The 461,373-nt window shown below is 44.2% G+C and carries 376 protein-coding genes, 10 tRNA genes, 6 rRNA genes and 2 riboswitches (2 of these 394 running past the window's edge); of the genes, 194 read left to right on the plus strand and 198 right to left on the minus strand.

Features of this window, described 5'->3' with window-relative positions:
• Nucleotides 1-359: the 3' portion of a cation:proton antiporter gene (locus AC5JPO_RS07915; protein ID WP_493853762.1), read on the plus strand. It extends 1,975 nt beyond the left edge of the window; the window shows 359 of its 2,334 coding nt (coding positions 1,976-2,334); the start codon falls outside the window, past its left edge; it ends in the stop codon at nucleotides 357-359.
• 155 nt (nucleotides 360-514) lie between these two features.
• Here the strand turns inward: AC5JPO_RS07915 and tmk are convergent, their stop codons facing one another.
• Both tmk and mltG read right to left on the minus strand, forming a co-directional pair.
• Nucleotides 515-1,243, minus strand: coding sequence for a dTMP kinase (tmk, locus tag AC5JPO_RS07920; RefSeq protein ID WP_493853763.1), 729 nt, complete (start codon nucleotides 1,241-1,243; stop codon nucleotides 515-517).
• 82 nt (nucleotides 1,244-1,325) lie between these two features.
• On the minus strand, nucleotides 1,326-2,615 hold the full coding sequence (gene mltG, locus AC5JPO_RS07925; RefSeq protein ID WP_493853764.1) for an endolytic transglycosylase MltG: 1,290 nt from the start codon (nucleotides 2,613-2,615) through the stop codon (nucleotides 1,326-1,328).
• Nucleotides 2,616-2,785: 170 nt separating this feature from the next.
• On the opposite strand from mltG, the gene AC5JPO_RS07930 reads away from it, so the two are divergent.
• Both AC5JPO_RS07930 and AC5JPO_RS07935 read left to right on the plus strand, forming a co-directional pair.
• A complete protein-coding gene (locus AC5JPO_RS07930) occupies nucleotides 2,786-3,550 on the plus strand; it encodes a DpnI domain-containing protein (protein ID WP_493853765.1) in 765 nt (254 codons plus the stop codon).
• 181 nt (nucleotides 3,551-3,731) lie between these two features.
• On the plus strand, nucleotides 3,732-3,899 hold the full coding sequence (locus AC5JPO_RS07935; RefSeq protein WP_493853766.1) for a DpnD/PcfM family protein: 168 nt from the start codon (nucleotides 3,732-3,734) through the stop codon (nucleotides 3,897-3,899).
• Between the two features lie 3 nt (nucleotides 3,900-3,902).
• Here AC5JPO_RS07935 and AC5JPO_RS07940 read toward each other — a convergent pair whose 3' ends face one another.
• Nucleotides 3,903-4,931, minus strand: coding sequence for an aminotransferase class IV (locus tag AC5JPO_RS07940; RefSeq protein ID WP_493853767.1), 1,029 nt, complete (start codon nucleotides 4,929-4,931; stop codon nucleotides 3,903-3,905).
• Nucleotides 4,932-4,934: 3 nt separating this feature from the next.
• Nucleotides 4,935-5,600 (minus strand): hypothetical protein, encoded by a 666-nt coding sequence (locus AC5JPO_RS07945; protein ID WP_493853768.1) that lies wholly within the window; start codon nucleotides 5,598-5,600, stop codon nucleotides 4,935-4,937.
• Between the two features lie 376 nt (nucleotides 5,601-5,976).
• Here AC5JPO_RS07945 and aroE point away from each other — a divergent pair, with 376 nt between their 5' ends.
• A complete protein-coding gene (gene aroE, locus AC5JPO_RS07950) occupies nucleotides 5,977-6,840 on the plus strand; it encodes a shikimate dehydrogenase (protein WP_493853769.1) in 864 nt (287 codons plus the stop codon).
• Between the two features lie 63 nt (nucleotides 6,841-6,903).
• Here aroE and AC5JPO_RS07955 read toward each other — a convergent pair whose 3' ends face one another.
• On the minus strand, nucleotides 6,904-8,028 hold the full coding sequence (locus tag AC5JPO_RS07955; protein WP_493853770.1) for an FUSC family protein: 1,125 nt from the start codon (nucleotides 8,026-8,028) through the stop codon (nucleotides 6,904-6,906).
• A gap of 379 nt (nucleotides 8,029-8,407) precedes the next feature.
• Between AC5JPO_RS07955 and AC5JPO_RS07960 the strand changes: the two genes are divergently transcribed.
• Complete coding sequence (locus AC5JPO_RS07960; protein ID WP_493853771.1) at nucleotides 8,408-10,228, plus strand: acyl-CoA dehydrogenase C-terminal domain-containing protein; 1,821 nt, start codon at nucleotides 8,408-8,410, stop codon at nucleotides 10,226-10,228.
• Nucleotides 10,229-10,360: 132 nt separating this feature from the next.
• On the opposite strand, the gene AC5JPO_RS07965 is transcribed toward AC5JPO_RS07960, so the two are convergent.
• Both AC5JPO_RS07965 and ybaK read right to left on the minus strand, forming a co-directional pair.
• Nucleotides 10,361-10,735, minus strand: a complete 375-nt coding sequence (locus AC5JPO_RS07965; protein WP_493853772.1) for a 5-carboxymethyl-2-hydroxymuconate Delta-isomerase — start codon at nucleotides 10,733-10,735, stop codon at nucleotides 10,361-10,363.
• Between the two features lie 90 nt (nucleotides 10,736-10,825).
• Nucleotides 10,826-11,314 (minus strand): Cys-tRNA(Pro) deacylase, encoded by a 489-nt coding sequence (gene ybaK, locus AC5JPO_RS07970; protein ID WP_493853773.1) that lies wholly within the window; start codon nucleotides 11,312-11,314, stop codon nucleotides 10,826-10,828.
• Nucleotides 11,315-11,562: 248 nt separating this feature from the next.
• On the opposite strand from ybaK, the gene plsB reads away from it, so the two are divergent.
• Nucleotides 11,563-14,367 (plus strand): glycerol-3-phosphate 1-O-acyltransferase PlsB, encoded by a 2,805-nt coding sequence (gene plsB / locus AC5JPO_RS07975; RefSeq protein WP_493853774.1) that lies wholly within the window; start codon nucleotides 11,563-11,565, stop codon nucleotides 14,365-14,367.
• Between the two features lie 103 nt (nucleotides 14,368-14,470).
• Here plsB and ettA read toward each other — a convergent pair whose 3' ends face one another.
• A complete protein-coding gene (ettA, locus tag AC5JPO_RS07980) occupies nucleotides 14,471-16,132 on the minus strand; it encodes an energy-dependent translational throttle protein EttA (RefSeq protein ID WP_102090906.1) in 1,662 nt (553 codons plus the stop codon).
• 464 nt (nucleotides 16,133-16,596) lie between these two features.
• Here ettA and AC5JPO_RS07985 point away from each other — a divergent pair, with 464 nt between their 5' ends.
• From AC5JPO_RS07985 to AC5JPO_RS08000, 4 genes are all read left to right on the plus strand, one after another.
• Nucleotides 16,597-17,778: a flavin reductase family protein gene (locus AC5JPO_RS07985; RefSeq protein WP_493853775.1), complete on the plus strand. Its 1,182-nt coding sequence runs from the start codon at nucleotides 16,597-16,599 to the stop codon at nucleotides 17,776-17,778.
• Nucleotides 17,779-17,938: 160 nt separating this feature from the next.
• On the plus strand, nucleotides 17,939-19,366 hold the full coding sequence (locus AC5JPO_RS07990) for a fatty acid desaturase family protein (RefSeq protein WP_493853776.1): 1,428 nt from the start codon (nucleotides 17,939-17,941) through the stop codon (nucleotides 19,364-19,366).
• A 302-nt stretch (nucleotides 19,367-19,668) separates the two neighbouring features.
• Nucleotides 19,669-19,962, plus strand: coding sequence for a GNAT family N-acetyltransferase (locus tag AC5JPO_RS07995; protein ID WP_493853777.1), 294 nt, complete (start codon nucleotides 19,669-19,671; stop codon nucleotides 19,960-19,962).
• A 293-nt stretch (nucleotides 19,963-20,255) separates the two neighbouring features.
• Nucleotides 20,256-20,549, plus strand: coding sequence for a 4a-hydroxytetrahydrobiopterin dehydratase (locus AC5JPO_RS08000; RefSeq protein ID WP_319052233.1), 294 nt, complete (start codon nucleotides 20,256-20,258; stop codon nucleotides 20,547-20,549).
• A gap of 108 nt (nucleotides 20,550-20,657) precedes the next feature.
• Here the strand turns inward: AC5JPO_RS08000 and AC5JPO_RS08005 are convergent, their stop codons facing one another.
• Entirely contained in the window at nucleotides 20,658-20,813 is a 156-nt protein-coding gene (locus AC5JPO_RS08005) for a DUF1328 domain-containing protein (protein WP_114701374.1), read from the minus strand.
• A 474-nt stretch (nucleotides 20,814-21,287) separates the two neighbouring features.
• Between AC5JPO_RS08005 and AC5JPO_RS08010 the strand changes: the two genes are divergently transcribed.
• The 3 genes from AC5JPO_RS08010 (at nucleotide 21,288) to AC5JPO_RS08020 (ending at nucleotide 24,867) form a co-directional block, all read left to right on the plus strand.
• Nucleotides 21,288-22,574, plus strand: a complete 1,287-nt coding sequence (locus AC5JPO_RS08010) for a saccharopine dehydrogenase family protein (protein ID WP_493853778.1) — start codon at nucleotides 21,288-21,290, stop codon at nucleotides 22,572-22,574.
• A gap of 499 nt (nucleotides 22,575-23,073) precedes the next feature.
• Nucleotides 23,074-23,910: a hypothetical protein gene (locus tag AC5JPO_RS08015; RefSeq protein ID WP_493853779.1), complete on the plus strand. Its 837-nt coding sequence runs from the start codon at nucleotides 23,074-23,076 to the stop codon at nucleotides 23,908-23,910.
• A 432-nt stretch (nucleotides 23,911-24,342) separates the two neighbouring features.
• Nucleotides 24,343-24,867, plus strand: coding sequence for a hypothetical protein (locus tag AC5JPO_RS08020; protein ID WP_493853780.1), 525 nt, complete (start codon nucleotides 24,343-24,345; stop codon nucleotides 24,865-24,867).
• Between the two features lie 113 nt (nucleotides 24,868-24,980).
• Here the strand turns inward: AC5JPO_RS08020 and AC5JPO_RS08025 are convergent, their stop codons facing one another.
• The gene (locus AC5JPO_RS08025) at nucleotides 24,981-27,515 is read right to left on the minus strand and encodes a Tex family protein (protein ID WP_493853781.1); all 2,535 of its coding nucleotides are present in this window, start codon (nucleotides 27,513-27,515) and stop codon (nucleotides 24,981-24,983) included.
• Nucleotides 27,516-27,891: 376 nt separating this feature from the next.
• Here AC5JPO_RS08025 and ompR point away from each other — a divergent pair, with 376 nt between their 5' ends.
• Nucleotides 27,892-28,650, plus strand: coding sequence for an osmolarity response regulator transcription factor OmpR (ompR, locus tag AC5JPO_RS08030; RefSeq protein ID WP_319050677.1), 759 nt, complete (start codon nucleotides 27,892-27,894; stop codon nucleotides 28,648-28,650).
• Nucleotides 28,651-28,717: 67 nt separating this feature from the next.
• Nucleotides 28,718-29,956, plus strand: coding sequence for a CobW family GTP-binding protein (locus AC5JPO_RS08035; RefSeq protein WP_493853782.1), 1,239 nt, complete (start codon nucleotides 28,718-28,720; stop codon nucleotides 29,954-29,956).
• Between the two features lie 130 nt (nucleotides 29,957-30,086).
• On the opposite strand, the gene AC5JPO_RS08040 is transcribed toward AC5JPO_RS08035, so the two are convergent.
• The 5 genes from AC5JPO_RS08040 to ubiG form a co-directional block, all read right to left on the minus strand.
• Entirely contained in the window at nucleotides 30,087-30,353 is a 267-nt protein-coding gene (locus AC5JPO_RS08040) for a DksA/TraR family C4-type zinc finger protein (RefSeq protein WP_201600864.1), read from the minus strand.
• A gap of 177 nt (nucleotides 30,354-30,530) precedes the next feature.
• Nucleotides 30,531-31,325, minus strand: coding sequence for a substrate-binding domain-containing protein (locus AC5JPO_RS08045; RefSeq protein ID WP_025651116.1), 795 nt, complete (start codon nucleotides 31,323-31,325; stop codon nucleotides 30,531-30,533).
• Nucleotides 31,326-31,567: 242 nt separating this feature from the next.
• Nucleotides 31,568-32,416, minus strand: coding sequence for a YciK family oxidoreductase (locus tag AC5JPO_RS08050; protein WP_493853783.1), 849 nt, complete (start codon nucleotides 32,414-32,416; stop codon nucleotides 31,568-31,570).
• Nucleotides 32,417-32,570: 154 nt separating this feature from the next.
• Nucleotides 32,571-33,281 (minus strand): HAD family hydrolase, encoded by a 711-nt coding sequence (locus tag AC5JPO_RS08055; protein WP_319050680.1) that lies wholly within the window; start codon nucleotides 33,279-33,281, stop codon nucleotides 32,571-32,573.
• A 68-nt stretch (nucleotides 33,282-33,349) separates the two neighbouring features.
• Nucleotides 33,350-34,183, minus strand: coding sequence for a bifunctional 2-polyprenyl-6-hydroxyphenol methylase/3-demethylubiquinol 3-O-methyltransferase UbiG (gene ubiG / locus AC5JPO_RS08060; RefSeq protein WP_493853784.1), 834 nt, complete (start codon nucleotides 34,181-34,183; stop codon nucleotides 33,350-33,352).
• Nucleotides 34,184-34,684: 501 nt separating this feature from the next.
• Between ubiG and AC5JPO_RS08065 the strand changes: the two genes are divergently transcribed.
• The gene (locus AC5JPO_RS08065) at nucleotides 34,685-35,305 is read left to right on the plus strand and encodes a thiol:disulfide interchange protein DsbA/DsbL (RefSeq protein WP_493853785.1); all 621 of its coding nucleotides are present in this window, start codon (nucleotides 34,685-34,687) and stop codon (nucleotides 35,303-35,305) included.
• A gap of 126 nt (nucleotides 35,306-35,431) precedes the next feature.
• On the opposite strand, the gene yjgA is transcribed toward AC5JPO_RS08065, so the two are convergent.
• The 8 genes from yjgA to mazG all read right to left on the minus strand — a co-directional run bounded on the left by yjgA (nucleotide 35,432) and on the right by mazG (nucleotide 43,120).
• The gene (gene yjgA, locus AC5JPO_RS08070; RefSeq protein WP_319050683.1) at nucleotides 35,432-35,944 is read right to left on the minus strand and encodes a ribosome biogenesis factor YjgA; all 513 of its coding nucleotides are present in this window, start codon (nucleotides 35,942-35,944) and stop codon (nucleotides 35,432-35,434) included.
• A 49-nt stretch (nucleotides 35,945-35,993) separates the two neighbouring features.
• Nucleotides 35,994-36,959, minus strand: coding sequence for an RNase adapter RapZ (rapZ, locus tag AC5JPO_RS08075; protein ID WP_493843936.1), 966 nt, complete (start codon nucleotides 36,957-36,959; stop codon nucleotides 35,994-35,996).
• Between the two features lie 68 nt (nucleotides 36,960-37,027).
• A complete protein-coding gene (gene panC / locus AC5JPO_RS08080; RefSeq protein WP_493853786.1) occupies nucleotides 37,028-37,930 on the minus strand; it encodes a pantoate--beta-alanine ligase in 903 nt (300 codons plus the stop codon).
• A gap of 52 nt (nucleotides 37,931-37,982) precedes the next feature.
• Nucleotides 37,983-38,783: a 3-methyl-2-oxobutanoate hydroxymethyltransferase gene (gene panB / locus AC5JPO_RS08085; protein WP_493853787.1), complete on the minus strand. Its 801-nt coding sequence runs from the start codon at nucleotides 38,781-38,783 to the stop codon at nucleotides 37,983-37,985.
• A 118-nt stretch (nucleotides 38,784-38,901) separates the two neighbouring features.
• Nucleotides 38,902-39,480 (minus strand): 2-amino-4-hydroxy-6-hydroxymethyldihydropteridine diphosphokinase, encoded by a 579-nt coding sequence (folK, locus tag AC5JPO_RS08090; RefSeq protein ID WP_493853788.1) that lies wholly within the window; start codon nucleotides 39,478-39,480, stop codon nucleotides 38,902-38,904.
• A gap of 32 nt (nucleotides 39,481-39,512) precedes the next feature.
• A complete protein-coding gene (pcnB, locus tag AC5JPO_RS08095) occupies nucleotides 39,513-41,729 on the minus strand; it encodes a polynucleotide adenylyltransferase PcnB (protein ID WP_493853789.1) in 2,217 nt (738 codons plus the stop codon).
• A gap of 166 nt (nucleotides 41,730-41,895) precedes the next feature.
• Nucleotides 41,896-42,273, minus strand: a complete 378-nt coding sequence (locus AC5JPO_RS08100) for a ComEA family DNA-binding protein (protein ID WP_493853790.1) — start codon at nucleotides 42,271-42,273, stop codon at nucleotides 41,896-41,898.
• Entirely contained in the window at nucleotides 42,257-43,120 is an 864-nt protein-coding gene (gene mazG / locus AC5JPO_RS08105) for a nucleoside triphosphate pyrophosphohydrolase (protein WP_493853791.1), read from the minus strand. Before mazG ends, AC5JPO_RS08100 begins: the two co-directional genes overlap by 17 nt.
• A 244-nt stretch (nucleotides 43,121-43,364) precedes the next feature.
• Between mazG and AC5JPO_RS08110 the strand changes: the two genes are divergently transcribed.
• Nucleotides 43,365-44,858 carry a phosphohexomutase domain-containing protein gene (locus AC5JPO_RS08110; protein WP_493853792.1) on the plus strand — a complete coding sequence of 498 codons (1,494 nt, stop codon included), beginning with the start codon at nucleotides 43,365-43,367 and terminating at the stop codon, nucleotides 44,856-44,858.
• A 101-nt stretch (nucleotides 44,859-44,959) separates the two neighbouring features.
• On the opposite strand, the gene AC5JPO_RS08115 is transcribed toward AC5JPO_RS08110, so the two are convergent.
• The 13 genes from AC5JPO_RS08115 to sdhC all read right to left on the minus strand — a co-directional run bounded on the left by AC5JPO_RS08115 (nucleotide 44,960) and on the right by sdhC (nucleotide 63,300).
• Entirely contained in the window at nucleotides 44,960-46,345 is a 1,386-nt protein-coding gene (locus tag AC5JPO_RS08115) for a UDP-glucose/GDP-mannose dehydrogenase family protein (protein WP_493853793.1), read from the minus strand.
• Nucleotides 46,346-46,382: 37 nt separating this feature from the next.
• Nucleotides 46,383-48,053, minus strand: coding sequence for a glucose-6-phosphate isomerase (gene pgi, locus AC5JPO_RS08120; RefSeq protein WP_493853794.1), 1,671 nt, complete (start codon nucleotides 48,051-48,053; stop codon nucleotides 46,383-46,385).
• A gap of 3 nt (nucleotides 48,054-48,056) precedes the next feature.
• Nucleotides 48,057-48,929: a UTP--glucose-1-phosphate uridylyltransferase gene (locus tag AC5JPO_RS08125; protein WP_493853795.1), complete on the minus strand. Its 873-nt coding sequence runs from the start codon at nucleotides 48,927-48,929 to the stop codon at nucleotides 48,057-48,059.
• Between the two features lie 70 nt (nucleotides 48,930-48,999).
• Nucleotides 49,000-50,073, minus strand: a complete 1,074-nt coding sequence (gene galE / locus AC5JPO_RS08130; protein WP_493853796.1) for a UDP-glucose 4-epimerase GalE — start codon at nucleotides 50,071-50,073, stop codon at nucleotides 49,000-49,002.
• Nucleotides 50,074-50,150: 77 nt separating this feature from the next.
• The gene (gene sucD / locus AC5JPO_RS08135) at nucleotides 50,151-51,026 is read right to left on the minus strand and encodes a succinate--CoA ligase subunit alpha (RefSeq protein WP_298808923.1); all 876 of its coding nucleotides are present in this window, start codon (nucleotides 51,024-51,026) and stop codon (nucleotides 50,151-50,153) included.
• Nucleotides 51,027-51,148: 122 nt separating this feature from the next.
• Nucleotides 51,149-52,315 carry an ADP-forming succinate--CoA ligase subunit beta gene (gene sucC / locus AC5JPO_RS08140; protein WP_201579290.1) on the minus strand — a complete coding sequence of 389 codons (1,167 nt, stop codon included), beginning with the start codon at nucleotides 52,313-52,315 and terminating at the stop codon, nucleotides 51,149-51,151.
• Nucleotides 52,316-52,467: 152 nt separating this feature from the next.
• On the minus strand, nucleotides 52,468-53,922 hold the full coding sequence (gene lpdA / locus AC5JPO_RS08145) for a dihydrolipoyl dehydrogenase (protein ID WP_493843946.1): 1,455 nt from the start codon (nucleotides 53,920-53,922) through the stop codon (nucleotides 52,468-52,470).
• Between the two features lie 259 nt (nucleotides 53,923-54,181).
• Complete coding sequence (gene odhB, locus AC5JPO_RS08150; RefSeq protein ID WP_493853797.1) at nucleotides 54,182-55,414, minus strand: 2-oxoglutarate dehydrogenase complex dihydrolipoyllysine-residue succinyltransferase; 1,233 nt, start codon at nucleotides 55,412-55,414, stop codon at nucleotides 54,182-54,184.
• Between the two features lie 154 nt (nucleotides 55,415-55,568).
• Nucleotides 55,569-58,454, minus strand: coding sequence for a 2-oxoglutarate dehydrogenase E1 component (locus AC5JPO_RS08155; protein ID WP_493843947.1), 2,886 nt, complete (start codon nucleotides 58,452-58,454; stop codon nucleotides 55,569-55,571).
• A gap of 938 nt (nucleotides 58,455-59,392) precedes the next feature.
• The gene (locus AC5JPO_RS08160) at nucleotides 59,393-60,103 is read right to left on the minus strand and encodes a succinate dehydrogenase iron-sulfur subunit (RefSeq protein WP_192518379.1); all 711 of its coding nucleotides are present in this window, start codon (nucleotides 60,101-60,103) and stop codon (nucleotides 59,393-59,395) included.
• Between the two features lie 224 nt (nucleotides 60,104-60,327).
• Nucleotides 60,328-62,178, minus strand: coding sequence for a succinate dehydrogenase flavoprotein subunit (sdhA, locus tag AC5JPO_RS08165; RefSeq protein WP_319050699.1), 1,851 nt, complete (start codon nucleotides 62,176-62,178; stop codon nucleotides 60,328-60,330).
• 328 nt (nucleotides 62,179-62,506) lie between these two features.
• Entirely contained in the window at nucleotides 62,507-62,911 is a 405-nt protein-coding gene (gene sdhD / locus AC5JPO_RS08170) for a succinate dehydrogenase, hydrophobic membrane anchor protein (RefSeq protein ID WP_319050869.1), read from the minus strand.
• Between the two features lie 2 nt (nucleotides 62,912-62,913).
• The gene (gene sdhC / locus AC5JPO_RS08175) at nucleotides 62,914-63,300 is read right to left on the minus strand and encodes a succinate dehydrogenase, cytochrome b556 subunit (RefSeq protein ID WP_319050700.1); all 387 of its coding nucleotides are present in this window, start codon (nucleotides 63,298-63,300) and stop codon (nucleotides 62,914-62,916) included.
• A gap of 1,029 nt (nucleotides 63,301-64,329) precedes the next feature.
• Here sdhC and gltA point away from each other — a divergent pair.
• Nucleotides 64,330-65,610, plus strand: coding sequence for a citrate synthase (gene gltA, locus AC5JPO_RS08180; RefSeq protein WP_493853798.1), 1,281 nt, complete (start codon nucleotides 64,330-64,332; stop codon nucleotides 65,608-65,610).
• Between the two features lie 118 nt (nucleotides 65,611-65,728).
• Here the strand turns inward: gltA and AC5JPO_RS08185 are convergent, their stop codons facing one another.
• Entirely contained in the window at nucleotides 65,729-66,676 is a 948-nt protein-coding gene (locus tag AC5JPO_RS08185) for a hypothetical protein (RefSeq protein ID WP_493853799.1), read from the minus strand.
• Nucleotides 66,677-66,923: 247 nt separating this feature from the next.
• On the minus strand, nucleotides 66,924-67,457 hold the full coding sequence (locus AC5JPO_RS08190) for a type IV secretion protein Rhs (RefSeq protein WP_493853800.1): 534 nt from the start codon (nucleotides 67,455-67,457) through the stop codon (nucleotides 66,924-66,926).
• A gap of 449 nt (nucleotides 67,458-67,906) precedes the next feature.
• Between AC5JPO_RS08190 and AC5JPO_RS08195 the strand changes: the two genes are divergently transcribed.
• Together AC5JPO_RS08195 and ribBA are read left to right on the plus strand one after the other, a co-directional pair.
• Nucleotides 67,907-69,196, plus strand: a complete 1,290-nt coding sequence (locus AC5JPO_RS08195; protein ID WP_493853801.1) for a replication-associated recombination protein A — start codon at nucleotides 67,907-67,909, stop codon at nucleotides 69,194-69,196.
• A gap of 360 nt (nucleotides 69,197-69,556) precedes the next feature.
• On the plus strand, nucleotides 69,557-70,669 hold the full coding sequence (gene ribBA, locus AC5JPO_RS08200) for a bifunctional 3,4-dihydroxy-2-butanone-4-phosphate synthase/GTP cyclohydrolase II (RefSeq protein ID WP_493853802.1): 1,113 nt from the start codon (nucleotides 69,557-69,559) through the stop codon (nucleotides 70,667-70,669).
• Nucleotides 70,670-70,828: 159 nt separating this feature from the next.
• Here the strand turns inward: ribBA and AC5JPO_RS08205 are convergent, their stop codons facing one another.
• The 6 genes from AC5JPO_RS08205 to AC5JPO_RS08230 form a co-directional block, all read right to left on the minus strand.
• The gene (locus tag AC5JPO_RS08205; RefSeq protein ID WP_319050706.1) at nucleotides 70,829-71,317 is read right to left on the minus strand and encodes an acyl-CoA thioesterase; all 489 of its coding nucleotides are present in this window, start codon (nucleotides 71,315-71,317) and stop codon (nucleotides 70,829-70,831) included.
• A 50-nt stretch (nucleotides 71,318-71,367) separates the two neighbouring features.
• Nucleotides 71,368-72,423: a hypothetical protein gene (locus tag AC5JPO_RS08210; RefSeq protein WP_493853803.1), complete on the minus strand. Its 1,056-nt coding sequence runs from the start codon at nucleotides 72,421-72,423 to the stop codon at nucleotides 71,368-71,370.
• 59 nt (nucleotides 72,424-72,482) lie between these two features.
• Nucleotides 72,483-73,514 carry a uroporphyrinogen-III synthase gene (locus tag AC5JPO_RS08215; protein WP_493853804.1) on the minus strand — a complete coding sequence of 344 codons (1,032 nt, stop codon included), beginning with the start codon at nucleotides 73,512-73,514 and terminating at the stop codon, nucleotides 72,483-72,485.
• Between the two features lie 96 nt (nucleotides 73,515-73,610).
• Complete coding sequence (gene hemC, locus AC5JPO_RS08220) at nucleotides 73,611-74,645, minus strand: hydroxymethylbilane synthase (protein WP_493853805.1); 1,035 nt, start codon at nucleotides 74,643-74,645, stop codon at nucleotides 73,611-73,613.
• 193 nt (nucleotides 74,646-74,838) lie between these two features.
• Nucleotides 74,839-75,576: a LytR/AlgR family response regulator transcription factor gene (locus AC5JPO_RS08225; protein WP_319050711.1), complete on the minus strand. Its 738-nt coding sequence runs from the start codon at nucleotides 75,574-75,576 to the stop codon at nucleotides 74,839-74,841.
• Between the two features lie 222 nt (nucleotides 75,577-75,798).
• Nucleotides 75,799-76,878 carry a histidine kinase gene (locus AC5JPO_RS08230; protein ID WP_493853806.1) on the minus strand — a complete coding sequence of 360 codons (1,080 nt, stop codon included), beginning with the start codon at nucleotides 76,876-76,878 and terminating at the stop codon, nucleotides 75,799-75,801.
• Between the two features lie 173 nt (nucleotides 76,879-77,051).
• On the opposite strand from AC5JPO_RS08230, the gene argH reads away from it, so the two are divergent.
• Nucleotides 77,052-78,425, plus strand: a complete 1,374-nt coding sequence (gene argH / locus AC5JPO_RS08235; protein WP_493854025.1) for an argininosuccinate lyase — start codon at nucleotides 77,052-77,054, stop codon at nucleotides 78,423-78,425.
• A gap of 291 nt (nucleotides 78,426-78,716) precedes the next feature.
• Nucleotides 78,717-79,007, plus strand: a complete 291-nt coding sequence (locus tag AC5JPO_RS08240; protein ID WP_238036003.1) for an oxidative damage protection protein — start codon at nucleotides 78,717-78,719, stop codon at nucleotides 79,005-79,007.
• Nucleotides 79,008-79,098: 91 nt separating this feature from the next.
• Here the strand turns inward: AC5JPO_RS08240 and phoU are convergent, their stop codons facing one another.
• The 5 genes from phoU to pstS form a co-directional block, all read right to left on the minus strand.
• Nucleotides 79,099-79,881 carry a phosphate signaling complex protein PhoU gene (phoU, locus tag AC5JPO_RS08245; RefSeq protein ID WP_443525061.1) on the minus strand — a complete coding sequence of 261 codons (783 nt, stop codon included), beginning with the start codon at nucleotides 79,879-79,881 and terminating at the stop codon, nucleotides 79,099-79,101.
• 149 nt (nucleotides 79,882-80,030) lie between these two features.
• Nucleotides 80,031-80,951: a phosphate ABC transporter ATP-binding protein PstB gene (gene pstB, locus AC5JPO_RS08250; RefSeq protein WP_493853807.1), complete on the minus strand. Its 921-nt coding sequence runs from the start codon at nucleotides 80,949-80,951 to the stop codon at nucleotides 80,031-80,033.
• A gap of 78 nt (nucleotides 80,952-81,029) precedes the next feature.
• On the minus strand, nucleotides 81,030-81,815 hold the full coding sequence (gene pstA / locus AC5JPO_RS08255; protein WP_493844467.1) for a phosphate ABC transporter permease PstA: 786 nt from the start codon (nucleotides 81,813-81,815) through the stop codon (nucleotides 81,030-81,032).
• Nucleotides 81,816-81,984: 169 nt separating this feature from the next.
• Nucleotides 81,985-82,938 (minus strand): phosphate ABC transporter permease subunit PstC, encoded by a 954-nt coding sequence (pstC, locus tag AC5JPO_RS08260; protein WP_319050716.1) that lies wholly within the window; start codon nucleotides 82,936-82,938, stop codon nucleotides 81,985-81,987.
• 243 nt (nucleotides 82,939-83,181) lie between these two features.
• Nucleotides 83,182-84,342, minus strand: coding sequence for a phosphate ABC transporter substrate-binding protein PstS (gene pstS / locus AC5JPO_RS08265; RefSeq protein ID WP_443525058.1), 1,161 nt, complete (start codon nucleotides 84,340-84,342; stop codon nucleotides 83,182-83,184).
• Nucleotides 84,343-84,634: 292 nt separating this feature from the next.
• A riboswitch (TPP riboswitch) is annotated at nucleotides 84,635-84,790 on the plus strand.
• 245 nt (nucleotides 84,791-85,035) lie between these two features.
• On the opposite strand from pstS, the gene thiC reads away from it, so the two are divergent.
• Entirely contained in the window at nucleotides 85,036-87,174 is a 2,139-nt protein-coding gene (gene thiC, locus AC5JPO_RS08270) for a phosphomethylpyrimidine synthase ThiC (RefSeq protein ID WP_493853808.1), read from the plus strand.
• A gap of 80 nt (nucleotides 87,175-87,254) precedes the next feature.
• Here the strand turns inward: thiC and AC5JPO_RS08275 are convergent, their stop codons facing one another.
• The 3 genes from AC5JPO_RS08275 to AC5JPO_RS08285 form a co-directional block, all read right to left on the minus strand.
• Entirely contained in the window at nucleotides 87,255-87,695 is a 441-nt protein-coding gene (locus tag AC5JPO_RS08275; RefSeq protein WP_493853809.1) for a hypothetical protein, read from the minus strand.
• Nucleotides 87,696-88,055: 360 nt separating this feature from the next.
• Nucleotides 88,056-88,946, minus strand: coding sequence for a fructose bisphosphate aldolase (locus AC5JPO_RS08280; RefSeq protein WP_493853810.1), 891 nt, complete (start codon nucleotides 88,944-88,946; stop codon nucleotides 88,056-88,058).
• A 172-nt stretch (nucleotides 88,947-89,118) separates the two neighbouring features.
• Complete coding sequence (locus AC5JPO_RS08285) at nucleotides 89,119-89,967, minus strand: EamA/RhaT family transporter (protein WP_493853811.1); 849 nt, start codon at nucleotides 89,965-89,967, stop codon at nucleotides 89,119-89,121.
• Nucleotides 89,968-90,345: 378 nt separating this feature from the next.
• On the opposite strand from AC5JPO_RS08285, the gene AC5JPO_RS08290 reads away from it, so the two are divergent.
• From AC5JPO_RS08290 to AC5JPO_RS08300, 3 genes are all read left to right on the plus strand, one after another.
• The gene (locus tag AC5JPO_RS08290; RefSeq protein ID WP_493853812.1) at nucleotides 90,346-92,253 is read left to right on the plus strand and encodes an ABC transporter ATP-binding protein; all 1,908 of its coding nucleotides are present in this window, start codon (nucleotides 90,346-90,348) and stop codon (nucleotides 92,251-92,253) included.
• Nucleotides 92,254-92,329: 76 nt separating this feature from the next.
• Nucleotides 92,330-93,220 carry an alpha/beta fold hydrolase gene (locus AC5JPO_RS08295; protein WP_493853813.1) on the plus strand — a complete coding sequence of 297 codons (891 nt, stop codon included), beginning with the start codon at nucleotides 92,330-92,332 and terminating at the stop codon, nucleotides 93,218-93,220.
• Nucleotides 93,221-93,233: 13 nt separating this feature from the next.
• On the plus strand, nucleotides 93,234-93,851 hold the full coding sequence (locus AC5JPO_RS08300; protein ID WP_493853814.1) for an alpha-ketoglutarate-dependent dioxygenase AlkB family protein: 618 nt from the start codon (nucleotides 93,234-93,236) through the stop codon (nucleotides 93,849-93,851).
• A 79-nt stretch (nucleotides 93,852-93,930) separates the two neighbouring features.
• Here the strand turns inward: AC5JPO_RS08300 and AC5JPO_RS08305 are convergent, their stop codons facing one another.
• The 11 genes from AC5JPO_RS08305 to AC5JPO_RS08355 all read right to left on the minus strand — a co-directional run bounded on the left by AC5JPO_RS08305 (nucleotide 93,931) and on the right by AC5JPO_RS08355 (nucleotide 109,366).
• On the minus strand, nucleotides 93,931-94,773 hold the full coding sequence (locus tag AC5JPO_RS08305) for an EcsC family protein (protein WP_493853815.1): 843 nt from the start codon (nucleotides 94,771-94,773) through the stop codon (nucleotides 93,931-93,933).
• A 195-nt stretch (nucleotides 94,774-94,968) separates the two neighbouring features.
• A complete protein-coding gene (locus tag AC5JPO_RS08310; protein ID WP_493853816.1) occupies nucleotides 94,969-95,967 on the minus strand; it encodes an NADP-dependent oxidoreductase in 999 nt (332 codons plus the stop codon).
• Between the two features lie 138 nt (nucleotides 95,968-96,105).
• The gene (locus tag AC5JPO_RS08315; protein ID WP_319050726.1) at nucleotides 96,106-96,861 is read right to left on the minus strand and encodes an endonuclease/exonuclease/phosphatase family protein; all 756 of its coding nucleotides are present in this window, start codon (nucleotides 96,859-96,861) and stop codon (nucleotides 96,106-96,108) included.
• Nucleotides 96,862-97,108: 247 nt separating this feature from the next.
• Nucleotides 97,109-98,026, minus strand: a complete 918-nt coding sequence (locus AC5JPO_RS08320) for an ABC transporter ATP-binding protein (protein ID WP_493854026.1) — start codon at nucleotides 98,024-98,026, stop codon at nucleotides 97,109-97,111.
• A gap of 15 nt (nucleotides 98,027-98,041) precedes the next feature.
• A complete protein-coding gene (locus AC5JPO_RS08325) occupies nucleotides 98,042-98,983 on the minus strand; it encodes an ABC transporter permease (protein ID WP_319050728.1) in 942 nt (313 codons plus the stop codon).
• 72 nt (nucleotides 98,984-99,055) lie between these two features.
• On the minus strand, nucleotides 99,056-100,081 hold the full coding sequence (locus AC5JPO_RS08330) for an ABC transporter substrate-binding protein (RefSeq protein WP_493853817.1): 1,026 nt from the start codon (nucleotides 100,079-100,081) through the stop codon (nucleotides 99,056-99,058).
• 119 nt (nucleotides 100,082-100,200) lie between these two features.
• The gene (gene atzF / locus AC5JPO_RS08335; protein WP_493853818.1) at nucleotides 100,201-102,036 is read right to left on the minus strand and encodes an allophanate hydrolase; all 1,836 of its coding nucleotides are present in this window, start codon (nucleotides 102,034-102,036) and stop codon (nucleotides 100,201-100,203) included.
• Between the two features lie 79 nt (nucleotides 102,037-102,115).
• Nucleotides 102,116-105,769 (minus strand): urea carboxylase, encoded by a 3,654-nt coding sequence (uca, locus tag AC5JPO_RS08340; protein WP_493853819.1) that lies wholly within the window; start codon nucleotides 105,767-105,769, stop codon nucleotides 102,116-102,118.
• Between the two features lie 59 nt (nucleotides 105,770-105,828).
• A complete protein-coding gene (locus AC5JPO_RS08345; protein ID WP_493854027.1) occupies nucleotides 105,829-106,458 on the minus strand; it encodes an urea amidolyase associated protein UAAP2 in 630 nt (209 codons plus the stop codon).
• 229 nt (nucleotides 106,459-106,687) lie between these two features.
• Nucleotides 106,688-107,452, minus strand: a complete 765-nt coding sequence (locus AC5JPO_RS08350) for an urea amidolyase associated protein UAAP1 (RefSeq protein ID WP_493853820.1) — start codon at nucleotides 107,450-107,452, stop codon at nucleotides 106,688-106,690.
• A 45-nt stretch (nucleotides 107,453-107,497) separates the two neighbouring features.
• A riboswitch (guanidine-I (ykkC/yxkD leader) is annotated at nucleotides 107,498-107,611 on the minus strand.
• 642 nt (nucleotides 107,612-108,253) lie between these two features.
• Nucleotides 108,254-109,366 (minus strand): AOC03_06830 family ribosome hibernation factor, encoded by a 1,113-nt coding sequence (locus tag AC5JPO_RS08355; RefSeq protein ID WP_443525030.1) that lies wholly within the window; start codon nucleotides 109,364-109,366, stop codon nucleotides 108,254-108,256.
• 559 nt (nucleotides 109,367-109,925) lie between these two features.
• Here AC5JPO_RS08355 and AC5JPO_RS08360 point away from each other — a divergent pair.
• From AC5JPO_RS08360 to AC5JPO_RS08375, 4 genes are all read left to right on the plus strand, one after another.
• Nucleotides 109,926-112,121, plus strand: a complete 2,196-nt coding sequence (locus AC5JPO_RS08360) for a M3 family metallopeptidase (protein WP_493853821.1) — start codon at nucleotides 109,926-109,928, stop codon at nucleotides 112,119-112,121.
• Nucleotides 112,122-112,379 (plus strand): YheV family putative zinc ribbon protein, encoded by a 258-nt coding sequence (locus tag AC5JPO_RS08365; protein ID WP_493843971.1) that lies wholly within the window; start codon nucleotides 112,122-112,124, stop codon nucleotides 112,377-112,379.
• Between the two features lie 177 nt (nucleotides 112,380-112,556).
• Nucleotides 112,557-113,108, plus strand: a complete 552-nt coding sequence (locus AC5JPO_RS08370; protein ID WP_493843972.1) for a hypothetical protein — start codon at nucleotides 112,557-112,559, stop codon at nucleotides 113,106-113,108.
• A 29-nt stretch (nucleotides 113,109-113,137) separates the two neighbouring features.
• Entirely contained in the window at nucleotides 113,138-113,701 is a 564-nt protein-coding gene (locus tag AC5JPO_RS08375; RefSeq protein ID WP_493843973.1) for a hypothetical protein, read from the plus strand.
• A 133-nt stretch (nucleotides 113,702-113,834) separates the two neighbouring features.
• On the opposite strand, the gene pnp is transcribed toward AC5JPO_RS08375, so the two are convergent.
• The 14 genes from pnp to tpiA form a co-directional block, all read right to left on the minus strand.
• Complete coding sequence (gene pnp, locus AC5JPO_RS08380) at nucleotides 113,835-115,937, minus strand: polyribonucleotide nucleotidyltransferase (protein ID WP_493843974.1); 2,103 nt, start codon at nucleotides 115,935-115,937, stop codon at nucleotides 113,835-113,837.
• 746 nt (nucleotides 115,938-116,683) lie between these two features.
• The gene (rpsO, locus tag AC5JPO_RS08385; RefSeq protein WP_045443035.1) at nucleotides 116,684-116,950 is read right to left on the minus strand and encodes a 30S ribosomal protein S15; all 267 of its coding nucleotides are present in this window, start codon (nucleotides 116,948-116,950) and stop codon (nucleotides 116,684-116,686) included.
• Nucleotides 116,951-117,298: 348 nt separating this feature from the next.
• Complete coding sequence (locus AC5JPO_RS08390) at nucleotides 117,299-117,469, minus strand: hypothetical protein (RefSeq protein ID WP_319050741.1); 171 nt, start codon at nucleotides 117,467-117,469, stop codon at nucleotides 117,299-117,301.
• A gap of 110 nt (nucleotides 117,470-117,579) precedes the next feature.
• Entirely contained in the window at nucleotides 117,580-117,741 is a 162-nt protein-coding gene (locus AC5JPO_RS08395) for a hypothetical protein (protein WP_493843975.1), read from the minus strand.
• 69 nt (nucleotides 117,742-117,810) lie between these two features.
• The gene (locus tag AC5JPO_RS08400; RefSeq protein WP_493843976.1) at nucleotides 117,811-118,335 is read right to left on the minus strand and encodes a type 1 glutamine amidotransferase domain-containing protein; all 525 of its coding nucleotides are present in this window, start codon (nucleotides 118,333-118,335) and stop codon (nucleotides 117,811-117,813) included.
• Between the two features lie 348 nt (nucleotides 118,336-118,683).
• Entirely contained in the window at nucleotides 118,684-119,778 is a 1,095-nt protein-coding gene (gene truB, locus AC5JPO_RS08405; RefSeq protein ID WP_493853822.1) for a tRNA pseudouridine(55) synthase TruB, read from the minus strand.
• Between the two features lie 9 nt (nucleotides 119,779-119,787).
• Nucleotides 119,788-120,177 (minus strand): ribosome-binding factor A, encoded by a 390-nt coding sequence (locus AC5JPO_RS08410; RefSeq protein WP_301450984.1) that lies wholly within the window; start codon nucleotides 120,175-120,177, stop codon nucleotides 119,788-119,790.
• A 193-nt stretch (nucleotides 120,178-120,370) separates the two neighbouring features.
• A complete protein-coding gene (gene infB / locus AC5JPO_RS08415; RefSeq protein ID WP_319050746.1) occupies nucleotides 120,371-123,097 on the minus strand; it encodes a translation initiation factor IF-2 in 2,727 nt (908 codons plus the stop codon).
• 151 nt (nucleotides 123,098-123,248) lie between these two features.
• A complete protein-coding gene (nusA, locus tag AC5JPO_RS08420) occupies nucleotides 123,249-124,733 on the minus strand; it encodes a transcription termination factor NusA (protein WP_319050747.1) in 1,485 nt (494 codons plus the stop codon).
• 158 nt (nucleotides 124,734-124,891) lie between these two features.
• Nucleotides 124,892-125,392, minus strand: a complete 501-nt coding sequence (gene rimP / locus AC5JPO_RS08425) for a ribosome maturation factor RimP (RefSeq protein WP_493853823.1) — start codon at nucleotides 125,390-125,392, stop codon at nucleotides 124,892-124,894.
• 455 nt (nucleotides 125,393-125,847) lie between these two features.
• Nucleotides 125,848-125,924, minus strand: a tRNA-Met gene (locus AC5JPO_RS08430).
• Between the two features lie 124 nt (nucleotides 125,925-126,048).
• A tRNA-Leu gene (locus AC5JPO_RS08435) sits at nucleotides 126,049-126,133 on the minus strand.
• Between the two features lie 143 nt (nucleotides 126,134-126,276).
• On the minus strand, nucleotides 126,277-126,585 hold the full coding sequence (gene secG / locus AC5JPO_RS08440; protein ID WP_319050749.1) for a preprotein translocase subunit SecG: 309 nt from the start codon (nucleotides 126,583-126,585) through the stop codon (nucleotides 126,277-126,279).
• A gap of 206 nt (nucleotides 126,586-126,791) precedes the next feature.
• Nucleotides 126,792-127,616: a triose-phosphate isomerase gene (tpiA, locus tag AC5JPO_RS08445; protein WP_493853824.1), complete on the minus strand. Its 825-nt coding sequence runs from the start codon at nucleotides 127,614-127,616 to the stop codon at nucleotides 126,792-126,794.
• A 419-nt stretch (nucleotides 127,617-128,035) separates the two neighbouring features.
• Here tpiA and pilB point away from each other — a divergent pair, with 419 nt between their 5' ends.
• From pilB to coaE, 4 genes are all read left to right on the plus strand, one after another.
• The gene (gene pilB / locus AC5JPO_RS08450; RefSeq protein ID WP_493853825.1) at nucleotides 128,036-129,751 is read left to right on the plus strand and encodes a type IV-A pilus assembly ATPase PilB; all 1,716 of its coding nucleotides are present in this window, start codon (nucleotides 128,036-128,038) and stop codon (nucleotides 129,749-129,751) included.
• A 172-nt stretch (nucleotides 129,752-129,923) separates the two neighbouring features.
• Entirely contained in the window at nucleotides 129,924-131,147 is a 1,224-nt protein-coding gene (locus AC5JPO_RS08455; RefSeq protein ID WP_493853826.1) for a type II secretion system F family protein, read from the plus strand.
• Between the two features lie 7 nt (nucleotides 131,148-131,154).
• Nucleotides 131,155-132,057 carry a prepilin peptidase gene (locus tag AC5JPO_RS08460; protein ID WP_493853827.1) on the plus strand — a complete coding sequence of 301 codons (903 nt, stop codon included), beginning with the start codon at nucleotides 131,155-131,157 and terminating at the stop codon, nucleotides 132,055-132,057.
• 115 nt (nucleotides 132,058-132,172) lie between these two features.
• Nucleotides 132,173-132,859, plus strand: coding sequence for a dephospho-CoA kinase (gene coaE, locus AC5JPO_RS08465; protein ID WP_493853828.1), 687 nt, complete (start codon nucleotides 132,173-132,175; stop codon nucleotides 132,857-132,859).
• Here coaE and rlmB read toward each other — a convergent pair.
• Nucleotides 132,822-133,592 carry a 23S rRNA (guanosine(2251)-2'-O)-methyltransferase RlmB gene (gene rlmB, locus AC5JPO_RS08470; RefSeq protein ID WP_493853829.1) on the minus strand — a complete coding sequence of 257 codons (771 nt, stop codon included), beginning with the start codon at nucleotides 133,590-133,592 and terminating at the stop codon, nucleotides 132,822-132,824. The genes coaE and rlmB overlap by 38 nt on opposite strands.
• Before the next feature lie 248 nt (nucleotides 133,593-133,840).
• Entirely contained in the window at nucleotides 133,841-134,176 is a 336-nt protein-coding gene (ppnP, locus tag AC5JPO_RS08475) for a pyrimidine/purine nucleoside phosphorylase (protein ID WP_319050756.1), read from the minus strand.
• 728 nt (nucleotides 134,177-134,904) lie between these two features.
• On the opposite strand from ppnP, the gene recN reads away from it, so the two are divergent.
• From recN to AC5JPO_RS08520, 9 genes are all read left to right on the plus strand, one after another.
• Nucleotides 134,905-136,584, plus strand: coding sequence for a DNA repair protein RecN (recN, locus tag AC5JPO_RS08480; protein ID WP_493853830.1), 1,680 nt, complete (start codon nucleotides 134,905-134,907; stop codon nucleotides 136,582-136,584).
• 189 nt (nucleotides 136,585-136,773) lie between these two features.
• Nucleotides 136,774-137,337 carry a YqgE/AlgH family protein gene (locus AC5JPO_RS08485; protein ID WP_493853831.1) on the plus strand — a complete coding sequence of 188 codons (564 nt, stop codon included), beginning with the start codon at nucleotides 136,774-136,776 and terminating at the stop codon, nucleotides 137,335-137,337.
• 217 nt (nucleotides 137,338-137,554) lie between these two features.
• Nucleotides 137,555-138,043 (plus strand): Holliday junction resolvase RuvX, encoded by a 489-nt coding sequence (gene ruvX, locus AC5JPO_RS08490; RefSeq protein ID WP_493854028.1) that lies wholly within the window; start codon nucleotides 137,555-137,557, stop codon nucleotides 138,041-138,043.
• Nucleotides 138,044-138,127: 84 nt separating this feature from the next.
• Complete coding sequence (locus AC5JPO_RS08495) at nucleotides 138,128-138,646, plus strand: hypothetical protein (RefSeq protein ID WP_493853832.1); 519 nt, start codon at nucleotides 138,128-138,130, stop codon at nucleotides 138,644-138,646.
• Nucleotides 138,647-138,700: 54 nt separating this feature from the next.
• Nucleotides 138,701-139,021 (plus strand): sulfurtransferase TusA, encoded by a 321-nt coding sequence (gene tusA / locus AC5JPO_RS08500; RefSeq protein WP_493853833.1) that lies wholly within the window; start codon nucleotides 138,701-138,703, stop codon nucleotides 139,019-139,021.
• Nucleotides 139,022-139,092: 71 nt separating this feature from the next.
• Nucleotides 139,093-140,031, plus strand: coding sequence for a site-specific tyrosine recombinase XerD (gene xerD / locus AC5JPO_RS08505; RefSeq protein WP_493853834.1), 939 nt, complete (start codon nucleotides 139,093-139,095; stop codon nucleotides 140,029-140,031).
• A gap of 67 nt (nucleotides 140,032-140,098) precedes the next feature.
• On the plus strand, nucleotides 140,099-140,437 hold the full coding sequence (locus tag AC5JPO_RS08510) for a DUF3817 domain-containing protein (RefSeq protein WP_493853835.1): 339 nt from the start codon (nucleotides 140,099-140,101) through the stop codon (nucleotides 140,435-140,437).
• Between the two features lie 148 nt (nucleotides 140,438-140,585).
• Nucleotides 140,586-141,026: an MgtC/SapB family protein gene (locus tag AC5JPO_RS08515; RefSeq protein ID WP_493853836.1), complete on the plus strand. Its 441-nt coding sequence runs from the start codon at nucleotides 140,586-140,588 to the stop codon at nucleotides 141,024-141,026.
• 59 nt (nucleotides 141,027-141,085) lie between these two features.
• Nucleotides 141,086-141,694, plus strand: coding sequence for a class I SAM-dependent methyltransferase (locus AC5JPO_RS08520; protein WP_493853837.1), 609 nt, complete (start codon nucleotides 141,086-141,088; stop codon nucleotides 141,692-141,694).
• A gap of 97 nt (nucleotides 141,695-141,791) precedes the next feature.
• Here AC5JPO_RS08520 and lptG read toward each other — a convergent pair whose 3' ends face one another.
• Together lptG and AC5JPO_RS08530 are read right to left on the minus strand one after the other, a co-directional pair.
• Complete coding sequence (lptG, locus tag AC5JPO_RS08525) at nucleotides 141,792-143,000, minus strand: LPS export ABC transporter permease LptG (protein WP_493853838.1); 1,209 nt, start codon at nucleotides 142,998-143,000, stop codon at nucleotides 141,792-141,794.
• Nucleotides 143,000-144,292 carry an LPS export ABC transporter permease LptF gene (locus AC5JPO_RS08530; RefSeq protein WP_493853839.1) on the minus strand — a complete coding sequence of 431 codons (1,293 nt, stop codon included), beginning with the start codon at nucleotides 144,290-144,292 and terminating at the stop codon, nucleotides 143,000-143,002. Before AC5JPO_RS08530 ends, lptG begins: the two co-directional genes overlap by 1 nt.
• Nucleotides 144,293-144,825: 533 nt before the next feature.
• Between AC5JPO_RS08530 and AC5JPO_RS08535 the strand changes: the two genes are divergently transcribed.
• The 4 genes from AC5JPO_RS08535 to sstT all read left to right on the plus strand — a co-directional run bounded on the left by AC5JPO_RS08535 (nucleotide 144,826) and on the right by sstT (nucleotide 149,271).
• Nucleotides 144,826-145,443 carry a cysteine hydrolase family protein gene (locus tag AC5JPO_RS08535; RefSeq protein ID WP_493853840.1) on the plus strand — a complete coding sequence of 206 codons (618 nt, stop codon included), beginning with the start codon at nucleotides 144,826-144,828 and terminating at the stop codon, nucleotides 145,441-145,443.
• 194 nt (nucleotides 145,444-145,637) lie between these two features.
• Nucleotides 145,638-147,269: a leucyl aminopeptidase gene (locus AC5JPO_RS08540; RefSeq protein WP_493853841.1), complete on the plus strand. Its 1,632-nt coding sequence runs from the start codon at nucleotides 145,638-145,640 to the stop codon at nucleotides 147,267-147,269.
• Nucleotides 147,270-147,276: 7 nt separating this feature from the next.
• Nucleotides 147,277-147,741, plus strand: a complete 465-nt coding sequence (locus AC5JPO_RS08545) for a DNA polymerase III subunit chi (protein WP_493853842.1) — start codon at nucleotides 147,277-147,279, stop codon at nucleotides 147,739-147,741.
• A gap of 327 nt (nucleotides 147,742-148,068) precedes the next feature.
• On the plus strand, nucleotides 148,069-149,271 hold the full coding sequence (sstT, locus tag AC5JPO_RS08550) for a serine/threonine transporter SstT (RefSeq protein ID WP_493853843.1): 1,203 nt from the start codon (nucleotides 148,069-148,071) through the stop codon (nucleotides 149,269-149,271).
• Between the two features lie 77 nt (nucleotides 149,272-149,348).
• Here sstT and AC5JPO_RS08555 read toward each other — a convergent pair whose 3' ends face one another.
• Both AC5JPO_RS08555 and AC5JPO_RS08560 read right to left on the minus strand, forming a co-directional pair.
• The gene (locus tag AC5JPO_RS08555) at nucleotides 149,349-149,672 is read right to left on the minus strand and encodes a chaperone modulator CbpM (RefSeq protein ID WP_493843991.1); all 324 of its coding nucleotides are present in this window, start codon (nucleotides 149,670-149,672) and stop codon (nucleotides 149,349-149,351) included.
• 98 nt (nucleotides 149,673-149,770) lie between these two features.
• A complete protein-coding gene (locus AC5JPO_RS08560) occupies nucleotides 149,771-150,790 on the minus strand; it encodes a DnaJ C-terminal domain-containing protein (protein WP_493853844.1) in 1,020 nt (339 codons plus the stop codon).
• Between the two features lie 680 nt (nucleotides 150,791-151,470).
• Between AC5JPO_RS08560 and AC5JPO_RS08565 the strand changes: the two genes are divergently transcribed.
• Complete coding sequence (locus AC5JPO_RS08565; RefSeq protein ID WP_319050774.1) at nucleotides 151,471-151,833, plus strand: septal ring lytic transglycosylase RlpA family protein; 363 nt, start codon at nucleotides 151,471-151,473, stop codon at nucleotides 151,831-151,833.
• A 74-nt stretch (nucleotides 151,834-151,907) separates the two neighbouring features.
• Here the strand turns inward: AC5JPO_RS08565 and AC5JPO_RS08570 are convergent, their stop codons facing one another.
• The gene (locus tag AC5JPO_RS08570; protein ID WP_493853845.1) at nucleotides 151,908-153,929 is read right to left on the minus strand and encodes an ATP-binding cassette domain-containing protein; all 2,022 of its coding nucleotides are present in this window, start codon (nucleotides 153,927-153,929) and stop codon (nucleotides 151,908-151,910) included.
• A gap of 737 nt (nucleotides 153,930-154,666) precedes the next feature.
• Between AC5JPO_RS08570 and erpA the strand changes: the two genes are divergently transcribed.
• The 8 genes from erpA to AC5JPO_RS08610 all read left to right on the plus strand — a co-directional run bounded on the left by erpA (nucleotide 154,667) and on the right by AC5JPO_RS08610 (nucleotide 163,178).
• Nucleotides 154,667-155,047 carry an iron-sulfur cluster insertion protein ErpA gene (gene erpA, locus AC5JPO_RS08575; protein WP_057757666.1) on the plus strand — a complete coding sequence of 127 codons (381 nt, stop codon included), beginning with the start codon at nucleotides 154,667-154,669 and terminating at the stop codon, nucleotides 155,045-155,047.
• Between the two features lie 358 nt (nucleotides 155,048-155,405).
• Nucleotides 155,406-156,980 carry a glutamate--cysteine ligase gene (gshA, locus tag AC5JPO_RS08580; protein ID WP_493853846.1) on the plus strand — a complete coding sequence of 525 codons (1,575 nt, stop codon included), beginning with the start codon at nucleotides 155,406-155,408 and terminating at the stop codon, nucleotides 156,978-156,980.
• Between the two features lie 68 nt (nucleotides 156,981-157,048).
• Nucleotides 157,049-157,579, plus strand: coding sequence for a disulfide bond formation protein B (locus tag AC5JPO_RS08585; RefSeq protein ID WP_493853847.1), 531 nt, complete (start codon nucleotides 157,049-157,051; stop codon nucleotides 157,577-157,579).
• A 453-nt stretch (nucleotides 157,580-158,032) separates the two neighbouring features.
• Nucleotides 158,033-158,671: a copper resistance protein NlpE N-terminal domain-containing protein gene (locus tag AC5JPO_RS08590; RefSeq protein ID WP_493853848.1), complete on the plus strand. Its 639-nt coding sequence runs from the start codon at nucleotides 158,033-158,035 to the stop codon at nucleotides 158,669-158,671.
• Between the two features lie 325 nt (nucleotides 158,672-158,996).
• Entirely contained in the window at nucleotides 158,997-160,484 is a 1,488-nt protein-coding gene (gene mpl, locus AC5JPO_RS08595; protein WP_493853849.1) for a UDP-N-acetylmuramate:L-alanyl-gamma-D-glutamyl-meso-diaminopimelate ligase, read from the plus strand.
• Nucleotides 160,485-160,873: 389 nt separating this feature from the next.
• Entirely contained in the window at nucleotides 160,874-161,128 is a 255-nt protein-coding gene (locus tag AC5JPO_RS08600) for a GlsB/YeaQ/YmgE family stress response membrane protein (RefSeq protein ID WP_319050780.1), read from the plus strand.
• A gap of 206 nt (nucleotides 161,129-161,334) precedes the next feature.
• On the plus strand, nucleotides 161,335-161,889 hold the full coding sequence (gene def / locus AC5JPO_RS08605; RefSeq protein ID WP_493853850.1) for a peptide deformylase: 555 nt from the start codon (nucleotides 161,335-161,337) through the stop codon (nucleotides 161,887-161,889).
• Nucleotides 161,890-162,002: 113 nt separating this feature from the next.
• Nucleotides 162,003-163,178: a type III PLP-dependent enzyme gene (locus AC5JPO_RS08610; protein ID WP_319050873.1), complete on the plus strand. Its 1,176-nt coding sequence runs from the start codon at nucleotides 162,003-162,005 to the stop codon at nucleotides 163,176-163,178.
• Nucleotides 163,179-163,275: 97 nt separating this feature from the next.
• Here AC5JPO_RS08610 and AC5JPO_RS08615 read toward each other — a convergent pair whose 3' ends face one another.
• From AC5JPO_RS08615 to dnaJ, 3 genes are all read right to left on the minus strand, one after another.
• Nucleotides 163,276-164,172 (minus strand): hypothetical protein, encoded by an 897-nt coding sequence (locus AC5JPO_RS08615; RefSeq protein WP_493853851.1) that lies wholly within the window; start codon nucleotides 164,170-164,172, stop codon nucleotides 163,276-163,278.
• Between the two features lie 135 nt (nucleotides 164,173-164,307).
• Entirely contained in the window at nucleotides 164,308-165,138 is an 831-nt protein-coding gene (gene dapB, locus AC5JPO_RS08620; RefSeq protein ID WP_493853852.1) for a 4-hydroxy-tetrahydrodipicolinate reductase, read from the minus strand.
• Between the two features lie 172 nt (nucleotides 165,139-165,310).
• On the minus strand, nucleotides 165,311-166,444 hold the full coding sequence (dnaJ, locus tag AC5JPO_RS08625; RefSeq protein ID WP_493853853.1) for a molecular chaperone DnaJ: 1,134 nt from the start codon (nucleotides 166,442-166,444) through the stop codon (nucleotides 165,311-165,313).
• 417 nt (nucleotides 166,445-166,861) lie between these two features.
• Here dnaJ and AC5JPO_RS08630 point away from each other — a divergent pair, with 417 nt between their 5' ends.
• Nucleotides 166,862-167,512: a DUF2939 domain-containing protein gene (locus tag AC5JPO_RS08630; RefSeq protein WP_319050785.1), complete on the plus strand. Its 651-nt coding sequence runs from the start codon at nucleotides 166,862-166,864 to the stop codon at nucleotides 167,510-167,512.
• Nucleotides 167,513-167,696: 184 nt separating this feature from the next.
• Here the strand turns inward: AC5JPO_RS08630 and AC5JPO_RS08635 are convergent, their stop codons facing one another.
• Nucleotides 167,697-168,761, minus strand: a complete 1,065-nt coding sequence (locus AC5JPO_RS08635) for a disulfide isomerase DsbC N-terminal domain-containing protein (RefSeq protein ID WP_493853854.1) — start codon at nucleotides 168,759-168,761, stop codon at nucleotides 167,697-167,699.
• Between the two features lie 239 nt (nucleotides 168,762-169,000).
• Between AC5JPO_RS08635 and AC5JPO_RS08640 the strand changes: the two genes are divergently transcribed.
• On the plus strand, nucleotides 169,001-169,123 hold the full coding sequence (locus tag AC5JPO_RS08640; protein WP_493853855.1) for a hypothetical protein: 123 nt from the start codon (nucleotides 169,001-169,003) through the stop codon (nucleotides 169,121-169,123).
• Here the strand turns inward: AC5JPO_RS08640 and AC5JPO_RS08645 are convergent.
• Entirely contained in the window at nucleotides 169,120-169,824 is a 705-nt protein-coding gene (locus AC5JPO_RS08645; protein ID WP_319050787.1) for a pseudouridine synthase, read from the minus strand. The two genes, AC5JPO_RS08640 and AC5JPO_RS08645, sit on opposite strands and share 4 nt — an antisense overlap.
• Nucleotides 169,825-170,020: 196 nt before the next feature.
• On the opposite strand from AC5JPO_RS08645, the gene AC5JPO_RS08650 reads away from it, so the two are divergent.
• The 6 genes from AC5JPO_RS08650 (at nucleotide 170,021) to AC5JPO_RS08675 (ending at nucleotide 175,260) form a co-directional block, all read left to right on the plus strand.
• Nucleotides 170,021-170,623: a YigZ family protein gene (locus tag AC5JPO_RS08650; RefSeq protein WP_493853856.1), complete on the plus strand. Its 603-nt coding sequence runs from the start codon at nucleotides 170,021-170,023 to the stop codon at nucleotides 170,621-170,623.
• A gap of 238 nt (nucleotides 170,624-170,861) precedes the next feature.
• A complete protein-coding gene (locus AC5JPO_RS08655) occupies nucleotides 170,862-171,956 on the plus strand; it encodes a YheT family hydrolase (protein WP_493853857.1) in 1,095 nt (364 codons plus the stop codon).
• A gap of 53 nt (nucleotides 171,957-172,009) precedes the next feature.
• Nucleotides 172,010-172,552 carry an acyl-CoA thioesterase gene (locus tag AC5JPO_RS08660; RefSeq protein ID WP_319050790.1) on the plus strand — a complete coding sequence of 181 codons (543 nt, stop codon included), beginning with the start codon at nucleotides 172,010-172,012 and terminating at the stop codon, nucleotides 172,550-172,552.
• Between the two features lie 190 nt (nucleotides 172,553-172,742).
• A complete protein-coding gene (locus AC5JPO_RS08665; protein WP_493853858.1) occupies nucleotides 172,743-173,120 on the plus strand; it encodes a DsrE family protein in 378 nt (125 codons plus the stop codon).
• Nucleotides 173,121-173,294: 174 nt separating this feature from the next.
• On the plus strand, nucleotides 173,295-174,056 hold the full coding sequence (locus AC5JPO_RS08670; RefSeq protein WP_493853859.1) for a hypothetical protein: 762 nt from the start codon (nucleotides 173,295-173,297) through the stop codon (nucleotides 174,054-174,056).
• Between the two features lie 160 nt (nucleotides 174,057-174,216).
• Nucleotides 174,217-175,260 (plus strand): NAD(P)H-dependent flavin oxidoreductase, encoded by a 1,044-nt coding sequence (locus AC5JPO_RS08675; protein WP_493853860.1) that lies wholly within the window; start codon nucleotides 174,217-174,219, stop codon nucleotides 175,258-175,260.
• Nucleotides 175,261-175,262: 2 nt separating this feature from the next.
• Here AC5JPO_RS08675 and AC5JPO_RS08680 read toward each other — a convergent pair whose 3' ends face one another.
• Both AC5JPO_RS08680 and AC5JPO_RS08685 read right to left on the minus strand, forming a co-directional pair.
• On the minus strand, nucleotides 175,263-176,210 hold the full coding sequence (locus tag AC5JPO_RS08680) for an alpha/beta fold hydrolase (protein WP_493853861.1): 948 nt from the start codon (nucleotides 176,208-176,210) through the stop codon (nucleotides 175,263-175,265).
• Between the two features lie 86 nt (nucleotides 176,211-176,296).
• Nucleotides 176,297-177,019, minus strand: coding sequence for an aspartate/glutamate racemase family protein (locus tag AC5JPO_RS08685; protein WP_493853862.1), 723 nt, complete (start codon nucleotides 177,017-177,019; stop codon nucleotides 176,297-176,299).
• Nucleotides 177,020-177,329: 310 nt separating this feature from the next.
• Between AC5JPO_RS08685 and AC5JPO_RS08690 the strand changes: the two genes are divergently transcribed.
• From AC5JPO_RS08690 to AC5JPO_RS08705, 4 genes are all read left to right on the plus strand, one after another.
• Complete coding sequence (locus AC5JPO_RS08690; RefSeq protein WP_493853863.1) at nucleotides 177,330-177,584, plus strand: DUF2798 domain-containing protein; 255 nt, start codon at nucleotides 177,330-177,332, stop codon at nucleotides 177,582-177,584.
• A gap of 294 nt (nucleotides 177,585-177,878) precedes the next feature.
• Nucleotides 177,879-178,856, plus strand: coding sequence for a zinc-binding dehydrogenase (locus tag AC5JPO_RS08695; protein WP_493853864.1), 978 nt, complete (start codon nucleotides 177,879-177,881; stop codon nucleotides 178,854-178,856).
• A 198-nt stretch (nucleotides 178,857-179,054) separates the two neighbouring features.
• Nucleotides 179,055-180,059, plus strand: coding sequence for a YhdH/YhfP family quinone oxidoreductase (locus AC5JPO_RS08700; protein ID WP_493853865.1), 1,005 nt, complete (start codon nucleotides 179,055-179,057; stop codon nucleotides 180,057-180,059).
• 228 nt (nucleotides 180,060-180,287) lie between these two features.
• On the plus strand, nucleotides 180,288-183,593 hold the full coding sequence (locus tag AC5JPO_RS08705; RefSeq protein ID WP_493853866.1) for a VPA1262 family protein: 3,306 nt from the start codon (nucleotides 180,288-180,290) through the stop codon (nucleotides 183,591-183,593).
• Between the two features lie 95 nt (nucleotides 183,594-183,688).
• On the opposite strand, the gene guaA is transcribed toward AC5JPO_RS08705, so the two are convergent.
• On the minus strand, nucleotides 183,689-185,299 hold the full coding sequence (gene guaA, locus AC5JPO_RS08710) for a glutamine-hydrolyzing GMP synthase (RefSeq protein ID WP_493853867.1): 1,611 nt from the start codon (nucleotides 185,297-185,299) through the stop codon (nucleotides 183,689-183,691).
• A gap of 564 nt (nucleotides 185,300-185,863) precedes the next feature.
• On the opposite strand from guaA, the gene AC5JPO_RS08715 reads away from it, so the two are divergent.
• Entirely contained in the window at nucleotides 185,864-187,846 is a 1,983-nt protein-coding gene (locus tag AC5JPO_RS08715; protein WP_493853868.1) for a YadA-like family protein, read from the plus strand.
• Between the two features lie 246 nt (nucleotides 187,847-188,092).
• Nucleotides 188,093-189,154, plus strand: coding sequence for a hypothetical protein (locus tag AC5JPO_RS08720; RefSeq protein ID WP_493853869.1), 1,062 nt, complete (start codon nucleotides 188,093-188,095; stop codon nucleotides 189,152-189,154).
• 133 nt (nucleotides 189,155-189,287) lie between these two features.
• Here the strand turns inward: AC5JPO_RS08720 and AC5JPO_RS08725 are convergent, their stop codons facing one another.
• Complete coding sequence (locus AC5JPO_RS08725; RefSeq protein WP_493853870.1) at nucleotides 189,288-190,442, minus strand: MalY/PatB family protein; 1,155 nt, start codon at nucleotides 190,440-190,442, stop codon at nucleotides 189,288-189,290.
• Between the two features lie 189 nt (nucleotides 190,443-190,631).
• Between AC5JPO_RS08725 and AC5JPO_RS08730 the strand changes: the two genes are divergently transcribed.
• Nucleotides 190,632-191,126 carry a cupin domain-containing protein gene (locus tag AC5JPO_RS08730; RefSeq protein ID WP_493853871.1) on the plus strand — a complete coding sequence of 165 codons (495 nt, stop codon included), beginning with the start codon at nucleotides 190,632-190,634 and terminating at the stop codon, nucleotides 191,124-191,126.
• Between the two features lie 39 nt (nucleotides 191,127-191,165).
• Here the strand turns inward: AC5JPO_RS08730 and AC5JPO_RS08735 are convergent, their stop codons facing one another.
• From AC5JPO_RS08735 to AC5JPO_RS08745, 3 genes are read right to left on the minus strand one after another with little or no spacing between them, the layout of a single operon-like run.
• Nucleotides 191,166-192,941 (minus strand): UvrD-helicase domain-containing protein, encoded by a 1,776-nt coding sequence (locus AC5JPO_RS08735; protein WP_493853872.1) that lies wholly within the window; start codon nucleotides 192,939-192,941, stop codon nucleotides 191,166-191,168.
• Nucleotides 192,926-195,034, minus strand: a complete 2,109-nt coding sequence (locus AC5JPO_RS08740; RefSeq protein WP_493853873.1) for an ATP-dependent nuclease — start codon at nucleotides 195,032-195,034, stop codon at nucleotides 192,926-192,928. The genes AC5JPO_RS08735 and AC5JPO_RS08740 overlap by 16 nt, the downstream gene beginning before the upstream one ends.
• Before the next feature lie 34 nt (nucleotides 195,035-195,068).
• Nucleotides 195,069-195,869: a crotonase/enoyl-CoA hydratase family protein gene (locus AC5JPO_RS08745; protein WP_493853874.1), complete on the minus strand. Its 801-nt coding sequence runs from the start codon at nucleotides 195,867-195,869 to the stop codon at nucleotides 195,069-195,071.
• 260 nt (nucleotides 195,870-196,129) lie between these two features.
• On the opposite strand from AC5JPO_RS08745, the gene AC5JPO_RS08750 reads away from it, so the two are divergent.
• Together AC5JPO_RS08750 and rlmF are read left to right on the plus strand one after the other, a co-directional pair.
• Nucleotides 196,130-196,837 (plus strand): LysE family translocator, encoded by a 708-nt coding sequence (locus AC5JPO_RS08750; RefSeq protein WP_493853875.1) that lies wholly within the window; start codon nucleotides 196,130-196,132, stop codon nucleotides 196,835-196,837.
• 65 nt (nucleotides 196,838-196,902) lie between these two features.
• The gene (rlmF, locus tag AC5JPO_RS08755; protein ID WP_443524940.1) at nucleotides 196,903-197,940 is read left to right on the plus strand and encodes a 23S rRNA (adenine(1618)-N(6))-methyltransferase RlmF; all 1,038 of its coding nucleotides are present in this window, start codon (nucleotides 196,903-196,905) and stop codon (nucleotides 197,938-197,940) included.
• Between the two features lie 108 nt (nucleotides 197,941-198,048).
• Here the strand turns inward: rlmF and AC5JPO_RS08760 are convergent, their stop codons facing one another.
• From AC5JPO_RS08760 to dnaA, 5 genes are all read right to left on the minus strand, one after another.
• Nucleotides 198,049-198,678: a manganese efflux pump MntP gene (locus AC5JPO_RS08760; RefSeq protein ID WP_493853876.1), complete on the minus strand. Its 630-nt coding sequence runs from the start codon at nucleotides 198,676-198,678 to the stop codon at nucleotides 198,049-198,051.
• Nucleotides 198,679-198,802: 124 nt separating this feature from the next.
• Entirely contained in the window at nucleotides 198,803-201,355 is a 2,553-nt protein-coding gene (gene gyrB / locus AC5JPO_RS08765; RefSeq protein ID WP_493854029.1) for a DNA topoisomerase (ATP-hydrolyzing) subunit B, read from the minus strand.
• 573 nt (nucleotides 201,356-201,928) lie between these two features.
• A complete protein-coding gene (gene recF, locus AC5JPO_RS08770; RefSeq protein ID WP_493853877.1) occupies nucleotides 201,929-203,137 on the minus strand; it encodes a DNA replication/repair protein RecF in 1,209 nt (402 codons plus the stop codon).
• A 128-nt stretch (nucleotides 203,138-203,265) separates the two neighbouring features.
• Nucleotides 203,266-204,441, minus strand: coding sequence for a DNA polymerase III subunit beta (gene dnaN / locus AC5JPO_RS08775; RefSeq protein ID WP_493853878.1), 1,176 nt, complete (start codon nucleotides 204,439-204,441; stop codon nucleotides 203,266-203,268).
• Nucleotides 204,442-204,601: 160 nt separating this feature from the next.
• A complete protein-coding gene (gene dnaA, locus AC5JPO_RS08780; protein WP_493853879.1) occupies nucleotides 204,602-206,047 on the minus strand; it encodes a chromosomal replication initiator protein DnaA in 1,446 nt (481 codons plus the stop codon).
• A gap of 589 nt (nucleotides 206,048-206,636) precedes the next feature.
• On the opposite strand from dnaA, the gene rpmH reads away from it, so the two are divergent.
• The 8 genes from rpmH (at nucleotide 206,637) to AC5JPO_RS08820 (ending at nucleotide 214,016) form a co-directional block, all read left to right on the plus strand.
• Entirely contained in the window at nucleotides 206,637-206,771 is a 135-nt protein-coding gene (gene rpmH, locus AC5JPO_RS08785; RefSeq protein WP_007394757.1) for a 50S ribosomal protein L34, read from the plus strand.
• Between the two features lie 184 nt (nucleotides 206,772-206,955).
• Nucleotides 206,956-207,327 carry a ribonuclease P protein component gene (gene rnpA, locus AC5JPO_RS08790; RefSeq protein ID WP_493853880.1) on the plus strand — a complete coding sequence of 124 codons (372 nt, stop codon included), beginning with the start codon at nucleotides 206,956-206,958 and terminating at the stop codon, nucleotides 207,325-207,327.
• A gap of 46 nt (nucleotides 207,328-207,373) precedes the next feature.
• Nucleotides 207,374-207,703 (plus strand): membrane protein insertion efficiency factor YidD, encoded by a 330-nt coding sequence (gene yidD / locus AC5JPO_RS08795; protein ID WP_493854030.1) that lies wholly within the window; start codon nucleotides 207,374-207,376, stop codon nucleotides 207,701-207,703.
• A gap of 217 nt (nucleotides 207,704-207,920) precedes the next feature.
• Entirely contained in the window at nucleotides 207,921-209,603 is a 1,683-nt protein-coding gene (gene yidC / locus AC5JPO_RS08800) for a membrane protein insertase YidC (protein WP_493853881.1), read from the plus strand.
• 196 nt (nucleotides 209,604-209,799) lie between these two features.
• Complete coding sequence (gene mnmE / locus AC5JPO_RS08805; RefSeq protein WP_493853882.1) at nucleotides 209,800-211,236, plus strand: tRNA uridine-5-carboxymethylaminomethyl(34) synthesis GTPase MnmE; 1,437 nt, start codon at nucleotides 209,800-209,802, stop codon at nucleotides 211,234-211,236.
• 87 nt (nucleotides 211,237-211,323) lie between these two features.
• Nucleotides 211,324-211,782: a transcriptional regulator NrdR gene (gene nrdR, locus AC5JPO_RS08810; protein ID WP_319050816.1), complete on the plus strand. Its 459-nt coding sequence runs from the start codon at nucleotides 211,324-211,326 to the stop codon at nucleotides 211,780-211,782.
• A gap of 80 nt (nucleotides 211,783-211,862) precedes the next feature.
• Nucleotides 211,863-212,918, plus strand: coding sequence for a bifunctional diaminohydroxyphosphoribosylaminopyrimidine deaminase/5-amino-6-(5-phosphoribosylamino)uracil reductase RibD (gene ribD, locus AC5JPO_RS08815; RefSeq protein WP_493853883.1), 1,056 nt, complete (start codon nucleotides 211,863-211,865; stop codon nucleotides 212,916-212,918).
• Between the two features lie 423 nt (nucleotides 212,919-213,341).
• Complete coding sequence (locus AC5JPO_RS08820; protein ID WP_319050818.1) at nucleotides 213,342-214,016, plus strand: riboflavin synthase; 675 nt, start codon at nucleotides 213,342-213,344, stop codon at nucleotides 214,014-214,016.
• Between the two features lie 107 nt (nucleotides 214,017-214,123).
• Here AC5JPO_RS08820 and AC5JPO_RS08825 read toward each other — a convergent pair whose 3' ends face one another.
• Complete coding sequence (locus tag AC5JPO_RS08825) at nucleotides 214,124-216,988, minus strand: response regulator (RefSeq protein ID WP_493853884.1); 2,865 nt, start codon at nucleotides 216,986-216,988, stop codon at nucleotides 214,124-214,126.
• Nucleotides 216,989-217,331: 343 nt separating this feature from the next.
• Here AC5JPO_RS08825 and fmt point away from each other — a divergent pair, with 343 nt between their 5' ends.
• The 8 genes from fmt (at nucleotide 217,332) to AC5JPO_RS08865 (ending at nucleotide 227,755) form a co-directional block, all read left to right on the plus strand.
• The gene (fmt, locus tag AC5JPO_RS08830; protein WP_493853885.1) at nucleotides 217,332-218,426 is read left to right on the plus strand and encodes a methionyl-tRNA formyltransferase; all 1,095 of its coding nucleotides are present in this window, start codon (nucleotides 217,332-217,334) and stop codon (nucleotides 218,424-218,426) included.
• Nucleotides 218,427-218,491: 65 nt separating this feature from the next.
• On the plus strand, nucleotides 218,492-220,081 hold the full coding sequence (locus tag AC5JPO_RS08835) for a transcription antitermination factor NusB (RefSeq protein WP_493853886.1): 1,590 nt from the start codon (nucleotides 218,492-218,494) through the stop codon (nucleotides 220,079-220,081).
• A gap of 46 nt (nucleotides 220,082-220,127) precedes the next feature.
• Complete coding sequence (gene thrC, locus AC5JPO_RS08840; protein WP_493853887.1) at nucleotides 220,128-221,549, plus strand: threonine synthase; 1,422 nt, start codon at nucleotides 220,128-220,130, stop codon at nucleotides 221,547-221,549.
• Nucleotides 221,550-221,884: 335 nt separating this feature from the next.
• Nucleotides 221,885-222,994: a LysM peptidoglycan-binding domain-containing protein gene (locus AC5JPO_RS08845; RefSeq protein WP_319050823.1), complete on the plus strand. Its 1,110-nt coding sequence runs from the start codon at nucleotides 221,885-221,887 to the stop codon at nucleotides 222,992-222,994.
• Between the two features lie 51 nt (nucleotides 222,995-223,045).
• The gene (dprA, locus tag AC5JPO_RS08850) at nucleotides 223,046-224,323 is read left to right on the plus strand and encodes a DNA-processing protein DprA (protein ID WP_493853888.1); all 1,278 of its coding nucleotides are present in this window, start codon (nucleotides 223,046-223,048) and stop codon (nucleotides 224,321-224,323) included.
• Nucleotides 224,324-224,447: 124 nt separating this feature from the next.
• On the plus strand, nucleotides 224,448-225,086 hold the full coding sequence (locus AC5JPO_RS08855) for an L-threonylcarbamoyladenylate synthase (RefSeq protein ID WP_493853889.1): 639 nt from the start codon (nucleotides 224,448-224,450) through the stop codon (nucleotides 225,084-225,086).
• A 379-nt stretch (nucleotides 225,087-225,465) separates the two neighbouring features.
• Nucleotides 225,466-226,521, plus strand: a complete 1,056-nt coding sequence (locus tag AC5JPO_RS08860; RefSeq protein WP_493853890.1) for a TIGR01777 family oxidoreductase — start codon at nucleotides 225,466-225,468, stop codon at nucleotides 226,519-226,521.
• 100 nt (nucleotides 226,522-226,621) lie between these two features.
• A complete protein-coding gene (locus AC5JPO_RS08865; protein WP_493853891.1) occupies nucleotides 226,622-227,755 on the plus strand; it encodes a metallophosphoesterase in 1,134 nt (377 codons plus the stop codon).
• A gap of 176 nt (nucleotides 227,756-227,931) precedes the next feature.
• On the opposite strand, the gene AC5JPO_RS08870 is transcribed toward AC5JPO_RS08865, so the two are convergent.
• A complete protein-coding gene (locus tag AC5JPO_RS08870) occupies nucleotides 227,932-229,326 on the minus strand; it encodes an alpha/beta hydrolase (protein WP_493853892.1) in 1,395 nt (464 codons plus the stop codon).
• 465 nt (nucleotides 229,327-229,791) lie between these two features.
• Between AC5JPO_RS08870 and grpE the strand changes: the two genes are divergently transcribed.
• A complete protein-coding gene (grpE, locus tag AC5JPO_RS08875) occupies nucleotides 229,792-230,391 on the plus strand; it encodes a nucleotide exchange factor GrpE (protein WP_493844042.1) in 600 nt (199 codons plus the stop codon).
• A 184-nt stretch (nucleotides 230,392-230,575) separates the two neighbouring features.
• Nucleotides 230,576-232,519, plus strand: coding sequence for a molecular chaperone DnaK (dnaK, locus tag AC5JPO_RS08880; protein ID WP_319050831.1), 1,944 nt, complete (start codon nucleotides 230,576-230,578; stop codon nucleotides 232,517-232,519).
• A gap of 228 nt (nucleotides 232,520-232,747) precedes the next feature.
• On the opposite strand, the gene AC5JPO_RS08885 is transcribed toward dnaK, so the two are convergent.
• Together AC5JPO_RS08885 and AC5JPO_RS08890 are read right to left on the minus strand one after the other, a co-directional pair.
• Nucleotides 232,748-233,557: a methyltransferase domain-containing protein gene (locus AC5JPO_RS08885; RefSeq protein WP_493853893.1), complete on the minus strand. Its 810-nt coding sequence runs from the start codon at nucleotides 233,555-233,557 to the stop codon at nucleotides 232,748-232,750.
• A 72-nt stretch (nucleotides 233,558-233,629) separates the two neighbouring features.
• Nucleotides 233,630-234,877 carry an 8-amino-7-oxononanoate synthase gene (locus tag AC5JPO_RS08890; RefSeq protein WP_493853894.1) on the minus strand — a complete coding sequence of 416 codons (1,248 nt, stop codon included), beginning with the start codon at nucleotides 234,875-234,877 and terminating at the stop codon, nucleotides 233,630-233,632.
• 303 nt (nucleotides 234,878-235,180) lie between these two features.
• On the opposite strand from AC5JPO_RS08890, the gene AC5JPO_RS08895 reads away from it, so the two are divergent.
• The 4 genes from AC5JPO_RS08895 (at nucleotide 235,181) to AC5JPO_RS08910 (ending at nucleotide 238,277) form a co-directional block, all read left to right on the plus strand.
• A complete protein-coding gene (locus tag AC5JPO_RS08895) occupies nucleotides 235,181-235,717 on the plus strand; it encodes a porin family protein (protein ID WP_319050834.1) in 537 nt (178 codons plus the stop codon).
• A 219-nt stretch (nucleotides 235,718-235,936) separates the two neighbouring features.
• Nucleotides 235,937-236,512 carry a porin family protein gene (locus tag AC5JPO_RS08900; protein ID WP_493853895.1) on the plus strand — a complete coding sequence of 192 codons (576 nt, stop codon included), beginning with the start codon at nucleotides 235,937-235,939 and terminating at the stop codon, nucleotides 236,510-236,512.
• Between the two features lie 196 nt (nucleotides 236,513-236,708).
• On the plus strand, nucleotides 236,709-237,305 hold the full coding sequence (locus AC5JPO_RS08905; protein ID WP_319050836.1) for an NfeD family protein: 597 nt from the start codon (nucleotides 236,709-236,711) through the stop codon (nucleotides 237,303-237,305).
• A 90-nt stretch (nucleotides 237,306-237,395) separates the two neighbouring features.
• Nucleotides 237,396-238,277, plus strand: coding sequence for an SPFH domain-containing protein (locus AC5JPO_RS08910; protein WP_493853896.1), 882 nt, complete (start codon nucleotides 237,396-237,398; stop codon nucleotides 238,275-238,277).
• A gap of 82 nt (nucleotides 238,278-238,359) precedes the next feature.
• Here AC5JPO_RS08910 and hemN read toward each other — a convergent pair whose 3' ends face one another.
• Together hemN and AC5JPO_RS08920 are read right to left on the minus strand one after the other, a co-directional pair.
• On the minus strand, nucleotides 238,360-239,838 hold the full coding sequence (gene hemN, locus AC5JPO_RS08915) for an oxygen-independent coproporphyrinogen III oxidase (protein WP_493854031.1): 1,479 nt from the start codon (nucleotides 239,836-239,838) through the stop codon (nucleotides 238,360-238,362).
• A gap of 395 nt (nucleotides 239,839-240,233) precedes the next feature.
• The gene (locus AC5JPO_RS08920) at nucleotides 240,234-242,684 is read right to left on the minus strand and encodes a penicillin acylase family protein (protein ID WP_493853897.1); all 2,451 of its coding nucleotides are present in this window, start codon (nucleotides 242,682-242,684) and stop codon (nucleotides 240,234-240,236) included.
• Between the two features lie 314 nt (nucleotides 242,685-242,998).
• Between AC5JPO_RS08920 and AC5JPO_RS08925 the strand changes: the two genes are divergently transcribed.
• Nucleotides 242,999-244,528 (plus strand): YifB family Mg chelatase-like AAA ATPase, encoded by a 1,530-nt coding sequence (locus AC5JPO_RS08925; RefSeq protein ID WP_493853898.1) that lies wholly within the window; start codon nucleotides 242,999-243,001, stop codon nucleotides 244,526-244,528.
• 61 nt (nucleotides 244,529-244,589) lie between these two features.
• Here AC5JPO_RS08925 and AC5JPO_RS08930 read toward each other — a convergent pair whose 3' ends face one another.
• From AC5JPO_RS08930 to AC5JPO_RS08945, 4 genes are all read right to left on the minus strand, one after another.
• The gene (locus AC5JPO_RS08930; RefSeq protein WP_493853899.1) at nucleotides 244,590-245,297 is read right to left on the minus strand and encodes a phosphoglycolate phosphatase; all 708 of its coding nucleotides are present in this window, start codon (nucleotides 245,295-245,297) and stop codon (nucleotides 244,590-244,592) included.
• A 42-nt stretch (nucleotides 245,298-245,339) separates the two neighbouring features.
• Nucleotides 245,340-245,840 (minus strand): DUF4385 domain-containing protein, encoded by a 501-nt coding sequence (locus AC5JPO_RS08935; RefSeq protein ID WP_493853900.1) that lies wholly within the window; start codon nucleotides 245,838-245,840, stop codon nucleotides 245,340-245,342.
• Nucleotides 245,841-246,032: 192 nt separating this feature from the next.
• Nucleotides 246,033-246,108: transfer RNA gene (locus AC5JPO_RS08940), tRNA-Phe, on the minus strand.
• Nucleotides 246,109-246,231: 123 nt separating this feature from the next.
• The gene (locus AC5JPO_RS08945; protein ID WP_319050843.1) at nucleotides 246,232-246,654 is read right to left on the minus strand and encodes a hypothetical protein; all 423 of its coding nucleotides are present in this window, start codon (nucleotides 246,652-246,654) and stop codon (nucleotides 246,232-246,234) included.
• Nucleotides 246,655-247,069: 415 nt separating this feature from the next.
• Between AC5JPO_RS08945 and hisB the strand changes: the two genes are divergently transcribed.
• The 4 genes from hisB to AC5JPO_RS08965 all read left to right on the plus strand — a co-directional run bounded on the left by hisB (nucleotide 247,070) and on the right by AC5JPO_RS08965 (nucleotide 250,383).
• The gene (gene hisB / locus AC5JPO_RS08950; protein WP_493853901.1) at nucleotides 247,070-247,717 is read left to right on the plus strand and encodes an imidazoleglycerol-phosphate dehydratase HisB; all 648 of its coding nucleotides are present in this window, start codon (nucleotides 247,070-247,072) and stop codon (nucleotides 247,715-247,717) included.
• Nucleotides 247,717-248,361, plus strand: a complete 645-nt coding sequence (hisH, locus tag AC5JPO_RS08955; RefSeq protein ID WP_493853902.1) for an imidazole glycerol phosphate synthase subunit HisH — start codon at nucleotides 247,717-247,719, stop codon at nucleotides 248,359-248,361. The genes hisB and hisH overlap by 1 nt, the downstream gene beginning before the upstream one ends.
• 177 nt (nucleotides 248,362-248,538) lie before the next feature.
• Nucleotides 248,539-248,928 carry a hypothetical protein gene (locus tag AC5JPO_RS08960; protein WP_493853903.1) on the plus strand — a complete coding sequence of 130 codons (390 nt, stop codon included), beginning with the start codon at nucleotides 248,539-248,541 and terminating at the stop codon, nucleotides 248,926-248,928.
• A 549-nt stretch (nucleotides 248,929-249,477) separates the two neighbouring features.
• A complete protein-coding gene (locus AC5JPO_RS08965; protein ID WP_493853904.1) occupies nucleotides 249,478-250,383 on the plus strand; it encodes a DJ-1/PfpI family protein in 906 nt (301 codons plus the stop codon).
• A 97-nt stretch (nucleotides 250,384-250,480) separates the two neighbouring features.
• Here AC5JPO_RS08965 and AC5JPO_RS08970 read toward each other — a convergent pair whose 3' ends face one another.
• Together AC5JPO_RS08970 and AC5JPO_RS08975 are read right to left on the minus strand one after the other, a co-directional pair.
• Nucleotides 250,481-250,783 (minus strand): hypothetical protein, encoded by a 303-nt coding sequence (locus AC5JPO_RS08970; RefSeq protein WP_493853905.1) that lies wholly within the window; start codon nucleotides 250,781-250,783, stop codon nucleotides 250,481-250,483.
• A gap of 14 nt (nucleotides 250,784-250,797) precedes the next feature.
• Nucleotides 250,798-252,114, minus strand: coding sequence for a valine--pyruvate transaminase (locus AC5JPO_RS08975; protein WP_493853906.1), 1,317 nt, complete (start codon nucleotides 252,112-252,114; stop codon nucleotides 250,798-250,800).
• A gap of 132 nt (nucleotides 252,115-252,246) precedes the next feature.
• Here AC5JPO_RS08975 and AC5JPO_RS08980 point away from each other — a divergent pair, with 132 nt between their 5' ends.
• Nucleotides 252,247-253,257 carry a DUF4917 family protein gene (locus tag AC5JPO_RS08980; protein ID WP_493853907.1) on the plus strand — a complete coding sequence of 337 codons (1,011 nt, stop codon included), beginning with the start codon at nucleotides 252,247-252,249 and terminating at the stop codon, nucleotides 253,255-253,257.
• Between the two features lie 101 nt (nucleotides 253,258-253,358).
• Here AC5JPO_RS08980 and AC5JPO_RS08985 read toward each other — a convergent pair whose 3' ends face one another.
• The 14 genes from AC5JPO_RS08985 to AC5JPO_RS09050 form a co-directional block, all read right to left on the minus strand.
• Nucleotides 253,359-253,703 carry a DUF3969 family protein gene (locus AC5JPO_RS08985; protein ID WP_493853908.1) on the minus strand — a complete coding sequence of 115 codons (345 nt, stop codon included), beginning with the start codon at nucleotides 253,701-253,703 and terminating at the stop codon, nucleotides 253,359-253,361.
• A 10-nt stretch (nucleotides 253,704-253,713) separates the two neighbouring features.
• Entirely contained in the window at nucleotides 253,714-256,308 is a 2,595-nt protein-coding gene (locus AC5JPO_RS08990; protein ID WP_493853909.1) for an ABC transporter permease, read from the minus strand.
• Entirely contained in the window at nucleotides 256,308-257,021 is a 714-nt protein-coding gene (locus AC5JPO_RS08995) for an ABC transporter ATP-binding protein (protein ID WP_493853910.1), read from the minus strand. Before AC5JPO_RS08995 ends, AC5JPO_RS08990 begins: the two co-directional genes overlap by 1 nt.
• A 12-nt stretch (nucleotides 257,022-257,033) precedes the next feature.
• Nucleotides 257,034-257,879 carry an arylesterase gene (locus tag AC5JPO_RS09000; protein ID WP_493853911.1) on the minus strand — a complete coding sequence of 282 codons (846 nt, stop codon included), beginning with the start codon at nucleotides 257,877-257,879 and terminating at the stop codon, nucleotides 257,034-257,036.
• A 150-nt stretch (nucleotides 257,880-258,029) separates the two neighbouring features.
• Entirely contained in the window at nucleotides 258,030-259,244 is a 1,215-nt protein-coding gene (locus AC5JPO_RS09005; protein WP_493853912.1) for an MFS transporter, read from the minus strand.
• Nucleotides 259,245-259,641: 397 nt separating this feature from the next.
• On the minus strand, nucleotides 259,642-259,887 hold the full coding sequence (gene nqrM / locus AC5JPO_RS09010; protein WP_319050857.1) for a (Na+)-NQR maturation NqrM: 246 nt from the start codon (nucleotides 259,885-259,887) through the stop codon (nucleotides 259,642-259,644).
• Nucleotides 259,888-260,069: 182 nt separating this feature from the next.
• Complete coding sequence (locus AC5JPO_RS09015; protein WP_493853913.1) at nucleotides 260,070-261,227, minus strand: FAD:protein FMN transferase; 1,158 nt, start codon at nucleotides 261,225-261,227, stop codon at nucleotides 260,070-260,072.
• 121 nt (nucleotides 261,228-261,348) lie between these two features.
• Nucleotides 261,349-262,149 carry an SDR family oxidoreductase gene (locus AC5JPO_RS09020; RefSeq protein ID WP_319050858.1) on the minus strand — a complete coding sequence of 267 codons (801 nt, stop codon included), beginning with the start codon at nucleotides 262,147-262,149 and terminating at the stop codon, nucleotides 261,349-261,351.
• A 161-nt stretch (nucleotides 262,150-262,310) separates the two neighbouring features.
• Complete coding sequence (nqrF, locus tag AC5JPO_RS09025; protein ID WP_493853914.1) at nucleotides 262,311-263,546, minus strand: NADH:ubiquinone reductase (Na(+)-transporting) subunit F; 1,236 nt, start codon at nucleotides 263,544-263,546, stop codon at nucleotides 262,311-262,313.
• A gap of 121 nt (nucleotides 263,547-263,667) precedes the next feature.
• A complete protein-coding gene (gene nqrE, locus AC5JPO_RS09030) occupies nucleotides 263,668-264,276 on the minus strand; it encodes an NADH:ubiquinone reductase (Na(+)-transporting) subunit E (protein WP_493853915.1) in 609 nt (202 codons plus the stop codon).
• A complete protein-coding gene (locus AC5JPO_RS09035; RefSeq protein ID WP_493853916.1) occupies nucleotides 264,276-264,947 on the minus strand; it encodes an NADH:ubiquinone reductase (Na(+)-transporting) subunit D in 672 nt (223 codons plus the stop codon). Before AC5JPO_RS09035 ends, nqrE begins: the two co-directional genes overlap by 1 nt.
• A 1-nt stretch (nucleotide 264,948) precedes the next feature.
• Nucleotides 264,949-265,851, minus strand: coding sequence for a Na(+)-translocating NADH-quinone reductase subunit C (locus tag AC5JPO_RS09040; protein ID WP_493853917.1), 903 nt, complete (start codon nucleotides 265,849-265,851; stop codon nucleotides 264,949-264,951).
• Nucleotides 265,832-267,067, minus strand: a complete 1,236-nt coding sequence (locus AC5JPO_RS09045; protein WP_493853918.1) for an NADH:ubiquinone reductase (Na(+)-transporting) subunit B — start codon at nucleotides 267,065-267,067, stop codon at nucleotides 265,832-265,834. The genes AC5JPO_RS09040 and AC5JPO_RS09045 overlap by 20 nt, the downstream gene beginning before the upstream one ends.
• Before the next feature lie 5 nt (nucleotides 267,068-267,072).
• Nucleotides 267,073-268,425 carry a Na(+)-translocating NADH-quinone reductase subunit A gene (locus AC5JPO_RS09050; protein WP_493853919.1) on the minus strand — a complete coding sequence of 451 codons (1,353 nt, stop codon included), beginning with the start codon at nucleotides 268,423-268,425 and terminating at the stop codon, nucleotides 267,073-267,075.
• A 1,077-nt stretch (nucleotides 268,426-269,502) separates the two neighbouring features.
• Here AC5JPO_RS09050 and hisA point away from each other — a divergent pair.
• Nucleotides 269,503-270,240: a 1-(5-phosphoribosyl)-5-[(5-phosphoribosylamino)methylideneamino]imidazole-4-carboxamide isomerase gene (gene hisA / locus AC5JPO_RS09055; RefSeq protein WP_493853920.1), complete on the plus strand. Its 738-nt coding sequence runs from the start codon at nucleotides 269,503-269,505 to the stop codon at nucleotides 270,238-270,240.
• 56 nt (nucleotides 270,241-270,296) lie between these two features.
• Nucleotides 270,297-271,907, plus strand: a complete 1,611-nt coding sequence (locus AC5JPO_RS09060) for a mechanosensitive ion channel domain-containing protein (protein ID WP_493853921.1) — start codon at nucleotides 270,297-270,299, stop codon at nucleotides 271,905-271,907.
• A gap of 22 nt (nucleotides 271,908-271,929) precedes the next feature.
• Here the strand turns inward: AC5JPO_RS09060 and AC5JPO_RS09065 are convergent, their stop codons facing one another.
• The gene (locus AC5JPO_RS09065) at nucleotides 271,930-272,430 is read right to left on the minus strand and encodes a 2-thiouracil desulfurase family protein (protein WP_493844069.1); all 501 of its coding nucleotides are present in this window, start codon (nucleotides 272,428-272,430) and stop codon (nucleotides 271,930-271,932) included.
• 294 nt (nucleotides 272,431-272,724) lie between these two features.
• Between AC5JPO_RS09065 and AC5JPO_RS09070 the strand changes: the two genes are divergently transcribed.
• Nucleotides 272,725-273,012 carry a hypothetical protein gene (locus tag AC5JPO_RS09070; RefSeq protein WP_493853922.1) on the plus strand — a complete coding sequence of 96 codons (288 nt, stop codon included), beginning with the start codon at nucleotides 272,725-272,727 and terminating at the stop codon, nucleotides 273,010-273,012.
• Nucleotides 273,013-273,109: 97 nt separating this feature from the next.
• On the opposite strand, the gene rnr is transcribed toward AC5JPO_RS09070, so the two are convergent.
• The 4 genes from rnr to thrS form a co-directional block, all read right to left on the minus strand.
• Nucleotides 273,110-275,386 (minus strand): ribonuclease R, encoded by a 2,277-nt coding sequence (gene rnr, locus AC5JPO_RS09075; RefSeq protein WP_493853923.1) that lies wholly within the window; start codon nucleotides 275,384-275,386, stop codon nucleotides 273,110-273,112.
• 138 nt (nucleotides 275,387-275,524) lie between these two features.
• Nucleotides 275,525-276,769: a toxic anion resistance protein gene (locus AC5JPO_RS09080; RefSeq protein ID WP_493853924.1), complete on the minus strand. Its 1,245-nt coding sequence runs from the start codon at nucleotides 276,767-276,769 to the stop codon at nucleotides 275,525-275,527.
• A 350-nt stretch (nucleotides 276,770-277,119) separates the two neighbouring features.
• Nucleotides 277,120-277,623: a translation initiation factor IF-3 gene (gene infC, locus AC5JPO_RS09085; RefSeq protein ID WP_057762155.1), complete on the minus strand. Its 504-nt coding sequence runs from the start codon at nucleotides 277,621-277,623 to the stop codon at nucleotides 277,120-277,122.
• A 23-nt stretch (nucleotides 277,624-277,646) separates the two neighbouring features.
• Nucleotides 277,647-279,581, minus strand: a complete 1,935-nt coding sequence (thrS, locus tag AC5JPO_RS09090; RefSeq protein WP_493853925.1) for a threonine--tRNA ligase — start codon at nucleotides 279,579-279,581, stop codon at nucleotides 277,647-277,649.
• A gap of 1,183 nt (nucleotides 279,582-280,764) precedes the next feature.
• On the opposite strand from thrS, the gene AC5JPO_RS09095 reads away from it, so the two are divergent.
• The 12 genes from AC5JPO_RS09095 (at nucleotide 280,765) to AC5JPO_RS09150 (ending at nucleotide 293,432) form a co-directional block, all read left to right on the plus strand.
• Nucleotides 280,765-282,303 (plus strand): 16S ribosomal RNA (locus AC5JPO_RS09095).
• A 73-nt stretch (nucleotides 282,304-282,376) separates the two neighbouring features.
• Nucleotides 282,377-282,453, plus strand: a tRNA-Ile gene (locus AC5JPO_RS09100).
• 10 nt (nucleotides 282,454-282,463) lie between these two features.
• Nucleotides 282,464-282,539, plus strand: a tRNA-Ala gene (locus tag AC5JPO_RS09105).
• A 339-nt stretch (nucleotides 282,540-282,878) separates the two neighbouring features.
• Nucleotides 282,879-285,734 (plus strand): 23S ribosomal RNA (locus AC5JPO_RS09110).
• Nucleotides 285,735-285,880: 146 nt separating this feature from the next.
• Nucleotides 285,881-285,994 (plus strand): 5S ribosomal RNA (rrf, locus tag AC5JPO_RS09115).
• 867 nt (nucleotides 285,995-286,861) lie between these two features.
• A 16S ribosomal RNA gene (locus AC5JPO_RS09120) occupies nucleotides 286,862-288,400 on the plus strand.
• A 73-nt stretch (nucleotides 288,401-288,473) separates the two neighbouring features.
• Nucleotides 288,474-288,550 (plus strand) — tRNA-Ile (locus AC5JPO_RS09125).
• A 10-nt stretch (nucleotides 288,551-288,560) separates the two neighbouring features.
• Nucleotides 288,561-288,636 (plus strand) — tRNA-Ala (locus AC5JPO_RS09130).
• Nucleotides 288,637-288,975: 339 nt separating this feature from the next.
• A 23S ribosomal RNA gene (locus tag AC5JPO_RS09135) occupies nucleotides 288,976-291,831 on the plus strand.
• A gap of 147 nt (nucleotides 291,832-291,978) precedes the next feature.
• Nucleotides 291,979-292,092 (plus strand): 5S ribosomal RNA (gene rrf, locus AC5JPO_RS09140).
• The 16S, 23S and 5S rRNA genes sit together here with 4 tRNA genes alongside, the layout of an rRNA operon.
• Nucleotides 292,093-292,232: 140 nt before the next feature.
• Nucleotides 292,233-292,766: a HEPN/Toprim-associated domain-containing protein gene (locus AC5JPO_RS09145; RefSeq protein ID WP_493853926.1), complete on the plus strand. Its 534-nt coding sequence runs from the start codon at nucleotides 292,233-292,235 to the stop codon at nucleotides 292,764-292,766.
• Nucleotides 292,767-292,940: 174 nt separating this feature from the next.
• Entirely contained in the window at nucleotides 292,941-293,432 is a 492-nt protein-coding gene (locus AC5JPO_RS09150) for a hypothetical protein (protein WP_493853927.1), read from the plus strand.
• 237 nt (nucleotides 293,433-293,669) lie between these two features.
• Here AC5JPO_RS09150 and AC5JPO_RS09155 read toward each other — a convergent pair whose 3' ends face one another.
• Nucleotides 293,670-293,930: a DUF1289 domain-containing protein gene (locus AC5JPO_RS09155; RefSeq protein ID WP_371532762.1), complete on the minus strand. Its 261-nt coding sequence runs from the start codon at nucleotides 293,928-293,930 to the stop codon at nucleotides 293,670-293,672.
• Nucleotides 293,931-294,118: 188 nt separating this feature from the next.
• On the opposite strand from AC5JPO_RS09155, the gene AC5JPO_RS09160 reads away from it, so the two are divergent.
• The 3 genes from AC5JPO_RS09160 to AC5JPO_RS09170 all read left to right on the plus strand — a co-directional run bounded on the left by AC5JPO_RS09160 (nucleotide 294,119) and on the right by AC5JPO_RS09170 (nucleotide 297,808).
• A complete protein-coding gene (locus AC5JPO_RS09160; RefSeq protein ID WP_493853928.1) occupies nucleotides 294,119-294,778 on the plus strand; it encodes a YqiA/YcfP family alpha/beta fold hydrolase in 660 nt (219 codons plus the stop codon).
• 276 nt (nucleotides 294,779-295,054) lie between these two features.
• Nucleotides 295,055-296,941: a DNA topoisomerase IV subunit B gene (parE, locus tag AC5JPO_RS09165; protein ID WP_493853929.1), complete on the plus strand. Its 1,887-nt coding sequence runs from the start codon at nucleotides 295,055-295,057 to the stop codon at nucleotides 296,939-296,941.
• Nucleotides 296,942-297,118: 177 nt separating this feature from the next.
• Nucleotides 297,119-297,808 carry a lysophospholipid acyltransferase family protein gene (locus tag AC5JPO_RS09170; protein WP_443526802.1) on the plus strand — a complete coding sequence of 230 codons (690 nt, stop codon included), beginning with the start codon at nucleotides 297,119-297,121 and terminating at the stop codon, nucleotides 297,806-297,808.
• A 106-nt stretch (nucleotides 297,809-297,914) separates the two neighbouring features.
• Here AC5JPO_RS09170 and budC read toward each other — a convergent pair whose 3' ends face one another.
• Nucleotides 297,915-298,697: a meso-2,3-butanediol dehydrogenase gene (budC, locus tag AC5JPO_RS09175; protein WP_443526800.1), complete on the minus strand. Its 783-nt coding sequence runs from the start codon at nucleotides 298,695-298,697 to the stop codon at nucleotides 297,915-297,917.
• 294 nt (nucleotides 298,698-298,991) lie between these two features.
• Here budC and AC5JPO_RS09180 point away from each other — a divergent pair, with 294 nt between their 5' ends.
• A complete protein-coding gene (locus AC5JPO_RS09180; protein ID WP_443526799.1) occupies nucleotides 298,992-300,497 on the plus strand; it encodes a hypothetical protein in 1,506 nt (501 codons plus the stop codon).
• A gap of 204 nt (nucleotides 300,498-300,701) precedes the next feature.
• Here the strand turns inward: AC5JPO_RS09180 and AC5JPO_RS09185 are convergent, their stop codons facing one another.
• Nucleotides 300,702-302,366, minus strand: a complete 1,665-nt coding sequence (locus AC5JPO_RS09185; protein ID WP_443526798.1) for a mechanosensitive ion channel — start codon at nucleotides 302,364-302,366, stop codon at nucleotides 300,702-300,704.
• Nucleotides 302,367-302,810: 444 nt separating this feature from the next.
• Here AC5JPO_RS09185 and bamJ point away from each other — a divergent pair, with 444 nt between their 5' ends.
• Nucleotides 302,811-303,542 (plus strand): BamJ family beta-barrel-assembly machinery protein, encoded by a 732-nt coding sequence (gene bamJ / locus AC5JPO_RS09190; protein WP_443526796.1) that lies wholly within the window; start codon nucleotides 302,811-302,813, stop codon nucleotides 303,540-303,542.
• A 146-nt stretch (nucleotides 303,543-303,688) separates the two neighbouring features.
• Here bamJ and argA read toward each other — a convergent pair whose 3' ends face one another.
• Entirely contained in the window at nucleotides 303,689-305,011 is a 1,323-nt protein-coding gene (argA, locus tag AC5JPO_RS09195) for an amino-acid N-acetyltransferase (protein ID WP_319052100.1), read from the minus strand.
• A gap of 547 nt (nucleotides 305,012-305,558) precedes the next feature.
• On the opposite strand from argA, the gene AC5JPO_RS09200 reads away from it, so the two are divergent.
• Nucleotides 305,559-306,140 carry a hypothetical protein gene (locus tag AC5JPO_RS09200; protein ID WP_443526795.1) on the plus strand — a complete coding sequence of 194 codons (582 nt, stop codon included), beginning with the start codon at nucleotides 305,559-305,561 and terminating at the stop codon, nucleotides 306,138-306,140.
• 199 nt (nucleotides 306,141-306,339) lie between these two features.
• On the opposite strand, the gene AC5JPO_RS09205 is transcribed toward AC5JPO_RS09200, so the two are convergent.
• Nucleotides 306,340-307,320, minus strand: coding sequence for a patatin-like phospholipase family protein (locus AC5JPO_RS09205; RefSeq protein WP_443526793.1), 981 nt, complete (start codon nucleotides 307,318-307,320; stop codon nucleotides 306,340-306,342).
• 276 nt (nucleotides 307,321-307,596) lie between these two features.
• Between AC5JPO_RS09205 and recG the strand changes: the two genes are divergently transcribed.
• Nucleotides 307,597-309,960 carry an ATP-dependent DNA helicase RecG gene (gene recG / locus AC5JPO_RS09210; RefSeq protein WP_443526792.1) on the plus strand — a complete coding sequence of 788 codons (2,364 nt, stop codon included), beginning with the start codon at nucleotides 307,597-307,599 and terminating at the stop codon, nucleotides 309,958-309,960.
• Nucleotides 309,961-310,112: 152 nt separating this feature from the next.
• Here the strand turns inward: recG and AC5JPO_RS09215 are convergent, their stop codons facing one another.
• Nucleotides 310,113-310,241: a hypothetical protein gene (locus AC5JPO_RS09215; RefSeq protein WP_319052097.1), complete on the minus strand. Its 129-nt coding sequence runs from the start codon at nucleotides 310,239-310,241 to the stop codon at nucleotides 310,113-310,115.
• Between the two features lie 525 nt (nucleotides 310,242-310,766).
• Between AC5JPO_RS09215 and AC5JPO_RS09220 the strand changes: the two genes are divergently transcribed.
• The 8 genes from AC5JPO_RS09220 to AC5JPO_RS09255 all read left to right on the plus strand — a co-directional run bounded on the left by AC5JPO_RS09220 (nucleotide 310,767) and on the right by AC5JPO_RS09255 (nucleotide 321,444).
• Nucleotides 310,767-312,098, plus strand: coding sequence for an efflux RND transporter periplasmic adaptor subunit (locus tag AC5JPO_RS09220; protein ID WP_443526791.1), 1,332 nt, complete (start codon nucleotides 310,767-310,769; stop codon nucleotides 312,096-312,098).
• Nucleotides 312,095-315,199, plus strand: coding sequence for an efflux RND transporter permease subunit (locus tag AC5JPO_RS09225; protein ID WP_493852328.1), 3,105 nt, complete (start codon nucleotides 312,095-312,097; stop codon nucleotides 315,197-315,199). The genes AC5JPO_RS09220 and AC5JPO_RS09225 overlap by 4 nt, the downstream gene beginning before the upstream one ends.
• Before the next feature lie 196 nt (nucleotides 315,200-315,395).
• The gene (locus AC5JPO_RS09230) at nucleotides 315,396-316,010 is read left to right on the plus strand and encodes a YceI family protein (RefSeq protein WP_443526787.1); all 615 of its coding nucleotides are present in this window, start codon (nucleotides 315,396-315,398) and stop codon (nucleotides 316,008-316,010) included.
• A 346-nt stretch (nucleotides 316,011-316,356) separates the two neighbouring features.
• The gene (ahr, locus tag AC5JPO_RS09235) at nucleotides 316,357-317,358 is read left to right on the plus strand and encodes an NADPH-dependent aldehyde reductase Ahr (RefSeq protein ID WP_443526785.1); all 1,002 of its coding nucleotides are present in this window, start codon (nucleotides 316,357-316,359) and stop codon (nucleotides 317,356-317,358) included.
• 579 nt (nucleotides 317,359-317,937) lie between these two features.
• The gene (locus AC5JPO_RS09240) at nucleotides 317,938-318,945 is read left to right on the plus strand and encodes a DUF1852 domain-containing protein (RefSeq protein ID WP_443526783.1); all 1,008 of its coding nucleotides are present in this window, start codon (nucleotides 317,938-317,940) and stop codon (nucleotides 318,943-318,945) included.
• Nucleotides 318,946-318,998: 53 nt separating this feature from the next.
• A complete protein-coding gene (locus AC5JPO_RS09245) occupies nucleotides 318,999-320,027 on the plus strand; it encodes a methionine synthase (protein ID WP_443526782.1) in 1,029 nt (342 codons plus the stop codon).
• A 38-nt stretch (nucleotides 320,028-320,065) separates the two neighbouring features.
• On the plus strand, nucleotides 320,066-320,590 hold the full coding sequence (locus AC5JPO_RS09250) for a flavin reductase (protein ID WP_443526781.1): 525 nt from the start codon (nucleotides 320,066-320,068) through the stop codon (nucleotides 320,588-320,590).
• 38 nt (nucleotides 320,591-320,628) lie between these two features.
• Nucleotides 320,629-321,444, plus strand: coding sequence for a sulfite exporter TauE/SafE family protein (locus AC5JPO_RS09255; protein WP_443526780.1), 816 nt, complete (start codon nucleotides 320,629-320,631; stop codon nucleotides 321,442-321,444).
• A 270-nt stretch (nucleotides 321,445-321,714) separates the two neighbouring features.
• Here the strand turns inward: AC5JPO_RS09255 and AC5JPO_RS09260 are convergent, their stop codons facing one another.
• The 9 genes from AC5JPO_RS09260 to hisF form a co-directional block, all read right to left on the minus strand.
• On the minus strand, nucleotides 321,715-322,674 hold the full coding sequence (locus AC5JPO_RS09260; RefSeq protein WP_493852327.1) for an SEL1-like repeat protein: 960 nt from the start codon (nucleotides 322,672-322,674) through the stop codon (nucleotides 321,715-321,717).
• Nucleotides 322,675-323,339: 665 nt separating this feature from the next.
• Nucleotides 323,340-324,107: a tRNA pseudouridine(65) synthase TruC gene (gene truC, locus AC5JPO_RS09265; RefSeq protein ID WP_443526776.1), complete on the minus strand. Its 768-nt coding sequence runs from the start codon at nucleotides 324,105-324,107 to the stop codon at nucleotides 323,340-323,342.
• 200 nt (nucleotides 324,108-324,307) lie between these two features.
• Nucleotides 324,308-326,152: a glutamine--fructose-6-phosphate transaminase (isomerizing) gene (gene glmS / locus AC5JPO_RS09270; RefSeq protein WP_443526774.1), complete on the minus strand. Its 1,845-nt coding sequence runs from the start codon at nucleotides 326,150-326,152 to the stop codon at nucleotides 324,308-324,310.
• A 196-nt stretch (nucleotides 326,153-326,348) separates the two neighbouring features.
• Nucleotides 326,349-327,725: a bifunctional UDP-N-acetylglucosamine diphosphorylase/glucosamine-1-phosphate N-acetyltransferase GlmU gene (gene glmU, locus AC5JPO_RS09275; protein WP_443526772.1), complete on the minus strand. Its 1,377-nt coding sequence runs from the start codon at nucleotides 327,723-327,725 to the stop codon at nucleotides 326,349-326,351.
• Nucleotides 327,726-327,894: 169 nt separating this feature from the next.
• Nucleotides 327,895-328,500, minus strand: a complete 606-nt coding sequence (locus AC5JPO_RS09280; RefSeq protein WP_443526771.1) for a phosphatidylglycerophosphatase A family protein — start codon at nucleotides 328,498-328,500, stop codon at nucleotides 327,895-327,897.
• Nucleotides 328,501-328,503: 3 nt separating this feature from the next.
• Entirely contained in the window at nucleotides 328,504-329,547 is a 1,044-nt protein-coding gene (gene thiL / locus AC5JPO_RS09285) for a thiamine-phosphate kinase (RefSeq protein ID WP_443526770.1), read from the minus strand.
• 2 nt (nucleotides 329,548-329,549) lie between these two features.
• Nucleotides 329,550-330,392: a transcription antitermination factor NusB gene (gene nusB / locus AC5JPO_RS09290; RefSeq protein WP_443526768.1), complete on the minus strand. Its 843-nt coding sequence runs from the start codon at nucleotides 330,390-330,392 to the stop codon at nucleotides 329,550-329,552.
• Between the two features lie 257 nt (nucleotides 330,393-330,649).
• On the minus strand, nucleotides 330,650-331,168 hold the full coding sequence (ribH, locus tag AC5JPO_RS09295) for a 6,7-dimethyl-8-ribityllumazine synthase (protein WP_319052082.1): 519 nt from the start codon (nucleotides 331,166-331,168) through the stop codon (nucleotides 330,650-330,652).
• 186 nt (nucleotides 331,169-331,354) lie between these two features.
• Nucleotides 331,355-332,137: an imidazole glycerol phosphate synthase subunit HisF gene (gene hisF / locus AC5JPO_RS09300; protein WP_347163512.1), complete on the minus strand. Its 783-nt coding sequence runs from the start codon at nucleotides 332,135-332,137 to the stop codon at nucleotides 331,355-331,357.
• 97 nt (nucleotides 332,138-332,234) lie between these two features.
• On the opposite strand from hisF, the gene AC5JPO_RS09305 reads away from it, so the two are divergent.
• The 5 genes from AC5JPO_RS09305 to AC5JPO_RS09325 all read left to right on the plus strand — a co-directional run bounded on the left by AC5JPO_RS09305 (nucleotide 332,235) and on the right by AC5JPO_RS09325 (nucleotide 336,420).
• Nucleotides 332,235-333,083: a class II glutamine amidotransferase gene (locus tag AC5JPO_RS09305; protein ID WP_443526767.1), complete on the plus strand. Its 849-nt coding sequence runs from the start codon at nucleotides 332,235-332,237 to the stop codon at nucleotides 333,081-333,083.
• 281 nt (nucleotides 333,084-333,364) lie between these two features.
• Nucleotides 333,365-334,531 carry a homoserine kinase gene (locus AC5JPO_RS09310; RefSeq protein ID WP_443526765.1) on the plus strand — a complete coding sequence of 389 codons (1,167 nt, stop codon included), beginning with the start codon at nucleotides 333,365-333,367 and terminating at the stop codon, nucleotides 334,529-334,531.
• A 78-nt stretch (nucleotides 334,532-334,609) separates the two neighbouring features.
• The gene (locus AC5JPO_RS09315) at nucleotides 334,610-334,933 is read left to right on the plus strand and encodes a hypothetical protein (protein WP_443526764.1); all 324 of its coding nucleotides are present in this window, start codon (nucleotides 334,610-334,612) and stop codon (nucleotides 334,931-334,933) included.
• On the plus strand, nucleotides 334,934-335,854 hold the full coding sequence (locus AC5JPO_RS09320; protein ID WP_443526763.1) for a class II glutamine amidotransferase: 921 nt from the start codon (nucleotides 334,934-334,936) through the stop codon (nucleotides 335,852-335,854). It abuts the gene before it with no gap.
• A 134-nt stretch (nucleotides 335,855-335,988) separates the two neighbouring features.
• A complete protein-coding gene (locus AC5JPO_RS09325) occupies nucleotides 335,989-336,420 on the plus strand; it encodes a hypothetical protein (RefSeq protein ID WP_443526762.1) in 432 nt (143 codons plus the stop codon).
• Here AC5JPO_RS09325 and AC5JPO_RS09330 read toward each other — a convergent pair.
• Both AC5JPO_RS09330 and AC5JPO_RS09335 read right to left on the minus strand, forming a co-directional pair.
• On the minus strand, nucleotides 336,417-336,992 hold the full coding sequence (locus AC5JPO_RS09330; RefSeq protein ID WP_443526761.1) for a YchJ family protein: 576 nt from the start codon (nucleotides 336,990-336,992) through the stop codon (nucleotides 336,417-336,419). The genes AC5JPO_RS09325 and AC5JPO_RS09330 overlap by 4 nt on opposite strands.
• A 29-nt stretch (nucleotides 336,993-337,021) precedes the next feature.
• A complete protein-coding gene (locus AC5JPO_RS09335) occupies nucleotides 337,022-337,738 on the minus strand; it encodes a metal-dependent hydrolase (RefSeq protein ID WP_443526760.1) in 717 nt (238 codons plus the stop codon).
• Between the two features lie 127 nt (nucleotides 337,739-337,865).
• Between AC5JPO_RS09335 and AC5JPO_RS09340 the strand changes: the two genes are divergently transcribed.
• Entirely contained in the window at nucleotides 337,866-338,882 is a 1,017-nt protein-coding gene (locus AC5JPO_RS09340; RefSeq protein WP_443526759.1) for a DUF3025 domain-containing protein, read from the plus strand.
• A 307-nt stretch (nucleotides 338,883-339,189) separates the two neighbouring features.
• The gene (gene acnA, locus AC5JPO_RS09345; RefSeq protein ID WP_443526758.1) at nucleotides 339,190-342,027 is read left to right on the plus strand and encodes an aconitate hydratase AcnA; all 2,838 of its coding nucleotides are present in this window, start codon (nucleotides 339,190-339,192) and stop codon (nucleotides 342,025-342,027) included.
• A gap of 98 nt (nucleotides 342,028-342,125) precedes the next feature.
• Here the strand turns inward: acnA and AC5JPO_RS09350 are convergent, their stop codons facing one another.
• From AC5JPO_RS09350 to gltX, 5 genes are all read right to left on the minus strand, one after another.
• A complete protein-coding gene (locus AC5JPO_RS09350; RefSeq protein ID WP_443526756.1) occupies nucleotides 342,126-342,779 on the minus strand; it encodes a LysE family translocator in 654 nt (217 codons plus the stop codon).
• Nucleotides 342,780-343,070: 291 nt separating this feature from the next.
• A tRNA-Glu gene (locus tag AC5JPO_RS09355) sits at nucleotides 343,071-343,146 on the minus strand.
• A 148-nt stretch (nucleotides 343,147-343,294) separates the two neighbouring features.
• Nucleotides 343,295-343,370: transfer RNA gene (locus AC5JPO_RS09360), tRNA-Ala, on the minus strand.
• Between the two features lie 122 nt (nucleotides 343,371-343,492).
• Nucleotides 343,493-343,858, minus strand: a complete 366-nt coding sequence (locus AC5JPO_RS09365; protein WP_443526755.1) for a hypothetical protein — start codon at nucleotides 343,856-343,858, stop codon at nucleotides 343,493-343,495.
• 173 nt (nucleotides 343,859-344,031) lie between these two features.
• Nucleotides 344,032-345,555 (minus strand): glutamate--tRNA ligase, encoded by a 1,524-nt coding sequence (gene gltX, locus AC5JPO_RS09370; RefSeq protein ID WP_443526754.1) that lies wholly within the window; start codon nucleotides 345,553-345,555, stop codon nucleotides 344,032-344,034.
• A 367-nt stretch (nucleotides 345,556-345,922) separates the two neighbouring features.
• On the opposite strand from gltX, the gene rsmH reads away from it, so the two are divergent.
• The 7 genes from rsmH (at nucleotide 345,923) to AC5JPO_RS09405 (ending at nucleotide 355,544) form a co-directional block, all read left to right on the plus strand.
• A complete protein-coding gene (gene rsmH, locus AC5JPO_RS09375; protein ID WP_443526823.1) occupies nucleotides 345,923-346,975 on the plus strand; it encodes a 16S rRNA (cytosine(1402)-N(4))-methyltransferase RsmH in 1,053 nt (350 codons plus the stop codon).
• 421 nt (nucleotides 346,976-347,396) lie between these two features.
• Nucleotides 347,397-347,876, plus strand: a complete 480-nt coding sequence (gene ftsL / locus AC5JPO_RS09380; RefSeq protein ID WP_319052334.1) for a cell division protein FtsL — start codon at nucleotides 347,397-347,399, stop codon at nucleotides 347,874-347,876.
• A complete protein-coding gene (locus tag AC5JPO_RS09385) occupies nucleotides 347,873-349,954 on the plus strand; it encodes a peptidoglycan D,D-transpeptidase FtsI family protein (RefSeq protein ID WP_443526753.1) in 2,082 nt (693 codons plus the stop codon). The genes ftsL and AC5JPO_RS09385 overlap by 4 nt, the downstream gene beginning before the upstream one ends.
• A gap of 68 nt (nucleotides 349,955-350,022) precedes the next feature.
• Complete coding sequence (locus tag AC5JPO_RS09390; protein WP_443526751.1) at nucleotides 350,023-351,804, plus strand: Mur ligase family protein; 1,782 nt, start codon at nucleotides 350,023-350,025, stop codon at nucleotides 351,802-351,804.
• Nucleotides 351,805-351,886: 82 nt separating this feature from the next.
• Nucleotides 351,887-353,338 carry a UDP-N-acetylmuramoyl-tripeptide--D-alanyl-D-alanine ligase gene (locus AC5JPO_RS09395; RefSeq protein ID WP_443526749.1) on the plus strand — a complete coding sequence of 484 codons (1,452 nt, stop codon included), beginning with the start codon at nucleotides 351,887-351,889 and terminating at the stop codon, nucleotides 353,336-353,338.
• A 3-nt stretch (nucleotides 353,339-353,341) separates the two neighbouring features.
• Nucleotides 353,342-354,460: a phospho-N-acetylmuramoyl-pentapeptide-transferase gene (gene mraY / locus AC5JPO_RS09400; RefSeq protein ID WP_443526747.1), complete on the plus strand. Its 1,119-nt coding sequence runs from the start codon at nucleotides 353,342-353,344 to the stop codon at nucleotides 354,458-354,460.
• Between the two features lie 139 nt (nucleotides 354,461-354,599).
• The gene (locus AC5JPO_RS09405) at nucleotides 354,600-355,544 is read left to right on the plus strand and encodes a putative RNA methyltransferase (protein ID WP_443526822.1); all 945 of its coding nucleotides are present in this window, start codon (nucleotides 354,600-354,602) and stop codon (nucleotides 355,542-355,544) included.
• A gap of 88 nt (nucleotides 355,545-355,632) precedes the next feature.
• Here AC5JPO_RS09405 and AC5JPO_RS09410 read toward each other — a convergent pair whose 3' ends face one another.
• On the minus strand, nucleotides 355,633-356,415 hold the full coding sequence (locus tag AC5JPO_RS09410) for a YdcF family protein (protein ID WP_443526745.1): 783 nt from the start codon (nucleotides 356,413-356,415) through the stop codon (nucleotides 355,633-355,635).
• Between the two features lie 379 nt (nucleotides 356,416-356,794).
• Between AC5JPO_RS09410 and AC5JPO_RS09415 the strand changes: the two genes are divergently transcribed.
• The 3 genes from AC5JPO_RS09415 (at nucleotide 356,795) to AC5JPO_RS09425 (ending at nucleotide 360,461) form a co-directional block, all read left to right on the plus strand.
• Nucleotides 356,795-357,097, plus strand: a complete 303-nt coding sequence (locus tag AC5JPO_RS09415; protein WP_443526744.1) for a hypothetical protein — start codon at nucleotides 356,795-356,797, stop codon at nucleotides 357,095-357,097.
• Between the two features lie 673 nt (nucleotides 357,098-357,770).
• A complete protein-coding gene (locus AC5JPO_RS09420) occupies nucleotides 357,771-359,309 on the plus strand; it encodes a YHYH protein (protein WP_443526743.1) in 1,539 nt (512 codons plus the stop codon).
• Between the two features lie 81 nt (nucleotides 359,310-359,390).
• Nucleotides 359,391-360,461, plus strand: a complete 1,071-nt coding sequence (locus AC5JPO_RS09425) for a hypothetical protein (protein ID WP_443526742.1) — start codon at nucleotides 359,391-359,393, stop codon at nucleotides 360,459-360,461.
• A gap of 856 nt (nucleotides 360,462-361,317) precedes the next feature.
• On the opposite strand, the gene AC5JPO_RS09430 is transcribed toward AC5JPO_RS09425, so the two are convergent.
• Nucleotides 361,318-361,408: transfer RNA gene (locus AC5JPO_RS09430), tRNA-Ser, on the minus strand.
• A 204-nt stretch (nucleotides 361,409-361,612) separates the two neighbouring features.
• Here AC5JPO_RS09430 and AC5JPO_RS09435 point away from each other — a divergent pair.
• From AC5JPO_RS09435 to AC5JPO_RS09445, 3 genes are all read left to right on the plus strand, one after another.
• Nucleotides 361,613-362,434 (plus strand): DNA/RNA non-specific endonuclease, encoded by an 822-nt coding sequence (locus AC5JPO_RS09435; protein ID WP_443526740.1) that lies wholly within the window; start codon nucleotides 361,613-361,615, stop codon nucleotides 362,432-362,434.
• Between the two features lie 71 nt (nucleotides 362,435-362,505).
• Nucleotides 362,506-362,769: a hypothetical protein gene (locus AC5JPO_RS09440; RefSeq protein ID WP_443526739.1), complete on the plus strand. Its 264-nt coding sequence runs from the start codon at nucleotides 362,506-362,508 to the stop codon at nucleotides 362,767-362,769.
• Between the two features lie 272 nt (nucleotides 362,770-363,041).
• Complete coding sequence (locus AC5JPO_RS09445) at nucleotides 363,042-363,425, plus strand: DUF2147 domain-containing protein (RefSeq protein ID WP_319051985.1); 384 nt, start codon at nucleotides 363,042-363,044, stop codon at nucleotides 363,423-363,425.
• Between the two features lie 233 nt (nucleotides 363,426-363,658).
• Here the strand turns inward: AC5JPO_RS09445 and AC5JPO_RS09450 are convergent, their stop codons facing one another.
• The 4 genes from AC5JPO_RS09450 to AC5JPO_RS09465 form a co-directional block, all read right to left on the minus strand.
• Nucleotides 363,659-364,921, minus strand: a complete 1,263-nt coding sequence (locus AC5JPO_RS09450; RefSeq protein ID WP_319051986.1) for an ammonium transporter — start codon at nucleotides 364,919-364,921, stop codon at nucleotides 363,659-363,661.
• Between the two features lie 106 nt (nucleotides 364,922-365,027).
• Nucleotides 365,028-365,366, minus strand: a complete 339-nt coding sequence (locus AC5JPO_RS09455) for a P-II family nitrogen regulator (protein WP_201556743.1) — start codon at nucleotides 365,364-365,366, stop codon at nucleotides 365,028-365,030.
• Nucleotides 365,367-365,823: 457 nt separating this feature from the next.
• The gene (locus AC5JPO_RS09460) at nucleotides 365,824-366,678 is read right to left on the minus strand and encodes a universal stress protein (RefSeq protein WP_443526738.1); all 855 of its coding nucleotides are present in this window, start codon (nucleotides 366,676-366,678) and stop codon (nucleotides 365,824-365,826) included.
• A gap of 176 nt (nucleotides 366,679-366,854) precedes the next feature.
• Complete coding sequence (locus AC5JPO_RS09465) at nucleotides 366,855-368,354, minus strand: SulP family inorganic anion transporter (protein WP_443526737.1); 1,500 nt, start codon at nucleotides 368,352-368,354, stop codon at nucleotides 366,855-366,857.
• 668 nt (nucleotides 368,355-369,022) lie between these two features.
• Here AC5JPO_RS09465 and murD point away from each other — a divergent pair.
• Nucleotides 369,023-370,459 (plus strand): UDP-N-acetylmuramoyl-L-alanine--D-glutamate ligase, encoded by a 1,437-nt coding sequence (gene murD, locus AC5JPO_RS09470; RefSeq protein WP_443526735.1) that lies wholly within the window; start codon nucleotides 369,023-369,025, stop codon nucleotides 370,457-370,459.
• Between the two features lie 274 nt (nucleotides 370,460-370,733).
• Entirely contained in the window at nucleotides 370,734-371,930 is a 1,197-nt protein-coding gene (gene ftsW, locus AC5JPO_RS09475) for a putative lipid II flippase FtsW (protein WP_443526734.1), read from the plus strand.
• Between the two features lie 122 nt (nucleotides 371,931-372,052).
• Here ftsW and gluQRS read toward each other — a convergent pair whose 3' ends face one another.
• The 6 genes from gluQRS to AC5JPO_RS09505 form a co-directional block, all read right to left on the minus strand.
• Complete coding sequence (gluQRS, locus tag AC5JPO_RS09480; RefSeq protein ID WP_443526732.1) at nucleotides 372,053-373,033, minus strand: tRNA glutamyl-Q(34) synthetase GluQRS; 981 nt, start codon at nucleotides 373,031-373,033, stop codon at nucleotides 372,053-372,055.
• A gap of 223 nt (nucleotides 373,034-373,256) precedes the next feature.
• Nucleotides 373,257-373,694 carry an RNA polymerase-binding protein DksA gene (dksA, locus tag AC5JPO_RS09485; protein WP_319051992.1) on the minus strand — a complete coding sequence of 146 codons (438 nt, stop codon included), beginning with the start codon at nucleotides 373,692-373,694 and terminating at the stop codon, nucleotides 373,257-373,259.
• Between the two features lie 486 nt (nucleotides 373,695-374,180).
• On the minus strand, nucleotides 374,181-375,023 hold the full coding sequence (locus AC5JPO_RS09490) for a metallophosphoesterase (RefSeq protein ID WP_443526730.1): 843 nt from the start codon (nucleotides 375,021-375,023) through the stop codon (nucleotides 374,181-374,183).
• Between the two features lie 258 nt (nucleotides 375,024-375,281).
• Nucleotides 375,282-376,103 (minus strand): metal ABC transporter permease, encoded by an 822-nt coding sequence (locus tag AC5JPO_RS09495; protein ID WP_493852317.1) that lies wholly within the window; start codon nucleotides 376,101-376,103, stop codon nucleotides 375,282-375,284.
• 101 nt (nucleotides 376,104-376,204) lie between these two features.
• Nucleotides 376,205-376,963 carry a metal ABC transporter ATP-binding protein gene (locus tag AC5JPO_RS09500; protein ID WP_443526821.1) on the minus strand — a complete coding sequence of 253 codons (759 nt, stop codon included), beginning with the start codon at nucleotides 376,961-376,963 and terminating at the stop codon, nucleotides 376,205-376,207.
• 163 nt (nucleotides 376,964-377,126) lie between these two features.
• Entirely contained in the window at nucleotides 377,127-377,681 is a 555-nt protein-coding gene (locus AC5JPO_RS09505; RefSeq protein WP_443526727.1) for a transcriptional repressor, read from the minus strand.
• A gap of 275 nt (nucleotides 377,682-377,956) precedes the next feature.
• Between AC5JPO_RS09505 and AC5JPO_RS09510 the strand changes: the two genes are divergently transcribed.
• The 13 genes from AC5JPO_RS09510 to AC5JPO_RS09570 all read left to right on the plus strand — a co-directional run bounded on the left by AC5JPO_RS09510 (nucleotide 377,957) and on the right by AC5JPO_RS09570 (nucleotide 390,935).
• Nucleotides 377,957-378,841: a metal ABC transporter solute-binding protein, Zn/Mn family gene (locus tag AC5JPO_RS09510; protein WP_443526726.1), complete on the plus strand. Its 885-nt coding sequence runs from the start codon at nucleotides 377,957-377,959 to the stop codon at nucleotides 378,839-378,841.
• Nucleotides 378,842-379,112: 271 nt separating this feature from the next.
• Entirely contained in the window at nucleotides 379,113-379,511 is a 399-nt protein-coding gene (locus AC5JPO_RS09515) for an ATP synthase subunit I (RefSeq protein ID WP_443526725.1), read from the plus strand.
• Between the two features lie 674 nt (nucleotides 379,512-380,185).
• Nucleotides 380,186-381,052, plus strand: coding sequence for a F0F1 ATP synthase subunit A (atpB, locus tag AC5JPO_RS09520; RefSeq protein WP_443526724.1), 867 nt, complete (start codon nucleotides 380,186-380,188; stop codon nucleotides 381,050-381,052).
• Between the two features lie 33 nt (nucleotides 381,053-381,085).
• Nucleotides 381,086-381,334: a F0F1 ATP synthase subunit C gene (gene atpE / locus AC5JPO_RS09525; RefSeq protein ID WP_010197960.1), complete on the plus strand. Its 249-nt coding sequence runs from the start codon at nucleotides 381,086-381,088 to the stop codon at nucleotides 381,332-381,334.
• Nucleotides 381,335-381,451: 117 nt separating this feature from the next.
• Nucleotides 381,452-381,922: a F0F1 ATP synthase subunit B gene (locus AC5JPO_RS09530; RefSeq protein WP_493844142.1), complete on the plus strand. Its 471-nt coding sequence runs from the start codon at nucleotides 381,452-381,454 to the stop codon at nucleotides 381,920-381,922.
• A gap of 13 nt (nucleotides 381,923-381,935) precedes the next feature.
• Nucleotides 381,936-382,559, plus strand: a complete 624-nt coding sequence (locus AC5JPO_RS09535; RefSeq protein WP_443526721.1) for a F0F1 ATP synthase subunit delta — start codon at nucleotides 381,936-381,938, stop codon at nucleotides 382,557-382,559.
• 96 nt (nucleotides 382,560-382,655) lie between these two features.
• The gene (gene atpA, locus AC5JPO_RS09540) at nucleotides 382,656-384,200 is read left to right on the plus strand and encodes a F0F1 ATP synthase subunit alpha (protein ID WP_319052002.1); all 1,545 of its coding nucleotides are present in this window, start codon (nucleotides 382,656-382,658) and stop codon (nucleotides 384,198-384,200) included.
• 209 nt (nucleotides 384,201-384,409) lie between these two features.
• Nucleotides 384,410-385,291, plus strand: coding sequence for a F0F1 ATP synthase subunit gamma (gene atpG / locus AC5JPO_RS09545; protein ID WP_443526718.1), 882 nt, complete (start codon nucleotides 384,410-384,412; stop codon nucleotides 385,289-385,291).
• A 38-nt stretch (nucleotides 385,292-385,329) separates the two neighbouring features.
• On the plus strand, nucleotides 385,330-386,763 hold the full coding sequence (gene atpD / locus AC5JPO_RS09550; RefSeq protein WP_443526717.1) for a F0F1 ATP synthase subunit beta: 1,434 nt from the start codon (nucleotides 385,330-385,332) through the stop codon (nucleotides 386,761-386,763).
• Nucleotides 386,764-386,877: 114 nt separating this feature from the next.
• Nucleotides 386,878-387,294, plus strand: a complete 417-nt coding sequence (locus AC5JPO_RS09555; protein WP_261869167.1) for a F0F1 ATP synthase subunit epsilon — start codon at nucleotides 386,878-386,880, stop codon at nucleotides 387,292-387,294.
• Between the two features lie 612 nt (nucleotides 387,295-387,906).
• Entirely contained in the window at nucleotides 387,907-388,623 is a 717-nt protein-coding gene (locus tag AC5JPO_RS09560; protein WP_058023509.1) for a response regulator, read from the plus strand.
• A 312-nt stretch (nucleotides 388,624-388,935) separates the two neighbouring features.
• Nucleotides 388,936-390,624, plus strand: a complete 1,689-nt coding sequence (locus tag AC5JPO_RS09565) for an ATP-binding protein (RefSeq protein WP_443526715.1) — start codon at nucleotides 388,936-388,938, stop codon at nucleotides 390,622-390,624.
• Nucleotides 390,625-390,755: 131 nt separating this feature from the next.
• Nucleotides 390,756-390,935 carry a hypothetical protein gene (locus AC5JPO_RS09570; protein ID WP_443526713.1) on the plus strand — a complete coding sequence of 60 codons (180 nt, stop codon included), beginning with the start codon at nucleotides 390,756-390,758 and terminating at the stop codon, nucleotides 390,933-390,935.
• 33 nt (nucleotides 390,936-390,968) lie between these two features.
• Here AC5JPO_RS09570 and AC5JPO_RS09575 read toward each other — a convergent pair whose 3' ends face one another.
• Nucleotides 390,969-392,450 carry an ATP-binding protein gene (locus AC5JPO_RS09575; RefSeq protein WP_443526712.1) on the minus strand — a complete coding sequence of 494 codons (1,482 nt, stop codon included), beginning with the start codon at nucleotides 392,448-392,450 and terminating at the stop codon, nucleotides 390,969-390,971.
• Nucleotides 392,451-392,900: 450 nt separating this feature from the next.
• On the opposite strand from AC5JPO_RS09575, the gene rpsP reads away from it, so the two are divergent.
• The 4 genes from rpsP to rplS all read left to right on the plus strand — a co-directional run bounded on the left by rpsP (nucleotide 392,901) and on the right by rplS (nucleotide 395,335).
• On the plus strand, nucleotides 392,901-393,170 hold the full coding sequence (gene rpsP / locus AC5JPO_RS09580; RefSeq protein WP_021812802.1) for a 30S ribosomal protein S16: 270 nt from the start codon (nucleotides 392,901-392,903) through the stop codon (nucleotides 393,168-393,170).
• 165 nt (nucleotides 393,171-393,335) lie between these two features.
• Nucleotides 393,336-393,869 carry a ribosome maturation factor RimM gene (gene rimM / locus AC5JPO_RS09585; RefSeq protein ID WP_443526711.1) on the plus strand — a complete coding sequence of 178 codons (534 nt, stop codon included), beginning with the start codon at nucleotides 393,336-393,338 and terminating at the stop codon, nucleotides 393,867-393,869.
• Between the two features lie 76 nt (nucleotides 393,870-393,945).
• Complete coding sequence (gene trmD, locus AC5JPO_RS09590; protein WP_443526710.1) at nucleotides 393,946-394,710, plus strand: tRNA (guanosine(37)-N1)-methyltransferase TrmD; 765 nt, start codon at nucleotides 393,946-393,948, stop codon at nucleotides 394,708-394,710.
• A 205-nt stretch (nucleotides 394,711-394,915) separates the two neighbouring features.
• A complete protein-coding gene (gene rplS, locus AC5JPO_RS09595) occupies nucleotides 394,916-395,335 on the plus strand; it encodes a 50S ribosomal protein L19 (protein WP_290176744.1) in 420 nt (139 codons plus the stop codon).
• Nucleotides 395,336-395,565: 230 nt separating this feature from the next.
• Here rplS and AC5JPO_RS09600 read toward each other — a convergent pair whose 3' ends face one another.
• Nucleotides 395,566-396,126 (minus strand): DUF4442 domain-containing protein, encoded by a 561-nt coding sequence (locus tag AC5JPO_RS09600; RefSeq protein ID WP_443526708.1) that lies wholly within the window; start codon nucleotides 396,124-396,126, stop codon nucleotides 395,566-395,568.
• 408 nt (nucleotides 396,127-396,534) lie between these two features.
• On the opposite strand from AC5JPO_RS09600, the gene AC5JPO_RS09605 reads away from it, so the two are divergent.
• Together AC5JPO_RS09605 and uvrC are read left to right on the plus strand one after the other, a co-directional pair.
• Complete coding sequence (locus AC5JPO_RS09605; protein ID WP_443526706.1) at nucleotides 396,535-398,070, plus strand: DUF3360 family protein; 1,536 nt, start codon at nucleotides 396,535-396,537, stop codon at nucleotides 398,068-398,070.
• A gap of 269 nt (nucleotides 398,071-398,339) precedes the next feature.
• Nucleotides 398,340-400,184 carry an excinuclease ABC subunit UvrC gene (uvrC, locus tag AC5JPO_RS09610; protein ID WP_443526704.1) on the plus strand — a complete coding sequence of 615 codons (1,845 nt, stop codon included), beginning with the start codon at nucleotides 398,340-398,342 and terminating at the stop codon, nucleotides 400,182-400,184.
• A 465-nt stretch (nucleotides 400,185-400,649) separates the two neighbouring features.
• Here the strand turns inward: uvrC and AC5JPO_RS09615 are convergent, their stop codons facing one another.
• The 8 genes from AC5JPO_RS09615 to urtA form a co-directional block, all read right to left on the minus strand.
• Entirely contained in the window at nucleotides 400,650-401,231 is a 582-nt protein-coding gene (locus AC5JPO_RS09615; RefSeq protein ID WP_443526703.1) for a dihydrofolate reductase, read from the minus strand.
• Nucleotides 401,232-401,311: 80 nt separating this feature from the next.
• Nucleotides 401,312-402,181 carry a thymidylate synthase gene (locus AC5JPO_RS09620; protein ID WP_443526701.1) on the minus strand — a complete coding sequence of 290 codons (870 nt, stop codon included), beginning with the start codon at nucleotides 402,179-402,181 and terminating at the stop codon, nucleotides 401,312-401,314.
• Nucleotides 402,182-402,332: 151 nt separating this feature from the next.
• On the minus strand, nucleotides 402,333-403,217 hold the full coding sequence (gene lgt, locus AC5JPO_RS09625; RefSeq protein ID WP_443526700.1) for a prolipoprotein diacylglyceryl transferase: 885 nt from the start codon (nucleotides 403,215-403,217) through the stop codon (nucleotides 402,333-402,335).
• A 308-nt stretch (nucleotides 403,218-403,525) separates the two neighbouring features.
• A complete protein-coding gene (gene urtE, locus AC5JPO_RS09630) occupies nucleotides 403,526-404,224 on the minus strand; it encodes an urea ABC transporter ATP-binding subunit UrtE (protein WP_443526698.1) in 699 nt (232 codons plus the stop codon).
• A 98-nt stretch (nucleotides 404,225-404,322) separates the two neighbouring features.
• A complete protein-coding gene (urtD, locus tag AC5JPO_RS09635) occupies nucleotides 404,323-405,168 on the minus strand; it encodes an urea ABC transporter ATP-binding protein UrtD (protein ID WP_443526696.1) in 846 nt (281 codons plus the stop codon).
• Nucleotides 405,168-406,220 (minus strand): urea ABC transporter permease subunit UrtC, encoded by a 1,053-nt coding sequence (gene urtC / locus AC5JPO_RS09640; protein WP_493854032.1) that lies wholly within the window; start codon nucleotides 406,218-406,220, stop codon nucleotides 405,168-405,170. The genes urtD and urtC overlap by 1 nt, the downstream gene beginning before the upstream one ends.
• A gap of 28 nt (nucleotides 406,221-406,248) precedes the next feature.
• Nucleotides 406,249-407,886, minus strand: a complete 1,638-nt coding sequence (gene urtB / locus AC5JPO_RS09645) for an urea ABC transporter permease subunit UrtB (RefSeq protein WP_493854033.1) — start codon at nucleotides 407,884-407,886, stop codon at nucleotides 406,249-406,251.
• A 496-nt stretch (nucleotides 407,887-408,382) separates the two neighbouring features.
• On the minus strand, nucleotides 408,383-409,735 hold the full coding sequence (gene urtA, locus AC5JPO_RS09650; RefSeq protein WP_443526694.1) for an urea ABC transporter substrate-binding protein: 1,353 nt from the start codon (nucleotides 409,733-409,735) through the stop codon (nucleotides 408,383-408,385).
• A gap of 388 nt (nucleotides 409,736-410,123) precedes the next feature.
• Here urtA and AC5JPO_RS09655 point away from each other — a divergent pair, with 388 nt between their 5' ends.
• Nucleotides 410,124-411,776 carry a DUF4139 domain-containing protein gene (locus tag AC5JPO_RS09655; RefSeq protein WP_443526692.1) on the plus strand — a complete coding sequence of 551 codons (1,653 nt, stop codon included), beginning with the start codon at nucleotides 410,124-410,126 and terminating at the stop codon, nucleotides 411,774-411,776.
• Between the two features lie 93 nt (nucleotides 411,777-411,869).
• Nucleotides 411,870-412,694, plus strand: coding sequence for an NRDE family protein (locus tag AC5JPO_RS09660; protein ID WP_443526691.1), 825 nt, complete (start codon nucleotides 411,870-411,872; stop codon nucleotides 412,692-412,694).
• Between the two features lie 114 nt (nucleotides 412,695-412,808).
• Here the strand turns inward: AC5JPO_RS09660 and AC5JPO_RS09665 are convergent, their stop codons facing one another.
• Entirely contained in the window at nucleotides 412,809-413,327 is a 519-nt protein-coding gene (locus tag AC5JPO_RS09665) for an RNA pyrophosphohydrolase (protein WP_057761956.1), read from the minus strand.
• Nucleotides 413,328-413,804: 477 nt separating this feature from the next.
• Here AC5JPO_RS09665 and AC5JPO_RS09670 point away from each other — a divergent pair, with 477 nt between their 5' ends.
• On the plus strand, nucleotides 413,805-414,218 hold the full coding sequence (locus AC5JPO_RS09670) for an OsmC family protein (RefSeq protein WP_443526690.1): 414 nt from the start codon (nucleotides 413,805-413,807) through the stop codon (nucleotides 414,216-414,218).
• 11 nt (nucleotides 414,219-414,229) lie between these two features.
• Nucleotides 414,230-414,658, plus strand: a complete 429-nt coding sequence (locus AC5JPO_RS09675) for an MAPEG family protein (RefSeq protein ID WP_319051611.1) — start codon at nucleotides 414,230-414,232, stop codon at nucleotides 414,656-414,658.
• 46 nt (nucleotides 414,659-414,704) lie between these two features.
• Here the strand turns inward: AC5JPO_RS09675 and AC5JPO_RS09680 are convergent, their stop codons facing one another.
• Nucleotides 414,705-415,721, minus strand: a complete 1,017-nt coding sequence (locus AC5JPO_RS09680) for a tRNA dihydrouridine synthase (protein ID WP_443526689.1) — start codon at nucleotides 415,719-415,721, stop codon at nucleotides 414,705-414,707.
• Nucleotides 415,722-415,805: 84 nt separating this feature from the next.
• Here AC5JPO_RS09680 and AC5JPO_RS09685 point away from each other — a divergent pair, with 84 nt between their 5' ends.
• Nucleotides 415,806-416,210 carry a hypothetical protein gene (locus tag AC5JPO_RS09685; protein WP_443526687.1) on the plus strand — a complete coding sequence of 135 codons (405 nt, stop codon included), beginning with the start codon at nucleotides 415,806-415,808 and terminating at the stop codon, nucleotides 416,208-416,210.
• A gap of 27 nt (nucleotides 416,211-416,237) precedes the next feature.
• Complete coding sequence (locus tag AC5JPO_RS09690; protein WP_443526686.1) at nucleotides 416,238-416,636, plus strand: hypothetical protein; 399 nt, start codon at nucleotides 416,238-416,240, stop codon at nucleotides 416,634-416,636.
• Between the two features lie 14 nt (nucleotides 416,637-416,650).
• Here the strand turns inward: AC5JPO_RS09690 and AC5JPO_RS09695 are convergent, their stop codons facing one another.
• The 6 genes from AC5JPO_RS09695 to AC5JPO_RS09720 form a co-directional block, all read right to left on the minus strand.
• A complete protein-coding gene (locus AC5JPO_RS09695) occupies nucleotides 416,651-418,147 on the minus strand; it encodes a UvrD-helicase domain-containing protein (RefSeq protein ID WP_443526684.1) in 1,497 nt (498 codons plus the stop codon).
• A gap of 232 nt (nucleotides 418,148-418,379) precedes the next feature.
• Nucleotides 418,380-419,117, minus strand: a complete 738-nt coding sequence (gene tatC, locus AC5JPO_RS09700) for a twin-arginine translocase subunit TatC (protein ID WP_443526818.1) — start codon at nucleotides 419,115-419,117, stop codon at nucleotides 418,380-418,382.
• Between the two features lie 143 nt (nucleotides 419,118-419,260).
• Nucleotides 419,261-419,920 (minus strand): Sec-independent protein translocase protein TatB, encoded by a 660-nt coding sequence (tatB, locus tag AC5JPO_RS09705; protein ID WP_443526682.1) that lies wholly within the window; start codon nucleotides 419,918-419,920, stop codon nucleotides 419,261-419,263.
• A 26-nt stretch (nucleotides 419,921-419,946) separates the two neighbouring features.
• Nucleotides 419,947-420,189, minus strand: a complete 243-nt coding sequence (tatA, locus tag AC5JPO_RS09710; RefSeq protein ID WP_319051606.1) for a Sec-independent protein translocase subunit TatA — start codon at nucleotides 420,187-420,189, stop codon at nucleotides 419,947-419,949.
• A 201-nt stretch (nucleotides 420,190-420,390) separates the two neighbouring features.
• Entirely contained in the window at nucleotides 420,391-421,227 is an 837-nt protein-coding gene (gene hisIE / locus AC5JPO_RS09715; protein WP_443526680.1) for a bifunctional phosphoribosyl-AMP cyclohydrolase/phosphoribosyl-ATP diphosphatase HisIE, read from the minus strand.
• Between the two features lie 170 nt (nucleotides 421,228-421,397).
• On the minus strand, nucleotides 421,398-421,841 hold the full coding sequence (locus AC5JPO_RS09720) for an acyl-CoA thioesterase (RefSeq protein ID WP_319051604.1): 444 nt from the start codon (nucleotides 421,839-421,841) through the stop codon (nucleotides 421,398-421,400).
• 435 nt (nucleotides 421,842-422,276) lie between these two features.
• Between AC5JPO_RS09720 and rpmI the strand changes: the two genes are divergently transcribed.
• The 5 genes from rpmI to AC5JPO_RS09745 all read left to right on the plus strand — a co-directional run bounded on the left by rpmI (nucleotide 422,277) and on the right by AC5JPO_RS09745 (nucleotide 427,404).
• Nucleotides 422,277-422,474, plus strand: a complete 198-nt coding sequence (gene rpmI, locus AC5JPO_RS09725; protein ID WP_011514608.1) for a 50S ribosomal protein L35 — start codon at nucleotides 422,277-422,279, stop codon at nucleotides 422,472-422,474.
• 136 nt (nucleotides 422,475-422,610) lie between these two features.
• Nucleotides 422,611-422,967, plus strand: a complete 357-nt coding sequence (gene rplT, locus AC5JPO_RS09730) for a 50S ribosomal protein L20 (RefSeq protein WP_011281252.1) — start codon at nucleotides 422,611-422,613, stop codon at nucleotides 422,965-422,967.
• 328 nt (nucleotides 422,968-423,295) lie between these two features.
• Nucleotides 423,296-424,351: a phenylalanine--tRNA ligase subunit alpha gene (gene pheS / locus AC5JPO_RS09735; RefSeq protein WP_443526678.1), complete on the plus strand. Its 1,056-nt coding sequence runs from the start codon at nucleotides 423,296-423,298 to the stop codon at nucleotides 424,349-424,351.
• A gap of 102 nt (nucleotides 424,352-424,453) precedes the next feature.
• On the plus strand, nucleotides 424,454-426,859 hold the full coding sequence (gene pheT / locus AC5JPO_RS09740; RefSeq protein WP_443526676.1) for a phenylalanine--tRNA ligase subunit beta: 2,406 nt from the start codon (nucleotides 424,454-424,456) through the stop codon (nucleotides 426,857-426,859).
• 245 nt (nucleotides 426,860-427,104) lie between these two features.
• On the plus strand, nucleotides 427,105-427,404 hold the full coding sequence (locus AC5JPO_RS09745) for an integration host factor subunit alpha (protein ID WP_058023539.1): 300 nt from the start codon (nucleotides 427,105-427,107) through the stop codon (nucleotides 427,402-427,404).
• 228 nt (nucleotides 427,405-427,632) lie between these two features.
• Here the strand turns inward: AC5JPO_RS09745 and AC5JPO_RS09750 are convergent, their stop codons facing one another.
• Nucleotides 427,633-427,989 carry a hypothetical protein gene (locus tag AC5JPO_RS09750; RefSeq protein WP_443526675.1) on the minus strand — a complete coding sequence of 119 codons (357 nt, stop codon included), beginning with the start codon at nucleotides 427,987-427,989 and terminating at the stop codon, nucleotides 427,633-427,635.
• Between the two features lie 525 nt (nucleotides 427,990-428,514).
• Between AC5JPO_RS09750 and ypfJ the strand changes: the two genes are divergently transcribed.
• Nucleotides 428,515-429,405 (plus strand): KPN_02809 family neutral zinc metallopeptidase, encoded by an 891-nt coding sequence (gene ypfJ, locus AC5JPO_RS09755; protein WP_443526673.1) that lies wholly within the window; start codon nucleotides 428,515-428,517, stop codon nucleotides 429,403-429,405.
• Between the two features lie 174 nt (nucleotides 429,406-429,579).
• On the opposite strand, the gene AC5JPO_RS09760 is transcribed toward ypfJ, so the two are convergent.
• The 3 genes from AC5JPO_RS09760 to trxA all read right to left on the minus strand — a co-directional run bounded on the left by AC5JPO_RS09760 (nucleotide 429,580) and on the right by trxA (nucleotide 432,323).
• Nucleotides 429,580-429,807 carry a YMGG-like glycine zipper-containing protein gene (locus AC5JPO_RS09760; protein ID WP_058023542.1) on the minus strand — a complete coding sequence of 76 codons (228 nt, stop codon included), beginning with the start codon at nucleotides 429,805-429,807 and terminating at the stop codon, nucleotides 429,580-429,582.
• 397 nt (nucleotides 429,808-430,204) lie between these two features.
• Nucleotides 430,205-431,473 carry a transcription termination factor Rho gene (rho, locus tag AC5JPO_RS09765; protein WP_319051599.1) on the minus strand — a complete coding sequence of 423 codons (1,269 nt, stop codon included), beginning with the start codon at nucleotides 431,471-431,473 and terminating at the stop codon, nucleotides 430,205-430,207.
• 523 nt (nucleotides 431,474-431,996) lie between these two features.
• Nucleotides 431,997-432,323 carry a thioredoxin gene (gene trxA, locus AC5JPO_RS09770; RefSeq protein WP_443526672.1) on the minus strand — a complete coding sequence of 109 codons (327 nt, stop codon included), beginning with the start codon at nucleotides 432,321-432,323 and terminating at the stop codon, nucleotides 431,997-431,999.
• 406 nt (nucleotides 432,324-432,729) lie between these two features.
• On the opposite strand from trxA, the gene AC5JPO_RS09775 reads away from it, so the two are divergent.
• Nucleotides 432,730-433,443, plus strand: coding sequence for an RluA family pseudouridine synthase (locus AC5JPO_RS09775; RefSeq protein ID WP_443526670.1), 714 nt, complete (start codon nucleotides 432,730-432,732; stop codon nucleotides 433,441-433,443).
• A gap of 182 nt (nucleotides 433,444-433,625) precedes the next feature.
• Nucleotides 433,626-435,182, plus strand: a complete 1,557-nt coding sequence (locus AC5JPO_RS09780) for a flavin-containing monooxygenase (protein WP_443526817.1) — start codon at nucleotides 433,626-433,628, stop codon at nucleotides 435,180-435,182.
• A 40-nt stretch (nucleotides 435,183-435,222) separates the two neighbouring features.
• Here the strand turns inward: AC5JPO_RS09780 and AC5JPO_RS09785 are convergent, their stop codons facing one another.
• A complete protein-coding gene (locus AC5JPO_RS09785; protein ID WP_443526669.1) occupies nucleotides 435,223-436,167 on the minus strand; it encodes an NAD(P)-dependent oxidoreductase in 945 nt (314 codons plus the stop codon).
• Nucleotides 436,168-436,658: 491 nt separating this feature from the next.
• Between AC5JPO_RS09785 and rapA the strand changes: the two genes are divergently transcribed.
• Nucleotides 436,659-439,547 (plus strand): RNA polymerase-associated protein RapA, encoded by a 2,889-nt coding sequence (gene rapA / locus AC5JPO_RS09790; RefSeq protein ID WP_443526668.1) that lies wholly within the window; start codon nucleotides 436,659-436,661, stop codon nucleotides 439,545-439,547.
• Between the two features lie 384 nt (nucleotides 439,548-439,931).
• Complete coding sequence (locus AC5JPO_RS09795; RefSeq protein ID WP_319051593.1) at nucleotides 439,932-440,834, plus strand: acyl-CoA thioesterase; 903 nt, start codon at nucleotides 439,932-439,934, stop codon at nucleotides 440,832-440,834.
• Nucleotides 440,835-440,932: 98 nt separating this feature from the next.
• Here the strand turns inward: AC5JPO_RS09795 and mutY are convergent, their stop codons facing one another.
• The 5 genes from mutY to AC5JPO_RS09820 form a co-directional block, all read right to left on the minus strand.
• A complete protein-coding gene (mutY, locus tag AC5JPO_RS09800; RefSeq protein WP_443526666.1) occupies nucleotides 440,933-442,207 on the minus strand; it encodes an A/G-specific adenine glycosylase in 1,275 nt (424 codons plus the stop codon).
• Nucleotides 442,208-442,298: 91 nt separating this feature from the next.
• The gene (locus AC5JPO_RS09805; protein ID WP_443526664.1) at nucleotides 442,299-443,228 is read right to left on the minus strand and encodes a GIY-YIG nuclease family protein; all 930 of its coding nucleotides are present in this window, start codon (nucleotides 443,226-443,228) and stop codon (nucleotides 442,299-442,301) included.
• A gap of 23 nt (nucleotides 443,229-443,251) precedes the next feature.
• A complete protein-coding gene (gene ylqF / locus AC5JPO_RS09810; RefSeq protein WP_443526663.1) occupies nucleotides 443,252-444,208 on the minus strand; it encodes a ribosome biogenesis GTPase YlqF in 957 nt (318 codons plus the stop codon).
• Nucleotides 444,209-444,382: 174 nt separating this feature from the next.
• Nucleotides 444,383-447,526 (minus strand): DUF2339 domain-containing protein, encoded by a 3,144-nt coding sequence (locus AC5JPO_RS09815; protein WP_443526662.1) that lies wholly within the window; start codon nucleotides 447,524-447,526, stop codon nucleotides 444,383-444,385.
• Nucleotides 447,527-447,877: 351 nt separating this feature from the next.
• Nucleotides 447,878-448,615, minus strand: a complete 738-nt coding sequence (locus AC5JPO_RS09820) for a dienelactone hydrolase family protein (RefSeq protein WP_443526661.1) — start codon at nucleotides 448,613-448,615, stop codon at nucleotides 447,878-447,880.
• Nucleotides 448,616-448,850: 235 nt separating this feature from the next.
• Between AC5JPO_RS09820 and AC5JPO_RS09825 the strand changes: the two genes are divergently transcribed.
• Nucleotides 448,851-449,378 carry a YcgN family cysteine cluster protein gene (locus AC5JPO_RS09825; RefSeq protein ID WP_443526815.1) on the plus strand — a complete coding sequence of 176 codons (528 nt, stop codon included), beginning with the start codon at nucleotides 448,851-448,853 and terminating at the stop codon, nucleotides 449,376-449,378.
• A gap of 49 nt (nucleotides 449,379-449,427) precedes the next feature.
• Here AC5JPO_RS09825 and AC5JPO_RS09830 read toward each other — a convergent pair whose 3' ends face one another.
• Nucleotides 449,428-450,708: an Lnb N-terminal periplasmic domain-containing protein gene (locus tag AC5JPO_RS09830; RefSeq protein WP_493853930.1), complete on the minus strand. Its 1,281-nt coding sequence runs from the start codon at nucleotides 450,706-450,708 to the stop codon at nucleotides 449,428-449,430.
• Between the two features lie 264 nt (nucleotides 450,709-450,972).
• Between AC5JPO_RS09830 and AC5JPO_RS09835 the strand changes: the two genes are divergently transcribed.
• From AC5JPO_RS09835 to AC5JPO_RS09855, 5 genes are all read left to right on the plus strand, one after another.
• Nucleotides 450,973-451,872, plus strand: a complete 900-nt coding sequence (locus tag AC5JPO_RS09835) for a CBS domain-containing protein (RefSeq protein WP_319051586.1) — start codon at nucleotides 450,973-450,975, stop codon at nucleotides 451,870-451,872.
• A gap of 297 nt (nucleotides 451,873-452,169) precedes the next feature.
• Nucleotides 452,170-453,744 carry an apolipoprotein N-acyltransferase gene (lnt, locus tag AC5JPO_RS09840; RefSeq protein ID WP_443526657.1) on the plus strand — a complete coding sequence of 525 codons (1,575 nt, stop codon included), beginning with the start codon at nucleotides 452,170-452,172 and terminating at the stop codon, nucleotides 453,742-453,744.
• A 191-nt stretch (nucleotides 453,745-453,935) separates the two neighbouring features.
• Nucleotides 453,936-454,391 (plus strand): hypothetical protein, encoded by a 456-nt coding sequence (locus AC5JPO_RS09845; protein WP_443526655.1) that lies wholly within the window; start codon nucleotides 453,936-453,938, stop codon nucleotides 454,389-454,391.
• 361 nt (nucleotides 454,392-454,752) lie between these two features.
• Nucleotides 454,753-456,258, plus strand: a complete 1,506-nt coding sequence (locus tag AC5JPO_RS09850; protein ID WP_442967666.1) for a peptide MFS transporter — start codon at nucleotides 454,753-454,755, stop codon at nucleotides 456,256-456,258.
• A gap of 409 nt (nucleotides 456,259-456,667) precedes the next feature.
• Complete coding sequence (locus AC5JPO_RS09855) at nucleotides 456,668-458,485, plus strand: aminopeptidase P family protein (RefSeq protein ID WP_443526654.1); 1,818 nt, start codon at nucleotides 456,668-456,670, stop codon at nucleotides 458,483-458,485.
• Nucleotides 458,486-458,615: 130 nt separating this feature from the next.
• Here AC5JPO_RS09855 and AC5JPO_RS09860 read toward each other — a convergent pair whose 3' ends face one another.
• The 3 genes from AC5JPO_RS09860 to AC5JPO_RS09870 all read right to left on the minus strand — a co-directional run.
• The gene (locus tag AC5JPO_RS09860; RefSeq protein WP_443526652.1) at nucleotides 458,616-459,449 is read right to left on the minus strand and encodes a hypothetical protein; all 834 of its coding nucleotides are present in this window, start codon (nucleotides 459,447-459,449) and stop codon (nucleotides 458,616-458,618) included.
• Between the two features lie 130 nt (nucleotides 459,450-459,579).
• Nucleotides 459,580-460,914, minus strand: coding sequence for a beta-ketoacyl-ACP synthase II (gene fabF / locus AC5JPO_RS09865; RefSeq protein ID WP_443526813.1), 1,335 nt, complete (start codon nucleotides 460,912-460,914; stop codon nucleotides 459,580-459,582).
• A gap of 153 nt (nucleotides 460,915-461,067) precedes the next feature.
• On the minus strand, nucleotides 461,068-461,373 hold the final stretch of the coding sequence (locus AC5JPO_RS09870) for an anhydro-N-acetylmuramic acid kinase (protein WP_443526651.1). Its footprint extends 1,125 nt past the window's final position; only the last 306 of its 1,431 coding nucleotides appear in the window; the start codon falls outside the window, past its right edge; it ends in the stop codon at nucleotides 461,068-461,070.

A 461,373-nucleotide genomic window follows, 5' to 3' on the forward strand; every position in this document is an offset into this window, starting at 1 on the left:
CGGTTCAGGATAGTAACGTGGACAAGTCATTTACTATTACACCAGTAGCGGCTGAGGATACAGATATAGAGCAAAAAACAGCTTCTACCAACTCTACTAGTAATGCTCATACAGGTGTAATGTCCGCAAACTCAACAGCGACCTCAAAGACGAAAACCTCTACTCACAGTAATGGTAACGGCAACGCGCCAAAAAACAAGAAAGGCGCGCTTGATCCCAATCGTCTTCCTGATTCTGGTCAAGACAATGCGACTAATACGAATGCCAAAGCTGATACTAGTACTGGCACCGATACTTCTGTCACTGTTGAAAAACCAGCCGATCAAAGTGAACCACGTGATAAAAATAGTGATAAATGACATCTGTAGCTGTTTAACCGCTAATGTCATAGTTCGTTAAATAATAAACGTTGATGAACAAAAAGCCCCAGCTATGTGCTGGGGCTTTTTGTTTTTATCACATCTGATGGAGCATCAGCGCTACTAACAAGATAGAACCGATCAATCAGACCTGATTATTCTATAGCGAACCTTTCTGTGACGGTTTGCCATATGCGAGCACTCACCTCATCTGTGCTGCCTGATGCATCGATACGTTGTATACGCTCAGGATGCGAGCTTGCAAGCCGGCTAAAGCCATTATGCACCCACATAAAAAACGTCATTGCCTGCTGCTCAAAGCGATCGGCTGTGCTGCGCTTATTGGCGCGCGCCATGCCTTCTGCTACTGGCAAATCAAGCCACAACGTTAGCTCAGGCAATTGCGTTACGAACTGAGCGATTAGCGTCTCAATCTTGGTTAGCATTACCTTGTCACCATGCGCCCGTCCGAACCCTTGATAGGCAATAGTAGAGTCCGTAAATCTATCACAGATGACCCATATGCCCTGTTGTAGTGCAGGCATGATGACTCGCTGAATATGATCACAGCGCGCCGCGAACAGCAGCAGCAGCTCTGTATCATCCTCAATCTTAGTGGCAGGGTCTAGCAACATATCACGCAGTCGCTCAGCGAACGGACTACCACCTGGCTCGCGCGTACGTAGATATTTAACGCCGCTTTCTTCTAGTCGCAAGCACAGTTGCTCAATTGCCGTGGTCTTACCTACACCTTCAGTCCCCTCAAAACTAATGAATCGTCCTATATTAGGTGTGCTGGTAGTCTGTACATCATCGGAGCTGATGAGGTTCGATGATGCCGTGCTGGTATGTGATGGTGCGCTGATATTCATAGATACTGACATGATATGACCTTATGTCATTGATGAGCGCTATAGTTAGATTATAGCGCTCAATAAACGATAAGTTTTATAAATTAGAGGGCATTTACTGCGGCGGTGTTTGAGATTTTTTCTCACGCATGACGCTTAGATAGTCTTTGACCGCTTGGTTGTGCTCAGCCAGACTGTTGGTAAATTTGTGTCCGCCATTGCCTGTCGCCACAAAGTAGAGCGCCTCACTGTCGGCAGGATGCAGTGTTGCTTCGATAGAGGCAGCAGAAGGCAGCGCAATAGGGGTTGGTGGTAAGCCGTCAATCTGATAGGTATTATAAGAGGTTTTTTCATCGATGTCGCGGCGGCGAATATTACCATCATAGCGACTGCCCATCCCGTAGATAATGGTCGGATCCGTTTGCATACGCATGTTTTTGTTTAGACGGTTTCTGAACACCGCAGAGACCAGCTCGCGTTCTTCAGGTACGCTGGTTTCTTTTTCGATGATAGAGGCCATCACTAGCGCCTCATAAGGACTCTTATAAGGTAGATCCGGTGCGCGGTTTTCCCACGCCTCAGTAAGGGCTTGCTGCTGGCGTTTGTATAGGTCAGTAAGGACTTTTTTGTCGCTGGTACCTTTACCATAGTAATACGTATCAGGAGCAAACCAACCTTCAAGATTGTAATTAACAATTGGGTCGCTGCTACTCGTCACAGCATCTGGCAGTATGCTTGCCAAGTCCAGTGCTTGTGCAATACTGGCATTGTCACTGTCTGCGGTCAGTACTTCTTTTTTGATATTGTCATTATCACGTAGCGTTTGATACAAATCTTTTGATGTTTTGCCTTCGATAATTTGTACCTTTACCATAGCTGCTTTTGCACCCTGCTCTAATATTTGCAGTGCCTCCGCGATGGTTGGGTTTTCAGGCAGCTGATAAATACCGGCGTGCAATGGAGCGTCAACTTGTGACTTAATATACAGCTTGGCGACACTGGCCGAAAATAGCGGAATCTGGTTTTGCCACTGTGGCAACAAACCATAGTAGGTCTGACCTTGGTCAATAGTGACCATTTGCTGTGGCTGCTCAATACGACCGAACAGTGTCTGATAGACCATGACTAAGAAAAACGCAGCAATAAGTCCCAACACCAGCAGTACTTGATAACCACGCTGCATAAAAAATGAGGGGTTATTGACTTTGTATTGGCGCGGTTTACTGTTACCGCTGATAAGCGAGACGTTGGTTGGTTGCGTTACAGATGTGTCCTTCACCCCATCTACCACGGTTTGATCGTCCGGTAGCGTGGTATCGACACGCTCCTCGACTGTGCCATCTTGTTTATTTGATGGCGTCTCATTGGGACGTTCAGGTGGTGTGCTGGATGTAGGCTTGCTCATGGCAACTCGCGAGGCAGATGTTTGCTAGAATTTAGCACTGAACCGTGTGATTTTCAATGGTATTTGCTTAGCTTATCGATTATCTTGCTATTGATAGCAATTTATAGGGCTGAATACTCAGATACTTTTTTCAGTATTTTGCGCTTATCTATTAATAATGAAAATATTTTATGAACCTACATTTTAACCAAAGTCTTGCTAAAAACTATACGTCTAAAGCGCAAATTATTCGCGTACTTAGTGAGGGATGGGTAAAAGAAAATGGGTACTGTCCCAGCTGTAACGAGCAGCCTTTGAATGAATTTACGAACAACAGGCCAGTTGCTGATTTTTATTGCGAAAATTGTAATGAGCAATATGAGCTAAAAAGTAAAAAAGCCAAGTTAAGCAATGTTGTCAATGATGGCGCTTATAAGACGATGATTGAGCGTATCAAGAGTAAGGACAACCCCAGCTTCTTCTTTTTGACCTACTCAAAGGAATACAGCGTCAATAATTTTCTGATTATTCCCAAGCATTTCTTTACGCCCAATATTATTGTTAAGCGTAAACCCTTATCAGTGACGGCAAAACGAGCAGGTTGGGTTGGTTGTAATATCGACTTACGCCAAGTACCCGAATCAGGCAAAGTGTTTTTGGTCAAAAACCAGCAAGTTATACCGCGTGAAAATGTCACCCAACAGTTCCAAAAGTCTTTGTTTTTACGCAAGCAATCTATGGCCTCACGCGGTTGGACACTCGATGTCTGGCAATGTATTGACCGTCTCGATGTCAGTTTTTCTCTTAATCAGGTTTATGCTTTCACTCATGAGTTGCAGCTTAAACACCCTGAAAACAGTCATGTAAAAGATAAAATCCGCCAACAGTTACAAATATTACGAGACAAAGGTATTATTGAATTTGTAAGCCGTGGTCAGTATCGAAAGTTATACTAATCGCTTCTTTTTTTGACCTGCATGATATAAAAAATCACTGAATAACTTCCTTTAAGACACAAGACCACGTAACAAAAGACGATCACTTCTTTTGAGGGCTTTTGCTAATCTACTTAGCATTGATGACTAAAGTTATTTGTGAAAAATGGAAGTGAATACGACAAGAAAAGATGAGAAAACGATGCAAAAATTTCAAATAGAGATTGTCGAAACACTAAGCAATATTGTGGAAGTCGTCGCAGAAGACAAACAAAGTGCGCTTTTAAAAGCGCAAGAGATGTATAGCAGTGAGCAAGTGGTTTTATATCCTGATGACTTCGTTGATACTAAATTCAATATTTTCCAATAACAACTAAACGGATTCAAAATCTACAAAATCCCCTGACAGTAACGTCAGGCTAGTCATTGGCATGATACCGCGCAGTGCATTGCAAAAGAATAACTGCGTGACTCTAGGCAAATCTTCATCTGATAACGACCGTATCACCACTGGATATTGCGTCGTGGATAGAGCATCGATAATTACCTGACGCATAACACCAGCAACGCCCGATTGAGTCATAGAAGGCGTGTACCATTGACCGCTGGTTAAATAATCACCTTGGGCTAGAGATCTGTCATCACCCTTGTGACTGTTGGAGGATTTTTTAGACTCTGATATTGGCTTATCTGCCAATTGATAAAATACATTACTCATTGTACCCTCAACCCACTGCCCGCTCATATCGCGCAGCAGTCCTTCACCAAGCATTACCGCAAGTTTAGAGGCCAATGGCTCAGATTTTATCTGCTGTAGCTCACCACTAGCGAGGACATTGTCTAAACGATTAAGACTCTTGAGACCTGCCAGCGGTGGCGGTAAGCAAGCAATCTGCGAAGACAAACATATTGCCGAGGCATGAGGTTGGATGGGTACCAAACTCCCATCGGGCAAAGGCAGTTGCAGCGCCGTAGATACTCTCATGACCGTAGCCTTTAGCCATATCTCACAGTCGCTTCCATTTGCACTAGGTGTATAACCATAACCGCGTACATCCTGCGTAGCACGAGTGACTACGAGTTTTAGCATACCCTGCTCTAATTGCTGGGCATACAGTTGCAGCACTGCTAATAACGCTTCGCTGTTTATATTTAACTGCAAGGCGTCAGCATGAGAGACGAGCCGCTGATAATGATAGTCTGACCACAGTATCAACCCATCGATGACGCCCATGGTAGTAAAAAATCCATCGCCATATGCTAGTCCGCGATTATCTAGAGACACCGTCACCGTTTGGCTAGTCGACCGATTATCTTCGGTCACACTATTGTCTTTGGTCAAACTGCTGTCTTGTGGATACAGACATACCCAGCCATTCGGTACTGACGTCTTGTCTATCATAGTTTAGCTATCGTCTGTTTGGGCATCAGATTTATTGATGACCAGCATACAGCTATAAAACTCGCATTTCGCCAGTTCTACTTTTTGTCCGCCAACGACTCTGTTTTTGACGATTTGACCATTGAGCATTTCACCGACCAGTTTGCCGCCTTCATCACTCATCAGTTGTCGCGATAGCTGGTAGGCTTTTTTGGCATGGTTTTGACTCAGCTCTTTTTCGTTGTCAGAGTCGGTAGGGTTGGCATAATACCAGCCAAGCTCTAGATACTTTTCAGAATCGATAATATCCAGATAAGGCGCATCTGTTTTCATAAAGCGGTATTTGGTCGCAGGGTTACTGGCATAGTCTAGGCTATTTTCATCCGTGCTCATCACCTCACCGAACGCCGACTGGATACCATTGAGCTCATTGACACTGATCGGCTCTACCGTATCAGCGCCCCATGCCGAGATGTCATATTTCACTGGTGTGCCTTGCTGGGCAGCTTGCGTATCCGTATCAGAATTATCAGTCGTATTGACTGGTGCGTCAGTGACTGTCTGCTCGCTACTCTCAGCATTTGCTTCTGGATTTTGAGTATCGTCTTTGGTGCTATCACAGCCACTTAATGACACACTAACCGCCATTATCGTACCAACTAGCAGGGTCTGAAGGTTATGATTCCACATGGGTTGTTTACTCACACTTTTAAATTAGTCTCAAAATGACATTACCGAGCTGACACAGATGCCGCCGATAACGAAGAATTTTTAATAAATAATGTATTTAATAAAAGTTATAACCTTACAATCATTAGAGCATATTAATTAACATATAATCCATAGTTTACCCAACTGCTCATTGCTTGACTACCTTTTACGTTACGCATAGTAGTCTTGGAGAGTACATATTTGTTAAAGCATTAATCCTTTAATATTACTGGCTAATGACTTATTTTTGGTTGACCCTTCGGTTTGTCAGTCATCGTTTTATCGCTTATGATGGTTGGTCATGACTGACGGCTTCTTTGATAATGCCTCGCCCCTTTTAGCTAACGGACTATTTATGACTCAACACTTTATCGTCATTGGCAATCCGATTGCCCATAGTAAATCTCCAGCAATTCATGAGCAGTTTGCGCGACAAGTAGGGGCAGATATCAGCTACCAACGTCAGTATTGCCCTGCTGACGATGCCAGTTTTATCGCTGTCGTTGAGGCGTTTTTTTGTGGTGGTGGCGTGGGTGCCAATGTGACTGTTCCTTTTAAACAAACGGCTTATGATCTTTGCACAGCGCGCGGTGGTCTATCGGATCACGCCAAAACGGCAGGCGCAGTCAACACCCTACTGATAAACAAAGCATTAGTCGCAAAAGGCGCCTCGATAACAGAGGCTATATATGGCGATAATACAGATGGGCAAGGACTCGTCAATCACATCGTAAGCTTGGGCTGGCCACTAACTGATGCTCGTGTCGCGCTCATTGGGGCAGGCGGCGCTGCACGCGGTGTCATATTGCCGCTGATTGAAGCAGGTATTGGCACCCTTACTATTGCCAATCGTACCGTGAGTAAAGCAACTGATTTAGTAAAAGAGCTAAGTGCCGCCAGTCCCGTCATTGCAGCAAAGCAAATTGAGAGCTGTGTTACTAATGAGTTAAGCGGTGCCTTTGATATTATTATCAATGCCACCTCTATTGGCTTGTCAGGTGACACCTTACCTCTGGATGATAATCTAAACTGCCAGTACGCTTATGACATGATGTACGGGCGCGCGCTACCGTTTTTGCAGCATTTTGCGGCGCGAGATGCCCAAGTATCAGAAGGCTACGGCATGCTCATCGGACAAGCGGCGCTGAGTTTTGAGCGCTGGACGGGTCATACTATCGACGTCGCCAAAGCCACAGCAGCATTGAGCCAGAAATCATGATGAATACCGCCCATGATTAATGACTACTGACTAAACGAGCGGTATCAAAAAGACTGCTGCTTTTTATGCACCAAAACGCAGCAGCAACCAATTCTCAAAACGCCGTAGTGGTACGCGTAATCGCGCGGAATGTATCGCCAAACCGCCGCTCAATCCAATCGCACAGCCGAGCGCTGTATCAATCATACGTGCGTTGATAACCACGCTCGCCACTGGCGGCACAAGCATCGTACTGCCATATTCTGCAATAAATATCGTCAACGGTGTGATAAAAATCACCGCCAGTCCGTAATGCCGATCGACAAACGACTCAATCAAAAACATCATAGATAGTATCGCTACGGCAACACCCCACATCGATAGTCCCCAAGACAGCATCCAGTTTGCAACCGCCATACCAACCAACGTGCCTAGCAAGCGATGCAACTGCTTAATCCACATGGTCCGTAGTTGCATGCCTTGGATAATAATAAAACAACTCATCGCCGCCCAGTATGGATAAGGCATATCTAACAGTACCGCTATCACCAATGCCAAACTGACAAAACTTACGACAATGAGACTGTCACTGATCGTATCTGGCTCATACTGATAGCTAGGTGCAGGGGCGATAGGACGTGCGGCGAGTAGAAACAATGTATAGAGCAGCGCTAACAGCATCGAAGACCCGCTGCCCAACAGTACAAGTCCTATGGCTGATAGGGTTTGGTCTATCGGCACAGGAATAAACAGCGCAATGGCACCTGCCATCAATACAAACAACCCTGCTGGTGGTGGCTGCCGATAATAGCGACCTAGCATCACAACACCAAGAGCAATGAACATAAATACAGGAAGCCTGAGCACAGGCAGCTGCTGCGCCATGAGTCCCAGTGCAAAACTAAGTATCATGGCAAACCCCCAAGCCATTACCGTCACCAATCGATAAGGTAATGTACCAGCCAATGGCAAGTTCAGAATAATCATCGACCCTAATGACGCTTTAATACCGGAGGACAAGTCACCAAAATAAGCACCCACAAATACCGGAAAGCTAATGGCAATCGCCATAACAATAGGCATGTGCCACGGTCTTTGGCTACGATTGATGGTGAGTAGATGTCCAAGCTCTCCATCAATAAGCAGTTTTATGCGAGTGAATAGCGCGGACAACCCTGACCCTTGTTTTTGCTGTTTTAACTCACTCATAAAAGACTTTCCTCGTTTATCAAATCGACTCTCTTCGTGTTTTTACTCATTATAGATAGTGGGTTACAGACAGTTTCGAGACCTATATCGCTTACATATAATAACTAAATGTAATTAATAAAACATCAAAACATGAATAATAGTTATTAGTTGTATATTTGTTGCCCTATAAGATTTATAATCATATCAACGCCATAACAGCTGACGCTTAACAAGGACGTCTTACTTACCCTCACAACGGACTTGCTGTTTATTACCAGTCCATATGACGACCTATAGTGTCTATCTCACTTAAAATAAGCAAATATCGCTGACATGCATTTTGACTCAAATATTGCGCCATAAGTCTATGATAGCGAACCAACCAAAGAGAGCGATTATGTTAACTTACAAAGCACCTTTACGTGATATCAAATTTTTGTTTAATGATGTATTTGATTTTCAAACCCACTATAAAGATTTGGACAACGGCGAAAATGCCGATCCTGAAACTGTAGACATGATTCTACAAGGCATGGCTGATTTTGCTGAAAACGTCATTGCGCCTCTCTACCAATCAGGTGGTGAAGAAGGCTGTCATTTCGAAGATGGTGTAGTGACTACGCCAAAAGGTTTCAAAGAAGCTTATGACCAGTTTGTAGAAGGTGGCTGGCAAGGTATCTCATACCCTGAAGAGTTTGGTGGTATGAATTTGCCAACCTCAATCAACCTTATCAAAGCTGAGATGATAGGTACTGCTAACTGGTCGTGGTCGATGTACCCTGGTCTATCAACGGGTTGTATCAACACGTTGCTACAGTACGGTACAGATGAACAAAAAGCGCTTTATTTGCCAAAACTGGTCGAAGGCTCATGGGCAGGTACCATGTGTTTGACTGAGCCACAGTGTGGTACCGATTTGGGTCAGGTAAAATCAAAAGCAATCCCGCAAGAAGACGGTACATATAAAGTCAGCGGCACCAAAATCTTTATCTCAAGCGGTGAGCATGACTTAACAGATAACATCGTCCATATCGTTCTAGCACGTCTACCAAATGCACCAGAAGGCACGCGCGGTATCTCATTATTCATCGTACCTAAGTTCATGCCGAACGCTGAAGGTGAAGCTGGCGAGCGCAATGCCGTAGTTTGTGGTTCAATTGAGCACAAAATGGGCATCAGCGCATCTTCGACGTGTGTATTGAACTTTGATGGTGCAACAGGCTATCTGATTGGCGAGCCGCACAAAGGCCTAAAAGCCATGTTCACATTCATGAACACGGCTCGTATCGGTACGGGTATCCAAGGTCTGGCGCATACAGAGCTGTCTTTCCAAAATGCGCTTCCTTATGCTAAAGAGCGCCGCTCAATGCGTACGTTATCAGGTACTAAAGACCCTGAAAAAGTAGCTGATGCGATCATCCATCATGCTGATGTACGCCGTATGCTACTGACACAAAAAGCCTTTGCCGAAGGCGGCCGCTCAATGATTTATCATTCGGCACGCTACGCTGATAAAATGGTACAGGGTATCGTCAATGGCGATGATGAAGAATTCGAAAAATGGGATGACAAGCTAGGCTTCTACACGCCAATCCTAAAAGGCTTCTTAACTGAGCTGGGTATCGAAGCTGCCAAGCATGGTCAGCAAGTCTATGGTGGTCACGGCTATATCAAAGAATGGGGCATGGAGATGATCGCTCGTGATGCTCGTATTGCGACGATGTACGAAGGTACTACTGGCGTACAGGCACTTGATCTACTAGGTCGTAAGGTTATCTTACAGTCTAAAGGTAAGATTATCCGTGATTACACCTCTAGCATCATGAAATGGTGTGGCGAGTACGCACTTGATAAAGAAATGCGTAAATTCGTTTGGGCACTGACCAAACTATGTGCTGAGTGGAACACCTTGACGGTACGCTTGATGCTGATGGCACGTAAAGATCGTGAAATCATCTCAGCAGCGTCAGAAGACTTCCTCATGTACTCAGGCTACGTGATGATGGGTTACCATTGGGCTCGTATGGCAGCAGTGGCTTATGACAAACTTGAAAATGGTGGTACAGAAGCACCAGAATTCTACAAAGCTAAAATTCAAACTGCTGAATTCTACTTTGATAAGCTGTTACCTCGTACGTCAGGCCATGCTGAAGCGATGGTCGCACCTAGCGAAAGCATGACTGCAATGGATATCGAACACTTCTCGTTCCTAGACTAAGATTGTACGAATAAGCCATAAAAAAGCGCCTATCATTTAGGCGCTTTTTTGTGCTTCATTAAAAATGCGTTAGTACATCGTATTCAATACAATAGACTTGGAAAACAATAGATTTGGAAAGTATAACCGCTGTTAGCTACCTAGCATCTTCTTGTGATACACCGCACTAATCTCTTCAACTTCCACACATATCTGCAAAGCTGCACGTCCCGACTGCTCATGCCCTATCTTGTCCTCGATGGCTGCAACCAGTAGCTCAGCCAGTTGATTGCGAGTCTCTATATCGCGGCCGCTCATTAGCTTTAGATGCGCATAGACAAACCCATTGGTCTGCTCATCGTCTTCAACACCTACCAAAAATGTCTCCATAGGTATGATACGTGCCTTGATATCAGTAGATTGCTTAAACTGTCCACTGTCCCACAGCGCTTTGTTTAGCGACTTGAGCAATGACTCTTCGTGAGCGATACGAACGTTTGGCGTGACTTGAAGGGTTAAATGCGGCATGAGTACATCCTTAGATATAGAGAAATTAATAAATAAATTGGCTCATCAGTTTACGCGTTCTGCCTGACTACCGTAAAATATTTATTGATATTATTCATCAGTAATCGCACTAAAACAGGCATCAAGTGTCTGAGCCAATTGTACGGGTGGCAGCTCAATCTCTAAACCGCGACGACCACCGCTGACATAGATGGTTAACTGATCTTGAGCCGTGTTATCTATCACTGTCTTCAGGCGCTTTTTTTGTCCTAAAGGACTGACGCCGCCCAGTACATAGCCCGTGCTGCGCTCGACTTGTTTTGGGTCAGCCATCTGTACTTTTTTGCAGGACAGCAATTTATTGGCAGATAACGCCTTGGCCATTTTTTTAAAATTAAGCGTTTTATCTACTGGCAGTATCGCGACAGCAAGCACATCGCTATCCGTTGATACAACCAATGTCTTAAACACTTGTGTCGCATCCACGCCAAGCTTTTCTGCAGCTTCTAGTCCAAACGATGGGGCATGGCTGTCGTGAGTATATTCGTGTACTTGATAATCAAGACCACGTTTTTTGGCAAGGTCGATAGCTGGCGTCATAGGATTTAGGCTTAGTATAGTGAAGTTAAAAAGTAGAAGACACATATGTTTATCATATCTGTCACCACTGTATTATTACGCCAAACACCGTCATATTTCAAATATTTGGATTTTTTATATCATCTATCACTTACTATAGCGTGACCAGACCGTATTAATATTCGCAGTATATGCAGACACGATATATCGCTTTGATGGCTTTTATGGCATCATAAGCGCAACATATTTGACTATTTTTGATACTGATTATGATACCGAAGTTCCTAAAAAAACGGATTTTTAAAGCGCCAGTCGCGACTGATCGTACATCTGAAACTGACACTCCTGAAACTGACGCCGGTCCAGTCGCCACTAAGCCATACTCGAATGCACCGATCAATCAGTTGTATCGCAAGCTATCGGGGCAGCTACTCGATGTCGCGGTCAAACCCAAGCTACTTGGAGAATTGCCTGAGTTTGATAACGACGATCAGATACTCAGGTTTTATGTGCTACAGGACTATTCTCGCTCCAATAGTATTTTAATTGACTTGCAGACACAAGAGCACAACTTGCCGCCTGCATTGGTTGGGGTAAATGATACGGCCCACGGCATTAAAGAAAACGCTGCTATCATATTTTTGAACCACCCACATGCCAAAGATAATCCCTTATCCCCTCGTCTTTCGCGCTTGGTGTCTGCGGTCTTGCAACATCCAGAACTAAAGGTCCGCCTAGTGCCGGTGTCTATCTTATGGGGACGCGCACCTGAAAAAGAAGACTCGCTGTTTAAGCTGCTCACTGCTGATAATTGGCAGGATCCTAGTATCACTAGGCAGTTATTTAATATCGGTGTGATGGGCCGCGATACCTTTGTACAGTTTCATCCACCGCAAGACTTACGCACCATTATCAACGACAGCCTCAAAGGTGATGTAGAAGGACCTGCTGTTTTTGACTCGGTTTCTACAGATTTGGCTACGGCAGATCTAACACCAACAAACGACAAAAGTGCTGAAGACACCTCTACAAACAATGATGCAAAAACTGATGCCGAGGTAGCACCCAGCTATACTCTGGTTGCAGCCGCGGACGGCAATCGCGAGCTCGTACGTATGCTGCAGCAGCAGTTGACGATCTATCTAGATAAGCAACGCGCCAGCATGCTTGGACCAGACTTGTCAGACAAACGTAACCTAGTGGACAAGCTGGTGTACTCGCCTGCCATCAAACATGCCATCGAGATGGAAGCAGCAGAGACAGGCACTAGCGTTCGAGACGCTCGTAGCCAAGCCCGCGGCTATGCCAATGAGATGGTCAATGACTACTCTCATTCTATTATCCGCGGATTCTATAAGTTTTTGACATGGCTATGGACGCAGTTGTATGACGGCGTGGAAGTTCATCACTTCGAGCGAGTGCGCGATCTAGCGACCGATTATGAGCTGATTTATGTGCCTTGCCATCGCAGCCATGTCGATTACCTATTGCTGTCTTATGTCATTTACAAACGCGGTCTAAGTATTCCGTATGTGGCGGCAGGTGATAACTTAGATGTACCTGTATTGGGACCATTATTACGCGGTGCCGTCGCTTTTTATATTCGTCGTAGTTTCCGCGGGAACGCCCTGTATACTGCGGTACTACGTGAATACATGCACACACTCATTACGCGTAATACCCCGATTGAGTACTTTATAGAAGGTGGTCGCTCACGCTCAGGTCGCCTACTACCTCCAAAGATGGGTATGCTTGCGATGACAGTGCATAGCCAATTGCGCAAAACCAATAAACCTGTAGTCTTTATTCCAACTTATATTGGTTACGAGCGTATCATGGAAGGCGGTACTTATGTTGGTGAGCTAAAAGGTAAACCAAAAGAGTCAGAGTCTTTGATTGGATTACTCAAAGTTGGTCGTAAGATTGAGCGCATCTTTGGCAATGTACATTTAAGCTTTGGTACACCACTGCATCTTAGCGACTTTATGACCAAGTTTGATGTTCCTGCTGACAGCCTGCCATCCGATCGTACTGACTCACCGCTCGATGAAAAAACCAGCGCTATGGTTGATAACATCGGTGTCAAAGTCATGCAGCATATCAATAAAGCAGCAGTGGTGACGCCTGTCTCGCTATTATCATTGGTTTTGCTGTCCGCACCGAAAGCTGCATTGGATGAAAATAGCTGCCGTGAGCAGATCGCTTTATATCAAGGCCTCGCTCAGCAACTGGTCTACGCAGAGGATACGGTGATCACCGATATGACACCGCAGCAAATCATCGATTATGGCATTAAGCTTAAATTGATCGAACGTACGCCGCATATCTTAGGTGATATTATTCAGGTTGCAGGCAAGCAAGCTGCCCTGCTCAGTTACTTTCGCAACAATATTTTGCATGTGTTTATTCTATTGTCGTTCTTGTCCGCGCTAGTCGCTCGCAACGGCCGTATCAAACGCAGTCGCCTAGATAGTATCGCTGAGCAGCTATACCCATTCTTGCAAGGTGAGCTATTCTTATATTATCCCGCACATGGCTTGGCTGAGACCCTCAACAAAAAAGTCGACAGCTTACTCTCTCATGGGCTGATTGTTGAGCTGGGTGATGACACGCTTAGCGTTCCTGAGTCTAATAGCAAGCATTATCAGCAGCTGCAAGTACTGGCGACACCCGTTGGACAGAGTCTTGAGCGTTATTTTATGACGCTTGCCCTACTCGCTCAGCAGGGTTCTGGTAATTTGACTGAGAATGAAGTCGTTGACCTATGTCATCTGCTTGGACAGCGCCTATCTGTACTATACGCCGATGATATTCCGGACTTCTTTGATCGCGCCTTATTCACCAGCTTTATCAGTGCATTGACTCGCTTAGACTATCTACAAAAAGATGACGAGACGGGCATACTGACCTTTGATCATCGTATCAATGACATCGCCAGTCACGCTAAGTACGTTCTAACACCTGATATGATGCAAATCTTACAGCAAGTGGCGAGCCTAGACGAAGAAGAGATTACCCATGCGATTACTGAGATTAGTAATAAAAAGCAGCGTAAATTCGGGCGTAAACGTTAGTATTAATTTAATAACTTACACTGGCTAAATAGCTATACAAAAAAAAGACCGCTAATGATTAGCGGTCTTTTTTTATTGAACTTAACTATACTAAACAGCCGTATTAGTTGGTAATCTTCTTATATTTAGCACGTTTAGGAGTCGCATCATCGCCCATTGTTTTCTTGCGATACGCTTCAAACTCAGTATAGTTACCATCGAACCACACTGGACCTTCTTCTTCGAATGCCAAGATGTGAGTCGCGATACGATCAAGGAACCAGCGATCATGCGAGACCACCATAACAGTACCTGGGAATACTTGAATCGCATCCTCCAGCGCACGTAAGGTTTCGATATCCAAATCATTTGATGGTTCATCGAGTAGCAATACGTTGGCGCCCTGCTTTAGCGTCTTCGCTAATTGCAGACGGTTACGCTCACCACCTGATAATTGACCGACGTGCTTTTGCTGGTCTGAGCCTTTAAAGTTAAAGCGACCGATATAGGCACGACTTGGCGTGGTGTAGTCACCAACCGTAATGATATCTAGACCGTCAGACACTTCTTCCCAAACTGTTTTGTTGTCATCTAAATGATCACGTACCTGACCGACATAGGCAACCTTGACACTTTCGCCCAAATCAACCGAGCCAGTATCTGGCGTATCACGCTCAGTAATCATGTTAAATAGTGTGGTCTTACCCGCACCATTTGGACCAACGATACCAACGATCGCACCCGCTGGTACGTTAAAACTTAGGTTTTCATACAGCAAACGATCGCCGAATGATTTAGAGATGTCATTGATCTCAATAACCTTGTTACCTAAACGTGGGCCTGGTGGAATATAAATCTCAGAAGTCTCATTACGTTTCTGGAACTCTGTTGAGTTCAACTCTTCAAAACGCTGTACACGAGATTTAGATTTGGCTTGTTGGCCTTTTTGGTTTTTACGAATCCACTCAAGCTCTTTTTTCAGCGCTTTAGCAAATGATTCTTCTTGCTTATTCTGCTGCTCTAGACGCGTGTTCTTTTGCTCTAGCCACTCAGTATAGTTGCCTTCATACGGATAACCATGGCCACGGTCAAGCTCCAAGATCCACTGAGCAACATTATCCAAGAAATAGCGATCATGGGTAATGGCAACGATAGTACCGCTGTAGTTTTGCAAGAACTGCTCTAGCCATGCGACAGACTCGGCATCCAAATGGTTGGTCGGTTCGTCAAGTAATAGCATATCAGGGCGTGACAATAGCAGACGGCATAGTGCCACACGGCGTTTTTCACCACCTGACAGTTTGCTCACATCAGCATCCCATGGTGGCAGACGTAGTGCATCAGCGGCTTTTTCTAGCTGGTTATTTAAGTTGTGCGCATCCCAAGACTGGATGATATCTTCCATCTTGCCTTGCTCTTCAGCAAGTTTGTCAAAATCAGCATCAGGCTCAGCGTATTCAGCATAAATGGCATCTAGACGAGCGAGCGCGTCTAGTGCTTCGCGCATACCGTCTTCGACATTGCCGCGTACATCTTTGCTGTCATCAAGCTGTGGTTCCTGTGGCAAATAGCCAACTTTGGTACCTGCTTGCGCGCGCGCTTCACCACTAAATTCAGTGTCGACACCAGCCATGATACGTAGCAACGTTGATTTACCTGAACCATTGATACCTAGGACACCAATTTTGGCACCAGGGAAAAACGACAGGTTGATGTTCTTTAGAATTTCACGCTTAGGGGGAACAAGTTTTGACACGTTGTTCATCGTGTAGATATATTGAGCCATTAACACTCCGATAGACTGCATAGAAGAGAACAGCAAATACCACTCAGCAATGATGCCAAGCGTGCTGTACCTCAAAATCAGGGTTACAAATTATAGGTTATTATCGCATTGTGACGCATACCCTGCAAGCTAACAGGTTGTTTTCCCCTTTGTTTTGCTACTTTTGACATTAAGCCATCTACTTTAGTGATATAAGTTTTCTAAAAGAGATGCTTAAAAGTTTGACTCAATACGCAAACCTAACATTCTGATTCATTAGTGTTTTATAAAAACCACAAAAAGTAGCATCAAAACTTTCGCAAATTTAATCAATAGTCGTTAGCATGTTAGGATAGCTTAATAGCGTTGGAAAAATAGTTTGGCGTTATTGTCTACAACATGACTAGTAAGCTACCGCATGACTGACAAGCTGACATCGAATGTGCAACATTCATTTCAATCACAATCATAAAGGTACTGGTAATATGGCCACCGGCTATCGCCCTGAAGTTATTCAACGTGCGTTTGTCGATTTTATCGGATCGCGCCTCCATCCATTTTGGTCGCTGACGACGCCGAAGCTCAGACTTGTTGCGCGGTATCCATTGAGCGATGATTTGATTGCACTCAGATTTGAGACCAATGGCGCCTTTAGACAGCAATCTTTTAAAGAGACAGAGAGTTGGCAAGGCGGTCAGTATCTTGATTTACGCGTGCTCATCGATGGCGTTTATCATCAGCGCAGCTATTCAATAGTAGGATTGGCAAACCAGCCATTATGGTGGTCAGATGATGCCAATACCAAAGCAGCAAAAAGCCGTCGCCATACAGTGACTATCGCCATCAAACCGCAAGGATTGATATCCAATTACCTTGCTGAGCAAATGCCGATGGCTAGCGTCGTTGATACGAGTGTGCCACTGGGTAGTTTCACTTTAGCAAAAACAAACTTAGATAATAAAAGACTCAACCCTTTGTTGTTTATCGCTGGTGGCAGCGGTATTACGCCCATGTTAGGGCTCATTACCCAAGCGCTAGAGATCGGACATCCAGTGACTCTGCTGCATTATAGTCGTTCTGAACTGTCACAGCTTGAGCACCAGTGGCAACAACTAGGCGATGTACACTCGACCTTTACCTATCATCTGATTCGTACTGACACTCCTGCGACATACTTGGCTGGTGAGCGCTACTTGAGTGCAGATAGCCTGACGGCACTAGATCTGCCTCTAGCAGACACAATAATATTTGCATGTGGCTCACAAGCTCTCTTAGCTGGCCTGTACAAAGCGGTAGCAGAGATCAGCTTACTCGAGGGTATCCAGCTACGCGACAATATTATTGTAGAAAACTTTGGTAGTGAGTTACCTGGTTTTGAGGGTGATAGTGCCCAGATAGATCGACAGCCACAGACAGAAGCGCACACCGTTTATCTACGTGCACGTCAACGACAGTTTAGCAGTAACACGACTTTACTACTGGCTGCTGAGAGCGCAGATCTACGCCTAGCCTATGGTTGTCGGCAAGGTATTTGCCAGCTGTGCCGCTGCAATAAAGTCAGTGGCGTGGTCAAAAATATCCAAACTGGTAAGCTAAGCCACGATGGCTACGAATCTATCCAGACCTGCATCAATATTGCCATGACCGACGTGGTATTAGATATATAGTAACGCTGAAATAAAAAATACGACCACTAACCCCTGACTATCGACCTCTCAAAACTAAAAAATAGACTGATGTTAATTCATATTGTATGCTAAAACTCAGCCGACTCATAAAACCGGATCCAGTGCTGCTTATTCGTGCCGTTTCGGTTAAGGATTATTTATGCGCTTATTACCACCTATTACTCCAGCACAATCTGCCGTACCTACTTTGACGCCACTATCCGATACACAACGTGCAGCTCAAGGGCAGCTAGCATTAGCCCCAGAGATATCTGACGCTCATAACGACGATAAAACAACCGGCAGTGATAACCCGACAAGCTTGCCATCACAGTCAGCTCGCTATCCAACACTGAGTAGTGCACCACTCACGAAAACACAAAGTGAGGCTTTAGGAGCAGAGCTAGATACTATCTATAAGAACGTGATGGATTCACTGGGCAGTGATGATGCTCGTTACATTCAGCGAATATATGCCACTGTGGCCTACAGTGAGGTTGCCGCACGTGGCCTTCTTGCCGCAGTAGGACGTATGCCGTCGCGGCGCTCACAAGTAGCGACTTGGCTACTGGGCACATCCTTACTGAGCTTTAGCAAGATATTAAACAATATGGAGCTTGGGCACAATGTGATGCATGGGCAATACGACTGGATGCAGCACCCGCACCTCAACAGTCAAAAATTTGACTGGGATATTGTCTGTCCTGCGCCATTATGGCAGCACTCTCACAACTACCTGCATCACACATTTACCAATATTGTTGGTCGTGATCATGATGTCGGTTACCATCTGATCAGGGTCACTGATGAGCAGCCATGGGTACCAGAAGACCGTTATAATTTACTCAGTACGGCAGGGTTGGCACTTGGGTTTGAGTGGGCGGTTGCTTTCCATGATATTCAGATTAGCGCAGATGAGTATGCGGACTCTCCTGAGCTGCACCAAATCATGCAGCAAAAATCTTGTGCCCTATTTGCCAAAATCGGACGACAGATGGGTAAGGACTATGTTGTATTGCCAACGATAGCAGCAATAACACTAGGACGCCGTAGCGCTGTGAGTACATTGAGTGGTAATGTCACAGCTAATATTGTCCGTAACCTATGGACATGGGCGGTGATTTTTTGTGGTCACTTCACTGAGCAAGCACATATCTACACCCGCCTCGATTCTGATGAAAGCAAAGGCGACTGGTACGTGCGACAGATCCTTGGTTCTAGCAATATCAAGGGCAGCAAGTGGTTTCATATTTTGACAGGCAATCTATCCCATCAGATTGAGCATCATATCTTTCCTGATATGCCAGCCCGCCACTACGCTAGAATTGCGCCGCAAGTACAGGCCATATGCCACAAATATAATCTGGCATACAACACTGGGCGCTTTAGCACACAGCTTCGACAAGTCTTAGGACGCATTCACCACTTTAGCAAACCTAGCGAACAAGAGTGGCAAGCGTACCAGCAGTCGGTATCACGTACGGACAATACTACCACCAATGATGCTAAACCAGAGATGGAGGACGAAGGTGGACTCAGTCGGTTCTTGCCTCCTGTGGTTCGTAAAGCCATCTCATACGCACGGTAATATATTTAGATTGTTGCTCTGATAAATCGATGCCAGATGCTCACGCGCTTATATTTTTAATGGCTTAGACAACTGAGTGTTTAAGTGATTGAAAAGTGCCTAGCAGAGACAAGACCTTAATAATGTTAACAATCACCCTATCGACCCTTACGGTAAGCGTCTAGAGTATTTAGTATCAATGTTGCATAGTTATATACTCAATTAGCAAGATAGGACTCGATAGGTCCCTACTGCTAGCGCCTTAACACTCAAAAACCTTTAATTCACAATAAAAATTCGATAATAATAAATGGAGTTTATTAATGAGCAACCAAGTTTCTAAATCAGAATTAGATATTATACATAATCAAGCAGCAAAACGTTTTGAGACAACTATTGACGGTCAAACTGGCTATATCAGTTATCAAGAGCGTGATAACACACTTGTCTACGATCACACCATTGTCCCTCAGCAGCTAGGCGGCCAAGGTGTTGGGTCTGCATTGGTTGTACATGCGTTGGACTATGCACGTGCGCAAGATAAGAAAGTCATACCGCAGTGTTCATTTGTAGCCTCGTACATTAGCAAACATCCTGAGTATCAAGATTTGATCTAGCGTGTTATCTATCAGCGCGACAGTTTTTGTTAAACTATGGTTTCAATAATAAGAGTTTAGGGCATGTCCCTAATTCAAACGTTTATCACTAAATAGAATAAAAATGGCTAAATCTTTGACAAATGGCGGCAAATAGCTGGTCAATATTTCGATATTATCTGTGCGACTTTCCTTATTTGTCTGCGATTTATCTCATTTTTATCATCATTTTTAAAATAGGGACATACCTTAGGAGACCTGCCCGCACATAACTGTTAATCAACCAATCCGATACAACAATAAAGGTTATTAATATGAGTAGTTTATCTGACAAACAAATCAATCTACAGCTAGAAGACCTTGCTGGTTGGCAGCGTGATGGTAATAGCATCGTCAAGACCTACCACTTTGCTGATTTCATCGAAGCTATGAGCTTTATGAATCAAGCAGCATTTCATGCTGAAGCACTCGAACACCACCCTGAATGGCGCAATACATACAACATAGTAGAAGTACGTTTGACCAATCAGGATACAGGTGGTATTTCTAGTTTGGATATTCGCTTAGCAAAACGAATGGAACATATCGTTCAGCCCAAACGTCTATAGTATTACGCTAAATGCATTAATAAGTAATTTTTTGAGTTAGACATAAAAAAGACCCTAATATTAGGGTCTTTTTTATAATTATGAATTTCTTAGAACGATAAGCTTTTTTTACATTTTACGACTAACGAATGCGACGATAAATAAGATGACCGCAACGGCTAAGAAAATGTATGCCAGATTAGCAGATAGTCCTGCAACACCGCCAAAACCTAGTAAGCTTGCTAATAGTGCAACTACTGCGAAAATAATAGCCCAACGAAACATGATGTTCTCCTAAAATAATTGTTAAAAACCAGATAGTAAACTTTATATGGTATTCATTTAACTTCTTGTTTTTTTAATACCAGTCATATCTGCTTACAAACATAGATTAGCAATATTTTTTTCTAAAGAGCGTACACTTTGGTAATGATATCGGTAGGTTATGTAAACTTTGTAGCAACTCCTAGTACCTTTTATTTTTTATTGTCTTAACAATTACGCTATTTGGGATTATCCAATATCTTTTGACAATCTACTTATTGATTTATAGCTGTATACTTTATAGCTGTGCCTATTAGAACTATATACCTATTAGAAATATAGATAAGTAGCATTAGGATAGATGCCCTAACTGTTTTCTGAAACAGATGTTTGGCAATGAAAACTGTAGCGACTCCATAAACTCCTAACCTATTTAAACCACTTGGTTTATAGTTTAAGGTCACATGATCACTCACCCTATTAAGGATAATACCCATGAATACTGACACGGACACCGCAAAATCATTAAAACAAAGCAACACTGATAACCGCCCCTATGCCGTTATCTTGTACGGGGCAACGAGCTTCGTAGGTCAAATCACTGCTCATTACCTAACCAACTTTTTGTCTAATGCCAAAAACAAAGACGGTTCTAATATTACTTGGGCGATTGCAGGGCGCGACGAAGACAAGCTAAATAAACTACAGTCAAAGCTTGAGAGCAAAGTAGACATTATCATTGCCAACAGCAAAGATCCTGCCAGTCTCGATGACATGACAAAGCAGACACAAGTTATCATCTCAACCGTTGGTCCCTATCTAAAATATGGTGAGCCACTGATAAAATCTTGTGCTGAAAACGGCACTGATTATGTCGACCTTACCGGTGAGGCGATTTTTATCAAAGATATGATGGACAAGTATCAAGATACTGCTAAACAAAGCGGCGCACGTATCGTAAACTCTTGTGGATTTGACTCTATCCCATCAGATTTGGGCGTTTATTTCCTACAAGAAAAGGCGGAAGAAAAGTTTGGCGAAACTTGTAATGTAATCAATATGCGCGTAAAAGCGGCGAAAGGTGGCATCTCTGGCGGAACGATTGCCTCGATGGCGTCTATCTTTGAAGAAGCTGGAGAAGATAAATCACGCCGTAAACAAGTCGCCAACCCTTACTTGTTGAATGACGACGCAGAGGCGCCCAATGTACGTCAAGACAATGTCAGCAAACCAAAGTACGATAGCAACCATAAACGCTGGTTAGCGCCTTTTGTGATGGCGACCATTAATACGCGTATTGTCCATCGCAGCAACCAACTACTCAGTTATGAATATGGTCGCGATTTCAAATATGACGAAGCCATGTGGATGCAAGATGGCGTCAAAGGCAAACTATCAAGCTATGCTATGAGTGCAGGGTTGCTGGGTTTCGCTACCGCCATGATGATCAAGCCAAGCCGTGAGTTGTTATCTAAGCATGTCCTTCCTAAGGCAGGGTCAGGCCCGTCTAAAGATGAGCAAGAAAACGGCTATTTCGATATTCGTCATTTTGGAAAAACGGCTAAAAAAGACACTATCACTGTCAAAGTCACAGGTGATAAAGACCCTGGTTATGGCAGTACCTCTCGTATGATTGCACAAGCAGCATTGTGTCTGGCACAAGATGTGAGTAAAGAGGACGTCGGCGGTGGATTTTGGACACCAGCTTCTGCAATGGGGGATAATTTGATATCTCGTCTAGAAGAACACTCAGGTCTGAGCTTTGAGGTTGTCGACGGCTAGTCGCTCGAACAATTTTTAAATAGCGATGGGTTAACGCTTATTACTTTTATGACCGTATCTTGGTAACAAGGTACGGTTTTTTGATGGCTGTACATCTATCAATCTTGCAGTGCATGTTAACAAATACTAATACCGTACTTTTTTAGTAAACAATGTTGCGGCTTTTCGATTTTTTAATACATTATGCTACACATTCCTAGCGTAATGTCACAGCCATAACTGAGGCAGTACGCTAGGATGAAACAGGTCATAAAGTCCGTTCTATAGAAAATAAAAAAGAGACATACAGAAAGGCGCATCAAATTTATAGCGGAAATTTAAAAACAGTTTTGACATACTAATTATTTAAGAAAAAAGAAAACGAAAAAAATAAGTAAACGTATTGGTTAAAGGATTAAGTATTGCTTAAAGAAGTGATACTAGACATAAGAATAGTTCTAGCTTCTTATAAGACAGAGAAACAGCAGGATTGCTAACATTAACTAAAAAGGAAATAACGATGAAATTGAATGTATTAACAGCCGCCATATTAAGTTCAGGTTTTGCTTTTTTTGCCAGTTCAGCTAATGCCGCCATGGTGACAGACGGTCATGGTAATGTTGGTTACGACAGTTATGAAGAATGCGTGACTGCCGTTCGAGATGGCTCAGCCAAATTCTATACCCCATATACGTATCAAAACCCAAAACGCCAGGCTGGTGAAGCAACTGTCGGCAAAATGCGATTGTCTGAAGTCATGATCCCTCAGAGCGTTGTTAATAGTAATAATTTGCCTACCAGCAACTATTCAACTGGTGCTTGTGACTTAGGTGTTGGTCAAGCAAACGGTCGCTATGGTGTATCAGGAGACTTGGTCGGCAAGTACATCCCTATTGCAGCTGACATGCCTGTCAACGTCTACATGGACAGTGCAGGAAACCCTGTACGCCTGAGCATGCAACAATGTGATAACCATTTTGGCGGCAAGTTCCCTACTCCTATCGTAGGTGAGGTAGCAGCGCCAGAAGCACAACTCGCTATCGCTGAAGCACGTAGCGTAGAACCAGTGATGATTGAGACCACCCGTGTCATCCGCCCTACAAGTTACAGAGTTAAAGAAGTTATCCTCGTGCCAGAAAACCAAGTCAAAAGTATTAATACAGCTAGAGGAGATGCCATTGCCATTGAAAACAGTGCCAATGACACGGTTATCGTTGGGAAAAAAGCAGATGCTGATGTTATTAATAATATAGCAGTGACTCAGAGCTACCCTGTGATAGACCTATCTGATGATAATAGTGACAATCAGCAACGCTCAATGAATTCTGATGATACTGAGTACATGATTATTGAATAAAAACGGTGATGCATGTACCAATAGTCATAGAGCTTGATTTCATAACATCACAAGAATATACCAAGCTGTTAGAACTTTAATGAGTTTACTACTGAAATACCAGCTATATAGCTGGTATTTTGCTTTTACCAATTAGAACAAGGTTAAATCAAAAGCTGATCACATTTATATATGCCCTTATTTAAGTCGATTTATATTCAAAGCAGTTTATATATAAATTACTTATTAATATCTAGGTTACTTATTATAAGTTACCTCATATAAGTTACCTCATATAAGTTACTTTTTTTAAAACACTTCAGCTGAGTGATTGTATTTGGATATAGATGTTAGGACTTGGATATATAGATCGGTTTTCAATTATCAATTTATAGGTTTTGGAGCTTTATAATGAAAAAGAACGTTTTATCTTTAATCGTAGGAACTACTCTTATGTTACCAGCTGTAGCAATGGCTGCCCCTATGGGGAACAGTGACATTATGCCAGCAGATATGCGTAGCACGGCCGTTGATAATACTTTACGAGCTGAAATAGAAGGTCCTGATGGTGAGCTACTAGCTACCCAACCTGGCGCTGTTGATATCGATGAGTCTGATGCCGACGATATGGACGACGAAACCGATGACATGGGTGACGAAGCCGATGATATGATGCGTAATAAGGCCAACAATAATGCCGCTTTGAGAAACAACGCCCAGGTATCTACCAATGCTGCAGCAATGACTGCGGCGCCAACTGCTCAAGTTCCTGCACGTAGCGTCCAAACACCTAACATGCAGCATAGCAATGCAAACTATCAGCCATTGATTGTAGGTGAAGCGGCTTCCGATAATAAAATGGCAGATACCGCTAGTACTTTACAAGAAAAGAAAAAAGACAAGCGCGGTGAGTTACTAGCCACACAGCCAGCCAATATACAGTTCAAAGAAAACCGCCGTATTGCGGTATCGCGTTAAGGCTAACAATTTTTTGAGTCAATCAATGCTTTATTACTGACTTACTGAACATAAAAAGGCAGCCATATGGCTGCCTTTTTATGTTCAGTAATATTACCTATGCCGTAGCGTGCTTATTTCTTTGTCTTAGTCACGCCAGCTTCTTGCAACAAGGCGCCAAGCGTACCCATCTTGCTCGGTGATTCAGCTTTGTCATTTTTGACTGGTTTACTACTGCGGTTGCTATTTGCATTGTCCGGACGCTTGCCGCGTGGTTTAGCGGAACGCTTATCAGCAGCTGGGCGACTATTGTTTGGACGGTTGCTATTTGCAGGATTGCTACGTGGACGACTGGTTTTTTCGCCATCCGTATCTATAGCCGCTGTACGTGCAGGTTTCTCAGATTCAGGTTTCATACTAAAACCGATACGCCCACGTTTTTCATCGATAGAGATGACACGTACCGATACGATATCACCTGGCTTGACGCGGTTCATAGGATCTGCGACAAAATCATTGGCCATCTGTGAGATATGTACCAGACCATCCTGATGTACCCCTACGTCAACGAAACAACCAAAGGCCGTCACATTGGTGACAACGCCTTCTAAGACCATGCCTTCGCTAAGATCTTTGATACCATTCACATCATCACGGAAGTTAGCCGTTTTAAACTCAGGTCGTGGATCACGTGCAGGTTTAGCCAGTTCATCTAAGATTGCTTTTACGCTGACATTATCATCGTTAGCCGCTAGTGTGGTCGTATCGATGGCATTTAGCACATCATCATTACCAATAACTTCTGGCAACGGCTTACCCGATTGTGCCAATAAGCTATCGACCAAGGCATAACTTTCTGGATGTACGCCAGTCGCATCTAGTGGATTGCTACCATTATGGATACGCAAGAAGCCTGCTGCTTGCTCAAAAGTTTTAGCACCTAGGCGTGGGACATTTTTGAGTGCTTCACGACTATCAAAGGCACCGTGCTCACGGCGATACGTGACGATTTGCTGTGCCACATTGCGGTTAAGACCTGCAATATGAGCCAAGATAGCAGGGCTCGCCGTATTGACGTCCACACCAACCGCATTCACGCTGTCTTGAGTGACTTTATCGAGACTATCCGCTAGCTGGTTCTGGTTCACGTCATGCTGATACTGACCAACACCGATAGCTTTCGGATCGACTTTGACAAGCTCTGATAATGGATCTTGCAGGCGACGGGCGATAGAAACGGCACCGCGTACAGAGACATCTAAGTTAGCAAGCTCATCACTGGCAAGCTCGCTCGCTGAATAGACAGACGCGCCCGACTCATTAACGATAACAGCTTTAGCTTTCAGTGTATCATTTGCCGCTAGAATCTCTTTAATCATCGCATCGGTTTCGCGGCTTGCCGTACCGTTACCGATAGCCACTAGGTCTACATTATAAGTGCCTAATAGCTCATCAATGACTGTTTTGGCTTCAGTCATTTTGTTATCAGGTGCAAATGGATAAACTGTCGCGATGACAGGCTTTTCTTCGCTGTCTAGCATCACGTGACCTTGAGCGTCCACGATAGCCATCTTTACGCCATGACGGATACCAGGATCAACGCCCAAAATCACTTTGGGGCCTGCTGGTGCAGACATGAGTAGATGCTGTAAGTTGCTAGCGAATACATCAATCGCATCCGCTTCTGCGGCTAGACGCTTTTCAGTCAACAAGCGATGCTCGATATGCGGACGCCATTTGTCTTTCCACAAGCTACTGGCCGCTTCCGTCAAAAATTCACGACGTGCAGCCGGTGCTTTGGCATCAACATCAAAATTGCTAATGATTTTTTCGATAAAGGGAGCATCCTCGCCTTCAATCTTTAGACCCAAGACGTTCTCTTGACGACCACGTAACATTGCTAATAGACGATGATTTGGGAGACGAGCTAAGCTTTCGCTATGTTCAAAATAGTCTTTGAACTTCTCGCCCACTTCACGCTTTTCTTCGCTCGCAACACTCGATACGATACTGGCAGTTTTGGCAAAACCACTACGCAAATTATCTAGCAAGCCTAGTGCCTGTGTCCATTCATCAACGATAATTGCCTGTACGCCCGCGAGCTGTTTTTCAATATCGCTAAAATCAACTTCAATCTCATTACCACTATCATCAGTAATACTTGATTGGACTTGATGATCAGCCAATGCGTCAGTCGGAGTGATTTCTTGCGTCAATACTGCTTGTGCAGCAACATCGAGACCTGCGGCACGCGCTTTGGCAGCAGGTGAACGACGACGTGGACGATATGGCAGATAGATATCTTCAAGCTCAAGCTTAGAGGTCGCATTATCGATACGCGCCTGTAGCTCATCAGTCAGATTGTCCTGTGTACTGAGTAGCTCCAAGATCTTGAGGCGACGTGTAGCCATATCACGCTCATAGTTCAAAGACTTCTCTAGTGCACGCAGCTGTGCATCGTCCAGGTTTTGCGTCTTTTCTTTGCGGTAACGCGCAATAAAAGGAACAGTCGCGCCTTCATCATAAAGTTTCACAAACGCATTGACTTGAGCAGTCTTAATGCCAAGCGCGCGAGCAAGCTTGTCGTGAATATTCGCGTGTGTGGTTGCATCCAAAACCTGTGCATTTGTCGAGGCTTGAGATGACGTTAAGGTATCAGTGCTACTCATATACGTATCAATCGTTGAGAAATGTAGTTTTGCATTATAGCAAAAGCTGCATGAATAAAAATCCTTTTTATCTTTTCGTTATTTATCGTCTATTTTGTGGCGCAAATCGTTTTGTATCAAACGTTCCATGGCTTCGTTAAACAAACGCATACAGCATTTGTCCTTATGAGTGATGCAATTGGCGGTGCAATCTTATACACTAAAGTATCAATGACACAAATATCGATATGCGTTGACATATTGAACAATAGTTTTTGATTTTGTGACGTATTTATTTTGCCCAATAACTAAATAATGGCAACCAATAGCAATGTTTTACTCATCGCTTTTGACTCGTAGTTTCTGCTAACAATAATTTTTATAAAAGGATGCCTGTATGACTGATAATAACAGCCCAGATACTTTGACTCAGCGTATTTTAGTCGTCGATGACGATGCCCGTCTGCGCTCTTTGCTGCAGCGCTTTCTAGAAGACGACGGGTTTGTGGTTCGTACTGCTCACGATGGCAGTCAAATGGACAAACTCATGCAGCGCGAGCTTTTCTCTCTAGTCGTACTAGATCTGATGTTGCCAGGTGAAGACGGTATCAGTATCTGTAAACGCTTACGCGAAGACAATGCTGACATCCCAATTATTATGCTGACCGCCAAAGGTGGCGATGCAGATCGCATCGCAGGTCTAGAAGCAGGTGCAGATGACTATCTGCCAAAGCCTTTTAATCCAAAAGAGCTATTGGCGCGTATCAAAGCAGTATTACGTCGTCAGAATCGTGAGCTCCCAGGCGCACCAAGTCATCAGTTAGAAGTGGTTGAGTTTGGTCCATGGACCCTAGACTTATCAACTCGTACGCTCAAACGCGACGGCAATGTGGTGACACTTACTACAGGTGAGTTCTCAGTGCTTAAAGCCTTGGTACAACATCCACGTGAGCCACTGACTCGTGATAAGCTGATGAATCTTGCTCGCGGGCGCGAATGGGGCGCGATGGAACGATCTATCGACGTACAGGTATCACGTCTACGTCGTCTGATTGAGGATAATCCTTCCCAAGCGCGTTATATCCAAACGGTATGGGGTGTCGGCTATGTGTTCGTCCCTGACGAGGCTGAGGCAGACACCGTCAAAAGCGAGTAGCTTTTGACTACTATCATTTTCTTTTAGTATGGGCCGTGTTCGGTAACTCACAAATACGGTCTATATAATGAGTATTTCTGTGAAAAACTCTGTTATTTTTCAAAACATACCCTGCACGTTAGTGACAGGGTTTTTAGGTGCTGGCAAAACCACAGTAATTAATCAGTTGCTTGCCACAAAGCCTGATAACGAACGCTGGGCTTTACTGATCAATGAGTTTGGTCGTATCGGTGTTGATGGTGCACTCTTAGCAAGCTCACAAGCCAGCACGCTTGAGCAAAAGAGTATTGCCATTCGTGAAGTCAGTGGCGGCTGTATTTGCTGTACCAGTCAGTTGCCCTTACAAATAGCGATCAGTCGTCTACTCAGTGACCATCATCCACAGCGACTCCTTATCGAGCCTACAGGGTTAGCTCATCCGCGCGAGCTTATATTACAGCTCAGTGCCCCGCACTGGCAGACAGCTTTGAAAATGAGCGCCGTGATCACTGTACTGAGCGCTGAGCAGTGGCAACAAACTAAATACCGTCATCATGATGGCTTTCAAGCGCATATCCGTGATGCCGATGTACTGATCATCAATCGCTATGCTCAATTGAGTAGTAACGAAAAACAATCCTTGGTAGAGTGGATAGCCAAGCTCAATTCACAAGTAAAAATTGTTTGGGCAGTATCTGAACAAGTAGTGCCTGATATAGCAGGCTCGTCAAATACCCCTTTAGCACATAACTACTTAGCGACGCTAAACGAGCAACTGCATAAGCCCAGCGCTATCATTTCAAACCAACGCAAAGTCAACATCGCTCATAATCAGAAATCTACGCTTGGCTCACTGTCACAGCCAAGCACTTTGGGAGTTTCGTCATCCTCGAACGGTCTTGGGGATGAGGCTGAGACTCAAGCTAATACTGATACCGAATTACTCTATCGATATCATGAAGAGCAGCAAGATTTTCAGCTGGCTGGATGGCGATTGCCTACACACTACGTGCTAGACGCTGATGAATTACAAAACTGGCTATTAGCACTGCCAAACTGGCAGCGTATCAAAGGCGTCGTACATACTTCAGATGGCTGGCTGCAACTCAACTTCAATCCTGGCAGTATAACTACCAAGACAATTGATGCACAGACTGGCAGTCGGTTAGAGGTTATCTTACAGTTAGGCAATACTGTCGATACAAATGCTATCGATACAACTATAGAAAAAATAGAGACCGCATCCCATACTAAATCCTCATCAGACTCTGTAGATTGGGAAGCTTTTGATCGAGAGTTGATGGCAATGGTTATACAGTCGCTCTAGAATAAAAGCATTAACACAAAAAAATGAACATAAAAAAGCGACCCCTGCTATGTAGAACAGGGTTCGCTCTTTTGTGCTCACTCTGACTTCTCTTACTCAAAGTTGCTTAGCTCTTGCTAAAATCATTCAATTAACGCAATTGACTGTCTTTACTACCACGGCGATTGAACAGTTCCGCAGCCTTTGCTTCTTGTTCAAGCTCGGTCTGACAGCTAACACAGTGTTGAATACCAGGAACCGCTAATCGCCGCGCTTCTGGAATAGGGTTACCACATTCATCACATAGCTCAGCACTGATACCTGTAGGCAGCGAACGTCGCGCTCGCTCTAACGCATCATTGACCGTTGCGTCCATCTGCTCGTGCTCAGCACCATCTCTTGACCAACCACCTGCCATAATCCCATCCTATTTATTTTTTAATGATCATTGCTTTATAGATAAATTCTTTAATAACAAATAGATGGGGTGGTTATTGCTAATTACAATATGCAAATAACAAATGTGTTTGAACGATTAGTGAGAATTATATTTAGGGTATTTACTTTTTAAGAGTGTATGCCTAAAACCTTCTACTCAGCGTTGCCACCCTTCTGTTTTCATGATTTTTTGTCCTTTTTTAGTGATTAAAAAGTTAAGAAAATCTTTTGTTTGAGGATCAGCTTTTGGTGATACAACGATGTTTAAATCACGCCAGATAGCTCGATCCTTATCTATACTAACCATGTCCATATCTTTGGAATTATTAAGCGGCCAATTCGGCCAAGTTATCCAAGCATCTGCTTTTTCATCTTTAAATGCTTTAAAACTGGCTCCAGATCCTAAAGAATACGCTACTATATTATCTCGAAAACGAGCAATATCGTTTAAGCTTCCTTTGCGTCCTGCGAGATCCTCCCAAACTCCAGTACCCGAAGTGTTATATGTTCCTTTACCTTCGGTCACAACTATTTTAATCCCCTTAGCTAATAAATCATCAAAGCTACGTATATTTTTAGGATTTCCTTTTTGTACAGCTATGATTGCTGGTCGGATATAAATGGGTTCAACTTTTTCATGATCAAAAGTTTCGTATGTCTCAAGAAATGCAGTCATTGATTGCTCAGAAGTTCCCCACAGAGCATCGGCATCAGCTTGAGCGTCAGCCGACCATTTGTCTTCAGGTCCTGCTATTAATTCTACCTTGGTACCACCTTGCTTTTCCCAGACATCTGCCACTTTTCTTAAAGCGGTATGTGGGCCACCTGCTCCATACAGCTTTATGACACCATCCTGAGGATTGTGCTCGATGGAAGGATCAAAAAGCGTGGTTTGCGCAAAAGCTGAAGTACAACTTAGCAGCACACATGCAGCAGCAATGGACTTATTCATAAGTATTATCCTAAGTAAAAATCATTGGTAGTTTTGACAAAAAACAGAGTCGTATTTACTATAAAACAGATATCTTGCTGTTGGTATATATTTTTTGTAGCTTCTATTAGCACATCAAGCAACTAAAGAAAATTTATACCAGTTTCGCATCCTAGTACGACGCATCTATTTCATTTAGTATCAACTATAGCTACCCAAATTACTTTTACGCTTTGTATTCATGCAAGTTTAAGTAACACCTCTTAATCTTTTGGCTGTAGCTCAACCACTTGCCCGCGTACACCAATACTTTCGTTACTCATCAAGCAGACGTAGGCTGACATGATGTCTTCCGGCGTTTTTAAACTCATGGGATTTTCTCCTGGATAAGCATGAGCGCGCATATTGGTACGCGTTCCACCAGGATTGATACAGTTAAACCGCAAATTCGTGGTATTTTGCGTCTCTTGAGTAAAGATATCACTCATCCCTTCGACGGCTTGCTTGGAGAGTGCATAAGCGCCCCAAAATGCGCGAGGATGCGTACCTACTGTACTAGAAGTAAAGACGATAGAGCCGTGATCAGCATCTTTCAATAAGGGAAGCAGTGCTTGGGTGAGCATAAAGGTCGCTGTAAAGTTAACTTTCATCACTTCAGCAAACGTATCGACGTCGTACATCTCAAGCGGGGTCAATTGACCAAGTACACCAGCATTATGCAATATGCCATCCAGTTGACCCACTTCTTTGTCGATCAATCCTTCTAACTGCTGCATCTCAGGATAAGTCGCCCCTTCTAGATTCATAGGCAACATTGCAGGCTGCTTACCACCCAGACTTTCAATCTCATCATAGACATATTCAAGCTTGCTACTGGTCCGTCCTAGCAATAGGACTGTGGCACCATAGCGAGCGTAGGTCAAAGCGGCAACACGGCCGATACCATCACCTGCGCCAGTCACCAAGATAGTCTTACCATCTAGGCAATCATTAGGTGGCACAAAACTACGAATATCATCATGAGTCAAAGGCTGAAGGCGACTGTGGACGGTTCTTTGGTTGTCTTGCTGACTGTTTTGTTGATTGGCTGGCTGGTCAATATGGTCACTCATAGCGTTGCTCACTACTTATCATTTATTATCATGGAATCGTTAAAATACGTGCTTATCTTTAGAGACTGAAATATACCAATAGCTGATAGCTGATAGCTGATAGCTGATAGCTGATAGCTGATAGCTATAAAACTAAAAACTAAAAACTAAAAACTTATAAATAATCGAATTTGCCAGAAGACAACAGCAGTTTGTTTAACTGCTCAGGAGTATCAGCAATATAATCAGCACCCCACTTTTTCAAAGACTTCTGATCTTCAGGCGGAATATAACCGTAAGCGGCTAAAATCGTTGGCATACCAGCCGCATTGCCTGCTTCTATATCACGTATATGGTCACCGACGTATAGGACACAACCAGCTGCGCCGCGAGGAATCCCTAGCTTCTCTAATGCCATATACATCGGCTCTGGATCAGGCTTTGATCGGGACACATCATCAGGGCATACCAGAGCGGCACAGCGATCATCTAGTTGCATTTCGCTTAATAGCTTTTCTGCCAGATAACGGGGCTTGTTAGTGACAATTCCCCATGGGACACCTTTTTCTTCTAAATCAGTCAGTACCGCTTCGAGCTCATGGAACACACAGCTGTCCACACAGATATCGGCTTCATAGTCGTCTAAAAACTGCTGACGAAAATCAAGCAATGCGTCATCGCTAACCTCAAGTTGATCATTGTGTCTGAGCATCAATTGCACCATAGCTGACGCACCCGCCGAGACTTGCTCACGGATTGCTGCCTCAGGCGGCGCTTGCCAGTTATTCTCCAAACTCATTTTGCCAATGATACGAACAAAATCAGCAGCAGTATCGATTAACGTCCCATCAAGGTCGAATAAAACAGCTTTTACGAATTGGGTCATAGTGAATGCTCTTGAGATTGATCATATATTTAATGAATTACGGTGAATGTAGGTAATTGATACCAGTATCAAGCCAATGGCTTTTGGACTGCCATCATATAATTAACATCGACATTTTGGGCAAGCCAATAGCGCTTAGTCAATGGATTGTAATGTAAGCCAATAATATCCTGACGGACAAACCCCGTGTCTATTGCCATCTTGTCTAATTCAGCTGGCGTGATGAACTTGGCATAGTCATGGGTACCGCGATCAAGCAATCGTAGTACGTATTCTGCTCCCACGATAGCAAACAGATACGACTTGGGGTTTCGGTTAATTGTCGACAGCACACAGACACCGCCAGGGGCTAGCAGTTCATAACAAGCCTGCACAATCGAGCTGGGATCAGGAACGTGCTCAAGCATTTCCATACAGGTTACGACATCGAACTGACCCGCATGCGTCTTTGCCAGCGCTTCTACTGGGATATGCTGGTAGCATAAAGTGCTTTCTAATCCGCTTTGTTCTGCGTGCAACGCCGCCGCTTTCAGGTTTTCGGTACCTAGGTCAATTCCTGTCACATCAGCATTGCGACGTGCCATAGACTCTGCCAATATGCCGCCACCGCAGCCAACATCAAGTACCTTTTTGCCAACAAGTCCTTGTTCAGCTGTTTTGGCAGACGTGCCATTATTACTAGTATCGCCCTGATAGCCACGTTTGATGTTTTCTTCTATCCAGTTCAAACGTAATGGATTGATCTCATGCAGAGTGGCAAAGGCACCTGTATTGCTCCACCATTCGCTTGCCAAATTATTGAATTTCTCGACTTCGCTAGGATCAACATTGACAGTATTAGCCGATCTATTATTTATGTTTTCGTCGTTTGAAGATGACGAAGCAGGTAAGGCTGAGATCATAGGATTGTCCTTGATTACTATTATAGTTGTTATCGTATGCAGTGCACGATTATGTGTTCAATATTAGCATGGCAGCTGCGAATTTGTCATAAGTACATCGTCACTGATTGTGAATAGGTTTGGTAAATACACATTTTTTACGAGTTATCACCTTGTCGCAGGCATTATTTGTTCGCATTATTCGTAATCATCACGGAGCAAGGATCATGATCAGTGTTGGCGAAATAAGGCCAAACCAGCTAAGACTGAAAAGCGCTAAGCAATATGTCTTCAATAATAGCTAACAGCTTTACAACTGTCGGTTAAGAATCCGATTCACAAGTGTATGCATTTTGCGTTATCATAGTCGATACCTTAATACTGCTGTATCGTTCGACTATACTTGGCGCTGCATCATTCAAACACGGTGAAAACTGCATATTGCAAATATCATGCGTTTGAATACCACCAGTGCACAAACCTCTTAACGAACTCTAAATCCCTACACCTCAAGGATAAAGTATGAAACGTGTCATGACACTGACTGGTCTAGCGATGGCCATTGGGCTTGCTTCTATGGGCTCACAAGCTGCGGACTATGTCGCTGGAAAAGATTATCGCGTACTAGACAATCCAGAAACCATCAGCGGTGATGCTATCATTGTTCGTGAGTTTTTCTGGTATGGCTGCCCGCATTGTAATGTTCTTGATCCGCATATGGAAAAATGGGCAAAAACCAAAGACAAAGATGTCGTGTTTTTTAGAACACCAGCAGCGCTCAACCCTGTTTGGGAAGCCAATGCACGTGGTTTTTACTCCGCTCAGCTTTTGGGCTTTGAAGACAAAACTCATGCTGCGTTGTTTGATGCCATCCATAAAGACGGCAAAAAACTGTTTGATCAATCATCATTGAGCAAATGGTATGCATCAAAAGGGGTGAACGAGAAGAAATTTAACAGTCTTTATAACTCATTTGCAGTGGGTACAAAAATTGGTCGCTCACAAGCAGGTGCTAAACGTTATCAACTGTCTGGCGTACCAGCCGTCGTTGTACAAGGCAAATATGTGGTAACTGGTGAAGATGCTAAAGTACCTAAAGTTGTTGAATATTTAGTCGATAAAGCGCGTGCTGAGAAAAAATAATTGAAACAAGCGCAAATCGAAACAGCCTAGTGATACATACAATATGAATCACTAGGTGATACAAAAAAGCCAATCATAATTGATTGGCTTTTTTATGCTCTAAAATATAATCGATATTATATGTATCTATTTTTTCAACTGCGACAAAATCGCTACTTCGCGGATATAGCTTGCCAAATCTTCTTTCGATTCTGCCAGTAGCTCATCGTCCTGCATGTGCTTAGCATACTCAATCCATAGCAGTAATTGATACATACTGTTGTGCTCAGAAGCTTTGTATTGCTTGACGAACTGCTTGAGCGTTCCTTCATCATTGATATTTAAACGATCGTACCAGCTTTCTATTTTAGAGACTTGCTCTTTTGGAAAGAATGCATCAAACAATGCTTTGACAAGTTCGTGGCGGTTTTCTTCGCTGATAAGTTTACCAACGCGCTTGGTCTGACGGTTGCGAGCATTAGCACTGGTAATGTCAGCCAATGCCATGAGCTCAGCCATAAAGTAATCACTGGCAGGTAGAGTCTTTAGCTGCTTTTTTGATAAGCTTGCAAGCGGTATAGACAATTGCTGCAAGCGCTCATGGGCTTTTTTGAGTTCTGTGCGCGAGACGCGCATGTCCTGTTCTTTCCAGTCGATCATAAAAGCGTTCCAAAATAATAAGTAATAAAATGAATAGGGTCGAAATGAATTACCAACGGCTTTTTTCGCGGTGCTTTGCCAATACTTTGACACCTTGTGGCATGGTATCAGTGAGGCGGCGCTGCAGGTGATCAGTAATAAATACTGAACGATGTTTACCGCCTGTACAGCCGATGGCAACGGTTACCGTATGACGATTATTGTGCAAGAACTCGGGTAGCCAACGCGTCAAAAATTTATCGATGTCATTGAGCATCTCTGTCACTTCAGGATAGTCGCTAAAAAAGGCATCTACTTCAATGTCGAGACCAGTCGATGCGCGCAGCTTGGGATTCCAGTGCGGATTGGGTAAAATCCTAACGTCAAATACAAAGTCCGCATCAATGGGACTGCCGTATTTAAAACCAAAAGACAGCAAATTAATGACGATTTGATTGTCCACACCAACATGTTCGCGCAAGCTGTCTTTTAGCTGATGGATGTTTAAACTACTGGTATCGATGGTGATATCTGCATGAGCAGAAATTGGCTCCAACAGCTCTACTTCTTTTTTGAGTGCAGCAGGCAAATTAAATGCAATGTGTCTGGCGTTGTCGCTATCGACATCTTGAGACATTAGCGGATGGACGCGGCGCGTCGCATTAAAACGTGCAATTAGCGTACTCTCTTGCGCTGTCACATATAGGACTTGTACTGCCTGCGCCCCATAAGTTTTTCGTAATAACTCATGTGTTGCTGCAAAGTTAGACAGATCAGCGCGCGGCGTGCGAATATCAACCCCAAGGGCAATACGATTGATACCGCTCTCACCAATCAGCTTGTGTGCCGCATTGGGTAACAATGATAAGGGTAGATTATCAATAGAATAATATCCCAGATCTTCTAGAATGTTCAGCACCGAGGTTTTCCCCGATCCTGAACGACCTGATACCACCAAGATGCTGAGCTTATCGGTTGATACTTGAGGCGTTGTCGATGCTGTATTATTATCGCTTTGATCCTGACGTGTATCCATGCTCTATTCATCCCATCTAGTACATTACGGTATAAAAAAGCTAACCCATTGTCATTAACTGATAATCACTAATTAATAGCCACTAACTGATTGTCCAATAACCGTGCACGCCCTAACCAAGCTGCGACCAAAATAACGAAATTTTTATTTTCTGCATTGAAGATTATTGAATCATTAGTCATGGCGTCTAGATCTTCAGTTTTTACTTCTAAATAGTCAATCACAAAACCTGCGTCGCTAATACGCTTACGTGCGTCTGCTAGCAATGTTTCAAACGCTTGCTGACTAATCCTGCTATTTGTTAATTTTTCGGCTAAATCTTGTAATGCTTGATGCAATATAGGCGCCGTATTTCGTTCAGATGTGCTTAAGTACTGATTGCGTGATGACAGTGCTAGCCCATCATCAGAACGAACAATAGGGGCGCCGATGATCTCGATGGGATAGCTCAAATCACGCACCAACTGCTTAATGATAGCCAGCTGCTGGTAATCTTTTTGTCCAAAGACGGCGATATCTGGTTGTACAATATTGAATAGCTTGGAGACCACAATACCCACACCATCAAAATGACCGGGACGTGATTGACCGCATAATTGATTGGCAATTTCACCAGCCAACACGCTGGTGGGTGATGGTAATACGGGATACATCTCTTCGATACTAGGGGCAAACACGTAATCTGTACCCACTGTCGCAAGCTTAGCCACGTCTTCGTCTAACGTACGCGGATAACTGTCAAAATCTTCACCCACGCCAAACTGAGTAGGATTCACAAAAATGCTCACGACAACCACATCCGCATGCTGCTTGGCAATTTTTACCAGCTCAAGATGACCGTCATGCAGATTGCCCATCGTTGGTACTAGAGCAATACGCTGCACACCTTTTTCCTTGGTATGCTGCTGACCACGGCAAGACTGCAAAACCTCACGTAACGACGAGATATGATGATGAATGATAGGAGACATGGTAATTTTTTCTTTTATTAAAGCGTTCTGTTATGTAAAAGCGTCAACGAGATTAATCGAATTGATGTTGTTCAGTCGGAAAGCTGCCTTCACGTACTGACTGTTGATACAAAGCAAAAGCGCCCTCGATACTGTGTGCGTCATTGCGTTCATCCGTCAGAAAATCATGTACAAAGCGTGGCACACGCCCATATACCATACCAAGCATGTCATGCATAACGAGTACCTGACCGTCGGTATCTGCGCCTGCTCCGATACCGATAACAGGTACCGCGACCGCTTCTGTGACTGCCTTTGCCAGTGCTGCTGGAACACATTCCAACACTAGTAGCGCCGCACCTGCATCAACGACCGCTTTAGCATCAGCGAGTAATTTGTCAGCCGCTTCATCACCGCGACCTTGAATTTTATAACCCCCAAAAACATTAACTGATTGCGGTGTCAGACCGAGATGTACACAAGTTGGTGTCCCTGCTTGCGCTAAGGTAGTAACCAGTTCACAAAGCTCATTGCCGCCTTCAATTTTGATTACATGCGCGCCTGCCTGCATCAGTTGACGACTATTGGCAATGGCTTCTGGCAATGTCGCATAGCTCATGAACGGTAGATCAGCCAGTATCAGAGCATGTTTGTTGCTACGGGCAATATTGGCGGTATGATAAGCCATATCGTTGATTGTCACAGGTATTGTCGAGTCATGGCCTTGCACGACCATTCCTAAGCTATCACCAATCAAAATCGTATCGATCTGCGCCTTATCCATCATCCGTGCAAACATTGAGTCATAGCACGTCAAACACGTAAACTTGGTGCCGTCTTTTTTAAATTTATTTAAAGTAGATAACGTTGTCATATGACCCTCAATTAACTTGTAACACCTTTAATTATTGATATTGCTAGCTGTAATTTTGCTGGCAATTGATTACGCTCTCATCGCATAACTTTGAACATTGACTATGGTTTATTTGATATCAAGCATCTGATAGTAGCTTTAAGCCTGTCCAATCGCAGCTTTGTGGATAGTCACCTATTGGTTTTTCCAATATAGTCAAATGTGGTGCCAGCTCTCGTAGTGGTATCAGGACAAAATTACGCTCGCCTAGGCCTGCATGTGGAATCGTTAGCTGCGGTTCAGCGACTTGTATATCTCCATACAACAAAATATCGACATCCAGGCTGCGTTCACCCCAACGACGTAAACGTGCTCGCTTGGCCGACATTTCTAACTGCTGACAGAAGCCAAGCAAATCAAGAGGACTTATCATTGTCTCAAAACCAGCAACTGCGTTAACAAAGTCTGGCTGATCCTGTGGTCCCATTGGCACTGATGCATAAAAAGAAGATACCGTCACTTTACGTATCTTCTCATGATTCTGCATATTTTTAAGCGCTTGCTGCAAATGCTCTATAGGTGACCCTAGCTCGTTAGTCAGATTGCTACCTAAGCCCACATAGCAAGTGAACCAAATGGTCTCGTCAATGCTATTAGTTGCCGATATAGATGTGTTGCTACCCGATACGTTGCCACTATCAAAACTACTTTTACTCATCCTACCACCATTTACAAATCATCCTGAGAACATTAAGCGTTATCGGTTCTAGGCTGACGACGGCGACGCTTTGATGGTACAGGGCCTTTACTCTCAGTCACTTTGATAGCATAGAGTTGGTCACTCGCCATTTGACTGGGTTGAGCAGGTTTAGCGGTAGTCGTCTTAGCTGGTCTTTTAGCTTTTGTAGGTGTAGCGACTTTCTTTGCTTCGGTATTTGTCGCTTCTTTGACATCAGCTTTACCAGTCGACTGAGCGACTTGTTTAGGTGCTTTTTTCGCATACTTTGCTGTTGCTGGCGCCTTATCATCAGCTTGTACTTGAGCACTGTCTGTGCTGTCAACAGTAGGCTCGCGGCGGCGACGCTTATGCGGAATTGGCTCGTTATTCATACTCACCAATGCAGGTGACCTTGCGATCGAGCGCGTTGGTTTTGCCTGACTAGACAATGAATTAGTCGAATTAGTCTCTGGCAGATCAGTTTTAGTAGGCTGATTCCTATTCTGACGATCAGCTTTGGCTGTTTGCTGCGTTGCATTGCTATCAATAGATGCTCGCTTCTGCGTAGCTTCTTGCTTGTTTACAGGCGTCTTGCTGCGCTTTGACGCTTTATCATCTGATAGCTGCTTCCGTAATGGCGGCACAACATTGTCATGCTCTATCACAAACAGCGGCGCAGGTTTAGAGTGATGACGTTTGTTTGCTGATTGATCATTGCTGCTGAGCGATAACTGCTGTAGCTGTGCAAGCTCGCTGCTATCTTGTTTCACCTGCTGCGTGTCGTGATGCTTACTACCATTTCGACCTGTTTTAGCTTGGCTGCTAGCGCGGCGACGACGTGCTGGGATATTCGATGGATCATTTACCATTGTCTGATCATTCCTACCCTGCTCAGCACTATTACTGGCTTTGCTTTGTTTAGCGCTGTTTTGATTAGATGATGCATTATCAATGGTATTCGCTTCTGGCTTTTGACGATTGCGTCCGCGACCACGTTGTCCTTTTTTGTAGGCACCGCGGCGAAGATTTTCATCAAACTCATCAATCGCCTGTTGTTGCTCGCGCTCAGACAATATCTGATATGTCTGCCACCAGTCACCCATATCATTGGTCGACTCTGATAGCGGGTGCTCAGCATCACCGCACTGTTCGCGCAGTAACAAAAAGTCAAAACCTGCACGAAAGCGTGGATGCTCAGAGAGCTGAACAATTTGTTTGCTACGAGGAGCGGCAAGTTTTGGCTGCAATATCCAAATATCACGGATAAACTGCTCAGCAAATTTTGGAATTGCTGTCTTGATACGTTGACGGTCAATAACTTTGCCAGCAGCATGCATTTGTGCTTCCGCAAACGGCATATTGCGCTTTTTGGCTTTTGCCAGTTGATGTAAATAGTTTTCCCACAGCAGCGCAGCATAGAAAAATGCTGGATTAATACTTTTGCCAGCAGCAATACGCTTATCAGTATTGATCGCTACTTGGTTGACCAAGGCGCTTGGCTCGGCTGGTGGATAAATGATAAGGCTATCAATGGCACCTGACTCAAAAAGTAACGGCAACAATGGCACTAAATAACCACCAGTAAACATTTTTTGCGTTTCATCATAGAGTCGATGCGGTGATATCTGCTCAAGCAGTGCCCAATTACCATCATGGAATTGCTCAGCCAATGCGTCATCAAACTCAAAGCCTAATTTTGCCTTAAAACGCAGGGCACGGAGCAAGCGCACAGGATCTTCTTCAATACGCACTGGCGCATTACCTAACAGGCGAATGACTCTATTATCGATGTCTTCCAGCGCACCGCAAAAGTCATGGACGACGCCTTTGAGCGGTTGATAATAGAGCGCATTGATAGAAAAATCACGGCGAGAAAAATCTTGTTGAATATCGCCCCAAACATTGTCGCGCAGGATCATACCATCACGATTGGTATTGGCATCGCTGGTTGGCGGACCGCGAAAAGTAGCCACTTCAATCAACTCGCGACCTGAATATACATGCGCTAACTGAAATCGACGACCGATAATACGGCAACGCTTACCAAAGACATCTTTGATCTCATGTGGTTTGGCATCAGTAACAGCGTCAAAGTCTTTCGGGCGCAAGCCCAATAAAGTATCGCGCACACCACCACCGACGATATAGGCATCAAACCCAGCTCGGGTCAATGTGGCAATCACTTCAGTAATGGAATTGGGTAATTCAGATTTGTTCAGTTCTAACTGCTTGGCGGCACGCTCGGCCATGCATCTACTCCTCGCCGGTATTCTTTAACTACCCCTGAATAACACAGCGTTTATCAGGCGGATGTACCCGCTAGTTTAACAAATTTTGGACGTACTGGGGGTGTTATGACATTTACTTACATGCTATTTTGTCAATATTAGGATTAATTAATGCAAAACGCAGCTATTAATCCACTACGCTTAAACGCTTTTGATTTTTCTCAACTGTTTTTGCCCCAATCCCTTTTACTTTTTCTAACTCGTCAACAGTCCTAAAACCACCAAACATCTCACGATATAGAATAATAGCCTGCGCCTTACTACTGCCAATGCCATCTAATGACACCAGCTCACCTTCACTGGCTCTATTAATATTGATTAATTTTTGCTCACGCGCTTGTATCACAGATTGCTCTTTTGCGATCAAATACTCATAGGCGCGTTTAGGATCATTAAAACAGGGCTCAGAGGCATTAGCCTCAATAGTTATACCGACAGTCGATACGAGACTAAAGACCGCTATTATAATCATTCTGGTAAATGACGTTTTATGCTGAGCGTTCATGTTGTTTCGCCGCTTCCCATAGTGCATCCATCTCTGATATATCGCTGTCCTCGACACGCTTGCCACTCGCTGCCAATCGCTCTTCGATATAGCCAAAGCGAGATTTGAATTTGTGCACGCAGGTTAAAGTCGCTGCTTCTGCATCGAGGTTTAGTTTACGTGCGACATTGACGAGCGCAAACATGCAGTCGCCTAATTCTTTTTCGACCTCTCTGATATTGGCTTTGACCTCAGCTGTGGGTTTATCTGTTAGCTCATGCTTGAGTTCAGCAATCTCTTCGTCCAGCTTGTCTACCGCACCTGCAACACCTTCCCAATCAAAACCTAACTTTGACGCTTGCTTTTGTACATCTTGTGCCTGCATCAAAGCACTACCCGCCTTAACCTGATCTAAGCGACGTTTTGATTTACCACGTGCCTCGCGTGCTTGCTGTTCTTCTAACTTGATTTCGTCCCAGCGCTCTTTTACCGCAGCGTCGTCTTGTAGCGTTTCAGCCTCAAACACATGTGGATGACGACGAACTAACTTCTCTTGCAAAGTACTGATGACATCGCTCATATCAAAGCGTCTTTGCTCAGCATACATCTGACAATGAAACACCACTTGCAGTAGCACATCGCCAAGCTCGCCCTTGATATCTTCGTCATCGTCGCTTTGTACCGCTTCGCCTAGCTCATAAGCCTCTTCGATAGCATAAGGAATAAGGCTATGATTGGTTTGCTTTTTGTCCCACGGACAGTCTGCTCTTAATCGTGCCATCAACGCTAAAAGATCATCGAGCGATCCGCTAGGGGCTGGTGTTCCTTGTACCGGCTTCGGCTCGGTAGTAGTATTCACAATACTCATGATGGTAACTCTTATAATTTTATGGGTTAATTATCTACTTAACAGAACGTATCGCTTATTATTTTATAACTCAATGTGGCGTATATTTGATTTGCATGGTTGATGGGCATATATTTTGACCCTACCTATCGACACACGCCTCACACCTTTAGTAGTTAGTGTATCATTGAACACAACTTGATTTATAATCGTGCTACGCGCGTTTTAACTCTATCACCGCTCATTCCCAAGGAATTTTATCATTATGTCAACTTCTGCTGCCACCAGCTATCAACCTGCAACGGAATTTACTCCTATTACTATTGGTTCGTTTAAAGCATACGATATTCGCGGCGAGCTGGGCGTCAGTTTAGATGAAGACATAGCCTATCGTATCGGACGAGCATTCGCACAGATTTTGTATCAGCGTTATCAGGCAGCAGTAAAGGCTCAGAATAATGATATGACAGCTCTGAAGCCAGCTATCACTATTGGTAGCGATATTCGTCATTCTAGTGAGCAATTAAAACAAGCCGCCATTCAAGGAATAATGGATGCCGGTGTCGACGTTATTGATTTGGGTATGAGCGGTACTGAAGAAGTGTATTTTGCTACCAGCCATTACGACACGCTTGGCGGTATCGAAGTCACTGCCAGCCACAACCCTATCAACTACAATGGCCTAAAACTGGTCAAAGAGTATTCAAAACCTATCAGTGCTGATGATGGGTTGGCAGAGATTCAGGCATTGGCAGAATCGGGACAATTCACTACAGACAACCAATCAGGTAAATTGCAGTTACTGACCGATAAAAGCGCATACATCGATCATGTTATGACTTTTATTAATGTTGATAAGCTCAAGCCACTCAAGCTGGTGATCAACTCAGGCAATGGCAGCGCAGGTCCCGTGGTCGATTTACTAATCGATCAACTGTCCCAAGCTGGTGCACCTATTGAAGTGATTAAGCTGCACCATACCCCTGATGGTAGCTTCCCTAATGGTATTCCTAATCCAATGATTGAAGCCAATAGAGTGGCCACTCAGCAAGCGGTTTTGGATAACAACGCCGACCTTGGTATTGCTTTTGATGGGGATTTTGATCGCTGCTTCTTGTTTGATGAGCGAGGTGAGTTTATCGATGGTAGCTACGTCGTTGGCATGCTCGCCCAAGCGTTTTTGAATAAACATCAAGAACAAAGCGAATCAATCGTCTATGATCCACGTGTCATTTACAATACTGAAGCGGTGATAGAAAAGCACAACGGTAAGGCTGTCATCAGTAAATCTGGACACTCATTTATTAAGCAAGTCATGCGCAGCTCGGGTGCCGTGTATGGTGGTGAGATGTCTGCTCATCACTATTTCCGTGACTTTTTCTATTGCGATAGCGGTATGATTCCGTGGCTATTGACGATTGAGCTTCTGTCTGTCACTGGCAAGACCTTATCAGAATTAGTCACAGGTTACATTGAAAATTACCCAAGTTCAGGTGAATTAAACTTTCGCCTGACCACCCTCGATGCACCAACCATTATTAATGCCATTGAAGAAAAATTCAGTTTGGATAATCCTACCAAATCAACTCTAGATGGTTTAAGTCTGAACTTTGGTGACTGGCGCTTTAATTTACGTGCATCGAATACCGAACCACTTATTAGATTGAATATCGAGAGTCGTGGTGATAAAGAACTGCTGACCACTAAAACTCAAGCTATTCAGCAATGGCTAGCGGATAAAGGAGCTGTGCTCGCATAGCCTCATCGTTTAGTGCTGATTAGACATTCAAAAAACGCTCACTAATGCTATTTAGTGAGCGTTTTTTGATTAATATGTATTGTGAAAACTATGAAAACAAGCTATTTAGATCGGCCAATACCCATATAGCCCCCTACCAAATCATTGATTTGCGTTCGAGTGAGAGCGTTTTGTGCATCAAATATAGGCATCGCTTGCTGATTTATTTTGGCAATATCCAACTGATCTCGCGGTGACCAACTGATAATAAAAATAGCGTTGGCATCGTCCAAGCCTTCGTAAGGGTTAGTAGTCAATTTGAGTAATGGCTGCTGTTGGTAGCGCTCGGCAAGTTCAGCCTGCGCCTTATCACCATACACCAACGTACGAATATTATAAGACCATAACAATGCCAATAGCGGATGAATAGCGGACCCTGCAGTACGTCCTGAACCTGACTTGTAACTGCCGCCCCAAACCATGACAGTTTTATTATCGATAAAACCATCAAAATATTGCCAAAACTTACGAAATATCAATTCTTTTTGATCTTTATTAATGTGTACGACAGAATCTAATAAAGGCATATCCAGACTGTTTATTTTGCTCGACTGCTGCAACTTGATCAGCTCGGTAGGTAGGGTGTTACCACCAAATCCCCATCCTGCTTGTAGATAGCTGCTGCCTACACGCTCATCTAACCCCATTATACGACTGACCTGACTGATATCAACGTTCTGACTATCAGCCAAGCGTGACATTTCATTCATAAAACTTACTCGTGTTGCCAGCATCGCCATGATACTACTACGAGCAAACTCAATTGTTGCGATATCAGCATAATGAGCAGCACGCGCATGCTGCATTAACGGTTTTAACACCTGTAGCTGCTGACTACTGCTCGCTGTCTTTTCACCCAATAGCCATAGCGAAGGGTTCAACATCGAGCTATACGCATTCCCATCTTGCAAGAATACAAAGGGCACGTAATACACCCATGCACGCTGCAAACGCTGAGCCAGTTCCGATACATGACCTAGCTGTTCAATACCGCTCATGATAACCGGTATATTCTGCTGATGGCTGTGGTTAAAAGCGGTAATCCAGCTGTCCTCTGTCCATACTGACTGAGCGCTATCAAGAAACAACCAATATAGTGCTGCAAGACTCTGCGTATCAGCTTCGTTGTGACTTGTAGGCTCATAGTATGCTATTACTGTCTCCGCACTAGCTGGCAATGCTTTGCTAATGATAACTTGCTGTTGCTCATACATATGCCACAGTGCTTGCAAATGATGCTCAAAACCATACTGTTGTATCTGCTCAGTCAATAGATCTATATCTGCATAAAGATGCACACGCTGTCCAAGGCTTGCCAGCACGACCGCACTGCTAATCGCTTCTATACTATGACCAATGAGCACACATACTGCAGGCTCACTCATTTGATTGGTTTCAGATATGTTTTTATATTTATGCTTATAGCTGTCATTTTTGGCAGTCTCCATGAGCGTACTTTCCTGTATTGTTGACCCATAACCGTTATTAGGACAACTTTTTAATATGTTGTAATAACTGGTCAGTAGAAGTATCAAATTGACCTTGAGACTCTTTTTGCATGGCATCATGGACAGACTCTGCCATTTGTTTGCCCATCTCAACCCCCCACTGGTCAAACGGGTTGATATCCCAAATACTGGCCATCACATAGACTTTGTGTTCGTAGAGCGCGATCAGTGCCCCTAAACTATGCGGTGTCAGCTCATCAATAAGTAATGTGGTTGATGGTTGATTACCACGGTAGTACTTGTATTTATCTACAGGAGATACTGTTGTTTGATCGACCAGTTCTGTCACGGCAGCATTACCAAATGCCAGTACCCGACTTTGCGCCAGACAATTGGCTAAAGACAGTTCATGCTGCTGCTGTAATGAAGTATTTTGCGCCTGATCACTATAGCGACGTACGCAAGCGATAAAATCACAAGAGACTTGCTGTGTGCCTTGATGCAGGAGTTGATAAAAGGCATGCTGGGCGTTTGAACCAATTTCTCCCCATAGAATCGGACAAGTATCATAGTCAATATGATCGCCGTACTGAGTGACCGACTTACCATTACTTTCCATCTCAAGCTGGGTAAGATAGCTCGGTAGATAACCTAGCCTGCCATCATAAGGTAATACGGTATGAGCACTTACTTTCAAAAACGTACTGTTCCATACTGCTAGCAATCCTAACAATACTGGTAGGTTGTCCGCAAAATCAGATTGTGCAAAGTGCTCATCCATACTATGTGCACCGCTTAACAGCTCTTTGAACCCAGCCATACCAATACGGATAGCAATGGCAAGCCCAATCGCCGACCATAGAGAAAAGCGCCCGCCTACCCACTCCCAAAGCTCTAGCTGATGCTCAGGGTGAATCCCCCATGTATCCATCTTTGCACTGCTGGCCGAGATACCTATAAAATGCCGGCGTAGCACACTATCTTCTGTACCGGCACGCAGTTTCGCTGTAGCAAGTAACCATGATAGTGCTGTTCTAGCATTAGATAGCGTATCAACTGTGCCAAAAGATTTAGAGGAAATAATAAATAAAGTGGTTTCAGGATTTAAGTGCTTGAGCAGATTATCGAGCTGAGTACCATCCATGTTGGAGACAAAATGTACCTCGATACTAGTATCTGCCCACTCATCAAGCGCCGTAGTCGCCATCAGTGGTCCAAGGTCAGAACCACCGACTCCAATGTTAACAACATCGGTGATGGCTTTTCCTGAGAACCCACGCCACGTTCCGCTACGAATACGTTCGGATAGTCTCGCCACCTGCCCTAGGCTGTGATGTACATCGGCAACAATATTTTGCTCACCTGCTTGTAGCTTTGCCGTCTCAGGTAAACGCAATGCTGTATGTAACGCCGCACGCTCTTCACTGTTATTAACCATCGCACCTTGCATAAGCGCATCAATTCGAGAGTGCAACTCACAGCTGTCTGCTAGCTGTAACAGACTATCTACTACCTGCTCATCTATGCACTGTTTGCTGTAGTCCATATACAATGCACCCGCTTGGGTACTAAAGCGTATCGCACGGCTATCATCTTGCGCAAATAAATCTGCTAGCGACCATGAGCGCGACGCAAGAGATTGTAAGTGCTCCCAATGCTCAGAGCCACGAGCACGCTTATACTTTTTATTGCCTTTTATCTCTTCCATCGGTTACTTATCGTCCGCTAGTTGCTGCTTAGCAAAGTAGATAAAAGCCTGCATATATGAGCGCATATCACCTGCGTCATAACTATCACCGCGCATGGTGGTGACATGCACGCCGTACTTACTAATCAAAGCATCAATCGCATCCGTTAGTTGAATTTCACCACCGACTGAGGCTTTGGTATTGGCCAGATAGTCAAAAATATGATTGCTAAAGATATAACGGCCTACAACCGCCAGTTTCGAAGGCGCTTCTGCTAAGTTTGGCTTTTCCACAAATCCTGCAACTTTAAAGCTAGTATTAACATCTACGTGGTCGTTCACTTCACTATTATTACTCAGTTTAGCGATACCATATTTATGCACATCCTCATCTGCCACTTGATCAACCAATATCTGTGAATGACCATCTTTAGCAAATGCATCGATCATAAAAGCCAAATTATCAGCCGACATGTCATTAGTAAACGGATCAAGCACAACATCTGGAAGCAATACCGCAAAATCATGATTGCCGATAATGGGGCGTGCTGACAATACCGCATGCCCTAGACCCAAAGCTTTACCTTGACGTATCATCGATACGGTGACGTCTTCTGGTAGCCAGTTCAAGCTGTCAGCCAGCTCATCTTTACCTTTATGGCGCAGTTGGTTATCGAGCTCAGCATTGACATCAAAGTAGTTTTCAATTGCGCTTTTTTGCGCATGACCGACCAAGACGATATGCTTAATACCTGCAGCAATGGCCTCTTCTACCACGTAATGAATAGCTGGACGATTACCCAAAGGCAACAACTCTTTAGGTACAGATTTAGACAATGGCAACATACGAGTACCAAAGCCTGCGACGGGGATAACAGCATGCGTTATTTTATTCATAGTTTTTTAGCTATATTAAAAAGATGAGTTTAGAGAAGAATATTAAATAAGTAATAGGATTTAATAAATCTTAAGACATAGTATATCCGTTTGGATTCATACTCTGCCAGTGCCATGTATCTTTACACATATCGGCAATTGATAGTTCTGCTTGCCAACCTAATAAATTCTTCGCTTTCTCCGAACTGGCATAGCAACTGGCAATATCGCCTGCACGTCGAGACGCAAACTGGTAAGGAATAGCTTGTCCAGACACGTCAGAGAATGTGGATATTAGCTCTAATACAGAAGTACCTTTGCCAGTTCCTAAATTGATAGGTAAAAACCCAATTGGACTGGCTGTATTTGAATAGATTTCTGAACTAGTTTGCTGCTCTAAATAGTCAAGCGCTGCTACATGACCTTGAGCCAAGTCGGTCACATGTATGAAGTCCCTGACACCAGTCCCATCAATAGTGGAGTAATCATTACCAAAAATACTTAGCTTTTCAAGCTTACCGATAGCAACTTGAGAAACATAAGGCATGAGGTTGTTTGGAATATCATTTGGATCTTCACCGATCTGCCCTGATGCATGTGCACCTACAGGATTAAAATACCTTAAAGAAATAAGATTCCAACTGTCATCTGATACCGCGAGATCTTCTAGTATATACTCTACAGCAAGCTTACTTTGTCCGTATGGATTGGTACAGGAACGTTTCGAGCTCTCATCAATAGGTAAGGTATCGGGGTCGCCATATACAGTTGCAGATGATGAGAAAACTAAGTTTTTCACATTATACTCTGACATGACCTCTAGCAAAGTAATGGTACCGCTAACATTGTTATTGTAGTATAACAATGGTTTGACGACTGATTCGCCAACAGCTTTTAACCCAGCAAAGTGAATCACCCCAAAGAACTCATGCAAAGCAAAAACTTCTCTGAGCAACTCACAATCTCGAATATCACCTTCGATAAACTCAATTGTCTCTCCAATAAGAGTAGAGACACGGTTAATTGCTTCACGGCTACTATTAGATAAGTTATCGTACACAACAATATCATAACCAGCTTCATGTAAAGCTATACAAGTGTGCGAACCTATATATCCAGCACCGCCAGTGACTAATATTTTGTTTTTCATAAAGTTTTCAGACATAAAAAAGACACCCCATTGTAGGGGTGCCCTCTCAACATTTCAACAAAGTTTTGGTAGTTAGTAGGCTTTTGCCTATCTTACCAACCAGTAACTTCTTTTAGCTTGTCACCAAGCTTAGATGGGTCACGCGTATACGCGATACCAGCATCTTCAAACGCTTTGAATTTTTCTTCAGCAGTACCTTGACCACCAGAAATGATAGCGCCAGCATGACCCATGCGCTTGCCTTCTGGAGCGGTAACACCAGCGATATAACCAACAACTGGCTTGGTTACATGGTCTTTGATGTAAGCAGCAGCTTCTTCTTCAGCAGTACCGCCAATCTCACCGATTAGGATGATAGCTTCAGTTTGTGGATCCGCTTCGAATAGTTTTAGGGCATCAATCTGGTTCATACCAGGGATAGGATCACCACCGATACCGATACAGGTTGACTGACCAAAACCAAGCTTAGTTGTTTGAGCAACCGCTTCATAAGTTAACGTACCAGAGCGTGAGATGATACCCACTTTACCTGGCTGATGGATATGGCCTGGCATGATGCCGATTTTGCACTGGCCTGGAGTGATAACACCTGGGCAGTTAGGACCAACCAAACGTACGTCGCCCGCTTCTTCAAGATAGCGTTTTGCTTTTAGCATATCGATAGTCGGTACGCCTTCAGTGATCACAACGATCAACTTAACGCCAGCATCGATTGCTTCAACGATAGAGTCTAGTACAAATGGTGCTGGTACATAGATGACAGAAGCGTCAGCTTGAGTCGCTTCCATCGCTTCGCTCATAGTGTTAAATACTGGTAGGCCTAGGTGCGTTTGACCGCCTTTACCTGGAGTCACACCACCAACAACTTTAGTACCATATTCGATGGCTTGCTCAGAATGGAACGTACCATTTTTACCAGTAAAACCCTGTACCAATACTTTGGTATCTTTATCGATTAATACACTCATTATATTTTCCTTGTATTCGGTTGTCTTGCAATAGTGGTCTTTATAACTCTTATTATCAGATATTGATAACCAATCTTTGTTATAAAAACCACTATTACGATTTGACTACTATGCTTAAAGACTTAGGCTTTAACAGCATCGACAATTTTTTGAGCCGCGTCAGATAGACCTTGAGCTGAAATCAATTTTAGACCAGACTCTTCTAGAATTTGTGCGCCTTTCTCAGCGTTGTTACCTTCTAAACGAACAACAACTGGTACTTGCACGTCAACTTCTTTGATAGCAGCGATGATAGCTTCTGCAATCATGTCACAACGTACGATACCGCCAAAGATGTTGATTAGAACGCCTTCAACACTGCTGTCTTCTAGAATAATTTTGAACGCTTCAACAACGCGATCTTTGGTTGCGCCGCCGCCAACGTCCAAGAAGTTAGCAGGCTTGCCGCCATACAACTTGATGATATCCATGGTCGCCATTGCAAGACCAGCACCGTTCACCATACAACCGATGTTACCTTCTAGAGCAACATAGTTTAGGTCAAACTCAGCTGCTTTAAGCTCACGCTCGTTTTCTTGCGTCTTGTCTTGTAGCGCTGCAATTTTAGGCAGACGATATAGTGCGTTTGAATCGATACCGATTTTACCATCAACACAAACGATTTCGCCGTTTTCACGAACGGCCAATGGGTTGATTTCCATTAGGGCAAAGTCGTTTTCAACAAATGCTTTATAAGCACCAGTCATCAATTTAACGAACTGGTTAATTTGCTTGCCTTCTAGACCAAGTTTGAACGCAACATCACGCGCTTGGAAAGGCATTAAACCAACTAAAGGATCAACATTTACTTTGAAGATTTTTTCTGGGGTGCTATGTGCTACTTCTTCGATATCTACGCCACCTTCGGTAGATGCCATGAACGTTACACGGCGAGTTGCACGATCTACAACGGCACCAAGATATAGCTCAGTCTGTACTGGGTACATATCTTCTGCAACCAATACGAAGTTTACTGGCTGACCGTCAGCGTCAGTTTGGAACGTTACTAGGTTAGTACCGATCAGCTCTTCAGCAACTTGCTTCGCTTCTTCACGAGTTTTAACCAGCTTTACGCCACCCGCTTTACCGCGACCACCAGCATGTACTTGCGCTTTAATTACCGCAATATCAGTTGGGGTTTTATCGAAAGCTGCAGCAGCTTCTTCACCGTTATGGGCGATGATGCCTTCTTGAATTGGCAAACCGTAGCTTTTTAATAGCTCTTTTGCTTGATACTCATGTAAATTCATTGATTGTATCCTTTATTTTTTACAATTAATAAAAAGTGAAATCAAGTACGCACATATATTAAGCATACATATAACGCACTCATGATCGTGGCTATCGCCAACATAGCGATACCACAATCAGGTTGTAAATCGACAATAACTAAATTAACTACTTATTTTTTACGCTTTTTGCGCTGGATAGCATGGATAGCACGGCCGTCTGCAGATAGAGCAGCTTCATGCACTGCTTCTGAGATAGTTGGATGTGCAAAGGTCATTAGCTGCAAATCTTCAACACTAGAGACAAATTCCATCGCAATCATACCTTGATGAACGATATCACCAGCACCAGCAGAGATCGCATGCATACCTAACAGACGATCTGTTTTCGCATCAGCGACTACTTTGACAGAACCTTGCGCTTCACTTTGAGCGAGTGCACGGCCGTTGGCAGCTAAGTTGAAAGAACCTGTTTTAACTTCATAGCCAGCTTCTTCAGCTTCTTGCTCAGTCAAACCTACCCATGCAATTTCTGGGTGAGTATAAATGACATTGATGATAGTGTCATAGTTAACTTGAGGTTTTTCGCCATGAATACGCTCAACAGCCATCATGCCCTCTTCCATAGCTTTATGCGCAAGCATAGGACCACGGACCAAATCACCGATAGCATAAACACCATCAAGATTGGTTTTACACTGGTCATTGACATCGATAAGGCCACGTTCAGTCAACGTGATACCGCTATCATCACCAAGCAGTTTTTCAGAATAAGCGCGACGACCAACACAAACGATCAGCTTATCAAAGCTTTCCTCGCTCGATTCGCCTTTGTTTTCACTAGTGACGACAACTTGGTCACCTTGAACTTCAGCGTTGGTTACTTTGGTATCGACACGGATATCAAGACCTTGCTTCTTCAGCATTTTGCCAGCTTCTTTTGAGATGTCTTTGTCAGCGGCAGCTAAGAAGCTAGGAAGTGCTTCGTAAACTACTACTTCTGCACCTAAACGACGCCATACTGAACCAAGCTCAAGTCCGATAACACCAGCACCGATAACGCCTAAACGCTTAGGTACTTCAGTGAAATCAAGTGCGCCAGTTGAATCAACAATACGGTCACCATCAGTTTTGGCAACAGGAATCTCGATAGGCACAGAACCTGCCGCAAGAATAACGTTCTTAGCAGTGATCGTCGTTTCGCTGTCGTCTTCTAGAGCAGTAAATTTGACTTTTTTGTCAGTGCCCGTACCATCAACTAGAGTACCCCAGCCTTGTAGCCAGTCAACACCATTGCCTTTTAGCAACGCTGCAACACCGCCAGTCAATTGCTTGACGATACCTTCTTTGCGCTCTATCATTTTTTCGATATTGATAGCAACGTCACCAGTACTGATACCGTGCTCGTCAAGATCATGCTTAGTGGCTTCATAACGATGTGAGCTGTCAAGCAAGGCTTTTGATGGGATACAACCAACGTTTAAGCAAGTGCCACCAAGTGCTGGCTCACCTTTATAAACGCGCTTTTCGATACAGGCAACGCTCATACCGAGTTGACCTGCACGAATAGCCGCTTCGTAACCACCAGGACCGCCGCCGATGACGACTAAATCATAATTGTCTTTCATAGTACGTTCCTATTTTTAATTGTATGTGTCATTTAAATAAATTGTTATCTTAATGATAAATCAGTACGGTCTACACTCTATGGTTAATACACCATATCAGTGAGAAAGACTCACTTATCGCTAGTCGATAGTAAGTCACCGTTTTTAAAATCATTTTCATGTATGTCAGCGGATTAACTGATTGCTGACTGAGCAAAACTATAATCTGTACTAAAGTGAAAAAGCTTGTATCGGCTATTGCCAATACAAGCTTAGAAGCTTATAAGTCTAGTAACAACATGGCTGGGTCTTCGACCAACTCTTTGATAGTTACTAGGAACTGTACGGCCTCTTTACCATCAATCATACGATGGTCATAAGATAGCGCTAGATACATCATCGGTAGAATTTCAACCTTACCATCAACAGCCATTGGGCGGTCATTGATAGCGTGCATACCCAAGATAGCGGTTTGTGGTGGATTCAAGATAGGCGTTGACATCAACGAACCAAATACACCGCCGTTAGAGATGGTAAAAGTACCACCAGTCATATCTTCTAGACCAAGCTTACCTTGCTGTGCTTTACTACCAAACTCACGGATAGTACTTTCAACATCGGCCATGCTCATGCGGTCAGTGTCACGTAATACTGGTACTACTAGACCACGGTCTGATGATACGGCCACACCGATATCATAAAAACCATGATAAACAATATCGTCGCCATCTAGTGACGCATTTACTGCTGGGAAGCGTTTGAGTGCTTCTGTCGCTGCTTTGATAAACAATGACATAAAGCCTAGACGTACGCCATGACGCTTCTCAAATTTTTCTTTGTACTTAGCGCGCATGTCCATCAATGGCTTCATGTTCACTTCGTTAAACGTCGTCAACATCGCTGTGTCTTGTGATGCTGACAATAGACGCTCAGCAACACGCTTGCGTAGACGAGTCATTGGAACGCGTTTCTCTGTACGTTCACCCATTGACTCAGCAACAGGACGGCCACTATCAGATTTGATGCTGCTATCTGATTTTAGCGTTGGATTTGCCATGTCCGTTTTGGTGACACGACCGCCGCGACCACTACCTTCAACTTCTTTAGGATCAACGCCAGACTCTTTTGCTGCTTTACGAACTGCTGGGCTTTGATCTTTGTGATCTGCTTCGTCTTTTTTGTCAGTCGCTTGTACTGGCTCACCGCCGTCTGCAGCTTGCTTTTCTGATGCAGCTGGCTGCTCCGCTGTTTCTGCAGCTGGTGCTTCGCCTGCACTTGCACCGGCTTCGAACTGTGCAATCAACTCATCAGACAACACTGTGTCATCAACTTGCTTGACGATTTTAGTTACTACACCATCATCAGGTGCAACAACTTCTAGTACTACTTTGTCAGTCTCGATCTCAGCTAGTAGGTCATCACGATTAACTTGTTGACCTTCATTGACATGCCATTCAACGATTGTGCCATCGGCAACCGATTCTGGAAAAACGGGGGCTTTGATGTCAGCCATCGATATACTCCTTAGATGTGGATATTCATACTTATTATTAAGTCGTGATAGGCAGCCAGTATTCGTTAAAAGTAACGCTTAGATTGTATTAACGGATACTAACTGTCATCGCCTGATTCATTTATCTGCTATAGTCTTTCGATTAGATAATCTGTTACTTAGACAACTCGTCGACACTGATACCAAGACCACCTGCGATTAGTGCTTGTTGCTGCTGAGCATGTAGTTTTGGCGAGCCTGTTGCAGGTGCTGCACTAGGAGGACGTGCTACCGGCTCCATAACTTTTGCCTTAGTTGGATGCGGTACAACAATACGGAACATGTGCGGGGCCAGATAGTACCAAGCGCCTTGATTCAGTGGTTCTTCTTGCGTCCACACAATCTCAGTCAAGTTGCTATATTTCTCAATCTCAGCAACCAAACGTTGCTCTGGTAATGGATAAAGCTGCTCAATACGTACGATAGCAACATGATCAAGACCCAATGCGCGGCGCTGCTCTAGTAGATCATAATAGACCTTACCGCCACATAGCACCATGCGAGTAACTTTGTCTGCATTGTGATCATCCATCTCTGAAATTACAGTTTCAAACTTACCATCAGCAAGCTCTTCTAGATTAGACGTTGCCAGCTTATGACGTAGCAAACTCTTTGGTGACATAACGATCAAAGGCTTACGAATCGGGCGTACTGCTTGACGACGCAAGGCATGATAAATTTGCGCAGGCGTCGTTGGCGTAATAACTTGCATATTGTCTTCAGCACATAGCTGTAAGAAGCGCTCAAGACGCGCAGAAGAATGCTCTGGACCTTGGCCTTCAAAACCATGTGGCAATAGCATCGTTAAACCACAAACACGCTGCCATTTGGTCTCGCCACTTGAGATGAACTGATCAATAACGACCTGCGCACCGTTCACGAAGTCACCAAACTGTGCTTCCCAAACAATCAATGCATTCGGTACTGTCGTAGCATAACCATATTCAAAGGCTAATACGGCTTCTTCTGATAGCAATGAATTATAGGTAGCAAAGCGTGCTTGCGTTTCACTCATGTGAGCGAGTGGCACGTACATGCTGCCGTCATTGACATTATAGATTTCACTGTGACGATGCGAGAACGTACCACGGCCTACGTCTTCGCCCGTAATGCGTACCAATACATCATCGTTATCGACCAATGATGCATAAGCCAATGTCTCAGCTGCACCCCAGTTGAGAGGCTCTTCACCAGTCTGCATAGCTAGACGCTGCTCAACTACTTTTTGAACTTGGCGTTGTAGCTTGTAGCCCTCTGGCATTTCAGCCATACGGCGTCCGTAAGCTTTTAGTTTTTCGATATCGACACTAGTGTCCCAGTCGTCGATCAATTCGTGACCCAAATAAGGCTTCCAGTCTACAAATAACTGCTCGTTAGGTTCTTGGACTAGTGAGCTTGCAACATAATCTCCACGATCTAAAGATTCACGATAGTCATCTTCGTATTGCTTTTCTTCTTCGCTATTTAAAAGCCCATCAGCGATAAGCTTCTGTGCATAGATGGTACGTGTCGTAGGCAACTTCTTGATAACCGCATACATCAATGGCTGCGTAGCTGAAGGCTCATCTGCTTCATTATGTCCGTTACGGCGGTAGCAGAAAAGATCAATGATGATGTCTTTATCAAACTGATGACGATAATCTAATGCCAACTGAGCTGCAAATACGACTGATTCAGGATCGTCACCGTTCACATGCAAGATGGGCGCATGTACCATCTTAGCGACGTCAGTACAGTATTCGGTTGAACGAACATCTTCTTGACGGCTAGTGGTGAAGCCAACTTGGTTATTGATAACAATATGTACAGTACCACCAGTGGTATAAGCACGGGTTTGTGACATTTGGAAGGTTTCTTGAACCACACCTTGACCGGCAAACGCAGCATCACCGTGAATAACGATTGGCAATACCGAATTACCACCAGTATTATCTAACAATGGCTGATCATTACGGCGTACTTGGCGTGCACGTACTGAGCCTTGTAATACTGGTGCAACGATTTCAAGATGAGATGGGTTAAACGCTAGTGCCAAATGCGCTTCACCACCTGGGGTCATTACATTTGATGAAAAACCATTATGGTATTTAACGTCACCTGAGCCTTTTTCTGGTTGCACTTTGCCATCAAATTCGTCAAACAGATCCGCAGGATTTTTACCTAGGATATTGACTAGTAGGTTAAGGCGTCCACGGTGAGCCATACCAATGACCATCTCTTTTGTACCATAGCCACCAGCACGTTGAATAATTTCATTGATAGCAGGAATGAAGCTTTCGCCGCCCTCTAGACCGAAACGTTTAACGCCCGTATATTTACGTGCTAAGTACTTTTCTAGACCTTCGGCAGCAGTCAGGCGCTCAAGAATAGATAAGCGCTTTTCTTTATCAAATTGGATATAGCCCAAGTTGGTTTCTAAGTATTCTTCCATCCAGCGCTTTTCTGTGCTGGTGGTGACGTGCATGTATTCGATACCAATATGACGGCAGTACACACGCTCCATGATTTCGATAATTTCACGCAATGGCGCTTCATTTTTACCGATTACTAAATCATTGGTTGGGAATACCGTATCAAGATCTGCTTCTGATAAATTATGATAAGCAAGCGTTAGATCTTCTACTTCTGCACGTGGATGCAAATCTAAAGGATCAAGTTTGGCACGGCGATGGCCACGGCGACGATATGCGGAGATTAATTGCTGTACACCCATTTGCTTTGGATCAGTACAGTTATTTGAGGTACCACTGCTTTGGTCAGTGTTTTCATCACTTACTTTATTCGCGGTTTGATTGCGGGCAAGTAATAAAAATTGGTCCTTGATCGCGTTATGCTTGGCATCGTCTGACGATTTGTACTGTTCAAAGTACGCTTGCCAATCTGTGTCAACACTATCAGGGTCTGTTAGGTACTGCTCGTAAAGAGCTTCTATATAGCTGGCATTATCAGCGGCCAGTTCAGTATGTCCTTGGTCCGCTTTTTCTTTAGTTATACTATTCATAATAATCGTCTATTTGATAGATAAATGAATGGAATCGTGCTTATTATGGTGTCAATCGCTAGATGCTAGGCATATAGACAATTTGTCATATCCCGTTAAATACTATTTGATAAAACACTTTTATCCCTAAGTATTGCCGTCACTATAGAATATTGCCGTCATTGTCTAAAGAAGCAAGGGATGCTAAATAGTGATAACAAGTCTTATTGCAATACCTATATTAAAAATAAAATTATTTGTGAACGCTCAGTTTTGTTAACTGACTCGTTTCACAACATTAATTTATATATACTTCTTTTAGCTATAACCGATTGGTAAGTTGTAAGTTATTAACAATCAACTAAAATTCTAGCTAACCTTTAAAATGGCTGTTAAGGCTAAAACATCTTATATCCACTAGAAATATTGCCCATCAAGACAGAGATACATTGCTGTATAGCCTATCACGACCATTTTTTGTGACATAGTTTGTTTGTTCAATACTAAGTATTTACGTAATGAATATCAATTATACAAGCACAATAATTGTATACATAACGTTTTATTCTATTAATTGATACGTATTACTGAACCACTTGAGTAGCGTTTAATCGTATTCAATATCGTCAAAAACGTAATTATACCAAATTTTTCTCGTGTCTATATCCGATTATATAGATTGATTGTCTAGATATTATGTCTTCTTACACACAACCAACGTATTGCATATGGTGTTTTGCCAGCTCAATGGCTGAATATTGACCATTTGCGAGTCAAACTTACTGCTTAAGTTTCCTGCTGCTGTGATCTAAGACTATATAGGTAAGCCTGCTTGGTATAGAGCCAGTAGAGTATTCACGCAAATATATCTAAGCCAGTCTAACTAACAAAAACACCACCTAACGAATAGGTGGTGTTTTTCGTACTGTATCTATTATAACTGATGCGCTTGTAAACTACTAACCGGCTTGATCAATCAACATATTACGTAGATGGCCAATGGCTTTGGTTGGGTTCAAGCCTTTAGGACAAACCGATACACAATTCATGATACCGCGGCAACGGAACAAGCTAAACGGATCGTCTAGACGAGCCAAACGTGCTTGGGTATCACCATCACGACTATCAGCAACAAAGCGATAAGCGTGCAGTAACGCTGATGGACCTAGGAACTTGTCAGGGTTCCACCAAAATGATGGGCAACTGGTTGAACAGCACGCACACAAGATACACTCATACAGACCGTTCAGTTTTTCACGCTGTTCAGGTGACTGTAGACGTTCCGTCGGCGGCGCTGGCTGATCATTGATCAAGTACGGGTGTACTTTCTCATATTGCTCATAAAATTGGTTCATATCAACAACCAAATCACGAACCACTGGCAAACCAGGTAACGGACGAACCGTTACTTTTTCTGGTAGGGTATTCATGTTGATTAAACATGCTAGACCATTTTTGCCGTTGATGTTCATGCCGTCAGAACCACAAATACCTTCGCGACAAGAGCGACGGAAGGTGATTGTTTCATCTTCTTTCTTTAGGCGTAATAATACGTCAAGCAACATACGATCTGAATCAAGTAATTCAATCGTATAGGTTTGCATGCGCGGCGCTGCGTCCACATCAGGATCGTAGCGGTAGATTTCGATGGTGCGAGTACCTCGGCTCATAATGCTAAACTCCACACGTAGGTGATGGCGGGCATACAAAGACTGCAACATATTAGCGCTGGCTATTAATTGATACTGATAACTAAATATCGAGTATCAATCAATAACTTAGTAACGCTGGCATGAGCATGTAGCTGGCGGTCACCTTTTTAATAAATTAATAAGGGATAGAACGTTGAGACTGCTATTGCATGTTGGCTATGAACCAAGCATGCAATCTAGAGTTAGTAGACGCGAACTTTTGGTTCAATGTAATCAACAGTCAACGGTACTTTGCGAACGGGCTTATAAATAATACGGTTGCCTTCAGAATACCATAAAGTATGCTTCATCCAATCGTGGTCGTTACGACCGTTTGGTGCGTAATCATCATCTTCTGGACGATCATAGTCAGATACACTGTGCGCGCCGCGACTTTCGTGACGTGTAGCCGCTGATATCATAGTGGCTTTTGCTACTTCGTATAAGTTAGCTACTTCAAAAGCTTCGATGCGTGCTGTGTTGAACACTTGTGATTTATCGCCAAGATGAATTTTTTCGATCTTATCGCCTAGCGCTAGGATTTTCTCAACGCCTTCATCCATCATTGCTTGGGTACGGAATACACTAGCATGCTTTTGCATAGTTGCACGAATCTCATCAGCCACGTCTTGCGCATTGTAGCCTTCAGTAGACTGTTGCAACTTGTCTAAACGCTTCACTGTAAAATCAAGCACACGTGGATCAAGCGGCTTGTAGTTGTGATCGGCGTGATGGAACTCATCAACGATATGCTTACCCGCTGCACGGCCAAATACGAGTAGATCAAGTAGTGAATTCGTACCTAAACGGTTGGCACCATGAACACTCACACAAGCACATTCACCGATTGCATAAAGACCTTTAACCACATTGCCTTTAGCATATAGGCCGTCTTCATCAGTACCTGCTTCTAGATCTGGCACAACAACCTGACCATGAATAGTGGTTGGAATACCGCCCATCATGTAGTGAATGGTTGGGATTACTGGAATTGGTTCTTTTGTGATGTCGACGTTGGCGAAGTTTTTACCAATCTCAAATACTGATGGTAAACGCTTCATGATGGTTTCAACACCTAGATGCGTCATATCCATAACGATATGATCAGCATTAGGACCACAACCACGGCCTTCTTTGATCTCTTGGTCCATTGAACGTGATACGAGGTCACGTGGTGCCAAGTCTTTCACGGTTGGTGCATAACGCTCCATGAACGCTTCACCATCTTTATTACGCAAGATAGCGCCTTCACCGCGACAACCTTCAGTCAGTAGTACACCTGCACCATGAACACCAGTTGGATGGAACTGCCAGAATTCCATATCCTGCAATGGGATACCAGCACGTACTGCCATGCCAATACCGTCGCCAGTATTGATATAAGCATTGGTAGACGCTGCAAAGATACGACCCGCACCGCCTGTCGCTAGGACAGTAATTGGTGACTGGAATACCGCAACCGTACCCGTCTCTTGCTCAAGCGCAACGACACCGTTGATGTTACCCGCTTCGTCTTTGATCAAATCAAGGGCAATCCACTCGATAAAGAACTCAGTGCCTTGCTCTAAATTCTTTTGATATAGCGTATGTAGCAGCGCGTGACCTGTACGGTCAGCAGCAGCACAAGCACGTTGTACAGCTTTTTCGCCATAGTTAGACGTATGACCACCGAACGGACGCTGATAAATCGTACCATCTTCGTTACGGTCAAACGGCATGCCCATGTGCTCAAGCTCATAGACTACTTTTGGCGCTTCACGGCACATATACTCGATAGCATCTTGGTCACCCAACCAATCTGATCCTTTTACGGTATCATAGAAGTGGAAGTGCCAGTTGTCATTGCTCATGTTACCCAAACTTGCACCGATACCACCCTGAGCGGCAACCGTGTGCGAACGCGTTGGGAATACTTTGGTAAGGACTGCAACCTTCATGCCCGCTTCCGCTAAATGCAATGAAGCACGCATACCTGAGCCGCCGCCACCAACGATGACTGCATCGTAGTTTAGGGTCTTGATATTACTAATGGTATTGTCTTGTCTAGTTGCCATTACGGTTTTCCTAATGCCTGTTAATGCTCAGAAGTTAATTAAAACTCTTTAAAAAGCTTGTATCACATTTACGAAAGCTCACTATTTGGCTATTTCATAAACCTGTAACATAACAATCTAAAAAGTCTGCAACCACTTCATGTGCATATCTATCGTTATACTGGACTAAGCCTACTCAGCTGTAATCAGATTAGCTGGTCATCAATGCTAGTCCAATGCTATGACTATTCTTGGCTATCAGCAGATAATTGCGATTATATTTCCAACCAGTTTATCAGTTGGATATACCTACTGTTATATATAGATATAAGAGGTATTTGTTCAATGGTTAAACAGCAGCGATACCGAAACCGTTACCCCAAAAAATCATAATGCCCCAAAATAGAAATACTAAAATAGCGATAATCATCAATGACTGTAGTACTAAACGTAAACCTGCTGCGCTTGAGCCTAGCTTGCCTGTCGTAATATAGTCAGTAAATACTGTCCACATACCGACCCAAGCATGGCCAGCCAGTGCAAGTACTGCAACCAAACTGAATAAACGCATCGGTAAACTGGTCATAAATGATGACCATTCAATGAAAGTGACATCACCATGGGTCAAAAAGAAGCCCAGCAATATCACGCTATAAACGGCTAAAACAACAGCACTAATACGCTGAATAATCCAATCACGTGAGCCTGAACCTGTCAGACCAGTAGCACTTTTGATTCCTGAATCATTTTTTATCATTAGAACATCACCCATACAAATGACGCGACAACCAAAATCGCGGCGATCACAAAACTGACCATAGAGGCAGTGCGACCAGATTTTAGCTCTTCGTTCATGCCCATATCAGCAAATAAATGTTTCATACCCATTACGAAATGATAGGCAATAGCGGCAACAAATATCCATGCTAGAAAGCGCACAAGTACGTTGTCAAATACAGTTGCAAAACTCTCAGGCGACGCCAGTGAGTTCTGTAATAACCATAGCATGACAGGAATTAATAAGAATAAAATAATGCCAGAGATACGATGCAAGATAGAGGCGATCGCAATCGGTGAGCGATTAACACTAATCACTTGGCTTAAAGGCAGATCAATAGGTCGGTTGCTTTTCACAGCGGGCATCCTTTTTGCGGTTATACTCCTGTATCTGCTATCGAGGCTTGACATGAATAGTGTCAGATGAGCGTCGAGCAACACACGAGACGAATAAAGTAAGGAAGAGCTAGCTGACTTCTTTTAGTTTGCGCTAAATATGAAGAAAGGATCATGTATATAAAGGTAGTAATAGACTGTTCAACATCGCTTGTCGAGATGACAGGCCTATCAAACAACCCATCTATTATACAACAAAGAGAATAAACATGAGTAAGATCGACTAACCAGTCTATTTTTATTGGTCGTATGAAGCGCAAGACAACGTTAATATGTCCTCTACTTCAGAGCGAGCCGCATACTAAGCAACAGATACTTGTGCTCAGCACTCAAAAACAGAATGGTTAATAGGAACACTCAAACCATAGAATTCGGTTTGGTCTATCAAAACACTAGACAATCGTAAATAGGCATATATAAAGTAAGCTATAAACGACACTATGTTATGACCACTTATCAATTTGCACAAGCTAGTGCTAGTTAATTACTACAATTATAAAATGACTGAGCGATAATTACAAACTTATCCCTGAAGCAATAGTAAAACACAGTTATTTAACAAATAAATAGAGATATGTAATACTCAATCTGAAAAGCATTGATCTATATCAAACTTAAGTCGAATTCGATTGGTTTGCTACTCATGACCTAGAAGATTTTAGGCTCAATTTTTATGCATATGTGTCTAGATTTTTGTCAATATTCGAACAATGCTGTACCGATTTTGACGTTATAAATATGGCTTAAAAATGGATAAATTTAAGCAAACTAACCAAACAGACATATTTTGATACAAAAATTACGGCGAATAACTACCGCTACCCCATGCCAATTGGGATGGTAGTCAATAAAAGTTTTTTCAAATCACAAGTGATTGCTGCTAATATACCCTGCGTATTAAATGAGTTAAATTCATTTTACCGTTTGACCGATGATGACGTGAGGTGTACGTCTGTAGTAATTTTATTCTAACAAGCTAAAACCAATGGAGAGCAATTTATGGCTGATAATAATGCCAAACTAACCGTGAATGGTGAAGAATACGAACTTCCTATTATTAAAGGTACTTTAGGGCGCCCAGTTATCGATGTTGCTGCTCTACAAGATTCAGGCTTCTGGTCTTATGACCCAGGCTTTAAAGTTACTGCTCCTGTTGAATCAAAGATTACTTACATCGACGGCGGTAAAGGCGAGTTGTTACATCGTGGCTACCCTATCGACGAGTTAGCGAACAACGCTGAATACCTAGAAGTCGCTTATGCATTGATTCATGGTGACCTACCTACTGCTGAGCAAAAAGCAGACTTTTTTGAAAAAATCCGCGAGCATACTCCTGTTCATGATCAATTGCGTAAGTTCTTTGAAGGCTTCCGCCGTGACGCACATCCAATGGCTATTATGGTTGGTGTCGTTGGTGCCTTATCAGCGTTCTATCATGAAGACCTAGACGTGAGCAATGAAGAACATCGCGAAATCACAGCTATTCGTCTGATTGCTAAGATGCCTACGCTTGCTGCGATGAGTTATAAATACTCACAAGGCGAACCGTTCATGTATCCGCGTAACGACTTTAACTACGCAGAAAACTTCTTGTACATGATGTTTGCAACGCCTGCTGATGTAGACTACAAAACCAACGACGTTATCACTCGCGCAATGGACAAGATCTTTACGTTGCACGCTGACCATGAGCAAAACGCTTCTACGTCAACGGTACGTCTAGCTGGGTCTACAGGGGCAAACCCTTATGCATGTATCGCTGCAGGTATTGCTGCGCTATGGGGTCCATCACATGGTGGCGCCAACGAAGCTGTTCTTGAGATGCTGGATGAAATCGGTACGGTTGAAAACGTGCCTGAATTCATGGAAAAAGTAAAAAGCCGTGAAGTGAAGCTAATGGGCTTTGGTCACCGTGTTTACAAAAACTTCGATCCACGCGCTCAAGTAATGAAAGAGACTTGTGATGAAGTACTAGAAGCACTAGGTATCAACGATCCTAAGCTTGAGTTGGCGATGGCATTAGAGAAAATCGCGTTAGAAGACCCGTTCTTCATCGAGCGTAACCTATATCCAAACGTTGATTTTTACTCTGGTATCATCTTGAAAGCCATCGGTATCCCAACATCAATGTTTACGGTTATCTTCGCATTGGCTCGTACTTCAGGCTGGATCAGCCATTGGTTAGAGATGCACAGTGCACCATTCAAAATCGGTCGCCCACGTCAGTTATATACTGGTGAAACGCGCCGTGATTTTGTAAAGGTTGAAGATCGCAAGTAAGCTAAACCGTATTTGAGCAATAAAAAATCCCGCTATCATGCGGGATTTTTTATTGCTATTTGATAGGTACTATTGGCTCTAGTATGCATATTTGATACTACGAACATGCCATGGTTATTTACTGGAACTCTTTCAAAGTCTGCTCATACTTTGCGATCTGCTCATCATAGCCTTTGATCGTATCATTAAACTTAGTCATGAGCATCTCAAACTCTTGCTGCTGCTGTTGTTTCATCTGCTGCATATCGACTACCTGCTGCGCTTCTATCTGCTCCCATACTTGATGCTGAATAATCAAACGAGCCAGCGCTGGGCTTTTTGCACTTACCCTTCCAGCAATCTCTGCATGTTCAAACAATTGTGGCACCAAAGTCGCTATATTGATCAGTGTGTCAGAATCCTCTGCACTGAGTGGCGTCGTCACAGGCTGATATAGCGTATTCATCGTTTGTTGGTAGCGCTCTATTATCTGCGCTTCGGTCAGTATCACAGGTTTACGTGGCTCCAGACTAATACGCTTTAATACCGTCAAGTCACGCTCACCAACTTCGGTACTGGTATTGATATCGGCTGATGCATCCGAATCTACATCACTGCCTACAGCCATTGGGCTATTCGATGCCGTTGCCTGCTCGGCAGTATTTACACCAGAACTCTCTGGCGCACTACTTATTGTATCATCGTTGCTGTCAGTCACGTTATCACTAGTATTGTTGGTAGCATCGTCAGCAGCACTGCCGAGTAATAAGGACTCATCGCTGTCTGATGCATCTGCCGCTTGCAGTGACTCATACTCTGCTTGGAGACGGCGCTGCAACCCTTGTGCTTGTGCAACATATATAGGTTGAAACTGTTCTATACGCGCAGCAGCCGAATCGCTTTGCGGCATAGGCTGACTGTCTTCCACGCTTGTTTTTTCACTCGTCTGGGTGTCGTCTGATACAGGCTGCGTATCTGCTTGCTGCTGGCAGCCCGTCAGAAATAATACACCCGTCAACGCTGCTGCAAGCAATGTCGATTGATAATGAGTGTCAGTATTTGGCTTCACTGATAAAAATCTAAGCATAAGAGTACATATCCTTTAATAAAGCAAACATATAAAGAGCTAAAGTGATGACGATAACTAACGTTTGTCATTCGCTATCCACTTATTCTTCAAACCACCATTGAATTATCAGTCATTGAACAAACTCAATTTAATAGGTATATAATTATTTTTTATCTTATTCACTAGTCGTACCGTTACTAATCGCAGTACTGTCTCTAATCAACACGAGCAGCCAGAAACTCAATTACAATATGACAGACAAGACCTAGCTGATAAAAGAGCTACTAGAGTTTTTAACATTAGTAATAGGATTTACGGTCAAAAACGGTATGCAAGCCTCCAAATCTTGGCAGTCTTGTCCACGCTGCTGGCGTACAAAATAATCTTGTACCATACGTGCCTGCTGCTCTATACCATATTTAAAAAAGGACTTACCCGTTTCTAATACATAGTCATACCGCCGATCGATAACCGCACCACGCACGACTTTTAAGCCTTGCTGCAACTGCCATATGTGAGTCAACTCATGTATTAGCCAGCTCTGTTTGGCCAAAGGCGCGTCACTAAAGTCTATAATCCAATCAGCTGGGTTAAAATAAATATTCCCGTTGGGACTGACGGCATAGTTTTTTAGTACCCACCAAGCGGTCTTTAGCCGAACCTCATTAAGTCTGATACTCTCACCGAATACGGAGCGCGCCAGCGCTATCTCTCCAGCCGTCAAACCACGCGACCGCTGATTGCGATTACTACTACGTAGATATCGATTAAACAAGCGCTTGAGAGTGGGTTTAGACATCGTTAGCGTATTCCCTTGTACTTGATAGGCTACTTCTAATATATTCTGTTTGATTGTCCATTTTTCTAAGTCCGTTTTCAATAAAACGATTGAACCGTTAATATAGATGAATTATGAAAACTAAAGTATCAAGGACATAAGCTATACGCTTAGTGAGCTTTCATTAACATATTTTTGCGTTAGCCTAGTGTGTATGACACCTACTTGCAGATAGCATCAGGTTTATAACCTAGCCTACTTTTATGGCTCATGTCCAATATTGATTGTCATCATAAAGTTGCTGCGAGAATCATGCCAAACAACGGAGTATATTTAGATTAACTCAGAATAATAAATATAGAATAGAATGCGGTGCTCTGTACTCAACGTTCTGTATTTAGCGATAACGCCCATCGATAACTGCCATTATGATCCATTAATGGTTTTTTAATTATTTGATAGAGAGTTCTATGCCGACCAACTTTCACGCCGACACCCCCCTTGCCCAGCGTATGCGCCCTGCCTCACTTGCTGCCATTATTGGTCAAGAGCACCTCTTAGCTATAGGTGCACCGCTACGACGTTTGGTAGAGCAAGGACACTTGCCATCTATTATCTTACATGGTGAAGCAGGTATCGGAAAAACAACCATCGCGATGCTATTGGCTGATGCCGTTGGTAGACCCTTTCATGCGCTCTCTGCCTTGAATACTGGGGTCAAGCAGCTGCGTGAAGTACTAGACAATAAAGACTCATTAAGCCTTGAATCACCTGTGGTATTTATCGATGAGATACATCGTTTTAATAAAGCGCAGCAAGACGCGCTCTTGGGCGCTGTAGAATCTGGTGATATTACCTTGATTGGGGCGACGACAGAAAACCCGTCATTCAGCGTCAACAACGCGCTGTTATCACGTTGCCAAGTATATCGTTTAGAGCCGTTGACGCCTGAGCAGATTAGTGCCGTATTACAGCGATCACTAGCAGAAGACGCTGTCCTTAAAAAGCTGACTATCGACTTACAAGCGCAAGACACCATCAGTCAATTGGCACATGGCGACGCAAGAAAGGCGCTAAACTTATTAGAGCTCGCGATCCAAACAGCCGATACCAAGCAATCACCAACAGTCATTGATGATGAGCTGGTTAGCCGAGTGGCGCAAACGGCGTTGGTACGTTACGACAAAGATGGTGAGCAGCATTACGATATTATCTCAGCCATGATTAAATCAGTGCGTGGCTCAGATCCTGACGCAGCGCTATATTGGATGGCTCGGATGCTGGTTGGCGGAGAGCCTGCAGATTTTATTGCGCGTCGATTGGTGATACTCGCCAGTGAGGATATCGGTAATGCTAATCCCAATGCCCTACTCCTTGCTGATGCAGCATTGCGCAGTGTGCAATCAATCGGTATGCCAGAGGCACGCATCATATTGGGGCAAGTCGTGGTCTATCTAGCGACCAGTGCCAAAAGCAACAGCACTTATAAAGCGATTAATGCGGCGATGGCTTTGGCAGAAAAGGACGCTTCCCCTGTACCATTACACCTACGTAATGGCGTGACAAAACTAATGCGTAATCAGGGCTACGGACAAGGTTACGCTTACCCTCACGACTATCCTAATCACTACTATCCTCAGAGCTATTTGCCAGAAAATTTGTCGGGTACCAGTTTTTACGAGTTTGCTGATAACCAACGTGAACAGCATAGTAAACAGTTTATAGAATGGCTAAAAACCCAAGCAGCAAGTAATGATTGAGAATACCATCAGATGTGTCGGAAATTTTGAGCTACCGTTGGTTTAGGGCTTAGTCATTATACGTATGAGCCATTAGTTATATTTAACCCCATTTTTAAAAGACTAAGCGTGATAGTTCAGCTTTGAGGCAGCACGCGTGGACAAAAACCGTTAAAATGTATACATAATGATATATAAAAGTCATGAGTGACTTCTATATTTGATTACTGTTATTTAATTACTGCTATTTGATTACTATGATTATCACGCGCTTTGCTCAACAGCAACAGCGCGTTGTGCCATCTACTGCTACAATAGGCAGATAACGCTTTATATTCCAAACCACACATATTTATTAATAATAAAATATTGAGACTTACTATGAGTTTACATACGATTCCTGAGATTATCGAAGATATTCGTGCCGGAAAAATGGTCATCTTGATGGATGATGAAGACCGCGAAAACGAAGGTGATATCATCATGGCAGCGACGCACGTTCGCCCTGAAGATATCAACTTTATGATTACTCACGCGCGCGGCTTGGTATGCTTAACCCTATCACAGGCGCGTTGCCAGCAATTAGCCCTACCACTCATGTCTGATCGCAATGAGGCAAAGTTCAGTACAAACTTTACGGTGTCTATTGAGGCCTCTGAAGGTGTTACCACTGGTATCTCTGCAGCAGATCGCGCTCGCACGATTCAAGCTGCAGTCTCGTCTGCTGCCAAACCAGAAGACATTGTCCAACCTGGGCATATTTTTCCAATCATGGCGCAAAACGGCGGTGTTTTACACCGTGCAGGCCACACAGAAGCTGGTTGCGACTTGTCAAGATTGGCAGGACTAGAGCCTGCAGCAGTCATTGTAGAGATCATCAATGCCGATGGTACGATGGCACGTCGAGATGATCTTGAAATATTTGCAAAAGAGCACGATATCAAAATGGGTACCATTGCAGATCTCATTAACTACCGTATCGCCAATGAGCAAACGGTAGAGGAAATCGAGTCGCGTCCTTTTGAAACTGAACATGGCACTTTTACCTTGCATCGTTTCCGTGAGTTTGGTGCTGAAGAAACGCATTTAGCATTGGTAAAAGGTGATGTGAGCGAAGGCGTGAGCACCGTACGTGTTCATGGTTTCCATCCACTACGTGATCTATTTGCGGCCAAAAATGATACGACGGGTCGTAGCGGCTGGAGCGTGCAGTCAGCACTAGAAGAAATCAGTGCTTCAGATCGTGGCGTCATGGTTTGGGTAGGTAACCATCAGCCAGTCGATCTAGGAGATGCGCTAGATAAAGCTTCAGACAATCAGTCACTATCGACCATCACGCAGCAGCCTTATCGTAGTATCGGCGTTGGTGCACAAATACTGCGTCATTTAGGTGTGCGTGATATGCGTTTACTGTCATCACCGATGAAGTTTTATGCCTTATCAGGCTTTGACTTAAATGTGGTTGATTTTGTGAGCGCACCGCAACAAAGCTAAAGCTTGTTTGAAAGTGGACTGAGAAATAAGTCGCGAAAAGGGCACGCTAATATCATGTTAGCGTGCCCTTTTTTTGTTTTTAATAACCAACGTTTAACCAACGGTACCTTTCACCTTTAATCAGCGAGGCTTTTAATAAGGCTTCAGGTTAATATCACTCTAAAGCTCGGGGGTGTGATCAAATTTCGCTTCTAGTGCCAACAGCCGCGCGCGTTCTTCTGCTGTCCATGGCAACTTACCTTTCCCATCACTATCGAGACGTACCACCACTGCCTCGGCCGTCGCCACGATGATGTTTTGCGCTGTACTATAGTAGCTATATTCCATTGTTATACTGGTATTACCCAAACGCTGGCAGCGAACACCTAGTAGCAAGGTGTCAGGATACGTCACTGGGCGTAAGTATTGGCAGCTCGATTGCGCCAGTACGGTAACCATACTGCCATCAAACATATCTAACGCATGTAAATAACCAATACGCGCTGACTCAGAGTAGCGATAGTAAACCACATTATTTAGGTGATTAAATGCATCCATTTCACCCCAATGGATTGGCTGATGATGAATAATTGGATAATTAGCCAATACATCAGGACGCTCGGTAATCACTTCAGCCAAAAAATCAGATTTTTCGTTAAAATCAGTCATAACTTACCTTTTTCTTTATATTCAATATATATCGCATTTCTAAATACCCTCTATTGGCTCTGAGGTTTGTCTAAGATTTGTGTGGTCAATAACGGGGTTGGTTTGGGAGTATTAGCAATCAGTTGATCCAACCAAGCAATGACTTCTGGTATATCACTAGGGGCTTTCATAATTTCTAAATTAGTGTCTACGTTGGTTTTTAAATTGGTGTCTAAAGCCGTGTCCGAATTAGCTTGTGCGCTTATCGGTTTTTTGTCCGCTGGCACAATACCAATTGCATTATCTTGAGTGGACTTTTTGCTCGCTGATGACTTAGGGGTTAACGTTTTTAGCTGTTTGCGCGCTTGGATCAAATAACTAATCAATTGGTCCTGCTCACGCATATTGCTAGATTGACTCGCAAGATTCAAGGTCATGATAACTTCGTGAATGATGAGCTGTCTGCGAGAGAGGTTTGCCTCATTGTTCACCAGTCTGTTGGCAGGCTTGTTTGTTGCTGCATCGACAAGCTCTCGGCGATGAATATCCGTACGCTCGTAGCTTCCAAGACGCTCATGACTGTGCAAAAACTCTTGGATATTTTGAATCGCAAGGTTTTGTATTTGCCATGGACTCGGTTGTGAGCTTTGCGCTTGCAAGCGTTCAATATCTTGGAGCAAGCTTTGCTTGATGACCACAGTCAACGCAGGTGCAATCTCATTACTGCTTTGTGCCAACTGCCAATGCAACCCTCGCAGCAGCTCTATCGCTGCACTATCATTATTATCTGCTAGTAGTCTATCGGCAGCCTTTATTTGGATACGTAATAAATCCAGCTGGTTCTGCGCTTGACTGCTGGCTTCCACTCTCGGCTCGGGAAGTGTCTGTTGGCTCACCGCAAACAAACGATCGTCCATTTCATTTAAACGACTGACGACCTGCTCGTTACTTTGTAAGCGCTCGTTGACACTATGTTGAAAGCGTTGCTGGCTGATATATAGCCAAAGCAGCGCTGCAACAAGTAGCAGAATAACCAGCCACTGCATCCGTAGCAGCAAAATGTTTGCTTGGCGGCGCTGCTGTACAGCAGAAGGACCTTCGGGTAAAGACTCAGGATTTATTGACATAAGGCTGTACCACTATTCATAGGTGTGACCATGTTTAGAGCAAATAAAGAATTATAAAGCTAATTGGTAGCGTTGATGGCTGAGAGAATCGTATCTGGTGCTAAATCTTCTACACGCCAATAGCTCAAGTGTTCTGATGCCACCATCTTTGCTAAACGCTCACCCAATACGACATAAACAAAATCTGATAGTGTGAGCGGCAAATTTTCCTCGGTATATTTAATCGCATCTGTATCTGGCTTCGGTGCCAAAGTCTCTACTTGTGCACCTTCAACGATATGCTTCCAATGCTCAAAGGCAACACCACTACTCACAACTACGATTGGTTTTGACTGATGGGATTGTGCGCTCCTTTCTTTGTTGTGTGCAAAAAAATCTTGCTGATATTGCTGATACTGAGTCCGTGCATCGATAGGCATGGTGCGCTCGTACCACTCAATGCTATCAATATGTACACCGCGGGCCTGTAATGTATCGACCAATAATCGTCGCCCACCAAGACCGCGCCATATCAGCAGCTTATCACCTGACTGCAAACTTTCGATCTCAGGCATTGCCAGCATACCTTCGTTGTTGGCAACCTCGGGCTGCAATACTTGGTAGCTTGTCGGCTCTATTTTTGCCTGATTCAATACCGTAGCAGTGGCTTGACCGACTGCGATGATTTGACTTGGTGCGATAAGAGGTTCAAAAATTATGTCAGCTTGCCTAGTCTTTGGCTGTTCAAATTCTAGCCGCTTGAGCTCTTCTCCCGCAGGATTACAGTCGTCATACTCATTGCGCGCAAGTGCACGCCAAACATCCAATCCTAACGTAGCAGCAGTTGGGCTGATAACCACAAGAGCTTTATATTGACCAGTTAGCCATGCACGCATCAGTGCCATATCATCATCAGTCGTTGGACGCGATTGTAGCGCCAACATAGGTATCTCAACCACTGTAAACCCAGCTGCTTGCAAGTGATGTGTCAGCGGTGCAGCACGTTCTGCTGGACGCGTATTGATGACCATTTGCGGCACTGATGATGAGTCCTCAGGGTAACTATTGTGACTGTCACGACTGAATGTCGCTTGCGTTGACGTTGATGACATAGCTGTACCACGGCAAAAGACCTATAAAGTCGACTTCGCTATAGACCAGCCATTTGAAGTGCTGGTCTATAACAAAATCACAATGCAATCTATCGGTTACTCAGGCTCATAAATGGCTGATAATATATCTCCAGCTCCATCAGCGAGTAGCATGTCTGCGACATCGATACCCAGCTGATTGGCCTGCACTTCTTGCTCATCTTGCGTACCGACCAACGTCGCTCGCTTTTCTGCCTTTAACAGCTCGCTACCATCAGCTTGACCCACTCGGCCTCGTAACCACAGCACATTACCATCATCGTTATTGCCATTTTCGCCATTGTCATCATTATTGGCACTGGTCTCGTCCGCCATTTGCAACACAGCATAAGCAGCAATCGGCACCTGACAGCCGCCTTCTAGATGACGGTTTAATGCACGCTCAGCGATGAGACGAATGCGAGCTTTGTCATCGTTTAGTGGTGCCAGTAGTTGTAGTACTTCACCGTCACCCTCACGGCATTCGATAGCTAAGGCACCTTGACCAACTGCAGGTAAACAAGCCGAAATATCTAACTCTCCGCGTATACGCGCATCTAATTCAATACGCTGTAATCCGCTGGTTGCTAAAATAATGGCATCATACTCACCAGCATCTAGTTTACCCAAACGCGTACCTACGTTGCCGCGCAGGGTTTTGATTTGTAGATCTGGGCGGTACGCTTTGATCTGGCATTGACGGCGCAGACTCGACGTCCCAACGACGGAACCTTGCGGCAACTCGTCAATACTATTATAAGTGTTTGAGACAAAAGCATCCGTTGGTGAAGCACGTTTGCAATAAACGCCTAGCATCAAACCTTCAGGAAGCTGCATCGGTACGTCTTTTAGTGAATGTACGGCAATATCTGCTTGTTTGTCATACAGTGCCTGTTCCAGCTCTTTTACGAACAAACCTTTACCGCCTATTTTGGCTAAAGGGGTGTCCAAAATCTTGTCACCCTTAGTGACAATTTTTAGCAACTCGATTGTCATCTCAGGATAAAGCGCCAATAAACGATCGCGAATATGTTCCGCTTGCCATAGAGCCAAAGGACTCTGCCGCGTAGCGATAGTCAGTGTAGTCAAAGCAGGTTGCTGTTGATTGCTCATAAAAGGCCTCAATAAACTCGATGCTATCAGCTCACTACCATGATGTCATTACCAAACAATAGGGCAAACTTGCCACAGAAAAGTGGTGACTCAAATCATTGATAGTAGAGGCTAACGCAAAAAAATACCCCTATTTAAGCATAAATAAGGGTTGGATGATATGGCAGGATTATGTCGAAATGGGAACACCTCATTACATGCTTTGAATTTTGTCACGTAAGGCTGGCAGGTGGCGCCGACTCACGGCTAGCGTCTCATCAATGTCTTTAAATCGTATCTGATATTGACCCGCATCTAAGGTTTCTAAATAATCCAAGAAATTAAGGTTAATGATCGCATTGCGATGCACGCGAAATAAACGGTCATCAAACTCTTGCTCTAGTTCTTTTAGCGTTTCATCAATCAGTACCATGCCATCTTTGTGACGTACCTTGACGTACTTTTGGTCTGCTGCAAAGTAATAAATGTCTTTTAGTTTAATCAGTTCTACACCGCGGTGAGTACGGGCTGCAATATGCTCGCGTACTGGACGCGCGGTTGGATCTTCCAGCTTACGAATTTCATTGAGCTGCGCCGCGTTTAGGTTTTTTGCTTTGTTCAGTGCCTCTAACAGCTCATCTTTGTTTGCAGGCTTTAACAGATACCCGATTGCATTGGCTTTTAGTGCCGCTATCGCGTAATGATCATAAGCGGTAACAAAAATAATAGCAGGTGGATGCTCAAGTTTGGCAAGCTCTTGAGCACAGCGTACCCCATCCATCTCAGGCATCCGAATGTCTAATAATATAATATCAGGCTGCTGAATTTTTACAGCGACGATGGCCTCTCCACCTGTTGTGGCTTGAGCGACGACCTCGTGACCTGACTCCTGTACGATTCTGACTAAGCGCTCACGTGCCAAAGGCTCATCATCACAAACTACGATACGCATGAAAACTCCCACCTAAAGACATACTTAATGTTTTTGATGGTATTACGAATATATTGATCGGTTCGATATGATGACGTTTCGTCGCATCCTATTTTATATTAACCATTATTCACCAGATATAAATCGCAATAACCATATAGATATAGAAGATGATGCAATAAATATGCCACACTTCATAATACGTGAACAGTAGCACTCAAAAGCACCTAAAAGGTGCAAATATTATAAACTGACATCTTGTAAGGGATAGTCAATAATGGTGGTAACTTGGTTACTGGTTACGAGACTTTGGATATCAGCACTTTGACCAAAATGGGCACGTAAACGATCCGTCTGAATATAAAAATTCATGTGCTGACGCAAATCATGATTGATGATTAAGGTTTTTTTGGGCAGTTCTACCTCAATCTGAATTGCCACACGGTGCTGTTGCCAAGTGACTTTGATGTCAATATGAATAGTTTCGGTGGTCATCTCTACAACATTGAGCAGCATCTTTTCTAAAACACTTTGTAAGGTTAAAGCCGTGATGACCATATCGTACATGATGTCTTCATCAGGCAACTGCCAACTGACCTCAAGCTTATCTGCTAAGCGACTAGACTCAATCGCTAAGTAATGCTCACAAAGCGCGACTTCCTCTTCAAAACTGATCTCACGCGCACCGCTAAAACTGGCACGGAATAAAGCAGAGACATGCTGTAGTAAGGCAGCAGCTCTTGGTGGATTGGATTCAATAAGTGATACAAGTGTGTTGATCGTATTAAAGAAAAAATGCGGAGCAGTACGGGCTTTAATCAAATCGTTTTGGGCGGTTAACTTATACTCAAAAGATATTTTGAGTGCGTTGAGCTCACGATGATTACGCAAAAAATATAATAAAAACACAATGGTAAAACCACCAGTCAGTACTGTATTGAATAGCAAATTGATCACAAAAGCTTGACGGTCGTATGCCATCAACCCTAGATTAATCATGACCAACACCACTAACGCCATGGATACCGTAGCAGAAAACATCATGAGCATGACAATACGCACACTCACACTAGGAATGCTCGCGTTTTTGAAGGCAGGACGCAGATAATCGACCAAACATAGCGCTGGAATGACGGTTAGTGAATTCTGTAGCACTCGAGAAAAGAACTTGATCATAAAATCAGACCAACCGGACAGACCATGACGCTCAATCACTGTCAGAAACAGTGACCAAAAAACGATATATGTCAGCCACTGCCAAGGCCTCATGAGTTTCATGAGTTTGGGGATAAAAAACTCTAAGCGTTCGGCTAGTAAGGCCACCTCATCATTTGCTATACTCGAGTTCTTATTCTCTTGACTTGTCTTGTACCGATATGAACGCCAATTCTTCAAACCTTAGTAATCCCGAATCAAGTAAAAGTTCATCTGTCTCTGATTCTAGCACAGATGTCTCTACAACAACTGATGCGACACAAAACAGTCAGGGCCAGCAAATGTGGGGCGGACGATTTAGCGAAGCGACGGACAGCTTCGTTGCCGCTTTTACTGCTTCTGTCGGCTTTGATCAACGTTTTGCTCGTCACGATATTCAAGGCTCAATTGCCCACGCAACGATGCTCAAAGAATGCGATATTCTAACCGCTGATGAAACGGCCACGATTATTGATGGACTGCACCAGGTATTACGCGAGATCGAAGCAGGCGAGTTTAACTGGTCAATCGCTCTTGAAGATGTCCACATGAATGTCGAATCACGCCTAACTGACATTATAGGCGCAGTCGGTAAAAAACTACATACTGGTCGTAGCCGTAATGATCAGGTAGCCACTGATATCCGTTTATGGTTACGTGAAGAGACTGATAATATTATTGCCCTGCTAGTGCGTTTACAAAGCGGCTTACTTGATCTGGCTGATCAACATACCGATACCATTATGCCTGGTTTTACACACCTACAAACCGCCCAGCCTGTGAGCTTTGGTCATCACGTCATGGCTTGGTTTGAGATGCTATATCGTGATACTGAACGCTTGGTTGATGCCCGCCACCGTATCAACCAGATGCCACTTGGTAGCGCAGCCCTCGCTGGCACGACTTTCTCTATCGATCGCACCATTACCGCCGAGCTATTAGGGTTCGAAGGCATTTGTCAAAATTCATTAGATGCGGTCTCAGATCGTGACTTTGCGATTGAATTTACCTCAGCTGCCTCTATCCTGATGATGCATATGTCTCGTATGAGCGAAGAGATTATTCTTTGGATGTCAGCACAGTTCAACTTTGTACAAATACCAGATCGCTTCTGTACTGGCTCATCGATCATGCCACAAAAGAAAAACCCTGACGTGCCTGAGCTGGTACGTGGCAAGGCAGCACGTGTTTTTGGTCAGCTCATGACATTGCTCAGCTTGATGAAAAGCCAACCGCTCGCCTACAATAAAGACAATCAAGAAGACAAAGAGCCTTTGTTTGATTGTGTCGACACGCTGACAGGGTCGCTTTTGGCATTCGCTGATATGCTACCAAACATCGTCCCGAATAAAGAAAGTATGCGCGCGGCGACAATGAAAGGCTATGCTACGGCAACTGATTTGGCAGATTATCTGGTACGCCAGGGCGTTGCCTTCCGCGATGCGCATGAAGTGGTCGGTAATGCGGTTGCGCTAGGTATCAAAGAAGGTGTCGATCTCAGTGATTTATCATTAGCACAGTTGCAGCAATTCAGCGACGCTATTGGCGAAGATGTTTTTGATTATCTAACTCTAGAGGGCTCGCTTGCCGCTCGTGACCATTTAGGTGGTACTGCGCCAAACCAAGTTAAGAAAGCTGTGGTCAATGGCCGCGCTCGCTTAAAAGCCTTTGCCTAATCAGTCGATTGAGCTAGCTGATCCAAAATAGTGGCTAAGCTATGGCTGACGATCAATATTCGTGATATCGATACCCAACACCCGCATCTGTAGCGGGTGTTTTTATTTATCGTACTAAAATTTATGCTACTGAAATTTACAGTGCTGAAATTTAAGACACTAAGACCTACGCTACTAAACTGACAATTGCAAACGTTACACCAGATATCCTTTGCTAAATCTACCAAGACCGTTATCATGGTCTCATAAGATTATGTGATTTCACCCAATATAATAAATAAGGAGTACCTTATGACTGAGACTTTTAACCCTCAAGCCAATACCGTCTTTTGTCGCAAATACAAGCAAGAACTGCCAAAAATGCCGCATCCGCCTTTTCCAAACAAAAAAGGTCAAGAGCTACAAGAAACGGTATCTGAAAAAGCATGGAAAGAGTGGCTTGAACATCAAACCATGCTCATCAACGAAAATCATTTGAGCATGATGGACCCTGAAGCCAAAAAATTCCTGACCGAGCAACGTGATAAGTTCTTGGACAATGAAGACTACGAACGCGCCCAAGGCTGGACACCAGAAAGCTAATCTTATCTTACTATGTATTGGTAATAACCACAAAAAAACGCGCTAACTATAGCGCGTTTTTTATCATAAGTAGACTGTGCTGACTGCGTTATCAGTCATCATTACTTTCCAACGACTCATAGTCGTCGACTGACATGGTACTGACTTGACGAGCAGCCAGACGATCATTGGCTTCTTGTACTGCTTTTTCGACCATGGCGTAGTCTGAATGGCGTACATCTTGACCACTGATGTAATTGATGACTAACTCTGCTACATTTTGTGCATGATCGCCAATGCGTTCAAGCGAACGCAAAATCCACATAATATTGATGACCTTTGAGACTTGTCTAGAGTCTTCCATGATATAGGTCATCAATGCTCGGATAGCGGATTGATATTCGTTATTGACCACACTGTCATTGCGCATCACTTCAAATGCCTGCTCTGCATTTGATTGGCTAAAGGCTTCTAGCGCGTTGTTGAGCATCAATCTTACTTGATTACTCAAGTGCTGTACCTCAGCATAGCCATAAGACGACTTGCCTTGTGCTGCAATTTTGCTTGCCATTTTCGCGATTTTTACGGCTTCATCACCGATACGCTCTAAATCTACCACCCCTTTACTGATCGACATGACTAAGCGTAAGTCTCCCGCTGCAGGCTGACGCTTCGCCACCAATAGCAGAATATGTTCATCGAGCTCAACCTCCATTCGGTTGATATCAAAGTCCATCTCGATGACCTCTTGCGCCAGTATCTCGTCTTTGTCAATCAGTGCATGGATCGCTTTGGCCACTTGGTTGGCAGCGCTATCACCCATGTACAAAAACAAACGAATGGCTTCATCAAGATCTTGGTCAAAACTTTTGGAGATATGCTTATCACTTTGCATGAGAGGTATTCCCTGAAATCTATATTTTATGAGCTCAGTGTGTGCTGGCTGGATAAAACAGTTCGGCTCACAATGTCCTATTGAGCACTTGGTGTTTGATCCAGCTTCAGTTTTAACGCATTACTACTTACCTTTGGTATCACTCGATATCAACCATAGCGACCAGTGATATAGTCTTCTGTAGCTGTTTGGGCAGGCTTAGTAAATATCTGATCGGTCTCACCCATCTCAATCATATCGCCCAAATACATATACACCGTGTAGTCAGACACACGGGCAGCCTGCTGCATGTTATGCGTGACAATAGCAATCGTATAGTCGTTCTTGAGATCCTCAATCAACGCCTCAATCGCGCCAGTTGAGATAGGATCAAGTGCAGACGTTGGCTCATCGAGCAGTAGAACTTCAGGTTTGGTCGCGACGCTACGGGCGATACATAGACGCTGCTGCTGACCACCCGATAGTGACAGACCTGATGCTTTTAGTTTGTCTTTCACTTCTGGCCATAGCGCTGACTTTTTCAGCGCCCACTCCACGCGGTGATCGAGCTCGTCTTTGCTCAGCTTTTCGTAGAGTCGTACCCCAAAGGCGACGTTGTCATAGATAGACATAGGGAACGGTGTTGGCTTCTGAAAAACCATACCGACCTGTGCTCTTAGCAGGTTGACATCGACGTCTTTACCTAGAATATTTTTTCCATCGAGATTGATCGTACCTTCTGCACGCATACCCGGATATAGGTCATACATACGGTTAAAGGTACGTAGTAGCGTAGATTTACCGCAACCTGAAGGACCGATAAAAGCGGTAACTTTTTTATCTGCGATATCAATGTTGATATTCTTTAATGCCTGAAAGTCATCATAATAGAAGTTTAGATCTCGCACTTCCATTTTTGCCGCAGGCATGTTTTTCGGTATATCGTGACGGGTTTGTTTGTTGAAATCAGTCGCAACGGGTTGCTGTGATTTTTGGTTATTTGACATAGGTCTACTCAATAGGCTGTCTGTTGCCGTATCAAAATCATTTGTTGTGGTTTTTGTACGGGCTTTGCTTATGACATCATTCATAATATTATTCAACCTATCTTAATTGATTTCATATAAATTTGAGTGAGTATCTGCTGCGATATCACAGGGTATCAGGACTTATTTAACCTGACCTCTATTACCAATAAATCGTGCTAATACGTTTAGTACCAAGACAGACGCCGTGATAAGCAGCGCCGCTGCCCAAGCCAACATATGCCAGTTATCATAAGGACTCATAGCAAACTGATAGATGGTGTTGGGTAAGTTGGCAATCGGCTGACCCATATCGGTACTGAAGTACTGGTTGTTAAGTGCCGTAAATAGCAATGGCGCCGTCTCACCTGTGATACGAGCAAAGGCCAATAGCACACCAGTTGTCAGTCCCGCTTTAGCCGCTTTGACCGTGACCTGCGTCACCATCTTCCACTTAGGCGTACCAAGTGCGTATGCCGCTTCGCGTAAACTATTAGGCACCAAGTTGAGCATGCTCTCAGTCGTACGCACGACCACTGGAATAACAATCAATGCTAGCGCTAATGCACCTGCCCAACCAGAGAAGCTTTGACCTTTTACCATCAGCGCATAAATAAATAGACCAATAACAATCGAAGGCGCTGACAATAAGATGTCATTCAAAAAACGAGTGACCTTACCCAGCATACTCCCTTTAGAAAACTCAGACAAATAAATACCAGTCATAAGACCAATGGGCGCACCGATAAACAATCCTGAGAACGCGAGCATTACCGAACCAACAATAGCGTTACGCAAACCACCAGCACTCATAGGGGGCGGCGTATCAGCGGTAAAGATGGGTAACTCCATCATTCCCTGAAAACCTTCAACAAATAATGTCACTAGAATCCACGACAACCAAAACAAACCAAAAACCATGGCTGACATGGCAAACCCTAGCCCAAGCTTATTGGTCCAACGGCGCTTGTTATAAAGACTCTTGTTATAATGTGCTTTAGAGCTTGTCTTGACTGGTAGTGGTGCGTTGAGCGCATTGTTAGAAGGCATAGTCTTTATTTCCCATATCTTTTATCAATATCAAAGTCTGATACATGACTTATCGGTTGCCCGCTTTATGATCCATACGCATAAGCATGAGTTTGGCCAAAGACAGCACAATGAAGGTAATGACAAACAGTATTAAGCCTAAATGTAGTAGCGAGGCCAAATGCAGCTCACTAGAGGCTTCGGCAAACTCGTTGGCCAAGGCAGAGGTAATCGTCACACCAGAAGTAAACAGACTTGGACTGATATTGAAAGCATTACCTATCAAGAAAGTTACCGCCATGGTCTCGCCAAGTGCGCGCCCCAGACCCAAGATAACGCCGCCAACAACCCCTGCTTTGGTATAAGGGAGGATAATCTTAAACATAACTTCCCACGTCGTCGCGCCCATACCGTAGGCAGATTCTTTGAGCAAATCTGGTACGACAGAGAAGACGTCACGCATGGTGGCTGCGATAAAAGGAATAATCATGATAGCCAGCACTAGAGATGCCGTGAACATCCCCAGTCCCATAGGAGCACCTACAAACAATTTACCGATGATAGGTAGAGGACCGATGTGCTCAATAAACCATGGCTGGATATGATCGCCAAAGAATGGTGCAAAAACAAACAAACCCCACATACCATAAATGATAGAAGGGATACCGGCCAATAGTTCAATGGCAATACCCAGTGGTTTTTTGAGGAACTTAGGGCACATCTCAGTCAAAAATATTGCAATACCAAAACTGACGGGCACGGCAATCACGATAGCGATGAGTGAGGTGACTAGCGTACCGTAAATAGGCGCAAGCGCGCCGTACTCATTGGCGACCGTGTCCCAATTGTTGCTGGTATAAAACCCAAGCCCGAACTCTTGAATACTCGGCCAAGCACCAACGATGAGAGAAACTAGAATGCCCCCTAAAGATAGGAGGACCAGTATGGCAAACGCTTTGGTAGAGTTGACAAATAAAGCGTCGTAACGTTTTTGTTTAGCCAGTTGGGACCTTAAGTCTGTCATAAGTGTCTCAGCATTGAATAGAGTGAATTCAAAAAACCAGTGTGTTTGTTCAGCTTTATCACAACAAGCCCACCCGCATAATCATTAACGATCCTGTGTGCCAATGGCAACTGCTCAATATATCCATCAGTACTGCAGTCAATGTTACGGTCAAAATTGCTGTGATAAAACCTCTCAAACAACCAGGCTCTCTTTAGAGTGGTTGTTTGAGAGTCTAACTATGTCAAAATCAAGAGTAGCAACTTACTGCGCTGGCTTATAAACTGGCTGACCGTCGCTACCTTTTACGTCGTTCCATTTTGCTTTGAATAGAGCCACTGCCGTATCAGAGAATGGGACATAATCTAGGCTCATAGCGCTATCATCACCTTGGGTATACGCCCAGTCAAAGAAGTTCAACACGCCAGCAACTTGCTGAGGATTCTCTGGCTGCTTGTGTACTAAGATAAAGGTTGCAGCAGCGATAGGCCATGCTTGCTCAGTCTCAGAGTTGGTGATGACTTTATAAAAGCCTTCTTGTTGTGACCAATCGATGTCACCTGCGGCGGCAAATGTCTCAGCAGATGGCTGAACGATGTTGCCCGCGGCGTTCTTCAGTGCAGTATGTGACATGTTGTTTTGCTTAGCGTATGCATACTCAACATAACCGATAGAGTTTTTCATACGGTTTACATAGCTTGAGACGCCTTCGTTACCTTTACCACCTGCGCCAGTCGCAGAGGTTGGCCACTTAACCGTTTTATCAACACCAACCGTATCTTTCCAATCTGGTGATACTTTTGCTAGATAGTCAGTAAAGTTGAACGTCGTACCTGAACCGTCTGAGCGGAATACCGTTGTGATTGCCGCATCTGGCAAGGTCAAATCTGGGTTCATAGCTGCGATAGCCGGGTCATTCCAGTTGCTAATTTTACCTAGATAGATGTCTGCCAAAGTCGTACCATCTAGCTTCAAGGCACCTGGCTCAATACCATCAATATTAACGATAGGTACGACGCCGCCGATGACCGTTGGGAACTGGATAAGATCAGATTCTGCTAGCTCTTCAGGTGTCAATGGCGCATCAGAGGCACCAAAATCGACAGTCTTTGATTGAATTTGTTTGATACCGCCAGATGAACCAATTGACTGATAGTTAACTTGCCCGCCAGTCGCACCATTGTAGTCATAAGACCATTTGGCATAGATAGGCTGCGGGAATGACGCACCTGCACCCGTGATGTTCATTGCGATGTTTTCAGCAGATTTAAAACCAGCATCAGCAGCAGTCGTTTCCTGAGTCTGAGTAGTGGTCGTAGCGCTACTAGTATCAGCGGCAGCGGTTTCTGTCGTATCTGTTGACTTATTACACGCCGTAAGCATTAAGGTGCAACTGACGGCTACTGCTAATAACGAATAACGCATGTAGAACTCCTGAAGTTTAACGACGATATAAAAAAGCATTGTTTGTGATATGCGTGATATCTTGCCAAATCTTTATGACAATTTAATGACAACCGTCGCAATCTTTTATTCGCTTTACATAATATTTAGACAACCTCTGCCTAGCCCAGTGATACCAAGCGATATCCATTATTGGTACTGAGTGGCCTATTGGATAAATATATTAAACATCGCATTTGGAGTCTGATACTTACGTTCAAATACTATTAGCTGTTAGTACAGAATTTTGCTAGTATGAAAGGGATTTACAACACTGACAGACTCGGGGTGCGGTGTAGCATTGGCCTACTTTATTAAGCGTTTATAGTTAAACATTAATAACAGTAGCCGCCTATCTACATTCGCTGAGAGATCACCCGCCGAACCTGATGCGGTTAGTACCGACGCAGGGAAGTCTTAAGCACTTTGTTATTGATGACAAAGGACGCGTAGAAATACATTTTTATCATCACTACTGTCTGAGTATGCGTGCCGCATGAGCAGACAACGAGCGAAGATACAAAGCTGCGTCCCCTATTTGATGACCATTTTCCGCGGCAATTTTTTGCTCGCTTTTAGGTGTCGATAGTCCAAACTTGTCTCAATGATAGATGCTGCACCCGCAGATACTGGCGGTGTTGATTTTATTCAAAAACCAACACGCTAGGACAGCATATGACTATCTCAGACAGCACTTTAGACAACACCTCTTTAGACAGTGCCTCAGCTGCACAAACGCATAACCCAGCCAACAACATACCTCTTACCTCAGACTCTACTGACACCGTCAAAGCAGACAAAAAAGCAGACGCCCTAAAAACGCCTGCCCACCGTGCTGCCAGTGATGCACGCTTTGAAGAAGATGCACGCGACTTGCACCGTATCCTACCTGCCTCTCGCAAAGTCTATATAGAAGGCTCAAGACCTGATATCCAAGTACCGATGCGCGAAATCAGCTTGGCGGATACACCAGTTGGCGGTACGGGTGATAAAGACGATGAGCATAATCCGCCGTTTTATGTTTACGATACTTCAGGCGTCTACACTGACCCCAATGTCGAGATTGACTTGACAAAAGGCCTACCAAAACTGCGTGAAAACTGGATCGCTGAGCGTGGTGATACAGAGCAATTAAGCGGTCTATCTAGCTCATATGGTCAAGCACGTGCTCGCGATATCAGCACTGCCAACCTTAGATTTGCTCATATTGATAAGCCACGCCGTGCTAAAGATATTGATGAAAAACCAGGGAATGTCACGCAGATGTACTACGCGCGTCGCGGCATCATCACCCCTGAGATGGAATATATCGCCATACGTGAGACGCAAAAACAGCACGAACTGACCGATATGCGTCAACATGACGGTGAGAGCTTCGGCGCCAATACACCCACTATCATCACCCCTGAGTTTGTCCGTGATGAAGTGGCAGCTGGACGTGCCATTATTCCAAACAACATCAATCACCCTGAATCTGAGCCGATGATCATCGGGCGCAATTTCTTGGTGAAAATCAATGCCAATATCGGTAACTCAGCGCTAGGTTCGTCTATCGATGAAGAAGTGTCCAAAATGACGTGGGCCACACGTTGGGGTGCTGATACCATTATGGATTTATCAACGGGTAATCATATTCATGAAACCCGCGAATGGTTAATCCGTAACTCGCCTGTACCGATTGGTACCGTACCGATTTATCAAGCGCTAGAAAAAGTTGATGGCGTCGCAGAAGACCTAACATGGGAGATTTTCCGTGATACGTTGATTGAGCAAGCAGAGCAAGGCGTGGATTATTTCACTATTCACGCGGGTGTCCTACTTCGCTATGTACCGCTCACTGCAAAACGCCTAACGGGTATCGTCTCGCGTGGCGGCTCTATCATGGCGCAGTGGTGTCTGGCGCATCACAAAGAGAGTTTTTTATACACGCATTTCGAAGACATCTGCGAGATTATGAAGCAGTACGATGTAGCATTTAGTCTAGGTGATGGCTTACGTCCTGGCTGTCTACAAGATGCCAATGATGAGGCGCAGTTCGGTGAGCTACGTACGCTTGGAGAGTTGACCAAAGTCGCATGGGAGCATGACGTACAGGTCATGATCGAAGGCCCTGGGCATGTGGCGATGAACCGCATCAAAGAAAATATGGACTTGCAGCTTGAGCTGTGTGCGGATGCGCCTTTTTATACCTTGGGGCCATTAACCACAGACATTGCACCGGGCTATGACCATATTACTAGTGCAATTGGGGCGGCGATGATTGGCTGGTTTGGCACTGCCATGCTCTGCTATGTAACACCAAAAGAGCACTTGGGTCTACCAAACAAAAAAGACGTCAAAGACGGCATTATTACTTACAAAATTGCCGCTCATGCTGCTGATTTGGCCAAAGGTCACCCCGGTGCGCAGGCACGTGATAATGCACTATCCAAAGCGCGTTTTGAATTCCGCTGGGATGATCAGTTCAATCTGGCGCTCGACCCTGATACCGCGCGCGAATATCACGACGAGACCTTACCAAAAGACGCACACAAATCAGCCCATTTTTGCTCGATGTGTGGTCCGAAGTTTTGCTCCATGAAAATCACCCAAAACGTACGTGAGTATGCAGCAGGTTTGGACAAAGACGCCGTGAATAAAAAAGTCACACCGCAATCAGGCGACTTAAGCGATGCGGATCATTTGATTAAAAAAGTCGACACTGAACTGGTCGGACAAGTTGGCGAAGCCAGTGCTGAGGAAGTCCGTCAAGGAATGGCTGAGATGATGGAGAAGTACAATAAGGAAGGACGTCAGTTGTATAAAGAAGTGTAATAATTTTCAAGTAATATTTTCTATACAATAGAGATTTAGATTTCACTAGGTCTCTATTTTTTAAGAGTAGAAAAGTATAATCATATTAATATTTTTATTTCTTTAACTTCTGCTAGGATTTCCTGATCAGCTATAATAAACAATAGCATTTCTATTAAATAGGCGGACTTCGTACCACTATAAATTTGCTCAGCTATTCTACTAATCAAGTTGCAGTAAGCATGATATGCTTCTTGTGGCTTAAGATATATATCTGAAAACTCATTAAGCTCTTTGGCATGGACTATGTTTAATATTGTCTGTATATCAAAATTGACTAATGATTTATTTCTACTATTTGGCATAGGAAAATATTTGTGATTTATAACATTTTTATTTTCATATTTTAGAATAAGCCAGTTTAGTGAATAGGCTACTCTTGCATCATATATAAAATATTTATCAGGATCTAAAAAAGAAGCAACTTTAGAAAGAGATGAAATTGTTTCAAAATTTTCTTTAGAAAGCTTTTTTATTTTCAATTCCTGTTTAAACTTGGATACTTTTCTAATATTTCTTTCCGTAGGCTTAAACCCATAAATTCCTCCCCAGCTATTGATAATCCAAAAATCTAGTTCAGTATTATTACTACCTTTTTGATACTGATATCTTAGGAGGTCTTTTAATATAATATTTTTCCTAAAAACACTATCTGTATTGCTAATTTTTCTATAATGTGAGCTTCAAGCACGGATACATCTATTTTAAAATCATAAATAAATCTTTCTTCTAAGTCTATCTGTTCACTATATGACTTTATCTTATCTATAATACTGTGCATATAAAACCTCTTGAGGAGTACCACTAAGAGCAATACCTACTGGTACTCTAAAAATAAACCCTTACACCTTCGACGCCTGATAAATCTCTTCAATCGACGTATTAATAGTATCAGCAAACTCGCTATCGCTTTGTTGCTTACTCAAGCCTTCGGTAAAGGCACGAGAGAAGCTCGCAATCATACCGGGGTTTTGCTTGAGCTTAGCGCACGCATCGGTACGGCTATAGCCACCCGATAGCGCCACGACTTTGAGCACTTTTGGATGATCAACCAACTCTTGATAAAATCCTGCTTCTTCAGGCAATGTCAGCTTAAGCATCACTTGTTGATCGTCACCCAAACGCTCAAGATTACGTAAGATATCGGCTTTTAATAGTAGCTCACAATCATGTTTTTGCGCGCTGTCGATATTGACTTCAGGCTCGACGATTGGCATGAGACCCTTTGAGATGATTTGCTTGGCCACATCAAATTGCTGCTGTACCACCAGCTCAATACCATCAGCGCTTGGCTCATAGATGACTGAACGCATCTTGGTGCCAAATACTGGATAGTTTTTTGCTTTATCCAATAGCAGGTCTAGATTAGGCATCGGCTTCATTACCTGTACGCCGTCCATCTGCTCAGCCAGCCCTTTATCTACCTTTAAGAATGGTACAATATTTTTGTCTTCCCATAAGTAGTTGGCAGTCGACTTACCATTGACGTCGCGCTCCATGGTGTCTTCAAATAAAATAGCGCCAAGCACACGTTCCTTGTCAAAACAGTCACATGTCATGATACGCGCACGCATTTCGTGCACCAAATCAAACATCGCCTCATCACTATCGTACGCTTCACCGCTAACACCATAGTTCTCTAGCGCTTTTGGTGTACTGCCGCCGCTTTGATCAAGCGCCGCGATGAAACCTGAGCCATTTTTTATGTGCTGTAATTGCTTATCGTATTCCATTGAGGATGCATCCTGTTTTTATTGGTTGAGGTCAAATATCATAACGAGACTGTGTGGCTCATATAAACCATGCTATTTGTAAACAACCTTATCATAGGTTGGATTGTCTGCCTATATAGGATACGTGTCAGCATCTCTAAAATTACTTTTATACAACTATTTTGGGTAAGCACTATGCCAAAAAAAGCACGCCCACACAGCTTACAGCGAGTAGTAACCCCACTATATTGATACGGTTAAGCCGCTCTTTGAATACGCCTACGCCAATTAATGTTGCCACCGCAATAACACCGACATTCATACCCGTAAAGACGATACTGGGTGAATCAGACAATACTTGATGGGCACGTACGTAGGCATAGATATTACCCATGTTTAGCGCCCCAAGTAACAGACCTGCTATGAGTGCGTCTCTTTGCCAGCGTACCCGGCTGATAAGTAGATAGATAAAAAGCAGTGTACCTGCCATACCGAAGCTCACAAACAGCGTCAACGGAAAAGCGGCTCCTTGTTTGGCGACCTGTTTGAACAAGATATCAATAATGCCGTAGCCTGCCCATACCCCGAACAACCATAGTGGCGTGTGCTTTGCTTGCCGAGTAATGTCATTATGCTGTGGTCGATAGACAAGCGCACCTAGTGCCAAAAACCCTAGTGCCAGCCCAAGTATACGAGTACCCGTCAACACTTCACCAAACAATAGAAAAGCAGCGACAATGGGGATAATCAGTGATAAGCGCTGAGACGCATCCGTTGCTACCATGCCGACTGCTTCAATAGCACGGCCCAGAATGATAAATATCGCGGGCAACAATACCCCAAGCGCGATGATAATACCCCAAGCACTATCAAGCGCATGTATGGCACCAATATCAGGCTGTAATAATACCCACGTCAGTAAAAATGCCACCGGATACCCTGCCACGATAGTCTGACGTATATCTATGTTTTTTTGACGCAATACTTTTAAGAGTACAGAGACAGCAACGCTGCATAGCACCGCGATTGTTAAATACATCATTCACTTCTACCTTGTTTGACCTCTATATTGAGTGCTTGTTTGTATACCAGTAGTACCTGACTTAAGCCACTTTATCTATCCAACGGGCGCCTGATCACATCATAACTGCCAACGCTATACTTAAGCACATGAATAGTGAGTTAGATAAGCGCGCTGTAAAAGGTAGCAAAATATATTTTTTGCAGCAATCCATTTATTATTGCCCATACCAAAGCGCTGGCAATGAGCATCATGGGTGATCAAATTACAATTAGCATGCAGGTATGATGGGTAATTTTGCTAAAATAGCACCTAACCCCAATCACAAAAGTAAAGATTTGAGATAACGAGAATTCTCGTTCATCTCGACGTACTGCTATTGATGTTTTATTGCTGCCTATGAATGCTCTATTTCGCTTTTTTGAAAACCGTCTACCCGCCTTTCCAGACACCCCTATGCCGCTGCCATCACCTCGCGATGGTATGCTAAAGTTCTTATGGGTATGTACCAACGGTCTGCGTGGCTGGCTATTGCTCTTTATGGTTTTGTCGGCTGGTATCGGTATCTATGAGGCCATGCTGTTTGCGTGGATTGGTGATATCGTCGACTGGCTAGGTATCTATACACCGCAAAACTTATGGGCAGAAAAAGGCGATATGCTATTGCTTATGCTTGCGGTGATGATTGTCAGCCCGTTGTGGATTGCGTTGTCATCGTTTGTCCATTTTCAAACCTTGCAGGGTGTTTTCCCTATGCAAATGCGCTGGCGTTTTCATCAACGTATGCTTGGTCAGTCGATGCAGTTTTATCAAGATGAGTTCTCAGGGCGTGTCTCCGCCAAAGTCATGCAGACCGCACTCGCTGTCCGCGATACGGTCATGACTGTCACTGATATGTTTATGTATGTCTCTGTCTACTTTATCACCTCAGGGGTGATTTTATTTAACCTAGACAGTCTGCTGCTCATACCTTTTATTATCTGGCTAGTGTTGGTAGCACTAACGATTTGGTACTTTATTCCTAAGCTCAAAGATACTGCTATTGTGCAAGCTGATGCTCGCGCCTTGATGACAGGGCGCATCACCGATGCTTATGCCAATATCATGACCGTCAAGCTCTTTAGCCATTCACGTCGTGAGCTGGGTTATGCTAAAAACGCCATGGGACAGTTCTTGGGTACGGTACATGCACAAATGCGCTGGGTCAGCTATCTGGAAGTCTCAACCCACCTCATCAGTGTCATCTTGGTCAGTAGTACCGCAGGTATTGGTCTGTACTTATGGCAACAAGGCGCTGTGGGTGTCGGGGCAATTGCAGCAGCGACCGCTATGGCGTTACGTCTAAATGGTTTGACGCGCTGGATCATGTGGCAGACGGCCAGTTTATTTGAGAGCATCGGTACCGTGCAAGACGGTATGCGTACACTATCAGCGCCGCAAACGATCATAGACAAACCTGATGCAACAGCGCTTACGGTCACTGATGGGCGTATTGTATTTGAGCATGTTGATTTCAGTTATGAATCTGAAGAAGAGGAACGCACGCAAGACAGCAAGTCTCATGATGGCACTACGCATACACCTAGCTCATCTACCAAACTGCTAGATAACTTCCATCTCGACATCAAACCAGGTGAAAAAATTGGTTTGGTCGGGCGCTCAGGCGCTGGTAAATCGACCTTGGTCAACTTATTGCTGCGCTTCTTTGACGTTGATAGCGGAAAAATCTTGATCGACGGTCAAGCTATTGATGCCGTCACTCAAGAATCCTTGCGTCAACAAATAGGTATGGTGACTCAAGATACCTCGTTGCTGCATCGTACTGTGCGTGAAAACATCGCTTATGGTCGCCCTGATGCTACTGACGCAGAGATTATGTTTGCAGCAAAACAAGCCCAAGCATGGGACTTTATCAAAGACTTATATGATGATAAAGGCAATACAGGTCTCGATACGCAAGTGGGTGAACGCGGAGTCAAACTCTCTGGCGGTCAACGTCAGCGTATTGCCATCTCACGTGTTATGCTAAAAAACGCGCCGATTCTGCTCTTGGATGAAGCAACAAGTGCGCTAGATTCTGAGATTGAATATGCAATTACTGAGAGTCTAAATGACATCATGACAGGCAAAACGGTTATTGCTATCGCCCATCGACTCTCTACAATTGCTGCGTTAGATAGACTGGTCGTCATGCATCAAGGACGTATCATCGAGCAAGGTAGCCACGATGAGCTACTAGCGTTAAACGGCGTCTATGCCAGATTGTGGCAGCGTCAAAGCGGTGGCTTCTTAGGTGAAGACAACTAAGACTCACTAAAACGATAAGCCAATAGATCAAAAAAAATAAATCAAAAAAAATAAGTCACAAGGAAGTGTTTATTTTATGGACGCATTCACACGCAGCATCGCCCTTAGCGGAAAACAAGCACGCTACTATAACCTTAGCCAGTTCAATCAGCCAGTAGAGTCGATGATGACTCAGCGTGCGCCAGCGCACTTTTATGGTGGTAACAGTTTTACGGTTGGTACCTACATGCCACTACTGAGTGAGCTGACGGCTGAATTTGAGTTGAGTTCACTTGCCTTGCGCGGTTACTGGTATGATAAACCGCACAGCCGTCGCCTCACACGTGAGCAAGATGCTGATATGCTGATTAAGTTTTTAGAACAAACGCAAGATAAGCCTGTCGTGGGTATTGGACATTCGCAAGGCGCAACGGCCACGGCAATCGCTGCTGCCAAGCGTCCAGAGCTGTTTTCGCAGCTGTATCTCATAGAACCTGTCACATTTACCAAAAACCAAGCCACTTTATATAATTTATTACCTCGCTCTGTACTGCTTAGCCAAGAACCATTCAAAAGCACATTAACCAAGCAACCGACGTGGTCGAGTACCGATGACTACTATCAGAGCCTACGCGCGCAGCGTGCTTATAAGCGCATCAGTGATACACACTTGCAGATATTTGCTGAGCAAAGTCTAAGCAAAAATACTGATGGCAGCTACACGCTTATGTTTGCACCTGAGCAAGAGCTGGCAAACTATTTTGGTGCGCCTCATATTGATGCTGCGCTCAAAAAATTGAGCTGCCCTTATACGTTAATCACCGGTAAGCCTACCTTGTTTATCAGTGATAAAGTACGTAAAAAGTGGCACAAGTTTGTACCTGATGGCAGTCTGATCTCATTACCAGATTATGGTCATCTACTGCCGATTGAGGCGCCTACACTCTGTGCCCGAGTCATCAATGATCATCATCAAAACAGCAAATAGCGACCACTAATCTATGACTGATCTCTTTGCCCCTGCTCCTACCGATAATTTATTGCCTTATGATGGTAAAGTTAATGATTTGGGCATAATTATCGACGACGCTCATACTCTCTATGACACTTTATTAGATGAGTTACCGTGGCAGCCAGACATCGTGAGATTGTTTGGTAAGACCCATGTGACGACTCGCCAAGTTGTCTGGATGGGAGAGAGGGATGCCGATTATCAGTATTCAGGGCACAAACGGCAAACAGTACCGTGGTCAAACGCAGTGTTCCACGTGAAACAACAGATTGAGCAAGCGTTGGCAAATATTGGTGTTGTGACCGATTTTAATACCTGCCTGCTCAACTACTACCCCTCTGGGGCCGACGGTATGGGTTATCATGCGGATGACGAAAAAGAGCTTGGTCATCAGCCAATTATTGCCTCTCTATCTCTAGGTGCCACACGCAAATTTGTTTTTAAGCATAAAAAAACTCAAGACAAAGTTGAACTTCATCTTGAGTCTGGTCAATTGATTGTCATGCATGGCGCGACGCAAAACTTTTGGAAGCATACTGTCACTAAAACAAAAGCAGTCGCTACTGGGCGGATCAGCCTGACATTTCGGCATATGCTCACCCGTTAGTAACAGCGCTATACCAAGCCATGTGTAGCGTGAGTCACCTAGTAGTTATACGCGGTTAATAGTTAGGCTCAGATCTTAGTTATGCACTACGATCCAAAAAACGCTCTCTGTAGCATTGGTGCGCCGCCTCACAGACACTGGCAGTATAACTGGCATTAACACCGCCTGCGACCACCGCACCCACTGCTGGGATAATCTGCGCCGCTTTTGTTTTGACCATATTGGTCGCCACTTTGGTTGCCGTTTGACGTACTACCCGCGACATTACCTCTTCATTAACTTGGTTAAATGCCTGAGTCTGCGGATCTTTGACCATTGCATCAGTATTATCCAAAGCAGCTTTGCGCTCCTCGGCAGATGCAGACGTCGCCACCGCTAACAAAGACATGGCAAACAACTGCTCGCCTTTATTATTAATATCAAAACCATAGTAAGTCGCATACTCACCAATCGCACGTAGATTTGCCGTCATGAGACCGACCACGTCAGCAGGGATACCTACCCAACCGGCGACTCCAGTGGTCACCCCTTGGGCACTCGTCAAAGCCACATATTTACTTTTAAACAATTCAACCTGTTTATCAACGACAGCGATCGGTAAGCGTTCAATATCAGAGAATGTAGTGATAGAAGAGCCTGCGATATCAGACTCGTTTTGATAAGTATTGATGACGTCCTGGGTATTCAATGTCCAGTTTGCGGCATCACTCAAAGCGGTGATAGACTGCTCTGTGGCTTTTGTCAGCGCATCACCGAATTGCGGCATACTCATAAGCGCGTCACCTGCTTCAACAATAGGTTTGTTGATAACGGACAGCGCTTTATCAAGTACGCTTTTATCAGGGTTTTTCCACGCTTCTATGTCTTCACGGACTTTGGCTTCATAAGCAATGTGATCATTTGTTTTTTCGTTAGTAGTCATATTAGTCCCTTTATTAGTATCGTTCACTTTTTATCTTATGATAAATAAGCAGCGACTACAGGGATGTTCTGTTGTCCAACATAAAACTTTTGTATGAGTTGTTAAGTCATCAGTTGGTTTTATTAGGCTTCAACAGAAATCCCCTTACTAATAAGTTTGACTAAATACTGCCTAATACTCGAGCGATCTTGACATTCAATCAGCAGCTGACAAGACAATTTTGCCAAAAGAATCGCCTTTTTGTAGCTCATGATGAGCGGCAACGACTTCAGATAATGGATAGATCTTTTGAATCTTCAAAATCAGCTTACCATCAGCAACTTGCTGTAAAACACGTGCCATATCTTCACCGTTACGTTGCGACTTATAACCTGCCACGTTTAGGTTTTTTTGACTGCCTGCTTCTTTGAGCTTATCTACCCAAATGGTGGGTAATACATAGACATGACCTTCAGGCTTCATCACGCTAAGTGCGCGTATCCCTGCATCACCGCCGACCAAATCTAACAGCACATCCGCTTGCAGCTCAGGAAAATCCTCATCCTTGGTGTAATCAATCCAGCCTGCCAGCTTAGATACCTCTATCAACTCATCAAGCTTAGCGTACTTTTCTGGTGAGCAAATAACCGTTACTTTGATATTATCTTGCGCCACTTTGTTCATAAGTAATTGAATCAATAAATGACCAACGCCGCCTGCTGGTGCATTAATTACCACGTGCTCGCCTGCTTTTATATCCGCAAAATCTACAAACTGTAATGCGGTTTGACCAATACAAGGCAACGCCCCCGCTTGCTCCAGCGTGACACTTTCTGGTACTTTTGCAAGCAACTTGGCATCTACTGCGGCATATTGTGCATAGCCACAACCACTAAAGCTCAAAGCAGCCACTCTATCACCGATAGCAAACTGGTCGCTATTACTGCTGACGACCTCGCCTGCTACATCAAATCCTAAAATTGCAGGCTGGTCATTGTCGAATTTTTCTGTTTGGATAGCAGTCGCTCCCCACCCTTTACCTTGCCGCGTCTTATAGTCCACAGGGTTGATACCAGCATAGGCAATTTTTATCAATACTTGCTCATCGGCCAGCTCTGGTACTGCCACACCCTCTTGATATTGCATGACTTCAGGCTCACCAAATTCGCGTATGAGTACTGCATGCTGAGTGTTCGGTATTTGATTATTAGACATCGTTATATATCCTTATATATTATCGGGCAATTTATTTTTTACCCATTTATTGACTAGCACTTCATGTCATAGATTTTTTTATAGAAGCTTTATTTTATAGAAATTTACTGATTATTTTTTCGGTACGGTAATGCTGTTTTATGGCAAGGCCAACTCTGCGCTAATCGGTAGATGGTCTGATAGCGCCGACCAAGGCTTACCAGTGTGTACCCATGCATCTTTGACTATCAAATTACGCACATAGATACGATCTAGGCTGAGTACTGGCAGTTTTGCTGGAAACGTCGGTAATAGTTTACCGTGACAATCCTTAAATGCTTCTATCATACCCAGCTCGGTTGCAAGCTTGTCACAAGACATCTTTTTCCAGTCGTTAAAATCACCTGCCAATATAAGCGGTTGATCAGGCGCAATCTCATGTCGCACGTAGTCGCTAATCGCTTGATACTGCTTGATACGATCACGCTCAAACAAATTGAGATGCGCGCATAATACAACGACCGGTCTCTCCCAACCATTAGGCTGTACTTCACAGTGTAAGACGCCGCGTTGTTCAAGCTTATTGACGGTAATATTGACGTTGTGTTTTGGGTCTAACGGGAACCGGCTTAATACGGCATTGCCATGATGACCATTCTCATACTCTGAGTTTTTACCATAGCTGTTTTCTAGATCTAAAAACTCACCAAACCATTCATGCTGTGACTGATCTGGGTATTCATTGTATTGCATGTTGCGCTTTAGGTTCTGTCCCTGCACTTCTTGCAGACACAGTATATCTGCACCGACAGCCTCTAGCGCTTTGGCAATACCTTGCATTTTTACTTGGCGGTTTAGTGGTGACATGCCTTTGTGAATATTGTAGCTGGTCAACACAAAAGAGCTGGTCGTCATAAATTTGTTCGTCATAAATAGATCAGCAAGCAGATGAATACGCTACTGAGTATAACAGCAGTCGTATTTATCAGCAGCAGTTAATCAGAGATAACTCGTAGTAGTATTGCTAAGCAAAACCGATAAACCCATCACAGCTTTTGTGACTAATGATAATAGAGCACAACCGCTGCGCTATATGGCTAGCAACGATTGTGCAGGTTAGAACGGAGACCGAACACTGCCTTTTTTAACTTAAGACAAATAGCTATGTTACGGATTTGTGTTTGTCCAAAGGGGTCATGCGCGGGATATCTGGTATATCTGTCAATGCAGGGTCAATGACAGGTTGTGGGTTATGAACGATGCTATTGATACGTGCTTTTAGTTGTAAAAAACGACTGTCTGTCACAATATCGGGAGAACGAGGCCGTGCGAGCGGTACTTCAATAATCTCTTGAACCTCTCCTGGATTTGCCTTGAGTACCACGATACGATCTGACAGTAACACCGCTTCATCCATATCATGCGTAATAAATACGATGGTAATATCAATATTACGCCATAGATCTAGTAGATGCTTTTGCATTTTTTGACGTGTATAAGGATCAAGTGCACCAAATGGCTCATCCATGATCAACACCTTTGGCTCGTTGACCAGTGCGCGCGCAATCGCAACACGCTGCTTCATACCGCCAGACAGCTGGTGTGGATAGTGGTTTTCGTATTTGGTCAGGCCGACCACATCTAGCCACTCGCGAGCACTGCGCTCGGCACTCGATTTGCTACGTCCGCCCATGATAGGACCAAACATGACATTTTCTTTGACTGTCTTCCAAGGAAATAACGTATAACCTTGAAAAACCATGCCGCGGCTAGCACTTGGGCCTTTGACTTTTTCTTTATCAACGACTACCTCGCCGCTAGGATACGCATCTAAGCCTGCAACGATACGCCCCAGTGTTGACTTGCCGCAACCAGAAGGACCAATCACACATACAAACTCACGCTCATAGATTTTTAGGCTGACATCTTTCAATATTACTTTTTGGCTACCACCTTGATCAAACGACTGTGTCAATTGATCAACTTGCAACACTACATTTCTCTGATACAAAGCTTTGAAATAATCAGTGGCACCGCTATGGGTGGTGCGAGCACTATCTGCAGGGACGGAAGAGACCATATCGTTATTTATCATTTAAATACTCGCTTTCCATTTGAAGAGTTTTTTACCGAGCTGGTACAACAAGATATCTGTACCTAAACCGATAAACCCAATGAGTAGAATACCTGCATAGACGTTATCAAAATGCTGGTAGCGGGCTTGTTGCACAATAAACCAAGTAATACCGGATGTCGTCCCTATCAGTTCAGCGACAATCAAATACGTCCATGCCCAGCCGAGTAGAACACGCAGGTCTCGATAGACGTCGGGCAAGACGGCAGGCAGCAGTACATAAAAGAAGCTTTTTAGTTTGGTCGTGCCTAGCGTATAACCAGCCTCAATCAGACCAAGATCCATAGTACGCGTGGTATTTGCAATGATTAAAATCTGCTGAAATAGAGTCCCAATCACGATGATGGCGATTTTTGGTCCATCGTAGATACCAAGCACTGCCACGGCCAAAGGTCCAAATGCGGGTGCTGGTAGATAGCGAAAGAACTCCACGAAGGGCTGAGTAATTTGTGCGATTTTTTGAGAAAATCCGCACAGCAGCCCTAACGGAATACCGACGATAGACGAGATAAAAAAAGCGATAAATACCGTACGGATACTCTGCCAGAGACTCTCATGTAACCACGGTCCATCCGCTTGCGCAGGCGGGGTAACGAAGGCAGTGACCATCGCTGTGGCTACCTCATCCGGTGCTGGCAAGTAGACAGGATTGACCAGTTTTCCTTGCGGTGGTACTGCATCAGAGGCCATCGCATCTTGTGCTTCGCGGTAAAATACCTCTTTATCAATGCGGCTACCCTCTTGTAGATAAGTACTCGCGCCAGCATCGGTAATCTCAACTTGTGGATGCCAGATAAAAGGAAGGTAGCTGACCGCACACCATAGTAAGATCGGAATCAAAAATGAGAGTACATTGAGCCCAAGAGTGGTTTTCTTGGTTAGATATGTGTTGATATGACTCATGGGCTACCCTCTAAAACGATGATGAAGACTCAATAACCACTGCCTTTGCAATAGATAAAACGGCACTTATCCTTACTGATTAATCAAGTCAGGATAGATCAATTTATCGATATCAAGCTTTTGATCATAAATCTGATTGTCAATATTGAACTGATTGACATGATAGCTAGATCCATAGATAGAGCTGAGCTCATCAGATTTTGCAAAGATTCTCTTGTTATCTTCAAGACCCATCAGTTTTGTCCCATTCAAGAAGGCACTATATTGATCAGCAGGCACGTTGACCTTGTTAGACATAATGCTGATCGCATCATCTCTAGTCGCTGGATCATTGATATAGTTGACGACCTTGCCCCACACTTGGATGATTTTGGCGTACTCTGCCTTGTGCTCAGATAGGCTGGCGGGACTGACGGCTAACGTGTCATAAATAAGACCCGGCTTATCCGCTGAGGTATAGATAGTCTTTGCACTTGGCACATTTTTTAGGGCTTGATTGGCATTGGGTTGCCAGATGGAGACGGCGTCAATACTGTCATTTGTGAAGACTTGTGGTAACTCGTTTGTGGTGGCATTGACCAGTGTCACATCAGCCTCTGTCAACCCGTTATCGGCCAGCGCGCTATTGAGCAGCAAATGATCTACCAAGCCTTTTTCAACACCGATTGATTTGCCTTTTAGGTCCGCTATGTTAGTGACCGACGGTTTAGCAATGATCTGGTCATTACCTGCTGAATAGTCGTTAACCAAGATAATAATGCCCTCACTACCACTCGCAGCGTTGACTAAATTGTCGCCATTGGTCACAGAAATGGCGTCCAGCTGATTAGAGGCAAAAGCAGATAACGAAGCAGAATAATCAAACCATTTAAATTCAACATTGACGCCAGCTTCATCAAACCAGCCTTTATCAATTGCAATCTGCCACGCTACCCAGCCAGGCCAATCACTGTAACCGATAGAGATTGGATCGTCATTTGAGGCAGTGACTTTTTCTGGTGCTGCCTCCCCTTCAGGTGCTGATACGGTAGCCGTGTTGTCACAACCAAATAGCATAAAGCTTGAGAAAACCGCAAAAGTAAATAAGCGTCGATTCATGAGTCTTGCTCCTTGAATAAAGACAGACCCATTATGGGAATGTCCGTTGATTATTGTTGCGCAATACCATGAGAGATATCGGCATTGCTTGCGTTACTGTTTTCGGATAATGATTAGAGTTATTTGATATAAGTTACGGACTCTGATTGTTCAGCTATATAAGATTTCCAACCACCAAACTCGGTCACATTCGTACCACCTTCAAATCCGTACTCTTCACAAATAAAGCTTTTGACCCAGCGTCCATCTGCCAATTCGACATTGCCGATGCCTAATGGTGCAGGCACTTCGTTGACGATGTCACCAAATTTTGCTTTGGGGATTCGCCAGACTTCTACTGCAATCGAGCGTCCTTCTTCGTGTCGTTTCAATCCCGGTTTGGCAGGTTTCGATCCTGCCAATGCAAAGAGCTGATAAGTGGCTGCCGTTTGGGTTTGCTCAGACAACACACCGCCCCTATCAGTCAGCTGATAATTGAGTGGCATACCACTCAGATGCGCACCAACCACGGCTAGTGCTACACTACTATCACTATCATCTGTGCTCAGTGGAATAAGCGATTGTGGTTGATCAGATTGAGACGTTTGGGTTTGAGAGGTGCCGGAGTGATAATGATGGTGAGAGGTTCCCATTGGTATATCCAGAGCGGTTTGCCATTGATGCCCAAAGTTGGCTAAGGCTTCATCATGCCAGCCCATAGCGATAAAGGTCACACCGCGTGGCAGGCCATCTCTAGCGACTAGATTCGGTAACGCCAACGCCGACAAGTCTGCTGGATTCACAAAATTAGTATAAGCCCCCATGTGACTATTTTTCGTTAACGGGTCGGCATTGACCGCATCGATGGTATAGATGGTTGGTGCGGTTGGCACCATTAAGGCATCAAATTTAGATAGCGTTTGTTGAATACGGCGACTTAATGCAGCACGAGAATACTCAGCACTCATCGCATCAACCGCATTATAGTTATCAGCTTGACTGATGATTTGGCGAGTGACAGGTAGTAGCGCATCACGCTCGACGAGCTGATCAATGGCAAAGGTGCGTTCACTAACCCAGCTGTCGTTGTAGAGCGCATCTGCTAACTCATTGAAGACGGTAAAGTCTATCGGTGTGATCTCATAACCCATCGTCTGTAGCTGCGAGATGGCTATCTCAAAAGCCTGCTCTGACTCGGTATCATCGTAAAACTCTAAGGTATTAGGGATAGCAATTTTGCCAAGACTAAAGGCGACTGGCGCAGTGGCAGGATGGATACGACTGTAATCATCCTCTTCATCATAGCCTTTCATTATCTGAGCTACTTGCCACGCATCATCAACACCCAGCGCAAAAATAGAAATCACATCATGTAATCGACACGCTGGAATGAGACCCGTACTGGAAAACCAGCCTTTTGTAGGCTTCAAACCTACGATATTGTTATGACCTGCAGGCACACGTCCAGAGCCTGCTGTATCGGTCCCTAATGCAAAAGGAACGATGCCATTCGCCACACTAACCGCAGAGCCGGAGCTTGAGCCACCACTGATATAGTCAGGATTAAAACTGTTGGCCACTGCCCCATAAGGTGAGCGCGTACCTACCAGGCCTGTCGCGAACTGGTCAAGATTGGTTTTGCCGATGACGATAGCGCCTGCCGACTTGAGCTTAGCGATCACATGCGCGTCTTTGTCAGCCAAATACAAAGGATCTGTACATCCTGCCGTGGTATGAAACCCTGCCACATCGATGTTGTCTTTTACCGCAAATGGTATGCCGTATAGCGGTAAATCTTGGGAGTTTTGCGTGGCGATACTGTCAATCTGAGCGGTCAGCTGCTCAGGAGTCGCAATTTCAATCCAAGCATTATTGTCATTGCTAATACCCGCCACATAATCTAATAGATCACTTAGCTGGGTAGTTCCTTCGGCATAAGCGCTTTGCCAATCTTTGATCGTCCAATTCTTTTGCATAGTTATTCTCTCTATTATTCTTCGCCATTTTTATCGTTGTTTTGCTATCTCACTATCGGCTAGATGAGTCCGTACAGCATCAGCTTTTTTCGTGCATGTCTGAGTCTGCCACCAATGTCTCGTGAGCAGTAATGGGTGCAAGTACAAATAAAGGCTGCTCGGGTTTCACTGTAGTACCAATCTCAATTTCAGTACTCACGACCTGCATCGCAACGGGTGAGACAATTGGTATCTCAATTTTCATGGCTTCTATGATTGCTAAGGTCTGCCCCTCGTCGACTACATCACCTACCGCGCAAGATATCTTCCAAACACTGCCCATCATATGAGCTTTGACGACTACCCCGCCCTCAGGTACAGAGACCTCTGATGATACTTCTACCGCATCAATATCTTCGCCCACATACTGATCAAGACCTTGCTGCTTCCAGCGTTGTCGTTCAGCATCAAAGTTAGCTTGCTGCTGATCTTTGAATGTCTGAATACTGTCCTTGTTTTCATGCAACATCTCGTAATACTCAGCGAGGTTTAACACACTATCCTCAACCTCAATCGATAGCTCACCTGCCTTAAAGGCAGTTCGCATCGATAACAGTTCTTCTTCACTGACTTCATAAAAGCGAATTTGATCAAAGAATCGTAGTAACCATGGTTTTTCAGCTTCAAAGCTTGGATGCGAGCGATAGCGGTTCCAGATTTGTAGCGTCCTACCAACAAACTGATAGCCACCAGGGCCTTCCATACCGTAGATACACATGTAAGCGCCGCCGATACCCACCGCATTCTCTGGTGTCCATGTTCTGGCAGGATTGTATTTGGTGGTGACCAAACGATGTCTTGGATCAAGCGGTGTGGCGACAGGTGCGCCCAAATAGACATCACCCAGTCCCATAACCAAATAGCTGGCATCATAAACAATATCTTTGACCGCTTGGGCAGAGGCCAAGCCGTTGATACGTCTGATAAACTCGATATTATCGGGGCACCAAGGTGCGTCAGGATAGACAAGTTGCTGATATTTCTGAGTTGCTAGCTTAGTCTGAGAGTCAGCCCACGCCATTGGTAAATGAACAATTCTGGACGGCACTTGCATATTCTTAATATCGGGCAACGCGCTTTCTGCTTGCTTGAGGATTGCCAGTAGTGCTGCCTGTGGCAATTTCAATGAATGGTAATGCACTAATAGTGAGCGAATACCTGGCGTCATATCAACGATGGCATCGATATGCTGTGCTTGTAACCATTCCATCAATGCCTGAACGCGGAAGCGCAGTTGCAAATCAAGCACCTGCTCGCCGTACTCAATCAATATATAGCTGTCTCCAGCAGGGCGATATACCACTTTTGGTTGGTCATTATTGATGGGTAAAGTGTCTAATATGGCTGTTTGCAATGTTGCTCTTTCTGTATGAATAGGCAAATCATAATCCACCAAATCACAGTGATCAGCCCGTAGCATGTCATCGTAACGCTGATGTAATTGTGCAGCTTGATCGTAGCTGACAGGGACAAACTGCACTCGATCACCTGCTTTGAGCTGTCCCATTTTCCAGCGCTCACCTGCGACAATGACGCTTAAACACACAAAGCCACCGAGGCTTGGTCCATCAGGTCCTAGAATGATCGGCATGTCACCTGTGAAGTCAATCGCACCAACAGCATAGGCATTGTCATGGATATTTGAGGGGTGTAGCCCTGCCTCGCCGCCATCCTCACGCGCCCATTCAGGTTTAGGTCCGACCAGACGGATACCAGTACGGCTAGAGTTGTGATGGACATCCCATTCATGCTCAAAGAACTGCGTCACATCAGCATCCGTAAAGAAATCTGGCGCGCCATGTGGTCCATACATAACCGCGATTTGCCATAGTCCATTAAACGCCGGTTGCTGGGCAGCAGGTAAGGCTTTAGTAGCAATGGACGTATCGCACTGTACAACGGGTAGCATGTCGCCGATAAGTAAGTTACGACCTGCATGACCACCAAACTGACCTAAACTAAAGGTCGCTTGACTGCCTAGATACTCAGGGACATCTATGCCACCTTTGATAGCGATATAGCTTCGGCAACCTGAGGTGATATTGCCACAAATGAGTTTTTGACCTTTACGTACAGGAATGGTTTGCCACATTGGTTGCTCTACACCATCCAAGGTACAGGCCATGTTACCGCCAGTAATAGCAATCTGACTGTCGCAATGGAACAATAAAGTCGGTCCAGTAACCACGCACTCAAGACCTGCAGTGTTAAATGGGTTACCCAACAGCTGATTACCAGTATTGAGACTCAGACCATCTATCGCACCTGATGGAGGTACGCCCACATCCCAGTAACCTTCTCGGCCGAGTACATCTTGTACGGCCGTCTGTACGCCCGACTGCAACACTTCGATTTTTTGACTGAGCCATGTAAAAGTGTTCAAAAACCTTGTAGTCTGCTCGCCTGCATAAAATGTCTCTGAAGCCACTATCTGCTGCAAATACTCAAGATTGGTTTCAAGACCTGCCATACGTGACACGGCCAAACTTTGGCTCATTTTCTCCAATGCTTGCTTGCGATCAGGTGCCGTGACAATGATTTTTGCTAACATCGGGTCATAAAAGGCTGATATTTCACTGCCTGTTTCTATCCAAGTTTCAACTCGAGCGGCTGGGTCAAAATAAGCATCCGTTAAAATCCCAGTGCTTGGTTGAAAGCTTTTGACAGGGTCTTCGGCATACAGACGCACCTGAATTGAATGTCCTGATGCGTGCAATGGCAACTCTGGCAACACGAACTCGCCTGCAGCCAGCTCAATCATCCAACGTACTAAATCCACTTGATAGATTTCTTCTGTGACACCATGCTCAACTTGCAAGCGTGTGTTCACTTCCAAGAAATAAAAGTCTTGCGTCGACACATCCATCACAAACTCAACGGTACCAGCAGAGCGATAGTTGACTTGTTGCATGAGCTTAGTCGCCACCTCTTGTAGGTTTTGTCTTTGTACGTCTGATAGTAAGGGCGCTGGCGTTTCTTCAATCACTTTTTGATTACGACGCTGGATAGAACAGTCACGCTCTCCTAAGGTGATGATATTGCCTGCCCCGTCACCAAATACTTGCACTTCGATATGGCGAGCATGCTCTACAAATTTTTCGAGATATAGCCCAGCATCACTGAAGTTGCTTTGTGCCAAATGATGCACAGACTCATAAGCATCTTTTAGTTCGACCTCATTCCATACCAGACGCATGCCGATACCGCCGCCGCCTGCAGTGCTTTTGAGCATGACAGGGTAACCAATACGCTCGGCCTCACGTAATGCTTCGTCCACATCTTGTAGCAGCTCGCTACCGGGTAACAATGGCACTTGGCTGTCAATGGCGAGCTTACGAGCTGTATGCTTGAGCCCAAAGCTCAGCAGCTGCTCAGAGGTTGGCCCAATAAAAGCGATTCCAGCATCACTGCAGCGATCACAGAATGCAGCGTTTTCTGACAAAAACCCATAGCCAGGATGAATCGCTTCTGCGCCTGAATCTATCGCTGCTTGCAATACTTTATCCATATTCAGATAGCTATCACTGGCAGGACCCGAGCCGATGTTTATGGCTTCATCAGCCTGACTGACATGTAGTGAGCCTCGATCTACATCGGTATAGACAACGACTGAGCCGACACCCATTTGCTTTAAGGTACGTATAATTCGGCAAGCAATAGCACCGCGATTGGCAATCAATACTTTTTTAAACATCACAACTTCCTCAGCATTCTCATTAATAGGCAGTATCGTCTTGTTCGAAAATCGCTTACTTACTCATAAATCACCAGCTCAATGGGCGTGGGGTTATAGCCGTTGCAGGGATTGTTGAGCTGAGGACAGTTCGATATCAGGACAATCATGTCCATTTGAGCGGTGATATCGACGTATTTACCAGGGGCTGAGATACCATCATCAAACGCCAAACTACCGTCAGGCGTAATAGGTACGTTCATAAAGAAATTGATGTTTGGTCCGACATGACGTAGGTTCAGATCATATTTTTGAGCAACTGAATGCGTTGCTAGAGTATGCATAAAGTTGTTACGGCAGCTATGCATGGGATAAGTATCATGAGCGTAACGCACGGTATTGCTCTCACATGAGCATGCACCGCCCAACGTATCATGACGACCACAAGTGTCATCTGTGATAGTGGCAATAACTTTCCCTCTATTAGTGAATAGCTGACTGCCCATCTCCAAAAACAGCTTTTGATTTTGTGCCAATGTATCCGTGGCACTATAACGTTCAGCCGTATCAGCACAGCTGATAAACAAAGTATCGACTGCCTGATTGCCTTCAGTATCTATAATGCGCAAGGTCTGGTTTTTCTTAACCTCGGCCATCCACCCCTCTCCTGCAGCACACGTTTCACGCAGCTTGATCTGCTTGAGATCCATTGACTCTAAAGTTGTTGTGGCTGAATTTTGCGTATATTCATCGTTATTTTTAATATCATTATTAATTGTCATGAGTCTGCTCTCTTAGTTATTATAAATAGTTACTATGAATGGTTATGGACGTAAGTATGGTGCTCACGAACCTATAGAGTCGTTTTACCAGTCAAAAATTAGAAATTGATAACCACTTACTTAATAAATGCCTTCGACTATCGAACACTGCCTGTCGTTAGGCGTTCGTATAGTCGCCAAAATAGCGTGCATTGTTCTCAAACCCGCGTTGGTTTTGCGAGCAAGAGTCACGGCAGATATCAGACTCTGACTTTGGCACTATAGGCGCTGCCTGCTGAATGGTTAGCTCAATATCAGCTGGATTATAGATGTCAGATGGATCAAGTGGATGCGGGGCGTTACAGATGAATACTAAGCAATTCATCTCAAACCGTAGGGCGATAGATTGGTTGGTGTTGTCAGCTGTGATATAGGACAGCTGCCCTTGTAGATCGGGGGTGACTTTGGAGAATAAATTGACCGTTGCCGTAAGATCGCTCTCATTTAGCGCAAACTTCGACATCTCTGTTAGTAGTCCGTCAAGACCATTTTGATAGCGCTCGTTACGAGCATCTTGGAAGGTTTTTTTGCCATATTGTGAGCTGATCATAGCAGCGGTGCTAGGGCCACAAATAGCATCGTTCCAGCCATGGTCATCGCTGATAATAGAGGCCAGCACTCGGCCCATATCGGAGTAGAGTACGTGACCTTCAGATAGGTATAAGGTGTGTTGTGCTTTTAGACTATCTGGCATGTTGAAGCGTTCAAGCTTCTCATCAGCATTAACCACATATAGGCTAGCATTGGCATTGGCTGCCAGTGATTTGAGCGTTAATACAGTGTTTTTGTTGATACGTCCACACCAATGGTGGCCACCTGGTAGAGGCATGGTGAAACGGTCTGAATATGAACTATCGGAAGTAGTGATTGAAACGGATGACATAAAAAACTCCACAGTTATGAGCTTAAGTGAACAGTGTCACTTAGAGTCTCCCGGGCTTTTATCCCTCCGTGTAGTTCTTTCGAACCGCCATCTCTCGGACCAGTCATATAGTTTTAGAAAGCCTTCCTCTACTATATCGGAACCCTAGACGGCATTTTTTTAGCTCTTAGATTAATAGCATACGGTAGTTAACCGTGTACTATTAACTCTGCAAGCGGTATGCCAGCCATTATCCATCACTATCGATTTGGCTCTTATTTTTCGCACAACTTAAAATTAGCTCACTAAAAAATTCGCTATATTAGTCGTATCTCTCCAAAATAAATTTACTTCTAGGGACGCTTATAGCCTAATACATATAGGCTGAGTACATAATAGCAAGTTCGATACTCTCTTAAAAACAAGGCTCTGATATGATTGGCAGTAGCAGTTCATAAAAGATAGAAGTTAGTTACTAGGTAAATTAAAAAACGCACTATCATAGAACATCGTGCACCATAATGAGAAATATCGCTCTATTCTGAACCATGCTAAGTATGCATCGATACTTAGCTTTATCTGCGGTAATTTGACTGTTAGAAAGTGAAAAATAGCAAAAAGCACTGACTCAATATGAACCAGTGCTTCGAATCCGTAACCAATATAGTGTGTACTCATGGACATGAGTAATAAGCATGATAAAAAAGAGCGCTGGTCCATATAGAACCAACGCTCTTGTATCGTAATTGCTTATTCCCGATAGCTTATCTATGGATAAGCATCGTTAATAAAATATGCCTGTTTGATTAATGACCTGTTTAATTAGTAACGAGTTACCAAAGCAATAGGCTGATCTTCACCCATGATATCTTGTGGCATAAACACCGCTTCACCACCATTATGAATGACGTGCTCGATAATTTCACCAACTGCATCGTCAGTGACACCTTCTGCAGTGACATCGCTTGCAAGACTTAGGGTTTGAGCTTTTTCATCGATCTTGGCAGATTGTATATAACCACGGCGCACATAAAGAGTCTCGCCAGCACCTTGGAACGCGCTACGATATACTTCCTGCAAGTCAGTTTGCAACATATTGGCACCGCGAGCTTTATCGATTTCACCCAATGCTGCTTTATGCAATGATGTACGGTAATCTTCTACAGCGTCTTGTACACTGTCCACGATATGCTGGGCACTACCATCTTCTAAATTAGTAGCGTTCGATACCGTGGCAATGATGTTGTCTGGACGATCACACACTTCTTTGTAGTAACCGATGTTTTTTGCGTCGCCAACAATCACGAGTGGCATTTTGTGCTCGCCCCACAGCTCTTGTACGCTTTTATCAACTTGGTTGAAGTACTCTTTAAGATGGCTGCTTTCGTTATTTGATGAGCGATCCGAGCTACCATCACCCGTTGTATACAGTCCGTTGTTCTCTACAGGGAACTGAATATTTTCCATATTGTTTTGCGCATCGTCATCTTTGTCAAACTCTCTGATGACACGGTCATTAGAAGCTTCGATTAAACGTGCTTTGTCACGGGTTAGAATTACTGTGTAATAATGGACAGCGCTTGCCATGTCACGTACCAAATCACGCGTCGCGAAGCTATCTGAGATTACCACGCGTTCTGTTGTGTCAATTGGCATACGGATAACTTGTACATCATCAGTACTGGCAAATATAGCTAGGGTATCGAGGTTGTAATTATGATTTAAGTCATTGGTCTTGGCATGAATGTTATCCAAGATAATTGTCGCTGTGCTCTTGTCATACTCTTTATTCAGACGATCTTCTACGACTTTTAACTGATTTTTGAGGGCAATAGGATCTTGTTCGTTAGCAGGATGTGCTCGGTGAGTCTTCACAAAGATACTCACTGCTGGGTTCGCTTTGGTTTCACGTAAACTTTTGAGAGTCGCTTTCATATAGTGCTCCTTGTTTTATTATCATTTACTTTCGATTTTATATATTTTCTTATTAGTACAGCGTTATGTTGTTTTACTCTATGCCATACTTAGCGATGGTTTTATCAGTATAATCACAAACTATAGACTGCTCATAAAAAACTGCTAAAGCCATTTGCTGATCATTTTCTGCTTTTCCATGTTGTACACACTTTATATGTGCATAATTTTTGAATTCCTTTGTTTTAATCCTAGCAGCTGCTCCTCACTCTCTGTAGGGTTAAAATGCAAGCAAATGATAGCGCTTTGTAAATAGAGCAATCTGTATTGTTAAAGACAGACATCGTCTCAACCAACTGTCTTCTGAACTCTACTGACCATATCATGTACTCATACATTGAGCGCGCGCTCAGTTTGTGCACATTCAGGTTGTATTTTTATGAAACGAACCCATCTTTTATATAACTTATCTATAAATCGTAGACTATAAAAATAGCCGTGCATTACAGATTGAAACCGTAACGAGTGCGATCTGATACGACAGTTTGCTCTATAACAACCATTAATATTGGATACTTTTATGACTATTCCTTCTTCAGACTTGCGCCTTGTCGACTTTGCCGATGCCGCGCCGCACACACTACAGAACCAAGTCGTTGATGCTATTGATGAAGCCAATAATTTTCTAGATAACCTTTCGGCAGTGACGGACGCTACCAGCGTAAGTGCTGAACAGGCATTGGCAGACGTCATGCGTTTTGATCATATCAATCTGGCGCTAGATCGCAGCTGGGGTATCTTGTCACACCTCAATGGCGTGATGAGTAACGACGAGATTCGTCATGTCCATCATGAGCTACTACCCAAACTCTCCGCTTATGGCACACGGGTTGGTCAGCATCAGACGCTCTTTAGTCGTTACCAGACTATCGTAAATGACACAGATTTCTTTGCGACACTTGAGCCTGCACGTGCGCGCGCGATTGAGCTGGCACTGCGCAGTTTTGAGCTATCAGGGGTAGCACTGCCTAAGACCGAGCAAGAAAAATTTGCTGCTATCCAAAGTGAGCTATCTACCTTGTCTGCAACATTCTCAGATCATATCTTAGATGCGACCCAAGCATTTGTATTGCCTCTAGCAGACTCACAGCTGAAGGGTCTAACAGAAAGTGGGTTGGCACTATTGGCAGATGCAGGCGAGCAGTATAAGGCACGTGAGCTTGACAGCGATAACCTCAGCCAAGCTGATGTGGATGCGCTCCCTACTCCTTATTACGTGGCAACGCTAAATATCCCAGTATATTTGGCAGTTATGACCCATGCTGATGATCGCAGCTTACGTGAGACGCTGTATCACGCCTACGTCACGCGTGCTTCTGAGTTTGATACTCATACTAATACTAAAGGTGAGTCGCTAAATAATGCCGACATCATGAGTCAAATTTTGGCATTACGTGAGCAAAAGGCCAAATTATTGGGCTTTGACAACTATGCTGAAGTATCCCTATCGACCAAGATGGCAGATAGCGTCTTGGAGGTGGAAACCTTCTTACGTGATTTGGCTGCCAAAGCGACTCCAGCTGCCAAGGCTGATTTGGCACAACTACAAAAATGTGCACAAGATTATGGTATTGATGAGTTACAACCGTGGGATAGCGCTTATATCGCCGAAAAAGTAAAGCAAAGCGCGTTTAGTTTATCGCAAGAAGAGATCCGTCCTTATTTCCCATTGCCAAAAGTAATTAGTGGTTTGTTTGCTATTGTTGAACGTCTATACGGTATTACGGTACAAGAGCAAGACTTTGATAATACTGATACTGATGTTCCCTCTGTCTCACGCTGGCACGATGATGTGCGCTTTTATCAGCTGTTTGATGCCGATGATCGCTTGATTGGCGGCTTTTACTTCGACTTATTTGCTCGCAGTGGCAAGCGTGGCGGGGCATGGATGAGTGGTTTTCAGTCTCGCTATAGCTATGAAGAGCAAAACCACACACAACTGCCTGTCTGCTTCATGGTAGGCAATTTCACACCAGCGCTTGATGGCAAACCAAGCTTGTTGACCCATGATGAAGTATTGACTCTGTTCCACGAGTTCGGTCACGGCCTGCATCACTTATTGACCCAAGTTACCGTCGGTGATGTCGCAGGTGTCAATGGTGTCGAGTGGGATGCCGTCGAGCTGCCTAGTCAGTTTATGGAAAACTGGGCGTGGGATGCTGAAGGCATTGCGCTTATCAGTAGCCATGTCGAGTCTGGTGAGCCATTGCCTAAAGATAAATTGGATGCGCTATTGGCGGTAAAAAACTTCCAAAGCGGTCTACAGACACTGCGTCAAATCGAGTTTGCATTGTTTGATTTACTGATTCACGCTCATACCCCAGCCCTTGATTACGATGGTATCTTAGCAACACTCAATGCAGTACGTAGCGATATCGCTATCATGCAGACGCCTGACTATAACCGTTTTGCTAATGGCTTCAGTCATATCTTCGCGGGTGGTTATGCGGCAGGTTATTACTCTTATAAATGGGCAGAGCTATTATCAGCGGATGCTTTTAGTAAATTTGAGGAAGAAGGTATTTTTAACCCAGCAACTGGTAAAGCTTTTCGTGAGTCTGTCTTATCCGTTGGTGGTAGTTTCCCAGCTAAGACCAACTTTGAAAACTTCCGTGGTCGTAGGGCCAGTATTGATGCTCTACTACGTCACAATGGCTTTGTCGATACTAAAAACATCGATGCTACAAACGACCAGACGACGCGTGAGGTTATCTAAATGCGCTATCAGTCATCTAAACCCAAGCGTCGGTTTTTGGCAGGAGTACGTTGTCCAAAATGCCAAGAGATGGACGCGGTAGTACAAGTCAATATTGTCACGCCAGCGCCAGATGAGTACATTGAGTGTACCCAATGTGGACATTCGGAACATCGTCCTGATCCTGAGGCGATCAGTGCCAAAAACCATTTAGAGGATCAGCTTGCTCGTAATGCGATGTCTACAGGTACTAGTGGTACCGTAAAGTTCAAACCTTAATTGTTGAAAGCTGGTCGCTTAGTACTAACTACTCAGCAATTGTTTCAAACAACGAACCTATGTATTACTCACTCATTGTTTCATGGTCTATTAAGCCTATCTATCAATAGATAGGCTTTTTATTTTGAGTTTGCTATAGTATGTCTACTTATAGTCTTGATATAAATCGATCATAATATGAACCGTAAACAAATGCGTCCTTTATCTACCAAGTCTTCTAGAGCAACCTCTGCAAAAGCTGGCCGACGAGTTTGGATTACCCTTATTTTTGCGTTACTACTTGTCGCTGTGGCTTACTTTATTTGGGCAAAGCCTCAACCAGATCCTGTCTTACCTATTAGCAAATCACCAACAATGGCTGAGCAAACTGAGGCCGCTAAAGCCGCTTCAAATTCAAAAGACATGACCAATGACGAGCACGATATTATCATTGATGATAGCGAAGACATGAATGAAAGTGTCATTTTAGATGAGAGTGCAAGCACTGAACTACCCAGCCCCGCCGCTATCTTAAACGCGCCTATACCAAAGACTGACAGCCTAGCAAAAGAAGAGATTGATCGTTTAGAAGATGAGCGTAAGCGCTTAGCTGAACAAGAAAAGCTGGCTGCTGAGCAATTAGCCATGAGTAAAAAACTCACCGATATGAAAGCAGAAGAGATCGCCCTACTCGAACAGCAAATAGCACAGCTAGAAGCAGATGGCGCTGGTCAAACAGAGCCACAATAAAAACAGCATTTCTGATAAAGAGGCTTAGGATGGCGAACCTGCAACTTACGCATGCGTCTATATTGAATAGTAGAGCACAACTGCTCATATTACCTGTCAATAACGCTGGCGTTCTTTTGGACCCTGTCCTTGCACGAGCCAAAACCTTGTACCCTGATAACTATCATCGCTATCATCGTGCTTGCCGTGATGGTAGCTTAAACGTTGGCAGCTGCTTACTGCATAAGCGCATGCGTGAGCAAGCAGGTCTGGGTATCAGTAGTAATGGCAATCAGCCAAGCTATATCGCTAACCTTGTGGTATCGAATCACCCATACCATCCTGCGCGTACGCGTTGGTTCACCACTGCCTTGATTGATCTACAACAGCAGATGATGCCGCTCATACGTTATAAAGGCATACGCAGAGTTGCACTATTGGCACGTCCACTTATTTTTGATAATCCACGTGATACTGCAACTCACCAAAGTACTGAAACAAATTCTCTGCCTCTAGATTGGCAGACTGATACATTGCCATTACTGACTACCTATTTACAAGACCTACCAAAGCTACGTATCGATGTGCACGTCCCAAAAAGCATCAGCTTATAAACAGACTATTACTTATAAACTGATTATGAATTGCTCAGTTATCGTTTTTAAAGATAAAAAAAACCGCCTTGAAATACTCTTTATGAGTACTCAAGGCGGTTTTTTTGGGTCAAACTACATCAAATACTGAGCCTTAGTTTTGCTCAACACCTTTCATAGTAAGTTTGATACGACCACGGTTGTCAACGTCTTGTACGAGTACTTTAACGACTTGGCCTTCTTTTAGATAGTCTGATACATTTTCTACGCGCTCTTCTGCGATTTGTGAGATATGCACTAGACCATCGGTGTTTGGTAATACGTTGACAAATGCACCAAAGTCTACGATACGAGCAACCGTACCTTCATAAGTTTTACCAACTTCAACTTCAGCAGTTAATGCTTCGATTTTACCAATAGCGGCTTTGGTAGCTGCTTTGTTTTCACCAAAGATACGAATAGTACCGGCATCATCAATGTCGATAACTGCGCCAGTCTCTTCAGTCAACTGACGGATAGTTGCGCCGCCTTTACCGATAACATCACGAATCTTATCTGGATTGATTTCGATAACCGCGTAGTTCGGTGCATGAGCGTTGATTTCAGTACGGCTCTCAGGCAGTACTTGATTCATTGCGTCCAAGATGTGGATACGACCAGCATGTGCTTGCTTAAGCGCCTGCTCCATGATGTCAGGAGTGATACCTTCGATTTTGATATCCATCTGTAGCGCTGTGATACCGTCTTTAGAACCAGCTACTTTAAAGTCCATATCGCCTAGATGATCTTCATCACCCAAGATATCTGATAAGACAGCAAAACGCTCGCCTTCTTTAACCAGACCCATCGCGATACCAGCAACTGGTGCTTTTAGTGGTACGCCTGCGTCCATCAATGCCAAGCTTGCGCCGCAAACAGACGCCATAGAAGATGAACCATTAGATTCAGTAATCTCTGATACTACACGGATCACATATGGGAAGCGTTCGCTATCTGGTAGCATTGCTTGTACACCGCGACGTGCAAGGCGGCCATGACCGATTTCACGACGTTTTGGAATACCTTCACGGCCCGTTTCACCAACTGAGAAATGCGGGAAGTTATAATGCAGCATGAAATGGTCACGAATCGTGCCACCTAGTGAGTCAATCATGTTGACATCACGGCTGTTGCCAAGCGTAGTCGTAACCAATGCCTGTGTCTCACCGCGGGTGAACAGTGCTGAACCATGCGTGTATGGCAATACACCAACTTGTACGTCAAGCGCACGAACTGTTTCAGGGTCACGACCATCGATACGCGGTTTACCTGACAAGATATTGTCACGAACGGTACGATATTTGAGGTCGTTATAGATTTCTTTAAGCTCAGATACGGTATCAGCATAGCCTTCTGATTCGGCATCACCAGCAAGTGCATCAATAATTGATTGCTTAATTTCGTCAAGCTTGGTGTAACGTGCTTGCTTATCAGTAATGGTATAAGCGTCAGCCACTTGCTCGCCGAACTGCTCTTTCATGCTGCTGGTAAGTGCTTGGTCACGCTCAGGAGCAGAGTATTGCTGCTTAGCAGTACCGATTTCTTCCGCCATTGAAGCGATATTATCGATAACAATTTGCTGCTGCTGATGACCGTACAATACTGCACCTAACATCTGGTCTTCTGACAGCTCTGCCGCTTCAGACTCAACCATCAATACCGCAGACTTAGTACCAGCTACAACCAAATCTAGATCACTGGTCTCAAGCTGCTCAGACGTTGGGTTTAGAACGTATTCACCATTAATGAAACCAACACGAGCGGCAGCAACAGGACCATTGAATGGCGCATCAGAGATAGCCAATGCCGCTGAAGCACCAATTAGTGCAGCGATATCTGCAGACTGAGTTTTATCTGATGATACAACCGTCGCTGTGATTTGGATTTCGTTTACATAACCTTCTGGGAATAGCGGACGAATCGGACGGTCAATCAAGCGCGAGGTTAAAGTTTCAAATTCGCTTGCACGACCTTCACGTTTGCCATAAGCACCTGGAATTTTACCCGCTGCATACATTTTTTCTTGATAGTTTACGGTGAGCGGAAAAAAGTTTTGACCCTCTTTAGCTTCTGACTTTACGACTGCTGCAACTAATACTGTTACGCCGCCCATGTGTACTAAAATAGAGTTTGCTTGACGAGCCATACGGCCTGTCTCGATAACAACTTGCTGGTTACCGTACTGAAATTCACGCTTAATGGTGTTAAACATTGTCATATAATCTTCCTAATGTTGACCGACAAAAGTGATATCAGCAACCTAATAAGCTGATATCTGTCATTAAAATTCTATGTATATGGCTACTACTGATTGACACTCTTTTTCTAAAAACTCATCTCAATCACTGCCAATAACGTCAATTGGTTATCTCTTATATCTGTCTGTGCTAGACATCGTACTATCATATATATTCGGTCGTTCAATTTTGACTTTACTATAAATACTATCAAAAAGGCGTCAAGTCAAAAGACTTTAGTGCTAAAAATCATGTAGGCTACCTTTGCACTCACAGTTATCGGATATCACCTGTCAGGTATTTGCTCATCCAATCAACTTATAGGCTAAGAGACTACTACTTTTAGATAATCGCCATGTATGGAGTAGATATGTTGTAAAAGTCACAAAGCATTATTTTACAGTGATTTGGAGCCATTGACCAATTAATTGCAAAACACAGCGACTATCAATAGAAAAAATTCGATCGTATATACATTTCGTGCTGTTTTTACTAAAGCTGCTGTCTACACTGCGCGTCTTACCTAATGATTTACGAGATTATCTGAACCTGTCTTATAAAATGAATAAGCATAAAAAAACGGCGTGAAACTATTCCACGCCGTTTTATAAAAATCTATATTATCGATAACAACAAACAAGTCCCGAATGGTCTAACGAAAACTTCAAGATTGTGCCATATAATGGTGTCTTTAGTTTTGGTGGCCCCTCGTGATGTATTTGTCAGATTAACGACGTAGACCCAATTGGCTGATAAGAGTCGTGTAACGACCAAGATCTTTACCTTTTAGGTAATCAAGCAATTTGCGACGTGTGTTAACCATACGGATAAGACCGCGACGGCTATGGTGGTCAGCTTTATGTGCTTTGAAATGGTTCTGCAAATCGTTGATACGAGCACTCAACAAAGCTACTTGAACTTCTGGAGAACCAGTGTCATTTTCGCCACGTTGGTATTGAGCGATGATTTGTTCACGATCGGTATTAGTTAGCATAAATATCTCCGGCAATGCTAAGAGCTTTAGAACGGACTACAATTTAAGTCGGCTTTAAAGCAATAGAATAATAAATAAAATAACTTGTACGCCATTCAGGACAACCCTGCATTACTAGAGTTGACCTAGTGTACGACAAGCTCAGTTACAGATAACAATCATTTAATAAGCCTAAACTGCTGCATATTGACTTCTTACCTAGTTTTAGTGCTGGGCAAGATACAATGTACTGTCTAGAACCTGATTTAAATGTGAGGATGATTATAGCAAAAAACCACTGAACTAGCAGCAGTTTTTCATAATACTTGTAAGTCTAATCGTCTATCTAGCAAAGTTACCATTCATTTGCTACTTAACGTCGTTTTCCTTAGCGTTACCGCCCAACTCGTCATCTTCGAGTGGTGCCGTAGTTGCCTCAGCCAAACTATCAGGCGTCTTATCTTCTCTAGGATTGATATCTTCTGAGAGCTGTGCAATTTCTTTTTCTTGCTCGTCCATGTTATCTGCTGAATTACTCATATTAACTCCTAAATTGTTTTTAGACTTTGTGATTGCTAGTGTTTGTTTAATAACTAAATAAGTACCAAAAAAAATAGCGTCATTCAGTTAAGAATGACGCATTAGATGTATTACTTGTCTTCTTTAGCACTCTCTAGATTATCTGCAATGCGATCTGCTGCAGCTTCACTGTCTTCAGTATGATTGTTTTCAGTTTGGCTTTTAAGAGCCGCATTCGCTGAATCAGAACGCTGTTGCTCAAGTTTAGTGTCGTTTGGGTTAGAGTTTGACATAATGTTCCCCTAGTATAGTTGTAATTAATTAAAATGTATTCGTGGTTAAACTTCAACCAGATGAAAAGATTAAGACAGTGCTTTATGTATTGCATCAGCGAAGTTGTCAATATCGTCTGGATTACGTGAAGTAATCAAATTACCATCGATTTGTACTGTTTTGTCTACGTAATTGGCGCCTGCGTTTTCTAAATCGGTTTGCAATGATTGGTAAGAAGTAAGCGTTTTTCCTTTGGCAATGCCCGTATCAATAAGCGCCCAAGGAGCATGGCATATTGCTGCCAGTGGCTTACCTGCATCATTGATAGCGTTGATGATACGATGAGCTTCTTCGTTGCCACGTATCGTGTCTGCGTTCACTGTACCGCCTGGTAACACTAACGCATCGTAGTCTTCGACATTCGCTTCTCTCGCAAAGATATCAGCCGTAAAGGTATCGCCTTTATCTACGTCCTGCTGCATGGCTTGAACTTTTTTGTCTTTGTTGGTAGTGATAAGAAGCGTCTTGTAGCCTTTGCCTTTTAGCTTATTGTTAACTTCTTCGTACTCTGCTTGCTCAAAATTGTTATGTAGTAGAAAAGCAATCGTTTTCATAATATTCCTTACTATCTATAGTTATTTATTTTCTGTAATTATTTTGATTTTATGATCCAGCTAATTATTGCACTGTGTTATTGTTCGTTCTTATTGTCTATTGTTATAAAGTCTTTTGGTTCGTGTTTTTATAGTGATATTTATTTTAGTTATTATTTTCTATTGTTATGGTTTTTTCGTCTTATTTTTCTGCTCAGCTTTCCCTAGCTGGTGTATATAATGTACAAAAAAAACAGGTTTCACCATATGTGAAACCTGCAATAAAATGTGACGGTATGTGATTAGTGTAAACTATTAGTAAAGCGAATGAGTTCTGGCTACTGGTTTGTATACAAAGTGATGTCAGTGTCAGCGCTGGATAAGTTTTTTTGGTTGTAAGCGCCCATTAAGACTGACAGCTCCCAACCCAAGAAACTCTCCTTGTTCATTGAGTAGACGTATATCAACAGGTATTTCATGTGCTAGGAGCTGATAAGACTCGAGGTCAGCGTCGCCTTCTTTATCGATTTCTAGATCAGCGTCATTAGTGCTAATAGCATTAGCATTGGTTAGTTGATAAGAAACCTTATTAGAAATGTAGTCCCTGAGTCCTCCGTTTAGCTCATCAAATACATTCAAACGTTGTCCCATATGTACACGAGCACACTGCTCTTCTGTAAGCGTTAGCTCAGCGTCGATATCGATACAGGCATCGATAGGTAGTAACCAGAACTGACGTTCTTCTAAAAGACATTCTTCTAACGATGATAAGGCGATAGATTTATCGATATTAAACTTACCTACCTGTGTACGGCGCAGAGCAGTCAGATGCCCAAGCGTACCTAGACCCTTTGCAATATCTTCCGCGAGTACACGCACATACGTACCCTTGGTACACGTTACTGTTAAGCGGATTTGATGATCGTCAATCACATTCAGATCGATCGCTTTAATGGTAATATCTCTCGGTGGCCTATCAACCTCAATACCAGCACGGGCGTATTCGTAAAGTTTTTTGCCATCTTTTTTCAGTGCTGAATACATCGGTGGTATTTGCTGCTGCGCACCCAAAAACTGCTGTGCAATAGTCGCTAATAAGTCTTCGTCAAACTCTGGAATAGATGCTTGTGCAATGACTTGACCGTCTGCATCACCAGTATCCGTTTGGCTACCAAGTAGAATAGTCGCTTGGTAAGATTTATCGGCATCCAGTTGATAATGACTGAACTTGGTGGCTTCACCCAAGCAAATCGGCAGTAAGCCTGTTGCCATTGGATCAAGCGTACCTGTATGACCTGCTTTTTTACTGTCATGATTAGGTGATTTAAACAAATATTTCACTTTAGATACGACTTGCTGTGAAGTCATGCCTTGAGGTTTATCCACCAAAATAACACCCGATACTTTTGTTTTATCAGGCGTTTTATTCGCTCTTTTATCCACTTGTTTGGACACTATAGACATAATTATAATTTACTCGTCATTCTCGTTTTGCTCAGTTTTAGTGACGGCTTTACTGATCAAGTCCATCATGTAATTACCACGAGCAGTCACTTCGTCATAATGAAAACGTAGACGCGGGGTAGTACGTGTCTTGAGACTATGGCTCAGCTCAGTACGCAAAAATCCTGCTGCTTTGTTGAGCACTTTGATACTGTCTTCATGGTTGGTCTTAGTCATGGCATCGTTGAGCTCAGGCTCCATGATGGTGACATAGACATCAGCATAGCCTAGATCTGGGCTGACTTTGACACTAGAGATTGTGACAAAACCTGTTAGACGAGGGTCATTGACCTCATCACGGATAAGAACAGCAAGCTCACGCTGAATCTGATCGGACAAGCGTTGTAGACGTTGGTTCATGTTATTACCTTACTTTAATGATGCTTATTTTTATTAATAGACTTATCAATTAATTTAGTACAAATACTTGCCAAAAAAGGCCTAGCAGGGTGTACCTGTTAGGCCTATGTACCGCTAGATATCTGCAGAGTATCGGCATGCTTAGCGAATGTCGCCTACTGCATTATGCATACTCTGCTATCGAACAGTGGCTTTAGATAGTACGTGCGAACTCTTGGATTTCAAAAACTTCGATTTTGTCACCAGCTTCGACATCATAGCCACGAACCGCTAGTCCACACTCTATACCAGTGCGTACTTCATTGACGTCTTCTTTATAGCGACGCAATGATTGCAATTGACCAGTAAAGATAACTTGGTCATCACGTAGTACACGGATAGGTTTGTTACGGTAGATTGTACCTTCAACGACCATACAACCAGCCGCCGCACCAAACTTACTAGAGCGGAATACTTCACGGACATCTGCCACACCAAGGATTTTCTCACGATGTTCAGGAGCAAGCATACCGCTCATTGCTGATTTTACATCGTCGATCAAACCATAGATTACGCTGTAGTAGCGAATATCCATATTAGCAGTATCTGCTTTGCGGCGTGCTGTCGCATCTGCACGAACGTTGAAGCCTAATAGTACCGCCTCGCTTGATTCTGCAAGCGTTACGTCAGATTCAGAAATCGGACCAACACCTGAGCTGATGACTCTGACTTTCACTTCTTCAGTAGACAACTCATTTAGGGCAGCTAATAATGCTTCAAGTGAACCACGTACATCTGTTTTTAGCACAATGTTCAAGAATGACACATCGCCTTGACCCATCTGATCGAACATACTCTCTAAACGCATAGCATTCTGACGTTCGAGTTGACGCTCACGCTCACGGTTGGTTCTGAAATCTGCAACTTCGCGGGCTTTCTTCTCATCCGTAACCACCAAGAACTCGCTACCAGCAGCAGGCGTCTCAGGTAGACCTAGGATTTCTACAGGAATAGAAGGACCAGCTGATTTGATACGCTGACCATGCTCGTCAGTTAGTGCACGAACCTTGCCATAGTGCTCACCAGCCAAGACCAAATCGCCTTGCTTTAATGTACCCTTTTTGACCAATACGCTAACAACAGGACCACGACCTTTTTCAAGTCTTGATTCGATAACAACGCCCTGCGCAGCACCGTCTAGAGGCGCTTCTAGTTCCATTAGCTCAGCTTGCAAGCTAATGAATTCTAATAAGTCTTCAATACCTTCGCCAGTTTTGGCTGAGATACGAGCCATCGGCGTATCGCCACCCCATTCTTCTGAGATAACTTCTTTGGTAGTCAACTCGTTAAGAACACGGTCAGGATCAGCGCCTGGCTTATCCATTTTGTTAATAGCAACAATGATTGGCGTACCGGCAGCACGTGCATGATCAATAGCTTCTGCTGTTTGCGGCATCATACCATCATCAGCTGCAACAACAAGTACCACGATATCAGTCGCTTGAGCACCGCGTGAACGCATAGCACTAAAGGCGGCGTGACCTGGAGTATCTAGGAAAGTAATAACGCCGCGATCAGTGTTTACGTGGTAAGCACCAATGTGCTGAGTAATACCGCCCGCTTCACCATTCGCAACTTTCGTTTCACGAATTTTGTCGAGCAATGACGTTTTACCATGATCGACGTGACCCATGATAGTTACTACTGGCGGACGCGTTTGGATGTTACTACTACGCTCATCAACGGCGTACTGTAGATCGTCTTCAACTTTTGTATCGCTGACTGGCACGGGGTTATGACCCATCTCTTCAACAAGTAAACTTGCTGTAGCTTGGTCAATCGTGTCTGACTCACGAGCCATTTCACCCATTTTCATAAGCAATTTAGTAACTTCACGAGCTTTAACTGCCATACGCTGCGCAAGATCAGCAACTGAAATCTGCTCACTAATCTCAACATCGTAGACGATCTTTTCAACTGGTTTTTCAAACTTGTGCTGTGACGCCTGAGTTGAACGCAAACCGTTTTTGCGGTTCTTAATTTCACGCTCATCTTGGTTTTTACGGCGACGGCCACGTGTACCAGTGCTGTTTGAACCGCGCTTGATTTCGCGACGCTCTTTTTCAAATGATTCTTCTAAGGCATCACCGACCAAACCTTCGGCCAATGGTTCATCTTTACGCACTTCAGTAACTGGCTCGCGATCTGTATATTTACCGGCCATTTTACGCATTTGCTCAAGCGTACGCTTTTGCGCTTCTTCAGCTTGAGTGCGGCGGGTTTCTAATTCGATTTCACGTAAACGCGCTTCTTCTTTCTCACGCGTTTCGCGAGCTTTACGCTCAGCAGCTGTTTCTACTTTAGGCTTAGTTGCAGCCACTTTTTTCTTCGGCTGCTCTTTCGGCTTAACTTCAGCAGTGGCTTTACCACCTTTTTTTACAACGACTGATGTAGAAACATCATCGTTCTTATCGTCTGATTTTTTGCTAGAGCCTAGACTTGCACGCATTGCAGCTAATGTGGCTGCTTGACGTTCTTCAGCTTTTTTCTTAGTAGCTGCACGCTCTTCAGCTTCTTTAGCGGCACGCTCTTGAGACTCAGCTAAAGCCTGTTCACGGGCTGCCAATTCTTCAGCCATTTTCTCTGGGTCAGGCTTCTCGAATACTTTCTTTTTGCGTACTTCAACATTGACGCTTTTAGACTTACCTGAAGATCCGGTCACACGCGCGGTACTGGTTGTCTTAGATTTAAGACTGATACGGCGCTTTTCTTGTTGACCATGACTTTGCTTTAAATACGTCACTAGCTTCTCTTGCTCAAGCTCGGTGACTAGGTCATCCTCTGCGCGAGCAGGTAGGCCAGCATCTACTAGTTGCTGCTGTACAGCATTTGTAGTTTTGCCTACCATTTCTGCCAGTTCTTTGACGGTCTTATCTGCCATTTATTATCACCTACTGTCTATTATTTGCTATATGTTCAATTCAGTTGTTGGCTACAAATGATTGGGTTAAGGCCAGTACCTACAACATGTAAGTATTGGCACTTTATTCTCAATAGCATATCACCAAAAGACAGCGATATGCAGTTACCGCTTATTCATCGAACCAAGATTCCCGAGCTTTCATGATGAGTTTTCCTGCAGTTTCAGAGTCTAATCCTTCGATATCTTCTAAGTCGAAGACGGCTTGTTCTGCCAAGTCATCAACGGTGATGATGTCTTTTTGTGCCATTTTATAGGCCCAGCTGACTGTCATACCTTCAAGCTCTTGGAGCTCTTGACTTGGCTCTTTCATGTTCTGTTGTTTGACCAATTCGTCTGCGATGACAACTTCTTTGGCACGCTCTTGAATCATGTCGATGGCTTCATCATCTAGGCCTTCAATGTCATAGAAGGTCTCAACAGGTACGTAAGCCACTTCTTCAATACTGGTAAAACCGATATCAACCAATGCCTGTGCTAAGTCTTGGTCCACTTCTAGACGCTCATAAAACAACTCAATAAATGCTTTTGATTCATTTTCTTGACGCTGCTTGTACTCTTCTTCGAGCATCATATTCAGCTTATAACCAGTCAATTCAGAAGCCAAACGTACATTTTGACCTTGTGAGCCAATCGCGCGCGCTAGCTGATCATTGGTACTAAAGATAATGTCTGCTGTCTGTGCATCTTCGTCTAGAATAATACTGCTAACGTCAGCAGGCTCTAAAGAGCTGATGATAAATTGGGCTGGATCATCTGACCAGACCACAACATCGATACGCTCACCATCCAACTCTTGTTGTACCGCTTGAATACGTGTACCACGCATACCGATACAAGCACCCACTGGATCAATACGATGATCGTTAGTCTTAACCGCTATTTTAGCACGGGTACCCGGCAGACGAGCAACGTTGCGAATTTCAATAATTTGTTCTGCAATCTCAGGCACTTCTTTTTGCATCAATGCTGATAACATTTCTGGATGCGTGCGAGATAACAATAGCTGTGCACCGCGGTTTTCACGGTTCACATGATATAAGATAGCATTGATACGAGATTTGGCACGTAGTTGCTCACGTGGCAACATCTGATCGCGTGACAAATAGCCTTCGGCGTTATCGCCCAAGTCAATGATATAACCATCACGTGTCTGTTTTTTGACTTCGCCATACATCATTTCACCGACACGTGGCTCAAAAGCATCGGCAACAAGCGCGCGCTCAGCTTCACGAATTTTTTGGATGATGACCTGTTTTGCTTGAGTAGCTGCAATACGACCAAATTCGATCGATTCGATCTGCTCCTCTTTGATATCACCAATTGACCATTCTTCTTGATCAAGATCTGTGATCGCAAGCTGACAAGCTGGCATTTCATGGTCTTCATCTGCAACCACGGTCCAGTAACGATAAGTATCGTAGTCGCCAGTGGCACGGTCGATTGATACGCGTACTTCTACTTCTGGCTGTTCGGTATATACTTTTTTCTTAGTCGATACCACCAAAGCATCTTCTATTGCTTCAAAGATATCTTCAGGATTTAAGCCCTTTTCATTACTGACAGTTTCTACTACCGTTAAGATTTCACGACTCATGCTATACCTGTCCTATCATTTTTTAATTGACTTAAATTTTATAATTTGGGTGTTGCTATTATATCGTTACTATAAGCCATGTAAGCTATTGAAAGATGACACCACTACTCTCTTATATGTCACTTTATGGTTCTTAACAGTTACGTTATAGTATAAATTTAGGCATCTTCATAAACTAAATTGGCTTTATCAATATTACTTAATGCAATCTCAAACTGTTCACCATCACTTGATGTCAGCTTAAGCGAATTCTCATCCATGCTATCTAATGTGCCTGTCGCTTTGCGGCGTTTTTGATCACCAGTACCAATGGCTTGAATCAGACGCAAGCTCACAGTTTGACCGACATACGCATGCATCTGCTCATCTGAGAAAAACGCACGATCAAAACCAGGTGAAGATACTTCTAAGATATATTCGCCAGCGATAGGGTCATGTACCTCTAAAATACCACTAACCTGGTGATTCACCGCTGCACAGTCTTCGATTGTCACATGTTTATCTTGGGCTTGCTCTTCTGGCAATGCCTCAATATAAATGCGCAGTAAAGAGCGGCGACCTTGTGGCGCAAACTCGATACCCCATAATGACACATCACAGGCAGCCACAGCAGGAGCGATAATATTAGTCAGTTCTGCAACTTTAGTCGAAAGCTTCATAATCTCTTTGTCTTTTCCTATTCACTTATCTGTCGTACTTAGTAAACCGTATTGAAGTCTTACTCTTCTATCTATATAAATTTTTTGGTTTGGTAAGAAGAATCACGGTCATTATATAATTATAAATCACAAACATATCAAATGTGTTGTGCCTTTATATAGGGATGAGCATAAAAAACATCAAGCTCAGCCAAACAATGCTTTTATTATTCATAAAGCACTACTATCGATGAAAGCGTGAGGAATAAAAGATAGTGTTGCTTAAGGAGCATCGTGCCAGTGGCGGCCGATGATGACCAGTGACGAGTAATATCATACTCTATTGACTTAGAGCTTAGCACAAGTAGGATAGATACCGCGATAACACCGACCTTTAGATACAAAAAAACCCACAAGCATAATGGTGGGCTAATCGGTACTGACAAATTTGGTATACAAAACATCAGTATAAAAAGTGGTAGCGGGGGCTGGATTTGAACCAACGACCTTCGGGTTATGAGCCCGACGAGCTACCAGACTGCTCCACCCCGCATCAATCTAGAACGCATATTATAGGGAGACTTTATAGAAGTGTCAACACTTATTTTAAATGAATTATAAATTAAGTGTTTTCTACTAAAAGATCTAACCTGACGCTATGCTACGTCTATAAAACTTGGTGCGATTGGGGGGACTTGAACCCCCACAGCTTGCGCCACCACCCCCTCAAGATGGCGTGTCTACCAATTCCACCACAATCGCATCTTACTACGCTGTTCTCTAGCATCTAATCTACAGCAAATGATGCTTAAGGTAGGCATCGGTAGACATAGGCATTGCGAAAACAGGAAAGCATTGTAAATCTAACGTGCCAAAATAGCAAGCGTTGCCTGCTCAAAAGACACTTATTCAGGGTTTTCTGTTAACGGACGCGGTGTTTGCGGTACTGACACTGGCGCGTCCAAACGGAACTGATCTTCAGCCTGCTTACGAGCATGAACCGCAAGCGTCATACTCGTAATAAAAAATACCACGGTTAGTGCCGCTGTCGCGCGCGTCAAGAAATTAGCCGTACCTGCTGCGCCAAATACCGTACCTGACGAGCCAGCACCAAAAGAAGCCCCAGCATCTGCCCCTTTACCATGCTGTATCAAAATCAAGCCAATCATGGCAATGGCCACAATAATATGCAGGGCTAATATAAACGTAAACATGGTGGCCTCTTTTGCCGCGTAATGACGACTGATAACGAAAAATAAAACTTAGGGTTAATGGAAGTAGCATCTAATGATGCTGGGTCGATTCTATAAATAAGGCGCATTGTACACGATTGCAAGGGCACTGTTAAACCTACTTTTACCCACTGATAAAGCCACAGTACGTAATAGTCTCTGTAGGCTATGATCTTGATATATGGGAATTATTTATCTAATTGAGCATTAGCTTGATCAAAAGCATTCGCAATTGCTAAAAAGCTCTCTGCCTTTAATGAAGCACCACCAACCAAAGCACCATCAATCATAGGATCCGCAGCAAAGCTTTCAGCATTACTGGCATTGACACTACCACCATAGAGCACCGTGATACTGTATACATTGCTAGCAAAGCCTGCAATAGCTTGCTTGATATACTGATGCGTCTTACTGACTTCCTCTACCGTCGGCACTTTACCCGTACCGATAGCCCATACAGGTTCGTAAGCAATAATCAGTTTCTCAGAGAGCAGCGAGATAAGATGTGGCTGCTGGACAAGTAAGTCTTTTATTACTGAGAGCTGTGTATCAATAACATTCAGTGTTTGATGGTCATCATACTGCTCTTGTGTTTCCCCAATACAAAACACCACACCTAAGTTCTCCGAAAATGCATGAGATAACTTGTTCAACAGGCAATCGTGAGATTCTTTATGGTATTGGCGACGCTCCGAATGACCAAGTATTGTCCAAGTGGCACCCGCATCGGCGACTTGCTGTGCTGAACAGTCACCAGTATACGCGCCAACATTCGCGCTATAGGTGCTAATATCTTGAGCGGCACTGAGTATTGTGCTGCTTGCTAAGCGTTCGCTGACCGCGGATAAATGAATACAGCTTGGTGCTACCATTAATTTGCATTGGCTATTAGAAATTGTCATGCCGGCTTGTTTTTGGGTGCCCATTTTAGACAGCAACTCATCTAACAACACACTAACATCATTGCTAGTTGCTGGATTTTGCTTCCAATTACCGATCACCCAAGCTTGCATACTCATTTACCTTGTCTCATGTATTGATGCCAATTCGGCTAATATGCGCGCCAGTATAACAAATAATTCGCAAGTGCTATAGTAGGGTTCTATCAAGAAGCGCTGAGCGTTTTGATCACTGCATGCAAGCGTCAAGGTTGTCAGCCATACTTTTATACTATGACGATTTGATTGTTAATATAAAGCCTTCAAACTAAAGTAAAGTCGTATATTATTAAGCATAACAATATTAAATGCCGTTATTGGCTTCTCTTTACGTAAATATGCCAAGAATGACAGATTAAGCAAGATCATAAAGTGTTAAAGAGATTTACTGAGAAAACAATGTATCAATCACCGCAAATATTTTAAATTGTAAATAATTAGTACGTACGTACCGAAGGCGTATGCAAAATATTTGGTATTAAGGAGAGGTCATAATGTCTATTGCAACCAGTAAGTATGGTGGTCTAGCCCAACAACTCATCAGTGATGGTGTTGTTAGCGAAGCAAACATGAAAACAGCGCAAATGGAATCGCAACAACAGCAAATAGGTTTGGTACCTTACCTTGTGGACAATAAACTGGCTGATGCTTATCACCTCGCCCAAATGCTATCGCAAGCTTTTGGTGACCCATTATTTGATCTAGATGCACTAAGCACTGATGTTATTCCAAAAGACCTGGTAGATGAAAAGATCGTTCGTAAGTTTAATGCTTTGCCACTATTCAAGCGGGGTCAACGCCTGTTTGTGGCACTCAGTGACCCAACCCGTGTTGATGCCATTGATGCCATTGCTTTTAACTCTCGCTTGTCGATCGAGACCATCGTTGTTGAAGAAAACAAACTCAAAAAGCGAATCGAAAATGTTTACGCTGATACGATGCAAAGTTTTGATAGCTTTTCTGATAGTGATTTAAATGTTGGTTTTGAAGATGGCGATGAAGATAAGGATGATGGGGAAACCAAGCTTAGCGATGGCGTTGATGAAGCACCTGTCGTAAAGTTCGTCAATAAAATGCTGGTTGATGCTATACGTATGGGAGCTTCTGATTTACATTTTGAACCCTATGAGAAATCTTTTCGAGTACGTTTTCGCGTCGACGGAGTCATGCAAAAAATGGCCAATCCACCTGTGCAACTTGCCAATAAAATTGCAGCCCGTTTGAAAGTTATGTCACAGATGGATATCTCTGAACGCAGAGTACCGCAAGATGGACGCATTAAACTAAAAATTTCTAAAAATAAAGCCATTGATTTTCGGGTAAACTCACTACCAACATTGTTCGGTGAAAAACTTGTTTTGCGTATTTTGGACCCTTCATCAGCAATGCTCGGTATTGATGCATTGGGCTATGAACCAGATCAGCAGGAAATGTTTTTAGAGGCATTACACAAACCACAAGGCATGCTCCTCATCACTGGTCCTACTGGTTCTGGTAAGACGGTATCACTTTACACTGGTATCAACATCTTGAATACGGGCGCCACCAATATCTCAACGGCCGAAGACCCTGTCGAGATTAACCTTGAGGGAATCAACCAAGTTAACGTCAACCCTAAAGTCGGTTTAACCTTCGCCAATGCGCTCAAATCTTTCTTACGTCAAGATCCTGATATTGTCATGGTTGGTGAGATTCGTGACTTAGAAACCGCCGAGATTGCTATAAAAGCAGCTCAGACTGGACATATGGTACTTTCAACTTTGCATACTAACTCTGCACCCGAAACATTGACGCGTTTACGTAATATGGGCGTCGCTTCTTTTAACATTGCGACTTCGGTCAATCTTGTTATCGCTCAACGCTTGGCACGACGACTATGTAAAAACTGTAAAAAACCGATCAGTATTCCACGGCAAAGCCTGTTAGAGATTGGTTTTACCGATGCCGACTTAGACAATCAAGATAATGTTATTTATGAGCCAGTAGGCTGCAATGAATGCCGTGAAGGTTACAAAGGTCGTGTCGGTATTTACGAAGTGATGAAGGTAAGCCCTGATATCTCACGTATTATTATGGAAGACGGTAATGCCATAGATATTAAAGATGCTGCTCTCAAAAATGGTTTCCGCGATCTACGCCGTTCGGGTATTTTAAAAGTCCTACAAGGTGTCACTAGTATACAAGAAATGATGCGGGTTACTTCTGAATAGACACCTAAGTGTTGATATCGGTCTCTCATAAGTTTGTAGCTAGTAATTAAAAATAAAACAGATAAACACTGGTTTTTTACGCTAAAATAAAGTATGCCTAGCCAATATTACGCGTTCGGCATCCTCCTATACATTTGTAATATCTATACTGGATCATTTTGAGGGTAGTAACATGGCAAAAGCTAAGACCGATATGTTGTTGGACTTTACCTATGATGGTACGAACAGACGCGGGCAGAAAGTAAAGGGTGAAACGACCAGTCGCAGCTTAGAATTAGCTAAAGCGACCCTACGCAAACAGGGCATCACGGTTAAAGGTATCAAGAAAAAACCGAAGCCTCTTTACACCTTTAAAAAACCGATTAAAGCCATTGATATTGCTATTTTTGCTCGTCAGCTAGCAACGATGATGAAAGCAGGCGTTCCGCTCACCCAGTCCTTCGAGATTGTCGCTGACTCACTTGATAACCCCAGTATGAAGGATTTAGTCCTACAGATTAAAGCGGATATCGAAGCGGGTGGTACCTTTGCTTCTGCTCTACGCAAACATCCTCGCTATTTTGATGACTTGTTCTGCTCGCTTGTTGAATCAGGTGAACAATCAGGTGCACTTGAAACGATGCTCGAACGCGTAGCTACCTATAAAGAAAAGAGCGAGCTATTAAAAGCAAAAATCAAAAAAGCAATGAAATATCCTATTGCTGTTATCGTAGTTGCCATTATCGTTACTATGATTCTCTTAATAAAGGTAGTCCCCGTATTTTCTGATCTGTTTGGCTCCTTCGGTGCAGAACTACCTGCGTTTACTCAAATGGTCGTTGGCATGTCTGAGTGGATGCAATCATGGTGGTTTATTTTGATTATTATTATTGGCGGCGCCATTATAGGTTTTTCAGAAGCTAAAAAACGCTCGAAGAAATTCCGTGATTTTTTAGACCGCGCTGTCTTAAAAGCACCAATTTTTGGCAATATCGCCTATCAGGCAATTATCGCTCGTTTTTCTCGAACACTATCTACAACTTTTGCCGCCGGTGTACCACTTATCGATGCTTTAGACTCTACTGCTGGCGCGACCAACAACGTTGTATTTTACAATGCTACGCAGCAGATTAAAAATGATGTGTCTACTGGTCAGCAATTGCAATTCTCTATCCGATCTACCAACTTGTTTCCAAGTCTGGTCATTCAGATGGTTGGTATCGGTGAAGAATCCGGTAGCTTGGAAGAGATGCTGGATAAAGTCGCCGTCTATTACGAAAATGAAGTAGACAATGCTGTTGATGGTTTAACCAGTTTGATGGAACCTTTAATTATGGCAGTACTGGGAGTCTTGGTCGGTGGTCTAGTCATTGCGATGTATCTGCCAATCTTCCAAATGGGCTCTGTAGTAGGATAATAGATCGATGCAATTTATACAGTTACTACAAGAACATACTGCCTTAGCTTTAATTATATTTGGTCTATTGGGTCTTTGTATCGGTAGTTTTTTGAATGTGGTTATTCATCGTACTCCCCTCATGATGCTGCATGGATGGCGACAAGAATGCAGTCAGTTCATGATTGAACAAGTAGACATGCCGCGCGAGCACACGCTACCAATAGCAAACATTGTAGCGAAAGACCAGCCAATCACTTTGAGTCGGCCAGCGTCTCGCTGTCCTCATTGTGCCCACAAAATCAGATGGTATGAGAATATACCTTTAATCAGTTGGTTAATGCTGCGCGGACGCTGCTCCAGTTGTAAAGCATCAATCGGCATACGTTATCCTTTAGTCGAGCTGGTAACTGCCCTACTATCAGTGTTAGTGATCTATAAATTCGGTGTAAATGCTACAGGGCTGTCCGCTCTGGTTTTAGTATGGACATTAGTGGCTTTGACAGGGATTGATTTTGATACGCAGCTACTACCTGACCGTTTGACGTTTCCATTGGCAGGTTTGGGGCTCGCGGTGAACTCACAAAGTTGGTTTGTGTCGCCAATACAGTCGATTTGGGGGTTACTGCTAGGGTTTTTGTCGCTATGGATCGTCGTGAAGGTGTTTTACTTGATCACAAAAAAACATGGAATGGGACAAGGCGATTTTAAACTATTAGCAGTATTGGGCGCTTGGCTTGGGCCTATGATGTTACCTTTAATAATTCTATTATCGTCCCTACTTGGGTCAATTGTCGGGTTAATCTTGATGAAAAAGCAAGGTGAGAGCAAGCCTTTTGCCTTTGGTCCTTACATTGCTATCGCAGGCATCGTGGCGTTGTTGTATGGTTCAGATATCGTCAGTTGGTATCTTGGCATGTATACTTACTAAATGATTCTCATAACTTTTCAGCAGACATGTATAAACGAATAAACAAGATTTTTTGAAATCTAATGGTTGGTTTATCGCTGCATTCCTTACTATATATACTAGACAAGCTGCTACTATGTTAAAAAACACGCCTCACCCTTATTCGCACCAATCACAAACTCTACAAACGAGTAATAAAACACTTGTAGTAGGTTTGACAGGTGGTATTGGTAGTGGTAAATCCGCTGCTAGCGCTTGGTTTGCTGAACAAGGTATCGATATCATTGATGCAGATGTGATTGCACATGAAACTGTTGCCAAAGGCAGCGACACGTTACGCAAAATCCAGAAAAAATTCGGTGACTGGGTATTGAACGGTGATGGGTCAATGGATAGAGCTGCTGTGCGCACTCATGTGTTTACAAACCCCGAAGCACTGATTGAGCTTGAAGCTATCACTCACCCAGCGATACGTGAGACGGCAAAAGCACAGCTAGAGGCTAGTACCTCCCCCTATGTGATATTGTCCGCGCCGCTACTGATTGAGGCTGCGGAAGCAGGACTTGCTAATTTATGTCAACGTATTCTAGTCATGGACGCCACTGAGGACACGCAGCTTGCACGTGCCAGTCAGCGTGATGATCAAAGTATACAAAAAATCAAAGCCATTATGACCAATCAGCTCAGTCGTGAAGAGCGCAATCGTCATGCGGACAATGTCATACTCAATGAAAGTAATCTGGCATCCTTATACCTACAGCTAGAACCCTTACATCAAGAGTATCTTATGCTTGCCCAGCAGCTAAAGTTCGCTGTCGATTAACTTCGTACAGTGCCATACCAGTTGCAACACTCACATTTAGGCTCTGTAAATTGCCATGCTCGTTTCCTGACATTGGGATATATACAAGCTCATCACAGCTTTCCATGGTCAGGCGACGCATCCCCTCTCCTTCTGAACCCATAATAATAGCAGTTTTCCCAGTCAGATCAGCAGCATGTATTGGTTTGGCATCGGAATTAAGCGCCGTACCAAATACAAATACACCAGCACTTTTAATTTGTGACAACGTGCGTGCCAAATTGGTGACGCTAATAATCGGCATCATCTCTGCTGCACCAACCGATACTTTGGCTACTGTGGGTGTTAGGCTTGCTGCGTGGTGTTTGGGACAAACAACCGCATCTACACCCATGGCAACTGCCGTACGCAAGCATGCACCAAAGTTATGCGCGTCTGTGATTTGGTCCAGTACCAATAACAAGCACTGCTCACGGCCAATAATGGTATCGAGTAAGCCCTCATCGGCGAAACCTAGTGGACGCGCATTTAGGACCACGCCTTGATGCTGCGGACTACCGCATAACTGCGTTAGCTTGTCTTTTTGGGTTGGCTGAATACTAATACCATTAGCCTCAGCTTGGGCTATGATGGCTTGTACATGACTGTCAGTCTCGCGCCCTTGCTGCACAAATAAGCTAAGACCATCAAGCGGACGATGTTCAAGTAGCGCATCAATCGCATGGATGCCATAAAAATAAATGGGTTTTGCCATAATAGGCCTATTAAATATGAGGTGGGTATCGCGATAAGCGATGGAGTAAAAAAGGATGTCGTTAGCACTGATAATAGATGTAGCTATAACTACTCATTACCAATTAAACAAGACTTAAAAACAGAAATAAACAATACCAACCTGATATTGTTTATTTTTTGGTTATTGATGTTATCAGCCAGTCATTGATGATATTAGCGTAACGGTATTTTTATCGTACTGCTAGCACTATCAGCCTTTTAATATTATCAACCCTCTAGGTGGCAGACATACTGAACGATCTCTTCGGTACGAAGATTGAAACCACTGTTGCCTTCGACGACAAATGATTGACCTGCACGGTAGTAGCTAAATTCCTCATCGCCGTTGATTTTCACTTCACATTCGCCGCTGGTAATTTCGATACGCTCGGAGGTATTGGTGCTAAAGTGATAGTGCTCTACCAGATTATCACAGGGTAGGATAACACCCAATGTCTTATGGCGACCATCTTCAAACATGATGGTATGGCTCGAGCATCGACCGTCATAAGATATTGTCGCTTGTGCATTGACTGTTACGTTAGTAAATTGCGCCGCTGTCATCGTGGCTTCCTTATCAAATAATTATGGTAAAACTAAAAAATAAGTAACGGGTTACAGTCGTCCCAGCATAGCGTCATGACCAGACACTTCTGCTATACGTACTGTATCCTTTTATACTAGATGTCTGCGCACTACAAGTAATCGCAGCTTCTATGAAAACGCTTTGGAACAACAATTGATCGGGACATTGTGCTTCCCACTATACGCCTATAATTTTACAAAATCATGACTCGTTGTCATGTATTACATTTTATCATCGTGTGAGATTATGCTACCACATTATATCCACAAAGTTTGTTAAAGCGACTAGGAAAATACTACCCAATACTGATTATCCATTAACTCATTCAGTATTATTTCGTACGATTATTTAATCAGTATAAGGGACGGGCTATCATGAGCACTGCCCGAGCGCTTTATACATATCGACTGCTTATAGATCCGCTTTATTTTGAGATAACAAACTATCCTAATAGTTGATATTGTAGACATTATAGTAATGACTTGCGGTCTATTTTCGATAGTTATATGATACTCTTCCAAGAAGAAAGTCTATTATACATCGTCTTAAAGTTTGTATTTAAGCCTATTTAGCACCATACTATTTGCCTACAATATTTATCTACTTAATACGGTTAAATAGATAAAATCATCTCATTATTTATCTCATTTCATAGATGACTCCTTGAGTTTTATATGAAGTCCATTGTCTGTCACGAGAGGCGTTGATGCTAGTATCATTAACTTTACATCAGTTTGCATTGATCGCTAAGCATGAGCTGAGTGTGGCTGAAGGTTTTAATGTCATCACTGGTGAGACAGGGGCTGGCAAGTCATTATTGTTAGATGCGCTGTCTTTATGTGTCGGCGCGCGGGCAGACAGTGCGATGGTCAGACATGGCGCAGCACATGCAGATGTCTATGCTCAGTTTGATATAGCAAATAACCCTATTATCACTGAGTGGTTTACCAAAAATGATCGGGCGCTAGACGAGCCTGAAGTGCTTATTCGTCGCCAGCTCAGTGATACAGGACGCTCAAAAGCATGGTTGAATGGGTCGCCCGTCAGCTTGGCTGAGCTAAAAAGCTTGGGCACGTTATTGGTCAACATACATAGCCAACATGCTCAGCAAGCCTTGCTAAAGCCGCAGTTTGTGGTGCAATGGCTTGATGAGATGGCAAAAATCACGCCACTAGCTGAACAAACTGCCAGTAGCTATCAGGAGTATCAGCAGCTAAAGCGCCGCGCTGATGATCTCGCTAGCCGTGAAGCACAGCGCCAAGACCGTATTCAATTATTACAAAGCCAACTGACGGATGTTACCCCTTTATTGGCTGTCGATTATACAGACGTTGAATCTGAGCATGAAGAGTTATCCAATATCGAAGCGCTCATGCAAGAAGCCAGTCATGGCTTGCATCTGCTCGATAATGATACTGACGAACCAGACGTTATGACGTTGCTTGGTCAGGCTATAAAACTCTGTGATCATCAAGTAAGTGTCAGTCAAACGTTTGAGCAAGCCTCTGAACAGCTGTATTTGGCACAGCAGCAAATCACTGAAGCCACGACCCTACTGTCGGACTATGCTGAACAGCAACTGCCTGACCCTGAGCGTTTGCAATCATTAGACAATCTCATCAGTTTGGGTCATCGCCTATCTCGTAAGCACAACTTGCCAGCGGGTGATTTGATCGATGAAGCAAAAGGATGGCAAGAGCAATTAGAGCAATTAGAAAATGAGCCGAGCAGTGATGTGATGGCCGCACAAATCGAGCAAGCTTGGCAAGACTATCTGGCATTGGCAGCTCAGCTAAATAAAGCGCGTACAAAAGCGGCGCCCTCAATCAGTAAACAGCTTATTGAGCAGTTACAGCCGCTTGCACTACCTAATGCTCGCTGCGAGTTCATATTTACCGAAAAGGTAGAGCCGAGTCACTATAACGCGCAGGGGTGCTTCGATGTCGACTTATTGTTCAGTGCCAACGTCGGTATGCCGATGCAGCCACTACACAAAATCGCCTCAGGTGGTGAGCTATCGCGCATGGCGCTGGTCATGCAAGTACTACAAGCGACCAATGCTGATAATAATGCGGCCAAGCCCATGCTCGTATTTGATGAGGTCGATGTCGGTATCAGTGGCGGTACGGCACAAGTCGTTGGTGAGCTGCTACGCGCACTAGGGCAAACGCAGCAATTGCTTGCCATTACTCACCAAGCCCAAGTCGCAGCGCAGGCGCATCAGCATATATTGGTACAAAAGCATCATCAAGAGCAAACTGAAAGCGAGCTACTCATATTGACTAACAGTGCACAAGTAGATGAGCTTGCCCGTATGTCTGGCGGTGTGACTATTACAGAGGTCACTCGTGATCATGCTCGCAGCTTACTGTCTGATGTCAAATAGCCTACTATCAGATAGCATGCCTACTGTCACTAAATTATCTATTGTTTGTCAGCAAAACAGTGCTTACTAGATAACAGTGTTTACTAGACAATTATAACCGTCAGTAGCATGTGGCGTGAATCTTGCTTTTCTATCCGTTATCACCATATAGTGGTCTCTCACCCTTTTTATTCGGTTGCGTTTGTTTCTATGTCTAAAACCAATTTGACCCATCACTTCTTGATTGCAGCACCGGAGCTGTCAGACCCCAGGTTTGAGCAGGCGCTCATCTACATCTGCCGTCATGACAAGCATGGTGCGCTAGGTCTGATGGTTAATCGTCCACTTGAGCAATCTCGAGTCGGTAAGTTATTAGAAGATTTAGATATCGAAGTGACCAATCCACAAGTGATGGAAGATGTGGCACTAGAAGGTGGCCCCATGTATCCTGAGGTTGGTTTTGTGCTGCATACTGGTCAACCAGAGTGGGCGTCCTCTTTTGCGATTTCGGAAAACGTCTGTATCACAACCAGTCAAGATATCCTAAAGCGTATCGCTGCAGGACAAGGTGTCGGTCATTATCAGCTGTGTCTGGGTCATGCCAGTTGGGGTAAAAAACAGTTGGACCAAGAACTGGGTAATGGTGATTGGCTGGTGTGCCCTGCCGACCTTAATTTACTTTTTGATACGCCATTCGAAGAACGTTGGCAAATCGCTGCGGACAAAATCGGTGTCAATTTTGATTATCTCAGCAGTGAAATTGGTCACGCTTGATATCATATATTTCATGCATTGCGTCTTATAAATACAGATAGAGAACCAAAGGATAGCCGTGACTATGGTAGATAGCCCTTTTACAGCCACTAGCAAAGACGCTATAAATAGTGCCATTGATAGTCTCAATGCCCCTGGTGTCAGTCATAATGACCCGAATACCAATGACCTTAGTAGCAGCGACCTTAATACTAGAGACAGTACCGCTGAGACCGGCATTACTGAGAGTACTGAACCAACGGTAAAGCCGCATCTTATTCTGGCACTAGATTATGGTGTCAAAAAAATGGGTATGGCGCTTGGTAATACCATGACTCAGACCGCCCGTGCATTTGACATTCTGGCGATGAACAATGGTCAGCCTGACTGGGACAATCTAATCGGTATTATCAAAGTCTGGGGCGTGGCACAAGTCATCGTCGGTCTACCACTTAATATGGATGGCAGTAGCTCTATGCTCTCAAAACGGGCACATAAATTTGCGCGTCGTTTGGCACATAGGATTATGGAGCAGCACCTGCCCGTAACCGTGTCACTATGTGATGAGCGCCTGACCTCAATCGAAGCAAGAGAAATCGCATGGGATAACGGTTGGATAAAAAACGAGCGCGACCCGATTGATGACATCTCTGCCTGTATCCTGATGTCGACCTATTTTTCGGACCCAACTAGCAGTATTGCCATTGACGCGATCAAAGCCGACTAGTTAAAAAAGCACCTGAAATACATAGTTGCCTTATGACGCGACTTCGCTATATTGTCTCTTTCCACAGATAAATGACTGATTACTATGACCACCGCTTCAGACCAAGATTTGCATACTAAGTCGCAACATGGTTTTGCACCGCTTGCTATTGCCCGTATTAGAGGTGCGCAGCGTGCAAACCAAGTAGCGATTTATCTTATTTATGCGGCTATTCTCGCATTTGTGGTCTTTGGCACCATCGCTAGCATCAAGATGTTCCATGACAACCAGCTTCTTTATCGGTTGTTTTATAACCTACCCTATGCTCTAGTTGCTCTCACCATTCCTATTACTATTTATGATGCGTTGGTGGTTTACCGCTACCGTTTGAACCAGCCCTCGATGATTGCGATGAGTATTGGTGTCTCGACTATCATACTGATTGGTGGGTTAATATTTGCAGATACCGTCTGGTTGGGATTGTCCTGCTGGCTGGGTGTAGCTTTCTTGTTTAAAGTCAGCTTCAAACGCTTTTTTAACTATTTAGAAGTGGCTGACTTGCCTGATAATGACGAAACGCCAGAGACAGATATGGTAGACGATGCAGACAGCACGCATCAATAAATCACGCAAACCAACTATTATTAAACCCACCTATTTAGCTTTACGATAACGACTATGACCACTCCTATACCAGATACCCCGATCAACCATCACCTAGATACGCAAGGACTGATCTGTCCTGAGCCAGTCATGATGTTACACCGAGTCATCCGCAGAGCAGATAGTGGAAATATGATCGAAATACTGGCAACCGACCCTGCTACCACCCGCGATATTCCGAATTTCTGTCGTCATTTGGGTCATGAGCTGATAAGTCAAGAAACTTTGGCTGAAAACGTAAGCTTAGACACTGACCCTGACGAAATCACCATCGATAGTGATGACACTACTCCCGCAAGCGTTACACTATATCGTTATGTGGTTAAGAAAAAATAGGCGTGATAGGTTTGGTTTCTTCCTAATAATTACCTGTCACTGCTACCCTACCCCTTATCTGAGATTGCCTTATGAGCCGTGATCGCGCCGTGCAACAACGACAGCCCAAAGCACTGGCAGTCGATGATGAGCCAGCTTATATGACCGAGTTTCGTCAAGCAATGCTGGCACGCGGTCTGGCAACGCGTACTCGTAATGCCTATGTGCGTGACTTACGTGCTTGTGAATTGACCAACTCTATCGCCCTGACTCGCTGGCAGCCTGATGATGTGCTGCACTGCTTATCTCTTCTCACTCAAGATGGCAAAACCCCGCGTACCCAAGCACGTATGCTCTCAAGCCTACGTCAGTTCTATCTGTGGATGATCGCAAGCAACCTACGTGAAGACAATCCTTGTGAACGCATAAAAAGTCCAAAGCTTGGTCGCCCACTGCCAAAGGACTTGAGCGAGGCTGATATTGATAACCTCCTCGCCGCACCGGATACCAGCACTGCTCTCGGTCTCCGTGACAAAGCCATGCTAGAAGTACTCTACGCTTGTGGTCTGCGCGTCAGTGAGCTTATAAACCTAGCACTTGAGCAAGTCAATCTAAATGCTGGCTGGCTACAAATCACAGGTAAAGGCAATAAAACACGATTGGTGCCACTCGGTGAATATGCCAGTGACGCGCTAGAAGACTATCTGTCTCATGGACGCGGGGATTTGATTGCGCATTTGAAATCTGGTAATTGCCAAGCAGTGTTTTTGACTGCGCAAGGTGGTTATATGACGCGGCAAAATTTTTGGTATTTGCTCAAAAAATACGCTCAAATTGCCAGTATCGATAAGGAACTCTCACCGCATACCTTACGTCACGCTTTTGCCACTCATCTACTTAATCATGGTGCCGATCTGCGTAGTGTACAGCTATTATTAGGGCACAGTGACTTGTCCACGACACAGATTTATACCCATGTAGCGACGGCAAGATTGCAGCAGTTACATGCCGCGCATCATCCGCGTGGATAACTTCTGGGTAGCGTGGTGAGTAGAATTGTCATTCAATATTGATTCATGATCGTCAGAGGAATACATAGTGTCGCAAGCTCAGCCATCTACCTTATCTACCCTAACCAAACAACAAAATGCTGCCCTTCGAAATCTTACTATTATGGGTTATTTGGAAGGCACGTCTTTTTTACTGTTACTTGGTATCGCCATGCCGCTTAAATACATGTTGGGCATGCCTGAAGCGGTGAGCTATGTCGGCCCAGTGCATGGGGTGTTATTCGTTGCCTATATCATGGTGCTGATCATTACAGCGGGTAGAATAAAACTGCCCCTATGGGCGCTACCCGCTGGTGTGCTTGGCTCGTTTCTACCCTTTGGACCGTTTATTTTTGATCACTTATTGAAGAAGCGTTTGGGACAGTAGTACTAAAAAGTCTTGATGACACAAACCTATACCCTGTAGTGATGACGATATTGTAGAAAACATTAAAAAAATATCGCTGTTTTTTAAATGAACCATAACCCTGTATCATGAATTATTGTCTACTGACTTGTGAATCGCGGGGTGCGCTGTGTTTGGGTTTGATATCGACTTACAGTTAATGGGTTATCATTTTTTCCAGTTGTGTATTGCCTTTATATTATCGTTGCCCATTGCTCTCAATCGGGAGATGAAAGACAGTGGTGCTGGGCTTAGAACCTTTCCGCTAGTGACGATTGCCTCCTGTGCTTTTGTGTTGGTGGGTCGAGATATTTATTCAGATGGTGATGCCGAAGCACGTATCATGTACGGTATTATCACTGGTATGGGCTTTATCGGTGGTGGCGCTATTTTTAAAAGTGGCGGCAGCGTAAAGGGTACAGCGACAGCAGCAAGTTTATGGAATACGGGTGCTATTGGCATCTCAGTCGCTTACAGCCGCTACGAGATCGCTATTATTTTATCTGTTGTTAGTTTTTTGATATTGCAGTTCTCTAGTCCATTTAAAACAGAGAAGCAAACCAAAAAGTAAGCTGAAATTTTATTCGGTTGTCGCTACAATACTCACCATACTTATCAATTGAGAATCTCATGAGCCATAGACCACCTGCCGACCTCCTCAAGAATGCCGAACACTGGCGCGAAGACATTAACTTTCGCCAAGACGTACTGGGTAAGCCGTTTGATTTTGCGACCACGTGGGGTATTTTTTCACCGCAAAAGCTCGATGATGGTAGCCTGATGTTGCTTGATTATGTGGATTTCCAAGACGATGACGATTCGATTGATTTGGGTTGTGGCTATGGTGTGCTTGGTATGACGGCAGCACGCGAATGTCCGAATGGTCAGCATACGCTCATTGATAAAGACTTTATGGCGGTAGAGTATGCGCGCCGTAACTGTGAGAAAAACGGTCTAAACAACGTTGGTGTGCATTTATCAAATGGCTTCAACCATGTGGCAGCCGACAAAGACTTTAGCCTTGTGATGTCGAACTTGCCAGCCAAAGTAGGCAAAGAGCAGCATTATCTGTATTTCCTCGATGCCTATGCGCGCATGCGTAAAGGTGGACGTTTTTATGTCGTGACAATTAATGGCTTACGCCAATTTGTGAAGCGCTCATTTACTGAAGTGTTTGGCAATAGCGATAAAATCAAACAAGGTAAAACCTACACAATTACTATGGCGACCAAAGAATAATATTTAGCATCTAGCCATAAAAGATCGTCAAAAAAAGCACGCTACCTCTGATGTAACGTGCTTTTTTATTGGCTTATTTACGGGTATGGGTTATCTGCTACATTTGTCGTTTTATCAAATAACCACCGAGCGCTGCACTGCCGATAATTGGTAGTAACACCATGAGCATGGGCGAGAATCCTGTGGCGAGCGATACAAACCCAACTAAGTCTTGAATATAGCTAAATAGCAGACCGAAAAGCAAGGCCACGACGATACGCAAGCCTAAGCTATGCGTACGTAGCGAGCCAAAGACAAAAGAGCAAGCAACGATGACCAATGATAATATTGACAAAGGTGACAGCAGCTTTTGCCAGAACGCCACTTCATGCTCTAAGGAGCGATTGCCCTGTTGACGCATAAATGTGCGATGCTCATATAGCTGCGTCAATGACAAATCTTCTGCTTTTCGCGTGAGCAAGTAAACCGACTCTGGGGCAAAAGGTAAGCTGAGGGTATCTGATGCTGAGACTGCTTGACTACTTTCAAAACCCTGATTGATACTGAGCTTGACCATGTCATTCAGTTGCCACTCATAGCGATACTGCTCGCTTGGCTTATCACTGCTAAGGTCAATCGGCTCACGCCCCGTATATTTGCCGCCTTCAGCATGAACTGCCGTTTGCAAATTACCATTGTTATCTAAATGCCAACGTTTGACCTCACCAATGTTGCCTGCGACATCAGCATAATCGATGTACAAAATATCGCTACCATCAGGTATGGCACTACCATCCTCTGCACTATCAAACCGTGGCTGTATCGTCCAATAGCCGCGTACTGAGGTAACCAGAGAGATATCATCCTCATCGTTGATTTGCTTTGCCAATTGATTGGAAGATGGTAAGACAAACTGATTAATCGCCAGTGCCAGTAGCACAAAAATCAAAGCAGGTTGTAATACCCATCCAACGATACGATAGATGCTGACTCCAGCTGCACGCATGACAACCAACTCGCTTTTATTGGCGAGTAAGCCCAGTCCGATAACAGCGCCCAGTAACGCACCCGTTGGAATAAACTGCTCTAAAAAGTACGGCGAACGATAAAAGATATATTTGAGCGCCTCACCCATCGTGTAGCTGTCATCCAAAGAATCAAGCTCTGACAAATAAGAAAACACCAGCTGCAACGCCCACAGACCCATGACAGCAGCAATAATAGCAAGCAAGGCGTTGAGTTTGACGTAACGGCCTAGCACTTTTAGGCTACCTGGTTTTTTGGCCAGTTGATCAGTGCTTGCAGACTTAGCAAATAAAGAGCGCATTAAGACTGCCCTCCTGATGAACGGTGATTTTTATTATCGATATCACTATGTGCAGTGGCTGCAGCCAGTCTATTTTCTTGTTTGCGAAAACGCAGACGATGTTGCACACGGCTACCCCAATTCAAATAGAGCGCCAATGCCATAAACCCTAGCACTAACCATGCATATGCCCACACGCTGACGCTGCCTTTGCTCACCGCATTTTTGAGTGAGATAATACCCAACGCACAGCTCACAAATAACAAGATAGAGGGAAACAGACGCAACCAACGTCCCTGCCGTGGACGTACCTGTGCAAGCGGTACTGCTAGCATCGGTGCGATAATCATCAGCCATGGTAATGCGAGACGATAACCCAGCTCGCCTTGGGCAGCACGCAGCGCGTTATTGGTACTAGTCTGTGTGTCACCCGTTGCAGCACGCCATAGCGGTCCAATCGATTGGGTCTCTATATTGTCTTCGGTAATGACATCTTGTGAGGATTCGGTCAGGGTGATGCGATAACGATCAAAAGTAACTTGATTATATTTTAAGCTACCTGCGCCCACTTCGTAACGACGACCTTGGAATAAGTCCAATTGTGTCACGCCACTATTACCCGTATTTACTTGCTCAGCACGCTTGGCAAGCGTAATCGTATCCTTGCTGATATTTTGTGCACTACTACTTATAATGTCTTTTGGCATATCGGAGATGCCGACTTGATCCGCTGTCTTTTGATCAATAGTGTTGTTCATATCCGCAGCATCTTTAGTATCATTGCCTTTTGACGCAAGCTCAGACTGGATCAGTATCACATCTTGCAGTTTTTTCTTATCATCGCTGAGACTGCCTACATATAAGTGATAGTTACCGCTACTGATAAACTCATTCGGTCGAATCAAATCAAACGCACTGGTCAGTGCTTGCTGCTGCCAGACCGCCTCAGATGAGCGTACACCCCATGGTTTACCAACAATAGACAATGCCGCCTCTCCAGCGAACAAGGCCAATATCAATGGCGTCATCAATCGCGCCAGTCTGCCACGAGACACGCCGCTAGCATTAATAACCGCCATTTCTTGATCGACATATAAGCGACCAAAAACCAGCATCAAGGCAATAAAAAAGGCTAGCGGCAATATCAATTCTAAAAAGTACGGCAGGTTATACCCAATGATCGTGAACAGTAGGCTGATGTCCAAACGCCCTTCAGCAGCAATGCCAAAATAACGTATCAAACGTCCACCAAGCATCATCACCACTAAAAACCCCAACACCAGTGCAGTGGTCGAGGCAACTTGCTGAGTCATATAGCGGCGTAATATCACAATGGGTACTCTTAAACAGTTGGTAGGCGCATGGTCGATTGAGCAGTTCTCATCGAATGTAAAGACGACGATAACACAGCATGGTCAAGACATAAGTTCAAATAGACCTTCAGGTCTCAGCAAATACTGCTGGACGACTGATTAGTCACACTAAACAAATACAAGCGGCAAATATAACCGCTAATGCTAGCATGTTTTGCCCAAAAATGGCTGTGAAATGTGTTTGAAAACATTACCTACACCTTGCTAATAGCGCATTATTGACAGTAAGAGAGAAATATAGCAAATATTGGATGAAGCAGTAACCAGGCTTCAAATGAGATTAAATTAAAAGACCTCTCTTCCATGATATTTTTGCTTTATTTATTTTAGAAAGGTTTGTTTGTCGTTCGTATCACTGAGTGCGTATGGCCAATATTAATTGCTAGACTGAGTGACATCGTTAAGTGAAAGTTAAGTAAAAAAATGCCAAGTGCAAAAAATACTTTTATATCGTCAAATGGAGAATAAGATCAATGAATAATATGACGTCTACCCCCTCTACCCTACTTGAACTCGCTGGCGGCACGTTTGATGCACTCGACTGGTCGAAGTGCGCGCTCGTGCTTATTGATTATCAGAATGAATATGTCGATGGCGCGATGCCATTAGGAGATGCTGGCACCAAAGCGATTGAAAACGCGCAGCGCTTACTAGATAAAGCCCGTCAGCAAAATGTGCCTGTCTTTCATATTACCCATCACGGTCCAGAAAACGGCAATGTCTTTGATCCCCTATCAGCCAACGTTGAGATTGTTGAGCAGCTCCAGCCGCAAGATGGCGAGGCGGTGATTACCAAAAAACATCCTAATGCGTTTCACGATACTCAGCTACAGTCAATGATTTCATCTGCATCAAGGCAGCAAGTTGTTTTTGCAGGCTTTATGAGTCATATGTGCGTCAGCTCAAGCGTTCGCGCCGCATTTGATTTGGGCTTTGATAGCTTTGTCTGTCATGACGCTTGTGCGACTCGCGACCTCCCCAGCGCCAAAAAAGAAACCATCAGTGCTGAAGTTATGCATGATACGGCGATGGCAGCATTGCAAGATAGATTCAGTGCCCTAATGACGACAGACGAATTGGTTAATGGCTAAGTCTTAAAATGATCGTGTAAATTGGCGCAGTAAAATTGTACGAACTTATTACCTAAGCCTTGCTAACTGCGCACTATCGTCGCAATATGCTACACTACTGTGATTGCTCAATAGGCCAAATAATCTAATAATTTAACAGGCATACGCACTCATACGAACGCTGTATTTTTCATAACTCTAATAAGGATAACGATATGAATATTAAATTATCTCAGCACCTACCAAAGACCCATACACAAAAAATGCTAAAAAAAGAAGCCAAGAGCAAAGACGACGCTTGTCTGGTTGTATTGGTCGATGATAAGAAAAACATTCTGGCAGAATCTGTGCTGACTGAATATACCGCTCGTATTGAGCAGTTGATTGACGTGTCACATTTCAAAGGCACTGCCTGTGAGACTGTTGCTGACTATGCGTTGGCAGGTGATAAAAAGACAACCAAACAGAATCCTGTACAGTTACTGCTAGTCGGTGTGGGCAACACGGATAAGTTCAATAACACTGTATTGCAAAAAATTGCTAAGACCATCTATAGCAGCACACAAAAGCGTGTGTCTTCTATTACGGTTGCATTGGGCGACGCGCTAGAAGAGAATCACTTTGGTCAATTTGCGCTCAATCTACTAGCCGCCAGCTATCGCTTCGATAAGTATAAGTCTGAGCAAGCGACGCCTGTACTGACTGATGTTTACCTAGTAGCTGATGACACCTTACAGCCTGCACTTGCATTTGCTCAGTCAGTCTTCGCCGGTCAGAGCCTCACTCGTGACGTGGCTAATGAGCCAGGTAATATTTGCTTCCCAGCCTATATGGCAGAACAAGCTCAAGAACTTGCAACCACTTATCCTGATTTGTTGACCGTCAAGGTACTTGGTGAGGATGAGATGACAGCGCTAGGTATGCATTGCTTTTTAGCCGTTGCACAAGGCTCTACCAAAGAAGGCAAGCTGGTACTGATGGAGTATCGCGGTAAATCAGCATTTGGCACAGAGGCAGGAACAACTGAGACAACCAGCAGCAATGCAAAAGTATCTGGTCTAAAAGCACTGGCTGATAAGCTACCAACCAAAAAGTCAGCTAAAAAAGTAGACAACGCTAGCGATGATGCCCCAATCGTATTGGTCGGTAAAGGGGTTACCTTTGATTCAGGTGGTATCTCAATCAAGCCGGGTGCAGCAATGGACGAGATGAAGTTTGATATGGGCGGTTCGGCGTCAGTACTTGGTACCATCAAAGCCTTGTGTGAAGCACGTCTACCCATCAATGTCGTTGGCGCACTCGCTTGTGCCGAAAATATGCCATCAGGTGATGCCACACGTCCAGGCGATATCGTAAAAGCCATGAATGGTAAGTCAGTTGAAATTTTGAATACTGATGCCGAAGGTCGTTTAGTGCTCGCGGATACCTTATGTTACGTACAGCGCTACAACCCAAAAGCCATTATCGATGTGGCAACCCTGACTGGTGCTTGTGTGGTTGCTTTAGGTCATGTACGCTCAGCGGTGTTTAGTAATGATGAAGACGTACTGTTTGACTTAGAAAACGCGAGTAATCTGTCGGGCGATCTTGTTTGGCATATGCCATTAGATGACGAGTATCAGGCTCAGCTCGATTCACCAATCGCCGATATGCAAAACATCGGTGGCAAAGGCGCTGGTGCTGTCACTGCCGCCTGCTTCTTGTCGCGCTTCGTGGAAGAAGGTCAAGCATGGGCGCACTTAGACATCGCTGGTACCGCATGGAATTCAGGTAAAGACAAAGCAGCAACTGGTCGTCCTGTGCCACTATTCATGCAATATCTAAAAAACAGCGCAGACAGAGTATAAGCGTTCTATGAAGATCAGCTTTTATGTATTAAGTGAGAGTAAAGCCCAAGATTTCTTGGGCTTTGTTTGTCAGTTGACTCAGACAGCGCTCAACAAAAGCGCTCAGTCTTTGCTCATTTTAGTTGAAGATAAAGCATTACTATCAGACCTAGATACGGCACTTTGGGCATACGATGCCACGAGTTTTATACCGCATCAGTGTCTTTTAGATAATCAAACTGATGTCGACATGGCGGCTAGTAAGTCTATGACACCTGTATTGCTTGGTAATCATATGCCAGCAGACTTCAACGGTATTGTACTCAATACTACCGCACATCCTGTTAATGATTTTATGGTGGCTACTAGTAATGCCAAACCTTCCAGAGTCCTTGAGCTGATCAAACCAGATACGGCAAGTACCCAAGCGGGCCGTGATAAATATAAAGCGTATCAGCAATTAGGCTATGAGTTGACCCACTTTAAGGTTTAGTTTAGCTTTACCTTTTACCTTGTCTTTTTGCCACTTTTTATAGAATTTGCTATCACAAAATCTACTTGTTACCTGATATATCGCTATCTTTGATACCTCATTGTTGAGGCATTTTTATTGACTAGATTTAGCTAAGTATTGTCTAGGTATAACCCTTTCTAGCGTCATAATTTATCCTATTCTATATGCTCGCCTACTACCTTCCACTTTGCGTACGGCACTCGCTGCTATGAGCGGTATGCGGATATGCCAAAAAATGCTACCATCCCTCGACAAATTTCCCCTTAAACAATTCACTTACTTTTGACAGACGTCGAGGATATACAAATGCGTTCATTGATTGCGATGTATCAGCGTATAGGACTGGTGCCGCTCATTATTATTGGTTTGGTGTTAGGCGTACTGATCGGTTGGCTTGCACCAAGTGTGGGTACTGCCATAGGCTTACTCGGTACACTATTTGTCGGTGCTTTAAAGGCAGTTGCTCCCATCTTAGTATTTATTTTGGTCATGGCAGCGATTAGTCAGCACCGTAGCGGCAATGAGGTCTACGTAAAGCCGGTGCTGATCATGTATATGTTCGGCACTTTTTTGGCCGCACTAACCGCAGTTGGTGCCAGCTTTTTATTCCCGACGAATTTGGTCTTGGTAAACGCCGATATCGCGCAAGTACCACCTGCTGATTTAAAAGAAGTATTAACGAACTTGTTAATGAATCTGGTCGCAAACCCGATCAATGCCATCGCTGAAGCCAACTACATCGGTATATTAGCATGGGCGATTATCATTGGTTTTGCCTTGCGTCAGGCCAGTGATAGTGCGCGCAATGTCGTTGGTGATTTTGCTGATGCCATCTCACAGGTCGTTAAGTGGATTATTGCGTTGGCACCATTTGGTATTTTGGGACTGGTCGCCAGTACTGTCGCTGAGACAGGTTTTGCTTCTTTGGCAGGTTATGCACGTATCTTGATGGTACTCATCAGCTGTATGCTATTTATTGCTTTGGTTGCCAATCCATTGATTGTCCTTGTGAAGACTGGCAAAAACCCTTATCCCCTTGTGTTTACTTGCTTGCGTGAGTCAGGTATTACGGCCTTCTTTACCCGTAGTTCAGCTGCCAACATCCCAGTCAATATGAACCTGGCACGCAAACTGGGTTTACATGAGGACACGTATTCAGTAACCATTCCACTGGGTGCCACAATCAATATGGCGGGGGCTGCAATCACAATTAACGTATTAACGCTTGCGGCCGCTCATACGCTAGGTATCGAAGTTACATTTGCATCAGCACTATTGTTAAGCCTCGTTGCGACGGTCAGTGCGTGCGGTGCCTCTGGTGTGGCTGGTGGTTCGTTATTGCTCATTCCATTGGCAGCAAGCTTGTTCAGTATTCCAAATGATATCGCCATGCAAGTGGTGGCCATCGGCTTTATTATCGGTGTCATTCAGGACTCAGCAGAGACAGCCTTGAACTCTTCAACCGATGTACTCTTTACAGCCGCCGCTGACCCTACTTACTCGCGCTAATCTTTAGCACAGCATCACTATAGACAAAAAAAGGGCCTTTTAAAGGCCCTTTTTTGTTGAGTATTACCAGTAAATAACTACTTTATACTGTCTATATCAATCTCTATGACTGGGGTTTGCAGCTCTGTTTGACGTTTGAGTTGGCGTAGCTGCTCAACCTCATCTAATAACTCAATAATTAAACCAATGGCAGGTACACTGGCTTCAAAATCACGACTCAACCGTGAAGCGCGGCGTACGGTCGTCAACTGATAGCCAGTGAACTGTTCGCGCTCTGGCACATCATATTCAATGATATTTTCTTCGATTAACTCAATGACCCATTGGCGCTCTTGGCCACAGGCCGTGACCAGCTCATCTAAACTCATGATAATGTCAGTAAATTCAGTCGAGTGTTTCATAGCTATTATCCTCGTTTGCTCTATTTTATCGTTATCCTAGTCATCTCTACGCGCAGCTTATCATTGTAGTGATAGATGACTCTTATCAAGGGCGTCGTCTAACGGTTGATACTGGTATCAGCAAAGGCTTGCTTGAGCTGTTCATACGCATCGATGGCCTCTTCGCTACTGATATCAGGATTGACAATATTTAAAGTTAAGTACAAATCGCCTGATTGTTTGGCAGGAATACCCTTACCCTTTAGACGTAAATTACTACCTGATTTGCTATTTTTGGGCACCGTTACCCCAAGCGTACCCGCTGGCGTATCGACGTTAATTTTTTCGCCTAGTGCCGCTTCCCACGGTGCGATATTTACGGTCTGGTAGACATCCGCGCCTTCTATTCGGATATTGACATCGTGGCGAATTTTAACCTTTAAAAACAAATCGCCATTTTTACCATGACTACTACCAGCAGCGCCTTGTCCAGCCAATCTGATTTGCTTACCATCCGTGATGCCCTTTGGGATTTTTATTTTTAGGGTTTTGTTGTCATAGTCGACGTTACCATTGGCTTGACGCACAGGGACATTTAGTTTGATGCTGTAGTCGTCACCACTATATACTGAGGATAAATCAACCGTAATCTCGGCATGTTGGTCCTGACCTTTGCTATCTTGCGTACCAAAATCACCACCAAACTGATCAAACCCGCTGCTTTGAGAGCGGCTACCCGCTTGCCCACCAGCTGATCCACGCGCGCCGCGACCGAACGCTGAGAAAATATCATCAAAGCGAAAACCACCATTACCAAAAGCCTCACCATCACCAAACTGGCTTTTGATATCTTCCCAACGAAACCCGCCTTGCCCTGCACTACTCTGTCCACCAAACCCACTTGCGTGGCTTTGATTTGCAAATGGATTGTTTAGCATCGCGTCATACTCAGCACGCTTGTCTTTGTCTCTGATGGTCTCGTAAGCGTTGTTTATTTCTGCAATCTTGTTGTCCGCGTCGGGGTGATCGCTGACATCAGGGTGGTATTGACGAACGAGCTTACGGTATTTCTTTTTGATATCAGCATCTGAAGCATCTTTTTTGACCCCTAAAATGTCATAGTAGTTTTTCTCTGCCATGTTATTTCCCTCAAAATAAAAGCATATTAGTGATATCGGTTCACCAGTTTTGAACGATAGGTCATAAACGACCACTTAATATTGGTATATTGTCTATTTCTAACTTACCTTTTATGATAGTAATAATAAAGACAAACACCGTTATATAAATATTACCAACCACGACGTATAGCTGTGCTGAGACTCTAAAATGCAGATAAATAAGTACTTTTACTCTGAGCTAGGTATTTGTTAATTGATAAATATTTTTTATGAGGTGTTCAAAAGCGTATTTAATTTTTTATATTAGTGGTTTGGAAACACTATAGAAAGGTTTTGTTACATTCAGTAGCCAGTGTTTTAATAGATGCAAACCGCCTTAATAATGCTATTTCGATAGTATTTGTATTTATATATTACCCATTTGCATTATATTATCCAGTCTCCAGTATTTTGTCAGCTTATTTATGAGAACCAATCTCTATAACATCATATTTAACCTTTTTAATATCAATTTTTCTTGTTAAAAACAGAATTTTCTCCTTAAAAAACAATCATTTGACCTGATGAGTTTTTTACACAGCAGTAATAATATGACAAGCTATCTCTTGTAGAATCCCCTCATTATTCATACTCATAGGGAGTATAGATAGCGTAGGCAAGAGCATCTGTCTATTTTATTAATTGCTTATAGGTATTAAATGTCTTATTTAATCAAGTCTTTGGTTGTCGCGTTATCACTATTGCTGAGCACTACGGTTTTTGCTGGTAATACCAGTTACTACGGTAGTAAGTTTCATGGGAAGCGTACAGCGAGTGGTAGTATCTTTAATATGAACTCTTTAACCGCTGCACATCGCACGTTACCGTTCGGTACGAAGGTTCAAGTAACTAACCAAAAGACAAAGCAGAGCGTGGTCGTAAAAATCACTGATAGAGGTCCATTCATTCGTGGACGCATCCTTGATTTATCGAAAGCCGCTGCTGGTCAAATAAACTGTAAACTTTGTACGACCACAATGGAAGTACTGTCTTACGGTGATGGTAAATACCGTAAAGAATGATGTCATAGTCTAAAAAAAAGGGAGGGCTAACGCCCTCCCTTTTTTATTGCTCACTGTTAAGTATTCAAAGCGGTTTATGCAAACCTACTTTCCATTTCTTCTAATGTCGTCATCGATAGCAACAGTTTTTCTTCATTATCACTATGCTGCTGTTGTAGCGCCGTTTGCTCATTTAACAAAACCAGCAAGTCAGACTTACGGCTCTCTTCATATAGAGTCGTATCAGCCAGCTTTTCCTCAAGCGTCACGAGCTGCCCGTCAATTTTAGCTAGCAACTTCTCTGTGTCCTCTATCTCACGGCGAATAGGCGCTGTCAATTTGCGTTGTTCAGCAGCGAGCTTACGCTGTTCTTCTTTACTAAGTGCGGGCGCTATCGTTTTGCTTTTTGAGGAGTTGTCAGCTGCTTTATTACTGACTTGGCTATTATCTGTTTCACGTGAAACAAACTTCTTACTCTCTTTTTTGCTTTTCTTTTTATGGTTACTTTTGTCTTGTGTGCTTTCTTGCTTACGCTTTTCAGCCAGCCATTTACCATAGTCGCTGATATCACCATCGAACTCATCGATTTTGCCATCATGTACCAGATACAGCTCGTCACAGACATTGGCAATCAGCTCACGATCATGCGATACCAGTACCACGGCACCTTGGAACCCTTGCAGTGCAATGGTCAATGCTTGGCGCATCTGTAAGTCCAAATGGTTGGTTGGCTCATCAAGTACGAGAACGTTGGGACGCTGCCAAACGATCAACGCCAATGTCAGACGCGCACGCTCACCACCAGAGAACAGCTCACTTGGGGTATCAATACGCTCACCGCGAAAATCAAAACTGCCCAAAAATGAGCGTAACAATGCATCGGAGGTTTTACCTGCTAGGCGACGTAACATCTCTATAGGCGTGGCTTTGGCGTCCAAGATATCCATTTGATGCTGGTTGAAATAGCCGAGCTTTAGAGTATCTGAAACGCGGTAGGTACCCGTCAATACGCCAAGCTCACCAACCAATGCTTTAATCAGTGTAGATTTACCCGCACCATTCATACCCAGCAAGCCAATACGCGTGTCTGGCGTCACTTGCATGCTGGCATTGTGTAGCAGTGGCGTCTCGCTATAGCCAATATCTGCATGGGTCAGCTCAATCAGTGGTGAGCTCATATTTGCTGGCTCATAAAACTGAAATGAGAATGGGTTATCCGCCATCATTGGTGACAGCTCTGACATACGCTCTAGCTGTTTGATACGGCTCTGTGCTTGCTTGGCTTTACTGGCTTTGGCACGGAAACGACGAATAAAATCATCTAAATGCGCCTTGGTCGCCTCTTGCTTCTCAAACGCTTGCTGCTGCTGCGCCATACGCTCATGACGCGTACGAATGAACTGCTGATAATTACCGGTATAAAGGGTGATTTTTTGCTGCTCGACATGCAGGATATGACCAACTGTCGCATCCAAGAAAGCTTGGTCATGCGAGATGACAATAACCAGACCCATGTAAGCATTGATCCACGTCTCAAGCCACAAGATCGCATCCAAGTCCAAATGGTTAGTCGGCTCATCGAGTAACATGAGATCAGCGCGGCTCATCAAAGTTTTGGCGAGATTCAAGCGCATACGCCAACCACCAGAAAACCCTTCTACAGGCAGCTCATGCTGACTGGTATTGAAGCCAAGACCTGCCATGATTTGAGCGGCTTTGGTGGGCGTACGATATCCGTCGATTTCATCAAACTGCTGATGCAATACGCCGATCTGCTCATCACTGACGCTACTCAAATCATTAAGTGCCGCATTGATTTCATACCACTGCTCATCACCGCTGAGTACATAATCAACCGCAGACTGCGTCGTCGCGCCCACTTCCTGCGCCATATGCGCCACTTGCCAGCTATCAGGAATACTGACTTCGCCTCTATCCAGCGTGACTTCGGTATCGCCCTTGCCCATCTGCGTCAGTAGTAGCGCAAACAAGGTCGACTTGCCGGTGCCGTTGTTGCCCGTTAAGCCAACTTTGTGACCTGGATGGAGCTGAAAGCTTGCACCTGCAAACAATTCACGTCCATCACGGCGAACACCAACGTCTTTAAATTCGATCATATAATTTCTTCATCTCAGCAATAATATAAATATAGGGCAGTAATAAACACACATAGGGTATGCCAACTGGCGGCTATTATTTCAAACGCTTGCCACATAGGCAAACAATTAAATAACTATTTCAAAACTAAGTGTTTATTATGATAATGGCTTGAGGATCAATAGTCGGCTATTGCGAGCTCAAATACCGATTGGCATTATGAAGATTGCTATTATAAAGGTTGTGAACACAATGCGCCTATACATAGACAACGAGCATCAATAATGCCTAGTAAGCGTTATACATTCTAGTACTGTCTAATAGTGCTTTATACTAGAGCGTGTCCTCACTCTAAAAACAACGATAAAGACTCGACAGATGGGAGCTCAACAAGGAAAATAGCACAAACAATATCAGCATATTAACCCATTATTTATTGTCATCCATGGCTTGGCTAACACACAGTGGATCGTGTCACTCTTGACAAACGAATCCGCACCCCCATTATGATATACTGCTAAAAAATAAGCGCTTAATATAAGTATATAGCACCAGTGCAGGATATAAGCGCCCAGTATCTATAACGCATTGTGGCAGCGCAAATACCCTTTTAGAGCGGCTTATAATGCATTACTAGTTTTGACATAACGACAGCACCCAATTAAATCAAACGCCGTGCGTATCTTTTTTTGCAATCGTTTTATTGCAAACCCAAACAGGACGACGACCGCATTTGATCCTAGCAACTGAGGTAGATATGAACGAATCAGCCAACCAATTTAGCCCAAGCTCAAGTCAGCCAGTAGACCCAACCGTATTGAGTCTAACCGATAGTGCTGCCCAAAAAGTACGCCGTCTGCGCGAAGAAGAAGGTGATAGCGATCTGATGCTACGCGTCTATGTGACTGGTGGCGGTTGCTCTGGTTTTTCCTATGGGTTCAACTTTGCCAATGATCTCAACGAAGACGATGCCAATTTTGATAATGGTGATGTGACCTTGGTTGTCGACTCACTAAGCTATCAGTACTTGCAAGGGTCTACTGTTGACTATACCGAAGGATTAGAAGGTGCTCGTTTTGTGGTGACCAATCCAAACGCAACCACCACTTGCGGCTGCGGCTCGTCATTCTCTATTTAACCTGCCTGTCGTTTTAGCACTACGGCCTGAGATACTTAGTGGGCGCGCTAAAACAGTACGGGGTGATTTAGAGCATAGCGGTCAAAGCATCTATCTACACGGTAGGTGCTTTTTTTATCACTCCCAAGTCTATCTGATAAAACTGGCTAGTATGAGTACGAGCCAATTTGGCTCTAAATACTGAGAAAAACTTCGATAAATCATCCCTCCTAAAGCTTATCGTATTTGTAATTGTCCGTGGTTTTCAATACGGCTTTGAGCTAAACTGACGGGATTATTGACCTAACATTTACCTATTTTATGGACAAACACCCATCGTGTTTTGATCCGCCATAATAAATAACAATAGATGACTATTATGAGTAATTTTACGAGTAGCTTTGTTAACTTTGACATTCCCAACTGGTTCGATAGCCAGCATCTGACGGGTATGCTTCGTGGTATCGAAAAAGAAGGTCTGCGCGTAAAACCCGATGGTTTTTTGGCCCAGACACCGCATCCAGCCAAATTGGGATCAAAACTGACCCATCCCTTTATTACTACTGACTACTCAGAGAGCCTACTCGAGCTCATCACCGAACCAAAAACATCCCCAAAAGAGACCCTCAACATGTTGCGCCAGCTGCACGTGTTGGTATATCAGGGCATGCCTGAAGGTGAGCTGATGTGGCCTTTGTCCATGCCATGTATGTTGTCATCGAAAGATGAAGATATTCCATTGGCTGATTATGGCAGCTCCAACACAGGTAAGCTAAAAACCTTATACCGTAGTGGTTTGGGTATTCGTTATGGTCGCCGCATGCAGACCATCGCAGGTCTACATTACAACTTGTCTTTTGGTGATACGCTCTTTGAAACCTGGCAAGCGCAAACCCCAACGGCACAAGATCAGACGCTGACAGAGTTCAAAAACGAAAAATACTTGGGGCTCATTCGTAACTTCAAGCGCCTAACCAGCCTTGTGCTATATTTACTGGGCGCTAGCCCAAGCGTGTGTCCTTGTTTTGTGGCAGGGCGTGAGCATGATTTAGAGCTTTTAAATGACTCAACCTACTATAAGCCTGCTGCGACGAGCCTGCGTATGGGCAAGCTTGGCTACACCAATAGCGTGCAAGAACAGCTAGATATTCGTTATAACTATCTGCCAGAGTATGTCGCTGGGCTACGCCGTGCGATTCAAACGCCGCATGACAGCTTTTCTAAACTTGGTTTAGAAGACGCCGACGGTAACCCTGTCCAAATCAATAATCATATCCTCCAGATAGAAAACGAATATTACAGCCCTATTCGTCCTAAACAGATTGCGATGAGTGGTGAGACACCGACCGAAGCGCTTGAACGTCGCGGTATCGCTTATGTTGAGTTTCGTGCGATTGACCTTGATCCTTATAGCGATGTCGGTATCCGTCTATCCAGTGCTTGCTTCTTAGAAGTGATGGCGCTCTACTGTCTATTTAGTGATTCGCCAGACTTGCTTCCTGAAGAGGAAGAGACACTCGCTATCAATCTTGAGCGTGTGGTCAATGACGGTCGCCGCGATGATTTGCACATTATCAATAACGGTCAAGAGCAGTCACTAGAGCGTTGGATGCTCACGCATTTGGAGCGTATGCAGCCCCTTGCCGCATTGTTAGATGCTCACTATGGTGGTAATGACTACCGCGCAGCAGTAGCATTGATGCAAGGCAAAGCAGGACACTCTGAGTCGACCATATCTGCGCAAGTAAACTCAGATAGCAAACGTTTGGGTAGCCTATGGCAGCTTGGCTTTACCTTGGCTCAGCAGCACCGTGACTCTCTGTTGCAACAAACGCTCAGTCCGAATACCCAAGCAAAGTATGAAGTATTGGCAGAAAAGTCTGTTCTACAACAAGCTGATATTGAAAGGTCTGAAACAGAAGACTTTATGGAGTTTTTGCAGCAGTATCGCTAGGCTTTGATTAATAAGTTCTGACTGCTACCCAACATCTATTACAGATGAATATATAAGAGTAACGCACTATGCGACAGCTGACCACTTACCGTAACTTACAAGTATTTTTGGTGATAATGGCCATAACAGGCATGAGTTTTGCGCTGTTTTACTTGCAGCGCCATCTTGGGCTATCTCCTTGTCCACTCTGCATCTTTCAACGTATTGGTCTGATGGTCATGGGCGGTTTTGCCTTAATATCAGCGTTGTTCAATCCTAAGTCTAAAGTTATCAGACTGCTGTTATGGCTTGGCAGCTTGGCAGGTATTGGCTGGGCAACTGCTGTTGCAGCGCGTCATGTGTGGCTACAACATCTGCCTGCCGATCAAGTCCCTTCATGTGGTCCGGGTTTGGATTATTGGCTTGATACTCTACCTATTTTACAGGTATTTAAAGAAGTGTTTGCAGGCTCTGGTGAGTGTGCTTCTGTCGATTGGACATTTATGGGGTTGAGTATTCCTGAGCAGTCCTTGATTTTGTTCAGCGTACTCCTAGTGGTACACGGGTTGATCCTATGGCGTATCGTGCGACCTACCACTAACTCACGTATCGTTCAATAATTCTTCAAAATCCTCTAGCACTTTATAGCTAATTTTTTTAAACAGACATTCATACCTTGCTATGTAATGTCTGTTTTAACTTATGTCATTTTTAAATATCTCTTATTAGCTCTATTAGAGGGAACGACAGATGCCAAACTATCTCCTTCTATCTAGCATCTATAATAAGCACAACAAAAAGTCTACAGAGATATTCCTAACCCTTTGATATCTTTATACAGCTTATTCCATTAGTCGTTAGCCCTTATAGCTCAATTGCTTTTGAACGACAGACTATTCGTATCTCGATAACCAGATGACGTTCTCAAGTTCCTAAGTTTATATTATCGTTAAGCTTATACCCCTCAACTTCGATTAGTTTTGACAACGGCATCATATTGTCAATAATTTGGGGTTTTCGATAGTAAGGGTGATTTTTTAAAACACTATCTAGAAACTGTTTTTGGTAGGACCATGATATCTCTTGCACCCATTTGCTCTACTACACTTATTGTCATCAAACGCTGGCGTCTACCCTTATTGGCGATACCGCTGTGTGCGTTGTTGGCCGGTTGTGATAGCGCTTCATCTAATGCTGATCAAAACATGATGACCAAAATTGGCTCTGTCAATACATCGGATACGACTGAACCGCAAAACGAGCCAGAAGAGAGTGACGGTACTTCCCTATCAGATGCCAATAGTAACTTGAGCGAGTCTACCGAAGGGCAATCGCTTATTGCCGCTGCCCAATCAAATAATGATGCAAAGATAAAACCATCGACACTATATTCAAAATCGAACAGCAGTACACTGCAAGCAACACTAATGGGTGACTATGGCGGTATGGTGCCCTGCGCAGACTGCGACAGTATTGATGTCACATTAAACTTATTTGCTGATGGTTCTGTCCTAAAAGCCAGCAATTATCACAATCCAGAACAGCCGCGACCACCTCTACTTGAGTCTGGCGTTTACCGTCAAGACAATGACAAAATCACCATCGTATACGAAGACAAGAACATTGAGTCCTATCATATTCAAGACAACCATTTGATTTTGATAGATGAGCAAAAGAATCTCAACAACGACTATACGTTGTCACGTAAATAATCGTTAGCACGGATAGTTACTAGTAAAACGACGTAAGCAGTCATCAATGAACTCAATATCAACAACCTACCTTTCTAAATAGGTAAGCCCTATTCAACATCGTTTTGAACGAGTCATATTTTGTCAGCCACATAACGCCTACTTGTTGGGCGTTTTTTGTTGGTCATCGAACAGTGTTTACTTTACAATGATTGCTGATCTGCCGCATTGCTATAGTGGCAACGCCTGATCAAAGCACTAACCCTTGCTGATAGCGGCTAAGCACACCAAACCTTATCATTCATTAGCTGTTTACCTCCTTTATTCTAGCTCGTACGGAACGTCTATGCATATTCATATCCTTGGTATTTGTGGTACTTTTATGGGCTCGCTGGCATTGTTAGCGCGTGAACTTGGGCATACCGTTACTGGTTCAGATGCCAATGTGTACCCTCCTATGTCTACCCAACTTGAAAATGCTGGCGTCACTATCGAAGAAGGTTATCTCGTAGAGCATCTGCAACCAGCGCCAGACTTAGTCGTTGTTGGTAATGCGATGAAACGTGGTATGGATGTGATCGAGTACATGCTAGATAGTGGTCTGCGCTATACCTCAGGTCCACAGTTTTTGTCCGAGCAAGTGTTGCAGTCCCGTCATGTGATAGCCGTCGCAGGTACTCATGGCAAAACCACCACGACCACTATGCTCGCTTGGATACTGCATTATGCTGGTATCGATGCAGGGTTTTTGATCGGCGGTGTGCCACTGGTCGATACGACTGATGAGCACTTGCAGAAGGTGTTTGCGCACAGTAGCTATCTGGGCGCAGAAACAACAAACGATGATAGTACCGCTCCTTCTGGCTATTTTGTCATTGAAGCCGACGAATACGACTCTGCGTTTTTTGATAAACGTTCAAAGTTCGTTCATTATCGCCCGCGTACCGCTATCTTGAACAACCTAGAGTTTGATCACGCTGATATTTTTGCAGACCTTGATGCTATTCAGACCCAGTTTCACCACATGGTACGCATGATTCCAAGCACAGGTAAAATCATCATGCCTGCCGCGACTATCAGTTTAGAGGACACCTTAGCAAAAGGGGTCTGGACCCCTATCTGGCGTACGGCGGTTATCGACTCTACTACTACTGTTTTAAACACAGACGACACCCTAAAAGACAATAGCGAATGGCAAGCTGAGCTTATTCGCGAGGATGGCAGTCAGTTCCAAGTAAGCTTTGCAGCTGACAAAGAAGCAACTGCTATCGTAAACTGGTCGATGAGCGGTATTCATAATGTCAACAATGCCTTGGTTGCTATTGCAGCAGCCTACAACGTTGGCGTGAGCGTTTCTACTGCTTGCGCTGCATTATCCGCCTTTGCTGGTATCAAACGCCGGATGGAGCTAATCGGTGATGTAAACGATATTCTCGTTTTTGATGACTTCGCCCATCACCCAACTGCTATTACAATGACCTTGGACGGCGCCAAAAAGAAACTGGCTGACAGACGACTTTGGGCGATTATCGAACCGCGTAGTAATACGATGAAAATGGGTATTCACCAAGACAGCTTGGCTGAGTCAGCTGCTCTCGCTGACTATACGTTATGGTACGAGCCTACGGGACTAGAATGGGGTCTAAAAGAAGTCATCGAACAGTCCTGCACTGAAAGTGACTCTATTAGTAACCAGCAAGTGATGTCTAGCATCGATACCATCATCGAACATATCACTACCCATGCTCAGGCAGGTGATGCTATTGTTGTCATGTCTAATGGTGGTTTTGAGGGTATTCATCAGCGTCTGCTCACTGCACTGCGTAATGACTAGACGATTACCCAAAGATTAGACCCCGTATTTATTATAAAAAGCGCAGCCGTTTAGTAGACGAGCTGCGTTTTTTTATTCCGGTTTACTTATTCCGGTTTACTTATATGAGCCTTTCTAAATGAGCTATTCTAAGCAAATTGCTTCTAAGTAAGCTTTTTTGAACACACTTCTCTCTCGTAACCTGCCATCATTCCTTCCTGTTAGCACCACGGCTACCTTTGTAACCTTTCGTTTACTTATTACCCGTACGTAATAGCAAATCAGACTTTTTTCTCACATAGCCCCTACACAGGTAACATTTCGTGCTTACTTTTGTGTTTGAGGACTGTTTACAATGGAGTCATCTAATTAACGACATATTATAAATATTAATAATTTAGGAGAATAACATGAGCTTTATTTGGATGATTATCGTAGGTCTAGTCGCAGGTTTATTGGCACGTGCTATCAAGCCAGGTAGTGACCCTATGGGTTGGATCATGACGATTGTATTAGGTATCGTCGGTGCTATGCTAGGTGGTTTCATTGCAGGCTTGATTGGTATTAATGCGGATGGCGGTTTCACTGGTCTTATCTTCTCAGTAATCGGTGCCATTATCTTGCTATTCTTGTATGAAATGATTGTAAACAAACGCCGTGCATAATTGCTGTACATGGTTAGCAGTCACACGAAACACTCAAAGAAGCCTCGCAACAAGCGAGGTTTTTTTGTACCACCAAACATCAACCTCTCTATTCTATAGACTCATAGAACCTAATATGAACGGGAAAGTATTGATAAGCATTACTTTTGTCCCCATTTATCTTATAATATCAACCCTATTTTGTCCCTATCATTGAGGTGAGCGTTATGGCACTACTCCCTATCTTAAGTTACCCAGACCCGCGTTTGCGCACGATTGCCAAACCTGTCAAGGAAGTGACAGCTGAAATCAAAACCTTAATCGCTGACATGATCGAGACGATGTATGATGCTCAAGGTATCGGCCTTGCTGCTAGCCAAGTCGATCGTCACATTCAGCTTATCGTCATGGACTTGTCTGAAGACAAAACTACTCCTAGAGTATTCATCAATCCAAAAGTCACGCCCTTGGTAGATGACAAAAAACCCTATGAAGAAGGCTGCCTATCTGTGCCCGACGTCTATGACAAAGTAGAACGTCCTACCAAGGTACGCATCGAGGCTTTGGATGGTGAGGGTAACGTCATTGATGAAGAAGTAGAAGGCTTACTTGCTGTCTGTATCCAGCATGAAATGGATCATCTAAATGGTGTGATATTCGTCGATTACCTCTCTCGTCTAAAACAAACTCGTGCGCGTGATAAAGTTCGTAAAGTCGTCAAAATACGTGAAAAACAAGAAGCTCAGGCGGCTGACAAGCAAGCACAAACCCTCAACTCTTAAATTTCTTATCCTTAATATCGTCTCGCCTAACGTAACTGTGACTCTATAACATTCACGGTGTGGCGACGTTTTTTGTTGGGTATTGTTTTTACTAAAGGTTTATTACTATGACAATGATCAAAATCGACCAATATTTTGAACCTGCCAGCTGGCAGAAATTTACCAAAGCTGCCGAAGGTCGTGAGACCCCATTTCTGGTGGTAGACCTTAGTCGCATAGAAACAAAGTACCACGAAATGGTCAGTCTATTTCCGACTGCCAAATTGCACTATGCAATGAAAGCCAGCCCTGCGGTAGAAGTCATCAACTTATTAGCAAAGCTTGGTTCAAACTTTGACTGCGCGTCAATCTATGAGCTTGATCGAGTGCTAGACTGCGGTGTTGAGCCTTCTCGCATCTCTTACGGTAATACCATCAAAAAAGCCGAACACGTCAAATACGCTTTTGAAAAGGGTATCGATCTATACGCTACCGACTCAGAAGCTGATCTCAAAAATATTGCCAAACATGCCCCAGGCTCTAGAGTGTTTGTTCGTATTTTGGTTCAGGGTTCAGAGACCGCAGAGTGGCCACTATCGCGCAAGTTTGGCTGTCACCCTAATATGGCCATTGATTTGTTGGTTCAAGCACGCGAGCTGGGTTTGGTACCGTATGGCATCTCATTCCATGTAGGCAGTCAACAAAAAGACGTGGCTGCATGGGATGATGCATTGGCCAAGGTCAAATATATGTTTGATTGGATGAAAAACGAAGAAGACATCAAGCTACAGATGATCAATCTGGGCGGCGGTTTCCCAACCAACTATATCAGTGAAGTCAACCCGATCAAGGTTTATGCCGAAGAGATTACCAGTTACTTAACCGATGACTACAACGCTGAAGAGATGCCTGAAATCATCTTGGAGCCAGGTCGTTCATTGGTTGGTGGCTCAGGTGTGCTGGTCAGTGATGTCGTGCTTATCTCGCGCAAATCAGATACCGATTTGACCCGCTGGGTATACACGGATGTCGGTCTATTCCAAGGTTTGATCGAGACGCTAGGCGAAGCCATCAAGTATCCTGTCTATACGCCTAAGATGGAAACTTCAACCAGCGAAGGTACCGTCGTACTGGCAGGCCCAACCTGTGACTCAACCGACATTATGTACGAAGAAGCTGGTTATCAGCTGCCTCAAGAGCTTGAGATTGGTGACAAAATCTACTGGCTCACCACTGGTGCTTATACCAACTCTTACTCATCAGTAGAGTTCAACGGTTTTCCGCCGCTCGAAGTGGTTTATATTGACTAGCCTTCAAACCTGTTGTCCATAAAAAAGCGCGGCGCTATTGATTATAGATCAATCACAGCACCGCGCTTTTTTTGTGGTTGGCTGTTTGATTTAGAAGCTATTGAACCAATAAAGCAATCGGTGCGTTATTATTGCTACTAGACGTTCGACTGCCGCTACTGATTGAGGTTTGCGAGATTTGACCAATCGTCACCCATTGTCCACGTGGCACAATGAGCGTACTGTTCAATCTTTGAGCATCGACCATATTATTGTCATAACTATTTTGACGATAAGGCGAATGGGATTGTGCAACTCCGTTTTTAGCTAATGTTTCTTCAACTTGAGATAGTGTGACCTCAACCTGTCCGTTTGACAGTAGCCTTGGTAAAACAGCGATGCCTCTGCTAGTCGGTAGCAATACTTGATTCTGGATAATGATTTGTCTTGAGGGTCGGGTATGGCTTGAATAAATATTAGTATTGTAGAGTGAGTAGAGCGTGCCTGTACTGATACTGGCCGCGCTGCCAGATAGCGTTTGTACTTGGTATAGATTATTGCTTTGCTGCTGGCTGCGACGCTGGTTGATAATCCCTGACCCTTGGATACCGCGATTGGTAATGATGACCTGACCCTGCTGAGTGCTACTCTGACTGTCCTGAATATTCCCAACACGTACCGCAACGGTGAGCGCTTGCGGCTGACTATCAATCTGGCTGAGTAGCTGCTGTATCATTTGATAATTGCGAGGTGTGGTTCTCAGTATCAGCTTGTCCTGATACACACTTGCCGTACCACCATCAGCGGTGCTATTCAATTGTTGTCTAACAGGGGTCAATAGTGCCTCGCCACCGTAAGTATCAATCACATAGGTTTGAGTGCTATTGGCTTGTACTGCAATAGGTAGGACAGCTAGACTGAGTGCAAATACAGGAAGGCATGCACTGCGAGCAATATTGGCTATAGAAATCGCACCAACCAGCTTATACGTTGTATAGCGTTTGATATTACTCACAGGCATTCTCCTTGTTGTTTGCGGCCTCGTCTCTTTCAGTCTTAAAACCTGTATGTCTCTGTTTGTTTAAATCCCTGTCTATTTAAACCACTGTCTATTTAAACCATTGTTTCTTTAAATCCTCAGTGATCACGTCTACTCATTTAGACCCAGCACGTCTTGCATATTGTACTGTCCAACTGCTTGCTCGGTTACCCACGTCGCGGCACGTACAGCACCTGCGGCAAACGTCATGCGCTCTCGTGCGCGATGGGTGATCTCAACCACCTCACCATCTGCGATAAACATTACGGTATGGTCACCCACGATCTCGCCGCCGCGTACGGCATGTATACCGATGGTTCCTGTTTCACGCTCGCCCGTTTGTCCTTCGCGGCCATAGACAGCAACATCTTTTAGATTTTGTCCGCGGGCGTCGGCGACAGTCTCTGCCATCATATAGGCTGTCCCAGATGGCGCATCAATCTTATGCTTATGATGTGCTTCGATGATTTCTACATCAGCATCAGCACCAAATGCCTTTGCGGCCATGCCAAGTAGTTTTAATGATAAATTTACGCCCGTCGAATAGTTGCCAGCATACACGATGGCGATTGCTTCGCTTGCTTTTGCTAGTACTTGCTCTTGGGCTTCATTGAACCCAGTCGTACCGATAACCATTGCCACCTTGTGCTCAGCACAGACTTGCATATTTTGCTCGGTCGCATCAGGCAGACTAAAATCAATCAGCACATCGATGTCGTTAATCACAGTCTCTAGGTTATCAACAATCTGTACCTCTAAACATCCGATAGCAGCAACCTCTCCTGCATCAGCACCGACGAGACTAGATCCTTGGCGCTCAATCGCGGCATTAAGCATAGTTTTTGAATTGTTCTGTACGGCTTCGATAAGCATGCGGCCCATACGACCACCTGCACCGATCACACCAACTTTGATGGCTTGCTCATTTGTTTGTTGATTCATCTCTCTACCTTAAATACTTTATATTTACTGGGATTATTGTGAATATCATTTATCGTAAGTTTAGCAAATATCATTACCTGAGTGGTTTTTTATCAGCACAAGAAAAAGCCCAAAGGTTTCATGTGAAACCTTTGGGCTTAGTTTAGTACTAGCTACTTAGTTAGACTATTTTTTAATCGAATAAATCGCCGATTTTTTTAAAGAATGATTTTTTGTGTGGTGACTGCTGATGTTTGCTGTCATCATCCAAAGTATCTTGGAATTGACGTAACAGATCTTTTTGCTCACGTGTCAAGTTGACAGGTGTCTCGATGACAACGCGGCAGATCAAATCACCTTTCATTGTGGTGCGTACTGGCGTCACGCCTTTGCCGCGTACACGCAGCAATTTGCCACTTTGTGTACCTTCTGCAACTTTGATCTTTACTTTGCCGTCTAAGGTTGGGATTTCAACTTCTTTACCTAATGCTGCATCGGTGATGCTAACAGGTACGTCCATGTATAGGTCAGCGCCTTGGCGGGTAAAGACATTGTGTTGTTTGACACGTACTTCGACATACAGATCACCGTTCTGTACACCTGCACCGCCCGCCTCACCTTCTCCTGCTAGGCGAACGCGGTCACCATCATCGACGCCCGCTGGGATAGACACTTCTAGTGTGCGTGATTTGTCTTTGACGCCATTACCATGACAGTCAGGACATGGGTTTTTGATCTGTTTACCAGAGCCACCACACTGCGGGCAAGCCTGCTGCACTGCAAAGAAGCCTTGCTGCATACGCACTTGACCTTGACCATGACACATCTGACAGGTCACGACATCAGAGGCATTTTTTGCGCCTTTACCATCACAGGTATCACAGGGCGCTGGCGCAGTAAAGCTGATTTCTTTTTTGCAGCCACGTACTGCTTCTTCTAATGTCAGCTCAATGACATAGCGTAAGTCTGAGCCTCGACGTGAACGTCCACCGCCGCCGCCACGTGATTGACCAAAAATATCGCCGAAGTTGCCAAAGATATCGCCAAAGATGTCTTGGAAGTTGCCACCGCCTGCACCACCAAAACCGCCGCCCATACCATTCTCAAAAGCAGCGTGACCCATGCGGTCATAGGCTGAGCGCTTTTCTTCGTCACTTAGCACTTCATAAGCCATCGACGCTTCTTTGAATTTGTCATCAGAGTCAGGGTCATCAGAGTTGCGATCTGGATGGTATTTCATAGCAAGCTTGCGGTAGGCTCGCTTAATTTCCTTGCTATCAGCGGTTTTGCTGACACCTAATACTTCATAAAAATCGCGTTTACTCATGGTTTCTCCTATCGTCTTCGCAGTACCGCCAGCTCGTTGACTGATTAACGTTGCTCATTAGCGCCTTATTCATACGTGATTACATCATTAGGTTTCATGTGAAACATAACAAACAACGATATCACGGGCTAATAACAAGTGGATGCGACGAGCAAGTTTGGTGGGGCCGCTTAGCCAAATCAATTATAAAAAGTTTGCGCTATTTATGGAGATGGTCTGCTGATTTATCAAGCGCTTAAGCCATGAAATTCGCAGTTAACGCTGTTAAATCGCGATATACACGATTTATTAATGTTGCTACACAGCTTTTCGTACCGAAGTAATGCCCAGTCGTGCTAATATTTACCGCCATATCTACCGTCATTTATATCTATGGCGACAACGTTTGCGACAACGTGCAACAAGGTGCCAAGTCTTATGAAAAAGCTGATTTTTTTACTGATCATCATTGCGGTAGTCGTCTATGCAGGCTCCCCTTATTACAGCGCCTATCAGCTCAAAAACGCTTATGATGATAAAGATGGGGCCACTATCGCAGCGGCTATCGATTATGAGCAGGTACGACCAAGTATTCAAAATCAGCTGACTGGTCAATTTGCAACGACCCTGACCAAGTACCCGCTGATCGCTGAGCTGGGTGGTGAGCCACTTACCCAAGCGGCAAATGGCTTTATTACGCAAGCCGTCGACGGTGCCATCACCCCGCAAAACATCGAGAAACTCATCAATACCCAAGGCCAAGCCAACACAGCCACCAAAGAGCTGGCTGCTGCATGGGCCATCGCTAGTGATCAGGTTGATCTAAAAAACCTTATTCAAAGCTTAATTATTCAACGTGGCGACGTAGATGCTGTGGTCAAAAGTCAAATGCAGCAAGTCATGAAAAAACAAGCGGCTGAGCTTGAGCAGCAGGCCGCCCAAGGCAATGATAGCGAAAAACCAACATTGAGCTATTGCGGTATCAATTGCTTCGATATTAGTGGTCAAGTGAAAGGCTATCCACTTACTATCGAGATGCAGCGTGAAGGTTTGATTGGATGGAAGATTGTGGATGTGGTGCTGCCATAACTATTTTTGACAGCCAACGATCTTAAAACTATAACGTTCAAACTATAGCCCTTAAATTATGGTATTCGAACTACTATTATATAAAACAAAAAAACCGCCTTATGCGTAGCGTCATAAGGCGGTTTTTTGTTTGCTTGAAGTGCGGGGCTACATGAGTTATGAATGTTGTATGACGCTGACGTCGTTACTCTATGCCCAAAAATTCCAAGAACTCAGGGCTTTCAAAACTCGCTTGATATAGCACACCATCTTCACGGTAAATGGCGGGTGTTGCCATTACCGCGAGTCCCGCGGCTTTTTCACGATTGGGCGTGACATGATCGACGGTACAACTTGAGGATGCAGGTGTCATCTGACCTTGTAGCATCGCCTTATCAAATGCTTGACGACGACTGTCTTCATCAGCTTGACACCAGATACCCCGCATTTGCTCAGGTGATGCTTCATATATTGGATAGCCAATGATATTGACCGTCACGCCTTTTGCATTGAGCGATGGTACTTGCTGATGCAGTCTGCGGCAGTAAGTACAATTGACATCATCCGCCACATAGACAACGGCTTTCTCAGGGCTAGTCGCTGGATAAGTAATCAACTGGCTGTTATCCAATGTTGCAAATACAGACTGATTTTTACGCTTTTCAAAATTCTCATCGAGCCCGATAAATTGACCGTTTTCGATCACTGATATTTCACCATCAGTAATGTACTGTGCATCATCTGATAGTAAAAACGGCACACCTTCTAGCGTTGCTCCCCAAATCACGCCTGGTACGGCAGTATAAAAGAATGGCGTTTTAGCGCTCATGTTTTTCAGCGCTGCCATATTTGCTAGCATGTCAGATTTGACGCTAGCACTGACAGGTTTGCCTACCTGCGCACTCGTGCTACGTGCTGGTGTTTTGGTCACTACCCGCTTGCTTGGATTTTTTTGCAGCTCACCTTGGATGACATATCTACCATCTTCAGTGATGTGCAACGGTAACTGCCCTGCCAAGTTTACTTGATACATATTAGGTAAGTTAGAAGGCACGATAGAGGTAATTTGCGTTTTGATACCTGCTTGGGTCAATACTTGGCGCAAGCGCTGATCGATAGCTACACTTACCGCTTTGGTTGTTTGTGCGCTGTGGCTGTTGTTATTCACCTGAACACTGGTAGCATCTGCTGAGCTTGGCTGAGCGCAAGCCGTGGTTGCTAGCAATATAACGCTGATTAGGCTGGCAGGTTTTAATACAGATAATATCACTGAAGGCTTCCTATCTAGTTTTTGATAATGACCGTTTTTTGATAGCGATAGCTTTTCGATAACGATTGCTTTTACGACTCAGGCATACTGAGCACATCAGACTCGGCAAGTGATAATAGACAAGTCATGTTATAGATAAAAATAACTGTAGCACATAGGTTGGTTTTGCAAAGTGATAAATGGCCCAAATCGCAAAACTGCTACCTAATCTTAAGAGATAGGCAACACAAGCACCGTGGATGAAAACGGTAAACAAAAACAACGGACAGCAAAAAGCAGCACACGGTGTCGCGGCTGCTTATGAGTTGTACAACAATGGTCTAAAAATGATAGTGCGAAGAGTAAATCCAGTCTATAACTAGAACTTGGCAACTTCTTCTGGTGTTAAGAAGCGGCTATCGCCTTTTTCTAAACCTTCTAAATTGATATGACCGATACTAGCGCGGTGCAGCTCAGTGACTCTATTGCCAAAATAACCCATCATGCGTTTGACCTGATGATACTTACCCTGCTCTAGTGTCAGGCGTGCATGAGTCTCATCAATGAATTCTAGAACAGCAGGCTTGGTTGGCTCAAAATCTCCCTCTAATAGAATCCCTTCGGCGACTTTTTTCACAGCTTTCTCTTGTGAATCGCTATCCATCGCATCTGCTAAGGTTAGCTCGTACACTTTAGCATGCTCGTGCTTGGGGCTAGTGACACGGTGTAGCCAGCCGCCATCATCACTCATGAGTAGAGCACCTGTGGTATCGACGTCGAGGCGTCCCGCAATACGCAAGCTACCCAGTTCTGGTACCGCAATCAGCTCGGTGACGATTGGATACTCTTTGGCTTTTAATGTACATTCAAAGCCTTCAGGCTTATACAACAAAATATAGCGATTGCCAGTAGCCACTGACAGTGGCTCGCCTGCCCACATTACATCATCATTAACGATATCGACATGTAGACCAGGGTCTTTGACCACTTGATCATTTACGGTGATTTCGCCGGCGTGCATGATTTTTTTTGATTCTTTGCGTGACAGCTCGGTGGCTTTACTAATAAATTTATCTAAACGCATACTATGACTACCATCGGTTTTATGATACCAGCCCTAAATCAGAAACTAACGATACCAGCTCTCAGCCGTGAGCGCCTCGTTATCTTCGATGGTTAGAAATGGTACTATAATGAAAAATTGAATGAACACTGCGCCCAATATAAAAGCCAGTGACAGTCAGACCAGTTTAACATATCCAACCTAAGCCTGATGAAATATGAGCTATCAAACGCTAAAACGTGCGGTTACCGCGCGCCTAGAAATCAAAAAGTCCGAGTTTATTGCTTATGCCTATCCTGTGACCGCCCGCGAGCAAGCTATGTTTCACGTGGAACAACTACGCGAGCAGTACCCTGATGCCCGTCATTTTTGCTGGGCATATATCGTTGGTGACCCTGACAACACCACCAGTGCAGGGTTCGATGATGATGGTGAACCAAGCGGTACGGCTGGCAGGCCGATATTAAATGTTCTGCAACACAAGTCCATCGGCAACGTGATTATCATCGTGGTGCGTTATTTTGGTGGTATCAAATTAGGTGCTGGCGGTCTTACTCGTGCTTATGCAGGCGCGGCCCAAGCAGCTGTTGATGAGATGATATTGAGACCCTATGTACCGATGGCACAAGTGCAGGTGCTGGCGACGTTTGCAACTGAAGCACAGTGCCGTTATATCATAGAGAGTCTTGGTGGGCGTGTTGATGATGTCGCATACAGCAAACAAGTTACTTTGAGCGCAACCCTTGCTGAGGCAGACATGGATAATTTAAAAGAGCGTCTGGCAATGGATGGTCGAGTATTGGATCAGCCAGAACGTTAAAAATCTGACTAACTGCTCTCGTCTGCTCGTTTAGACAGCTTTATTGTTAGTCGCTTTTCTTAAGTGCTGCTTTCAGTCTCTGTATTTCATAGCTGCTTTTAAAAAATGCTTTGGAACAACTACTTTCAGTAGCTGTTTTTCAGTAAGCATGCGTTCACTGAAAATCATTGGTTTTCGTAGGCACTGGCGTTATGATAAAAAACATTACTTTTTAACCCTCCTTAAATAAGATCCTTATATGTCCACCTCGACCACAACTTTTTCTCCAGCACCCTTTAAGCCACCATTTTGGCTGACCAACCCTCATTTGCAGAGCATCTTGCCTAAGTTTTTTGCGCCCAAAGCACCGACGTATCGCCGTGTGGTGATGCAAGATTCCTTGAGTGAAACCGATATTGCTTACGACTTTTATGATGCGCATCCTATAAATCCATCGACTGATGGATCACTTGAGCAAACACCGTTGATTGTCCTATTCCACGGCATGGAGGGCAGCAGTGACAGTCACTATGCTCGCGCATTGGCTTACCAGATGCACGCGCAAGGCTGGCATTTTGTAGTGGTGCACTTTCGTAGTTGTGGCGGTATTCCAGCTAATGGCCGAGTTTTTTATAATGCCGGTGATACCAATGAGGTGCATCACGCACTACAGAACTTACGTGCGCAGTATGCCAATATCTATGCGGCTGGCGTGTCACTTGGTGGTAATGCACTAGCGAAATACATGGGCGAGTATGGTGACGAAGCCATTTGCAAAGGCGCGGCGGTCATCTCTGCTCCCGTCGATATGTCATCGGCTGCCATTACTATGCATAGTTTTTTGAGTCATCGTATCTATACGCCTTATCTGCTTAATCCAATTATTAAAAAAGCGTTGGCGAACGACATCACCACAGAAGAAATTGATGCTATCAAAGCCGTCAATCGTATCAGCGACTTCGATGATATCTTTACCGCGCCCCGTCATGGCTACCGCTCCAACAATCACTATTACCACTCTTCGTCTGCCCTACCTTACTTGATTAACGTTACCAAGCCTCTACTGTTAATTAGTGCAAAAGACGATCCTTTCATTGGCTTTACCGCGACGCCAAACGATGTTTCTGATAGCGTCACTATATTGGATACAGAACACGGTGGACATATCGGTTATCTGCGCTATCGTTCAGACAGTGCTGAGGCCAAAAGCAAACCGTCTGTCACCAGTGCTAAAAAATCTAAGACTTCAAAATTCGATATTAACTGGATACCTGAAACGGTTAGTGCTTATTTTAACTGGATTGGTTTGGCTTCTATTAGCGAGCCTTCTCAAGATGTGGTCTCTGACAACTAATAATCAATGACGAAATAATAACGCCAACGTTTACAAACTTTTGAGAGTGTTCTATGTATCCATTTATCCGCTATGCCGCCACCATCGCTCATGCTGCCATAAAAGCAAAACGAGGCGATACGTTGACGTTCAAAGACACCAGTGAGATTCAGTTTCGCTGCCGCTTATCTGATATCGATAATTTTTTGGAGATGAATAACGGTCGCGTATTTACGCTATATGATTTGGGGCGTATGGACTTTGCGGTACGGACGGGGCTTGGCAACCAGCTACTAAAACAGCGTTGGGGTTTGGTCATCGCTGGCAGTACCATCCAATACCGTAAGCGTATTCGCGCCTTTGACAAAGTCACGCTCAAGACCAAAATCGTCGGTATCGATGCGCGCTGGCTCTATATCGAGCAATCTATGTGGGTCAAGGGCAAGCCTTGCTCGTCTGGATTACTGCGTACGGGTGTGACCAAAGGTGGACGAGTGATCGACACGGCACAGGTACTGGCAGCATTAGGACAGTCTGATTGGGATCTCCCGCCAACAGGTTACGTGGCTGAATGGATTAAGAGCGATGCTGATCGTCCGTGGCCGCCAACGGAATAATGTGCCTGTCGCTTAGCTAAAACGACACTGCTGAACATTGATTAAAAGCATGTTAAAGCCATGAGAAAGCATGTCACCTTATGACTACTATTCCATAACAAGTCATTATATAAATACATATAATAAATGTTAGGATACTAGTGAGTATTATATTTGACTCAACTAAAAATAGTCCTATAAGGAGAACAATATGGCTAACATGACGGATTTTGTCGGTACGTTATTTGATAATAGCGAGACAAACCCAAGTAAGATCACCCTAGCCTTTACTATGGCTGGCGTGGCACTCAAAAAAGGCCACTCTGCTACCGTCATACTCATGGTAGATGCGGTACATCTGGCAAAACCGAACGCGCTAGACGGTGTCGATATTGGCGATCCGTTTGAGCCCGCTGGCGAGTTGCTAGAAGCCTTTATCGAAAAAGGTGGACAAGTATTGGTCTGCGGCGCTTGTATGAAACATGGCGGTGTAGAAGAATCAGACATCGATAAACGCTTTGAAGTCATTAGCGGTGATGATGTGGTTGAGCTACTGATGAATGCAAAAGGGTCATTGCAGTTGAGCTAAAAGTAAAAAAACAGTTAATAAAGCTACAGAAGTGGGTCAGTTTCTTAATCATCGTTTTGATGGTTTGGGGACTGACCTTTTTTTGTTTCGCTGAACACTTTAAGAACTTAAATACATGAACTTTAGTATGCTAATATCTCATTAATATATTATAAGTAATGAGTAAATATAAAAATGAATAGTAAATCAGCTAATGTTTTTTTCAGTTTTCTTTTACCTACTATGCTTTTGACAGGGTGTTCTGAAACAACTATCAGCCAAGCAAAAATAAAAGAGGCTATTCCTGAGGGAAAGGATGAACCCTTTTATTTCACGCTTAACAACTCGCAAGCAGACAGTTTCAATCTAGCTGATAATGTTAGACAGATAGGTCAAGACATAAATGGGGTTAATATTTTTTGTGAGGATGACTTTACTACTCTACCTAATTGGACAATGCACACAGGTAAACCCAGTCTATTTGCCAATGTTAATTTCAACATAGCAGTGATGTCTTTTAATGAAAAAGACTCGTTGCAGAGAGTTTTATTCGTCAAGAATGTAAAGACTGAAGAAAAACAGAATGAAACTTATAACAGATTAAAGAGCTACTTAGATAACAATTACACTGTTAGCAAACTGCCTCCTTTTTTCTCTACAAATATGACAAATGAGGTAATAAGAAATTCTGATAATGAGAGTTTTTATACAGGTTATGTTTATCAAGATGCAGAAAACTATAGAGTAAGCGACGGTTATATCACTCTCAAAAAACGCTTGGTAGGACTTGTTGAAGCTCCTGACTCTATTCGTCCCAGTAATAATGGTATTTACGAAGAGTACGCTAACATTGGGAGTGACATACCTAAGTGGAAGGACAATCCAGATGGTTTAGAAATTACTGTCGATTATTTCTCAAACTTCTATTCAGATATGTATGATAAAAAATGTAGCTGATTCACTTAGCGACATTTTCATAGTCAACTATCTTAACTATAAAACTGTAGTCCAAACCCACCCCTCCTATTTCCTAACTAAATAAACACTATCTCATATACTCTGTACTCAGCTCTGTTAAAGTAAGTCATGCAAACACCTTAATAAAAGGCTACCCGTCATGACCTTACTTGATACTCTAAGCTTAACCCACCCTATCGTTCAAGCACCAATGGCAGGCGTAACCACACCTGAACTGGCAGCCACAGTGAGTAACTTTGGTGGATTGGGCTCATTAGGATCTGGTATGACTGCACCAGATGTTTTGGATAGTCAAATCAATACGATTAAGACCCTGACCGACCGTCCTTTTATGATTAATCTGATGGTATTATCTGAGCACGAGTCGAGCAACTTTGATACCGCTATGCCACTTTGGCTGAATCAGTACTATCAAGAGAATGGCATAGTCGCCGAGTTACCTGAACGCCCCGCTCAGAATTTCGCAGATCAGCTACAAGTACTCTATGACAATCCTGTGCCTGTCGTCAGTTTTACCTTTGGTATTATCAGTGCTGAGCAAGTTCAGCGTCTGCAAAGTCTCGGCACATGCGTCATCGGTACGGCAAATCATCCATTAGAAGCCAAAGCCTGGAGCGAGATTGGTGCTGATGCGGTCTGTGTACAAGGGGCGGAAGCTGGCGGTCATCGCGGTGGCTGGTTGCCACAAAGCGAAACCGATCCTTTGGGATTGCTGACACTGATTAGCCAAACGCGCACATGCACAGAGATTCCATTGATTGCAGCAGGTGGCGTCATGACAGCACAAGATATCAAGGCAGTACAAGCCGCTGGTGCTGAGCTTGCGCAACTGGGAACAGCGTTTTTGACCACAGATCAGTGCGGTATTAATGACACGTATAAACAAGCCTTACTCGATGCCAGTCACAGCAGACGTAGCTCAGAGACACGCTTAACTCGTTTGTTTTCAGGTAAGCTTGCTCGTGGTTTATTAAACGATTATCTACGTGATTTTGCTCAGTTTGAGAACACGGATGTACTACCGCCCTACCCGCAACTCAATGCTATGACTAAGTCTATGCGCGCGCATGCTGCTCATAATCTTGATGCAGAACATCTATCATTATGGGCAGGACAAGGGGTAGCTTTAGTCAAACAAGAAAGCACGCTTGATCTGCTTGATCGGTTGGTAAAACAGCTATAGAGTTACTTACTTTTGAGCCGGTCGCGAAACCCTTTATAATCCTCAGCCGTCTCTGTTACCGCCTCAACCATCGGCACATGACCGACCTTAGGCATCATAATAACTTGCGCCTGCGGGATGATTTCCTTGATCAATTTTGTGGTTTCAGGTTTGATGACTCGGTCTTCTTCGCCCCAAACGACTAACGTTGGGATATTATAGTTTGCGACGACTGCGGCGCGTGCCTCGACATTGTCTACTACGATCTGCTCGAGAATGTTGGCATGTAGCGCTTTGTTTTCAATACGCTCTTGGGCAAAGACTGCTTGCACCGTTTTTGGCAGATAAGGCGGTTTGTACATGACAAACTCATACAGCTTGTAGAAATCTTCTGTCTTATTGATCAATAGTGGGTTGTTCTCAAGCGTGGCATTTTCCAGTGATTTTGGAACACCTGCTGACCAGAATCCTGCACTATCGATGAGCCACAGACTTTTGATATCGTTTGGATACTTTGCTGCATATGCCACGCTGATAGCACCGCCCATTGAGTTACCACCTAGATGAAGGTTGGCAGCGGTGCCCTTCGCTTGCATCAACTCATGCAAGCGCTGCGCCTGTGCATCTGCGCGATAGTCTGCGCTATCGGGCTTGCTTGAGTCACCAAATCCTAGTAGGTCTGGGATAATAAGATGATAGTCTCCAAGCTCGCTTGCAACACGCGTAAAGCTGTCTTTGTTACTACCAAAGCCATGAATCAACAATAAAGGCTCAGCAGTGGTATTGTTGTTTTCGGCATACGTCAGCTGCTCACCTGATGCCAGTGTAAACACCTTGGTAGTCAGGTCAGATTTATTGCGCTCGTGCTGGATGATTTTTTGAGTTGTGGCAACGGTGAAACTATTAGGCGTTGTACAACTGGCAACAGACAAAGCCAAGAAAAGAGGGAAACATATACGCATCAGTGACATCAAAACATCCTTATTAGTTATCGGTAAATGAGTTGCACAACACCTATTTATGCCACCCTTTTGTGCTCTAGCCTTTTTTACTGCCATTATTTATTTAGCAAAAACTCTACCGCAGCCGCCGCATGGATAGCAGTAGTGTCAAATACAGAAATCGGGCTATCGGCTTCTTTGATAAGTAGACCAATCTCAGTACAGCCTAATATCACACCCTCTGCTCCTTGCGCAGCCAAGTCTTTAATCATTTGGCGATAATATTCTCGTGAGCTGTCTTTAAACTCACCAACGCACAGCTCTTTTTTGATAACACGGTGTACCTCTACTCTCGCATCCTGCTCTGGTATCAGCACTTGCAAGCCTGCATCGATCAGACGCTGCTTATAAAAATCCTGAGTCATCGTAAACTGCGTGCCGAGTAGCGCTATTGTGGTTAGGTTCTGCTGTTTGATAGCATCTATAGTCGCATCAGCGATATGGATCAACGGCAGCGCTGTGACTGCTGCTACGTTATCGAACAACTTATGCATCGTGTTGGAGGCGATCATGATTCCTTGCACGCCAGCTGCTTGCAAACGCTGAGCACTACTAGCCATTAGTGCACCCAGCTCATCCCATTGGCCTTGCTCTTGTAGCTCATTGATCACCGCAAAATCCACACTATGGATCATCAAGTCTGCTGAATGTAGTCCGCCAAGCTGATGTTTGATGCCTTCATTAATCAGACGATAATAGCTCTCTGTACTCTCCCAGCTCATACCGCCAATGATGCCCAATGTTCGTTGTTCAAAGTCTCGCTGTTGTTGATCTGCCATGCCACTCTCCTAGGTATTTTATCGTCTGGCTCATAGCCAATTATCGTAGCAACGCTGGCTATATATAGTGTGCGCGTTTACACCAATGCTATTTTGCTCAACACAAAACTCTTGTGATCAATATACAACGATTACTACCATTAATAATAACGATTTTACCTACTCATTTTTGAGGCGTATCATGTGCGCTCGTAGCCAGCTATCCTGTCGGTTACGTTTGTTAATTACCGTATAAGTATATGTATGCCATACGCCAGCATCATAGGCTGAGCGTCGCTATTTGCTATCATCCTGTAGGACACCGAACACTATGACAAACTTCCCCACTATTAGAATACGCATCCGCCGCAAGCTCTATCGCCTTATCTTTACAGGTCTGATGGCGATGATGATGTCGCTTATCATCTCGTCAGCACTATTATTGGTAAAAGTAGGCTACGTTGACGGCTTTTTTGCAGAATTGATGCACTCTTGGGGACTGGCCTTTGTTTTTGCGTGGCCGAGCGCGTATATCTGTGCCTATATGATACAAGAGCATGTTCTCAGTCGTATTGAGTTTTATTAGACCATAATGTAGCAGACAAAAATATTACCGATGTAAGCCAAACTTTCTACAATAAAATCCATTTAGCACGAATGTATCCACTGTCTAGACGACCAGTCTATTTTTAAGTATAGTATCCTTTTTCAAGTATAGTATCTTTGTGAATCGATGGCCTATATTTATCATTATCGTGGTATTGTTTTCACTCGAATAAAAAATATTGGTGAATAACCTTGATAACAACATGTTTTAGCTGGTTATTCAGACTCTTAATATACTTATAAATAAAATCATAAATAAGCAAAGGAAATCATCATGCGTAGTGCTATTCATAACAGTTTTGGTAAACCCTCCGACGTATTAAGCGTGGGCGACAGTCCTATGCCGCAGCCTGCTGCCAACGAAGTCCGCATCAAAACCATTCTCTCCCCTATTCACAACCATGACTTGCTAACCGTCAGCGGTCAATACGGCTATAAGCCTGAGATGCCAGCCATCGGTGGTAGTGAAGCGCTCGGTATCATCGATGCTGTCGGCGACGACGTCACAGATCTCAGTGTCGGTCAGCGAGTAGCTTGCGCTAGTGTGCACGAGACATGGGCCGAGTATTTTGTCGCCCCTGCCGATATGGTATTTGTCATTCCTGACAGTATCAAAGACGAGCTAGCAGCCCAGCTGATCGCTATGCCATTGTCTGCCTTGATGCTATTAGAGTTCTTAGAAGTTGATAGCGGTCAATGGATTATTCATAACGCTGCAAATGGCGCAGTCGGTAAGACACTAGCCATGCTCGCTGCTGCACGCGGTGTGAATACGATCAATTTGGTGCGTAGCAAAGACTCACTCGAAGAGCTGACTGCACTTGATATCAAAAACAACGTTGTCACCGCTGATGACGACTGGAAAGACCAAGTCCGCGCTATCATCGGTGATGACAAGATTACCGCAGCCGTTGATTCGGTCGGCGGTGAGTCAAGCAATGAGCTGCTATCGCTACTGGGTAGCAAAGGCACGCTGGTCTCATTTGGTATCATGTCAGGCAAGCCAATGGCATTAGACGCTGGTAGCTTGATCTTTAAACAAGCGGTGGTAAAAGGATTCTGGGGCAGCAAGACCAGTCAAGAAATGGATCTAGATAACAAACAACGTCTGATCGATGAGCTACTAGAGCGCGCTTCTAATGGCGACCTAAAGCTCCCTATCGAAGCTATCTACAGTCTAGATGACATCACAACTGCCGTCTCTGGAAAAGTACAATCAAGCAAAAAAGGTAAAGTCATCCTAAAGCCGTAAGCAATATACTACCCTTACAATGACTGTCCTCTAGAGAGGTAACATGACATATAAAAGAGCCCATTTGTATTACTCGTTCAGATAATACCGTGGGCTTTTTTGCTTTAGCCGTACTGTTTTAACTATATCGACGCTCTAATAGTAGCGCTACAGCATCATTAATAAACACAAACCATAAAAATTAATAAGGATATAACCATGTCAAACGATACAACATTCAAAGCACTCGTCGTCGAGGAAACCAGCGACGGTGAATTCAAAAAAAGCATCCAAGAACGTAGTGTCAGCGACCTACCAGAGAACGACCTACTCATCGAAGTACACTACTCATCATTGAACTTCAAAGATGCAATGTCGGCGTCAGGCAATAAGCGAATCACCAGAGAGTATCCGCATACGCCTGGTATCGATGCAGCGGGCGTGGTCGTCAGTGACAAGTCAGGCACGTTTAGCGCAGGGCAAGAAGTATTGGTATTTGGCTATGATCTCGGTATGAATACCGACGGCGGTCTGGGTCAGATGATCTCGATACCAGCAGATTGGGCGCTGGCGTGTCCAGAGACGCTGACGCTAAAAGAAGCGATGACCTATGGTACAGGCGGACTGACCGCAGCACTCAGTGTACAAAAACTAGAGAAAATGGGCGCAAAACCAAGTGATGGTCCAGTCGCTGTCACTGGCGCAACCGGCGGCGTGGGTACGATCAGTATCGCAATCCTAAAGCAGCTCGGCTACGAGGTGATTGCATTCTCAGGTAAGCCAGAGCAAAGCGACCATCTAAAAGCAGTGGGCGCAAGCGAAGTCCGTCATCGCGATACCATCAATGAAATCGGCAAAAAACCAGTCGGCCGTGAACTATGGGCAAACGCTATCGATACCCTCGGCGGTGAGTATCTATCTAACTTGCTCAAGCAAACCAAAGCGGGCGGCGCAGTAACCAATTGCGGCCTAGCAGGCGGTGCTGAGTTCTCCATGACGGTCATGCCGTTTATCACTCGTGCCGTGTCACTACTGGGTATCGACTCGGTTTATATTCCATTGGCGGATAAAGAAGCGATTTGGCAGCGTGTCGCCACTGATATGAAATTGCCTAATCTTGAAAGCTATGGCGAAGAAATTACGTTAGAGCAAACACCAGAATACTTAGATCGCTTTATGGCGGGCAAAACGGTTGGGCGTTATGTGGTGAATGTTTGGGGTTAGTTTTTTAAGAGTTAGTATTGATGAAAAAGCAGCACTTCTTTTGGGGTGTTGCTTTTTTTTGGTTCTAACACTTGAATCCTTTCTTAAAAAATTTTATTGAAAAGTATGTTTTTACTATTTAGATTCGCAAAGGAAATATTAAGTTTTAAAAAACTTTATACTAATAGATGATTTTAAAGAGCAAAATATTCAATATACTGGTAATTAATTCGGATAGAGTGATTTTTTATGGCTAACCATCTTGATACATTATTTGCAGACTTCAGACTGTATGACCTTTTTGGTGATGATAGCAACATCACTGTAAGCCAAATATGGATACTAGAAATTGAACGAGGAAATTTGAGAGAGTTACGTTTTCTATATGGTAGGTCGCTATCGGGCACATACTTATCAGACTGTTGGCATGGTACTGTGAGTAAAAACACACCACTCTATGATAATTGCTCAGTCAAAACGCATTCTCTGAGCATTTATACTTCCACTAAAAAACTAAAAGCTTTTCTTGAACAATTCATCAGTGGAGCCTCTCTTCAAAACGCCAGTCAATTTGCTGGACTAACTGTTAGCGAAAAACTGGCTAATATTGTTGGCGAAAGTATCTTCGGTGATAACCCTATCACTCGTCCTGTAATGCATTTGCCCACTCGCGATTATTATCAATTTCAAACAAAGCAATTAAGCCCAAACAGTCATTGCAGTGTTGATAGCGGTTCAGTTTCTTCAGATACCAAACCAAAAATATTCAGTGTCCCTGAAGGGTGCGACATGATGATTGCTAAAGCTGCGTGCCGAATATTAGATGCTGAGACTGGCATGGATTTTTCCGAAATTGATTCTTGGAGACTTAATGACTTTGAATTCATTTGTGCGCCAGGGCTTAATACTAATGAGCGTTGTAAATACGATATAACCTTGAAAGGAAAGCAGTCTTCTCTGAAGCTATTTGAACCATTAACTCGAGAACCTTCAGATTTGTTAGTCATTATTAAGGCATATAGTGACGGTAGTGTTCAGTCTTCTTATATTACCAAAATCAGTAAAGACTCTTCTTATCCAATTTGCCATTCATTTGAAATACAAGCGTTTCAAAACCAAGCTAGCACAGCTTATACAATGGAAATATATGCACTTGGCTCTAACGAAAATGATTCATTCCTCTTAATTCAAACTGGTAACTATTTTGTCCGAGAAGCGAATCTCAATCTACAATTAATGGATGGCGTGAGATCAAATGAGAGTTTTTCATGGCTAGACAAGAAAGTACCTAAAAAAGAGAAGTTTAGACTGGAGCAAGCAAAGCAGATTGAACGTGCTGCTCGCACTTCTCGGTCAACAGTAGGTGATCATACAGCTGATCCATGGGTTGCAACTAATCGATTGATCCAAAAAAGAGTCAAACAGCTGTGCCCAGATAATTCTGAGGGTAGGTTTTTTCCCACTCTTAATGACAGCGGTGTGAGCCGTCTTGAATTAGGAAACTGGCTTAAAGATATTTTCAAAAAGCACCACAACGCGAAAGTCGCTTGGGTCGATCCATATATGGAAGATGTGGGCATTGAACTTCTCAATAGACTAGGGACGGATAGCGCTAATTACCTGATCATTACGACAGAAAAAATTTCTAATAATGATAGTACAAACGATTCTAGTCAGCCCACCCGCGTTGACAATCTTTTAGCAAGATGTTCGGGCTGGAATAATGGCTATTTTGGGAGCGTTGATCTCAAGGTGCTTGCAGTTCCGGAAAGTAAACTCCATGACCGAATGATTCTCATTCGTTCCGCCAGTGGTCAGGCACTAGCAGGGTATCACCTTTCTAATTCAATTCAGAGAGCTAGTGAGAATCACCCGCTACTGGTAACACCAATACCACTAGATATACTTCCAAATGTATTCGAGTATATTGACAAAATTATTCAACATACGTTTTATGAGCCCGAATCTAGACCATTAGCAAAAATAATCTTCGATTCAAGTAATAGTCAAACACAAATGGAAGAAAAGCCTCATGAGTCTAACCATTCTTGTTCATTCTCAGAGCATCCATACGCTGGTAGCGTGATAGCTTGGTGGCTCAATAATGAACAGCTTTCAGACTTATCTGGAGACGCACTTGTAGAAGAGATGGATAAGAAAGGCTACGTTAAGGATGCACAGTTGGACCCAGACCTTTTTGACGCTCTTCCAGCCAAATTTTGGACTGAAGGGCTACCAATAGCAGATTTTTCCTCAGCATGGGACGCCCTTGGTTATGTGATAGCAAACTCCCCAGCTAGTCGCTATTCTGGTAGCCTCTATAACAAGGAGGATGCAATCTTATCAGAACCAGTGAAACTTGCACTTTTGGAGCATATCTCCTCCTCTAGAACAAATGCGCTGCAACCATTACCCATGAAAACACAGCTCGATATTGAACACTACCGTTCACAAGAACTCATAGAACTATTACTTTCAAAATGTGATCCGCTTAGTACATTCACTTACTCACCCGTAGATACCTCATGGAGTGACTACTACTCTATAAATATTCTATGGTCGGAAGATCCAAAGCAGTTAATATCTTGGTTAAACACTATACTTTCTGAACCTGTCACACGACTTCGAGACCGTGCACTTGTGATTGAAACCCTTAAGCATATTTGTTTATGCGTCAACTTCGATAAGAACCATGAACAAATTGATGCGCTTTTGCAGAGCAATGTGAGCCTTATAACTTGGATAGGACTTCATGTACTGGCAAATGCTATAAATAGAGGCAACTGGGGAGTTGAAACACTCTCTAAGATTAACCATATTGAAACCTCTGCTCGACGTACCATTCAGTGTTGGATGATAAACGAAGCTAATTACCTTAATTCGGATATAAAACCAGAACTCATTACTTACTTAATCGATTCATTGCACTCCCCTCTTATAGACCATGAACTCAAGGATATTCTTGATCCCGTTCGTGGTCGTCTTGGTAAGCTGCACCATTTTACACCTTGGATTCTTGAATCTATACTTATACCTATGATTGAGCAAAAAAAAGTCACTATTGAGCAAGTTGCCAATCAATGGTTGAAAGAAGTTACTGATCAATGGCTAGCAGCTCTCAAGGAAGATGATATCCATTTCTCACTAGAAACGGATGGAGCATTTACAGATGAGCTGGCTGTGCTAACCAAATACATAAACTCCGATACTCAGGAAAGCATTTTCCAAGAACTCAGGAGAGTTTTTAATATATTGGCTCGAACTATTAGGCGACCAATGAGCGATCAGATAAATTGGAAATCGTACAGTAATGCACACCAAGTCAACCTATGGCTCTATGGACTTACTAATAAAATTGCAGCAATGTTACCTGAACAATCGGTACCAATTGATGAACTTCTAGTGGAAAGTAAAGAAATCATGGAAAGAATCTCTCCATCGACTTGGGACAGCTTTTCAATAAATATGTTAAGTAATTATGGAACACCTGAACCTCAAACAATATGTTCACATCATCTCCACCAGATTATACAAACGGCGATTAATGTGAAGTAATTCAAAACGCAAAATGTATTTTGAGCTTCAAAGCAGTTAGTCATAAAAAAAGCCCATACAACTATGGGCTTTTTTTATGCGTTTATAACTGGAAATCATTCCCACTCGATCGTCGCTGGCGGCTTACTCGACACATCATACGTCACGCGTGATACGTCAGCGATTTCATTCATAATGCGGTTCGATACCGTCTCGATCAAATCATATGGCAGATGCGCAAAGCGAGCGGTCATAAAGTCTACCGTCTCAACCGCACGTAGCGCGATGACCCACGCATAGCGGCGGCCATCGCCGACCACGCCGACAGATTTGATTGGTTGGAATACCGCAAATGCTTGTGCCGTCTTGTCATACCAGCCTGAACGCTCAAGCTCTTGCATAAAGATAGCATCAGCCAAACGCAGGATATCAGCATATTCTTTTTTAACTTCACCAAGGATACGCACGCCCAAACCTGGACCTGGGAACGGATGACGATAGATCATTTTGGCAGGTAACCCTAGCGTAATACCGAGCTTACGTACTTCGTCTTTGAACAAATCACGTAATGGCTCAATCAGTTTAAATGCTAAATCATCTGGCAAACCGCCAACGTTATGGTGACTCTTAATCACGTGGGCTTTGCCTTGATGCGACTTAGCAGATTCGATGACGTCTGGGTAAATCGTACCCTGTGCCAAGAACTCAACGACTTTACCATCGCTCTGCTCACTCACTTGACGCGCGCTATCAGCGAATACGTCGATGAACGTTTTACCAATGATTTTGCGTTTTTTCTCTGGATCAGACTCGCCTGCTAGTGCATCTAAGAACAAATCTTCAGCATCGACGCGGATAACTTTTACACCCATGTTTTCAGCAAAGATTTGCATCACTTGGTCGCCTTCGTGTAGACGCAATAGACCGTTATCAACGAACACACAAGTCAGCTGATCTCCGATTGCTTTGTGTAATAGCGCGGCAACGACTGAACTATCAACACCGCCCGATAGACCTAGCAATACTTGTTTGTCACCGATTTGCTCTTTTAGCTGTGCGATACGCATATCAGCGATGTTGTCTGGCGTCCACTCACCTGCGCACTCGCAGATTTGATGGACGAAACGACCCAGCAACTCTTGACCTTGTAGCGTATGCGTGACTTCTGGATGGAACTGTAGACCGTAGTATTGTTTGTCGTCATTGGCCATAATTGCAATCGGACAGCTTGGCGTGCTAGCAACGATATCAAAGCCTTCAGGCGCTTCGATGACTTTATCACCATGACTCATCCAAACGCTTAGCTTGGTAGCCGCGCCGTCAGTCTTGCTGTCTTCGATACCGTCAGTGAGCTGCGAATGACCAGTGACATCAATGGTCGCGGCTCCAAACTCATGAATATCACTGGCATGAACCTGCCCGCCAAAACGATCGGCCATCGCTTGCATACCGTAGCAGATACCTAATACGGGCACGCCTAGCTCAAATACTGCATCGTTGATACGTGGGCTGTTTTCAGCATGAACGCTCTCAGGGCCACCCGACAAGATGACGCCTTTTGCACCAAAATCGATGATTCGCTGAGTATCGATATCATAAGGGAACATTTCACAAAACACCCCAGAATCGCGCACACGGCGAGCGATTAACTGACTGTATTGCGAGCCAAAATCGAGGATTAAGATGCGATCTTCTTTGATTGTAGGAGTGGCAGCGGCAGTGGTCATAAATCGATGTCCATCAATAGATAAATTGGTGCCCTATTTTAACAAGTTTACGCCTCATAAGGGTTACTTCCTCCGCAATATTTCATTATTCAATCATTTTCTTTAGAAAAAACATTCAATCCTGTCATTTAAACGACCTTGTCCTCTGGCATCCTATTATTTTTCAATCGTATTGTTGTATGTTCAAGACTTTCCTAACTTTTCACTTGCTATAGCACCATATCTATATAACGACTCTTACTTTTTATGGTGGCTCTTTAGTCAGGATGTTTTAGCTATAAACCTTCTCAAGAGTACAACGACTACGCTCACTTAACACCTGTCCTTAAGGAACGATAAAGCTTTGCTATTTAATGACAAATATTTTTAAACAATAGCGAAATATTAGTCGATTTTTGTTGCTAGGACGTGTACATTGTTAAGAGGTTCTTACTATTACAGAGATAATAAACCATTAAATCATTTAGATAATTACCCTATAAATATAGGGTCCGATACGCCTTTACCCACACCTGTCGCACCAACCATAAGGCTCGTAGGAGCTTTTATCAAAGGAATAAGATTATGGAAAAGGATTTCTCAAAGCGTTCAGCACTTAAGCTTAGCTCACTCACTTTAGCAGTTGCTGCAGCAACATTGACCTCAGTTTCAGCTTTTGCTGACGCAACGCCAGACTGTAATGCAGGCACTGATGCCACTGCGCTAGAGTGCGGTGTCAATGCGGCTGCAACAGGTGTGGATGCACTTGCTGTCGGTACAGACTCCACAGCAACTGGTAACTCAACTACAGCGGTTGGCGGCGAGTCAGTGGCGAGTGGTCCTGGTGCTACTGCTATCGGCTGGCAAGCAGTTACTGCAGGCAATCGATCAACCGCACTGGGTCATCAGACCTCTGCAATCGGTGTTCAGTCAGTTGCTGTCGGTGAGGATGCAACGGCGACAGGTAACGGTGCTATCGCGATTGGTGGTAATAATGATGTCAATAATGACGGGAACTTAGACGAAGATGGTGTTGGCTCAAATGCCAATGGTAATGACGCTGTAGCAATCGGTGCTGGTGCTAGCGCGCAAGGCAACTCTACGACAGCGGTTGGTGGCGAGTCAGTAGCAACTGGTCCTGGTGCCACTGCTATCGGTTGGCAGTCGGGTGCAAATGCAGAGCGTGCGCAAGCATTCGGTCATTTGGCTCAAGCAAATGGTGTGCGCTCTACAGCAGTTGGTGAAGCGGCTTTTGCTGGTGGAACCAATGATACTGTGGCTGTCGGCAACTTGACGCAGGCCAATGGTAATTCGACGACTGTACTAGGCGGTGAGGCCTTTACTGGAACAGTGGCGGATGATACAGATTTAAATGCAGGTGCTCTAACTTCTACAGGTGAGACTCCAGGTGCTACTGCCCTTGGTTGGCGTGCAACGGCTACGGCAGAGAGAGCGACCGCAGTCGGTCATTTAGCCAGTGCTACTGGTGTTCGTTCTACCGCAGTCGGTGAAGATGCTTTTGCTGGCGGCGCTAATGATACCGTAGCTATCGGTAACAAAACTCAAGCCAATGGTAATTCGACGACGGTATTGGGCGGCGAAGCCTTTACCGGAACAGTGGCGGATGGTACAGATTTAAACGCAGGCTCTCTAACTTCTACGGGTGAGACTGCAGGTGCGACCGCTGTGGGTTGGCGTGCAACGGCTACCGCAGAGAGGGCGCAGGCTTTTGGTCATCTAGCCAGTGCTTCTGGCGTACGCTCACTTGCTGTAGGTGAAGATGCTAGTGCTGAATCAGACAATGCAATTGCTATCGGTAATAACTCAGTCGCCTCAGGTCTCGATGGTGTAGCGGTCGGTGGTGATAGAAGTGGCGAGCGTCAAACGACCGCTTCTGGTACCTCTTCTACTGCTATCGGCGCACAAGCCCAAGCGACGCAAGCGGGTGCGACCGCAATCGGCTGGCAGTCAACCGCTAGTGGCGTTCGTGCACAAGCCTTTGGTCATTTAGCATCTGCAACTGGCGAACGCTCTACCGCCGTGGGTGAAGCTGCGCAAGCACAAGGTGCAGGATCAGTAGCACTGGGTAATCAGTCATCTGCTAGTGGCTCAAACGGTATCGCTATTGGTAATGGTGCTGCAGCGGCAAACGACAATCAAATCGTCTTAGGTAGCACAAACCAACTGCAAGAGAGCACTCTATCACAATCTGGCGTAACCAATATTGTGACAGCGGATGCAAGTGGTACGCTAGGTACCCTGAATATGGAGTCACTAGCAACATCAAGACAATTCAACGATTTGCGTAGTCAATACAACCGTCAAGAAGATCGCTTAGATGAAGCGGAAGATGGTATTGCGATGGCTCTATCGATGGAAACCCCAGTTATCCCTTCAGGTAAGCGTTACGCCATGACTATCGGTACGGGTTATTACAATAGCAGCTCAGCCATCAGCGCCTCGTTCGCTGGTCGAGTCAGTGATAGTATCACCATCTCAACTGGTGCAGGCTTCGGTACTGACACGGGTAAAGTAGGCGCACGCGGCGGGGTAACCTTTGCTTGGTAAGTGTTGCTTAGTGATTTTCGTTTGATGATTTTGGCTTAGCAACTGGCTCGTCTATTAATTGATATACGGGCTAGTCAATAAACAGATATTTACCTCGTCTTCATGCGTATTTAAACATAGCGAGGTAGATATCTTTTAGCGTTAGAAGTTTACTCAAAATAAATAAAAATTCGTTTCACAGAGACGTGTTTACGGTTCCATCAAAACAACTAGGAAGTCTTTAACTATTTTAACAGAGGAAAAATTATGAAAATTGCAGTCTCGTCATACTCAGCACGAAAGATCAGCACTCTTGCCCTAACAATTGCAGCAGCGTCTTTAAGCACTACCGCTGTGATGGCAGCTGAATGTCAGATCAATGATGCCAATACCCAAACCATCATGGGTGCCACTAGCAACGTCAAGTCTGCTATTGCCTGTGGTAGTGCAGCAACTGCTGGCGGTACTAACGATACTGTCGCTATCGGTAGCAAAGCCAATGCTGGTATGAACTCTGCCACAGCGGTCGGTGGTCAAGCCAATGCAGCAGGTCTAGGATCTACCTCTATCGGTTGGCAGTCAAAGGCCACTGCTGAGCGAGCGCAAGCATTTGGTCATCTCGCCAATGCTAGCGGTGTACGAGCAACGGCAGTCGGTGAAGCAGCGATGGCTGGTGGAACTAACGATACTGTCGCGGTCGGAAACAAAGCCAATGCTGGTATGAACTCTGCCACAGCGGTCGGCGGTGAAGCCAATGCAGCGGGTCTGGGGTCGACCTCTATCGGTTGGCAGTCAAAAGCCACGGCTGAGCGAGCACAAGCGTTTGGTCATCTAGCCAATGCTAGCGGTGTACGCGCAACAGCGGTCGGCGAAGCCGCAATGGCTGGTGGAACTAATGACACTGTCGCGGTCGGCAACAAAGCCAATGCTGGCATGAACTCTGCTACAGCAGTCGGCGGCGAAGCCAATGCAGCAGGTCTGGGCTCCACCTCTATCGGCTGGAAATCAAAAGCCACGGGCGAGCGTGCGCAAGCATTTGGTCACCTAGCCAATGCTAGCGGCATACGTGCAACAGCAGTTGGTGAAGCCGCTGCGGCACAGGGTGAAGCATCTATTGCTATCGGTAATATCTCAGTTGCTAGCGGTTTGAACAGCATCGCTATTGGTAACGGCGTCAAAGCAACCAATAAACATCAGGTCGTCTTGGGTAATGCAGGACAAGTTAAATCAAGTACCGCCTCACAGACAGGTCAAGTCAGTATCGTAACGATTGATGAGAACGGCACGTTAGGTACCATGCTTGTTGATTATTACAAATCAGCTCAGTAATCCTAACAACTATTAGTCTTAATATAAACAGCAAAAACCCCGCTATTGCGGGGTTTTTTATATCTCACTATGACGAAACTTATGAGCAAATCATTTGATAATAGCTTCTGTATGTAGCTTCTATATATAGAAGCTATATAGTGCTAAAAGCGTGATGGATGCGGTTTAATCCTTCTATCAACACCGCTTGAGGACAAGCCACGTTAAGGCGCATTTTTGAGTGTCCTTCTTCACCATATTTAATTCCGGCATTGAGCTCCACTTTTGCTGCACGCAGCGCATTATAAAGTTGTTGATCGTCTTGACTATAGGCTGCGCAATCCAGCCAGATCAAATAGGACGCTTCTGGACGCATGACCTTGATCTTAGGCAAGTGCTCAGCGAAATACTGCATGGTTAGATCAATATTACCCTCAATATAATCCAGCGCCTGCGACAACCAGTCACTGCCCTCGCTATACGCACTACGCATCGCTGTGTATGCAAATAAATTCAGTTCATACTCGTCGTTTAGCTGCTGCTGCTGGCTGATTTTTTGGATTAATGCTGCATCCTTAGCAAAGATCATTGAGCCTTTGATACCAGCGATATTAAAGGTTTTGGTCATCGAGGTTAGGCTCACCACCTTATGCTCATATCCTGCCGCTAGTGTTAAAAACGGCGTAAAAGCATACCCACTCAGAGTCAAATCTTGGTGAATCTCATCACTGACAATCGCCACATCATGTTTTTTGCAAATGGTAAGCAGTGCATTCAGCTCATCTGCTGTCCACACGCGCCCGCCCGGATTGTGTGGATTGCAAAGTAAATATAGCTTCACATTATGCTCGATAATCTTGGCTTCGATATCGACCAAATTCAAACGATATTTGCTCTCGCTCTCTTGTAACGAGGAAGTAATGAGCGTGCGCCCATTTTGCTCAACCTTACTCATAAATGGCGCATAAATCGGATCATTGACCAGTACCGCATCCCCGAGCTTAGTAAACACATGCATCATCAGCGCTAAGCTTGGTACGACACCCGGCGAGAACAAGATATTTTCTTTAGCAAGCGGCAACTCATAGCGACTGCCATGCCAGTCAACGATCGCGTCATACAGCGCTGCGGTGGGTTTGGTATAGCCCAATATGCCGTGCTGCACGGCTTTTTCAATTGCCTCCAAGATCGGCGGGGCAGCTTTGAAATCCATATCGGCTACCCACAGCGCAATCGTGTCATCGCTATAGTGCCATTTGAGTGATCCTGTATCCCGTCTATCGATGACTTCATCAAAGTTGTATAACACTTGCGCGCTCCTATATTTTAAATAATGGTTCAGGGTACAACAGGAATGGCGTCATCAACAATCGCTTTATGCAGGATATATAAAGTCGCTATATGATTATCAAAATCATGCCTATTTCGTCCCTTTTAAAATCTGATACTATTGACTCACAGGGATAGACACTGAGCACCTCAATCAAGGAGACCGATGATGACCACTGCAAACCAAAAGCCGCTTACAGACACGCAAGCATACGTCTTGACCAAATCCGATATCGATAACACGCCTGAGACTAAGCATGTCCACCAGTTCAATGAGAAAGCCATTCGCCATACGGTGTCGCTCAGTGATATTGTCGGTCTGACCAAATTTGGCTTGCACCTTGTGCGGGTAGAGGCAGGCGATGAGACGACGACCCATCACTATCATGAAGAGTCCGATGAGTTCATTTATGTGCTGTCGGGCGAGCTGTCGCTACGCTTCGGCGATGAGCAGTATTCGCTAAAGGCTGGCGACTTTGCGGCGTTCCCTGCGCATGGCGCTGCGCACTCAATGCGTAATGATAGCGATGCCGATGCTACTTATCTAATGGGCGGCAGCCGACCTGATATTGATATTACCCTGTATCCAGAGATCGACCGTAAGATGTATAAGATTCATGGTAAAAAGGAGTATGTGGATTTGGAGAATTTGGGTGAGGTTTGAGAACAGTTCTCTATGACATATAAATTATGCTAAATATTATTAGATCCTAACTACATCAACTAAACCTAAATGATTTAGGCGATCCTCTGTTGTCTGACTCAATTCTGATACTGTAATAAATAAATTCTGGATAGCCCTACTGATAGCAACATACCTGAGCCTATGTTCTTCTAATTCATCTAGATTAGGAGCAGTTATAAAACTAAGTTCTTTCTCATCGTCTAGAACAAGTAGTACATTCTCAAATTCAGCACCTTTCGACTTGTGTATAGTAATATTATTACTGGTATCTTCAATAATATTTACACATAAGGCTAAGCTCTTATAGTTAGTATTGTCGTAAAAATTTTTAGGATTTCCAGCCCTAAAATTACTAAGTCCATCAATCCCTGAATCCGCTTGTAATATATTATAGAAAGTCATTAAGGGTTCATTACAGTACTCATCGTACTTACTATTTATTAAGAAAAGCAAACCTAAAGCGTCTTTCTTACCTTGGCTACTTCTCCCAAAATATTTTTTAAGCTCATTCAAAGCTTCTTTAATTTTATTTTCACGACATAATTCTACAGCTGTTATGCATGGTATAACCAATCTATAGCGATTGGGACTATCAACTCCTTTTAAATCTTTGAACAAATTGTCGTTTAAATCTATACCTTCAATATCTTTTTTCAAAGCATTAGCAGTTATATTTTTCCAAGAGAGTGTGGTTATTTCTTCCTCAAAAGATGTTCTTTCAATTGTTTGCAGAACAGTTAATCTATGCCCAACGTAAATAATAGGCTTGTTTCCATTAAACTCATCTTGACCTTGTTGTGTAAAATCAGGTCTTATATGATTTAGTAAACTAATAATTTCTTTCGTACTACGTCTATTATCATCTATTTTATAATCTCTTATGCCTTCTAGCTGAAAATCGCCAAACTGTTTGGGGAGTGCGCCTTGAAACTGAAATATAGACTGCGCAATATCACCAATAATTCCTATGATAGTGTCTTGCACCCCAACCTGACGCAATAGTTCAACTTGAATAGGGTTACTATCTTGAAACTCGTCTACAAAAAAGTAGGGGAACTTAGCTCTTAAAACGTCTAAGATAAAAGGATGTTTTTCGATTATTTGAAAACTAAAAAATAATACATCATTATGATGTAGATATCCGTCATTCCAATATAATTCTTTAATAGAATTAAAGTTTGTCTCCAAGGCATCAATAGCCTTAGCATGCAAATAAATCCTTTTTTCTCCCTCATAAATATAACTTTCAGATCTATCAGCTTTGAAAACCAAACTACTCTCATTATCAAACTCACATCTTAAAGTACTTAGCCATCTAGCCACCTTATTCAGATTTTCGGGTCTATTAGTAAGAGAACTAACACTATAATGTGACTTCAAGAGATGTTTATTAGAGTGATTTTCTATCCATTCCCTTATCTTTTTTTTAGATATATTAACGTCATCATGACCATCTAACCTAGAAACATTGAAACCATAGTCATCTGCGATGAAGTGCATATATGGCTTTATAACATGTTTATATAAGAAGCTATGAATTGTTGAAACTTCTACTTGATTAGAAGATGAACCTAGCCTATCTCGAATTATCTCTACTGCTGTATTAGTATAAGTAATACAAGCGACTTTTCTACTTTTATCTAATCGCTCAGATGTGTGTAAAACTTCTTTAATATGATTAACGAGCCAGTGTGTTTTACCTGCACCGGGTCCAGCTAATACTCTAAAATGATGCTCGATATCACCAAGCTTATTACCCGAGTCAATTCGTATAGGCTCTACTCGCATATCCATGCTAAAGCCTCCCTCATATACTTAGGTACAACAAAATCCTCGATATTATTAGTTAGATTTTCCTCAAGAGCGTATGCTAGCTCTAGTGCATTCTCTCCTTTCCCAATTGAATTTAAATATCTTGAGGCTATAACGGCTTTTATTTTATCTTCTTCACTCCAAGTATCACCTAGTGCTTCAATCGCTTCCTTAATTCTTTGATTTTCTGTACTAAGTTCTTTATCGGGGTCACTTCTATTACCTAATAAAGCTAAACAATCACTCAAAGTACTGCTCTCGTTTAAGTCCATCATTTCTCGGATTTCAGACTTATTAGACATGCTTTCAGTCAGTAATAATTTACATTTTGGATTGTATAGAGCCAAATCATATTCAAGTGTCTTTCCTTTGCAGACTTCTTGACTAAAGAATCTGATATTCTTATGGTTCTTATATTTTTCAATTAACTGAGATGGATGATCTTTATATTCATATTTATCACTATCTACTTCGTACTCAAATGGATAACATTTTTCGTAACTATTCTGATTTTGTTCCTCGTCTTCTACTTTCTCTCTTCTAGTAGGATCTCTGTCTGTTATACAAACCACCTTCTTAAAAATTGCTGAGGCACTTTGTTCAGTATCAAATAGCTTCAAAAAATGGTTAAAGTATCTACCACCTATGTTAATTACAGATATATGATGATTTTCAAGAGGATCTCCTAGACTTTCTGCAAATATACCCATTAGTAACTGCTCTGCTAACCCTTCCACAAGAATAATTTTTTCTGCGAACAACATATTTGATTTAGTAGCATCTAGAAATCTTTTAACGTATTTTAGAGATTTTAGATCAACAGCACTATGATCAAACACTTTTGCTAGGTAGCCTACGTTTGAGTTACCTTCAATATCGTTATGTAAACATATTATCTCTTCTAATTCTGTTGCTGACGTTACATGAGTTGAATGTGAGGTAATAAAGATTTGTCTAACAGTATCGTTACTAATATTGGTTTTTAGAAACTTAAGAAATTTATCTTGCATTGATGGATGTAAATGCGCTTCAGGTTCCTCAATGACAAGCATTGGAAACACTTTAGCGTTACCTCCAAAATATTCCTCATCTGCGTTAGCTTGCATCTTTGCTAGAAGTATTGAGATATAGATAAGATTGTTATAACCCAATCCATTATGTGAGGCAGGAATTTTGAATCCTGCTTCCTCAACAATGAGTCTTAGAAAGCTCAACATTTCTATATCTGATGTCTCACCCTCAAAATTAGGTGTGGATTTCAAAGAAGCACCTGTTTGATTAGCATAAGATAATATTGCCTCTTTACCACTTTCCATTCTTTTATCTAAGACCTCAATCAATCTTGAAGAACTCTCAGAAAATTGTTTCGACTTATCTTTTATTTCTTTGTTTTTGTCTAAGGTCTTATCGGTTGAACTTTTAACCTCATAATCTAAAAAGAAATGTAATACTTCTTTTAGCATTACATTACGACCCGAAACTAGGTCTCTTTCAACATCTCTAATAGCATCAAGAAACTGAAAGTCAAACCTCTGTAATAACTCACTATCTGCTTGATTTTGGTTAGTGACTTCACCTCCCCATATTTTGTGGGTATAAAGCCGTAAAAATTCATTATCAATGGTTTTGAAAGCTTTGCTTATTAACTCTTTTGGAATTCCTTGTTCATTTGATTGAACTAATTGCTCCATTTCTTCTAAATATTTCTGCTCATATTTCTCAGGCAAAAAGAATTCATAGGTAAGCTTCGCCTCATAATCTTCAGTAAGCAAAGTTAACCATTCGCTGACCGTAACTAAATCATCATTGTTAGAAGTATTGCCCTTAGAGATCGTTACTGTAATAGACACTTTTGGAGAATGCTGTCTTAGCTGATCCAAAGAAGCATTCATGTTAAAGTCGTTAACAGTTAAACGCTTTTTAGAATTTGGGTTTAAAATTAACCCTAAAGCTCTGATTAGATTAGACTTACCAGCATTGTTATGGCCGATAATAACGTTAATACCATCATTAAACTCAATTTCATTACTTCTAAAATTCCTGAAATTTTCTATTTTTATTTTTGATATATACATTTACCATCAGCCTTTAGGTTAGTGTAAAAGAGAATTATTTACCAGTAAACTCAGCTTCCCGTCTCTCAACCATCGCCATCACGCCCTCTTTCGCGTCTTCTGAATGAAAGAGCGGTGGCAGATAGCTATGGATATTAGCCAGTGCCGTCGCTGCCCCATTGCGACTCGCGTCTTGTGCTGATGATAGCGCGCCTCTGACACCCAGCGGCGCGGCTTTACAGATCTCTTGTGCCAGCGTTAATGCGCGCTCGTATTCAGACCCATTTGCCACCACTTCACTGACCAAGTTCAGTCGATCAGCCGTTTGCGCATCGAACGCTTTTCCCGTGAGTAGGTACGGCATGGCTTTTTGCCAGCCTGCCGCCGCGACAAACCGTACCGTCGCCCCGCCAAATGGCATGATGCCGCGTTGGACTTCCATTTGAGCAAAGTTACAGTTATCACTGGCGATAACCACGTCACTATTGAGCATCAGCTCGATAGCTACCGTAAAACATGTACCTTTTACCGCGACCACTACTGGCTTGGTACGTAGCTTTCCACTGATACCCCACGGGTCAATTTGATTGTCATCAAACTCAAACACACCGTCGTTTAGCTTGTCTTGTAGCTCGACCAAATCTAGCCCAGCAGTGAAGTGATCACCATGCGCAAAGATAAGCGCACAGCGTAAATGATCATCGTTTTCATATCGGCTCATGGCTTCGGAGAGCTGGGTGATCATATGACTGTCAAAGGCATTACGTTTATTAGCGCGATTTAGCCCAATCAGGCAGACGTAGCCGTCTGTGTCATAGGTGATGCGATTGTCTTGAGTATTACTGTCCGTTGTCATGGTACTGTCCTTGTTGAAATAATTTTTTGTATTAAGTGGTTATATCGCTCACATCGCTCAATCTCGATTGCTTATTGATAGAGATATATTGATAGCGCTTTGTCGATAGTTCTGTCTTTAATCTGACTTTTAATATAGACATCATGCTGCCATAACACAAGCAGTAGAGATGACTTGTATGAAGCATAATCGATAAAAGTTGACCTCATTTGCGATAAGTGCAACTATGATTCAGATTCAGGTAGCGTACAGAGTATTTTATGGAATTTTGGCATGGGTTTTTGCTTATCACGAGCGTTCATTTACTAGCAGCTGCCTCACCAGGTCCTGATTTTGTCTTGGTTTCACAGCAGACGTTAGCTAAGGGTCGCCGTACTGGTTTGATTTGTAGTTTGGGGATTACCTTAGGGCTGTCGGTGCATATTATCTATTCGGTGCTGGGACTAGCAACAGTCATTGCTCACTCGCAGCCACTATTGACCGCGATTAAATGGTTGGGTGGTAGCTATTTGATCTATCTAGGGTGGCAAGGTATTCAGGCAAGACCAAAAAAGCCAGCAGAACTAGCAACATCGGTAACGCAAGAGAACGCACCAATTGATCACTTACAAGCAAAGCAAGACACTCCTACTCATATCAAATCTATAAATACTGAATCTTTAAATGCTGAGTCTGCCGTTGCCACATTGCGCCGTGGGTTTTTTTGTAATGTCTTTAATCCAAAAGCGCCTGTTTATTTTGTGGCTATCTTTACCCTCGTCTTATCGCCAGACATCCCATTTTGGCAATTGGCCATCTATGGTGTATGGATGATGGTATTGCAGATGGCATGGTTTAGCACCGTGGTGATGCTACTCTCTATTCCTGCGATTCACCGTCGCTTTCAGCGTTTTGAGCATTGGATCGACCGTGTATTGGGGTCCGCGATGATTGTATTGGGACTCAACCTGATTTTGCGTCATCGATAACTCATTTGTGAGCGGTGAAATCTGCTACACTGCTGACTTATATCCATATATCGTAGCCTGACATTATGACAAGTAAGCCCATGACCCGTAATCCTGCCAATAGCAAACATAGAAACCGATCGCCTGCAACCGCCAAAAAACTCGGTCAGCTGCATCCGCGCAACCCGCACCAAGGTCGTTACGACTTTGCCGTATTAACACGCGCGTTGCCTGAACTTGCTGAGCACACCATCACCAACCCCAAAGGCGAGCCGACGATTAACTTCTCGGATCATCAAGCGGTTCGCGTTCTGAATAAAGCACTACTGGCAAATTATTACGGTGTTAAGTTTTGGGATATTCCAGACGGCTATTTATGTCCGCCTATCCCTGGACGTGCCGATTATATCCACTATATTGCGGATTTACTCGCGCAAACCACGCACGTCAATGCCGACAACACACCGCCAACAGGCAAAGAGATTCATGCTCTTGATATTGGTACGGGTGCCAGTGCGATCTATCCGATCGTTGGTAGCCAAAGCTATGGCTGGCGCTTTACGGCAAGCGATATTGATCCGATTTCGGTCAATACTGCCGCCCTCATTTGTGATGCCAATCCCAAGCTAAAAAGCGCAGTCAAAGTAAAGCTGCAACCTGAGCCTAAGTTTATCTTTAAAAACATCATCGGTCGTCAAGATTATTTCGATGTGGTGGTGTGTAACCCTCCATTTCACGCGTCATTAGAAGAAGCAATGGAAGCCAACAGCCGCAAGCAGCACAACTTGCAACGTCATCGCGGTAAAAATGAAAGCGAGCAAATCAGCCGTCATTCAACCAAGTCAGGTAATGCGGCGCAAAACCTAAACTTCGGTGGTCAGCACAAAGAGCTATGGAGCGAAGGTGGCGAGATTGCTTTCTTAACCAAGATGGCAAAAGAAAGCCAAAGCTTTGCAGAACACGTTGGTTGGTTCACGACACTGGTCTCAAAATCTGAAAACGTGAAACCTTTGCAGCTGCTATTAAAGCAGCTGGATGTCGCGCAAATGCGTATTATCGAGATGAGCCAAGGGCAAAAGAGTACTCGTGTACTGGCGTGGCGCTTTGATACTGATGAAGAGTAGTCGATAGATACGTTAGTTAATTTAAGTTTCACGTGAAACAAAAAAAGCACCGCTTTGATATTCAAGGCGGTGCTTTCTGCATAAAGACTAGGTGAAACTCTAAATAAATTAGCCAAAAAACATGACTTTTATGCCAATCGCAATCAATACCACGCCGCCCAATACTTCGGCTTTATCCTCTAGCCATGTGCCTGAGCGACGTCCCAAATAGACCCCAATCCAGCCAAACACAGCCGTTACTACCGCGATAATCAAGCAAGCTAACCACGCGTTCAAGGCCAATAAATTTAGCGTAAATCCGGCTGCCATTGCATCGATACTGGTGGCAATCGCTAGCGTAAACATCGTGCGATGATTGATGTGCCCATGACTGTTACTAGCGACCACTCCTGTTTCACCATCAGTACTAATCGCATCATCATTGACATCTAACTCATCACTATCCGCATCTGATCCGTCAGCGGTAAACACTTCGTAAAGCATTTTTCCGCCTAGCGCAATTAATATGATCCCGCCAATCCAAGGCGCGGCCGACGCCAACCAACCCAGCAGCGCCGCACCCAATAAATAACCAATGAGCGGCATCACGCCCTGAGCAATACCAAAGTACAGCGCAGCATAGATAGCCAAGCGCCGTACGTACTGATGGCTATATTTTTGAGCCTTAGCACCCAGTCCTATCGATACCGCAAATGCATCCATCGCTAGGGCGATAGCAAGTAATATCACTTCGATCATTTTATTTCCACAAATTATGATTGCTAATCAATAGCAATTTATCTAAATAAGTTTCACGTGAAACAAAAATACCGCTTCGATGATCGAAACGGTATTTCATATGCTATAAATAGAACACTTAAATTTAGATGTCTAGATTTGACACCGTCAAGGCATTTTCTTCGATGAAGATACGGCGTGGTTCGACGTGATCACCCATTAAGCAAGTGAACATATGATCAGCGGCAATCGCATCTTCGATAGTGACACGTAGCATGCGGCGGTTTTCGGGATCCATCGTTGTATCCCATAGCTGGTCGGCATTCATCTCGCCCAAACCTTTATAACGCTGAACTGATAGACCACGACGTGCATCAAGCATCATCTGCTGCCACAGGTAATCAAAGTCACGTATCGGCATGTCTTTACTACCACTGTTACTCTCGCGGCGAATAAAAGCATCATCCTCAAGCAAGGTATTCCATTCACTCGATAAACGTAACAGCTTGCTATACTCACCTGAATTGATAAAGCTGGCATCTAGCAGATAATGATGCGCTAACTGATGCACATATACCGTGACGCGTGGTAGCCACTGAGCCTTAGTAGACAACGCCTCACTATCTGATGCTTCGCCTTCTTCAGCGCCTAGTACTGGTGCCATACCTAGTAAATCGGCTGCGGCTGCGTCCATGTTTTCTGGCTGAGGCGCATGAATATTAACCAATTCAATCTCAGGGTTTAAATCGCTACCGAAATGATCGAGCTTGAGCTGCATCGCAGCTTTCCAGTCCTGCATTGCAGACTTATCATAAGTCATATCAGTGCTGAGCTTTGGCGTGTGGGTCAACGCGTCCAAAATCACCGCTGGAAAACGAATCTGCAAACGCGCTTTGATAAGCTGCGTTTGGTTATAATCATTCAGCAATGTCTCAAGCGCTTGACCAGTAATCGCAGGTGCATCGGCACTGATATGAAGCTTGGTATTATCAATCGTTGACGACAATAGATACGCTTTTAGCGCTTCATCATCTTTTAAGTACAACTCTTGACGACCTTTTTTTACTTTATACAGCGGTGGCTGAGCGATATATACATAACCGCGCTCAATCAGCTCAGGCGTTTGACGGAAGAAGAACGTCAACAGCAGAGTACGAATATGCGAGCCATCCACATCGGCATCGGTCATGATGATGATTTTGTGATAGCGTACTTTGTCCGGATTGTACTCATCAGGGCCAATACCGCAGCCTAGTGCAGTAATCAGATTACCCACTTCAGCAGAAGATAGCATCTTGTCAAAACGTGCACGCTCGACGTTTAGAATCTTACCTTTTAACGGCAAGATTGCTTGCGTTTTACGGCTACGACCTTGCTTCGCTGAACCACCTGCAGAGTCACCCTCCACAATGTACAGCTCTGAGAGTACAGGATCTTTTTCTTGGCAATCAGCCAACTTACCAGGCAGACCTGCAATATCTAAAGTAGTTTTACGACGGGTCATTTCACGCGCTTTACGAGCCGCATCACGCGCACGTGCTGCTTCCATAATTTTATTGGCAATGGCCTTACCCGCACTTGGGTTCTCTAACAGGTAATCATTGAACTTATCATGCATCGCTGATTCGACAGCAGACTTCACTTCACTCGATACCAGCTTATCTTTAGTCTGACTTGAAAACTTAGGATCGGGCACTTTCACCGAGACAATGGCCGTCAACCCTTCACGAGCATCATCACCAGTCGCCGCAACCTTCTCTTTCTTAAACAAGTTTTCGCGATCCATATAGCTGTTCAAACCACGTGTGAGCGCTGATCTAAAACCTGATAGATGCGTACCACCATCTTTTTGCGGGATATTATTAGTAAAGCACAGCACTTTTTCGTTATAAGTATCCGTCCACTGCAGTGCAACTTCGACACTGATACCATCGTCTTGTTGACTGGTAAAATGGAATACTTCGTTAATACCATCTTTGCCTGCGTTAATATAGCTGACAAACTCTAACAAGCCGCCTTTGTGCTCAAACTCGTGACGCTTGTCAATGCGCTCATCGGTCAGAACGATACGCACACCAGAGTTCAAGAATGATAGCTCGCGTAGGCGTTTTGCCAAAATATCATACTCAAAAATCGTACCAGTGAACACTTCACTACTCGGATAAAAGCGGATTTGTGTACCCGTTTGATCCGTTGCTTCCATTTGCTGAATATCAGCATCAGGCACCCCATCAGTATAAGTCTGATGGTAGTGATAACCTTCACGCCAGATATTCATCTCAAGCTTTTTGGACAACGCATTAACGACCGATACCCCAACCCCGTGCAGGCCACCCGATACTTTATAACTATTGTCATCGAACTTACCACCTGCATGCAGGACCGTCATGATGACCTGTGCCGCTGATACCCCTTCTTCTGGATGAATATCAACGGGTACGCCGCGACCGTTGTCCATCACGCTGACAGACTCATCTTCATGGATGATAATATCAATTTGATCACAGTGGCCGGCCAGTGCTTCATCGATAGAGTTATCCACGACCTCAAAGACCATGTGATGCAAGCCTGTGCCATCGTCAGTGTCGCCGATATACATACCAGGGCGCACGCGTACCGCTTCTAACCCGCGCAGTACACGGATATCTTTAGAGCTATAATCAGAAGGCAACCCTTCTGGCGCTACAACAGGGGCCATCGTTTCGGTAGCACTATCTGACGTCAGTTGTTCGTGGTCAATAGGTAATGAATCACTCATGTACATTCCTTAATCTAGCCATTATCAGCTGTTTCTTTATCAGCTCGCCTATAAGGCTAAGCTTTATGATGGCATTTTAAAATTAACTTTTATCGTCAAAACCTTGAGTGCACATAGATGGTGAATATACTATCAACCATGATCATTTGGAGGGGCGCACAATATTGAAATTATCGAACTATTTATTAACGATGACCTTTGTTGTTTTAAACACAATAAAAGCCATATAAAAATAAAACATATATATATCAATATGTTAAAAATCGAGAAACGATAAAAGCTAACTGCATGATGCAATCAAATAACTTGCTGAGAACAGGACAAAAATAAAGTGCTATTTTAGCATTTTTTTGTCTCTAAGTCACTGTTTACTGGGAGTTTTACTGCTAGAGAGTCAGTGTTTTGACCCGATAGATTATCTGCGCCCTAATCTGCCCTATGACGGTAAGTAGATATCACATAAAAGAGTTGAGAATAGACTAGGAAAAGTCATAGGCAAGGATAGGTAAGAGACTAATCAACAGGAAATATCTGCCCACGTTTCACGTGAAACAGTTTAGGCACTGCCCATAACTCATTAACTAAAGGAACAATATCATCCGTCAAACTGGTCATAAAAACCTGACAAGGTAGCTTAGCCAAGGCTGATAAAAGAATCTTTATCGCTCTGCCATCTAACTCTGCGGTGATGTCATCTAATAGTACAACAGGAGTAAATCCTAATGTCGAACCAGTATCAACTGAAGCGTTGTTTTCAGTACTGTTGAGTAGCAGTGGTAATTGAGACAAACGCAGTGCGGTAATAAGCAGTTTTTTCTCACCACGAGATAAGACGTTGGCTGCTTGCTCTTTTAGAGCTGGCAATTTAGCACTCGTCTCATGAGATGATGCCGTTTTGAGACTTTCAGCATGCTTGCCTGTGTCGCTATCAGAGCGCCAATGCACATGAACATCAGAGCGATGATTGCCTATACGGGTATACCCTAATTGTAAGTCCTGCTCTAATCGCTCATCAAGCTGTATATCCAGCGCAATACTAGTATCGTAGCCAGCTTGATACGTTAAACTCAATTGTTCAGCGTAGGTTGGCAGTAGTTTGAGGACACTTTCAGCAAAGTAAGGCTGCCACTCTATAAAGACACGTTCACGATAATGATGGATCAATGCAGCATGATTGCTTAGTCCTTTATCCCACGATTTGAGTTCAGCCAACTGAACTGTAGTCAACTGACGTGTGCTCTTTAGCAAACTATTGCGCTGTTTTAGAAGACGTTGATAGGCTACCCACTGCGCATGAAACCCATGTTTCATGTGAAACACTAGCCAATCTAACAGCTGTCGACGACTGGCACTACCCTGCTCTAACATGTCCATCGTAGAAGGATCTATCAGTAGCGTGGGCAGCTGCTCTGTTAATATGCTTTGGTTATAGACGGTGGTTTGATTGAGACGTAGAATAGTTGTGGCGTCTGCTTGCTTTTGAATAGCCAATGTACGGCTATCATTGAGTTTTGCGTATACGACGGTATTATTTTGATGATGCTGAATATAGCGTTTAGGCTGATGATGGCGAAAGCTTTTACCTCTTGATAGCAAAAATACAGCTTCAAGTAAAGAAGTTTTTCCACTACCGTTTGCACCAATCATGACATTACAAACGGTTGGCTGTAAATTGACTTGAGTAAGGTTTCTCAGATTTGATATTTGTAGACGTTCAATCATATTATCGATAGCCGCCTGTTATTTCTAGACACCAAACTAGGCAAAAGTTTATTTAAATTCAATTCATTCACATAGATTTCTAAAAATACTAACGTGGTTAAATGCTGTATAGATCGTAAAAAATCAAACTATATACGCATCGGCATAATAACGTATTGATGGAACTCATCATTGAGCTGATTTACTAGTACAGAGGCATTTGACTGACTCATATGCATCTGCAAATCACCTTGTATCACCCCTAGCACGTCTTGTAGATAAGCGGCATTAAATGACAACTCCATCGGCTCACCTTGATATTTTGCTTGTATCATCTCAACGGCTTCGTCTTGCTCAGCATTATTAGCACGTACTTCTACCATACCATCACTGGCAAAATTAAAGACTACACCGCGAGACTTCTCGTTACTCAAAATAGCAACGCGGCGTAATACATCAGTCATCTTCTCTTGACTAAATAACGCAAGTTTATCGGTATTACTTGGCATGACACGGCGATAATCAGGGAATTTTCCATCAATCAGACGAGCAGTAAAGGTTACCATTAGATTTTGGCTCACTTGCCCTGCACTATCTACATCACCAAATGGTAAGCTCACTTGCAGAAACTCACGACCAAAGCTCAAAGTAACCGCATTGTCTTGGTCACCCAGCATTTTACCCAGCTCAGAAGCCAAACGCTCAAGCTCGATTACTGCCTTACGTGGTAAGATAGCCTGCATATTTAGATCAGCATTCACATCAATAACGCTACGTGCTAGAGCCAATCTATGCCCATCAGTTGCTACTGTCGTTAGTTGCTGCTGTGAAACATCAAACAGCATACCAGTTAGATAGTAGCGTACATCTTGGATCGCCATTGCAAACTGAGTCTTATGGATCAAGTCTGTTAGGCGGCTACGGCTGATATTTAACGGTGTGATATTTTCAGGATTACCCAAGCTTGGGTAGTCTTCACTTGGCAATGTGCCTAGTGTAAAACGACTCTTACCACTGGTGAGCAAGCAACGCTCATTTGCTTGCGTGGCTAGATTGATTTGTGCCTGTGCAGGTAACGACTTGCAAATATCTTTTAACTTTGTCGCAGGCAAAGTGGTGTTACCCGCTTCAATACAAGCGCCAGCAGGCAATTTCAATGTCGATGTCAGCTCCACCTCTAAATCTGAGGCTGTCAAGACAAGTTCAGACTCTGATAACTGAAGCTTAATATTACCCAATATCACCATATTGTGTCGTTTATCAGCGGCTTTGGCGATCAAGTTGATAGCTTTTAGTAACGATTCTCGATTGATCGATAATTGCATGCTTAGTTACTCTTATTTGAATGATTCTTTTGTGATGACCTAACGTAATGGTCTAATAATACCTTGTCTACTAACGATAATCCACAAAGCATCTGTACGCTTATATCTTCACTATTATAGACCATCTCCATCTGCTAAAACACAATGATATTTGCAGCGTCTAACCTGCCTGTAGCATTAAAGCCAATGTCTTGTAGTCTTTGTCAAATGAAGGATCTGCTGCTCTTAACTCATTTACCTTATCGCAAGCGTGCATCACTGTAGTGTGGTCACGTCCACCAAATGACTGACCGATTTCAGGGAAGCTATCACCTGTTAGTTCACGTGATAGGGCCATCGCTATTTGGCGAGGTCTTGCAATACTACGTGTACGTTTACGTCCCATAATATCTTTAACAGTTACATCGTAGTATTCGGCGACTATTTTACGGATATTATCCATGTTGACGGCTTGCACACGCATTGCAACGATATCTTTTAGTGCGTATTGCACCATTTCGAGCGTAATTTGTGCGCCTGTTAAGTTTGCATTTGCAAATACCTGATTTAAGGCGCCTTCTAAACGTCTGACATTAGATACGACATTCTGAGCAATAAACAGAGCACATTCTTTAGGTAGTGCCATGCCATAGGAGGCTGCTTTTTTCTGCAGAATTTGCACACGAGTATCAATCTCGGGAGGGTCAACAGCAACTGTTAGTCCCCAAGAAAAACGTGATCTAAAACGTTCATCGAACTCTGTCATTTGTGAGGGATGACGATCAGAGGCCAAGATCAGCTGCTTATCACCACTGGTGAAATCAGCAAATAATGTCAAAAATTCATTACTACTTTTTGTCTTTCCAGCCAATACATGAATATCATCTACAATCAATAAATCTACTTTTTTTATTTTCTTTTTAAAATCTTCTATTTTATTATTTCTCAATGAATAAACCAATTGATTTATAAATTTTTCAGAAGTGAAATAATAAAAACTTTGATTATTTTTTAAATAGCGATGTGCTACAGAATGCATTAAATGTGTTTTTCCCAATCCAGAAGGACCATATATAAATAGAGGATTGTGGCGATTTTTTGATTGTTTCTTACCAAGCTCATAGCAGGCCTTGTAAGCTAGGTTATTAGACTTACCAGTGACAAACGTCTCAAAAGTAAAATCAGGATTAAGATAACTCAGTGACTTGGCGTCAACGGAATCTATCAATTCTGCATGACGCATATTAGCGTCTATATCTGCTTTTGAATTATCATGATGAATAGATTCAAATTTATGCTCAGATGGGGTAGGGGAGGGGTTATCTTCTACAAACAATGATCCTGATTGGTCTTGGTTACTATCCTCTACATCACGACCAGCATTATCGACGCGTACGACAACTTCTTCAATACTGCCTTGGCTGTGCTTAGCTACCAATTGCTGAATATCTTGCAAGTGATTTTTTTTGATATACGTTACAAAATAATCATTAGGAGCAAGAATGATAAGCGTTTGTGCTTCTTGATGAGCTGACAAAGGCCTCAGCCACATCGTAAATACGTTGTCTTTGACGTTATAACGCAAATCGTTCAGACATCTATCCCAAATATTTGCTGTGTCTATCATGAAAAGTACTGACCCTATAATTCGAAATGATAGCTACTTTTAGCCGTTCAGCTTATTGCTTAGTTATCAATATCGCTAATATTTATTTATCTCAAAAATCAAACTATCACAGTATGTGAAAGCGACTTTTAGGTAGGCGCTAATCTAACACAGATACCCTGTGGATAAAACATCATTTTTTGGGGATAAGACTGTGGACAGTTTTGTGGATAAGTTTAGATGGCGAGTTATCCATATTTAGCCCACAGGTTATCCACAGGTTTACCCATAGTCTAGTATCTTGATAGTAAAGAGGAAATACAAGTTAACCACAGAAAAACAAGCTCCCAATAACAACAATACTTATATATATTAATTAATTATTATTATAGAGTTCAAGCAAAACTGTGGATAACTTCAAAATGTACAAGCGAACAAAGATGTAATTTAGCTAATATGAGATGATCAACTCATTCAAAAAAGCTTAATAACTCGGTAGTAAAAACCGACTCTCTAACAGTAAGGCAAATTAGTTTATTGACCAGAAGTATACTGGGTGGTATAATCCTCCGTTATTACGAATTTAGTCCATTATTTTGATAGGTGAGTTATGAAACGTACATTCCAACCAAGCGTGATCAAGCGTAAACGTACTCACGGTTTCCGTGCTCGTATGGCAACTAAAAAAGGCCGTCAAGTCTTAGCTCGTCGCCGTGCTAAAGGACGTCATCGTCTTACTGTATAATCAGTAGATTGCGATAAGCATGGCTAAAAGTGCTTGTTGTGTTCTTATTGTTTATAGATTGCGATAAGCAATCATCACAACTAACACTTAGCCATATATCAAAAGCGCCCAAATTGGCGCTTTTTTTGTCTCTATAGTTTGCTATTATCGTCACACGTCATTTGCTCTCATACTAGGTTATATCATGCCAAAATCCGTTTCAGCTATACCTGCAGCCAGTTTCACTAAAGAGCAGCGTCTGCTTACGCCTGCAGCTTTTCGTGAAGTATTTGACGCGCCTGAGCGTAAACTACATCAGAGCCACCTGATGGCTTTTGTGAAGCCCAGCGCGCACGGAAAACCACGTGTTGGCATGGCAATCACTAAGCGTAAAGTCCCTACTGCGGTTGTTCGAAATTTGATCAAACGACATATACGTGAAGAGTTTCGTACAAAGGCTTTTAAAATAGAAAATAAAGATATTGTTTTTATTGTTAAAAAACCCTTGAAAGATATAGATTCTAAAGAAATAAAAAACCAAATAAATAATATTTTTAAAAAAATAGAAAATAAATAAAATGGAAATTTTATTTAAATTACTAAGAAATATTTTTTTTAAGTTAATGTTTAATATAATTGTTTTCTATCAAAAAATAGTTAGTCCCATCCTACCTGCTCGCTGTCGTTATTATCCAACGTGTTCAAACTATGGTAAACAAGCTTTGGTATGGCACGGAACATATGCAGGTAGTTGGTTACTCTTAAAACGTCTTAGCAGGTGCCATCCACTTGGTGGGCATGGTATTGATTTTGTTCCTCTCCCTTTGTCCTCCTACCACTATCAATATTTATCTTCTACTGTTGCATCAGTTAGTAGCGCTCAAGGACGGGGTGTGTACCGAGACAGTCAGAGCTATGTTTCGCGTCTCAATCATTTGATGAAATCAATGTAAAAAACAAGGTGTAGAGACGAGAGTGTGGATAACTAATGAGTTACCCACAAGTTATCCACACTCTTGGTATCATTTAGAGTAGATTTTTAGTAAAATGATGCACATTTTATGTAAATGACTATCAATGCAGTTGTCATGTTTGCTAGTAACTGTGATGTACAGTCATGACACATGCCCTAATTTTTCATTCCCTAATTTTTTAATCTAGGAAAGGTTTATGCAAAAGATATTTCGGGTGATGATCATCATTGCGATGTTAATTACCGCTTATCTGCTGATTTTGGCATGGCGAGATGATTATGCCGATGCGCCAGCTGTCGATGCGGTGCCAGAAACTACAAGTTCAGTAGGTGCTGACATTCCCTCTACCACTGGTGCAGCAGGCGATATTCCGGTACAGACAGTACCTGTGGATAACGGAGTTGTGACAGCTGCGCCTGCAAAGGATACAGGCTTAATCACAGTAACGACCGATCGCTATGATATTAAAATCAATCCAGAAGGTGGTGATATTGTCTATGCTGCACTCAAGCAGTATGACGCGACGCTCGATAGCGATAAGCCTTTCGTATTGCTAGAAAATAACAGCAACCGTGTATACGTTGCTCAGTCTGGTTTGATTGGCCAAAATGGTATCGATACAGCAGAGGGTCGAGCGATATATACGCATACTGCTAATAACTATGTCATGGAAGATGGTCAACAAACACTATCAGTACCGCTTACGTACAAAAAAGATGGTGTAACAGTTACTAAGACCTTTACCTTTACCGAAAATAAATATCCAATCGATATCAGTTACAAGATTCAAAACGCTTCTACCAACGCTTGGCAAGGTCAAATGTTTGCACAGCTAAAGCGTGATGACAGTAAAGATCCTGGCATGTCTGATAAAGGCGCGTTGAGCATGGCGACCTATCTGGGCGGTGCTTGGGGCACGCCAGACGACCCTTACAATAAGCTGAAATTTGGTGACTTTAGTGATGGTGAGTTGACTACGACCAGTGATAAAGGTTGGGTTGGTATCGTCCAGCATTACTTCGTCTCTGCATGGACGCCTGAAAACTTCACAGGTAAATTCTTTAGCCGCGAAACTGGCGACGATTACTTTATTGGTTTTAATAGCCAACCAGTCAACGTAGCACCTAACAAGCAAGTGACTTTGAACGCGACGCTGTATTCAGGTCCAAAAGTACAGTCTGAGCTCAAAGATGTGGCGGAAGGTCTTAACCAGACAGTTGATTACGGTTTATTATGGCCAATATCTAAAGTCTTATTTGCTATTTTGGATGGTGTTCATAAAGTAGTCGGAAACTGGGGTTGGTCGATCATTATACTGACTATCTTGGTTAAAATTGCTCTCATGTGGTTCTCTAATAAGAGCTACTACTCTATGGCAAAAATGCGCGCTATCGCCCCACGACTCAAGGTGCTTAAAGAAGAGCACGGCGATGATCGCATGAAAATGTCGCAAGAAATGATGGCGATATACAAAGAGGAAAAAGTTAATCCAATGGCGGGTTGTTTGCCTATTTTGATGCAGATGCCAATTTTCTTAGCGCTATATTGGGTGCTGGTAGAGAGTGTCGAATTGCGTCATGCTCCTTGGATTTTATGGATTCAAGATCTTTCAGCAATGGACCCATGGTTTATCTTACCATTGCTAATGGGCGCTTCAATGTTTGTACAGCAGCAGCTGAACCCTCAGCCAGCTGATCCAATGCAAGCAAAAGTTATGAAGTTCTTACCGATTATCTTTACAGCGTTCATGTTGTTCTTCCCAGCAGGTCTGGTTCTATATTGGACAGTGAATAACTTGTTTAGTATGACTCAGCAATATATTGTTAATAGAAAGGTTGAAGAAGAGCAAAAGCGCCGTACGGTAAAAGTAGTTGATTAACTGATACACTATTAAATACCCAATAATAAAAACCATCGCGCAAGCGGTGGTTTTTTTATAGATGGTAGGTTAGTTATCCACAACTTATCAACACAGTAAAGAAAGGACTACCTTTCAAAGTTTGTTTTGTCAGTATGAGTTGAGGCGTCTATAATAGGGTTTTAAGCTATTGAGAGTAATTGTGGATTCCTTAGAGATGGCCCTAGCCACACCTAATTCTTCTGAAAAATCTAATACAGCAGGACTCGCCACGATTGCTGCAATTGCAACGCCGCTTGGACGTGGGGGCGTGGGCGTTATACGTTTATCAGGTAGCCGTGCCTATGCCATGGCCTGCGCCCTCACTGGCAAATCTGCATTTACACCGCGTATGGCCAGTTTCTGCCGTTTCTATCAGGCGGATGATACGGTGATCGATGAAGGATTGGTACTGTATTTTAAAGGTCCGCATTCGTTCACGGGTGAGGACGTGATTGAGCTGCAAGGGCATGGTGGCGTTATTTTGCAAAACCAATTGCTCGCGCGCGTGTTCGAATTAGGTGCCAAACAAGCCAGTGCCGGAGAGTTTTCTTACCGCGCTTTTGATAATGATAAGTTAGATTTGGTACAGGCAGAAGCGATTGCCGATGCGATTGATGCGACCAGTGCTGCTGCAGCCAGTAGTGCGATTCGTTCTTTGAGCGGTGAATTCTCACAAAAAATCAATCAATTATTAGAACAACTGATCCATCTGCGCTTGCATGTTGAAGCGGCGATTGACTTCCCTGACGAAGAGGATGTCGATTTTTTATCTGATGGTGTGATACAAAGCAAGCTTGAGCAAACGCAAGATAAAATACAGCAAGTCTTATTGACTGCAAAACAAGGGCAGCTCTTGCGTGATGGCATTCATGTTGTTTTAGCAGGTAGACCAAATGCGGGTAAATCAAGCTTGCTGAACCGCCTTGCAGGACAGGAACGTGCTATCGTTACAGATGTCGCGGGTACCACACGTGATACGCTACAAGAGACAGTGGTACTCAATGGCTTGACCCTACATCTTACCGATACGGCAGGTCTACGTGACACAGAGGACACCGTAGAGCGTATCGGGATTGAACGTGCCCGTACAGCGATCACTCAAGCTGATATGCTGTTGATGGTCTACGATGTGACTCGCGATGTCGAAGAAGAGAGCACGCCACTACAGCTCGCCGAGCAGTTGTTTGGTGAGCTGCCAGAAGCCAAACGCTTATTAATCATTGCCAATAAAAGCGACTTATTAAGTGATCATAGCAGTGAAGAATCTGCTTCTATGACACAAGCTGAAATAAGAGGTAGAGGCTACGAACAAGTCAATGTTTCATGTGAAACAGGCATTGGTATCGATAGTTTAGTTGAAGCACTATGCGCAAAGGTAGGTTTTCACCCACCAGAAAATAGCCTAATCGCTCGTACAAGACATATAGATGCGCTTAGACGAACTGCTAACTTTTTAGCAGAGGCATATGAGCAACTAACTGTATTTCAAGCAGGTGAACTGGTGGCTGAAAGCTTGCGTCAAGCCCAGCAGAGCTTGGGTGAGATTACAGGTGAGTTTAGCGCTGATGACCTACTGGGTAAGATATTTGGTAGCTTTTGTATCGGCAAGTAATGACCCAGCAATAGCTTCTATGAATCACTTGTGTTAGCTACTTATAGAACATCAATCTTATTCTCAATCGTAAAACAAGGAAATGCTATGCACTGCCCGTATTGTAATGCATCAGAGACAAAGGTTATTGACTCACGTCTCGCTGCAGAAGGTGCACAAGTACGTCGCCGCCGTTCATGTAATAGCTGCCAAGAGCGTTTTACGACTTTTGAGATGGTAGAAGTCGTCATGCCCAGAATCATCAAATCAAGCAATAAAATTGAGCCTTATGATAACGAAAAGCTGCGCCGTTCTATTTTACTGCCGTTGCAAAAGCGCCCGATCACTATCGACGAGCAAGAGGCGATGATCAGTCGCATCGAAAAACGTGTCAGACAGATGGGTGAGCGTGAAATCAGCAGTAAGGTATTAGGCGAAATTATCATGAGTGAGCTAAAATCATTGGACGATGTTGCTTATGTACGCTTTGCTAGTGTTTACCGCGACTTCCAAGATATTGATGCGTTCCATCAAGAAATTGCCAATATCCGCCCAAATGATAAATAAGCTCGCAGCTTATTGGCACATAGTTTCCTAATCACTCATTGTTTCTTAATTACTATTAATCATCTATTAAGTCTACTGCTATGCCAACCGAAAACTACGCTCAAGATATGCAAGATCGTTACTTCATGATGCTTGCTATCGAACAAGCCAAATGCGGTTTATATACCACCAGACCCAACCCAGCGGTCGGCTGTGTGATTGTCCAAAAAGAAGAAATAGTTGGTCAAGGGTTTCATCCCAAAGCTGGTGAGCCACACGCTGAGGTATTCGCGCTCAAAGAAGCAGGCGCGCGCGCAGTAGGTGCAACTGCTTATGTGACATTAGAACCATGTAGTCATACAGGTCGTACGCCGCCATGCGCGCTTGCACTGGTTGCAGCCAGTGTGCAGCGCGTTGTAATCGCAGGTCTAGATCCGAACCCGCAGGTCGCAGGCCGCGGTGTAAAGCTGCTGGAGCAAGCAGGTATTGACGTGAAGGTTGGTGTGCTAACAGAGCAGGCAGAGACGTTGAATCGTGGGTTTTTGAAAGCCATGCGTACACAGATGCCTTACGTCAGACTAAAGATAGCAACCAGTTTAGATGGTCGTACAGCTATGGCGTCTGGTGAATCTAAATGGATTACCTCAGCTGCTGCTCGCGAAGATGTGCAAAAACTAAGAGCAATAAGTGGCGCGATTATCACAGGTAGTGAAACAGTAATAATGGACGATCCAAAACTTAATGTACGCTCAACACAGTTAGGCGTATCAGCTAATGAGATACCAAGACCTAAAGTAATTGTACTTGATAGGCGTCAGCGTTTAGCACACAGCCTGCAGTCTGATTATCAATTGTGTCGCCATACAGACACAATTTATTGGCATACAGATAATCTTACAGGGTTACTCGCGGAGCTAGTAAGTAAGTATCAATGTTATGACATCTTAGTGGAGGCGGGTGCTAGCGTTGCCGGTAGTTTTTTGAGTCAACAGCTTGTAGACGAATTAATTGTTTATCAAGCCCCTTGTCTACTCGGTGATCAAGCAAGGCCGATGGTTAACTTTAACCCTATTTCACTGGCACAGCAGTTACGCTTTTATATTCAAAGCCACGAGCAGCTCGGTTCTGACCTCAAGTTAACCTTGTTACCTTTGTAAACTGCCTATTTTCCGTTTTGCACTTTATAAGTTTCCCATTGTGTGCATTATATGTGGATAAGTAAGCTAGAATATGTTGGGTTTCACATGAAACTGTGTATAACTCTGTTTCACATGAAACGTAAAACATGAATTTTTATATCAAAAAAAATTAATTCTTTATAAATCAATTACTTGGTATAGATACCATTACTTTTTATGCCAAAAAATGAATTTAGAAGAGTTGTGGATAACTCTATAATTCTCAAGTTTTTTTGGTGAATGACCATTGATTTACTACTACTTATCCACAATCTATCTTATGAACGTCTACATTGAGTATATAACTCACCATACACATAGATCTGATCAAACAATACTGAGGTTTCGGTATACCACGAAATATCGCTGCTAAAGACAATACAATAATGAGATGAGGGTAATATGTTTACTGGAATTATAGAAAGCGTTGGTAAAGTCAAATCCATGCAGCCCACAGGCGGCGATATACGCTTGACCGTAGAGTCTGATGATTTGGATTTTGGTGATGTAAAGTTAGGCGATTCTATTGCATCAAATGGTATTTGCTTGACTGTGGTAGAGTTCGGTAGCAACTACTATGCTGTCGATGTCTCACGTGAAACTATTGCTCGTACAGCGTTAGAAGAGTTGAAAGCAGGTCATATAGTCAACCTAGAGAAAGCAATGCTGCCAACGACTCGTTTTGGTGGTCATATCGTTGCTGGTCACGTAGATGGGGTGGGTGTTGTTAGTAAGCTGCAACAAGATGCGCGTTCTATCTATATTGAAATTGAAATACCACAAGAGCTGGCGCACTATACGGCGACTAAAGGGTCTATTACAGTAGATGGTATTAGTCTGACTACCAATCTTGTGCGTGACAACATTGTTTGTTTGAACATTATTCCGCATACGGCTCAAGTGACCAATATCGCTAAGCATTGGTTGGTTGGTAATAAGGTTAATATTGAAGTGGATATCGTTGCACGTTATTTAGAGCGTTTATTAAATAAGTCGCAACCTAGTGGCATGAATACGTCAAACCCTCAAAGCCAAATTACGGAAGGTTTTTTGGCAGATAATGGTTTTATGAAATAACGTTTAGGTCCTTAATCTGCCACCATCTCAGTCTCTTTATCAAATAACTCACTCTTCCAATATTGCTTTAATTTAGTGATATTGAAAGAGTGTTTTTTATTTATTCCTTAGGGTATAAAGCTCTGCAAAACAGTCTCTAGCTCTTTCTTACTGATTGGCTTAGCTAAAAACTCATCCATACCGACTTGCATACAGGCCTCGCGATCCTCTTCTGTGTTGTTTGCAGTTAATGCCACGATAGGTATATTATCCCCTTGTGCGCGGATTGCTTGGGTGGCTTCTAGTCCATCCATGACAGGCATGCGGCAGTCCATTAAGATCAGCGAAATCTCTTTGCGTTGGGTTTGCAGTACATCCAGCGCTTGCTGTCCATCCTCTGCCACGATACTGCGATAGCCAATCTTACTCAGCATCTTGCAAGCTATCTTTTGATTGGTTGGGCTGTCTTCTACCACTAAAACAAGCGGCTGTATTTCTTGTTCAGCGCTATCTGAGGTATTTATCTGACTGACATTGTTTTTGACGTTTTTTACCTGCGTCAATGTTTGCCTGACTGGTAACGTCAGACGCATCAGCTCAGATAGTAACAGCGCACTGTCTAGAGGTTTTGCTAAGAAACCATCACATTGATCGAGCAGCACAGACGGTATACGGGGCTCAGGCTTCATGCTGAACAATATCTTAGGGAGTATGGTATTAGCAAGTAGGCTGTCTAGCGCTTGTCGTCTATCGATGCTAGTGGCTATCTTAGGGCTATTGCTTAGTATGGCTGTTGCCGATTCAGTTTGTGCCTGTTTCAACTGCTGCGGATAGGTGTCCAGACTATCAGAATTAGAGTTACTGCCCACTACTATGGTACTGGTATCATAGTACTCGTAGTCCAGTAACAGCAAAGGTGCTAGGGTTTGCTTATCCTGTTTGAGTCGGTCTGTCAGCTGCTCTATAGTCGCTAGGTCCACAGAGGTATAAATCGTTGTCGATATAGACAAGTGGTCACACAGTTGCTGTAAGTGTGCTGCAACAAGTGGTTGATGGACAACTGCAATAAGATAAATCTGACTCAAATGCTGACTATGATGATATACCGGCTGATAACTTGGGCGTCTACAAGGGAGATAAAGGTTAAATATGCTGCCTTCGTTGACCGTACTTGTCAGTTCAATAAATCCGCCTAATAACCGTGCAAAACTATTGACGTTTTTTAGACCAAGCCCTGTGTCGATTACGTTTTTCTCTATCTCGTTATTATCCTGACCGCGGGGTTTATTGAAGTATGCCAATAGCTGTTGCTGTTTTGCAGAGGAGATACCGATACCAGTATCTTGCACGCTAAACTGTATCCAGCAATCAACTTCATTTGTGACTATGTTTTTACTAATAAGACGTAATGTCTCTCTACTGGCCTCTGACATTTGCTCCTGAGTTATCGGGTTGATAGTCAGCGCGACGTGACCAGAAGGGGTAAATTTCACAGCATTGTGCAATAAGTTAAGCAAGATCTGCCGGAGACGAATATCGTCAGTAGCGATGGAGCGTGGAGCATCTGGCGAAAAGAAATATATTAACTCAATCCCTTTGTACCGCGCATCATTTAAGATTAGGTCGTTAACTTCTTGACCCAGTTTATATACATCGACAGGCTCAACACTGAGACGAGTCTTCCTTGCCTCGATATTTCCTATATGTAGAGTATCATTCAGCGCTGTTAGCATATCTTGGCTGGTGGTAATCAAAATATCTAACGTTTTATTTTGCCTAGCATCTAACGTGTTGGGGTCGATTGGCTCAAGGGTATCGATCATAGCCTCTAGCGGTATGCGTAGCTTGTGACCGATGGCAAATTTAAGCGTATTAAACTCATCAAGCTTGCGCTGTAGTTGTGTGTTTTGCTGCTGCAGTTGTTCGTTTTGATTAATGAGTTCATGGATATTATTTACAATGACAGTAAAGCCGTGAACCTGTCCATGTTCACCAAACCACGGTGTGATATGTAATTGGTAGGTTTGCTTATTTTCTATACCATAAGCTGTCAGAATGCGTGTAACTCGTAAGTTGGCTAAAGTCTGTAATAGTTGCTGGGTCGATTCATCCTTACCTACAAAAAAATCAGTAAGCTCATGCCTGCCACTATTTTGGGCAGATGGCGAAAATATTTGCTCAAAGCGTTGATTGTAAAAGCTAATCTGACCATGACGTACACTCATCAGCATGGGCAGCGGTGCTTGATCAACCAAGCGCTCCAAACGATGTTTTAATGTTTTGACGCGTCGATAGTCATTATGAAGCTGATAGCTGACACGGCTCAGCGCATTACCTAAAAGTAAAAATTCAGTGGTAGATTTTTTTTGTGAAAAGGGCGGCGGTGTATAGGCTTCCTTTGCCCGGCTGCTCAAGTTGTCGGTATAAACCAGCAGTTGTTCCCAGTTGGTTCGACGATTGAGCATGTAAAGCATAGCCATAAAAAATAGTATGATTGCGACCATCAAAGGCAACCAGTAACGATAAGACGTCCAGTCAATCGTAAAAGGCTCATGCCGCAAAATAACATAGACCTGATGGCCACTTTTGAGGTTTATAGTTCCTGTGAGCTCGCTACTGCCAACCCTATACGCACTCTGCTGACTATTATCAGAGGCAGTTGCACTGATAGCAGGGAATGTTACGTTAGCAAACGCTGATTCGTTAGGACGAGTCCTACGATAGATATAGGTTTGCCCAGATGGCATCATTAAAATAAGCTGATAACTGACATGGTGAAGGGTAGGTTGATCTAAAATAGTTTCTATATCTTCATCAATAGGGTCAGCATGCTCAATGATACTGTGCTGTAATGAGTAAAAAGTATCTATGCTATGTTGTTCGCTATGTTGTCTTATTCCATCGAACATTGTGACGTAATACAGCAGTAGCATCACTAACAGAGTCAATGCATAAAAAATCAATAAGCGCTGTAAGGACTGAAACTGTTGCATAAGAGCATGGCCCTATATCGACACAAAGAAATATAGTGAAATCATAGTAATTTTTTAATAATTAATCTTCTCAAAAATTTGGCACTGACTTGATACTGAATCCCTGTAGCTATTATTTATAACAGAATAATGGGTCACTGTTTGTAGCACGTCACGATTGGTACGTTTTTATGTTACGCATAAAGACGATAAATAGAATGTTTATCAATAAAATACTTATCGTTTTTATATTATAAAGGTAAACAGTATCAAGGGTTCTACAGGTTTTGTCACTAGCACGGTCATGGCACTACGTCGCAAACTCACCTATAATGAGCGAATTAACTTTATATAATGCATGATTATGACTAACACTGCTGCCACTTTTGCTCCATCTGATTCGTCTTTTAACCATGATAACCCATCTGTCCAGCGATTAAGGGTGGTATTTGCAGGGACGCCTGAGTTTGCTGCGGTGAGTCTAGAGGCGTTGATACGTCAGCAAGAAGCACTCAATATAGATATTGTCGCGGTATACACTCAGCCTGATCGCAAAGCGGGACGTGGTCAGAAACTATCAGCATCTGCTGTGAAAGAAGTGGCATTAGCCAATAATATCACGGTAGAGCAGCCAGTTACTTTTAAGAAATCGAGCACAGAAGGAGTGGATGCTCGTCAAATACTGCGTACGTATCAGCCAGATCTTATGATTGTTGCTGCTTATGGTTTGATTTTACCTATTGGCGTCTTAAACACGCCTACTCATGGCTGCTTGAACATTCATGCCTCGTTATTACCACGCTGGCGCGGTGCTGCTCCTATCCATCGTGCGCTTTTGGCAGGCGATTATGAGACAGGTATCACCATTATGCAGATGGACAAAGGGCTAGATACGGGTGATATGATTTACAAGATTAGCGCCAGTATCGCGCCGGATGATACTGCTGCCAGCCTACATGATAAGATGGCCACTCTTGGTGCGACCGCGATCACTACGGTGCTTGGTGATTTGTCACAGTATCAAGCGAACGCCGTTCCCCAAGATGATAGTCAAGCAAACTATGCGGAAAAGCTGATCAAAGCCGAAGGTGAAATTGACTGGACACAACCAGCTGCTACCATTGAGCGTCAAATTCGTGGATTGACCCCGTGGCCAGGTGCATACACTTTCTTAGAAGGCCAACGCGTCAAAATACTGACGGCACTGCCCATTAACACCACACAAACATCAGATAAGCCTGCAGGTACGGTCGTAAGTGTCGGGCGCAAAGCAATTTTGGTCGCTTGCGGCAAAGAGGTAGAGACGTCAAACAATAATACCGCTCATGACATACAGCTGAGTAATACACTGGCCATAACTAAGTTACAGTTCGCTGGTGGTAAGCCGATGACGGCGGAGCAACTTTGTCATGGCAACCAGTTAAACGATGGTGATAAATTCACAGTAGAATCAAAATAGTTTCACTACACTCCCTTTTACTTGCACAAGACGCGATCGATACGACGTCAAGGAAATACAACTCAATGAGACAAACCAGCACTGGCTCTAGAAATAATGCACCTAGAAACAACAAGCTAAAACCGTCAAGCAATCTGATTATGAACGGTAGCGTACGCGTACGTGTGATTCGTACTTTACTGGCTATTCAAAACGGTCAGTCGCTCTCAAGCGTGCTTGACCCGTTATTAAACAGCTTGCACGATGGTGACAAAGGCTTTGCTCATGCGCTATTGCTGACAACACTACGCCAATGGCATGCTCTGGCACGATTGCTTGATACGCTAGCTGACAACCCTATCGATGAGGTCGAAGTTCGTACTACGATCCAAGTGGGTTTGGTGCAGTTGCTGTATTTGGAAGTGGCAGATCATGCCGCGATCCATGAAACGGTCGAAGCGGCAAAGGAGATTGAATTTGCGCATGCGACAGGTTTAATCAATGCTATTTTGCGTAAAGTTGCCAAAAACCCGAGTAAATTCCGTAAGAAGTGCGATAAAAAACACAGCTTGCCCAACTGGCTTGCCTATCAGCTTAAGCAAGATTGGAGTGAGCAGTACGATGAGCTGACCCAAGGCTTACGCCAAGCGGCGCCAATGTTTTTGCGAGTCAACTTGGCAGTTACTTCAGTAGAGGATTATCAACAGTCGCTGTGTGGTGCAGAAATTGATGCCGATATCGTTGAGCTTACCAGTGGTTTACAATTGACTGGTTCATCAGAGGCAGCGACAACGACGACGTTGTCGACCAAAGGCTTAAGACTGCATCAGACTACCGCTGTCAATGCTTTGCCTCATTTTGCTGAAGGCATTGCTAGCGTGCAAGACATGCATGCTCAGCTTGCGGCACCTATTGTCAACAAAGTGTTAATGGCGAAGCTCAGCGCTGAAAAGTCTGATACGGAAAATACCAATAACGAGATACATGTTCTAGATGCCTGCGCCGCGCCCGGTGGTAAGCTTGCACATTGGTTAGAGCTACTCAGCTCAAACGACTCTCCATCGTTGTTTCACGTGAAACAAGACGATGAGGAAGCGAAACCGTTAGCTTCTAAAGTAAAGCTAACCGTTATCGATAATGAAGCTCCGCGCATCGAACGCATTTATGATAATTTGCAGCGTCTCAATTTAAAGCAGCAGGATTTAGAGCAAGCTGAGAAAAATATTGCCCTTAACGTTGTCTGTGCTGATGCCACCAGATGGCAGCACGGCAAAAATAAAAAAGCCGCGACCAATGAGCCGGTATTTGATGCGATATTATTGGACTCTCCTTGTACCGCGACGGGGGTGATTCGCCGCCATCCTGATATCAGTATTTTGCGTACTGAAGAAGACATCGAACAAACCGTTCTGCTGCAAGCTGATATTTTGCATAACTTATGGCCACAGCTCAAAGCTGGCGGGTATCTGTTGTATGTCACGTGCTCTATTCTAAAGCAAGAAAACGTGCTGCAAATGCAAGACTTCATCAGCTATCACAACGATGCGGTAGCGATTGAGTTTACCGAGGATTGCAATTGGGGTATTGCCCAAGAGATTGGTCGCCAGTGCTTGCCAATTGATAGCGAGAGTGGCGATGGTTTTTATTATGCGTTATTGCAAAAGACTGCTGAATAAACCGTTTTTAATTATTGAATAATATTATTGTAGACAGGATGATCTAATGAAATATATCAGTACTCGTGGTCAGACAGCACCGATGGACTTTAGTGATGTGCTATTAATGGGTCTTGCGCCAGACGGTGGTTTGATGCTGCCTGAGCATTATCCAACGATTGATAGTGCTGTACTTGATGAATGGCGCACGCTCAGCTATCCACAGCTTGCGATGGCGATTATGCAGCGCTTTGCCACTGATATTCCTGCGGTTGACTTGCAGGACATTATCGAGCGTACTTATACGGCTGATGTGTTTGGCTCCGATGATATTGTCCCTGTCCGCAAGCTCAAAGACAACATATATATTTTAGGATTATCAAACGGCCCAACGCTGGCATTTAAAGACGTTGCTATGCAGTTCTTGGGCAATGCCTTCGAGTATGTCCTCAAAAGAAAAGAGGCACGTATCACTATCATTGGCGCAACCAGCGGCGATACGGGTAGTGCGGCAGAGTACGCATTGCGCGGTAAAGAAAACGTCGAAGTCTTTATGCTATCACCGCATGGTAAAATGAGTGAGTTTCAGCGGGCGCAAATGTATAGCTTGACCGACGATAATATTCATAATATCGCGATCGATGGTATGTTTGATGACTGTCAGGATATCGTAAAAGCGCTACAGCAAGATGCGGATTTTAAAGCTCAGTATGACTTAGGTACGGTCAACTCTATCAACTGGGGACGCATCCTCGCGCAGATCGTTTATTACTTTAAAGCGTATTTTGCGGTGACGACGAGTAACGACGAAAAAGTCAGTTTTAGCGTGCCATCAGGCAACTTTGGCAACATCTGCGCTGGTCACATCGCACGTGAAATGGGTCTGCCTGTGGAGCGTTTGATAGTAGCCACCAATGAAAACGACGTGCTCAATGACTTCTTTAATCAAGGCGCTTATCAGCCGCGTCCCACTGACAAAACTTATGTCACCTCGAGTCCATCAATGGATATCTCAAAAGCTTCGAATTTCGAGCGTTTTGTTTATTTGTTGCTGGATAAAGACAGCGCGCGCGTCCACGAGTTATTTGACGGCGTAAAATCAGGACAAGGGTTTGATTTATCTGATTTGATGGAAGCGGTCAATACGCGTTATGGTTTTGCTGCTGGCAAATCAACCCATAGCGATCGCTTAAACACAATCAAAGCACTACATGAGCAGCATGGTGAGCTTGTCGATCCGCATACAGCTGACGGCATCAAGGTCGCCAAAGAGCTACAGCGTGAGGGTGAAATCATTATCTGTGCAGAGACCGCATTGCCTGTTAAGTTTGCTGACACTATCATCGAAGCAGTGGGTCAAATCGACATCGAGCGCCCAGCTCACACGGAAGGTTTAGAGAGCCTACCGCAGCATGTTGTGGTTCTAGAAAATAGTGCTGATCTGGTCGCTGAGCAAATTCGTCAGCATGTGGCCCCAAACCCAGCTTAGACAACAAGATAGTTTAAGCCTATCTTCAATGAACCAGTAGGGCGATCCAAAGGTTACACCATTGTAATAAAGTGTTTATGATTGTGTTATGGTATAGATAATTGTAGTATTAGAAACAGCGTCGGCAAGTCATCATTATGCTAGACGCTTTTTTAGGAATCGTTCCAGCCAATTATACTGAACAGCCGCCCTATAGTTGTCATGACTGAATTGCTTGTAGATTGCTGATATTAAATGATTTTTGCTATTTTTTAATAAAGTAAAATATCTTTAGATCAATGGTGCTAGTGCAGTTTGTTATGATCAAAACAGTGGTACATATTGTGGATATAACCATGAAGATGAGCTTAAAAAAGACAGCAAAAGCACTGGCAAAAGGATTAATAGTTACGACATTTAGCAGTGCTATGTTGATGACTACAGCACACGCAAACAATCCACCACCTACTATCAAAGCTGATGCTCCCAACCGCTATACTGTCAAAAAAGGCGATACGTTGTGGGATATCTCAGGTCGCTACCTCGACAGTCCCTGGCGCTGGAAAGAGATCTGGGCCACCAACAAACAAATCAAAAACCCAAACCTTATTTATCCCAATGACATTCTGATCCTTTGTGTTATTCAAGGCAAAACCTTGATCGGAGTCGATACGGGTGAAGGCTGTGCAGGTATCGAAAAACAAATGATGGGTAATGTGGTTGCGAGTACAGTCACTGTTACTTCAACCGCCAATAGTGTCCCGCCTATTCCATGGTCTGCCATCCAACACTGGTTGGATAAAACCCTTATTGTAAATCTAGAAGATTTCAATACTACTCCTTATATTTTGGCGTCAAAAAACCGCAACCTCATTACTGCAAGCGGTGACAAGGTCTATGCCAAAGGTGTGCCACTTATCGTCGGTCAGCGTTATGGCGTATACCGCGAGGGTGATCTGTATGTCGATCCCAAAACTCAAGAGGTTATCGGATTAGAGGTTACACAGGTAGCGACTGGTCTTGTCACATCGACAGAAACCAATGGCATTACCAGCTTACAGCTGACCGAAAGTTATGATAAAGAAGTGCGCGAAGGCGATCGCGTGTTTGTTGAGCTTGATAATGCTATTCCCCCAGTCTTTTACCCAACACCTGCCAGCGTTAGCCGTGGCGGTATGATTGTACGGGTGATGGATTCCATTAGTGCTGCTGCTAAAGGTAGCGTAGTCGCTATCAACTTGGGTAGCCTACATGGTGCCAAGCCAGGTGATGTGTTGACTGTCTATCAAAAAGGTCCTTTAGTACGTGACACCAAAGACAACGATATGCCTGTACGTTTGCCAAATGAGCCAAGTGGAATGGTAATGGTGTTTAACACCTTTGACCACATCAGCTATGCTTATGTACTTGATTCTGAGCTACCACTCAACGTTGGTGACCAGTTATTACCACCACCTTATCTATAAATACGAGTGATAAAACAGCCATACTAAATTTGCTTATAAGAGACAGATAAAATGACGGCAGTCACCGCTTCTTTATCCGACGATCAGCGTGCTATATTGTCGCTATGGTACGAGGTGAATGCGTCATTGTCTGCCTACCACAAGCTAGTCACCTCTTATGGTAACGCGCAGCTCGCTTGGCAAGCCACAGTAGAGGCGTGGAAGCAGCTGGGTCTGCATCATACTCATCTCAAACGCCACGAGCAGCCAGATCAAACGCGCGCTAGTATCGATAAAATCCAGCAAGCACTCGTTGATAACCGTTATAGTCTACTGTTTGCTGATCAGCCTGATTATCCTATGCAGCTCCTACAGATTTACGATCCACCGCCACTATTGTTTTTTCGGGGGAATAGTGCGCGCCTGCATCAGGCTCAAATTGCTATTGTGGGTAGCCGCAAACCCACTGCACACGCGCAAAAAATCACCTTTGATATGGCGCAATATCTTGCGCAGTCAGGATATATTATTACTAGTGGTCTGGCGATAGGGGTGGATAAACGAGCGCATTTAGGAGCTTTGGCGCAGACAGGTCAGGACTATCAAGGCCGTACTATCGGCGTGATGGGTACAGGGATTGATGTGAACTATCCCAATCATCGTGACCAGTTGTTTGCTCAAATTGTCGATCAAGGTGGCTGCATTATCAGTGAGCTGCTACCGCATACTCAGCCGCACAAGCATACTTTCCCGCGTCGTAATCGTCTGGTAGCCGGGCTCAGTCTAGCCACTATCGTGACCGAAGCCACAATAAAAAGTGGCTCGCTGATTACCGCCCGTCTAACCTCAGAGCAAGGCAAACAAGTCTTTGCGATTCCAAGTCATATTGATAACAGCAATGCCGAAGGCTGCCATCACTTGATACGTGAAGGCGCAACGTTGATCTATCATCCTGAGCAAGTACTAGAAGATGTGAATGCTCAGCTCGACTACGACAATCGCTCGTATAATGCATCAAGCGCTACTACTGACCTAAGTAGCGATCAACCAGCAATAAGTCATTCTCCAAAAGTGTCCTCTGAAGGCTCAGATGTCGAAAAATCGCATAGTAGATCGCTTAGCACAGCGAATAACCAGCAGAAGCCTTCTAACATCAAATCTACTCGTAGCGCGCCCGTTATACCTGAGCATTTAACAGCAATCTACGAGCAGCTCGATTGGCATGGACAGGATTTGGATGCGCTTATTGTCGCAACCAAGCTTGAGCCATCACAGCTCATCGGACAGTTGATGGAACTTGAGCTAATGGGTATTATTAGCGTTCAGGGCGGACGGTACCTACGTGTTTAAAGTGTTACACATGTTTGCTTCTACATATAAAGAAGGCTCATCTATAATGGTAGCGCTCTGAGTTGCTCTTTTTGTTATGCTATTATGAGCATCTACCTCCATCCCAGTATGAAACATTTCAGCTATGAGCCACTCTACATCCTTTGTTACTGATTCTACCGTCCAAGCTGCACAGTGGCTAAAAGAAGGACAGCTGCTTGCGTATCCAACAGAGAGCGTCTGGGGCATTGGCTGTGATCCTTATAACCAAGCGGCTGTACAGCGCATTTTAGACATTAAGCAGCGTCCACAAGCCAAAGGCATGATTGTTATCACTGACAGCGCAGCTCGCTTGACACCGTTATTGGTTGCGTTAGACGATGAGCAGCGAAAACAAGTCATTGACAGCTGGCAGATAGGCAGTGATGATAACGATGACAATGACCTACAGAGTCGTCAAGCCCATACTTGGTTGCTACCCATTCCTGATACTTTGTCTACAGCCATTCCTACTTGGATAACTGGTGAGCATCAGACTGTCGCAGTAAGAGTCATTGCTCATCCGACCATACGTAAACTGTGTCAACAGATGGTCAGTACCCGTAATCCGTTTGGCTTACTTGTCTCGACCAGCTGCAACCCATCAGGTCAATCACCTGCCAGTACTTTCGATGCTGCTTATGCGTATTTTGATGAGCAAATCGGCTATTTGCAGGCGGATACGTTGCATTACACGCTCCCTAGCCAAATCCGTGATGCCATGACCGGCTTAGTTATTCGTTAAAATGTAATATACCCCTTTACACAAAACTGCAATGCAGTCTTCTACAATAACTCCTTTTGACTTTATCATTTATGAAGCAGAGTTCCTTATATAAATTAACTGTTCTTGTATAAAGTAACTGTTCTTGAGCGAGTGATTACGATCGTCATATCATTAAAATAGAAATATCTCTCCTGAGTACCGCCCCAACTAATCTTAATCTTATCTAATCTCATGCTTGCTTTACCAAAAGTATGTAAAAGTCATTTTGATAAACACCACAAAAAAGCAGACGATGGTTATAACCGTTTGGTGTTTATGGAATAACAAATCATTTAACGATAAGTCATAGTTGCAATATTGGTGACAAGCAATATTGGGTACATATAGGGAGCAGGGTATGCATGTTTTAATCAGTGGTGGTTCAGGATTTTTGGGCAGTGCGTTCAGCCGAGAGCTACTGGCACGGTATCGTAAACAAGATAAAGATGTGAGTGTGACTTGGTTGACTCGCGATAGTAGTCAGGCGCACCCCAGTGACGTCAATATGATGACTTATGATGAGCTTACGACGTGTGAGACGAGCTTTGATGTCATCTTAAATTTAGCGGGTGCTGGTATTGCCGATTCACGCTGGAGCGATGAGCGCAAAGAGCAACTGGTTGCCAGTCGTATCAAACCTACGCAATCAATACTCGACTTCATCGCCCGTATCAGCACAAAGCCCAAGCTATTAGTAAGCGGCTCAGCCATTGGCTGGTATGGTACGCAAGGCGACAAACCACTAACGGAAAATAGCAATTACAAAGAAGATTTTGCGCATGCACTGTGTCAGGAATGGGAGGATATGGCACTCAGAGCAACTGAGTATGATGTCCCTGTGGCAATCGTGCGAACAGGTGTGGTTATTCATCCCAACGGCGGTATGGTAGCCAAGTTACTGCTACCATTTAAGTTTGGTGTTGGTGGGCAACTGGGTGATGGACAACAAATCATGAGCTGGATTAGCCGAGATGATTGGGTAAGTGCGGTAATTTTTATTATCGAACAGCATCTTGCTAATACAAAAGCTGCCAAACATATCAGTAAGTCAGTTACTGATGCTATGAGTCTTAACGAACAGGCTTTAGGTGGTAATGTTTCAAATGACCGAGCTTTAGGCGACCGCACCTTAAATAACAATAGCTTAAAGACGCAAAATAATACAACGGCAGTCGTCTATAATCTTACAGCTCCTGATCCTGTGACCAATCACACTTTTACTAAGGCACTTGGCTCGTGGTTACATCGTCCGACAGTGTTTACTTTACCAGAATTCTTGCTCAAGCTCATGTTTGGTGAGATGTCGACATTACTCATCGATGGACAAAAAGTATTGCCAAAAGCATTGTTAGAAGCAGGTTATTCATTTGAACACACTACACTCAAGCAAGCATTAGAAAAGCAAAACCAATAAGTTTCGATTGTTTCATGTGAAACATAGTAAGCTATTCTATATATAGCTTTATTTGCTCTGAGCATCATATATTGTAGTTAATCATGCTCAAGGATCTATCATGCGCTATGCGTTCTTTATTACTATCTTTGTGCTATTGCAGCTGTTCAGTGCAGGTGCGGCGTTGAGTATACAGTGGTGGCTACAACCTTGGATCACCCAAACACTGCAAACTATCGTATGGTCTGCCGTGTTCATTATCACCAATGGCTTATTAGTACTTAGTGTAAAACGAGTCTTTGCGAACAGTTATCGCTGGGTCAGTGGCTGGATGCTGATCATGCATTTCATATTATTAACCGCCTTGGTAGTAAGCTTTTTGTATGGTGGTTATTGGCTAGTAGTATCGCTGATAGGTGAGACAGGGTACGGGTCAAATACGCTTTCTCTTAGGCTGCGAGCACTGGCAGTAGTCGTGTTCTTAGGACTGTTTATTTTTTCGCTATACAGTGCCTATGTCCCTATCGTACGTCATCTGTCTATCAGTATTGATAAACCTTTAGCCAAACCGCTACGCATCGCAGTTGCAAGTGACTTACATTTAGGACGGTTGTTCGGAGTTACAGCAATAGATAGACTCACCCGTCTGATGAACAGTACACGTGCAGATATGCTGCTAATGCCAGGGGATATCATGGATGATAATACAGACGCATTTAATGATTATAGTATGGATAATAATCTAGCCGAACTGTGTGCCAATTTGCCATATGGCGTCTATGCGACGTTGGGTAACCATGATTTGTACGGTCATGAGCGACCAATTAGCCAAGCGTTACGTGATGCAGGTGTGCATCTATTAAATGATGATGTGTTTTGTATAGAGCATGAAGGGCAAAAGGTATGGTTGGTCGGACGTTTTGATAATCATAAACGTCAGCGTGTCGCCACGATAGATCTGTTAGCGGAAGTGGATACTTCACAGCCAGTGATTCTACTAGATCATAGACCGAGTGATATCGACGAGCATAGCCAGTTACCAATCGATCTGCAAGTATCAGGTCATACCCACAATGGTCAGGTGTTTCCTGCTAACTTTATCGTCAGTGCTATCAATAGACTAGGCTATGGATATGAACCAATCGGCCAAGGACATTTTGTAGTCTCCTCCGGCTATGGGTTTTGGGGTATTCCGTTCAGATTGGGTTCACGCTCTGAGGTTTGGTTGATCAACGTGTCTGGTAATACTGATTGATAGATGTTTCTGATTGACCTGTACCTTCGATTGACCTGTACCTTCAACATACTGATGTATTCGTACAATAGCATTTAAAGAAGTGTCTGTGAGTGGTACCTCTAAGTAATAGCACTCTTAAATAACGGCATTTTTAAATAAAAGTACCTGTAAACAAAATACCTTTCAAAAAACCACTATGCTGCTAGCTGTGATCGAGTACTGATGACATTGCGCACAAAGCTACAAAACCCATCGATAATGTCTTTTGTCTCTTGCCCAAGACCTTGATGCACGCTCATAAAATGAATAAAACCATGCGGTGCACCTAAAACAGTATGAGTCTCAACGGGCACATTGTAGCCTTTCAACTGCTTTGCATAAGCAAACGCTTCATCACGCAGTACATCGAGCTCAGAGGCTACGATATAAGTCGGACATACTTTGCTGTTATCGCCGAGCATGGGTGAGTTTAGTATGTGTAGGCGTGGTAGGGGGCTGTCTTTTAGGCAGGCTGCATCAAACACTGCCACGTCAGCATGATCTAACAATAATCCCTCGCCGTATAACTCCCAGCTTGGATAGTCTGTTTCGATATCGGTAACAGGATACAGCGGCATTTGTGCTAAGGGCTTTGGTAGACTGTCTAGTAGCTTGTACATCTTCTGACCTTGAGTGCCCAAGTCTGACCAGGCGCTTTCGGTCGGTGCAGTCAGCTGCTGTGCAATCAAAGTAGATAAACCACCGCCTGCACTATCACCTGCAAGTACGATACGTGATGGCACCGCGCCTAGTGTATGACAGTGTTCAGCCAACCAAGCATACGCTGTGATACAGTCTTTGAGGGCGGCTGGTGCAGGACACTCAGGGGCCAATCGATAGTCGACACTAACAACAGGCCAGCCAGTTTGCTCGCAGACTGCATGGCAGAACTCATGATGTGTATCGACATCGCCGATACAGAACCCACCGCCGTGGAAAAACAGCATCACTGTCTCGTCAGGATTGTGTACTGCCCCTTTTTTAGCGCGTTTTTTATTGGCCTTCGTTTGATAGCAACGAATGGTCATATCACCGTCATCAGCATTAGCTATCGTCTTGTCTTCCCAATTGACAAGCTTTTCGCCCTTTTTGGTAAAGGGTTTAATATTGTTCAGGATGTTGTCGCTAGCTTGCTGCCATACTCTTGGTGCCTGCATTGCCACCGCATCGGTAGTGAACCTTTCGCGAAGCTCATGCATGGGCGTCAGCTCCAAAGGAGTCTTCAGATGACTATTTACAGCGAGGATCAAGCGTAAATGTGCATTGGCATGAAGATATTGTTTTGAGTTCGGACCTTTTAGATAGGCAATTAAGCCCTCTAATATCGGCGTTGGCAAATAACCAAAGCCTTTCATCGCATAATGCAAAGTATGTGGTTGGTACTGTGAAACTGGGTTGTAGCTGAGTACTTTTTCTCTGACGCTCAAACGCTTCTCACGTTGGCTACTTTCTCTTGTTCCATTGGCTGCTTCATCATTCGATGCTAGATGCATCGCCATCAAGGTTTTGTTAAGTAAGGTGTTGATTGATGATACTGTGGGATTAGACATAACATCTCTCATAACGGTTTGGGTGTTTACGATTACATCGAGGTACATTTTGATGTAAGTAATAATATTTGTAGCAATAATAAGGCAGTAGTGCGTAAAGCAGGGTGTTGTTTAGTAATGGCGTGAATAGCAATAGTAAAGTGTTTTGACTAATTGACGTTTTTTTGTACGTTTTGTGAGTAAATATGGAGATTCGTTGACACAACGGAAAAATACTGTGCAACGCTGCTAAAGAGTATTTTGACTATATTTGTCGTAAATACGAAAAAATCCTGCGTTTTAGGCTTGAAATTTATACGCATCACCTTTATCAATCAGCTATTAGAGCGCATTAATAAAAACAATGAGTAAGAATCGTTAGGCATCTGATAAAGGCGCAATACAGCCAACAATTGGCTGAGTCGTTGCGTCTTGTCGTAATTATTATTGTCGTAATCATTATTATTGAAATTCCAAGGAGCTATCATGAGCGAGCAAACCCCAAATAAAGAAACGCTTGACCAGACTGTGGTACACGATAATGTTGAGCATCAAAACAGTATCTTAGAAGAAACCATGAAAGAGTTTGATCCGCAGAACAACTCAGGTGAAGAGGCGACTATCGAAAACGAAATCAACCTCGATACATTCAAAGCACGTATTGCTGAGCTAGAAGGCGAAGTAAAACAAGCCAAAGAAGGTACTGCGCGCGCTAATGCTGAAGCTTACAATGCGCAAAAGCGTGCTGAGCAAGAAGCAGATAAGAGCAAAAAATTCGCCCTGCAAAAATTCGCTAAAGAGTTACTCGACATCGTTGATAACTTAGAGCGCGCTATGGAAAATGCAAATGCAAACGATCCAGTAGCCGAAGGGGTTCAATTAACCCACAAAGCGTTGGTCGCTGTATTGACCAAAAATGGTGTAGAGACCGTCGACCCACAAGGCGAAAAGTTCAACGCTGACTTCCATGAAGCTGTTGGTATTGACCCAGAAGCAGAAGCGGATACGGTTGGTACGGTCTTACAAAAAGGCTATAGCCTAAACGGTCGTCTATTGCGTCCGGCGATGGTTCGTGTTGGTCAGTAGTATTTTTAGGGGCTAAACCCTACTAATATGAAGGTTTTTCACAAAAAACCACAGGAAAGACAGTTTTTGCGTATTTATTGCCTTGAAAAATACGACAGGCAAACCGATATATAGCAACAAGTGACCGACTACGGTCTGGATAAATAAGTATTTATAGTTAAAAACAAATTAGGAGCAATTGATTATGGGTAAAGTAATTGGTATTGATTTAGGTACAACTAACTCATGTGTGGCAGTAATGGAAGGTGACAAAGTTAAAGTCATCGAGAATGCTGAAGGTACGCGTACCACACCATCAATCGTCGCTTATAAAGACGACGAAACGCTTGTTGGTCAGTCAGCTAAACGTCAAGCAGTAACCAACCCAAGCAACACGTTATTTGCAATCAAACGTTTGATTGGCCGTCGCTTTGATGACAAAGTCGTGCAAAAAGATATCGGCATGGTACCTTACAAAATCGCTAAAGCAGACAACGGCGATGCATGGGTAGAAATCAACGGTAAAAAGCTTGCGCCACCACAGGTCTCTGCTGAAATCTTGAAGAAAATGAAAAAAACAGCAGAAGACTATCTTGGTGAGAGCGTAACTGAAGCGGTCGTAACTGTACCTGCTTACTTCAACGATTCACAGCGTCAAGCAACTAAAGATGCGGGTAAAATCGCTGGTCTTGATGTAAAACGTATCATCAATGAGCCAACTGCTGCGGCACTTGCTTATGGTATGGATAAGAAGCAAGGCGATAGCACGGTTGCTGTATATGACTTGGGCGGTGGTACTTTTGATATCTCAATCATCGAAATCGCAGACGTTGATGGCGAGCAACAGTTTGAAGTACTAGCGACCAACGGTGACACTTTCCTTGGTGGTGAAGATTTTGACTCAGCATTGATTGATTTCTTAGTTGCTGAATTTAAAAAAGAGCAAGATGTGAACCTAAAAGGTGACTCTCTTGCGATGCAGCGTCTAAAAGAAGCCGCTGAAAAAGCAAAGATTGAGCTATCAAGCGCGCAAAGCACTGAAGTCAACTTGCCATACATCACCGCTGATAGCAGTGGTCCTAAGCATTTGGTTGTTACTATCAGCCGCTCAAAACTTGAGAGCCTAACTGAAGACCTAGTACAGCGTACAATCGGTCCATGTAAGACTGCACTTGAAGATGCTGGTCTAAAAATTGGCGATATCGATGACGTTATCCTAGTTGGTGGTCAGACTCGTATGCCACTAGTACAGCAAAACGTACAGCAGTTCTTTGGTCAAGAGCCACGTAAAGACGTGAACCCTGATGAAGCAGTTGCAGCTGGTGCAGCGATTCAAGGTGCGGTATTGTCTGGTGATAAAACTGACGTATTGCTACTTGATGTGACGCCATTGACCCTAGGTATTGAAACCATGGGCGGTGTGATGACGCCAGTTATCGAGAAAAACACCATGATTCCTACCAAGAAATCACAGGTATTCTCAACGGCTGAAGACAACCAGCCAGCAGTAACGATTCAGGTATATCAAGGTGAGCGTAAAATCGCTAACCAAAACAAAATGCTTGGTCGTTTTGACTTAACGGATATTCCACCAGCACCACGTGGCCTACCGCAAATCGAAGTGTCTTTTGACATTAATGCTGATGGTATCATGAACATCTCAGCAACCGATAAAGGTACTGGTAAAGCACAAAGCATCCAGATCAAAGCAGATTCTGGTTTGTCGGATGAAGAAGTTGAACAAATGGTTCGTGATGCAGAAGCCAATGCTGCTGAAGATGAGAAGTTCGCTAACCTAGCGCAAGTTCGTAACGAAGCAGATGGTCGTATCCATGCGGTACAAAAAGCACTGAAAGAAGCAGAAGATAAAGTTACTGATGAAGAAAAATCAACAGTAGAAACTGCGATCACTGAGCTTGAAGCGGCAGCGAAAGAAGACGATCATGACGAAATCAAAGCCAAGCTTGAAGCATTAGACAATGCCTTCTTGCCAATCAGCCAAAAAATCTACGCTGATAGCGGTGCTGGCGCAGAAGGTATGGATCCAAGCCAGTTCCAACAAGGCGCTGAAGGTGCAGCAGAAAGTAACCAGGCTGATGACGACGTCGTTGATGCTGAGTTTACTGAAGTAGACGAAGACAAAAAATAATATCAACTCCAAAAACGCGATTAGCTGCGTCAAACTCGCCTAGTCTACTCAGTGTAGTACTTACGCTCGTTTTCTCGGCTACTCAAGTTTTTGAAAGGGGTATAGTCGATACAAATCGATAAGCAGTTAAATCAAAAAAACGCATCTTTCGAGATGCGTTTTTTTATGGCTGTTATTTTTGCTATTTATGATATGCCTTAGCTACTGCTTTCATAGCGTGCTGCGCGCCTATGGTATAAAGGCGCTCACTGCCAGTACTTCATAGGTTAAATTCACAACAGGTTGCCCTGTTTCATTTTCTGCGGAAAAATACCGCCAGTAGTCTGACTCAAATTGCTGTAGACGTGACTTTGTCCATCTAAAAGTCTGAGTATCATGGGCTGACTGTTGTGTCTGATTGGTCGATACACCAGTGAGTTTCATATGTTTTAGGACAGCGTAAGGGGACAGAAATGGTAAATCATAGCGCTGGACCGAAAGCTCAGTATTTTTAAAACCAGCACAGTCTAATGCTGATTGCCATGCATCAATGTCTGGATAACTCAGCCCTTGACCAGTGAGCGTCTTAATTTGCAGGAAGTTATTTGGCGTAAAGGTGCTAAAGACCAGCTGTCCTCCAGATTGTAGGCGCTGTGCTGATTGCGCAATAAAGCTGAGCGGATTGTCAAACCATTGCACGGCATTGGCACTGACTATTAAGCTATGATCTGCTGCCAAATTCATCGTTTCAGCATCGCCGATGGCTATCTCAGCCGTTGGTAGTATCGACTGCAATATCGCAGCTTGCTCAGTACACAACTCATTAATGAGCCAGTGTTGGCTATGAATATGTTCAGCAAGCAGGCGCGTCATCTGACCGGTACCTGCGCCGACTTCTAACACACTTGATTGCTTCGTATGAGCGATATTTGCGAGCAAATACTGACAGACTTCTTGTTGAATACTGGCGTGCTGATCATAGTCACTGGCACTAGCAAAGTGACGAGCGATGGTTTGTTTTCGGACACTAAAGGTATTAGGGGCGCTAAGTATTGTCATGTGCTTTATTCTATCCAAGTGAGTCACTAATCAGCCGATAGTGAGCGCAAACGTTTGTACTAAACGACTATGTCATAACTGCGCTATCAGTTGCTCGCAGTCTGCGGTGGTTAATTTGGCATTCATAACGAGTCGAATGCGAGCGGTGTTTGCAGGAACAGTAGGCGGCCTGATAGGCAAGGCGTAAAATCCAGCGGCTTGGAGCTGTTTTGCCTTTGCCATGGTACGCGCATTGTCACCCAAGATATAAGGCACAATAGGCGATTCATAGGTAGGAGTTTGTGCTGATGATGGGACACGATATTCAGGACTGATGGCTTGGCTCAGTTGTTTTGAAATTTGTGCTAAGTGTACGCGTTGACCAGTGAGCGCTGGCATTTTTCCTAAAATAAAGCGTGTCCATGCATGATTGATAGGGGGGAGTGCAGTGCTAAAAATTAGTGGGCGCATGGCGTTTATCAGCCACTGCTTTGTGATATCGTCACACATGATGTAAGCACCAACTGATGCAAAGGCTTTACCAAACGTCCCTACTAAGTAATCAATATCTACTAAAGTATGTGTTTCTTCTGCTAGGCCCAAACCTGTTTTGCCAAGTACGCCAACAGCATGTGCTTCATCGACATATAATTCAATACGAGCATCTTTAGATTTTAGTTGTACTAGTTGAAGCAAATCCGCGCGGTCACCATCCATACTAAAAATACTTTCAGTGACAATGATGATGCGCTCAACGCTCTCATCTGCCTGCTCAATAAACCGAGCCAAATGTTCGTAATCGTTGTGACGGTAGCGACGATAGGTGACCAGTTTGCTTTGACTCAAGCGCATACCATCGATGATACTCGCATGTACCAGCTTGTCAGCTAATATCAGCGTCTTGACTGGCAGAGCGGTCAACGCGGGCAAAATTCCAAGGTTAGCATGATAGCCACTATTCAATACCAGTGCTGTTTTTGAGTTAAGGATTTTTTGTTTAGGAACGTTTTGTTTTTCTAATGCGCTCTCATACCAATTTTGCAGTTCAGACTCTAATGTTTGTAGCTGGGTATCATTGCCCGTTAATAGTCGTGACGAAGTAGCGCTCATTTTGGGAGGCAGTGTATCAGATGATTGCTCCAACTGATCAAGGAATTCAGCCTGCAACTCGGTATCACCGCCCAAGCCTAGATAGTCATTACTGGCGATATTGAGTAATGCTTCACCTTCTTTAATAATGTAGCGACCATGATGTTGCAGCTCGGGCAGTTGGCGATATTGTTGTTTTGCTTTGAGGTCTGCAAGCGCGACTTGCAAATGATCGGTGATGGCTTTTTTCATCTTTTCTCTTTATTTTTTATCATTTAAGTCGTATTTGACCAAATATTTGGCAAAAATTCTGCGAAATGAGTAGGAATTATTGCACAAACGGAGCGGTTGTAACAAAAGGTTTCATATCTAAGCCTTTGTAACTAGTGGACTGATAAATGCTTTCAAACTTTAACTTTCATACCATTAAACACTGACAGAGTGTCTGAAATAGTTTGTTACTATATCCTCATCGTTAGCAGACAAGACGATAGGTCACTAAGACCACTATAAATAAACAACTTGTTTGTCCCAACTTTCTCTGAGGAGCTAATAATGAAAACTCTACAAAAAACGTTACTTGCACTAGCAACTGGTTCTTTACTTACTGTTAGCGCACAAGCCGCTGTTAACTATGGCAATGGCTATACAGGCCAGCCGTACGTTGGTGCTAAAGTCGGTCAATTCGATTTAGATATCGATAATGCTGATGATCCAACTGCCTATGGTGTGTATGCTGGTTACAACTTTGACCCTAACTTCGGCGTAGAAGCTGAGTATGTTGGTTCAGATGACGCTGACTATAGAGGCGGCGACATCGATGCCAAAACATATGGTGCTTATGGTACTTACCGTTATGCATTCCCAAATACTGGCTTATATGCGAAAGGTAAGCTAGGTGTAGCGAAAACTGAAGTAGAAGCATCTAATACTAATTTAGGTTTGTCTGATGGTTCAAGAGACGATACTAATCTTGCTGGTGGTGTAGGTCTCGGTTACGCAGTAAACTCTGACTTCAGTGTTGAAGCTGAATACGACATGTTAGGTGATGATGTAGATCTAATGACTGTTGGTGCACAGCTAAAATTCTAAGCACTTAGCCTAGATTAAGCATTTAGTTTAGGTACTGCAATAAAAAACGATCACTGTAAGTGGTCGTTTTTTTTCGTCTAAAATTATATAAAACATATGTTTACTTTATTGGATAATTTGGTATGATATCGCACTACTAGAAACAAGTGGAATATAGTCGAGTAGTATTTAAGGTTAAACAAATCATTTGTTTATTAAACCCAAGGTTGAGAATAGTCTATGAAAAATCTACAAAAAGCGTTACTCGCAGCAATCGTCGGTTCAGTAATGACCATGAGTGCGCAAGCGGCAATCTCTTATGGTGCTGGTCAATCGTATGTTGGTGCTAAAATTGGTCAATATAGCCCAGATGACGTAGATGATGATGCAGTATCATACGGTGTTTATGGTGGTTACAAATTTACTCCAAACTTTGGTGTTGAAGCTGAATATCTAACCACTGGTGATGCTGATGCTTTCGATGACAGCTTTGAGAAATCTGAGTACAGTGCTGAGGTATACGGCTTATATGGTACTTATGATTACGCTTTTCCAAACACAGCTCTATATGCTAAAGGTCGTTTAGGTATCGCAAAGAATAAAATAGATGCAGACTATACAGATAAATTTGACGCTAGCGAAAACGAAGATTTTAGCTATTCTGATACAGGGTTGGCTGGCGGTTTAGGCATTGGATACAATATTACTCCTGTAGCAAGCGTCGAAGCTATGTATAATTTTTATCCTACCATCGAAGATGAAGGCGATGATTTAGACTCTAATGGCATTACGTTAGGTGCACATTACAAATTCTAAGTCTCAAACCTTAGCTAAAAAATGATCACTTAGGTGGTCGTTTTTTTTGCCTAAAATTCGTAACAGATATTTTGGGCGCACAGTATGTAAATGTGTATCAGAAATACGGTTAAAGCATTGTTATCCTTAAAAATATGATACATTAAAAACTGGAATGATAAAGATAGGAATGGTGGCAAGGATGGAGATGTTTTTGATGATTGAACCTTGGCATTGGCTGGTATTGGGCTTCTTACTATTGATCGTTGAGATGTTTGTGCCGACGTTTGCCAGCTTGTGGTTTGGCGTAGCCGCTGTGATCATTGCGGCCTTAGCATGGTTGCTCCCTATTCCTTTATTATTTCAGGTGCTGATCTGGCTTACGCTTTCAGTTTTTTTTATGCTGGCTTGGGTCAAATACATCAAGCCGCTATCCATGAGTCGCAAAAAGGCGGCGCAAAGCAGTAATTTAGTGATTGGTGAGACCGGTATGATCGTGGTCAAACCGCAAAAAGGTATCCCTGGTATGGTACGCTTTAACGTACCTGTTTGGGGAGCGGATGAGTGGCCATGCCGCACAGCAGGTGCGAGGGTGGAGATGGGCGATCGCGTGGTGGTCTTAAAAGTGGTTGGCGATGAGCTAGTGGTTGCTCCCACACAGCGCCTCCAAGCACCTAAAACGATACGCCCAAATATTACACCGACACTCAATAGCCAAGTACCTGCAAATACTCAAGTGTCTACCAAAAAACCTAACGGAAATAGACTGAGCTTGCACAAACCTGACCCCACAGAGACAGGCACTAGCAAATGACGCGCATGATATACCGAATATTTTTAAATCAAGGTAAAAAGGACATAAATCACGTCGCTGGCAAACAAGGCGAGGATCAAGGAGAATCGTATGAGTAGCATCTTAAGTATTTTAAATGGCGGCGGTATCGTGATGTTGGTATTAGCAGCCTTGGTGGTTTTTACTGTCTTTAAGAGTGTCTGTATTGTCCCGCAGGGGTACAAGTGGGTCGTGCAGCGGCTGGGTAAATATCAGCAGACCTTAGAGCCTGGCTTTAGCCTTATTATTCCCTTTGTGGATAGAATCGCCTATAAAGTTACTACCAAAGACATCGTACTAGATATCCCATCGCAAGAGGTTATTACCCGCGATAATGTGGTCATCATCGCTAATGCGGTCGCTTATATCAATATCCTACGCCCAGACAAAGCCGTCTATGGTATCGAAGATTATGAGCATGGTATCCGTAATCTAGTACAGACATCATTGCGCTCAATCATTGGTGAGATGGACCTTGATAATGCCTTATCGAGTCGTGATGAGATCAAGACATTACTCAAACAAGCGATTTCAGAAGACATCGCTGATTGGGGTATTACGCTCAAAACCGTAGAAATTCAAGACATTAACCCCTCGCAAACCATGCAAGCCTCTATGGAAGAGCAGGCAGCAGCAGAGCGTTTACGCCGAGCGACAGTCACCCGTGCTGACGGCCAAAAACAAGCGGCTATATTGGAAGCAGATGGGCGTCTTGAAGCGTCACGTCGCGATGCTGAAGCGCAAGTGGTACTGGCCAGAGGTTCAGAAGAGTCGATCCGTCTTATCACAGCGGCGATGGGTGATGAAGAGATGCCGATTGTCTACTTACTTGGTGAGCAGTACATCAAGTCTATTCGCCAACTGGCAGAGTCTGATAACTCAAAAATGGTGGTACTACCAGCAGATATCTTGAGCACTGTAAAAGGTATGGTCGGTGATAAATTAAAAGTGTAGAAAGTGTAGTTAGCCAGTCATAAAAAAAGACCTCATATGAGGTCTTTTTTTATGACTGATAATTGGTTTTTGAGTCGTAAGCTCAGATCACTTTTGAGAAGTGACCTTTGTGTTTATCTTTCAAGTACTCATCAAACACCATGGCGACATTGCGACCAAGCAGGCGTCCTCTTGGTAGGACACGAATACCTGCTGCATCCATATCGATTAGTCTGTCATTTTGCATCGTCCCTAATTGTTGAATCTCATCAATAAAGTAAGTAATGGCATCGATACCAAACTTTTGATTCACATCTTTAAAGTCGAGATAGTCATGACAGAGCAGGTTCATAATGACATATTCACGCAATCGATCTCTGATAGATGTCTTGATATATTTTACAGCAGGCATAACAAGAGGGTTAGACTTCGCCTTGTCTATTCTAGCTTGATAGGAGTGTAGATCGGTATCGTTTTGCAATATATAGCGGGTGTTGCTATTGGCAATCTGACTGATAGATGAGACACCAAAGCCCAATAAATCACAGTCGCCCATGATGGTATAGCCTTGAAAATTGCGATGTAATTTACCTTGGCGCTGGGCAACAGCCAGCTCGTCATCAGGCTTGGCAAAGTGATCGATGCCAATGTATTGATAGCCAGCTTCGGTCAGTGTATTGACAGTATTGCCGAGCATGGCAAGTTTGTTAGCTGGAGTTGGTAGGTCATCATCTTTGATCTGACGCTGAGCTTTAAAGCGCTCAGGTAGATGCGCATAGTTAAAGACTGACAGACGATCTGGTGACATCTCGATAATACGCTGTACAGTGTTGCCCAAAGTATCAGGCGTTTGATGCGGTAAACCGTAAATGAGGTCAATATTAATAGAGCCAAAACCAAGCTTACGCGCTTCATTTAACACATTTTCAATCATTTCTGCTGAGTGCACGCGATTGACGGCGATTTGTACCGTTTCATCCAAATCCTGTACACCCAAGCTGATACGATTGAAACCCAGGTTGCGCAGCATTTGTAGGGTATTGTCACCCAGTTCACGTGGATCAATCTCGATAGAGTAATCACCTTCATCTTCAGGTAAAAACTCAAACTGAGTGTTCAAGAACGCCCACAGTTTTACTATTTCCTCATCACGCAAAAACGTTGGTGTACCACCGCCTAGATGGAGCTGCTTGACCAGTGGTTTTTCGCTGCCATCTGGCGCAGATAACAAACGACGTTTCAAAGCAATCTCAGCGATCAGGTATTGTAGATAGTCACCAGAGTCGCTGTTTTTTTTGGTAATGATTTTATTGCAGGCACAGTAATAGCAAAGGTGACGACAAAACGGAATATGAAAATACAAAGATAGTGGCGCGCGCGACTCACGATTTTGAAGAATTTTTGTCTCAAGAGCAGTCGTCTCGAGTCTGTCCGGTATCGGCGTGAACTCTAACGCCGTTGGGTATGAAGTATAACGTGGGCCTGAACGATTATACTTGTTGATGACGGTCTCATCGAACGGTGGTAATTGCTTACTGGTGATGCTACCGCGGGTGCTGGCATAAGGGTTGTCTGGTTGCATAACAGGGCGCACCGTGGTGGGCGAGTCGTCCGCACGGTTGTAAGGCTGTTGAGTGTGTTGTTCTGAGTAGTCTGTCATGCGATATTCCTCGTTTTAACGCCGAACATACGGATTCTTATATGGTTAGTCGTTCAGTAAGTGAATGCTAGCCTTATTTTTAGAAAGCTGATAAGAATATTTGAGCAGGTTATTGGTAGCTGTATTCATCACCGAATTTATGATGGCTAGTATAACAAATCCTTATTGCCAGTGGGGTGGTTGGTCAGTGTGCTCAGCTATTAAAATACAGCGGTTACTTTGACACAGAAAACCCCAGCACTTTGGATAAAAAAACCCCAGCACTGGGCTGAGGTTTTTATATTTCTGCTTTACTTATCTACTTCATTTTGCCAATGCTACTCTCTCAGTTGAATGGTACCACCAACCGCTTGGTCATTGACTTCGGTTTTACTAAAAGGCAGGCGTATCCAGTCTTTGGCTGAGTAACGGCGTGTCTGATCACGGTGATAGGGGCGCGTACTGTCTGAGGCTTGTGAATACGCCAGTAACGCTTCTACGACAGGACCGTTGCTATCAAAAGTTACGGTCTGCATATAGGTAGGACCGTTGGTAATTGGCTTATAAGTACCATCTTCATTGAGTCCTGGGCCTTGAGCGACATTGAAGATACCTTCGCGTCCAAGTCCGCCATGCATAGAGATTTTTTCGTTATTACTACCTGCGTCGATGACGTACTGTAAGTCTGCCAAAGAGGCATCAAGGGCGATACGTTTACCATTGAAGTAGCTAATGGCATCTCCCAGTGCTTGACGCGTATTATCATTGATAATCAGGTCACGTGGTGTATTGACAGGGTCATTGATATCGAACTTCACATTGAAGGCATCATCTGTAGTTTCAGTAAAGTCGACGCTGCGCCAAAACTCTCTGAATACATGAGCACCTTTGCTATCTAGGTTGTTACGGCGATCCCAATTGCTCAGAATATTACAAGCTTGAGTGGCATCGATAGTACCACCGCTAGTCAGTGGCATCATAGGGTTTGTTGTACAGTCTGCCAATACATCATCGAGTACGAGCTCAGCAACATAGCTGCGGTTGCCATAGACCACGTCTTGCATATTATCCAGATTAAAGGTGGTGCCACCAAGTTGGTCTGCATTGCTCAGTCGATCTGAGATCTGTGTCAGTCCCATACGCGAACGCATCAGTAACGGTACGCCTTCTACTGCATTGGGTCCTAAGAATGGCGTTAGACGACGACGTAGGAGCGGTGAGAACCCAGTCAGTGGCTGCTGTGGATTGCTCAACCAGTAACTGTCGTTTGAGTTGGCGACGTAATCATCACGAATCAAAAACGGCAGGTTTGAGCGTCCAAAAATACCTGCTTGCGGCGAGTCAGCATCATTGCCCCATTCACAGGCAGCGCTAGCACCATTGAGTGCTGGCAAGTCTGCTGCAATCAACGCGCCAAGGAATGGACCAGCATTGGCACTACAAGCTTCAAGCTTATCTTTGGTGACATGCGGTACGGTTGAAATATCGGCGTACAAGGCCTTGCCGTAGCGATCAGTGGCAATGGTGTTAACGAACCCAAGACCAAGGGTATCTTGCATTCTATCGACTAGGTCTTCGACGCTCGTGGCTTTATTCATACTACGCCATTGATTGAGGGCACGCGGATTTTCAGATGCCGCATCACGAATGGTATAAGCGAGATTGTTATCACCCCAGTTAGGCAGCTGATCGTTTAGTGCTTTTACATTCAACATTGGCCCATATTGAGATAGATATAAAGACTCAACGCGCTCCCCGCCATCTGGCAACTGAATCGTTACCTCGACTTCTTCGATATCACGCTGCTCAAACACACCGTCACTATTTTGATAATTGTATTTCATAGGGTCACCATTTACCAAGCTAAGCTGATAAAGGGTAAAGCGTTTGGCGGTAGAGACCGTATGACTCCATGCCACATCTTTATTAAAACCGATATTGATAAAGGGCTGGCCTTGTTGAGCGGCGCCCATCACATCGAGCTCACCTGGCAAGGTCAAATGAAACTCATAGAAGCGCTGTACGCCCTCCCATGGCTCATGTGGGTTGCCGTACAAGATACCGCTATCAGTACCGGTTACCTCGCTGCCAAATGCGTAGGCGTTGCTACCACCTTTCATCGCATTGATTGTTGAATTATCGAAATCAGCTACTGGCTCTGGGCTGACAGTACGCATTCTACTGCTGTCCATAGTCATATCTTGATCAGGCGGTGCTGCTGCGACGATAGATCTGACAAAGTTAGACAAGCCGCCGCGCAAGTTTGCTTTGCCGTAGACAGTCAGCAAATCATCAATCGTAATCTCACGTACCCATTCGGCGCCAGCGCAGTCAGGATTGATGTTATCAACCCCTGTATCACGTAGATACCGGCTATAGCCAGCAGCGTAACCTGTGACAGCATCAATAGTCTCGGGATCCTGAGCGGCCAAGAAACTAGCGCGTCTCTCTGGAGAGTTATACCAAGTATAAAAAACGTCGCTGTCTACGTCACCGTCGTCACCGAGGTAGCGCATGCTCTGTCCGCTGGCTACGACGACCTCACGTGCTAGTGAACAGATGTTGTCCTCCGCAAAAGCGTAACCTACGCCGTAACCGAGCCCTTTATAATCCTGTGCCGTAATATGCGGAATGCCAAATTCAGTGCGCTGAATATCTGCAGCGTAGGTAGTCTCAGAATCAAAGGGATCGTCATCGCCATCTGTGAAACAACCAGACAGTCCTACAGAAACAGCCACTGTGAGTAGCGCGAGCCTAGGCACACGCTGAGGAAGCATATCGATGCTCATAAGCTTATCCATCCATGGTTAGTTGGTGTGTATAAAGCGGATAGCAAGAAGCCGCTTTATATAGACAATAAAATCCTTTTATTGCCAATGCTCTGATTGATTTTGAACACTAGTAGTGACTTGATGTTTGCTGAGCAGCAAACAAGAGTGGTATCAAACACGCCTCAGTCTTTAGCCAGTAGGATCAAAATTAAAAGAACATTTGCTCATCATATAATACTATTTACTCACTATACCAGTGATAAAACACGACATTTGCGCACTGATAAATAATACTCTATCATCAATTACCCCCTAATATTAGGAAAACACTGATGTCGTTTGCTCAAGTCTATACCCGCTCAGTCGTCGGTTTGCATGCTCCCAAAGTCATCATTGAAGTTCATCTGTCGCAAGGGTTACCTGCGTTGACCATCGTCGGTCTGCCTGAAGCAGCTGTACGCGAGAGCAAAGACAGAGTGCGCTCTGCTATTCTTAATTCAGGGTTTCAGTTTCCCAATCGGCGTCTCACGATTAATTTAGCTCCGGCTGATCTACCTAAAGATGGTGCACGTTTAGATTTGCCAATAGCCATAGGTATATTGGCGGCAAGCGGACAGCTTGAGCCAGAGGTGCTATCGAAGTTTGAGTTTATAGGAGAGCTGGCACTTAACGGTGAACTGCGGCAGGTCACTGGCAGTTTGGCAGTTGCTCGCGCGATCAAAGCGGAAGGGCTAGCATCAAAACTATCGCAGACACCGCAACTTATCGTACCAGTTGATAATGGGGGTGAGGCCAGTCGCGTCGATGGCGTGACGATACTGGCCGCGCAGAGTCTAAAGGCAGTTTGCGACCATCTGCAATCACTGACTGACCCAAGCAGAACTTATGACTGCTTGGAAGTAGTGCAGCCCCGTCCAGCACCGCAGCATGTCGGGTATCAAGTAGATTTAGCGGATGTTAAGGGACAGCATCATGCCAGACGCGCGCTAGAGATTGCAGCAGCTGGTGGTCATTCGTTGTTGTTTACTGGACCGCCAGGTTCGGGGAAGACGCTTATGGCATCACGGTTGCCGACGATACTGCCTGATCTGAGCGATGAAGATGCGCTAGAAGTTGCCAGTACGTACTCAGTGGCAGACAGCGATTATGACTATGGGACAAGGCCGTTCAGGCAGGTTCATCATACGATATCGGCCGTCGCATTGGTTGGTGGTGGCTCACGACCCAAGCCGGGCGAGATTACTTTGGCGAACAAGGGCGTTTTGTTTCTCGATGAGTTACCAGAGTTCGATCGCAGCGTACTTGAGGTGCTGCGTCAGCCGTTAGAGGCCAAGCAAATTACCATTAGCCGTGCCAATTCTCAAATGACCTTTCCGGCGAACTTTCAGCTGGTCGCTGCTATGAACCCTTGCCCGTGCGGTTATGATGGTGATACCTCAGGGCGTTGTCGTTGTCGACCTGAGCAAATAAAACGCTACCAAGACAAATTATCAGGGCCGCTATTAGATCGTATTGATCTGCATATCACCGTACCAGCGCTGCCTATTGCTGACTTACAAAACACGCAGGCAGGTGAGACGTCTAAACAAGTGCGTACTCGAGTAGCGACTGCGCATCAGCAGCAGTTAAAACGGCAACAAAAAGTCAATAACGAGCTGAGCCCTAGTGAGATCGATCAGTACATTGAGCTGGGTGATAGTGAAAAGCAACTATTGCAGCTTGCCCAGCAGCGTTTGAACCTCTCTGCTCGTGGTTATCATCGGGTACTGCGAGTTGCTCGCACCATCGCTGATCTGGCCAATAGTACTGATATTAATAGCGCCCATGTGTCTGAGGCACTGAGCTATCGCAGCAAAGCGTAACCTTTGTTTTAGCAAATTTTTTGGCAAGCCCTTCTGAGCACTGGACAGATATTATTGTAGATTAAATGCTATCTGCCATAATCCAAGTAACCAAGTCGGCAAAATTATCAAATGCTGCGGTCGGGTTTAGCTCACGAATATCTTGTCCGTAGTTATAGCCATAAGACAGTCCAAGCGTATCCATATTGGCGTTTTGTCCAGCCAACATATCGTTTCTAGAGTCGCCAATCATTATTGCTTGAGCAGCATCAATATCAAGACTTTTGCAGACGTGTAGTAGGGGCGCTGGGTCTGGTTTTTTGACAGGTAAACTATCACCGCCCATCACTTCACTGAACAAATCCTGCCAGCCAAATGACTGTAGTATTTTTGGGACAAAACGAATGGGTTTGTTAGTCACCAAGGCAAGCGTATAGCCAGCGCCATGGAGTTTTTTGAGTCCTTCGTCCACATCTGGATAGGCGACAGTTTTGCTACCGCTTAGCTTGTTATACGCATCAAGAAATACGCGTTCTGCGTGATCGGCTTCCTCAACCGTTAACTCGCTGTCTGTCACCTCTACTTTACCCACCAGCGCGCGCTCTACCAGCAACCGTGAACCATTGCCTATCCAATTGCGTATGGTTTCGATAGGGTAGGTTTCCTTACCAAGGGTGGTCAGCATAGCGTTGGTCGCATCGGCCAAGTCTGGCACGCTATCAATGAGTGTGCCATCAAAATCAAAGATCAAAAGCTGCTTGTCGTTATTGTTCATTTCTTTTTTACTCATTGCTTTGCCTATTGGTTAATGGGTTTGCGTTTGCTCTTGTGGTTACTCGACCTCTTTGTAGCGTTCGCGATGCTCTTTTTTCATTCTTAGATAATCTTTATTCTCTCGGCACTCGTCCCATTTGACCTTAAAAATTCGCGCAGACTCTGCTTTGATAGGATCCTCGATTTGCCTTGGCAACTCTTCGCGACCATGAGCACCGCTTTGACCTTTTTTATCATCAGGGACCGCGCCTTTATACTTTTTGCCGCCTTTATGATTGGCATAGCGACGAGCGCGGGTATAGCCCATTTGTATAAACTTACGTGCCATATCCGCACCAACAAAATCATCGTCGGCCAAGTAGTCCAAAAACATCTGATAAATCGTCTCACTACTCTCGGTGGCGATATCAGGCGTGGCAAAGCGCCAGTGCGGTAGGATTTCAGACTTATAAGGTTCTACGAGTAATACTCCTTGCTCACCGCGGCCTACACGATACAACTCAGGCTGCGCACGCAAATCTAAGTTTTTGTAATCTAAGTCGTAATCAAATTCTCTCATAATGGCTACCCTTGTTCTTTATTATAATTGGTCTCTACTCACATATGGTTATTGAGTATACTGAGCCAAGCTGTTTAGAAAACAGGATAGAAATGTTATGCAATAGTGACGGTGTGCGACGAGCATAAATAACAGGCATAAAAAAAGCCCCGAACATCGCTGTTCGGGGCTTTTTAGAATTCTATTAACGAATGGTGGCTCGAGGCAGGTTCGAACTGCCGACACACGGATTTTCAATCCGTTGCTCTACCGACTGAGCTATCGAGCCGTCTTCGTTGAGGTCGCTATTAAACTAAATATACGCGTCGCTGTCAAGCTATTTTCGAATTATATCTAATAAAAGACGATAAATAATCAGATATGGACAAAATTAACCGTTTTAGCGCTCGGTTTAGTCTTTTACGCGCAGCAGTTCATACTCGCTCATAATACGGTGAATATCAGTATCAGCAGGTACAAACTCACGGACGCCTTTTTTGACCTCCGCATCATAGACCAATTTAATAAATTTGGCATCGATGGCGCGTTTGCGATTCTCCGGATGCACGGTGAGATACTGCAAACGTTTGGCATCGGTCTGTCCATCATCAAAACACCCAACCGCAGCGATAGGTTTGTCATTGAACATACCGACATATAGGGTCTGTCCGCGTTTAAACCCTTGCTCAACGATATTTAACACCTCAGTACCATTAGGCTGCGTATCATCGCTATCGTACAATGCCTGCAAACGCTCTGCTAGCTCATTGTCGCGAGATGGTTTTTTGATGAGTGGTGCATCCAAACTATTGATGGCGATCGCTTCTAAAGGCATAGTGGTTCCTATAAATAGAGGGTTTTTATAGTATAAGGGTATAGTACGGGACAGCACAAAGTCATAACACGGCACAACGTTATAAAGAGTAGGCTACAGAATAGAGTATCTAAAAGTTGGTGCAAGTCATGATTGATAATACTCAACACACTATTTTAGCAGAATGAGGTGATTTTGTGCATGGTTTGGCCCTTGAGCGTGGCAGTAAATGTTAGGGTTTGCTATGATGAGGCTACATAATATTAAGTACGTATAAACCCTAATATATTGATATCTTTTGTATATATCATTTTTTAATACTTGTAACGCTAGTGCTGATTAGAGTGCTAGCAGAAAACATAATATAAAGTAATGGGTATTTTTTGCCCTACTTATTGACCGCTTTTCACTGATAAAGAACCGATAGAGAGTAGCCATGACAGCCAATGCAACTGAGCAAAATCAAACAACAAACCTAAATCTACATGGTCGCCCTGAGCGTATTGCGACTGTCGAGCGCATCACCGCCGAAACGCAAATCACCTGTACCGTCAACCTCGATGGCACTGGTAAAGGTGTGGTAGACACGGGTGTACCATTTTTGGATCATATGATTGATCAAATCAAGCGTCACGGCTTGTTTGACTTGGACATCAAATGTGTTGGCGACACCTTTATCGATGACCATCATAGCGTCGAAGATACGGGTATTACGCTGGGTCAAGCATTTAACAAAGCATTGGGCGACAAAAAAGGCATCCGTCGTTATGGGCATTTCTACGCGCCGCTAGACGAAGCGCTGACCCGCGCGGTGGTTGATCTATCAGGTCGTCCAGGGCTACACATGGATATTCCATTCACCCGCTCGTACGTTGGCCGCTTCGACGTTGATCTGTTCAGTGAGTTCTTCTATGGATTCGTCAATCACTCATGGATGACCGTGCATTTGGACAATCTTAAAGGTAAAAACAGCCATCATCAGATCGAATCAACCTTCAAGGCCTTTGCGCGTGCGCTACGTATGGCCTGTGAATATGATGAGCGTGCATTGAACACCTTGCCATCGACCAAAGAGGCGTTTTAATGGCTAAAGTGACTAAAGTAGCATTATTAGATTATGGTATGGGTAATTTGCACTCAGCTGGCAAAGCGTTGTCAGTCGTTGGTGCAGACGTCTCTATCACCAATGACCCAAAAATTGTGGCGGCAGCAGACAAGATCGTCTTTCCTGGGGTCGGTGCCATGCGTGATTGTATCGCTGGTATGCACGATGCAGGCATCGATGATGTCATACGCCAAGCGGTGTTCAACAAGCCCGTCATGGCCATCTGTGTGGGTATGCAGGCGTTGTTTGAGCAATCCGCTGAGAATGGTGGCACAGATTGCCTTGGCATCTTAAACGGCACGGTAGAAGCATTCGATCCGACGTGGACTGACCAGCAAGGCGCTACGATAAAAGTACCGCATATGGGCTGGAATACCATCAATGAGATGGATGCCGATCATCCGCTGTGGCACGGTATCGAGGACAACGCGCATTTTTATTTTGTACATAGCTATTACTGCGAGCCTGCTGATAGTGCGCAAGTCGCAGCGGTATGTGACTATGGTCAACCGTTCTGTGCCAGTGTCATCAAAGACAATCTATTCGCCACCCAGTTCCATCCAGAAAAAAGCCATACTGCAGGCTTGCAACTGCTCAAGAATTTTGTAGAGTGGAATATATAGATAAACGATAAATATAAATATAAATTGAATATTTAATTTAGCAAAGGGTAGATTATCAATTGTATAATCTACCTTTTTTGTTCTCTATTATTTTCATTCTTAGTTGTTGATTCTCAGTTATTATTGTTTGGTGATACGCTCAATTACTTCTTGCTCGCTTATATTTGGAATACTCTATTGGAATTTACCGATTTTAAACTCAATATGGTTGAGATTACGGGTCTTGCCAAAGATGCTTTACATATCTATGTCGGTATTGGTGTCTATCTACTTTGCTTATTCGTGCTGCGTCCTATCATCAAAAGCCAAAATATCAGGGCATTTATCGCTTTAATTGTTGTGACTGGCGTGGCGTTATCTGGTGAATACTTGGACAATCGCCATATTATCATACCCAAAGGGCTCCTAGCTTTAGAAATGGTGGATATAAAGGCCAGCCTGCACGATCTAATGAATACGTGTTTGCTACCCTATGTGCTCTTTGCGCTCAATAAATGGACGACGGTCTTTCACCCAACCAATAAATCTACTTCAATAACCAAACGCCACAAAAAAACGGACTATTAATCAGTCCGTTTTTATTTGTTCGTTTGAACTTACGACTATTTGCTTTGTGCTTAATTATAAAGCTCACGAAACACTTCCGCCAATCGCTTTGATACCATGCTTTTGCACTTGTTCGTCAAGAGCAGTACTCCTATAAGAACATCACACAAATGACTTCTAAAATAGCTTTTACCTAAATCGGTCGCTATTGCAGCGGTTGTGATTTGACAGATCAAACACGCTCTCTTTACAAAGCTTACGAAATATAAAAAGTCTTGTCTATTTAACCCTTTTTCAGTTTGTTATCTTAAGATAAAAGGGTAGCGGTATCGGCGTATATCTTAAGCATATTGTCTTTAGATACTGCCTTTAGATACTGCCTTTAGATACTGCCTTTAGATACTGCCTTTAGATACTGCCTTTAGATACTGCCTTTAGATACTGCCTTTAGATACTGCCTTTAGATACTGCCTTTAGATACTGCCTTTAGATACTGCCTTTAGATACTGCCTTTAGATATCGCCTGACTCGGTATCGATCCTCCATAATTAATAATAACTAGGAAGCACTATGAATATCCAAAAAATACTAGACAATGCAAAAGAAACGTTAGGGTTGCAAGCACAAGAAACCGAAGCGGGGGTATATATTCCTTCCAAGTCATCTTTGAAGTTGGCGGCCCCAAGTAAAACTAATTATGACAATACAGAGTATGACACGCCGTATACGGGCAATAAAAAAATCCTCATGGTCTGTACCGAGCAGCAATACATGACTATGGAAAATGGTAAAAAATTTGATACTGGCAATCACCCTGTTGAGATGATGGTGCCCTTATTGCATTTTAAAAAAGCGGGTTTTGACGTGGACGTTTTTACGCCAACAGGAGCGTCTGTCAAAGTTGAGCAATGGGCGATGCCAGAAGACGATGACGACGTTAAACAATTATACGCTGAGTATCAGTCAAAGCTTGAGAGTCCGAACAGTATCGCTGACTTTGTCAGAAATGACATGACCGATAGCGACGACTATGCAGCGATTTTTATTCCAGGTGGTCATGGCGCGATGCTAGACTTGCCTGAGGACAAGAACCTTGGCGAATTACTACGCTGGGGCCATGAAAATGACTTATTTACCTTAGCGATTTGCCATGGACCTGCCGCTTTATTGTCCGCCAATCTAAACGGTTCTGATAAGGCAGATGATAAGTCCGAGCGCGACTTTATCTTTAAAGGTTATGAGATGGTAGCGTTCCCCACTGGTATGGATAAGCAAATGCCAAAAATTGGCTATCTGCCTGGTACGATGCCATGGTACTTTGGTGAAAAGCTTGCAGATCTAGGCGTCACTATTAGCAATAAACTGGCCACCGGTAGCACTCATCAAGATAGAAAACTGATCTCAGGAGATGGACCATTAGCTGCCAATGAGTTTGGTAAACTAAGCGCTAATGAATTACTAAAAGCGCTTAGCTAAAAGGGTGGCAAACCGTTCACCTAAAATAAAATAGATCATTTCAGAGCATAAAAAAACGGACTATTAATGAGTCCGTTTTTTGTTTCAAGCGAGTAATCTAATTTGGATAACCTCGAATAGGAGCTATCGGATAAAAAAGAAATAAATCATCCATTTCTCTTCTTCTACATTGATCCAAAAATTCTATTAATGAATCTTCGTTTTCTAAAAATTCATTGAGCTGTTCAAAAGAAATTTCATAATATTCTTCATACTCAACATAACTATGATTTGGCGGGCTAACTGGACAAGATAAGTAATATTTATTGGTAGTGGTTTCTCTACCTAACGAGTATCTTTTTTCTCTACTGATTTTCAAATTTTCAAATTCGTAACGCATAGAGGCCTCACGTAAAGTCATATTATGAAGCTAACCTACTTCTCATCATACAGCTCACGTACGACTTCACCAATCACTCTAATACCATCCGTCAGTGTTTGCTCATCAGCAGCGATACTCATACGGATACACTCGTGGGCATGCTGATAATCGGTCACGTCAACACCGGGGAAGAAATACTCGCTTGGTACAATTAAGGTGCCTTTTTCTTTAAGACGCTCGTATAGCTCAAGCGTAGTAATCGGCAAGTCTTTAAACCATAACCAAAAGAATATCGCCCCTTCAGGCTTATGAATCATCAGCGGATAATCGCCTAATTCTGCTTTTAACAGCTTTATCGCGAGTGTCGCTTGCTTGTGATAAAACGGCTTAATCTCATTATCAGATAACTGCTTGATACGGTCGTTTTCGACCAATGGCGTGGCTATCGCTGCACCAAAGCGTGTCGGTGCTAGATTGACCACCGCATTCATCGCGCTCACCGCTTCAATCACTTCCGCATCGGCGACGATAATACCCGTACGCATACCGGGCAAACCAATCTTCGATAGGCTAAAGCACAGAATCGTATTATTATCCCAATTTAAATTGACATCAGAGTAGATGATATTTGGGAAAGGCATACCGTAAGCGTTATCGATGATCAGTGGAATGTCATAGCGCTTGGCAATCTCGGCGAGATGCGCCATTTCGTCATCAGTCAGCACGTTACCAGTCGGATTGGTCGGGCGTGAGCAGCAAATCGCCCCGATACGACCTTCTTTTAGCGCGGGCAAGTTTTCTAACGCCTCAAAATCGACACGATATTTAAAGAAGCCTTCCTCGCCATCATGCGTTACTTCATCGATATGCGGCAATACGGCAGTGAAATGCTGACCTTCGACATGCACATCACTATAGCCGATATACTCAGGAGTCAATGGCAGTAGAATGGACTTGTCGACAGACTCGCTCTGCTCATCAGTGAAAGCACCGCCAAACAGGTTAAACAGATAGAAAAACGCATTTTGTGAGCCATTGGTCAGGGCAATGTTGTCCGCCGTGAGATTCCAGTCATAATGACGGTTAAAAAAGCCAACCAAGGCATCGATAAAAGCGGCATCGCCTTGCGGATTGGAGTAGTTCGCCATGCTGATAATCGCGCTACTATTGGGTACGCCTGCGTCGTTATCAACACCAAGCGCCTTATAGGTCTCCAAAAACAGCTCATTGACGGCATCAATTTTGGCAGGGTTACCACCGCCCAGCATGTTGACTGGCTGATCGCTTTTTAGCGCGTCGCCCAGATCATCCATCAATTGTGAGATGCCAGTAGGCTGGGTAAATTTTTGACCGAACTTTGAGAATTTCATAAGGCTACCATGCGTATAAGAAGTTGTGCGGTGGATAAGGTGGGGCTAGTATAGCAAAAGGTGGAGAGGATGTAAGGGTAACTAATTCAAAGTATGTAGTATGCTTATTACAATAAATATAAAGGAGATATGATGCCTCACGAAATTTATAACTGGTCAGATATTTCTTCAGAACATTCAGGAAGTATATTGCTGGGAAACGGAGCTTCAATTAGTATAGATAGTTGCTTCGCTTACACATCTATAAGAGAACATGCTATCGAAAATGGATTATTAACTGTTCAAGTACAACGTTTGTTCAAATACTTTCAGACTAGTGATTTTGAACTCATATTACGTCTAGTGTGGCAAGCGAATAGTGTGAATGTAGCATTAGACATAACTGATCATGTAACAAAAGATGCTTACGAACACGTCAGAGACTGTTTGATTAAAACTGTTAGAAGTATTCATCCTGAATACTCTATCGTCGAGCAACAATTCCAAAACATATCAAAGTTTTTGCGTTCATTTAACACTATATTGTCTCTAAATTATGATTTAACACTATATTGGATCATAATGTATTCAAATAGAGAGCGAAATGGACATTACTTCAAAGACTGTATGATTAACAACCAATTTGATTCCGAATGGTTTAAGTTTCGAAAGAGTATTGGATATCATGATAGGAGGGTTACGTTGGTATTTTATCCTCATGGTAGCTTAGCTCTAGCTCGAAATATTATTAATGAAGAGTTTAAGCTACAAGCTAGGTCAGGAAAAGATTTGCTATGCTCAATTTTAGATTCTTGGAAATCAGGAAATTTTATTCCCTTATTTGTCAGTGAAGGTACTTCTAATCAAAAGTTGGCAGCAATTCAAAGTAGCCCTTACTTAAACACTGTTTATTCTGAAGTGATTCCTGAAATCGGAGATAATTTAACAATATTTGGTTGGGGAATTGGGGAACATGATGTCCATATATTGAAGCGGATAAAGCAGTCAGGTGTTAGAAGAGTAGCTGTATCTGTATATGGTAATGATCAAGCGTACTGTAATAGAGTTTCGCAGATGATATATGACAATATTAGACCTAATATCGAAATTTTATTTTTCAATTGTCAAAGTAGTGGTTGTTGGAATCAGCCAGTTGAATTGTAAGTTTTGAAGAAAATACTATAGAGCTATATTGATACATTGCTTACGAATAATGCTAAAAAATTAGATTTATTAATAAGAACCGATTTCAAATTAAGGTTTACTTAAATATAATTGTCATTAATCCCTAGAAAAGTTATTACTTTCGATACCTCATACAAACTATCATAATCATCAGTAATGCTTAAACGACTGACCAAGCGCTGTTCCAACTTGGTCAGTTCCTGCTGATACTTTTCGATACCTAATATAGACAGTATATCTTCGAGTTCTAGCGCCTGAGTGATAATAGGCGCTAACCCTTTCAAGTCATCATTACCTTCAATTCTCGATAATCCACCAGAGCTGAAAATCAAAAAATGAGCTTGGTCGATGCTAATTTCACCAAGGCGTAAAAGTCGAATAATCCCTATCAAAAAAGTACTCACTATTAGATCATTTGAGTTCAAAGCATATTTCCTAAATCATCGCCCGTACCCTTGCCATAATACCGCGCCCAATTACCAATCTCACATAAATAATAGCAATAGCAAACAGCAAGACGACTAACGCCGCACCGCCAATCGCCAAGCTCGTCCACGGCACACTAAACTGTAGATTGAACCATTGCGTGATAGCAGCCCATGCGCCAACGCTGGCGATGACCACGGCAAAGGTCGCCGCGCTAATACCAAGCACACCCAGCTCTAGGATATTGAGCATATACAGATCGCGCTTTTGCATACCAAGCAGTCTAAACGACGCGCTGTCCTTCATACGATCTTGTGAGGTAGACAGTAGCGAGCTGATCAGTACCATGACGCCAGTGAGTAGGGCAAGCAAGGTAAACACATAGACCAAACGGCTCATTTGTACCACCAGCTCTTGGATTTGCTTCGCAATAGCAGTCCCATCAATGGTAGTGACAGCAGGGAACTCACGTACCAGTTTGCCTTGTAGTTCTGGAATGGCACTCTCTGACACGTGGGCAGTGGCAAACTGAATCTGCGGGGCAGCGGACAGCACGGACGGCTCAAATAAGAAATAGAAATACGGGCTTGGGCCACGCTCATAGCGCGTGCGAATACTGGTGATTTGCCCAATGATTTCGATACCTTGAATGTTAAAACGTACTTGATCGCCCATACCGACATTGAGCATACCCGCGGCAGTGTCCAAGATAGACAAAGGCTTGATTTGTTCGTCTGTCGCATCGATAGGCGTATATAGCGCATCATCTGTGAGCGATTCAGTGATGTACTCAGTATCCATGACCGTATCTGCGTAGCTCAAATTAAAGACACGCGTAGGATCATCAAACCCATCAGCAGACTCGATATCTTTTGCCGCCACATCATTTGCTGTTTCCACACGGGCACGAATGACGGGATAATAAGTGACAGGTGCCTCAATGATTGCATCAATATCGTCATGCTGATCGCTCTGCACATCGAGCAAAAACAGATTGGGCGCGTCTTCAGGATAAGCATTGATAAACTGCGCATTGATACTGTGATTGAGCGTCGTGATAAGCGTCAGCACCGCCACCGATAGCGATAAGGTGACAAAGAACAACGCTGATTGGTTGCCTTTACGCGCAAGGTTATGGATGGCGATACGCTGCATCCAACTGACCTTAGTATTGCTCGCCAACTTATTAAGTAGCCATAGCCACCCACGCGCCAATAACCAAAATATCGCCACAAAGCCAATCAAGCCGCCCAGTAACTGTGCGCCTAATGACAGTGAGCCCACTTCATAAGCAAAGAAGGCATACAGCCCTACCAGCACGATGCCATACCACAGCAACGGCGTGCGTCGATACCACGGCAGATTTTGCGCCTGTGTGCTCGCCCCTTGATTGAGTAGAGTCGCAGGTTTGGTGGTATTTAGCGTACTTAAACCACGCTGAGCTATCAGTAGGGTTAGGGCTAAGGCAATCAAGACGGTCTTGATCGCACTGATTGGGTTAATAGCGAGACCAACATCAGCAGGCAAGATAGCCACGAGGTACGGCTGACCAATTTTAAGCAAACCTAAACTCAGTACAATTGCGGCAACACAAGCAATGGCGGTGGTAACGATAAGCAGTTGATAATAGCTGCGCTTAAGTGAGCCAAGTGGCTCACCTAACGCCAAACGAATGGCATTATTGGACTGCTGCTTGCTGACAAAGGCGCTAATGATGCCGTACATGGCGACCGCCGAGAGCAGCAATACCGCAATGACCAGTAGTTTTAAGAACATCAATACATTATCAGAGATACGGGACACAGAGGTGTCTGCCGACTCGGCATCAGACAGCTCGATATCAGGATAATTGGTGAGGATATCTGTGAACGCATCACGTTGCGTGGTGATCAGCTCAGGATCACCTGCTATCTCAATACGGTAATTGACGCGGCTACGTTGACCGAGTAGGTTGGTCGCTGCCAAGGCATCTTGTTTCATTAACACCCGTCCGCCAAAACCAAACGCGGTCAAAGGTCGGTCAGGTTCTTTGGTCAGCACATCACTGATGGTAAACTGCGCATCACCAATAGCAATACGGTCGCCGACACTGGCGTTTAGGCTGCTCAGCACTTCTGGGGCAACGACCACATCGTCAGCGGTCAGTTGCTCCCATAGCGGCTGTCCTGAGGCCAGTTCAACGTCGCCGTATAAAGGGTAGGACGGTGAGACCGCTTTGACGCGGGCAAGCAAGGTTTGCTCGTCCGTGACCAGCATAGCGCTAAACTGATAATCGTATACGACCTGCGTGTCAGGGATTGTGTCTACTTGTGTCAATACGTCGCTTGACCAATCCTGCTTGCCGTTCAAAATCAAATCGCCGCCAACGAGTGCACGCTGATTGTCATTGATATAGCGATCAACAGATTGCTGCACCGAGTCAAGGGTCAGATAGGTGGCAAGCGATAGGGTGAGCGTCAGCAAAAACAATACTGGATAGACCCAGCGTTGCCACCAGCTACGGCTGAGTGCTTGCGAGCCTAGCGTCTTGGTAAACAGTTGATTGAGCATACTAGTATCAGTATTTTTAACATCAGTTGATTGGTTGTCTGTGCGTTGATTCATTAGGTTACAATCCGCCCATCATGCATGGTAATGACGCGATCCGCCATCTCGGCAAGCGCAGGATCGTGAGTCACCACGACCAATGCCGAGCCAACCTGCTGGCGCAAATCCAATAATAGCTGCATGACCTGATCGGCATTTTGCTCATCGAGATTCCCTGTCGGCTCATCGGCAAACACAATCTTTGGGTGCGACACCAATGCCCTTGCCACCGCTGTACGCTGCTGCTCACCACCTGATAACTGATTGGGTAAGCTGTGACGGCGATGACCTAAGTCGACCGCGTCAATCAGCTCGTCCACCCGCGCTGGGTTTGAGCGCCGTGCAATATCTAATGGGAAGGCGATGTTTTCGGCGACGGTCAGTGTGGGCAGTAGATGAAATGACTGAAAGACAAAGCCCATATCCTGTTGGCGGATAACGGCAAGCGCGTCTTCGTCCAAACTGCTGAGCGTTTGATTTGCCAGCGACACCATGCCGCTATCGGGGTAGTCCAATGCGGCAAGTAGTCCTAGCAAGGTCGATTTGCCTGAGCCTGATTTGCCCATGATGACTACAAACTCGCCAGCGTTGACGTGGATATCGACGTCTTTGATGATAGACAGGCTTTGCTCGCCGACTTGCACGGTTTTGTTTAACTGGGAGGCGGTGAGTAGGGCGGCTTTTTTAGTATCTACTGGCGGTGTTGATGTGGCAGTCGAAGGTGATGTCATTACAGTGTCTCGTTAAGTGGTCTCGTTTGTCTTTTTGTCGGTCATGTCGTTCTGAGCGGTTTCAGTTGCGTTGATACTATCAGTTGTTGTTAGCCCTTTTAGCGTGGGCTCTAAGACAGGCAAGATATTGTCATTAACGATGATAGTGTAGCCCTCTTTAGTTGGATGAATCGCATCCGCTTGGTTGAGCGCGCGGTCACCGCCTACACCTTCTAAGAAAAACGGAATAAGGGTGACGTTCATGTCTTTTGCTACGCGAGGATAGATATCTGAGAATGCAGCAACATAGTCATCGCCTAAGTTGTCATAGATTGACATCCCGCCCAAGACGACGACACTGCCGTTGTCTTGTAGACGTTTAACTGCCGTGCGAATATTCGCTTCAATCGTTGCTACATCGATACCGCGTATGGCATCGTTTGCACCAATGGTCAAAATCGTCACATCAGGTTTGGTTTGTAGCACCCAGTCAAGACGATTGACCAGTCCAGTACTGGTTTCACCACTCAGTCCTGAATTGATGACCTCGGTATTCTTATACCCCATGGCTTGCAGACGATCTTCTAACTGCGCAGGGTAGTTGTCATCTTTATCCACCCCAAGACCCTCTGTCAACGAATCACCAAGCGCCAAAATAGTCAGGGGCGCGTCGTTGACTTGGATATCGGTGGATACGTCGGCATTAGTGTCTACAGACGTCGTATTGGCTTGACTATTAGTCGTTTCAGTACTCGTACTCTGTGTTTCAGTGGTGTTGGTAGATTCAGTAGTTTCCGTTTCTTTCTGACAGCCACTGATAGCCATGACAGCCGCGAGCGTGACGATAGCAGGCAAGAAACGTAAGGGGGAGTTCATCATGGGAGTTGTGTCCTATAAGCAATCGAACCAGTGTAGCAAAATAAGACAGCAACCAATATTGCCCTAAGGTTAATTTAGAGACAGGTTTATTGCGCTTTAGAAATCAAAGACTTGTAGAGAGTGCTATTTAGAGTATTTAAAATTTTATAATCAAATATATTTGCCATCGACCATCACTGGACGACTCACAAGCCACGCAATCACCACGTTTGCAATCATCAGTATCAGCATAATAAAAAGAGGTACACTCCAGCTACCAGTCGCTTCATGGAGCCAACCTGTGCCTAGCGGGCCAAAAAATGCAATCAAATAACCGACGGCTTGCGCCATACCAGACAGCTCACTTGATTGATTGGTGGTATAGGTTCGTAGGGAGAACAGCATCATACTCAAGGTAAAAATCGCTGAGCACCCAATCCCCATCAGGGCTGACCAGAGCCATGCTAGCTCAGTGGATAGATAGCTGACGCCCAGCACCCCAATGACATTGAGCACCGCGGCAAACACAGCGAGCGCCTGAATAGGACGACCGCGATTGATTAGCCAAGTGAGACTCAAAATAGAGATGGGCGCCATAAACTGAAACACAGAACCCATTTGTCCAGCGCTCACCGCAGATAATCCTTTACTGACCCAAATAGACGGCAAAAAACTGGCAACGGTGTAAAACAATAATGATTGTAACCCCATAAAAACAGCAATCTGCCACGCAAAGGCCGTGCGCCACATCGAAATATCAGAGGCGTCTGGGTCTGTCGAGACTATGGGTTGATGGTTTGATGAGCCAAGATGCACACGCAAAAGCAGCCAAATCAATAAGGCAAAAACCCCTAAAATCGTCCAACCGCCTAGCGCCCATTGCCAGCCTACTCGCTCAGATAAAGGCAGAACTACCCCTGAGACTATTCCCGCGGTCACGGTCATGGTTAAACTGAACAAACCTGTAATCAGCGGGATATGCTTAGGCGTACGTTGCTTAATGACAGGCGCGGCCAGCGTGTTGGCAAAGCCAATAGCTAGTGTTAGTAACAACGTACCTACCAAAAATCCTGTCCATGTTGGGATAACGGTACGAATCATCATACCTGTGGTCAGTAGCCCAATCATCGCAATCAGCGTATTCTCAAGCCCGAAGCGTTTAGCAATTGCTGGCGAGATCAGTGCCCCAACGGCGAAACTCAGCATAGGGACAGCGCCTAGCCAGCCAATCTGAAACTCGGAGATATCTAATGCCTCTTGTACCACAGGAGCGATAGCGCCGAGTGCAACAATAGGCGCGCGCATATTGGTCGCCAGCAAGACCATGGCACATAGGACTAGCCAAAATGTAAAACGCGGTGACGGTAGATGGGAGGAGGTGGACATAGCAATACAACGATGATAATAGAAAAGAACTGTTGTAAGACAGAGACGACATATCGTCATCCGCAAAACAACACCAGAGAGCATTTATCTAGAAACTGATACCTAGAAACAGACCGAGACGATCATTGATAGTATCGATCAGCATTCGAAAATTTTGTAGGAAGCAAGATAGAAAAATTTGCCAGCTAATATTTCTATATAGAAAGCATCCAAATAAAAGGCATCTATATAAACAGTATCTAGATAGAGAGCGTCTAAATAAAGGCATAAATAATGGCAGTAGCTAGAAGATAGCATTGCGCAATAAAAATAGCGTCAAGCCTCCTATAGAAGACTTGACGCTATTATACGAACAGATGTCAGGTAAATGCTACCCGCATGAGGTAATCAAAGAAACTTATACTGACTTGCCCAGTTGAGCCGCTCTTAATGCGTTCTCTTGCTGTTCAGCCATCAATGAGTCACATTTATTGGGATCGTCACCGCAGAATGAGCACTGCTCATCACCCATGAGCTTAGCAACACCACCACAAGATCCTTTAAGCGGTTTTTTCTTGACCATATAGCCAATACCCATAAAAATAAAGAACAGGACAAAAACAGTAAAGGTAATGGCAAGCATCGGGAGTAATTGGCTAAGCATAGAGGTAACCTCGATTTAAAATAGGGCAGTCGCGTTAGATATTAAAGGATGATTTTCACAAATAACTTTGTTCGCAACTATAGCTATATTATAGCAAATTTTGGCGCTGCTCGTTTTGCGTTAACGTATTCTCTTGTTTCACATCTATACATCTACTGTGTGATCCTGAGTTCAGCATAGGTTTAGCGTTTTTTGTCTGTACGTAATGCTTGCATCGCCGGAGTCTGCACCACTTGCCAGTTGTCGATACTGTCGTTGGTAGCGTCATCCAAAGTATTACTATCAGCGCCACCTACCTCTACATCATCAGCCAATATTACAAACATGGCGGCTAAATCTTGCGTGGTAGCCACATCTAGTGCTTTTTGATAAGGCATTGCCGTAAGAGCAGTCGCCCATGCATCCGCCAGTGCAACAGAGTCAGCGGCGACCGTTACTGAAGGCGCGCCACCTGCAATGGGTTCGCCTGTGGTTGGATCAATAGTATGACTATAGCGTTTACCATCGAATATGACAGAATTGCGATAGTTGCCCGAGGTTGCCAAGTGCATTTGGGTGGCCGTGGTAGTTGGTTGGCGAATGGCAGATATGGTTTGGCGTTCGCTGACAGTACTGCCTTCGATAGGCGCATCAATAGCAATCTGCCATGGCTGCTGTTGGCTATTCACACCGGAAGTGGCAATCTCACCACCAATCTCAACCATATAATTACGAATCTGATACTCATCTCTGAGTACGTCAGCAATCACATCAACGCCATATCCTTTAGCAACCGCAGAAAAATCAAGCTCGACACCGTCTTTCGTCTTATAGAGGGTTTGGTCTTTTTTTATAATGCTTTCAAAGTCTACCAGCGCTTTTGCTTGAGCAATCTCAAGCGCTGTTGGGGGACTCTGCAAACGCTCAACGGTCATGGTACTGCCAAAGCCCCAAGTTTCTACTAATGGCATCACAGTAGGATCAAACGCGCCGCCAGATTGTCCGTAAACAACCTGTGAGATATCTAGCACCCGACTGAAGTCAGCGTCAATGACAATAGGGGTATTTGCACCCAACTGATTGAACTTAGATATGGTCGAGTCACTCTGGTAGGTCGACATGCTGTCATTGATTTGTTTTAATCGCTCATCAATCGATGCTTGTATGTCAGCTTCGTCTGCACTGTCAGGTAGCTGATAGCTAATATGGTAGCTTGTTCCCATCGTTTCACCAGTCAGATAGTTATAATCTGGTGTCTGCTGGCAGGCGCTGAGGCCCATAATACTACCAAGACCGACGATGCTAAGTAGCGTGTTGTTCAAAAGGTTTCTGGAAGCTGGGCGGTACGTGTTATTTTTCATAATATCTTCGGTATGACGCAGAAATGAATAGGGCGTAAAACAAGTCATGCTTATTTTACACCCCTTGACCCTAGAAATACCAATGATGGCAATTTTCAGTGACAATCTACTGCAGACCAAATTATTTTACTTGTGACTCACGTATCAGCTTATACAGCTTTGGCGGTGATACTCGATTGACTCTGGTTGCCAGCTTTTCTTTACTGCCAGCGACAATGATATATTCTTCGCCCTTTGTGAGCGCCTTCACAACTTGTTTGGCAAACTCAGTTGCAGTCAGACCGTTACTGGTTGCCTCATCCATAGTGCCTTGAGCACTACCATCGCCTGTTAACGCATTGATAGAGATGTTGGTCTGGATAAACCCTGGGAATATTGTCGCCACTTCTATGCCTTGGTCATACAGCTCGGCACGTAAGCTGTTTGCCCACATATGGAGTGCCGCTTTGGCTGCCCCGTACGCACCGCGATATTGCGTGCCTAGTAACCCTGCCACACTTGATACCATGACGATCTTACCGTCGCCTTGTGCAATCATGTCAGGCAATATCAGTCTCGTCAGACGCGTTTGGGCAAAGTAGTCTATCTCCATAATTTGACGCTCGACGTCCTCATCTGTCTCCATGATGAGCGAGCGTTGGCTAATACCAGCATTGTTGATGAGCCAGTCGATCTTTCCTGCTTGAGCTTTGGCAGTATCATAAGCAGCTTTTGTTTGATTGGCATCACTGATGTCAAATGGCACAACGATATGTTTGCCAGCACGTTTGCAGCTTTTTTTGACGGTTTCTAGTTTTTCACTATCACGTCCACTTAGAACGATTCGAGCGCCGCGTTTGGCAAAGGCAATAGCGAGGGCTTCACCAATACCACTAGAGGCACCCGTGATCCAGATGGTTAGATCCTTGTACTTTGTTTTCATAAGAGTCCTTTCTTAGTGTGTAGAGCATCCATAATATAGGATAGCAAAGCTATTCTACCAATTAGATTTGTAGTTGAAATATCGTGATGATTTTTTTGGCATAAAAAAAGAGCCTCAATTGAGACTCTTCTTTTATATGCTTCTAAATTCAGCTAACTGGTTTAACCACCGAAGTCATCAAGCATGATGTTTTCGTCTTCCACGCCCATGCTATGTAGCATGTCGATTACGGCAGCGTTCATCATTGGTGGCCCACACATGTAATACTCACAATCTTCTGGGTTTGGATGGTCTTTCAGATAGTTTTCGAGCAACACATTATGAATAAACCCTGTTGGACCTTCCCAGTTATCTTCTGGTAATGGATCAGACAGTGCGACATGCCACTCAAAGTTATCAAACTCTTCTTCTAGTTGATCATAGTCTTCAACATAGAACATCTCACGAATCGAGCGAGCACCATACCAGAAACTGATCTTACGATCAGTGTCTAAGCGTTTTAGCTGATCAAAGATATGCGAGCGCATCGGAGCCATACCAGCACCACCACCAACAAAGATCATTTCAGCTTCAGTCTTTTTGGCAAAGAATTCACCATAAGGACCTGAAACCGTCACTTTGTCACCAGGGACGAGGCTAAATACCCATGAGGACATTTTGCCTGGCGGAATACCTTCACCGCCACGTGGTGGTGGACTTGCGATACGAATGTTGAACTTGATCAGGCCTTTCTCTTCAGGGTAGTTGGCCATCGAGTAAGCACGGATAACAGGCTCATCAACTTTTGAGACATAGTCGAAGATACCAAATTTTTCCCAATCTTCTCTATATTCTTCATCAATCGCAAAGTCTTTGTAATGTACTTCATGCGGTGGCGCTTCAAGCTGTACATAACCACCAGCACGGAAGTTCACTTCCTCGCCTTCTGGAATTTTTAGTACCAACTCTTTGATGAAAGTAGCCACGTTATCATTAGAGATAACTTCACATTCCCACTTTTGTACATCAAAGAACTCAGGGTCGATCTCAATCTTCATGTCTTGCTTAACAGCTACCTGACAGGCCAAGCGCATGTGATTGCGGATTTCGCCTTGAGTAAAATAGCCTTCTTCGGTGGGCAGAATAGAGCCGCCACCTTCGATAACGCGGCAACGACACTGCGCACAGGTACCACCACCACCGCAGGCTGAAGATAGAAATATACCTTCGCTTGCAAGAGTCTGTAGCAGCTTACCACCTGCTGGTGTCACGACATCGTTATCGGGATTTTCATTGATATGGATAGTAACATCGCCTGAACTGACCAGTCTTGAGCGCGCCGCCAAAATAATAGCGACAAGGCCCATGATGATCAAGGTAAACATAGCAACGCCACCAATCGCCGTAGCGTAATCCATGGTAGGTATCCTTAATCTATGGGGTAGGGGAGCGGGACATCATTTTGACTGTACCCGACCACCTACCGAATAAATGAGTTAAATAGGTCAAATGGCTAATAAAAGCTTTGAGCAAAGCGGTTTAAATGGACATACCACCGAACGACATAAAGCCGAGCGACATCAGACCAACCGTGAGAAAGGTAATACCAAGACCACGTAGCGGCGGTGGAATATCTGAGTATTTTAGCTTTTCACGAATACCTGCCAAGGCGGTAATAGCAAGTGCCCAACCGAAGCCTGCACCCACACCATAGACAACAGATTCACCAAAGTTATAGTCACGCTCAACCATAAACAATACGCCGCCTAAAATGGCACAGTTTACCGTAATGAGTGGTAAGAATACCCCAAGCGCGTTATAAAGACTTGGTACAAACTTATCCAAGAACATCTCTAGAATCTGTACAGTGGCTGCAATCAAACCGATATAACTGAGCAATCCTAAGAAGCTCAAATTGATATCAGGGAAACCTGCCCATGCCAGCGCACCGTCTTTTAGAATGAACTGGAACAACAGATTGTTCAATGGCACAGTGATGGCCATAACCACGATAACGGCAACACCCAGACCGATAGCAGTAGAGACTTTTTTGGATACGGCCAAAAAAGTACACATACCTAAGAAATACGCCAGTGCCATATTCTCAATAAAGACTGAGGTTATAAATAAACTAATATAATGTCCCATTAGTGACCGCCTCCATGTGCCATGCCTTTAGACTGCGGCTTCATTACAAACTCAGCTTCTTCAACCTGTTCTGGTTTCCAAATACGGACGATTGCGATGAACAAGCTAATGATAAAGAATGCCGATGGTGGCAGTAGTAATAGACCATTTGGTATATACCAGCCGCCATCAGTGACTGGCTGTAGAATGGTAATACCAAACCATGTACCCGCGCCTAGTAGCTCACGGATAGTGGCAACAAATAGTAATACGGCAGAGTAACCAAGACCATTACCAATACCATCTAAAAAGCTTGGAATGGGTGGGTTACTCATCGCAAAGGCTTCAGCACGGCCCATCACGATACAGTTGGTGATGATCAAACCAACGAAGACCGACAGTCCTTTACTCACATCGTAAGCAACCGCTTTTAGCACCTGATCTACCAAGATCACCAGCGAGGCAATAATTGTCATCTGTACGATAATACGAATGCTCGATGGAATCTTTTTACGGATAACAGAGATAAAGAAACTTGAAAATGCCGTCACCAATGTTAATGCCACACACATGACCATGGCGTTTGCCATGCTCGTTGTGACTGCCAGCGCCGAACAGATACCAAGGATCTGTAAGCCAATGGGGTTATTATCAAAGATAGGCGTGGTTAAGATACTTTTAGTATCAGCCATGTTATGCCTCCTTGCCGTTTGCTACTGGTAGCGCGGCTGCCAGTTCGGTTTTAGGGTGAGCTGCCGGCGTTGACTGACTTGCTTGTGTGTCTGCGTTATCAATCGTCTGACCACTCTCTTTACGTAACAAATCTAGATAAGGCTTGTAGCCTTGCTCACCGAGCCAAAACTGAATCATATTGCTCACGCCGCGGCTGGTTAATGTTGCACCGCTGATGCCATCGACCCAGTTGTCTTTTGGATTGCCTGCTTTGGTGACGCCCGTGGCAACATCACCATTTTCATCATAAGAATGAATACCGTTAAACTGTGCGCGCCACGCAGGCTCCTCGATACGAGCGCCTAGACCTGGGGTTTCTTTATGCTCATAAAAACTGATACCTTTAATGGTGTTCATATCACTCTCAAGCGTCAAGAAACCATAAATCGTACCCCATAGACCGTAGCCTTGGATAGGTAGCACAATTGCTTCTGGCTGACCGGCATCGTCTTCTTTGACATAGACTTTGGCATACTTTGGCTTACGGCCGATACCAGCAGGATCATTGTCACCTAAGTCCTCGCTTAAGGCTTGGTTCTTCGTCGCTTGACTGGCGTCATAGGCATTACGATCAGGAATACCAGCAGTTTTTAGCGCATCGTCATCGAGATAAGTGCCTTCGTTTAGATCAATGATTTTGACATCAAAGTCTTTAAAACGTTCAGCAACATCATCGGCGGTATCAGATTCAGCATCATATAGATCAGCAGCAACCAAGATATTTTTGTTGCGGTCTAAGCGTGCGTTTTCGACTTGTGCAGGCTTTAGACCAACAGCGACCGCTGAGACCAATACTGAGCACACCAAGCATAGCGTCAACGCCACGCTGATGGTTTTTGCGTTATTACTTTTGGGCTTGGACATAACGAACCCTCCGAGCGGTTTGGCGTTTGATGTTTGCTTGAGTTACAAAATAATCAAACAATGGGGCAAATAAGTTGGCAAATAAGATGGCCAGCATGATGCCTTCTGGGAAAGCTGGGTTAATGACACGAATCAATACGGTCATAAAACCAATCAAAATACCATAAGCCCAGCGGCCTTTATTGGTATGTGCAGCTGAAACAGGGTCGGTCGCCATAAAGACCGCACCGAATGCAAAGCCACCAATGACCAGATGCCAGTAGAATGGCAAGCTCATCATCATATTGTCATCAGAGCCGATCATATTGAATACAAGAGAGGTCGCAATCAGACCAACCACACAACCTGCCATGATGCGCCAAGAGGCAATACGTGTCCATAGCAGTACTGCAGCACCCATCAAGATAGCCAGTGTTGATACTTCACCGATACTGCCTTGCATGTTGCCTAAGAACGCATCACTCCACGTGATCGCATTGCCATAGACATCAACGAAGTCTTGAGGAACCACACCAAGCGCGGCAAGACCGAGAGGGGTTGCACCTGAGAATCCATCTACAGCTGTCCATACTGAGTCACCAGACATATAGGCTGGATAAGCAAAGTATAAGAACGCACGACCTGATAGGGCAGGGTTCAGGAAGTTTTTACCGGTACCACCGAACACTTCTTTTGCGACGACTACACCAAAGATAATACCCAAGGCAACTTGCCATAAAGGAATATCTGGTGGTAGACATAGCGCAAACAGAACCGAAGTTACAAAGAAACCTTCGTTAACTTCATGCCCGCGTACGACCGCGAAGATAATCTCACAGAGAATACCAACAGCAAAAGTCACGATATAAATAGGTAAAAATTGCATGGCCCCGTAAACGAAGCTTGCCCAGATACTGTCTGGGTTATAGCCTGCCATGCTAGTGATGACAGTACGCCAGCCGTCGGGCTGTAGACCAAGCTGGGCGATAGCCGTCAGTGCTTGATGACCGATGTTGTACATACCCCAAAACATCGCTGGGAACGTACATAGCCATACCGTAATCATAATACGCTTTAGGTCGATCCCGTCGCGTACATGTGATGAGGCAAATGTCGTTGTACCTGGTTGACGCAGAAACGTATCAAACATCTCAAAAATAGCATAGTACTTTTCGTGTTTGCCGCCTTTGGTGAAAGATGGCTCCATACGATCGAACATATTGTGTAAAAATTTCATCGTGGTTAGCCCTCCAGCTCAATGCGCGTTAAATTATCACGCAAAATATCACCGAACTCATATTTGCCAGGAGATACAAAGGTGCATAGTGCCAAGTCTTCTTCATCCAATTCAAGAACGCCCAAATCTACAGCACTAATAATGTCTTCGACAATCAATGCACGTAGTAACTGAGTGGGTAGGTAATCTTGTGGCATGACTTCTTCATAGACACCGATTGGTACCATCGCTCGTGGTGAGCCATTGCTTGTAGTAGTAAAGTTGTATTTTTTGCCACCAAAGAACTGCGAGATATAGATAGGCAGCTTTGAGAAGCGGTTTTTACCTGGGCTAAAGAAATGAAACGCTGGGCGCTCATGACCTTCAGTCAGTACACTGATCTGGTTGTGAAAACGACCCAGATAAGCCACATTGTCAAACACTTTGCGACCAGACAATACTGATCCTGAAATAATTCGATTCTCGCCAGCAGAAAGCTTGCCTTTGGTTAATGCCGTAATATCAGCACCACGCTCGGTCGCAACCAAATGCGGATTGGTAACCTCAGGACCAGCTAAGCTCAGCATACGGCGAGTATATAGACGACCTGTCGTAAACAGCTTACCAATCGCGATCACGTCTTGATAGCCAACTGTCCATACGGTCACACCGCGCATAATCGGATGCAAAAAGTGAATGTGCGTACCAGCAAGACCGGCTGGATGTTTTCCAGCAAAACCATGATACTCAGTGACGTTATCCGCAGCAGTCTTTGCAACTGGCGTCAGTTTGGCATCACCGTGATGACAGACAAAGGTCTTTGGCGTGAGCGTAGACAGTACAGCAAGGCCATCATTGAACGCTTGTAGCTGCTCATTGATCACCAGCATTGGGTCAAGCGCTAATGGGTTGGTATCTGTCGCTGTGACAAAGATAGCGTGTGGACGAGCACCGATTTCTGGTGCGCGGCTATAGGGACGCGTGCGAAACGCTGTCCATTCGCCAGAGGCAATCAGCTGGGTTTCAACGACTTCAGAGTCTAGGTCAGCAAGCTGCTGTGAGTCATAGCGCTCAAAGTCTACTTCTTCACCATTTGGGTCGACCGCAATCACAAGACTCTCAAACACTCGACGTTCGCCACGTTTAACAGCGACGACCTTACCGGCAGCAGGGGCAGTGTAGATGACGCCGACACGTTTTTTATCTTCAAAAACGGGCTGACCTTTGGCTACAATGTCACCTTCTTTGACATTCATTGTAGGTTTCATACCCACATAGTCATAGCCGACAAGTGCTACATGTGTCGGTTGGTGCTCAGATATCTCGCGGGAGGGTTCACCGGTAATGGGCAAATCCAAACCTTTTTTGATGGTAATCATAAGCGAAAACTTAGTCCATAGTCTAAAACGATACCAGACATCCTGTTTGGCACATCGGTAGTATGAAAACCTGTATCACTCAATAGAGCCTTCAATCGTCTATTTCTATATCGAAATAGGGATGAAAGCTCTGTTGGGACAATACATAATCATAACTACTATTAAGAGTATTAACGCTGACCTTAGACTCCTTAACAACACGTTAATGTCTTATTCGAATTACCAAAGTGGCGACTGGCTACCAAGGTGTATGCTAAAACTATTAAGCCAAATTAATCCTCTAAAGCACATTGCTAAAAGAAAGTATTTTGAAAATAACAGTCCTATCACACGTTTCATTGAAATTTAAAACTTGTAACACCAGTATAGGGACCACCTTTATCCAATCAGTATCAGTCAAACATACCTGATTTGTTAGAAGTGTGACCACATAACGATCTATTGAGTAGATGATAAACTGGCTAAAAGATAATCTAGGTCAGCAGGATCACATCGTTGTGATGAGCTGCTACAACGCTAGGTCTAACGGTTCTGATATTGTTGGCTAGTGACAGGAATTTAAAAGGTATCCAATGGGGCTTAATACTGCAGAATCGGTGGTATACAGGCTACCAGATTAGATTTCTATTATAACCTTTTTGGGCAATATATCAGTCAATATCATACGGATACATTCAGATATTGCTCTTTGTCTCTGAGTCCTCTTGAATTACGACTAAGTAATAATGACTCAAAAAAAAGCGTAACACCTGGTTACCATCACATAGAAACAAATAAAAATTTACCTAGGATTATACGCTAAATTGACCTAAAATTGCCAGTCAGTAATGGAATTTAACGAATGTTGGTGGTGATTCCAAATACGAAAACTTATGGTTATGATTGTTTGGTTTCCCTCATTTCCGATTTCTATCTGAGCAGATTTTGACTTTTTTATCTGGTTTATAATCTGTCTGTGATTTATACCGCTGTTGAGTGGTGTTTTCTATTATTGTGTAATGCTCTGATATCGTTTGATTTCCAAAAATATGCTTGTCTAAATTTATTACCAATACTGTGCTTTATAAGGAATGCTATATGTGTGCTGTACCTGTCATTATCCCGGCTATTGATTTAAAAGATGGTAAATGTGTACGTTTAAAACAAGGCCGTATGGAAGATGATACGGTATTCTCTGACGATCCGGTTGCGATGGCAGCACGTTGGGTAGATGAAGGCGCACGTCGTCTGCATTTGGTCGATTTGAATGGGGCTTTTGATGGCGTCCCCGTGCACAGACAAGTGGTCAATGATATTACCAAAGCCTATCCGAACTTGCCTATTCAGTTGGGTGGCGGAGTGCGTAATATGAATACCATTGAGCAGTACATCACTGCAGGTTTGACTTATATTATCATTGGGACAAAAGCGGTCGAAGATCCTAGTTTTGTCGCAGAAGCTTGTCGTGAGTTTGCAGGACATATTATCGTTGGTATCGATGCCAAAGACGGTATGGTGGCGACACATGGCTGGGCAAATGTTACCGATACCAAGGCAACTGAGCTTGCCAAGCGTTTTGCTGATGTCGGTGTCTCCTCTATTGTGTATACTGATATTGCCCGTGATGGCATGATGCAAGGCGTTAATGTAGAGCAAACCGTCAATTTGGCACGTGAAGGCGGATTACCAGTGATTGCCTCAGGTGGCGTTACTGATATGAAAGACATTGAGCTATTGAAGCCTTATGGCGACTGTATCGAAGGTATCATTACTGGCCGTGCTATCTACGAAGGCACATTGAACTTGAGTGAGGCGCAGCGCTATCTAGACAGCTAAAGCTCAAAGTTAGTAAAAACGTAATGGTACAAACTCTATAACAGCAAAGGATGCTTATGGACACTTATCTTGACCGCCCAAGGATACGTCATCTTCTAAGAGCGTGGGGTCAAATGGTGTTGCTACTAAGCATCCTTTGTACGTTGCCAGCCTATGCTGCTGGTGAAGAGGTTTCTGGTATTGCAGCGGCATTGGGTGTAGAGGACGCAATACCTGATAATACAACGACAGCAGATGACGACACGTCAGAAACCAACATTTCCACACCGACTCCTGCCCCGCCACCCGCAATCAATGGCGAAAGTACCAATAATGGTCAAATTGAAACCACACCCACCCTCCAAAAAGACAACGACATCCGTCAGCGAATCAATGGTATCTTTTCTGAAATAGAAGGATTACAAGCTGTCACTGTCAGTGTTACTCAAGGTGTCGTCACCTTAGCGGGAGAGACTGCCAACGAAAAAAAGGCGCAGCAAGCCATCAATCTGACCAACCGTTTGACAGACGTCGTAACGGTTGATGACAATATCAACCGCACACTAGATGTTCAAGAAAACGTATCGACAGTTTATCAGGGTCTAAAAGCGCAACTGGAAAACCTAGTAAAGGCGCTGCCTTTATTGCTGGTTGGTATCGTCATATTTGCACTCGTGACATGGTTTGGTAGTTGGTTATCTAGACGCAAAAAAATGTGGCAGCGCCTCACGCCCAATCCTTTTGTCGCTGAGCTCTTGTCGCAGACCATCAAGGTTATCTTTATTATTTTTGGTCTTATTCTGGCACTGAGCTTGATCGGTGCAGAAACAGTATTGGGCACGTTGCTCGGCGGTGCTGGTGTCATTGGTATCGCGGTCGGTTTTGCGGTCAAAGACACTATCGAAAACTACATTGCTTCTTTAATGCTCAGTATCCGTCAGCCATTTCGTGCACGTGATCAAGTAGTGATTAATGGTCAAGAGGGGATTGTGGTTCGTCTGACGTCACGTGCGACGATATTAATGACGCTAGATGGCAATCAGCTACGTATTCCAAATGCTGAAGTGTTTAAAGGTACGATCTTAAACTATACCAAAAATCCCGAGCGTCGCTTCACCTTTGAGTTGGGTGTGGATGCCAATGATGATCCATTGGCGGCAATCAAAGTAGGGCTGGATGCGATACATACATTAGCATTTGTATTAGAAGAGCCAAAAGCAATTGCGATTATTACCAATGTAGGTGATTCTAATATCGTGCTTGAATTTCAAGTGTGGGTTGATCAATCCGAAACGGACTTTTTAAAAGCACGTAGTATTGCCATTCGCGAAACCAAACATGCGTTAGAAAATCAAGGTTTTAGCTTGCCTGAACCTATTTATCGTCTCAGATTCAATAACAAATTAGAAAAAGCCTTTGAGCATATGCAGAGTAATGCTGGCAGCGACAAATCTGACCTGACAATTACGCCTACCATGCCTGATGCACCAGCAAATGATGAGCGTCATGTTGATGATAAGGATAAGAAGCAAGCAAAAGCACGCTCCAAGCTTATTTTACAAGGCCGCAGCGTTAATGATGTTCTCGATGCTCGCCCTGATGACAAGCTAATGGAAAAAGTCGAGCAAGAGATTGCTCAAAGCTCAGATGAGACGGATTTACTCAATAACAATAGTCCGCAAGAGTAAACCCTATTAGATAATAGACAGTCTAATCCCCTGTGGGCATGACGGACTGTAATGCGCTATCAGCAGCAACAAGATCATATTGACTAAAAACCTCAATACCATGCTTTCTCAGTAGCGCTGCCGTCACGCCCATACCTGCTATCTTATTATTGCTAAAATGGCCGTTGTATATGGTATTACTACCACAAGAAGGGCTGCTTTCAGTCAGCACTGCTACTTTAATATGATGTTTTTGACACAGTGCCAATGCCAACTGAGCCCCTTTTTTGAAATACACGCTTACATCAGTGCCTGTCTCTTCTATAACCTCCGATTTACCCAGCCAGACATCAGTACCATCACCGCGTACGATCTCTGCAGGCGCTCTTGGTATGCTCATACCTGCGTCGACCTCTGGACACACTAAAACCAGTCGTCCTTCTATTTGCCACCGTGTCAGAAGGTCACTGGCTGCTGCTAATCCCTTGCCATTGTATCGTACAGGTTTGCCCAACAGACAAGCGCTGACCAGTACCTTTTCCATAAATGTTCCTTATCTCATTTTCAGTTGCTTTGTTTTTTGAGCGGCGTTGATTGATAGTATCAGACCACCCTTATTAATGTTATTTGTGTTTATCACATTTTGAGGTTACTGCTCTAACATGTTTTTTAACAAGCGATATCTATTAAGCTTTCGTCCGCATAAGTAACTATGGCGATCTGCATGTTGTTTTTCATTTTATTTACTATTACTGATATTCAGTTACTGCTTCACAAGATAGGCACAAAAAGTGCAACGAAACCCGTATTTGATGGTGAGTCAAACACGGGGTTTTTTATGGAAATGAAACATGTCATTATATTTGCAGTGATTGGCATAGTCGCACTGTTGGGCTTTAATATCATAAACGGTAACAGTCGCGAGAAAAATAGGGAGGTTGCCGTCAGTACTGTCGCTACTGATTCAGCTACTGATGCAGATAGTAGTCAGGACAACGCGACAGCTATTACTAGTAAGCCACTTGGCGAACAGCCAAAAGCCATGCTAGACGATGCCACTAACAAAATCAATCAAGCACAGCAATCTGAGCAAGATCGCTTGGATCAAATGAATAATGCACAGTAATCATCGACTTATCTTATAGTTGAAGTGCACATAAATAAAAAGGGCCAACGATAACGTTAGCCCTTTTTATTTGTAGTATTGCGATCTCAGTTACGGATTAGCTTTTTTTGCTAGACCCTCTGCGATTATTACTTCTTTTCGCAGGACTCTTTTTAGGCTGATCTTTTTTAGCAGGCTGTTTCTTTGACTGGTTCATGGCACTCGACTGCAATTTTTCTTTTAAATCAAAATCAATTTGCAGTAGGTCCATGTTCACGCCAGCAACTTGTACTTTGACTGAGTCACCAAGTCCAAATAATGTACCTTTGTCTTTACCGATAAGCTGTTGCTGCTGCTCATCATAGACAAAGAAGTCATCACCGACGTTTGAGATATGTACCAAACCATCGATGTATAAGTCAGTCAATGTAACAAACAGACCAAAACTAGTAACCGTAGTCACTACACCTTCAAACTCTTCACCAACATGGTCAGTCATGTAATGACACTTGAGCCATGACTCTACAAATCGTGACGCCTTTTCTGCACGGCGTTCTGTGTCTGAGGTCTGCGTACCAGCACCTTCAAGCGAGAAGTCCATAACAGGCTGCTTGCTGTTCGTTACTTGCGCCTTGATACCACGATGCAGCATCAGATCTGGGTAACGGCGAATAGGCGAGGTAAAGTGGCTATATTCGTCATAAGCCAAGCCAAAGTGACCAATATTGTCAGGTGCATAGTTTGCTTGCATCATCGAACGTAGTAGCATGCTATGAATACTGATTGCATCTGGTCTGTCTTTGGTCGCTTCAATAATCCGCTGATAATCCGCTTGCGTTGGGTTCTCTTCTGGGAACGGCAAGCCAAAGTTTTTTGCATATTCATGGATACGCATCGACTTCTCGTTATCAGGCTTATCATGGTTACGATATAAGACTGGTAACTCGTGTTTCAGCGCAAAGTTAGCCGCACAGGTGTTAGCAAGGAGCATACACTCTTCGATTAGCTTTTGAGAGTCACCACGAGTGCGTGGCAAAATCGCTTCGATGCCACCTTTTTCGTTGAACTTGATGTACGTTTCAACCGTTTCAAATTCCATTGCATGACGTTCTTCACGCTTTTTGAGCAGTAGTTCATACAACTGATGTAGGGTATCAACAGACTTTTTAACCTCTTTGTTACCCGTCAATGACTTAGGTAGTCGCTTGTCATTCGGGTTCACCAAATAATCGTTTACTTGATTATAGGTTAGACGTGCTTGTGAATGCATGACTGATGGATAAAACTCATATCCTGTTACCTTGCCTGCTCGCGATATCTTAATATCAGCGACCATACATAGACGATCTAGATTAGGATTCAGTGAACACAGTCCATTAGAGAGCACTTCAGGTAGCATGGGAATCACGCGATGCGGGAAGTATACGGACGTACCGCGCTCATACGCATCTTGATCAAGTGGTGAATTCGGCGTGACATAGTAGCTAACATCAGCAATTGCAACCACCACACGGTAGTTACCACCAGAGCGTTTCTCAGCAAATACAGCATCATCGAAATCACGCGCATCTTCACCATCGATAGTAACAAGCGGTAGATGGCGCAAGTCTTTACGACCTTTGATATCATTTTCAGTTGGTTCTTGATAGTCACCAGCTTGCTTGAGAGCCGCCTCACTGAACTCTGATGGAATATCATAGTTAAGAAGGGTTGTTTCGATGATCAATTCACGATCATTATCGTCAGATAGGACTTCAGTGATCTTACCTGTACCAAACTCATGCTGGTTTGGCCAGTCAATGATATCAACTTTGACAGGTGCGCCTTGCTTAGCATTTAGTGCTTGTACATTTTCATCAGTAACGGTAATTGGCTGATGGTTGTTTGGACTACCAAGCTCCACGCAGTAGCCGTCTTCATCACGTGCAAGCGTCCCAATGAAGTTGTTTTGGCGACGTTCAACCACATCGACGATGCGACCTTCAGTGCGACCACGGTTGTCTGTTGATGTACCGACAGCTTCTACCGTATCGCCATTGAATACCCAGCGCATTTGCTTTTCATGCAAAAACAAATCTGGCATATCACTCAATACCACAAACCCAAAACCCTTTGGATGTGCAGACACCATACCTGTGACGATATCTTGCTTAGTGACTGTGCGATAGCGATAAGGACGACCTTCACGATTTACTTGTCCGTCACGTGCCATGGCTTTTAGACGATTGCCTAAAGCATCGAATTGATCTGGATCGTCAATACTAAAGGCTTTCGCCAATTGTTGATGTGTGACTTCCCCATGTTCATTAATCGTACTGAGTATCAGTTCGCGACTAGGAATCGGGTTGTCATATTTTTTTGCCTCACTCGAGGCGTTTGGATCATTCCAACTCATAAATTACCGTATCTATTTTTAAGACTATTAATAGGGGCTATCTTAACACGAACAACGGCGCAATATCTTGCGTCAATTGTCTTATGTGTATTCGATAGCAGGAAGCAGCCAACTTTTAGTGACTGCTATATAGATAAATCAAATATCAATATCGACACTGCTTGATTGGTTAGTGATTTTTTTGCTATCCAGCTCTTTTGAAACTTCGAGCACCGTAGTTTGATTTGATTTATCCAAATATTTTTGTGCTTTATCTACTTCAGTGGTCAAGGTATTGACCGTTTGCTTCATATTTTCTAGCGCTTCAATTTTATAATTACTGATCATATCCATAGTGTCATAGACATTGTTGAAGGCGTTTTGCAGTTTATCAAGTTCAATACTACTGCTGGTCGCTTGCTCATGGATCTCGCCTGACTGACGCTTGAGCATTGCCGAGGTTGACTCAATCAAGCTACTGGTGGTCTTGTTCAATGCTGTGATTTGATCTAGTACCAGTTTTTGATTGGTCATTGCTTGGGCAACGACAACAGCCGTACGCAGCGCTGAAACGGTGGTCGTGGTTGCACGATCAACGCCTTTAATTAGCTCTAAGTTATTACGGCGAATGGTATCCAGTGCCAGATAGCCTTGTACATTTACTGCTAATTGGGTCAAAAAGTCGGTGTTTTTTTGACGGACATAAAACAGCATCTCTTCTTTAATGATGCGCGCTTTTTCTGGATCTGTTGCTTCGATCGCGTAGACCTTTTGCTCCAACTGCTCATCAATCTTTTTGCCAACATAGACATATTGGCGAATAGATTGCATCAGCTCCCACATATTGACTTTTTCTTGCTCAATCATTGCATTGTCTTTGAGCAGCTCATCTTTGCCATTGTATAGACTGGTCACAACAGCATTAATGTGCGATTGAGCGGACTCATACTGACGGAAATAGTCCTGTACTTTATTACCGAATGGTATCAGACCGAATAGCTTACGTGAGTTAGTCAGCTCTTTTTTACTTGGGTCTAAATCTTCCACAATACCGCGTAGCTCAGTTAAAGACTTTGCAATAGGGGAGTTGTCAAACAAACTGTCATTGAGACTTTTTGCTGGTAGATCCAGCATACGATTAGAGACTTGTGCCGATTCACGAATCTCTTTTGTCCCTAGATTATGGATAGATTGAACGTTTTGCTGAAACTCTGGACTATGCACTGAATTGGTAATCACATGATCGACAAATGCATCAACTTTGGCATCGAGTTCTGGAATTTGGCTTTCATCCAACTTGACCATCTGATCGGCTTCACTTTTCTGTATTTCTTTGACAGGCTCAGGCGCTGTGAGAGATATAGTAGGAGTTGCGGCGTTTTCTGGCGGTGTCAATTCTTGCATGAAATTTCCTTTGATGTCTGATAAAAGTAGTGTTTGTTGTCAATGACTCTGATGGTCATGATGTACGTTATTTTTATACACTTACCTAAAACGTTCGAATAAATGCTGATTAGCAAATATAAAACAGACCTTTAGATTACCGCGTAATCAAATAGTTGAGAAGGTGGGTTTTGTAAAATAGCGTCAGCCAATTATATCTGGCTACACACATTTCCCTGCCGTCATTTCAAGGAGGTCTGCATCAGCACAGGTAATAAAAAACCATCAATATCCCGCAGCATATTGATGGTCAGAGTTATAAATAGCTATATCGACTAACAGCCACTACTCAAAGTAATCTCACTAACAGATTACTTTTTCTTAGTAGGTCCGAGCAGCATACCCATTTGACGACCTTCCATCTTAGGGTATTGTTCGACGTTTGAGATATCAGCAGTATCTTCAATGATACGATCAAGTTGTTTGCGACCAATATCTTGGTGCGCCATTTCACGTCCGCGGAAACGGATGCTAATTTTAACTTTGTCTTGATCTTCCAAGAAGCTTACGATTTTTCTCAGTTTAACCTGATAATCAGCTTCTTCGGTACTAGGACGTAGCTTCATCTCTTTGAGCTGAGTCTGCTTTTGGTTTTTCTTAGCTTCTTTAGCCTTTTGCTTCTGATCATAGAGGAAATGTTTATAATCCATGATCTTACATACTGGTGGCTTAGCTTCAGGAACTAACTCAACCAAATCTAGGTTTTCATCACGTGCCGCTTTCATCGCGGTTGCGATATCAACCACGCCCATTTGCTCGCCATCTTCTTTGACGAGACGGACTTCTTTGACGTTGATATCTTCGTTGATGTTCAAACGGTTTGACTGTTTAATAGGTATTACTCCTCATCTGTTTTTGGGGTCTGTCGGCCTTTCTTGCTGACAGCGGTCTGTACTAATGTAATAAATTCAGAAATACTCATGACGCCAAGGTTCTCACCTTCGCGAGTTCGGACGTTGACGCTGCCCGATTCGACTTCTTTATCCCCTAATACTAGCATATAGGGAATACGTTCTAATGTTTTCTCTCGTATCTTAAATCCAATCTTTTCGTTACGCAAGTCGCTAATAGCGCGCAAACCTGCATTTTTGAGCTCGCTAACGACGCTTTCACAGGCATCAGCTTGTTTATCAGTGATATTCATCACCACAACTTGTTGCGGTGCTAACCATACTGGCATCCAACCGGCATAGTTTTCGATCAAAATACCAATGAAACGCTCAAATGAACCTAAGATTGCACGGTGCAACATAATAGGGACTTCACGATCGTTTTGCTCATTGACGAACTCTGCATCGAGACGCTCAGGCATGTTTGGATCAACCTGAATGGTGCCGCACTGCCAAATACGACCTAATGAATCCTTTAGACTGAACTCAATCTTTGGACCATAGAATGCACCTTCACCAGGTAGGTAATCCCAGTCTAGCCCTGAGCTATCAAGCGCATCTGCTAAGGCTTTTTCTGCGAAGTCCCATGATTCATCGCTACCAACACGTTTTTCAGGACGGGTAGAGAGCTTCATAATGATATTATCAAAGCCAAAATCTTCATAAACAGCGAGCGTTAGCTTAATAAAGTCAGCTACTTCTTGCTGAATCTGTGCCTGAGTACAGAAAATATGTGCATCATCTTGCGTAAAACCGCGTACGCGCATCAAACCATGTAATGACCCTGATGGCTCGTTACGATGACAAGAACCAAACTCAGCCATACGCAGTGGCAAGTCACGGTAAGACTTTAGGCCTTGATTGAATACTTGCACGTGGCAAGGGCAATTCATCGGTTTCACTGCATAATCACGGTTTTCACTGGCAGTCGTAAACATATTGGTCGCATAGTTGCCCCAATGGCCCGAGCGTTCCCACAGACTACGATCAACAATTTGTGGCGTTTTGATCTCTTCATAGCCGTTATCGTATTGCACTTTACGCATATATTGCTCAAGTACTTGGTAAATTGTCCAACCGTTGGCATGCCAGAACACCATACCTGGCGCTTGCTCTTGCATGTGGAACAAGTTCAATGCTTTACCAATCTTACGATGGTCACGTTTTTCGGCTTCTTCGATACGCTGTATATAAGCTTTTAACTGCTTCTTATCTGCCCACGCTGTACCATAAATACGTTGTAGCTGCTCATTTTTGGCATCGCCGCGCCAATAAGCACCTGACATTTTGGTCAGTTTGAATACTTTCAAAAAGCGAGTATTTGGTACGTGCGGACCACGGCACATATCGACATATTCTTGGTGATGATACAAACCAAAGGCTTCTTCGCCTGGCATATCATTGATCAGCTTTAACTTATAGTCTTCATTGCGTGACTCGAATATCTCGATCGCTTCAGCACGTGGCGTCATCTTTTTGATAACGTCATAGTCCTGCTTGATCAGCGCCATCATGCGCTTTTCAATCGCTTCCATATGCTCAGGTGTGAACGGTGTCTCACTAAAAATGTCATAATAAAAGCCATCGTCAATAACAGGACCAATGACCATTTTGACGTCAGGATAAAGCTGCTTAACCGCATGCCCTAATAGATGAGCACATGAATGACGAATAATATCGACACCATCATCATCTTTCGGCGTTACGATTTCGACATTGGCGTCAGCGATGATAGGGTCGTGCGCATCGACTAATTGACCATTTACACGTCCAGCAACCGTCGCTTTAGCGAGTCCCGTCCCAATACTCTGCGCCACTTCCATGACTGTTGTATTACCTTCGAAATCTTTTACGCTACCATCGGGTAAAGTAATCGCTACCATAATCTATTCGCCTGTTATTGGGTCCGTTGGCAGTGATGACTGCAACCATCAATCATGTAACCGTGAGACCGCATCAATTATATCTAATCATTGTGATATGTAGTGGGAGGTATACATTATTCTATAAGCTGTCCAATACTGCATATTGCGAAGCTCAATTATTCTTCAAGGAGATTCACCACTATTAATACAGTAAGTAATACTTCGTTGTCAGAGCAATGCTAGTGCAGCGCAAAAACAAATAATGCAATAGACCGACGATTATAGCAAAAACCCTCTAACAACACTAGATATCAAAGGATAGAGAGGTAGTTAGAAAGAGGTACAAAAGCTAATAGATAAGAAGAGACGGTTTTGAACACGCAATTCTATAAATTTTGAACACGCAATTCTATAAATCCAGTTCTATGGATCAAAGTATCACTATTACTCTATGAATGATTATCGTGGTTCTCCTATATAGTATCATTTGTGAAAATATCAATATAAAAGGTAGAATCGATAAAGTGCTCAAGTAGAGCGAATATTAGATAGGTAGAAAACCCAAATATTATCTATACTAATAAAAGCCAAAAGTAGCCATAAAAGCTCGCTTATTGGAGAACGTACCTATTCCTCTACTACATCAACCAATCGACCAATTTATAACCTATTGAAACTATTTATTATTTTCGATAGCTGTAAAATAAGTTTAAAAACATGTATAAAATTGGTTGACACAGTTATTAAACTCTCTATAATACGCCCTCATCAGACGGACAAGCGGTGACTAATATGTAAATTACATATTAATAACGCAGTTAACCTGGTGAAACAAATTATAAAAAGTCTTGACAAATCAAATCATTATGATAAGATAGTCGGCTCGCTAGATAGCTTAACCGGAGACGGATTGGCTAGATGGCAAAAGAAATACCCTATATATCGATGACTGGACGACAGTGATTGAGACTATTTAAAAGCATAACTAAAGAACAACTTGTGTGGATTTTTGCTGATTCAGAATGCTAAAAAATAAAGTTGACTATCTTTTCTTTTCGGGAAGATTATTAACTATAAAAATTATCATTTAAGACAGCAGAAAAACTCAAAGTTAATTCATTACGAACATAATTTTTAGCGATTTTGCCAGATTAGATGAGCCAAGTTTAGAAGCTTCTTTAAAGAGCTTCATAGCAAGATTAAACTGAAGAGTTTGATCATGGCTCAGATTGAACGCTGGCGGCAGGCTTAACACATGCAAGTCGAGCGGAAACGATGGTAGCTTGCTACCAGGCGTCGAGCGGCGGACGGGTGAGTAATACTTAGGAATCTACCTAGTAGTGGGGGATAGCACGGGGAAACTCGTATTAATACCGCATACGTCCTACGGGAGAAAGGGGGCAACTTGTTGCTCTCGCTATTAGATGAGCCTAAGTCGGATTAGCTAGATGGTGGGGTAAAGGCCTACCATGGCGACGATCTGTAGCTGGTCTGAGAGGATGATCAGCCACACCGGGACTGAGACACGGCCCGGACTCCTACGGGAGGCAGCAGTGGGGAATATTGGACAATGGGGGAAACCCTGATCCAGCCATGCCGCGTGTGTGAAGAAGGCCTTTTGGTTGTAAAGCACTTTAAGCAGTGAAGAAGACTCTTCGGTTAATACCCGGAGACGATGACATTAGCTGCAGAATAAGCACCGGCTAACTCTGTGCCAGCAGCCGCGGTAATACAGAGGGTGCAAGCGTTAATCGGAATTACTGGGCGTAAAGCGAGCGTAGGTGGCTTGATAAGTCAGATGTGAAATCCCCGGGCTTAACCTGGGAACTGCATCTGAAACTGTTAGGCTAGAGTAGGTGAGAGGGAAGTAGAATTTCAGGTGTAGCGGTGAAATGCGTAGAGATCTGAAGGAATACCGATGGCGAAGGCAGCTTCCTGGCATCATACTGACACTGAGGCTCGAAAGCGTGGGTAGCAAACAGGATTAGATACCCTGGTAGTCCACGCCGTAAACGATGTCTACTAGTCGTTGGGTCCCTTGAGGACTTAGTGACGCAGCTAACGCAATAAGTAGACCGCCTGGGGAGTACGGCCGCAAGGTTAAAACTCAAATGAATTGACGGGGGCCCGCACAAGCGGTGGAGCATGTGGTTTAATTCGATGCAACGCGAAGAACCTTACCTGGTCTTGACATATCTAGAATCCTGCAGAGATGCGGGAGTGCCTTCGGGAATTAGAATACAGGTGCTGCATGGCTGTCGTCAGCTCGTGTCGTGAGATGTTGGGTTAAGTCCCGCAACGAGCGCAACCCTTGTCCTTAGTTACCAGCGGGTTAAGCCGGGAACTCTAAGGATACTGCCAGTGACAAACTGGAGGAAGGCGGGGACGACGTCAAGTCATCATGGCCCTTACGACCAGGGCTACACACGTGCTACAATGGTAGGTACAGAGGGCAGCTACACAGCGATGTGATGCGAATCTCAAAAAGCCTATCGTAGTCCAGATTGGAGTCTGCAACTCGACTCCATGAAGTAGGAATCGCTAGTAATCGCGGATCAGAATGCCGCGGTGAATACGTTCCCGGGCCTTGTACACACCGCCCGTCACACCATGGGAGTTGATTGCACCAGAAGTGGATAGCTTAACCTTCGGGGGAGCGTTCACCACGGTGTGGTTGATGACTGGGGTGAAGTCGTAACAAGGTAGCCGTAGGGGAACCTGCGGCTGGATCACCTCCTTATAGACAGCATTCGGTCAGCAAGAATTCACAACAAGTTGTTCTTTAGTTTAAGCTTACGTTTTAGGACGTATTAGGGTCTGTAGCTCAGCTGGTTAGAGCACCGTGTTGATAACGCGGGGGTCAGTGGTTCGAGTCCACTTAGACCCACCATTTATATAATGGGGCCATAGCTCAGTTGGTAGAGCGCCTGCCTTGCACGCAGGAGGTCAACGGTTCGACTCCGTTTGGCTCCACCACTACTTTAGTTAAGCTTAGAGTGCTAAATAAAAATAGGTATCAAATAGAAACAAGTGATTTGCACAAGATTACTTCTTTCTGTTTTATACAGAATCTGTGACTCGACGAGAGCATAGAGACTATTTAAAAACATAGATATGAGTCTGGGTTAGGAGGTGCGTGTTCACGCGCACTTCTTAACCTTAATAACTCACCTCTTAACGACATCAGTTGTTATCCCAGGGGTGAGTTATTAAAAAAGTAAAGAGAACTGAATCAAGCGTATAAACATAGGTGATATCGTTATCATAATTAGATTGTGTGACACTTTGGAGTCGAAAGACTACTTGGGGTTGTATGGTCAAGTAATGAAGCGCACATGGTGGATGCCTTGGCAGTCAGAGGCGATGAAAGACGTGACAGCCTGCGATAAGCTTCGGGGAGGCGGCAATATCCTGTGATCCGGAGATTTCTGAATGGGGAAACCCACTTACCATAAGGTAAGTATCCTAATTTATTAGGAAGCGAACGAGGGGAAGTGAAACATCTCAGTACCCTTAGGAATAGACATCAATTGAGATTCCCCTAGTAGCGGCGAGCGAACGGGGAGAAGCCGATTAGTACTAATGTAGAAGAACAGCGTGGGAAAGCTGACCGTAGTAGGTGATAGTCCTGTATTCGAAACATTAGCATTAACATATTAAGTAGAGCGGGGCACGAGAAATCCTGTTTGAAGATGGGGGGACCATCCTCCAAGGCTAAATACTCCTGACTGACCGATAGTGAACCAGTACCGTGAGGGAAAGGCGAAAAGAACCCCTGTGAGGGGAGTGAAATAGAACCTGAAACCGTGTGCGTACAAGCAGTGGGAGCCTACTTGTTAGGTGACCGCGTACCTTTTGTATAATGGGTCAGCGACTTATGTTCTGTAGCAAGGTTAACCGTTTAGGGGAGCCGTAGGGAAACCGAGTCTTAATAGGGCGAATAGTTGCAGGGCATAGACCCGAAACCGAGTGATCTATCCATGAGCAGGTTGAAAGTGCCGTAACAGGCACCGGAGGACCGAACCCACTGTCGTTGAAAAGCCAGGGGATGACTTGTGGATAGGGGTGAAAGGCTAATCAAACTCGGTGATAGCTGGTTCTCCCCGAAAGCTATTTAGGTAGCGCCTCGGACGAACACCATTGGGGGTAGAGCACTGTTTCGGCTAGGGGGTCATACCGACTTACCAAACCGATGCAAACTCCGAATACCGATGAGTGATATCCGGGAGACACACAGTGGGTGCTAACGTCCATTGTGGAGAGGGAAACAACCCAGACCGCCAGCTAAGGCCCCAAATTCCTAGTTAAGTGGGAAACGAGGTGGGAAGGCATAGACAGCTAGGAGGTTGGCTTAGAAGCAGCCATCCTTTAAAGAAAGCGTAATAGCTCACTAGTCGAGTCGGCCCGCGCGGAAGATGTAACGGGGCTCAAACTAGGAGCCGAAGCTGCGGATTTGAATTTGTTTTCAAGTGGTAGGGGAGCGTTGTGTAAGCCTGTGAAGGTGTGTTGTAAAGCATGCTGGAGGTATCACAAGAGCGAATGCTGACGTGAGTAACGATAATGCGAGTGAAAAGCTCGCACGCCGGAAGATCAAGGGTTCCAGTCCAACGTTAATCGGGGCTGGGTGAGTCGACCCCTAAGGCGAGGCCGAAAGGCGTAGTCGATGGGAAATCGGTTAATATTCCGATACTTGTTTATAATGCGATGGAGGGACGGAGAAGGTTATGTCAGCCTGGCGTTGGTTGTCCAGGTGAAAGGATGTAGGTTTATAGCTTAGGTAAATCCGGGCTATTTTATACCGAGATCTGATAGCAAGCTGTACTTGTACAGCGAAGTGGCAAATACCATGCTTCCAGGAAAAGCTTCTAAGCAATAGTTATAAACGAATCGTACCCTAAACCGACACAGGTGATCAGGTAGAGAATACCAAGGCGCTTGAGAGAACTCTGCTGAAGGAACTAGGCAAAATGGTACCGTAACTTCGGGAGAAGGTACGCTGTTGGTGGTGATAGGACTTGCTCCTTGAGCTGCTGGCAGTCGCAGATACCAGGCTGCTGCAACTGTTTATTAAAAACACAGCACTCTGCAAACACGAAAGTGGACGTATAGGGTGTGATGTCTGCCCGGTGCTGGAAGGTTAATTGATGGGGTTAGCGTAAGCGAAGCTCTTGATCGAAGCCCCAGTAAACGGCGGCCGTAACTATAACGGTCCTAAGGTAGCGAAATTCCTTGTCGGGTAAGTTCCGACCTGCACGAATGACATAATGATGGCAGCGCTGTCTCCAGCAGAGACTCAGTGAAATCGAAATCGCAGTGAAGATGCTGTGTACCCGCGGCTAGACGGAAAGACCCCGTGAACCTTTACTACAGCTTTACATTGAACTTTGACCTGACTTGTGCAGGATAGGTGGGAGGCTTTGAAGCCGAGACGCTAGTCTTGGTGGAGCCAATCTTGAAATACCACCCTGGTCATGTTGGGGTTCTAACTCAGGTATAACAATACCGAGGACAATGTATGGTGGGTAGTTTGACTGGGGCGGTCTCCTCCTAAAGAGTAACGGAGGAGTACGAAGGTGCGCTCAGACCGGTCGGAAATCGGTCGTAGAGTATAAAGGCAAAAGCGCGCTTAACTGCGAGACCCACAAGTCGAGCAGGTACGAAAGTAGGTCTTAGTGATCCGGTGGTTCTGTATGGAAGGGCCATCGCTCAACGGATAAAAGGTACTCTGGGGATAACAGGCTGATACCGCCCAAGAGTTCATATCGACGGCGGTGTTTGGCACCTCGATGTCGGCTCATCTCATCCTAGGGCTGAAGCAGGTCCTAAGGGTATGGCTGTTCGCCATTTAAAGAGGTACGCGAGCTGGGTTTAGAACGTCGTGAGACAGTTCGGTCCCTATCTACCGTGGGCGTTGGAAATTTGAGAGGATCTGCTCCTAGTACGAGAGGACCAGAGTGGACGAACCACTGGTGTTCGGGTTGTCATGCCAATGGCATTGCCCGGTAGCTACGTTCGGATGGGATAACCGCTGAAAGCATCTAAGCGGGAAGCCCACCTCAAGATTAGATTTCCCTAAAGAGCCGTTCAAGACTAGGACGTTGATAGGCAGGGTGTGGAAGCACAGCGATGTGTGTAGCTAACCTGTACTAATTGCTCGTTTGGCTTGACCATACAACACCCAAGTGGTTTGTATCAAGTCTAATTATCTGTCATAGACAGAACATTTCGATATCACCTTTGACCTTGATTCAGTTAGGTTAAGTGATACTTAGTCAAATAAGTAAAACTATAAAACAGACTCATATCTAACCCCCTTTGCTGACGACAATAGCGCGATGGCCCCACCTGATCCCTTCCCGAACTCAGAAGTGAAACATCGTTGCGCCAATGGTAGTGTGGTTCGCCCATGTGAGAGTAGGTCATCGTCAGCTCCTTATACTTAAAAAGAGTCATCCTTAATTGGGTGGCTCTTTTTTTTTATCTTTTATTCCTAGTGACCTACGCAGAAAACGCTATTTAAAGCGTTTTCTCTTGCGCTGCCTGGCAAAGCAATGCTTTGCTTTAACGGCGCTCAGGTCATCGTCAGCTCTCTATTCCTGATTTGCCCCTTGATACTAACGTATCAGGGGGCTTTTCTTTGGCTAGCGAAAATTACTATAGCAATAGCTGCATTAGATTCGATCTATCATAGCTAAAGAACTATTCATAAATTAGTCATAATACTCCTTGCGTTCTTAATAGATGTGCGTATAATGCCACCCAGTCGAAAGGGAAGTGGTTTACTGATTTAAACGATATAGATTGTTTGAATTAAATTAAAAATACTTCTTGACTAAACAAATAAAGCGTCTATAATACGCCCTCATCAGACGGACAAGCGGTGACTAATATGTAAATTACATATTAATAACGCAGTTAACCTGGTGAAACAAATTATAAAAAGTCTTGACAAATCAAATCATTATGATAAGATAGTCGGCTCGCTAGATAGCTTAACCGGAGACGGATTGGCTAGATGGCAAAAGAAATACCCTATATATCGATGACTGGACGACAGTGATTGAGACTATTTAAAAGCATAACTAAAGAACAACTTGTGTGGATTTTTGCTGATTCAGAATGCTAAAAAATAAAGTTGACTATCTTTTCTTTTCGGGAAGATTATTAACTATAAAAATTATCATTTAAGACAGCAGAAAAACTCAAAGTTAATTCATTACGAACATAATTTTTAGCGATTTTGCCAGATTAGATGAGCCAAGTTTAGAAGCTTCTTTAAAGAGCTTCATAGCAAGATTAAACTGAAGAGTTTGATCATGGCTCAGATTGAACGCTGGCGGCAGGCTTAACACATGCAAGTCGAGCGGAAACGATGGTAGCTTGCTACCAGGCGTCGAGCGGCGGACGGGTGAGTAATACTTAGGAATCTACCTAGTAGTGGGGGATAGCACGGGGAAACTCGTATTAATACCGCATACGTCCTACGGGAGAAAGGGGGCAACTTGTTGCTCTCGCTATTAGATGAGCCTAAGTCGGATTAGCTAGATGGTGGGGTAAAGGCCTACCATGGCGACGATCTGTAGCTGGTCTGAGAGGATGATCAGCCACACCGGGACTGAGACACGGCCCGGACTCCTACGGGAGGCAGCAGTGGGGAATATTGGACAATGGGGGAAACCCTGATCCAGCCATGCCGCGTGTGTGAAGAAGGCCTTTTGGTTGTAAAGCACTTTAAGCAGTGAAGAAGACTCTTCGGTTAATACCCGGAGACGATGACATTAGCTGCAGAATAAGCACCGGCTAACTCTGTGCCAGCAGCCGCGGTAATACAGAGGGTGCAAGCGTTAATCGGAATTACTGGGCGTAAAGCGAGCGTAGGTGGCTTGATAAGTCAGATGTGAAATCCCCGGGCTTAACCTGGGAACTGCATCTGAAACTGTTAGGCTAGAGTAGGTGAGAGGGAAGTAGAATTTCAGGTGTAGCGGTGAAATGCGTAGAGATCTGAAGGAATACCGATGGCGAAGGCAGCTTCCTGGCATCATACTGACACTGAGGCTCGAAAGCGTGGGTAGCAAACAGGATTAGATACCCTGGTAGTCCACGCCGTAAACGATGTCTACTAGTCGTTGGGTCCCTTGAGGACTTAGTGACGCAGCTAACGCAATAAGTAGACCGCCTGGGGAGTACGGCCGCAAGGTTAAAACTCAAATGAATTGACGGGGGCCCGCACAAGCGGTGGAGCATGTGGTTTAATTCGATGCAACGCGAAGAACCTTACCTGGTCTTGACATATCTAGAATCCTGCAGAGATGCGGGAGTGCCTTCGGGAATTAGAATACAGGTGCTGCATGGCTGTCGTCAGCTCGTGTCGTGAGATGTTGGGTTAAGTCCCGCAACGAGCGCAACCCTTGTCCTTAGTTACCAGCGGGTTAAGCCGGGAACTCTAAGGATACTGCCAGTGACAAACTGGAGGAAGGCGGGGACGACGTCAAGTCATCATGGCCCTTACGACCAGGGCTACACACGTGCTACAATGGTAGGTACAGAGGGCAGCTACACAGCGATGTGATGCGAATCTCAAAAAGCCTATCGTAGTCCAGATTGGAGTCTGCAACTCGACTCCATGAAGTAGGAATCGCTAGTAATCGCGGATCAGAATGCCGCGGTGAATACGTTCCCGGGCCTTGTACACACCGCCCGTCACACCATGGGAGTTGATTGCACCAGAAGTGGATAGCTTAACCTTCGGGGGAGCGTTCACCACGGTGTGGTTGATGACTGGGGTGAAGTCGTAACAAGGTAGCCGTAGGGGAACCTGCGGCTGGATCACCTCCTTATAGACAGCATTCGGTCAGCAAGAATTCACAACAAGTTGTTCTTTAGTTTAAGCTTACGTTTTAGGACGTATTAGGGTCTGTAGCTCAGCTGGTTAGAGCACCGTGTTGATAACGCGGGGGTCAGTGGTTCGAGTCCACTTAGACCCACCATTTATATAATGGGGCCATAGCTCAGTTGGTAGAGCGCCTGCCTTGCACGCAGGAGGTCAACGGTTCGACTCCGTTTGGCTCCACCACTACTTTAGTTAAGCTTAGAGTGCTAAATAAAAATAGGTATCAAATAGAAACAAGTGATTTGCACAAGATTACTTCTTTCTGTTTTATACAGAATCTGTGACTCGACGAGAGCATAGAGACTATTTAAAAACATAGATATGAGTCTGGGTTAGGAGGTGCGTGTTCACGCGCACTTCTTAACCTTAATAACTCACCTCTTAACGACATCAGTTGTTATCCCAGGGGTGAGTTATTAAAAAAGTAAAGAGAACTGAATCAAGCGTATAAACATAGGTGATATCGTTATCATAATTAGATTGTGTGACACTTTGGAGTCGAAAGACTACTTGGGGTTGTATGGTCAAGTAATGAAGCGCACATGGTGGATGCCTTGGCAGTCAGAGGCGATGAAAGACGTGACAGCCTGCGATAAGCTTCGGGGAGGCGGCAATATCCTGTGATCCGGAGATTTCTGAATGGGGAAACCCACTTACCATAAGGTAAGTATCCTAATTTATTAGGAAGCGAACGAGGGGAAGTGAAACATCTCAGTACCCTTAGGAATAGACATCAATTGAGATTCCCCTAGTAGCGGCGAGCGAACGGGGAGAAGCCGATTAGTACTAATGTAGAAGAACAGCGTGGGAAAGCTGACCGTAGTAGGTGATAGTCCTGTATTCGAAACATTAGCATTAACATATTAAGTAGAGCGGGGCACGAGAAATCCTGTTTGAAGATGGGGGGACCATCCTCCAAGGCTAAATACTCCTGACTGACCGATAGTGAACCAGTACCGTGAGGGAAAGGCGAAAAGAACCCCTGTGAGGGGAGTGAAATAGAACCTGAAACCGTGTGCGTACAAGCAGTGGGAGCCTACTTGTTAGGTGACCGCGTACCTTTTGTATAATGGGTCAGCGACTTATGTTCTGTAGCAAGGTTAACCGTTTAGGGGAGCCGTAGGGAAACCGAGTCTTAATAGGGCGAATAGTTGCAGGGCATAGACCCGAAACCGAGTGATCTATCCATGAGCAGGTTGAAAGTGCCGTAACAGGCACCGGAGGACCGAACCCACTGTCGTTGAAAAGCCAGGGGATGACTTGTGGATAGGGGTGAAAGGCTAATCAAACTCGGTGATAGCTGGTTCTCCCCGAAAGCTATTTAGGTAGCGCCTCGGACGAACACCATTGGGGGTAGAGCACTGTTTCGGCTAGGGGGTCATACCGACTTACCAAACCGATGCAAACTCCGAATACCGATGAGTGATATCCGGGAGACACACAGTGGGTGCTAACGTCCATTGTGGAGAGGGAAACAACCCAGACCGCCAGCTAAGGCCCCAAATTCCTAGTTAAGTGGGAAACGAGGTGGGAAGGCATAGACAGCTAGGAGGTTGGCTTAGAAGCAGCCATCCTTTAAAGAAAGCGTAATAGCTCACTAGTCGAGTCGGCCCGCGCGGAAGATGTAACGGGGCTCAAACTAGGAGCCGAAGCTGCGGATTTGAATTTGTTTTCAAGTGGTAGGGGAGCGTTGTGTAAGCCTGTGAAGGTGTGTTGTAAAGCATGCTGGAGGTATCACAAGAGCGAATGCTGACGTGAGTAACGATAATGCGAGTGAAAAGCTCGCACGCCGGAAGATCAAGGGTTCCAGTCCAACGTTAATCGGGGCTGGGTGAGTCGACCCCTAAGGCGAGGCCGAAAGGCGTAGTCGATGGGAAATCGGTTAATATTCCGATACTTGTTTATAATGCGATGGAGGGACGGAGAAGGTTATGTCAGCCTGGCGTTGGTTGTCCAGGTGAAAGGATGTAGGTTTATAGCTTAGGTAAATCCGGGCTATTTTATACCGAGATCTGATAGCAAGCTGTACTTGTACAGCGAAGTGGCAAATACCATGCTTCCAGGAAAAGCTTCTAAGCAATAGTTATAAACGAATCGTACCCTAAACCGACACAGGTGATCAGGTAGAGAATACCAAGGCGCTTGAGAGAACTCTGCTGAAGGAACTAGGCAAAATGGTACCGTAACTTCGGGAGAAGGTACGCTGTTGGTGGTGATAGGACTTGCTCCTTGAGCTGCTGGCAGTCGCAGATACCAGGCTGCTGCAACTGTTTATTAAAAACACAGCACTCTGCAAACACGAAAGTGGACGTATAGGGTGTGATGTCTGCCCGGTGCTGGAAGGTTAATTGATGGGGTTAGCGTAAGCGAAGCTCTTGATCGAAGCCCCAGTAAACGGCGGCCGTAACTATAACGGTCCTAAGGTAGCGAAATTCCTTGTCGGGTAAGTTCCGACCTGCACGAATGACATAATGATGGCAGCGCTGTCTCCAGCAGAGACTCAGTGAAATCGAAATCGCAGTGAAGATGCTGTGTACCCGCGGCTAGACGGAAAGACCCCGTGAACCTTTACTACAGCTTTACATTGAACTTTGACCTGACTTGTGCAGGATAGGTGGGAGGCTTTGAAGCCGAGACGCTAGTCTTGGTGGAGCCAATCTTGAAATACCACCCTGGTCATGTTGGGGTTCTAACTCAGGTATAACAATACCGAGGACAATGTATGGTGGGTAGTTTGACTGGGGCGGTCTCCTCCTAAAGAGTAACGGAGGAGTACGAAGGTGCGCTCAGACCGGTCGGAAATCGGTCGTAGAGTATAAAGGCAAAAGCGCGCTTAACTGCGAGACCCACAAGTCGAGCAGGTACGAAAGTAGGTCTTAGTGATCCGGTGGTTCTGTATGGAAGGGCCATCGCTCAACGGATAAAAGGTACTCTGGGGATAACAGGCTGATACCGCCCAAGAGTTCATATCGACGGCGGTGTTTGGCACCTCGATGTCGGCTCATCTCATCCTAGGGCTGAAGCAGGTCCTAAGGGTATGGCTGTTCGCCATTTAAAGAGGTACGCGAGCTGGGTTTAGAACGTCGTGAGACAGTTCGGTCCCTATCTACCGTGGGCGTTGGAAATTTGAGAGGATCTGCTCCTAGTACGAGAGGACCAGAGTGGACGAACCACTGGTGTTCGGGTTGTCATGCCAATGGCATTGCCCGGTAGCTACGTTCGGATGGGATAACCGCTGAAAGCATCTAAGCGGGAAGCCCACCTCAAGATTAGATTTCCCTAAAGAGCCGTTCAAGACTAGGACGTTGATAGGCAGGGTGTGGAAGCACAGCGATGTGTGTAGCTAACCTGTACTAATTGCTCGTTTGGCTTGACCATACAACACCCAAGTGGTTTGTATACAAGTCTAATTATCTGTCATAGACAGAACATTTCGATATCACCTTTGACCTTGATTCAGTTAGGTTAAGTGGTACTTAGTCAAATAAGTAAAACTATAAAACAGACTCATATCTAACCCCCTTTGCTGACGACAATAGCGCGATGGCCCCACCTGATCCCTTCCCGAACTCAGAAGTGAAACATCGTTGCGCCAATGGTAGTGTGGTTCGCCCATGTGAGAGTAGGTCATCGTCAGCTCTCTATTCTAAAGTAAAAGCCCCCTTCGCTAACGCGGAGGGGGCTTTTCTTTGTGCGTGATTAAAAAGATACTCATGATATAAAAATTAACTGCTAAACTAACTTGGTTAACTAATTATTGGTGAATCGAGGAAATATATATGGGTTCAATGGTTTCATTTGGTATTGGGAAACTAGAATTAGATTGGGGTAGAAATAACTCTTACAGCGATCATGGCTCTTTATTTCAGCTCAGTGATGTAAAAGATATCCCTTATTATTATTCAGATAATATTATTGAATATAAAGAAGGCTTAAGTCGAAAACTTGGATCAACAAAAAGACGTTTAGACCTTCTTGGCTACAATCTAGATTCTCTCAAAAAGCAGTATGAAGATCATTTAAATGAAGTTCCAGAGTATTATCCTGATATACCTCTACCATTTGAGGATTTCTACTCAATTATATCTAATTTAGATATTTCTAAAATGACGCTTGATCATAAGTGGGAAGATTATGACCCTGGAGAGTTCCTTTCCAAGTACTTATTTAAACACTCAGAATTCAATAAAATACATAATTTGTCAAAGATAGTAGATAAAGATATTGGATTGGTCTTTGAGAATATTGATCCTTATATTACATTACGTATTTTAGCTGAAAATCAAGCTAATAATGACCTTGATGTTTTTTGAAGCTATGCTGATATAGTCAATAACGGCTGGGTTCGTAGAGATGAAATTTTCGAAAAAGTAGGTGTAGGTCAGGAAATTTTATTTGTTACAGAAGGTTCGTCAGATACTCACATACTAAAGAAAGCCATACAGTTACTATATTCAGATATATCTGATTTTTTCACATTTATCGACATGGAGGATAATTATCCATTTACGGGAGATGGGAACCTCTATAACTTCTGTAAAGGGCTTATAAGTATTGGTATTAAAAAAAATGTTTTAGTTATATTTGATAATGACGTAGCAGGTGTGGCTAAATACAATCAGCTGAGTGAAATGGATGTTCCATCTAATATGCATATTATCAAGCTACCAAATCACGCATCTTTTGAATCCTATAAAACAATAGGTCCACAAGGTGAAAGCTTCGAAAATATTAACGGTACAGCTGTAGCCATTGAATGTTTTTTAGATCATTCAGTCATTGATAGTACGGAATCTTGTATTAGATGGACTTCATATAATAAATCATTGGATGCTTATCAAGGTGAATTGATTGATAAAGATAGATATACAAGAAAGTTCCTAAAGTTCAATCATAATAATGGTAATTATGATTACGAGAAGTTGAAGTTTTTGATTGATTTTATATATAACGAGTGGATTGGAAAGGTTTCTCAATAAGCGAATTGAACTAGAACTCAATTCTGAACTATATTTATTTGCTATCATTTGGCTACGTTACAATTTTTGATAAAAGCTCGTTGCGTACTGTTAGCATTTTGAGAAATGTTATAAGCAAAGTTTTATTTTGAAAGCACTTAAATCTAGTATTTTAGCTGACATACCTAAATTACTGAATACAGTTGAGCTAGCCAAGATAACTACTAAGTTATTAGTATATTATTTAAGTCTACATATCTAAAACAACTCACCCATCTCAACGTCTTCTTCAAAATCAAATCCTAACTGCTCATTCTTACGCAGTCGCATGAGTTCGATACGTAGTTTACGTCCTGCGATAAGCCTTAGTACCTCGCGTTGCTGCTCTGTCGTCATATGATGCCATCGTTGGCGCTCGGCTCGACTGCGCAGGCAACCAAAGCAATAGCCTTTTTTGTTGCTTTGACAGACACCGATACAAGGGTTGTCAATGTCGAACAGCTCAAACTGTTGATTCATGGCGACTCCATTGCTATTACTGTCATTCCTTTGACTGGCACAAAACGATTATGAACATATTATTATGTCGCGAATACTGACTAATAGTGTGCCGTTTTCTTGATATTATTTTTGCGCACCGGGTGCTATGCTTAGCGTCACTGGCCTATATAAGACAATCATAACAAAATTAATAAGTGAGATGATACGTGAACCTGATTTATATCCATGGACTGGACAGCGATGCCAACTCGACCAAAGGGCTGCTGTTAGAAAAATACTGCCAGCAGTATCATCCTGATATCAATGTACTGCGTCCTGATTTAAACAAATCTCCTGCGCAAGTGCGTGAGCAGTTGTTGTCATTGATAGACGCGTTGAACAATAGCCAAGATGAGCAGACGGAATCGTCGAACACGGTATTGGTCGGTAGCTCATTGGGTGGGTATTTTTCCACTTTAATCAGTAATCAAATAGGTTGCCCTGCATTGCTACTAAATCCTAGTATTCAACCTCATATCACGCTACAGCGTTTTTCTGATAACTCAGTGTCAGCTCAAGATAGCGATGATAAGTCATCGGATAATAAAGTCCTGCATACAACAGCGGGTGGTTGGCATATTACGCCGTCAGATTTGCAATGGTTTGCAGACCATCAGATATCCCAAGTCACTTATCCCAATAAAGTTGCTGTACTGCTTAAAGAAGGGGATGAGCTGCTGAATTCTGAACTGTCTCACACCTTTTATCAAGAGCAGGGCGCAGCAGTAACCGCACAAGCAGGTGGCGATCATCGCTTTAGTGATTTTGGTGAGCAGCTACCGATGGTAATAGAGATGCTACGAGAGCTAGGGCGTGTCATCAATTAGCCCATTCAATCATTCAGTGGTCTTAAGATGGCTAAATCTTGTCAAACATTGTCAAAAATATTGTGAATATACCTATATCCTCTGCAATTTTATCCTCGTTTGACTACTATTTATCTCATTTTAAGCCCCGCTATCTAAATGATGATACGCCCTAGTAAAGTCTTAAAGAGACGACATTATATGACGTGAACGATGGACTATTGACCTTAACGTCGCTGTTTTTGGTTATAATGGTTTTATAGAGTTAAACGCACATTAATAGTTAAGGATGCATTTGTGAGTCAATATAATGCGCAATCGTTAGAAGTTTTAGAAGGGCTTGAACCTGTTCGTCGTCGCCCAGGTATGTATACCGATACCACGCGACCAAACCATTTGGCGCAAGAGGTCATTGATAACTCGGTGGATGAAGCGTTGGCGGGTTATGCCAAAACCATCAAGGTGCAGCTGCACAGTGATGGGTCGCTGTCTGTCGAAGATGATGGGCGCGGTATGCCGACTGATATTCACCCTGAGTTTGGTCAATCAGGTATTGAGCTGATTTTGACCCGTTTGCATGCGGGTGGCAAGTTTTCGACCTCCAATTACGAAGTATCCGGCGGTCTGCATGGTGTGGGTATCTCTGTCGTCAATGCGTTATCCACACGTGTTGAAGTGACGGTATGGCGTGATAGTACTCAGTTTGATATGGCGTTTGAAAATGGAGCACCCGTGACGACGTTGACCGAGGCGGTCAGCTCAAACAAACGCAAACGTGGTACTAGAGTACACTTTTGGGCCGATGGTAGCTTCTTTGATACGCCCAAATTTAATGTCAAACAGCTCAAGCACAATCTAAAAGCCAAAGCAGTTTTGGCTGCGGGGCTAACGATAGAATTCACCGATGATATCAATGATGAAAAGGTCGTTTGGCAGTTTACTGATGGGGTGGTTGAGTATCTAAGCGAACAGTTGGATGGTCTTGAGACATTACCAGAAGCACCGTTTTATTATAACTACGATGCAAAAGCAGGCGAACGTGCTGCTATTACCTTTGCGTTGTCTTGGCTGCCTGAAGGCGGTACACCGATTCAAGAAAGCTATGTCAACTTGATCCCGACGGCGCAGGGCGGTACGCATGTTAATGGTTTGCGCACGGGTATTTTAGAAGCGTTGCGTGAGTTTTGTGATATTCATAATTTGCTACCGCGTAGTGTGAAACTGACCGCAGAAGATGTGTGGGATGGGGTGAACTATATCTTATCCTTGAAGTTCTCTGAGCCGCAGTTCTCTGGTCAGACCAAAGAGCGTTTATCGAGCCGTGAAGCTGCGGGCGCTGTACAGACTTTGGCAAAAGATGCCTTTAGTCTGTGGCTCAACCAACATGCGGATATAGGTACGCAGATTGCGGAATTGGCGATTAATAAAGCTGGACGTCGCCTAAAATCAGCCAAAAAAGTTGCTCGTAAGAAGATTACCCAAGGGCCTGCATTACCGGGTAAGCTGGCAGATTGCCGTGGTGATTTGCGTGATGGCGCGGAACTATTTTTGGTAGAGGGTGACTCGGCAGGCGGCAGTGCCAAGCAAGCACGTGATCGTCATTATCAGGCGATATTGCCACTGCGCGGCAAGATTTTAAATACGTGGGAAGTGTCGTCAGACACGGTACTATCAAGCCAAGAGATTCATGATATTGCGATTGCGATCGGTGTGGATCCTGCCTCTGATGATTTGTCCGAACTGCGCTATGACAAGATATGTATTTTGGCAGATGCGGACTCTGATGGACTTCACATTGCGACGCTGATCTGTGCGTTATTTGTGAAGCATTTCCCTGTGTTGGTCGATGCGGGTCATTTATTTGTTGCGATGCCGCCGCTCTACCGCGTAGATGTGGGTAAAGAGGTGCACTATGCGTTAGATGAGCCAGAGCTTGCACATATATTAGCTAATGTACCGGGTAATAAAAAAGCGCAAATCACTCGTTTTAAGGGGCTGGGCGAGATGAGTGCTGAGCAATTGCGTGAGACGACGATGAGCCGTGATACGCGCCGGTTAGTGCAGTTAGATATGGATGACATGGTACTGACCAATGGCATCATGGACATGCTACTGGCAAAGAAACGTGCCGCTGATCGTAAGTCTTGGCTTGAGAGTAAAGGGGACTTAGCTGATATTTCCTAATCGATATCATTGAGCCTTGAGAAATATATGCAAAAGTGAACGACATAGAGTATTACTTATATTTATGACTGAGCGCTATTCTACATAGTAAAAGCACGCAAAATTCAGCCTAGTTAAACAGGCTAGATGTTATCATATCAGTACCTTTCACTATATTGTGCTGTCATGATACCAAAGATGTTTAAACGCTCTAAGTCTGCCACTACTGAATCTACACGCTCAAAGATACTGCCAAAGCTCAGTAGAAAACAAGTGGGTGATAACGTGCCTAGGCGCGGTAATAAAGTGTCGCCTGTGATTGGCTTGTGGCTCATGAAGACATTGGGATGGCGAACGGTTGGTGATATTCCTAATATCTCTCAGGCTGTGGTATTGGCACTGCCCCATACCTCTAATGTTGATGGCGTTTATGCACTTCCTAGTTTATTTGCGCTAGATTTAAAAATTAGTATCATGGCAAAGCATACGCTGTTTAGAGTGCCAGTATTGTCTCAGCTGCTGTATTGGATGGGGATTATTCCGATTAATCGCACTGAAAAAGGCTCAGTATTGCAAGCCAGTATCGACAAGTTTAAGACAGGTGAGCCACTATTTTTGGGCTTATCACCAGAGGGTACACGGCAATATACCGAGAGCTGGAAAACAGGATTTTACTATTTGGCGCTCGGTGCTGGCGTGCCTATCTTGCCAGTCGCGCTGGATTATAATACCAAAGAAGTTCGTTTTTTATCTGTGATGCATCCAACTGGAGATATTGAAGCGGATTTACCAAAAATTTATGCTCAATACCAAGGCGTCATGCCAAGGCATCCTGAGCGTCTATCGCAGCCGCTACAGGATATCAACAACGCAGCTAAATCTGAATAAGCCTTTTTTAATATATCTCTAAAGATAAAAAAGCCCCTGATAATATATTATCAGGGGCTTTTTTTGAGTGATTTTATCGTGGCTGTTAATTTAGAGAGCCAAGATATTAGAACTGTGGCTGACCGTTAGAGGCGCTAACGCCGCCATCAACAGGTAGGTTCACCCCAGTAATCATAGCAGCGTCGCTACTGGCCAAAAAAGTAATGGCAGCGGCAATATCTTCTGGGGCAGCCAAACGCCCAAGTGGACAGCGGGCTAGAAATTTGTCTGTCTTACTGTCATTGTCTTGAATGGCAGTGGTCATGCTGGTCTTAGTCACACTTGGATTGACAGCATTTACGCGCACACCGTCAGGACCATGATCTAACGCTAGTGTACGCGTTAAGTTGGTTACACCTGCTTTGGCAGCGTTGTAAGCGGCCATATTCCAGTCACCGCCCATTCCCGAGAGGGATGAGACATTGACGATACTGCCTTTGGTTTCTATCAAATGGGGCATCGCCGCTTGTGAGACATAAAATGTACCATTTAGATTAACATCAATGGCTGAGCGCCAGTCTTCAGCAGACAGATCTGTTATTTTACCTTGAGTCGCTTTTCCAGCGTTGTTGACCAAAACATCAATCCTTTCAAACTTATCGATAGTATGTTTGATCATCTCCTGTACTTGGCTCTGTACGCTGATATCGCAAGTGACACATAGATAGTTATCAGTATGAATCCACGTATGATCTTCTGGAAACTGTTCTGCTGTTTTTGCTAAGGTATCAGCAGTACGCCCCACCAAAACCACTCTAGCACCTTCTTCAGCAAAGCGAATGGCAGTAGCACGGCCAATACCTGAACCTGCTCCAGTGACGATCACGGTTTTTTCTTTAAAACGCTTCATAATGCTCAATCCTTGTTATTATATAGTGCTGATTAAAATTTGATAAATGAACCTAACAGCGGTGCGTGGATGCAGCTTAGAACTATAAAGTCTACGGACAAGTAACACCGCTTTGATATCATCATAACAAGTCATTGCGTTGAAAGCGACTGTGTCTGATAGTGCTTATGTAGCATAATTTTACAGTCGTAAATGCGCTAAAGTACTAGCAATGATATTAGTAAAAACGCTATGGTTTTGAGAAGTTAAAAGGCGATTAATCGCCTAATTTACGATAATAAAAGGTTGGAATTTGTGTCTCAGTCCTCTACTACAATATCTGATGAAAGTTATCTTGCTAGTGAGCTTGCCTGTTATTTACAGTCAGCTGCGATAAGCGTCACGCTGCCTGCTATACAAACAGCTGGACAAAAATATGATGCTGGTCAATATCTCTACCAACTCCCAGCAGGCAAGCTGCAACTGCTGGCGTTGACACTGTATTTACCTTTAGATACCAGTTCAGCTGATATTAGTGCAGCACGTATGACTGCGGTAAAATCTGCCCTCGCATGGCATAAGGCATCAGCTTCTCAAAATAAAAGCACCGAAAGAAACGACATCGAAAAAAACCGCACTGAAAGTATCGACACCAACAATAAAGACATAGAGCCCCTTTGCCATGATGTTTTAGTTGTCGATATTCAGCTGACTGATGATGAAGAGAGGAGTGCAGCACATACTGATAGTCATCAGACCAAACCACCCAGTCGTCTAAAGCATGACTTCGGCGCTCGCTATTTTTTGGAGGATTTGGTGGTAGATATGAGTGAGGCTGGGCCACAACTACACGTGTTTAGCTGGCACGACTGGCAATCGGTCTTGGTAGCGGTACAGACCCCCTGCGAGTTATGGCGGTTTTTGAGTTATCACTTAGCGCAGTTGCAATACTCGGCTATCAGTCATGCGCCAAGTTTTGTATCAGAAGAAGTACTCGCGGCTCAGTTTTTGCAAAGTCCATCTTTGTTGGCGCCTGCTATCACAGTAGATAATACGCTTATCAAACATGAAACTCAGGACAAACCCAATCCAGCACTTGTCACCATGGCGCTCGCGTACAAAAATCAAAGTGCAACTGCTCAGATGTATCATCAGCATATGCAACAAGCAGCGACACTATGGTCGCAGTTAAGTGCACAGATGATAGCAATGTATCGTGAAAAGCAGACAGCGACAGATGACCAAACACAGCCAGATACCTTGGTGTCTCGCTGGCAGCAGCAACTGTTGGATGAGTCGTTGTTCTCGCGGCATGAGCTGGTCCGTACGCTATATAGACATCCTAAGCAAAGTGATAAGCTGAGACAAGATGGTTATGTGGTACATCAGCATTCTTACGAGAGCTTGGGTCGGCACTATGTGCTCATATTCTATGGTCAGGATGCTCAGGCAAATAACAGCAAAGCGGCTATCCAGCCGAATCTAGCAAAAATTGCCCAGGACGTAGCGACGCGCTTGCCAATAGTAGAGTTACATCATATCGTTGTGCTTGGTATCGACTTTATTACTGAAGACAATGAGACATTTATTGATATTGATGTGTGGATACAGCCAGTCGATACGATGACTCAAAGAGAGCGGCAGTTGACTAAACAAATACAGCAGCTAAAAAAGCAAGAATCGCAAAAAAATGCCCAAAGAGTAAACAGGCAAGCTGACCAGAATGCTAAGTATGAGGATAAATCCGAGAACAATAATAAACCTGCTAAGTTACCTCAAGTAAAGCTAAGTCTTTCTATACCTGCAAAAAAAGACAGATAATGATCAATGATTATAGGGATTAATGATTTCTACAAAGTAGTTTTTAGAGCAGGGTGGTTCTGAGTCAGGTGCTGTTTCAACGCTATTTCAATGTGGTTTCAATTTTTTTGTACCTTACCTCTAAGCGATTTCTACTGATACGCGCATAAAAAAAGACAGCCTAGGCTGTCTTTTTCTTATTTAAAAGTAAGGCGTTATGGATGCTTACTTATTGATATCATCGTTAAGATTGCTACCAGGAAGCGTCTGATCACTGTTGTAGATGTCATTGGTATCTACGCGAGGCGTTTCGATAACATCAGTACGCAATTCAGTAGTTGACGTAGTAGCAGCTGAAGGCGTATTTTCACGTACTGAATCAGCAACTTTCTCTTGCGTCGATGAGTTTGGCGTGACTGCAGACTTTGCTTTCGCTTCGTCACGTTCACGATCCATTTTGTCTTGCATCTTACGTAGGAAGCGTGCTGCTGCTTCTTGACCACCAAGACCAAACGATAGAGCAAAGGCAACGGCTACGGCACCTAGAGTTAGGCCAAATGCTAAATTGACGATCGAATCAGCAATACCCATTGCTTTTAGACCCATAGCAAGTACAAGACCCATGATCAATACACGTACGATGTTTGCTAAGAACTGTGAACCTTGCTCAGAACGTTCAACAACGCCTGCAATGATATTGGCAAGCCAAAATCCGATGAATAGGATAATCGCACCTAATACGATGTTGGCACCAAAAGCGATGAACATCGTGATGATGCCTGATATAGCAACAAAACCTAATAGATCGGCGGCTGCAATGGCTGCAAATAGCATAGCAAAGAAGATAATCGCATGACCAACTAAGTCCGATACTCTCTGGCTGCCCATGGTTTCTTGCAAGCCTACTTTGGCAGGCAATTGGTTCACTTGCGTATTCTCAAGCAAACCTTTAACGATGTTGGCAACCATACGAACCACATAGAAAGTCACTACTAGGATAGCGACTGCCATAAAGATATTTGGCAATGCTTCCATAATTTTGTTAAGCATATTGGTCGCAGGACGAGCAATTACTTCGATTTTCAATGCATTTAACGCAGCAATAATCGTTGGAATAATAACTACTAAAAATGCTAGCGAACCTGCAATGTTAGGTAGGCTGTTTTGTTCACTTAAGCCTGCTTTTGACGCCAATGCTTGAACATTAAACGTAGAAACAAGATTGGTTACGATGCCGCGAACCACTTTGGCAATGATATAACCGACAACAAATACCACACCTGCAATCAGGATGTTAGGAATAAAGCTGAAGATTTTGTCGACCATATTCGTTAATGGGGCAAACAAACCATCAAGCTCTAACTGACCAAGTACCATGGTCAACACCACTAACAAGATGAACCAGTAAACCATGTCAGCAATCGTGCTGCTCATCGGTTTTACGCCAGCTTTTGCGCTTAAACGCTCATCCATTGAGGTTTTAGACAGTGCAGCATTGATAGCAGTACGAGCTACCGTAGCAACGACCCAACCGATGACACCAAGAGCAATCGCACCGATGAGGTTAGGAATAAACGCCAATACTTGGTTGACCATATTTGCAAATGGTGCCGAGATTGAGTTTAGGTTCAGTTGGCTAAGCGCGCCTGAAATGGCAATGATAAAGATAAACCAAAAAACAATCTTGGAGATAATGCCCTCAAGATCGTAAGTTTTACCGGTTGAAGAGTTCATGCGTTGATTGAGATTGACTTTAGATAGGACACCGCGGACAAGTGCTGCGATACCGAGTGCTACTAGCCAACCAATGATAAATATCAAAATAGCACCAATGATAGAACCGATAGGCCCACCAAGATAACCGTTAAAAGATGTATACATTGGGTTCATCTTATCCTCCTTGAAGCATCCTATAAATATCGCTAATAAAACTATGAGTGAGCGAGACAGATATGTAGATGATTATTAAAATAATGTCTTGGGGTTGAGTTATACGAAGATAGTATTTTTTGAATGGTTCTATTATCAACGGCATCAGTCTGATTTTTAGTTATCGATTTGCTACTGATACTCATATGTTGATAATAAATGTCAACATTCGATTACTTATCTCCTTAACGAACTCAGCTTAACTGAAGTATTGATGGATTTAAAGACAGAAAGCTTTACCCGACACTATATTTGTGTGATAACTTGTTATTATCACAGGAGATATTTACACAGACTGTACATTCGCTCGATAATTTTGTGCAAAGCGTGGTTCCCAAAACTAAGATTTGTTATTATAGAGAAATGTGACATCTCGCCACTATTCTTACAATTAGAGAGTACTTTATGAAAAAAATCACTACTTTAAGCGTTAGCGCTCTTGCTAGTGCTATGTTGTTAATGACAGGTTGTAGCACTAATAACGGCAGTCAAGAAACAGCCGCTCAAAGCGTTTCTATTACAGAGCAAAGCTCAGCAAGTGAAAAAGTGGGCTACAGCTTAGGCTTCATGATGGCAGAAGGTAATAAAGAAGCAGTTAAAGATCTGAACCTAGATACTTTTGAAAAAGGCTTCCGTGATGGCTATGAAGGCAATGACTCAGCATTGACTCAAGAGCAGATGCAAGAAGTATTGATGACTTATCAAAAAGAACAAGAAGAACAGTTCGTTAAAGACATGGAAAACAAAGCAACAGAAAACAAAACAGCAGGTACTGCATACCTAGCAGAAAATGCGAAGAAAGAAGGCGTCAAGCAAACTGATTCTGGCTTACAGTACAAAGTACTAAAAGAAGGTACTGGTAAATCACCAAAAGCAACTGATGTGGTGGAAGTCAACTACGAAGGTAAATTGATTGATGGTACCGTATTTGATAGCTCTTATGAGCGCGGTGAGCCAATCGAGTTCCCACTTAACCAAGTCATCGCTGGCTGGACAGAAGGTCTACAGTTGATGAAAGAAGGCGGCAAATATGAGTTTTATATCCCATCAGATATTGCCTATGGCGAAGCGGGTAATGCGGGTATCGAGCCTAACAGCACGCTTATCTTCACGGTTGAGCTATTAAGCGTTAAGTAAGTATTTAGCGCGTGAAATAGGTATCTAGCGAATAAAAAGCCTTCATAATGATTATGAAGGCTTTTTTTTGCGCAAATATTTTAGTTTGATTGATATTACCCTTGTTAGAGCAAGTCAAATAAGAATAATATCAGCTTGGCTATCCTCTATAGGTTCTTTTGAAAGACTTTAGAGTTGCGACCATTATGGTACTGCTCTTGACGTGATTCTGGTAAGGCATCTGCTTCAACTTCAGCAAAGCCTTGCTCAACGAACCAATGCGCGGTACGAGTCGTCAAAACAAATAGCTTATGCAAGCCATGACTGCGCGCTTGCTGCTCCAAGAACGCCAGCAAGTCAGCACCGCGACTACCACTGCGATACTCAGGACGTACGGCCACACAAGCCACTTCTGCTGACTCAGCATCTAACGTATGTAGCGCGGCACAGCCCAAAATCATACCATCACGCTCGATGACACTATAATTATCAATCTCTTGCTCTAAGCGTTCACGTGAGCGGCTGACTAAGATGCCTTGCTCTTCTAGAGGGGATAGCAGCTCGATAAGACCAACCACGTCATCAATGTTGGCACGGCGAATCTCTTCGTAAGGGTCATGGCTGATAAGCGTACCAGAACCATCACGAGTGAATAGCTCTTCTAGTAGTGCGCCATTTTTGGCATATGAGATGATATGTGTACGATGTACCCCTTGGCGACATGCTAGGCTTGCGCAGTTTAAGAAGTAATTGATTTCACAGTTTAGATCACGGTCGCGCAAGAAGCGATCCACTTCGTTGGGAATCATCTCATGTAATAAACGATCACCATCATTGATGCCAGCTTCCTCACCCAAGAAGATAAGCTTATCGGCTCCTAACGCTACTGCAGCACTAAGCGCCACGTCTTCAGCGAGCAAATTAAATACTTCGCCCGTCGCTGAATAGCCCATAGAGCCTAGTATCACGGTGTGGTCGTGTAATAAGTTGTTTTTGATAGCTTCCACATCGATAGAACGAACTTCGCCCGTCATTTGATAATCAATGCCTTCACGAATGCCATAAGGGCGCGCCGTCACAAAGTTACCTGAGATGGCATCAATGCGCGAACCATACATAGGTGAATTGGCAAGCCCCATCGACAGCTGTGCTTCGATCTGTAAACGAATAGCGCCAACCGCCTGTAGGATAGCTGGCATCGCTGCACGCGGGGTGATACGGATATCTTGATGTAGCGGAGACTCAATATTGTCGTCTTTGAGGTTTTTTTCGATTTGTGGTCGCGCCCCATGCACCAGTACCAGCTTGATGCCCAAACTATGGAGCAAAGCAAAGTCATGAATCAGTGTGCTGAAGTTAGGATGATTGACCGCCTCACCGCCAAACATGATCACGAACGTTTTGCCGCGATGGGTATTAATGTATGGGGCAGAGTTACGGAACCAATGGACGTATTCAGGATTAATCTGGGGCATGGAACTAGTAGTCATAATGGGAGCAGTAGTCGTTAGAATAAGAAAGAGTGCGCAGCAAAAATATGCCTTACGCTAAAGATTTACCATAGCAAAAAACGCGGTTATGAGCTATCTTTTATTTCAGCTGTGTTCGGGTGTTTCATCGCAGGATTACGATATACACAACCTCAACACGGGGTTAATGTACACACAAAAGCTTTTTGCTATGCTAAGCGCTATTGCTTTACGGTTAGCGAACGAAGATAATCATAAAAATAGTGATTTTATAAGAAGTACCCTTGTAGGAAGTAAGAAGTGACTTTATAAAAAGAGTGGCTCTGAAAGAAATAGCAACTGTGACGTGATCATGTAATTGATAGAACAAAATAGTCAAAAAGCAGATAATGATAATTTGCTTATCGGCTATGGTTTAAGTAATACCATCAGTTATATGTGCTGTAGTATTAGGGCTAGGTTGCTCAAGCAGTCATGAGCGATATAAGACAGCTATTGAATAGATTTAAAAAGTTTACGTTTTGCCATCTGCGTTTTACTGAAATATCAACTAGGGATAATGAGAATTATGAAAAAAAGTAACCAATTTGCTAGCCCATTTAGTGCTTGGAGCGGTCATCGCTTATTTCACGTTGTTGCCGGTACGCTCATCGGTGCAATGGTAGTCACGCAAGCGTCAGCAATGCTCCCAACACCAGAGCAAGCAGTTGATAGTTCAATGGCAATGCAGGCAAGTGCGAGCGGTAACTCAAGCGCCCAAGCGGTCAATAGCAAGATCACAGCATCGTTGGTAAGCGTCGATGCCAATGGTCAGGAGACTCTCGTTCCTGTTGATACTAATACTCGATTGCAATCGGGCAATGTTTTGGAGTATAAAGGATACTTCACCAATACCAATGCAGATCGTGTACGTAAGATGACGGTCACTATGAGTATTCCTGATCAAGTAGAGCTGCTTGGTACCGTGGCACCTGATTTCCCATATGGTAGTGTTGATGGCAATAACTTCGCTCGTATGCCACTACGTACAAAGGTAGATAATCAACTGCAAGATGTTGCGCTCAGATACTACAAAGCAGTTCGCTGGGATCTCGAAGGCGTTGGTCTGAATGATACGGTAGCAGTAAAATATCGCGCACGTGTTAAATAACACTAAATCAGCTACGGCTTGAAAAACTTTATTCTGAGGGGTTTGCCAAGCGCTACCAGGTAACAGTAAGCATTAACAAAAAGCACCATAGTTCATAGCTATGGTGCTTTTTTATGTACTGGAATAAATGTTGGCCGAAATTTTTTGGTAGGTGTTTCTGAATAAGTATCTTTGGATACACGTTTTTAGATAGGTCTGATTAAAGGGTTGCGTATTTGCTTTTGGACTTTTCTTGTATCAGTTGTTTGATAGCGCTGATGTGAGATGTAGTTGCTTGTGAGCCTGCTTCTATAAGATGGCGACGCTGCCTGGTATCTATTGAACTGATGTGTCCCACATTTGGTGTAATGACAATATCAGCACGGTCTCGCTCACGGCGCATTGATGAGGTACGTTGGTGCGTTGCGGGTGATACGATATTGGTTTCGAGAAACCCCCAAAAGTCACTCAATGAGCTGATGGTTAGAGGGTTATTAATCGTAGCGGCATTGTCTTGAGCAGTGGTCACATCAACAGCAATAACGATATCCGCACCCAAGTCACGAGCGCTATCTACAGGGACTAGGCTCACCACCCCACCATCGACGTATTTTTTACCGACTTTTTCGGGGATGCGCGGCGCGATAAAAATATTAGGCACGCTACAAGAGGCTTGAACAGCAAGACCTGCATCACCCGTCGTAAAGACGGCCTTTTTTAGAGTATGCTTTTCTGCTGCGACCGCTGCAAAGCTAATAGGAAACGCCTCTATTGCTTTTGCGTTCACTTTATTATTAATAAAGTTTTTGAGCTTGATACCTTCAACAAATCCTTGGTTGGATATCGTAAAATCTGTCAGCTGGCTGTCCGAGGTGGTCAGTGCCAACTGCTCAAGCTGTGCAGGCGTGTAGCCACTCGCATACAAGCTGCCAATTAAGCTACCGACACTGGTACCAACCACCATTGTAGGCTTAATGCCATTCTCTTCTAATGCTTTGATTACCCCCACATGAGCAAAGCCTTTCGCCCCGCCGCCGCCCAATACCAGTGCAACACTAGGTAGCTCTATGGCTGGTTCTGATGTTACTGAATAGTCAGGCGTTATGGTGCTACAAGCACTGATAGCAAGTCCAAATACAGTCAACAGACTGGCGCGTAGTAGGCCTAGAGGAGGGTGACTATAAAAAGCAGAAGCGAACATAAAAGCACCTTATAGCTTTGCCATGATGTAAAAAGAAGATAGAAGTTGTTTACTGGATAACAGTCAGACGTTCAGTCGTTTGCCATTGGATTGTTTTGCAGCAGTATTACCAAATAGCTGGGCATAAGCAATTGTATTGTCAGCTATAATGATACGAATTGGTATTTTTATATGTGCTATATATGGTAGCTATTTTATGACAACTGCCAATATGTACGGTATATTAAAAACACCCTTAGTATATAAAAATTAAAAATAATATCGTTAGGATCTTTGATGTTAGTATCAACGAATACTTCTTTAGCCAGTGTAAAAGTCCACACAAGGTCTGATTTACCACTTTCATCGCTAGACATGCCAGTGACAGCGCTGGCAGGCGTTGGAACAAAAGTGGCAGAGCAACTAGCGCAACTGAATATCAAACGGATATTTGATTTGCTGCTCCACTTACCGCGTGATTATGAAGATCGCAGTCGACTGGTATCAATTGGCGAGGTGGCGCATGGACAGTCGGCGTTGATCACTGGTCGGGTCGTCCATGTCGATACCAAACGCAGCGGTATGACCGTGACCGTGGACGATGACACTGGTACGATATCCTTACGGTTTTTTAAGGTCTATCGTGGTCTAGTACAGACTATGAATTTGGGAACACGCTTACAGCTATTTGGTGAGGTCAAAGTCAGCCGTTACGGTAAGCAGATACATCATCCTGAATATCAAATTATCACTGACAATACCATCATGACTGATACGGGATTGCAGCCTATTTATCCTACTGTCAAAGGCTTACATCAAAACAAGCTGCGCACCTTGATTAAGCTGGCATTGCAAACGGTTCGGAGCCAAGGTCTACCCATGACCTTGTTTACGGCTGAAGATTTTGCAGTTGTATCCGATCTACCATTAGTGCCGTTTGAGCCATCCAAATCAGTGGTATCAGAGGCCGAATATACCGAAGATATTTTCTCGACGTTGGCGCGTAGCGTGCCTGACAATGTGACTAGCAATGCGATTGGCAATAGCGTATATAAGCCCAGTCCTTCTACCTATCAGGCAGATAATGACATACATAACGTCGCTGTCAGTATTGCTCAGCACAATGTCTATAATTTAACAATATTTGAAGCATTGGTACTGCTGCATACACCGCCGACTTATACGAATGCGAGCCAGCAGTACAAGTTATTGACTCAACTGACGGCACGCACTCATGCTGCCTGTCAGCGTCTAATTATTGAAGAGTTGACTGCTCATCAGCTCAGTCTACTATATCGCCGCCAACAGCTACATCAGCACAAAGCGCCTAAATGTACTACTCATAGCCAGCTTACCGATCAGTTGTTTGGCGCATTGCCGTTTGATTTAACGGGTGCCCAAAAAAGAGTAATGACAGACATCACCACAGATATGGCAACCTCAATTCCGATGCTGCGACTGGTACAGGGTGACGTGGGTGCTGGTAAGACATTGGTTGCAGCAGGAGCTGCCGGATATGCGTTAGATAGCGGCTGGCAAGTGGCCGTAATGGCGCCGACTGAGATCTTGGCAGAACAGCATTTGGTAAACTTCAAGCAATGGTTTGAGCCATTGGGAGTTAGTGTTGGCTGGCTTGCCGGCAAGCAAACGGCCAAACAACGTCGCGAGGCATTGGAAGCGGTTGCGGAAAATACCGTACAAGTCATCGTTGGTACGCATGCTCTGTTCCAGGAGCAAGTACAGTTTGCCAAGCTGGGTCTTGTCATCATTGATGAGCAGCATCGATTTGGCGTTGAGCAGCGAATGGCGTTGACTAATAAAGGGGTAGCCAACAGCACGCCGCACCAACTGATCATGACAGCAACACCAATCCCTCGGACACTTGCAATGAGTGTCTATGGCGACATGGATACCTCCATCATTGATGAGTTGCCGCCAGGACGCACACCAATCACGACGGTGACCGTTGATCGGAACCGACGTGATGAGGTGATTGAGCGCATAGCTGTTAACTGTGAGGCAGGCAGGCAAGCCTACTGGGTGTGCTCGTTAGTCGAGGCATCAAGCGTGCTAGATGCACAAGCGGCTGAAGCCACCTATGAAGACTTAAATGAGCGCTTAGATATTCGCATTGGGCTGGTGCATGGCAAAATGAAATCTGCTGATAAGCAAGCCATCATGCAAGCGTTTAAGGAAGGTAGCTTGGACTTGCTGATTGCGACAACGGTAATCGAAGTAGGTGTCGATGTCCCTAATGCGTCGCTTATGGTGATCGAAAATGCTGAGCGCTTGGGTCTATCACAACTGCATCAATTACGCGGGCGTGTTGGGCGAGGCTCTACTAAAAGCTACTGTGTGCTGCTCTATCAAAAGCCACTCTCGGAGACTGGCACAGAGCGTCTCAAGGTATTGCGTGATAGCACTGATGGTTTTGTTATTGCTCAAAAGGATCTAGAGCTGCGTGGACCGGGTGAACTACTGGGTAAGCGCCAAACGGGTAACGTCGGATATTATTTGGCTGACCTGATACGTGATGAGCAATTATTTGCCATTGCTCAGCGTTTGGCTAAGCATTTGATAGCAGATCCAGCGCGTAAACCAGATGTTAGCCAATTAATTCATCGCTGGATGCCAGAGGCCAGTCGTTATACCAACGCCTAGTCAAGTCAAGCCTAGCAATACCGTTTGCGATCTTCTTACCATCAATAAACAGCAAAAAAGAGGACAGCCAACGCTATCCTCTTCTATTTTGAACCCAAGCTATTTTATAAAAGCGGCTTACTCTCAGCATCAAGCCATTTCTCAGCAAAAAGCTATTTGGCTTTTTTCGCTTTTTTTAATGACTTCTTTAAATCTTTAAGGTCTTTCTGTTTTTGCTTAATTTTTACTTTGGTATCTTTAATATCTTGCTTAATCTTTTTTACTTCTGCTTTATTAGCCATGATGGTTTCCTTTATTGATGACGTTATATCAATAATGACAAATTGCCTCACAAATACAAGTATAAACTGTAGGGCGTATGTATCGTGAGTTATTGCAAGTTGCTGTTTTAAGTGTACCTTTTACATATCCGTGCATTCGCTGCGACATCATGTTCAGCTACTTATCTATCCAAAGGATAAAGGATTAAGCGTTATTGTTAAAGAGATGCCTTGAAGGCTGAATATTAGATATAAAAGAATAGATAAATAGGTTTGGACACAATGTGGATATACAACGATAAATTGTCGTGGTCGGTTTTTTACTCACATTATAATTTTGGCTGTCAATATCTTTATCAAGTTCAATGTCTTACTATATTCTGATAATCACCATCAATTGACTATGCAGATATTCTACACAATTGACCCTGTAAAGAGATAGTCTACAATGATAAAAGACTATTGTTGATAATGTCGGTTTGCATCATCTTGTTTCCCTTATACTTTTTGCGGCGTTAGTACCGTGCTTATTTATAGAGACCAACTATGAGTGATTTTAAACAGCCTGAGGATAAGCACGTACCAACTCGCGAGCAAGACACCAATATTGAGCCATCCGAACCCTCCAAACTACCACCGTATCGTCAATCTGATACCCTGTCTCAAAAGCCCACTTCCAAAATGCCGCTATGGCTGCTGCCTGTATTGGCAGCGGTGCTGGTCGTTGGTGTCCTCTTGGGCAAGTATTGGGGCAATAATGATGTGGCAGCAACGGACGAGTCAGCAGCGTCCAATAGTGCGGCAGGCGATAATGTAGCTGATGGTAGCGCTAGTACGGAGCAGTCTGTGCTCTCAGTAGAAACTATCAGTCCAAGCCAAGAGGATATCGGTAGTACACTCAGTGCTGATGGCACCATTAATGCCAAAGACACTGCCAACGTCAGTGCAAAAGTAAATGGTGTTGCCATCGAACGTATACTGGTCGAAGAGGGTGACCGCGTAAGCGCAGGACAAGTCCTCGCAATGTTTGACACCGATGCGATGGAGCAACAAGTGCTGCAGGCTGAAGCAGATGTCGCAGAAGCAGAAGCAACGCTTGCCAATGCTAGTGCAGATGCGGCACGTGTACTGCCTCTTATCGATATTGATGCCATTAGCAAACAAGAAGCTGATCGCTATCGTACCTCTGAAGTACGCGCAAGAGCGGCTTTGCAGGCGTCCAAAGCTCGTTTGAGCAATCAGCGTTTGACACGTGATAATGCAAAAGTGGTCGCACCAGTGAGCGGTATCATCAGTGCCAAGATGGTAGAGGTTGGGCAGGTCGCAGGCGGCGAGCCTTTATTTACGATTATCAAGGGTGGTATCTTGGAATGGCAGGCTGATATCGACCCTAAACTCATTGGCGATATCAACGTTGGCACATCGGTACGAGTCGCTCTGCCTGGCGGTGATGCAGTGATGGGGCAGGTGAGCCGTATTGCCCCGACAGCAGACAGCAATCGCCAAATCACGATTTATGCAAGTTTGGCTCCCAATGCAAACATACGTGCTGGCATGTATCAGACAGGCCAGTTCTTGCTTGGAAGTACCAGTACCCAAACGATTCCGAATAGCGCTATTGTGAGCAACGATGGCTACGATTATGTGATGCTAGTGATGGCTGAGACCACGTCTCGACACGACAAGTCTATGGGCCGCATCAAGCAACAACGTGTGACACTAGGCGAAAGACTGGGTGAAAATGTCACCGTATTAGAACCTTTGCCAAGTGATAGCCGAATTGTAAAACAAGGTGGTAGCTTTTTAAATGATGGTGACTTGGTGCGTATCGTAGATGGTGTGAGCCAAACGAGTACAGCAGTGCAGGCACAGTCATGAGTTTAAACGTCTCCGCTTACTCGATCAAAAACCCGCTAGTGGCTATCTTGCTGTTTGTGCTTCTAACATTGGGCGGTATTTACGGCTTCATGAAAATGAAGGTGCAGCAGTTCCCAGATATAGATCTACCCGCTGTGGTCGTGACGGTAACACTACCAGGCGCCGCGCCCTCACAGCTCGAAAACGACATCGCAAAGAAGATCGAAAATAAGCTGACCAGTATCGAGGGTGTGAGTCATATTCGTACCACGTTACAGACTGGTGCCGCGACGATGGCGACTGAGTTTACGTTAGAAAAAGACATTCAAGAAGCCGTCGATGATGTACGCTCGGCAGTCGGTGAAGTACGAGGAGATCTACCAGCCGCTGCCAATGATCCTATCATTACCAAAGTATCTACGGCAGGGTTTCCAGTCGTCACTTATTCTGTGGCCGCTCAAAACATGAGTGTGGAGGATCTATCGTGGTTTGTCGATGATACTGTCACCAAGCGGCTCTCTGATATACCTGGTGTCAGTACCGTCAGCCGTGTTGGGGGACTACAGCGTGAAATCACGGTTGCCGCTGATCCAATTGCGCTCAGTGGTCTAAAACTATCCATCTCGCAACTGTCACAGCAAATCGCTGGTATCCAGCAAGACAGCTCGGGCGGGGAAGCTGAAGTGGGTAATACCACTCAAACTATCCGTGTGCTGGGTGCTGTTGAGCGTGCAAATGAGCTCAATAATGTACAGGTTGCTGTGCCCACAGGCGGTACACAAGCGCTTGGACGTATGGCACAAATTACTGATGGCGCCGCTGATCCAAGCTCTATTGCGAAACTGGATGGGGAGACGGTGGTGGCGTTCAACATCACTCGCTCACGCGGTGCCAGCGAAGTCGATGTCATGAAGCTTGTCGATGAGGAACTTGCCAAGCTCACAGCTGATGTGGGTAATATCAATATCGAAAAAGTTTATGATCGCGCAACGCCAGTAGCTGAAGACTATGAATCCTCGCTACGTATGCTCATTGAAGGGGGTATTTTAGCCGTTGTCGTCGTATTTCTGTTCTTGCGCAATATTCGAGCGACGATTGTTGCTGCCGTTGCCTTACCTTTATCGGTAATACCGACCTTTTTGGGTATGTATCTGTTTGGGTTTAGCCTCAATATCATCTCGCTGCTGGCGTTGTCATTGGTCATCGGGGTGTTGGTTGATGATGCCATCGTTGAGGTCGAAAACATTATTCGGCATTTACGTATGGGCAAGACGCCTTATGAGGCGGCTATGGAAGCGGCCGATGAGATTGGTCTGGCGGTGGTTGCCACTACTTTTACTTTGATTGCGGTGTTTTTACCGACGGCATTTATGGGCGGTATTGTTGGACAGTTCTTTCGTCAGTTTGGTTGGACCGCTGCGTTATCGATCTTTGCATCACTCATGGTAGCGCGCCTGATCACCCCTATGATGGCAGCGTATATACTCAGACCAGAGAAAAAGCACGTCGAAAAACAAAGCGCGATCATGACGTATTATCTTAAGATAGTCTCTTGGACACTGCATCATCGCTGGCTCACTATGGCTGCTACGTTAGTGCTGTTCGTGGCTTCACTAGGGTTAGTCAAGCTGTTACCGACCTCATTCATTCCCGATAATGATATCGACCAGACTCGGGTTGCCATTGAGCTGACACCTGATGTGTCATTGGCCGATACAGAACGCGTGGCAGCACTTGCTAGCACTCGTATCTTAGCAATGCCTGAAGTGACCAATATTTTCACCTCAGTGGGAGAGGCGCAGGCATCGATGGGTGCGTCAGATGGTGGTGGCGGTAAAGCTGAAAACATAGCAGGCTTAGATATCGTGCTGGCGCCGCGTGCAGAACGAGGCACCAAAAAAGAAATCGAACGAAAAATCAGCGAGTTGATGACAGATGTGCCAGGAGCACGCTTTACGGTAGGATTATCAAGTGGCGGGGAGAGTGGCTATAACTTTTCATTAACCAGCACCAATCCGCAACTGCTGGAGCAAACGGCCCAGCAAATCATGACCGAAATACGCGGGCTACCGAGCGCAGGCGCTGTGACCAGTGACCGTAGTCTGCCGCGTCAAGAGCTGACGGTAACGCCTGATAGACTGGCAATGGCTGATAAAGGGGTCACAACTCAGGACATAGCGACCACATTGCGCGTGGCGACTGTTGGCGACTACGAGCAGCGCTTGTCAAAGCTCAATCTGGATACGCGTCAGATTCCTATCGTGGTGCGTCTACCAGATGTGGCCAAGCAAAATGTGAATCAGTTAGAAGGTCTGTATGTACCGAGTACATTGCCTGCAGGACAGGGGGTACGCGTAGGCGAGGTCGCCGATCTAGACTTTGGCACAGGTCCTGCGCAGATCAGTAGGTTAGATCGCGAGCGGGCTATCAGTATCACCGTACAACCAGCGAGTGGTGAGCTTGGTGATTTGGTTCAAGCGGTCAAATCTGTACCCACCATGCAGCAACTGCCATCTGCGATTACTATTATTGATCAGGGTCAAGCTGAGAACATGGCCGATCTCTTTAGTGGGTTTATTATCGCCATGTCGGTGGGTGTGGTCTGTATTTTAGGTGTACTCATCTTACTGTTTGGTCGTTTGTTGCAGCCGTTTACTATCTTAATGGCATTGCCGTTATCGATAGGCGGGGCGTTTGTTGGTTTGGTCATTACCAATAGTAGCTTGTCGATGCCATCGATGATTGGCTTTATCATGCTCATGGGTATTGCGACCAAAAACTCAATTCTGCTCGTCGACTATGCACTGATTGCGCAGCGCCAAGGCTTGGCACGTTTTGAAGCTATCGTAGATGCATGCCGCAAACGCGCGCGCCCTATTATCATGACTACTATTGCAATGGGCGCTGGCATGTTGCCACTGGTGTTTGGTTGGGGTGATGCTGACCCAACATTTAGACGACCAATGGCAGCAGCGGTATTGGGCGGTCTGGTCACCTCAACGTTACTTAGTCTAGTGGTCATTCCAGTCGTCTATACTCTGATGGATGATTTGTCAGGATGGTTTGCCAAATGGTTGGTGCCAAGTGGTAAAGATCAGGCAACCACGGACAGTAAGATATGATGTGATGTCTTTGGTCGATCATTTGCGTGACATACTACTAGCAATGATGTCGTATCAAAACAGACAAGCCCATACTTATTGATTAAGTATGGGCTTGTTGTCATTATATAAGAGCGCAGTACTTATAAGGGCCTGATTGCAAAGAATATAAATGACACGATTGCCCTATCATTTACGATCACAAAGGAATGTTATTATGAATCGAATGTCTCTTGCGGCAATCATGCTGCCCACTCGCAAGCTTCTACCAGCTGTATGTATAGGCATGTTAGGTCTCACTAGCAGCCATGCGGTGATTTATGATATTGACCCTACTCATACCAATGTACGTTTTGCTATTGACCACTTTAATACCTCAACCAACACAGGCGGGTTCTATAATCTAACTGGACAGCTGGACTATAACGCAGCTGCCAAAACTGGTAATATCTCGTTGGTTATTCCTCTGAACAGCTTAAATACAGGAGATAAAGGGTTTGATATCGCACTCAAAAGCGCAGATTTTTTTGATGTTAAGCAGTTTCCATTAGCGCAATTTGAGTCTACTAAATGGTACTTTTCGACCGATGATAGTGGCTCAAACGTCAGCAAAATCGATGGGATGTTGACGCTACATGGCAAGACTAACCCTGTTACATTAACAGCGACTAAGTTCAATTGTTACCTAAACCCGATACTCAAAAAGCCAGTCTGCGGTGGCGATTTCACCACAACCATCGATCGAACAAAATGGGGTATTAGTAAATATACGCTATTAGGTATCACCAGCGAAGTGCAGCTGAATATTCAGATTGAAGCCGCAAAGCGTTAGTAGTAGCTGTGCTCAGCCCTTTAAGTATGAGACTGTGTATGAGGTTGGTCCTAATTTGTTAAAGGTGATGGTGTAATAGCATTAGTCTTTGCTATAGTCCGCTCAATTGGAAGCCCGCTCAATTGGATTTATCAAAGGCGATTTTGTTTAAGATGCTGCAATATAAAACGTCTCTATTCAAAATGCTTTCTATGTCGGGTCGATAGATATTTCAGTGATGTTGATACCTCGATGACGCCTGACCTTAACAATGCATTTGATGTCCCAATAGCCAATAGAACTATAAATCAACAATCACAACGACCAAAAATTTAACTCTTACAATGACTAAAAATGAGGAATAACGATGATTAATGCATATGCAGCAAAAGAGAAAGGTGGCAAATTTGAGCCCTATGAGTATGACCCAGGTACTTTAGGCGACCATGAAGTAGAAATCGAAGTACACAGCTGCGGTATCTGTCACAGTGATCTATCAATGTGGCAAAACGAGTGGGGTATGACCCAATACCCGTTTGTTGGCGGACATGAAGTTGCAGGTAAAGTCCTTAATAAGGGGAAACATGTTAAGCACCTGGAGCTAGGTGATAAAGTCGGCCTTGGCTGGCATAAAGGGTACTGTAACGTTTGTGATTTATGTATCGATGGCGACCATAACCTATGTCCTGAGCAAGAAGGTACGATTATTGGTAACCATGGCGGCTTTGCAGACAAAGTGCGCGCAAAAGATACCAGCGTCATAAAGGTTCCTGAAGGCCTAGATTTTAATGCAGTGGGACCACTATTATGCGGCGGTGTCACCGTGTTTAACCCACTTATAGAGTACGGTATCACACCAACCTCAAGAGTAGCCGTAATCGGTATTGGTGGCTTAGGTCACCTTGCGTTGCAGTTTGCCAATGCATGGGGCTGTGAAGTGACCGCGTTTACCAGTGAGTCGAAACTAGAAGAAGCAAAAGAGATGGGTGCTCACCACTCATTGAACTCACGAAATGATAGCGAAATCGAAAAAGTCGCGGGTTCTTTTGATTTGATCATCTCAACAGTAAACGTCGATATGAATTGGGATCTGGTTGTTCAGACCTTGAAGCCAAAGGGTAAACTACACTTTGTTGGTATATTAGAAGCACCACTAGAGATATCAGCTGCACCGATGATTATGGCGCAAAAAAGCCTATCAGGCTCACCAGTTGGCTCACCATCGACGCTGCGCAAAATGTTAGATTTCGCGGCGCGACACAAAATCCAACCAGTGACTGAGACTTACAAAATGTCTGAAATAAACGAAGCGTTTGAGCGCCTAGAAAGTGGTAATGCTCGCTACAGAGTGGTATTGGAAAGAGAATAGCTTCTAAGGACATTACTCTAAAGATAGAGAGCTCTAAACATAGTAGCGATAGGTCATTTAATAGATGACGTATCGCTACTATTTTTTTGTCTTGTACTCGTAGCAGTGCTTGATGCTATCAAAAAATGGCTCTAGGTAAAATAAGACTGCTAAGATTACTTTGCTGTTTTATGTAGTATACCTTGCGAGAAATTAGTCATGTTTAGGTACTGATTTAGAGTCTTGAATATATCATATCGTTTTGATTTTTCACTTGTGACAATTCTACCTTCTTTAAAATCTTTGGATCACAGTACGGTATCACTCGTCCACAATTTCTAATCAGACATCGCTCTCTATCCTTTCTATCCCATTTGTCGATCGCCGCCATCACTTCTCAGTTTTTTGCAGACTTAGATTTTTTATAGCGATAGTTAAAAATGCTCTTATCAATCTATATCTAATTCCAGATCTATGTGAAAGATGAATAAAATTCATCTTATATTAAAATAGTATCGTTTTTATTCATGTAAAGTTTTGAGTATGATTCACCCATAACGATATTTTGTTCTATTTTAAATATGAAAGTGGTGAATCATTATGAGTAAAGAGTTTAGCTGTTCGATTAAAAGCATTCGTTTTGATGAAAACTATCATCCTGCTGACAATACACGACTGACGACAAATTTTGCCAACTTAGCACGCGGAGAGCAGCGCGAGGATAACCTACGCAAAACGTTGACGATGATTAACAACCGTTTTAATACCCTTGCGCATTGGGACAATCCTACAGCAGATCGTTATTCTGTTGAGATTGATATCATCTCTGTAGATATGGATATCGAAGGCAATGGCGATGCTTTTCCTGTCATTGAAACACTCAAAACAACGATTATTGACCACAAAGAAAACAAACGCATCAACGGTATGATTGGTAATAGCTTTTCATCATATGTGCGCGATTATGATTTTAGCGTCGTGCTATTAGATCATTTCGATAAAAACCCAACGTCATCGCCACCAGAGCACTTTGGTGACTTGCATGGCAAGCTGTTTCAGTACCTATTGAACTCAGATGCCTATAAAGCCAATTTTGATAAGCAGCCTGTGATTTGCCTGAGTGTGTCGACAAGCAAAACCTATCATCGTACCAACAACCAACATCCGGTATTGGGTGTCGAGTACAAGCAAGATGAATACTCGCTCACCGACGACTATTTTCACAAGATGGGCTTAGTTGTGCGATATTTTAAGCCTGAAGGTAGCGTCGCACCGTTAGCGTTTTATTTTGCAGGTGACTTACTCAGCGACTATACCGATCTTGAGCTCATAAGCGCGATCAGTACCATGGAGACCTTTCAAAAGATCTATCGTCCTGAGATTTATAATGCCAACTCGAGCGCTGGGGAAGTGTATCAGCCAAGCTTGAACTACCAAGATTATTCATTGACCCAGATCGTATATGATCGTGCAGAGCGTAGCCAAATGGCAGTGACCCAAGGCAAGTTCACCGAAACACATTTTATCAAGCCTTATCAGGATATTCTTGAGACATGGGCGGCCAGTTACTCTGTGAAAGAGGCACTGCCTAAACAGCATGCTGCCTAATTGATCACGTCATGAAAAAACTAATAAAAGACCAATACAAAAGAAGAAGCAATATGACAGTATTACTACCAACCTCAACTGCTGGCAGCTTACCCAAACCCACTTGGCTGGCGGAACCTGAAAAAATTTGGTCACCATGGCAGCTGGACGGTGAGGATTTAATCCAAGCCAAGCAAGATGCGCTATTGGTGTCGCTACAAGAGCAGGTACAGGCAGGGATTGATATCGTCAGTGATGGCGAGCAAACCCGTCAGCACTTTGTCACCACCTTTATTGAGCATTTAGACGGCGTGGATTTTAATCAGCGCGAGACCGTGCGTATCCGCAATCGCTATGATGCCAGTGTGCCAACGGTTGTGAGCGGCGTGAGCCGCCAAAAGTCTGTGTTCGTTGATGATGCCAAGTTTTTACGTCAGCACACTGACAAGCCGATCAAATGGGCGCTGCCTGGGCCGATGACCATGATTGATACGTTGTACGACAGTCATTATAAGAGCCGCGAAAAGCTGGCGTGGGAATTTGCTACCATCCTCAATCAAGAAGCTAAAGAGCTAGAAGCGGCGGGCGTGGATATCATTCAGTTTGATGAGCCTGCGTTTAATGTGTTCTTCGATGACGTCAACGATTGGGGCATTGCCACGCTTGAGCGTGCAATTGAAGGGCTAAAGTGCGAAACGGCGGTACACATCTGCTATGGCTACGGCATTAAGGCCAATAACGATTGGAAAAAAACGCTCGGCTCAGAGTGGCGTCAATACGAAAAAGCCTTTCCCAAATTGCAGCAGTCTAAAATCGATATCGTGTCACTTGAGTGTCAGAACTCGCGCGTACCGATGGACTTGATTGAACTGATTCGTGGTAAAAAGGTCATGGTTGGTGCGATTGATGTGGCGACCAATGACATCGAGACGCCTGAGGCGGTCGCAGATACCTTACGTAAAGCGCTACAATTTGTCGATGCCGACAAGCTCTATCCTTCAACCAACTGTGGCATGGCACCGTTGTCGCGCCAAGTGGCAAAAGGCAAATTACAAGCATTAAGCGCAGGCGCAGACATCGTTCGTCAAGAACTAGTAGGCTAACGAGAGATTAGTAATAATCCAAATTTGGGGTGTGAGTGATGAGTGAAGCAAGCAATTTTAGAGACGCCATGTCACTGCTGACGACGGCAGTCAACGTGGTCACTACCGCAGGCGCGGCAGGCGAGCATGGGTTTACCGCCTCGGCGGTGTGCAGTGTCAGCGATAGCCCGCCGACCTTGCTGGTGTGTATGAACCAATCCTCGCGCTCGCACACGCATTTTGTGGATAACAACGTCCTGAGCGTCAATGTGCTTGGCGCACATCATGAGCACCTATCTAATGTCTTTGCCTCCAAGCTTGACTCAGATGAGCGCTTTACCCATGGCGCATGGCATACTTTGATCACGGGTGCGCCTGTGTTAGACGATGCGCTGGTGAGCTTTGATTGTGAGATTGAGCAAGTACAAGCGGTGGGTACGCATAGCATCTTTATATGCCGCGTCGTCGCGATTAGCCAAACTGACAGACATGCTGAGGGTGGAAATGGGTCAGGCGAGAGTCTGGTCTACTTCAACCGTCGCTATCATCCAGTCGGTCAAGTCCGTCAAATTGATATGGCTTAACCGTATCTTTCTATCCTCCAACCAAAAGTAACGATTCTGTGGAACTTATAATTTTTTTAATCATTGGAGCGCTGGCAGGGTTTGCAGCGGGGCTGTTCGGCGTCGGCGGCGGTACCATCATCGTGCCGCTATTATTTATCGTTTTTACTCAAATAGACTACAACCCTGATAATGTAATGCATCTGGCGCTGGGCACCTCGCTTGCCACTATCATTGTCACCTCTATCAGCTCGCTCATGGCGCACAACAAAAAGGGCGGGGTTATGTGGCCGGTCTTTAAAAACCTAACCCCAGGTTTAGCCATCGGCTGCTTTTTGGGGGCAGGGATTGCAGGGCAGATATCAGGATTGTACCTTCAGCTGATTGTAGGTGTGTTTTTGCTGTGGGTTGCCTATAAGATGTTTAGGGGCGGAAAAAAGAAAACAAACAACAGCGCCCAGCATACCGATGCCGCGTTGCCATCAAAACCGAAGCAACTGGCAGCAGGCGCGGGTATTGGTATTGCCTCCGCTATTTTTGGTATTGGCGGTGGAAGTTTAACGGTGCCCTATCTCACACGTTACGGTGTGGTGATGCAAAAAGCGGTAGGCACGTCCGCTGCCTGCGGTCTGCCGATTGCCATCGCAGGCGCGCTTGGTTTTATGATTTTTGGGATGCAGGCCAATATCAATGTACCTAATGCGATTGGCTTTGTGCATATCTATGCCTTTTCGGGTATCAGTATCATGAGCTTTTTTACCGCCAAGCTGGGCGCAAAAGTCGCGCATATCTTATCACCAGCGCTACTAAAAAAATGCTTTGCAGTGCTGCTGACTATTGTAGGGTTTTACTTTCTGTATAAAGGATTATTTTGAGGGTTTGGAGTGGTGTGTCTAAAGGATAAAGCTCATGAACAAGATGATAGTGCCTAATGCTGCGAGCCATGCATAGTTTAGTGAGATTTTTTAAGTAGTCTACATATATGCTGGAGGGGAGAGAGTTAATTGGCTAGGATATGCTTGCAACAGACTCATAGATTAATTCTAATAATCTAAGTGATCAGGTTTTTAACTGATCGGTATTTTTTGATATTTTGTTTGTACACATAAACTATATTGAGAGGTTTTTATATCAAATGAACAAGATCAGTAACCTGCTTCGTTTAGTATGCGATATTTATCGCACCCATTTTGACCACCACTATCACAAGCCTTACCAAACCATTCTTTTGCTTGAGACTTGTTTTGACGAACGCCATTACCTTCTTCGTAAAGTGAACCAAGATGATATTGGGCAATAGTATGATCCTGCTCAGCGGCCTTTTGGTACCAACTGATAGCGGTAGCCAAATCTTGATGAACACCTTTGCCCTCTTGGTAAAGCAAACCAAGATGATACTGAGAGGTTACATGACCTTGTTTAGCGGCCTTTTTGTACCAACTGATAGCCCTAGTTAAGTCTTGACTAGTACCTTTCCCATCTTCATAAAGTGAACCAAGATGATATTGGGCAATGATATAACCTTGCTCAGCAGCCTTTTTGTACCAACTGATAGCGGTAGTCAAATCTTGACTAGTACCTTTCTCATTTTCGTAAAGTGAACCAAGGTGATACTGAGAGGTGACATGACCTTGTTTAGCGGCCTTTTTGTACCAACTGATAGCGGTAGTCAAATCTTGACTAGTACCTTTACCTTCTTCATAAAGCAAACCAAGGTGATACTGGGCAATAATATAACCTTGCTCAGCAGCCTTTTGATACCAATTGATAGCCGTAGCCAAATCTCGACGAATACCTTTACCTTCTTCATAAAGCAAACCAAGATGATACTGGGAGATGAGATGACCTTGCCCAGCGGCCTTTTGATACCAACTGAAAGCTGTAGCCAAATCTCGACGAATGCCTTTACCATCTTCATAAAGCAAACCAAGATTATATTGGGAGGTGACATGACCTTGCTCAGCGGCCTTTTGGTACCAACTGATAGCCGCAGTCAAGTCTTGACGCATATCTTGCCCTTCTTGGTAAAGTAAACCAAGATGATACTGGGAGATAGCATGACCTTGTTCAGCTGCTTTTTGATACGATTTAGCAGCTATAGTCAAGCTTTCGCCAAGATAAGATTCTCTTCTATTATAAGAGAAAAGCGCTTTTAGGTACTTAAAAACCATTGTTCGTTCTTTAAAATTAATCTCGTTGAGATTATAGAGAAAGATGCTGAATGGGGCAATTACCTTTAGTGAACTGTCATGTTATTTAGCTAAGATTAAGTTACTACTAGCTGTTTCCTCAGCATACGCTCTGATGCCGCTATTTCAAAATAGAGGCCTGTATTAGTAAACTTCAAGCGCAAAATATATCTTTCGAAATAGATGATTAAGAGTTTGGAATTATTAGAGATTTTGAAAAAATAAGGGCTGCGTAACGTTTATAGCGTAATGACCTTACAAAATAGGTTGTAACTTGATCAATAACTCGCTCTATTAGAGTAGGTATAACACAAGTGAGTTTACAAGCTCTAATTAGCTAAATACTTGCCATTTCATTGGAAAAGTTGCGCTAGTAGCTGCTCAAAGACTGAGTTAAATAATCTGGTCTTTTGTTCGACCTTTTAGTCATCAATCAGAGTCTTAAAAGAAAGTAGGGTTTAGAGAAATAATATATTCTGTCAGAGCAAAATGCTCGAATTGATGAGCCATTGTTAGCGCATTGAGCCTTTACGAGTAGTATCGGGGTCGTTACTTCTATGAAGCAACAGCACCAAAAAATCTTAATGCATCTGAGATTCAAGACTCTCTACCCAAGAAAACGCTTTTAGGATGCGCATCCATTGATCGTCCAAGCCTGCTTTTAGGAGTAATGGCTCACCAGTGACGGGATGACTGAGCGCCAATGTCTGAGCATGTAATAGCATGCGCGTACAGTCATAGTGAGTGCGAAAAAATCGTGTGTGCCGTATATCACCGTGGCTGGTATCACCCACGATATGATGAAATACATGTCTCATGTGCCGACGCAGCTGATGCTTGCGTCCCGTCTCAGGTGTCAGGCGCACAAGGCTATAGCGGCTGGTGGGATGCTTTTTTGACACTGCAAACGGCAGCTCGATTTTTGCCAAGCTTTGCCAGTGGGTCACCGCCTCTTGAGCGGGCTTGTCTAAGTTGGCGAGTTTATCAGCGATGGCATCAGGCTTAAAGCTGAGCGCATAATCAATCGTGCCGTGCTCTGGCATGAAGCCGCGCACCACGGCTATATATTGCTTGGTAACCTTGCGTTCAGTAAATGCCTCGGTCAAGGTGCGCGCTACGGCTGAGCTTTTGGCAAACAAAAGCACGCCCGAAGTCGGTTTGTCTAAACGATGCACCGGAAACACATGGCAACCGACCGCATCACGGGTCAGCTGCATAGCAAAGCGTGTTTCGCCTTTATCCAGCCAGCTACGATGTACTAGCAGCCCGGCTTCTTTGTTAATTGCCACTAGGTGCTCATCTTCATAGATAATGTCTATTTGGTTAGTGCTTTCACTCTCAGTATCCATGCGTTCAGTACCTATATAGTAGAAACTATAGTCATATGAATGATGCATAGTTTCTTATTTCGTTATTCAAAAAAAACCCTTCGTCATCTTGTCAGTAGTAGATGGCGAAGGATTTAGTGATGCATCATAGAATGGTTGGTGATTCTTCAGTATAATAGGTGACTATTAAGTAATAATAAATTAAAAATCAATAGGTTATACTACTCAACCGTCACTGACTTGGCCAAATTGCGTGGTTGATCGACATCAGTGCCACGCATCACTGCTACATGGTACGACAGCAACTGTACGGGTACACTGTAGACGATAGGGGCTAGGGCCTCGCAAACGTCAGGCACATTTACCAAATGCAGTCTGTCCTCTGCTACCATTTGACTGGCTTCACTAGCAAAGACGAATAGCTCACCATGACGCGCATGCACTTCTTGCATGTTGGCTTTTAATTTATCAAACATACTGTCTTTGGGTGCCAATACGACGATTGGCATATCTTTGTCTACCAGTGCCAATGGTCCGTGCTTGAGCTCACCTGCTGCATAGCCTTCGGCATGAATATAAGAGATCTCTTTTAGTTTCAACGCGCCCTCTAAAGCAATTGGGAACTGTAGACCACGTCCCAAAAACAGACAGCTCTTCTTATCTTCAAAATGCTCGCTCATGGCTTGGATAGGACCATCCAGACTGAGACTGGCGTGTAGTTGTCCCGGCAACTTCTGTAGTTCTCCAAGTAGGGTATTCAAGTGCTCATCGGTCATACGTTGCTGAGTAGCACCCACTTTAAGTATTAGTAGCATCAGTGCGACCAGCTGCGTGGTAAATGCTTTGGTTGAAGCAACGCCAATTTCAGGACCTGCTAGTGTCGGCAGGAATATATCTGTCTCGCGTACCAGTGATGAGGTCGGTACGTTGCACAGCGCTAAGCTAACTAAGCCTACAGGCGCTTGCTTTTGAATATCGCGTAGTGCAGATAAGGTATCAGCCGTTTCACCCGACTGAGAGATACAGATAACCAGAGTATTATCGACGACGACAGGGTTACGGTAACGGAACTCGCTTGCCACTTCGACTGAACAAGGGATACGAATAAGGCTCTCGAACCAGTACTTTGCGACCATACCAGCATGATAACTGGTACCACAAGCGATGACTTGGACATTACGGATACCTGATAGCTTTGTCTCATGACGCTGCAAAAAATCATCGCGTAGTTTAGTGGTTTCGCCATTATCTAAGGCCATCTCAATAGTACGACCGACAGCATCTGGCTGCTCATAGATTTCTTTAAGCATATAGTGCTTGAACTCGCCTTTATCTGCATTATGCTGAGTGGCATCAATTTCATGTACTTGACGTTGGACCTCAACGCCATCTGCGTAAACCTGAATGCTATTGCGAGTCAATCTAGCAATATCGCCTTCTTCTAGATACATAAAGCGGTTGGTCACTGGCAATAGAGCCAGCTGATCTGAGGCGATAAAATTCTCGCCAATACCGACGCCAATGACCAAAGGTGAGCCTAGACGTACAGTGATAAGCTCATCTGGGCAATCTACATGTACGATACCCAAAGCAAAGGCACCATGTAGTAATGGGATGATAGTACGGACAGCTTCTAACAAGTCAGGCGTTTGTTTATAGATATCATGGATTAAATGCGCCACCACTTCAGTATCTGTCTGTGAAGTAAACTCATAACCTTTAGCCAGCAGTTCTTCTTTTAGCTCAGCATAGTTTTCGACGATGCCGTTATGTACAACAGCAATTTTGCCTGATACATGTGGGTGTGCATTGCGCTGTGCTGGTTCACCGTGGGTGGCCCAGCGTGTATGAGCAATACCGATATAGCCATCAAAGAACTCTGGATTGACGGCGACAGCATCGACTAGCGCTTTTACTTTACCTACTTGACGCTCGCGGTGTAGCTCACCATCACGAATAACCGTCAGACCAGCTGAGTCATAGCCGCGATATTCTAAACGCTTCAAGCCTTCAAGTAAGATATTGGCAATATTTCGCTCAGCGACTGCGCCTACAATTCCACACATGGCTATTCCTTAAATTCAATTTTTAGTAGTTCAATATAGGAGGGTATAAAATAAAAAGACTAGCGACTGATTCATTACTCTGGTCATCAATTAGCGCATCAGTTTATAAATACGATGAAGCAGTACCACAACGATTGAAGTACTGCTTAGGGTTGCTCAAGAGTGATGGTCATTGATCACACTAGCAACGAGCTGGCTACTTCTTCGTCGGACGCTGAAAGTCATTTTTTTGCACCTGACGCGCACGGCCAAAGGCCAAAGCATTGTTATCAACATCTTTGGTAACCACAGAACCTGCCGCCACAGTCGCAGTATTACCAATCGTCACAGGCGCAACCAAGCTAGCATTGGAACCAATAAAAGCGTTGTCTTGGATAATGGTCTGCGATTTATTGGCACCATCATAATTACAGGTAATGACACCAGCACCGATATTAACGCCTGTACCAATAGTTGCATCACCTACGTAACTCAAATGGTTTACTTTACTGCCATGACCGATTGTCGATTTCTTAATTTCTACAAAGTTACCGATTTTGCTATTATCAGCCAATACCGTCTCAGGACGCAGATGGGCAAAAGGCCCTACATCGACACCAGCACCAACATCAGCATGATCGATCACGCAGTAAGGTTTGATATGGCAGGCATTACCGATAGTGGCATGTTTAATCACACAGCCAGCTTCGATATAGACGTTATTACCTAAAACACAATCACCCTCGAATACTACGCCAACATCTACAAACACATCTTGACCAGCGGTTAGAGACCCACGAATATCAACACGGGTAGGATCAGCAAACTGTACACCTGCTTCTTGTAAATCAGCGACTAACTTGCGCTGCCACGTGCGTTCTAGGCTGGCAAGTTGTTGGCGATTATTCACGCCTTCAATCTCAAACGTATGCTCAGGCTCAATCGCCGGAATAGTAATACCATCAGCGACTGCCATTTTGACAATATCAGTCAAATAGTATTCTTTTTGGGCGTTATCGTTAGAGAGTTCAGGTAAATATTTATGCAATAGCGCATTATTCACGCAATAGATACCGCTGTTGATTTCTTTGATGCTTTGCTCATCGGCACTGGCATCTTTTTGCTCAACGATAGCTTCAATATTACCTGCTTGGTCACGCTTGATACGACCGAGTCCAAACGGATTATCAACAGTAAGGGTTAACATAGACATACCGTCAGTGTTGGCAGTTTTCAATGCGGCTAACGTCTGACAGCTTACCAATGGTACATCGCCATATAGAACAAGGCTTTGCCCTGATTGTGGCAGAGCAGACAGCGTCACTTTGACGGCATGACCAGTACCTAATTGCTCAGTTTGAGCAACCCAAGTGATTGATGACTGTGTATATTGATTGGTGATTTCCGACTTCACTTGCTCACCGCCAAACCCATGGACGATAATCGTTTCATCGACAGTGAGCTGATGGCAAGTGTCTAGTACGTGACCCAACAATGATTTACCAGCCAATGTCTGCAATACTTTTGGTTTTGCAGACTGCATACGCGTGCCTTTACCGGCAGCTAAAATAATCACAGAAAGAGGAGATGTCATAATAACCCTACAAATGTAACAAAATATAATATTGGATTATAACGCAAAATCCCTTTTGAAAATAAAATATGACGTGCAGGCTTTGTAACTCGAATATACCTCGCTTAATTCAGCGAAATCAAACCAGTAAATATACCAAGACTATCCTAGATATTCTTACATACTGCTATCAGAAAGCAAAAAACATGACTGCAACGGTATAAATAATCAGCCAAATAACGGCCGCCATGATGCCTGCAATGATGTCATCTAACATCACCCCAAGACCGCCAGCAACTTTTTTGTCTGCCCAGCCAATCGGTGGTGGCTTTAAAATATCAAACACACGAAATAGGATAAAAGCTGCCGGTAACCAGCCCCAAAATGTCGGCAACATCATCATCGATAAGACATCTACAGAAGGAGGAAATACATAGGACAAAATATAGGATAGGGGTAGCAAGGTAATCCACATACCAGACCACTCGTCCCACACAATATGTGGATCATCGTGTACCTGCATTAACTCAGACGTCCGTCCACATATCCAGATACCAACAATACAAGATAGAATAGTTAATATTAAAAAAGGGACAAACCCCAAGGCCATGAGCGGCACGCCCACAATCAGACCACCAACGGTGCCCCACGTACCAGGGGCACGGCGGGGCATGCCGCTACCTAAGCCTAGCCCAAGCCAATAAACGATAGCATCAAGCATACTGGCACCTGCTGGCAGTGGTGGGCAGTCATTTGCTTTACGGATATCAGGCTTAGATAGGTCATGATCAGTCATATATTAGCCTGTGAAGTGTTGGTAGCCAGTCATATTGGGCCATGTAGAGAATGGTGCAGGTTGGGTAGGCGTCACTGACTGATGGTTATAGAACAGTTCCGGACGTAACGCTGTAGATATGTTTTTATCTGTTGCTGTTGACTCTGTTAGCGCAATCACTTTCCCGATACAAGTGATAGGCGTGTTGCCAGCTGGTGGCTCAATATGCGCAGGCAAAGTAAAAGCCAGCTCATAATCATCTCCACCTGCCAGCTGACACAACAAGCGCTTAGATAAGTCTACTGAACGTAACGAGTCACTAGTAGGCAGTTGCTCAAGGTTAAGCTGCATACTCACACCGCTCTGCTGACAAATATGCCCAAGGTCTTGGTATAGACCATCAGAGATATCGATCATCGCCGTTGCGCCCGCGCTTGCCAGTGCCGCACCCAAAGTGATACGCGGCGTCGGCATGTGCAAGCGATGCGCCAGCTCTATGCCTTGTGGGCTGTCAGGGAACTCTAATGCATAGGCAGCATCACCAAGCGTCCCTGAGACATAGACCTTATCACCGACTTGCGCTCCCGAGCGATAAATAGCTGGTGTCTCTGCGGCAAGCAACCCTTGCGCACTCACACTGATCACCAATTGCTCGCTACGGGTGGTATCACCGCCAATTAGCGTGACCCCAAACAGTTGACAGGCATGAAATAAACCTTTGGCAAATACAGTGAGCCAGTCACTGTTTGCCAATTGCTCGGGCAATGCCAATGCCAGTAAGATACTGTGCGGGGTGGCACCCATTGCTGCAATATCTGAAACATTAACTGCGACGGCTTTGTAGCCGATTTCAAACGCAAGCTTGTTTACTTGTGCAAAGTCAGCATGGAAATGGCGACCTTGAACCAGCGTATCGACACAGCTGACTAGGCGCGCTCCTACTGGCAGTGATATAACCGCCGCATCATCACCGATACCTTTTTCGATACCCTTTTTGATAGCATCTGACGGTAAATAGTCAGCTTGCATTTGCAAAAATATACGCTCAATCAGCTCAAACTCGTTCATGGTTAGTCTTTGCTTTTTGTGTCGTCAGTGGCTTTCTTATTTGCTTTAAATTCACTGATATTGGCACTGGCTTTACTGGCACTACTGCGCTTGACGTTAGCCTTGTTAGCACTGATACGCGGCTTGTTTGAAGCAGTTGGTGCCTCATCGACAGCGTTTGTAGTTTGAGTAGCTGATTCGACATCGTCTGCTAGCACTGTTTCAGCTTGCTTAGATGCTGCTTTTTGTGAGGTACGTAGGTTAGCTTTGGTATCTGCTTGCACTTCAAGCGCGCGCACTTCAACAGCCATTTTGTCCAGTACCGCATTAATCAATTTGTGAGCATCAGTCGCGCCAAAGTGATTGTTAAGCTTCATCGCTTCATCAAGCACGACTTTGTAAGGAATTTCCATACGGTTTTGCAGCTCATAGGCACCAATCAGCAAAATAGCGTGCTCAACGGTGTCTAACTTGTCAATCTCACGATCGAGATGTTGACTAATAAGGGCGTCTAGCGCTTCAATCTGCTCTGGAATATCACGCATCATTTCGTGATAGTAGCCGATATGCACAGTGTGCATGGCATTGGTGGCACGCGTACGTGCAGCGATGTCATGTGGGGCATTGTCTTTCCAGCCAAGCTTGCCATCGACATCAAAGCGGCGGTCGGTGACGAGCCACTCGTATAGTCCTTGCATCGCAAAGCGGCGCGCCTTACGGATAGCAGTGTGACTGGTCTTGTAAGAAGACTCACTCATATCGAAGGTTTGATCACCTGCACTACTGCTCGCTATACGGGTAGCTTCAGCTTCGTTGGCTTGTGCGGTTTTCGCAGCGCTGATAGCGCGCTTGAGTTGGTCAGTCATAGGGGGTCTGTACCTAAATTTTTGAGATGATACCCAGTCAAAAACTAAATCAGCAAAGCATTGATTCGAGTGTGTTGAGATAGAATACTATCAGAACGCATATGTACTTACTTTGCTTATTCAGTTTTATAAAGAGTATAGAAATACGGCGAAAATTCAAAAAATAGCCAGTGTGTTGATAGCTGGCGTCGTGCTATAAGGTACTGCTATTACCAAATAGCAGCACCAGTCAAAACAGTACGTTCTAGCTTCAAAGCTTAAGCTTCATCGATATCATCAATATCGAGCTGTGACAAAACAGCAATCATTTCTAGCACAACCATCGCAGCTTCAGAGCCTTTATTGCCTGCTTTAGTACCAGAGCGCTCAATAGCTTGCTCGATGCTATCCGTTGTGATGATACCGTTGGCAACAGGGATATTATAATCCATTGCCACAGCGCTCAGACCTTTGGCCGACTCACTGGCTACAATATCAAAGTGCGGCGTGCTACCACGGATGATTGCACCCAGTGCCACAATCGCGTCAAAGCGATCTGATTCAGCCGCGCGCTGGGCAACAAGTGGCAACTCAAATGCACCAGGAACACGGACAACGGTAATGTTGCTACCCAATACACCATGACGGAGTAGGGCGTCGATTGCGCCATCAACTAGTGACTCGACGACAAAACCATTAAAACGACCAACGACGATGCCAATGCGAGCGTCAGCATTTTGATGCAAGTTGCCATCGATATGGGTCACATCGCTGCGCTGCTGTTGTAAGTTCGACATAAAAAATCCTTTGCTTAATAAAGCGTTCAATTGAGATATAGACGTAAATAAATAGCTAAATATACAAATACGTTCAATCAACTCGGTCGCCTATCATTTTGGCGTTGTCATAGTTAATTGAACGAAAATAAATGGTTAGCACTATGATAGCATTTTTTTGGGTTTTATTTGTATTTTACGAACGTGCTATAGACGCATCTGTATACCTTGCGCTGCCATGTATTCCTTGGCCTCCAACACGGTGTACTCACCGAAGTGAAAAATACTGGCGGCAAGTACCGCATCGACACCACCTTCTAGCACGCCTTCTGCCAAGTGCTGTAGGTTGCCGACGCCACCTGAGGCAATAACAGGTACATTGACCCGGCTGGTGATCTGCTGCATGAGTGCCAAGTCATAGCCTTTTTTGGTACCATCACCGTCCATCGAAGTGACTAGCAATTCACCAGCGCCCAGCTCGGCCATTTTGCTCGCCCAAGCAACGGCATCAATACCGGTTGGCTTACGACCACCATGGGTAAAAATTTCCCAACGCGGCACGGTAATACCGTCGACGTTGATATCAGCGACACGTTTGGCATCGATGGCCACAACGATACATTGGTTACCAAATTTTTGCGCGGCTTCACCAACGAACTCAGGGGTGAATACTGCTGCTGAGTTGATTGCGACTTTGTCCGCACCTGCATTGAGCAAATTGCGAATATCAGCGATTTTTCGCACGCCGCCGCCGACGGTGAGTGGCACAAATACCGTCTCAGCCATGCGCTCAACGGTATGATACGTGGTGTCGCGCTCGTCATTGGTCGCGGTGATGTCCAAAAAGGTAATCTCATCAGCGCCTTGTTCGTTGTAGCGTCGGGCGACTTCGACAGGGTCGCCAGCGTCTTTGATATCAACAAACTGAACCCCTTTGACCACGCGGCCATTGTCTACGTCAAGACAGGGAATAATACGTTTTGCTAGCATAAAACCGCCTATTAATTCGCGCAAGAATACAAAGATACATCACATAAAATGCTATGATACGCGTAACTATTTTACAAAACAAATGCAAAGGGTGCTTATGTGTCAACTGCTCGGCATGAACAGTAAAAATCCTGCTGATATCGGTTTCTCTTTTGCTGGTTTTCGGGCTCGTGGTGGGCTTACAGACGATCATGTTGACGGTTTTGGCATTGCTTATTTTGAGCCGACGGGTCTGCGTTTGTACTGCGATAATCGCGCGGCGATGGACTCCCCACTTGCTGAGTTGGTCAGTCAAACTCGAGTAAAAGCTGATAATACTATTGTCCATATACGCAAATCAGATGATCAGTTACTCAGTAATGCTCATCCTTTTACGCGTGAGATTTGGGGCGAGGCTTGGGTGTTTTCTCACAACGGTAAAATGACCATTAAAGATGCGGCCGATAGCGACCCTATCAAGCAAGGCAAATCACATCACTATTGCCCAGTAGGGGACACCGATTCGGAATTTGCGTTTTGTTACTTGCTCAATCAACTAAAAGACCAGTTTGAGTACAAGCCCGATGCACAGACACTGTATGAGTTCTTAACCGTGCAATGCCGTTTTTTGGCGAATTATGGACTGTTCAATTGCGTGATGTCCAATGGTGAGTGGATGCTTGGCTATGCCAATACGTTATTGTTTCATGTGACTCGTCAAACTCCATTTGGCTCAGCGGCTCTCATTGATGTGGATGTAACGATGGACTTTGAGACCGTCAACGAGACAGACGATGTCATGACGGTGCTCGCTACCACCCCACTTACTAGTGATGAAAACTGGCAACAGCTGGCCGTTGATGAGTGCATTATTTTTGCAGAAGGTCATATGGTTTATCAAGATGTCCCTAAGTCCCCTGTTTATTTGTCGATTGAAGAAGGTTTAAAGATTGCAAAAAATGCTTAGCCTATATATTAGCTAGCCTATGTGTCAGCTGTTTTATTAAGTCATTGTTTTATTAAGTAGCTGCCTGCTGAGTTGCTATTTTACTATGTGGCTACTTTTATCAGTATCAGCTACGTCATAGAACGCAGCCGATTGACAAAATATCTTAACGATATTTAAAGTTTGCTTATCGGCGACGTAATGGTCACTATTATTGACTGTCACCACATTTATTATTACCCAAATTGAATTTATTATTTCACGTACTACTTTTACTATTTAACCGTCATAAGTGAGATGTTATGTCCGTCTATACCCAGTTAACCGATGATCAGTTTGCCGCCTTTTGCCAAAGCTTTGGTGTGTCGTTCGCCCGTGCGATTCCAATCACTCAAGGTATCAAAAACTCAAACTGGTTTATTCAAACGACTGATGATGTAGAGGGTACATACTCTTATGTATTTACCTTGTTTGAAGAGCGTCCACCTGCTGATATCGAAAAAATGGCAATCATCCTAAACCAGTTAGATGGCAAACTACCTGTTGCCGCGCCATTGGCAGTTATTGAATCGAATAGCGCTCAAACGGATAGTGACGATAAACGTTATGTCATCCATTATGAAGACAAAGCGATTACCCTAGTGCCATGCCTATCAGGATCGCATCCAGACCAAACCACGCAAGCGATGTGTCACGATATCGGGGCGGCGTTAGCCATGCTGCATGAGACCCTGCAAGCACTGCAGCCAAGCGAGCAATATGGCGTACCCTTATACCCATGGGCAGATGTACGTGACCGCGAAATGCAGTTTATGCCAGGTGACGAAGCCAAATTGATGAGCGATATTTGGCAGTCTTATCGCGATCTACCGCTGACTACATTGCCAAACGGCTTATGTCATTTAGATATGTTTGCTGACAACACATTATGGAATCTACAAAAAGGTGAAGCACGTCTGACGGGTTTGTTAGATTTCACTGAAGTCAGTGTCGAGCACTATGTGATGGATATTGCTATCACTATCAATGATTTTTGTACCACGTGGGGCGTCGCTGAGCAGGGCGAGTCTGTGAACTTTGATCGCAATAAAATGGCGGTATTCTTACAAGGTTATGAATCGATACGCCCACTAAATACTGATGAGAAACGTGCACTACCTGTTATGCTAGCAAAAGCAGCAGTGATATTCTGGTTACTGCGTCTAAACGTGATTCATTACAACCGTACCGAAGGTCGTACGGGTGACAACATCATGGTCAAAAACCCTGACTTGATGAAGCGTTTAGCCGCCTATCATTGGGCACATGTCGAAAAAGCGCAGAACGCAGTGTTTGTATTATCGAACACACAGAACAATCACATTGCTGGTGTGTTTAGTAGCATGGCACAAGCCGAGCAAGCACACGAAAAATTAGCTAATAGTAGTGAGTTTGCAGTCAAAGAATATACACTAGATCAAGTATCCTAAACATTGCTTATCCACTTACCCTAGTAACAAATATGCTAGCAGTAGATATCCTAGTAGCAGCACTTTGGAGACGACACCATGACTGATCAAGTTGATAACTGGCACAAACTGGCACGTTTCGATACCAACATGCAGGGCGAGCTGCATGCCAACCTGCTACGCAATAATGGCATCGCGGTGTCTCTACAGCCGCTAAGTGCTATCCCTGGTATGAACTCTGGTATAGTGCTTTGGGTAGAGGGTACAGAGCTAGCAGAAGCTCAGCGTATCTTAGAGGGTATCGATACAGACAGTAGTGCTAGGGCTGATCTACTCGCCAATATGAGCGATGCTGAGCTCGGTATTACTCCAGAAACCGAGCACAATCATGGCAAACAAGACTATAAAAACGGTGAACTATAAATGTGTCAACTTTTAGGAATGAACTGCAATACCCCGACGGATATTGGCTTTAGTTTTGCAGGATTTCGCAAACGCGGCGGAATGACAGACAGTCATGAAGACGGTTTTGGTATTGCGTTTTTTGAACGTAGCGAATGCAGCAATAATGACAACACTAACGATGACACGGTAAATGATTCAACAGGCCTGCGTCTATTTCATGACAACAGACCGAGCCACCTGTCACCAGTAGCTGACTTGGTGAACAATTACCCAATCAAAGCCATGAATGTCATCGCTCATATCCGTAAAGCGACGCAAGGGCAGAACTGTTTGGCAAATACGCATCCGTTCGTCCGTGAAGTATGGGGCGAGCAGTGGGTGTTTGCGCACAATGGACAGATGAATAGCGAGTTTATCAAGCGTTGCCAGCGCCTGCAAGACAACGGTAATGCCGCGCATTGTCAGCCAGTGGGTAGCACTGACTCTGAAATGATCTTTTGCTATCTCATTAATCGTTTAAAGAGTAGCTTCAAAACTCGTCCTGACGACCAAACACTGTTTAATTTTTTGACCACGCAGTGTCGCTATCTGTCTGCAAATGGTCTATTCAACTGCTTGATATCGAACGGCAAGTGGCAACTGGCTTATGCGGGCAGTTTGTTGTTTTATCTAACGCGAAAAGCACCATTTGGTGAGGCGAAATTATCAGACGACGATCTGGCGATTAACTTTGGTGATGTGACCACAGACACGGACAAAGTCACGATCTTAGTCACCGTGCCGCTCACTGAAAATGAGAAATGGCAACAGCTGGCGGTCAATGAGTGCTTAATCTTTCAAGACGGTGATGTCATTTATAAAGATAGCCCAAGCCAGCGCAAGTTTTTGACGGTTGAGGAAGGGATTGCGATTGCACGGGAGGTTGGGGCGAGTGTTTAGGGAATGATATTTGGCAATTTTGAATAGTTTACTTTGTACATTGATGTTTTTGACGAATAGTTCAGACCTTCTAATAACTTAGAATGTATATATAAGCAGTATTTAATTCTCTTCATACTGTATCAGGTATCTTAATGATTGATTTTTTTGTAAAACAAGCTATTAGTGATGAAAAGGCTAGTTTGTTACTACAGAAAGTTTTTAGCTTGCCAGAAAATAAGGTTGCGGTATTAAGCTTGCAAGAGATAGGAACCTTAGGAAATCAACTTCCAAAACTTTGCGAATGTCTCGGAGTAAAAAGTCTCATAGAAGGTGATGCTTGTATGCTATTACAGATTTACCGAATTAAGATTCCACTTGATATTTTTTTGAAAAGACTTCAATCTTTTTGCAAAACTGAGTCTATAACTTGCTATGTGCCCTCTGAAAATGTTTATGCTAGTAGTTACTACAACTATTACAAAATTACGCCAGATTGCGAAATGATTGAAGTATCTGAATGGCTTAAAGACGACAATGAAGATAATAAGCAAATATATTTTCATAACAAGCTAATAAAAAACTAACCCAAATATCCCCCACAACACCGCTTAAATTTCTCTCCAGAACCACAAATACACGGTTGCTTTTGCGTCACTGTTATCGCAACCGTCGGGTCTAAAAAGTACCAACGCGCATCATTACTAAACTTGTCTTTTGTTTTCACAAAGGTAGATAACTCATGATGCGCTTGTATTTTTTCTGCTAAATCACGAGCATTATCTTTGGTATTAAAATACGCCTCAAACTCAACCTGCGCATGTCTTTTGCCCAGCTTTGGCGTATGCTTCACAATCTCTAAGCCTGCCCAGTCCGTCTCTTTTGCCCAACTCTCAACCGATGTGACGTCAAGCAAAGCCTGCTGTGCAGGTAGCGTGGTCTTAACGATATAGTCTGGTTTGATGAGTACAAATGCACTATAGCGCGACCGCATAAGCCGCTCGGCTGTCTCCGCTTTTAGACCACCTACTTCGTCATCATAAAAAGCATTATGATAAGGCTGGCAGCACTCTTGATAGGAGAGCGGCGAGTCTGTCTCTGATAACGGATTGATTTGGCAAGGGCAGGTTTGGGTAGTAGATGGTATAAAAAGTGACATAGCATACTCTAATGATTGGTAGTAATAGCTTACCGTAGCATATCTTCTAGGAGTGTCGGCAGCATACCAACTCTTAGCTGTGCCCATGCAGAAGGATCACTTAGTCGCGACCAAAACATCTCAAAAGGCGGAGCGACATACACCAGTAATGCAAGGATAGTATATAAGAGCAAGTACCACCATTTATCTTTTGGCTGGTAGAACTTCATCGCTGTGCCCGATGAGCGCTTCATTTTCATATTAGACAAATTCACGCTATACAGCTCGTCCAATGATAAATGCACTATCGCCCCGCCAAACAAAAACAGACCGTAAAACCAGCTGGTCGTCAGTGGTAGGTGTAGACCGTAATAACTTAAGCACGTCAGACCCAATCCCAATATCGCCATATATGGCACAGAGTGGATGACGCCGCGATGCACAGTCATCGTAGTAAAAATATGAAAAACGACATAACGCATAAAACCGTAGCCAGCCAGCCATAATGCTATCAGCGAAAGCAAGCTTAGCTCACTACGCCAGTGCATGACTAAACCAAAGGCAAAGACAAACGAGGTGATATTAAAACCAAGCTTAATCGGTGTTGAGTTATCCGAATCTAAATCTGGTAACAACCCGCCAATAGTCCCAAGCGCCACACACATCAAAAATCCTGAGTCGTCGATCAGTCCAGCTTTATATACGGTCAGACTCATGGCACCGCTAACCATAAATGCAACGTTTAAGTGGGTATTAAAATTTGCCATAAAAACTCATTTATCCATCGCGCTCAAAAAGACCTTTCGAGTCGCTCATCTAGCTGTAAAAAAGCGCACCATGATACCATAGACCGCCCATACGTCTAACAGAGATAAACCTTGAGAGATAGCGCTTATGCCAGCCAGTGACTTGCCAGCCAAACCAAATCCCGACACAGACAATAACGACCCTTCTATCGTAAAGGGTACACTTGATAAGTCCTTTGCCGATATTGATTGGCAAGCACCGTGGTTGTCTCATATTACCCAGCTGGGTTATCTCAGCACAACTATTGCGCACCTTAGCAATATCAAGCACCAGGCAGACAGTGTGGGCACGCCAAAAGCTATCGGTAGTACACCTGATGTCGTTGGTGCAGTATTGAAAACAGCGATGGAACGGCAAGCGGCGGTCTTGGAGCAACCCTTACCACAGACCAAACCAGCTCATGATAACAAGCCGCAGACCCTGCAGTTTGTCTCTCAAAATGCATTGCCCGATGGCGAAGCTTACGAGCATTTCATCGGGACAAGCGGACATATTCCGACGAGGGACAATTTGCATGATTTATTTAACGGTAGTATCTGGCTGACCTTCCCAAAGACTAAGGCTATGCTCAATTACTATCATATGCTAGAGATTGCCAAGCAAGGCGTTAGTGAGCGACGAGGACGGGTACGTGACACTATTACTGTCTTTGATGAGAATGGCGCCGTGCTGGTGACTTCTGATGTTAGTATCGGTGAGGCGTTGGTTAGTTTTGACTGGCAGGCAAGTTTGGTGAAACCACGAGCTAAATGGGACAACCCAGCACAACCTGATAACAGCGCTCAGGCAGCAGTCTATATCTTTGGGCATGCACTACTTGAGCAACTGATACAACCGCGTAAACCATTATGTGCGCATAGTATTGTCATTCATGTTTCACAAGAGCTCTTTACCTTATCATTGGCTGAACGTATGAGCTATTTAGATGATAAGGTTGCCGAATACATGGACACGTTATTATCAAATGATGATGTCAAACCACGACAGCTTGCGCCGCTACCGATTTTAGGTGTACCGCATTTCTGGGCAGCAAACGCCGTGACCGAGTTTTATGACGACAGCTACGTGTTCCGTAGTGGCAGACGCCAAAAACCCAGTAAGTGATAGCGATCACCATTAGTATATAGCTCATTAAGCCTTTGTTACGTTTACGATTGTGCCACGATTCGATAACGTCTAGACGTTAACAAAGCCTTGCATGTTTGTTATGGTAAAAGAAGCTTTTGTTGAGCAAGCAAATAGCATTGTTAAAGTAGCATTATTTTCTTTGCGAGCAGAAGCGGTCATAAGATAAATTGACGACACCTTTCGATTATCAAAATCAATTCGATCATTTATTCAGCCACCAGTCATATACCTACACCCATAATAATTGACGTCTAGGATCTATAACAACGATAAGGAAGCTATCATGAGTGATATTTTTAATGTAAAAGACACCCTCTCAGTCGCTGGCAAGGAACATGCCTTTTATAGTTTGCCAAAGCTGACCGAAACTTACGAACATATCGATACCCTACCATTTTGTATGAAAGTGGTATTGGAGAACCTATTGCGTAACGAAGACGGCGGCCAGTCGGTTGGCAAAAACCATATCGAAGCAGTTGCTAACTGGGATGCAGGCGCTGAGGCATCAAAAGAGATTGCCTTTATGCCAGCACGTGTGGTCTTGCAAGATTTCACTGGTGTGCCGTCAGTTGTTGATTTGGCCGCGATGCGTGATGCAGTGGTTGAGCTTGGCGGTAAAGCTGAGCAAATTAACCCATTTATCCCTAGTGAGCTGGTCGTTGATCACTCTGTACAGGTCGATGCTTATGGCCGTGAGGACGCACTAGATCTCAACGAAAAAATCGAATTTAAGCGTAACAATGAGCGCTATGAGTTTTTGCATTGGGGCAAACAAGCCTTTGAGAACTTCGTCGTCGTACCACCAGCGACAGGTATCGTGCATCAGGTCAACCTTGAGTATCTCGCTCGCGTCGTGATGGCAGCAGATGTTGATGGCGAGCTGATGGCTTATCCAGATACCGTATTTGGCACAGACAGCCACACCACGATGATTAATGGTATCGGTGTGCTTGGTTGGGGTGTGGGCGGTATCGAAGCCGAAGCGGCGATGCTGGGTCAACCTTCCTCGATGCTGATTCCACAAGTGGTCGGATTTGAGCTCAAAGGCAAGCTGACCGAAGGCGTCACAGCAACTGATTTGGTATTACGTGTGGTGGAGATGCTACGTGCACACGGCGTGGTGGGTAAATTCGTTGAGTTTTATGGCGAAGGCTTACACAGTATGCCATTGGCCGATCGCGCTACTATCGCCAACATGTCGCCAGAGTACGGTGCGACTTGTGGTATTTTCCCAATCGATCAGATGGCGATTGATTACCTGCGTCTGTCTGGTCGAGATGAAGAGCAAATTGAGCTGGTTGAGCAATATGCCAAGGCGCAAGGCTTATGGCATGATGCTGATACACCAGCGGCGACTTATTCTAGTAAACTAGAGCTAGACTTATCTTCAGTACAACCAGCACTAGCTGGTCCTAATTTGCCGCAGCAGCGTATCAACCTATCAGATATGCATGAGAAGTTTGGCGAAACGTTAGCAAAAATGAATAAAGACCGTAAAGTAGAAGTGGACGGTAAGATACGTTTTGATCAAGAGGGCGGCGAGCAAGAGCAAGCAGAGGATCTAGTGGCTGAGCCAAAGATCGAAGTCGACACAAGAGACGATGATCTCAAACATGCTCCGGCAAATAACGTCTTCTCAAATGTCAGTATCGATGATAAGCAGCACAAGTTAAGAGATGGCTCAGTCGTAATTGCTGCCATTACCTCTTGTACCAATACCTCAAACCCTGCGGTTATGATCGGTGCCGGCCTAGTAGCCAAAAAAGCTGCTGCCAAAGGGCTCAAAGCTAAGCCATGGGTCAAAACGTCATTGGCCCCTGGCTCTAAAGTCGTCACTGATTACCTAGAAAAAACCAACCTTATGGATGAGCTAGAAAAAACAGGCTTCTATCTTGTGGGTTATGGGTGTACCACCTGTATCGGTAACTCAGGGCCACTTCCTGAAGCGATTGAAAAAGGTATTGAAAAGAACGACTTGGTTGCTTCTGCCGTACTGTCAGGTAACCGTAACTTTGAAGGTCGTATCCACTCACATGTGAAGGCCAGTTATTTGGCATCACCGCCGCTAGTAGTTGCCTATGCGTTGGCAGGTACGGTCGATATCGACTTGACAACACATCCATTAGCGCAAGACCAAGACGGCAATGATGTCTATCTAAAAGATATCTGGCCAACCTCAGAAGAGATTAATGAGCTGATCGCTAACAATATCGACGCTGATATGTTCCGCAAAAACTACGGTGAAGTGTTCGATGGTAGCGCAGCGTGGAACGCAATTAGCTCAGCGGATAGTCAGCTGTATCCGTGGGACGAAGGCTCGACCTATATCAAAAACCCACCGTTCTTTGATGGTATGACTATGGAGCCAGAAGGTATTCCTGATATCGAAGGCGCACGTATCCTTGGTCTGTTCGGTGATTCAATCACCACCGATCATATCTCACCAGCAGGTAACATCGACCCAGATTCGCCAGCAGGTCAGTACTTACAAGAGCGCGGTGTAATGGAAGCAGACTTCAACAGCTATGGTTCACGCCGTGGTAACGATGCAGTCATGACCCGTGGTACCTTTGCTAATATCCGTATCAAAAACACCATGATGGACGGCAAGGAAGGCGGTTATACCTATTACTTCAAAGATGACAGCGCTACGTTACAAGATGGCGAAGAAATGCCCATCTATAATGCAGCGATGAAGTATAAAGAAGATAAGCGTCCGCTCGTCGTGCTTGGCGGATCAGAGTATGGCTCAGGCTCTAGCCGTGACTGGGCAGCCAAAGGTACAATCCTACTAGGCGTAAAAGCGGTATTGACCAGTTCGTTTGAGCGTATTCACCGTTCAAACCTCGTCGGTATGGGCGTGTTGCCATTGACGTTTGAAGATGGTGAAAACGCAGAAACCTACAAACTAGATGGTTCTGAAGTATTGAGCATCACGGGTCTGGACAATGGCGAAAGCAAAACGGCCACCGTTACGGCTACGCGTGCTGATGGATCGAGCGAGACCTTTGAGGTTAATGTCGGTCTACAAACGCCAAAAGAGCGCGAATATGTGCGTCATGGCGGCGTATTGCACTACGTACTACGTCAACTGGCGGCTGAAAGTAAAGAAGCAAGCTAGTAATTCGTTAAGCTTTATATGACGAAAAGCCCAATCTCCTTTAAAGTAGGGGATTGGGCTTTTTTATTGAAGATGTTTTTTTATTAATACACTTTTCTCTATGCTTCTTCAGTCAATAACTTAATCCCCAAGCCCACAAACACCACACCACTAATTCTGTTGAGTATTGTTTCAATAGAAGGGTTTTCTCGCAAGCGTATACTAAACCGAGCTGCTAATAGTGCCAAACATAAGCACCATATAAACCCACTGGTAGCAAAGGTCAGCCCTAGCATTAGAAATGACAACATGCCATAAGCATAACTGGCATCGATAAATTGAGGGAAAAACGCGAGGAAAAATAAGGCGACCTTTGGATTAAATACATTGGTCAACACGCCTTGCTTATAGATTTGCCAGCTGTCTACATTCTGTTTATCAATAGTGCGTTCGTCTTTAGATAAACTATTCGCTATTGAATTTGAATTTTTGCTCAGTAGCATTTTTAGACCTAAGTAGCATAAGTAAGCCGCACCGATATATTTGACGATCATAAAGGCCACAGGTGAACTGGCGATCAATACGGACAATCCTAAAGATGCCAAGAGGGTATGGACCAAAATACCCGAGGTGATGCCCAGAACAGAATAAAACCCTGCTGTTTGCCCTTGTGAAACACTACGGGTGATGATGTACATGCTATCCGTACCTGGCGTTAGGTTTAACAAAATAGCTGCCAAGATAAACCCTAAATAGTCCTCAATACCAAACATAGCAATCACTTCCCTTCAATCACGCTAAGCCCCATCATTTATAGTAGATAGGTACGCTTTGTAAATATGCTTATCAGATCGATATTAACGAGTATTAGATAGTTTGGCAATAGCGCTATCAACAGTAAGCTAGCAGCTATTAATAATAAGCTAACGACAACAGAATAGAGGGTTTTGAGAAATGACAGACATAAAAAAAACCAGTCACCGTATGATGACTGGGTTTTTTATTGTTCGCTTATTAGTCTAACCTGATGCTAAGCAAAAGTGCTAATAAGTGACGCCGAATAGTGGCGTCCCCAGGGGGATTCGAACCCCCGTTACCGCCGTGAAAGGGCGGTGTCCTAGGCCTCTAGACGATGGGGACGCATAGAGTGTTATAACCAGTGGTTACAACGGTACTTCACAATATCAGATAGCTTATTAAATAAGCATTGCCCAGGTGCTGATATCGTCCTACTAGCGAGTATTTATGATTACGTTTCAGTAATACTGAGCGTTGGTATAAATAAGTATGGTGGAGCTAAACGGAGTCGAACCGTTGACCCCTTGCATGCCATGCAAGTGCTCTACCAACTGAGCTATAGCCCCTCGCTAAGAGTGTGCGTATTTTATGCAAGACCGGCTGTCCTGTCAACCACTATTTTAAAAATAATTCATAAATATGCAAAAAAAAGTGATTTAGCCTACTCTAAAAGCTTAACAAAGCCAAATTAACGTAGATTTTGCTTAAGTGCGATCTCTTTGATGGCTTTATCGGTATAAAACTCTGCTTCGCTGCCATCAGAAAAAATAATCGCACAGCATTCAGTTGGCACATATTGACCGCCTTTTTCTCTGATTGTTCTTATACCTTTGACGCCAATGATGTCATATTCGCTCAATTTATCTAGATTATGCTTGGTGTAACCACAGTAAGTGCTATATATCCATTTTAAATCTTCGAAGTCTTGGCCCTTGGTCAGAGTCAAATTTGCGTCAAAAAGCTCTTTTACGATGGCATCATAATATTTCTGTGCTTCTTTTAGGGTGTTAAATACATAATCTTTGCTTTCTATGGTGACGGTTTTGGCAGCCATGTCTATTTCCAATTAAAATATTGAGTAAGAGATTTTTATATTCTGAGAGTAGTAGTGCTTATCAACAACGAAACAAGGGTCAGAGATGGCCTGACCCTTTTACATTCAACAAGTTTGGCTAATTGGCTGAAACTATTTAGGCTGTTTAGCCGATAAACTATGCAGCAACTGAACTATTCAGCAGAGGCTAAGAAATCTGGTAATTCTGCCGCTTGTTTTTCAAGCTTTTTAAGTTTCTTTTTACCCAAACCACCTAGTACATCAACCGCATGACGCAAGCGAGTCAATGTCATATCAGCACCGATAATCGCCATGGAGTTCATAACGGGCGTCGATGACGTGCTACCAGCGATAGCGATAAAGAACGGCGCCATAAAGTCGCGCATCTTGATATCAAGGTGAGCAGCAAGGCCTTTTAACGTGGCATAGATGTTTTCTTCCGACCACGTTGGTAGGGTCTCAAGCTGCCAAAGCGCCAATTGCAGCATCTCGATAATTTGCTCAGGTGCAAGCGTCTTATGAGTGAAGCTCTCAGCATTAATATCAGGTAAGTTTTGGAAGTAAAAACCTCCCCAGTTTACCGCATCAGACAATAGCTCGATACGTGGTTGAATCGCCGCTGCGATTGCGGTGAGCTTGTCACTATTGCTGGCCCATTCAAGAATTTTGTTCTTTAGCTCTTCAGGGGTGAGCGCACGTAGCCATTCGCTATTGACCCAGTTGAGCTTTTCGATGTCGAATATAGGGCCGCCAAGCGACACACGCTGAATATCGAAGCTTGCGATCATCTCATCCAAGGTAAATTGCTCGGCATCATTAGGCATTGAGTAGCCCATACGCCCAAGATAGTTTAACAATGCTTCAGGCAGTACGCCTGCATCACGATAGTAGGTGATCGACGTTGGGTTTTTACGCTTAGAGAGCTTTGACTTATCTGGGTTACGCAGTAGCGGCATATGACAAAGGGTTGGCATCTCCCAACCAAAATACTCATAAAGCAGCTGATGTTTAGGCGCAGAGTTCAGCCACTCTTCACCGCGCATGACGTGGGTGATTTCCATCAGATGGTCATCGACGACGTTGGCTAGATGATACGTTGGCATGCCATCTGTTTTTAGTAGCACTTGCATGTCGACTTGGGTCCAAGGAATCTCAACGGTACCGCGCAGCATGTCATTTACGTGACAGATGCCTTCAGTCGGTACACGCATACGAATCACATGCGGCTTGCCCTCGCTTACCAATTGCTCAGTTTTTTCCGGTGCAAGATGAGCACAGCGACCATCATAACGAGGGGTCTCGCCGTTGGCCATTTGCTCAGCACGCATGGCATCTAACTCTTCGCTAGTACAAAAACAGCGGAACGCATGGTCTTTTTCTATGAGTATCTCGGCGTGTTTTTTGTAGATATCGCTGCGCTCGCTCTGACGATAAGGGGCATGCGGGCCACCAATATCTGGACCTTCCGCCCAATCTAGTCCGACCCAGCGTAAGGCGTCCAAAATCATTTGTTCTGATTGCTCAGTCGAGCGCGTCTGGTCAGTATCTTCGATACGTAAGATGAATTCGCCGCCATGCGCTTTGGCAAATGCTAGGTTGAATAGCGCAATATAAGCAGTACCTACGTGTGGGAAGCCAGTAGGTGAAGGGGCGATACGCGTGCGCACAGGGCGTGTGCTGTCAGTAGAGGTTTGCATGGTAAAAGTCTCAAAATTTGCTATCGATATAAGCTATTAGTATAAATAGCGATGAAAGATATGAAGTCGATGTGAAGAAATAGCGTAAAATATAGCGCTAGTATAACAGAGACATGTGATATTTTTAATGAAAAGCCCTTCTAGTGCTTGACTCGCCGTGTATCCTTGCGATAATAATGCTAGGCAAGTCATAACTTGTTTATTTTCATCCAATTACTGGCCAGTATGGTCGTCATCTATTGAGTTGTTTGTGTCCCTATCAAAGTCTAAGCCAAAATCGAAAGCCAGTTCTTCTATTGCCACTGATCTCTCTGAGTCAGCGCCCAGCCCATCATTGACAAGTGATGCGTCTACGCAAAATGTCGATATGGATATTACTCACGCCCGTCATGAGGGCGATATCACGTCTGATGAATTAAGTTTTGTCCATGATGCGGTGCTATTACAAGAGGCTGTCGCTGCAGTGCTGGGCGTAAAAGCATTACCTAAGCAAAAAGCAAGCGACCAAAATAGCCCAAATAACCAAGATAGCTTAGATATAAGTGGGATTTACGTCGATGCGACCTTCGGTCGTGGCGGTCATAGTAGGTTACTATTAAGTCAACTTGCTGATGATGCCACACTGATTGTCTTTGACAAAGACCCAACGGCCATTAGCGTAGCGCAAGAGTTGGCAAGTAAAGACAGCCGTGTGCGTGTGGTTCATGACAGCTTTGCGACCTTGACTGACAGTCTAGCTGCTATGGGCATCAGTGAAGTGGATGGGTTGATGGCGGATTTGGGCATTTCATCACCGCAGATTGATGATGGTAGTCGCGGCTTTAGCTTTATGCGTGATGGGGCAGTGGACATGCGTATGGATACCAGCCGTGGCCAGTCAGTTGCCGATTGGCTTGAAACAGTCGATGATGAGACGTTGGCCAATGTGCTCTATGAGTTTGGTGAAGAGCGTCACAGTCGCCGTATTGCTCGCGCTATCAAACAGATGGAGGGCTATGACTCTACGCTTGAGCTGGCAGAAGTGATCAAAGTAGCGCATCCTAATTGGCAACGCGGTAAGCATCCAGCGACACAAAGCTTTCAGGCCATGCGTATCTTTATTAACAATGAGCTGGGAGATGTCGATGACTTTTTAGCGCAAAGCATTCCGATTTTAAAACCAGGTGGTCAGCTGGCGGTGATTAGCTTTCACTCATTAGAAGATCGCCGTATCAAACAGTTTTTGCAGCGTCATAGTAAAGGCCAGTATCCAGAAGACGAAAATCTACCGATGCCGCCGAATCGTCCGCGTTATTTTAGCAAGCCAAAACGCGTTGGCCCTAGCAAAGCTGAAACCAGTCAGAATCCGCGCGCGCGCAGCGCCTGGTTGCGACTGGCCACTCGTACTGATACAGCGTATCAGCAAACGGACGCATCATAAATCTTGGATGAAAGCACTAAGCAGGTCGCGTATGGTTGCTATTGTCTATCTCAATGATGTGCAAATGTCTTAATCGCTACGCCACTGTTAAAAAGCTGTAAATATTGTCTGTTAGGCTCGGCAAATAATTTTTATCTGTTTCACGATCTATGAGGCTTATGGACTCATGGATCGATCATCTTCTAAGCTAAAATTAAGTGTCCATTCATTTAATCTAGCACGGCAGTAGATCTGGTTTTAACAGGATACATTGATAATTGTAGACCTCTATAGTCATAGGCTTTTATAGTCAGGCTGCTACGGTCATACGATGGTTATCTCTGGTTTTATTTTTATTGATGGTACTGCTGGGCAATGTTAAGTTCGTTGTTTGCAACTCACTATTTACTTTATCGTTTACGTTCACTTTTTTGAGATCGTCATGGCAATATCTGACAAACCTGCAAATCGCCGCGCTGTACCCTCCAACACCGATATCGGCGAGCTGTTCGTGCGCCGATTCAATGTGGTAAGCATTTATGTGGTCGTACTGCTGCTACTGGCAGCCGCAATCGTCTGGAGTGGTATCAAAACTGCCGAAGAAGTTCAGCAATATCATCAGGATTATAAAACCTTGCAAGACATGAAAAAACAAGAGCGTAAGTTACAAGTAGAGCACCAGCGGCTATTGATTGAGCAGCAAACCTTCAGCGCCACACCTCAGATTGCCAGCCGTGCCGTTGCTGAACTGGGCATGTACTCCCCAACCCTAAAAGACAAGCTTATTATCCAGCCTGGCGTCGCGACAGCGTTGGTGCCAGTAGTTTCTGATGACTCAGACGAAGAGTTGACTGACGCTACTGGTCCACGTGCTTCCACCGACATCTCTCCTGAAGAACCGGCAATGGAGGCAGGACAATGAGTGAGAAAAAAACCAAACCTACAGCAAAAAGCACCGGCAAAAAACCAGCCAGCGGTAAGGTAACAAAGCCGTTGCGCCGTGCTAGCGCTGCCAAATCTGGGCAAGCGAGTGATAAAGCGGCAGGCAATCGTAAGGCAAAGCTATTTGGCCGTATAAAAAAGAGCGATACCAAAGGCGCTTATAACGCTGGAAAAAACTCAAAGAGCAAACGAGGGTTCTTAGGTAAGGCCTCTGGCGCTTCTTCTCGTGGCGGTTTTGAGCAAGACAAAAACCGTTTTCGTACTGTTTGGGGTTTGGCGCTGGTAATATTAGTGTTATTGATTGGCCGTGCCTATTATATCCAAGTGGCTAATGCGCAGTTTTATCAAGACAAAGGCAATGAGCTCATCACCAGTGAGCGCACACAAAAATCTTATCGAGGCATGATTACAGATCGCAATAACTTACCGCTTGCAGTCAGTGCGCCGCTTGCGACCGTATCATTTAGTCCGCACGATTACGCCAGTGAGTATTACGAGCTTAAGCGTATTATTTTGACCAACCCTAGTAGTCCACAACTACAGGCGCGTATGCAAAAACGCTTGGATAATATGGATCTGACCACGCTAGCAACGGCTGCTAATATTTCAGTCGATGAGCTAAAAAAAGTCACCGCAATCGATGACAGTCTCGATGTGACTGACAAGGATGCTGTCAAAGCGGCACTGCCATCTGGTGCAGGCTCGCATTATCTACCGCTGCTCAACAAAGTAACGCCTGAGATTGCTCAAAGCGTCAGCTCCCTTGACTTCCCTGGTGTCCACGAGAAAAACTTCTTTCAGCGTTATTACCCGCAGCCGCAATCTAATGCGCAGCTACTAGGATTTATGGGACAGAATGCCAATGATCCCGAGGGCGGTTATGAGGGCCGTGCTGGTATTGAGCGTCAGCATGAAAAAGAGCTGGCAGGTGATGACGGTAAAGTGCTGGTCTTGAAAGATGCCAAACAAAACAGTCTAAAAGAGATCAAGCAAATCGAGCCTGAGATACCAGGTAAAGATGTGGCCCTGACGATTGATTCGCGTTTGCAGTATTTGCTCTACAAAGAGCTGGAAAAAGCAGGACGCTTGCAAAAAGCACGCTGGTCAACAGGTATGATCGTCGATGTGCAAACGGGCGAGGTACTGGCACTATCGACATGGCCGTCATTTAACTCAAATAATCTCAATGAGATGACGGGCGAAAACCAACGTAACCGCGCGCTGTTAGATGTGTTTGAACCAGGTTCAGTTATGAAACCATTTACCGTTGCTGCTGCATTGGACTCAGGTAAATATACACCGACTACCTTGATTGATACCAACCCTGGCTCAATTCGTGTGCGCGGCTATACCATTCGAGATCATAATAATCTTGGTATGATCAACATGGCAACGCTGCTACAAAAATCCAGTAACGTCGCCTCTACCAAGATTGCGCTCTCGCTACCGCCTGAAGCCATTACCAACATGCAAAAACAGTTTGGCTTTGGGACAAAAACCCCTTTACAGTTCCCAGGTGAAGGCAGTGGTCTCATTGTGACACCAAAAGAAAAAGAAACCTCACGGCGTGCGACGGTCAGTTACGGTTACGGTCTACAAGTAACGCTAGCACAGGTGGCTCAAGCTTATTCAGCACTAGCGGCAGGCGGAGTAATGCACCCATTGACCTTAATCAAAAATGACAAGCCGCAGCCCAGCAAACGTATTATGGCGCGCGAACAAGCGATGTCGATCGTCCAAATGCTCGAGAGTGTGACTGAGCCAGGCGGTACCGCCAAAGCCGCTGCTATTGATGGCTATCGTGTGGCAGGTAAGACAGGTACCTCGCGCCGCATCAATCCAGAAGGCGGCTATTATACTGATCAGTATCGCAATGTGTTTGCTGGTATGGCACCAGCCTCTAATCCAAAGCTTGTAGGCGTGATGCTTATTGAAGATCCGCGTGGTCAAATCTATGCTGGCCTCACCGTTGCCCCTGTATTTCATAACGTTATGAAAGAGGCGTTACGATTGTACAATGTGCCTTTGGATAAGCCGCTCAAAACAGAACCACAGTAGGCGTTGAATTATTTTAAGTAGTCAGCGCTTCTAAGCGCTGATTTGTATTAACTGTTTAGGAATCGCTCATGACCTTGCCTACCTTATCGCCAAATGGCGCCCCTGTTATCTCTGTTACTTTGCAACAGCTTATCGATACTAGCGATAGCAGACTGACGCAGCAATTGACAGAAATGATGGCAACATCGGCTCAAAAGGCGGCAAATCAGGCAATCTCAGCTCAGGTTCATCCTATCGCTGATATCGCCTTTCGGCAGTTTCAATTAGACAGTCGCCAACTGTCTGATAATGACGTATTTATCCTTTTAAACAGCCACACGCCGAACATTCAAAAAAGCCGCGATTATCTGTTGCAGGCCGCCTCAAAAGCGGCTTTTGTGCTATCAGAAATTGATCCTATCACCTTAATGAGCGAAATGAGTGGCTCTGTAGATACCAGTAATGCGTTGGCGGTAGATAGCAAAAGCGATGCGTCACAGCAATTAGCAGCACTCCCATGCCCAGTCTTATACGTTCCTAACATCCGTGATTTTTTGGGTAGTTTAATCCAAGCGTATCTACAATATCAGCAGCCAGTGACATTACCCAAAGTAGTGGCGGTGACAGGTACTAATGGCAAGACCACTATCAGTCAATTGGTAGCGCAGCTTACACAATTGACAGGTATGAGTAGCGCGGTGATGGGTACCGCAGGTAATGGTAGGCTTGGCGCGTTAGTGCAGGCGAGTCATACCACAGGAGACGCCTTGGCTGTACAGCAGTTTTTGTATCAAATGGGTGCAGAGAGTGCTGAAATACTGGCACTAGAAGCCAGCTCTCATGGTTTAGATCAGCAGCGCTTGCAAGGTATGCCTGTTTCTGTGGCAATTTATACCAATCTTAGCCGTGATCACTTAGACTATCATGCCGATATGGCAGAATATGCTGCCGCCAAAGCCAGGCTGTTTGATACGGCACATTTTCCAGATCTAACTCATGCCATTATCAATATTGATGACGAGCATGCTCAGGTGATGCTAGAGACTGCACGCGCTAGTAAATTAACGGTATGGACCTACAGTTTAGACCCGTTGGCATCCGCTACCTTTGTCGCGGCTGATATCACGCCGAGTCTGCAAGGGGTCAAGATTAGCTTACGTACAGATTTTGGTGATGAGCAAGCCACGACTATAGATATTGTTAGTCCATTATTGGGCCGTTTTAATGTAGCCAATTTACTCGCCGCGATAGCCGCTACTACGGCGCTGAATACCCAGTCAAATAAAAATCAGTCAAATAGAACTCAGTTAAATGATGTTCAGTTAAATGCTGCCCATTCAGATATAAGTATTCATCGCATTGCAGAGGCAGTGACACAGTTACAAGGCGCTGTCGGGCGTATGCAGCGTGTGCCATCTAATGATGGCTGTTTTATCGTTGATTATGCGCATACACCAGATGCACTCAGTCAGGTGTTAGCGAGTTTGAAGACCCACTGTAAGGGCCAATTGTGGGCAGTATTTGGTTGCGGCGGCGACCGTGATGCAGGTAAGCGTCCGCTGATGGCACAAGCAGGTCTAGCAGGTGCTGATAAAGTTGTCCTAACTGCGGACAATCCACGTACCGAAGACCCCACTGCTATTTTGCAAGACATGCAAGCTGGAATGAGTGCTGAGCAATATCAACACACTCACATAGAGCCTGCGCGCCAACAAGCAATTGTGTATGCCGTCAGTCAGGCGGGTCCAGATGACATCGTCGTCATTGCAGGCAAAGGCCATGAAACTTACCAAGAAATCAACAATGTTCGTTATGACTTTGATGACAGTGTTATTTTGCAACAGGTATTAGAACAAGCGGGCCGTGTATAGCCGATAGACTCTCGCTGCATAAAATAGTCAAGAGTGATCATTAAATACAAAAATTAAGTAGTCATCATATAAGGTAACCACTATGACAGCCGACACCGATAACACCATCCAGTCGCAAGGGCTTTATGTCTGGCAAATGGATAATATGCTTGCTGCGACAGCGTCGCTCGATGGTCATTGGCAACTGCCACAAGACCATACAAATGCAGGAGAAGTCGCTCTAGCCAGTAAGCGTATCGCTACCGACACTCGCACGATAAAACCAGGTGATATCTTTTTGGCGTTAAGTGGTGAGAATTTTGATGGTCATGATTATATTGATATGGCAGCATCAAAAGGTGCAATTGCTGCTATCGTGTCTCGTCCTACCGCATCATCCGATGCAAATACTATCCCGCAGTTGGTGGTAAGTGACACCCGTTTGGCTTTAGGTCAATTGGCCAGCTATCGACGTCAGCAGCACACAGACCTGACCGTGATTGCTATTACAGGCTCGAGTGGCAAAACAACCTGCAAAGAGATGCTGGGTAGCATTTTTGGTAGATTGGCGCCGACATTGATTACTCGTGGCAACCTCAATAATGATTTGGGCGTGCCAATGATGCTGCTTGAGCTATCAGATCATCATCGCTATGCTATTTTAGAATTGGGTGCCAATCATATTGGTGAGATCGCTTATACGACTGAGATCGTCCGCCCTGACGTGGCCTGTATCCTAAATATCGGTACTGCCCATTTAGGCGAGTTTGGTAGCCGTGAAGGGATTTGCCAAACCAAAGCAGAGATTTATCACACTTTGACGGACGCGCAGTATGCGATAGTGCCTGATAAGGATGATTTTACCAATCAGTTGCGCCGTATTGCTGAAAAGCACACTTCACATGTGATTGGGTTCGGTAATACCGATGTCAGTGCAAGTCATCTGGATGTAGAACCTGAGCGTAGTGAGTTTAAGCTACATATCGGTAATCAAATTCATGATATCAATTTGCCATTAGCAGGCGAGCATAATGTCAATAATGCTTTGGCCGCTGCCGCCTGTGCATACGCGCTAGATATTGAGGTCAATGATATCGTTGTGGGTCTAGAAAATGCGCGTCCAGCAAAAGGTCGCCTGAACAGTCAGATACTGGGTATGCATCGCCTTATTGATGATACGTATAATGCTAATCCTCACTCGGTACGTGCCGCTGCTAAAGTGCTGGCTGCACAAACGGGCACGCAAGTGATGGTGTTAGGGGATATCGGTGAGCTTGGGGATGCGGCAGTTAGTGAGCATCAAAGCTTGGGCCGTACTATCGCGACCACAGGTATTGATGTATTGCTGTGTGTAGGTGAGTATGCCGCCTATACTGTTGCCGGCGCGCAAGAGATTTCTGATATCAATGCGCATGCATTTGCAGACAAAGACAGTTTATTAGAATATTTACAGCCGTATTTACAAGCGCAACAAGCTAAGCCTTGCACTGTGTTGTTCAAAGGCTCGCGCTCCATGAAAATGGAAACACTTATACATGCATTAGTAGAGGAGTAGGCGGTGTTAGTTTGGTTGTTTGGCTGGCTTGGTCAGTATTATACGCCGTTTTCTGCGGTTTCTTCGTTGACGCTAAGAGCACTGCTCGCGGTCGTCACCGCGCTTATGTTTAGCATGGTTTTTGGCGGACGTGTCATTCGACATTTGCGTTCGCTCAAATACGGCCAGGCTATTCGGAACGATGGGCCTCAATCGCATTTGGCCAAGACAGGTACGCCTACCATGGGCGGGGTACTCATTCTGAGTGCTATTGGCATATCGACGCTGCTATGGGCACGCCTAAATAATCCTTACGTTTGGATTTTGCTCGTTGTTATGGTTATTTTTGGCGCGGTAGGCTGGGCAGATGATTGGCTCAAAATTAAATATAAAGACCCCAAAGGTCTGATCGCACGAAAGAAATATTTTTGGTTGTCGATGGGCGCATTGTTCGTCGGTGTCTCGTTGTACTATATCGCCACACTACAGCCAGACATCAACACCACTCGTGAGATGCAGGACCTGTTATTGCCCGTATTCAAAGACTGGATGATTCCATTTTCAGCAGTGCCCTTTGGTATTGGTTTTATTATCTTTACTTACTTTGTGATCAATGGCGCCTCCAATGCGGTCAATCTCACGGACGGTTTAGATGGTTTGGCGATTTTGCCAGTCGTTTTGGTTGCTGCAGGTTTGGGCGCAATGGCTTATGTATCGGGTGATGTGCGCTTTGCAGATTACTTGCATGTGCCTTATATTGCCTATAACTCTGAAGTTCTCATTGTTTGTGGCGCGATGGTTGGGGCAGGACTTGGTTTCTTATGGTTCAATGCTCACCCAGCGCAGGTATTTATGGGAGATGTCGGTGCACTGGCACTCGGTGCGATGCTAGGTACGATTGCGGTGATGACGAGACAAGAGATTGCCTTTGCTATTATGGGTGGTTTGTTTGTTGCTGAGGCGCTATCAGTGATGCTACAAGTGGGTTCTTATAAACTGCGCAAAAAGCGCGTTTTCCGTATGGCACCGCTGCATCATCATTTCGAAGAGATTGGCTGGAAAGAAACACAAGTAGTAGCCAGGTTTTGGATTATCGCTATCATACTTGTTATTCTTGGACTGATGACATTGAAGCTGCGTTAAAACGTCAGCCTCAAACCGTATTGTAAGTACACTTATACCAGCCTCCTAAAAGCCATTTCAAACAATATTGAGGTGGCTTTTTATCGTTCAAGGCACACGAAATTTGTTAAAATGCGAGTCATATTGCTATGACTTTGAGATATCTGTGTCCTTATTTATTTGTCCACTTTGCCAGTCACCACTACAGCCAGCCGCAGATACGTGGCGCTGTGATGGTAGTTTGCATCCCAAAAACACCTCGCACCCCTTTGACGTTGCCCGTCAAGGCTACGTCAATCTGCTGCCTGTGCAACAGAAAAAGTCCAAAGCACCTGGCGACAGTCAAGCGTCTATCAATGCGCGTAAACGGTTTTTGAACCAAGGGTATTATGCACCGCTGCAGGATCTGATCAGCCAAAAAATGGAAGTGCTGTTGTCAAAAATTGAGTCCACAGATGAGCATAATACCAACTCTGTTCATTGGCTCGATATCGGTTGCGGTGAAGGTTATTATACGCAGGCAATGGCACAAATGGGCTCGTCGCTCATAGACACGTTAATAGCCGCTGATATCAGTAAGCCTGCATTGGTTGAGCTGGCTAAAGTGAGCAAAGCGATAGGTCATCTCTGGTATCAACAGAATGAGGATAGTGTTACTAAGCCAACAGCCGTCTATCCACTAGTGACCAGTGCGGCGCATCTACCACTACGCCCTCATAGCATTACCGGTATCAGTAGTATATTTAGCCCCATTTTGCCCGAAGCGTTCGCTAAGGTGTTGGCTGATAATGGCTATCTGATTATTGCCAAACCAGATGTTGGGCATTTGGCGACGCTACGTGAAGCCTTATTCGATAGTGTGCGTGAGCATGACTCTGATAAGTTTCTACAGGAATTGGCGCCATATTTTACGTTGGTTGAGACTCAGCGTGTCAGTACCGACATGAGTCTATCCGCAGAGGACTTAGCCGATTTAATGACGATGACGCCTTATGCGTACCGGGCGCGTAGTGAGAAGCGACAAGCATTATTGTCAGCAGTAGAAAAATCGTCATTCAATACAGAGGCAAAGTTTGTGGTTTATGTTTTACAAAGGATAGCGTAGCACTTCTCAAAATAGCATGGTGTTATACACTGCAGTGTAGTGCATTGCAGTGCAGTGCACTGCAATGATGTCTTTGATACTCCAAGTATTAGTATTCTTTTAGCAACCAGCCACTACCAAAGGCAAAATACTCTCTAAACCAGGCATTGTAGCGAATAGATAGCGGTGTTGGGCTGGCGAGGGCCATAGGCTGCTGGTAGTCTTGATGCTTTGCAATTGCTACGGCACGAATGGTATGAAAATCACTGGTGACAATCGCAATGGGCATGTTTTTATTGATACTATGCTGCGCAAGAATATCCTGACTGTACGCCAAATTTTCCTCAGTGCTGGTGCTTTTGCCTTCTTGATAAATACGATCTAGCGAAATGTCGTGCGTGTCCTGCAAGTAAGTTGCCATAATGTTTGCCTCACTGCGCGGCTGCCCCAGACCGATACCGCCACTGGTAATGATCAATGCTTGTGGTTGCTGCTCAATCAGCGTTGCTGCCGTATCCAGACGACTGGCGAGGGTGGCGCTGGGTTTGCCCGCAACGGTACCAGAACCAAGCACGATAATAGCGGCCACGGGCGGTAGCGTTTGTTTGCCACGAGCAATCTGCTGCTGCAATGAGTAAACAAATACCAAAAAGCTCATGAGCCATAACCCAAATATTAACCATAACCCATACCAGATACGACGCAGTACAGGATGTTTGACAAGCACTCTAGCAATCATAGGCGCACCCAGCCCATGACCCAAAAAAACTACACCTATCAGAAAAGGCAGTACCGTGCCAAAATTAACCTTGTCAATGGCTATCAGTGCGATACAGTCGATGATAAGTATGAGTCCAAGTGCTATCAATACAATACGTAATAACCCAAACATAAGTTTTTCCAGTCAGCACTTATAGATCAGTCGCGCTGTCTATATAAGTGTCAAATATTAAACATTAAACATTAAACATTGAATGCTACATCCGCCTCTACAGTAATCAAAAGCATCATATATATACTTTTAGGTCTGCCCATCTATTTACTTACACTAGTAGCACAACTTTGTGGCTGTCTACAGTTTAGTGTCTGAATGTGCCAAACAACGGCAACAATCGCAACCTTTCTTCATGTTTCATAAATCTACTTAATACTAGAATCAGTTATCATTTTCTTTGTCGATAGAGCGATGCGACATCGCAATATCTTATTTGATACGTCATAAGGTATCTTTAATTATTATTCATCAATATGAATGAAACTGGGAAAATAAAATGAAAAAGATAATAGTAAGTTCAATTTTAGCCGCTACCGCTTGTTTGTCTATGGTTGGTCAAGCCAACGCGGCACCTGATTACTCAAAGTCTCATGCCGCCCAAGTACAGCATCAAAAACATGATGCTAAAACAAAAGCAGATAGCAAACACAAGGTTGTCAAAAACAAGGCAAAGGTATCACAGCAAAAAGCAAAAATAATGGCTGCCAAACATAAAGCACAAGAAAAGCACCAAGACAAATATCAGAGCAAGTATAAAAATGATAAACAAAGTAAAAATGATTACAGACACCGCTCTTAAAAGTAATATCTGATTATCTAAAAATGACGCCTCAAGTAGGCGTCATTTTTTTGTAAGGACGAATTAAGCGTTGTTCAAGATAGTGGCTTATTTAATGCTTATGATCATACCTCAACGTTAGACTATGAACCTATACGGACAGTTCAGCAAAAGGTGATAATCATTGAGAGTACTGAAATATGGTATTGATGCATGGAGATATAGTGTCGATACATAGCTTTGAGCCATTTGACGGACTGGTGGTCAGAAAATATGTGAGAGAACAGCTACTGTTTTACATCAATGCCACGCTCAGTATCTTCTAGATAACGCATTATTTTGGTGGTTTTTTTGCCCTTTTTACGGTAAGTGCAAATATGATGATGTGTTTTATATATTGCCCAATATCTTGCTTGAGTTTTCATAAATATAGCTGGTAAGTCTCACTATTAGGTGTTTTAAAATAATATTTGGCGCTAAGCCTTAGAATATAAGTATCTTTCATGAAGAAAAACTCAGCAAGACTTAACGTTTCTTAAAGTTTCTATAAAGTAAAAGTTGATATTATCTAATCAATATAAGAGGTTTATTTTTGAATAAATATCAACAATTACGACGTATAAACAGGTAACTGATAGTTTTCCCTGTTTCACTACCATTGCCTTTCAGGTCTTATATCCTACAAGAGTGCTTTATGAACCTCACAAAAACGGCTAAAGCTTTCAGCTTGCTTGCTATTGTCACTGCCATACAAGTTTCATCACTGACCTCTGCCTATGCCCATGACCTTAATGAACATACCATGCCTGCCAAAGAGTGGCAGATCACAGGCCAGCCTAGTGTCGCCGCTGACTTTATCAAATTAGAAGACAGTACGGTTTATCTGACCGATAGTCGCCATCAGCTACTCTCTTTTATTTTGGCGGATTTTTCAGCCAATGATCAAACCTATATTCTGGAAAAAAACGCTCATATTCAAGCGATCAATCAGCTAGCAGTGATTGAAAATCTAGTAAGTAGTAATCAATTAACGGCTATCCAAAATCCAAACGATACTACTGTTATTGCCAATGATAATGGGACTGCCCTAAACAAAGCTGATGCGGAAAGTTCTGTTATAACGGATAACAGTGACACGCGCTCTGTTTTATTCTTCTACCTCTTGGGCGGCTTGATCTTAGCGAGTGGTTTGGTTTGTCTTTATGTTTTGAACATACGCCACAAAAAAAACCGAACCTCAAAAGTAGCTTATTCAGTTTTTGGTGTATTGGGTTCAGCTGCTTTACTGGTTGCTTGTAGCAGTACTGAGACGGTCCAAAATATCGGTGAAAAGACCAAAGAGGCGATCGCTCACTTGCCAGTACCAGCCAATGATATTGATTTTATGGCGTCAGTATTTGGCTCATTCGATAACGTCAGTACTCATCATGATGATAAATATCTGTATATCGAATCAAATGGTATTCCAAGCCACGAAATGATGATAGGTATCACCAGTTGGCAACAGCAAGTACCTATCGACCAAGATTATACCGATGAGAACAGTTGGGTCATTCCCTTACAGCCTGAGCTTGCCGATGAGCCTTTAATGGCCAAAGACAATTTTATGAAAGGCGCCATCGCGATTGCAGCTAATGGCATTCCTATATTCAACCCATTAAACAATCGGGGTGAGGACGCCAAAGCATTCGGAGAATTAGACAATTGGGGCGGGCATTCTGGACGCGCTGATGATTACCACTATCATCTTGCACCAACCCACCTACAGTCACAAGTTGGCGCAGGTAAGCCTATTGCTTATGCACTAGACGGCTTTCCTGTCTATGGTGAAACGGATGATGAGCTTGATGAGTATTTAGGCAAATTTAACGAAGACGGCAGCTATGAATATCATGCTACCTCAGAGTTTCCGTATTTAATTGCAGGTTTGCGCGGTAAGGTCACTATAAACCCAGATACAAAAGCGCCAGAAAATGAAATTTCACCGCAAGCACATACTCATGGCGTTCGCCCAGCGCTGACGCCTTTGCGCGGAGCTGAGATCACAGATTATAAGATTATAAGTCCGACTCAATACAGTCTAACGTATACCCATGACGGTCAAGAGCATAAGCTTAACTATGGTTGGGGCGCTACTGAAGCGACCAAAGATATTTATACTTTTGAATTTATTGATCCAGAGGGTACGACCGTACAGACTTATAAACGCACTGGTAACACACAGAAAAAATAATACGTATCTAATGATAATTATCAATTATAGAGATAATAAGCTGAGTTCAAAAACCATCTTATATAATGCTAAGGAATCCTAATGAAACCTATTTTAATACCTGCTTTGCTAACCACGACAGTATCTGCTGTATTGCTGGCAGCGTGTAGCCAAACCCAGATAGACTCAGCGGCTACCGATGCCAATGCCAATGAGCAAACGACAGCATCAGTAAATAGTAGTGCAGATGCCAGCAGCTATACTGGCAGCGCGAGCTTAACCCAAGGTGTTGCCCAGACTGACGTGACAAATGCTTATGAATGTGACCGTGGTCGTCAAACCAACATTGGTAGTATCCAGTCATCTGACGGTAAAACATGGACAGTACCAGCAGCGACCAATTTGCTCAATACAGATTTCCCAGTGGCGTCTGACTTAAACAACCCTTGTACGGGCAACGACTATCGCACTGCCAGTGAAGCTTTAGCTCAACTTGATGGTTCAGACATCATTGAAATAGATGCAGATGGTGAAGTGTATACCGCTTACGTCTTTGCAGATAATTATTTTGAGATGTATGTAAATGGTGTGGCAGTTGGACGTGACAATGTGCCATTTACTCAGTTCAATTCAAATATAGTGCGTTTCAAAGCAAAAGCACCATTTACCGTTGCTATGCATTTGGTGGATTGGGAAGAAAACTTAGGTATTGGTTCAGAGAGTAATCAAGGCTCAGAGTTTCATGCAGGAGACGGCGGTCTAGTCGCTGTGATCAAAGATAAAGACAATAGCATCATCGCTAAGACTGATGAAAACTGGAAAGCACAGACCTTTTATACCGCGCCGATTAGAGACTTATCCTGTGTTAGTGAGTCAGGTAGCGAGCGCCTATCTAGTAATTGTGTTACCACAGCTAATGTACAAGACGGTTCGGCAGATTATGGCCTGCATTGGGAATTGCCTACCAACTGGCAACAAGCAGACTTTGATGACTCTAGTTGGCCGAACGCTACTACTTATAGTAACCAAACCATTGGGGTAGATAATAAACAAGCTTATACCAATTTCATAGATATTTTTGATAATGAAAAAGCAGATGCCCAATTCATTTGGTCAACCAATGTCGTACTCGATAATGAAGTTATCGTACGCTATACCGTAGATGCGTTATAAGCGCTGTACAAATACTTAAAAGACCATCATAAATGCCGCTCCAAAATAGCTATCTTAGATCTATCTTGGAGCGGCAGTGGTATAGCGGTTACGTTTTATTTGTAAGCCGTATCTTTATTCTCAGTATATATTTATAAATAAAAAGCTATCTATCGATATCCTTCCTCGTTTGTCACTACCGCGTACTTGTATGTCTGTAAGCGCTGGTTGAACTCAAAAATCGTTACCTTTCTTAAACTTTCATCAAGCTACTTAACATAGGGACTAGCTATGATAAAGGGCAGTATTATTAACATCGTCTACGTGCGCTAGTTATTCAAAGTAATGCTTTCCAACCAAAAAAATGATGCCAAATATCCACTAATTGTCCTAAATAATCATCTCAAAAATCGACTGAGAGCGCCAATGAAACAAACCTTATTCATACTATTTGCCATCTTTTTCAGTGCAATAGGCTACTCAGCCAATGCAATGGTACCGAGTATTGCCTTTGCAGAAGCAGTAGACGCGACTCCAAAACCAGTCGTATCTGCTAAAATACGAAAAATCAGACGCGAATGTCGCATCAATTTGGGTCTGAACAAGTTATACACGAATCTAAGTGACAGTGAAAAAGAAGCAATGAAGAGATGTATAGGCAGTAAGTAGCTGTAGGTTTGGATATTAGCAGCGATAGATGAATGGTATGAGCCAGCAATATACTTTATTGTTGGTTTTTTTGATAGATAATAACGATTCAGGCAGCATTAGATGACAAGTATAGACTGACAGTCTTACTATTGAAGTGTTTGAATTTTATTTAGGATAGAGTAAGACAAAACAGAAAAACTGGGGCTTTTATCAAAATAGATAAGATTGGCGGTGAAGGAGGGATTCGAACCCTCGATACGCTATGAACGTATACACACTTTCCAGGCGTGCGGTTTCAGCCACTCACCCACTTCACCGTTTTTTGAACGCCTAAGTATAGCGGATACCATTTAAAATGTCACGACTTGCGCACTATCTTTCTTTATTGGTGGCCGCCTGCTAGGATAGCAAGTATGTAATAGCAAGTATAAATGGTTGAGAGTTGAATGATAAGTTTCAGTAAGTCCAAAAGTGGATTTAAACATAGCGTGCTGACGGCGATAGTGACTGTTACGATAGGTATGTCTACTCAGGCATATGCTGATGACTTCAGCCAGTGTAGCCAATCTTTTTATGGTGGTATTTATCCTGAATTTACCAATACCAAACTGAGTAATCAGACACAAGCACTATGTATGGATGGTTTTGCTGTCATGTACTCTGGTGTATCACGCACACCCCTATGGTCAGCAGAGTATCTAGATCGGACACGCCTACAACAAGCAAAACAAATCGACCGTGAAGACAGCTTTCACGAAGAAAGTAAGCTCCCGGAGTCAGCACGCGCGTCATTATCTGACTATTCAGGTTCAGGTTATGATCGCGGACATCTCGCACCCAATGCCGACATGGCAACGCGTAGTCAGCAATATGATAGTTTCAGTCTGGCCAATATCGCGCCGCAGTCACCGCGCAACAATCGTTATATCTGGCGTAATATTGAATCGGCTACTCGATATTTAACGCAGCAATACGGTGAGGTCTATACCATCACAGGTGTAGCATTCACTAATAGCAAAACCAAGCAACTTGCGAACCGCGTACTGGTTCCTAGCCATTTTTTTAAAGCGGTATATATTCCAGCAACCAATCAAGCCGGGGTGTACTACGCACCCAATGATGAATCAGAACGTATCGATGTTATTAGTGTTGATGAGTTAACCGCTGAAACGGGTATCGATGTCTTACCAATGTTAGACATCCAAACAAAAACACAAGCGTTTGATTTACCATTAAAGGCAGGGGAGCGCTCAGATACACCTGATACTACAGACGAAGAGCCTGACTGGATGTTATTTGTATGGGCTATTCTAGAATGGTTAATTGCACAGCTAAAAGCGTAAAAGGCTTTATAAATATCGACGCATAAAAGATTAGAATTGCGCCAAAGCATACTAATAGTGAGGATGAATACATGATTGAGCCATTCGCAAACAACCACCAAAGCATGCAGATAGGCGAGCTAGTTATTGAAAATCAAGAAGACAAGATTGTTATTTATGGTGATATCGATCTGACTTTAGATGCGTCAGGATATGAGCAAGCCCAGCAGTTACATGAGCTAACTAGTAAGATTATTGACGCATTTCAGGTCAATAGCCTTTATAGTAATAATGACAGTAAGTCAAAAGAAATTGATGACCAGTTGGGCAAAGATATCGACAACCCTTTCCTGTAAGTCTTTGATATAGTTTTATTTTTCCAGAAATAATAAAGTATAAAAAAATTACTAGGCAAACTTAAAAAATTGCTTATAATGAATCAAGACATCGCTTATGTCGCTCAGGTCTTTGAACAAAACCTTATGAGCAATTGCGGTAATACCTACCTAAGGTGTAAGTGCTTAGATAGATATCCCAAAGCTCATAATAAAAGATTCTAGCAAAGGATAAGCATAGGACATCGGAAACATAACGTTTCGAGCAATCATTGTATGAAGGGAGTCAATCTATGAAATTATTTACAAAAACCACTTTAGCAGTTGCTGGTATTGGTATCGCTAGCATGGCTTTTGCCGCTGATCCACTTGCCAATACGACTTGGCAAACATATGATGAGGGCAAGCCAAAAGGTACTGTAAAAATCACTGAGTCAAACGGTGTATTGACAGGTACGCTTGTTGCTACTAATTCAGCCAAAGGTAAGAAGCACGTTGGTACGACTATTATCAAAGGTCTGAAGTCTGACGGTGGTGGTAAATATAGCGGTGGTACGATCACTGACCCTGAAAAAGGTAAGGACTATCGTATGACTGCAAACTTAAGCGGCAACACATTGAAGCTAAGAGGTTATATTGGTCCATTCTCTCGTAGCCAAGAATGGAAAAAGAAATAAGCCAGCATTAAGAACCAATCATCAAGCCTTAACTTAATAAAAAAAATCCCGCATTACCGAAAGGTGTTGCGGGATTTTTCTATATTCTAGATTTGTTTTCTAGGTTCAATAAGTAAGTTCTATATTGAAGGTTTAATAGAGGAAGTTTCTTATCGATTAAAATAATAAACGCTGATACTACAGTAAGCAGTATCAGCGCATTTAAGACTTATGTCTAGCTTATGAGAGTGATCTTATCTGATAAACTCTGGGTAAGCTTCCATACCACATTCAGCGATGTCAGCACCTTCGTACTCGTCTTCTTCAGAGATACGTAGACCGATAACTGCTTTGATGATTGCCCAGACTACTAAGCTAGCAATGAATACCCAAGCAAAGATAGTCGCGGCGCCTACAATCTGACCGATAAAGGTAGATGCTGGGTTAGTGATTGGTACAATGAGCAAACCAAATAAACCAACAACACCGTGAACTGAGATTGCACCTACTGGGTCATCAATTTTGATTTTGTCTAAAGCTAAGATTGATAACACGACGATGATACCAGCGATGACACCAAAGATAGTGGCTTGTAGTGCAGAAGGGGTTGAAGGCTCTGCAGTAATGGCCACTAGACCTGCTAATGCACCGTTTAGGAGCATGGTTAGATCCGCTTTACCAAAGATGATGCGGGCTAGGATTAAGGCACCAACAGCACCGCCAGCAGCAGCAGCATTAGTGTTTAAGAATACCATGGCAACAGCATTGGCACTGGCGATATCACCAAGTTTAAGTACTGAGCCGCCGTTGAAGCCGAACCAACCCATCCATAAGATCAATGTACCAAGTGCAGCAAGTGGTAGATTGGCACCAGGAATGGCACGTATCTCACCATTAGGACCGTATTTACCTTTACGTGAGCCCAATAGTAGTACGCCAGCTAGGGCAGCAGCAGCACCTGCCATATGAACGATACCAGAGCCTGCAAAATCAGAGAAGCCCATGTCACCTAGGTTGAATAAACCAAAGACATCGTTGCCACCCCAAGTCCAGCTACCTTCTAATGGATAGATAACGCCAGTCATGACGACTGCAAACAATAAGAAAGCCCATAATTTCATACGCTCAGCAACGGCACCTGAAACGATTGACATACAGGTCGCTACAAACACTACTTGGAAGAAAAAGTCTGAGGCTGCAGAGTAAACGGAGTCGCCACCAAAGCCATTTTCGGCAGAGGCTGCCAACGCATCTTCTACTAAAGTGTCACCGCCTGCAATTCCGCTTAAGAACAGATCGCCACCATACATAATAGCGTAACCACATACCATGTACATAATGCTGGCCGTTGCAAATAACGCGACATTCTTAGTTAAGATTTCGACCGTATTTTTTGATCGGACCAGTCCGGCCTCTAACATAGTGAAGCCAGCGGCCATCCACATGACCAACGCCCCACAGATCAAAAAGTAAAACGTATCGAGCGCATACTGGAGCTCAAAGATTTGACTTTCCATTTACATTCCCCTTGAATTTACAATATAGATATCGGTATGACCGATAGATAAAAATGCTGTAAGAACCTATATCTACGAATCTCCTTTTATAGATATGGCCTCAAATCTAGATAGCATCCGGTCCGGTTTCACCTGTACGGATACGAATGACTTGCTCAAGTGCAGTAACAAAGATTTTGCCGTCACCAATCTTGCCAGTACTAGCGATGCGAGTGATGGCTTCGATAGCAGGGTCGACCATCTCGTCGATCACAGCAACTTCAACTTTTACCTTAGGTAAAAAGTCCACCACGTATTCTGCGCCGCGATAGAGCTCTGTGTGACCTTTTTGACGACCGAAACCTTTGACTTCAGTGACAGTAACACCTTTGACACCGATGTCAGAAAGCGCTTCACGCACATCATCGAGCTTAAACGGTTTTAAGATCGCAGTGATTAGCTTCATAAAAAAATTCCTTATTTGTGTGATGCTGCAGATTGATAGAGGCATTATGGTGCATCGTCGTATCTCTGCCTTGCTTACGGTAAGTTATTCAAGAACTGTGCCAATTTACTCAAGGGGAAGTAAATTGGACGTGTCCGTTCAAAAATAACCGTCATTCCGATAGAGGATATAACCGACGGTACAACAATGAGAGCCTTCATTATAGACGTAATAAAGGTAAATCAATCTTCAGCGTTTGGTTAATGACAACTTTATTATAACCAACTTTTTGAGTGCTTGGGGAAGCTATCCCCGTATTTCATGTGACGATTTGCTAACTTGAGTTCGGCAATCAAAAGGGGTTTTTGCGAGGAAGCTATAAACAGAAGATAAATATAAAACAGATATAAGCAGCAGAGCGCCAGCAAGGTAACGGGTGCTCTGTACTTAGATATAGGGGGTGTATGCAGCAGCGTACTTACGCTTTAGGGAATAGCAGATACGGCGTTTTGGTACTGACTAGCAGTTTTTTGGTATCGCTACCTTGTAGTAATTCACGCAGACGAGACTGACCGAAGGCGCCTGTCATGAGTAGACCGATGTCGTTTTGATTCTGATAGTAATTTAAGGCCGCTGCGACATCACGGCAGTCTAGTAGTGTCTTTTTGGATTTAATACCTGCTTGCTTGAGCTTTGCATAAGCTTCGCGTAGGGCATCACAGTTGTCAGAATTTTCTCTACCAACCATAACAATATGTACGGTCAAGGCACGTACAAGTGGCGTCTTACATAGCCAATTGAGTAGTTTATGGCACGTTGGGCTGTTGTCAAAAGCAAATAAAGCCGTAGTAGGGGTCAAAAATGGTGCATGTGTCACCAAAATGGGGCAGTGACTGACTCTGATAAGCTGACTTAGGGTGGATTTGCAGGTAACATGATGACCAATAACGATCAATTGGGCTTTGTCATCAACGTAATCGATACTTTGGTTTAGGTTCTCATGACGATGTAAGGTGTACGTTTTAAGCTTGCGGCGCTGCTGTTCACAATAAGTGGTCGCTTGTGAGAGTAGCAATCTGCCTTGTGCCTTTAACTCACAGTTGCTCAGATGCTCTTTACTCGTGAACTGCTCAAGCAATGCATTCTCATCATCGATGTTTAGACAGCCAGAATAATTGACCGCAGCTTTTTGTTGTAAGCTTGGTGCAGAGTGTAATAGTCCAATAGGTGCTTGCAGACGGGTAGAAGCCCACATACTCGCCTCTAATACCGCTTGAACATGATCGGGACAATCCAAGCAAGCAATCACACTATCAAGTTTTAAATTACTCATAAAACGACCACATCATTTTAATAATAAGAATCAGCCACTCAGTTCGGGGCTAAGCATAACCATCATACTCAACCCTGATTACCATTATGGCCGCCTATTCATATATCAATCCATACCATGTATCAATTTACAAAACCTTGATTCGTATTAGTATGGCAAGGCTGATAGAGAGTGGCTTAATCTAATAAGCCAATATCTCGGCGATCATGAACAGAGAAGCGGTCAATCAGTGTGCGACTCGCATTGTTGAGTCCTACCACTTTGACATCAATACCTTCACGTTGCAAGCGCATGACCAGTTTGTCCAAAGTATCCACAGCAGTCACATCCCAAAAATGTGCTTGGCTAACATCAATCTGAATGCTATCTACGGCTTCTTTGGTATCGAAGCTATTCAAGAACTGTGTCGTAGAAGCAAAGAATACTTGACCTTGAACATAGTAGTAACGGGTATTGCTACTGTCATCGTACTCGCTAAAGATGGTCAAGAACTGTCCAATCTTATTGGCAAATGCCAAGGCAGATAGCAGCACACCAACACCAACGCCATAAGCTAGGTTATGAGTAAAGACCGTAGTCAATACTGTCGCCAGCATCACAATATTGAACGACATAGGATGCGTTTTGAATTCGCGAATAGATTGCCAGTTAAACGTACCAATCGATACCATAATCATAACGGCAACCAGCGCAGCCATTGGAATTTGGCTGACCCATTCACTCAAAAACACCACCATAATCAGTAAGACAACACCAGCCATCAACGTAGATAGACGCGTACGTCCACCAGATTTTACGTTAATCATAGACTGACCAATCATCGCACAGCCTGCCATACCACCGAAAAACCCTGATACCACGTTAGCCATACCTTGACCACGGCATTCTTTGTTTTTATCACTGGGTGTATCCGTCAACTCATCGACGATGGTTGCTGTCATCATAGACTCTAATAAACCAACAATAGCAAGCGCAATAGAATACGGCGCGATGATAAGTAGTGTCGTCAAATTCAATGGGATATCAGGCAGCAAAAATACTGGCAATGAATCTGGCAAGTCACCCATGCTGCCAACGTTGCGAATATCAAGATTCATATACATGGCAACAGCGGTCAATCCAACGATGCAAATCAATGGAGAAGGAATCACACGACCTATTTTAGGGATAAGTGGGAACAGGTAAATAATCGCTAAACCCGCCGCTGTCATAATATAAACCGTCATACCGACACGTTCGGTCATGGGGTTTAGCTCAGGCAGTTGCGCGGCGAATATCAATATCGCCAGTGCGTTGACGAAGCCAATAACCACTGAGCGCGAGACAAAACGCATCAGATTGCCCAGCTTTAGAATGCCCATTACGACCTGAATGGCACCGCATAACAGGGTAGCAGCAAGCAGATACTGCAAACCATGATCGGCAACCAAATCAACCATGACCAATGCCATAGCCCCTGTCGCTGCCGAAATCATCCCTGGACGTCCACCGACAAAGCTGATCACGACGGCGATACAAAATGAGGCATACAAGCCAACTTTTGGATCAACACCCGCGATAATAGAAAAGGCAATGGCTTCTGGAATCAGTGCTAGGGCTACGACTAAGCCCGATAAAACGTCGCCGCGAACATTGGAAAACCACTCGTCACGCAAGTTATCAATAAAAGATGTCATAAGTAAACTACATAGGGTTAGAGGCAAAAAAAGTAATCATTACTCATTTATAAAATGATCGCGTCGCTAATAATAGCTATTCATTTGTCTTTTACGTCAACATGCACTGGGTCATGTTGCTGTGTTGGAATGTGCAAGGTCAATAATAAGTATGTCTACTCATTTTTTTGGTATCGCGTATACGCTCATCAATAATAAATATGATGAAGACAGTAAGATGACCTAAAAATATGGTTTGGACTGGGTTGCTTAAAATAGGCTATTGAATATAACACCCAAGATAAGGCATAGAATCAGCAATTATTTGCTGTAGTAGAGGGTGATAAATAATTTGCCACACAACGATCGTTGCCTGACATAAAGTTACCACACACGAATCAGTGCTAAAGAGACGTGACAATAGCGCGATAAATGTGACAACATGCTAAACTAAAATAATCAGGCGTAGCGCCTTATTGCATAACAATGTCACATACCAATCAAGTCAGCCATTATAGCATTAGCTACCAAATATAAAAACAGGCGAATAATAGCACAAAGTCATAAAAAATCATTACCCAAATTTGAACGATACCGTTATGATGCCTATCATCGTGAGGGTGTCACCGAAAGTCGCTACACGCTTGTTTTCTTGCCACTACTTTGTTCGTCTAACAGAAGGAATAGATATGACCGCTAATACCGCAACAGAAACCTTGATTCATAAGGGCAACGGTCTACAGGTCGTGGTCGGTTTGGGACAGTCTGGACTATCGGTAGCGCACTATCTTGCCAAGCAAGGTTATCAAGTAGCAGTAACAGATGCACAAGCCGCGCCTAAGCTTGCGGATCAACTGCCAGCTGATATTGAAATTCGTCAGTTTGGGGCGATCGATGCAGAGCTACTACAGCAAGCAGCACGTATTATTATCAGCCCAGGTATCTCGCTTGAAACCGATGCCGTGGCAGCAGCCCGCCGAGCTAATATTCCAGTCGTCAGTGATATTCAACTGTTTTGTGACGCATGTACAGTACCGATAGTAGCCATTACAGGCTCTAATGCCAAAAGTACCGTGACTACCTTAGTTGGGCAAATGGCAGCAGATGCTGGCGTTAATGTGGGTGTCGGTGGCAATATTGGCGTGCCAGCACTGACTTTGCTTGATAATACGGATATGGAGTTGGCCGTGTTAGAGTTGTCTAGCTTTCAGCTAGAAACCGTTACTAATTTAGGTGCAAAAGTCGCGACGGTACTCAATATGTCGCCCGATCATTTAGATCGTCACGGTGATATGCTTGGTTATCATCAAGCCAAACATCGTATCTTTCAGGGCGCCAAATCAGTAGTCATTAATCGTGAAGATGCGCTCACCCGTCCATTAGTGGCAGACAACCTACCAAGAATCAGCACAGGTATTCATGCTCCTGATAAAGGACAGTACGGTCTTATTACCGATACGGAAGGTCAGACTTATCTGGCGCGCGGTACAGAACGGTTACTGTCGGCGGACAAACTGTTGATTAAAGGTCGTCATAATCTGCTAAACGCGCAGGCTGCTTTAGCGCTTGGCGAGCTTGCAGGGTTACCTATCGAGAGCATGCTGGATACGCTGCAGCATTTCTCAGGACTTGAGCATCGTTGCCAATATGTAGGGAACGTTGCTGGTATCGACTATTTTGACGACTCTAAAGGCACCAATATCGGTTCTACTATGGCTGCTATCGAAGGGTTGGGCGCGGTCTATGCCCCAAAAGATGGCAAGCTGCTACTGATTTTGGGTGGGCAAGGTAAAGGTCAGCAATTTGGTGAGTTGACTCCTTTTATCAATCAATACGTAAGTCAGGTAATACTCATCGGTGAAGATGGACAACAGATTGAGCAGCATTTGCGAGCGGCCAAACTCAGTGATGATGTCGCATTACATCAATGCCAGACACTAGAAAACGCGTTTGTAACGGTTCAGCAAGTGACGATAAGCAGTCTTTCACAAGTGCAAGCGGTGCTGTTGTCACCTGCCTGCGCGAGCTTTGATCAATACAGTGGCTATGCTGCTCGCGGCGAGCACTTTAGTAAATTGGTCGAACAGTTAGGTGCGACACAATCAGATAACACGATTATCAGCTAAAAGTCTCGATCAGCCAAACGCTCTGATCAGTCAGCTCAGTCGTTGTGGCAGTAGGCATTAGATGGTATTTTCTTTATAAACGATTGTTTTGCTTATAGATTGCTGCTACTGTCACCATAACTGGTTTGATGCTTAGATAGGTGGTAGTTCACGCATCTTTTGTTGCTCATGACTGTCCTATCATCCTCTATCTGGTACGATTTACTTTATCATTTTTTAAACGGTGGCGTTTTATAGACGCCGTGTTTCTTCGTTCGTTAGTGTATATAAAATTATGGCGCTCTCTTCTTTTTTTCGTTCCTCGTCTCAGACCAAGCAAGCCTCTGGCACAGATGGTGTGCTTTCTATGCCATCAGCACGTGCAATTTTACTATCGAGCGTAGGCTGCATGATGGTGCTTAGTTTACTGATGGTCGCATCTGCTTCTATTCCTTTTGCGCTCAGCCGCGGTATGACAGAGCTGTATTTTTTCAAAAACCAGCTGTTGTACATGATGATTGGTTTGATCGTCGCTGTTATCCCTTATTATAGTGTGTCGCTGCGAACGCTTTATAAGACTGAAACCCAATTTCTTTTACTGGGTATCACAGGTCTGTTGCTAGTGGCAACGCTATTTAGTACACCTATTAATGGTTCTAAGCGTTGGCTGACGTTAGGCGGTTTTAATTTTCAGGTCGCAGAGTTGGCCAAGCTGGTCATGATTGTGTTTGTCTCTGACTTTGTGGTGCGCCGTTCGTTTGAGGTGCGTAATGGTCTCGATGGTTTTTTGCGAATTATGCTGGTGGTAGCGCTAATCACTATACTGCTCTTATCACAGCCTGATTTTGGCTCGTTTGTCGTTATTTTAGGGACACTATTCGCGATTTTTTATATCGCTGGTGCCCCTTACAAGCACTTCTTAGCATTAGGTGCGGCGGCTATTGGCGGTGCTGTACTGATGGTGACTACGGCAGAGTACCGATTGGTGCGTGTCATGTCTTTTATGGATCCATTTGATGATGTGCAAGATACTGACTACCAGTTAGCACGTAGTTTGATTGCTTTTGGGCGTGGACAGTTCACGGGTGTCGGCTATGGCGAAAGCGTACAAAAACTATCGCATTTACCTGAGGCTCATACTGACTTTTTGTTGGCGATTACGGGTGAGGAGTTAGGCTTTGTTGGGGTCAGCATGGTGTTGGTGCTCGAAGCACTGATCATTGGTAGTGCGATGCGCATCAGTTACAACGCACTCAAACGTCGTCAAATGCGCATGAGTTATACGGCGTTTGGTATCGGTGTGGTATTTATTGCGCAGACAATTATTAACGCGGCGATGAATATGGGTGCCATTCCAACCAAAGGCCTCACTATGCCATTCTTTAGTTATGGTGGATCTTCGATGTTGATCAGCCTAGTGATGGTTGCACTACTACTGAAGATATATAAAGAAAGTCCTGAAATCGAAAAGAGCCAATGCCGCTACTATTAAAAGATTTTAATTAGTAAAACATCTGAGTTAGCTTATACATTTTATGAGTAAGACCTAAAAAAAGCGCCGCAAATAGTGGCGCTTTTTGCTGTCTACTGCTATTAAGGGTTCCTTGGTTCTCATCAACAGAGTAAATTTAGCTGCTGCATACCTTGTAGCGGTGCATTGTCCCACTGTGCAATGGCTTGGATGAGCATATTGGTTGGCGTGTCGACATCGACTTTTGGTTGCCGTAGGAGTGCCAGTCCATCAGTGATAAGTTGGCTTGGATCCGATGTGTCTATTGGCTGCGCGAGGTTTTGCTTGGAGAGCTTTTGACCATCTGCATTATTAATTAACGGCAAGTGGTACCAATGGTCGATCGTTGGTAGACCCGCTGCCTGCATAATACTGATCTGCGCTGTGGTCATCGGCAGGATATCCAAACCACGCATGATATGAGTAACCTGTTGTAGACCATCGTCGATACTGGCGGCTAATATGTAGTTGATCATACCATCTTGACGACGCGCTACCATGTCTCCTAGTGTCTGCTGTGGATTATCCCATTGCTGACCCTGAATACCATCATTAAAACCGATTTTATAGTCTGGTAGCTGTATACGTAATTTATGCTGCTGCCTATCAAGATGGGTTGCCACACAGCGCCTTGGATAACGCTGCCGGTTTGGCTGTTTTTGATTGACTGGTGTTTCAGTATGGGTCTGGCTATGATGTCTATTGATATCTTCTTGTGCCCAGTACTGCTCTAAGTCTTTGCGTGAGCATCGGCAGCCGTAGGTTAAGGGGCGCAGCGATGAAGACAGGTAGTCATTGTAAATATCGATACGTTCAGACTGATAGATGACGTCACCGTCCCAGTGCAATCCAAGTATTTCTAGATCCATCAAAATCTGCTCAGTGAACTGCTTGTCACAGCGCGCAGTATCGGTGTCCTCGATGCGCAGCAACCATTGGCCACCGAGCGATTTTATATGACAGAAGCTAGCAAGTGCCGTGGTAAAAGAACCCAGATGCAGCTCACCCGTAGGTGATGGCGCAAAACGGCCAATAGGCTGTGATAATCTGGGTTCAGTTGGTGTATCAGTATAAATATTTTTCAAAATAAATAACTATCGATAAAAATGATAGAGATAGAATAATAAAGATCGGTATCAAAAGATATTTATTAAATGAAATTATTTTGTTAGTAATGGCAGCTTTGCGTCGATCATATATTTGAGAGTAGAGTAGGGGTGGTGGTTAAGAAAAATGATAGTCTTGTAAAAGCAAAAAGCGACCCATGATGTGGTCGCTTCTGCTTACGTATGGTTATCTGTATACCGCTTAAGCCCCTTGGTTTTGGCGCTCTTTGATCTCTGACAAGGTTTTGCAGTCGATACACTGCGTGGCTGTTGGACGAGCTTCGAGGCGACGTAGACCAATCTCTACACCACAGGTTTCACAAAATCCATAGTCATCATTTTCGATTTCTAACATAGACTTGTCGATCTTGCGGATGAGCTTACGTTCACGATCACGTGTACGTAAGGCAAGCGCAAACTCTTCTTCTTGAGTTGCACGGTCATTGATGTCAGGCATCGCACTTGACTCATCTTGAATGTAGTTTTTGGTACGATCCGCTTCGCCAATCAGTTGGTTTTTCCATTCCAACAAAATTGACTTAAAATGCTCTAACTGTGCGTCAGACATGTACTCTTCGTCTTTGGCTGGCACATAGGGAGTAAACTTGACTTCACTTGGATTCGTGGTCACGGTGCTCATATGGGTATCCTACTTTTTCAAATTAATTCAATAAAACGACGTATCAAAAGACAAGACGTTATCAGTTTTACAAACGCTATAAGTTGTCCCTTTATCAAACGTTTTACCACTTGGTGATACAAGTAACACAGCTGATCAAATAATATCGTTATTTTAGTATATCGGCATACTCTGACTCAGGTATATTGCTATGCAAATCTTTAGTTCAATAGCACTGCTCAAATCGTATTATAAATGATTGACTATTAACACTTAGCTTGTGGTTTCTTGGCCATCCTAGCTATTATTCTATTGCCTAATTTTAAATATTAGACCGTCCTCGCTTCATTTTACAAGTTGTATCATTGTTTATAGTAATAATGAAGTTATTTTTTATTTTGATCTCGTTTTTTCTTAATTCATTAACTTGTACAATCTTGGTCAATATAGGCTAAGCTCATAGTGGGCAAGGGGTGGAGCTATTATCTGTAGTAAAAAATATGGCCATTAAGTATCCAGTCTTTCAACCCAGCTTGCAACCTTTCCATTGTTGGCTAATTGCAACCAGCGGTAGCCTGGTAGGCCACTTTCATCATAAGCAAAATCGTGCGAATAAGGTTTGAACTGGTAGCAGGTAGACGGTGTGCTATAGACGGTAACCCCTTGGCGATAACGAACTTGCTCTTGATGAGTGTGACCACTAATAATGACTTGTAGATGCTCAAAAGGCGCCATATGCTCCCAAAAACTCTCCGTGTTTGTTGCCATATGGGTATCAATCCAGTCAGAATCCACTGGTATGATGTGGTGGTGTAGAGCAACGAGCGCTGGCTTATCACAGGCATCAAGACATTCGCACAGCCAATCAATATCAGTGGTTGTTACTTCACCTGCTACCTTGCCTGTAATCGATGAGTCTAGCAATAGTAATTGCCAGTGATCTCCCTCAATCCTATGCCGGCTGAGCAGACGTGAGTCAGCTGGCTGGGCAACGAGCGACCTCTGAAAAAACGGTAGGTGTTCGCCCTCCTCGTCAGTCACGTCATGATTGCCAGCGATACAAACAAAAGGGATTTGAGTCGCTTGTAGGACAGCAAATATGTGGTCGTAGGTTGACAGCCTTACTTTATTCACCAGATCGCCGGTCACAATGATCAAGTCGCAGCGAATATCTTCACTCAGTGCTTGCTGGAGTACTGTCTCAAAGCTGCGCTGACAATTGCCAGCATCGTTGTAACCACTGCTATCAATATCAGCAGCGACAGGCGTGGATAAATGCAAATCAGTGATTTGTAAAATATTCATCTGTTCATCGGGCGTACTGATCTTATTGACAGGATAGCTTGGCATTGGGTCAGTCCCTTATCGAATCAAAACAATGGTCATTGTGAGAACGAGTGTGGATAAATGATCTACTATTTTTAATGGTACATGTGCCTATTATAACGGTTATCAACACCGATTGGTGACGAGTCACAATAGTGAATCGCGACGCGCAGTGGTAAACCAATTTTATAACATAAAGCCAGTTAAAGCTCTAGTAATATTGGTGAAATAAAGTTGAACAAAGTTTCTAGAAATCTTCATTACAGCCTGAACGCCAATGAACTATGGATGACGTGCTGAACGAAATTTTATTTTGGTTAGCTTCGAAAAAATCAGAGCGATAAAAAATAAAGCTGCTAATATCAATACAATAGAGAGGCCCGTTTGAATATCTAACCAGATACTTCCCCATACACCCAGTGTCACCCCCAGCTGAGCGATGATAAATGCGATAATCACCATTTGTTTTGGTGATGATGACCATAAGCGGGCAGTCAATGCAGGCAATACCAGTAGCCCACTGATTAATAAGCTACCAACGGCTTGTAAAGCAACGGCACAGAACCCTGCAAGTAAGCCCATAAAAAACAGCCGCTGACGGGTCGGATTAATACCTTGGATACGCGCCAATGCCTCGTGGGTGGCCAGTTTGATTTGAGCGGGCCAAATATAACTGAGCAGGCTTAAGCCTACGAGTGCGCACCCTGCGAGTAGGGGCAACTCATCCCAACCAAGCTCCAGTAAATTACCGAATAAAAAACCAAGCACATTGGCTTGTTGGTCTGTCAGCTGGGTCAAGGTCAACAAACCCAAACACAGCAATGACACCGCAACAACGGCCAACACTGCATCAGCAGGCAAACGCTCATCATCAATCAAAACCAGCCCTAACACTACTGCGATACTGACTAACGCAACGCCAATTCCCATTGGCATCTGCCACCAAGCTGCTAGAGCTACGCCCAGCAAAGTACCATGTGCTAACGCATCAGCAAAAAAGGCCATACGTCGCCACAATACCAAACAACCTAAAGGTGCCGATAGTAGCGCTAAAATACTGCCAGCGATCCAAGCAGGAGCGATAATAGCTAACCATGAGGTCATAATAAATATCCATGAAATTTTATAGAGCTTAATACTGCACTGCTAAATGTCAAAACATTGAAACCAATACAGCTAAGCTATAGAGTATGTGATGCTAAGGGTTATAGTTCGAGCTCGTTTGGTGCATGGTGCTGGCAAGCATGTGGCTGATGCACGTAAGGTTGTTCATAATAATGACCAAACAACTTTTTAAACTCGGTACTGATGGCTAGCTCGCTGGGTTTTCCTTCGCAGCAAATATGCTTATTGAGACAGATAACACGTCGACTGCCTCTCATAACCCAGTGCAAATCATGGGATATCACCAACATGGCACAACGTAAAAAATCTGGCAATTTATCGATAAACTGATACAGCCAAACCTCTGTATCAGGGTCAAGCCCTTGCATAGGTTCATCCAGAATCAATAAGTTGGGTTTGTCTAACAATGCTCGGGCAAGCAACACTCGCTGCGCCTCTCCGCCCGATAAATGCAACATTTGTCGCGATAATAAGTGTGTTAACGATAAATTATCAAAGATAAACTGGCGCTGCTCAGCGGTAAGACGTTTTTTATCTGCTTGATCCAATAGGTCGCTGACTCGCAATGGCAATATTGGCGGTACGGTAAATCGCTGTGGTACGTAGCCAAGCTGTAGTGGTTGGTGTGCCGTGATGCTGCCTTTGGTCGGGTCAATTAAACCTAAGATGAGTTTGACCAGTGTAGATTTTCCAGCCCCGTTAGGCCCAACGAGACTCACGGTTTCGTTGGTTGCAATGTCGATATCAATGTTCGAGAGAAGACGTTGCGGCCCAATATAATAGCTGATATTGCGTAGGCTCAGCAGTTGACTAGCATCGTTCACAATATTTTTATCCATAATAGGGGCAACTGGCCGATTAGAGGGTAGGGTAGACAGGCTCATAATATGACAACAAATAGATAAGTAAAGGGGAGGGATAACCAGAATATAAGTGTTAAGAACCAATAGAACAGTATTAAAAGAAAGGTAGGCAGTATTGACGGGTCGCTGAATTTATATGTTACTGACAAGCCTGACACCGGCCACTGAGTTCGATCACGCTGCGCTCAACGACAAAGCCTACATCTTGCTCAGCAAAGCTCATCATCTCTTGTACCGGTAAACTACTACACTCTTGAACCCGCTGACACTGATCACATATTAAAAAGGCGGCCGTGTGCCGTGCTCTGGGATGACAGCAAGGAACATAAGCGTTGATAGACGTCAGCTGATGAATCAACCCTTCGCTCAACAAAAACTCTAAGCTGCGATAAACGGTTGGTGGCGCAACGTTTTTGGGGGTGCGCTTCTTAACAGCTGGTTCGTCCACAGGCGTCTTCGATATATCATCTGTTTCAGACAGTCGCATTTGCTGTAATTGAGTGATTAAGTCATAAGCGCCAACAGGTTGATCAGATTCTAGTACCAACTGGTATATCTGCTGGCGTAGCGGCGTAAACCGTGCCCCATTCAAGCGGCAGTGCTCCTTTGCGGCTAGCAATCGCTCAGTAACGTCATGCGCAGTCAAATCTTGCACATCATGCAAATGCTCACAGAGTGACGGAGTAGTAGACATAGTATAGGCTCCTAAAAATAGCATGGTAATCGTATGACGTTTTTTATGATAGCGTTTTTTGTTGTTATAGTATAACATAATAAAGCTGAAACTATAACTACAGATCCGAATCAGCTGTTTTAAAGCCGCTACAGACAGCCAGACACGCTGTTCCCATATGTGTGTCTCCTTCTTAAAAGGAGCCTTACAATAAAAACGATGATTCGCATTGTGGTTACTTGTTAACTAAAGAACGACTTTAAATAAAGAATGACTCATTAACCAAAGAGCTTGCTATGAACGCTATTGTTACTTATTTTCGACGCTCAATCATCATGCTACAACGCTTACTGATTACAGGACTAGTGATAGGATCTTTTACATTAAGTACGCAAGCTGCGACGGTCAGTGTGAGCAACTATCCGATGTTTTTACTTAGTGAAGCGGTCACTGATGGCACACCATCGGCCAATAGAATTCTACAGGCAGGCGATGTTGGGCATCATGGTAGCGTTAGTCCAAGTGATATGAAAGCTATTAAAGACAGTAAATTTGTTGTTTGGTTTGGGCCTGCATTAGAAAATAGTCTAACGGGTAGTTTGAAAAATGCACCCAACGCCATTGCTATGTTTGAGTTTGATGCCTTTAACCGTTATCCGCTGCGTGATGTAAAAGGCGAGGCGATTGAAGGTACGCTAGATCCGCACATTTGGCTCGATCCTGAAAATGCCAAAGCCATTACCCGTGCACTAGCTGTGATTCATAGCCATGCTAATCCAGAGCATGCAAGTACTTATCAAGCCAATGTCAAAAAGTTTGCTGAACGTATGGATAAAGCCGTTGCTGACGTACAGCAAGGCACACAGACAGATCGCCCTTACTGGGTATATCATGACGCTTATCAATATATTGAAAAAGCGGCGCATATAAAATTAGCAGGTAGTCTAAGCCCCGATCATCATATCTCTCCAAAAGCCAGCCAGCTACTTTGGTTAAATAAAAACCGTCCTGTTGAGCAAATGTGTATGGTCAACCAAGGTAGTGTTTCAAAAGGTTTGCTTGCTAAGTTACAGCCAGTTAATACAACCATCCAAGTCGAAGATATGAGCAACAACAGCGAAGATTTTGTTAGCAGTTGGCAAACTATGGCCCAGCAAATCAATCAATGTATAACATCATAAACGTGATATACACTACACCACGGGTCATATAGAGATGTTCAAGTAATGGCGTGATTTGATTTTGATAGATGAAAACACGCCATCGTCGTAAGTCTGTGAGTTAGGTGACTGATAAAGGTCATATTTTACTTGCTTAATAGTAATGGTCTCCTTATAATAAGTGGCGTTTTATTTTGGTTTAAAGGTAATGCCTGTAGAGTAAGTCATTCACGGATAAAAATATGGCAAGTATGCTATATTGTCCCAATGCTGAAAGGCTATAGGAATATCGATGACCAAGCCTGCCAAACGCACGCAAAAAGATAAGATTGGCATCTATATCAAACGGCAAGCATGGATATTGTTTATTTTTATCATTGTTGCTTGGATGGTAGATACTACTTGGTTACGTAGTGAGCTTACAGTAGCAAAAAGCGCCGCAATCGGGGCATTGCTCAGTTTCACGACTCAAGCCGTATTTGCTTTTTTTATCTTTTGGTACACAGGATATCGCGCGCGCCAACATATCGTTAGCCAGCTATATCGAGGTCAGATGGCAAAGTGGCTGTTGACCGTGTTTGGTTTCGCACTAATTTTTATTACCGTACAACCCCTATCTGCGCCTGCGTTGTTTATCGGTTTTATGGTAATGCAAATTAGTCACAGTTGGATGTTGTGGCATATACGCTAGCGCTAATAAATGATTAGATGATTTATTAATAGTACTGGCAAGTCACCCTGCCGTCCAACTTCTCTATGACTAGTTCGGAAAGTCAAAGCACAAAACTGTCTTATGGCAGCACTAATGATCATGAAGACCGAAGTATGAGCCTCTACGTTAGGCGCAGTATGCAACGACACAATGATAGGGTAGGGCGGACGCAGCCATAACTGTCATTAATAATGAACTTTTTACAGTTTAATTATGAACGAAAAGCTATATTAGCAATCGTTGTTGTCAGCTAACTTATTCATACAATGGATAATAAGATCATAATAGACTTTACACGAATACAACGCTGCATTAATATAGGCAGCTAAATATTTTGCTTATAAACGCTACATTGAGCGTCGGTCGTAAAAACGGCCAATAGGCAAGCACATGTATAATAATTTTGCGTATAAAAATGCAAGGGCTATTACTGAGTTATCATAAGCCCTTTTTTGATAGCTAAAATTTATGTCACGCTATCAGATATAGCATTAGCAATAGAACTATGGGTTGGATGTTATTGGTTACATGGGCGCTTTAGTATGATTTATTTGCTTGCTTAATAGCACCACAAATAAAAACGCTAAACCCATCAGATGACAACCATATTTTTGGTAGTTGATTAAATCGTTGATTAATAAGAAGCTTACATTATGGCATCCGAGCAAACATCATCAGAATATATCTCTCACCACTTAACGAACTGGACGTACGGCTACTTGCCGGGCGAAGGTTGGAAAGTTGCCTACAATGCTGAAGAAGCAGGGTTAATGGGCTTTAATGCTATCCATCTTGATTCTATGCTATGGTCAATCGGTCTAGGAATCTTATTTTGTGCCGTCTTTTGGATGGTTGCCAAAAAAGTAACCTCAGGCGTACCAGGTAAAACTCAAGCAGCGGTTGAGATGATCGTTGAGTTTGTTGATAACAACGTTCGTGATTCTTACAGTGGTACCTCAAAATTGATCGCGCCACTGGCGTTGACTATTTTTGTCTGGATCTTCTTGATGAACTTGATGGATTTGATACCGGTTGACTTTATTCCAGGTCTAGCTGGACAGATCGGTGCCGCTATGGGCCATGATCCAGATCATGTTTTCTTCAAGATTGTTCCAACGACTGACCCTAACATTACGCTTGGCATGTCGTTCTCTGTCTTTGCACTGATTATCTTTTATAGCATTAAAGAAAAAGGTTTGGGCGGCTTTATCGGTGAGTTAACACTACATCCGTTTGGTGCCAAAAACCCAATCGTACAAGCGATTTTGATCCCGATCAACTTCATCCTAGAAGCAGTTACTCTAATAGCTAAGCCTGTATCACTTGGTCTACGTCTATTCGGTAACATGTATGCTGGGGAATTGATTTTCATACTGATTGCTCTAATGCCATTTTGGATTCAATGGGCGTTATCGGTACCGTGGGCTATCTTCCACATCTTAGTTATTACACTTCAAGCGTTCGTATTCATGATGCTGACGATAGTTTATATGTCGCTTGCATCATCAACTGAACATTAATTAGACATTCAATAGGTAAATGAGGATACATCAATGGATCCAGTATTAGGTGGTTACACAGTTATCGCAGTAGCACTACTTATCGGTCTTGGCGCACTTGGCACAGGTATTGGTTTTGCTATTCTAGGTGGCAAATTCTTAGAAGGTGTTGCACGTCAACCAGAGCTTGGCTCACAGTTGCAAACTCGTATGTTCATCGTAGCAGGTCTTCTTGATGCTATTCCGATGATCGGTGTTGGTATTGCTATGCTATTGTTGTTCGCTAACCCTCTAGCAGGTTAATCCGAAAGCTCAGTTGTAAATGTTTGGTACTCAAGAATTTTCTATCACATATAGTCAAGATTTGACTGCCAAACATGATCAATGAAACTGATTTTTCATTAACAAAGAGGTGATCACGTGAATATCAATTTTACCCTCGTCGGTCAAGCCATTGCTTTTGCAATATTTGTGGTTTTTTGCATGAAATTCGTGTGGCCACCACTTATCGGTGCCATCAATGAGCGTCAGCGTAAAATCGCAGATGGCTTAAATGCCGCAGAAAAAGCAAAAGCAGATTTGGCGACCGCGGAGCAAAGTGTCCAGCAGGAACTTGATCTTGCAAAGACCAAGGCTGCTGCATTAATCGAGCAAGCCAACAAAAGTGCTAATCAGCTTGTCGAAGATGCAAAATCGCAAGCCCAAGCGGAAGGCGAGCGTATTCGTCAACAAGCTCAAGCATCTATTGATCAAGAAATCAATCAAGCACGTGAATCATTACGTGCCCAAGTTGCTGAGCTGGCTGTACTTGGTGCAGAAAAGATTTTGCAAGACAAAGTCGATGCGCAAAAACATGCCAGTATGTTAGACCAACTGGCGGCGAAGCTGTAATTGTGAGGATATAATGGCTGACTTATCAACCTTAGCACGACCGTACGCTAAAGCCGCGTTTGACTATGCCAACGAAAACGGCGCAGTAAATGAGTGGGAAAACTTCTTGCTTGTTGCTAGCACTGTTGTCGATGACAAGTCGTTCAGTACTTGGCTAGACAATCCAGCTGTTTCTGCTGAGCATAAGTCAGCTGCTTTGGTCGATCTTTATGATACGCAAGTAGCTAGCGCTAATGACTCTGCTCTTAAGCAGTTATTAGATGATGCTCAAGGTAATAACCTTGGCAGCAACGCCAGCTATCCAAAAGTATCAGTAGCACTTAGCAATTTCGTTAAACAGTTATCAGAACAAGAGCGTCTAGCGCTGCTTCCTGAAGTTTATGAGCATTATCGCCGTCATAAGGCAGTAAGCTTAAAGCAGCTTGACGCATATGTGACCTCTGCTTATCCATTGACTGATGAACAGCGTCAAATGCTACAAACGCGTCTTGCTACCTCGCTAAATGCGAGTGTAGTGATTCACGAAACAGTTGATCCAAGCCTATTGGCAGGCGCTACAATCAAAGTCGGTGATAAAGTCATTGATGATTCGATGCGCGGCAAGTTACAACAGTTAAAAACACAGCTAACTGCCTAATGCCATGTATCGGCGCAGACATATAATACAATCTGCGTGATAGTAAGAGCATTTAAGTCAGTGGGCGGGTTATCATAAATTAAAGGAAACAAGGCAATGCAACAATTGAATCCAGCGGAAATCAGTAACCTGATTAAGCAGCGTATTCAAGACCTTGATGCGGGTGCAACTGCAAAGAATGAAGGCACGATTGTCAAAGTATCTGACGGTATCGTGCAGATTCATGGTCTTGAAGATGCCATGTACGGCGAAATGATTGAGTTTGAAGGTGAAGTCTATGGAATGGCGCTTAACTTAGAGCGTGATTCTGTTGGTGCAGTAGTACTAGGTGACTTCCTAAAGTTACAAGAAGGTCAAAAAGCCTATTGTACTGGTCGCATTCTTGAAGTACCCGTAGGTCCTGAGCTGCTAGGCCGTGTTGTTGATGCTTTGGGTAATCCTATTGATGGCAAAGGTCCTATCGATGCCAAAATGACTGACAAAGTCGAAAAGATCGCTCCAGGCGTTATCGATCGTCAGTCAGTAGATCAGCCAGTAATGACCGGTTATAAAGCCGTTGATACCATGATTCCAATCGGTCGTGGTCAGCGTGAGCTTATCATTGGTGACCGTCAGACTGGTAAAACAGCGATGGCTATCGATGCGATCATCGCACAGAAATCATCTGGCATTAAGTGCGTGTACGTGGCTATCGGTCAGAAACGTTCGACCATCGCTAACGTGGTACGTAAACTTGAGCAAACTGGTGCATTAGAATATACCACTGTTGTGGTTGCTTCAGCATCAGAGCCTGCCGCACTACAGTATATCGCACCGTACTCAGGTTGTACGATGGGCGAATACTTCCGTGACCGCGGCGAAGATGCATTGATTGTATTTGATGATTTATCAAAGCAAGCGGTTGCTTATCGTCAGATTTCACTATTGCTACGTCGTCCGCCAGGTCGTGAAGCTTATCCTGGTGATGTATTCTATTTACACTCACGTTTACTTGAGCGTGCATCACGCGTAAACGCTGATTATGTAGAAAAGTTCACTAACGGTGAAGTGAAAGGTAAAACTGGTTCTTTAACCGCATTGCCTATTATTGAAACCCAAGCCGGTGACGTTTCTGCATTCGTACCGACTAACGTGATCTCAATCACTGATGGTCAGATCTTCCTAGAGTCTAGTTTATTCGCTTCAGGTATCCGTCCAGCAGTCAACGCTGGTATCTCGGTATCTCGTGTGGGCGGGGCCGCTCAGACTAAGATCATCAAAAAGCTATCTGGTGGTATTCGTACTGCTCTAGCTCAGTATCGTGAACTAGCAGCATTTGCTCAGTTTGCCTCAGATCTTGATGACGCAACTCGCGAACAGCTTGATCATGGTGAGCGTGTAACTGAATTGATGAAGCAGAAGCAATACCAGCCGATGTCAATCTCTGAGCAAGCAGCCGTTATCTATGCTTCAAACGAAGGCTTCTTAGCTGACGTTCCTGTTGAAAAGATTGGTTCTTTTGAAGAAGCATACTTGCGCTATATGCATGATGAGCAAAGTGAATTGATGCGTGAGATTGATGACACTGCGAACTACAATGATGATATCGCAGGTCGTTTAAAGTCAGCGTTAGAGACCTTTAAACAAAATCACAGTTATTAATTTAACGGGTTAAGCCGAAATGGTTATAACTGTCGTTTGAAAAGTGGCGCGTTGTCTGACTAGATATTTGCGCCACTGTTTTAACCATTACCGGTATTAGATCGCGTAATGCCACAAGATATAAAATGTTATTCTATAAGAGTGATGTTGCATATCAAATGATTGTCGCATGCGCCAATGCTTTTTAACCCTCTTATATTGGAATCATTATGGCAAGCTTAAAAGAGATACGTGCCAAAGTCACCAGTATTAAAAGCACCCAGAAAATTACTCGTGCTATGCAAATGGTAGCGGCAAGTAAGATGCGCCGTGCTCAAGAGCGCATGGAAGTGGGTCGCCCGTATGCTGATAGTATGCGCCGGGTTATTTCACATTTGGTGCATGCCTCATCAGACTACAAACATCCGTATATGGTATCGCGTCCAGTCAATAAGGTTGGCTATATCGTCATTACCTCTGACCGTGGCCTAGCGGGTGGCTTGAATATTAACCTATTCAAAGCTTTATCTAAAAGTATCCAAGATTATCAAGATCAGTCAGTACAAGCTGAGTTTGCAGTCATCGGTGCCAAAGGTGTGAGCTTCTTCAAAAATTTTGGTGGTAAAGTCACATCGGCTGTGACCGATTATGGCGATAAACCAACGTTTGAGCAGTTGAATGCACCAGTTCAAGCGATGCTTGAAGACTATAGTAACGGCAATATTGACCGTATCTATGTGGTCTATAACCGATTCGTCAATGCGATGACTCAGAAACCAACGGTCAATCAGTTGGTTCCTCTACCAGAGCAGTCATTTGATGATGAAGACAGTGGTCTACAGACAGAACTTAGCTGGGATTATATCTACGAGCCTGATATCAAGACATTGATTGATGAATTGCTTGGTCGCTATATTGAGTCGATTGTTTATCAAGCGGTAATGGAAAACATTGCCTCTGAGCAGTCTTCACGTATGGTTGCGATGAAAGCGGCAACAGATAATGCTGGTGACCTTATTAACGATTTACAGTTGGTTTATAACAAGCTGCGTCAAGCGGCGATTACCCGAGAAATCTCGGAAATCGTTGGCGGTGCTGCTGCTGTTTCATAATTGACTACACCTATATATAGAAGTTCAAGGAGAACGCAATGAGTAGCGGTCGTATTGTACAGATTATTGGCGCGGTTCTTGACGTTGAGTTCAACCGTAATGAAGTTCCTCAGATTTTTGATGCCTTGCAAGTAGATGGTACCGAAACCACCCTAGAAGTACAGCAACAGCTGGGTGATGGTATTGTACGTACTATTGCAATGGGTTCAACCGAAGGCTTAAAGCGTAACCTACCTGTTACCAACACTGGTGCACCGATTTCTGTGCCTGTAGGTACTGGTACGCTAGGTCGCATCATGGATGTTCTTGGTCGTCCTATCGATGAAGAAGGTCCTGTTGCTGCTGACGAAAAATGGTCTATCCACCGTGAAGCGCCAAGCTACGCGGATCAGTCAAACAGCACTGAGCTGCTAGAGACTGGTATTAAAGTTATTGATCTACTTTGCCCGTTCGCTAAAGGTGGTAAAGTTGGTCTATTTGGTGGTGCTGGTGTTGGTAAAACCGTTAACATGATGGAGCTGATCAACAACATCGCTCTAAAACATGAAGGTTTGTCAGTATTTGCGGGCGTCGGTGAGCGTACTCGTGAAGGTAACGATTTCTATCACGAAATGCAGGAAGCTGGCGTTGTAAACACTGAAGACTTTAGTAAGTCTAAAGTAGCAATGGTATATGGCCAGATGAATGAGCCACCGGGTAACCGTTTACGTGTTGCACTGTCTGGTTTGACTATGGCTGAGTACTTCCGTGATACCAAAGATCCTGCCACTGGCAAAGGTCGTGACGTATTATTGTTTGTTGATAACATCTATCGCTATACACTAGCCGGTACAGAAGTATCAGCCCTGCTTGGTCGTATGCCATCAGCGGTTGGTTATCAGCCAACACTAGCTGAAGAGATGGGTATGCTGCAAGAGCGTATTACGTCAACTCAGTCAGGTTCTATCACGTCAGTTCAGGCGGTATATGTACCAGCGGATGATTTGACTGATCCATCACCTGCTACAACGTTTGCTCACTTGGATGCAACGGTCGTACTAAGCCGTGATATCGCATCACAAGGTATCTATCCTGCGGTTGATCCACTCGATTCAACGTCACGTCAGCTAGATCCACAAGTGATCGGCGAAGAGCATTACAATGTTGCTCGTGGTGTTCAGGAAGTTCTACAGCGTTATAAAGAGCTTAAAGACATCATCGCTATCTTGGGTATGGACGAGTTATCAGAAGAAGATAAACTGGTTGTTTATCGTGCTCGTAAGATTCAGCGCTTCTTGTCTCAGCCATTCCACGTTGCTGAAGTCTTCACTGGTGCACCTGGTAAATACGTACCATTACGCGATACTATTGCTAGCTTCAAAGCAATCATCGCTGGTGAATACGATGACCTACCAGAACAGGCATTCTACATGGCTGGTAGCATCGATGAAGTTGTCGCTAAAGCTGAAAAAATGAAGTCTTCTGCAGCGTAAGCTGTATGAGCATGAGCTAATGAGTAGATACAACATAACTCTTGTATCTACTCTTCAGTAACGCATCGCAGTTTTACTGTTTTTTGATCGCGCTTTGATGGTAAGGAATTAAGTATGGCAACGTTACAATGTCGCGTCGTAAGTGCTCGTGAAGAGTTGTATTCAGGCGAAATTAGCATGTTAATAGCTACTGGTACCGAAGGCGAGATTGGTGTATTGCCAGGTCACACACCGCTTATTACTTTGTTAAAGCCAGGTGCAATGCGAGTGCAAACACCAAACGGTGAAGAAGAAATAATTTATGTCTCAGGTGGTGTATTAGAAGTACAACCTAAGATGGTTACCGTATTGGCTGACACCGCTATGCGTGCAAGCAATCTTGATGAAAGTAAGATTGTCGAAGCTCGCAAGAAAGCTGAGCAAATGCTAGTAAACCAGTCTGATACACTACAGACTAATGCAGCTTTAGCCTCACTTGCAGAGTCAGTAGGACAGCTACAGACTATTCGCAAGTACAAAAATCGCGTGTAATTTATCACTGTTAGTTATAGATAATAATCTGAAGCTAACAGTGTAGTTGAAGACAGAAAGCAGTCCATTATATGGGCTGCTTTTTTATGTCTGTCAGTTTGAATTTGCCAATGCTATGGCTGCTACTTTTACTTATATCAGTGTTTGGACAGATAAGTATTTTATGAGCCTCCGTTAATTATCGTTTGAGAACAAGATAATATTGAATTTCCTTAAAATGCCACTAGCAGTAAGGGTGATATGTGGTTATATTAGACTATGAAATATCGTAAGTATGGAGTGATACTGTGGTGCGTCTGTGCGATGTAAGACACTAACATTGGTTATTAAGATGCGCTCTGGTCGTAAGTATTTAACGAAAACTAAATTACTGCCTATTATTGAGATAGGTAGGATTATTCTTGGACGCAAACTAAAGTTTTATTAGAGGTAGTTTATAGGTTTTGTTAACGACTATCAGCTATAGTATAGGAAGCTGTAGGTTTAATAGTATACTGTGCTACCAAGTTTGTAACAGCTATACGAACATCAATTGTACCGCTTTATGGTGCTATTAATTTTACCGCTCTTACTTTTACTGCTTTTAAATTAGATGTATTAGAGGATATAACAATGACAACGACTGAAGAAGACAACACCCCCCGAATCCTGATTGTTGAAGATGATGAGCGTCTGGCCATGTTGACTCAAGATTACTTGGTCAAAAATGGTTTAGAAGTGGCAATTGAAACTGACGGTAACCGTGCTATTCGCCGCATTGTCAATGAACAACCAGATATGGTCGTACTTGATGTCATGCTACCTGGTAGCGACGGATTGACAGTTTGCCGTGAAGTTCGCCCGCACTATCAAAATCCTATTTTGATGCTGACTGCGCGTACCGAAGATATGGATCAAGTATTGGGTCTAGAGATGGGTGCTGATGATTATGTCGCCAAACCTGCTCAGCCGCGCGTATTGCTCGCTCGTATCCGTGCTTTATTACGTCGTTCAGAAAACGCACCATCAGAAGATGTGCCGCAGCGTTTAGAGTTTGGCGAGTTAGTCATTGACAACGGTGGTCGCTCAGTCAATCTAGGTGATGAGCTGGTTGATTTTACTAGCGCTGAATATGATCTATTGTGGTTACTTGCTTCTAACGCAGGTCGCATTTTATCTCGTGAAGATATCTTTGAGCGTCTACGTGGTATTGAGTATGATGGTCAGGATCGTTCAATTGATGTGCGTATTTCACGTATTCGTCCAAAAATCGGTGATGATCCAGAAAATCCAAAGCGTATCAAAACCGTACGTAGTAAAGGTTATCTGTTTGTGAAAGAAGGCAACTAAGATTACTGCATCTACGTAGTGATTAATTATTAGTCATTTTCGAAAAAAACCAGCATCTTTGCTGGTTTTTTTGTGGCTAAATTTTAACTTTTGAACTTAAATGCAGTGTTATGTGGTTTAATTAACCCATTATTATAGACACTGATCGAATATGGGTGACTTGTATCTATATTTGGGCGATTATTGCAGATTAATTAGACTGCATTAGTCAAAGTCTATCTCTATTTGATAATACTCGATATCAGTATATGGCGCTCACTATGTAGCGAATGATATCGGCACTCTCTATCTATTAAGTTGGTCACGGCACGTATGTCATTAGTCTCTTCTTTAAAACACAGTATTTTTGTTCGTATCTATGCTGGACTGCTTATAGTCTGTTTATGCGTAGCATTGTTTGCGCAGTTATTGATGGACACCATCAATAAGGAACGCGTGCAGTCCTATCGCGAGAGTATGGCGATGGGGGCGTTTCATTTAGTAAGTGAAGGCATCTCTCATCAAGATACTAAAGAAGATCGTGAGTATTGGCTGTCTGATGCCAGTAGTCTATTTGGTTCAACGTTTAAGATTGTCCCTATCGATGAGGTAGACTTTACTGCCAGTGAATTAAGACGCTTTAAGAACGATGCCACAGTGGTTCGTTATATGAGCCAACCTGTCTATGCAGATGTGTATTATCGTCTGCCAGACAATGAGAACGTGTTGACCGCGCGAATATCGCAAGTCACAGAGCAGCAAGTACGAGCTATCGCAATATTTTTACTGGATGATTTGTCCTATCAGATGACCTTGTCTGATAAGCGTGCGCGTCTAGCAGAGTTAGAGGAGAAATTTTCTTTTCCTTTAGCGTTTACTGCTGTCAATACGCTCGATTTGGATTCAGATCAGATGTCGCGTTTGCGCCGTGACGAAGTGGTTATCTCATTGCAAGATACTAATAGCAGCAAAAGCAACTCATCTATTAGAGTAGTGGTACCGTCTGAAATCAATGATATGGCGATATTGATTGGTCCTGTGCCGTTGTTCAACTGGTTCCCACTTAACCTAATCATCAGTATGATTCTGATTAGTATGTTCTTAATCAGTTTGGGTGTTTATGCGCTTATTTTCCCGCTTGAGCGTAAGCTACAGCTGATTCAAGTAGGTGTCAACGAAGTCAGTAAAGGCAATCTTGATATTCAAGTACAGGTCATTGGGCAAGATGAGATTGCGCGTCTGTCAGCGACATTTAATGCCATGACGTCACATATCAAGCGTTTGATTGAGTCGCAACGAGAGCTGACGCGAGCAGTATCACACGAGCTTCGGACGCCAGTGGCACGTATTCGGTTTGCCGTAGATATGCTTGCTGATACTGACGATGAGGACTCGCGCTTCATGCAACGTGATTATATCGATGAAGATATTGAATCACTTAATGGGCTGATTGATGAGATTTTGACTTATGCTAAGCTTGAGGAAGGCTCGCCAAAATTAGATTTGGAGCCAGTAAATCTCAAAGAGCTACTTGAGCAAATCGAGCGTGAGACCAATGCATTGGGTAAACCAATTAAAATCGTGACTAATTTACCAAGTGCAAAAGTCACTGCCATTGCAGATCGCCGCTATTTGCACCGCGTGATTCAGAATCTTGCGGGAAATGCTTTGCGTTACGCTGAGACGACCATCATCGTTAGTGCAGGCGTCAAAAAAGGCAATGCGTTTGTCAGTGTAGAGGATGATGGACATGGTATTTCTGAAGCGGATCGCGAAAAAGTATTTATACCGTTTTCACGTTTAGATGACAGTCGTACACGGGCGTCTGGTGGTTATGGCTTAGGCTTATCAATTGTATCGCGCATTGCTTTTTGGTTTAATGGTAGTATGAAAGTCGATGAAAGCCATACGCTTGGTGGCGCGAGATTTGTGATGACGTGGCCTATCAAACCGCTGACCCAGATTCTTGCTGCTGATGAGTTGACGCAAGAGAGAAGCGAACGCGATTTTGATACTAAATAATTGCTCCTCGTAACCATGTTGAGCAATACAAGAACTATGGTTAAACAGGTTTGATTACAGACATTTTGGTAATGAGATGATGCGTTTACCATATATTTCTAAAATAGCTTGATAATATAGGAGGGCAAAGGATGCCATATTTATTTGGAGGGCTAGTGCTGTTGAACGCAATAACATTGGGTTATCATTTGTTCTTAAAGCAGCCTTTAACGACCCAAACGCTGAAGGCAGCACAAGAGGAAATGACGCAGCCACTCACCTTCACCAATGGTGCTGAGTATCTCCCGCCTATTATTGGTACAAGAGACTGAGCGGCTGTCACTCGATATATATGGGCGACAGTTTTATCGCGTTTCTTTATTTGCTGTAGCATTCTCGGTTGCAGAGGTATCGACCGTATCAGCTGCGATGGTATTATCTCCAGTAACTTTGGAGAGTAGGGGTATGCGTACGCATACTTGTAGCCCGCCATCAGGATGGTTAATGGCCTCCACCGTACCGTGATGTAACCTTGCGATACGATCGACGATAGCCAGTCCTAACCCACTACCTTGCGTCGTACGTGCGGTCTCCCCACGCTCAAACGGTTGCATAATCCGCTCTAACTGATCCTCTGCTACCCCGTTACCGCAGTCCCGCACACAAATCATCAATTGCTCTTGCGCCTCTTGGGTGACTACGTTCTCACTGACCACATCGCTATCTTCTTCTGGAGCCGTTTCTATAAACGTAGGTATTACTGTGGCTGAAAGATAAATCGGTGGTTTACCATAGCGATTGGCATTGTTGATGAGATTGATAATCAGACGTTTGATAGATAAGGGGCGCACCGGAACGACCTTATTACACTCTGATTGATATATAAATTTCATCGGAGCAAATTGCACCATGATTTCATTAAATATCGTATCCAAATTGGTTAGGCTGACGGGCTCATCAGAGCCGTCTTTCATAAACGAGATGAACTGCTCCAAAATGGCATCCATGTCTTCAATATCGTAAATCAACCCTTCACGAAAGAAATCATCTGGCAGCATCTCGGCAGTCAAACGCATACGAGTCAATGGCGTACGCAAGTCGTGTGAGATACCAGCAAGCATAATTGTCCGTTCTTTTTGCGCTTGGTTTAATGTCGTAAACAGACGGTTAAAAGCCATATTTACTTGACGTATCTCAGTAGGGCCCTTTTGCGTAGGTAAAGTGGTAGCGTGTCCTAAACGAATGTAATTGGTCGCTGCACGCTGCAAATAACGTAACGGGCGATTGAGTTGCCGTGCAAGCAAAATAATGGTCAGTAGGGATAATATCGGCAACCCAATCAAGAACAGTACGAGCAATGTCGGACTGTACTGTGAATAGTAAACTACTGGCTCACGAATCCAAAAACTGTCGTCGCGGCTGTCCTGTACCCAAAGCTGCGGCGTTGGCTTAAATTTAAAGTACACTTCGACAGGTCGACCCAGCTGTGCACCAATCTCACGCTGAAGCACGTCAGTAAAGAAACCGACAAACGCCTTATCAGCAACTTCAGGGAAATCACTGGGATTGTTGACGACGACGACGTGAGAATGCTGATAAACCCACTGACGGATATCAGGGCGGTACTGCCAGTCTTTATTAACGCTATTGATTAAGCGCAGCTCACTCGTCAAATAACGGGCGTGATTTTTGAGCTCTGGTAGATATAGACTGCGCCAAAAAAATAGAATTGACAAACCCACACTGATAAGAACAATAAAAGAGACCATCAAGGTCGTCAGCCAAGTGTTGGAGTAAGAGCTTGGTAGCCAACCTTTGCGACGTGGCTTTGAGTTTGGTGTGATCATATAAATCCAGCAGATTGAGAGATACTGTGTTGGGTTTGGTCTGGGGTTAAACCGCTGTACCGCGGCTAAGAAAGTCCAACTGATACCTTGAGTATGTGTAAAACCAAGCAAGCTACAATAATCATAGAATACCACATCCAATGAATAGTACCTTTATAGTACTCACCAAGGATAACCATTAAATACTTAAGATCAAAATAAAATCACTTATGCATAATTCGCTTGATGCCTAGTTTGGTTTAAAGACAGTTTGATACGTAATTAATTTGTTTGTATGAAGTGGCTACTGTGCGCATTTAAAAAACGCCTATCGACAATTATATTTTACACAGACTGGTATTTAAGCTATTGTTAATAAATAATTAAATATGCACAGTTTATGTTTTCAACAAATAAAGACTGTGATATAATTATGCCCTTTTTGGTATACCTGCGAAAGAGAGAATTCACATGGTTGTTATTCGTTTAGCACGGGGCGGTGCCAAGAAACGCCCATTTTATCAAGTAGTTGTTGCTGATCAACGCCGCGCGCGTGACGGTCGCTATATTGAAAACATCGGCTTTTTTAACCCACTCGCTAAAGAGTCTGAAGAAGCAGTACGCCTAAACATGGAAGCGTACAATGCGTGGATCGCAAAAGGTGCACAACCTTCAGATCGCGTTGCTTCATTAGCAAAAGCTTACAACAAGTCTGCCGCACAAACTGAAGCAACTGCTTAAGTTTTTGCTGTTACTGAGCCACTTATAGTCTAACTACAAGTTGATTCAGTAGACTTTAGAATACATAGCGTAACTGGTCTGACCAGGGTGCGCCATTAACTGTTTATCGCTTTTGACACAATTGTTTTTGCAATTGCTGTTGTAATCATTGTTAGGTTAGCTGCTATGTCATCCATTCCAAACGCTAGTGCCCTTATGAAAATCGGTCAGCTTAAGAAGCCTTACGGCATCAAAGGTTGGCTATGGGTATTCAGTGATACGGATGATCGTACAGCGATATTCGATATGAAGCCGTGGTGGATGAAAACTGCCACTGGTATGAAACCTTTGACTGTGAAAGCTTGGCGTGAGCAAGGAACAGGAATTGTGGCTCAATTTGAGCAGATTCCTGATCGTAATGTTGCTGAGACTATGAACGGTGTTACCGTTTGGGTCGAACAAAACGTCTTGCCTGAAACAGCTGAAGACGAATATTATTGGTCGGATTTGGTCAGTCTGCGCGTGATGAACGAGCAGGATGAGTATCTAGGCAATATCACTGAAATGTTTGAAACCGGTGCCCATGACATCATGCGCGTAGCGGCCAATTCAGACAGTTTGGATAATGAAGAGCGCCTAGTTCCATGGCACAAGCAAACTGTAATAGAGGTCAATATGACTGAAAAGACAGTACTTGTGGCATGGCCGAGTGATTATTAATATCGATTCTAGCTTTTAGTTAGACGTTATTGATATTTACACCGATTGTTTTAGCCTCAATGTAAGTAGACATCAGATGTATTTTGCCGTAATTAGTATTTTTCCTGAGATGTTTGCCACGATTCGTGAGTTTGGAATCACGGGACGGGCAGTGACTCAAGAGCAAGTTACGATTGAATGCATTAATCCACGTGATTATACCACTGATAACTATCGCCGTATTGATGAGCGCCCTTATGGTGGCGGTCCTGGGATGGTGATGATGGCTGAGCCATTATCGAAAGCCATCGAGGATGCCCGTTTGCGCGCCAGTCAGCATGGCTGCCGTATCGATAGCGAGCACTGTCCGGTGATCTATATGTCGCCACAAGGACAGACGCTTAGTGAGAGTAGCGTAGTCGGTATGACTGATTACGATGGCATGATTTTATTATGCGGTCGTTATGAAGGTATCGATGAGCGTCTGCTGTCACAGTATGTCGATATGGAAGTGTCATTAGGTGATTATGTGTTGACTGGTGGTGAGCTACCAGCGATGGTGCTGATGGATAGTGTAATACGTCGTCTACCTGATATCATGGGTGATGACAAGTCAGCAGAGCAAGACTCGTTCGTCGATGGCTTGCTTGACTGTCCACATTATACTAAGCCACATGAGTTTGCCGGCATGGCAGTTCCTGAAGTATTACTATCAGGTCACCATGCCAATATCGCCAAGTGGCGTTTTGCTCAGCAAGTCAGTCGTACGCAAACGCGTCGTCCAGATTTGTGGCAAGCGTTTACCCCAACGGCAGAGCAAGCGAAGTGGCTAAAAGCACTGGCAAAAGTAGATAAAAAGTAGATTTTCAAAATCTAGTTTTATCGCTTTTAAGCTTGATAAACAGTTAAAAGACAGAATTTTGAGCAATAATAAAACGAGTCATCACATAGTGGCCGTTGGTTATAACCCATTTACGTTGTGTCTCACTATAAAGAGATATAATTAATTATTACAAACAGGTGATATGCGTCAAGCCTCTATTATCTAATGTGAGGAGATAACTCTCATGAGCAACAAGCATCCATTGGTTCAGGTCATCGAAAATGCTCAATTGATTGAGCGCCCAAGCTTTGCACCCGGCGATACCGTTGTGGTACAAGTAAAAGTACGTGAAGGTGAGCGTGAGCGTTTACAGGCTTTTGAAGGCGTTGTAATTGCTAAGCGTAACCGCGGTCTAAACTCAGCGTTTACCGTACGTAAAATCTCAAGCGGCGTTGGTGTTGAGCGTGCATTCCAGTTGCATTCACCAATCATTGATAGCATTGAAGTGAAACGCCGCGGTGCTGTTCGCCGTGCGAAACTGTACTACTTACGTGAGCGTTCTGGTAAATCAGCACGTATCCGCGAAAAACTTGCGCCACGTCCAGCTCAGAAAAAGACTGATGCTGGCGTACCTGATGCCGTTGATACCGCACCTGGTATTTAAGCACAAGTTTGCCGTTTTGAGTTGATCGTATTATTTTAGGGTTGACTCAAGATAAGGTAATAGTAGATACAAGCCCTTATTCATAGGTTTATTTATAAATAAGCGGGCCATACCAAAAAAGACGAAACCCCAATCTATGCGTATGCTAGATTGGGGTTTTTGTATGTGTGCCATTATAAATGTAGATTTTATCAACCATCAATCATCAACCTAAGACTAACAATCAGTAGTTATTCAGGGTCAGGTGTTTCAATTCGGCTGACTTGCTCTTTAGACTTACTGTATTTTCGCAGTCGGATATATAACGTCTTAGTGACGGTAGCGATGAGTTTTTGTTGATCATCGACGATGTCGACTTTATATTCGCGGAATACAGCGTCACCATCTTTTGCCAGTTCTTGAATGGTAATGACTTCTGAGCTGGGTATTTTCATGCGTGCAGTGACTTTGCTATTGCCGGGCGCGACAAAGTCAATACTTGAGCTTTTGTCCCATACCACGTAGTTGCTACCCAGTTGATGCATCAGCATGAGCATGTAGAAGGGGTCAACCATCGAATATAAGCTACCACCAAATTGAGTACCGACGATGTTTTTGTTTAGCGTGGTCAGTCCCATGCTGACCACACATAATCCCTGATCGAGGCTGATATGGTCGATTTTGATACCTGCGCCAATGTATGGAGCATAAGTATTGAGTCGCAGCTTTAAAAGGTGCGGTGTCAGTAATGGCATGATACTTTGTTTTGCTCGACGCTTTAAAGTCTCAAAATTAGCGGGAAATACACTCATAGCTCTATCCTGTTGCTTTTTTCAATTTTTTGATATTACCAGTAGTACTGTTTTTCGGTATTGACTATCAGGTGAAGATCGTCAAAAAATATTTATCATAGTGAAAAATGGCTACGCTCGCTAGCTCTAAAGCGTAACCAAAAAAACAATATATTTATTTGGTATGCACTTATATATTGTCAATATAGCGCATCTACAAAGTTCTATTGGGCTTTGTACCATTACAAATGCAAACTTTCATTTATGTATTATAGTGAGACACACAGTATCTTTACATGAGTTTTGGGTCGCATTTCACCAATGCATAGCATACAATAGTTTGCAGTTTGCGATGGACACATTGATCTACTCAGTACTTGATCAGAGTATTAGCAACCATAAAAGACGTAATCCACACAAGGAAATGTGATGAGTAACCCTCAGACCCCTTCTCCGGGGTCTAATCCGACGCCGAACCTATCCGATCATGACAATAATAATGACAGTAACAGAGAGGGTAGCTATCCAGAATTACATAAGCCAAGCTCAAGCTTTGATAATCGCGATGCTTATCTGAACCATGAATTACAGATCATGCAGCCGAAGCGCTGGCGACCTAATTTGCCGTTTCGAGATTATCGTTTTGAGTATGAAGATACGATCCCAGCGATGGCAGCAACGATTGGCAAAGTAGTTATGGTGGGTGCTATTGCCGCAACGTTTGCAGGACCACTAGGGTTGGGCGATGCTTTTGTTCTAGAAAACGTACGCTATGAGCTATTGATTGTTTCGTTCTTCATTATCTTGTTTTCTGGTTTCTTATTACCGACAGCCAACCTGGCTGGTACTCATGGTCCACTCATTCCATTGATTCCTATTGTTGTGGCCGCTGGTGGTCACCCTATGGCATTTGGTTTGCTTATCGGTGCTTTTGGTCTACTCCTTGCTATCAGTAAAGGGGGGAGTTTGCTGGCCAACTTGACCAGTAAAGGCGTCTGTGGTGGTCTACTTATTTACTTAGGGTTTATTGGTACGACATCGCAGGTCAAAAATCTCTTTGCATGGTCAGAAAGTATTGGTATGACGCACATTGCTTTCTTTATTATTCTGGCGACTATCTTGCTATATGCCTTACTTGAGCATTGGCAAAAGCGCTGGCTTGCGGTACCGCTTAGCTGCGTACTGGGCGGCGGTCTTGCATTTGCATTGGGCGCGCCTTTTGAGTTTCAGACCGCGCCAGGTCTACCAAACATGAATCCAATGTATTGGTGGGGTGAAAACACAGGGTGGATGTTGGGTCTGCCCACGATTGAAAGCTTTATCGTAGTTCTACCATTTGCCATCCTAGCCGTTGCTATGTGGTCGCCAGATTTTTTGGGTCATCAAGTGTTTCAAAAAATCAGCTATCCCAAACGAACTGAAAAAGTACTTATGGACATTGATGATACGATGACCAGTGCGTCGTTTCGTCAAGTAGTGGGTTCGGTGCTGGGCGGTGCCAACTTTGCGTCGTCGTGGGGCACATACATTGTCCCAGCAGCGATTGCGAAGCGTCCGATTCCGGCTGGTGCGTTATTGACAGCACTATTCTGTGTTATCGCAGGGGTTTGGGGTTATCCGATGGATTTGGCCATCTGGCAGCCTGTGATGTGTGTGGCATTGATCGTAGGGGTGTTTATCCCATTGCTAGAAGCGGGCATGGAGATGACGCGCGAAGGAAAGACCACGCAGTCTGCTGCTATCGTGGTGTTTGCTTCTGCACTGGTCAATCCCGCTTTTGGTTGGTCGCTCACATTACTGCTCGATAATTTAGGCTTAATTGGCTCTAAAGAGCGCAGTGCGGGCTTATCTAAAATGAGCCGCTGGATCATACCAGGCATTATGTTTGTGGTGCTGACAGGGGTAATGGCTATCGTTGGTATGCTGCCTGGCATCCCAGCATTGATGGCAAGCTTCCGCCAATAATAAAAGCAGGGGACATGACTCTTTTTGTCGCTTCATTGATAAGCATAGACTGACTATACTCACTATTTTTACCTTGAATCGTCAAAAAATTGTCTCTATCAGTGCCATAGTTGAACGGTCAACATACCTTAAAATAAGATAAATCATACGAAGTCAGCATCAAGCTGGCTTTTTTGTGAGTCATCATACACGATCTACTCGCTTGTAAAATGAGCATTCCCGCCCCATAACTGGCTATATCAATTAAGGTTTTAAGAGCAAAAAAGTCTATGGTCAACGTCTCAGAAACAAGCCCTGTCGATGATGAAAAAGCCCGCCTCAAACATCTCATCAAACGCCTGCCAAACTTGCCAGGGGTGTATAAGATGCTGGGAAAAAACGGTGATATTTTATATGTGGGTAAAGCTAAGTCGCTAAAAAGCCGTGTGAACAGTTACTTTGCCAAGACGATTGATCATCCAAAGACGCGCGCATTGGTGGCTCGGATTCATAATATTGAGACCATTATCACGCGTAGTGAGACCGAGGCACTACTGCTCGAACAAAACCTCATCAAAGAACATCGCCCACCCTATAATGTCCTGCTGCGTGATGATAAATCATACCTCTATGTGTTTATCTCAGCCGATAAGCCTTATCCACGTTTGGCGTATGGACGCGGCAAAGGCAACCATCAAAAAGGTCGTTTTTTTGGCCCATTCCCATCCGCCCACGCCGCAAAAGAAACGCTGGTATTGATGCAGAAAATGTTTCAAATGCGTCAATGTACCAATACTTTTTTTAAGCAGCGTCAGCGCCCTTGTCTTGAGTATCAGATTAAGCGTTGCCGTGCGCCCTGTGTCGGTCTGGTATCGCCAGAGGAATATGCGGAAGATGTGAATAATACCATTCGGTTTTTGAAAGGTGACTCGGGTGATATTCATAGTACGCTAATTGAAAAAATGGAAGGGGCTGCTGAAGCGCTAGATTTTGAAAAGGCGGTGTTTTATCGTGATCAGCTGTCCATGTTACGCGAAGTGCAGGCAAGACAAGCAGTCTATACGGTACAAGGCGAGGCTGATGTAATCGCGATTGCCAGTCAGGCTGGCATGACCTGCGTCAACATACTGACCGTACGCGGTGGCCGCGTGTTAGGCGGCAAAAACTACTTCCCCGATGTGGATAGTAGTGAGTCGCTAGCAGATAATCTATCGGCTTTTATCACATCATTTTACTTTCAGGTGACCGATGACCTACCAGCCGAGATTATCTTGAGTCATGAGATACCAGATCAGGTGGCAGTGAGCGAAGCACTGGCAACGCATTTTGGCAGTAAAGTAACCATTAAGACCAATGTGCGCGAGCATCGCTCAGAATGGCTGGATTTGGCAACGCTCAACACCAGTAATGCGCTAAAAACCAAGTTGGGAGATTATCTAGAGCTGCATGCGCGCTTTGGTGCACTAAAGGACGTACTGGCTGATGTGACAGACCGCACCGTTGACCGTATCGAGTGTTTTGATATCTCTCATACGATGGGTGAGGCGACCATTGGTAGCTGTGTGGTGTTTGATCAAGGCGGCGCACGTAAGCGAGATTACCGTCAGTATGCTATTCATGATATCCAAGGCGGTGATGACTATGCCGCCATGAAGCAAGTGCTGACCAGACGCTACAAAAAGCAGCCATTGCCTGATCTATTGCTGGTTGACGGCGGGAAAGGACAGCTTGGTATCGCAAAAGAAGTGCTAACAGAATTGGGTATCCTAGGTGATACCTTGCTTATCAGTGTGGCAAAGGGCGAGGGACGCAAAGCGGGACTTGAGGTGCTACATTTCATCGATCATGAGCCGTTAGATCTGCCGATGGATAGCAAGGCGCTACATTTATTGATGCATATTCGTGATGAGGCGCACCGGTTTGCCATTACTGCGCACCGTAAAAAACGCGATAAGCGCCGCTCCTCATCGGTGTTAGAAGTTATACCGGGGCTTGGTGAAAAGCGCCGCCGCGATTTGCTTAACCACTTCGGCGGTATGCAGCAGTTGCTTGGCGCGTCACAGCAAGAGCTGGCAGGTGTGCAGGGAATTGGACCTGTACTCGCAAAAACAGTCTATAAAGTACTGCACGAGTAATTTTGTTCATTGCATAGAAAAAGACAAAATCCATTAGGATTTTGTCTTTTTAATATTAGAAAGTTTTAATTATTAAAAATCAAAACTCAACTGTTGATTCGGGTAACTGCGACAATGCTCGCAAACGTGTTCCCAGCGATTAAATCTATATCTCCAGTACCAACGTACGTGCACAGCTTTAGGATAACCGCATTGAATGGCCATTATGACCTCCATGATTATGATGATAATTTCACAACAATGGAGACGTAGACGTTTATTAGCATTTGCTATAAAATATATGGACCTTCCGACAGGTATATAAAATATTTGCAATATGCTAACAATGGAGCCTAGCTCCACGGTTGTCTTATTTAAATGTTTTTTAAGCTCAGCAATTAGCGTTGCTGGGCTTTTTTAATTTTCCATATTTGATTTCTCCTCTTACGTTATATGCTTTTAAGTAGAATAGAAGACTAACTGACGTTAGGCTTCTACTTTATAAGTCGTAAATTTAAAGTTTAAATCACTTTTTTCATCATGCATCTGCTCAGACTCTTCTGCTACGTTGAAACGAGCAGGTAACTCAGGATAGAACGCATCACCATCGGTAATATCAGTATCTACGTGGGTCAGTTCAATACGATCGGTATACATCAGCGCTTCACTGAATACACGCTCACCGCCAATCACCCAAATCGTATCTAGGTGTAGCCCATGTGCCAAACTTGCCGCGTGAGTGAGTGCATCGTCCAAATTATGAACCACATGCACGTGGTCATGTCCGACTAGCCCTTGCTGCTCTGCATAGTCCATCCGGGTAGAGATGATGAAGCACACACGTTTGGGTAGTGGCTTGCTATCCATTGACTCAAATGTTTTACGGCCCATGATAACGATGCCCTGCATATCACTACTAGATGCAGTATTTTGCGGATCGCGTGTGGTCATTTTTTTGAAATGTTGCAGATCTGCCGAGATGTGCCACGGTAGTTTATTGTCTTTACCGATACAACGATTGCTACTTATGGCAGCGATCTGGGCGACTTCAGTGTGGGCATAGCTCATAATGTGTCCTTTATACTATATTTTTAAACGTTTATATTTCTAAATTTTGATCTTACGTAGAGCGGGTACTAAGACCAGCTCTATACAGCAACTTTTGCCTTGATAGCAGGGTGCGACTCGTAGTCATTGACGCTAATATCTTCATATTTAAACGCAAATATATCTGTGATATCCGTATTCAAAGACAGTGTTGGCAGCTTATAAAGCGAACGTGTCAGTTGCAACTCAGCTTGCTCGCGGTGGTTTTGATAGATATGGCAATCACCACCTGTCCAGACGAACTCACCGACATCCAGACCGCAAACCTGTGCCACCATGTGAGTCAATAACGCATAGCTGGCGATATTGAATGGCACACCCAAAAATAAATCAGCCGAACGCTGATACAGCTGACAAGAGAGTTTGCCGTCTGCCACAAAGAACTGAAACAACGTATGACAAGGGGGCAGTGCTACTTGCTCTGCCTCACCTGGATTCCAACCTGAAACAATCAAGCGGCGCGAGTTAGGATTGGTTTTTATTTGTTCGACCACTTGTGCAATTTGATCGACGCCATCAGAATTATAACTGGCGTCTTCATTTTTGGTCGCGCCATAGTTGCGCCATTGATGACCATATACTGGGCCAAGATCACCTTCGGGACGATTGAAGCGTGCGGTTTGCTCCGCTATTGCCCACTCATTCCAAATGCGCACTCCATTGTCTTGTAGGTACTGAACATGAGTGCTACCACTCAAAAACCATAGCAGTTCGTAAGCAATAGATTTGAAGTGAACCTTTTTGGTGGTTAGCAGTGGAAAACCTTCTGCTAAGTCAAAACGCAACTGCGCACCAAAGTGACTCAGCGTACCCGTACCCGTACGATCACCTTTTTCGGTACCGTTGTCTAAGACGTGGCGTAGCAAATCAAGATACGCTTGCTCGTTATTACTGTGGTTACCATTGATCATAAAAATGCTCTTTAGTTACTGCTGACAGTAGCTACCGACTAGTCAAATAACCGATACCGCCGCTGTCATTATGAAAAGTATTGCTAGGGTAGGTGCTGCGACCATTTACCCTATTATTCAAGTTATCCATCACTCTACTGGGAGCACAGCCTTAGTAAGCCGCTTGTTTGCCCCAGTCGTAGATGCCGCGCTTGTAAGCGTAACCGATCAAAAACAGACCAATAATAATCATCGGTGCGCTCAATATCTGACCTTTGGTCATCCAACCGAGCAAGATAAACCCTTGATCAACGTCTGGCTGACGGAAGAACTCAATGATGAAACGGCTCAAGCCATAGCCCAGCATAAAGACACCAGTCACCGCCATGCGTGGACGGGGTTTTGATGAATACCACCACAGGAATAAGAACAATAGCAGACCTTCGGCAAAGGCCTCGTATAGCTGTGACGGATGACGAGGTAGTAGGTACTGACCATTGACCTCAGTCATAACGTCTTGCAGTGCCGGATTGGCCTGTAGCTGCTGCATATCAAACCCAGCCGCTTGGGGAAAGTAGGTGAGCCAGTTATAGCCACCATCAGAGACGCGGCCCCATAGCTCGCCGTTGATATAGTTACCGATGCGACCAAACAGCAAACCCGTCGGTACGCAGGGTACGATAAAATCAAGCACTTGAAACGGTGTCTTTTTATACTTGCGAGCAAAGTACAGCATACCTAGCATCACACCGATCAGACCGCCATGGAATGACATACCGCCTTCCCAGACTTTGAACAAGTAGGCAGGGTTTTGTAGCAGCTCGCTAAATTGATAAAACAACACATAACCGACACGGCCGCCTAAGATAACGCCAAGTGCGCCAAAGAACACTAAGTCTGAGACCATATCTGTCGTCCAGCCCTCACGCTTGGTACTGCGATACCATGCCAGGCCATAAGCGGCAGCAAATGCCAGTAAATACATCAGCCCATACCAGTGGACTTCGACAGGTCCCAGTGCTAAAGCGACAGGATCGTACTGAGGGTGAATCGTCATAAGAGTGTCATAATATTGATAATAAAGTGCTGACTATAATAGCAAATTTCATGCGCCCAGCATACATAATTGCTATGACGCCAGTTAGGGGGCGCTAGGAGATTTACTATTGGTGTTGAGGGTCGTTGATAGAGTGCTAGGCAAGAGGTGTGAGAGATAAGGAGCGTTAGATCTCAGATATAGCCGCAGTGATAGAAGAAGGGGTTGAGGTGACCATAGGAGGTTCTTGATAGTGGACAGTCTAAGAAAAGTATGGCGTTCTTAGCGCATAAAAGATGCCCACTACCAAGTAGATAGGATTGAAACAATTAGATAGCCACCAGTTCTTGTACGTTGTTGTCGACCATGGTGTCGCCTGCACCTTGAGACACAACCTTGCCCCGTGATAGCACTGTATAGTTATCAGCGAGCTCTTCGGCAAACTCATAGAACTGCTCGACCAACACAATCGCCATATCACCCTTGTCTGCTAAGTCGCGAAGCACGCGGCCGATATCTTTGATAATAGACGGCTGTATACCTTCGGTTGGCTCATCCAAGATCAATACTGATGGCTCGGAGGCGAGCGCACGAGCGATAGCAAGCTGCTGCTGCTGGCCACCAGACAGATCACCGCCGCGACGATGCTTCATCTCATCGAGCACTGGAAAGATATCATATAAATGCTTGGGTACTTGCTTGGCTTTACTGCGTGAGAATTTTGCCATACCAATCAAGATATTTTCTTCTACCGTCAGTGTCGAAAAGATATCGCGACCTTGCGGTACATAGGCCAAACCTGCTCGGACACGCTGCTCTGGTGACATCTTACTGATGTCTTTATCGTTGAGTAAGATTTGCCCTGATTTGATCGGCAATATACCCATTAAGCATTTGAGCAGCGTGGTTTTGCCCACGCCATTACGCCCAAGTACCACGCTGCACGCGCCTATAGGTGCTGTGAACGAGACGTCTCGTAAAATATGACTGCCGCCGTAATATTGATTGATGCCATTGACTTGTAACATGACGGTCTCCTAACCTCTACATTGTTTTCTGATGTCTATATTGTCTAGCCGTGTATTTACTCGAGATACACTTGATCATCACTCTAGCTATTGACCAATTATCGGCCCAAATAGGACTCAATAACCGCTTCATTGGCTTGCACTTCCGCCAAAGTACCTTCGGCTAATATCGCCCCTTGTGCCAATACTGTGACTTTTTCACTGATAGCATCGATAAAAGTCATGTCATGCTCAACCACCACTAGAGTATGATTTTTCTTTAGTCGTAGACATAGCTCTGCTGTATGCTCGGTTTCGGCATCGGTCATGCCTGCTACTGGCTCATCGAGCAAAATAAGCTTGGGGCTCTGCATCAGCAGCATGCCAATCTCTAGCCATTGCTTTTGACCGTGAGAGAGCAGCCCGGCAGGTTTGTTGGTTTTGTCGGTCAAACGAATTTGTTCAAGAGTAGCATCGAGTGTGTCGCGAGTATCGGCATCGAGTTTGTTAAATAAGCTTTTAGCAACGCGCTTATCTTTTGGCGCCGCAAGTAGTAAATTATCCATGACATTAAAATTTTCAAATACGGTGGGCTTTTGAAACTTACGACCGATACCTGCTTCAGCGATTTCTTCGGTAGATAGGCTAGCAAGGTTATGCGTTTGACCAAAAAATACACTACCGTCAGTAGGGCGGGTCTTACCAGTGATGACATCCATCAGCGTGGTTTTACCTGCACCATTGGGACCAATAATACAGCGTAGCTCGCCCTCTTCGATATAGAGTGAGAGATTGTTGAGTGCTCGAAATGAATCAAACCAAACGCTCACATCTTCTAGGTATAGCGCAATACCGTGGCTAAAATCGACGCCTGATGGCTTAGGATGACTGCGTCCCGTACCGCCATGAGTACGCCCATACTCATTGATAAGCTGCTCAGTCGTTGATGGTTTATCACTTAGCATTATTGTTTCTCCTTTTTGAATCGGTCAAACAAGCCCATAATGCCATTGGGTAAAAACAAGGTGACTACGACGAATAGCCCGCCTAATATCAATAGCCAAAACTCAGGGTAAGCGACTGTAAAGTAGGTTTTGACCGCATTCACCACACCCGTTCCCAAAATCGCACCGATCAAACTTCCTCGGCCGCCAGTCGCGACCCAGACTGCCATCTCGATTGAGTTCACAGGGTTCATTTCACTCGGGTTGATAATACCGACTTGCGGCACATAGAGCGCGCCTGCGATACCAGCAATGACAGCGGACAATACCCAAGCGGATAGCTTGTACCATAGGGTACGATAACCCAAATACTGCAAGCGGTTTTCGCTATCGCGAATCGCACCCAGTACGCGTCCATAAGGCTGGTTCATCAAATGACGCAAACCCATGTAAGACACCAGCAGTGCCAAAGCAGTCACGAAACATAGCACGGCACGGGTTGAGGCAGCCGTAATATCGTAGCCTAAAAGGGTAGTGAAACCAGTAAAACCATTATTACCACCGAAGCCTGTTTCGTTACGGAAGAATAGCAACGCTGCAGCATATACCATTGCTTGGGTGATGATGGAGAAATATACGCCTTTGATCTTGGAGCGAAAGGCAAAAAAACCAAAGATAAAGGCAATCAGTCCTGGTACTAAGACTACTAATGCTACTGCCCACCAAAAATGCTGCGTACCTGCCCAGTACCATGGCATCTCAGTCCAGCTCAGAAAACGCATAAAATCAGGCAAGCCATTGCCAGCAGTCTCACGCGTTAAGTACATACCAAACGCATAACCACCCAACGCAAAATATAGACCATGTCCCAAGCTTAGAATGCCAGCATAGCCCCAGACCAGATCTAGTGCTAATGCTACCATCGCCAGTGCCATGATCTTACCAATAAGCGTGATCCAATAAGCTGAGAGATGAAAAGGTGAGGTCTCTGGCATTAGGTGTAGCCAAGGGAGTATTAAAAGTATGGCAAAACATAAACCGATTAAAATGGCACTGCGCCGCGAGTCAGACAGTAATTTGGTCAGTATCATAGAGCTCTCCTTATTCGACAAAGCGGCCTTTGAGGGCAAATAAACCTTGTGGCCGCTTCTGAATAAACAGAATCACAAGAACCAACAGCACAATCTTAGCCAATACTGCGCCAATACCAATCTCAAGTACGGTGCCACTGACACCCAATCCCAAGGCGGCCAATACCGCGCCCCACACTTGTCCGACACCGCCCACAACGACGACTAAAAACGTATCAATGATATAGGCCTGACCCAGATCAGGACCGACGTTGCCTACTTGCGCCAGTGCACAACCTGCCATACCAGCCAGCCCAGAGCCTAGACCGAATGCCATCATATCGATGCGTGCTGAAGGGATACCAACGGCACGCGCCATTTGACGGTTTTGAGTGACGGCGCGTATAAATAACCCAAAGCGAGTCTTGTTGAGCAAGTACACCAGTAGCGCCACGACGATGACCGTAAACACGATAATGGCGATACGGTTATAAGGTAGTACTAGGCTTGAGGACACTTGATACGCACCGCTGAGCCATGCCACGTTACTGACTTCAACGTTTTGTGCGCCAAAAATCATCCGCACCAGCTGCATGAGAATCAGACTCACGCCAAAGGTCGCTAATAGTGTCTCTAGCTCACGACCATATAACGGACGAATGACAATGCGCTCAATAATCATACCGATGATGGCGCTGACCAAAAATGCTGCGGGAATAGCAACAAGCAAGTACCAGCCCGCCATGTCTGGCATATAAGCTTGGAATGCGTTTTGCACCATATAGGTGGTATAAGCGCCAATCATGATCAGCTCACCGTGCGCCATATTAATGACGCCAAGCAACCCAAAGGTAATTGCAAGACCAAGCGCTGCTAGCAATAAAATACTGGCCGTACTCATACCAGTGAAAATATGCCCCGTCCACGTGCTTATCTGAATACGGCGTGCCACGCTATCTCTGGCATCAATTAGCGCTGCTTCGAGCGTAGGATCCACGTTATCGGCTGCAAGAGCGGACTCGATATCAACCAATACCTGCGGGCTGTCGCTATCGGCGAGTAGATTGACCGCGGCGATCTGAGTGGGGAGGTCACCGTTTTTGAAGTCAATACGAGCTTGTAGTGCGGCTAATGCTTTTTTGACTTTGGTATTGTCTTCATTTGCGGCTGCTGCTGTGATAATGGCTGGATCGACTTGATCGATGTTATTAGCCAAAATCTCCACCGCTTGCAGGCGCTGAGCTGGCTTATCAGATTCGAGCTTTACCTTTGCCTGTCCAAAAATAAGCGCTGAGCGTAATGTGTTGGTCAACGTTATTTGTGATAAATCACTAGGCCAGTCTGACGTTTCTTTTTTGTCAGGATAAGTAAATAGCTGATCCTCTGCATTGAGCAAATAAGTCTGTCCATCATTGCCTTGGTATAGCTCGTCATTTGCAATCAACTCAACCAAACTGTCCAAACTCTCAACCGATCCTGGCCAATTGCTTAGCATGGCTTGGCGTTGACTAAAGTCTCCTGCCACAAATTGGGGAATAGCATCGCCTACAGTTGCTTGGCTAATCGTTGCTGGATGAGCAGTGGGAGATTTTGCAGGCGTTGAGGCATTAGCAGGTGTGGTCAATGACTGATCATTGTTTATGCGTAATGTGTCATTACCGTCGGTCATTGACTCCGATGTCGCAGCGACGGTGTTCGCAGATTGAGTGGCCTTAATCATATGGTCATGGGCATGTTCTGTATTACCATGGTCACCGTGATCAGCATGTGCAGTGGTGGCCAAGGTCGTTATGAATAACGTGGTGACTGCAAGTAGCCGCAAAATCGTGCACACTGAAAAACGAGTGACGTGCGTCATTAGCCCGCTTAACGATGCTTGTTGAGCGTTATCATTTTTGGACGATATTTGCCCTGCAAATGGGCGTAAAGTGTGGCGCTGCATATGCGGCTCCCTATGTTTTACAGACAACAAACCTTCAGCCTCTACCGCTCATGTCTTAAGCGATAAAGGTTTGATAAAGTTTGAAGGGTTTTAAAAGGTCAAACATAACTATAAAGTCAAACATAGCTATGGCGGTTGAACGCGCTCTGATTCGTGATTATGCTCAGGCGTTATAGGCTCACCAGCCATATATTTGTCAGCATACAGTCATTAAAAATACGATCTATTTAGGAATGTACTCGCTCCAAGGCTGAGCTTGGATGACTTCTGGCGTCTTAAAAATCGTATCAAATTGACCATCGGCACGAATTTGACCAATCATGACAGGTTTCCATAAATGATGGTTTTCCTCATCCATTTTTAGCGTGTAGCCTGAAGGCGCATCAAATGTCTGTCCAGCCATGCTAATACGTACTTTATCGACATCAGTGGTACCTGCTTGTTCAACGGCTTGTTTCCACATATTGATGCCCACATAGGTGGCTTCCATCGGATCATTGGTCACAACCTTTTCAGCATTTGGTAGTTTTTGATCTAGTGCATACTGCTTATAACGTTTGGTAAAGTCGCTGTTGGTTGGGTTTTTGATCGACATAAAGTAGTTCCATGCCGCCAAATGCCCTTGCAATAAACTGGTATCGATGCCGCGTAGCTCTTCTTCACCGACTGAGAATGCCATAACCGGAATGTCTGAGGCGTTGATACCTTGGTTGGCAAGTTCACGATAGAACGGAACATTTGAGTCGCCATTGATGGTAGAGATTACGGCTGTCTTTTTGCCTGTTGAGAACTTTTTGACATTGGAGACGATGGTTTGATAATTACTAAAGCCAAACGGTGTGTACTCTTCCATGATGTCTTCATCAGCAATACCTTTTGACTTTAAGAACGCCTTTAAGATCTGGTTGGTGGTTCGTGGGTAGACGTAATCAGTACCTAACAGTACAAAGCGTTCTGCGCCGCCACCTTCTTCACTCATTAAGTATTCAACCGCGGGTATAGCCTGCTGATTAGGCGCTGCGCCAGTATAAAAGATGTTTTCTGATTGCTCCTGTCCTTCGTACTGCACAGGATAGAACATCAAGCCATTTAGCTCTTCAACCACTGGTAATACTGACTTGCGTGATACTGATGTCCAGCCACCAAAAATAACATCTACTTTGTCTTGGGTGAGTAGTTGACGGGCTTTTTCAGCAAACAACGGCCAATCAGAAGCAGGATCAACGACCACAGGTTCTAGCTGTTTGCCGAGTACGCCGCCGCTGGCATTAATCTCATCGATGGTCATGAGTGCCGTGTCTTTTAGAGAGGTTTCGGAGATTGCCATGGTGCCAGATAGTGAATGCAAAATGCCCACTTTGATGGTGTCGCCATCAGCAGCAGGAGTCGTCGTTGTTTCTGTAGTGGTTTCGGTTGTTGTCTCTGTAGAGGTCGCCGTTTCAGCAGGTTTTTGACAGCCAGCGAGGCTCAAGCTACCAACGACAGCGATGGTTAATAGTGAGAAGCGAGATTTGATTTTGCTGGGTAAGTGAGAGTCAACACACTGAGGATTGGCTAAAGTTGGTAACGAAAACATGGACATCTCCTAAATAAACACAAAAAGTAAAAATACTGCTGCTGAACAATAATTAAGACTTCAAGTTCTGTGCCAAGTCAAAAAAGTCAGTAATCGAGTAATAATTGAGCAATAATTAAATCTTGTCGGTTGTTTTCATTAATTTAGTGCACGATTGTTAATAAAAGTGCACCATAAAGGGGAGAGGAATAAAAAGTTGGTGCAGTGTATAGAGCAGCACACTGAAATAGAGAAGCTCTCATTCAAAGACCTGAGGCGATAAAAAAGTTTCTATTAAAAACGGTCAAAACGGCTACGGTAATCTTGCTAAGATAGAGGTTCTCTTATGCGCTTATCTGATATAAGACTGACGGTGACGCTAGGATAATTTCATTTTGAGGAATGACGTATGAATGTCCACCTAACACACTGGTCTGTCTCAAATGATCGTACCAGTATATTGTCTGCGTTCGCTCGAATGACGCGGCTCAATGTCCTGCCAGTGATATGCGGTAGCAGTGCAGTATGGGGTATATCTAGTGCACAAGCAGCTATCAGTAGCGTCGAGCAAGTGACTATCTATCAGGGACTGGCAAGTGTCACACGTTCGTTGCCTATCACAGAGAGTGGCGAGCAAACCGTGATATTCTCTTGCCTGTCACCTTATATAGATAAAGAAAGTCTAAGCGTACAGGCAATAGGTAATGTCAATATTGGTGAAATCAGTATTGAAGCGTTGAGTGGAGAGCAAGCCGCCCAATGCCAATACCAAGGCGATACTAAAGTGCAGACGCAGCAAAACACTCTAGCCAGTATCAATGCTGAATTAGAAGCGGCGCGCTTGGCAAAAGCATACTTACAAAATTTGACTAAAGCCACGCAAGTCAACACAGCGAGTACGATTGCAAATAACGCACGCGACATAGAAGCGCAAGCAACCCGCATTAACCAAAAGATTTTTAATATTGAGCGGCGACAGGCAAGTGCCCAAGACGCACTGAATCAGCTGATGGCGGGCAGCGCAACGTCAACCTCCAATGATGTGACACAGGTAAGTGTGCGCACTGCCAGTCGCTTGCCAAGTAGCGTTAAATTGCACTATCAAGTACAGGGTGCAGGTTGGGAGCCTACGTATCAGGCGCGTCTCAACACCAATAGTGATCAGTTGAGTCTCACCGCCTCGGCGATCATCGCCCAGCAAACGGGTGAGAACTGGACCAACGTACCTGTCACTCTCAGTACCGCTAATCCCAACCAAAGTGCGACAGGACAACTGCCATATGTACCGCGCCTATCGCTATATGAAGAAAACCAAAATGCTCAGTATGCATCAGCTATGGCGGATAACACGCCTGTAGTCGTGTCTGCAAGAGAGAGCTATAGCGACGACTCTAGCTCGCCAAATATGGCGCCGCTACCGAACTTTACGGTCAGTAGCCAGAACAAAAACGGTATCATCGAGTATCGGTTAGCGCAGCTGGTGAGTATCCCTAGTGATGGTAGACGGGTACGCACAGTTATTGGCGAGCAGTCTGGCGGCAGTAAGCTGTGGGTTCGAAGTACCCCTAGCGTTGAGACGACAGCGTATTGGTATGCATCAGCGCCATTTCTGACGCCAGAGTGGGTGGATGGGTCATTACAGCTGTACCGTGATGACAACTATGTCGGACAGTCGCGCTATAATTATCAGATGCTAAAAGAGCAGGGGATTGGTTTTGGCCGTGATTCAAATATTCTCGTGAAAGCGCTGATCAACGAAGATAAGCAAGGTGAAAAAGGTGTGCTAAGCCGCACACAAACCTTAACGACTACCCAAGCCTATCAATTTACTAACCAGCATAACCGCGCTGTACGCTTGCAAGTACTAGGTAGCGAGCCTATCAGCCGCGATGATAGTCTGAAAGTTACAGTCACCCACACGCCGCCTATCACTGATCGCAATTGGAATGACAATCAAGGCATGGTGGCGTGGGATTTTGACTTGCCGAGTAAACAGTCACAGGTTATACGCTCAACGTCTCAAATCAGTTACCCTGCTAATAAAATATTGAGTGGTAATTGATAACCGGCGCTTGATTAGTAAATCAGCTTTAAGTGATGATTTTTATTTTTACCGAAAATCTCGCGCCCAACATAAAATAATAAAAGGAATGCTATGTGTATTGTTGCCATTGCTTGGCAGTTATTTGACGAACTACCTTTAGTACTATTGTCCAATCGCGATGAGTTTTTACAGCGTCCGACGGATCCGCTACATCAGTGGGCTGACCAGCCTATTTATGCAGGACGTGATAGCCAAAGCGGTGGGACTTGGCTGGGCATTCATCAGCAGCCACTGCCAGATAAAGAAGGAAGCGTTATATATGAGCAGAACGGACGCTGGGCGGCAGTATTGAACTTTCGTGATGGTGTGCAGGCAGGTATTAATGAGCGTTCACGAGGTGAGCTGGTCACCCATTTTTTGACTAGTATGCTTAGTCCGATGACATTTGCACGGCAGATTGATTTGCAAAACTATGCAGGCTTTAACCTGATTATTGGTGACGCCACTCAAGCTGTCATCGTTAATAATCGCGGTCATGCACCCACGCCATTATATGCAGGTCTGCATGTCATATCTAACGGTCAGCCAGAATCAGCTTGGTTTAAGACAGAACGTCTGCGCGGCAGGCTGCGCCAAGAGGTGTTGCCATTGATTGCTGAGGACAGTTCGGCTGAATACTGGCAAGCGGCGGCATTCGATGTACTATCGGATAACACCAAAGCACCAGATGATCAGCTGCCAGAGACAGGTATGAGCACTGAGATTGAGCAAACCTTGTCCTCTGTTTATATTGAACCAATAGTTTTTGGTGATGTTAAAACCAACACACCAACTTATGGTACGCGAACTCAAAGCATTTTGACATTACGCAAAGATAGAGATGCAGATTTCACGACCGATATCATCAGCCGAGAATTTGACGGTAATCCAAAGTAGTCATCAATAGCGTTTTGAGAGTATAGGTCTAGGAGCATAAAAAACACCCACGGTAATTGCTAAAAATTCTAGCTATTATAGTGGGTGTTTTGCATCGTACTATTGAGTAACTCATTACATAAGCAGATGGTTATTCTGCTCAGGAATGATCAGTTCTTGCTTTAGGGGGAGTTCGCGTACCAATTCTTGCAAGGCACGGCGATAAACGCCTCGTTTAAAGTGAATTACTTGTCCGAGTGGGTACCAGTAACTGACCCATTGCCAATGGTCAAATTCAGGCTTCCCTTCATCGAAGCGAATATGTTGAGTATTTGGCTCATCTAAGCGTAGCAAAAACCATTTTTGTTTTTGCCCAATACACAAGGGGTGCTGGCCATGACGTACATAACGTTTTGGCAAACGATAGCGCAACCAGTCTTGCGTGACTGCCAATAAGTCTACGTGACGCGGATGTAAGCCGACCTCTTCCCAGAGCTCGCGATACATTGCATCCATCGGCGTCTCCCCGCGGTCGATACCACCCTGCGGAAATTGCCAAGCGTTGTGACCAATACGTTTTGCCCACAGAACCTGCCCTTGTGTATTTGCCAAGATGATGCCGACGTTGGCGCGAAAGCCGTCTGCATCTATCATGACTAAACCTTTTAATTTGTTTAAAAATAGCTCGTCCTAGATCCAAATCATAATAGCAATCGTAATTATTATAAGGTGATTGTTATTGATATCTGCCTAAAACGAGTTTCATTACCGTTATTAAACCAAGAAATAAGCAAAATGTGTAACAGTATTTTGCTATAAAATGTTTCACGAGTTTTACCTTTTAAAATCAACTATTTATAAATGAACTCTTGTATGTTTATAAGATAATGGTTTTGTAGGCGTGGTAATGAGCAGCGACAAATGCACTATTCCAAAACAATCAAAAGGTTTACGAAATAACAGCTTTATCAAAAATCGAAGAGTAAGAGTAGTGTATTTACTCATCGTGACACGGTAGCAGAACAATGGCTCTATAAAATCTTGCTTTGGCTTATGCTACACTAGCCAAGTGTTATATATTTCAAACAATAAAAATAGGCAATATGCCAATCAAAGTAAGGAGCATCTGCAATGTCAGAATCAAAAGCAAGCGTCACATGGCAAGAAAACAAAGCCTTTATGGGCGTGTCACCATCAGGGCATAACGTACAGCTTGATGCTGATAAAGAAAAAGGCTCAAGCCCGATGGAGCTGATCCTGCTAGGATTGGGTGGATGCGCCAGTTACGATGTCGTAGAGATTTTACAGAAATCACGCCAAGCAGTAACGGATGTACGTTGTGAGCTAACTGCCCAGCGCGCTGAGACCGTACCAGCAGTCTATACTGATATCCATATGCATTTCATTGTCACGGGTCAAGATGTCAAAGAAAAACAAGTCGAAAAAGCCATTAATTTATCAGCAGAAAAATACTGCTCTGCTAGCCGTATGCTAGTGGAAGGTGGGGTCAACATTACCCACGATTTTGAAGTGATTGCAGGTTAGGGACTTATACAATGATCAGTGCACTCTTTGACTTAGTTTCTGATAAAGTTGCCTCCGCTATCTGGGCGATGATAGCCGCAAGTTTACTGCCATGGGCAGTATCTTTAGTGGCAAAAATATCCGGTGGATTTAGAATCAGAAACAATGCGCATCCACGTGACTTTATGCAAAGCACTACTGGTATTGCTGCACGCGCTGATGCCGCACAAAAAAACAGCTATGAAACCTTACCTGTATTTTTAGCAGCTGTACTGACAGCGATGCTACTCTTTGTACCGCAGTCTATTATTAATGTATTGGCTTGGTTGTATGTAATGATTAGGATTGGCTACTGCACCGCTTATATTACCAACTTATCGACATTTCGCTCTATTCTCTGGGTATTGTCGATGGCATGTTGTCTAATGCTGTTTTATTTAGCGATACGAGTCAGCGTATAGCACTGCCCATTGTTACTTATAAAGCAAGCCACGTATGACTAGGTGATTATTTTTGCACACTCGCTTGTAGTGCGCTAATAATCACCGCTTTATTTTTTTCTCTTTTAATCCTTTCCCATAATGTTTGCGCCTCAGCATAGCCTTTGGTAAGCATACCTAGCCACTGCTTATAACGACCGACCAACACCACATCATTCTTTGCTGCGCCCTCCAAAAACTTAATCTGATGGGCGATCAAATCTTGCCATAACAATGTAGAGGCATTCTCTAGACTTTCAGTATTGCTCTCAGCATTAGCATTAGTATGGCTATCGACCTGTGCAACCAGATCGGGACGCGTGACTGCACCGCGACCTAACATCAAATGATGCGTTGCCGACTGCGTCATACAGTCATTTGCTTGCGCTGCTGTCCATATTTCCCCGTTGGCAATGACTGGAATATCGAGCGCATTAAAACTTTGGATTTTGTCCCAATAGGCAGGCGGCTTATAGCCTTGGGTCTTGGTGCGGGCATGAATAGTGAGCCAGTCAGCGCCACTTGCGGCAATCGCGCCGCGAATATCATCCATTCGGCTAGTATCGGTATAGCCCAAGCGAATCTTTGCTGATACAGGAATATGCGCGGGCACAGACAGACGTACTGCACTGATAATCTGATACATGGTTTCGGGTTCATCTAACAATACAGAACCCCCACGATGGCTATTGACCGTCTTGGCAGGGCAACCGAAGTTGATATCAATCGCAGGTGCGCCAAGCTCGCAAGCATAAGCAGCGTTTTCTGCCATCAGCTGCGCGTCGCTACCCAAAATCTGCACATGGATGGGCGTGCCAGAGGCGGTCTTGGCATCATGATGGAGTTCGGGGACGTACCTATAGAAAACATGCGCAGGCAAGACATGCTGAGTAATACGAATAAACTCACTCACTGACCAATCATAAGGACGCCCTAAATCTGATGCAATCTGCGTTAGAATTTGGCGCATCAATGGATCGGTCAAGCCTTCCATGGGTGCGAGGAGGCGGACGGGGTTGGCAAATAGGTTTTCTGATAGAGGCATATATTCAAAAGACTGTTTTTAATAAATGTAAAATAATTTCATTCTAGTATTATAGTCCTTAATAAATTAAAACAGGACTTTATTATGTCTGAAATACGAGTAGAGTCAGTCAAAAGTATTCCGCTTTATAGTGTTGTACCGTTAATTAATCATATAAGTTATGATTCATGGTTATTAAGAGTGTCTTTATTCTTTTCAACTGAAGAAATACGGCAAATGGTGTACGTCGATTTCACTGATATTATTGGATTTAGAGTATTAGATAATGGAAACCTTGTTGAATTTTGGAATGATGATTGCCCGAACGGTTGGCTATGGGAGGTTAACGATGGAGGTTGGTTCGACTTAGAAAAACAGCGAGAAGGCTTTGTAACAGGTTATTTTGAAAAAGACCTATTAACAGAGTATCTAGTAATCGGAATAGACGACTGTATTAGCATTCTATCCCCTAGTGCACCAAAAATTACTACAGTAGATCCTCTACTTTAAAAACAGATTAGCTACTTGGGATAAAATATGCACAATACGTTTAGAAGGTGGTTAACAGAGTTAGAAGACATGGTAGTGATATGTGCTGAAGATATTCATCAGGAAGCAGCGCAAAACATAGTTAGCTTTGGCTTTAACCAAGATCTACTTGTAGAGTGGAGCGAAGATTCTGTCATAGAGTTTATTAGTAAATGCGCTAATTTATATCATAGAAAAAGTGGTGTTTCAGAAATGCTATTTTATGCATGGTTCGATGAGCAAGCAGGACAAATCAGAATTTCTGCCGTCAGCCAGTCGCACAAAAAACTGCCTTTTAGATGCGAGCTAAATCAAGTGACTTTAAATGAACTGGTGAACGGAATCTATGCTGATGATTCTGGCTTATATACAAAAGGGAAGTTAGATATATGGCAACAGAAGGTTTAAAAACTAAAAAGAGCTCAAGACCCAAAAATCACTTTTTTCCCTGTCTGTAATCCAGAGATCAAGTCTTTAATATTGTGAATGTCTAAATTACTCTGCGCGCGCGTACAGGCAACATAGAGCAAGCGCAATTCCTCTGGGCTTATCTTGACCGCATTAGTGGTCACATCATAATAAAAGTCATCATCGAGCTGTACTTTGCCCCACTCGAGCCCTTTGGCTTTGTGCGCGGTCGAGATGACATAGTCCGCATTGTCAATACTGGTGAGACTGTTGACCGCTTGGCTGAGTACATTAGTGCCGTGGTCATCGACCAGTTTGACCAGTGTTTTCAAATCGCTGCCTTCATTGGTTTCAGCGTACTCTTGCACATCACCCCAATTATAGAAATAAGCCAGCTCAGGTACACCGTAGGCCGACTTACCATTTTTTAAGTTTTCGGCTGCCTGACAGAACTTGAGCATACGATCGGTATCTGCTTGTAGCGCAACGCGATGCCCGTGCTTTAACCCTGTGAGTAGTTGTGACATCGCTGCGGCATTGGTACGACAGAGAATAGCGTCTTTTTTACTATGTACCATGCCTTTATCGGTAGAGGACTGTTTGTTCGGATTGCCCTTTAGTGGCACCTCTTCTTGTAGGGCTTTTAGCAAGGTATTGGCCACTTCTGCAATCGGTTCACCAAAGCGAAAGGACTGCGTCAATAATGTCTGCGGTAGTGGCAGTTTTTTCATGGCATTGACCGCGCCGCGCCATTCATAAATCTGCTGATGCGCATCGCCCACATAGATGACTTGTCTCGATTGCTGGGTCAAAATGCCCATCATCAAGGGGTCAGCATCTTGCGCTTCATCAAACAAAATAAAATCCGCAGGGATACTAGGCTTGGATAGCGCCCATAGTTTAAGGTAAATATCATGGCCGATACCTGCAGGATGACGCGCATCGATCGATTGTAACCAGCGTTGCTCAACAGCAGGGTAGAGCATCTCACGCAGTTGCTCTGCGTCCGACGCATCGAGCCAACTGGGGAACAGGATATGCCTTGGCGCAGGGTAGCTGGCATGTGTACTACAGAAATTACTGACCGCATCGCTGACGAACCGAGATAACCTGGCTGGCGTGAGCGTAATATATCTATTGACCCCATCCATTTGCCGACGTACTTGCACAGGCTGCAGTCCCAAGTCGTCACCCAGACGTTTGGGTGAAAAGCGCGGCAAAGACAGCTTTGCGGTAATATCACGAGCGACATGTCGATAGGCCAGCGAGTGAAACGTACGGCATTCTACATGCGGCGGAAACTTCTGCCGTGCATCATTGGCAATGGCTTTGTTAAACGCCAAATATAGACCGCGCCCACGTAAACGTTCCCCAATTAGCTTGAGGGTCGTTGTCTTACCAGCACCTGCATAAGCGACCACTTTAAATGACTTGTGATCCATCGCCATATTCAGCGCGGCAAGCTGCTCATCAGTGGGGTCGCTCATATAAGCTGGCATCGATGCGGACATAATAAAGTTACCTAAAGTACAAAAAATGATTAAAACACAAGGGGCAAAAAAAGCCATTGGATAAACAATGGCTTAGAGATGATGATGGTGCTAAAACGTGATAATAAGCGCTAAGCTTACTGATGGGACAAGAAGAAAATATGTGAGCAGTTTACAGCACAGTTTTATGTATCTAGTCTCATTCTAATCTAAATTAGGACCTATTGGACATCCAAATAGGGCACTGGTGAGACTATTTTTTGACTGCTGATGTCAGATTAGGGCTTGTCTCTTCTTTTATCAAAATTTTTGCCAGAAATAAACCAAGCTCAAACAACAGCCACATTGGAAAGGCTAACATCAACATCGATACCCCATCAGGTGGCGTGACGACGGCAGCCACAGCAAAACAGCCAACAATGATATAACGGCGTTTTTCTTCTAGACTTTGAATGGAGACAATGCCAGCCAATATCAATAGTAAAGTGACAACGGGAATCTCAAAGGTTAAGCCAAATACCATAAATAGTTTTAAGGCAAAACTCAGATAACTATCGATATCGGTCATCGGTAGTACGTTTTGCGGGGCAAACAAAATAAAGAATTTTAAGACGCCTTTTAGGACAATAAAATAAGAAAAGGCCACACCTGCATAAAACAAAAATATCGAGGACAGGAGGACTGGAATAGCAATTTTCTTTTCTTTTTTGTATAAGCCTGGCGCGACAAATGACCAAATTTGATAGAGGATATAGGGCATCGCCAAAAATGCAGCAACGAAGACCGTCAGGCGTATCGGTGCCATAAAGTTGGATGTGATATCAGTGGCAATCATCGTTGAATTGGCGGGCAACTGCGCAACTAGCGGATCTGACAAAAAATTATAAAGCTCACGTGAATAACCGACTAATGCCAAAAATATGACTAAAACAGCCACGCATATTTTGATCAAATGCCGGCGCAGCTCGATTAGGTGCTCGGTAATGGGCATGTCGCCCAACGAGCTCAGCACGTCATCTGCTGCTTTGTCTTTAGGATCGTTTGCTGTATCTGTATCTTGACCAGTGATATTGGCAGGGCTGTCTGAGTGCGCGATTTTTTCTTGGCGGCTTTTTTTGCGTTTGAATAATTGCATCAATCAGTCTCCTGCTTGTTGTCAGAAGTCTGTATATCTATAGGGTTATTTAGCAAAGTATCGGCTTTATAATTTGGTACATATGGGGGAATCGGTAAACGTCTTGCCTTGTCATAAGCACCGAGGCGAAACCACATGTTTTCCCATGGCCGGGTATTTATGACTTGAGTAATTGGAACGACCCTATCACTGTCATCGCTACTGTGGTCACTCTTAGATAGTTGGTTATCTTCTAAAGTATCTTCGCGCGTATCAGTGGCATAACGATAGTCGAATGCTTTTGGTGTGGCTGATTTTCGATGAGGGGTGCCGTTTTCTTTACTCTCTTCATTATTGCTATCATTTGTGACGTCATCAGACATTGAAGATGGACTATGTGAGCTTTCAAAAGCTTTCATGTTGCCACGCATCTCAGCCATCTCACGTCTCATATCAGCTTCGGTTTCGCGAATTTTGGCAAGCTCTTTTTGCATTTGTTGGCGTGTCTCAGCCAGATCCAACTCTGCTTCTATCTCGGACTGTAAGGTCGAGACGGTGCGACGAATTTTGGCATACCATTGCCCAGCCGTACGCGCTGCCTGCGGCAGTTTTTCTGGGCCCAAGACAATGAGAGCGATAACGCCAAAGAGGAGTAATTCAGAAAACCCAATATCAAACATAATGGTCCGATGTCACTGTCTAAATGCTATACATTATGCTTATCATCAACCTTGGTGGTTGCTGTGCGCTCTTCGGTATGGGCTGTGCCGTCGTGATCAAGCACCACGTGTTTTTTGGCGTGTTCTGTATTTTCGTCTTTGACCGCTTCTTTAAAGCCTTTAACCGCACCGCCTAAATCTTTGCCAGCATTTCTAAGTTTTGAAGTGCCAAAAACGACAACGACAACAACCAATAGTATTAGCCAATGTGTAATAGAAAAACTACCCATAACGGTATCCTTGTGACTTGGTTTTGTGACTTAGTTTTCAGTCTTTATATGTATATTTTGCAGTTACAAAAGGTTTACGTATCAAACAAAAAGCATCGACATATAAGTCGAGATAAAACAGAGATATATTATAACCTGCAGTTATTACAAATAGATGAAAACAACAGTAATCAAATAAAAGTGATGCTTATTGCATAAGTGCTATCTGGCAGCCTTTTCATCGATACCTGACAACCCAAAACGTCTGCCCAGTTCGCCCAACACAGCATCTGACTCAATATCAAACCACGCCAGTCCAACTAGGGTGTGAAACCAGACATCTGCCACTTCATATATTAGCTCGTGACGCGCCTCGTCATACTGCGCCTTATCCCTACTTTTATCACAGTGAGCAAAATCCTTAGCAGCGATGATGCTCTCTGTACTTTCTTCACCGACTTTTTCTAATATCTTATTTAAGCCTTTGGCATATAGACTGGCTACGTATGAACTGTCAGCATCGGCTTGTTTTCGTTCTGCTAAGACTTGATCGAGCTGTTGTAGTACAGAGGCTTTATCAACTGACTCTTGGTTAGTAGCAGAATCAGCATGGGTATCATCTTTCTTGCCTTCAGGCATATCGTTAGTAGTTTTTGTAGCATGATAAATATCAGCAGGGTCTTTTAGTACCTTATCAACCGTTTGCCACTCTGGCGTTGGACCAGATAAATCTAAACGCTGATAAAAGCAAGATTCACGGCCCGTATGACAGGCAATACCGCCCGCTTGCGTGACACTAAGGACAATCACGTCAGCATCACAGTCTAGACGAATATCATGCACCGTCTGCGTATGACCTGATAATTCTCCCTTGTGCCATAATTTGGCACGCGAGCGCGAAAAATAAACGGCGGTCTTTGTTTGTGCCGTTAGTTGTAGTGCGTCGCTATTCATCCAAGCCATCATCAAGATACGACCTGACTGGTGATCTTGAGCAATCGCAGGAATCAAACCATCATCGTTAAAAGTTACGGCAGTCAGCCAAGCAGGTAAAGTCATAATGAATCTATCGTCTTATAGGTAAAAGGTGAAAAAGATCAATAAGCAATTATACTACTTATGAGTGAAGCAATGTTATGAGTGAAGTAATGAAGGATGCGAGGAGATGATTCGACAAGTTGTATCAGATGAATACTGATTAAAATAAAAGTACGCTATAGCCCACTATTTTACAGCCTAAATAAATGCGGATACAGCGCTTCTTTGGTCGTCTTATCGAGTTTGACTACTTTATTGAGGCTAAAGTCATAATTGACAAAGTGCTGCCGTGATTGTGCCATGATTTCACCAGTATGCATACGGGTGACCTTTATGACTATGTGACCGCCATTGTCATATATTGGCTCCACACCGACTTCGAATAAAAGCTCTTCGCGCACTCGTATACGGCTCATGATATCTAGCTGCAATTGATCAATAATCAAACCCTGTTGCTCTGCGTTGATATCCTTAATACCTTTGGCTTGTAGGAATCTAAGACGTGCCTCAGACAGGAGTGCTGTTAGAGACTCAACGGCCATATGCTGTCCCAAGTCAATCTCAGTATGACGCACACGCATCACTGTCTCAAAGACGAATAAGTCATCTTCAAATGCTAACGCTTGTTCTGACACACTATCTCCTAAAGTGATGGTAATTGATTACGCCACCTATCATGCGAGAGGCGAGTAGTATTACAGTGATTAAGACCTTATAGTACAGCTATATGTAGGCGATAAATACGCTTGATTCAATGGCACGCGTATCATGGAAACATACAGTACATACTTAAGCACAGCTTAAGCTGACATTCAATCTATTTGGAGACAAATTAGATATTTTATTGGAATTTTTGGCAGTGCTGTTAAGGCTTGTATTCTATTGGCTACCCGTCTTTATTATTCACCAGAGCCAAGCCAAAACTTTACTTGGCAAAACAACGCACTATCTGCTAAAATAGCGCCTCCCACCTCGAGGCAAATAGAGGTTTGGTTGTTATTTATGATAACAATTGGCCAGCATGACTATTTGACGACCAGGTTCTAAAACAGAAAAAGAGGCAAATCATCATGAAAAACAAGATGAAAACCAGAAGCGGCGCAGCTAAACGCTTCAAAAAAACAGCGAATGGCTTCAAGCGTAAGCAAGCATTCAAAAGCCATATTTTGACCAAGAAATCACCTAAGCGTATTCGCCAGTTGCGTGGTCTTAAGTTAGTGCATAAATCTGACGAAGCAGCAGTTCGTCGTATGTGCCCATACATCTAATAGCCTACCGTCATCTATATCTAATCAGAAATTATCTGATGAAATGATATTTGACTTTGCAATCTGACAATGGTGTTTGTCATTTGACAACATCATCACTCGCTTAACAGTGATCAAAAAAATCTTGGAGTAAATTATGGCCCGTGTAAAACGTGGTGTACAGGCAAATCGCCGTCACAAAAAAATCTTAAAGCGCGCAAAAGGCTACTACGGTGCCCGTTCACGTGTTTACCGCGTAGCGGTACAGGCAGTGACCAAAGCTGGTCAATATGCTTATCGTGACCGTCGCAACAAGAAACGTACTTTCCGTCGTCTTTGGATCGCACGTATCAATGCTGGTGCACGCTTAAATGGCTTAAGCTATAGCCGCTTTATCAATGGTATGAAAAAAGCAAACATCGCAATCGATCGTCGCGTTCTAGCAGACATCGCTATGCATGATGCAGCAACTTTCACAGCATTGGTCGAAAAAGCAAAAGCGGAATTGGCCTAAATATTAACCGTCCTTTAGATATGATGCTTTTAAATAATTATTTATAAGTAGTTATCTAAACGGATAGGACTAATATTGATTAATAGTATGATATTAATAGAAGCTACCGCTGGTCGGTGGCTTTTTTTATATTAAATTATTCCATGCCTAATCGATGTTGAGACTGTATCGACAGTAAATACGCTTATCATCGACTAAATATTCAAGCCATTCTAATAGCCAGTCTCTCTGTACATTCTGTATATGAATATAACTGGATAAATGGTTTGCAATATTTGGTCAAATCCCTACAATTAATTGTCCGTTTAAATCAGGAATAATGCGTCTTATGACTAACCCTGCTGCTACCAACGACTTGTCGGCGTTACCGACCTTGTCTTCAGAGCTAAGTGAGCTCAATGAGGCTCAACTTACTGAGTTTGCGAGTGCTGCTGAAGCTTTGATTGTGCAAGTAACTGATGCGCGTACACTACAAGACTTACGTGTGCAATTGACTGGTAAAAAAAGCCCATTGACAGGTTGGTCAAAGCAAATGGGTAAACTCGATGCCGATAATAAAAAGATCTATGGCGGCTGGTTGCATCAAGTGCGTAGTCGCATTCAGCAAGCACTTACTGATCAACAGCAGCAATTAGAAGTGGCTGCGCTCAACGCCAAGTTAGAGAGTGAGAGTATTGATGTTACTTTACCCGCTCGCGGTGGTCAAAAAGGTCATTTGCATCCAGTAACGATGATTACTCAGCGCATGCAGCAGTATTTTATTCAAGCAGGCTTTAATGTCGCAACCGGCCCTGAAGTTGAGAGTGATTACTATAACTTTGAAGCATTAAACATTCCCTCGCATCATCCTGCACGTGCGATGCATGATACTTTTTATTTTGATGCGCATTATCTATTACGTACGCATACCAGTCCGGTACAGATCCGTACCATGGAAAAAAACGAGCCACCAATTCGTATTATTTGTCCTGGCCGTGTGTACCGTAATGACTCAGACCAAACCCACTCACCAATGTTCCATCAGCTAGAGGGACTTATGGTTACCGAGTCGAGCACGTTTGCTGAGCTAAAGGGTTTGATCAGTGAGTTTCTAGAAGCGTTTTTTGCCAAAGAGCTAACCGTGCGCTTCCGTCCTTCGTTTTTCCCATTCACTGAGCCGTCTGCGGAAGTAGATATCTTGGATGATAACGGCAAATGGCTTGAGGTAATGGGCTGCGGCATGGTGCACCCACAAGTATTGACCAACTGCGGTATCGATAGCGACAAATATACTGGCTTTGCTTTTGGTATGGGTATCGAGCGCTTTGCGATGCTGTATTACGGTATCGATGATTTACGTTTATTTTTCCAAAATGACGTGCGCTTCTTAAAGCAATTTGGCTAGAGTGCTTTTGTTGATATAAAAGTGCCCCTTGTTAATATAGCAAGTTAATTTGCCAAGCTTTACTCCAACATCTTTATTATAAAATTCTGATCCGAGATATTTATGAAAATTAGCGAACAGTGGCTACGTCAATGGGTAAATCCCAACAATACTAGTGAAGAGTTGGCCGAGCAGCTAACCATGGCAGGGCTTGAGATTGATGATCGTTATGCCGTTGCCCGTGAGTTTAGTGGTGTGGTTATCGGTGAAGTCATCAGTGTTGAGCAGCATTCAGATGCAGATAAACTGCGTGTGACGCAGGTAAATATCGGCGCTGCTGAGCCATTACAAATCGTCTGCGGTGCGCCCAATGTGACCGTCGGTATGAAAGTACCCGTTGCAACTGTCGGTGCGGTATTACCAAGTGACGATAGCAAAGGTTTTAAGATTAAAAAGAGCAAGCTACGCGGTGTGGCCTCAAATGGCATGCTGTGCGGCGCTTCTGAAATTGACTTGGTCGATGACATCGATGGCTTGCTTGAGTTGCCTGAAGATGCACCAATCGGTACTGATATCCGTGAATACTTAGGTCTGGATAATCAAATACTGGACATCTCTATCACGCCAAACCGTGGTGATTGCTTTAGCGTTCGCGGTATTGCTCGTGAGATCTCAGTCATCAATGATTTGTCTGTACAAATACCAGCGATTCCTGACAACATAGTCGCTTCTAGTAATGGCACAACACCAGCGGTAACCGTTGATGCAGTAGAAGCATGTCCTCGATACTTGTTACAATCGATTAGCAATATCGATCGCAGCATTGAGACGCCGAAATGGATGCGAGATGCGTTGGTACAGTCAGGTCTACGCTCGCATGGCTTTTTAGTCGATGTGACCAACTATGTGTTGATGGAGTTGGGGCAACCGTTACATGCGTTTGATGCTGATACCATCGTCGGTGATATCGTTGTACGTTTGGCACAACCGTCTGAAACCCTTACTTTACTCAATGAGCAAACCGTTACCTTGACGGGTGATGAGCTCATCATTGCTGATGATAAAGGTGCCTTGGCCTTAGCTGGTATCATGGGTGGACAGCGCAGTAGCGTCACGGATAGCACCACCAACATTGTGTTAGAGAGTGCTTTCTTTAATCAGCTTGCTATCGCTGCACGCGCACGTCGTTTTGGTCTACATACTGATGCCTCGCAGCGTTTTGAGCGTGGCGTCGACTTTGAATTACCACAGCTGGCGTTGGCACGTGCTTGTGATCTGATCACTAGCATCACGGGCGGCGAAGCAGGTCAAATAGTAACAGTTGAGACTCTCGAGCATCTCCCAGCACGCGCGCCAATTACATTGCCAATCGCAAAAGTTCGTGATGTCATTGGTATTGATATTGAGCCATCAGAGATGGTACGTATCTTGACTCAATTGGGTTTTGACGTCACGCAGCAGAGTGATGAACTGGTTTGCATACCGCCATCTTATCGTTTTGATATGAGTATCCGCGAGGATTTAATCGAAGAAATCGCTCGTATCTATGGCTATGACAATATTCCAAGCGTATTGCCACATTTGCAAGTCAGCATGGATTATGACGATACTGCAGATTTGACGCATCAGATGAAGCTGGCATTAGTTGATAATGGCTATATGGAAGCTATCAGCTTTAGCTTTAGTGATGCAAAACTAGAAGCATTACTTGATGATGAGGCGCTAGGGGAGGTATTGGCACTGGCAAATCCTATCTCTAGTGATTTGGCTGTGATGCGTCGTACGTTACTATCGAGCCTACTGCCTTGCGTGCAATACAACTTGAATCGTCAGCAGCCGCGTGTACGTTTTTTTGAGACAGGTCTTAGCTTTGTTGGACAAAGTATTAGCGAGTTGGTACAAACGCCAAGCATTGCTTTAGTTGCCGTTGGTGATATATGGAGTGAGCAAGCGTATCAAAACCGTGCCTTAGATTTCTATGACCTAAAGCATGATGTTGAGCAGCTATTACCAGCACAAATCGATAGCGCCCGTATCCGCTACGAGCGTAGCACGCTGAGCTTCTTGCACCCTGGCCAAAGCGCTGAGTTGTATATCGATGATATATACGTCGGTTGGTTGGGTCAGCTGCATCCAAGTACGGCAAAGCAACTAGATTTGCCAACGACATGGGTTGCTCAATTGTCATTAGCACCGCTATTAACGATGGCTCGTGAGCAGCATGCGATCACCACGCCAAGTAAGTTTCCACAAGTACGCCGTGATATTGCTATCTTAGTTGACAGTGATATCAGTTTGCAGACCTTAGAGTCAACGGTGAGAGCTGCGGCAGGGGACTTGTTGGTTGATTTGTGGCTGTTCGATGTGTATCAAGGGGATAACGTGCCTACAGGTCAGCGTTCATTGGCGTTTGCATTGATATGGCAAGACAGTACTCAGACCCTATCTGATGACGCTGTAAAGACTGCTACGAACAATGTCGTACAGGCATTAACAGAGCAGCACTCAGCGCAGTTACGCGATAGCTAATTTTTAGTACTTAAAACACCCAGTGCTCTATAGCCTTTTACTTATTAGGCTATAGAGCATTGTTATTCGTAAAACCATTATCTATAACCTTTTTTGTTTATAGAATACGTTAAGTCGTTATTAATAAAGGATTTTAATGCATACTGTGTTAAAAAGCAGTCAAAAAACCTTTATAATGACTACTCTTAACCTCATACCGCTAAACCATGATATTCGACATCACGACATAGCATAGGAGTCGTACTGTGAGCACCTTAACCAAATCTGACATGATTGAGCACTTGATGAGTCACCTGAACCTAACACGCCAAGAAGGCCGCTGTTTGGTAGAGAACTTTTTTGATGAGCTGTCAGATAGTTTGATTGATGGCAAAGAGGTCAAGCTATCAGGCTTTGGCAACTTTGAGCTTAAAGATAAGAACAGCCGTCCCGGTCGTAACCCAAAGACAGGGGAGCCAGTTGCTGTATCTGCTCGCCGCGTTGTTACTTTTAAAACGGGACAAAAGTTTCGCCAAAAAGTCGATGAGCGTTTATTTGATACTTGATGTGTTGTTTAGTAGGAGCTCAAATGATGCTCTAGTAGCGTTTATTATTACTTTATAGAGCATCTACTGTGGTCTTTTATATCAGTGTTATAATATATAGTTCTGATATCGCTATAGCAGCCGAGACTAGATACAGCATGCGATATTAACACCATAATTTGGACATAAAAAAAGAGAGCATATGCTCTCTTTTTTTTACTACAGTGTATCTATTGTATGAACAATAAATTACTGAGCTTCTTCAACTACTACTTCGTCAGAAGCTTCAACAGCAGCAGTATCAGTTTCGCTAGCTACGTCCATGCTAGTAGTCGTACCGTCTACAGGAACTTCAGCGTCCATTTCGTCAGTAGCAGTAGCAGCTTGTGCATCAGCGATGTCAGCTTCAGCATCAACAACAGCAGCTTCAGCATCAGCAGTCATTTCGCCTTCAGCAGCAGCTTCGTTTAGCTCTTCAGATGCGTCTTGCACTTCTTCTTGTGCGTCAGATAGATCTTCAGCAGCGTTTTCTTTGCTGCTATCACAAGCAGTTAAGCCCATAGTTGCAGTCATGATACCAGCTAGAGCAAGTAATTTAAGTTTCATAAGGTTTTCTCCGGAAAAATGAAATGAGCAGTAGCAGCAACAAAGGCTGAATTCCAAGATTTCTCAGAATCCAACTAGTCTCAGTTACAGCTACTCAGCTTTCACGCATTCTATATGTTTTCTATGTAAATAGGAATAGGCTGTACAATTAAGTAACAATAATATTTTCAATAATATTTTACTTTGTCTAACTGATAGTATTTTTAATACAACAAATAAAATTAATCGACGTATAATCAATGACATCAGCCTACTCAAGAAAGTGTTAGGTGCTTAATATTCACCATGGTTTTTGATTATTCTTGGCGTTTTACCTATAAGTAGTATAAGAAAATATATCAGTTCTTGAGACTATGAGGGACGAAGACAGCTGAAGTATTTTAGAATCGCTCGTTTTAGAGTATCTAACGAAAATATCAGATGGCTGAACAGAAAACCAATTGGAAACTTTGTACTAAAAACTGTATCACATAATGAATAACCAATACGAATGACTATAGATATCGTATATTTGAGGAACAAACTATGAAATGGCAAGGCAGACGAGGTAGCTCTAACGTACAATCCAGTAAGGGTGGCGGTAAGATGATAGGCGGCGGTATTGGCGGTATTATTATTGCTGGAATTTTATGGCTAGTCTTTGGCGTCAATCCAATGACCGCATTACAAACAGGTCAGGTGGTTGCTGGTGGTGGTAGTAATGGGACCTCTACCGAGCCTGCGACCAGTACTGATCGGGATACACAGTTCGTAAAAGTGGTACTGGCGGATACAGAAGAAGTATGGCATCAGATATTCAATGAAGGAGGTAGTACTTATAAAGAGCCCTCGCTAATTCTTTTTAATGGTCAAGTCAGCTCAGCTTGCGGTAGTGCCAGTTCAGCGACAGGTCCATTTTATTGCCCTGGTGATCAAACAATCTATTTAGATACCTCGTTTTTTGTAGAGATGCGTCAGAACCTTGGTATCTCAGGAGATCAGCAAGGGTCAGGTAGTCAAGAGAACCAAGGCAAAGCAGGAGATTTTGCGCAGGCTTATGTCATATCACATGAAGTCGGTCACCATGTGCAGACGCTACTTGGTATCAGTCAGCAAGTTAACGAAGCTCGTCAGCAAGTCACGCAAGCACAATCTAATAAATTATCAGTATTACAAGAGCTGCAGGCAGATTGCTTTGCGGGTGTATGGGCGCAGCGTAATCAAGAGCGCGTACAGTTCTTAGAAGCAGGTGACATTGATGAAGCTGTGAATGCTGCCAGTCAAATCGGTGATGATCGTCTAGCACAAGCTAGCGGCGGGGCAGTTGTTCCTGATAACTTCACTCACGGCACCAGTCAACAACGTGTGGAATGGTTTACTCGTGGTCTAGAGAGCGGTAACGTACAATCTTGCGACACCTTTAGTGGTGCGCTCTAGAACTATCAGTAGCGTGAGCTAAAAGCGACGTATACTAAACCGTAAACACCACAGCTCACATATAACACTAAAATAAAGACATTAAAAAAGCCTGCAATTGATTGCAGGCTTTTTTAATATCTTGTATCTGATATTACCAACCTAACAGTCAGAGAATATCAAAGTAAAGTACTATTAGTTGTTATCAAGAACATAACCACCAGCACCGCCGATAGCTGCACCAGCTAACGCGCCACGAGCGATATCTTTGCTGTCGCCTTTACTTCTGATAAGTGCGCCAGCAGCAGCACCAGCAGTTGCGCCTTTAGCAGTGTTGCTCATGCCACCGTATGAGTTACAGCCAGTCATGATTAGTGCTGAACTAGTAATTGCAGTCATTGCGATTGTTTTAGCAAATTTCATATTATCACCTATTGAGTCGTCAAGTTAGAATACAGAACTTTTAGAAAGTAGTACCCATTGTATTTTCAAATATATTTCTACTGTCTGCCATAATAGTCGGTTAACAACTTATTGGTCGTAGTAAAAACGCTAAACTTTGCAAATAAAATGTAATCGATGTTGCCAGACTGTATCATCAAGCTGGCACTTACACGTATGATCACCTATTTATATTAGTGTTTTTCTATATTGACACTTTATCGTGTTGATACCTTCTTAGGTGACATAACTGACGTAATAGTAATAGTAATAGTATGATAGCGAGTACGCTGAGTTTTAGATAAGCAAAAAAAGACCACCTAGTAGTGGTCTTAATCTGAGTTGGCTACAAAAACAGCGCTAGCAAAGTGTGTGCAAATTAATGCTGTGATTTGCGCTTCATTTGCTCAAAGAATTCGTCATTAGTTTTTGCTTCTTTGAGACGATCTAACAAGAACTCAGTCGCTTGGACACCATCCATTGGCTGTAGTAGTTTACGCAAGATCCATACCTTACGCAGCTTATCTTCATCCAATAGACGCTCTTCGCGGCGCGTACCAGATTTTTTGATATTAATCGCAGGGAAGACGCGTTTTTCGGCCAAGTCGCGCTCAAGCGTGATTTCTTGGTTACCCGTTCCTTTAAATTCTTCAAAGATAACACTGTCCATTTTACTACCAGTATCGATCAATGCACTGGCAATAATCGTCAAGCTTCCGCCTTCCTCGACGTTACGCGCAGCACCGAAGAAACGTTTTGGACGTTCTAGAGCATTGGCGTCCAAACCACCAGTCAAGACTTTACCTGATGACGGTATGACGGTGTTATAAGCCCGCGCCAGACGAGTAATCGAATCTAATAAAATGACCACGTCTTGCTTATGCTCAACCAAACGCTTGGCTTTTTCGATGACCATTTCAGCCACTTGTACGTGACGCTGTGGCGGCTCATCAAAGGTCGAGGCAACCACTTCACCGCGCACGGTACGCTCCATCTCGGTGACTTCTTCTGGACGTTCATCAATCAAAAGTACAATCAGGTAGCATTCAGGATTATTGCGAGTGATGGACTGAGCAATAGATTGCAATAACATCGTTTTACCTGCTTTTGGCGGTGCGACGATGATAGAGCGCTGACCTTTACCAATCGGAGCGATTAGGTCAATGATACGACCCGTCAAATCCTCAGTAGTACCGTTACCAAGCTCAAGTTTTAGCTGCTCAGTTGGGAATAGGGGCGTTAGGTTCTCAAAGATAAGCTTATGACGTGAGCGGTCTGGTGTATCAAAGTTGATCTCGCCGACTTTAAGAAGCGCAAAATAACGCTCAGAATCTTTTGGTGGGCGAATCGTACCAGCGATACTGTCACCAGTTTTTAGGCTGAAGCGGCGGATCTGACTAGGGCTGACGTAGATATCGTCAGGACCTGCTAAATAAGAGCCTTCTGATGAGCGCAAAAAGCCAAAGCCATCAGGAAGAACCTCAAGTACGCCATCGCCATAGATAGCCTCGCCATTACGAGCGTGAGTTTTTAGGATAGCAAAGATAATGTCTTGTTTACGGCTACGCGCCATGTTATCAAGACCCATTTCTTTGGCGATAGCCAATAGCTCAGAGATTGATTTTTTCTTTAATTCAGTTAGATTCATAGATAGGTCATTAGCAATTGATCAGATGAGAGATGCCATTAGCAGCACAAATCACGACAGTGATTAAAATAACAGTAATATGAGGATAGAGGGTAGTTGTACAGCGCTGTGGTTTATGTAGTTTTGGTTATGCATGTCTGCTTATGGACGCATTGCGATCGGTAGATGCAAGGTCTTAAGAAATAGGGATAAAAAAGGCTACATAAGAGTCTGCGTCAAAAACTCAATATCAGTAATTGCGTTTAGTCATTTTGTTCAGCAATGGTGTTTATAATGACGATTGTGTTTTTGTTGATAAACACGAGGAGAATAGCGACAAGATACTAGGAAAACAGTTGGTTTTCTCTTGTCAGCAGACTATACGGTCTTCACAATAGCATTGTCAATAATTTTTGCCAAAAAATTCGTATAATCAAGTTTTTTGCACAAAAAACAAGCAAAAAAGCCACTATCTGATTCAGATAATGGCTTTTCACGTGTTCTACTTATTTGCCCCAAATAGTTTAGAGCAACTGCATTCGGCTTATAAATGCTTGTCTAGGACTTTAGCCAATTCAGCTTTTGGTTGTAGACCCATTACTGAGTCAACCTTTTCGCCGTCTTTGAATACAAATAACGTTGGGATGTTGCGAATACCGAAACGGCTTGCTGCTTGTGGGTTGTTGTCCACATCTACTTTGACGATTTTAACTTTATCTTGGTACTCAGTTGCTAGATCTTCTAAAATAGGGGCAATGGCTTTACAAGGACCACACCATGGTGCCCAGAAGTCTACCAGTACAGGCACGTCTGATTGTAGAACGTCTTGATCAAAGTCTGTGTCGGTAGTATGTACAATAATGTCTGACATAATTTTATCTCTCTTGTTTTGTAACTTCTATCATCACGTATCGACGTGCATATTGATTTAATAATGAATCGATTGATGATTAAAGAATTGTTTAGAAGGGGTGAAAATGTGCCATTATATTAACATGTTTGCTCATGCTTGACAGATGCAGGCTGGTTAAATTGTTTAACAATTACGATTAGCACAATAAATCAAGACAAAATAATACTGCTTAGGTTTTCCCTGTTACTTGCTATAACCATTGTGACAATAATGCATTTCTTTAAGCACCTGCCAGTCATATAGCAGCGGTTGCTTTCGGTATCAAACAACAATATTTTGAGCACAGTAACCACAGCGCTAGCGTATCAAAACGACATCAATCAAAATCACATATTTAATCCAATTTACATAAGTAGTTAATTTTATGCCTTTTACCGATGAAGAAGTCAATGCCCTTAACGCTCAAGAAAATGCTTACCCGCTCGAGTTTTTCAAGAATTTTGCACAAGAAATTACTGTTTATGAGGACGATGATATTTGGGTGGTTGATAAACCAGCAGGGCTGCTAAGTGTCGATGGCAAAACGCTAAAGGTAAGTCTGCTCGCTCGGCTTGCGCGTGCCAATCCAGCGGTCAAACTGATTCATCGATTAGATATGGATACATCAGGACTGCTTATTTTTGCAAAAAATGCAGAAGCCCAAACCAATATCAGTAAGCAGTTTATTGAGCGTCTACCACAAAAAAAATATCAAGCGCGGGTCTTTGGCGAATGGGAGCAGGTGGGTGCAACGGGTAAGATCTCCGTGCCAGTGCGTTATGAGCCGACTACCAAACCGCGTCATATCGTCGATCACGACTGGTCAAAACATGCATTAACATTGTATGAAGTCATAGCGCACGAAATGTGTAATGGTGAAGCAGTTACTCGAGTGATGCTCAAACCGGTGACGGGTCGCAGTCATCAGTTGCGCGTACATATGGTCCATGCAGGTCACGTGATGATTGGTGACCCGATTTATGCTGAAGGTGCGGCACTCAAGATTGCACCAAGGCTAAACTTACATGCGCAGCAATTACGGTTAAAACATCCAGTATTGGGTGCTTGGATGGATTGGGAAAGCCCATGTCCGTTTTAGGGCGTTAGATTCTGTGTTTTAGAGCGTTAGATTTTGTAAAGGGAAATGAATAGAGGCCATAACAGCTATGGCCTCAAAGTCAGTCACATAGCATCAGCTATGCACACAAGGATGAGAGCATGCTTAACAACACCGCACAAGGTATCAAAAAACGTCTTAGACGTAAAAGCAAAAAATTGAATGTGCCAGCCGATTATGAAGTCATGATTATTGGCGCCGGTATCGCCGGTATTGGCATGGCTTGCCGTTTACAGCAACTACAGCACACAAACTTATTTGGCCAAAAAAGCGCAAAAAAGCAAAAGAAAAATAAATCAGTCGATAAGAAAAATACCTCGCAGCGCTTTGTCGTACTAGAAAAACGTGCTGATCTTGGCGGTACGTGGGATTTATTTACTTATCCTGGTATTCGTTCTGACTCCGATGCGCTCACCTTTGGCTATAACTTTAGGCCGTGGCTAGATTATAGAATGTTGGCAGCAGGGGGCGATATTAAGCGTTATATCGCTGATACGGCGCGCGAGTTTGGTATTACAGATCATATCCGCTACGAGCATGAAGTCCAGCAGATAGCATGGTCGAGCATTGATCAGTTATGGACAGCAACCATAAAAAATCATGCCAGCGGAGAGGTATTTGTCAAAACAGCAAAGTTCGTCGTGGGTGCTACGGGCTACTACGACTATGAGCAAGGGTATCGACCTCATTTTGATGGCGAAGAGGACTTCCGTGGGCATATTGTCCATCCACAGCACTGGAATGATCTAAAGTATCACGACAAAAAAGTAGTCATCATCGGTAGCGGTGCGACTGCCATGACGCTACTGCCTGCGATGGTGGACGAAGATAGTGATCAGTGTGCACGCCACATCACGATGCTACAGCGGACGCCAACTTATGTGGCGAGTGTGCCAGGCGATGATTATGCTATGGATTGGCTATCAGGTAAATTTTCACCCTTGTCAAAAGAGCAAGCTTATACAGCGCTACGTGCACGTAATGTGCTACGGCAGCAAGGGTTATATAAATTAGCGACTCACGCACCCAAGCTGATGAGAGCTGTACTCAAGAGTGGCGTAAAAAAAGAGCTAAAAGGTAGCGATATTGATGTCGAGCATTTCATGCCTGACTATGATCCTTGGGATCAACGAGTATGCGCCGTACCAGACAGTGATTTATTTGAGTCTTTGCAAGGCAAACGTGCAGCGGTGGTGACCGATCAGATCGACCGTTTTACCACGACTGGTATCCTGCTGCAATCAGGAGAGCATCTCGATGCTGACATCATCGTTACTGCAACGGGTTTGAAACTGCAAATGCTGGGCGGCGCAGCGGTATATATCGATGGTCAAGCTATCGATATCGGCACGCGCATGACGTATAAGGCAGTCATGATTGAGGGCATACCTAACATGGCGGCTTTGTTCGGTTACACCAATGCTTCATGGACGCTAAAAATCGATTTGGCGTGTCAGTATCTGGTCAGGCTACTGAGTTACATGCATAAAAACCGTTACCAAGTTGCATTGCCACAAGCAGAGACGGCGAAAGCTACTGCCTGTGCTCAGACAGACACTGTGATGGGCTCGCTGTCATCTGGATATGTCAGGCGCGCCACAGACAGACTGCCTAAGCAAGGCGATCGCTACCCGTGGTACGTGACCAATAACTATCTTAGCGATCATGTCATGCTTAAATACCGCAAAATAAAAGACGACTGGTTGCGGTTTAGTCATTAGTAGCTAATCAGTGTATGACAGTCGCTATTGATGTTCGTTTTCAATGGTGACTGTCAATAAATTCAGCCACCTGTTTGCTCAACATCTGCCATAAAGTCTCTTGTGCGCTTTTACTGCCCCAAGCATTGTGCGGACTAAAGATAACACGCGGATGGTCACTGAGACTGAGCAGTGGGTCGTCCTTAGCAATAGGCTCTTGTTCGAACACGTCACTGGCATAACCGATAACTTGTTCCTTGTTAATCGCGTCGGTCAATGCCTGACTGTCGACCACACCGCCACGAGCCACATTTACGATGAGTGGTTGCTTGCTCATTTTTGCCAGAGTGTCTTTATTAATGAGATGCTCGGTCTGCTCGTTTAGCGGGCAATGCAGGCTTATCACATCAGCCTGTGCTAGCACGTCATCAAATGCAGTGTACTCATCACTACGAGGAGTGCGCTCTTGATGCTCTGCCCAGAGTACTGTCATGCCAAAAGCACGTGCGATCTCGGTTACGCGCTTGCCAATCGTACCGATACCAATGATGCCTAGCGTCTTGTCTTCCAAGTCTATCAGCGGAATATCTAGCAGGCAAAAATTGCCATTTGCTAGCCATGTACCATCAGCGACTTTTTGATGGTAGTGAATGCCAGCACGCAAGGCAGTTAGCATCAGCATAAAGGTGTGCTCAGGGACGCTTTTTACCGCGTAACCTGCGACATTATAAAGTGTGACGTCATGCTTATCGCAAGCGTCATGATCGACATTGTTCATGCCAGTAGCAGTCAACTGGATAAGCTTTAGCTTGGGGAGTTGTGCTATTACCTCAGCGCTGATGTGGACTTTATTAGTGATAATAATATCGGCGTCACGACAGCGCTCGATGATGACGTCTGTATCTTTTGGTGTGTCATTATAAGTGACGTAATCGCTCACGCCTGTTGGTGCAGGCAGGTCGATACCGTCAGAAAAAGTACCTTTGTCTAAAAAAACGGCTTGCATGGTTGCTCCTTATTTATTGTTGTCATATAGGATTTATTGTTGTCATATAGGTCAGTTTTATATAGAAAATGCTCGAACAAATCACTTTACATAAGCATTCATCAAATAAATCATTATCGGCTTAATGTAGCACGCTAATATTTTTAGTCAAAAACCAATTCGTGAAATGCTATCGCCGTAGACATAAGCGGCTAAAAACAAAGTAATTTATATAATAAACCGATCTACCCAGGCTGATTTGGTCTGAAGTCTTCATAAAATTATGGGTATCACAATCGACCTCTTGAAAATTCAACTTAACGCACTCATCTAGCCGCTAACGTTATATAATGGTATGGCTTAGCTATTGGTTTTCTTAAGACTAATTTTACCAAGATTACAATACTGCATTCACATTTACTGATGCTGTGCATGGTTTGTAATCTTATCGCTATCAAAAGCCACCATTGCTATCTAATTTTTAATTATCTGAGTACAAAAGACATCGCCCTATGACTATCTCTATTGCTTCATTGCACAGTACTGAATTCGCCGTTGGCCAACGTTATTTATCTGATACGGAATCTGAGCTTGGCTTAGGTGTGGTTATCGATGTCGATGATCGATGTGTGCATATTTTATTTCCACAAAGTGAAGAGACGCGCGTCTACGCAAAAAACTCTGCGCCACTATCGCGCGTGGTGTTCAAAGTGGGCGATACCATCTATGACCAAGATGGCAAAAGCTACACCGTAAATGCTGTCGATGAAGTCATGGGTGTACTCAAGTACGGCGTTGATGAGCACGAAAAAGGCATCATGGAGACCCGTTTGGCTGCCAATATCACATTGGCTAAGCCGCTTGAGCGTCTGCTTGCTGGTCGTATCGAACGTGGTGACTGGTATGAGCTGCGCCAAGATATCTTGCGTATGCAGTCAGCACTGGCAGGTCATCCTCTAAAGGGTCTGATGGGTGCGCGTGTCGATATTATCGAGCATCAGCTCTATATCGCACACGAAGTCGGTAAGCGTATCGCGCCGCGTGTACTATTGGCTGACGAAGTGGGTCTTGGTAAAACCATCGAAGCGGGTATGATTATCCATCAGCAGCTGCTAACAGGCAAGGCTGAGCGCGTGCTCATTTTAGTGCCAGACAGCTTGCAGTATCAGTGGATGATCGAGCTGCGTCGCCGATTTAATCTAAATTTTGCGCTGTTTGATTTGGTGCGTACGGCTGCTATCAAAGAACATGACCCTGAGCAAAACGTCTTTGCCACTGAGCAATGCATCATCGCAGGTATGGATCTATTGATAGACCATCCTGATTTGTATGATCAAGCGATGGATGCAGGGTTTGACCTACTGGTCGTTGATGAGGCGCATCATCTGCATTGGGATGAAGCACAGGGCGGTAATGATCAATATGATCTGGTGGCAGATTTTGCAGAAGAGACCCCAGGGGTCATGCTGCTGACCGCAACACCAGAACAGCTTGGTGCGCAAAGTCACTTTGCCCGTCTACGTCTGCTCGATCCAGACCGTTTTGATGATCTAGATGAGTTCATTGATGGTCAGGCTGCTTTTGAGGAGACGGCAGCTGTGGCTGGTGTCTTGATAGAAGACAAGCCGCTAAATGAAGGTCAAATCGCTGCTCTGAGTAGTCTATTGGACATCAGTATTGATGAGCTGGCTTCGATTAATGAAGACGACAAGCTACGCACGCATGCGCTCAACGAGCTACTAGATCGTCATGGTACGGGTCGTATTTTATTCCGTAATACGCGTGAGAGTGTCAAGGGGTTCTATGGTCGTAGTAGCCAGCCGCATCCACTACCATTGCCTGAAGCATGGCGTGACAGCTATCAAACCAATGGCAAATTGCGTGAGCAGCTGTGGGGTGAAGAAAACCAACCAGATGGTGGCTGGTTAGAGGACGACCCGCGTGTCTCTTGGTTGATTGATATCCTACGCGGTGAGCTTAAGCAGCAAAAGGTGCTGTTGATCGCGCGTAGTGGTGCAACCGTAGAGAGCCTAGAAGCGGTATTGCGTCTGCATGCCGGTATAAAAACCGCTATCTTTACTGAGCAGATGACGCTACTAGAGCGTGACCAAGCCGCCGCATTCTTTGCTGATAGTGAAGGCGCGCAGATACTATTGTGTTCGGAGATTGGCTCAGAAGGTCGCAACTTCCAGTTTGCAAGCCAACTGGTACTATGGGATCTCCCTGCCAATCCAGATACGCTAGAGCAGCGTATTGGTCGCCTAGATCGTATCGGACAAACCCAGCAGATCATGCTGCATGTCCCTTATGTGCAGGGTACGGCACAAGAGCGTCTGTATCACTGGTATAACGATGCGCTGAACATGTTTAGCCAAATATCGCCAACCGCACAAAGCGTACAAGAGCAGTATATTCAAGATCTTAAGCCTATGCTTGAAGGCGCTGACACCGCTGAAAACAATGTCATTCTACAAGACATTATCGATGAAGCGCTGCAAACGCGACTGGGGCTTGAAGCGCAGTTGCAAGCGGGTCGCGATCGTCTGTTAGAGTACAACTCGTGTCGCCCGCGTGTCGCTGGTCGTATCGCTGACGCTATGCGCGATTTTGATGGCAACAATCTATTACCGCACTTCATTGAGCGTTTCTTTGCCTCTGCCAATATCGATCATAACATCCAGCGTGATGGCTCGTGGGTTATCGCGCCTATCGACAGCACAGAGATTAGTGACTATATCGACGGGTTGCCGCTTGGCGATGAAGATGGTATGACATTGACATTTGAGCGTGAGCAAGCGCTGCAGCGTGAAGATATCGACTTTATCACGCATGAGCATCCGTTGATGCGCGCCATCTATGAGCTGGCGAGTACCAGCACCTTTGGTAATACCACTGTGGCTATGCTTAAAAGCGCTGCTGTCCCGCAAGGCATGGTACTGCTAGAGGTCAACTTCCGCGTTGAAGCCATCGCACCAAAGCTGCTTAATTTGCCCGCGACATTGACCACACAAAACATCCGCGTCTTTATCAGTGAGCAAGGCAGTGACTTATCTGCTCGTATTAGTGCCGATATGATCATGCCGCATATTGAGCGTTTGGACAAAAACCGTGCCCGCCAAGTCATCAAGGTACGCAGCGATGTGATTGAGCAGCGTTACTATGAAGCTGAAGATATCGCACGCGCGCAGATCGCTGAGATTGGTGAGCAAGCCAGTAGCCGCTTTAGTCAGCAGTGGTCGCGCGAGATCAAACGTCTCAAGCATCTGCAAACTATTAATCCAAACGTACGTCCTGAAGAGATTGAGCGTCTAGAACAGCTCAAGGCCCAAGGCGAGCAAGCGCTTGGTAACTTGTCATTGGTACCGGACTCTATTCGTGTGCTGGTCGCCGTCAAGCCATAGATAGTGCAGTATTATCGTTGAAACCATCAAAAAACGAGATGTTATCAGACATCTCGTTTTTTTGGTTCATACTACTTACACACACTGATAAATCGTTATTTGTTGAGCAAAAACAGCAAAGCAACACTCGCAAGTAAGCCGACAGTAGCTAGTCAAAGCTATAGATATTGGGTAAGATGTTTACCTTTTCTATCGAAAATAAATATGTAGCGATGGCTCTGTTAGCTACCGTTGTATGTTCGTTCTACAGTATCGCTTGTGTCTGTTAGCAAGTGATCTCATGTTATTTTACATGCAAGCGCAGCAGTTATATCGCGTCGATATGGTTAGATGCTTATTTTCGAATGCTGGGTGTTGTTGATAAAAATAAGGAAACATATCGTCATGTCCAATAATTCACAACTGATCGATGAGCTGCTGGCTACCATCGCACTTATTGAAGTTACCCCTGATGTCTTTGAAGGCAAAAGCCATGACTATGTGGGCAGTCGTATATTTGGTGGACAAGTGCTTGCCCAAGCGATCATGGCAGCCGCGCATACCTTGGAGCAAGACAAGCCCTGTCATTCACTGCATGGGTACTTTTTGCGCGGCGGGGATATCAATCAACCAGTGATCTATCAAGTGCGCCGTCTGCGTGATGGTCGCAGCCTCTCTGCACGCGAAGTGACGGCTATTCAGTATAAAGAAGTACGTGGTAAGCCGCCTGTTGAGCAAGTGATATTTTCGATGATTGCCTCGTTTTCACCGATGGAGGAAGGGCTTGAGTACCAAGAGGACATGCCTGTTTATCCACCGCCAGAAGACTTGCTGACCGAGCAAGAGTTAAAAGAAGAGAATGTTGGAAAAGTACCAGAAGCGCTCAAAGCAAGATTTATGCGCCGCCGTCATGTCGAGATAAAACCCGTTAAGCCGCGTAACCCGATTAGCCCAGAACCTATGAAACCCAAACAGGCAAACTGGCTACGTATTCATAAGCTTGGGAATCAGCCAGTAGCGATTCAGCAAGCACTATTGGCATTTTCGTCGGATTTTTATTTGGTTGGCACGGGGCTGATGTCACATGGCGTGAGCTTTATGACCAGTGGGTTACAAGCCGCTAGTATCGATCACTCGATGCATTTTCATCGTGAGTTTGATCTGAATAAATGGATGCTATACGACATGTGGAGTGACACCACTTCTAATGCGAAAGGGTTAAACCATGGTCAGTTTTGGCAAGAAGGCAAACTGGTCGCAACCGTGCAGCAAGAAGGTCTAATGCGCTTGCGTGTGCCAAAGTCTTAAGATTCTTAGTTTCAGCTACCTTTACATTGCCATCATAAAAAAGCGACTCACTGTCTATAGTGAGTCGCTTTTTTTGTACCAGTTTTTTACACTGACTTTTATTCTAAGATCTTAATCATCGCACGCGGCAGTCCTAAACTATCCTGGGCTGTTTGTTCAGTCAGCCATTTAAAATCAATCTCAGCCGCTGCTAATTTCTCATTGAGCTCTAGTATTTGCGAAGCATTGACCGTTAGTTTTTGTGGGGTTAAATACCAATGAAAATGAGTTAATGAGTGCTTGATAGGCGCATCATCAAGCAATGACTTACTGACTGATTGTGCAGCTAGCTTATTATTCGTCAACCATTCATTAATAATTTGCTCAGCCGTGGTGAATTCGGCTTCGTATACTTTTTCATGACTACGGACGTCACTTGGCACAGTTGATGATTTATCATCGCTCGCTGGTTTTTTAGCATCAGTCTTACCAGTGGCTTTACTACTTGTCTTACCGTCAATTTTTTCTACAAACTGTAATGGCAAGCTCCACAATCCACCCCAAATGCCATTGTCAGGGCGTTGTAGCCATAGTATCTCACCGTCTACATTTTCTATCAGCAATGCATTACTAAACTTACTTGGTTTGGGCTGTTTTTTGGCTTTGACGGGGTAGTCAGTCTCGCGCCCTTCTGCATGTGCCAAGCAGTCGGCTTGCAATGGACATAATAGGCACGCAGGCTTGCGGCGAACACATAGCGTTGCGCCCATATCCATCATCGCTTGAGCAAACAGTCCTGAGTTTTCTTTTGGGGTCAGGCGCTCCGCTAGTGCCCATAACTCTTTGGTCGTGGCAGACTTGGTAATGTCACCATCGATGGCCGCCCAGCGCGTTAATACGCGTTTGACATTGCCATCGCAGATGACGCCGTAACGGTGTAATCCCATCGCCATGATCGCGCCAGCAGTAGATGGACCAACACCAGAAATAGCCTCCCACCCTGCGAGCGTCTGCGGGAAGTTGCCTGTTTCATCGATTACCTCGACCAACTGCTTCGCGCCTTTGTGCAGATTACGTGCACGCGCATAGTAGCCAAGTCCTGCCCAATGCTCTGCTACGGTATCCCATTCTGCTGCGGCTAAATCCTGCACGGTCGGAAACGTCTCCATAAAACGCGCAAAGTAGGGTAATACGGTGGTGACCTGCGTTTGCTGAAGCATCACTTCAGATAGCCAAACAATATAAGGATTGGGCGTGTCGGTTTGATGCTGTTGCCACGGCAAATCGTGGCGACCGTTTTCGGCAAACCAATCGAGTAGGCGTGGAGCGAAAGAGTCTAATGCTGTTGTAGGCTGAGAAAAGGGAGTGTCGGGTATGGCGGTAGGTTGGGTCATAGGCTCTTATAAAATTGACATTAAGTAAAGGGAGCTTTGATTATACTTAAGCAAAGCGTTTATCCTATATGGTGATTATCTGGTTGATTTACTAGCGGTAAATGTCGCTAAGTGTTTGCCCTGAGCCGTTTTTCCATTCTACCCAGCCATTGGTTGGTCGGCCAGTAACCGCTTGCGCTGCGCCACTTGGCGTTTTAAAAAGCTGGTCTTCTGTGAGTCGATAAGAATCACTATTGTGTTCAACTAATTTGCCATTTACTAACAGCTCGTGTGTCTTGTTAACAGCCCATTTCCCCAATGATGGCGTATGCCTTTTGCGAAAGAGGGAGCCTTTTAACAAGACAAAACCATCATTATCGTAGTAGCCTTGAGCATCGCAGTCTTTGGCTTTGCAATAAAACAGCATTGGTTGCTTGTTAGGTACGACTTCTGGTGCGTCTTGGAGAGACTGGCAGGTATCTGGTATCACTGGTTGGTAAGCTTCAGTATTAGGAGTATCAATACCGATCGCTTCAAAAACTGGCTGTCCGAGGGTAGATAGTAAAATATCTAATGTGTGAAACAGTTCTTCGCAGTCTGCTTGAAGCGGTGCAGGCGTGTGCGGCTTGCTGCCATTATTACCATTTTGCAAATCGTAACGCCCAACGTCTGTGGCAATTTGAATGGCTTTATGCTCCATATACAGCGCATGCGTCTGGGTAATGGTGTTATTGGTTGAGAGCATGACAAACACCCTTGTCCAAAAATCTTTACCATTATTATGGCTTTTTAGGCGCTGGGTTAAATCGCCTGTTTGCCCAATATAGAGTAGTGGTTTGTCCGTACTATCAGTATCGCCGATTAAAAAGTATAAGCCCACTCGTTTGGCATCGGGCATGTTCAAAAAATCTGCAATATGAATGCGCGGTACTTCAATCAGACGCACGGTGCGCGTGGTCATCTCAGCGACACGCAGCCCACGAGGGTTACCTGTGGGCAGGTAGATTTGAATGGTTTTTGCTGAGGGTATTAATGGATTCATAAAAGCTTATATTGTTGAGGGATCTACTTCCGATTCTGACGGGTACGCTTTTTACGTAGACGTTTTTCTTCTTCCTTAGCTTTGCGCTTCTCTTCAGCAGCGAGACGTTGTTCAGCGACGACAATTTCTTCTGCTTCAATCATAGCTGGGGTTTCAAGCGTCATACGCCCAATTTTCGCGCTACGCAGCTCATTGATGAGAATCTCAGACATGCGATACGTATCGACTTGGTTGCCCGCGCGCACACAGCCGCGATTACGACCCGCCACTTCAAAGAACTCCCAGTCAGTCTTGGGCAGTTCTTCAATTTTGTAGCGAGATTTTAGCAGCTCAGGATAGGCGTGCATGAGGTACTCAGCGGTATAGCTTGCCACATCAGCAAAATCAAACGCCGTATCACGGATGCCACCCGTTGCGGCTAGACGATAGCCAGAGTTTTCGTTTTCAACTTTTGGCCACAGCATACCAGGCGTGTCATAGAGCATGATGTCATCATCGAGCTTAATCAACTGCTGCGACTTGGTTACGGCTGGCTCGTCGCCTGTCTTTGCCACGGCGCGTCCTGCTAGCGTATTGATCAGTGTTGATTTACCGACGTTCGGGATGCCCATAATCATCGCTTTGATCTGACGGCCAGTACCGACTTTGTTGGGTACGAGATGCTTACAGATGGCGATGATGCGTTTGACGTCATCTGCTTTCTCCGTATCACAAGCAATGGCCTTGACACCATTTTGCTGCTCAAGATGGTCCATCCACGCTTGGGTCAATTCTGGATCGGCAAGATCGGCTTTATTCAGGATTTTGATTACAGGCTTTTCGCCGCGTAGTGCTGCAACCATCGGGTTTTCACTACTATGAGGGATACGCGCATCAATGACCTCGATGACCAAATCCATCTGCGGCATGATTTCTTTGATTTCGTTACGGGCTTTGTTCATGTGCCCAGGGAACCACTGAATGCTTGTTCTCTTATCCATTGTCTTTCATAACCTTTTTATTCATAAAATATTGCATTAAAGACAGTGCGCGATTTTGGTAACTTTTGGCATTGTCTTTATTCATAGTCGCCAGTTTACTACAGAACCCATGTATTCACGGGACAATTTCACCTGACCAGTTCACTTGATCCGCTCGCTTGACCAGGTACGCCACTACTCTTGATTCTTATTTTCTATTTCCTTGGTGGTTGGTGGTAAAGGCGCAAGATAACCAATCAATAGTATCAAGCTACCCGCGCCAAGGAAGGAAATCACGCGCCAAATCGCTTCGGTCTGTGACAGATCAACCAGTACCAGCTTGAGCACGACGACACCTAGCAATCCAATACCCATAAACCAAAGCGCGCGTTGCCAGTAGCGACTCGCCATAATGGTGGCGACCAATGCCAAGAGCGTCCATAAAATCGTCAGTCCTGTTTGCACTTGCTCACTTTGCCATGCACCGCCTTGAGTGCCAGTACCGTCCCAGAGCGGTGTACCGATAAAGGCGTGCAGCGTTCTAACTAACATGCTAGATATCAGCCAAAAGCTAATAAACCCTAGTACTATTAGCAAACTGCCAGCATTGAATATCTGCTTGGTTTTGGTGACTGTACTTGATTGGATAGGGTTTTTGTCTCGGTGTCGCCAGCTTATATAATAAAGACTAAAACCAACCAATAGCGTCAACCATGAGGTAATGTCGTAAAGGTTGAATAATGGAAAATAAGATATGTCCCAAACTATACCGTCATAAGACCAATTGGTCATGACAACCCAAAGTAAAGCAATGGGCGCAAAGATCGCAGCACATCCTCGTAGTGCCTGTTGCCAGTCAAACCAATACAGTAGCCCTTGTTGTGAAGTTTTATTGGTTGATGGGTTTTTTTCGCTTTGAGTGAGATCACGATGACTGAGATCACGATGACTGAGCCATAGCCCAGTCAAAATGAGCACCACTGAGCTCAATACTGCCATGATGCCATCAGAGTCTGGTAAGCCATAATGCGCAGCGGCAGCAATCAGTAAGATACCAGTACCCAGCCAACTAATAGCCGTATAGCGTGAGGTATTGTTATTATTAGACCCTGTATCAAAGCAGATATCAGACCATGCTTTTAGCCATAGCTGACCTATCATGAGCCAGCCGATTATCAAACCTACGAATATCAGCCATTCTGCTGGCGTCCATGTCAAATTGAGCTCAAACTTTTGTGGGAGTTGTACCACTAGCATGAGACAAAACAATAGTAGCAATCCACGACTAAACTGCCGGATCTCCGCCCATGGGCGATAGCGATTGATCATCCAATAGGTCGTTAGGCTAATGAGTGCAGCTAGCGCAATGACCGTGGTCTCTAACTGCCAAATATCAAACCAATGATGAAGATCAAGTATGAGCACTTGTAACACCCACGCCATAGCAGTCACTGTTAGGAACTTTATTAGTCTAGGACTGTGCCAAACAAGCTTGAATGCGCGGCTTTGATTATCAATAGAGGTTAGCCATTGCTGGGCAGCTTGGGTGCTGACACCAAGCGTACGGGCGTAACGAGTAACCGACTCTGAGGCAGTTGCCGCGTTGTGCTTATTGCTGTTGCCATCAGTGTTGCTATTATTGAGCTCAGTCATGAGCATGGTAGGGGAGTTGCTGGCGCGTAAGATAAAGACAGTCGCCAGATAAGCAATCGCTGAGACACTAAAGGCTAAGACGGGATAGTCTTTGATAGAGAATATCGCGGTGGTCAAGAGCATGCCGATACTAACAAGCTGTAAAAGCAAACCAAATAACACGGACCATGACCGTAAGGAGCGCCTGCCAAACCAGACCAATGCGAGCCCCTGTACTGACCACCCAAAAGCAATCCACTCAGCATCCAGCGCCAGCGGTATTACCAGCGCTAAAAACCCAAAACCCAATGCCAGCATACCTTCAGTAATGAGTGCATAGCGCCCACTACGCTGCACAAACAGCCAGCCTAGTCCGAGATACACCGCTGCCAAAATTGTACTAGTAAAGGTTAGGGCATTTGGAATGTCATCGAGTAAGGCAGCAAATAAGCCAAAAGCCAGAATCGGTACTGAAAACAGCAGTCCGGTATCGATGGGGAATAGGTAGGGGTGATTACTTTTAGGTGTTTTGTCCAAATGTCCTAGTATGTTTGCATCATCTGTATGGTTAAGACTCTGGTCATTAAGCGTATTGTAAGTAATGATTTGCTGCGCATAACGAATGACGACAAATAAATAAAGCAGTAAATGTAATGCAACCAGTATCACAAGTGACCAACGCTGCGACTCTATGACAGCGCTCAGATTTTCACTGACGCCCCAGTAGTAGGCCAAGCCAAACGTCACCGATGCACCGAATAAATTTAGGATTTTCCATGGGCGATAATGAGCAATAACGGCAATCGTGACATTTAACAATAGATAATAGCTAAATAACGTGACTAAACTCCCCGTATCGTCACTGGTCAGAATTGGTGCAAAAAATCCACCAGACAATGCCAATAACGCTAAAGGAAAGGCATTTTGGCGTACGGCTAAAGCAATCGTAATCGCAGACAATAACCCTAGCCCAATAAAGCTCGGTACACTCGGAATGATCTGATAGACGCTATAGGCAAAAAAAGTACTCAAATAAGCAATCGCTAAGCCTGCACCTTGTAGCGTAATGCCATACGAGAAGCGTTTTGCCGTGAGCTTCAATCCAAGTGCTGACAATGCTAATCCTGTGATACCGACGGCTATCAGCTTTGTGGTAATTGAAATCTCGACATACTCACTTAATAATCGCAGTAGCAATACCACTCCGATGAGTAGTACCAGTACCCCGACACGCACGACAAGATTACCACCGAAAAACCAGTTTTTGATGGAATGAATGAGCGATGTGACGATGGGTAGTGAGCGTTCATCAGGCTCAATTGGGGCAGCTGGTGCGCTCGGTACTGGCACGCTATACGCAGTTGTTTTTGAGTGGGGTTGACCTATAGTTCCATCATTAGCGACGCCCGATATGCTATTTTTGGCTGGCGCTGGTGTTGACACCGGTGCCATCGTTGGCAATGGTGGCGGTGATGTGGGTGACGACGGGAGTGAGGATGTGACTGATGATGTGCTTGGTAAGGTATCAGCTGTTGACGGATGTTGTGAATCAAAAGCTGTACCCTCAGTAGCATTGTTTGTTGCAACGTTATTAGAGGGCTCAGTCGCATTATTTTTAGGCGCATTGTTTTCAGTTGCGATATCTTCAGCAAAAGGTCTACGCACATGACCATTGTCATCAGCCAAACGGTTAGATGAGGCAGTCATACGACTTATACTATTGTCTTTTCTGAGGTCTTTTCGCTGTGTAAGCTCAGATTGTAGTTTCGTGACATCGCGGCGTAGATGCTCGATTTTTCGAGTTGTCCTAGTGTATAACGCGACTACCACAATCAATAGAATCGTAAAAGCCAGCCAACCGAGCTGGGTCACCAATAGATATAACATCTTCGTCACTCAAGCCAACAGATAGTAAGGTGATAATGACGCGATTTGATAAGAAGTACAAGACTGGTCTGATAACGTGTCTCAGAAATGGTGGTTAAAATATACGCAAAATAAAAGGACAGCTTAAATAGTTAAGCTGTCCTTCTTGATAAGTTTTATATCAAACTGCTTTTATGCCAAGTTTGCTTTCATAAACTCAATCATGTTTTCCCAGCTTTGCTTAGCCGCTGCTTCATTATAGCCAAGGTCTACTTCATTGTTGGCAGCGCGCTCATCAGCATGCGGATTGGTAAAGCCGTGCTTAGCGTTGTCATAGACATCGATAGTGTAATCGACATCAGCAGCATCTAGCTCTGATTTTAGACCTTCGATAGCGTCCATCGATACCATTGAGTCATCACGGCCATGAGCGACGAGTACTTTTGCGGCAAAGTTTTTGTCTGCTGGCTGCTTTGGCGTTGGGTTACCATGGAAGGTTGCAACAGCTTTTAGTGGCATGCCTTCGCGCGCCATATCGAGGACAACTTTACCACCGAAGCAGTAACCGATTGCGCCTAGGTTGTCACCATCAACTGATAACTGATCGCTAAAGTCATTTAGAATCAGACGGCAGCGCGACATGAGCATGTCTTGATCAGCCAATACTTGCTCCATCCACATGTTGGCCATGGCAGCATCAGTAGTTAATTTTCCTTCACCGTAGACATCCATAGCGACAGCCGCGTAGCCTGCTTTGGCCAAACGCTCTACTACTGATTTTGGATGGTCGACCACGCCCCACCATTCTGGTGCGACCAAAATACCTGCTGCTGGATTATCATCTGAAGCATTTTCTGGCAGTGCAACATAGCTGATAAGTTCGATACCGTTTTCGGTTGTACTGATTAATTCAAAAGTCTTAATTGACATATTATTGTCCTTTTTTATGTTATGAGTTTTAATTCTTTGTGGCTGTGATGGTTCGTGTTCCTAACTCGTACTACCTTAACGCCCATGTCTAGCAAAAACAGCTATAATACTGTAACGCTCTTTATCAAAATGCTACTGCGACCTTATGACTATAAATTTGTTAAACAAAAATGATGACAAACCAGACTTGCACTCAAGTATTGATTCAGATACTAAGCCTACGCAATCGATAAGTTTGTTTCCTGATAGCTCTAGTGTCGATTCTAATAATGGCTTTAAGTCTGAGCCACTGCGCCCGCAGTTTTGGTCGCAATTTGCATTGAACGAGCTGAATCATAGCGAATGGGAAGCATTGTGTGATGGCTGCGGCAGTTGCTGTTTGATCAAATACATCGATGAGGATGAGGACGGCAATGTAGACGAAGAGCTAGTTGAATATACCGATGTCACCTGCCAGCTAATGGACTGTGCGACGGGGTATTGTAGCCATTATGCGACGCGTCAAGAGTATGTCCCAGATTGCATTCAGCTCACCATGGACAACTTGCCCAACATGATGTGGCTACCATCGCACTGTGCTTACAAGCGGTTATATAAAGGACAGAGTCTGCCAAGCTGGCACCTGTTATTGACTCAGGATCCAGTGGTGACACAACACGAAATGCGCGCTGCTAATGTCGGCGTTGCAGGGCGCTGTGTGTCTGAAACCAGTATGTCTGAGGAAGAGATGGAGATACGGGTGGTCAGTTGGGTTAACCCTTAGCAAAAATACTGCGCTACTTTTATTTCTTCATTTATTCGTTAGATGATACTTAGTTAGACGCCTGAGCAGTAGACTTGGCTTTTGCCTCAGCACTAGATTGAGAGTGGGCGAGTGGTGGTAGTGGAATGTCTTGACGAATTTGCTGTGAGAATGCATGGCTATTGCCAATGGAGTGCAGATTGTCAAAACCGAGCGACTTTGGATTAATATGAGTACGCTCATACCATGTATCCATCGACCAAGGTTGATCGGGCTGTTCTGGCGCTGCATCGAGCATACCAACATCATATAGATAGTTAGGTAACCACCCAGAGACCCAAATCCGGTAATCCCATGGCAAGCGATCGCCACTGACAATACGCGCCATATAAAAGATAATATTGGTGCAGTTGCTCGTCAATGTGTTGTACCAAGCAGGTTTGTTATTTAGCTCATCAATGGCAGTCAGGTAGGACTCAAATAATGATCTGACTTCATGCTGTTGCAAGTTGCTGATGGGAAATAGATAGACCTGCTCACCGCGTGCGTTGCTACGGGTATAGATAATGTCACGCTCTTCTGCCGCAATCAGGCTCAGCTCATAACGCCTAAAAAACCCAGCAAGGGCTGAAAACGACTCACCATCTTCTTTACGAATTTCAAAGGAAAAGGCAAGTGGTCTATCGTCTTCAAAACGAAAGCTGACCAAAGTATGAGCGATGAGTGGTCCCATCCAATAAGAGTTGGTCACATCGATGCCTGAGAGTTTGGACAAATCAATCGTACGGGTATCCCAGTGCGCGGTTGCTTCTGTATCTGTACGCCAATCAAAGTTGCGGACATTGGTTAGAGTAATCAAATTAGGGTTGGTCGCATTACGCTTATAAGCGACTTGCTGATCGACCTCAGCCATCCAGTCACGATCCTGCTTGGGCTCAATAGAAAAAAACCAACCTAGACCCATAAACCAAATCGCGCCGTATAGTCCGATGAGCCATTTATTGGCAGTGGCTTTATTAGTCACTGTGTTGTCAGCTGAGGTATGGCGATACAGTATTTTTGTGACGGCACGCCAATAGCGGGTGCTAAGCAGTGTTCCTAGTAGACTTATGATGACAATGGTGAAAAGCCAGGTCACTATAGAGCCTATCCCGTACTGGTACCAAATCGCTAGCAGCAACCATACTGCCGATAGGAGCAGAGTAATAGCAATCAAAAAAGACACGAGCCGATGTCGCCATGTGGATTTTGGCTGTTTGCTATCTGCTACGCTATCGCTCACGCTACGATCCTTAGGATGGCGGCGTGAACGCGACGAGAGCAAGCGAGAAAAAAGAGAACGTAGCGACATAGGGTTTGTTTTGCTAAATAAAGGCTTTGACCATAGCAAAGTTTATAACACGCTGACAATACAAATTGAGTGAATTTGTCGTTGAATGTCGGTGAGCCTTGCGATAAAGTGAAGCTAATTTGTGCTGGCATGTTTACGATTGAATCATCAACTAATGATAAATCAGCCATTTTATTTGCTACTTTTGTCCCCATCTAGGCGCTACTTGTTTTTATTCACGATTATTTTAATTGCCATTAACTAAAGAGGTTAAATCACACCACCATGTCTGACGACACTCCCAGCCCGAGTAGTTGGTCGATGCGCGGCTTAAAACGCTGGCTATCGACCGCCCCCGAGACCCGTGACGAATTGATTCGTCTGGTACAAGACTCGCGCCAGTTCTTAGAGCCTGATACGGTCGATATGCTAGAAGGCGTACTCGATCTACCAGCAACCCAAGTGCGCGAAATCATGACGCCACGCCCGCAAGTGATTGGTATTCACGAAAGCACCAGCCTTGCTGAAGTGATGGACATTATTCTTGAGACCACGCACTCGCGCTATCCTGTTTTTGACAGTCAAGATGATGATGCCGTTATTGGTATCTTACTGGCCAAAGATTTGATTCCTATTTTGGTTCATATGGTGCGTAACCAAGAAGACAAAATCGATAGCAAACGCCTAAAAGACCTAGTACGTCAGCCGCTCTATATTAGTGAAACTGCGCGCTCAGATACTTTGCTACGCTCGTTGCAGCGGACGCAAGTTCATATGGCGATTGTCGTCGATGAGTTTGGTAACTTTGGCGGTGTGGTGACCATGGAAGACTTGCTTGAGGAAATCGTCGGTGACATCGTGGATGAGCATGACGACTTTGATGAAGACAGCGACATCAACAACATCGTTGCAGATCCAGAAAAGCCGAACACATGGCGTGTCCAAGCGTCTACCGTCATCGAAGACTGCAATGATGAGCTTGGTAGTCGTTTCGATGATACCGATGTCGACACGATGGGCGGATTGGTCATGCAAGCACTCGGTTATGTCGGCGACCTAGAAGGCGAGAGCGTTTTGATAGATGATTGGCAGATTACCATCACTGATGTTGAGGGACGATTTATCCAAAACCTAGAGCTGACCAAGACCACTGCAGACCAGCAGATATTAATAGGTAGCCATTAACTTATTCATATAGTTTGTTAGCCAGGTCTTAGCAGCTGAGTGCTCAATGAATTTCGCTAGTAAATGTAATAAAAAACACGATAAAAAATCGTGTTTTTTTGCTTTCTGGCTTTTACTTTTTAGTTTGAGGTTTCGCTACGCAAATTTACCCATTGATGGGTTTTGACTGGTATCATGGGTGGGTTTTATTTGTGGTTCTGCATGACGTATGATGCAGCCAGCTTTGCCTCAGCTCTACTTTAATTTTTTAGTGCTGAGCCGTGAAATATTTGAAAAATATAGTCTTGGATAATTGCTATGCGCCTGTCTACTGTTGATTTACAAAAACGCTTGAACCCTGAGAAGTCAAAAGGCTTACATTTGGGATTGGCGGCACTGATATCTTTGTTGGCAGGGGCTGCTTTTATACTTGCGCTCGCGCCTTATGGCATTTGGCCAGTGGCTCTGATATCGCCTGCTATCTTATATGCACTATTGATGCCTGAGATGACAGGTCGCCGCGCCTTTGTTATTGGTCAGGCATACGGTACAGGGCTTTGGTGCGTGGGGGCATTTTGGCTATATACATCTATTCATGTTTACGGCTCCACCCCTGCATGGCTTGCGCTAATTATGATTGCGTTGATGGGTCTTGGCATGGGATTGTTCCATGGGTTTTTGGCGTTGATTTTCAATCGCGTGGTTGGCAAACAGCCATTATCTTTTGCCGCGCTTTGGATACTCCAAGAGTGGCTGAAAACATGGTTGTTCACAGGGTTTCCTTGGTTGTTTGTCGGTTATGCCTTTACTGAGCAGTATTGGCTGTCATCGCTCGCTCCTGTTGCTGGCGTCTTCACGGTTTCCTTTGTGGCGATACTATTGGCTACCAGTATCGTTGAGCTGCTGCGTCGCCGTGGCGGTTACATGATTCCATCTATTGCGTTGCTGGTTATTAGTACTACGCTGTGGTTGGTCAATCCGCAATGGACCAAGCCCAAAGGTACACCTGATCTGTCAGTGTCATTGATTCAAGGCAATATCCCGCAAGATCTAAAATGGCTCACTGAGTATCAGATTGAAACCCTAAAAATCTACGCTACTTTGACGCGTGACGAATGGGGCCGTGATCTTGTTTTGTGGCCTGAGTCATCGATTCCTATGTTTCAGACAGAAGCAGTTGGCTTCATCAATGAAATGGTAGCGATGGCGAAAGAAACGGATACGACATGGGTGACGGGTATTCCCTACAAAGACGAAGCCACGTTTGATGCCAGTACAGACAAGTATGCGCCGTTTTATAATAGCGTGGTGGCGCTTGGTGCTCAGGCAGAGGGTCTATACAAAAAGCAGCGTCTAGTACCGTTTGGTGAATACATCCCGTTTCAAGGTGTGCTTGACATATTGCCCAATCTGGCTGGTAGTCAAGACATTATGAGTTATAGCCGAGGCAGTGACCAACAATCACCGTTACAGGTGCGTGGTCATAGCTTAGGTGCTGCCATCTGCTATGAAGTCGCGTATCCAGATACGACGCGCAAAAACGCGATTGGTACGGACTTTTTATTAACCATCTCAAACGATGCTTGGTTCGGTACGTCAGCAGGTCCACTACAACATCTGCAAATGGTACAGATGCGCGCACTAGAGAACGGTCGCTGGTTTATGCGTGCGACCAATACAGGTGTGACCGCTATCATCGATCACAAAGGTCGTATCGTAGAACGCGCGCCACAGTTCGAGCGCACGGTATTACGCGGTGAGGTGCAAGCACGAGTGGGTAACACACCATTCATGCGCTTTGGTCATTATCCTATTTTATTTATTATGGCGCTATTACTCATACTGAGTTACTTGGGCAAGCGTCCAAAGACTCCAGTACGTCTGGGTAAGTAAAAACGATACACGCTCAATGGTGATAGCCTATGATAATCAGGTAATTGGGTGAATGATGGCTATATATACCAAAAATGAGTAGTAAAATTGTTGATAATAAACCCTTTAAATACTTAAGGGTTTTCACAAATCAGTATAAATTGCGATATAATAGGTCAATATTTCAAATATTTTGTGCAAGGTGATAAGGTATGTCAGAAGGTATCGTCAATAACAATCCAAAAAAAGAGCTGTTGTTTACTCTGGGCGGCATTGCCATGTTCTTAGGTATTGTCTTACTCATTGGTGTTTCTGCATTTTTGCGTCCAGCAGGTGAGCATATCACTGCTGAGTCAACGGAAGCATCAGCGGCGGCAGACGAGGCAGAAGCCATTGCGACTGAAGACACAGCTGCTGAGACAGATACTGCGATGGTTGCAGAAGATGCAGCAGCACCTGATACGGCTGCAGATGCAGCGGTAACACCAGCAGCAGCAACAGACGCTGATAGCGCAATTGTTACTGCAGAAGCAGGTACAGCGACAGCTTCTGGTACAGTGAGCCAAGCCGCGGTTGCCGATACTGACTTGACCGCTGAGCAAGCAGATGGCGATTTAGATGCTGGCGATGCCGGCACGACCGCTGACGATACTGCCGCCGCACAGTAGTGTTTGCTGTCGTGACTCGATAGGTAAATAGCTACATTGCGAAATACCTTATAAGTAGGTCATTCTATAAGTACTGATTATTAGTCATATCAATATGATAGATGTGTTGATAAACCTATAAAAAAGCCCGTTCTCAATCATCGAGAGCGGGCTTTTTTATGGGTATTTGTGTAATTTTTAACCAATTATTTCTTTACTTGATTATGGCCAAGTGAAACAATGTTCCGCCTATATGACCGCTCGTCTGGATAATAGGGCATTTGGTCATTAAAAAAACAATCTTTAAAGGAATAAAGCTGTGATTACAGAATCAAAAACAGGTACTAGTGCAGCAGAGCTGCAAGCACTAGACAATGGCTTTATGGGACACCCAGCGCCATTACGCTCATTATTTTTTACCGAAATGTGGGAGCGGTTCTCCTACTATAGTATCCGTCCATTATTAGTTCTATTTATGGTTGCGACTGTGGGTAGCGGCGGTTTTGGTTTTAGTGAAGTCACGGCTTCTGCTATCTATGGTATTTTTGCAGGTTCGTTGTATTTAGCAGCGGTACCAGGGGGTTGGTTGGCTGACAACTGGCTTGGTCAAGAGCGCGCGCTGTGGTGGGGCAGTATTGTGATTGCTCTTGGTCACTTATGTATCGCGCTTTCTGCCATGTTTGGCATGACATTGTTCTTCGTAGGTCTAATCTGTATCGTCTTGGGCTCAGGATTATTTAAGACCTGTATCTCAGTCATGGTTGGCGCGCTATACCCTAAAGGGGACTCTCGCCGTGACGGTGGTTTTACCTTGTTTTATATGGGTATCAATATCGGCGCGCTATTGGCGGCACTGATCGTTGGTGTCTTCAAAGAAAAAGGCATGTGGCATGTCGGCTTTGGCGTCGGTGGTTTGGGGATGCTCGTGTCCTTGCTTATCTATCGTTTTGTCGCGCAAAAAAATCTGACTCGTTATGCCACAGCCAAAGGTATCTCTGCCGAATGGGAGCATTCCAATGACCGCTACAAAAACATTGGACGCTGGGTTGGTGGGTTTGTCGCGTTGTTAGTCGCCGTAGTGCTATTAGTGTCTACTGGCATGATATCGTTCAATCCTGAGATGGTCGCAGAGTACATGACGTATATCATCGCTGCGGTGGTCATCTTATATTTTGCGATTATGTTTATCTCACCGCGCCTCGATAAGACGGACAAATTACGCTTGTTGATTTGTTTTGTCTTAATCATCGGTTCGACGCTGTTTTGGTCAAGTTTTGAGCAGCAGCCCACATCTTTTAACTTATTTGCTGATCGTTATACCGATCTAAACGTTTTAGGGTTTGACGTTCCTAGTATCTGGTTCCAGTCATTGAACCCATTGTTTATTTTGATACTGGCGCCTATCGTCAGTATCATCTGGGTCAAGCTTGGTAACCGAGGTCTTGAGCCAAGCAGTATGGCGAAGTTTGCGCTGGGTATGTTACTTGCCGCTGCGGGTTTTGCTTTGATGATTTTTGCCTCTAAAAGCATTTTAGCACCGGGTGCTGGCTTGGCATCGCCACTATGGTTGGTTGGTAGTTTATTATTACTGACGCTAGGTGAGTTGGCATTAAGCCCTGTTGGATTATCTGCAATGACTAAGCTGGCGCCGGAGGGCATGCAAGGTCAGATGATGGGGTTGTTCTTCGCTTCTATCGCCATGGGTAACTTGGTTGCTGCGTTCTTCGGTGGTCATGTATCTGCTGACAAAATCGAAGGGTTGCCAGGACTGTTTACTACCATGACCATATTCTTGGTGGTGACAGCATTGTTTTTGCTAGCACTCGCTAAACCTATCAACAAAATGCTTAGAGATAGTGAGCGTGAGAAGCAGCTGGCCAAACAGTAAGCGACGTCTATGGAGCTGAGTGACCGGTATAGCCGCGAACGACAACGGCATAAATGACGTATGACAAGACGTGTTACCATTGCTGGTAGCACGTCTTATTGTTTTATTTAGTGAGATATTTGGCATCAGTCATTGAAAGCTTACACTCTGCCCAAACATCTAAGAGTAGCTCACGCTAAACATCAGTGACGCAATATCAACCTCAATCAAATATTCTCAATAAGTAGAAGCAACTATCAAGCAAACACAGTTAAAGAAAGTGCTTACTTAAACAATTACTATCGATAATAAATATTTTATTAAAACTAAAGCGGTATCAATAACCCAAGCGAAATGACTATTAGAACAAGACGATTATAAATAATCACGTCATCATCATATTCTTAAAACATCTAGAAGGACACATTCAATGAAAAAACAAACCATTCACGAGCGGATAGCTAGCCTACGTGCGAGCTTAGTAGAGCAAGATCTCACTGCAATCATCGTGCCCTCTGCTGATCCTCACCTGTCTGAGTATCTACCAGAGTATTGGCAAACCCGCCAATGGCTATCAGGATTTACCGGTTCTGTTGGTACGCTAGTTGTAACAGCTGAGTTTGCTGGTCTGTGGACTGATAGCCGTTACTGGGTACATGCTGCTGATCAGTTAGCAGGTACAGGTATCACTTTAGAAAAGCTCGCGCCAGGTCAACCAAACCATATCGATTGGTTAGCCGAACATCTACAAGAAGGGGATAGCGTGGCAATAGATGGCAATGTACTCTCTATCGCTGAGCAAGACCGATTGCTCACGGCCCTTGATGTGAATGACATTATTTTGATCACTGAGCGTGATGTATTGACGAGCGTTTGGACAGATCGCCCGGCTCTGCCAGCTGCCAAGCTATACGTACATGATGAGCAGTTCCTTGCCCAGTCTGCTGCTTTAAAACTTGCCGCAGTACGCGAAGGTATGGCAGCGGCAGGAGCAACCCATCATTTGCTTTCAAGCTTAGATGACATCGCTTGGTTGACGAACTTACGTGGCGCTGATGTTGACTACAACCCTGTGTTTTTATCACATATGCTGATTGATGCAGACCGTGCGACGTTGTTTGTTGATAATGGTAAAGTCAGTGCTGACATAGCACAGAGTCTAAAAGACAGCGGTATCGCCTTGGCTGATTATTCGGCTGTACAAGAAGCACTTGGCGCACTGACGCCAGACGATTTATTGCTACTAGATCCGAGCAAAGTTGCCGTAGGTACGCTCTCAAAAATGGCAGATGATATTGGTTTTATTGAGCAGATGGCACCCAGCACACTGCTTAAGTCTGTGAAGTCTGATGCAGATATCGAGCATGTGCGTGAAGCGATGCGTCAAGATGGTGCGGCATTGAGTGAGTTCTTTGCTGAGTTTGAGCAGCGTCTAACGGCAGGCGAGCGTCTAAGTGAGCTGGATGTCGATAGTATGCTGATAGAGGTACGTAGTCGTCAGCCGCATTATGTGTCGCCAAGCTTCCCGACTATCGCGGGTTTTAATGAAAATGGTGCATTGCCACATTACCGCGCGACGCCAGAGAGTTTCAGCTACCTTGATGTGGCTGAGGGCGAAGGCGGATTGTTACTGATAGACTCAGGTGCGCAGTACCAGAACGGCACGACAGATATCACCCGTGTGGTTGGTATTGGTCAAGTCACCGCCGAGCATAAGCGTGATTTTACAACAGTGCTAAAAGCACATATTGCACTAGCTCGCGCCCATTTCCCTGATGGCATTGCCTCACCATTGATTGATGCGATTTGCCGTGCTCCGTTGTGGCAAGCACAGATGGACTATGGTCATGGTACCGGTCACGGCGTTGGTTATTTCTTAAATGTACACGAAGGCCCACAAGTCATCGCCTATAGTGCCAGCACGCCAAAAGAGCGCGCGATGAAAGTCGGTATGATTTCAAGTAATGAGCCAGGTCTGTACCGCGAAGGCAAATGGGGTATCCGTATTGAGAATTTGGTAGTAAATACGCCAGTTACCAAGCCTACTGAGACAGAATTTGGTGATTTCTTAAACTTTGAGACCATCACTTACTGTCCAATTGATACGCGCCTGATTGAGCCATCGTTGTTGGATCAAACCGAGATAGACTGGCTCAATGACTATCATAGCCAAGTCTATACAGAGCTAAAAGATCGGGTCGAAGGCGCTGCGCTTGAATGGTTGACTGAACGTACCAAAGCCATTTAATACTGAGCTCAAAACATTAAATAAAAGCATTAAAAAGCCCCGTAAAGATTTACGGGGCTTTTTAATGCTCGTTACTTACTGCTGAGCGGCTATTTCTAACGGCAAGTCCAATATTAAAAAATGAGCAAAATTAATGGATGCTCTTAGCGGCTTCGTTATTGACAGTTGAATCATTCTGTTCGTTTAAATGCTGGGTGACTTCAGCACGTAGCCAAGACTTTAGATTTTCAGACAATAGCATCATCTGCTCACTCAAATAATCATCGACTTGCGTTTCAAGTTCACGGATGAGCTCTTGATGCATTATATCTAATTTTGAGTCTTTTAAGACTAAGTTAATCGCTGTGCTGGTTTTATGATGAATGTCTTTAATATGGCTATCACCAATAGCATGAGTTTGTTCGTTAATGGCTTTGTGGTCAGCATTTTTGTTATCGCTAGCACTACTTTCAGTCTTTTGTGGTTCTGATGCTGCTGTTTCGGTCTTTGCAATAGAATTATCAGTAACTGGACTGTCTTTATCAGCATTTACTTTATCTATGCTAGTAGCGATAAATTTTTCATCAGTATTATTTTTATCTGCTGCTATCGGCTCATTTTTTTCTTGTTCTTTTTGAGCTTCTTCAGCCAGTTCAGCTTCTGCTTGGAGAGCCGCTTCTTCAGCCTTTTTCTTTTGTTCTTCTTCTAATCGCTGTTTTTCGGCTGCTACATCTGCTTGCTCTTGTTTGTCAGCGATCGCTTTGGCAATGGCTTGTTCAGCATTATAGTTGTCGTATAGCTCGTCCACATGAGCGTCCAGATCATGCGTATTAAATTCAAAGCTTTCAAATGGAGTGTCAGCTTGTAGTAGAGTGGTGATGTCTTTGAGCTCTTGAGTGATTGCTGCGCGTACCGGCTCAGGCGCGCACGTCCAACGCTGATAAAACTGATGGGAAAATGAGTAGCTTGACATGGTATCTTCCATAAATGTTCCAAAAATTACCCCTTATCATACGCAAGTACGATAAGGGGCTGCAAGTGGACAAACGTAGCCAATCTGACACCAGCGTTACAACGCAATCATTATCATGCACTGCGATGCAGATGGGTGGCTGTTATTGACTGATAGGCCAACGTGCAAATACCAAAGACCCATTGGTACCGCCAAAACCAAAGCTATTAGAGACAGCATACTGTAGGTTATCGACCTTACGCGATTGATTAGCTACATAATCGAGGTTACAGTTGTCTTCGACGTCATCTAAGTTGATTGTCGGTGGTACATGTTGGTTCTGTAGGGCAAGTACGGTAAAGATAGCTTCAACACCGCCAGCAGCACCCAGCAAATGCCCCGTCATTGATTTGGTCGAGCTGACCAAGATACTGTCTTTAACAGGAGAGAACACAGTTTCGATAGCAATGGACTCCGCCACGTCGCCCGCAGGTGTACTGGTACCATGAGCATTGACATAACCCACGCTTGATGGCTCGATACCCGCATCATTGAGTGCATTTCGCATCGCTTTTGCAGCGCCGCTACCGTCTTCTGGTGGTGCGGTAATATGACTGGCATCATCGCTCATACCAAACCCGACAAGCTCTGCCAATATCGTCGCGCCGCGAGCTTTGGCGTGAGCAAGACTTTCTAATACGACCACGCCAGCACCATCCCCAAGTACAAAACCGTCACGACCTTTATCGAATGGACGCGACGCTTTGGTCGGCTCATCGTTACGCGTTGAGAGTGCGTGCATGGCGCTAAACCCTGATATACCAAGCGGGCTTGAGCCTTTTTCACTACCACCCGCCAGCATGACATCAGCATCACCGTAAGCAATCAAACGTGCTGCCAGACCCATAGCATGAGTGGCAGTGGTACAAGCGGTTGATGTCGCCAAGTTCGGACCTTTTAGGGTGTGTTTAATCGCGACCAATCCTGCCGCCATATTGACAATAGATCCTGGAATGATGAAAGGCGACACCTTGGCTGCGCCTTTTTCACGTAGGGTATCGCGGCTGTTTTCGATGGTTTGGATACCACCAATACCTGAGCCCAAAATAATACCAAAACGATCTTGCTCCACACCCTGTACTGGCGCATCAGCAGCACCGATCTCATCAATAAACCCAGCATGCTTCAATGCCATAGAAGATGCTGCAATCCCATAATGTATAAACTCATCATAGCGGCGGGCATCTTTGGCGCTCATATACTGTTTGGCATCGAAGTCTTTGACCACGCCTGCGATCTGAGCACGGTAGCCTGTGGCATCGAAATGAGTAATCGGTGCGATACCACTATCACCATTGAGCAATTTGGACCACGAGCTATCAACATCTAGACCAAGCGGTGTGATGGCGCCCATCCCTGTGACCACCACGCGAGTCTCATCAGAACGCTCGTAGTGTGGTGGTTTTTGACGCGATTTATGTACAGGTGCTGCGGTCATATTGTTTGTGTCATCATTGGTGGCTTGGTCAATAGGTGAACTGCTGTGTTGGCTCATACGATATGTCCTATACTTACGGGTCCTAAGAGGATGGCGTTTTAAAAGTTATTATAAAACACATAGGTGCACGTATGTAAACTAAAATATAACTGGTCAGGCAAAACAGACTTGACCCAATACCACGCGTTTATTGGCACCAGTTACTGCTGGCAAATTACCTGTTTCACCCATGATAGTTTGACGGGCTAACCACGCAAAAGCGACGGCTTCTACCCATGTTGGCGCCAGCCCTAAATGATCAGTGGTTTGTACTGTGCAGCGAAGTAGATGAGCTTGTAGACGTGTCATTAGATAATCATTCAGTGCGCCGCCACCACAGACGTATACCGAGCTGTTTTTATCCGTATCTGTAAACATACTGATTTGCGTGCTCGCACTGATAGCGGTTAGTTCAGTCAA

The organism is Psychrobacter sp. H25 (assembly GCF_059076335.1).

Excerpts from the sequence above, each read along its gene's own strand:
- tmk (WP_493853763.1), bottom strand. The coding sequence starts at position 1,243 with ATGTCAGTATCTATGAATATCAGCGCACCATCACATACCAGCACGGCA.
- mltG (WP_493853764.1), bottom strand. The coding sequence starts at position 2,615 with ATGAGCAAGCCTACATCCAGCACACCACCTGAACGTCCCAATGAGACG.
- AC5JPO_RS07930 (WP_493853765.1), top strand. The coding sequence starts at position 2,786 with ATGAACCTACATTTTAACCAAAGTCTTGCTAAAAACTATACGTCTAAA.
- AC5JPO_RS07935 (WP_493853766.1), top strand. The coding sequence starts at position 3,732 with ATGCAAAAATTTCAAATAGAGATTGTCGAAACACTAAGCAATATTGTG.
- AC5JPO_RS07940 (WP_493853767.1), bottom strand. The coding sequence starts at position 4,931 with ATGATAGACAAGACGTCAGTACCGAATGGCTGGGTATGTCTGTATCCA.
- AC5JPO_RS07945 (WP_493853768.1), bottom strand. The coding sequence starts at position 5,600 with ATGTGGAATCATAACCTTCAGACCCTGCTAGTTGGTACGATAATGGCG.
- aroE (WP_493853769.1), top strand. The coding sequence starts at position 5,977 with ATGACTCAACACTTTATCGTCATTGGCAATCCGATTGCCCATAGTAAA.
- AC5JPO_RS07955 (WP_493853770.1), bottom strand. The coding sequence starts at position 8,028 with ATGAGTGAGTTAAAACAGCAAAAACAAGGGTCAGGGTTGTCCGCGCTA.
- AC5JPO_RS07960 (WP_493853771.1), top strand. The coding sequence starts at position 8,408 with ATGTTAACTTACAAAGCACCTTTACGTGATATCAAATTTTTGTTTAAT.
- AC5JPO_RS07965 (WP_493853772.1), bottom strand. The coding sequence starts at position 10,735 with ATGCCGCATTTAACCCTTCAAGTCACGCCAAACGTTCGTATCGCTCAC.
- ybaK (WP_493853773.1), bottom strand. The coding sequence starts at position 11,314 with ATGACGCCAGCTATCGACCTTGCCAAAAAACGTGGTCTTGATTATCAA.
- plsB (WP_493853774.1), top strand. The coding sequence starts at position 11,563 with ATGATACCGAAGTTCCTAAAAAAACGGATTTTTAAAGCGCCAGTCGCG.
- ettA (WP_102090906.1), bottom strand. The coding sequence starts at position 16,132 with ATGGCTCAATATATCTACACGATGAACAACGTGTCAAAACTTGTTCCC.
- AC5JPO_RS07985 (WP_493853775.1), top strand. The coding sequence starts at position 16,597 with ATGGCCACCGGCTATCGCCCTGAAGTTATTCAACGTGCGTTTGTCGAT.
- AC5JPO_RS07990 (WP_493853776.1), top strand. The coding sequence starts at position 17,939 with ATGCGCTTATTACCACCTATTACTCCAGCACAATCTGCCGTACCTACT.
- AC5JPO_RS07995 (WP_493853777.1), top strand. The coding sequence starts at position 19,669 with ATGAGCAACCAAGTTTCTAAATCAGAATTAGATATTATACATAATCAA.
- AC5JPO_RS08000 (WP_319052233.1), top strand. The coding sequence starts at position 20,256 with ATGAGTAGTTTATCTGACAAACAAATCAATCTACAGCTAGAAGACCTT.
- AC5JPO_RS08005 (WP_114701374.1), bottom strand. The coding sequence starts at position 20,813 with ATGTTTCGTTGGGCTATTATTTTCGCAGTAGTTGCACTATTAGCAAGC.
- AC5JPO_RS08010 (WP_493853778.1), top strand. The coding sequence starts at position 21,288 with ATGAATACTGACACGGACACCGCAAAATCATTAAAACAAAGCAACACT.
- AC5JPO_RS08015 (WP_493853779.1), top strand. The coding sequence starts at position 23,074 with ATGAAATTGAATGTATTAACAGCCGCCATATTAAGTTCAGGTTTTGCT.
- AC5JPO_RS08020 (WP_493853780.1), top strand. The coding sequence starts at position 24,343 with ATGTTACCAGCTGTAGCAATGGCTGCCCCTATGGGGAACAGTGACATT.
- AC5JPO_RS08025 (WP_493853781.1), bottom strand. The coding sequence starts at position 27,515 with ATGAGTAGCACTGATACCTTAACGTCATCTCAAGCCTCGACAAATGCA.
- ompR (WP_319050677.1), top strand. The coding sequence starts at position 27,892 with ATGACTGATAATAACAGCCCAGATACTTTGACTCAGCGTATTTTAGTC.
- AC5JPO_RS08035 (WP_493853782.1), top strand. The coding sequence starts at position 28,718 with ATGAGTATTTCTGTGAAAAACTCTGTTATTTTTCAAAACATACCCTGC.
- AC5JPO_RS08040 (WP_201600864.1), bottom strand. The coding sequence starts at position 30,353 with ATGGCAGGTGGTTGGTCAAGAGATGGTGCTGAGCACGAGCAGATGGAC.
- AC5JPO_RS08045 (WP_025651116.1), bottom strand. The coding sequence starts at position 31,325 with ATGAATAAGTCCATTGCTGCTGCATGTGTGCTGCTAAGTTGTACTTCA.
- AC5JPO_RS08050 (WP_493853783.1), bottom strand. The coding sequence starts at position 32,416 with ATGAGTGACCATATTGACCAGCCAGCCAATCAACAAAACAGTCAGCAA.
- AC5JPO_RS08055 (WP_319050680.1), bottom strand. The coding sequence starts at position 33,281 with ATGACCCAATTCGTAAAAGCTGTTTTATTCGACCTTGATGGGACGTTA.
- ubiG (WP_493853784.1), bottom strand. The coding sequence starts at position 34,183 with ATGATCTCAGCCTTACCTGCTTCGTCATCTTCAAACGACGAAAACATA.
- AC5JPO_RS08065 (WP_493853785.1), top strand. The coding sequence starts at position 34,685 with ATGAAACGTGTCATGACACTGACTGGTCTAGCGATGGCCATTGGGCTT.
- yjgA (WP_319050683.1), bottom strand. The coding sequence starts at position 35,944 with ATGATCGACTGGAAAGAACAGGACATGCGCGTCTCGCGCACAGAACTC.
- rapZ (WP_493843936.1), bottom strand. The coding sequence starts at position 36,959 with ATGGATACACGTCAGGATCAAAGCGATAATAATACAGCATCGACAACG.
- panC (WP_493853786.1), bottom strand. The coding sequence starts at position 37,930 with ATGTCTCCTATCATTCATCATCATATCTCGTCGTTACGTGAGGTTTTG.
- panB (WP_493853787.1), bottom strand. The coding sequence starts at position 38,783 with ATGACAACGTTATCTACTTTAAATAAATTTAAAAAAGACGGCACCAAG.
- folK (WP_493853788.1), bottom strand. The coding sequence starts at position 39,480 with ATGAGTAAAAGTAGTTTTGATAGTGGCAACGTATCGGGTAGCAACACA.
- pcnB (WP_493853789.1), bottom strand. The coding sequence starts at position 41,729 with ATGGCCGAGCGTGCCGCCAAGCAGTTAGAACTGAACAAATCTGAATTA.
- AC5JPO_RS08100 (WP_493853790.1), bottom strand. The coding sequence starts at position 42,273 with ATGAACGCTCAGCATAAAACGTCATTTACCAGAATGATTATAATAGCG.
- mazG (WP_493853791.1), bottom strand. The coding sequence starts at position 43,120 with ATGAGTATTGTGAATACTACTACCGAGCCGAAGCCGGTACAAGGAACA.
- AC5JPO_RS08110 (WP_493853792.1), top strand. The coding sequence starts at position 43,365 with ATGTCAACTTCTGCTGCCACCAGCTATCAACCTGCAACGGAATTTACT.
- AC5JPO_RS08115 (WP_493853793.1), bottom strand. The coding sequence starts at position 46,345 with ATGGAGACTGCCAAAAATGACAGCTATAAGCATAAATATAAAAACATA.
- pgi (WP_493853794.1), bottom strand. The coding sequence starts at position 48,053 with ATGGAAGAGATAAAAGGCAATAAAAAGTATAAGCGTGCTCGTGGCTCT.
- AC5JPO_RS08125 (WP_493853795.1), bottom strand. The coding sequence starts at position 48,929 with ATGAATAAAATAACGCATGCTGTTATCCCCGTCGCAGGCTTTGGTACT.
- galE (WP_493853796.1), bottom strand. The coding sequence starts at position 50,073 with ATGTCTGAAAACTTTATGAAAAACAAAATATTAGTCACTGGCGGTGCT.
- sucD (WP_298808923.1), bottom strand. The coding sequence starts at position 51,026 with ATGAGTGTATTAATCGATAAAGATACCAAAGTATTGGTACAGGGTTTT.
- sucC (WP_201579290.1), bottom strand. The coding sequence starts at position 52,315 with ATGAATTTACATGAGTATCAAGCAAAAGAGCTATTAAAAAGCTACGGT.
- lpdA (WP_493843946.1), bottom strand. The coding sequence starts at position 53,922 with ATGAAAGACAATTATGATTTAGTCGTCATCGGCGGCGGTCCTGGTGGT.
- odhB (WP_493853797.1), bottom strand. The coding sequence starts at position 55,414 with ATGGCTGACATCAAAGCCCCCGTTTTTCCAGAATCGGTTGCCGATGGC.
- AC5JPO_RS08155 (WP_493843947.1), bottom strand. The coding sequence starts at position 58,454 with ATGAATAGTATAACTAAAGAAAAAGCGGACCAAGGACATACTGAACTG.
- AC5JPO_RS08160 (WP_192518379.1), bottom strand. The coding sequence starts at position 60,103 with ATGAGCCGAGGTACTCGCACCATCGAAATCTACCGCTACGATCCTGAT.
- sdhA (WP_319050699.1), bottom strand. The coding sequence starts at position 62,178 with ATGGCAACTAGACAAGACAATACCATTAGTAATATCAAGACCCTAAAC.
- sdhC (WP_319050700.1), bottom strand. The coding sequence starts at position 63,300 with ATGCCCGCTGTGAAAAGCAACCGACCTATTGATCTGCCTTTAAGCCAA.
- gltA (WP_493853798.1), top strand. The coding sequence starts at position 64,330 with ATGGCTGATAATAATGCCAAACTAACCGTGAATGGTGAAGAATACGAA.
- AC5JPO_RS08185 (WP_493853799.1), bottom strand. The coding sequence starts at position 66,676 with ATGCTTAGATTTTTATCAGTGAAGCCAAATACTGACACTCATTATCAA.
- AC5JPO_RS08190 (WP_493853800.1), bottom strand. The coding sequence starts at position 67,457 with ATGTCTAAACCCACTCTCAAGCGCTTGTTTAATCGATATCTACGTAGT.
- AC5JPO_RS08195 (WP_493853801.1), top strand. The coding sequence starts at position 67,907 with ATGCCGACCAACTTTCACGCCGACACCCCCCTTGCCCAGCGTATGCGC.
- ribBA (WP_493853802.1), top strand. The coding sequence starts at position 69,557 with ATGAGTTTACATACGATTCCTGAGATTATCGAAGATATTCGTGCCGGA.
- AC5JPO_RS08205 (WP_319050706.1), bottom strand. The coding sequence starts at position 71,317 with ATGACTGATTTTAACGAAAAATCTGATTTTTTGGCTGAAGTGATTACC.
- AC5JPO_RS08210 (WP_493853803.1), bottom strand. The coding sequence starts at position 72,423 with ATGTCAATAAATCCTGAGTCTTTACCCGAAGGTCCTTCTGCTGTACAG.
- AC5JPO_RS08215 (WP_493853804.1), bottom strand. The coding sequence starts at position 73,514 with ATGTCATCAACGTCAACGCAAGCGACATTCAGTCGTGACAGTCACAAT.
- hemC (WP_493853805.1), bottom strand. The coding sequence starts at position 74,645 with ATGAGCAATCAACAGCAACCTGCTTTGACTACACTGACTATCGCTACG.
- AC5JPO_RS08225 (WP_319050711.1), bottom strand. The coding sequence starts at position 75,576 with ATGCGTATCGTAGTTTGTGATGATGAGCCTTTGGCACGTGAGCGCTTA.
- argH (WP_493854025.1), top strand. The coding sequence starts at position 77,052 with ATGTGGGGCGGACGATTTAGCGAAGCGACGGACAGCTTCGTTGCCGCT.
- AC5JPO_RS08240 (WP_238036003.1), top strand. The coding sequence starts at position 78,717 with ATGACTGAGACTTTTAACCCTCAAGCCAATACCGTCTTTTGTCGCAAA.
- phoU (WP_443525061.1), bottom strand. The coding sequence starts at position 79,881 with ATGCAAAGTGATAAGCATATCTCCAAAAGTTTTGACCAAGATCTTGAT.
- pstB (WP_493853807.1), bottom strand. The coding sequence starts at position 80,951 with ATGAATGATGTCATAAGCAAAGCCCGTACAAAAACCACAACAAATGAT.
- pstA (WP_493844467.1), bottom strand. The coding sequence starts at position 81,815 with ATGTCAGCCATGGTTTTTGGTTTGTTTTGGTTGTCGTGGATTCTAGTG.
- pstC (WP_319050716.1), bottom strand. The coding sequence starts at position 82,938 with ATGACAGACTTAAGGTCCCAACTGGCTAAACAAAAACGTTACGACGCT.
- pstS (WP_443525058.1), bottom strand. The coding sequence starts at position 84,342 with ATGCGTTATTCGTTATTAGCAGTAGCCGTCAGTTGCACCTTAATGCTT.
- thiC (WP_493853808.1), top strand. The coding sequence starts at position 85,036 with ATGACTATCTCAGACAGCACTTTAGACAACACCTCTTTAGACAGTGCC.
- AC5JPO_RS08280 (WP_493853810.1), bottom strand. The coding sequence starts at position 88,946 with ATGGAATACGATAAGCAATTACAGCACATAAAAAATGGCTCAGGTTTC.
- AC5JPO_RS08285 (WP_493853811.1), bottom strand. The coding sequence starts at position 89,967 with ATGATGTATTTAACAATCGCGGTGCTATGCAGCGTTGCTGTCTCTGTA.
- AC5JPO_RS08290 (WP_493853812.1), top strand. The coding sequence starts at position 90,346 with ATGAATGCTCTATTTCGCTTTTTTGAAAACCGTCTACCCGCCTTTCCA.
- AC5JPO_RS08295 (WP_493853813.1), top strand. The coding sequence starts at position 92,330 with ATGGACGCATTCACACGCAGCATCGCCCTTAGCGGAAAACAAGCACGC.
- AC5JPO_RS08300 (WP_493853814.1), top strand. The coding sequence starts at position 93,234 with ATGACTGATCTCTTTGCCCCTGCTCCTACCGATAATTTATTGCCTTAT.
- AC5JPO_RS08305 (WP_493853815.1), bottom strand. The coding sequence starts at position 94,773 with ATGACTACTAACGAAAAAACAAATGATCACATTGCTTATGAAGCCAAA.
- AC5JPO_RS08310 (WP_493853816.1), bottom strand. The coding sequence starts at position 95,967 with ATGTCTAATAATCAAATACCGAACACTCAGCATGCAGTACTCATACGC.
- AC5JPO_RS08315 (WP_319050726.1), bottom strand. The coding sequence starts at position 96,861 with ATGACGACCAGCTCTTTTGTGTTGACCAGCTACAATATTCACAAAGGC.
- AC5JPO_RS08320 (WP_493854026.1), bottom strand. The coding sequence starts at position 98,026 with ATGGTCTCTTCCGTCCCTGCAGATAGTGCTCGCACCACCCATAGCGGT.
- AC5JPO_RS08325 (WP_319050728.1), bottom strand. The coding sequence starts at position 98,983 with ATGAGTCATATCAACACATATCTAACCAAGAAAACCACTCTTGGGCTC.
- AC5JPO_RS08330 (WP_493853817.1), bottom strand. The coding sequence starts at position 100,081 with ATGAATCGACGCTTATTTACTTTTGCGGTTTTCTCAAGCTTTATGCTA.
- atzF (WP_493853818.1), bottom strand. The coding sequence starts at position 102,036 with ATGCAAAAGAATTGGACGATCAAAGATTGGCAAAGCGCTTATGCCGAA.
- uca (WP_493853819.1), bottom strand. The coding sequence starts at position 105,769 with ATGTTTAAAAAAGTATTGATTGCCAATCGCGGTGCTATTGCTTGCCGA.
- AC5JPO_RS08345 (WP_493854027.1), bottom strand. The coding sequence starts at position 106,458 with ATGGATCTCAAGCAGATCAAGCTGCGTGAAACGTGTGCTGCAGGAGAG.
- AC5JPO_RS08350 (WP_493853820.1), bottom strand. The coding sequence starts at position 107,452 with ATGTCATCCGTTTCAATCACTACTTCCGATAGTTCATATTCAGACCGT.
- AC5JPO_RS08355 (WP_443525030.1), bottom strand. The coding sequence starts at position 109,366 with ATGAAAGCGACTCTCAAAAGTTTACGTGAAACCAAAGCGAACCCAGCA.
- AC5JPO_RS08360 (WP_493853821.1), top strand. The coding sequence starts at position 109,926 with ATGACTATTCCTTCTTCAGACTTGCGCCTTGTCGACTTTGCCGATGCC.
- AC5JPO_RS08365 (WP_493843971.1), top strand. The coding sequence starts at position 112,122 with ATGCGCTATCAGTCATCTAAACCCAAGCGTCGGTTTTTGGCAGGAGTA.
- AC5JPO_RS08370 (WP_493843972.1), top strand. The coding sequence starts at position 112,557 with ATGAACCGTAAACAAATGCGTCCTTTATCTACCAAGTCTTCTAGAGCA.
- AC5JPO_RS08375 (WP_493843973.1), top strand. The coding sequence starts at position 113,138 with ATGGCGAACCTGCAACTTACGCATGCGTCTATATTGAATAGTAGAGCA.
- pnp (WP_493843974.1), bottom strand. The coding sequence starts at position 115,937 with ATGACAATGTTTAACACCATTAAGCGTGAATTTCAGTACGGTAACCAG.
- rpsO (WP_045443035.1), bottom strand. The coding sequence starts at position 116,950 with ATGCTAACTAATACCGATCGTGAACAAATCATCGCTCAATACCAACGT.
- AC5JPO_RS08390 (WP_319050741.1), bottom strand. The coding sequence starts at position 117,469 with ATGAGTAATTCAGCAGATAACATGGACGAGCAAGAAAAAGAAATTGCA.
- AC5JPO_RS08395 (WP_493843975.1), bottom strand. The coding sequence starts at position 117,741 with ATGTCAAACTCTAACCCAAACGACACTAAACTTGAGCAACAGCGTTCT.
- AC5JPO_RS08400 (WP_493843976.1), bottom strand. The coding sequence starts at position 118,335 with ATGAAAACGATTGCTTTTCTACTACATAACAATTTTGAGCAAGCAGAG.
- truB (WP_493853822.1), bottom strand. The coding sequence starts at position 119,778 with ATGTCTATAGTGTCCAAACAAGTGGATAAAAGAGCGAATAAAACGCCT.
- AC5JPO_RS08410 (WP_301450984.1), bottom strand. The coding sequence starts at position 120,177 with ATGAACCAACGTCTACAACGCTTGTCCGATCAGATTCAGCGTGAGCTT.
- infB (WP_319050746.1), bottom strand. The coding sequence starts at position 123,097 with ATGGCAGATAAGACCGTCAAAGAACTGGCAGAAATGGTAGGCAAAACT.
- nusA (WP_319050747.1), bottom strand. The coding sequence starts at position 124,733 with ATGAGTCGTGAAATCTTAACGGTAGTAGAAACTGTCAGTAATGAAAAG.
- rimP (WP_493853823.1), bottom strand. The coding sequence starts at position 125,392 with ATGAAGCTTTCGACTAAAGTTGCAGAACTGACTAATATTATCGCTCCT.
- secG (WP_319050749.1), bottom strand. The coding sequence starts at position 126,585 with ATGTTTACGTTTATATTAGCCCTGCATATTATTGTGGCCATTGCCATG.
- tpiA (WP_493853824.1), bottom strand. The coding sequence starts at position 127,616 with ATGCAAGCTTGGGTGATCGGTAATTGGAAGCAAAATCCAGCAACTAGC.
- pilB (WP_493853825.1), top strand. The coding sequence starts at position 128,036 with ATGTCTATTGCAACCAGTAAGTATGGTGGTCTAGCCCAACAACTCATC.
- AC5JPO_RS08455 (WP_493853826.1), top strand. The coding sequence starts at position 129,924 with ATGGCAAAAGCTAAGACCGATATGTTGTTGGACTTTACCTATGATGGT.
- AC5JPO_RS08460 (WP_493853827.1), top strand. The coding sequence starts at position 131,155 with ATGCAATTTATACAGTTACTACAAGAACATACTGCCTTAGCTTTAATT.
- coaE (WP_493853828.1), top strand. The coding sequence starts at position 132,173 with ATGTTAAAAAACACGCCTCACCCTTATTCGCACCAATCACAAACTCTA.
- rlmB (WP_493853829.1), bottom strand. The coding sequence starts at position 133,592 with ATGGCAAAACCCATTTATTTTTATGGCATCCATGCGATTGATGCGCTA.
- ppnP (WP_319050756.1), bottom strand. The coding sequence starts at position 134,176 with ATGACAGCGGCGCAATTTACTAACGTAACAGTCAATGCACAAGCGACA.
- recN (WP_493853830.1), top strand. The coding sequence starts at position 134,905 with ATGCTAGTATCATTAACTTTACATCAGTTTGCATTGATCGCTAAGCAT.
- AC5JPO_RS08485 (WP_493853831.1), top strand. The coding sequence starts at position 136,774 with ATGTCTAAAACCAATTTGACCCATCACTTCTTGATTGCAGCACCGGAG.
- AC5JPO_RS08495 (WP_493853832.1), top strand. The coding sequence starts at position 138,128 with ATGACCACCGCTTCAGACCAAGATTTGCATACTAAGTCGCAACATGGT.
- tusA (WP_493853833.1), top strand. The coding sequence starts at position 138,701 with ATGACCACTCCTATACCAGATACCCCGATCAACCATCACCTAGATACG.
- xerD (WP_493853834.1), top strand. The coding sequence starts at position 139,093 with ATGAGCCGTGATCGCGCCGTGCAACAACGACAGCCCAAAGCACTGGCA.
- AC5JPO_RS08520 (WP_493853837.1), top strand. The coding sequence starts at position 141,086 with ATGAGCCATAGACCACCTGCCGACCTCCTCAAGAATGCCGAACACTGG.
- lptG (WP_493853838.1), bottom strand. The coding sequence starts at position 143,000 with ATGCGCTCTTTATTTGCTAAGTCTGCAAGCACTGATCAACTGGCCAAA.
- AC5JPO_RS08530 (WP_493853839.1), bottom strand. The coding sequence starts at position 144,292 with ATGACTCAGCAAGTTGCCTCGACCACTGCACTGGTGTTGGGGTTTTTA.
- AC5JPO_RS08535 (WP_493853840.1), top strand. The coding sequence starts at position 144,826 with ATGAATAATATGACGTCTACCCCCTCTACCCTACTTGAACTCGCTGGC.
- AC5JPO_RS08540 (WP_493853841.1), top strand. The coding sequence starts at position 145,638 with ATGAATATTAAATTATCTCAGCACCTACCAAAGACCCATACACAAAAA.
- AC5JPO_RS08545 (WP_493853842.1), top strand. The coding sequence starts at position 147,277 with ATGAAGATCAGCTTTTATGTATTAAGTGAGAGTAAAGCCCAAGATTTC.
- sstT (WP_493853843.1), top strand. The coding sequence starts at position 148,069 with ATGCGTTCATTGATTGCGATGTATCAGCGTATAGGACTGGTGCCGCTC.
- AC5JPO_RS08555 (WP_493843991.1), bottom strand. The coding sequence starts at position 149,672 with ATGAAACACTCGACTGAATTTACTGACATTATCATGAGTTTAGATGAG.
- AC5JPO_RS08560 (WP_493853844.1), bottom strand. The coding sequence starts at position 150,790 with ATGGCAGAGAAAAACTACTATGACATTTTAGGGGTCAAAAAAGATGCT.
- AC5JPO_RS08565 (WP_319050774.1), top strand. The coding sequence starts at position 151,471 with ATGTCTTATTTAATCAAGTCTTTGGTTGTCGCGTTATCACTATTGCTG.
- AC5JPO_RS08570 (WP_493853845.1), bottom strand. The coding sequence starts at position 153,929 with ATGATCGAATTTAAAGACGTTGGTGTTCGCCGTGATGGACGTGAATTG.
- erpA (WP_057757666.1), top strand. The coding sequence starts at position 154,667 with ATGAACGAATCAGCCAACCAATTTAGCCCAAGCTCAAGTCAGCCAGTA.
- gshA (WP_493853846.1), top strand. The coding sequence starts at position 155,406 with ATGAGTAATTTTACGAGTAGCTTTGTTAACTTTGACATTCCCAACTGG.
- AC5JPO_RS08585 (WP_493853847.1), top strand. The coding sequence starts at position 157,049 with ATGCGACAGCTGACCACTTACCGTAACTTACAAGTATTTTTGGTGATA.
- AC5JPO_RS08590 (WP_493853848.1), top strand. The coding sequence starts at position 158,033 with ATGATATCTCTTGCACCCATTTGCTCTACTACACTTATTGTCATCAAA.
- mpl (WP_493853849.1), top strand. The coding sequence starts at position 158,997 with ATGCATATTCATATCCTTGGTATTTGTGGTACTTTTATGGGCTCGCTG.
- AC5JPO_RS08600 (WP_319050780.1), top strand. The coding sequence starts at position 160,874 with ATGAGCTTTATTTGGATGATTATCGTAGGTCTAGTCGCAGGTTTATTG.
- def (WP_493853850.1), top strand. The coding sequence starts at position 161,335 with ATGGCACTACTCCCTATCTTAAGTTACCCAGACCCGCGTTTGCGCACG.
- AC5JPO_RS08610 (WP_319050873.1), top strand. The coding sequence starts at position 162,003 with ATGATCAAAATCGACCAATATTTTGAACCTGCCAGCTGGCAGAAATTT.
- dapB (WP_493853852.1), bottom strand. The coding sequence starts at position 165,138 with ATGAATCAACAAACAAATGAGCAAGCCATCAAAGTTGGTGTGATCGGT.
- dnaJ (WP_493853853.1), bottom strand. The coding sequence starts at position 166,444 with ATGAGTAAACGCGATTTTTATGAAGTATTAGGTGTCAGCAAAACCGCT.
- AC5JPO_RS08630 (WP_319050785.1), top strand. The coding sequence starts at position 166,862 with ATGAAAAAGCTGATTTTTTTACTGATCATCATTGCGGTAGTCGTCTAT.
- AC5JPO_RS08640 (WP_493853855.1), top strand. The coding sequence starts at position 169,001 with ATGAAAACGGTAAACAAAAACAACGGACAGCAAAAAGCAGCACACGGT.
- AC5JPO_RS08645 (WP_319050787.1), bottom strand. The coding sequence starts at position 169,824 with ATGCGTTTAGATAAATTTATTAGTAAAGCCACCGAGCTGTCACGCAAA.
- AC5JPO_RS08650 (WP_493853856.1), top strand. The coding sequence starts at position 170,021 with ATGAGCTATCAAACGCTAAAACGTGCGGTTACCGCGCGCCTAGAAATC.
- AC5JPO_RS08655 (WP_493853857.1), top strand. The coding sequence starts at position 170,862 with ATGTCCACCTCGACCACAACTTTTTCTCCAGCACCCTTTAAGCCACCA.
- AC5JPO_RS08660 (WP_319050790.1), top strand. The coding sequence starts at position 172,010 with ATGTATCCATTTATCCGCTATGCCGCCACCATCGCTCATGCTGCCATA.
- AC5JPO_RS08665 (WP_493853858.1), top strand. The coding sequence starts at position 172,743 with ATGGCTAACATGACGGATTTTGTCGGTACGTTATTTGATAATAGCGAG.
- AC5JPO_RS08670 (WP_493853859.1), top strand. The coding sequence starts at position 173,295 with ATGAATAGTAAATCAGCTAATGTTTTTTTCAGTTTTCTTTTACCTACT.
- AC5JPO_RS08675 (WP_493853860.1), top strand. The coding sequence starts at position 174,217 with ATGACCTTACTTGATACTCTAAGCTTAACCCACCCTATCGTTCAAGCA.
- AC5JPO_RS08680 (WP_493853861.1), bottom strand. The coding sequence starts at position 176,210 with ATGTCACTGATGCGTATATGTTTCCCTCTTTTCTTGGCTTTGTCTGTT.
- AC5JPO_RS08685 (WP_493853862.1), bottom strand. The coding sequence starts at position 177,019 with ATGGCAGATCAACAACAGCGAGACTTTGAACAACGAACATTGGGCATC.
- AC5JPO_RS08690 (WP_493853863.1), top strand. The coding sequence starts at position 177,330 with ATGACAAACTTCCCCACTATTAGAATACGCATCCGCCGCAAGCTCTAT.
- AC5JPO_RS08695 (WP_493853864.1), top strand. The coding sequence starts at position 177,879 with ATGCGTAGTGCTATTCATAACAGTTTTGGTAAACCCTCCGACGTATTA.
- AC5JPO_RS08700 (WP_493853865.1), top strand. The coding sequence starts at position 179,055 with ATGTCAAACGATACAACATTCAAAGCACTCGTCGTCGAGGAAACCAGC.
- AC5JPO_RS08705 (WP_493853866.1), top strand. The coding sequence starts at position 180,288 with ATGGCTAACCATCTTGATACATTATTTGCAGACTTCAGACTGTATGAC.
- guaA (WP_493853867.1), bottom strand. The coding sequence starts at position 185,299 with ATGACCACTGCCGCTGCCACTCCTACAATCAAAGAAGATCGCATCTTA.
- AC5JPO_RS08715 (WP_493853868.1), top strand. The coding sequence starts at position 185,864 with ATGGAAAAGGATTTCTCAAAGCGTTCAGCACTTAAGCTTAGCTCACTC.
- AC5JPO_RS08720 (WP_493853869.1), top strand. The coding sequence starts at position 188,093 with ATGAAAATTGCAGTCTCGTCATACTCAGCACGAAAGATCAGCACTCTT.
- AC5JPO_RS08730 (WP_493853871.1), top strand. The coding sequence starts at position 190,632 with ATGACCACTGCAAACCAAAAGCCGCTTACAGACACGCAAGCATACGTC.
- AC5JPO_RS08735 (WP_493853872.1), bottom strand. The coding sequence starts at position 192,941 with ATGGATATGCGAGTAGAGCCTATACGAATTGACTCGGGTAATAAGCTT.
- AC5JPO_RS08740 (WP_493853873.1), bottom strand. The coding sequence starts at position 195,034 with ATGTATATATCAAAAATAAAAATAGAAAATTTCAGGAATTTTAGAAGT.
- AC5JPO_RS08745 (WP_493853874.1), bottom strand. The coding sequence starts at position 195,869 with ATGACAACGGACAGTAATACTCAAGACAATCGCATCACCTATGACACA.
- AC5JPO_RS08750 (WP_493853875.1), top strand. The coding sequence starts at position 196,130 with ATGGAATTTTGGCATGGGTTTTTGCTTATCACGAGCGTTCATTTACTA.
- rlmF (WP_443524940.1), top strand. The coding sequence starts at position 196,903 with ATGACAAGTAAGCCCATGACCCGTAATCCTGCCAATAGCAAACATAGA.
- AC5JPO_RS08760 (WP_493853876.1), bottom strand. The coding sequence starts at position 198,678 with ATGATCGAAGTGATATTACTTGCTATCGCCCTAGCGATGGATGCATTT.
- gyrB (WP_493854029.1), bottom strand. The coding sequence starts at position 201,355 with ATGGCCCCTGTTGTAGCGCCAGAAGGGTTGCCTTCTGATTATAGCTCT.
- recF (WP_493853877.1), bottom strand. The coding sequence starts at position 203,137 with ATGATTGAACGTCTACAAATATCAAATCTGAGAAACCTTACTCAAGTC.
- dnaN (WP_493853878.1), bottom strand. The coding sequence starts at position 204,441 with ATGCAATTATCGATCAATCGAGAATCGTTACTAAAAGCTATCAACTTG.
- dnaA (WP_493853879.1), bottom strand. The coding sequence starts at position 206,047 with ATGATAGACACAGCAAATATTTGGGATAGATGTCTGAACGATTTGCGT.
- rpmH (WP_007394757.1), top strand. The coding sequence starts at position 206,637 with ATGAAACGTACATTCCAACCAAGCGTGATCAAGCGTAAACGTACTCAC.
- rnpA (WP_493853880.1), top strand. The coding sequence starts at position 206,956 with ATGCCAAAATCCGTTTCAGCTATACCTGCAGCCAGTTTCACTAAAGAG.
- yidD (WP_493854030.1), top strand. The coding sequence starts at position 207,374 with ATGTTTAATATAATTGTTTTCTATCAAAAAATAGTTAGTCCCATCCTA.
- yidC (WP_493853881.1), top strand. The coding sequence starts at position 207,921 with ATGCAAAAGATATTTCGGGTGATGATCATCATTGCGATGTTAATTACC.
- mnmE (WP_493853882.1), top strand. The coding sequence starts at position 209,800 with ATGGCCCTAGCCACACCTAATTCTTCTGAAAAATCTAATACAGCAGGA.
- nrdR (WP_319050816.1), top strand. The coding sequence starts at position 211,324 with ATGCACTGCCCGTATTGTAATGCATCAGAGACAAAGGTTATTGACTCA.
- ribD (WP_493853883.1), top strand. The coding sequence starts at position 211,863 with ATGCCAACCGAAAACTACGCTCAAGATATGCAAGATCGTTACTTCATG.
- AC5JPO_RS08820 (WP_319050818.1), top strand. The coding sequence starts at position 213,342 with ATGTTTACTGGAATTATAGAAAGCGTTGGTAAAGTCAAATCCATGCAG.
- AC5JPO_RS08825 (WP_493853884.1), bottom strand. The coding sequence starts at position 216,988 with ATGCAACAGTTTCAGTCCTTACAGCGCTTATTGATTTTTTATGCATTG.
- fmt (WP_493853885.1), top strand. The coding sequence starts at position 217,332 with ATGACTAACACTGCTGCCACTTTTGCTCCATCTGATTCGTCTTTTAAC.
- AC5JPO_RS08835 (WP_493853886.1), top strand. The coding sequence starts at position 218,492 with ATGAGACAAACCAGCACTGGCTCTAGAAATAATGCACCTAGAAACAAC.
- thrC (WP_493853887.1), top strand. The coding sequence starts at position 220,128 with ATGAAATATATCAGTACTCGTGGTCAGACAGCACCGATGGACTTTAGT.
- AC5JPO_RS08845 (WP_319050823.1), top strand. The coding sequence starts at position 221,885 with ATGAAGATGAGCTTAAAAAAGACAGCAAAAGCACTGGCAAAAGGATTA.
- dprA (WP_493853888.1), top strand. The coding sequence starts at position 223,046 with ATGACGGCAGTCACCGCTTCTTTATCCGACGATCAGCGTGCTATATTG.
- AC5JPO_RS08855 (WP_493853889.1), top strand. The coding sequence starts at position 224,448 with ATGAGCCACTCTACATCCTTTGTTACTGATTCTACCGTCCAAGCTGCA.
- AC5JPO_RS08860 (WP_493853890.1), top strand. The coding sequence starts at position 225,466 with ATGCATGTTTTAATCAGTGGTGGTTCAGGATTTTTGGGCAGTGCGTTC.
- AC5JPO_RS08865 (WP_493853891.1), top strand. The coding sequence starts at position 226,622 with ATGCGCTATGCGTTCTTTATTACTATCTTTGTGCTATTGCAGCTGTTC.
- AC5JPO_RS08870 (WP_493853892.1), bottom strand. The coding sequence starts at position 229,326 with ATGTCTAATCCCACAGTATCATCAATCAACACCTTACTTAACAAAACC.
- grpE (WP_493844042.1), top strand. The coding sequence starts at position 229,792 with ATGAGCGAGCAAACCCCAAATAAAGAAACGCTTGACCAGACTGTGGTA.
- dnaK (WP_319050831.1), top strand. The coding sequence starts at position 230,576 with ATGGGTAAAGTAATTGGTATTGATTTAGGTACAACTAACTCATGTGTG.
- AC5JPO_RS08885 (WP_493853893.1), bottom strand. The coding sequence starts at position 233,557 with ATGACAATACTTAGCGCCCCTAATACCTTTAGTGTCCGAAAACAAACC.
- AC5JPO_RS08890 (WP_493853894.1), bottom strand. The coding sequence starts at position 234,877 with ATGAAAAAAGCCATCACCGATCATTTGCAAGTCGCGCTTGCAGACCTC.
- AC5JPO_RS08895 (WP_319050834.1), top strand. The coding sequence starts at position 235,181 with ATGAAAACTCTACAAAAAACGTTACTTGCACTAGCAACTGGTTCTTTA.
- AC5JPO_RS08900 (WP_493853895.1), top strand. The coding sequence starts at position 235,937 with ATGAAAAATCTACAAAAAGCGTTACTCGCAGCAATCGTCGGTTCAGTA.
- AC5JPO_RS08905 (WP_319050836.1), top strand. The coding sequence starts at position 236,709 with ATGATTGAACCTTGGCATTGGCTGGTATTGGGCTTCTTACTATTGATC.
- AC5JPO_RS08910 (WP_493853896.1), top strand. The coding sequence starts at position 237,396 with ATGAGTAGCATCTTAAGTATTTTAAATGGCGGCGGTATCGTGATGTTG.
- hemN (WP_493854031.1), bottom strand. The coding sequence starts at position 239,838 with ATGCAACCAGACAACCCTTATGCCAGCACCCGCGGTAGCATCACCAGT.
- AC5JPO_RS08920 (WP_493853897.1), bottom strand. The coding sequence starts at position 242,684 with ATGAGCATCGATATGCTTCCTCAGCGTGTGCCTAGGCTCGCGCTACTC.
- AC5JPO_RS08925 (WP_493853898.1), top strand. The coding sequence starts at position 242,999 with ATGTCGTTTGCTCAAGTCTATACCCGCTCAGTCGTCGGTTTGCATGCT.
- AC5JPO_RS08930 (WP_493853899.1), bottom strand. The coding sequence starts at position 245,297 with ATGAGTAAAAAAGAAATGAACAATAACGACAAGCAGCTTTTGATCTTT.
- AC5JPO_RS08935 (WP_493853900.1), bottom strand. The coding sequence starts at position 245,840 with ATGAGAGAATTTGATTACGACTTAGATTACAAAAACTTAGATTTGCGT.
- AC5JPO_RS08945 (WP_319050843.1), bottom strand. The coding sequence starts at position 246,654 with ATGCCTTTAGAAGCGATCGCCATCAATAGTTTGGATGCACCACTCATC.
- hisB (WP_493853901.1), top strand. The coding sequence starts at position 247,070 with ATGACAGCCAATGCAACTGAGCAAAATCAAACAACAAACCTAAATCTA.
- hisH (WP_493853902.1), top strand. The coding sequence starts at position 247,717 with ATGGCTAAAGTGACTAAAGTAGCATTATTAGATTATGGTATGGGTAAT.
- AC5JPO_RS08965 (WP_493853904.1), top strand. The coding sequence starts at position 249,478 with ATGAATATCCAAAAAATACTAGACAATGCAAAAGAAACGTTAGGGTTG.
- AC5JPO_RS08970 (WP_493853905.1), bottom strand. The coding sequence starts at position 250,783 with ATGACTTTACGTGAGGCCTCTATGCGTTACGAATTTGAAAATTTGAAA.
- AC5JPO_RS08975 (WP_493853906.1), bottom strand. The coding sequence starts at position 252,114 with ATGAAATTCTCAAAGTTCGGTCAAAAATTTACCCAGCCTACTGGCATC.
- AC5JPO_RS08980 (WP_493853907.1), top strand. The coding sequence starts at position 252,247 with ATGCCTCACGAAATTTATAACTGGTCAGATATTTCTTCAGAACATTCA.
- AC5JPO_RS08990 (WP_493853909.1), bottom strand. The coding sequence starts at position 256,308 with ATGAATCAACGCACAGACAACCAATCAACTGATGTTAAAAATACTGAT.
- AC5JPO_RS08995 (WP_493853910.1), bottom strand. The coding sequence starts at position 257,021 with ATGACATCACCTTCGACTGCCACATCAACACCGCCAGTAGATACTAAA.
- AC5JPO_RS09000 (WP_493853911.1), bottom strand. The coding sequence starts at position 257,879 with ATGATGAACTCCCCCTTACGTTTCTTGCCTGCTATCGTCACGCTCGCG.
- AC5JPO_RS09005 (WP_493853912.1), bottom strand. The coding sequence starts at position 259,244 with ATGTCCACCTCCTCCCATCTACCGTCACCGCGTTTTACATTTTGGCTA.
- nqrM (WP_319050857.1), bottom strand. The coding sequence starts at position 259,887 with ATGCTTAGCCAATTACTCCCGATGCTTGCCATTACCTTTACTGTTTTT.
- AC5JPO_RS09015 (WP_493853913.1), bottom strand. The coding sequence starts at position 261,227 with ATGAAAAATAACACGTACCGCCCAGCTTCCAGAAACCTTTTGAACAAC.
- AC5JPO_RS09020 (WP_319050858.1), bottom strand. The coding sequence starts at position 262,149 with ATGAAAACAAAGTACAAGGATCTAACCATCTGGATCACGGGTGCCTCT.
- nqrF (WP_493853914.1), bottom strand. The coding sequence starts at position 263,546 with ATGGATTACGCTACGGCGATTGGTGGCGTTGCTATGTTTACCTTGATC.
- nqrE (WP_493853915.1), bottom strand. The coding sequence starts at position 264,276 with ATGGGACATTATATTAGTTTATTTATAACCTCAGTCTTTATTGAGAAT.
- AC5JPO_RS09035 (WP_493853916.1), bottom strand. The coding sequence starts at position 264,947 with ATGGCTGATACTAAAAGTATCTTAACCACGCCTATCTTTGATAATAAC.
- AC5JPO_RS09040 (WP_493853917.1), bottom strand. The coding sequence starts at position 265,851 with ATGTCCAAGCCCAAAAGTAATAACGCAAAAACCATCAGCGTGGCGTTG.
- AC5JPO_RS09045 (WP_493853918.1), bottom strand. The coding sequence starts at position 267,067 with ATGAAATTTTTACACAATATGTTCGATCGTATGGAGCCATCTTTCACC.
- AC5JPO_RS09050 (WP_493853919.1), bottom strand. The coding sequence starts at position 268,425 with ATGATTACCATCAAAAAAGGTTTGGATTTGCCCATTACCGGTGAACCC.
- hisA (WP_493853920.1), top strand. The coding sequence starts at position 269,503 with ATGTGTGCTGTACCTGTCATTATCCCGGCTATTGATTTAAAAGATGGT.
- AC5JPO_RS09060 (WP_493853921.1), top strand. The coding sequence starts at position 270,297 with ATGGACACTTATCTTGACCGCCCAAGGATACGTCATCTTCTAAGAGCG.
- AC5JPO_RS09065 (WP_493844069.1), bottom strand. The coding sequence starts at position 272,430 with ATGGAAAAGGTACTGGTCAGCGCTTGTCTGTTGGGCAAACCTGTACGA.
- AC5JPO_RS09070 (WP_493853922.1), top strand. The coding sequence starts at position 272,725 with ATGGAAATGAAACATGTCATTATATTTGCAGTGATTGGCATAGTCGCA.
- rnr (WP_493853923.1), bottom strand. The coding sequence starts at position 275,386 with ATGAGTTGGAATGATCCAAACGCCTCGAGTGAGGCAAAAAAATATGAC.
- AC5JPO_RS09080 (WP_493853924.1), bottom strand. The coding sequence starts at position 276,769 with ATGCAAGAATTGACACCGCCAGAAAACGCCGCAACTCCTACTATATCT.
- thrS (WP_493853925.1), bottom strand. The coding sequence starts at position 279,581 with ATGGTAGCGATTACTTTACCCGATGGTAGCGTAAAAGATTTCGAAGGT.
- AC5JPO_RS09145 (WP_493853926.1), top strand. The coding sequence starts at position 292,233 with ATGGGTTCAATGGTTTCATTTGGTATTGGGAAACTAGAATTAGATTGG.
- AC5JPO_RS09150 (WP_493853927.1), top strand. The coding sequence starts at position 292,941 with ATGGAGGATAATTATCCATTTACGGGAGATGGGAACCTCTATAACTTC.
- AC5JPO_RS09155 (WP_371532762.1), bottom strand. The coding sequence starts at position 293,930 with ATGAATCAACAGTTTGAGCTGTTCGACATTGACAACCCTTGTATCGGT.
- AC5JPO_RS09170 (WP_443526802.1), top strand. The coding sequence starts at position 297,119 with ATGTTTAAACGCTCTAAGTCTGCCACTACTGAATCTACACGCTCAAAG.
- budC (WP_443526800.1), bottom strand. The coding sequence starts at position 298,697 with ATGAAGCGTTTTAAAGAAAAAACCGTGATCGTCACTGGAGCAGGTTCA.
- AC5JPO_RS09185 (WP_443526798.1), bottom strand. The coding sequence starts at position 302,366 with ATGAACCCAATGTATACATCTTTTAACGGTTATCTTGGTGGGCCTATC.
- bamJ (WP_443526796.1), top strand. The coding sequence starts at position 302,811 with ATGAAAAAAATCACTACTTTAAGCGTTAGCGCTCTTGCTAGTGCTATG.
- argA (WP_319052100.1), bottom strand. The coding sequence starts at position 305,011 with ATGACTACTAGTTCCATGCCCCAGATTAATCCTGAATACGTCCATTGG.
- AC5JPO_RS09200 (WP_443526795.1), top strand. The coding sequence starts at position 305,559 with ATGAAAAAAAGTAACCAATTTGCTAGCCCATTTAGTGCTTGGAGCGGT.
- AC5JPO_RS09205 (WP_443526793.1), bottom strand. The coding sequence starts at position 307,320 with ATGTTCGCTTCTGCTTTTTATAGTCACCCTCCTCTAGGCCTACTACGC.
- recG (WP_443526792.1), top strand. The coding sequence starts at position 307,597 with ATGTTAGTATCAACGAATACTTCTTTAGCCAGTGTAAAAGTCCACACA.
- AC5JPO_RS09215 (WP_319052097.1), bottom strand. The coding sequence starts at position 310,241 with ATGGCTAATAAAGCAGAAGTAAAAAAGATTAAGCAAGATATTAAAGAT.
- AC5JPO_RS09220 (WP_443526791.1), top strand. The coding sequence starts at position 310,767 with ATGAGTGATTTTAAACAGCCTGAGGATAAGCACGTACCAACTCGCGAG.
- AC5JPO_RS09225 (WP_493852328.1), top strand. The coding sequence starts at position 312,095 with ATGAGTTTAAACGTCTCCGCTTACTCGATCAAAAACCCGCTAGTGGCT.
- AC5JPO_RS09230 (WP_443526787.1), top strand. The coding sequence starts at position 315,396 with ATGAATCGAATGTCTCTTGCGGCAATCATGCTGCCCACTCGCAAGCTT.
- ahr (WP_443526785.1), top strand. The coding sequence starts at position 316,357 with ATGATTAATGCATATGCAGCAAAAGAGAAAGGTGGCAAATTTGAGCCC.
- AC5JPO_RS09240 (WP_443526783.1), top strand. The coding sequence starts at position 317,938 with ATGAGTAAAGAGTTTAGCTGTTCGATTAAAAGCATTCGTTTTGATGAA.
- AC5JPO_RS09245 (WP_443526782.1), top strand. The coding sequence starts at position 318,999 with ATGACAGTATTACTACCAACCTCAACTGCTGGCAGCTTACCCAAACCC.
- AC5JPO_RS09250 (WP_443526781.1), top strand. The coding sequence starts at position 320,066 with ATGAGTGAAGCAAGCAATTTTAGAGACGCCATGTCACTGCTGACGACG.
- truC (WP_443526776.1), bottom strand. The coding sequence starts at position 324,107 with ATGGATACTGAGAGTGAAAGCACTAACCAAATAGACATTATCTATGAA.
- glmS (WP_443526774.1), bottom strand. The coding sequence starts at position 326,152 with ATGTGTGGAATTGTAGGCGCAGTCGCTGAGCGAAATATTGCCAATATC.
- glmU (WP_443526772.1), bottom strand. The coding sequence starts at position 327,725 with ATGACATCTCCTCTTTCTGTGATTATTTTAGCTGCCGGTAAAGGCACG.
- AC5JPO_RS09280 (WP_443526771.1), bottom strand. The coding sequence starts at position 328,500 with ATGACTGATCATGACCTATCTAAGCCTGATATCCGTAAAGCAAATGAC.
- thiL (WP_443526770.1), bottom strand. The coding sequence starts at position 329,547 with ATGAACGAGTTTGAGCTGATTGAGCGTATATTTTTGCAAATGCAAGCT.
- nusB (WP_443526768.1), bottom strand. The coding sequence starts at position 330,392 with ATGACTGACCAACTCAAGCGCGCTATCAGCGCTGCGAAAACCGCACAA.
- ribH (WP_319052082.1), bottom strand. The coding sequence starts at position 331,168 with ATGTCGAACTTACAACAGCAGCGCAGCGATGTGACCCATATCGATGGC.
- hisF (WP_347163512.1), bottom strand. The coding sequence starts at position 332,137 with ATGCTAGCAAAACGTATTATTCCCTGTCTTGACGTAGACAATGGCCGC.
- AC5JPO_RS09305 (WP_443526767.1), top strand. The coding sequence starts at position 332,235 with ATGTGTCAACTGCTCGGCATGAACAGTAAAAATCCTGCTGATATCGGT.
- AC5JPO_RS09310 (WP_443526765.1), top strand. The coding sequence starts at position 333,365 with ATGTCCGTCTATACCCAGTTAACCGATGATCAGTTTGCCGCCTTTTGC.
- AC5JPO_RS09315 (WP_443526764.1), top strand. The coding sequence starts at position 334,610 with ATGACTGATCAAGTTGATAACTGGCACAAACTGGCACGTTTCGATACC.
- AC5JPO_RS09320 (WP_443526763.1), top strand. The coding sequence starts at position 334,934 with ATGTGTCAACTTTTAGGAATGAACTGCAATACCCCGACGGATATTGGC.
- AC5JPO_RS09325 (WP_443526762.1), top strand. The coding sequence starts at position 335,989 with ATGATTGATTTTTTTGTAAAACAAGCTATTAGTGATGAAAAGGCTAGT.
- AC5JPO_RS09330 (WP_443526761.1), bottom strand. The coding sequence starts at position 336,992 with ATGTCACTTTTTATACCATCTACTACCCAAACCTGCCCTTGCCAAATC.
- AC5JPO_RS09335 (WP_443526760.1), bottom strand. The coding sequence starts at position 337,738 with ATGGCAAATTTTAATACCCACTTAAACGTTGCATTTATGGTTAGCGGT.
- AC5JPO_RS09340 (WP_443526759.1), top strand. The coding sequence starts at position 337,866 with ATGCCAGCCAGTGACTTGCCAGCCAAACCAAATCCCGACACAGACAAT.
- acnA (WP_443526758.1), top strand. The coding sequence starts at position 339,190 with ATGAGTGATATTTTTAATGTAAAAGACACCCTCTCAGTCGCTGGCAAG.
- AC5JPO_RS09350 (WP_443526756.1), bottom strand. The coding sequence starts at position 342,779 with ATGTTTGGTATTGAGGACTATTTAGGGTTTATCTTGGCAGCTATTTTG.
- AC5JPO_RS09365 (WP_443526755.1), bottom strand. The coding sequence starts at position 343,858 with ATGGCTGCCAAAACCGTCACCATAGAAAGCAAAGATTATGTATTTAAC.
- gltX (WP_443526754.1), bottom strand. The coding sequence starts at position 345,555 with ATGCAAACCTCTACTGACAGCACACGCCCTGTGCGCACGCGTATCGCC.
- rsmH (WP_443526823.1), top strand. The coding sequence starts at position 345,923 with ATGGATATTACTCACGCCCGTCATGAGGGCGATATCACGTCTGATGAA.
- ftsL (WP_319052334.1), top strand. The coding sequence starts at position 347,397 with ATGGCAATATCTGACAAACCTGCAAATCGCCGCGCTGTACCCTCCAAC.
- AC5JPO_RS09385 (WP_443526753.1), top strand. The coding sequence starts at position 347,873 with ATGAGTGAGAAAAAAACCAAACCTACAGCAAAAAGCACCGGCAAAAAA.
- AC5JPO_RS09390 (WP_443526751.1), top strand. The coding sequence starts at position 350,023 with ATGACCTTGCCTACCTTATCGCCAAATGGCGCCCCTGTTATCTCTGTT.
- AC5JPO_RS09395 (WP_443526749.1), top strand. The coding sequence starts at position 351,887 with ATGACAGCCGACACCGATAACACCATCCAGTCGCAAGGGCTTTATGTC.
- AC5JPO_RS09410 (WP_443526745.1), bottom strand. The coding sequence starts at position 356,415 with ATGTTTGGGTTATTACGTATTGTATTGATAGCACTTGGACTCATACTT.
- AC5JPO_RS09415 (WP_443526744.1), top strand. The coding sequence starts at position 356,795 with ATGAAAAAGATAATAGTAAGTTCAATTTTAGCCGCTACCGCTTGTTTG.
- AC5JPO_RS09420 (WP_443526743.1), top strand. The coding sequence starts at position 357,771 with ATGAACCTCACAAAAACGGCTAAAGCTTTCAGCTTGCTTGCTATTGTC.
- AC5JPO_RS09425 (WP_443526742.1), top strand. The coding sequence starts at position 359,391 with ATGAAACCTATTTTAATACCTGCTTTGCTAACCACGACAGTATCTGCT.
- AC5JPO_RS09435 (WP_443526740.1), top strand. The coding sequence starts at position 361,613 with ATGTCTACTCAGGCATATGCTGATGACTTCAGCCAGTGTAGCCAATCT.
- AC5JPO_RS09440 (WP_443526739.1), top strand. The coding sequence starts at position 362,506 with ATGATTGAGCCATTCGCAAACAACCACCAAAGCATGCAGATAGGCGAG.
- AC5JPO_RS09445 (WP_319051985.1), top strand. The coding sequence starts at position 363,042 with ATGAAATTATTTACAAAAACCACTTTAGCAGTTGCTGGTATTGGTATC.
- AC5JPO_RS09450 (WP_319051986.1), bottom strand. The coding sequence starts at position 364,921 with ATGGAAAGTCAAATCTTTGAGCTCCAGTATGCGCTCGATACGTTTTAC.
- AC5JPO_RS09455 (WP_201556743.1), bottom strand. The coding sequence starts at position 365,366 with ATGAAGCTAATCACTGCGATCTTAAAACCGTTTAAGCTCGATGATGTG.
- AC5JPO_RS09460 (WP_443526738.1), bottom strand. The coding sequence starts at position 366,678 with ATGAGTAATTTAAAACTTGATAGTGTGATTGCTTGCTTGGATTGTCCC.
- AC5JPO_RS09465 (WP_443526737.1), bottom strand. The coding sequence starts at position 368,354 with ATGACATCTTTTATTGATAACTTGCGTGACGAGTGGTTTTCCAATGTT.
- murD (WP_443526735.1), top strand. The coding sequence starts at position 369,023 with ATGACCGCTAATACCGCAACAGAAACCTTGATTCATAAGGGCAACGGT.
- ftsW (WP_443526734.1), top strand. The coding sequence starts at position 370,734 with ATGGCGCTCTCTTCTTTTTTTCGTTCCTCGTCTCAGACCAAGCAAGCC.
- dksA (WP_319051992.1), bottom strand. The coding sequence starts at position 373,694 with ATGAGCACCGTGACCACGAATCCAAGTGAAGTCAAGTTTACTCCCTAT.
- AC5JPO_RS09490 (WP_443526730.1), bottom strand. The coding sequence starts at position 375,023 with ATGCCAAGCTATCCTGTCAATAAGATCAGTACGCCCGATGAACAGATG.
- AC5JPO_RS09495 (WP_493852317.1), bottom strand. The coding sequence starts at position 376,103 with ATGACCTCATGGTTAGCTATTATCGCTCCTGCTTGGATCGCTGGCAGT.
- AC5JPO_RS09500 (WP_443526821.1), bottom strand. The coding sequence starts at position 376,963 with ATGGATAAAAATATTGTGAACGATGCTAGTCAACTGCTGAGCCTACGC.
- AC5JPO_RS09505 (WP_443526727.1), bottom strand. The coding sequence starts at position 377,681 with ATGTCTACTACTCCGTCACTCTGTGAGCATTTGCATGATGTGCAAGAT.
- AC5JPO_RS09510 (WP_443526726.1), top strand. The coding sequence starts at position 377,957 with ATGAACGCTATTGTTACTTATTTTCGACGCTCAATCATCATGCTACAA.
- AC5JPO_RS09515 (WP_443526725.1), top strand. The coding sequence starts at position 379,113 with ATGACCAAGCCTGCCAAACGCACGCAAAAAGATAAGATTGGCATCTAT.
- atpB (WP_443526724.1), top strand. The coding sequence starts at position 380,186 with ATGGCATCCGAGCAAACATCATCAGAATATATCTCTCACCACTTAACG.
- atpE (WP_010197960.1), top strand. The coding sequence starts at position 381,086 with ATGGATCCAGTATTAGGTGGTTACACAGTTATCGCAGTAGCACTACTT.
- AC5JPO_RS09535 (WP_443526721.1), top strand. The coding sequence starts at position 381,936 with ATGGCTGACTTATCAACCTTAGCACGACCGTACGCTAAAGCCGCGTTT.
- atpA (WP_319052002.1), top strand. The coding sequence starts at position 382,656 with ATGCAACAATTGAATCCAGCGGAAATCAGTAACCTGATTAAGCAGCGT.
- atpG (WP_443526718.1), top strand. The coding sequence starts at position 384,410 with ATGGCAAGCTTAAAAGAGATACGTGCCAAAGTCACCAGTATTAAAAGC.
- atpD (WP_443526717.1), top strand. The coding sequence starts at position 385,330 with ATGAGTAGCGGTCGTATTGTACAGATTATTGGCGCGGTTCTTGACGTT.
- AC5JPO_RS09555 (WP_261869167.1), top strand. The coding sequence starts at position 386,878 with ATGGCAACGTTACAATGTCGCGTCGTAAGTGCTCGTGAAGAGTTGTAT.
- AC5JPO_RS09560 (WP_058023509.1), top strand. The coding sequence starts at position 387,907 with ATGACAACGACTGAAGAAGACAACACCCCCCGAATCCTGATTGTTGAA.
- AC5JPO_RS09565 (WP_443526715.1), top strand. The coding sequence starts at position 388,936 with ATGTCATTAGTCTCTTCTTTAAAACACAGTATTTTTGTTCGTATCTAT.
- AC5JPO_RS09570 (WP_443526713.1), top strand. The coding sequence starts at position 390,756 with ATGCCATATTTATTTGGAGGGCTAGTGCTGTTGAACGCAATAACATTG.
- AC5JPO_RS09575 (WP_443526712.1), bottom strand. The coding sequence starts at position 392,450 with ATGATCACACCAAACTCAAAGCCACGTCGCAAAGGTTGGCTACCAAGC.
- rpsP (WP_021812802.1), top strand. The coding sequence starts at position 392,901 with ATGGTTGTTATTCGTTTAGCACGGGGCGGTGCCAAGAAACGCCCATTT.
- rimM (WP_443526711.1), top strand. The coding sequence starts at position 393,336 with ATGTCATCCATTCCAAACGCTAGTGCCCTTATGAAAATCGGTCAGCTT.
- trmD (WP_443526710.1), top strand. The coding sequence starts at position 393,946 with ATGTATTTTGCCGTAATTAGTATTTTTCCTGAGATGTTTGCCACGATT.
- rplS (WP_290176744.1), top strand. The coding sequence starts at position 394,916 with ATGAGCAACAAGCATCCATTGGTTCAGGTCATCGAAAATGCTCAATTG.
- AC5JPO_RS09600 (WP_443526708.1), bottom strand. The coding sequence starts at position 396,126 with ATGAGTGTATTTCCCGCTAATTTTGAGACTTTAAAGCGTCGAGCAAAA.
- AC5JPO_RS09605 (WP_443526706.1), top strand. The coding sequence starts at position 396,535 with ATGAGTAACCCTCAGACCCCTTCTCCGGGGTCTAATCCGACGCCGAAC.
- uvrC (WP_443526704.1), top strand. The coding sequence starts at position 398,340 with ATGGTCAACGTCTCAGAAACAAGCCCTGTCGATGATGAAAAAGCCCGC.
- AC5JPO_RS09615 (WP_443526703.1), bottom strand. The coding sequence starts at position 401,231 with ATGAGCTATGCCCACACTGAAGTCGCCCAGATCGCTGCCATAAGTAGC.
- AC5JPO_RS09620 (WP_443526701.1), bottom strand. The coding sequence starts at position 402,181 with ATGATCAATGGTAACCACAGTAATAACGAGCAAGCGTATCTTGATTTG.
- lgt (WP_443526700.1), bottom strand. The coding sequence starts at position 403,217 with ATGACGATTCACCCTCAGTACGATCCTGTCGCTTTAGCACTGGGACCT.
- urtE (WP_443526698.1), bottom strand. The coding sequence starts at position 404,224 with ATGTTACAAGTCAATGGCATCAATCAATATTACGGCGGCAGTCATATT.
- urtD (WP_443526696.1), bottom strand. The coding sequence starts at position 405,168 with ATGCTAAGTGATAAACCATCAACGACTGAGCAGCTTATCAATGAGTAT.
- urtB (WP_493854033.1), bottom strand. The coding sequence starts at position 407,886 with ATGACCGACGGTAATGACACATTACGCATAAACAATGATCAGTCATTG.
- urtA (WP_443526694.1), bottom strand. The coding sequence starts at position 409,735 with ATGTTTTCGTTACCAACTTTAGCCAATCCTCAGTGTGTTGACTCTCAC.
- AC5JPO_RS09655 (WP_443526692.1), top strand. The coding sequence starts at position 410,124 with ATGAATGTCCACCTAACACACTGGTCTGTCTCAAATGATCGTACCAGT.
- AC5JPO_RS09660 (WP_443526691.1), top strand. The coding sequence starts at position 411,870 with ATGTGTATTGTTGCCATTGCTTGGCAGTTATTTGACGAACTACCTTTA.
- AC5JPO_RS09665 (WP_057761956.1), bottom strand. The coding sequence starts at position 413,327 with ATGATAGATGCAGACGGCTTTCGCGCCAACGTCGGCATCATCTTGGCA.
- AC5JPO_RS09670 (WP_443526690.1), top strand. The coding sequence starts at position 413,805 with ATGTCAGAATCAAAAGCAAGCGTCACATGGCAAGAAAACAAAGCCTTT.
- AC5JPO_RS09675 (WP_319051611.1), top strand. The coding sequence starts at position 414,230 with ATGATCAGTGCACTCTTTGACTTAGTTTCTGATAAAGTTGCCTCCGCT.
- AC5JPO_RS09680 (WP_443526689.1), bottom strand. The coding sequence starts at position 415,721 with ATGCCTCTATCAGAAAACCTATTTGCCAACCCCGTCCGCCTCCTCGCA.
- AC5JPO_RS09685 (WP_443526687.1), top strand. The coding sequence starts at position 415,806 with ATGTCTGAAATACGAGTAGAGTCAGTCAAAAGTATTCCGCTTTATAGT.
- AC5JPO_RS09690 (WP_443526686.1), top strand. The coding sequence starts at position 416,238 with ATGCACAATACGTTTAGAAGGTGGTTAACAGAGTTAGAAGACATGGTA.
- AC5JPO_RS09695 (WP_443526684.1), bottom strand. The coding sequence starts at position 418,147 with ATGTCCGCATCGATGCCAGCTTATATGAGCGACCCCACTGATGAGCAG.
- tatC (WP_443526818.1), bottom strand. The coding sequence starts at position 419,117 with ATGCCCATTACCGAGCACCTAATCGAGCTGCGCCGGCATTTGATCAAA.
- tatB (WP_443526682.1), bottom strand. The coding sequence starts at position 419,920 with ATGTTTGATATTGGGTTTTCTGAATTACTCCTCTTTGGCGTTATCGCT.
- tatA (WP_319051606.1), bottom strand. The coding sequence starts at position 420,189 with ATGGGTAGTTTTTCTATTACACATTGGCTAATACTATTGGTTGTTGTC.
- hisIE (WP_443526680.1), bottom strand. The coding sequence starts at position 421,227 with ATGACTTTACCTGCTTGGCTGACTGCCGTAACTTTTAACGATGATGGT.
- rpmI (WP_011514608.1), top strand. The coding sequence starts at position 422,277 with ATGAAAAACAAGATGAAAACCAGAAGCGGCGCAGCTAAACGCTTCAAA.
- rplT (WP_011281252.1), top strand. The coding sequence starts at position 422,611 with ATGGCCCGTGTAAAACGTGGTGTACAGGCAAATCGCCGTCACAAAAAA.
- pheS (WP_443526678.1), top strand. The coding sequence starts at position 423,296 with ATGACTAACCCTGCTGCTACCAACGACTTGTCGGCGTTACCGACCTTG.
- pheT (WP_443526676.1), top strand. The coding sequence starts at position 424,454 with ATGAAAATTAGCGAACAGTGGCTACGTCAATGGGTAAATCCCAACAAT.
- AC5JPO_RS09750 (WP_443526675.1), bottom strand. The coding sequence starts at position 427,989 with ATGAAACTTAAATTACTTGCTCTAGCTGGTATCATGACTGCAACTATG.
- ypfJ (WP_443526673.1), top strand. The coding sequence starts at position 428,515 with ATGAAATGGCAAGGCAGACGAGGTAGCTCTAACGTACAATCCAGTAAG.
- AC5JPO_RS09760 (WP_058023542.1), bottom strand. The coding sequence starts at position 429,807 with ATGAAATTTGCTAAAACAATCGCAATGACTGCAATTACTAGTTCAGCA.
- rho (WP_319051599.1), bottom strand. The coding sequence starts at position 431,473 with ATGAATCTAACTGAATTAAAGAAAAAATCAATCTCTGAGCTATTGGCT.
- trxA (WP_443526672.1), bottom strand. The coding sequence starts at position 432,323 with ATGTCAGACATTATTGTACATACTACCGACACAGACTTTGATCAAGAC.
- AC5JPO_RS09775 (WP_443526670.1), top strand. The coding sequence starts at position 432,730 with ATGCCTTTTACCGATGAAGAAGTCAATGCCCTTAACGCTCAAGAAAAT.
- AC5JPO_RS09785 (WP_443526669.1), bottom strand. The coding sequence starts at position 436,167 with ATGCAAGCCGTTTTTTTAGACAAAGGTACTTTTTCTGACGGTATCGAC.
- rapA (WP_443526668.1), top strand. The coding sequence starts at position 436,659 with ATGACTATCTCTATTGCTTCATTGCACAGTACTGAATTCGCCGTTGGC.
- AC5JPO_RS09795 (WP_319051593.1), top strand. The coding sequence starts at position 439,932 with ATGTCCAATAATTCACAACTGATCGATGAGCTGCTGGCTACCATCGCA.
- mutY (WP_443526666.1), bottom strand. The coding sequence starts at position 442,207 with ATGACCCAACCTACCGCCATACCCGACACTCCCTTTTCTCAGCCTACA.
- AC5JPO_RS09805 (WP_443526664.1), bottom strand. The coding sequence starts at position 443,228 with ATGAATCCATTAATACCCTCAGCAAAAACCATTCAAATCTACCTGCCC.
- ylqF (WP_443526663.1), bottom strand. The coding sequence starts at position 444,208 with ATGGATAAGAGAACAAGCATTCAGTGGTTCCCTGGGCACATGAACAAA.
- AC5JPO_RS09815 (WP_443526662.1), bottom strand. The coding sequence starts at position 447,526 with ATGACTGCCTCATCTAACCGTTTGGCTGATGACAATGGTCATGTGCGT.
- AC5JPO_RS09820 (WP_443526661.1), bottom strand. The coding sequence starts at position 448,615 with ATGTCAATTAAGACTTTTGAATTAATCAGTACAACCGAAAACGGTATC.
- AC5JPO_RS09830 (WP_493853930.1), bottom strand. The coding sequence starts at position 450,708 with ATGTCGCTACGTTCTCTTTTTTCTCGCTTGCTCTCGTCGCGTTCACGC.
- AC5JPO_RS09835 (WP_319051586.1), top strand. The coding sequence starts at position 450,973 with ATGTCTGACGACACTCCCAGCCCGAGTAGTTGGTCGATGCGCGGCTTA.
- lnt (WP_443526657.1), top strand. The coding sequence starts at position 452,170 with ATGCGCCTGTCTACTGTTGATTTACAAAAACGCTTGAACCCTGAGAAG.
- AC5JPO_RS09845 (WP_443526655.1), top strand. The coding sequence starts at position 453,936 with ATGTCAGAAGGTATCGTCAATAACAATCCAAAAAAAGAGCTGTTGTTT.
- AC5JPO_RS09850 (WP_442967666.1), top strand. The coding sequence starts at position 454,753 with ATGGGACACCCAGCGCCATTACGCTCATTATTTTTTACCGAAATGTGG.
- AC5JPO_RS09855 (WP_443526654.1), top strand. The coding sequence starts at position 456,668 with ATGAAAAAACAAACCATTCACGAGCGGATAGCTAGCCTACGTGCGAGC.
- AC5JPO_RS09860 (WP_443526652.1), bottom strand. The coding sequence starts at position 459,449 with ATGGAAGATACCATGTCAAGCTACTCATTTTCCCATCAGTTTTATCAG.
- fabF (WP_443526813.1), bottom strand. The coding sequence starts at position 460,914 with ATGACCGCAGCACCTGTACATAAATCGCGTCAAAAACCACCACACTAC.